Raw genomic sequence first — 458,431 nt, forward strand, 5'->3', positions numbered from 1 at the left:
TGCGCATGTTTTACGCTGCCATTGGTGAGGATGAACTTGCGGCCCGGCAACGCCTTGATTGCCTCGCCGAGCTCCGGATGCGGGCTCAGTGCGGAATAGTCGATGGCATGCGCGCGCTCCAGAAACTCGTCCGGGCTGATGCCGTAGTGGATCATCAGGCCCTGAAGCGTGGTGCCATGTTCGTGGTAATAACGCTTCTGAAGCGCGCGAGCCTCGTCGGGCTCGAGCTTTAAAAGCTCCGCAACATAGGCCGTCATGTTACGATCGATCTGGGAAAACAGATTGACGTGATGCGGATAGAGCGTGTTGTCGAGGTCGAAGACCCATTCGCTGACGTGGGCGAAATCGGCGGCATCGGGCAGGTTTTTCGGCTTTGTGTCCATGGGCAGCTTTATGCCCGTTTCGAATGCCGAAGAAAATCGAAAAGACGACGACAGACGGGAAAATCGGGCTTGGCTGCGGCCTCCAGCGCATGATACCGCCAAGACCATGGAACTCTGGATAGGCATAACCTTCGCAAGCGCGTTCTTGCAGAACCTGCGCTCGACCCTGCAAAAGCACCTGAAGGGCATGATGGGCACCACGGGCGCGACTTTCGTGCGCTTCGTTTTCGGAATGCCCTTCGCTCTTGCCTATCTCGTTTTTCTGCATGGTGTACTTGGCCGGCCGCTGCCGGTGCCGAACATGTCATTCGCTGTCTGGGCGATGGTTGGGGCCATGGCGCAGATCGCCGCCACTTTCCTGTTGGTGCATCTGTTTTCCTTCCGCAACTTCGCGGTTGGCACGGCCTATTCCCGAACTGAGCCGGCGCAGGCGGCATTGTTTGCGCTGATTTTCGTTGGTGAAAGCGTCAATGGCGGCACTCTTGCGGCCATCGCTATTTCGGTGGCCGGCGTCATGCTGATTTCGGTTGCACGCACGGAAGTGACCCCCGCCTCCATTCTCACCTCCATCTTCAGCCGGACGGCGGGCATCGGCCTCGCCTCGGGGGCTTTTTTCGGCCTGTCGTCTGTCGCTTACCGTTCGGCCTCGCTGGCGCTGGCACCCAGCCTGCCGGCACCGGATGCGGTGATGCAGGCCGGCTTTACCCTCGTCGTTGTCATCGTGACGCAGACCTTGGCGATGTTCTTGTGGATCGTATGGCGGGAGAGGGACGAATTGCGGCGGATCGCGAAGGCGTGGAAACCGTCGCTTGCGGTCGGTTTCGTGGGGGCCACGGCGTCATTCGGCTGGTTCACGGCGATGACGTTGCAGCAGGCGGCTGTGGTCAAGGCATTAGCACAGGTGGAGATGCTCTTCGCCTTCGCCTCGACCGTGCTCTTCTTCAAGGAAAAGATCAACCGGCTCGAACTCTCGGGCTGTCTGCTGATCGTGCTCGGCGTGCTGTCGCTTCTGATATTCGGCTGAAAGTGTCGTCGTGGCGGACAGGCATTCCCGTCCGCCACATGAACCGTATCAGGGCACGATGAGCGTGCCGGCGCCTTCCGTGAAGATTTCCAGAAGAACGGAATGGGCGGTCTTGCCGTTGAGGATCACCACGCCCTGAACACCGGCCTTGATGGCCTCGATGCAGGTCTCGACCTTCGGGATCATCCCACCGGAAATCGTGCCGTCCTTGATCAGCGCACGCGCCTGGGAGACCGTCAGTTCCTTGATGAGTTCCTTGTTCTTGTCGAGAACACCAGGCACGTCCGTGAGGAACAGGAGGCGGGTGGCGTTGAGCGCACCGGCAATGGCGCCGGCAAAGGTGTCCGCATTGATGTTGTAGGTGGCGCCATCGCGACCGGGAGCAACGGGAGCGATGACCGGGATCATCTCCGACTTGGCAAGCAGGTCGAGCAGGGTGCGGTCGACCTCGACGACTTCACCGACAAAACCAAGATCGAGAACGCGTTCGATATTGCTGTCGGGATCGACGACGGTCTTTTTCGCCTTTTCGGCGAAGACCATGTTGCCGTCCTTGCCGCATAGGCCAATGGCCCATTCGCCCGTCTGGTTGATGAGCGCGACGATCTCCTTGTTGATCGAGCCGGCCAGAACCATTTCGACGATCTCGACTGTCTTGGCATCGGTGACGCGCAGGCCGCTTTCGAACTTCGATTCAATACCCATCTTCGTCAGCATTGCACCGATCTGCGGGCCGCCGCCGTGCACGACGATGGGGTTGATACCGGACTGCTTCAACAGGGCGATATCTTCCGCAAAAGCCTTTCCAAGTGTGGAGTCGCCCATGGCATGACCGCCATATTTCACCACGATGGTCTTGTTCTCATATTTCTGCATAAAGGGCAGAGCCTGTGCGAGCAGCCGCGCCTGAGTCTCGCTTTCGGAAGCAGTCATGGAAAAACCTCGGTCTGTGGTTGCGGCCCTTGAGAGCCTGTCATCGCTCTACAGCATCGGCGCAAAAATCGGAATCGATTTTTGCGGTGCAGGATGCGCAGATTCCACATGTCGATGCGTTTGCAAGGACAGGTGAATGCGCGGGGTGGATGAATGAAATAACCTCCGGGCCATATTGTGTCGGCGCGTAGTAAAATTCCGCTTTTGGGCCGCCCACGACGCGTAATAAGATTGACATAAAGCACCAATCGGACCAGCCTTGTGGCAAGCAGGGGAGGGGTTATTCAGCAGGGCGACGGAGGATCGTTGCGCATCGCAAAAACGATGCTGGCCTGAACGACCGAGGAGTTTGAAAACATATGACCGTACCGGATCGAGACAAGCAAAGCGGTTTGCGGGACGAAGTACTCGCTGGCGAATATGTGCTGGGTGCCTTGCCACCGGAAAGCATGGCGGAGCTTGCAAAACGCGTCAAACGCGACCGTCAGTTTGCGGCCATGGTCAGGCGCTGGCGGGACAATCTGGCGGAAACCGAATATCGCGAAAGAGCGGGCGTTGCAGCCCTGCTTGACAGGGATCCGCTTCGCCCCGGTCTGCCATTCAAGGGCCAGCCGCTCCGCAATGGCAGCATATTCGCCGCGATGCTTCTGGAAGTATGGAATTCCGTGCGTTTCTGGCGGCTTCTGGCATTGACGGCGATGCTGTGGACCGCCGTCCTGCTTTTCACCATCGCCTGAAGGCGACGGTCTTTTAGAGAGAAACAGTTCGTACGATCTCGGCGCGCAGGCTATCCAGCCCGAAGGATTTTTCCGAAGAGGTAGCGAGAACTTCCGGATAGGCGGCGGGACGCTTGCGGATTTTCTCCAGCGTTTCACTGATCAGCCGGGGAACGCCAACGTCCTTGATCTTGTCCGTCTTCGTCAGCACGACCTGATAGGACACGGCCGCCTTGTCGAGCAGGCCAAGAACCTCTTCGTCGTTCTTTTTTATTCCGTGGCGGGAATCGATCAGCACGTAGACGCGCTTCAGCGTCGCACGTCCACGCAGATAGTCGAAGACGAGCTTCGTCCAGGCATCGACGTGGTCCTTGGGCGCCTGCGCATAGCCGTAACCCGGCATATCGACCAGCGCCATCGGCGGCAGGTCGCCCGCCTCACCGGAATAACCCTCAGGAACGAAGTAGTTCAGTTCCTGCGTGCGTCCGGGTGTGTTGGAGGTACGGGCAAGGCCTTTGTGGCCCACCAGCGCATTGATGAGCGAAGACTTGCCGACATTCGAACGTCCGGCGAAGGCAATCTCCGGCGGGCCTTCGGGCGGCAGGAATTTCATCGCGGGAACGCCGCGAATGAATATCCAGGGTCGCCCGAAGAGGGGCTTTTCGGTTGCCGGGCCGGTTTCACTCATTTCGATTGCACCGGCTTTCGCTTGAATAGCCCTTTGAGATTATCGAACAGTTCGATCTTGGCACCGTGACGCTTCATGATGAGGGCCTGCTGCGAGATCGACAGCGTGTTGTTCCACGCCCAGTAGATAACCAGACCGGCGGGGAACGAAGCCAGCATGAAGGTGAAGATCAGCGGCATCCAGGTGAAGATCATCGCCTGTGTCGGATCGGGTGGGGTCGGGTTCATGCGCATCTGCAGGAACATCGTGATGCCCATGACGAGCGGCCAGACGCCGATCATCAGGAAGTGCGGCACGTCGTAGGGCAGAAGGCCGAACAGGTTGAACAGCGAGGTCGGATCTGGCGCGGAAAGGTCATGAATCCAGCCGAAGAACGGTGCATGCCGCATTTCGATGGTGACGTAGATGACCTTGTAGAGCGCGAAGAAGACCGGAATCTGCAGCAGCATCGGCCAGCAGCCGGCAACCGGATTGATCTTCTCTTCCTTGTAGAGCTGCATCATCGCCTGCTGCATGGCCATGCGGTCATCGCCATGCTTGGCCTTCAGCTCTTCCATCTTCGGCTGCATGCGCTTCATGTTCGCCATGGATGCATATTGCTTGCTGGCGAGCGGGAAGAAGAGAGCCTTGACGACGATGGTGGTCAGCAGGATCGCCACACCGAAGTTGCCAAAATAACGGAAGAAGAAATCCATCATTTTGAACATCGGCTTGGTGATGAAGTAGAACCAGCCCCAGTCGATCAACAGGTCGAACTTCGGAATGGAATATTCGGTTTCATAGCGGTCAACCAGCGGCACTTCCTTGGCACCGGCGAAGACAAGGCTCTTCAGTTCGATGGACTGGCCGGGTTCGACCGTCATCGTATCGCTTTTGAAATCGGCCTGGTAGCTCGGCTGATTGCCCTTGATGTGCGAGTAACGCGTTTCGAACGGCGTCATCTGCGGCGGCACAATGGCAGCTGCCCAATATTTGTCGGTGATGCCGAGCCAGCCGCCGGTTGCCTTGGCAACCGTTACCGGGGTTTCCTCGACATCCTTGTATTTTTCTTCCGTCAGGCTGCCGTCTTTGCCCGAGACGCCGAGGAAGCCTTCATGGATGACGAAAACGGGCGGTATTGCCGGCTTGTTATTGCGCGTCACGCGGCCATAGGTGGCAAAGGAGACGGGCGCCTGCCCGGGGTTCTCGACCTTGTCGTTGACCGTGATCATGTAATGCTGGTCGATCGAAACGGTACGGGAGAAAACGACGCCATTCTGGTTGGTATACTTCAGGGTAACCGGTGTGGTCTCCGTCAGCTTGTCGCCGCTTGCGAGTGTCCACACGGTCGCAGGACCGGGAACGCTGCCGGCATCGGCACCGCCGACGTAACCGAGTTCGGTGAAGTAGCCGTCCTTGGTGTCGGAAGGCGAAAACAGCGTGATGATCGGGCTCGAGTCATCGACGGTCTCATGGTAGCCCTTGAGCCGGATGTCATCGAAGCGGGCGCCGGTCAGATTGATCGAGCCGGCGATGGCATTGGTGTCGATGGCGACACGCTGGCTTTTTGCGATCGCTTCTTCACGCGTCGCCGTGGCGGCGGCCTGCGTGGAGGAGGCAGGCGGTGCGCCGTCGACGGTCACGCCGGGTGCGGCACCCGGTGCCGGCTGTTGCTGCGTTGTCTGCTGCTGCGCCTGGCGGGCCTCTTCGGCGCGGCGCTGCTGCTCGATGCGCGGATTCATGTAAAGGAATTGCCAGGCGAGGACGATGACAACCGAAAGGGCTATCGCGATGAAGTAATTGCGGTTCTTTTCCATCATTCTTTCCTGGAGCGGGTGTCCTGGGACCGTTTCGGTTTCGCCGTTCCTTCAATTCGCTCGGTAAGGAGAGACTGAAGTTTGGGGAAGGCCGTCTCGAGCACGTCCCTGCGGGCGACAATCACATAGTCATGGCCGGGCTTCATTGCGAATCCGGCAGAAAGCCTGACGGCTTCCTTGAGACGGCGGCGCATGCGATTTCGCTCGACCGCGTTGCCTTGTCTTTTCGTTACGGTGAAACCGACCCGAGGTTCGGTTTCCGGGGTTTTCCGGTCGAGGACCTCCAGAAGAAAGGTGCCTCCCCGACGCTTTTCCCCCGTCTGCACGGCAAGAAAATCCGACCGGTTTTTAAGCCGGCCGGGCAGTTTTTTTGTCTTGCTCATGTGCCCGCGACTTTCATCGGGCCACAGAGACGGCAATTAAGCCGACAGACTTGCGCGGCCGCGCGCACGGCGGGCTGCGAGAACTTTGCGACCGCCGGCAGTAGCCATACGGGCACGGAAACCATGACGACGCTTGCGAACAAGCTTGGATGGCTGGAATGTACGCTTCGACATTTATTTAATACCGCGGTGTGCGGCCCTTCTTGAATTTGCACTATTTGCAAGAGCGTTTCGTTTTTTGCACGGCTAACCCCGCCTGGGCGAGCTTTTAATGGCCGAGCGTGCGCGGCTTATAAGGGCATAGGCCGAGCAAAGTCAATTGCCGAAGGGGTTTTCGCGCTTCACCTTTTGCGGAAGCGCCATGAAATCGGCTTCGCGCACGGGCGCTGCGGGCGCATTCCGATCGCACGATCGGTAAATTCTGAAATTCTTTCTTAAGACGGCATTGATAAATATTGTGGTGGGAAAAGTTATGCCAGCTTCCCATTTTCCATCGTGCGGCTGGCTTTTGGGGGAACGAAATTGAGAATTCGCGGTCGTATCAATCTTCTTGTCGGGCTTATGAGCCTTGTGGCCTGCACCATCGGCGGCCTGTCCATATATGCGGTCAGCGAATTTCAGGTGCGCACGGTCGGATACGAAAAGGCAGCGGAGCGCGCCTATAAGGGTGAAGCGCTGAACCGGCTTGTGACTGCGGTCGTGATGGAGGCGCGCGGGGTCTACGCTGCGCCCGATATCGAAAAGGCGGCACCTTTTGCTGATGGCATCGTCAAGAACCTCGACGCCATGGAGAAGCTGATCGCAACCTGGACCCCTCTCGTTCCGGCGGAACAGAAGGCGGCCTTCGACAATCTCTCCAGCCGCTTCAAGGAATTCAAGGCCTTCCGTCTGGAAACGGCGCGGCTTGCCCGCGAGGCCGGCCCGCAGGCCGCCAACCAGCAGGGTAACAACGACGCGAACCGGGCCAACCGCAAAGCCTATCAGGCGGAAATCGATGCTGTCGTGAAGAATGACATCGCCGGGCTTGAAGCCGTCAAGGCGGGCATCGACGGCTTTGTGACGACGACATTCTGGCTGGTCATCATCGTCACCGGCAGCGGCATATTGGCCGGCGCGGCGTTCGGCCTCTACATCGGAGCGCGGCAGCTGAGCGCGCCCATCCGCAAGGTTTCGGAAGTGATGAATGCCGTTGCGGACGGAAATCTGGACGCGGACGTACCCTATCTCGGCCGGACCGACGAAATCGGGGAAATGGCAGCGGCAGTCGAAGTCTTCAAGAAGAACGGTCGTGAGGTGTGCCGCATGAATGCGCAGGAAACCGCCATGCGTGCCAAGAGCGATGACCTGCAGGCCGGCATGGCCATTGTCGTCGACGCTGCGGCCCAAGGCGATTTCAGCCGCCGCATCAACAAGGATTACGGCGACGAAAACCTCAATCGCTTCGCTGCGACGATCAATGCCCTGCTTACCGGCGTGGACAATGGGGTTTCCGAGACCAGCCGCGTCATCGAAGGTCTGGCGCGGGGCGATCTGACGGAAAAGATGGATGGCGAGTTCCGCGGCGTGTTCGCCGAGCTCCAGACCAATGTCAACGAGACGCTGGCCAAGCTGCGGGAGACGATGCGGGAAGTGCGCAGCAGCACGGAAGGCATCAGCGGCAATGCGAACGAATTGCGTTCGGCGGCCGACGACCTTTCGAAGCGGACGGAACAGCAGGCTGCGGCACTGGAGGAAACCTCCGCCGCCCTCGACGAAATCACCGCGGTCGTTCGCAATTCCACGGATCGTGCGCAGGAAGCCAGCACCATGGTGGCCGAGACAAAGCAGAAGACGGCAGAATCCGCCAATGTCGTGCGCGATGCCGTCTCCGCCATGGATCGGATCGAGCATGCCTCGCGGGAAATCAGCCAGATCATCAATGTCATTGACGAGATCGCCTTTCAGACCAACCTTCTGGCGCTGAACGCCGGCGTTGAGGCCGCGCGTGCGGGTGAGGCGGGCAAGGGCTTCGCTGTCGTCGCACAGGAAGTGCGTGAACTGGCGCAACGCTCCGCGACGGCTGCGAAGGACATCAAGGCGCTGATCACCAAATCCGGCGAAGAGGTCGGACGCGGTGTGTCGCTGGTGCAGAGAACCGGCAGCGCGCTGGGCGAGATCGAGACCCGCGTTCTGGCCATCAACGAACATATCCATTCGATCGCCACGGCGGCGCGGGAACAGTCGACCGGCCTGCATGAGGTGAATACCGCCATCAACCAGATGGATCAGGTGACGCAGCGTAATGCCGCCATGGTCGAGGAAACCTCGGCTGCAACCCACAAGCTGAGCGGTGAGGCGGGCCATCTCGTCACGCTGGTGTCGCGCTTCAAGGTCGGCGTAGAGGATGGTCAGATCCGCTCTCGCGCAGAACAGCCGATGTGGCCCGTGGCGGTGTCTGGAAGGGCAGCGGCCGTGGCCTCTCCGGCACGTAAATTGATGAGCAGCGTCAGCCGCGCTCTCAACGCCCAACCAGCCGCTGCTGTAGCGAACGGGGACTGGCAGGAGTTCTAAGCCATTCCGCCTGCGGTTTCGCTTGAGACCGGTTCTACGTCAAACGCCGCCCTCCTGGGCGGCGTTTGTTTTTCGGGCGATGGAAACGTTTGTTTTGCAACGCATTTGAAAAATATCTGTTAGGTCCTATTATCGTGCTTGCATATAAACCGAGCCGTTCCACCGAAGCGGCGGCGCGCATACAGGATCAGGGCCCGGTGTTTTCTAAAGGCGTAGACAGCTTGGACGGCACGGAAGACAATCCGGTGCACTGCATGCCGGGATTGACCGGGGGGCTTTCCGGGCGCCTGCTGTTGCTCACCGTTATTTTCGTGATGATTGCCGAAGTGCTGATCTTCGTGCCTTCGGTCGCCAATATGCGCCTTTCATGGCTGCGGGACCGTCTGAACACGGCGGCAGCAGCCGGCGCGGTGATCGATGGCTTGCAGGCCGAATTGCCGCGGAGCGTGCAGAACGACACGCTGATGGCCACCGGGGCGAAGCTGATTGCGCTGCGCAAGGATGGCACATCGCGCCTGCTTGCCGTAGCGGAAACGCCGCCCGGGGTTGATGAGCAATATGATCTTTCCGATGTCTCGCAACTGGCAGCGGTGCGGGATGCCTTCTCTACATTGCTGTTTGGCGGCAATCGCGTCATCCGCGTTTTCGATGTGGTCGGAGACAGCGACACCATCATTGAACTCGTGCTGGGTGAAAACAAACTACGGGCGGCGATGCTGGCTTATGCCCGCAATGTTTTCCTGATCTCCATCGTCCTGTCGCTTGTCACCGCCGGTCTCATCTTCGTTTCCATCAACCGCATCATGATCCGGCCCATACGCCGCCTGACGCTCGGCATGCAGCGTTTTTCCGAGGAACCGGGCAATCCCGAGCGGATTTTCGTGCCGGAGGAGGGAAGCGACGAGCTGTCCGTCGCGGGTCGTCACCTGGCCGACATGCAGACCGAGTTGCAGAAAACCCTACGGCAACAGAAGAACCTCGTGGATCTCGGTCTGGCGGTTTCGAAGATCAACCACGACATGCGCAATATCCTGTCATCCGCACAGCTCATGTCGGACCGGCTGGTGGACGCCAAGGATCCGATGGTCAGGAGCTTTGCGCCGAAACTGCTGCGCACGATCGACCGCGCCGTGGCCTATACAACCGAGGTTCTGGCCTACGGGCAGGCGACGGAGGGTGCGCCGAAACGCAAGACTGTGCAGTTAAGTCTTCTGGTGCGGGATGTGCGTGACATTCTGGCGCTCGATCCGGAAAGCGGTATCGAGTTTCACGATAGCGTGCCGCCCGATCTCACCGTCGATGCCGATGCCGAGCAGCTTTTCCGGGTGATCCACAATCTCTGTCGCAACGCCGTTCAGGCACTGCAATCCGACACGGCGAACGCGGCGCCCCGGCATCTGTCGATTGCAGCCCAGAGGGCCGGCAACGTCGTCAGCATCGTGATAGACGACAATGGGCCGGGAATGCCGCGCAAGGCGAAAGAGAACCTGTTTTCCGCCTTCAGGGGATCGGCACGATCCGGCGGCACCGGTCTCGGCCTCGTCATCGCGCGGGAACTTGTGCTTGCCCATGGCGGCACGATAGCGCTTGTCGAAAAACCCGGTCCCGGCACGCAGTTCCGCATCGAGATCGCTGACCGCGCCGCCTCCGTACATGCCGCTCGAACCGCCTGATGACTTCGCCTGAACAAGGTCCTGCACAATCGCCGCACCTCCCGGAATATGTGCCCCATACGGCCACTCAAAAATGCCCTTGATGGAATTTCTAATATAATCAACAGGATACATGAATTGCTGCGGAAAAATGACAATTTCGAAACGAAATCGCTTGCAATCGGAATGAGGACGTTTTAGAGGATCGCCACGCCACCGGAAATGACCGGAACGGCACGCACCCGTAGCTCAGCTGGATAGAGCACCAGACTACGAATCTGGGGGTCAGGAGTTCGAATCTCTTCGGGTGCGCCATTTCATCTCCTTGATGAAAAACAACAATCTGATTTTGCTGATGTTTCTCCCGCCGCTTTTGATACACAAAGGTGGCACACATGGTCCTTTCTATGCCTTCCCCGTTTAAACATCCTGCGACCGGCGTTTATTGGTATCGTCAGCGGGTTCCGGCGCGGTTGAAATCGGTAGCCAAGGGGAGAGCAGTTACCGTTACGATTGACGGCTACCCTTCTTATCCAACAATTGGCGACGAGATAAAAGTCTCCCTACGCACCAAGCTCCCAGCGGACGCAAAGCGATTTGCTCAGGAGGCCCAGTCGGAGTTCGATCGAATCTGGTTGAGTTTTGAGAGCGGGCCTGTGTCGCTCACGCTCAAGCAGATTGTAGCCCTTTCGGGGGAAATGTATCACGTTATTCGGTGCGCGCTTGAGGACGACCCCGGCGAGGCGGGGCAATGGCTGTCGCGCAGGCAGGAGCGCCAAGCCGATAGCGTCATAGCGTCGAAGTCTCCCCGTGCTGCCTTGATGATAGACCCAGCCGGGACGCTACATAGCCGCCTCAGTTCGTGGGTGGACGGCATATTGGCTCAGCGGCACCTTTCGGTAACAGAAGCCACCTATCAGCGTCTTTTGGTCGAATTTGATCGAGCTGCGGGTGATGTCGCCGCCCTGCTGCACAAGCGCGCATCTGGTGATTTTAGCGCAGACAGCACGGGGGAGCGTTTTCCCTCCTTTGAAGTAACGGTTACCAGTCCCACAACGGCGCAGGTTTATACAGGCGTAACGATAACCAAGCTGTTGGACGGTTGGTCCGGTAGATTGAAAGCACCGAAGCCGCAAACGATTATCAGGTACAGCGGAATCATTTCCCAGCTTGTTGCCTATCTCGGCCACGATGACGCTGAACGTCTATCTGATGCTGACATCGTGCGCTGGCATGGTGACCTGATGGCTAGCGGCGCTGTGACGCACGACACCTTCATCAAGGCTTATCGTGCTGCCATCAGCACAGTCTATGCCTACGGCATGACTGCTCAAGGTGGAAAGCTCGTCAAATCCAACCCGGCTGCTGGCCTTTTGTTGGAAGGTCCAGCAAAAAAGCAAAGCCGTCCCAAGAGCTTCTATATCGAAGAAGCCCAAGCCATCCTGCGCTGCTCCCTAGCTGCCCTCACGGCGGAGAATAACTACTCCGAGATCAACCGAACTGCGATGCGCTGGGTGCCGTGGATATGCGCGTATACGGGCGCACGTGCAGGGGAAGTCTGCCAGCTCCGAAAACAGGACTTCATCGAGGTAGATGGCGTGAAGTGCATAGCTTTGCTGCCGGACGCTGGAACCATCAAAACCGGGCAGTTCCGGCATGTGCCGTTGCATCCCCATCTATTGGAGCAGGGGCTATGGCAGTTTGCGGGCAAGGCAAAGAACGGGCCGCTGTTTTTCAACGGTAGCCTCAAGTCGGCACAGCCGTGGGTTCAGACCGTTCAGATACTTGGAGAATGGGTGCGAGCAGTGGCCAAGGTAACCGACCCCCGTATCGGACCTAACCACGCTTGGAGGCACTGGTTCAAATCCAAGGGCCGCACCGCTGGTATAGATAACGTCTACCTTGACGCGATTTGCGGGCATAGCCTGCCGACACAGGGAAATAACTACGGCGAGTTTGAGCCAAGTGCCTTGTTGCGTGAAATTTGCAAGCTCCCGTCCATCGAGATCAAGACCGCCTAGAAGCCCCGAGGAAGAACCACGGGGCAACCAAAGGTAGGTGCGGCGGCATCCTTACGCCCGCTTACCTGTACCTTCTGTGGCCCTTCTTGGGGGCTTTGCTTCCACGCCTTCCGAACAGTGCGGAAGGTGCAGCGCTTATCAGGGAATATTTTTCATGCGCAACATCATCACCGGTAACGCCACACACAATGATACCGTCGAGGCCCTCACAAAACGCATTGTCGAGCTGGAGGCGGCGCTTGCGCTCGAAAAATACAATGTCGAGTTCCTGAAAAATCAAGGCCGGAAGAGTCGCGGAAAAACCAAGGCCATCAAGCAGGGGTACTCTCAAGCTCGTAACCATCTTAGTCAGGCGCTGGACAGGGCAGAACGGGCGGAGCGCTTTAGTGAGCAGTATGCGCGGTTGGCTGGACGTTAATTAGAACCCACCATTAGAGGCTCGCAAACCAGCAGACGGCTGAATTACCCCTCACCATAGAGTTTCTCTCGCCCCGACGATGGTGGCGCGAGAAATCCTTTTTCGGGCCACCCTCAGTTTTTCTTCATGAAAGCTGGCGGTGGCGTTTTTCATTTCCATCACCGGGCTTCCGGTCCCACCTTTCATTAGCTCGGCACCTTTTCGGCTGCCAGAAGGAACTCCTATGACAAAACTACCGGGATTAATTCGCCAAGATGACCGCCCCTCAGTGGGTGGTGCGAACCGTGGACGTGTCCAAGTTCGGAACCCCATCGGGGATGTAGCCTTGCAGCCGCAGGCTCGCCCGGTGGATACCTATAGCCGCCCCCAGGCCGCACCTTCTGGACCCAACGGTCTCCAGCAGCTCGCCGGGGCGCTTGCTCAAATCAGCCCCGCGCTCACCAACTATCTCGATAACACTGCCGCGAAGGCACAGAAGGACGCCGAGGACCGCGCTATGCGACGGATTGGCGGCATGAGCTTCCAAGAGGCTCGTGATGCTGTGAACAGCGGCAAGATGAGCGAGATGGATAATCCGTGGTTCAAGGCTTCATTTATGAGGCAGCTTGGCGAACGTATGGGTTACGAGCGCGTGAACGAGTTATCCACGGAATATGAGACCAACTTCGACAAGAACGGTGGCGACCTTGACGGTCTTATCCGGGGCCGCACCTCCGATGATTTGGACCAATACGGTGACGACCCTCATTTCACCGGGGCGTACACCAAGGTCATGGATGGTTTCAGCGCCAGGGCGAAGACCGCCCAAGCTCAGTACAAGACCGAGCAGGTGAAACAGGACACGGTTAGCGGGGTCTATGACACCTTCCATGGTGAAGCTACTTCTCTACGGAGTGAGGGCAAATCCCCTCAGGAAATCGTTACCGCGCTCCGGGGGAAATACGAGGGGAACCGCTCTCTGCTCCATGTGGACTTCAAGGAGCAGGACAAGGAGATGGTCCGGCTGGCCGAAGCTTTCGCGGCCAAGGGCGATATGGAGATGGTCAACGCCATCCTCAACTCCGACCGCAAGGGAGCCGATGGCACCGTTCTCGGTCCCTTGTCAGCCAACCGGGAATTTCAGGCAGATGCCGTTCGTATCACGACAAATGCCGAGAGGCAGGCATTCGACAACACCGAAAAAGCGACACGCGAAACGCGATACGATTTTCTCAACGAGGCGCAGGAAGGGAAACTGAATGTAGAGTGGTTCCGCGAATGGCATAAAGCTAACCCCGGCGCTTACACGGAAGCCCAGTCAATCGCCGTCATCAACCACAATAATACCGTGGTGGAACAGCAGCAGGAGCAGGCGCGAAAAAACACCGAAAGGCTACAGATGCGCGCCGCTGCCACGAAGTCCGAGGAAGACCTTATTCTCCGTAATTTCGAGGTAGCGAGAACGGGGATGCTTCCGTTTATCGAAGAGGCGACCGTTTTGACCGACACAGGTGGCAACAAGACGGTCTCTGTGGACGAGCAGAAAAAGGCCCTAGCGAAAAGGATTGTCGATCAGACCGAGCGGCTTGTGCAGTTGGGGAAGGCCGACAAGGAACAGGCATTCGGAATGCAGGTGGAAAGCTTCTCGGTCAACAACCTCACCAATCCGAAATGGGAAAACGTGCTCAAATCAGGGCCGAAAGCCGCCACCCCTTTCACCCTTTCTGGCGGCACCGTTCCGCCAGCGCTACAGGACAGTGCCGACCTCTATATGAGGTTGCATGCAGCCAATCCCAAGCTTCTCGAAACACACATCAAAGACAACTCCGACAGGGACTTCTTTGAGGCATACCGAGTTGCAACACAGTACGTCAAACTTGCGCCGGAACAGGCTGTGCAAATGGCAATGATGCAAACATCGGACCCGGATAAAGTTCGGTCGATCGGTGCCTCGGCCCGCTTAGAACAGGTCGAGGAGCGGGTTAATGACATCCGGCATGGAGGCGGATGGTTTACGTCAGGTTCGCCTCCTGCGAACAAGAGTTACGTGGCTTCTGAAATATCCCGGCTGGGTAAGTTTTATGTCCAAAATGGCATGGACACGGAGGATGCCCTTGACGAAGCCAAGACCCGCTTTCTTGCTTCTCACACCGAAGTTGGCGGAAACTTCGTTTACACGGGCGGAAAGGACATCCCGAAAAACTTCGGCACTCTCGCCTCTCGCGCTATTGAAAAATATGTCGAGGATTTTGGCGAAGACGAGGGGGTGGAAGCGAGCGACCTGACCATCAGGCCCGCCACAAACGGGCAGAGCTGGCTTATCGTACATCAATCCGGTCAATATCCCGTCGAGAACTCTGCACGGGCAAATCTGACACTTCGGTCTCTTTTTGAAATGGAGCGGGAGCGGCAAGATAAGGTCAAGCAGAAGGTCATTGATGAACACACCCGGAAGCAGAAAGACCTAGCGGCAGGCATCACGCCATTGGCTAGAATGATGCCGATGGTTCCCGGAGGGGTGTTCACGGGCGACACCGCCGAAGCCATCCGAAAGCGTGACGAGGAGGACCGGCAGGCATCCGGCGTCCCGGCAGAACCAGAGAAACCACATGTGCCACTTCTGGAACGACTGTTGCCGCCTGTGCGCGGCGGGTTGTTCACCGGAGATAAGTACGAGGAAGTCAACGGACAGAAACCCGCCGACAAATGACCGCTGACGGTCAATCGCAAAATCCACCCTCGGTCCTCACGGGCCGGGGGTTTTCTTTTTCCGGCGCTTATGCGCGATCAACAACCGATGGAAATAGCATGACCACAAACGCCGATATCGACCTCGCCACCATCAAGACCGGCAGGTACTACATCATCGCCACCGATGGTGCTGCCATTCCAAATCCCGGCCCCGGTGGCTGGGGTTACGTCAAGCAGCTTTGGGATGGCGGGCAGCTTCTTCAGCAGGCACTCAATGCAGCCCGTTCGGAAGAGCTGCAAAGTACCAACAACCGTATGGAAATGACAGCAGTTACCATGGCCGTGGAAAGCGTCCGGGAGCCGGAAACGCCGACCATCATTCAAACAGATAGCGAATATGTGCTAAAAGGTTTCACGCTCTATCTGCCCCAGTGGAAGACCAAGGGGTGGAAGTCATCTAGCGGCTGGGTGAAGAACAGGGAGCTATGGGAAAGGCTTGATGCCGCCTGCGCTGGGAAGACCATCTATTGGGAGAAGGTGCTCGGTCATTCCGGTCATCGTCTCAATGAGATGGCTGACACTCTGGCGAATGCGGCAGCAGAGGGAGGCTTCCCAAAAGGGCGGTTGTCGATCAGGGAAAAGCATCTGGATTGGTTCCTATCGGGACCATGATTTCTTAGACCAGATAGGTAGACCATCGATTACCCCTCCCCATAGGAGGAGATGTTATAGCCCACCATAGGAGGAGAGATGGTCCCCCCTAGGTAAAACCTGATATATTTATTCATAGGATGATTATAAAAGCATAATCATAGGTAATACCTATGGGAACCTTCTGGCGTCGTTATGCTGACCTATGGCAGCCAATATCGCTCGGCATCCTGTACCCTTCTCCACCATCGTCACCACCTCCCAACAGCACCGCCTCATCTTTGAGTAGCGGCTTCCTGTCTGCGACACCCGCAAGGATATTTCCGTGAAACGCAAACCACCGCCATCACCGGCCCGCCTTGAGGTCCGGCCATCCGTTCCCGATGACGTTACCTATCTCGCCCCAAGGCTCCGCAAGGCCGACCTCGAAAGCCTCGAGGCATGTGCATCGCCTTCCGCCGAAGTCAGTCTCACCCGTGGTCTTCAACATTCCGACATTTGCCTGACCGCCTTGGATGACGAGGGTTTGCCGGTAGTGATGTTCGGGACCGTTCCGTATCCCCAAGACAGCACCGTGGGGAACGTTTGGTTTCTAATGGCTGATGGATTGAGCATCGACGCCGAACGCTTGACCATTACAGCCAGTCACTACGTTGAAACTTTCCACGGAAAATATCCAATCCTGTCGAGTTTCATGGATTGCCGTGATCGTCCTCGGAAACGGATGTTGCGACGTTGTGGTTTTGATTTCGGCAACATCGCCAACAGCCCCAGCGGACACAATTTCCAAGAAGCATTCAAAATCAGGAGCGCCGCATGTGTGATCCAATAACGATGGTCGCTGCGGCGCTCGGTACTGCACAGACCGTTACCGGATACATAAGCGAACGGCAGGCCGCAGCAGCTCAGAACGCAACGGTCCGTGAGAACCAGAAGGCCGCCAACGCGAACCTTGTCCGCGAATACGCTGATGTCCAGACGCGGCAAATTCAGGAAGAAGATGCGGCGGCTGTCCAGAAGCAGGACATTTCCCGCGAAGCTCGTGCCGCCCGTGCCACCACCATGGCCGCAGCCGGGGAAGCCGGTGTATCCGGCCTATCGGTCGATGCTCTTCTTGCGGACGTTTACGGTAAAGAGGCGACCGCCAAGGACCGTATCAGTCAGAACTCAGGTTTCACCACCGCGAACCTTACGAGGGAGATGGACGGCCTCAAGGCGAAAGCCCAGGACCGTATTAATTCCATGCCGTGGGCAACCGGACCAAGCCCGTTCGCAGCGGCGCTCAAGATCGGCGGAGTCGGACTGGACAGTTACAATCGTTATGGGAAACCCAAGCAGGCCTAATGCTGTAACAGATGAGGGCCGCAGTCTCGATCACCGCGACCCTCGTTTTTTGCCCCTCTAGCGAAGTAGGGCCGGGTGGCGGCTAACGCTGCCGAGACGCAACTTACGCAGATCGCCGTGTTTTGCCAATATCTTACAAGAAGGGCGATATGGTGCCGGTTCGACAGAACGCACTGACAAGCGCGGCTTATATTAATGGTGGCGCATAGGAACCTTCACCATTCCGCAGCTTTTAAACTCTTCCCCACAAACGTCTGCTCTTGCATGGTGGAAGAATCCAGTCACAGTTGTTTCTTAACTACGCGAAGACAAACGGAGCGCCGCTAAGAATGACGAAGCCGCAAAGCTTGGACCTGCTCAATAATAGCATTTCCTACTTTCGGGAGGCCGTCTCGTATGCTCAGAAAGACACCTCCGACGCAAACCAGTGGAAGTTCGCCATCCTCCATGTTGTCCAAGCCATGGAACTCGCCTTCAAAGAGCGATTAAGAAAGGTTCATCCTGTTTTTATCTACGAAAATATCGATAAGCCAGATAAAACCATCTCGCTTCGCGTGGCCATCTCTCGTCTAAACAATCCTAGTATCGGTAATTTACCTATTTCTGACGAAGACAAACGTAAGATCGAGAAAGCTTTTGAACTCCGAAGTCAGTTAACTCACTTTGAATTCAAGCAATCTCCGGAACATATAGAGTTGAAGTTTGCTGAGATATTCAGCTTTATGATTTTTTTCTATCGAACACAGCTTGGATTGCCGACCTCAGAATTCATTGATGAAGAACAACATTCGAACGTAATACGATTGATAAAAACGCGACAGGAATTACTGCGCCGCGCGAAAGATTACATCGAGAACCTCGAAGACGATACGCGTTGGATTTGCCCCGAGTGCAATGAGACCACTTTTATCGTAGCCGAAGAGCAATGTTGTTTCTGCCATCGAAAGGAGCCGATAATCGAATGCCCGACGTGCGGTTCTGATGCGTTCGAACATGACTTGATCGACATTTCAGATGCGTTCGATTGGAGCAGTGATGAAGGGCGCGTTGAGGTCCAGAGCTACGGGATGGAAACTATAACGTGCCCTGATTGTGTATATGATGCGCGCGAGACGGCTGAGCAAATCAGGCGGTATCAGTATGACGAAGACATTGCTATGGAAGAATACTATCACAACAAAGCGAAATAGCCGGTCGTTCGGCGGGTGTTTCAATGCCGATTTTTTCGGAAAAAATCCGAGCCGGCAATCGATAGAAATGCTCACGCGCATTCCCCCGTGCCCCCACGGATGCCCGGTATAGCTCGGGCAGGTGCACAGGCGCGGCTAGGCTCCTTCTCAATCAAGATCAAGTCTTGACCTTGGCATTCCTTCCGGCATCTTCATGACGTGCAAAGGGAGACCATATGGAACTGGCGATTGAGAAACGGAGGACGCCCAAGCGGGTGAGTGCACTGCGGACCCTAAGTGACCGCATTGAGGTGTTGCGGGAGTTTCGGGCTGATATGCCGATACACATGGTCTCGGTATTCTTGGCCGTGGCGATGCGCCCCGGAGTTCTCCAATGTGACCTCCCGGACCTCATTGGCATCAGCCAGTCGTCAGTCTCGCGGAACGTCTATGCCCTCGGCAAGCACGACCGTCACGGGAAACCCGGGCTTGGCCTTGTGGAACAGCGATGCGGCCCTACGGGTGCTAGGTCGCCCGAGATACATTTGACCAAAGCCGGGAGAGAGCTGGCGAAGAGGTTGATGGTTTTCTGATGTCTCAGTCGTTGTCCGATAAGGTATACCCACTGCGGACAAACTCAACGGAACTGAATGTGTCCGATATGAGTTGACATTCGAATTAAGAGACACTATTCCGATTTTATCTTAGACCTTATCGGACAAAAGGTGTCTCATGAAAATCGGATATGCCCGCGTATCTTCCACCGGTCAGAACGAAACCGCTCAGGTGGATATTCTTACCCGCCACGGTGTTGAGGAGGTATTCATCGACAAAGCAAGCGGGACTACCCGTGAAGGCCGCATAAAGCTCGCTGAGGCCATCCGCTTTGCTCGGAAGGGAGATGCCTTGGTTGTGACCCGCCTTGATCGCCTAGCCCGCTCTGTGCCTGACCTACACGCAATCTCTCAGGAGTTACAGGCTAAGGGCGTGGACTTGATCGCAACGGAACAGAATATCGATACCACGACACCCACCGGACGCCTTATGTTCAACATGCTGGGTGCCATTGCCGAGTTTGAAACGGACCTCAGGAAAGAGCGACAGCTTGAGGGTATCGCCAAAGCGAAAGAAGAAGGGCGATACAAAGGGCGTCCCGTGACGGTCGATGGGGAAGCCATAAGGGCGGCCTTGGCTGCTGGGGATAAACCGATGGCCGTGGCCAAGCGTTTTAACGTCGCTCGCTCTACTGTTTATAGACTGATGCCCGAGACCAAATAGGAACGGCGTTACCCTCAGACGCCTTGGCGAGGGGGCGTCTACTTGTTTTGTGACCGGCTTTTGCGAGCATGTGGATGTTGTTAAAATACCCACTTCACCATACCCTTATACAGACCATCGATGGGGGGCAAAATGGGAGGATGGGATGAAGAACAGGCATTCAAAAATAAGCGGCCATGGAGGACCTTTGTGAGCCGCCGACTGAGCAGTTTCTCTGGTAAACCAATCCGGATAGCTAGGAGAGTTGTTGATGGGGGCGGAGGCTTAGAGTTTGCGAACGAGAAGGGTGAATTGGTTCTGCAGGAAGTTCCACCAGCTCGCTTTGAGCTGGTTGCCAAATTCCTGGAGGATAATCGGGGCATAACGAATCTGGTAATACAGAAGTTTACCAAAGCAGGTGCGAAAGAAGCATTCACGCTTTATCCGGCTCAGATAACTGCTTTGTTGCAATTCGTTGCGAATATCCGTCGTGTAAATTTTCCCGACGAGGGTGGGTTGAACCTTAGCGATGGTGAGCTTGAAGAAATGCTCTTATCACCAGAGCAGACCCGCAAGATGATGGCTGCTAATGGCGCCTTGCTAGCTGCAATTGCGAGGACCGAAATAACCACCGAGGATGTCGTAGCGCTAGGCTACCGGAAGTCTCAGTTACAACGCTTCGGAAACTTATTGAACGATGAGCTAGCATTTGCGGACGAGTTGGCGGAATGCGCCGGACGGCCTGAGGCAGTGTGGCAGCGGTTCTTTGAGCAGAATCAATGGGTTTTTGGCTATGGGCTCGCGTTCGTATTTATGGCGGGTCTCGAAGACCGAAAGCTTGAACAAGTGATCAGAGGCTTTGATATTTCTGGCCGCGGTAAACGGGTAGACAGTTTACTCAAGACAAGGGCCGAGGTGAGCTCCCTCTGTTTTGTAGAGATAAAACACCATAATACCGCGCTTTTGGCATCAGGCAGCTATCGGCCAGATGTGTGGCAGCCGTCGAAAGAGCTTTCGGGTGCTGTTGCGCAAGTTCAAGCATCCGTACAGTCTGCTTTGTCAGTCATCGGAGAGGAGCTTCGGCCTGAAACAGAAGATGGCAGTCCGACAGGCGAAATTCTCCATGCGGTGCAGCCGCGTTCCTTCGTAATCGCCGGGCGATTGAGTGAACTCACAACCGATTCAGGGCTCAACAAGCCTAAGTATCGAGCTTTTGAGCTGTATCGGAGGAACCTCGTGCAACCAGAAATTCTTACATTCGATGAGCTTTTTCATCGAGCGAAATTCATAATTGAAAGCACTTGAAAACGATCAAGCCAGTTTTGATGATTGCGTGACTTTTGGGCGTCTTGATCTCCGAATTATTTTATGGGGGATTCACAAACGACCCTTTATGCGACATCATGCGTCACAAATTTATATGATAGGGGCTTGTGTTGGGTCTTGTGAAGAAAAAGGTCGCGCATGCGGCCCGAGGAACCGAAACCGAGTGGTATAAGGGGTGGTCGTTAACGGCTGAGCAGCGTGAGAGATTCCGCGTCATCTCTGTAGAAGCCAAGCAAGCGAAGGCGCGCGCCTTGAGTGGCGAGTGTGAGCTGCCTAAACACCCCGTTCCTGTACCACGGTTGTCTCCAATTGACCTCATGCCACTAGCTCCCGATAACGGCCTGCGAGCGCTGAGTCTGTTCGCCGGATGTGGTGGGCTAGACCTAGGTTTTGATAGAGCTGGTTACAGGCATATCGCGTCGTACGACATTCTCGAAGAGACAGGAAAAGTTCTTCGGGCAGCACGTCCTTCGTGGACGGTTCATTGTGGTGAAGACGGCGATGTGAGAAGAGTCGACTGGAAGCAATATCAGGGAAAAGTCGATGTGCTTCATGGGGGACCGCCTTGTCAGCCGTTCAGTACGGCCGGTGGTCGAAAAGGTGCGGCAGACGTACGTGATATGGTTCCAGAATTTGTCAGAGCCGTGCTTTCGGTGAAGCCACGAGCTTTTGTGATGGAGAATGTCTCCGGCCTGAAAAGCCGTCGTTTCGTAGACTATCTCAATGATGTTCTGTACGCGCCGCTCGGCAAGCACTATGACGTTCATACATTTAAACTCAGCGCGGAGGATTTCGGGGTACCACAGAAGCGTCAACGCGTGTTCTTCGTAGGTTTTGCCAAAAACTCCGACTCCTCAAGATTTAGCAAGCCTCTACCTACCCACCAGTGGTTGGGAGATACAAATCTTCCAAAAACTATGGGTGTACGAGAAGCTTTAGGCCTTCCCGAAATCGGCACGGACGCGTTGTCTCCGACTATTAGGAGCGGTTGGACCGGCCCACGCCACACCACCAGCGTGGTGAACAGCGCCACTTCAATGAAGGTCTGGAACCAAGTCGCTGTTTGGCCCCACGGAGTCGCTCCGACGCGAGAAGCAGCTTCGGGGTATATCGCGAAAAACAACCATTTCCGACTTTCAGTACCCGACTGCATGATATTGCAGGGCTTTCCCGAGGACTGGCCGATAAAGCCTCCAGTCTATAAGGCGCTGGGCCTTATCGGCAATTCCGTAGCTCCGCCTATGGCATACGCAGTTGCAAAGGCGGTAGCTACAGCTCTTGGTCAGCCGTCCGGCGATCTTTGAGCCACGCTTTTACGAGCTTCCTAAGGGTTGCCGCGTACTCGCGAGTAATATCAGGATGATGGTTGAAGTACGACGCAGGGATATGAGGATTATTTAGAGTGGAGCCCCGTAACAGGAGGTAACGTACGCGGTCTCTAAATATTCCTAACATCTTCTCTGGGCTATACCCATCGGCTAGGTCCATTAGCTCTTTGTATTGGGCGGCTGAGTACTGATTCTTATGAAGTCTTTTTGCATCGTCTTTGGTGTATATCGCTTTTCTGCCAACGATACCCTGCATCTCTCGTAGAGTGACTGTGTCAGGAACTAAGTCCGCCATTCTAAAGTCAGCCTCAACGTAGTTCCAAATTTTCTCGATCCATGGCTTCATGTCATCCGGACTTGCGTATTTGCAGCGCGCAAGCTTGCCGGATTTATCGTAGAACGCCACTATCCAGTGCGTGTCTCGCCACTTCTCTATATGATCTCTTCCGAGGTCCCTAACCGTACTAAGACTGCCTTTCTCCACCGTGACAGACTTCAGCTCGAACTTGATAAGCGTATTGCGATCGACTTTTAGGACAGCGTCTGTTCCATGCCGAGACCGATTCTCTTCACGGTAAAGATTGAAAAGATCAATAAGCTGATTTTCACGAGCGTCGTCTTGAGCAGGCATCTGGTTCCTCGAATCACTGGTTGTATATATACACTCCCTCGCGTTTAGATGCACTTTGCCGTGAACTGATGTTGGTTTGCATTTCGTCTTCTGCCGCTCCGGTAACGAACAGGCGCTCAGGGGCATTTAGTGTTTTACATGAGCACACACTGTTGATACACAAGGCGCGGGCAGCGGGGTGTGAATCCCAGCATTTGTCGGATTATTGGCGTTCTACAACGGAGTTCGAATCTCTTCGGGTGCGCCATTTCTCTTCCCACAAAAATACAATAATACGGCCTTTGCCCAAGGCTGTTGAGTCATGCCGATAGAATATCGGCACCATTGGCATCTCCGTAAAACCCACGTGGCCGAACAGATTCCGAATTTCCCTTATATGTGCTAAAGTTCCGGGGTCATCAGCTGACCGCAGGGTGAAAGCCATGTTGGAAACGGACAGGGTCTTTGCCGGCTCTATTCCGGAAAACTACGACCGCTATATGGTGCCGTTGATTTTCGAGCCATTCGCCCGCGATCTGGCACGGCGGGCGGCGGCGTTGACGCCGATCAATGTTCTGGAAATCGCCGCAGGTACCGGGGTTGTAACGCGTGAACTGGCACCCGGATTGCCGCCCGCGGCAAATTATGTCGTGACTGACCTCAACCAGCCGATGCTCGACTTTGCGGCGTCGCACCAGGTGCCCGACAATCGCATCCAGTGGCGTCAAGCCGACGCGCAGGCGCTGCCTTTCGAAAATGCTGGTTTCGATCTCGTTATCTGCCAGTTCGGTGCGATGTTTTTTCCCGACCGCCCGTCTGCCTATCGCGAAGCGAAGAGGGTGCTGAAGCCCGGCGGCCATTATTTATTCAACGTATGGGACCGAATCGAGGAGAATCATCTCGCGAATGAGGTGACGAACGCCCTTGCAAGCCTGTTTCCCGACGATCCGCCGCGCTTCATGGCCCGCACCCCGCACGGCTACCACGATACGACATTGATTCGTGGTGAGCTGGAAAGTGCCGGCTTCTCTCTCGTGGTGATCGAGACGATAGCGGCGCAAAGCCGTGCATCGTCACCGCGAATTCCTTCCATCGCCTATTGTCAGGGAACCGTTCTCCGGACCGAAATCGAAGCCAGAGGGCCGGGAAAACTTGAAGCCGCGACGGACTGCGCCGCATCCGCCATTGAAGCGCGCTATGGCAGCGACGAAGTCGTCGCCAAAATTCAGGCTCATGTGATTCTTGCAGCCGTTTAGAAACCGGGCCCGCGAGGCACGCAAGGCCGGTGAACAAGCGTCAAGCTCGGATAGTCGAACTGCCCCCCTGATATTAGCGGTTTTTTGTGAAGGTCGGTATCTCAAGGCGTGGCGATGAGCCGGGATTGCCGGGCTTTTCAGTGTCACGGAACTTTCTGCAAACCTTCGTCATATTGTCATACAATATAAGCATATGCGCTCCAGAAAAGGAGCGCAGAATGACGCCACAATCACTTGAACTTTCGGGTATCGGAAAAGGCTTTGGAGCTGACGATATTCTGAAAGAGATCGATCTCTCCATCCGTCCCGGAGAATTTTTGTCCCTCGTCGGCATGTCCGGCTGCGGCAAGTCAACGCTGCTGCGCATCATCGCGGGGCTGGAAACGCCGGATCGCGGTTCGGTGACGATCGGCGGTAAGGATGTGACGGAGATCGATCCAAGTGATCGCAATCTGGCGATGGTGTTTCAGTCCTACGCGCTTTATCCGCATATGAGCGTGCGCCAGAACATCGCGACGCCGCTTCGGATGCGACGTCTGCCGCTTGCTGCACGCTTGCCGCTGATCGGAAGATTTGCGGCGCCTGCCGAAACTTTGCGCCAGATCGATGCTGCCGTCGAACAGGCGGCCGAGACCCTGCAGATCGCGCATCTGCTGGACCGCAAGCCGGCCCAGCTTTCAGGCGGCCAGCGCCAGCGAGTGGCTCTGGCCCGGGCACTGGTGCGCTCGCCTGCCGCATTCCTCATGGACGAACCGCTCTCCAACCTAGATGCAAAGCTTCGCGCCCACATGCGCGAGGAGCTTGCCGGGCTGCACCGGCGGTTGGGCGCGACGTTTATCTACGTCACCCATGACCAGATCGAAGCGATGACAATGTCGGACCGCATCGCGCTGATGTCGGAAGGTCGTATCGAGCAACTGGGCACGCCGGACGAGCTTTACCGGAAACCGGCGACACTGACGGTTGCGCGCTTCATTGGCACGCCGTCGATCAACCTGCTGCCGGTGGAAATCCATGCTGAAGGTAAGGTCACGGCTTTCGGCCGCGATCTTGGCGTCGAGGCTTCTGGTCGTGATGCCGGCCCGGCGACGCTTGGCCTTCGCGCCGAAGATTTGCGCCCGGGCATCGAAGGCTTCGCAGTGCGGGTGACCCGCAGCGAAACCCACGGTGCGGACCGTTTCGTAAGCTGCCGCCTGTTGAGCGACGAGACGGTGGCCATCACCCTGCGTCAGGCAGCAGGTGAGGTACTGGGCGCCGATGAGAACGGCGTGATGAACCTCGGCTTTGCGCCGGAGCGCGTGCATCTTTTTGCCGCAGACGGCCTGCGTCGCAAGACGACGGTGCGTGAAATGGTGCCGGCATGACGGCGGTTGATTTTTCCTCGGCCACGCGCACAAAGTCTCGCCCGCGCCTCTCGAAGGCGGACCGACGGATGATCTGGCGCGGTCTGATGTTCGCAGCACCGGCAAGTCTGCTGCTTTTGGCGATCTATATCGTTCCCATATTCGTTCTGGCCGGTTTTTCCGTCACAGATTACAAGCTCGGCGCACTCTCCACCCGCTTTGTGGGTCTCGACAATTTCGTGAAGGCTTTCCACGACCCGGTCTTCCTGCGCGCGCTGGCGAATACGGCCATTTATGCGGTCATCGTCATTCCCTTCGGCGTTTTCCTGGCGCTCGGCGTGGCTTTGCTCGTTTATAATCGCAAGCGCAGCCGTGCCTTCTGGGAAGTCGCTTATTTCCTGCCCGTCACCGCAACGCTCGTCGCCATGGCGACCGTGTGGCAATTTCTGCTGCATCCTTCGCTTGGCCCGGTGAATGCGGCGATCAAGTGGTTCGGTTTCGAGCCCGTCGCGTTCCTCTCCAACCCGGTCCTGCTCATTCCCACCATGGCGCTGATGGGTGTCTGGCAGGTTCTGGGCTTCAACATGGTGCTGTTCCTCGCCGGCCTCACCGCCATTTCGAAGGATCTGCACGAGGCATCGAGACTCGACGGCGCGAAAAACCCGATTGACCGGTTCCTGACGGTGACTTGGCCAATGCTGGGGCCGACGACGATGTTCGTCGTGGTCACCACCTCAATCTCGGCTTTCAAGGTATTCGAGACGGTTGCCGTGCTGACCAAGGGCCGCTTCGGTTCCGAAACCCTGCTTTTCGATCTCTATCTTGAAGGGTTCGAATATTCCAACACCGGTTATGCCGCCGCGCTGACGGTGATCTTCCTCGCGATCGTGTTGATCCTCTCGATTGGCCAGACGCTGCATATGGACCGGAAGGTGCACTACTGATGGCCGCGCTCCGCAAATACTTCCCGCATCTCGTGCTGGCACTCGGCGCTTTCGTTATGCTCCTGCCGTTCTACTGGATGATGTTGACGTCGATCCGCTCGCCGGCGGAAATATTCGACGTCTCGCTCTGGCCGATCCCGGCGAAATTCGATGCCGTCGAAAACTATACCCGCGCAGCGAGCCAGGTGCCGATGGCGCGTTTCATGCTGAACGGTGTCATCGTCTGCGTCGGTATCCTCGTCGTGCAGGTCCTGACATCGGTGCCGGCGGCCTATGCGCTGGCGAAGCTCAGGTTCCCGGGCCGCAAGCTGCTGCTGGGTCTCATCATCGCGGCACTCTGCGTGCCAATTCAGGCGCTTGCCCTGCCGCTTTTCGTCGGTCTGGCGAAGACGGAACTGCTGAATACCTATTTCGCGATGATGATGCCGTTCTTCCTGTCGGTCTTCGCCATCTTCCTGTTCAACCAGTCCTTCCGCAGCTACCCGGATGAAATCATCGAAGCGGCCCGCATGGATGGTTTTTCGGAAATGGAGATTTGCTGGGGACTGGTGCTGCGCGGCTCGCTGCCTTCGCTCGCGGCTTTCTCGATCTTCTCGCTCGTCGCCCACTGGAACGACCTTTATTGGCCGATGATCGTGGTCTCCGACACCAATCTCGCCCCGCCGCCGCTCGGCATGATGCTTTTTGCGGATGTCGAATCCGGCGCCAATTACGGTGCCCTGATGGCGGGCGCAACACTGATTACCGCGCCAATGGTGCTGTGCTTCCTCCTCGCACGGCGGCATTTCATCGCCGGTATTACCATGACCGGCGTCAAGTGACGTCGTTCGAACTCCTCCTCCCAACCCATTTTGGAGAATGACATGAAAATCAACCGACGCGCTCTGATGGGCGGTCTGGCACTCGGCGTGGCCTTTGCAGGCCTCGCTACGCCGGTTCTTGCCAACGAAATCACGCTGAACGTTCTCTACAACCTGCCGGGTTTCACGAAATTCCATCAGCCGCTGGCCGATGAATTCATGAAGAAGAACCCGGATGTGAAGATCAACTTCCTCGCTCCGGCCGCAGGCTACAATGAAGGCCAGCAGCAGGTCTTGCGCTCCGCCGTCACGGGCAATCTGCCTGATGTTTATTTCTCGGGTTACAACCTGACGGCGGAACTGGTGCACACGCTCGCACCGCGCAACCAGATCACCGATCTTAGCCCCTTCATCCAGGCTGAAGGCGGCCAGGCCTTCCTCGATAAGAACTACAGCCCGAAGATGGCCGCACTCGGCCAGATCGACGGCAAGCAGTACGGCCTGCCGGTCAACGCTTCCTCGCCGATCATCTACATCAACTCCGACCTCGTCACCAAGGCTGGCGGCGACCCGGACAAGATGCCGACGACCTTCCCGGAGCTGATCGCTCTCGCCAAGAAGATCAAGGCACTCGACCCGAAGTTTGCGGGCATGAGCTACGACATCAATGGCTGGCCGGATGACTGGTTGTGGCAGGCGCTCGTTTTCGAACAGGGCGGCAAGCTCGTTGACGAAAAGACCAAGACCGTTGCATTCGACAATGAGATCGGCCTCAACGCCCTGAAAATGACCCGCCAGTTCGTCACCGAAGGTGGCCAGAACCTGCTCGACTGGGACCAGTCGCGCCAGCAGTTCGGTGCAGGCCTTACCGGCTTCATCTTCTCGACGCCCGCTCACGTTCAGACAATCCAGGGTCTGGTTGGCGATCGCTTCAAGCTGAAGACGGCAACCTTCCCGCTCGACAACAAGGAAAAGGGCGGCGTGCCGACCGGCGGCAACTCTGCCGTTATCCTGACGCAGGAAAAAGCCAAGCAGGACGCTGCCTGGAAGTACCTGAAGTGGATCACCGGCCCCGAGGCGCAGAACACCATCGTGCGCATCACCGGCTACCTGCCGACCAACAAGCTGGCAACCGGCGCTGACTTCCTGGCTCCCTATTACGCCGAGAACCCGAATGTGAAGACCGCTTCGCTGCAGGCTGACCGTTCTCTGCCGTGGGCCGGTTATCCCGGTGGTGATTCCGTCCGCATCTGGCGCACCCAGCGCGATATTATCGGCACCGTCATGCGCGGTGAAGTGTCGCCGGAAGCTGGTCTCAAGCAGATCGTCGAGCAGACCAACGCCCTGCTGAAGTAAGCGAAACCATCGAAAAGGCTGCGGGAAGCACATTCCCGCAGCCATTTTCATGCAGAGAGACCGACAATGAAGATCATCCAGATTACAGACACCCATCTTTTGCCGCCAGGCATCGCGATAAACGGCGTGGATCCCGAGAAGCAGCTGCGCGCGGCGATATCAGATATCGTCGAAAAACACGCCGATGCCGACCTTCTGGTGATGACGGGCGATCTTTGCAATTACGGCGAGCCGGAGGCCTATGAACTCCTTCGCGACATTTTGGCATCCGTGTCCTTGCCCGTGCGGCTGATGCTCGGCAATCACGACCGCCGTCCGGAATTCGTGGCGGCCTTTCCCGAACAGCCACGGGATGAAAACGGCTATATCCAGTCCTTCATCGATACCGAATTCGGCCGGCTGCTGTTTCTCGACAGCCACGAGGCCGATGTCATCGGCGGCATGTACGGTGCGGATCGCCTGACATGGCTGGACAAGGCGCTTGAAGGCGCTGGCGACCTTCCCGTGACGGTTTTCGTTCACCACCCGCCAATGGATTGCGGTATCCGGCATTTCGAAAACATCGGCATGCATGATGACGGCGCGGTTATGCAGCGTCTAGGCAGCCATCCGGCGGGCGTGCGCCATATTGTTTTTGGCCATATCCACGTTCCGATGGCGGGCACCAGCGCCGAAGGTATCGCCTATAGTTCCGGCCAGGCCTGCGCACATCGCTTCATTACCGATATCGAGGTTGTCGATCCCCTGTGGACCGGCGGCAACCCCTGTTACCGGGTGATCAGCCTCGGTGCATTCGGCCTCCGTGCGTATGATGTCGAGGTAGGGCAGGTCGTGCTGGGCCAGGCCTCCGCATGCGAAGGCCCCTGATTGCAGGCAATAGCTGAGGCAACTCTCCTGTATGTAACGAGGCGATCCACTCGGCTCATCAGCGGTTGCGGTGGGCTGCGATGCTGCGATGGCCCCGCAGCCTGTCGCGCAGATGCGCCACTTGCGGTCTGTTGATCAGATTTGATGGATCAAAGCCATGGTCCCGTTCACACCCTTGATCTATGTCAGTTTCATCGTTGAAACTCCGCGCCATAGTCACTGGTGAGGTGGCCAGCCACGTGACGCGCCATCTGGAATGCAGATCATGGAGAAGTGCATGCTTGAAAAGCGTATCCGCAACGCGTCCCTCTTGAACAGGATAGTCAGCGCTGAAGAGGCTGCCGGCCTCATTCAGGATGGCATGACGGTGGGCATGAGCGGCTTTACGCGCGCCGGCGAAGCAAAGGCGGTGCCGCTGGCGCTGGCCGAGCGTGCGAAGACGCACCCGATGACGATCACCCTGATGACCGGTGCATCGCTTGGCAACGATCTCGACAAGACCATGGTGGAGGCGGGCATGCTGGCGCGCCGTATGCCGTTTCAGTCCGACCCCGCTTTGCGCAAGGCGATCAATGACGGCAAGGTGATGTTCATCGACCAGCACCTTTCTGAAACGGTCGAGCAATTGCGCGGCGGCCAGATCCACGGCGTCGATGTTGCCATCATCGAGGCGGTAGCGATTACGGCGGACGGCGGTATCGTGCCCACCACATCCGTCGGTAATTCGGCGAGCTTTGCCATTCTGGCCGAAAAGGTCATCGTTGAGATCAATCTTTCGCAACCCGACGTTCTCGAGGGGTTGCATGATATTTTCATCCCCGCAAAACGCCCGACCCGCATGCCCATTCCGGTGGTGGCAACGGACAGTCGCGTCGGTCTGCCGTTCATTCCGGTGCCGCCGGAAAAAATCGCCGCAATCGTCCTCAGCGACAAGAGCGACAGTTTTTCGACGGTGCTGCCGCCTGATGACGAGACCAAGGCGATTGCCGGCCATCTCACCGAATTCCTGCTGAATGAGGTCCGTCATGGCCGCATGACCCACGAACTCCAGCCGTTGCAGGCCGGTATCGGCACCATCGCCAATGCCGTCATGCACGGTTTCATCGATACGCCGTTTCACGATCTCAAAATGTATTCGGAGGTCCTGCAGGATTCGACCTTCGAGCTTTTCGATGCTGGCAAGCTTACTTTCGCCTCCGGTTCATCGATCACGCTCTCCTCCGCCATGAACGAACGGATCATGCCGCGACTGGCCGATTACAAGAGCAGGCTGATCCTGCGTCCGCAGGAGGTCAGCAATCACCCGGAGGTCATCCGCCGCCTCGGCATCATCGGCATCAATACGGCGCTGGAATTCGATATTTATGGCAACGTCAATTCCACTCATGTCGGTGGCACTCACATGATGAACGGCATTGGTGGCTCGGGGGATTTTGCCCGCAACGCCTATATGTCCATCTTCGTCACCAAGTCGATTGCCAAGGGCGGCGCCATCTCCAGCGTCGTGCCGATGGTCAGCCATGTCGACCATACCGAACATGATGTGGATATTCTGGTCACGGAAATCGGGCTGGCCGATCTGCGCGGCCTTGCCCCGCGTGAGCGCGCTGCGGTCATTATCGCAAATTGCGTGCACCCCCACTATCGCGATGCCCTGACGGACTATTTCCAGCGGGCGGTGGCACGCGGCGGACATACGCCGCACCTCATTGAAGAGGCGCTGTCCTGGCACAATGCCCTTCGCGAAAGGGGCACGATGCTGCCGCAGCGATAGAACTCGCCTGCACGTCACAATCACGTCTCCCGGCTCCGCAAGGCGGGAAAATTGGGTCTGTTTGGACACACCGGCGCGGAAATCTCCGCGCTTCCGCGATGGTTGCTGGCGCGGCAGTTCCGCCTCCGGTAGAAATTCCTGTCCTCTGGCCGCTATCCGGCTGCCTTTGGGTTGCAGGAGAATGATGTGATGCCCATCCGCTTCGTAGCCATAATCGCGATTGTTGCCCTGCTCGCCGGCTGCGGGGGGCGTCCCATCGGGGTCATGACGCCAACAGGGCAGACCGTGGCGGGAACCACGCCCGTCAATCTTCTGGTCGCCACCACGCGTGCGCCGTCGGACAATGCCGCCGTACTTTTCGGCGGCGAACGCGGAACCGGCTTGAAGGTCGATGCCGTCACCATCTCCATTCCGCCCAAGGCCAACCGCAAGGTCGGGCAGGTGCAGTGGCCGAAGAAGCTGCCGCCTGACCCGCTGAAGGATTTCACCACGGTGGCGGTTGAGCCTGTTCGTTCCGAAGCGGAGACGAAAAGCTGGATCAGCAAACATATCCAGAAGGACCGCCGCGTTCTGGTCTTCGTGCACGGTTTCAATAATCGTTACGAGGAATCGGTCTATCGCTTTGCCCAGATCGTCTATGATTCCGGCTCGGATGTCGTGCCTGTGGTTTTCACATGGCCGTCGCGAGCAAGTATTTTCGACTATAATTACGACAAGGAAAGCACCAATTACTCGCGCGATGCGCTTGAGGAAATGCTGACCCGTCTGGCAAAGGACAAGTCGATAGGCGAGGTCACGGTCATGGCGCATTCCATGGGCACCTGGCTTGCCGTGGAGGCGCTGCGCCAGATGGCCATCCGCAACGGCCGCGTCGATCCGAAGATCAGCAATGTCATTCTGGCAGCACCAGATCTCGATGTGGACGTGTTCAGCCGGCAGTTCGCCAGCTTCGGCAAGGCGCCGCCGAAATTCACCCTGTTCGTCTCGCAGGATGATCGTGCGCTCAGCCTGTCGCGCCGCATTTCCGGCAATGTCGACCGTCTGGGCCAGATCGACCCTTCCGTCGAACCCTATCGCAGCCAGCTGGAAAAGGCCGGTATTACTGTACTCGATCTGACCAAGCTGCAATCCGGTGACCGGTTGAACCACGGCAAATTTGCAGAAAGCCCTGAAGTCGTGCGCCTGATCGGCGACCGCCTCATTGCCGGTCAGACCGTGACGGATTCCGATGTCGGTCTGGGTGAGGCGCTGGGCGCGGTCAGCATCGGTGCCGCGCAAACGGTCGGAACAGCGGCAAGCGTCGTGGTCAGTGCGCCCATTGCGGTGTTCGATCCGCGCACGCGTGAAAATTACGGCAGGCAGGTGGAGAGGCTCGGCCGCTCTGTCGAAAACACCGTCGGATCGGTTGGTGATACGGCCGGCTCCGTGGTGGACGATCAGGCGGTTCAGTCTTCGAGAGTGAATTGCGACGCCGCCGCCAATCGTAACCGGGCGGAGTGCCGTAATCGCTAGATCACGATGAGAACTGGATGGCGAAAACCATAAGCGATTTTCGCCATCCAGCTCGCGCAGATTTGTATACAGCTTGTATTTTTACCTATATGGTCCGGTCAACAGCTCAACTTCCGGAGTAAGATCCCATGCGTTGGAAACGCACCCTGCAGCTTCTCGATGTTCATTGCGAAGGCGAAATCGGCCGTGTCGTCACCGGCGGCGCGCCGAAAATTCCCGGCAACACCGTGGCCGAGCAGCTTAACTGGATGAATACCGATCCCAAAGGGGAAGCCCTGCGCCGCTTTCTGACGCTGGAGCCGCGTGGCACGCCCATGGGGTCGGTCAATCTTCTGCTGCCGCCGAAGCACCCGGATGCCCATACAGCCTTCGTCATTCTCCAGCCGGATCAGGCGCATGCCAGCTCCGGCTCCAATTCCATCTGCGCGACGACAGCACTTCTGGAAAGCGGCATGGTAGAGATGCAGGAACCGGAAACGGTCGTCATTCTGGAAACGGCCGCCGGTCTGGTCAAGGCCACCGCCACCTGCCGCGACGGGCGCTGCGAAAAGGTCAAGCTGACCATGGTGCCGTCCTTCGTGCATGAGCTGGATGTGACCATCGACACGCCCGAATGGGGCAAGGTGACGATGGATATTTCCTATGGCGGCATCTTTTACGCGCTGGTCGATGTGCGCCAGATCGGCCTGACCATCGAAAAGGCCAATGCGGCGAAACTGGTTGCTGCGGGCATGATCCTCAAGGACCTCGTCAACAGTGAAATGACGGTCGTGCATCCCGAAATCCCCGCCATATCAGGCGTGGCCTATGTGATGTTCCGCGATGTGGATGCCGATGGTTCCATCCGCACCTGCACCACCATGTGGCCGGGCCGGGCGGATCGCTCGCCCTGCGGCACCGGCAACTCCGCCAATCTTGCAACGCTTTACGCGCGCGGCAAGGTGAAGGTGGGAGACGAATACAAATCCCGTTCGATCATCGGTTCGGAATTCGACGTCGGCCTTTCCGCCGTCACCGAAGTGGCAGGCCGTCCGGCGGTCATTCCCACCATTGCCGGACGTGGTTTCACCTTCGGGCTGCACCAAGTCGGCCTTGACCCCTTCGATCCCTTCGCGGACGGCTTTGCCATGACGGATGTGTGGGGTCCCGAAGCGGGCGGCATCTGAGGCTCGCTTCAAAAAAATGACATTTACAGCCGCCCGATGCCTCTCGGCGGCTGTTTTCCTGTGACGAAAGATGCTAAGCGGGCGCCAATTCCGTCATGCTCCGAGGTATCCCGATGAAGTCGCTCACCCTTCGCCGCCCTGATGACTGGCATCTGCATCTGCGCGATGGCGCCATGCTGGAAGGCGTGATCGGGGATACGAGCCGCCATTTCGCCCGCGCAATCATCATGCCGAACCTGGTGCCACCGGTGGTCACCTGCGCCGATGCCCGCGCCTATCGCGAACGCATCGTCAAGGCCATTCCGGCGGGCGACCGTTTCGAGCCGCTGATGACGCTTTATCTCACCGAGGACACGCAGGCCGACGACGTGGAAGAGGGCAAGAAAAGTGGCCTTATCACCGCCGTGAAGCTCTATCCGGCCGGCGCGACCACCAATTCCCACGGCGGCGTGCGCGATTTCAACAAGGCGATGCCGGTTCTGGAACGCATGGCGAAGATAGGCCTGCCGCTTTGCGTGCATGGCGAGGTGACGACGCCGGAGGTCGATATTTTCGACCGTGAGAAAGCCTTTATCGAAACGGTTCTGGAGCCGCTGCGCCAGCGCCTGCCTGAACTCAAGGTGACGATGGAGCACATTACCACCCGCGATGGCGTGGAGTACATCAAGTCGTCCAAGGCCAATCTCGCCGGTTCCATCACCACTCACCATCTCATCATCAACCGCAACGCTATTCTGGTCGGCGGTATCAAGCCGCATTATTACTGCCTGCCCGTCGCCAAGCGCGAGGAGCACCGGTTGGCACTCCGTGCGGCCGCGATTTCGGGTGATGCCCGCTTCTTCCTCGGCACCGATTCCGCCCCGCATGTCGATCCGCTGAAGGAATGCGCCTGCGGCTGCGCCGGCATCTATACCTCGATCAACACCATGAGCTGTCTTGCGCATGTCTTCGAGCAGGAAAACGCTCTCGACAAGCTGGAAGCCTTCGCTTCCCTCAACGGCCCAGCCTGGTACGGGTTGGCGCCAAATGAGGAGACGATCACGCTGGTGAAGCGCGAGGAGCCGGTGTCGTTTCCCGCCAAGATCGAGACGGGCGCCGGGCCCGTGACCGTATTTGATCCGATGTTCCCGCTTCATTGGGACGTGAGCTGATTTTTTTGATGACCGCCGGCAATGCCGGCGGTTTTGTTATGGTCCACAGGCATCCATAAGTTCCGGTGCCGCCTGCGGATGCCTGCAATGCTGAACCGAGACGTTGTGCTTTCCGAAAACTGGCCCCGGTTTTCGGAGCGATAAACCAAGGCCGAAAAAGGAGAACGCCTATGAACCATTTCACATTCACTGACCGCACTGTCGTTGCAGAACTGGTTGCGAAGATGTTGTGGGAAATCAAGGCGGTTCACTTCAATTCGGAAAGCCCGTACACCTTCGCCTCGGGCATGAAGAGTCCTGTTTATATCGACATGCGCAAGCTCATTTCCTTCCCGCGCATTCGCTCTGCGGCAATGGATTTTGCGGCAGCGGCGGTGATGCGTGAGGCCGGTTTCGAGAAGTTCGACTGTGTCGCAGGCGGTGAAACGGCGGGCATTCCATTCGCGGCTTTCCTCGCCGAGCGCCTTGGCCTGCCGATGATCTATTGCCGCAAGAAGCCGAAGGGCCATGGCCGCAACGCCCAGATCGAAGGCCATATGCCGGAAGGCGCCCGCGTTCTCGTCATCGAGGACCTCACGACGGCCGGCGGCTCGATGTTTACCTTCATCGACGCCATCCGCGCGGCGGGCGGCATTGTCGATCACGGTATTGCACTCTTCTACTACGGCATTTTCGAACAGGCCGAAGCGCGCTTCGCCAATGGCAATGTCAAGCTGCATTATCTCACGACCTGGCGCGATGTTCTGGCTGTTGCCCGGGCTGAAAAGCTGTTCGACGAAAAGACCCTGTCGGAGGTCGAGGCCTTCCTCGATAACCCGCTGCCCTGGTCTGCAAAGCGCGGCGGCGTCAGCGAATTGCCGCAATCTTGATTTCGGATGCGGCCAGCCAGCTTGTGGCTGGCCTTCCGATCGATCTTCGTCTAAATCGATTTAAGTCCATTTGATTTGCTGTTTGAGGAGGACCGTAATGATCCTGTGTTGTGGTGAAGCCCTGATCGACATGCTGCCCCGGCAGACGACGCTGGGTGAGGCGGGTTTTGCCCCCTATGCAGGCGGAGCGGTCTTCAACACGGCGATTGCGCTCGGGCGTCTCGGCGTCCCGTCCGCGTTCTTCACGGGTCTTTCCGATGATATGATGGGCGATATCCTGCGGACAACCCTGCGGGCGAGCAACGTGGATTTCAGCTATTGCGCAACGCTTTCGCGGCCGACCACCATCGCCTTCGTCAAGCTCGTCGATGGCCATGCCACCTACGCCTTTTATGACGAAAACACCGCCGGCCGGATGATCACCGAGGCCGAGCTTCCGGCCTTGGGCGCCGATTGCGAGGCGCTGCATTTCGGCGCGATCAGCCTCATTCCGGAACCCTGTGGCAGCACCTACGAGGCGCTTATGGTGCGCGAGCATCAAAGCCGAGTCATCTCCCTCGATCCGAATATCCGCCCCGGTTTCATCAAGGACAAGCAGTCGCATATGGCCCGCATCCGCCGTATGGCTGCCATGTCGGATATCGTGAAATTCTCCGACGAAGACCTCGAGTGGTTCGGTCTGGAAGGCGATGAGGACACGCTCGCGCGCCACTGGCTGCATCACGGCGCGAAACTGGTCGTCGTCACACGTGGCGCCAAGGGCGCGGTCGGTTACACCGCCAATTTCAAGGTGGAAGTGGCTTCCGAGCGCGTGGAGGTCGTCGATACCGTCGGCGCGGGCGACACCTTCGACGCCGGTATTCTCGCCTCGCTGAAAATGCAGGGGCTTCTGACGAAGGCGCAGGTTGCTTCGCTGACGGAAGAACAGATCAGAAAGGCTTTGGCGCTCGGCGCAAAGGCTGCTGCGGTGACCGTCTCGCGAGCTGGCGCAAATCCGCCCTTCGCGCATGAAATCGGATTGTAAAGGATATGGTTGAACCGTTTTGAAAAGGCGGTTCACCACTCCTGCCTGGGCCAGGGCCGTAAAAAACCGATATTTGGATATCAAGAAGCTTGTGTCGGCCGGTTTTTCACGAAACAAGCATCGCATGAGCGTTCCAACAACCCATCCTTTCGATTTCGACCCGACCTATGGCATGCAGCGCGAGCAGTTGCTGGCCATTATCCCGCCTGAGGCGCCGCCGGGCTTTGATGATTTCTGGAAGAAGCGTTATCGTCGCGCGCTGGCCACGGATCCGCGACCGGTGCTGCGCAAGAGCAAACTCAGCCATCCCCGCTGGCATGTTCTCGACATCTCCTACACATCCACCGGCGGCTTCCGCATCGGTGGATGGATGCTTCTGCCGCGCGAAGGACAGGTGCGGCGCGGCCTTGTTGTCGGCCATGGTTATGGTGGGCGGGGAGAGCCCGATTTCGATGTGCCGGTGGAAGAAACGGCCGTGCTGTTTCCCTGTTTTCGCGGGCTTTCGCTGAGCGCCTGTCCGCCGATTTCGTCCGACCCGGCCCTTCATGTCCTCTACAACATCGATAGGAAAGACGACTACATCATCGGTGGCTGTGTCGATGATCTGTGGATCGCCGTCTCCACGCTCGTCACGCTCTATCCATGGCTGGAAGGGCAGGTGGGTTATAGCGGCATCAGCTTCGGCGGCGGCATCGGGGCTTTGGCGATACCATATGATGCGCGCCTTGACCGGGGCCATCTGGTCGTACCGACATTCGGGCACCGGCCGTTCTGGCTGACGCTGCCGACCGTCGGCAGCGCGGATGCGGTCCAGACCTATCAGAAGACCCATGCCAATGTGCTGGAAATGCTGCGTCTGTTCGATGCCGCTTCTGCGGCTTCCCGCATAAAAGTGCCGATGCTGGTCGCGCCCGCCCTGTTCGATCCGGCGGTGGCGCCGCCGTGCCAATTTGCGGTTGCCAATGCCCTGCCGTCCTCAAAATTTAATGAAATCTTCATCCTAGACGCGGGACATTTCGAATACGCTGACAGTGCATCCCAAGATGCGGTCCACAAGGACAAGGTCAGACAGTTTTTCAAGGTGCCATGAAACGCGAATATCTCCGCTGGTATAGTCAAAGGCTTCATCGCGATATGGAGCTGTTGATATTCGGTCATTCTGGCGCCAAGGTGCTGATGTTTCCCACACGCGACGGGCGCTTCTTCGAATATGAGGAACTTGGCCTTGTCGACAGTCTGGCCGATAAAGTGGAGGCCGGTCATCTTCAGCTCTATTGTATCGAGGGGCTGGCTAGAGAGACCTTTTATGCGGCCTATAATCACCCGGCCGAGCGCATTCGCCGCCATGCCGCCTTCGAAGATTATATTCTGAATGAAGTGCTGCCGCTGATGGCGCAGAAGAACCCGCATGGCGATACCATCGTGCAGGGCTGCAGTCTCGGCGCGTTTCAGGCCGCAAGCCTCGTCTTTCGCCACCCGCATCTTTTCCGCAAGCTCGTCGCCTTTTCCGGCCGCTACGACCTGACGATGAAGGTGGAATCCTTCGGCGATCTGTTCGACGGTTACTACGATGACGATGTCTATTTCCACATGCCGAGCCACTTTCTGCCGGACCTCGCCTGCGGCTGGCGGCTTGAAAACCTCCGCCGCATCGACATGGTTTTCACCATCGGCGATGCCGATCCGTTTTTGGACAACAACCATCACTTGAGCCGGGTTCTTAACGACAAGCAGATAGGGCATCAGTTGCATGTCTGGGAGGGACGTGCCCATCGGGCAGGCCCCTGGCGCAAGATGGCGGCGCTGTATATCTGAGGCGACCGGCGCCGTCTCAGGCGAGGAGAAATTCCATCAGGGCATTCTGCGCGTGCAGAAGAAATGCCTTTGCGGGCCGGCTTTGACAGGCCGGATGCGTCATTGCATCTGCCGTCACTTCCTGACCACGGGCAACCGGCGGGCAGGGTAAAAAGATCACCTCGGGCTGCATCCTGTCGAGAAGGGATGCGGATATGCGGTAGTCGATCAGGATATGATCCGAACCGGCGGGCCAGGAATCGGTAATGACCACATCCGTGTCCAGCAACTCCGCCATATCAGAACTGGCCCGGAAATTCGGGTTGATGAGCGCAGCATCGGTGACGTGCCATTGTTCGGGGTAAACTTGTGTGACCTGAATTGGCAGGGAAATCGAGGCCTCGACCCACGAGCTTAAGATATTTGCATCCGGTGCGACGCCGACGATTTTGAGACCGTCGACCCGGCCTCTCACGCTTTTTATGTAGGCAAGATCGCCAAGCGTCTCGCAGGGATGATTGGACTTAGTCCGCGCGTTGATCACGGGTGCACGCATTTCGGCTGCAAGCGCCCGGAGGGTCGCGAGTTCTTTCGTGCGGATAATGACTAGATCGAACCAGTTGTCGAGATAGCCCGCCAGGTCGGCGATTTCTTCACGGCCATTAAAGCTGATCGGGACGCTGGCACAAATACCGCCCATGGCCTGAATGCCGAGATCGAAGGCAGCGGTGTTGCGCCAACCGGTGTCGTCGACGATCAGCCCGATGCGTTTTCCCTTGAGCAGCTGTGGCATCGTGCGCTTTGACCAGTCATGCGCCAGACTGCCTGCACGGTCTATGATCGACAGCACCGCATCTTCAGGCAGATCATGAAACGCCAGAAAATCCTTGCCTTGCCGCAGTGCCATATGTGCCTCCAATCGGCGTTCCATCGATGCTGAATTGAAAAAGCCGGAAGTTTCCTTCCGGCTTTCGTAATTATCAAGGGAGCAAGGATTTTACCCCGCCAGTCCCGACAGCGCTTTCACCAGACCCTGTGTCGAGCTGTCATGGCCGGCTGCACTTTCCTTGCCTTCAACGACGGGAAGCAGGCCGGTTGCCAGTTCCTTGCCAAGCTCCACACCCCACTGGTCGAAGGAGTTGATGCGGAACAGCACGCCTTCCACGAAGACGCGGTGTTCGTAGAGCGCGATCAGACGGCCAAGCGCAAATGGCGTCAGCTTGTCGTAGACGAAGGTAATGGACGGGCGGTTGCCGGTGAAAACGCGGTGCGGCGCGATGAAATCGGCTTGGCTGTCTTCCATGCCCTTGGAGGTGAGCTGGGCTTTCGCTTCGGCCAGCGTGCGGCCTTTCATCAGGGCTTCCGACTGCGCCAGGCAATTGGCGATGAGAAGCTGGTGCTGATGGCGCAGTTCCGGTTCGAAACCGTTGGCGGCGATCATGAATTCCGCCGGAATGACGCTCGTGCCCTGGTGGATGAGCTGGTAGAAGGCGTGCTGGCCATTGGTGCCGGGTTCGCCCCAGACGACCGGGCCGGACTGGCCTTCGACAGGTGTCCCGTCGATCGTCACGCCCTTGCCGTTCGATTCCATGTCGAGTTGCTGCAGATAGGCAGGGAAACGCGACAGGCGCTGGTCATAGGGCAGGATCGCCCGCGTGGAATAGTTCAGCACGTTGCGGTGATAAAATCCGATGAGACCGAGCAGCATCGGCAGGTTTTCACGGATCGGCGCCTCGCGGAAATGCTTGTCCATGGCATGCGCGCCATCCAGAAACTTTCCAAAATTCTCCGGCCCGATGGCGATCATCAGCGGCAGGCCGATAGCCGACCAGATCGAATAACGTCCGCCAACCCAGTCCCAGAAACCGAAGATGCGATCGCTCTCGATGCCGAAGGCGGCAACCTTTTCCAATGCTGTCGAGACGGCGGCGAAATGGTGCTTCACAGCCTCTTCACCCAGCTTTTCGGCAATGAAACGGCGCGCGGTCGCGGCATTCGTCATCGTTTCGATTGTGGTGAAGGTTTTGGAGGCGACGATGAAGAGCGAGGTCTCGGGATCAACGAGCTTCAGCGTGTCGGCAATATGCGCGCCATCGATATTGGAGACGAAATGCGCACGCGGACCATCATGGAAAGGCGCAAGCGCCAGCGTCGCCATGACGGGGCCGAGATCGGAGCCACCGATACCGATATTGATGATGTCGGTGATCTTCTTGCCGGTCGCACCTTTCAGGGAACCGGAGCGAATGGCGTCGGCAAACTTGCCCATGGCAGCAAGAACGGCGTTCACATCCGGCATCACATCCTTGCCGTCAACGAGAACCGGCGTGTTGGAGCGATTGCGCAGTGCGGTGTGCAACACGGCACGATCTTCGGTGAAATTGATCGCCTTGCCGGAGAACATCTCCTCGCGCTTTGCCTCGACGCCACCGTCACGCGCCAGCTGTTCGAGAAGCGTGACGATTTCGTCATTAACAGCGCATTTGGAATAGTCCATCAGCAGGTCATCGAATTTGGTGCTGAAACGGCTGAATCGTTTGTCGTCGTCCGCAAAAGCGGCGCGCAGATCGGTTGCGGCTGTGCTGCTTGCCGTTGCTTTCAGTTTTTCGATGGTGGCCTGCATCTCGTGCTCCTCGGCTTCCTGGAAGGATGAGGAAACTATTCTTTTTCAGGCGACCAAATCAAGGCGACTTCGGTAAAAGAAATGGACTGGGAGAAAAGAAAAGAGCCGGTCACCCGGCTCTCGTCCTTCAGTTCAGATTGCGCAACTCACGCCGCAAGATCTTGCCGACGTTCGATTTCGGCAGCTCCGTTCGGAACTCGATGATTTTCGGCCGTTTGTAGTTGGTCAGGCTCTTGGCGCAGAAGGCCTTGAGTTCCGCTTCCGTCAGCGACTGATCCTTCTTGACGACGAAAAGCTTGACGGTCTCGCCGGAATGTTCGTCGGGAACCCCAATTGCCGCGCATTCCAGCACGCCGGGATGGCTGGCGGCCACCTCCTCGATCTCGTTCGGATAGACGTTGAAACCGGAAACGAGGATCATATCCTTCTTGCGGTCGACGATCTTGGTGTAGCCGCGCTCGTCCATGAAACCCATGTCGCCTGAACGGAAGAAGCCGTCTTCGGTCATTGCTTTCGCGGTTTCATCCGGCCTCTGCCAGTAACCGGCCATGACCTGCGGCCCGCGAATGCAGATCTCGCCGACCTCGCCGGTCGGCAGGCTGTTGCCTTCCTCGTCGCGAATGTCGATCTCCGTCGAGGAAATAGGCAGGCCGATGGTGCCGCTGAATTCCGTGGCATCGAGTCTGTTGACGGTGGCAACGGGCGATGTTTCCGATAGCCCGTAACCTTCGGCGATCGGGCAGCCGACAATGGAAAGCCAGCGCTCGGCCACCGGCCTCTGCACCGCCATGCCGCCGCCGAGAACGAGAATGAGCGAGGACAGATCGAGCTTGCGGAAATCCTCATTGTTCATCAGCGCGTTGAACAGCGTATTGATACCCGGAAAAATATGCGGTCGATAATGCGACAACTCTTTCACGAAGCCGGGAATATCGCGCGGATTGGCGATCAGCAGGTTATGGCCGCCAAGCGCAATTCCCATCAGCGAATTCACCGTTAGCGCAAAGATGTGGCATAGGGGCAGCGCGCAGACGAAGTTGAGGACTTCTGGACGGTCCTTGCGTTGGGTGAAAGCGGCATCCAGCCACAGGCTGATCTGCGCCTTGTTGGCCAGAAGATTGGCGTGGGTGAGGATCGCACCTTTGGAAATGCCCGTCGTTCCGCCGGTATATTGCAGGAATGCGATATCCTGAGGCAGGAGGCGGACCGCCTTCAGGGAAAATCCCTGACCTTCCTTCAACACGGCCTTGAAGCTGATGGAGCCGGGAATAGCGTAGGCCGGCACCAGTTTCTTCACCTTGCGAACCACAAGATTGACGATATGTCCCTTGAGGCCGAGGAGATCACCCATGGCCGCAACGACCACATGTCTGACGGCGGTTTTCGGCACCGCCTGCTGCGCCACATGGGCGAAATTCTCGAGTACGAAAAGCGCTTTTGAGCCGGAATCCTTCAGCTGGTGTTCCAGCTCGCGCGGCGTATAGAGCGGATTGACGTTGACCACGATCATGCCTGCCCGCAAAATTCCGTATACGGCGACGGGGTTCTGCAGGATATTCGGCATCATCACCGCAACCCGGTCGCCTTTTTCCAGCCCTCTGGATTGCAGCCACGCGGCCACCGCGCGGGTTTCAATATCCAGCTCCCGGTAGGTCAGGGACTTTCCCATGCTGGAAAAGGCCTTCCTGTCGGCAAATTTCGCGCAGCTCTTTTCGAGAAGTTCGACAAGGGAGGTATTGGCGGATGCGGGGATTTCGGAAGGTACGCCCGGCGGGTAGGATGCCAGCCAGCGCTTCTCTGCGCTGACATTTTCCGGATGTCCCAGGGACAATTCACTCATGCTTCTCCTCCCAGAGTCTCTGTCGCGCCGTGCGTTCGATGGAACGCATGAAAGGCGCTATAAGCTGCCTGATCATCATGAGACCCCCAATCAACCGGCGTAATGGCCGGATTGAGGGAACCGCATGTGGCGTCACCGGATCGACTGCTCCTCCGCTCCCCGATGACGAATGATAGACGTCTAATCACTTGACGTCCATCGTATCGGCAAAGCCTATTTAACTCTAACGTAAACGTCAATATTCCTGCCGAACATCTCGCAACCTCGTGAATGGAAACCTATTTTCCCCGCCTTTTGACTTTAATCCTGATTTGAGCGATCAACATAATTCGCAAAGCAGGGCAGGATTGGAAATGGCAGGCAACGCAGCGCTTGAACTGAAATCGGTCGGAAAAAGATTCGGCGATACGGATGTATTGTCCGATATCGATCTGACCGTCGAACGCGGCGAAATCATTTGTCTGGTGGGACGGTCCGGCTGTGGAAAATCGACCCTGCTGCGCATTATAGCGGGTGTGGAAACGCCTGATCATGGCAGCGTTTGTGTGAATGGCGCAGTCGTTGCTGGTCCGGCTGGTTTCGTGGAACCGGAAAAGCGCAATATCGGTTTCGTCTTTCAGGATTATGCGCTCTTCCCGCATCTCACCGTCGAACAGAATGTGATGTTCGGTCTCAGGTCATTGCCAAAGGCCGAGGCCCGCCGCCGGGCTGCGGAGATGATCGAGCACGTTCATCTGCAGGAGTTGGCCAAGCGCTACCCGCACACGCTTTCGGGCGGTGAGCAGCAGCGCGTAGCCCTCGCCCGCGCCCTTGCCCCGCAACCCGGCCTGCTGTTGATGGATGAGCCCTTTTCCAATCTGGACCGGGGATTGCGCGACACTGTGCGCGAGGAAACGCTGGGCGTCCTGCGGCAACTGGGCACGACGGCGATCATGGTCACCCATGATCCGGAAGAAGCGCTTTCCGCCGGCGATCGTGTGGTGCTGATGCAGCGCGGTCGTATCGTCCAGAGCGGCACGGGCTACGAAATCCACGATCATCCCAAAAGCCGCTACGCCGCCGATTTTTTCTGCGCCTTCAACAAGATCGAGGGCAGAGTGAGGAAGGGGCGGGTGGAAACGCCGCTCGGGCCTCTGGGCGATGCGTCCGGTCTGGCGGAAGGTCTTGCCGCCACCGCCTATGTTCGCCCCAATGCGATTTCGATCATTGAGGACAGCGCTGCGAAAGACGGGATTGCCGGCGAAATATCAAGTCGTGTGTTCCTCGGCGAGATCGAACAACTCGGCATAGCCGTTCCCGGCCTTCCAGCCGACCTGCGCGTCAGGACGATGCAGCGCACACCCGCCAAGACCAAGGCAGTGCGCTTCGGCATCGATCCGAAGGGTGTCCTGATATTTACCTGAAGTTGAATGAGCGGATTTGCATGTTTATTTTCGCTCTATTTTCAACTGTTGGTGATCGAAACCCGTCTGAAAACGGCCAAATAAAACTTGATTTGATACGTCATGTATGATGTTTGCTCCCCCTATATTGCGCCATCGAAGAGGGAGACACACCATGACGAAATTTGCCAAACTTGCCCTGCTTGCCAGCACGGTCACTTTTGCAGCGGGATCAGTCAGCGCTGCTGAACTGAACATCTACACCACGAGAGAGCCGGCCCTGATCCAGCCCCTGCTGGAATCCTTCACGGCCTCCAGCGGTGTCAAGGTCAACACCGTATTCCTCAAGGATGGCCTTGCAGAGCGCGTTCTGAGCGAGGGCGCAAGCTCACCTGCCGACGTGCTGATGACGGTGGATGCCGGCAATCTCGTCGATCTCGCGGAAAAGGGTGTTACCCAGCCGGTTGAATCCGAAACCCTGAACAAGGCTATTCCGGCGGAACTTCGCGACGCCAAGGGCCACTGGTTCGCACTTTCCATGCGTGCCCGCGTTCTCTATGCGGCGAAGGATCTCGACCTTGCCTCCTTCAACTATGAAGACCTGGCAGATGCGAAGTGGAAGGGCAAGATCTGCATTCGCGCCGGCCAGCATCCCTATAACACGGCTCTCTTTGCCGACTACATCGCTCACTATGGCGCAGCGGACACCGAAAAGTGGCTTGCCGGCGTCAAGGAAAACCTGGCCCGCAAGGCAGGCGGCGGCGACCGTGACGTTGCCAAGGATATCCTCGGCGGAATTTGCGATATCGGCATCGCCAACTCCTATTATGTCGGCCTGATGCGCTCGGGCAAGGGCGGCGAGGAGCAGGTGAAGTGGGGCGACGCGATCAAGGTCGTTCTGCCGACGTTCAAGAATGGTGGCACGCAGGTCAACATCAGCGGCGCGGCTGTTGCCAAGAACGCTCCGAACAAAGCCGAAGCCGTCAAGCTTCTGGAATACCTCGTTTCGGACGAAGCCCAGAAGATCTATGCCGAAGCCAACTTCGAATATCCGGTCAGGCAGGGCGCAGCACTCAACGACATCGTTGCTTCCTTCGGCACCCTGAAGGTTGACAACAAATCGCTGACGGAGATCGTCTCTCATCGCAAACAGGCGAGCGGGCTGGTCGACAAGGTCGGTTTCGACCAGTAAAGGCCAATTGGCGACAACAAGTTGGAAGGCGTTCGCATCCGCGGGCGCCTTTCCCTGTATTTTCAAGAAGCTCATGAATCCAGACGCCGTCCAGCCATTGATGCCCCGCGCAAGACCAAGGTTTTCATCCTCCTTCTGGTGGCTGAGCCTGTCTCTGGCAGCGGTCTGTGGCGCCATGCTGCCGGTTCTGGCACTCGTCTCACAGGCGGTGCAGGGGTCTGATGGCCTGTGGTCCCATCTCGGTTCCAGCGTGATTTTGACGGCTTTGCCGGATACCGCCGTTCTGATGCTCGGCGTCGGGTTGCTGGCCGGTGTTATCGGCACATTTGCCGCCTGGCTGGTTACGGCCTATGCTTTTCCCGGCCGCAAAATACTGGAATGGGCGCTGCTGCTGCCACTGGCCATGCCCACCTATATCGTCGCTTACGCCTATCTCGATATCCTGCATCCGATCGGGCCGGTGCAGGGGGCGATCCGCTGGCTGCTCGGCTATTCCAGCCCGCGTGAATTCCGCCTGCCGGACATAAGGTCCATGACGGGCTGCATCATCCTGCTCGGTTTCGTGCTGTTTCCCTATGTCTATATTCCCGTGCGCGCCATGTTCCTCACGCAGGCGGGCAACCTGCTTGAAGCGGCACGCACGCTTGGAGTTTCCAGACGGGCCGCTTTCTTCAAGGTTGCGGTGCCTTTGGCACGCCCGGCCGTCGCGGTCGGCATCAGCCTTGCCCTGATGGAAGCGCTGAACGATATCGGCGCATCGGAATTCCTTGGTGTCCGCACACTCACCGTTTCGGTCTATACCACATGGGTCACGAAATCCGACCTGCCCGGTGCGGCGCAGATCGCGCTTTCCATGTTGTTCATCGTGGTTGCCCTCGTGGCATTTGAACGATGGGCGCGGCGCAAGCAGCGTTATACCGTGTCGGCGCAGAAAAGCAGGGAACTGGAGCCTGTGCGTCTCACAGGTCTTAGAGCTTGCGGTGCCTTTGCGCTCGGCAGCCTGCCGGTTCTGATCGGCTTCGTGGCGCCGGCAAGCTATCTCGTCACCGAGGCATGGAAGCGTTTCCGGTTCAGCGGCCTGTCGTCCCGTTTTGCCGATGAGGCTCTGAATACCATCCTCTTTGCCGGACTGGCGACGGCGATCACCCTCGTCCTCGGCCTTGCGGTCGCTTACGCGATGCGCCTTGCTCCGGGACGTCTCTCGCTCTGGTCCTACCGGCTTTCCACGGTAGGTTATGCGGCCCCCGGCACGGTCATCGCCATAGGTGTGCTGATTGCGCTTGGCGGCTTCGACCGGTTTGTCGACCAGACCATGCGCGACTGGTTCGGCATATCCACCGGCCTCATTTTCATCGGCAGCGGTGCGGCCCTGATTTACGCCTATTCGGCGCGGTTCCTCACCATTGCGGCTGGCGGCGTTGATGCAGGCCTGAGCCGTATCCCGCAATCCTTCGATCACGCCTCGCGAACGCTGGGACGATCCGCAACACAGACATTCCGACAGATCCATCTGCCGCTTTCAAAGGCATCGCTGGCCGCCGCCGCCTTGCTGATCTTCGTCGATTGCGTCAAGGAACTTCCCGCCACCCTCCTGTTGCGGCCGCTGAATTTTGAGACTTTCGCAACCCATCTTTACGGTGAGGCGGCGCGTGGCACCTACGAGGAAGCGTCGATTGCGGCACTGGCGATCGTCGTCATCGGCATCCTGCCGGTCATGCAGCTTGCAAGGATCGGGCGGCGCAAGGGCTGACGCCTGCATCATAAATGACAGGCGCAAAACTGTGCGAGAAGCCAATAAGCTTCAAATCTCCCCAGAAAACGACAAGCATCCGGCCTTAATCCTGATGTAAATACTCAGCTTAATTGAGGTGCTGCGGCCTGCCGTATATAAACGTCGGCCGTGATCTGTTTCGGGGCATATCTTGAAAAATTTGCATGAGATGTTTTTGGGCCGCCTGGCTTTGGGAACGGCTGCCATTGTTTTGATGGCGCCATTGGTAGGTCACGCACAGCAGACGACCGTCCTGCGTGAGATCACCGTCGAGGGGCAGGGCGCGGAAAACGCCACTGGTCCGGTCCGGGGGTACGTCGCGAAGAAAAGCGCGACGGGTTCGAAAACTGAGACGGAAACGAAGGACATTCCCCAGTCCGTATCGGTCGTCGGCCGCAAGGAAATGGATGACCGCGGCGTCGTGACCAAGATCGACGAGGTACTGCGCTACACGCCCGGCGTAACGGCGGAACCTTTCGGCACCGATCCGGATACGGACTGGTTTTACATTCGCGGTTTCCAGGCAACCCAGACCGGCGTGTTTCTGGATGGGCTGAACCTGTTCAGCTACGGTTTCGGCGGTTTCCAGATGGATGCCTATGGTTTGGAGCGGGTGGAGGTGCTGAAGGGACCGGCTTCGGTGCTCTACGGCGGCGCCAATCCCGGCGGCATCGTGCAGATGGTTCGCAAGCGCCCGCAGGATGAGCCAGTCCGCGAAACGGAAATCGGCATCAACAATTTCGGCAATGCCTTCTTCGGTTTCGATCTCGGCGACAAGGTCGACGGTGAGGGCGTGTGGAAATACCGCGTCACCGGCAAGGTCTCGGGCGGCGACAATTATACCGACTACTCCGAGGATCTGCGCGGCTTCATCATGCCGCAGATCACCTTCGAGCCGGATGCTCAGACCAGTGCCACGCTCTACGGCTATTTTTCGGCGCTGGATCAGGTCCATGTCGGCAATGGCTTCCTGCCCTATGTCGGCACGGTGGTTGACGCACCCTTCGGCAAGCTGGACCGCAAGGCCTTTTATGGCGAACCGGATATCGACAATGGTCGCGTCTACCAGTCTATGGTGGGCTACGAAGTCAGCCATGAATTCGACAATGGCTGGAAGATAAGCCAGAACGCCCGCTACGGCCACCTTTACAAGCACGAAACCGGACCCTATGCGGGCGGCTGGGCCAATACCGACGCCAATGGCCAGCCGATCCTCGATGCCACCACCAATGACTATATGCTGACCCGCTTCGGTTATGACGGCCTGTCGAAGGTCGACAGTTTCGGCGTCGACAATCGCGTCGAAGGCCAGTTCGATACCGGTGCTGTCAGCCATTCGCTGCTCTTCGGTCTCGACTATAAATACTACAAGCTGGATCAGGTGCAGGCGTGCTGCGGATCGAATGCGATCGGTGCGCTCAACCCGGTCTATGGCTCGACGCAGGGAACGAATTTCGTCTACGCCAATAACGTCGTGACGCAGCAGCAGATCGGCATCTATGCGCAGGACCAGCTACGTTTTGGCGATGGCTGGCTGGTCACGCTGAACGGGCGTTACGATTACGTCGATACCGAACTGAACAACAGGCTGCCAGCGGGTGTGTCTCGCCGCTCCAATGACGATGCGCTGAGCGGTCGCGCCGGTCTTGCCTATGAATTCGACAACGGCCTGACGCCCTATGTCTCGGCGGCCACTTTCTTCAATCCGCTCATCGATACACTTGCGGATGGCAGCTCCGCCGTACCGGAGGAAGGACATCAATTCGAGGCCGGTATCAAATACGAGCCCACCTTCTTCGATGGCAGCATCACCGCCTCGGTCTTCAAGCTGGTGAAGGACAACGCCATCGTTTCCTATACCGCCGGCGGCGTAACGACGAGCGGCCAGTTCGGACAGGTGGAGTCCACTGGCTTCGAGCTGGAGGCGAAGGCCAATCTCACCGACAACTGGAAAACAATCGCCTCCTATTCCTATACCGATCTCGATATCACCAAGGACGCCAATCCCAACCTGATCGGCAAATCGCCGTGGATCGTGCCTGCTCACACCGCGTCGCTTTGGGTGGATTACGCCTTCACCGATGATACGTTTGAAGGCCTCAGCATTGGCGGCGGCGTGCGTTATCAGGGCAAGTCCTGGGCAGATGCGGCAAACACGCTGCGTGTTCCGGATGCTGCGGTCTTCGATGCCGCGATCCGCTACGAGAAGAACGACTGGACGGCATCCGTCAACGTCGCGAATGTCTTCGACAAGGAATATGTCAAGAGTTGCGCCGGTGTCTCCGTTTGCGGCTGGGGTGACAGCCGCACCATCACCTTCAAGCTTTCCAAGAAGTGGTAACGGGTAGCTGGCAGTTGCGGGAAAAATAGTTTGCCCCTATAAACATGAATAATCTTATCATGTTTATAGGGGCGCCTTTGCGCCTTGCGGGATCGAGAGGCCATGGCTTTCCGCGTTCGGATGGAAAATGAGATCGAGGGCTTTGCCGTCATCGGCGGCCCACGCTCGCGGGTGTGGAACGGCATCGTCGCCGATCTCTGGGACGTGCGTTGCGCACCCAAGGCGGGTGGCCGCTATGTCGGCAAGGACCCGCGTTTCGTTTTCCTGCTCGATATGGATGGGACGGATGATGGCCGGTTCATGATGAACCGTAGCCGCCGCGACAATTACGCGTCATCAGAAGCGAACCGGATTTCCTTCGTACCGGCCGACCTGGATGTACATGCGGAACTCAGCAATGTTTCCTTCGTGCGCCATCTCGATCTGCACTTCGATGCGGGATTGCTGGGGACGCGGCTGGTGCAGGGGTTCGATCCGCACGGATTGCTCGATCCGCACCTGATGTTCGAGGATGAGCGCCTGCTAGTGCTTGCGCGGCTGATCGCCGCCGAATGTGATAATCCCGACCCTTTGCACGATCTATACGGCGAAAGCCTCGTGCTGGCGCTGTTGACGGATTTCCTCAAGGTGAAGCGGGAGCCGGTCAAAAAACGCAGCAAGCTGGCCTCCTGGCAATTGAGGGCGGCGACCGATTACATTCGCGAACATTGCCTGCGGTCGATAAGGCTGGAGGAACTGGCAGAACTCACCAACCTGTCGCAATCCCATTTCAGCCACGCCTTCAAGGCGTCGACAGGCGTACCGCCGCATCAATGGCAGATGCAGGCGCGTATCGATCGGGTCAAGGACCTGATGATGCGAACCGACATGGCGCTGACCGACATCGCCATCGCAGCCGGGTTTTCGGATCAGGCGCATTTTTCCCGCGTCTTCCGCAAAATGGTCGGCGTTTCTCCTTCTGTCTGGCAAAAAATCCGCCAATAGGGGTTTTTCCGCGCCTCCTGATCCGCGTCTTCAGTCCGCAGCGCGCGAGAAGATTCGGAACGAATTTCCGGTGGAGGGGTTTACCAAGCGTAATACTCACGAGGAAAAACCAAGGAGGAAAGACGTTATGTTGCATCAAGAACCCCGTGCCGGGCAGGACCCTTACGTCAAGGATACGCCGAGCCTGATCGCCAGCGACAAGGTTGAAGGTACGCGCGTCTATGGCGCCGATGGCAAGCATATCGGCTCGATCCAGCGGATCATTCTGGAAAAACGCGGCGGCCGTGTCGCCTATGCGGTTTTGAGCTTCGGTGGTTTTTTCGGAATCGGCGACGACTATTATCCGCTGCCGTGGGAAAAGCTCCATTATGACGAAGAGCTCGATGGCTATCGCATCGATCTCACCAAAGAGCAGATCGAAAATGCGCCTCACTTCGCCAATCTGGACGACGATGACCTGCTGCATGCGCGAGACCGCAAGGTTTACGACTACTACGGCGTCGCACCCTACTGGATGTAGATGGAACGAAATATGGCAAACATGAAAATGGCCCCTTTCGAGGGGCCATTTGTCGTCTGAATATGGTCAGTGCGGATTTTTCTGCATCTCGGAAACCGCATCAGTAAAGCACTTGCGCGCTTCCTCCGGCGATTTGCGTCCATCAAGCGCAGCGCGACACGCGCTTCTGGCTCTCACGAAACTCAATCCGCGAATTTTGGGCCAGCCTTCCGTCAATAACATCAGTGCCTCGAACGGGCCGGCGATAACGCTTTTGCCCTTCGCCTCGAGATTGACCTCGACAGGCTCTGTCCATCTCTCGTTCTTCATCGTGCACCTCCCAGAGCAACGCGATCCCGAAATACACCCGACAGCAAAGCAACCCATGAACGCAGCCGTGTGTCACCGCTGATTAGAATAAGCGTAAGCGATCGAATTGACAACGGTGATCAACGAAAGCCGAAAAACGACAGAATCGCCAGAACGATGACGACGAGGCCCACGATGTAGATGATCTGGTTCATGATTTTCTCCTTAGCTGGTGTCATCACCATAACGTGAGGGAGAAGATGAGGTTCCAGTCGGCATTGAGAATTTAATCACGTACTAAAATATTGTGGGCATCCGTTTGTGCGCATCTGATGGTTGTCCCCTCATATGCCGCGCAAATCTCATTTGCGCAGGATCACCCAGATCGCGTGAATGATGCCGGGAATGTAACCGCAAAGCGTGAGCAGGATATTCAACCAGAAATGCAGGCCAAGTCCGACCTGGAGAAACACGCCAACCGGCGGAAGAATGATGGCGATGAGAATACGAAGGACATCCACGATGGCAGGCTTTCCATTTGATTACGACTTGCTTGCTCAACGTGCGGAGGCCTGTTTGGTTTCAAAGGTTTTGTGATTGCAGGCAGCAACGCCAAATGACGATTTCCGCCAGTGGACAACCCCGCGCCAAAGGCAACTAAGTGTCGGAAATGAATTTTTTAGGAAGAAATGGTGCCGCTTACGTGACTCGAACACGTGACCCCGTCATTACGAATGACGTGCTCTACCAACTGAGCTAAAGCGGCCCGATTGTGACCCGTTTGTTACGGATCAGCTTCATGGCGGGCTGATACAGGCAATGCTGACGGATTTCAAGCCTTGAATGCGCGGGTTTCGAAAAATCCGAAAAAAAGCTTTGCCTGTCCGTTGTTTATAGGTGGCCTCAGCTTCTCGCGCAGATGCGCTGTCTGGCTGCCTCATACTCGCGTACTAGCCGACCGACGAGGTCAGCCACTGGCTCCACCACCTTGACCGCGCCGATGCCTTGTCCGGCGCCCCAGATATCCTTCCAGGCCTTTGCGCCGCCGGTGGCGGTTTCGAAGTCCATCTTGGAAGGGTCCGCTTCCGGCAGGTTGTCGGGGTCCATGCCTGAGGCGACGATCGAGCTTTTCAGGTAGTTGCCGTGTACGCCCGTGAAATAGTTGGAATAAACGATGTCCTTGGCCTGTGCCTCCACGATCGCCTGCTTGTAACCGTCGGAGGCCCGGGCTTCCTGGGTCGCGATGAACGGGGAGCCTATATAGGCCATATCCGCGCCCATGGCCTGCGCCGCAAGGATGGAGCCGCCATTGGCGATGGCGCCGGCCAGCAGCAGGGGACCATCGAACCATTCGCGGATTTCCTGAACCAGGGCGAAGGGCGAGAGAGTGCCTGCGTGTCCACCGGCCCCCGTTGCCACTGCAATCAGCCCGTCCGCGCCCTTGCGGATGGCGGAGCGGGCGTGGCGATCGTTGATGACATCATGCAGCACGATACCGCCATAGGAATGCACGGCCGCATTGACCTCCGGTACTGCACCGAGCGAGGAAATCACCACCGGCACCTTGTATTTGACGCAGAGGCCGAGATCGTGTTCCAGCCGCCGGTTGGACATATGTACGATCTGGTTGACGGCGAAAGGAGCGGCCGGGCGCTCGGGGTTGGCCTTGTTGTGGGCGGCCAGCTCCTCGGTGATCATTGCCAGCCATTCATCCAGCTGGCTTTCGGGCCGCGCATTCAGCGCCGGGAAAGCGCCGATGACGCCCGCCTTGCATTGCGCCAGCGTCAATTGCGGATGCGAAATAATGAATAGCGGTGACGCTATGACCGGAAGACGCAGATTGTCTTTCAGCACGGACGGCAGCATGTCTCCTCCCACGGATTACGTTTACGCGCACGTAAGTCAATATCGTGTTCGGCAGCGGATTGAAAGCGAAAACAGCGTCGCACCGGCCCGCCAGACCTGCGCTCGCAGCGCCACAATGGATCGATTTTCCCCAAGGCAATCCGGTCTTTATCGCAAACGATGCTTGCGGAGGCGCGGCATAGCCGTTACCGAATCGTAAACCAATGGCGCACTGCCACATATTTTTGCGAAGAGCAGTAGAATAAGGATCGGTCGTGAGCGGACTGGAAACGGCAATCAGAAATGCTCTGGAAAAATCGGACAGATCGAACGCCGAAGTTCGTGCACGAATTTACCAATCGTCCCGTCAGGCACTGGAAGCGGGCCTGCGCAAGCAGGGCATAGACGACCCGCAGATTGTGGGCCAGCAGCGCCAGCGGCTCGAAAGCCTGATCCATGTCATAGAGAATGAAGAGCGGAACCGTCTTCTGGACAGGGTGGAGCAGCAGTTGCGCCCGCCTGTGCCGGAAAGTGCGGCGCATGACGACCCCTCGGTCGATCCCGTCTCACAATCGCAGCATCACGGCGATATGGCCGTCGAGCCGGAATTGCGTGGCGAAACGCGCGATGTGCGGCCGGGCGCCGCTGCCGCTCCGGAACCTCTGAGTGCTGGACGTCGCAATGGAAAACCGCCAAGAAGAGGCTCCAGCGCAGGTGACGCATCGCTCGCGTTTCGTCCGGAAGGTGCCGTTGGCCGCCGCAAGCGCCGCGGACTTTTCGCCCGGCTTTTCATGCTCGTGACACTGCTTGCCTTTGTCGGTTTCGGCGCCTGGTGGGTCTATTCCTCCGGCCTCCTGCTCACGCCGGAGCAGCGCGATACCAGCGTGCCCAATCCGCCGGCACAAGTCCAGGCGGAGGACTTCAACGGTGCCGAGCCCGCGCCGAGCCTTTCCGCCGGCCGCGGTTTTTCCGACGACTGGGTGGAGGTATTTAATGCGGAGCGCGGCAGTTCCGGCGTTTCGGCAGGCCCCCGCGCCAATGTCGAGAACATCGCCACACCCGCCGGCAAGGCGATACGGGTGACGTCGAGAAGCGTCTCTCAGGACGGCGCAATCAGCGTCGAGGTTCCGGTGGAAGTGATGCGCGACATGGCGGGTAAATCCTCGACCATCTCGATCACGCTGCAATCCTCCAGCGATCGGCAAACGCAGGTTTCCGTAGCCTGCGATTTCGCCACGTTGGGCGATTGCTCCCGTCACCGTTTCACGGCAACGGCCGAGCGTGCGGATATGCTGCTGAACACGACGTTCGAGCGTTCGCTTGCCCCGAATGCGCCCGGCAAGATCTTCATCAACAGCGATATCGATGGCAATGCCCGCCCGGTGAACCTGTACTCCGTGCGCATTTTGCCGGGTCAGTAAGAATCCAGCAAGAAGAGGGAACAAGCGCCGCAGCCGGGGCGCTTGTTTTCGTCTCCCAGTCTTATTTCAGAAAACCCGGTCCTGATCCAAGGATCTTGTCGTCGATCTCGCCAATCGCCTTTTTGTCCTTGCCGTCGTAGTCAAGCGTATTGAGGATGTGGCGAATGAGGTTCACCCTCGCGCGGCGTTTGTCGTTGGCGCGCACCACCGTCCAGGGGGCGGCGTCGGTGTGGGTTTTCTCCAGCATCTCGTCGCGCTTTTGCGTGTAATCATCCCATTTCGTCAGCGCGGCGATATCCATGTCGGAAAGCTTCCAGCATTTCAGCGGGCTGTGGCGACGGTCATGGAAGCGCTCGATCTGCGTTTCGCGGCCGATATCAAGCCAGAACTTGAACAGATGAACACCCTCATGGACCAGCATCTTTTCGAGGCGTGGTGTTTCCTTGAGAAAGCGCTTGTGCTCTTCCGGGGTGCAGAAGCCCATGACAGGCTCCACCCCGGCGCGGTTATACCAGGAACGGTCGAAGAGAACGAATTCTCCAGCCGTCGGGAAATGCGAGATATAGCGCTGGAAATACCATTGGCCACGCTCGGTCTCGGTTGGCTTGGTCAGCGCCACGACACGGGCATAGCGGGGGTTGAGGTAAGCGTGGGCCGCAAAGATCGCGCCGCCCTTTCCGGCGGCATCGCGTCCTTCGAAGACTGCCATCACCCGTTTGCCGGTGGCCTGCAGCCAGAACTGTACCTTGACCAGTTCAACCTGCAGCGCTTCGAGGGTGGCGTCGTATTCCTCTCGCTTCATCTTTTTGTCGTAAGGAAAATCTCCGGCGGAAAGCTTCTTCTCCTCCACCCAGTCGGGAAGAACCGGATCGTCGATGTCGAAGCTGCGCAGCTTGCCGCCAATGGTGATCTCCACCGATCGCTTCTTCGTTTCTTCGCCCATGCTTTCCTCCTGATGTTGTTGTGTAAAGGCAACTCGCTGCCAATGAGTTCATATCCACCCGCATAATTCAAGTGAAAGAGGATTGGTTAGCCGGAGTGCTACCGCAGTGACGATTGCGGCGCAGATTTTGCGCATATACGCTGTGGAAAATACGCGATGATGAATCTCTGTCATGAAGCTGGCCTATGAGACTCCGATGCGCTGTCAGGTGAAAGTGGAAAGTGTGCTGAAATGGCAGTCATGAAAGGCGAGAGTGGATTGAAGCTTTTTGCGAAAAAGCTTGGCCGAAACTGGTTGCCTGTTCTCGTCGTCAGCATGCTTGCCGTCGCTGCCGTTTCTGAGTTGCAAACGCCCTACATGCCCGCCGTCCTGTGGCTCTGTGCCGTCATCGCTATTTTGACCGCCCGGCAAAAGCCGGAGGAGCCGGCTAAGGATGAAACCGCAGCTGCGGAGGCGGAAGAGCCTGATGTGCCCGGCGAAAACGTCATCTCAGGGGTGAGGGCGGGTCTGGCCGTTCTGGATACGCCCGTCTTCATCCTCGATAAAAACGCAGGCGTGCTTTATCAGAACGGCGCGGCGGAACGCGCCTTTGGCCAGCTTCCGGCCGGCGCGCATATTTCCGCCCGGCTGCGTTCGCCGGGCTTGCTGGATGTCATTCGCGAAACCATCACCACCGGCCAGCCCAACCAGGTCGAGCATTCCGAGCGTTTTCCCTCAGAGCGGGTCTTCATCGTCCGCATTGCCCGGGCGGATGCGGGAGAGGCGGCGGGTCCACCGTTCTACATCCTGTCGTTCCGCGATGTTTCGGAGCTTCGTCGCATCGACCGCATGCGCAGCGACTTCGTCGCCAATGCAAGCCATGAATTGCGCACCCCACTCGCCTCGCTGCGCGGTTTCATCGAAACCATGCAGGGGCCGGCCCGCAACGACCCCAAAGCGCAGGAACGTTTCCTGGCCATCATGCTGGATCAGGCCACACGCATGAGCAGGCTGGTGGATGACCTCATGTCGCTTTCAAGGCTGGAATTGCGGGCGAATATCGCGCCGGACCAAAAGGTCGATCTCGTCCCCGTCATCGGTCATGTCCGGGATGCGCTGCTGCCGCTCGCCAACGAACTGGATGTGGTTATTACGCTGCATCTGCCCGACCGGCCGGCAGAAGTGCAGGGCGACCGCGACGAACTGGTGCAAGTGTTCCAGAACCTCGTTGAAAATGCTTGTAAATATGGCCAGGAAGGCAAGGTCGTGGATGTCTGGCTGCGTGCCGAACCCGGTAAGCCGGTGGAGGTGAGCGTCATTGACAAGGGGCCGGGCATTCCCGCTGAACATGTGCCGCGTCTGACGGAACGGTTTTACCGCGTCAGTGTCGCTGACAGTCGCTCCAAAAAAGGGACCGGCCTCGGGCTTGCTATCGTCAAGCACATCCTCACCCGTCACCGCGCCCGCCTCATCATTAAATCGGAACTGGGCAATGGCACGGACTTTACCGTCAGATTCTGACATAGAGTACGTTACAGTCTTTGGCTTCGAAAAATTTTATGAATGAAACCAATAATTTAGGCTGTCACAAATCTTTCACCGAAGTGACATAAAAGGAAGTGGTTACGGTGGTTAAGAAGAGACCGCCGAGCGCATGCTAAGAGCGTCTGCCGCTATCGGCTGCGTCCACAAACAAGCCCACGACGGGAGAGACAAATGAACTTCGTTAAATTTTCCGCAGCAGCTCTGGTGGCTTCTGTCGCCTTCGCTGGCGCCGCCGCTGCTCGCGACCAGATCCAGGTTGCTGGTTCCTCCACGGTTCTGCCCTATGCCAAGATCGTTGCCGAAACTTTTGCTGAGACTTTCCCGAACTTCAAGGCTCCGGTTGTTGAGTCTGGCGGCACGGGCGGCGGTCTGAAGGCGTTCTGCTCCGGCGTCGGCGAAGGCACCATCGACATTGCAAACGCTTCGCGCCCGATCAAGAGCGACGAACTTGCCGCTTGTAAGGCCGCTGGCGTTGCCGACGTTCAGGAAGTGAAGATCGGCTACGACGGCATCGTCTTCGCAATGGACTCTTCCAACAAGGACATCAAGCTCGAGCCGAAGGATCTGTACCTCGCGCTCGCCGCTGAAATCGTCAAGGACGGCAAGCTCGTTGCCAACCCTTACAAGAAGTGGTCGGAAATCAACAAGGAACTGCCTGATGTAGCGATCGCCGCTTACATTCCGGGTTCCAAGCACGGCACGCGCGAAGTCTTCGAAGAGAAGATCATGGCTGACGGCTGCAAGGAAGCCAAGGCGACCGACGCCATCAAGGCGCTGATCACCGACGCCAAGCAGGCTGCTGCCAAGTGCGTTGCAGTTCGCAAGGACGGCGCTGCAGTCGACATCGACGGCGACTACACCGAGACGCTTGCCCGCATCGACGCCAACAAGACCGGCCTCGGCGTTTTCGGCTTGGCATTTTATGAAAACAACGCTGACCGCCTGAAGGTTGCGACCGTCAGCGGCGTTGTTCCGTCCACGGAAACTGTTGCCAGCGGCAAGTACCCGGTTTCGCGCCCGCTGTTCTTCTACGTGAAGAAGGCTCACCTGGGCGTTATCCCCGGCCTCAAAGAATATGTCGAGTTCTTCGTTTCTGACGAAATGATCGGCCCTGACTCCCCGCTCGCAAACTACGGCCTCGTTGCCGCTCCGGAAAAAGAACGCGAAGAAATTCGCTCCAAGTTCGCTGCCGGCGCTTCGATGTAATAGACAAGGAGGGGTGCGGCCTGCCGCGCCCCTCTCTCCGCTCCGGTACCGTTGTGCTTAAGGCGGCTGTCTTCGGTTGACAGTTCCCATCCATCGCCGTCCACATAATTGTTGATGGATTACAGATGGATAGGATGTATCAACCTTGACGCTTGCCAGACTTTGTTACAGTCAGGCGGCAAGCATCTCTGGATGGTCCAGCGGTCTCGTTTTGATGACTTTTTGATTTGCCCGATATCGCACCGTGCTCTTGAGGCACGACGAGGGAACTCTAATGAACACATCGATCCTTTTGCTGATACTGGTGTTGATCGGCATCGGCAGTTATCTGCTCGGAAGCCGCCGCGCCGTTGCTTTGTCTGGTGGGCGTCCCGCCAGCATGCATTCCCGTGCCGGTTATCACGGTTCCTACGCTGTCGTCTGGGCGGTGCTGCCCGCAGCGCTCATTCTCTGTATCTGGCTTGTTATCAGCCCGCTGATCGTTACCTCTGCGGTGCGTGGCGAATTTCCCGAGGATGTGCGCTCCCAATCCGAAGCGCAGCAGAGCCTCACCTACGGCATGGTAACGTCCATCGCCCGCGGTCTTCAGCGTCTGACGCCGGAAGAAACCGCAAAGGTTGATGCGGATACGGCTGCGGTAAGATCGCTTCTGGCATCGAAGGGCGTGGCAATTGCCGGCGAACCCCAGCGTTTCATGGTCGATGCCGCCCAGACGCTGAATGCGATGACCTCCACCAGCCGCCTGGGCATGATCGCCACCGTGCTGCTGGCCGCATTCGCCGGTGCCGCTTATGCACTGCGTTCAATCGCGCCGCGTTTTCGGGCGCGCAACAGGGTGGAGAGGGTCATTCTCGCGGCTCTGGTCGTCGCGTCGTCCATCGCCATCCTGACGACCATCGGCATCGTCCTTTCGATGCTTTCAGAAGCAATCCAGTTCTTTACGATGGTTCCGGCGCACCAGTTCTTCTTCGGAACGGTGTGGGATCCGCGTTTTGCCGCTGCCGGTGCGACCGACTCCTCGGGCCAGTTCGGCCTGATCCCGCTGCTCGCCGGCACGCTCTATATCGGTTTCGTCGCCATGCTGGTCGCCGTTCCGGTCGGGCTGTTTTCGGCGATCTATATGTCGGAATATGCGACGCCGCGCCTTCGCTCGATTGTAAAGCCGCTGCTCGAGGTGCTCGCGGGCATCCCGACAATCGTCTACGGCTTCTTCGCGCTGACGACCGTTGGTCCTTTCCTGCGAGATATTTCCACGCAGATCAGCGGTCTTGCGACAGGCAACTACGCCAACTTCATCCAGGCGCAGAGCGTCATCACCGCCGGCTTCGTCATGGGCATCATGCTGATCCCTTATGTTTCGTCGCTGTCTGACGACATCATCACCGCCGTGCCGCGTTCGCTGCGCGATGGCTCTCTCGGTCTCGGCGCCACGCGCTCTGAAACCATCAAGAAGGTCATCCTTCCCGCCGCTCTTCCCGGCATCGTCGGCGCCGTGCTGATGACGGCGTCGCGTGCGATTGGCGAGACCATGATCGTGGTTCTTGCGGCTGGCGTCGCTGCCCGCCTGCAGCTTAATCCCTTCGAACCCATGACAACAGTGACGGTCAAGATCGTCAGCCAGCTGACGGGTGACCTTGAGTTTACCTCGCCGCAAACGCTGGTGGCCTTCGCGCTGGGCATAACTCTTTTCGCAATCACGCTTTGCCTGAATATCTACGCGCTTTACATCGTGCGCAAATACCGGGAGCAATATGAATGACCGACATCGTTTCCCCGGCGGCCGGTGCTGCCGCAGTGAACAAGGCCACGCGCCGTGATATCGGCATCAAGCGTCGCTATGCTGCTGAACGCCGCTTCCGCGCCTATGGATTGGCAGCAATCTCGTTCGGCCTCATCTTCCTCTTTCTGTTGCTCTGGTCGGTCGTATCCAAGGGGCACACCGCCTTCCAGCAGACGATGATTACCGTTCCGGTCGAGTTTTCCGAACTGATCATCGATCCGAAGAACGAGCGCGCAACCAATCCCGCAAAGCTGATGACGGCCAACTACCCCGTCCTCGCCCGTGATGCGGTTGCCAAGGTTCTCGGCGTCGCGCCGACGGATAAGGCAGGCCTTCGCGCCGTCAACGTCATGATCTCCGACAGCGTGCGCACCCAGCTGCGTGATATCGTCGTCGCCGATCCTGCCGTCATCGGCACCACGCGCAGCGTCACGCTTCTGGCGTCGGGCGATGTCGACAGCGCCTTCAAGGGCCAGGTCGACATGTCGGTGGATGAAGCAAACCGCCGTATCTCGAACCAGCAGCTCGGCTGGATGAACCAGCTCGTGGAAAGCGGACAGCTTGGCAAGCATTTTAATACCGGCATCTTCGTCAACGGCGCTTCGAGCCGTCCGGAAGCCGCGGGTGTTGGCGTTGCGCTGATCGGCTCGTTCTACATGATGCTGATCGTGCTGGTGCTGTCGCTGCCGATCGGTGTTGCGGCCTCCATCTATCTGGAGGAATTTGCCCCCAAGAACCGGTTGACGGACCTTATCGAGGTTAACATCAACAATCTGGCGGCTGTTCCCTCCATTGTTTACGGTCTGCTTGGTCTCTCCGTCTTCATCAACTTCATGGGCTTTCCACGCTCGGCCTCGCTGGTCGGCGGCCTCGTCCTGACGCTGATGACCCTGCCGACTATCATCATCGCGACCCGCGCTGCATTGAAGGCCGTGCCGCCGTCGATCCGCGCCGCCGCACTCGGTCTTGGCGCTTCCAAGATGCAGACGATTTTCCATCACGTCCTGCCGCTGGCAATGCCTGGCATTCTGACCGGCACCATCATCGGTCTCGCCCACGCACTGGGCGAAACGGCGCCGCTGCTTCTGATCGGCATGGTGGCATTCGTCGCGAACTATCCGACAACGCCTATGGATCCGTCCACGGCCCTGCCGGTGCAGATTTACATGTGGGCGAACGAAGCTGAGCGTGCCTTTGTCGAACGGACATCTGGCGCTATCATCATCCTGCTTCTGTTCCTCATTCTCATGAATGTTGGCGCAATCCTGTTGCGTCGCCGCTTTGAGCGGCGCTGGTAGAGGGAGCTAGAGCAATGAACATGTTGTCGGAAGCAGCAGTTGAAAAGGCGCTGGACAAGAAAATGAATGAAGTCTCATACAAGATGATCGGCAAGGACGTTTCGGTTTATTACGGCGAAAAGCGCGCGCTTTACGACGTGAACCTCAATGTCCGCGAAAACACGGTGACTGCACTTATCGGCCCGTCCGGTTGCGGTAAATCCACTTTCCTGCGCACCTTGAACCGCATGAACGACACGATCGACGGTTGCCGGGTCACCGGCAAGATCACGCTCGATACCGACGATATCTACGATCAGCAGATCGACGTCGTGGAACTGCGTGCCCGCGTCGGCATGGTGTTCCAGAAGCCGAACCCGTTTCCGAAGACGATTTATGAGAACATCGCCTACGGCCCGCGTATCCACGGTCTCGCCCGCAACAAGGCGGATATGGACCAGATCGTCGAGCATAGCCTGCAGAAAGCGGGTCTCTGGAACGAGGTGAAGGATCGTTTGCTGGAATCCGGCACGGGCCTCTCCGGTGGTCAGCAGCAGCGTCTGTGCATCGCACGCGCGGTTGCCGTCAGCCCGGAAGTGATCCTGATGGACGAGCCGTGCTCGGCGCTGGATCCGATCGCGACTGCGAAGGTCGAGGAACTGATCCACGAACTGCGCACCAACTACACCATCGTTATCGTCACGCACTCCATGCAGCAGGCGGCGCGCGTTTCCCAGCGTACGGCCATGTTCCATCTTGGTCATCTTGTCGAAGAAAACGAAACCGACAAGATGTTCACCAATCCGGACGACCAGCGCACGCAGGACTACATCATGGGCCGCTTCGGCTGATCCCCGGCCGGTGCTTTATCGTAACCGTACAAGACTGGTGCCTCTGCCGTGCCCCGCTGTTGGGCACGCGCATGCAGGCCAAGCCGGAGGAATAGACCATGACACAGACAACGACCCATTCGCATATCCTGTCTGCCTATGACGACGAACTGAAGTTTCTGACGCGCCGCATCGCTGAAATGGGCGGTCTTGCCGAGCAGATGTGCGGTGACGCCGTGCGCGCGCTCGTCAATTCCGATGCGGCGCTCGCGCAGAAAGTCATTTCGGACGACACAATTCTCGACCACGCTGAGCGCGAAATCGGCGACAAGGCGATTGTAACCATCGCCAAGCGTCAGCCGATGGCGGCAGACCTTCGCGAGATCATCGGCACCCTGCGTATCGCCGCCGATCTCGAACGCGTCGGCGATCTTGGCAAGAACACGGCCAAGCGCGTTATCGCTGTCGCCGGCACCGGCGTTCCGCGCAAGCTCGCCCGCGGCATCGAGCATCTGTCCGACCTGGCGCTGGTGCAGCTCAAGGAAGTCCTTGACGTCTATTCCACGCGTTCCGCCGAAAAGGCCAATGCGATCCGTGAACGCGACGAAGAAATCGATGCCATGTACACGTCGCTCTTCCGGGAGCTTCTGACCTACATGATGGAAGACCCGCGCAACATCACCACCTGCACGCATCTTCTGTTCTGCGCCAAGAACATCGAGCGTATCGGCGATCATGCGACGAATATCGCAGAGACGATCTATTACATGACCACCGGCAGCCAGCCGGAGGGCGAGCGTCCGAAGGACGACAGTTCCAACACGCTTGGTTCGGTGACCGAGTAACAGACAAGCAGAAGCTTGCGGAGTTCAGCATATGGTGCCCAAGATTGCAGTTGTGGAAGACGAGGAAGCATTGAGCGTCCTGCTTCGTTACAATCTCGAGGCTGAGGGATACGACGTCGACACGATACCCCGTGGCGACGAGGCGGAAATCAGGCTGCAGGAGCGCATTCCGGATCTTCTCATCCTGGACTGGATGTTGCCCGGTGTCTCCGGTATCGAACTGTGCCGGCGCTTGAGAATGCGGCCGGAAACAGAACGCCTGCCCATCATCATGCTGACGGCGCGTGGCGAAGAGAGCGAACGGGTTCGCGGTCTCGCTACCGGCGCTGACGATTATGTCGTCAAACCGTTTTCGACGCCGGAACTCATGGCCCGGGTCAAGGCCATGTTGCGCCGGGCCCGTCCGGAGGTTCTGTCGTCGGTGCTCAAATGCGGCGATATCGAGCTGGACCGCGAGACCCATCGCGTTCACCGCAAAAGCCGCGAAGTGCGCCTTGGCCCGACGGAATTCCGCTTGCTGGAATTCCTTATGACGTCGCCGGGTCGGGTGTTTTCCCGCTCGCAATTGCTGGATGGCGTCTGGGGTCACGATATCTATGTCGATGAGCGCACTGTCGATGTGCATGTCGGACGTCTGCGCAAGGCCCTGAATTTCTCGCACATGCAGGATGTCATCCGCACGGTGCGTGGTGCGGGATATTCGATGGAAGCCTGAGCGAAGCGGAACCAGATAGTTTCGCTGGCGAAGTAGTGCACCAAAGAAATCAGGAAGCCCGAAATCTGAAGAGATTTCGGGCTTTTTTTATATGAATACCGCCAAACTCGATGCCATTGTCCGTTTTGACCGGAGGAGATCGGCGACGCGTTGAAATCCGGATTGAAGAGGCCCGCCTAATAGTAAGGGGAAAGGGTGCGCCCTGCCATCAAGCCACCCCAGAAAGCGGCTTGATTTTCGTCATAAAAAAACGGGCCCGAAGGCCCGTAATTTTTGAGTGCTGAATGCGTGCCGCAACACTCAAGCCTTGCGGCGCTCGCTCACCGGCTGGTAGGCGAGTTTCGCATGGAACTTGCAATAGGGCGAAGATTCCAGCGCTTCACAACCGCAGAAATGGAAGTCGTCCTTCAGCGGATCGCCAACCGGCCACTTGCAGGTGCGCTCGGTCAGTTCCGTCAGCGTCAGGCGACGGGAAATCGGCGTGACAACGTTCTTGGAAGGAACGTAATCGAGAACCTGCGCGGTCTCGATATCGATCTCCTCGTGCAGCGCCGTTGCCGCGTTCGAACGGGTGAGGATGCGCGCCGGTGCCGCGTTGACGCGACCTGCGAAAGTGGTCGTGCGCGGGGCAGGGGCAGCGGTGCGCTTCGGCGCGGAGCGTGCCGAAGTCACTGGACCGCCAGCCTTGACGCGTCCCGGCAGATTGAGACGATGGACCTTGCCGATCACGGCATTACGGCTGACGCCGCCCAGCTGCGCTGCAATCTGGCTGGCGCTAAGGCCCTCGGACCACAATTTCTTGAGCTTTTCGACTCGTTCGTCTGTCCAGTTCATGCCGCTTCTCCGCTTGTCGCGTGTATTTTCGGCAGAATCCCTCTACGTCTCGCGGGCATGCCGCAAGCGTGGTTTCTGCCTGATTTTCGGTGACTAGTTCCGCCGCAATGCAGTCTAGTAATTAGCGATTAACCTAGTGCCAGCCAGACTCCGTGGCAAGAGTCGCGGGAATCATCTGGAATCGATTTTCCGGTTTTCCCCAACTTGCTGGCGTATTGAGTCTGAAAGGCAACACCTTGGGGCTGGCCCGCCGCCGCATACTAGTGCTTGAGAAGCCCGGGAAACGCTGACTTTTGTTGACATCGGCAAACGAAGTGACAATAGTGCCCCTGCCGCCGCGAGGCGGCATTTTGATTTTCAGGCGAGGGATAACCCCGCAAGCCTATTGACAACAGTTTGACAGCGCATCTGCGCAAGGAGTGATACAGCCATGGCCGAAGCCGGCGCGCCATTGTTTGATACGTTTTCAAGAGCCCCCCTGCGCTTCGAGCGCGGTGAGGGTGTATGGCTGTTCACGGAAAGCGGCGAGCGATATCTGGATTTTGCGGCCGGTGTTGCTGTCAACTCGCTGGGCCACGCCCATCCTCACCTCGTTGATGCGATCAAGACGCAGGCCGAGAAGGTCTGGCACGTCTCGAACCTTTATGAAGTGCCGGGACAGGAAAAACTCGCCAGGCGCCTGACGGAAGCGACTTTCGCGGACAAGGTATTCTTCACAAATTCAGGCGCGGAAGCCCTGGAATGCGCCATCAAGACCGCCCGCCGTTATCACTATACCAAGGGCCATCCGGAGAAGTTCCGCATCGTGTCCTTCGAAGGCGCTTTCCATGGCCGTACACTGGCGACGATCGCCGCGGGTGGCCAGCAGAAATACCTCGAAGGTTTCGGTCCCAAGGTCGAAGGTTTCGATCAGGTTCCGTTCGGTGATGTCGATGCCCTCAAGGCCGTCATCACGGCTGAGACTGCAGCACTTCTGATCGAGCCCATCCAGGGCGAGGGCGGCATTCGCTCGCCCAGCAAGGAATTCCTGCAAATCCTGCGCGGATTGTGCGACGAGCACGGCCTGCTGCTGATTTTCGATGAGGTTCAGACGGGTGTCGGCCGCACAGGCAAGCTGTTTGCATATGAACATACCGGTGTTGCGCCCGATATCATGGCAGTCGCCAAGGGTATCGGTGGCGGTTTCCCGCTCGGCGCATGCCTTGCCACGGCAGATGCCGCTTCCGGCATGACGGCGGGCGTGCATGGCACCACCTATGGCGGCAACCCGCTGGCCATGGCAGTCGGCAATGCCGTGCTAGACGTCGTTCTCTCCGAAGGTTTTCTCGAGAAGGTCCGTGACGTCGCGCTGGTCTTCCGGCAGGGGCTGGCCTCGCTCAAGGATCGTTATCCTGACGTGATCGAGGAAATTCGCGGCGAAGGTCTGCTTCTGGGCATCAAGGCGAAGATTCCTTCGGGCGAATTGCTGCAGGCCATGCGCGCGGAGCATCTGCTTGGCGTGCCTGCGGGCGACAATGTCATCCGTCTTCTGCCGCCGCTCGTCACCACGGCTGAAGAGGCCCGCGAGGGTCTTGCACGTATCGACGCGGCTGCCACCTCCCTGACGGTTGCGAAACAGGCAAAAAGCGCCTGAAAAAATCAAGAGCGGGCCTCTCTTCAGGGGCTCGCAAGCATGGGACAGATTAGAATGGGTTCACCAAAACATTTTCTGGACCTCTCGGCCGTCGGGTCGGAGGATCTGCGGACAATTCTTGATGATGCGCGCACGCGCAAGATTGCCACCAAAACCGGCACGGCGGAAAAGCCGCTTGCCGGCAAGATGCTGGCAATGATTTTCGAAAAGCCGTCCACACGCACCCGCGTCTCCTTCGATGTCGGCATGCGCCAGCTCGGCGGTGAGACCCTTTTCCTGTCGGGCACAGAAATGCAGCTCGGCCGCGCGGAAACGATTGGCGATACGGCCAAGGTGCTGTCGCGCTATGTCGATGCCATCATGATCCGCACCACGGATCACTCGCGTCTGCTCGAGCTGGCCGAACACGCCACCGTGCCTGTTATCAACGGCCTGACGGACGACACGCATCCCTGCCAGATCATGGCGGATATATTGACGTTCGAGGAACATCGCGGCCCGGTCAAGGGCAAGACCATTGCCTGGACGGGTGACGGCAATAACGTGCTGCATTCGTTTGTGGAAGGCTCCGCCCGTTTCGGTTACCGCATGGCGATGGCAGTACCGATGGGTTCGGAACCGCACGACAAGTTCCTGAACTGGGCGCGCAACAATGGCGGCGAAATCTCGCTGTACCACGATGCCGACAAGGCAGTGGCGGGCGCGGATTGCGTCGTCACCGATACCTGGGTGTCCATGAACCAGGAACACAAGGCGCGCGGCCACAATATCTTCCAGCCTTATCAGGTCAATGAAGCGCTGATGGCGAAGGCCAACAAGGAAGCGCTGTTCATGCACTGCCTGCCGGCGCATCGCGGTGAGGAAGTAACGGATGCAGTGATCGACGGGCCGCAATCGGTGGTCTTCGACGAGGCGGAAAACCGGCTCCATGCGCAGAAGTCCATTATCGCATGGTGCATGGGCGTCATCTGACTGCTATCGGCCGGGTGCTTGAACTCGGCGATGCACATTCCCATCTGTGGGGCTTCGAAGACGCTCGTTGGCTTTTCGCTGGCGGGCCACCTCACGATTTGCACGATTTTCCCCGGAGGCGGTTTCGCTTCCCGGATCTCTGTGCGACAAGCTGAAAAAGTACATTTTAAAAGCCGGACTTTTGGACGGTAGCGGCGCAACGGCTGCGCCAGGGAGTTATGACATGGCAGATGTAACGGTTGAACTGGACAATCTCGATTTAGCTGGCGACGACAAGGTTGTGCCCTTTCAGGTCGAAGGTCTGGACGTGCGCGGTCGCGCCGTACAGGTCGGGCCGCTGTTGAATGCCATCCTCGAACGTCACGAATATCCCGAGATTGTCGCCCGCCTGCTGGCGGAAGCAACTGTTCTGACGGCGCTGATCGGCACATCCCTGAAATTTTCCGGCAAGCTGACCGTGCAGACCAAGGGCGACGGCCCGGTTGACCTTCTGGTGGCGGATTTCACCGCGCCTGAGAGCATGCGCGCTTACGCCCGTTTCGATGAGGAGCGGCTGGCGGAAGCTGTCGCTGCGGGGCAAACCTCGCCTGAACAACTGCTCGGAACCGGCATTCTGGCCTTCACCATCGATCAGGGCGTCGGCATGCAGCCTTATCAGGGCATCGTGCCGCTGGACGGTTCTTCGCTGGAAGAAATCGCCGGGGTTTATTTCCGTCAGTCGGAACAGCTTCCCACCCGCGTGCGCCTCGGTGTTGCCCAGTTCTTCGACCGTGACGGCGAAGGCAAGCCGCGCCATAGCTGGCGTGCAGGCGGCGTGATTGCCCAGTTCCTGCCGCAGGCGCCCGAGCGTTTGCGCCTGCGCGATCTCCATGGCGGTGACGGCGACGAGGGCGATTACGAAGTGGCCGAGGACGATGCCTGGACAGAGGCAGTGTCGCTGCTGAATACGGTGGATACCGACGAACTGACTGATCCGCAGGTGCCAGTGGAGCGTCTGCTTTACAGGCTTTTCCATGAGAGCGGCGTGCGCATCTACGATCCGCAGGTCATTTTCGACCGTTGCAGCTGTTCACGGGACAAGATCAAGGGTGTGCTGTCCGGTTTCACTGCCGAAGAGATCAAGGCGAGTGAGGAAGACGGTGCGATTGCCGTGACATGCGAGTTCTGCTCCACGACCTATCGTTACGATGTCGGCGAGTTTGAAAACGTCTGACGAGGAGAGCCGCGCTTGTGAATGGCGCGGCTTTTTGTCAGTTCAGCACCCGCAACAGGCCGGGTGAATCCAGTGAAAAGGCGGGGATGGTGACGTTGAACACCTCGCCTTTGTCCGTTTCCATTTCATAATGGCCGAACATAAGGCCTGACGGCGTATCCAGCGGGCAGCCGGATGAATATTCGTAACTGTCACCGGGGTTCAGGTGCGGTTTTTCGCCGACGACACCCGGCCCGTAGACCTCATCCACCTGTCCGTTCTGGTCGGTGATGTGCCAATAGCGGTTGACGAGTGTTATCGGAACATCGGAATTGTTCGAGATCACGACTTTATAGCCCCAGACGTAACGGTCGTCATCCGGGTCGGACTGCTCCTCGAGATAATACGGATCGACCGTTACCTCGATATCCCTTGTCAGAGCACGATACATACGCGCCACACCTCGATATTTTCCCTGCTGCCATCATCCTACACTACAGGTTCTGGCTATCGTCAAGAAAATGAATGACTTGACGACCACGTGCATCTTCTGTTGCGCCGTTTTTTCACCGTTAGGGATAACGATAAAGGTAAATATTGGTTGCCCGACGCGGGCTTTCGCTCAAGCGGGATGCGTGCCATGGCCCGACGGGAAGTCGGGCCATGGCGATATGTCGATTGAATTCTTAAGCTGAAACGGCCGCCAGACCCTTAGCCAGATCCTCCAGCAGATCGTCCGTATCTTCGATACCGCAGGAAAGACGCAGGGTCCCGCCGGAAATACCGAGTTCGGCGCGCGCCTCGTCGGTCAGGTTCTTATGCGTCGTGGTGCCGGGGTGCGTGATGAGGCTCTTGGCATCGCCGAGATTGTTGGAAATCTTCACGATATCAAGCGCGTTCTGCAGTGCGAATGCCGCTTCCTTGCCGCCCTTCAGTTCGAAAGCCACGAGCGTCGAGCCGCCCGACATCTGCCGCGCGATGATGTCTGCCTGCGGATGGTCGGCGCGACCGGGATAGATCACTTTGGCAACCTTGCCGCTGTCGGCGAGGAAATCGGCGATCTTCGAGGCATTGGCCGTCTGCTGCTTGACACGCAGCGGCAGGGTTTCGATGCCCTTCAGCAGCGTCCAGGCATTAAACGGCGACATGGCTGGGCCGGTGTGGCGGAAATAGTCCTGCAGCTCTTCCTCGATCCACTTTTTGTCGGAAAGGATCACGCCGCCCAGGCAACGGCCCTGACCGTCAATATGCTTCGTCGCCGAATAAACGACGATATGGGCGCCGAGTTCGAGCGGCTTCTGGAAAAGCGGTGTTGCGAAAACATTGTCGACAACCACTTTCGCGCCGATCTGGTTGGCGAGCTTCGCCACGCCGGCAATATCCACCACTTCGAGCGTTGGGTTGGTCGGGCTTTCGAGGAAAAACAGCTTGGTGTTCGGCTGGATCGCCTTTTCCCAATTGTTGAGATCGCGTCCGTCGATCAGCGTGCACTCGATACCGTATTTGGGTGCAAGCGTTTCCACCACCCAGCGGCAGGAGCCAAAAAGCGCGCGGGCAGCAACGATATGGTCGCCTGCACGCAGCTGGCACATGATGGCGGCTGTCACGGCGGCCATGCCGGAGGCAAGCGCGCGTGCGTCTTCCGCACCTTCCAGCAGGCACATGCGCTTTTCGAACATGTCATTGGTCGGGCTTGCATAGCGGGCATAGATGAAGCCATCCGTTTCGCCCTTGAAGCGCGCTTCGGCGGCTTCGGAGTTTTCGTAAACGAAACCCTGGGTCAGATAGATCGCTTCCGACGTTTCACCATAGGGTGAGCGTAGCGTACCGCCGTGAACGAGCTGGGTTGCCGGGCGCCATTTATTGCTCATGTGATCACCTCAAAACAAAAAAACCGGTCGCAAAAGCAGACCGGTTCCTAGCACCCGGTCTTTTTAGCCACTTGTTTAACGTGGCTGCAAGCCGACCGGCCAAATCACCACGGGATAAGCTTGCCATACTGCCGTTACCGGCTTGCGTCAATGCTTTCCTTTTGGTTTTGTCGCCGTAAAAAGGAATGATGATCATGACCAGAACCACGGGCATTTTGGCGGATGGCGCGATCAGGGCGCTGTTTGCGGGCGGCAAGCTGAAAAGCGAGGCTGATCTCGATGTCGATCAGGTGCAACCCGCCAGCCTCGATCTGCGACTGGGCTCCAAAGCCTATCGCGTGCGCGCCAGTTTCATGCCCGGCCCCGGAACCCGAGTCATCGACAAGCTCAACCGCTTCAGCCTGCACGAGGTCGATCTGAGCGAGGGGGCGGTGCTGGAAACCGGTTGCGTCTATATCGTTCCCTTGATGGAGAGCCTGGAGCTGCCGGCGGATATGTCGGCTTCGGCCAATCCGAAAAGCTCGACGGGGCGTCTTGATATCTTCACCCGCGTCATGACCGACAATGCGCAGGAATTCGACAAGATACCTGCGGGCTATGCCGGCCCGCTCTATCTGGAAATCAGCCCGCGCACCTTCCCCGTCGTCGTGCGTCGCGGCTCGCGCCTCTCGCAAATCCGTTTCCGCATCGGCCACTCGTTGCTCAATGAAGCCGAGCTTCTGAAATTGCACGAGACGGAGATGCTGGTCGCCAGCGAAACCCCTAATGTGACCGGCGGCGGCATCGCGCTTTCCATCGACCTCAAGGGTTTCGGTGAAACAGGGCTGATCGGCTATCGCGGCAAGCATCACACGGCGGTGGTAGATGTCGACAAAAAGGCTCAGCACGATGTTCTCGATTTCTGGGAACCTCTATACGCCCGCGGCCGTGCCGAACTGATCCTCGATCCGGATGAGTTCTATATTCTCGTTTCGCGTGAAGCCGTGCATGTACCGCCACTTTATGCGGCCGAAATGACGCCCTTCGATCCCTTGGTGGGCGAGTTCCGCGTGCATTATGCGGGCTTCTTCGATCCAGGCTTCGGCCATGCGCAGGCGGGCGGCACGGGCAGCCGCGCCGTTCTCGAAGTGCGCAGCCACGAGGTGCCCTTCATCCTCGAACACGGCCAGATCGTCGGCCGGCTGGTTTACGAGCACATGTTGCAAAAACCTGATGGCCTCTACGGCAGCGGCCTTGGCTCCAACTATCAGGCACAGGGCCTGAAGCTTTCCAAGCATTTCCGCGCGGAGTAATGATCCTGTAGGGTGCTTGACACCCGATAAGAACTGTCCGATGTCTTGTGCGCGGCGCGGGTGTAGCTCAATGGTAGAGCAGCAGCTTCCCAAGCTGAATACGAGGGTTCGATTCCCTTCACCCGCTCCATATTTTCAAGGCAATCCCAACAATTTCCTGACCAGCGAAAAGCGCGCATGTCACCGCCATCGCTCCGGCAAAAGTGCGACTATGCGATTTAGCTTGACTGCAATTAAATTGCACGTAATAGTTGATCCAGTCGTAACATTATTGGGGGAGTGTTATGAGTCGCAAGCTTCTTTCGGAATTTCTTGGCACTTTCTGGCTCGTGTTCGGAGGTTGCGGCAGTGCGGTTTTTGCCGCCGCTTTCCCTGAACTCGGCATTGGCTTTCTCGGTGTCGCTTTCGCTTTCGGTCTGACGGTTTTGACCATGGCCTATGCGGTCGGTGGCATTTCGGGCGGTCATTTTAATCCGGCCGTTTCCGTCGGTCTGTCCGTTGCTGGCAAATTTCCGGCATCGAACCTCGTTCCTTACATAGTGGCGCAGGTTCTGGGGGCGATCGTCGCGGCGGGGGCGCTTTATGTCATCCTTACCGGCAAAGCCGGTGCCGATATAGGCGGTTTTGCTGCAAATGGTTACGGCGAACATTCACCGGGTGGATATTCGCTCGTGTCGGCACTGCTGATCGAAGTCATTTTGACGGCATTTTTCCTGATCGTCATTCTGGGATCGACGCACGGCAGGGTTCCCACTGGGTTTGCGCCGATCGCCATTGGCCTTGCTCTCACACTTATTCATCTGATCTCCATTCCGGTCACCAACACATCCGTCAATCCGGCCCGCTCGACGGGACAGGCGTTGTTTGTTGGTGGATGGGCGCTGCAACAGCTCTGGCTGTTCTGGCTCGCTCCGATCCTCGGCGGCGCAATCGGCGCCGTGGTCTGGAAACTTTTCGGCGAGAAAGACTAAGGCTCAAGGCCCGCTTTCTCCGGCCCGCACAGACATGAATGGGAAGCATTGTTTGCCCGAATGGTCGGGGAAACCTGTGAGGAGGATGACATGGATCTTACTTCGATATTGGCCCAAATTGTCGGCGGTGCGGTTGGTGGTTCGGCCGGCGGAAAAATACTCAAGGATTCCGATCTCGGTGCGCTCGGCAACCTGATTGCCGGCGCTATTGGCGGCATCGGCGGAGGAACCGTGCTCGGATCGCTGCTCGGGACGGCGGGAACTGCTGCAGCCGGCGGCATGGATATAGGCGCTCTTGCCGGCCAGCTTGTTGGCGGCGGCGTCGGCGGCCTGATTGTCCAGATCATTGTCGGCCTCATCAAGAACAAGCTCGTTACCAAATAGAGCTGCTCGGCCGATCTTTTGCGAAGCGATAGAACCTTGCCGGAGGAGAAGCCTCGTTCGGCAAGGCGTTTTGGTTTATGCCATATCCGCAGTGTCGGCGCTGACGGAACCGGAATTCGTTTGTAGAATCCGGTCGTCAGGCCTTGTTCCTGATGACCGGCATATGCGGCGTCTTGTTCCAGACGAACGGCTTGGTTTTCAATTCCACCACGGCGCGCCATGCGGCGAGTGACAGCATCAGCCAGTAAAGCGGGATCGCCAACCAGCGCCGTCCGACCCGTTGTTTCTCATGAGCTATCATCCTGTTTCTGCCCATCAGTGCGAAGATGGCGTAGCTTCCGAAAATATTCAGCGTATCGATGAAAAACAGAATGCCCTGCCAGGAAAGCAGCATATCCGCGCCGTTTTCCCGGATTGCCATAGCCATGAAGGCGAAGGAAACAAACAGCAAGGGATGGGCCAGGGACGACAGAAGCATACCGCCAATCAGCAGCTGAAAGACGATATAGGCGATCCATCCCATGCGGCGCGCGGTCGTGAAGGGCGAGCGGGTCATGACCAGCCAGCTTTGCAGCCAGCCCTTGTACCAACGCGCGCGCTGGTTCAGCCAGACGGAAAGGGAGGTCGGAGCATCCTCCAGTGTCTGTCGCCGGATGACACCACAGCGATAACCCAGCCTGTGCAGCCGGAGGCCCATATCGGCATCTTCCGTCACATTATAGGGGTCCCATCCTCCCACCCGGCGTAACACGGCGGTGCGGAAATGGTTGGAGGTGCCACCAAGCGGCAGCGGCAGCTTGCACGCTGCAAGAACGGGCAACATGCAGCGGAAAAGGCCGGAATATTCCAGTGCGAAACAGGCGCTGAGCCAGGAGGAGCTGGCATTGCTGATAATAAGCGGCGCCTGCACACAGGCCAGCTCGTCCGGCTGGTCGCGGAAGGCGGCATAGGCTTCGCGCAATTGCAGCGGATGCGGCCGGTCCTCGGCGTCGTAAACGGCAACGAAAGTGCCACGCGCGCCGGAAAGCGCATAGGTCAGGGCTTTGGGCTTGGTGCGTGGCATGGATGGCGGCACCCTGACGATCTCGATATGCGGACCGGGATTTATCCGCTGGACAGCCTCTATCGTCGCTGCGTCGTCTGCCTCGCAGACGAGCTTGATATCGAGCCGGGATTTGGGCCAGTCCAGCCGCTCCAGCGCACGAATGAGCTGCTCAACGACCGCCTCTTCGCGATAAAGTGGCACAAGAATAGTGTAGACCGGCAGCTCCCCGTCCTGCTGGAGTGGTATGACGGTTTTCGCATCGTTTCCTTTGGGCGTATGGACGAGTGCAAACAACCTGAAAAGCAAGGTGGAGAGATAAAGCATCGTGAGGGTGACGTGAATATAGACCAGGGCCGCCTGCGTATAAAACAGTAGCGACAGAACGAGCAGGGTAACGAGAATGCCGCTGACAAAACCCTGCTCGCCATGTAGCGTGATCCTTGCGGAATGCTGCGGCGCCGCGTTGAAAAGCTGATGTCGCGTGTCTCGGCAGCGGCGTGCTTCGCCCGCCTTCCAGATTGCGCTGCGCATGGCCTGTGGCGTGGTCACGGCAAGTTCTTCGAGAAGATACGGACGCTGATCGAGGATGCCTTTCAGCAATTCCATCCTTGCCAGTTCCGGCACGATCAGCAGCACTGGCTTACCATTCAGCGGTGTCAACCGCAGGAGCCGTGGTTCGGCTAGTTGCGCGTCCAGGTGATTGATGTCTGCCACACGGCCTAGATCGATTTCCGGTCGAAACGGCAATCGCAACAATCTGGCAAAAGCACCGTAATACGCATCCGCATCGACAAGGCCGCTCGCCAGCAATTCGTCTTCCACGGTTGAGCCGTTTTTGAGGGCCTGCTCTTCGAATGCAGCGATGTAAGGCTTGCCGAACCCCAGCGAAGAGAGAAAGCGTGTTGGCCCATGCTCGTCCGGTTCGGGCGCTGTCCAAAGCGGATTGTCGCCGATGAGCGGAAACGCAATTTTTCGCCCCGCTGACGTCGTGCGGAACGATTCTCGTGTATAGTGCCTAAAATAATCCATGCATCGCCGCCGCCGCCATGGTAACGCCCTGCTTCTTGCTACGGACAGTATAGATGAGAATGATGAATGTAACGCGAAATATAGTTATTGGTTTTACTTTAGCTTTCGCTTTACAATTTGGTGGTAATTTTGGAAAACTTCATGCGGAAGGTCTCTCGGACAGAAACCGCATGCCGGTGTTGTTTGACGCGCAGGAGCGGTTTCCGGGTGGCGATCTGTCCTCCGTGCCCCGGATCAGGTTTTTGATGTCGGTCGATTTCCCACCCTTCAATTTTACCGATCAGGAAGGCCGGCTTGCCGGTTTTCATGTCGATCTGGTGCGCGAAATCTGCGCCCAGCTGAAGGTTGAGAGCAAATGCCAGGTGCAGGCACTGCCGTTTGACGAGCTGGAGGCGGCGCTGGAAATGGGAGAAGGCGAAGCGGTGATTTCCGGCATCGCCACCACCGCCGATCTGCGCAAGAGTTTCACCTTCTCGCGACCCTATCTGCTGTTGCCCGCCCGTCTTGCCGTCAACAAGGCGGCGAAATTCACTGGCTCTGGCGCTGACGCCCTGTCGGGAAAGAAGGTGGGTGTGGTCACAGGCTCACGGCACGAACAGATGCTCAAGGCATTTTTTCCCAAAGCCGCGGCCGAAGGCTTTAATGGCTACGAACCCATGTATGAGGCGTTGAAGACGGGCAAGGTGGACGCCGTTTTTGCGGATGGGCTGCGCCTGCCTTTCTGGGTTTCGGGAAGCACGTCCGGTGGTTGCTGTGCGCTTTTCGGCGGGCCTTATTTATCCGACAGATTTCTTGGCGAAGGCCTTTCCATCATGGCAGTTGATCCGGACGATGTGCTTGTACCGGCCTTTGATCAGGCGCTTGCCGCACTTTCGCGCAATGGCCGGCTGGAAGAAATCTACCGGCGTTATTTCCCCTACGGGCTTTATTAGAGAAATCCGGTTTCACTCGGATCGGCGCCCGGATGACGTTCTATTTGGCGGGCGCAAAGGCTTCTTCGTTGCGCCGCAATCGCAAAAGCGCGATCCAAACGGCGGCGGCGATGGCGGCTTCCACGAAGAAATAGCTGCCGATCGTTCCCGAAATGCTGAAGGACCAGGTGAGGAAGGCGACGATGACGGAGCCGATGAGATTGCCGCTGTTCCATATCTTGGCGCGGATATCCTGCCGTCCGGATGCGCCAAGCGCCTCAAGCGCGGTCGCCGCAACGGCCATCGGCAGCACGACCCAGCAAAGGATACGGGTGATGATCGGCAGCGAGACGTATTCGTCGCCGAACAATAGCGGCAGGAAGGGTGCGATGATGAAGATGACCAGCGCGCTGCCGACTGCGATGACAAGCGCTGCCTTCAGCACATTATAGGCGCGCTCTATGGTCTTTCCGATACCCTGCAGGGCGGCTGAGGCCGACCCCGGATAGATCAGCCGGTTGAGAGCCTCGACGGAGAGGTAGGAGCTGTCGAGAATTCGCCGGGCAATGGAGTAGCTGCCCAGAACCTCGGCGCTGGCAACTGCACCGAGAACGAGAATATCGGCATTGCCACGCACGGCCTTGAACAGGAACTGGGTGGAAAACAGGATGCCGATGCGGATTTCATCGCGAACGATCCGGAAGACCGGCCGACCGAGCCTGCCGATCGCCTTCAGCGAAATCACCGCCGCAATCGTATGGGCAGCCAGGTTCCAAAGGGCCCAGGCCTCCACCGTCTCCACCTTGAAGATGAGACAGGCGACCACGGCGGCAATTGTGCGGGCGACGGCGAACATCACTTCCAGCTTGTTGGCCGAGGCGAAGTCGGAATGGGCGATGAAGCTTTGGGTGGAAAGCGAAATGACTTTCAGAAGGATGAGGTTCGTCACCAGGATCACGAAAGTGGTGATGAGGGTATGCAGCAATGTTTCCGACGTCGGGAAAAACACCGGGATCGTGACCATGCCGATGATGGTCAGCACAATGCCGGTCGCGGCGCTCAAGAGATAGCTGTGGCCGAGCATCACGGGAAACATGCTGCGATCCTGCGCCACGCGGCGGATCAGCGATTCCTGCGAACCGAAACCACAAATCTGTACGCCGAGATTGGTCACGGCCGTGATCGAGGCATAGAGCGCGAATTGTTCCACGCCGAGATGGCGGGCAAGCAGGGCGAAGGTCAAAAGCTGGGCGGCGCTGGACATCAAAAGCGCCCCGCCGGATGCCATATAGGTCAATCCCAGTCTGACTAGATGGCTGAACCGCGGCGTATTCAACGACACCTTATTCTCCGTGCTTTCCGGCGTCGCCGGGCGAATTCAAGATAACTGCCGTGTTTTTAAACTTGATGAACTGAAAAACCCGGCAAGGGGGCAATAATTCGAAGGCCGTTGACCTCTATGAATGGCAGTTGCCCAGTCTTAGCCTTCTTGAGGTAAGAGAGGGTTAAAGCAATTGTATAATAATGATGATAATGACTGTTATGGTTATTTGGACATGGCCCGGTTTCAAAAAGGGTTTCGTTGTTCGTCACAAGGCAGGCCAATGATCCGATTATCCTTTTTCGATGTGGCCGACGATGCCGCCTTTTACTGATACGCAGTCCATTCCTGTACAAAGCAGCAGCATGTCGCTTACGGGCGGCCGTCGCGACGCGATTTTTTTCGTCGTCACGATGCTTTATATCTGGATTTCCGTTGCGCCTTTTGAAAATCTTGCGGCTGCACCCGTGCCGCACGCCGCCGCAAACCAACTGACCGGGCTGGTGATTGCGCTGATGCTGGGTGTTTTTGCCCTGCGTCATCGGCTGACGGGGCTTTTGTTGCGGCCGCGTCTGCCCATTCTGTTGTTGTTTTCCTGGCTGGTGATTTGTTCGGTGCTTGGCTCCCAGCCCGGCACTTCGCTGCAACGTTTGCTCTTTACGGGCCTTCTGTGCTTCATCACCAGCGTCCTCGTCGTCATGCCGCGCGACAGGCGGCAGTTCGACCGGATGATGGCCATCTTCGCCGTCATCCTGCTGGCGCTCTGCTACTTCGGGGTGATCTTCCTGCGCTCGCGCTCGATCCACCAGCCCCACGATCTCGATGAAACGGCGCTCGCCGGCGATTGGCGCGGCATCTTCAATCACAAGAATGCCGCCGCTCCCGCCATGATCATTCTCGTCATGATCGGGCTTTACCTGCGCAATAGCTGGTCGACGGTTGGCGGCATTGTCATCACGCTTCTGGCAGGGTTCTTCCTCTGGAAAACCAACGGGAAAACCGCAGCAATGCTGTTGCCCGTCACTGTTGCGCTGGTCTGGGTCATGGAAAGACATGCCGGTCGGACATTGCTGATGATCGGAGGTCTTCTGGCTTTCCTCAACATCCTCGCGGTCGGCTCCACCTATTTTCCGAGCATACGGCATGTGGTCGATAGTCTGGGGATCGATTCCACCTTTACCGGCCGAACGGATATATGGCGCCTGTCCTTCGACACGTTTGCGCAATCGCCGATCTTCGGGCAGGGTTTTCAGGCATTCTGGACGAGTGACCGGCTTCTGGCGCAGGCCGATACTGCCGGCACCTGGGCGGTCACCGCCTTCCATGCCCATAACGGCTTTGTCGAAAGCCTGCTGAATGGCGGCCTGCCGGCCTTTGTTCTCATCGTCATATGGCTCGTCATCATACCCGCAAACGATTTTCGTATAGCTGTGAACAAGGGTACCGATCCGGCATTAACGCGGCTTTTTGCACGAATTTGGGTGTATGCACTGCTTTCTTCGTGTCTTGAGAGTAATTTCTTTACCGGAACCGGGCCTATCTGGTCTTCTCTACTGATTGCAATCTATTGTTTGAGGCATCAGGCTTACGACATACTTGAGCAGGGGCAGTAATTTGCAGACAGGCCGGGGGGCTTATGCATGACACAAAAAATCGGGACATTTGCAGACAGGATCAATAACCGGCTGGTGCAGTACTTTCCAGGACCGGCGGCGCTGATCAAAACGTCCGAACCAATCGTCTCCTTCACATTCGATGATGTGCCGGCGACCGCCTGGACGAAGGGCGCGCGCATTCTGGAAAGCGAGGGTGTTCGCGGGACATTTTATCTCGCAGGTACTTTTATCGACAAGCACTATGAACAGCAGGACATGATTTCAACCGAAGGCTGTTCGGAACTTGCAGCGGCCGGCCACGAGCTTGCCTGCCATACTTTTTCCCATCGTAAACTCTCGAGCTTTTCGCGGCGCGGGCTTGAAGAGGATCTTGATCGCAACGAAACCGTGCTGGGATCGTTCGCCGAAAATCGTGGCAGGCGGAATTTCTCCGTTCCTTTCGGCATGGCCTCGCCCGTCATGCAACCCCTGTTGCGACGAAGGTTCAAGACCGCTCGCGGCATCATGCCTGGCATCAACCGGGGCAGCATTGATCCGTACAATCTTGCCGGGGTGGAGTTGCGCGCGGACCAAAACTATCTCGATGCCGCCGATCGCTGGCTCGAGGACGTTTTGCAAAATGGCGGCTGGCTCATCATTTTCACCCATGATGTTTCGCAGACACCGAGCTTTTACGGTTGCCCGGAAGACAAACTTCAGAGCCTTGTGCGCAGGGCAGCTTCCGGCGGCGCGAAGATCATGACGGTTGATGCCGCTGCGACGTCACTCGGTTTGTAAAGGGATAGTATCGACGCCCACTCCCTGAGTTGTGCCCGGGCAAGTAGTCTTCGCAATGGCGGTGTCTATTGGCTGGCCCAGATGATGCGGGCGATCCATTCCACATCGGCCATGTCGAAGCTGCGGTTCGGATGTTCGGGATTGAGCGAAAGAAGCTCGATATTCTTGGGGCTTTGCCGCGCCAGCACCTTGGCCATCACTTCGCCGTCACGGCTTTTCAGCACCACGCGGTCGCCGCGCCGCACCTGCGCGCCCGGCTCCACGATCAGGATATCGCCGTCGCGGTAAAGCGGCATCATGCTTTCGCCCTGTACTTCCAGCGCGTAGACGCCCTGCTTGCGTTCGGGAGAAGAGGGGAACTCCACCACATCCCAGCCTTGACCGGCCGGAAAACCGCCGTCGTCGAAAAAGCCGCCGGAGCCCGCCTGCGCAAAACCGAGCAGGGGGATGGCATTGTCCGCACCGGAAGGCTGCATTGTCTGCGTCCTGCCGAAAGCATAACCAAAAAACTGGTCGACGCTTGCCCCCGTCGCCTCCAGCACCTTGGATACCGATTCCGTCGAAGGCCAGCGTTTGCGGCCATCCGGGCCGAAACGCTTCGATTTGTTGAACGAGGTGGGATCGAGACCGGCACGCTTCGCCAAGGCCGAAGGCGTCAGCTGGTGACGCTTGGCAAGCGTATCGATGGCGCTCCAGATCGTCTCGTGTGAAAGCATGATGAAAGCCCGCAGGTGGAGCCCGTGGCGGAAAAGCTCCTGTCGTTTACTCCACGGAATCTAGACCATATCCCGTCAGGAGTAAAGAAAAGAAAGGAATAAAATCCTTGATTACGCCACCATGGCCGATGTGTTTATCTTGGCGAGCTGGATCACCGCCTGCGTGCGGCTATCGACCTTGAGCTTCAGCAGGATCGCGGAGACATGCGCCTTGATGGTGGCTTCCGAAACATTCAGCGCATAGGCTATCTGCTTGTTCAGCAGGCCTTCGGCCAGCATGCCCAGAACCCGGCTCTGTTGCGGCGTCAACGTTCGGAGCCGGCCGATGAGATCAGCCACATCAGGATCATGCTCCTTTTCGCCCTGACAGCTTGCCGGTATCCAGACATCGCCTTCAAGAACCGCGCGAATGCCATCCCTGATATCGTCGATGCCCGAGGATTTGGAAATGAAACCGGAAGCGCCGAGTTCGATGGACCGGCGAACAGTGGTCGCGTCGTCCGTTGCCGAAACGATGACGATGGGCAGGCTGGAAAATTCCGCCCGCAGCGCCATCAGGCCTGAAAATCCGCTGACACCCGGCATGGCGAGGTCCAGAAGCATCAGATCGGCGTCGTTGCATGCCGTCGCGGCACTTCTGGCAGCCTCGAAATCCCCGGCTTCCATGATTGTCTGCTGCCCGTCGAGACCGGATACGGCCTGTTTGAGAGCACCGCGAAAAAGCGGGTGGTCGTCTGCGATGATAATGACAAGTTCCGACATTCTGGCCCCCTCCCAAGGGCGTTATGCGGTTCTTTGAAAGGTATGGTGCACTCCCGTTTGCCGGCAGTCTAGACTGCTTCCGGCTCCTCTGCTGAAAGGTTGCTCTAATCGGTTGCGTATTACAAGAAAAAGCTTGGGAACAGCCGTCACGGCAATAAAAATGCCGTGGAAACTGTGGACAATCGACCCGCTTTGCGGCAAACCGCCCAGACTGAAAAGCCTTGGAAAGCCTTCGGAGAGCCCCATGCAGGAAACGCCCGCGATCATTTATAAAATCGTGCCGGAGACGTTGTGGAATGCAGCCAGGGCACAAGGCGTCTTCGAAGGCGCTGCCATCGATCTGACGGACGGGTTCATTCATTTTTCAACGGCAAAGCAGGCGGCCGAGACTGCCGCCCGGCATTTTTCCGGCCAGACCGACCTGCTTCTGATCGCTGTTGATGGTGCAGCACTTGGCGACAAGCTGGTTTATGAACCCTCGAGAGGCGGCGATCTTTTCCCCCATCTCTATGCGTCTCTTCCCCTGACCGCCGTGCTTTGGGAAACGCCGCTTTCACTCGGCCATGATGACCAGCACCAGTTTCCGGAGATTTTGTGATGAGCGGATTATTTTCCTCAATCGGCCGCAAGGGCCTGTTTCTTGTCGATCCGGAAAAGGCACATGGCCTGTCCGTGGCGGCGCTGAAAAGCGGCTTTCTGCCCACCTGCATGGTGCCGCACGATCCGCGTCTGCAGCAGACCGTTGCAGGCCTCGTTTTCCCCAATCCGCTCGGCATGGCGGCGGGTTACGACAAGAATGCGGAAGTCCCGGGACCGCTTCTGAGGCTCGGTTTCGGCTTTACTGAAATCGGCACCGTCACGCCGCGTGGGCAATCCGGCAATCCCAAACCGCGCATCTTTCGTCTGGTTGAGGATGAAGGCGTCATCAACCGCCTCGGTTTCAACAATGAAGGCCATGCCGCAGCGCTGGAGCGCCTGAAGCAGGCGCAGCTACGCGGCATCGTTGGCGTCAATATCGGTGCCAACAAGGACAGCGAAGACCGCATCGCCGATTATGTGCAGGGCATCGAGGCCTTTTATTCGGTCGCATCCTATTTCACCGTCAACATCTCTTCGCCCAATACGCCGGGTCTGCGTGACTTGCAGGCGCGCGAAAGCCTCGCGGCACTTCTTGGCGCGGTGCTGGAGCGTCGCAGGGCAGAAGCCGAACGCTTTGGCAAACGCATTCCGATCTTCCTGAAGATCGCGCCCGATCTGACCGAGGAAGGGCTGGATGACGTGGCGGAAGAGGCGCTGGCCCATGATCTCGATGGCCTGATCGTCTCCAACACCACGCTCTCGCGTGAAGGCCTGCGGCCCGGTACGCATAAAGGTGAGGCGGGTGGATTGTCCGGCAAGCCGCTATTCGAGCTTTCGACCACTGTTCTCGCCAAAGTGCGCCGGCGCGTCGGCAGCAATCTGCCCATCATCGGCGTGGGTGGCGTTTCTTCGCCGGAAACGGCACTGGAAAAGGTAAGGGCAGGGGCCGATCTGGTTCAGCTCTATTCCTGCATGGTCTATGAAGGCCCCGGCCTGCCGTCGTCCATCGTCAAAGGCCTGTCGAAGCTGGTCTCTCGCGAAGGTGTGCAGTCCATTCGTGATCTGCGCGACAGCACGGTCGACCGCTGGGCCGACCGCAAGCTTGGCTGAGAATGACCTGAACGGTCGAGACGCTGCGTCGGTTAAGATGAGTGCTTATCGTGGTGGTGTGCTCTCCTGCCTCATCCCTGTGACAGGGACAGGAATGAGGTTGGAGGGCGCGCCCCCGTTATCTCACGCGCACAGCACCATCGCCCAATAGGGCCGGTTGCGGCTTGCGGCATCATAGGCAACCGCGACGCCAAGGCCATTATATGGTCCGAGCATGTTTTCCAGATGATGTTTCGAGCCGATCCAGGCCTTGACGACACGCTCCACGCTGTCCTGCCCGGCCGCCACGTTTTCCGCTGCCGGTAGCGGCACATTGCCGTCCTTCATGCGGATAAGGAAACTGTCGGTCAGGCCGATCAGATGCGCCATCTTCTGCGCCTTGACCATGCGTCCGGCCTGATAAGCGGCCGCACCACTTGCCGCACTACTGAAGGAGAGCGGCGAAAGCCCTTTCGAGCGGCGCAACTCGTTGACCATTGGAAGCGCTGCCGCGGTCTCATCGCGGGTGCCTGACGGCATGCCCTTGTTTGTGGGCACGGAAACACAGGCGGAAAGAACGGAACCGGCGGAAATCAGCACGAAGCCGCGCCGCGTAAGCGTCTGGAAAGATGTGTCGGTCATGTCAGCGGCGATAGCTCAGGAGGCGCAGAATGATGAAAATGGGTATGACGATCGTCGCGCCAAGGATCAGATAGTCGCCGATTGCGCCAAGCGCGTGGAAACCGCTGCGCCACAGATCGACCACGAAGTCGCGCGCGCCATAGATGATATTCCATGGCGTCAATCCGAAGATCGCCATCAGAAAGCCGACGAGCAATGAAACCACCAGCAGCTTCACCACGGTGCGGGCCACCGTATCACCCAGCATTTTGTTGACCTCACCGGCCATCAGCAAGTCTCCTGTTTTGTCCTGACATATGAAGCACGCTGCTTCGATGCAAGTTTCGGCGCACTATATCGCGTCATATTCGCAATTCCATGAGTGCGCCATGAAATAGGACTTGAGTTTTTTTATGGCTTGATAAATGACAGCCGACATCTTCTCAGGAAATCTTGAATGGCCCCAAACCAGTTTTCTTCCGGTGACGTCATTGCCGACCGCCGAGCGGACTATGCCCGCATGTTGGCGGAGAGCGGTGACTATCCCGCCGCCGCCGAACTCATGGAACAGGCGCTTGAACTTGCGCCACGGTGGACGGCGGGCTGGTTTCGCTTCGGGGAATATCATGAAAAGGCGGGGGAAACGGACAAAGCCGTGGCGGCTTACGAAAAAGTCGCCGAACTGGATACGGAAGGGCTGTTTGCAGCCGAACTGAAACTCGCGGTTCTCGGCGCCGTGGACACACCGGAGCAGCCGCCGAGCCGCTATGTGGAAGGGCTGTTCGACGATTATGCTGACCGTTTCGAAACGTCGCTCGTCGAGAAATTGGAGTACAGCGTACCGCAGAAGCTGGCGGAGCTGATCGGCAAGGCGGCGGGAGGTGGCGTCTTCGACACCATTGTCGATATTGGCTGCGGCACCGGCCTTCTCGGCGTTGAAATCCGCCCCCTGGCAAAGCGGCTGGAAGGTTTCGATATTTCCCAGAACATGCTCGCCAAGGCGGAGGAAAAGGGACTTTACGACCATCTCGGCCAGGCCGATCTATCGCTGGAAGCTGACGCCTCGGGACTGTTCGCGCCGGCAATGCCGCACCACCGCGCTGGCCTGGTCGCTGCTGCCGATGTGATGATGTATCTCGGCAGTCTGGAAACCGTCATGCCCCTCGTTTCGGCCCTGCTTGCACCCTCCGGCTTCTTCGCCTTTTCGGTGGAGGACGCGGGGGATGAAGATGGTTTCGTGCTTCGGGAATCGCTGCGTTACGCACATTCGAAAAGCTATGTGACCGGCCTTCTGGAGCGGGCGGGCTTTTCCCTCATCGAAATCCGCAAAACCACCATTCGCAAGGATGCCGGAAAACCCCTTTCCGGCATTCTTTTTCTTGCCCGTGCCAGAGCCTGAACATTTCGTTTCTTGCCTTTTTCACGATAGGTCAGTCGTCCTTACGTATCCATCTTGATCGCGTGTTTGTTGCAGTGCAAAATGCGCGGAAACCTGAGGGAAAAAGCGTGAGCAGAACGAGAAGCGTTTACAGCATGTGGAGTTCGGATCCTGCCAAACATGCGCCGGTGGAAGACGTGCAGGGCATCGTCACCGGAGCTATCGTATCGGCGCTCGGTTTTTATCTGCTGAACAAGGTCGGCCTTTTGACCGGTGGCACCGCCGGCGTCGCCTTCCTCATTCACTATGCCTTCGGCATCAGCTTCGGCCTCCTGTTCTTCCTCGTCAATCTGCCCTTCTATTACCTCTCCTTCCGCCGCCTCGGTCTTGCCTTTTCCATCAAGACCTTCATTGCCATCGGTCTTGTTTCGGTGCTGACGGAAGTGGAAGCGCGCTGGATGGTCATCGACAGCATCAACCCGCTCTGGGCGGCGCTGCTCGGTGGCCTGCTCCTCGGTTATGGGTTGCTGGCGCTTTATCGCCATCGCGCCAGCCTCGGCGGCATCGGCATTCTGGCCATCTATATTCAGGACCGCTTCGGCATCCGCGCCGGTCTGATCCAGCTGGCCTTTGATGCTTTTGTGATGCTCTGCGCCTTCCTCGTCATCGATCCGGCGACTGTTGTCTATTCGATTGTCGGCGCCTTCGTGCTGAACATGTTTCTCGCAATCAACCACCGCTCTGACAGATACATCGTTGTGCGCTGAATAAAGTACGCTTGAAATCTCTCGCGCTTGGGCGCAATAGCTCGGTCAAGGCCGGAAAATCAGGGGAACAGGCATGGGCGATACGACTACGCGCAAGCGCGTGAATATCTGGGCTTCCGCGCCCGATCGCCATTCGCTGCTGGAAGATGCCCAGGGCGTTCTGGCGGGCAGCATGCTGGTCTCGCTCGGCGTGACGCTGCTTTCCGCTGCGGGCCTCCTCACCGGGGGTGTGGTGGGTATTGCCTTTCTGGTGCATTATTCGATCGGCTTCAGCTTCGGCGCGGTGTTCTTTCTCGTCAATCTGCCGTTTTATTATCTCGCCTTCCGCCGTCTCGGCCTTGCCTTCACGGTCAAGACCTTTTGCGCCATTGCCATGACGGCGCTGCTTTCGGAATATATGCCGGGATTGTTTGCTTTCGAGAGCATCAATCCCGTCGCGGCCGCCCTTTTCGGCGGGTTGACGGTCGCGGCAGGCATGCTGGCACTGTTCCGCCATCGCACCAGCCTCGGCGGCTTCGGCATATTGGCGCTTTATCTCCAGGACCGTTTCGGCTGGCGCGCCGGTCTCGTCCAGCTCGCCTTCGACGGCATGGTGCTGGCCTGCTCATTCTTCGTGGCGACACCCTTCGTCATCCTCTGCTCCATCCTCGGCGCGCTGGTCATGAACCTCGCGCTCGCCATCAATCATAGAAACGACCGCTACATCGCCATGTAACGGTCGTCCGGTGCGGGTAAAGCGGATCAGGCTGCTTTTGCTGCCGCTTCGACCGGGTGCTGCGAACGGAAGCCGACGGCGATGCGGTTCCAGGTGTTGATGGCACCGATGGCAACGGTGATCTTCACGATGTCCTCATCGGAGAAATGCGCCTTCAGGGCCTCGAAGGCGTCATCCGGAGCGCCGGTTTCGGCAATCTTCGTCACCGCATCCACCCAGCCGAGCAACGCCCGTTCCTGTTCGGTATATACCGGGGATTCCCGCCAAACGCTCATCAGGTTGATCCACTGTTCGGAAAGACCGTCGTGACGGCTTTCCTTCACATGCATGTCCACGCAGAACGCGCAGCCATTGATGATTGATGCGCGCAGCTTGATGAGGTGAACGAAGCGGCGCTCAAGACCGCTGCTCTGGACGTAGGTTTCGAGCGCCATCACGGCTTTGAAGGCTTCGGGGGATGCTTTGGCATAGTTCAAACGGGTTTTCATGGGTCTCTCTCCATTGGTGGTTCAGTTTGAGGGGCATGTGTCATCGTTCCGGGAAGCTGCGAAGCTCTCCGGTATTTCAGATGGTTGGGTCTTTTAGGTTCTAGCGCGTCGCCGTCCTGCGCTCGTTCAGCTCCAGAAAGGCGCAGCCGCGTGCCGCAATGCCGCCGTCGTCAGTGGCGGCAAGGTCGCCCAGAATGTCTGCCATGCTGGTTTTCGCGAGTTCGGCCCGATAGGCTTTCTCCGCCTTCAGCATCGCGGCGTTGATGCCGCAGGGCTTGGTGAAATAACGTCCCGGCAAGGGGTTCGGCCCGCGCTGGCGAATTTCCGCGCAGCGAAAGGCAGGCTGTGGTCCCTCCACGGCCAGAACGATATCAAGCAGGGTAATCTTGTCGGTTGTCCGGGCCAGACGATAACCGCCCTTCGGCCCCGGTACGGTGGAAACTATTCCGGCACCGGAAAGCAATTGCAGGTGCTTCAAGAGATAGCTCGTGGAAACGCCATGGAATTCTGCCAGCGCCGCCGCCGAAAGAACGCCGCCTTCGGAAAGTCCCGCTAACATGCCTACGCTGTGAATGGCCTGTTCAACGCCGTCGCCGAGTTTCATCCGATTTGCTCACGTTTGGTTTGCTTTAGTATCGTGGATATTATTTATCCATGATTATGCATTCCTGTCAAGCGGCTCTGCTCCGCTCTTCTTTTTTCAAGGTTTCTCACTACCTTGAAGGCGTGAAACACGCTGAGTCTCCCATTTCCGGCACGCATGTCGGCACCTTGCCCCTTTCATTCCAGAAATGGTTTGCCGAAAAAGGGTGGTCCCCGCGCGCGCATCAATTGGAGCTGATGGCTCGGGCGCGTGGCGGCGAAAACATGCTGCTGATTGCACCGACGGGTGCCGGCAAGACGCTGGGCGGCTTCATGGCGTCGCTCACCGATCTTGCTGAACGCGGCAAGGTGCCGCCGGGCTCCGCCTTTGTCGGCGTGCACACGCTTTACATCTCGCCGCTCAAGGCACTTGCGGTGGATATCGAACGCAATCTCACTAAGCCCGTCACGGAAATGGGCCTGCCGATCTCAATTGAAACCCGCACCGGCGATACGCCGCAGGCAAAACGTCAGCGCCAGAAGGTCAAACCGCCCGATATTCTCCTGACGACGCCGGAGCAGGTGTCGCTGCTGCTTGCCAACAAGGAAGCCGAGCGCTTTTTCCGCGACCTGAAATATGTGGTGCTGGATGAGCTGCACTCGCTCGTCACCTCCAAGCGTGGCCATCTGCTGTCGCTCGCGCTCGCGCGGGTGCGCAGGCACGCGCCGCATGTCCGCTTCATTGGCCTTTCCGCCACGGTGGCGGAGCCGATGGATTTGCGCCGTTACCTGGCACCACAGGGGCAGGGAGAACCGCCCGCAGGTCTTATAACTGTGGAAGGCGGAGCCAAGCCAAACATCGCCATTCTGCAGACGGAGGAGCGTATTCCGTGGTCCGGCCATTCCGCGCGCTACGCCATGAAGGATTTGTATCCCGCTCTGAAGGCGCACCAGACGACGCTCATCTTCGTTAACACCCGCTCGCAGGCGGAACGGATTTTTCAGGAACTCTGGAATGTAAACGACGATAATCTTCCGATCGCCTTGCATCACGGTTCGCTGGATGCCGGACAGCGCCGCCGGGTGGAGGCTGCGATGGCTGAAAACAAATTACGCGCCGTCGTCGCCACCTCCACGCTCGATCTTGGCATAGACTGGGGCGATGTCGATCTCGTCGTGCATGTCGGCGCACCGAAGGGGGCGAGCCGCCTTGCCCAGCGCATCGGCCGCGCCAATCACCGCATGGATGAGCCGTCAAAGGCAATCCTCGTTCCCGCCAATCGTTTCGAGGTGATGGAGTGCCGGGCCGCACTCGATGCGAACTATATCGGCGCGCAGGATACGCCCCCCATTGCCGAAGGCGCACTGGATGTTCTTGCCCAGCATGTGCTCGGCATGGCCTGCGCCGAACCTTTCGATGCGGATGATCTCTATCGTGAAGTGACCAGCGCTTCACCCTATGCCGATCTACCGCGTTCTACCTTCGACCGCGTCGTGGATTTCACCGCTACCGGTGGATACGCACTGCGCACCTATGAACGTTACGCCCGCATCCGCCAGATGAAGGACGGCCGCTGGCGTGTCTCCAATCCGGCGGTCGCGCAGCAATATCGCCTCAACCTCGGCACCATCGTCGAGGCTGCGGAACTCAATGTCCGCATGGTCAAGCGCAATGCCAAGGGCTCGGTCGGACGCGGCGGCATGTCGCTCGGCAAGGTCGAGGAATATTTCCTCGAGCAGCTGGTGCAGGGCGATACTTTCCTGTTTGCTGGCAAGGTTCTGCGCTTCGAAGGCATCCGGGAGAATGAATGTCTGGTGTCGCAGGCCTTTTCGATGGACCCGAAGATACCCTCCTATGCCGGCGGCAAGTTTCCGCTTTCCACCTACCTTGCGGACCAGGTGCGCTCCATGCTGTCCGATCCCGCCCGCTGGCAGTCGCTGCCGGATCAGGTGCGCGACTGGCTGGCGATCCAGAAGGAAAAATCGATCATTCCCAAGCGCGACGAGCTGCTGGTCGAGACATTTCCCTTCCGCAAACGCTTCTTCATGGTCATGTATCCTTTTGAAGGGCGGCTGGCCCACCAGACCCTCGGCATGCTTCTGACACGGCGGCTGGAACGGGCGGGCGCAAAGCCGATGGGCTTCGTTGCCACCGATTACTCGCTCGCCATCTGGGCCATGGAGGATATTGGCAGGCGACTGAAATCCCGCCGCCTGTCGTTGGCGGAACTTCTCGACGAGGACATGCTGGGCGACGATCTGGAGGCGTGGCTGGACGAATCCTTTATGCTGAAGCGGACCTTCCGCAACTGCGCCGTCATTTCCGGCCTCATCGAACGCCGCCATCCCGGCAAGGAAAAGACGGGCCGTCAGGTCACGGTCTCCGCCGATCTTATTTATGACGTTCTTCGAAGCCATGAGCCGGATCATATTCTGCTGGAGGCAACCAGACGTGATGCGGCGGCGGGACTTTTGGACATTGGCCGTCTTGGCGATATGCTGAAGCGAATCAAGGGTCACACCACCCATCGTGCGCTGGAGCACGTCTCGCCGCTTGCCGTTCCTGTCATGCTGGAAATCGGCCGCGAGACGGTGGCGGGCGAGGCGATGGATCAGGTGCTTGCCGAGGCCGCAGACGAGCTTATCGCCGAAGCCATGTCCTGAAGCATCAAACTGGAATGAAGGAACGACCGCAAAAGTGCTGAGCCGACTGACATTGAGCGACAGGTTTTCCAATGGCTTCGAATGCCTCGGCAGCGAAACTGCCATCAACGGCGTGGCCGCCTGGTGCGACCCGTTGGGTGGGCTTTACCTGCCCGATCTGTCGCTGCTGGTTGTCTCGGACCTGCATCTGGAAAAGGGTGCGGCCTTTGCGCGGCGCGGGCGCATGCTGCCGCCTTACGACACGATCGCTACCCTCAAAATCCTGTCTTCCCTCGTCAGCCGTTACGATCCGAAGATCGTCGTCAGCCTCGGCGACAACTTCCACGATCGGGTCGGGTCCGAGTATCTGCCGCTTATGCTGCGCGAACTGATCCGCGAGATGGCCCGTGGCCGTGACTGGATATGGATCAACGGCAATCACGATCCGGATGGCACGGTCGATCTGCCGGGGTCTTCGGTGGATGAGATGTTTTATGGCAATCTCGTTTTCCGCCACGAGCCGAAGGTAGGAGATGCCGCGGGTGAAATCGCAGGCCATCTGCATCCCTCCGCCACTGTTCGCCGTCGCGAAAAGACGGTGCGGCGCCCCTGTTTCGCCACCGATGGTTCGCGCCTGTTGATGCCGGCCTTCGGGGTGATGAGCGGCGGGCTGGATTTGCGGCATAAGGCCATGCGCGGTCTCTTCGACCACGCTGCACTCGTCGCGCATTTGATGGGGCGGGACCGCATCTATTCGGTACGGTTTTCAAATCTGCTCGGCTGAGCGCATCGCTCCGCCCGCCTATTGGCGATAGACCAGAACCGGTATCTTCGAGTTTTTCAGCACCTTGGCCGTAACGCTGCCGACAAGCAGCTCGACGAAGCTTCTGCGCCGGTGTGAAGCCATGGCGATGAGGTCGCAGCCGGTCCTGTTGGCGATTTCGACAATCGCCTCATCCGGCCGTCCCGCCCGCGCCAGCAGGGCTTCGCAATCCAGCCCCATCGATGCGGCGTGCGCCTGCGTATCTCTCAGAAAATGCTCCGCCTCCTCGCAACGGTGGAATTCCTCTTCGGCAATGGCGGCAATGTCCTCGACATCGCTGGCAATCACGTGAAAGGGTTCGGACACCGTCACGACGGTCACCTTTGCGCCTGCCTCTCTGGCGAGAGCGAACCCTTGGTCGATTGCGATCTGCGCCAGCGGCGAGCCATCGGTGGGAATGAGAATGTGCTTGAACATGACATTTCTCCTTTTCATCCCGGTCACAACCGCACTTGCCGCCATAAGCTGCGTGCGTGGTTGTAACGTCTTGAATTTTACCGCAAACCATTGAAGGAAGCGAACGCTATCTTTTACGCCGAAGACGAAAGACGCGCTCTTTTCCGGGAATGAAAAACACTCAGTCCTTGCGGAAAATAATACTGGCACTCCAGCCCGTGACGACGGCGAGGAGAACGCACAGCGCGCCATAGGCAAGCGGTGTCTGATGCGCGGCATCGGTGATCGCCTGTTCCATGCCGGTCTTGACGACGCGCAGTTTCAGCTCGCGCTGGGCGATGAAATTGCCGCTCTTGAAGAGATAGGCACGGGCGGTATGCACACCGTTCGGGACGTTGGCGGGCAGGCGCAGGGTTGCCCAGAACAGGCCGGTGCGTTCAAGCCGCACGCCGGTCGTGTCGTTGCGATAGATGCCGCTTGAAAGCCGCAGGCGCCGGTAGGCCTCCTGAAAATCGAAGACATTGTCGGGTACGCCTGAAAACACCGCACTTTTGAGCGATAGGTGTTCGACGCCCAGCCCCATTGCCCGCAAGGTGCCAGGCGAAGCGACGGCGCTGATATCGCGCGTGCTGGCCATGGAATAGGATTCCGGCAGCGGCGTGAAGGTGATGGCGCTGGTATTGATCCAGATACCGGCCACGCGCTCCTTCTTGCGCACGGTCATGTAGTCGCTGGGGCCTTCAAGGGTGACGACGATATCATATTGGCCGATAGCGAGCAGCAACTGGTCGGTATTGTTAAGAGCGCCGAAAAGCGTGAAATCCGCGCCGCGAAAATCGGAGGTGATCGGAATCTCCGTCGTCGATGCGCCGATTTCGATATTTTCCTGCAAGGACCGCTGCTGTGTGCCGGGAGGCAGGGCAAGCGGCGGTGTCTGCGCCGAAGCGGTAAAGGCAAGGCAGGAACCGATAAGCAGAAAGGCGCAAAGCAGCAGACGGTGGGTCAATAACCTAACCCTCCGACGGCGACCGAAAACAGGTCTTCGGGGCGAACAACCAGTGCCACGGCAAGACGAAGGGCGACTGCAAGCACCAGAAGCGCCAAAAGCGCGCGCAGCTGTTCGCCGCGCAGTTTCTGCCCCACGCGCACGCCATATTGCGCGCCGATGACGCCCGCGACCATCAGGATGAATGCCAGCACTACATCGACGGAATAGTTCGTCGCGGCCTGAACGATGGTCGTATAGGCGGTCACGAAAATGATCTGGAACAGCGAGGTCCCGACAACGACGTTGGTCGGAATACGCAGAAGATAGATCATGGCCGGCACCATGATGAAGCCGCCGCCGACACCCATGATCGAGGTCAGGATGCCGATACCGAAACCCAGCGTGACGACGGGAATGATGCTGAGATAGATCTTCGACTTCTTGAACCGCATTTTCAGCGGCAGGCGGTGAACCCAGTTGTGATGGCCGGGGCGGCGCAGCGTCACCGTCTCATTACGGGCAGCACGGCGCAGGGCGGAAATGCTCTCCTTCAGCATCAACGTGCCGACAGTGCCGAGCAGGATGACGTAAAGCAGCGAAACGATGAGATCGAGCTGGCCGATGCTGCGCAGGAAGGAGAATATCCACACGCCCACCGTAGCGCCCACGAGACCGCCGACCAGCAGCACGCTGCCAAGCTTCACATCCAGCGTTCCGCGCCGAAAATGCGTGATCGAGCCGGAGACGGAAGAGGCCACCACCTGGTTTGCGCCCGTTGCCACGGCCACCACGGGCGGAATATTGTAAAAAATCAACAAGGGGGTGATGAGAAAACCGCCGCCCACGCCGAACATGCCGGAAAGAAAACCGACGGCCGCGCCCATGCCGAGAATGATGAAAATGTTCACCGACAGTTCTGCAATCGGCAGATAGACAGTCACGGCTCGGACCTCGGGCAAATGGTTCCGGGCGGCAGGGCTTGTCCGGGTGTGGGGCCGCGCCGCGATTTACATTTTCTGTCTGAAAAGACCGGGCATGCCCAGCCTTCATCCGTCATGCCCGCGAGGGTCTGACGTGTCAACATTCAACGGTAAATACGTTGATAATTTGGAAAGATAGCGATCAGGCGTGGGAGCAGCGCCACATTCCGGCGCCAAACTGTGGGGAAGCGGCCGAGGAGGCCGCCTCATCCGTTGCGGAACGGTTATTTGTTGCGGGCGAGCAGCGCTGTCACCAGCTCGTTGGTGATGCGCCCGTCGGGCGTCTGGCCAACGGATTTCTGGAAATCCTTGATGGCGGTAACCGTGTTCTTGCCAAGCTTGCCGTCGGGCTGGCCGGCATCGAAACCGTTCTTGTTCAGGATCGCCTGAATGTTGCGGATCGCCTTTTCCATGTCCACGGAAGCGGTCTTTACTCCCTCCTTGCCGGCCCATTCCTCGGGCGGGTTGACACTGTTGGCGTCTTCCGAAAGCGGCTTGACCTTCCATGCGTCGGCTTTCGCACGCGCGCTCTGAAGCTGCTGCGGGTTCATCGCTCCCGCAACCTCGTCACGCTTCTGGGCAGCGTCCGTGTCGCCATCCTTGGCCGCAATGGAGAACCACTTGTAGGATTCCTCGATATCCTGCTTCACGCCGCTTCCGCGTGCGTAGAGAATGGCAAGGTTGAACTGGCTGTCGCGGACGCCGAGTTCGGAAGCCTTGATGAACCATTGCGCGGCGGTGGTGAAATCCGGCTGGCCGGCCGCATCGGAGGCGAGCAGGACGGCGAGATTGTGCATGGCGCCTGCATTGCCCTGTTCGGCTGCCAGCGTGTAATAGCGCTTCGCTTCGGAAAGGTTGCGCTCGACGCCATTCGCCTTCTCGTAAAGGTTTGCGAGACGATATTGTGCGGGAGCAAGGCCGCGATCCGCAGCCAGCTTGTACCATTTCGCGGCTTCTGCGCGATCAGCGGCAAGGCCGCGACCTTCGGTGTAGCGTGCTGCGATCTCGTACAGCGCCTGCGTGTCGCCCTTCGCCGCGGCTTCTGCCAGCGATGCCGGCTCGATACCGGCGGGAACTGCAATCGCGCCCTGGGCGGCGGTAGCCGTGGTAGCGGCCTGTACCGGTGCCTGCGGCTCATTCTGTGCGACAGTGCCTGATGTCGCCGCATCCACAGCGGGCGCATCGGCAACAGGCGGTTCATTGGCAAGCGGCGCTCCGCCAATGGTACGCGGATCGATAGTGTTTTCCGATGGTGCTGCGTTTTCGATGCTGTCGGCGGATGCTGCCTCCTGCGGATCGATAGCCAGTTCGGACGGAATGGTCACGGCCTTTTGGCCGGTCTCGGGAAGTGCGGAGACCGGAGCATCGCCCATCTTCTCTTCGATGACCGGTGCCGGGGCTTCCGTGCCGCCCATCATCGTCTTGACGAGCGGCATGGCCATCATCGCAAGAAGAATGGCGCCGATGCCGAGCAGCAGCGGGCGACGATAACGTGAAAGCGCCGAAGCGTCGGGCTTGCGATTTTTCTTGCCGGTCTCAAGCTTCTCCGGCGAAGTTTCCATAGCGGCAGCCTGCGCTGCGCGACGGGCGGCGGCGATGAAATCCGTGCGGCCTTCTGCGTCCGCCGCCTTGCCGCTGGAAGCGACCTGGCTGGCGCGCACCCGTTCCAGTATTTTCTTGATATCAGGTGCGCCAGAGCCGGGCTCCAGAAGTTCGTTCTCCTGGCCCGCGGGCAGCACGTCGATCGGATCGAGCGAGGGGGCGGGTTCCACCTGCGTGCGAGTGGTGGTTGCCGATAGGGGTTCCTCTGCCGATTTGGCGGTCTTCGCCGTGCCGGTTTTGAAACGCTTGGTCAGGCCGGCAAGCAGGCTCTTTTTCTCTGCTCTCGCGGGTTTTGCAGCGGCGGGCGGCACGATTGCCATCGCATCCGCGCCGTTTTCGCCGGCATCCCGCGTGTCTTCGAGAATAAGCCGTTCTTCGGCGATGTAGCCCTCTTGCGGGAAGATGGCGGCCGGCATGGCCACGTCTTCGCGGGCGGGCGTGATCATGTGCTGCGCGACGTTGCGTGGCGCTGCCTCTTCGCGATAGGCGGGAGCGGGAGCGCGATTATCAAGGCTGTCCAGTCGGCCGGCAATCTGCACCAGCGTTTCGTGCAGCGCCTCGAAGGTGCGGTGCGTGCGTTCTTCCGTGTTACGGCTCAGTGCCTCGAGGCTGCGCAGATCGGTGGCAAGATCGGTCAGCATCGTCATATCGGCGAGGTTTGCGCCGGAGGAGACATTGTTGCGCGTAAAGGCGTCCAGAACGGCCTCGGCCGCCTGTCGCGCCGCTTCGATGATATATTCATCGTTGGACGCCATGTAGTCCTCGATCGCCGACATGCGGGCATCGAGTTCCGGCGACATGCCCGCCGGCTGGTGATGACCCGGCTGGCTGATTAGCGAGGAGAGATGGGCGATCTGGTTTTCGAGGCTGAGCAAAGCGCCGCTGTCGGCGGGTGCGGCATGGGCGGTCTCGTCCAGACGGGCCGCGATATCGCCAAGCCGTTCTTCCAGGCGCGAAAAAGTGCCTTCGTTGAAACCAGCAATGGGCTGAGGCTGGCTGTAGCGATAGTCGAGGTCTTCGATGCGCCGAGAAAGCGTGTCGAGCCGTTCCGCCAGGCCGTCATTGACGGTGCCGTGATCCAGCGCGTCGATTTTGCGGGAAATGTCGCTGAGGAACGATGTCAGTTCCGCCTGCTGTGAGGGGCGCTGCGAACGCTCCAGAAGCAGGGAAAGCTGGTCCAGCCGCTCGTGCAGCTGTGCGGCGTCGCGCGCCGTGCTCAATTCGTCGATCTTGGCGGCCAGCGTTTCAAGACGGGCGGTGAGATCCACAGCAGGATCGGGCTTTGCGGCGGCAATACGGTTGATATCACCGAGCTGTTCGGCAAGGCCGTTCAGGCGGGTTTCCAGCCGCTGTGCCAGTGCGTTGTCGGTGGCCTGTGCATTGTTGGAGCGGGCGCCAGTGGCGGCAATGGCGCGGCTGATTTCATCCAGTCGCTGGTCCAGACCGGAAAACTGTTCGGTAAAGGCGGCCTCGTTCGGCTGCATATGCTTGCCGAGCTGCTCCACCGCGCTTGCGATGGTGATTAGCTTTTCCTCAAGCACGCGCACGGCGGGATTGTTGCTCATGCCGCCGAGCTGGGTCTTGATGTCGTCGAGACGATAGGCGAGCGAGACGATTTCGTCCTGCAGCGAGGCCGTGTCGAAGCCGCGCAACGTGTCTTCCACGGTGTTCCAGCGGCTTTCGATCCGATGTACGCTGTCTTCACGCGCAAGCTGGTCGATGGTGAGGCGCAGGTCATCGAATTCATTGCGCAGCCCGTAGGCATCTGGAGAGGCCAGATTGCCGAGCTGGTCGATGCTGCCGGCAAGCCTTGCAATATCGTCGCGCAGGTCGCCGATGAACTGCTGGTCTTCCGCGATCGCGCGAATATTGCGGATTTCGGCTCGCAGCCCTTGCGCTTCGCGCGCCACGCCCTCTGAGATATCGTGCTTCAGCTCATGCCGCAGGTTGACGAGCGCCTGCGCGATCTCCTGCAAGGCCGCGTCGTTTCGCTGCTGCTCCTGATAGGGCGGGATGGAGCGCGCGCGCGGTGCGGGGTTGGCCGCCGCGTTCTGCACGTCGTTCGGCCGGTATTCAGGCGCAAGCGGTCTGGTAATGGTTCGTTCCGGGCGCGCAACGGGCTCCTGCGGGCGCTGGAAGCTTGCCTCGAGGAGGCGCTGGCGCTGGCGGATTTCGTTGACGGGGTCGAGTTGCGGCGGGGTGACGGTGGCACGTGGCTCGCGCGGCGCGGCATGGGCCTCGTTTTTCGGCTCAGCTGTCGTGGCCCGAGGGTCGCGCGGAAATTTCTGGCTCATCAGCCCTTCGATGCGGGCTTCAAGGCCTTCAATGGTGCGATTGAGAGCATCAAGAGACGACCTGTCGCTCGGGCTTTGGTTTTTCGATCGCAATCCGTTCATCTTCTCGCTCGCTTCGCTTCCGTCCGGCGTGCCCGGTGTTTGTTGCAACGGCTACCCGCCTGATAATGCCGTCGCACAACATGCAGCAATTCTAGAGCCGGTATTTGCCCCCATGGAGGAAAATGCTTCGATTGACGAAGCAGTTACCTCGTGTCGGAGAATTCACGAAACGTGGTAAAGAAGTGGTTAACTATGGTTGGAATTTTTTAACTTTTGCGGCGCGTGACGTTTTCGCGTGGGGCTGGCCAAGCATTGCGCGGAAAAAGGGCCATGACATTCGACCGGAATTTATTTGACGTTTACGCGCACGTCAAATATTGTCATCCCATATCGGCCGGATCGGCTCCGGCTTTCACGATGCGGAGGAACATCGGTAATGCCTGTTTACAAGGCCCCAGTTAAAGACACGCTTTTTATTCTGAACGACGTTCTTGGCCTCGAGCGGTATAACAACCTGCCCGGCTTCGAGGATGCAACCCCCGACATGATCGAGGCTATTACCGGCGAGGCGGCAAAACTTGCCGAGGAGCGGCTTTTCCCGCTGAACCTGTCTGGCGATCAACAGGGCTGCAAGCGTGCAGATGATGGTTCGGTTTCCGTTCCTGATGGGTTCAAGGAGGCCTACGACGCCTATTGTGAAGGCGGCTGGATCGGCCTTGCCGTTCCGCCGGAATTCGGCGGGCAGGGGCTGCCCTATACGCTGCATGCGGCGATTGGCGAATACATGTCCTCTGCCAACCTGTCGCTGATGATGTATCCCGGCCTCACGCAGGGCGCCATCGCTGCCGTCCTCGTCCATGGCACGCAGGAGCAGAAAGAAACCTATCTGCCGAAGATGGTCGAGGGAACATGGTCCGGCACCATGAACCTGACGGAACCCCATTGCGGCACCGATCTCGGCCTGCTGCGCACAAAAGCAGTTCCGCAGGGCGACGGCAGCTACAAGATTTCCGGCCAGAAGATCTTCATTTCGGCCGGTGAACATTCAATGACTGATAATATCGTCCATCTGGTGATTGCCCGCATCGAAGGCGCGCCGGAAGGCACCAAGGGCATTTCGCTCTTCATCGTGCCGAAATTCCTCGTGAAGGAAGACGGTTCGCTCGGCGAGCGCAACGGCGTCACCTGCGGCGCGATCGAACACAAGATGGGCATCCACGGCAACGCCACCTGCGTCATGAACTATGACGATGCGACGGGGTATCTCTTGGGTGCGGAGAACAAGGGTCTCTCCGCCATGTTCGTGATGATGAACGAGGCTCGACTCGGCGTTGGCCTTCAGGGCCTGTCCGTGGGTGAGATCGCCTATCAGAACGCGGTCGAATATGCCCGCGAGCGCGTTCAGGGCCGTTCGCTGTCTGGCGCGAAATTCCCCGATAAAAAGGCCGATCCGATCATCGTGCACCCGGATATCCGCCGCACGCTGATGACTATCAAGGCCTATAACGAGGCTGGTCGCGCCTTCCTTCTGTGGACGGCGCTGCAATCCGACATCGCCCATCGCGCCGCTGACGAAAAGCAGCGCCAAGCGGCAGACGACCTGCTCGGCCTCGTCACGCCGATCCTCAAAGGCGTGCTGACCGACAAGGGTTTCGACCATGCCGTCATGGCGCAGCAGGTCTTCGGCGGTCACGGCTATATCGAGGAACATGGCATGAGCCAATATGTCCGCGATGCCCGCATCACCATGATCTATGAGGGTGCGAACGGCATTCAGGCACTCGATCTGGTCGGCCGCAAGCTCGGCATGAATGGCGGCCGTGCCGTCATGGCGCTGTTCAAGGTAATCGGCGATTTCTGCGAGGAAAACCGCGCCGACGAAAAGCTCAGCCTCTACACCAAGGGCCTGAAGAAGGGCTTGAACGACTTGCAGGCCGCAACCATGTGGTTCATGCAGAACGCCATGGCCAAGCCCGACAATGCCGGTGCCGGTTCTACCGACTACATGCATCTCTTTGGCATTGTGGTGCTGGGTTACATGCAGGCCCGCATGGCGAAGGCGGCGAGCGAAGCCCTTGCGGCAGGCAGCACTTCGGACGAGGATTTCCTCAAGACCAAGCTTGTCACGGCGAAGTTTTATATGGAGCGCATCATGCCGGAAACGGCGCTGCGCAAGGCCCGCATCGAAACCGGCGCGGACACCATGATGGAACTGGCTGCGGACGCATTCTGACAGGGCGTGTCACGCGCCGAGGGAGAGAGTTAATGACCGACGTTTACATTTATGACCATGTCCGCACCCCGCGCGGACGCGGCAAGAAGGATGGCAGCCTGCATGAGGTGCCCTCCGTTCGCCTTGCCGCCAAGACGCTGGAAGCCATCCGCGACCGCAACGGGCTCGATACGTCTGCTGTCGATGACATCATCATGGGCTGCGTCGATCCTGTCATGGATGCCGGCGCGGTGATCCCGAAAGCCGCCGCCTTCGAGGCCGGTTATTCCAACAAGGCACCGGGAATGCAGATCTCGCGCTTCTGCGCTTCAGGTCTCGATGCCATCAACTTCGCAGCCGGCAAGGTCAAGGCAGGCTCCGACGATATCGTCATTGCCGGCGGCGTGGAAAGCATGTCGCGCGTTGGCATGGGCATGTCTGGTGGCGCCTGGTACATGGACCCTTCGGTCAATTTCCCCGCCTTTTTCATGCCGCAGGGCGTGTCGGCCGATCTCATCGCCACCAAATACGGCTTTTCCCGTGACGATGTCGACGCCTATGCCGTCGAGAGCCAGAAGCGCGCCGCACATGCCTGGGAAAAGGGCTATTTCAACCAGTCCGTCATCCCCGTGAAGGACCGCAACGGCCTGACGATCCTTGATCGCGACGAACATATGCGCCCCGGCACGGACATGCAGGCGCTGGCTTCCCTCAACCCATCCTTCCAGATGCCGGGTGAAATGGGCGGCTTCGAAGCCGTCGGCATCATGGCCCACCCGGAAGTGGAGCGTATCAACTACGTGCACCATGCTGGAAATTCGTCCGGTATCGTCGATGGCGCGGCCGCCGTTCTGGTTGGTTCCAAAGCGGGCGGCGAGGCTATGGGCGTGAAACCGCGTGCCCGCATCAGGGCTTTCGCCAATATCGGTTCCGATCCGGCGCTGATGCTGACCGGCCCGGTGGATGTGACCGAGAAGCTTCTGAAGAAGACCGGAATGTCGCTTGCCGATATCGATCTTTTCGAACTCAACGAGGCCTTCGCCGCCGTCGTGCTGCGTTACATGCAGGCCTTCGACATCAGCCACGACAGGATGAACGTCAATGGCGGCGCAATCGCCATGGGCCATCCGCTGGGTGCGACAGGAGCGATGATCCTCGGCACGGTACTGGACGAGCTGGAGCGGCGCGATCTGAACACCGCACTGGTCACGCTCTGCATCGGTGCAGGCATGGGCACAGCGACGGTTATCGAGCGCGTGTGAGTTACGGAGGGCTAACCCCAGGCTCCTCTTCCCTGTGCTCGTCACAGGGATCCAGCAGCGCCGCGTCTGCGGCGCGCAAGAGTCTTCCAGCCCAAAGACTTGGGCTGACTGGGTTCCTGTGACAGGCACAGGAATGAGGGATCGGGAAGTCCGGCGAAACGAAATTCAGGGAAGAGGAATCCCAAGATGAGCACTTATACCAATTTCACCATCGAGACGGACGCAGACGGCATTGCCATTGTCACCTGGGACATGCCGGAAAAGTCCATGAATGTCTTCACTTCCGAGGTGATGGACGAACTGAACGCCATAGTTGACGCAACTGTCGCCGATAGCAGCGTCAAGGGCGTGGTTTTCACCTCCGGCAAGAGCACGTTTTCCGGCGGTGCCGATCTTTCGATGATCAAGTCGATGTTCTCCTTCTACAATGATGAGAAGGCGAAGGACCCGGATCAGGCAGCCGCCAAGCTGTTCGAACTGGTCGGCCGCATGACCGGCTTGTTCCGCAAGCTGGAGACCAACGGCAAGCCCTGGGTCTCAGCCATCAACGGCACCTGCATGGGCGGCGCTTTCGAGCTGTCGCTCGCCTGCCACGGTCGCGTCGCGTCGAATGCGAAGAGCCTCAAGATCGCCCTTCCTGAAGTCAAGGTCGGCATCTTTCCCGGTGCCGGTGGCACCCAGCGCGTGCCGCGCCTGACTGATGCGCAATCCGCCTTGCAGATGATGACCACCGGTCAGTCGCTGACCGGCGCGCGCGCCAAGGCCATGGGGCTGGTTCATCAGGTGGTGGAGCCGGATCAGCTCATTTCCGCTGCCAAGCAGATGATCAAGGACGGCCTGAAGCCGGTTGCCCCCTGGGATGAAAAGGGCTTCAAGGCCCCCGGCGGCGGCATCTGGACGCCGGCCGCTGCCCAGCTCTGGCCGGCCGCTCCGGCGATCCTGCGCCGGGAAAGCGCCGGTAACTATCCGGCAGCACTTGCTATCCTGAAATGCGTCTATGAGGGCCTGCAATTGCCCTTCGATACGGCGCTTAAGGTGGAGCAGCGTTATTTCACCGAAATCCTTCGCTCGAAGGAAGCCTTCGGCATGATCCGCTCGTTGTTCGTTTCCATGCAGGAACTGGGCAAAGGCGCGCGCCGACCGGTCGGCCAACCGAAGACGGAGTTCAGAAAGGTCGGCGTCGTCGGCGCGGGCTTCATGGGCGCTGCCGTTGCTTATGTCACCGCCGCAGCCGGTATCCCCGTCACGCTGGTGGACCGCGATCAGGAAGCCGCCGACAAGGGCAAGGGCCATTGCGAGGAAAGCGTCAAGGCCGCCATCGGCAAGGGCAGACTGACGCAGGATGAAGGCAAGGCCTTGCTTGACCTCGTTACCCCGACAGCGGATTACGCGGCGCTCTCCGACGCCGATCTCGTCATCGAGGCCGTCTTCGAAGACCGCGACGTGAAGAAGGCCGTCATCGAGGCCGTGGAAGCCGTGTTGCCTGAAGGAGCAATTTTCGCCTCCAATACCTCCACTTTGCCGATCACCGGGCTTGCGAAAAACTCCAAGCGCCCGGTGGATTTCATCGGCATCCACTTCTTCTCGCCGGTCGAGAAGATGATGCTGACGGAAGTGATCCTCGGCAAGGAAACGGGCGACAGGGCGCTGGCCGTCGCCTTGGATTATGTGGCCAAGATCAGGAAGACGCCGATCGTCGTCAACGACACGCGCGGCTTCTTCGTCAATCGCTGCGTGCTGCGTTACATGGCGGAAAGCTACGACATGCTGATCGAGGGCGTACCGCCCGTCATGATCGAAAACGCCGCGAAATTCGCCGGCATGCCGGTCGGCCCGCTGGCGCTGAACGACGAAGTGGCAATCGATCTTTCCTACAAGATCCTGAAAGCAACCGTCGCCGATCTCGGTGACAAGGCTGTCGATCCGCGCCATATGGAACTCGTCAGGAAGCTGGTGGAAGGCGAGGGCCGGTTTGGCCGCAAGAACGCCAAGGGCTTTTACGACTACCCGCCAAAGCCCGCCAAGAAGTCCCTCTGGCCCGGCCTGAAGGATCTCTATCCTCAGCAGAAGCCGGAGGATGTGGATATGGAAGTGCTGAAACAGCGTTTTCTGGTCACCGTGGCGCTGGAAGCCGCCCGCACCGTGGAGGAGGGCATCGTCACCGACCCCCGTGAAGCAGATGTCGGTTCCATCCTCGGTTTCGGCTTTGCGCCTTATACCGGCGGCGCTCTCTCCTATATCGACGGCATGGGCGTGAAGACCTTTGTGGCGCTGGCCGAGAAGCTGAGCGAGACCTATGGCCCACGCTTCAAGCCGACGCCACTTCTGAAGGACATGGCCGCCAAGGGCGAGACCTTCTACGGTCGCTTCGATCCCTATGGCAGCACCGCGAAAGCGGCATAGGCCTTCAAGACACACAAATGAACAGGCCCTTCGGGGCCTGTTTTTTTATCGGCCTATCGTGCCGATACTGTCGCTTTATGTGCATCCTTTGTCCTGCTGGGGCGTTGAGAAGGCGTGAACGGGCGATGCGCGCCCGGTGCCGCAATTCAGGACGCTTCAGGAGACTGCAATGAAGACATCGCTACGATCCCATGGTTTCGACAAACCATCGGACCTTGACGACCACTTGGCTGAACTTGATGAAGAAGCTGCGGAGAAAGAGGCAGAAAAGCCCGCTGTCCGAGAGGCGCGTGCTTCCGCTACGGTGGACCAGTCGATACGCGCGGAACTGGACGACCTTCGCAAACAGTTGGAAAAGCTGCGCCGCGATGTGAAAAAGCTGGAATCCGCGTCCCATCCAACCCGCCACAAACCCGCAGATATCAGGCACGAGAAAGACCACGAGAATTCGCGCCTGATGATGGTTGTGCGCTCCGTTGCAGTCACGTCGCTTGCCAGCCGCATTTTCGCGTCCTCACCCGTCATGGCCGCTCTGGTGGCTGTGGTGCCTTTTGCGCTTGGACTTGCCGCACGGCGCAGGGAGGGGGCATAATTGCCCCAAGCCGCCCACAACCGCCGCTCGCCCGGATCAGCCGCGCCTGAACCCGCCACCTAACTGTTGTTGATCAGGTCTGGCGGATTGCGGATAGCGCGTTTCCAGCCACGATAAGGCCTTCACCGCGCACGCATTCAAGCCATCCACAGGCGCCGTGAAAAAACTGTCAAAAAACTTCGCTATGGCGCTTGCCATGTCCGAACAAGATGTTATAACCCCGCTCACTTTCGGGGCACCAAACAGCCCCGCCCGCCAAAAGCGGAGGTTCTTCAAGGACCTGAAGTGCCCGGATAGCTCAGTTGGTAGAGCAGCGGATTGAAAATCCGCGTGTCGGTGGTTCAAATCCGCCTCCGGGCACCATTCTTCTCAATTTCATTTTTTCATGAATTGAATGCGTGTTGCCTCCTCCGTCTGATCGGCGCTGGCAAGGATTAGATTGCTTCCGTTGTCATCGGTTTTTAGCGCGGACGATGTAACTCGATGCGTTACGTCTGCCTACTTGTCCAACAATCGGAAAGCTGCCCGCAAGTGGATCATCGGATAAGCGCCTCTCATCTGCCGCCTGGCGTCATGTATTTTGATGACTTCCTTTCTTCAGGGGAGGAGGCATCCGTTATGGCGATGCTTGACGCTGGTGAATGGAACACGGAGCTGAAGCGTCGCGTGCAGCATTTTGGCTACCGGTACGATTATAAAGCGCGCGCTGTTACCGCCGATGCCTATCTGGGCAAGTTGCCGGCGTGGCTGGAAATCTTTGCAGAACGTCTGGTTGAAACAGGATACTGCAGGAGTTTGCCCGATCAGGTCATCGCAAACGAATATCTCCCCGGACAGGGCATCAGCGCGCATGTCGACTGTGTTCCGTGCTTTGACGACACGATAGTTTCGATAAGCCTTTTATCCGCGTGTGAAATGGTGTTTCGCGAATTGCGCGGACCGGACATTGGAAGCGTTGTACTTCAGCCTTGCTCCGTCGTCTTGCTTGGAGATGCCGGCCGCTACGATTGGACTCATGAAATTCCGTTGCGAAAATCGGATGTCGTCAACGGCGTGAGAACAGCCCGTCGCAGGAGAGTTTCCTTGACCTTCAGGAAGGTAATTCACGCAAAACTTGTCTGAGTCCGCGGTGCTACAGATGCTCCCGATTGTCCGAATTCTGCTCCGCCCGGTCCCGATAAAGCGCGGCACGCCCCAGCAGCATCAGCGACACTGGCGTCGTCACCGTCACGAAGATGCCGATGAAAATCTCGTGGAAGGCGAAGCGGTCGCCGGAGACGGAGAAATAGATGATGGAGGCCATGACGATGCCGCCGGTGCCCCAGCTGGTGCCGAGCGTCGGTGCGTGCAGGCGCTCGTAGAAGCTGTTGAGCTTGGCAAAGCCAATGGTGCCGATCAGCGTCAGCGAGGCGCCCAGAAGGACGAAGAACGCCACCAGAATGGCGGCCCAGAGCGGAAATTCTGCGGCATTGGTCATTCGATCACCTCGCCACGCATCATGAATTTGGAAAGGGCAACGGTGGAGACGAAGCCAAGGATTGCGATGAGCAGCGAGGCCTCGAAATAGATGTCGTTGCCGGTGCGCAGGCCGAAGGTCAAGAGAAGCAGCATGGCGTTGACATAGAGCGTGTCGACGCCGAGCACCCGGTCCTGGGCGCGCGGGCCGATGGCGATGCGGTAGACGGAAATCGTCATGGCGATGGCGAGCATCAGCTGCGCGAGCGAAAAGGACCAGAAAAGGATAATCGAACTCATTCGAATATCTCCATCAACAGTTTTTCATATCGGTTCTTGATGAGGCTAATCCAGGCCGCCTCATCCTCATCGTCGAGAACATGAAGCAGAAGCGTGCCCTGGCTGGAATTATATTCGAGCCAGGCGCTTCCCGGTGTCGAGGTGAGGATCGTCGCCAGAACGGCCAATCCCATCGGATCGCGAATGTCGAGCGGCACCGCGAGGAAACCGGATTTGCGGTCTCTCTCGCGCTGGAACAGAATGATCTTCACAACGGAAATATTGGACAGGACGATGTCGTAAAGCACGATCGCGATCAGCTTGACGAGCTTGTGCCAGTTGCGGATGCGCGGTTTTGCCGGCCGGAGAGACGCCATAGCCCAGGAGGCAATAAGGGCCACACCGGTGCCAAGCAGCAGATGTCCTGCTGAAAAGCTGTTGATCGTCATCCAGAAGATGATCAGCGACACCGTCAGCAGCGGGTAGGGCAGGACACGGCTTATCATGGCTGCGCCTCCGGATTGGTTCCCGCTCTCGGGGCGGAAATGACGCCCTGAATGTAGCTGGCCGGCAGATCGAGAATACGCGCCGTCTCCTGCATGTAACGCATCACCGGCCCCGCCTGCACGGTCATGGCGAGCGTCAGTCCGAGCAGCAGCATGATGGGCGCTATTTCGATGACGAGAACACGCGGTACTGTGCCTTCGAGGGAGGCCCAGAAGGTGCGGATGCCCGCGCGGGTCATTGAGATCAGCGAGGCGAAACCTGCAAAGACAATCAGGAAGACCAGCCACCAGGAAAGGGTGGAGACGGTGTCATCGGCCCCCAGCCCCGAAGGGTTGAGAATGGCGGTCAGCATGGAGAATTTGGCGATGAAGCCCGAGAGCGGCGGCAGACCGGCGAGGAGAATGCCGCAGGCTGCAAAACACGCCCCGAGCACTGCCATGGTGCCGGGCATGGTTACGCCGACTTCTTCTTCCTCTTCCTCCTCTTCGCCCTCGCCATAGGCTTCCATGGTTACGGCAAGAACGTTCGCGCCAGCATCCTGCCCGCGTTCCACCAGTTCGATCAGCATGAAGAAAGCGCTGATGGTGAGTGTGGAGCTGACGAGATAATAGAGCGCGCCGGCTGCAACCGTGGGATTGCCGGTGCCCATGGCGGCGAGAAGCGTTCCTGAGGACACCAGAACCGAAAACCCGGCCAGCCGCCCAAGCGCCTGCGAGGCAAGAACGCCGATGGCGCCGAAGATGATGGTGGCGATACCGCCGACAAGCAGGGCATCATGACCAAAACCGGCCGATTCCCCGGCCGTCTGCCCGAAAAGCAGGAAGGACAGGCGGGCAATGACGTAGATGCCGACCTTGCTCATGATCGCAAACAGCCCGCCGACAGGTGCTGAAGCCGAGCCATAGGCGGAAGGCAGCCAGAAATTCAGCGGCCACATGCCAGCCTTGACCAGGAACGCGATGCCGAGAACCGCAGCGCCGGTTTCAAGCAGCATGCGCTGGTCCGGGTTGAGGCCGTCGATGCGGTGTGCAAGGTCACCCATGTTCAGCGTGCCGGTGACGCCATAAATGAGGCTGACGCCGATCAGGAAGAACAATGCGGCGACGAGGTTGATGGCGATGTAATGCAGCCCGGCCTTGACGCGCTGCTGACCGGAGCCATGCAATAGCAAACCATAGGATGCCGCGAGCATAACCTCGAAGAAAACGAAGAGGTTGAAGAGGTCACCGGTCAGGAAGGCACCGTTAACGCCCATCAGCATCATCTGGAACAGCGAATGGAAATGCGCGCCTGCCTTATGCCATTTCGCCAGCGAATAGATCAGCGAGGGAATGGCAAGCAGTGCCGTCAAAAGCACCATCAGCCCGGAGAGGCGATCGGCAACGAGCACGATGCCGAAGGGCGCCGGCCAGTTGCCGAGCAGATAGACCCCGCTCGAAACCACCGCCGCAATCTCGGTATTGACCGTCGAGTTCACCTCGCGAAACAGCAGGATGGCGACAACAAGCAATATCACGGTCGAGGCAAGGCTGATGGCGGCCTTCGCCACGCGCTGGCGCTCGTCGAAGAACAACAGGAGGGCTGCGGTGATCAGTGGCACCAGAATGGGCGCGATGACGATGTGGAAGGGGAACGACATCATTTCGATTCCCTCCCGTCCACATGGTCGGTGCCGGTAAGCCCACGGGCGGCCAAAAGCACGACGAGGAACAGCGCAGTCGTCGCAAAGCCGATGACGATTGCCGTCAACACCAGCGCCTGCGGCACGGGGTCGGCAAGCGTGGAACTGTCGACGCCGTTCACCAGCACCGGCGGCGCATTGGTCTTGATGCCGCCGACGCCGAAGATGAACAGGTTGACGGCATAGGACAGCAGCGAAAGCCCGACGATGACCTGATAAGTGCGCGGGCGCAGGATCAGCCAGACGCCGGAGCCGGTCATGATACCGATGCCGATTGAAAGAATGAGTTCCATTACACGTCCTCCGCTTTTGCGGCTTCAGGCGTGCGAACGCGGTAGTTACGCAACGATTGGTGTGCCAGTGCTATAAGAATAAGAACGGTGGAGCCGACGACCAGCGAGAAGACGCCGAGGTCGAACAGCAAGGCGGATGCTGTCGGCATTTTGCCGATATAGGGTATCTCCGTGTACTGGAAATAAGAGGTCAGGAACGGATAGCCGAAGTACCAGGACCCCATGCCGGTTGCCGCCGCCATCAGAAGGCCGAAGCCCATCCAGCGCAGCGGCAGGATGCGGATGCGATCCTCCGCCCAGCGCGCGCCGCCGGCGAGATATTGCAGCAGGAACGCGATTGCCATGGTGATGCCGGCCGCAAAGCCGCCGCCGGGCAGATCGTGGCCGCGTATGAACAGGAAGATCGAAAAGGTGACGATAACCGGGAACATCCATTGCATGACGATGGACGGTACATAGAGATAGTCGCGCACCGTATCGCCCTTGCTGCGGTCGGGCCGCTCCGCATCGAAGGCGTTTTGCATCTGCTGCTGTTCCGGCACCCCGATGCTTTCATGCGCAGGGCGGAAACGGCGAAGCAGCGCAAAGACCGTCAGCGCCACGATCGCCAGCACCGCGATTTCGCCGAACGTGTCGAAGCCGCGGAAATCGACGAGGATGACGTTGACGACATTGGTGCCGCCGCCTTCCGAATAAGCGCGCTCAAGGAAATAGGTCGCGATGGCGTTCGGCACGGGCAGGGTCATGACCGCATAGGCGATGACGGACATGCCAATGCCGCTTGCTGCGGCCAGCAGGAAGTCACGGGCGCGGCGAAGCTGCGCCGGCAATTCATCGCTGCTGTCCACCTTCTCGAAGCGTTTCGGCAGCCATCTGAGACCGAGCAGGATCAGAACGGTGGTGACGATTTCGACCAGCAACTGGGTGATCGCGAGATCGGGTGCAGAAAGCCAGACGAATGTGAGGCAGGTGACAAGGCCGGAGACGCCGAGCATGATGAGTGCGGCGAGACGATGATATTTCGCCTGCCAGGCGGCACCCAGCGCGGCGATCATGCCGATCAGCCACAGAATGGCAAAGATCGGATCGAAGGACGTCACGCGCGGCAGCGACAATGAAAATTCCGAGAGGAAAAGCGGCGAGAAACCGGCAAGAAGCGCCACGAGGATCAGAAGCCTCAGCTGCGGCTGCAGGCGCCGGGTGCCGAGCGTGCTTTCCAGCCACCGCGCCCACTTCCAGGACACGGTGACGAGAATGCGCTCGAAGATGCGCTGTCCCCGAAGATGCCGGAAGATCGGCGGGCCGTCGTTGCAGCGCGAGAAATAGCCGCCGAGCAGGGCATAGATGGCAACGCCGCCGCCGAGTGCCGCAATACTCATGATGAGCGGCAGGTTGAAACCGTGCCAGATCGACAGGCTGTAGACGGGCGTTTGCGGGCCGAGAACGGAAAGCACGGCCGAATGCAGGAACGGGCCGATCGACAGGCTCGGAACGATGCCGACGATCAGGCAAGCGAAAACGAGGAACTCGATCGGGAAACGCATCCAGCGCGGCGGCTCATGCGGATTGGGGTTCGGCAGGTCAACCGGCTTGGGACCGAAGAAGACCGTGTGGATGAAGCGAAGCGAGTAAGCGACGGCGAAAGCGCCTGACAACGTCGCGACGTATGGCAAAGCCCGGTCGAGCAGCGAGTCTGCGTGGGTTTCTACCGCCTCGGCAAAGAACATTTCCTTGGAGAGGAAGCCGTTGAACAGGGGCACGCCGGCCATTGCAGCGCTCGCCGCCATGGCGAGCGTCGCTGTTGCCGGCATATAGGTGTAAAGCCCGCTCAGTCGCCGCATGTCGCGCGTGCCGGTTTCATGGTCGATGATGCCGGCTGCCATGAACAGCGATGCCTTGAAGGTGGCGTGGTTGACCATGTGGAAGATCGCCGCAACCGCCGCAAGCGGGCTGCCCAGGCTTAAAAGCGTGGTGATGAGCCCCAGATGGCTGATGGTCGAATAGGCGAGCAAGCCCTTCAGATCCTGCTGGAACATGGCGAAATAGGCGCCGAGCAGCAGGGTGATGACGCCTGCAGCACCCACTAGCCAGAACCATTCCGGCGTGCCTGCCAGCACCGGCCAGAACCGCGCCAGCAGGAAAACCCCGGCCTTCACCATGGTGGCCGAGTGCAGATAGGCGGAAACGGGCGTGGGCGCCGCCATGGCATTGGGCAGCCAGAAATGAAACGGAAACTGTGCGCTTTTCGTCAGCGCGCCGCCAAGGATGAGAATAAGTGCCGGCAGATAAAGGGAGTGGGCGCGGATATCGGCACCGGCCGCGATGATCTTGTCCAGATCGTAGCTTCCCGCCATGTGGCCGAGGATCAGAAGCCCGGCGAGCAGGCTGAAGCCGCCGATGCCGGTCACGGTCAGCGCCATGCGGGCGCCATCGCGCGCGCCGGCGTTCTGGTGCCAGTAGCCGATCAGCAGGAACGAGAAGATGCTGGTCATTTCCCAGAAGATCGACAGCAAAATGACGTTGCCGGACAGCACTATGCCGAGCATCGAGCCCATGAAGGCGAGCAAAAAGGCAAAAAACCGTGGAATAGGGTCCTGGGCCGACATGTAATATCGGGCGTAGAGAACCACGAGCAGGCCGATGCCGGTAATGAGGATCGCGAAAATCCAGGCGAAGCCATCCAGCCGCAGGGTAAAATTAAGCCCCAGTTGCGGCAGCCATTCCACATCGTATTTCAGCACGCCACCGCCACTGACATTTGGATAAAGAAGGATGCTGCCGACCAGGCCGAAGAGGGCTACGGCGCTTGCTACGTAGGCCGCGCTTGCGGCCGCGCCTTCGCGCGGCATGAAGGCCGTTATGAGAGCGCCGACAAACGGCAATGCGACAATAAATGGTAGAACGGTTGCAAGTGTCATATGCGGCGGCGGTTTTCTCTCTGGAATTGGAGCCTACGGCGGGTTTCCGACGACTCCGATCCCTCAAGGTTCGCAAGAAACCGAATGATGAGGACCGCCGGAATGACTAAGAGATAATATGCGGAGGTGCTCTTGGAACCACGTTCGCAAAGTCTCGGAAAGTTTGTGGCGCGATGGCAACAGGTGTGACGGCCGGTGTGGCATCAGCCACAATCCGCAGGATGGTCGAGGGAAAACCGACGGGGCGAAGCCCCGAAGCACCGTTGCGGGCCTTGCAGCCGTGATCGTCGCCGGTGGTGCAGTCCTTATCGCGAAGCGAGGGGGAGTGGCTGAGGTCAGCCGTCTGCAATCGTTCCAGACGGCTGGTCTTTGAGATTGCCTTGATGCCGGATGGTGCCTGAAAGCCGATGATGACGAGCAGGCTCGCAACCACAAGACCGATCAACACTTGCGGATGGCGCCTTGAACAGCGGCATTTCTCCATCCATAACAAGTTGGCATCTCCTTGATCGTAAAGGTCTCTCTAAAGCATCACCGCTGAGCGAATATCCCGTTGATTTGTTTTAGGGGAAGGCGGACACGCTTGTCCAGCGCACAGGCTGGAAAAACCGCCCGTCGCGTCCGATTCCTTTTCGTTTTTGCCCGTTTGCGGCAAAGTAGGGGCGACAATGGCTAAAAGCTTTTACAAATTTTACCGTTTGACGCCGCTGCTGATGTTTCTTAACTTTCAAGCAAGGAATTAACCATAAAGATTGATGGTATTTCCACGGCGGAATGGGGTTATCTCCCCTTCCAGGCATGACGCCGCACTGCCGTACCGGGCCCGATCCGGTATTTCGTTTCTTGGTTCAAGAAGGTCAGGCAAGCGTCGATGCCGCATCGTCCGCGATGGGTATGTTCGTTCAAAAATCCCCCTTAAGGGTGCTGGCGTTCTGAACCTTGCCATTTGGCCGGGTTTTACCGGCCGTCATATTATTGGGGTCGTCGGTTGGGGCAGGACTTGCCATCAGAACAAGCGCGGAGATCGGCAGGCGCAAGCCTGGCGGGGCGGTTGCGCTTTGCCGGCCTCGACGAGACGCAATCCGATTTCCTGCGCAATTATCGCAGCATGCTGGAGCCTTATGTGAAGGCCGGCCTGCGCGATGTGATGAACCGTTTCCAGTCCATGCCGGACTGTTCGCCGTCTTTCGAAAGCGAAAACCAGCTCGACCGCCTGCACGATTTGCAATCCTCGCACTGGAGCGTGCTGACCGATGCGCGTTTCGATGGGCTTTATGCCGAGCGGGTGAAAGTGCTTTCCGACAATGCCGGTCGCATGGGTCTCGATCCGCGCTGGCAGATCGCCAGCCATGCCGTCGTTCTGGAACATCTGCTGGGCGGTCTGGTGACTGAACACGCGCCGCGCTCCATCCTGCCCGGCAACCGCAAAAAGAGCCGCGAACTGGCGGAAGCCGTCAAGAACGTCGTCCGTCTGGTGATGGTCGATACCGAGATTGCCGTATCGCTGCGCTTCAATGAATTGCGCCTGCGCCATGGCCGGGAACTGGCAGAACAGCGCGACAATGACCGCTCTGAAGCCGCAAAGTTGCTGGGCGAAGCGCTGACGGCATTTGCCGCAGGCGATTTGCAGGCCCGCATCGGCGGCGACGTGCCCGACGCCTACCGCGACGTTGCTGCCACTTTCAATGCGGCACTCGAGACGATCGGCGCGTCACTGACATCGGCGCAAAACAGCATCGGCGAGGCCGAGGCGCTGAGCGCGCGGTTTGCCGACATTGGCCGCTCCATGGCGGAGCGCTCCCGCCAACAGGCCGCAGCCCTTGCCGAGACCTCCCGTGCGATCCAGATGATGATCGGGGATGTGGCCGAAAACGGCGCCCGCATTTCGGCGGCGGAGACGGCGGTTTCCCATGCCCGTGATGCGGCGGTCGAAAGCGGCAAGGCAATCGGCGAGGCGATAAACGCGATGTCGGATATCGAGCAATCCGCCGAGCAGATCGGACGGATCATCGGCACGATTGACGAGATCGCTTTCCAGACGAACCTTCTCGCCCTCAACGCCGGCATCGAGGCGGCACGCGCCGGTGACAGCGGACGCGGTTTTGCGGTTGTCGCGCAGGAGGTCCGGGCATTGGCCCAGCGTTCCGCAGACGCTGCAAGAGAGATCAAAAGCCTCGTTGGCTCCACGAAAAAGCAGGTCGAAGGCGGCGTGCACATGGTCAACCGCACGCAGGACGCAATCGGCGGTGTTGTCCGGCAGGTATCCGGCATCAACGACATGATCACCGAGGTCTCCCGGCACGCGGCAGAGCACGCCGGCGAATTGCAATCAGTCGCTGCCGACATCGGTGAACAGCAAAGACAGGCCGACCGGAACCTTGCCGATATGGGCAATGGCTCCTCGGAGGCCGATACGCTTCACACTGTCATTCTGGAACTCGGCCGCACCATTCGCGAATTCCGCATTGCCCGTCAGGGACAGGCGGCAGCTGTCGCCGCTACGGCTCGGCAGGACACATCATTTGTGGCCCGTGCGGATAACCGCACGGATTACGGCCAGGATTACCAACAATTCAGACGCCAAGGAGTCATGTAATGGCAGCCAGAAAAGCAGCTGAGGCGACGCTGAAACTGTCACCGGTGCTGGATCTCAACGAGGCATCGGCGCTGCACGGCAAGCTGATGACGCTGAGAGGAGCACCTTTGTCGGTGGATGCGTCCGAGGTGGAACGTATCGGTGCGCTTTGCGCCCAGGTGCTGATGGCCGGTGCGAAGTCCTGGGAAGAGGACGGCAAGCCGTTCGGTTTTGCCAGAGTGTCCGATGCATTCGACAAGACCATGAAACTGATAGGCGTCGAAATCGATCATTTGCTCCTGAAGGAGATCAAGAAGTGAAGAAAAAAGTTCTTACCGTGGATGACTCCAGAACGATCAGGAACATGCTCCTGGTCACGCTCAACAATGCCGGTTTCGAGACAATTCAGGCCGAAGACGGCATTGAGGGTCTCGAAGTGCTGGAGCAGAGCAACCCCGACGTCATCGTGACCGATATCAACATGCCCCGTCTTGACGGTTTCGGCTTCATCGAGGGTGTGCGTCGCAACGAGAAGTACCGGGCCATACCGATCCTCGTTCTGACGACCGAAAGCGACGCAGAGAAGAAGAACCGCGCCCGTCAGGCCGGTGCTACCGGCTGGATCGTCAAGCCGTTCGATCCTGCGAAGCTCATCGATGCCATTGAACGCGTAACTGCCTGATACGGGACATTTCACGATGGATATGAACGAAATCAAGGAAATCTTTTTCCAGGAATGCGAGGAACAACTCGCGGAACTGGAATCGGGGCTTCTTAAATTGAATGACGGTGACCGTGATCCGGAAACCGTCAACGCCGTTTTCCGTGCCGTTCATTCCATCAAGGGCGGGGCGGGTGCCTTCGGTCTGGATGATCTCGTGGCCTTCGCCCACGTTTTTGAAACGACCCTCGACTGCGTTCGCTCCAACAAGCTGGAACCGACACAGGACGTCCTGAAAGTCATGCTGCGTTCCGCCGACGTGCTGGCGGATCTGACCAATGCGGCAAGAGACGGTGGCAGCGTCGACGAAAGCCGCACCCGTGGACTCGTCAAGGAACTGGAAGCCCTGGCCAACGGCGAAACCGTCCACGCATCCGCGCCGGTGGCAGCGCCGGTTGTCGCAAAGATGCCGGAACCCGTTGCGCCCAAGCCGACGGACGATAGCGGTTTCGAGCCGATCCCGTTCTCCTTCTCGGACTTTGCCGATGAAACGACGCCGTTGATGGAGACGCCGTCTTTCCAGATAACCTTCAAGCCGCATGCATCGCTTTATTCGAAAGGCAATGAAGCAGCCCTTCTCCTGCGCGATCTCTCGCGCATCGGTGAGATGAGCGTCAATTGCGACCTGTCGGAACTGCCTTCGCTCGACAAGCTGGATCCAGAAGCGTCCTATTTCTCCTGGACGGTTTCGATCGCGACCGACAAGGGTGAAGAGGGTATCCGCAGCGTCTTCGAATTTGCCGAATGGGATTGCGATCTCGAAATCACCCCGATTCTTTCGGAAACCGCTACGGATGCGGAAGAGCTGCCGATGATCCCGGTTCCGTTCGACCTGTCGGCTCTCGACGGTGATGCGGAAGGGGAACCGGCCATTGTGACCGCCGGGGCGGAAGAGCCCTACGTTGCCGCAGTCGTAGAGGCTGCCGTCGCAACGACGCAGATCGCCCAGAGCGTCAACGCCGCCATCGAAAAGCGCGAGGCTGCAGCAGCGCCCGCCGCGGCGCAGGCGAATGCCAATGCCGTGGCCAATGCAAGCGCCGGCCAGACCATCCGTGTCGATCTCGACCGTGTCGACCGCCTGATCAACCTCGTCGGCGAGCTTGTCATCAATCAGGCGATGCTGTCGCAGAGCGTCATCGAAAACGATGCGAGCGGCACGTCTGCCGTCAACATGGGTCTCGACGAACTCCAGCAATTGACGCGCGAAATCCAGGACAGCGTCATGGCGATCCGTGCGCAGCCGGTGAAGCCTGTCTTCCAGCGCATGTCGCGTATCGTTCGCGAAGTCGCCGACATGATCGGCAAGCAGATCCGCCTCGTTACCGAAGGCGAGAACACAGAAGTCGACAAGACGGTCATCGACAAGCTGGCCGAACCGCTGACGCACATGATCCGCAATGCGGTGGACCACGGCATCGAAACGCCGGAGAAACGCGAAGCCGCTGGCAAGAACCCGGAAGGCACCATCAAGCTTTCGGCCAAGCACCGGTCGGGCCGCATCCTGATCGAGCTTCAGGACGACGGCGCGGGCATCAACCGCGAGCGCGTTCGCCAGAAGGCGATCGACAACGATCTCATCGCTGCCGATGCGAACCTCACCGATGAGGAGATCGACAATCTGATCTTCGCGCCTGGCTTCTCCACCGCGGACAAGATTTCCGACATTTCCGGCCGTGGTGTCGGCATGGATGTGGTCAAGCGTTCCATTCAGGCGCTCGGCGGCCGTATCAACATCTCCTCGCGCCCCGGTCTTGGCTCGACCTTCACCATGAGCCTGCCGCTGACGCTTGCCGTTCTCGACGGCATGGTGGTAACTGTGGCCGGCCAGACGCTTGTCGTTCCGTTGACGGCAATCGTGGAAACCCTGCAGCCGGAAGCGAAGAACATTCACTCCTTCGGCGCCAACCAGCGGCTGATTTCCATCCGCAACTCTTTCTGCCCGCTGGTCGATGTCGGACGCGTTCTGAACTTCCGTCCGACCCAGGCCGATCCTGTGGAAGGCGTGGCGCTTCTGGTGGAATCGGAAGGCGGCGGCCAGCGCGCCCTGATGGTCGATGCGATCCAGGGACAGCGCCAGGTCGTCATCAAGTCTTTGGAAGCCAACTATACCCATGTTCCAGGCATTGCCGCCGCCACCATTCTGGGTGACGGACGCGTTGCGCTCATTCTGGATGTCGACGCCATCGTCAGCGCTTCGCGCGGGCAGCCACTGAAACAGGAAATGTCACTCGCGGCGACGGGTTGAAGGCGGATATCCAATGGCAGCACTTAATCTCAGCGATCAGCGACAGTCTCCCGATGACGTTCTTGCCAGCGGCGAATATCCGCTGACAAGACGCGATTTGTCGGAGATCGCTGCGATGATCTACGCGGATGCGGGCATCTATCTCAACGACACCAAGGCGTCGCTGGTCTATTCGCGCTTGTCCAAGCATATCCGCAATCTCGGACTGGCCGGGTTTCGGGAATATTGCGCACTGGTGTCATCGCCCGATGGAGCGGCTGCGCGCCGCGAAATGCTGTCGCACCTGACGACGAATTTCACGCGCTTCTTCCGCGAGAACCACCATTTCGAACACCTGCGCGACGAGGTCCTGCCGGGCCTCATTGCAAGGGCAAAGACCGGCGGACGCGTCCGCATCTGGTCGGCCGCCTGTTCAGACGGGCAGGAGCCCTATTCGATTGCGCTCACCGTGCTCGCCATGTTTCCCAATGCGGCGGACTACGATTTCAAGATCCTGGCGACGGACATCGATCCGAAGATCCTGGCGCAGGCCCGTGCCGGTGTTTACGACGACAACGCGCTCGAAACCGTGTCTCCCGCGATGCGCAAGCAATGGTTCACGGAAGTTGATGCCGGCGGTCGCCGCAAGTTCCGCATCGATGACAAGGTCAAGCGCCTCATCACCTTCAATGAACTGAACCTGATGACGCAATGGCCCTTCAAGGGCAATTTCGACGTCATCTTCTGCCGCAACGTCGTCATCTATTTCGACGAGCCGACCCAGATGCGTATCTGGACGCGTTTTGCGGGCCTGCTGCCGGAAGGCGGTCATCTTTACATCGGCCATTCCGAAAGAGTGTCCGGCGACGCCAAGAACCTGTTCGACAATACCGGCATCACCACCTACCGCTACATTGGTCACACGTCCGGGAGGAAGGCATGAGCGCACTCGCACGGGTCCTCGTCGTCGATGATTCCCCCACCATGCGTGGCCTGATTTCCGCCGTCCTCAAGGCCGATCCGGAAGTTGAGGTGGTTGGACAGGCCGGCAATGCCATGGAAGCGCGCGCCGCCATCAAGCAGCTCAATCCCGATGTCGTGACGCTCGACATCGAGATGCCGGAAATGAACGGCCTCGAGTTTCTCGAAAAGATCATGCGACTGCGACCGATGCCGGTCATCATGGTCTCGTCCCTGACGCACCGCGGTGCGGATGCCTCGCTCGCCGCGCTTGAAATCGGTGCTTTCGACTGTGTCGGCAAGCCGGCTCCAGGCGATGCGCGCCCCTTCGGCGACTTGGCCGACAAGGTGAAGGCCGCCGCACGGTCGCAACACGCAGCCTACCGCGCGGCGCGCCCGGAACCCGTTGTCGCAGCCCAGCCAACCCCGGTCAGCGATTATCGCGCCGGCCGCAAAGTCGTCGCCATCGGCTCCTCCACCGGCGGTGTCGAGGCACTGATTGCCGTGCTCCAGAAGTTTCCGGCCAATTGTCCGCCGACTGTCATCACCCAGCACATGCCGCCGACTTTCACCAAGAGTTTCGCAGAACGGCTGAACCGCATCTGCGCACCCGTCGTGGAAGAGGCGACGGATGGCGCGCGCCTGCAGACCGGCAAGATCTACCTTGCGCCGGGCGGTGAGCGCCATTTGCAGATTTCCAATCGTAACGCGCCCTGCTGCCGGCTTATCGAGCGCGATCCCGTCAACGGCCATCGCCCTTCGGTCGATGTGCTGTTCGATTCGGTCGCCGAGCTTGCCGGACGCAACGCCGTCGGCGTCATTCTCACCGGCATGGGCCGCGATGGCGCGGCCGGGCTGCTGAAAATGCGGCATGCCGGTGCGCGCACCGTCGGCCAGAACGAAAAAACATGTGTCGTCTACGGCATGCCCAGAGTGGCCTTTGAGCTTGGCGCCGTTGAACTGCAATTGCCGCTGGCCTCAATCGGCGAAGAAATCCTGAAACTAACCACTGCCCGCAAAGAAGGTGCTGACTAATGTCTCTCGCAGAAAAGATCAAAGTTCTGATCGTCGACGATCAGGTGACCAGCCGGCTGCTGCTCAGCGATGCGCTGACACAGCTCGGCTTCAAGCAGATCACTGCCGCTGGCGACGGCGAGCAGGGATTGAAGATCATGGAGCAGCAGCCCCATCATCTCGTCATCTCCGACTTCAACATGCCCAAGATGGACGGCCTCGGTTTCCTGCACGCCGTGCGGGCCAACCCGACCCTCAAAAAGGCGGCCTTTATCATTCTCACCGCACAGGGCGACCGTGCGCTGGTGCAGAAGGCAGCGCAGCTCGGCGCAAACAACGTGCTGGCCAAGCCCTTCACCATCGACAAGATGCGCGCAGCCATCGAAGCGGTTTTCGGATCGCTGAAATGATTGAAGCTGCGGCCAAGCGCGTACATATCATTCAGGGCGAGTACAAGGTTGTCAGCGATCCCGACGTGGTCATGACGACGATACTCGGTTCGTGCGTGGCCGCCTGTCTGAGAGACCCCGTTGCCGGCATTGGAGGAATGAACCACTTCCTGCTGCCGGGAACGGGCAACGTGACCGGTGGGGATGCGACGCGTTATGGCGTGCATCTCATGGAACTGCTGATCAACGGTCTTCTAAAGAAGGGCGCACGCCGCGACCGGCTGGAGGCGAAGGTTTTCGGCGGCGCAAAAACGATTGCCAGCTTCTCCAATGTCGGTGAACAGAACGCCATCTTTGCCATGCAGTTTCTGAAGGATGAAGGCATACCGGTCATCAGCTCCTCCACGGGCGGGGATCATGGCCGCAAGATCGAGTTCTGGCCGGTTTCGGGCCGTGCACGACAGCATCCGCTGAGCGGCGCGGAAACCCAGAAGACGGTCGCCATGGAAACGCGTCCGGTGCCGGCCCCCAAGCCCGTCGCCAACGACATCGAATTTTTCTAGTCACGGAGTTTCCAATGCAGATTGCAAACAACACCGGCACCACTCCGTTCGAAGAAGCCTTGCCCGACGTTCTGATGCGCGTGGTATCGGAACTGCACGATGTCGCCTATCTGATCGAGCGCATCGAGCCGCAACTGCTGGAAGCGACAAGCGGCGAATTGTCCAGCGATGGCGTCAAGCTCTTGCAGGGCATCGACCTTGCCGTCCAGAAAACCCGCGGCCTTGCCGAGTTCATCGATACCGTCACCGGCTCCATTCCCGGTGATTGGATCGTGGATGTCAGCACCGCGCTCAGCCTCGTCAAGCTGGCCGAAATGCAAAAGGCGCTGGGCGCAGCCATCCGCCACGGCCATTCGCAGCCGCTGGACAAGGTCGCCGGCGACTTCGACCTGTTCTAGGCAGCATTCCATCAGCATTCATCCCAGCGGTTACCTTCCTTTCGCGGATTACGGATAAAGGCAACGCTCGCGCAAGCTTCGCACCCTATTGTCATTACGGGGCCAAAAGGTCTCGGACTCTATGAATGACGGTGCGGAACAGAATGAATCTGTTAAATCAAATCCCTCAGGTCTTGAAGAATTTCGCGGCGCTGGGTCAGACACGGTTGTTGATGCTGGGCGGCGTGGGCATTTTGTCCATGGCCATTATCCTTGCAGCAGCACTCTACGTGAACCGTCCCGCTTACGAGACCCTTTATGTGGGACTTGAAAAAAGCGACCTCAACAAGATCAGCATTGCACTCGCCGAAGCGGGGCTGGACTTTCAGGTTGGAACGGATGGCGCCAGCCTCCAGGTTCCGGTCGGTCTCACCAGCAAGGCAAGGCTGCTTCTGGCCGAGCGCGGCCTGCCTGACAGTGCCAATGCCGGTTATGAGCTTTTCGACAATGTCGGTTCTCTCGGCCTGACTTCCTTCATGCAGGAAGTGACCAGGGTTCGCGCCCTTGAGGGTGAGATCAGCCGCTCCATTCAGCAGATCGACGGAATTGCGGCCGCACGCGTCCATATCGTCATGCCGGATGTCGGTAATTTCCGCCGCGGTGAGCAGAAGCCCACCGCATCGGTCATGATTCGAGCCAATGCCACCGCCGGGCGCAAGGCGTCCGCTTCCATCCGTCATCTCGTCGCCTCGGCCGTTCCCGGCCTTGAGGTCGATGACGTGACGCTGCTCGATTCGACCGGCCAGCTTCTCGCTTCCGGTGACGACGTCACCAACGCTGCCATGAACCGCTCGTTGACGCTGGCGCAGAACGTTCAGCAGGAAATCACCACCAATATCGACAAGGCGCTGGCGCCTTTCCTCGGCATGGACAATTTCCGCTCCAGCGTGACGGCGCAGCTCAATACCGACAGCCGACAGATTCAGGAAACCGTCTACGATCCGGAATCGCGCGTCGAGCGCTCCGTCCGCACCGTTAAGGAAGACCAGAAGTCCCAGGAAACGCAGCCCGATACGGCCGCGACCGTGGAACAGAACGTACCGCAGGCAGCGCCCCAGGGCGGCGCAGGTGGCCCGCAGTCTTCCGACCAGTCGGCCAAGAAGGAAGAGCAGACCAACTACGAAATCAATTCCAAAACGGTCGCCACGGTCAAGAACGGCTATACCGTCGAGAAGATTTCGGTCGCCGTGGTCGTCAACAAGGGTCGCATTGCCAAGATGGTCGGCGAACCCGTCGACCAGGCCAAGATCGACGCCTATCTTGCCGAAATGCAGAAGATCGTCACCTCGGCTGCGGGCGTTTCCTCCGATCGCGGCGATATCGTCACGCTGACGGCGATGGACTTCCTCGAAACGCAGCTGCTCGACGAAGCGGCAAGCGGGCCGGGCATCATGGAAGTGCTCAGCCGCAATTCTGCAGGCATCATCAACTCGCTCGCCTTCGTCGCTGTTGCTTTCCTCGTCGTCTGGCTCGGTGTACGCCCTCTGGTTCGTACGGTTACCGGCAACGGTGCGGCGGCAGGCCAGATCAGCCAGGAGACCGCAGGCCTCGAACTGCCGGATTTCTCTCCCGGCATGGATGCGGGTGCTGGTGGTCTCATGGAAGGGTTCGGGGCGGATTTCGGCTTCGACAGCACCGACGATCTTCTGGCGGGTGGCGACAGCGAAGGCACCTTCAACCGCCGGGTTCGCGAAGGACCCGAGCGCAGGCTCTCCCGCATGGTGGAAATCAGCGAAGAACGCGCAGCCAAGATACTTCGCAAATGGGCGGTGGAAAAAGCTGCATGATTTTGAAAAAGGCCGGGGTTATCCCGGCCTTTTGCGCATTTCCGGGTTGTTTGATATCTTGGCGTCGCGCGCGGCCGCATTCCCGTTTCGGGACACTGTTTACAAAAAATTCAGCAACGATACAGTTTGCTGGGAATAGGCTGAGAATGCCGTTTATGGATTGGTCAGCTTTTCAGTATGTTTTTTAGGAATAGACGAACAAGGAAATACGTGGAAAGGCTGGTGTCAGGTAATGGCAAATCCCAGTCCGTTCCATAAAATGAAGTGATTCGGTCTCCGGGGGCTCACCATCCCATTTTGGTAAGCTTCTCGAATGGAATGATTCCATCCCGAGGTATAATCTCCCCATTGGGAGCAAGAGGGCGTAGGCGATTGAAAGTCGATGTTGATATCCGCAGGCTGTCTGCCAAGCCTATGGAGGGCATGGGTAAGCCCTTGCCACGCGACCAGCTTGCCAAGAACGTCGCAGCCTCGGCCGCTGCCGGTAACGTTTCAGGCGCGCTGGATCTGCTCGTAACCTACGCCGGCGCCTCGCACTATCTGCTGGCGCGGGAGGATCTTCTCGAAGAAACCGGACTGAAATTCATCATCACATCCGACTGGCCTTTCGATCTGGTGCGCAGGCTTGGTGCCGAACTCGCCAACAGCCAGAACAGATCGAGCGAAATGGAAAAGTGCCTTTCGCTTCTGCAGCCGCGATTGCTTGTTCTTCCGGACGACGTTTCTGTCCCCTTCGGCATCGACCGGCAATATTCGGCGCTTTCCTTCTGTGTGGGCCGCATTCGTCTTTCGCTTCTGCTGCTGTTTCCAGAACACTCGGTTCCTTCGCCGGACCGTCTGCGCGAAATCGCGCTTCTGACCGGCTATTGCGTCAGCTTCGGCATTGCCAGCGAAGCAAAGGCCGTGCGGGACATAGACCTCACAGAACGTGAGCTTGAGTGCCTGTTCTGGATCGCGGAAGGCAAGACAAGCGACGAAATTGCGATGATACTTGGCATTTCGCGCAATACGATCAATAATTACATTACAAGCGTGATGCGGAAAACCGCTACGAAAACCCGCTCGGAGGCAATCGCCTACGCCGTGCGCAACAACCTCGTATAGATGGTCGGGACCCATGGTACAGACGAAAGATAATGAGGGTACGAGTCAAAGCAGCGGTATGTTTTACCGCAGCCCTGTTGTGACAAGCCGGTCGGATCTGTTTCCGAAGCTGGTCGCCATGCAGAAACTGGTCGGCGCACGGAATTTCGTGGTGACGAAGGCTGCCGCCTCCGGCTTCCCCAACAAGAAGAAGCTGACCTGCGAGCTGGAGAACTGGGGCATGAATGCCGCCGAACAGAGCGCGCAGTTCATCCGCGCTGTCGGCGATATTCTTTTGGATCATATCGAGACATCGCTGCTGCCGGTTATCTGGCGTAACAAGAATGCCGGCGGTTTTGCCGATCTTCCTGACGTGCCGGCTTTGATGCGCCGGATCGAGAACGATACATTGCCCTATGCGGGACTGGCTTTGCCGGTGCGGCTCGGCACGATCGGCAACGGCTACATCGTTTTCTGTGGTAGCAACCTCGTTCTCGACAACGAGGTCGTCATCGAACAGCACATCAAATGCTGCGAGATCATGGTCGATATGCTGGCGCTGGATGAGCGCAAGGTGGCACCGTCTGAAGCGTTGAGCGAAAGGGAAATCGCCTGCCTGCAACTGGCGGGTGATGGCCGTATCAGCGAAGAAATCGCGGTGAAGCTCGGGCTTTCGGTACACACCGTCAATGCCTATCTGGGATCGGCGACGATCAAGCTCGATTCCGTCAACCGTATCCAGGCGATCGCAAAGGCCATCCGGCTCGGCTATATCCATTGATTGGCGAAGGGGGGCGGGCTTTCCCGTCCCTGTAAGCCGGCAGGCGTCGGCGCGGCTTGTGTAATCCACCCTAAAAGCTGCTATCGGTACTTCGCGTTTTTTTAACAGTTGCCAACTAGAACTTTTATAAGTTTGGTTTTGGGGAACTGTTTCATGCACAACCGGCTCTTTAAGTCCGTTGCGGGTAAGGTCGTCGTGCTGACGATCGGCCTGATTGCGCTCAGCGTCGCGGCAGTTGGTTTTTCGACATACATTCGCCTGAAGGACAATATCATCACCACTGCGCTGCGTGACACGCACACCGCGATGCGCGGCATGGCGATCCTTTACGAGATGAAGGTCGGCGGCGTGGCCCTCGAAATGGTGGATGGAGAGCTCAAGAGTATCGGCCGCGCCAGCATCGGGACACTGCGCGACAATGATCTAGTCGACCGCACGGCTGCCGGTAATGGCGGCATCGCCACGGTTTTTGAAGCCAAGGCCGGCGATTATATTCGCATGACCACCAATCTGAAGAACGAAAAGGGCGAGAGAGCAGCGGGCACGAAACTCGCCACCGACCACCCCGCTTTCGAAAAGGTCTCGAAGGGTGAGGGTTATTTCGGCGCCGCCACGCTTTTCGGCACCAATTACATGACCGGATACATGCCGGTTCTCAACAAGTCCGGAGCGACCGTCGGTATTCTTTTCGTGGGCGTTCCCATGGCCGTCTACGAAGCCCAAATTTTCGGCCTGCGCGACCTGATGCTGATCTGTGGCGCGCTTGCCATGGTCGGCGTGGGATTGCTCGCCTATTTCGTCATCCGGCGCACCCTGCAGCCTCTAGGCAAGCTTACCGATGCGGTGAAGTCGCTTTCGGACGGCAATCTCGATACGCCGATCCCCTATGCCACCAATACCAATGAATTCGGCAACATCGCCCGCGCTCTGGTGATATTCCGCGAGAATGCGCTTGAGAAACTCGCGATCGAGGGCAAAAGCGCCGAGGAACGGTCCGTGGCGGAATCGGAGCGTCACCGCAACGATGCCGAAAAGCAGGAGCTGGACGGCCAGATCGAATTCGCAGTCAGCGAGATCGCGTCCGGTCTCGGCAGGCTTTCGCGCGGTGATCTGAGCCGCACGATCGAGACACCCTTTAACGGCCGTCTGGATCGTCTGCGCACGGACTTCAACGAATCCCTTCTCAACCTGCGCGATGCGCTGGGGCAAATCCGCGAGCGCACCCTGGTCATCCAGCATAGCGGTTTTGAAATCGAGCAATCGTCGGTCGATCTGTCGAAGCGCACGGAGAATCAGGCAGCCTCGCTGGAAGAGACGGCAGCCGCTGTCGAGGAAATCACCGCAACGGTCAGATCGTCGGCCGAGCGGGCACGCGAAGCCAACGAGGCCGTCCGCATCACCAAACAGAGCGCCGACAGTTCCGGTTCGGTCGTCAGCAATGCCGTGGACGCCATGGGCCGTATCGAAGACGCCTCGCGCAAGATCGAGCAGATCATCGAGGTCATCGATGACATCGCGTTCCAGACCAACCTTCTCGCCCTCAATGCCGGCATCGAGGCTGCGCGTGCGGGCGAGGCGGGCAAAGGTTTTGCGGTCGTGGCGCAGGAAGTGCGTGAACTTGCACAACGCTCCGCGGACGCGGCACGTGAAATCAAGCAGCTCATCAACCAGTCAACGCATGAGGTGAGCTCCGGATCGAAGCTGGTGCAGGAAGCGGGCACGGTTCTTTCAGCCATCAGCCATCAGATTGTCGCCGTCAGCCAGCATGTCGAAACCATCGCGACGGCGACGCAGGATCAGTCCTCCGCGCTCCACAATGTCAACGGGTCCGTCAACCAGATGGATCAGATGACCCAGCAGAACGCGGCGCTTGCCCAACAGTCGAGCGCAGCCAGCAGGGTGCTGTCGGGCGAAGTGGAAGCGTTGCTCGATCTGGTTCAGCGTTTTCAGATGGAGCAGGGCTCGGCGACCGGCAGGGATCGACTGAGCCGCGCGGCCTGACATTCGAATTTTTGAAAGTCGAAGAGCTCCCGGATCGCAAGGTCCGGGAGCTTTTTTATTCTGCCGCCGCGCGGGCCGTGCCGGATATCTGGTTGATATAGGCCCGCAGCGCCGCCGGTTTGACCGGCTTATGCTGGACGGAAATCCCGTATTTTTCCGCATCGCTGCGCACTTCCGGGCTGCGGTCCGCCGTCACGAGCAGGGCAGGGATCGTTTTGCCGTAGAATGTCCTGATCAGGCGGATGGCGCTGATGCCGTCGCCGTCGTCGAGATGATAATCGGCAATGATGACATCCGGCGCCGCTGACATTGTCAGGAACGGTTCTTCGAGTGTGGCCACCGAACCTGCGGGCAACACCTCACAGCCCCATCCCGTCAGCAATAACGTCATGCCCTCGAGGATTTTCGGCTCGTTGTCGATGCAGAGTACCCTGACGCCGGCAAGCCGGTCGCTCGCCACCGGATTGGCGATCCCGCTAGCGGCCTTGGCGGGCGTCAGGCGGTCTGCCTCGCGCGGCAGGTGGATACGGAATGTCGTACCTTTGCCGGGTGTGGAGATCAGCTGTACCGGATGGTGCAGCATGCGCGACAGCCGGTCGACAATTGAAAGACCAAGTCCGAGGCCGGAGGCCGTTTTTGCACCCTCATCCAGCCGGGCGAATTCCTTGAAGACCGTGCGGAATTTGGATGCAGGAATGCCGATGCCGGAATCAGTCACCTGAATGACGACATCGCCACCCCGGCGGCGCGCGCCAACGATGACCTTGCCACTCAGTGTGTATTTGATGGCGTTGGAGACGAGGTTTTGTATCAGCCTCCGCAACAGGTTGGGGTCGGAGCGGACGGTGAGCGAGGTGGGCATGACCACGAGATCGAGGTTCTTTTCCTGCGCCATAGGCGCGAAATCGGTTTCGATGCGTTTCAGCAACTCGTTCAGCGGCACCGATGTTATGCGCGCTTTCATCGAACCCGTGTCGAGGCGGGAAATATCGAGCACCGCGCCGAGAATGGTTTCGACCGACTCGAGCGCCGAATCGATGTTCTGGACGAGATCGCTTTCCCCCGAGGCGCCAAGCCGCTCGACCAGCGAGGAGGAATAAAGCCGGGCGGCATTCAGCGGCTGGAGGATATCGTGGCCGGCGGCAGCAAAAAACCGTGTCTTGCCGATATTCGCCTCGTCGGCCGATGCCCTTGCCTCCGCAAGTTCGCGGTTGACGCGGGTAAGCTCGACGGTTCGTTCCGCCACCCGCTGCTCCAGCGTTTCATTGGCCTGTTTCAGCGCCTGATCGCTCGCCACTCTCTGCGTGATATCGGTGAAGGTGGCGACGATACCCTTGTCCGGCATGGTGTTGGAGCGCACTTCGATGATGCGCTCGCCGCCGCCTAGCACCAGCGAGAAAGGCAGGTCCATGGTCAGGAAACTGGTGATCAGCTGTTCCGTGTCGCCCGGCGGCATGTCGCCGCGCTCCTGCAACATGGAAACGATGTCCGTCAGCGGCAGCCCCACCTGCCCGAATTGCTCAGGTAGATCGAGAAGGGTGCGGAAGCGCCGGTTCCAGATCGTCAGCTGCTGCGAGCTGTCGAAAACGGCGATGCCCTGGTCCATCTGCGCCAGCGCCGTTTGCAGCATGTCCTGATTATATTGCAGCGCCTCGCTCGCCTGATCCAGCAGCCAGGCCGTGTCGGCGCTGGTGTCCTCCGCCTTCTGGAGAATGATCGACAGCACGAGACGGGCTGAGGAGGAGCCGATGGCGCTGCCCAGCAATTGTTCGGAGAAATGGATCAGCGCCATGTCGGCAGGCTGGTCGTCGTTGAGCTTCCTGCCCGCCGTCTTTTCATAGGTCGCCAGTGAGCGCAGCATGCGCTCTTCACCGAGATAACGGGCAATCGCGCTTTTGAGATCGCCGACGCTGACGCGGGTTTTCCAGCCGCGCGTGGCGAATTGTGATTTCGAATGGCGCTTCACGAAGATGCCGGACTGGATGCGCTCCACCGGTCGCGGGTTGCGTGAAAGCGAGCCAAGCACGAAAGCCATGCTGTTGACGAGCAGGCTGAGGATGACCGCGTTCACAAAAGGGTCGGCCTCGGGACCGTTGAAGACCGTACTGCCGGAAAACAGGAAGCCGAGCACGGTGGCCGCGACCTCCGAATTATCAGGCCCGCCGAAGCTTGGCAGAAACAGCAGGTAGGCCCAGACAAAAAAGCCTGAACTCAAACCGGCAATCGCGCCGCGCGCATTGGCGCGTCGCCAGAACAACCCGCCGAAAAGGGCAGGGGCCATCTGGGCGATGGCGGCAAATGCCAGGAGGCCGATGGAGGCAAGCCCGGTGGCGCTATCGGCCGCACGGTAGTAGCCGTAGCCGAGAAGCATCACCGCAAAGATCGCTGTTCTGCGGATGTTGAGAAGCGTTTTGGCAAAGTTGTCCCGGTGCGGCGAGCGGTTCAATAGCTTCTGCCGCAAAAAGATCGGCATGACGATGTCGTTGGAAATCATGATCGACAGCGCGACCGAGGCAACGATCACCATGGCGGTCGCCGCTGAAAATCCACCAATGAAGGTAATCAGCGAAACGACCGGCATCTGATGCGCAAGCGGCAATTGCAGGACGTAAAGATCGGCGTTGCCATTGGCGCCGAGCGTCAAAATTCCGGCAAGCGCTATCGGCAGCACGAAGATGTTGATCGCAATCAGATAAAGCGGCAGCAGGAATCCCGCCATGCGCAGCTCTTCCGGCGTGCGATTTTCAACCACGGTGACATGGAACTGGCGCGGCAACAGGATGATCGCGAAACCGGAAAGCAGGGTCATCACGATCCAGCGGCTGATGGGCGTGTGATAGGATATGGCCCGCATGGCCCGTTCATTGCTCGACGCAAGTTCCCACAAATGCGAGGGGCCGTCGAAGAGGACGAACAGAACGTAAAAACCGACGGTGCACATGGCGACGAGCTTGACGAGCGATTCCATTGAAATCGCCAGAATAAGCCCGTCCTGATGTTCTGTGGCATCGGTATGACGGGTGCCGAACATGACGGCGAAGCCCGCCATGACGATGGTGACGAGCAGCGGCAGATCGAGGAAATAGAGGTTGCCGCTGCCAATGCCGTAATCTCCGGGATCGACCATCGTCGCCACCGAGCTGGAAACGGCCTTCAATTGCAGCGCGATATAGGGAATGGCGCCGACAAGCGCGATGATGGCGACAATCATCGCCACGGTGGAGTTCTTGCCGTAGCGGGCGGCAATGAAATCGGCAACCGACGTCAGCTTTTCGGTTTTGGCAAGCTCCACGATCCGGCGAATGATCGGCATGCCAATGGTGAAGGCAAGGATCGGCCCGGTATAGATGCCGAGGAATTCCAGCCCCTTGTCCGCCGCAAGCCCGACGCCGCCGAAATAGGTCCAGGAGGTGCAATAGATCGCCAGGCTAAGCGCATAGACGAACGGGCGCCCCTTTTTGGGAGCGTTTCTTTTCCGGCTGTTCCTGTCCCCATAACTTGCAACCGCAAACAGCAGCAGGACATAAGCGAAGGCCGAACCGAATATGATCCACCCAGGAAGCACGCATCCTCCCCATGCAACAATCCCTGAAAACGAGCATAGGCGAATTCCGCGCCGTTGAGAATGAGCGCGGTCTGATCATAAAGTTCAAGACTACCGTGCAAAAAGCCTAATAAATGCAATCTTGACGAATTCCAAATGGGACAGGGAATCTATATGGTTGAACCCGTAGGGACAGTCACATAGCTTCAGCTCGCGAAGCAGGAGAGGGATCATCTGATGCTTAACGAATTTAAAACCTTCATTGCCCGTGGCAATGTCATGGATCTGGCCGTGGGTGTTATTATCGGGGCGGCGTTCAGCAAGATCGTCGATTCCGTCGTCAACGACCTTATCATGCCGATCGTCGGTGCGATTTTCGGCGGGTTCGATTTTTCGAACTACTTCCTGCCACTCAGTTCCAGCGTCACCGCCAGCTCGCTTGCCGCCGCGCGCGATCAAGGCGCTGTCTTCGCTTATGGTAACTTTCTCACGGTCCTCATCAACTTCCTCATTCTCGCCTGGATCATTTTCCTGATGGTCAAAGGGGTCAACAAGCTTCGCGCTTCTGTCGACCGGAAAAAGATCGAGGAAAAGTCGGAACCGGCTCCGCCGCCGGAAGACGTCAAGCTTCTCACCGAAATCCGCGATCTGCTGAAGACGCGTTGAAGCTTAGATTGTCCCGGCGCGATATTGCTGCCCCATGGGTCGGCTCCCTCTCGCCGGGCATCCATCCATAAAGAAAATCCATGACTGTCGCACGGAATATCATGCATATCGCCCGTTCGATGCGATAAGAAGACACCAAACGGAGTGTCTTTAATGTCCATTTTGAACAGTCTGAGTGCACGCTCTCTGGCGGCTCCCAAGAGCGGCATTGTCGAGGTCGTGAATTATGCCCGGGGACGGGACAATCTTCTGCCGCTTTGGGTCGGCGAAGGCGATCTGCCAAGCCCGGACTTCATCAACAAGGCTGCCATCGACGGGCTCAACAATGGTGAGACCTTCTATACCTGGCAACGCGGCATTCCCGAATTGCGCCAGGCGCTCAGCAGCTACTACGAGCGTCACTTTTCAGCCTCTCTATCCGCAGATCATTTTTACGTAACAGGTTCCGGCATGCAGGCGATTGCGCTTGCGGTGCAGGCGCTGACCTCGCCGGGCGACGAGATGATCTATCTCACGCCCACCTGGCCTAATATTGTCGCCGCCATCGGCGTGGCGGGCGCAAAGGCGGTCGCAGTCGGCATAGATTTCCACGATGGTCGCTGGGATCTCGATATCGGCAAGCTGGAAAGTGCGATCACGGGCAAGACGAAGGCGCTCTTCATCAATACGCCCTCCAACCCGACCGGCTGGACCGCAACGCGCGACAATCTTCGCGATGTTCTGGCACTCGCCCGCAAACACGACCTCTGGATCGTGGCGGATGAGATTTACGCGCTTTATCACTATACCGGCACCCGTGCGCCGTCGTTCCTCGACGTGATGGAACCGGATGACAAAATCGTCTTCGCCAATTCTTTTTCGAAGAACTGGTCCATGACGGGCTGGCGTGTTGGCTGGCTTGTGGCGCCACCCGTCATCGGGCAGGTGATCGAGAACCTCATTCAATATTCCACCTCCGGTGTGGCGCAGTTCATGCAGCGCGGCGCAGTCGCGGCTCTCGACCATGGCGACGGTTTCGTCCGCGAGAACTACGAACGCGCTCTGACATCCCGCGACATTCTCTGCGATGCGCTGATCGCGACGAACCGCGTGGAAACATTGAAGCCGGATGGCGCTCTTTATGCCTTCCTCAAGGTGGACGGCGTGACCGACAGCCGCGCCACGGCTCTGGATATCGTTGACAAGACCGGCGTCGGCCTCGCGCCGGGCACCGCCTTCGGCCAAGGCGGAGAGCTGTTTCTCCGCGCCTGCTTCCTGCGCAACCCAAAGCAGATCGAAGACGCAGCCGATCGGCTGGCATCCTATATTCTCGGCAGATAACCGCATCCTCCGATAGCCCGCCCTGTCGCGCCCAGTATTTTGCCGCGGCAGGCAGATTTTCTACCGAAAGAATCATGGCGAGCCGCTAAAACTACAACCTCACGGCGTACCAATCGACGTGCGGGCTTTTCTGTGCTATGCGCCTTGTGTTCCATTTATGAGAACATTTTCATCTAATAAATAAAACACACTTCATTGCGCTAACCAATCGTAAGCCACCTTTTCATAGGGGCGAGGGATAGGTGGGGTATTTGCTGTGCAAGTAATCAATGATGAAGAATTATTGGCTTTGATGGACGCAACAAAAGCAAACAGGGAAGTAATGTCATGGCTGTTCTGGTCACCGGTGGGGCCGGTTATATAGGAAGCCACATGGTGTGGGCTTTGCTCGACGCCGGTGAAGACGTCGTTGTTGTCGACCGTCTTTCGACGGGATCACGTTGGGCGGTCGCGCCAGCGGCGCGTTTCTATCTCGGCGACGTCGCCGATCGCGACTTGCTCGGCCAGATTTTCGAACACAACCAGATCGAGACCATTTTCCACTTCGCTGGCTCCGTCAGCGTCCCTGAATCGATCAGCCAGCCGCTGGAATATTACGAAAACAATACCGGCACGACCCGCGCCCTTGTTGCGGCGGCAGTCGGTCATGGTATCCGCAATTTCATCTTCTCTTCGACTGCCGCGGTCTATGGGAACCAACCCTTTGATGGCCCGGTGCCGGAAACGGCAATTCTCAGCCCGGAAAATCCCTACGGCCTGTCGAAGCTCGCCTCAGAAATCATGTTGCGCGATGTCGTGCAGGCGCATGATTTCAACTATGTGGCGCTGCGTTATTTCAATGTTGCCGGCGCCGACCCGAAGGGCCGGGCCGGGCCGTCGCCCACGGGTGTGGCGAACCTCATCAAGGTAGCGTGCGAAGCGGCAACCGGCCGGCGCGACAAGGTGGAGGTTTACGGAACGGATTATCCGACCGCTGACGGCACCGGCGTTCGCGACTATATCCATGTCAGCGATCTGATCGACGCGCATATGCTCGCCATGGCGCATCTGCGTGCTGGTGGCGGCACACGAACGCTCAATTGCGGTTATGGCGTCGGCTATTCGGTACTGGACGTGCTGCATGCCGTGCAGCGGGAATCCGGAAACGATTTCCCGGTTATCCATTGTCCCCGCCGCGCCGGCGACATTGCCACGATGGTTGCGGATTCGAGCCGCATCCAGTCGGAACTCGGATGGTCGCCGCGTTTCAATGATCTCACAATCATCGTTCGCACGGCCCTTCAGTGGGAGGCCAAACGTCAAGCCCAGCGAAGCGACAGGATTCTGCCTGGGCGGCATAAACTGGCAGCGATAGGCTGACCAGCCGTTGGTTTTCGGGATGCGGTTCTACCTGACGGAAAAATAGAGGACCGGTCGATCCGAAAGGGTGGCAGCGGGAAGCCATTTCTCGCTGTCGAAAAAGCTGCGCGTGAGCTTCAGTCCCGGCAATTGTTCCGTTGCCAGCAAAATCAGGTTCAGCCGATGCGGCGCCGACGGCTCCGGTTTTATGGAAACCGAAATACCGAAATGCTCTGCCTGATAGGGTTGCAGCCTGCGTGCCGGCTCAAGCATGCTGGCAAGGTCCGCCCAGCGGGTCTGCTCGATGATCATCGCCAACGCGTCCTCAAGCTTCGTCAGAATAACGGCACCATCAGGTGTCTGCGGCGCAACTACCTTCATCCTGATAGAGCGAACCTCGTCGGATGCCTCGCCTCTGATGTCGAGAAAAAGCGATGCACGTTCCGACGTGTTCGCCGTGTCCCCCACGACAAGGTCGGCCATGCATTCGAAATTGCGGATCTTCACCGGGCTTGCGTGCCAGCCTTGCGGGTTGGAAAAGCCCGCCGCGGTAAAGCGGTCGCAGAGGTCCTTGCCGGACAGAACGAAGTCGCGGGCAAAGGATGCCCTGTCGCCGCCTTGCTCGAATTTCAGCAGATGCGGCGGTAGATTGAGCTTCTGGGCGGTAACCTTTTGCCGCTTGACGGGCTTCATCCGGGCTGATTGCTCGGCGGAGCGTGTGGCAGGCGCAAGGTTGAGATAGCTCAGCAGGCTTTTCAGATGCTTCTTGTCATTGGCAAGCAGCACCGTTGCCAATATGGCAAGACAAACTGCCAGCACCGCAAACAGCAGCGCGCCAGGCCTTACTCTTTTTTGCAGGCTTGCGTCCATCGGGGAACCCTAATGGCTGCCGGGGGAGGGGCGTCAACCGGTTTTTGATATGGCTTTCGGGCTGTCGGCAACCCGGTGAATATATTGCGAGCTGAAGGTCTTAAAAAATACTCTGTATTCCACCGCCGGATTTTCCGGCGGCGCAACGTTATTCGGAGGAATTTTTGAACGAGTCCTGCTCGTCCGCGCTGCTTTCGTCGTCGGCGACAGGAATGGCGTAGGAGCCGTTCAGCCAGCGGGCGAGATCGAGCGAGCGGCAGCGATCCGAACAGAACGGATAGTCTTCCCGTGTCGAGGGACGCCCACACTCCGGACATGGCTTCGTTTTCCGAAGCGGCGTGACATTTCCCGCACCTTCAGTGGATGATTTTGTCATGGTCTATCCTTCGAGCCACCCCGACGTCACCTCAAATCCTTCACCGGAAAGAAGCGACATGGTCTCATACAGCGGCAGGCCGACGACATTGGTGTAGGAGCCGGTCAGTTTCTGCACGAATGAGCCGGCAATGCCCTGGATACCATAGGCCCCGGCTTTGCCGCGCCATTGCCCGGAGGCGATATAGGCGTCGATCTCGCGCGTGGTAAGGCGTTTGAAACGCACCTTGGTTTCCACAACCTTCTGACGGATTTTGCCGCCGGGCGTCACAAGGCAGATGCCGGTATAGACCCAATGGCTGCGCCCCGAGAGAAGATGCAGCGCTGCGGAAGCCTCCTCGGTATATTCGGCCTTGCCGACAATGCGGCGACCCACGGCCACCACGGTGTCGGAGCCGAGAACATAGGCGTCTTTCCACGTCTGCTCGCTCTTCAGCGCCGCATGCGCAGCCTCGGCCTTCTGTAGCGACAGGCGACGGCACAGCGTGCGCGGATGCTCAAGCTTTACGGGCGTTTCGTCGATATCCATCGGCATCAGACGTGCCGGCTCGATGCCGATCTGATGCAACAGTTCCAGACGCCGCGGCGAACCGGATGCCAGAACGAGCTTTTGTTTTGAGTTGGTCATTGCGCTGCCCGGGCGTCCGAATGCCGAAAACGGATTACTTGAAGCGATAGGTGATGCGGCCCTTGCTCAGGTCGTAAGGCGTCATTTCGACCAGCACCTTGTCGCCCGCCAGAACGCGGATACGGTTCTTGCGCATGCGGCCCGCCGTGTGGGCGATGATTTCGTGTTCGTTCTCAAGCTTCACGCGGAATGTTGCGTTCGGCAGCAATTCGGTTACGATGCCCGGGAATTCGAGGACTTCTTCTTTTGTCATGTAAGGGTTTTCTTCCTGTTGATAGTGCCGGACCTGTCGTGTCCGGGAAAATTGCGCGGAAACTACACAATCCCGGCACATTTGTGAACCTCTAAAGCATCACGGCGAAAATCGGAACCGATTTTCGCCAGGTGAGAGGTGCGGATCGAATAAATGCCTGTCCTGTGCGGCGTTTGAAGTGTCTGGTCCGATCGAAACGGACACTCAACCTCAGTCTTTTGAAAGCGTATCTGCTGCCGGCTGCGGCCTTCCTGGCAGGCGTTCGGCAATCAGCCTGGCAAGATGGTCCCGCACCTCGCGATAGGCATCGAGAATCTGGTCCCGCGTGCCGGTGATGACGGTTGGGTCCATGGTTGGCCAATAGACAACGTCGAGCGAGTTCGAGCGTGTCAGTTCAAGTGCTGCGTGATGAGCTTCGGGTGTCAATGTAATGATCAGATCGAAAAAATCATCCTCGATCTCGTCCAATGTGCGCGGTTTGTGTTTGCCGAGCGAAAATCCCTGTTCTTCCAGAACCGCATCCACAAAGGGGTCACGCTCGCCCGCCCGCACGCCGGCCGACTGGATGTAGATGCCGGGCGCCACCAGTCGTTTGGCGATGACCTCGGCCATGGGAGAACGGATGGAGTTCATACCGCACATGAAGAGGACCGATTTGGGAGCCTGTCCCCCATTTGGAGCCGTGGCGGGATCTCTCATCTCTAACCCCGCCAATAAAGCACACAGACAAGGGTAAAGAGACGGCGCGCAGTATCGAAATCGATTTTGATCTTGCCGGAAAGCCGGTCCATCAAAGTCTGCGAGCCGTCATTGTGAATGCCTCGCCTGCCCATGTCGATCGCCTCGATCTGGCTTGGAGTGGAGGAGCGTATCGCCTCGTAATAGCTTTCGCAGATCAGGAAATAATCCTTGATGATGCGGCGGAACGGCGTCAGCGACAGGATATGGGTCGAGACATCCTTCTCGTCTTCGGTCTTGATCGAGAAAACCAGCTTGGCATCGACCAGCGATATGTGCAGCCGGTATGGACCGCCCTCATGGCCGAATGGTTCGAACGTGTTTTCCTCGATCAGGTCGAAAATGGCGACGGCGCGTTCATGCTCCACGTCCGGCGTGGACCGGCCGATGCTATCGTCCAGAACCACATCGCAGAGCCGGAAATCGCCTGAAGCCATCTCTTAACTTTCCGGGTTGAGGCGAATGGAGACGGAGCGCGCATGCGCGTCCAGCCCCTCCGAACGGGCAAGGGTGATCGCCGCCGGCGCAAGCTGCCGCAGCTGCTCAGGCCCGAGACGCAGGATCGAGGTACGCTTGACGAAATCCAGCACTGAAAGACCGGAAGAGAAGCGCGCTGAGCGCGCCGTCGGCAGAACGTGGTTGGAGCCGCCGACATAGTCGCCGATCACCTCAGGCGTATGGCGCCCGACGAAGATCGCGCCGGCATTGCGGATGTGCGCCATCAGCGCGTCCGGATCGTCAACGGCAAGCTCCAGATGCTCGGCCGCAATGCGGTTGGCCAAGGGAATGGCATCGGTGAGCTTTTCGACGAGAATGATCGCACCGAAATCCGCCCAGCTCGCCGCTGCCGTCTCGGCGCGCGACAGCCGCTTCAGCTGCCGCTCCACTGCCGCCTCCACCGCCTTGCCGAGTTCGGCATTGTCGGTGATGAGAATGGACTGCGCGCCACGGTCATGCTCCGCCTGCGCGAGAAGATCGGCGGCTAGCCAGTCCGGATCGTTGTCCTTGTCGGCAATGACAAGTACTTCGGAAGGCCCAGCAATCATGTCGATGCCGACAGTTCCGAAGACATGCCGTTTCGCTGCCGCCACATAGGCATTACCGGGGCCGACAATCTTGGCGACAGGCGTGATCGTTTCGGTGCCGTAGGCGAGTGCAGCCACGGCCTGTGCGCCGCCAATGCGGTGGATTTCCTCAACACCTGCGATGCGGGCGGCGGCAAGAACGGCGGGGTTTATCACGCCGCCATTCGCCGGCACGACCATGACGATACGCTCGACACCGGCAACCTTGGCCGGGACGGCATTCATCAGAACGGAGCTTGGATAGCTCGCGGTGCCGCCGGGCACATAGAGGCCGACAGCTTCGATCGCCGTCCAGCGTGAACCGAGGCCCACACCGATCTCGTCTTCGTAGATATCGTCCTTCGGCATCTGCCGCGCATGGTGTTTTTCAATGCGCCGGGCTGCGAGTTCGAGAGCTTCGATGACACTTCTGTCAACGGCTGCGACGGCCGCATCGATCTCTTCCGCTGTCACCCGCATCGAGACCTTCGAGAAATCGATGCCGTCGAATTTCAGGGAGTAGTGGGCAAGGGCCGCATCGCCGCGATTGCGGACGTCATCGATGATGTCGCGGACGGTCGCGTTGACGTCTTCCGAAACTTCCCTCTTGGTTGTCAGGAAGGCAGCGAATTTCTGTTCGAAATCAGCCGATGCCCGCTCCAGCCAGATTGCCACGCCATTACCCTCTCATTTTCCTCGCGGCGATCCCGCGAGGTGCACGAACTCACCGCAGAAAAATGCGGCTCTGGTATGTGGCATAAATCGAAACAGTGACGAAAGGCAACCGTTGCAATGGCGTGGAGAGCTTATTCGCTATCGGGATGATGCGGTTTGGCGGCAGTTTCCCAGGCGCCGCTCACATCCGTCAGCTGCGCCTCGATGCATTCGACATCGAGTGCGATCGCGCCACCGCCCGAAAGCGTCAGTTCGACGGCGCCATCAGGACCTTCGCCGTTCTGCACGAAGCGGATTGCGAGAAGCGAAAGCACCTGTTCCTTATCAGTGCGATTGATGCCGTGCGAGCGGACAGCGGAGACCCGCTTCAGGAAAACCACGCTGCGGCATCGCTCCGGTGGCAGGTTCTTCTTGTTCGCGCTTTCCCAGACGAAACGATTGGCGGAAAGTGTGAATTGGCCCTGCTTCGCCTCGAAGGCAACGTCCTTCAGTTTGAAGACGCTGTCCTGCATGTGCGTCGAAATGACGGAGAGATCTTCAGTATCCAGCGCGAGCAATTTCAGGCCGCTCATCGTTTTCTTCCTTTTCCGCGGGGCCGCGCCCGCAATGTCTATTCCTTGTACAGGAAATAGGCAGTCGCGGCCCGCTCTGCAACGGGGAGAAAACGAATGAGCGGCGATGAAAGGATCAATCGCTGACGCGTTCGACCAGCGCACCGCAGCGGGTGAGCTTTTCTTCAAGCCGTTCGAAACCGCGATCGAGGTGGTAGACGCGCGAGACCATGGTCTCGCCTTCCGCCACCAGGCCCGCAATGACCAACGACACCGAGGCGCGCAGATCGGTTGCCATGACCGGCGCACCCTTCAGGCGGGTAACGCCTTCGATACGGGCCATCTGCCCGGAGAGAGAAATCTTCGCACCGAGACGGGCCAGTTCCTGCACATGCATGAAGCGGTTTTCGAAGATGGTTTCGGTAATGTGGGATACACCCTGCGACCGGGTCATCAGCGCCATGAACTGCGCCTGGAGGTCGGTCGGGAAGCCGGGGAAGGGTTCGGTGACGATATCGACCGGCTGAATGCCGTTGCCGTTGCGCACGACGCGCAGACCGGTCTCCGTGTCGCTGATCGACACTCCGGCAAGCCGCAGCGTGTCCAGCGCATTGTCGAGCAGCGATGCACGCGTGCCTTCCAGCACCACATCACCGCCAGCCATGGCCACGGCCATGGCATAGGTGCCGGTCTCGATACGGTCAGGCAGAACCCGGTGGCGTGCGCCGGAAAGCGAGGTGACGCCCTCGATGGTGATGGTGGAGGTGCCAGCGCCCTCGATTTTCGCGCCCATCGCAGTCAGGCAGTGCGCTAGATCGACAACTTCCGGTTCGCGGGCGGCGTTGTGAATGACGGTGGTGCCTCTTGCAAGGCTCGCGGCCATCAGCATCACATGCGTTGCGCCGACGGAGACTTTCGGGAAGGTATAAACAGCGCCGATCAGGCCGCCCTTTGGAGCGCTGGCGTTGATATAGCCGCCATCGATCTCCATCGTTGCGCCAAGCGCCTGCAGGCCCTCGATGAACAGGTCTACCGGACGTGTGCCGATGGCACAGCCGCCGGGCAGGGAAACGCGCGCACGGCCTTCACGGGCCAGAAGCGGGCCGATGACCCAGAAGCTGGCGCGCATCTTGGAAACCAGCTCGTAAGGTGCGGTGGTGTCGACAATGGTGCGGCAGGTGAAGTGGACCGTGCGGGAATAGGCTTCGCCCTGGCTTTCGCGACGGCCATTGACCGAAATATCGACGCCATGATTGCCGAGAATACGGATGAGTTGCTCGACGTCTGCCAGATGCGGCACGTTTTCGAGCGTCAGCGTATCGCTGGTCAGAAGCGAAGCGATCATCAACGGCAGAGCGGCGTTTTTCGCGCCGGAGATGGGAATGATGCCGTTGAGCTTGTTGCCACCCGTAATTCTGATGCGATCCATGCGTCCCTACGGGCCTGTGCCCGCCTTTCTTAATCATGCCTTGCGGAAATGCGCGTCCTTAGACGAGTTCCCGCGGCGTTTCAAATGATGCTGGTGAATTCTCTATGAGGATGATTCGTCCGTTTTTGCGGCAGGCAGGCCAATCGTCTCATCCGCATCGCCGGCCCGGCGCGCGCGAACCTGCTGTTTGCGCTTCTGAAGGTTTTCACGCAGCTTCTTCGCTGCCCGCGCCTTGCGCTCCGCCTCGCGTTGCCGCGCCTTCTCGCCGGGACCGGCCTGCGCGTTGCCGCTTGCCGCAAGGGCAACGGGGTCTTCTGAAGCGTTCACGGAAACCGCCGCCTTTGCCTGTTTGTCATGATGTTCGTTCATAAATTCAGCAATATCCGAAAAATACGTTTTTCAACAGGGGGAACGCTTTTTTGCCCCGCTTGTTGAAGAATATCGTTTTGCGACTTGCGCTCGTCAAAAACCTATGGCAATAGGCCGCCACGCTTGATGCTGAAGCAAACGCTTCGGCACCGGATGCTGCTATAGCTCAGGGGTAGAGCACTCCCTTGGTAAGGGAGAGGCCGAGAGTTCAAATCTCTCTAGCAGCACCATTTTCCCCAATAAAATCAGAAATTTACGCAACGTGCCGGTGGGTCTTGTCCACGATGTCGGCTTGCTTTTTCGCGCATTCTGCACTGGTCTCGGTAAATGTGAAAACCGCGCCTCTTGCGAAGCGCGGTTTCCATTTCCGAATATTCTGTTGCTGCCAGAGCGGGACGAAACCGCCCGTAGCCAACGGGCGCCGCTTACTGGCGGAATAGCGACAGGATATTCTCGGAGCTGGTATTGGCGATGGAGAGCGACTGGATTGCCAGCTGCTGCTGGGTCTGCAGAGCCTTTAGCTTGGTGGACTCTTCGTTCATGTCGGCATCAACGAGACGTCCGACGCCCTTGTCGATGGAGTCTGTGAGCTTGTTGACGAAATCTTCCTGCAGATCGAGGCGCATCTTGATGGAGCCGAGATCGGCGCTCGCGCTGATCAGCGATTCCAGCTTGGTATTGACGAACTGGATCATGTTGTCGAGGCCGTCATTGTCCGTCAGCGGCTGGCCCTTGGCGTCCAGCAAACCGCTGAGATCCTTGGTGATGTCGAGATCGATCAGCGAGTAGCCGAGCTTCTGTGCCATCTGGGAATCTGCGGCCGCGGTTTCGAGGTAAATATTGTTATTGGACGAACCGCCGGTTCCGATTGCCGTTACAGTGGTGCCGGCAGGCGTCGGCGCGGTATTGTTGGCTTTTACGTAGAGGGCTTCACCCGCTGCGTTTTCGCCGATCTTGAAGTAGGTGCCGTTGTTTCGTGCGGTTGTCGCCGCAGCAACGGTTACGAGGCCGGTTACTGCGTCTGGAGCAGAAACTGTGGTTGTCGTCGCCGAGGGGAAACCCAGAAGCTGGGATTGCGTGAACACCTTTGCGGTAGAGGGCGTGTTTGTGGCAACACCTGCGGGTGTGGTCGTGGTAATCTCGAAATTGCGCAGGGAGCCTGTATCGGAATAATGGGCGGCGCTATCGAGGATACCGTTTTTCGCCGCACCGGTCGAGGTATCGAAAAGGGCAGTCTTGTTGTCGACCTGAACGTTGATCGTCTTGACTGCAACATTGCCCGCGCCGTCACGGATGAAGGAGCCGACGATCTGCTTCGTTATCGGGGTGAGGTTGCCGGATGCGTCGCTGATCTTGCCCTTAAGCCAGTTTTCGCCGGAGAAGGAGGCGGATTCGCCGATGCTTTTCAGCTGGTCCTGGAGCTGACGGATTTCTTCCTGGATCTTTGCCTTGTCAACGCCGGCCCTCGCGGGCGGCAACCAGCTTCTTGCTGATTTCCTTAACGACATCGACAGTGGTTTCCATGGCGGAATAGGCTGTATCGACCTTTGCGGCGCCGAGGCCGAGGGCGTCCTGAACAGCGGAAAGAGCACCGTTATCCGAACGCATGGTGGTCGCGATAGACCAGTAGGCGGCGTTGTCGGAGGCGGTTTTGACGCGCAGGCCGGAGGAGACACGCGACTGCGTTTCTTCCATGTCGCTGCCGATTGCGCGGAGGGTCTGAAGGGCGGCCATTGCCGCGACGTTCGTCAAAATGCTGGTCATAATTATTTGCCCCTTGATTGGCTGAAATGAAAAGGGACATTCCGGATTGCCGCCGGTAACGATCGCGCGGCTTGATGCCTGTTAACCTCTTTTTCGTCTTGGTTAACCAATCGTTTCGATGGCTAGGTTTTAGGGCCCGAATGGTTAACAAAGCCTAAACTGTCGTTAATAAAAATTAGGAAATAATAATTTCTCTTAACCATGACGGAAAAAGCCGCACCCTTTCGGATGCGGCTCGATTTTCTGGCGATGTCTTTTCCGATTAACGGAAGAGCGACAGGATGCTCTGCGAGTCGTTGTTGGCGATCGACAGGGCCTGAACAGCCAGCTGCTGCTGGGTCTGAAGAGCCTTCAGCTTGGTGGATTCTTCGTTCATTTCAGCGTCGACCAGACGGCCGATGCCCTTGTCGAGCGAGTCGGTCAGCTTGTTGACGAAGTTTTCCTGCAGTTCGATGCGCATCTTGACCGAGCCGAGGTCGGCTGCTGCCGATGTCATGCTCTGAAGCTGCTTGTCAACGAAGGAAACCATGGCGTCGAGGTACTGGTTTTCCGAGACTGCCGAGCCGTCGCTGTTCTTGAACGTGCCGGTCAGGTCCTTGGTGATGTCCAGAGACGTCAGCGAGTAGGTGAGCTGCGTTGCGAGCTGGGCGTCAGCGCCTTCTTCCAGGTAGATCTTGGTGGTGCCGTCGAGGCCCACGGCAATGTTGGTCTTGGTTGCCGGAGCTGTCGGCGCAGTCGTGTTGATTTTGACGTACTGGTCGTTGCCAAGATTGAAGTATGTGCCGTTGACGTTAGGAGTGGTCGTATCGGCGTTAGCGATCGTGACGATACCCGTTGCGGCGGCGGTGGTGAAGGTGACGGCGGTGCCGGCAGTTGCTTCCTTCAGGCCCTTCAGCTGAGCTTCGGTGTAAACCTTGGCTGCTGCAACCTTGGTCACCGGCTGTGCGGCGCCTACGCCGTCCGAGTCATTGGTGATTTCGAACAGCTTGTAGCTGCCCGTGGAAGAAAAATAGGCGTAGGAGTCGAGGACGCCCTGCTTGTCCTTTGCAGCGCCCGAAGACGTGTCGAACAGCACCGTGTTACGGCTCAGGTCAACGTTTACGGTCTTTACGGAAACGTTACCGGCGGCATCGCGAATGAAGGAACCAACGATCTGCTTGGTGACGTTCTTCAGTTCGCCAGCGCCGTTGCTGACGGTTGCCTGCAGCCAGTTTTCACCGGAGAAGGACGAGGAGCTCGAGATCGACTTCAGCTGGTCCTGCAGCTGCTTGATTTCTTCCTGGATCTTCGACTTGTCGACGCCGGGTTCGCGGGCGGCAACCAGCTTGTTCTTGATTTCCTTGACGACGTCGATGGACGATTCCATACCGGAATAGGCGGTATCAACCTTGGCGGCACCGAGGCCGAGAGCGTCCTGTACGGCGGAAAGGGCACCATTGTCAGAACGCATCGTGGTCGCGATCGACCAGTAAGCGGCGTTGTCGGAAGCTTCGCCGACGCGCTGGCCGGAGGAAACGCGGTCCTGCGTCGTTTCCATGTTCTGGCCGATGGAGCGCAGGGTCTGGAGTGCAGACATAGCTGCTACGTTAGTGAGAATGCTCGTCATAGTAAATTTGCCCCTTGAATGGCTGATTAAAGAAGGGACATTCCGGTCTCACCGGGAACAGCGCACAGCATCATGCCTGCTAACCTGCTGATTTTTAATGGTTAGCTCGCCGTTTCGATGGCTCTAGCTAACCTCCATATGGTTAATGAAGAGCTAAGGGTCGCAAAAAAATGCACACGCTGAGATTTTATTATGCAATCTTCGCGCGCATGCGCGCGTAACCTGAAATGTTTAAAAAAATAATAAAGCCGCACCCGTTTCCGGATGCGGCTTTGGTAAAAGGGCAATACGCTTGGGTCAGCCTCCGTCACGTTTGCCTGTTTCACGCAATTGCAAGACGGTCAGCCTCCGCTTGCGATCCTGCGTTTAGTGTCATTCAGGCCAGCGGCTATCCGCTTGTCCATGCCCAAAATCTGACAGCCGGTGCTTTCCAATTCCCTAATTTCAGGGCGCTCCCGGCGCTTCGCTCAAATCGTGGTAAATGCTTTCAAAGCAAGGATGGTAAACGAAATCTTCCCGTTTGCGGATCACGCCACAAATGCAAAACCGCGCCCTTTCGGGCGCGGCTCGACTTTTGTAATTTTCGGTCCGATTAACGGAAGAGCGACAGGATGTTCTGCGAGTCGCTGTTGGCGATCGACAGAGCCTGGATTGCCAGCTGCTGCTGCGTCTGCAGAGCCTTTAGGCGGGTCGACTCTTCGTTCATGTCGGCGTCAACCAGACGGCCGATACCCTTTTCCATCGTTGCCGTCAGCTTGGAAACGAAGTCGCCCTGCATCGAGATGCGGTTGGAGACCGCGCCCAGATCGGCAGCAGCGCTGTTGAGGGTTTCAAGCTGCTTGTCAACGTGGGTGATGAGCTTGTCGAGGATGTCGTTGTCCGTTGCAGCGGCGGTGCCGAGCATGGTGGCACCAGCGCCCTTGTAGATGCTCAGGTCGGAAATATCGAGGTTCGAAACCGACTGCTTAACGCCGTCTGCGACAGCTGCCTTGTCGAGGATGCCCGTACCCTTGCCATCTGTTACAGCGCCGGTATCGAACAGAACGTTCGAGCCGCTGAGCTGCAGATCTACGCGCTGAACCTTGACGGCGCCAGCGGAGTCACGGGTGAAGGACGCAACAACCTGCTTCTTCAGGTTGGCAATAGCCGCATCGTCAGTACCGGCAGCGAATGCTGCGCCGTCGTTGGATGCTTTCGTCTTCAGCCAGTTTTCACCGTTGAAGGTTGCGGAGTCGGCGATGGACGTCAGCTGCTTCTGGAGCTGGCCGATTTCCTTCTGGATCTTCTTCTTGTCGGCGGTCGGGTCCTGGGCAAGGATCAGCTTGTCCTTGATTTCCTGAACGACCTTGATCGTCGCTTCCATGCCGGAGTACGCGGTGTCGACCTTGGCTGCGCCGATGCCGAGTGCGTCAGAAACGGTGGAGAGCGCCGAAGCGTCCGAACGCATCGTGGTCGCGATGGACCAGTAAGCGGCGTTGTCGGAGGCGGAGCCTACCTTCAGGCCGGTCGAGATACGGCCCTGCGTGGTCTCCATGTTGTTGCCGATCGAACGCAGCGTCTGGAGAGCAGCCATAGAGGAGGCGTTGGTGAGAATGCTTGCCATAGTATTTTGTCCCTTGTTTTTACGAGATACTGGAGTTGGGGACATTCCGGACTTTGTATTACCGGTCGCAACGTTTCGGCTTCATGCCACTCGGTTCCGAATTACTTGTCTCTGGAAACCAAACCCGCTGTGTGTAGGGAGAATTTGGCAGCAAAGAATTGCCCAATTGTTAATTTGAGCATTAAGAAATACTAGAAAATACTTATGGTTACTGCGAAGTATATTTAATTGGTAAGTTTTTAATTTAAAATTATAGTTATCCGACCCCTAGCAAAAACGGTAACCAAAGGGTTAAAACGCGAAAACCCCGCAGCCGTGGGGGTGCGGGGTTAACAAACAGGATTAACGAAGATTATTTCGGCACAATTGCCGTCAGTTGAACGATCTCACAAGGCTGCCGACCAGCAGGTTCCAGCCGTCGATCAGCACGAAAAAAAGGATCTTGAACGGCAAGGAAATCGAGGTGGGTGGCAGCATCATCATGCCCATGGCCATGGTGATGGTGGCGACGATGAGATCGATGACCAGAAACGGCAGGATGATCAGGAAACCGATCTCGAAACCGCGCCGGATTTCCGAAAGCATGAAGGCCGGAACGAGCACGCGGTAGTCGACCACATTGTCGGTCATCACGACCTGTCCGCGCTCGCGGGCGATATCGACGAACAGCTTCAGATCCTTGTCGCGCGTATTGGCGTTCATGAAGGTACGGAAGGGTTCGGCGATGCGCCCAATGGCCTGCTGTTCGTTGATCTGGTTCTGCAACAAAGGCTGCACGCCGTCTGTCCAGGCTTTATCGAAGGTCGGCGACATGACGTAGAAGGTCATGAACATCGCCATCGACAAGAGGATCATGTTCGACGGGGTCGAGGCAAGCCCCATGCCGGAGCGCAGGATCGAAAAGGCGATCACGAAGCGCGGAAAGCTCGTGACCATGATCAGGATGCCCGGCGCGACTGACAAGACCGTCAAAAGGCCGAAGGTGCGGATGATCCATGCGGCGACGGATCCGTCTATCTGTGTATTGAACAGATCGGTCGGAAATTGCTGGGCGTTGGCAAGGCCCGGCAAAGCGAGAAGAACAGCGATGGTAACAAGAAATCGAATCATTCGATGACAAAGGTCCGGAACATGACCTTGGATACGCGCCCTTGAGAGCGCAGGTCAACTCGTTCCTGAATGTCATCCTTAAGATATTGAAAGCCGCGTGGCCCTTCCAGCTGCTGAAGGGAAACGGTGCGGACGTAGGCCATGATATCCTGATGGATATCCTCCGCGAGATTGACCTCGACCGGACCCTTGAACATCAGCGCCACTTCAAGCCGCACCCAGTTCGTGGAAGGGTATGCAAGGTTGGTGGTGATGGGATCGAGCTGGACGATACCGTTCGCCTCGGCCGGGATTTTATCGATACCCTCGCCCTTCTTCTCGCCATGTTCACCGGCGGCAGCCGGGGCATGCGCCTCGGCGCCGGCGATCTTCGGGGCGACCATGCCGCCCACGAACCAGCCGCCGCCCGCACCCAGCAGGGTGAGGATTGCAACGCCAGCGATGGTCATGACCATCGGCGAGGATTTTTTCTTGCCCTCAGTCTGTTCGTTTTCCATGGGTCAGTCCCGCTTTCGCATGTCGGCGTCAGAGCGGCGAGAACAGGTCGACGACCTGCTGACCGACCGGGGGTTGCTGCACTTCCGTCAGGCGGCCGCGACCACCGTAGGAGATGCGCGCCTCGGCGATGCGCTCGTAGGAGATCATGTTCTGCGCATCGACATCCTGCGGCCTGACGATACCGCCGACGTTGAGGATGCGGATTTCGTGATTCACGCGCACTTCCTGCGAACCGCTGATGATGAGGTTGCCGTTTTCGAGAATGCCGGTCACCACGGCCGCCACCATCAGCGTCAGCTTTTCGGAACGCTTGGTCTTGCCCTTGGCCTGGGTGTCTGTGTCGGAGCCGTATTTGATGTTGGAATCTGCCTCCGGCGTCCAACCTAAGATTTCCGCCTTTGCCTTCCAGTTCAGGCCGCTGGAATTGGTGCGGTTGCGCTCGGTTTCGTTGTCGAAATCGGCCTTGTCGTTGATCTGGATGTTGACGGTCAGGATGTCGCCGATGTTGAGCGCACGTAGATCCTTGAACAGCGCACCCTGGCTGTCGCTCCACAACGAATAGCCGCTCGCCATGTGCTTCGGCTGCTTCGGATACATGCCCATCTGCGGCGTCTGGCTGAATTGCAGGCCGCTGCCGATCGGGCTCATCGCGGGAGCATTGCCGATTTCCTTCAGGGTCTGGTTGTTCTGGCAGCCGGCAAGCAGGGCAAGCGGCAGGAGGAGGGCCGGAAGACGCGGGGTCATGAAGGATCCTTCGAAGTGTTTTTGTCGATTGCCTGCGACATGATGCCGGCGACGATTGCGGCTTTCTGAGCATCCATTTCACTGAGGATGAGGCCCGATTGGCGCGGCGGAAGCTGCATGATGATGGCAGCCGCGATTTCCACATGCATCTTTTCGAGCTGCGGTGCTGCGGCATCCGCCTTCATCGTCTTGTAGATATCGACCAGATTGCTTTTCGCCTGCTCGAGGAAATGATTGCGGCGTGCCAGCCAGTCCTCATATTCCGCCTTGCGGTCTTGCAACGCGGAAATGCGCTCGTTGACGTCGGCCTGAAGCTTTTCCAGCTCCTGCTTCTGCATGAGATAACGCTGGTCGCGGGCCGCGTCGGCAATATTGGTGCAGAATTTCTGGATTTCATCCTGCGTGCTGAGTTCGGACACCACGTTTTGCTGGCTTTCGGCGCCGGCGGCGGGCAGCAGGAAAAGCAGCGAGGCAACGGCCGCGAACCGGGTAAAGCCATTCCTGAAAGCAGTTTTCTTCTGAAGTTCCATCATTGCAGCACGAGCTCCGCCTGAAGGGCGCCGGCGGATTTGATGCCTTGCAGAATGGCGATGATGCCGTCCGCCTTGAGCCCGATGCTGTTGAGACCGGCAACCAGCGTGCGAAGGTCAGGGCCTTCGACGATGGCGACCTTGCTGCCTTCCTGCAGTGCCATGATATCCGTCTGCGGTTGCACCGCCGTCTCTCCGCGCGAGAAGGGCGCTGGCTGGATGACCTGCGGCGATTCCGTCACCTGCACGGTCAGCGTTCCATAGCTCACCGCCACGCGGGAAATGCGTACATCCGCGCCGATGACGATCGTGCCCGTGCGCTCGTTGATCACGACTTTCGCCGGCGTGTCCGTCTGGACCGTCAGGTTTTCGATTTCCGCCATCAGCCGGGTCAGGTCGGCGGTACGGGGCTTCTGCACCGAGATTTCCTGCGAATCGCGCGGTTCGGCGATGCCATCGCCGTAACGGGCGCGGGCAAAGGCGTTAACGACATCGGCGACGCGCACCGCGGTCGAAAAATCGGGATTGCGCAACTGAAGGACCAGATTGACGGAATCCTTGAATTTCGACGGCAGTTCCCTCTCGATGATCGCGCCGTTCGGCACGCGCGCCGAAGTCGTGACGCCCTGCGTCAATGTCGCTGCATCGCCCTGTGCCGAAAAGCCGTTGACGATCAGTGCTCCCTGCGCGACCGCATAGATCTGCCCGTCTGCACCGGAAAGCGATGTCATGATGAGGTTGCCGCCGCGAAGCGAGGAGGCGTCGCCGAGCGAGCTGACCGTCACGTCTACACGGCTGCCGGGACTGGCGAATGGCGGCAGGTTGGCCGTGACCATCACGGCGGCGATGTTCTTGGCATTGGACTGGCCGCCCTGCGTGGTGATGCCGAGGTTCTGCAGCATGGCGCGCATGGACTGTTCGGTGAAGGGTGAAGAGCGCAGGCTGTCGCCGGTGCCTTGTAGGCCCACGACGAGACCATATCCGATCAGCTGGTTGTCGCGTCCGGCCTGCAGGGATGCGATATCCTTGATACGGGACGTGTCTGCCTGGGCTGGCGGCGTCGAGATGAAGGGCAGGGCCGAAATGACCAGAGCCGCACAGAGGATACGAAGCACTTTCATTTCGCCATAACCTGAATGGTTCCGTCCTTCATGACGGTACCGCTGACCATCACGCCGGAATCGATGTTGCGTACCCTTACGACCTCGCCGAGCGAGCCGTCGCTCATGGGCGTTCCGGACGCCATCAGCGTCATGTTGCCGATGTGGAAAACGAGTTTGACGCTCGTGCCGCGCACCACAAGTGACGGTTCACGAAGCGCTGCAATGGGGATTGTGCGGCCGGGAAGCAATGTCTGCTTGGAGATCATGCCTTCCACTTCGCTGATATCGCTCGCGTAACCAGCGGAAATGTTGGGGTTGGTCACTTCCACCGGCTTCACCTGTTCGGGCGTGATCGTCTCGCCCGGATAGATCGTGCGAGTAGGAACCAGCGCCGTCGGTGCCTGTGCAAAAGCGGGTGCCATGGCACCCAGTGAAAAGGCAGACGCAAGGCACATACGGACGAGTGCCGTTCTGCAGCTGCTATGTTTCCGGCCAAACCTCATGTCCGCCTGCCTTTCCGTTCTTACTTCAGGTTCTTGCTGACAATCGAAGCCATTTCGTCAGCGGTGGTGATGACCTTGGAATTCATCTCGTAGGCGCGCTGCGCCGTGATGAGGTCGGTAATTTCCTTGACGGCATCGACGTTCGAGCCTTCCAGGTAGGATTGCTTGATGTAGCCGTAGCTCGGATCGTCAGGCACGCCGATAACGGCGGCGCCGGAGGCCGGCGTCTGGGAAAAAAGGTTGTCGCCGAGCGGCTTCAGGCCCGCCTCGTTGGCAAAGTTGGCGATGGTCAACTGGCCGAGTTCAGTGAAATCCGCAGCGTTGCCGATGCGGGCGGTCACCTGACCCGTGCGGGTGATGGTGATGTCCTGCGCGTCGGTCGGGATATTGATGTTCGGGATGACATTGTAGCCATCAACCGTCACGAGGTTGCCGTCAGCATTCTTGTTGAAGGCGCCGGCGCGGCTGTAGAGCGTCGAACCGTCGGCCGCCTCGATCTGAAACCAGCCCTGGCCGATGATTGCCACGTCGAGCTTGTTGCCGGTTTCGATCAGGTTACCCTGGGTGTGGATGTTGCGCACCGCGGAAGTCTGCACGCCGAGGCCGATATTGGCTCCCTCAGGCACGATCGCCTGGTTGGCGCGGTTCGGCACGCCCTGCATGCGCTCGGTCTGGTACAGAAGATCGGTAAACTCTGCACGCGCGCGCTTGTAGCCGGTGGTGTTGATGTTGGCGATGTTGTTGGCAATGACTTCCAGATTGGTCTGCTGGGCGTCCATACCGGTGGCAGCGATGGCAAGAGCTCTCATGTCATTTTTCCTGCGGGGCTAGAGCATTTCCAGTAAAAACGCGGAGCGGATCTACGTCCGGAAAGTGCTTAAAAACAAAGGCCTAGAGCGCGGCCAACGATTGGCTTCAAACCGGACGCGCTCTAGATCTGCATCTTGGTAATATCGAGATAGGCCGACACGATCTTGTCGCGGAACGCGATGGCCGTTTGCAGCGACTGCTCGGCCGAAAGCACGGCATCGACCACTTCGCGTGTATTCGCCTTGCCCTGAATACCTTCGAAGGAGGCCACTTCCGCCTTCTTCAGGTTGTTCATTGCATCCGTCGACATATTGCCGAGAACGCTTGCGAAGCTTGCGCCTGTCTGCTGGGCAGGCGTCGTCTGCTGGCTGCCGAAAATGCTGTCGGTCAGCGAAGAGACGTTGCTCGTGCCACGCGTGAGCGAGAGGGAACCGAGTTGTTTGATGCCGTCGATCATTGCGATGCTTTCAGAAGGTCGATGGTGGAGGCGACGAGGTCGCGTGTCTGGCGGATGACCTGAAGGTTGGCGTCGTAGCTGCGGTTGGCTTCGCGCATATCCGCCATTTCGATCAGGACGTTGACGTTCGGCATCTTGACCATGCCGCTGGTGTCGGCAGCCGGATTGCCGGGGTCGTATTCGTGGACGAAATCGCCACGGTCGACGCCAAGCTTCTTTACCGTCACGCGCTGCACGCCGCTTACGCGGTCGAGCTCGGAGCCGAATGTCACGGTCTTGCGGCGATAGGGGTCGGCGCCGGGCGTGTCGCCGGTCGATCTTGCGTTGGCAATGTTTTCCGAAACGATGCGCAGTCGGGTGGACTGCACTTCCAGGCCGCTGCCCGCGATCTTGCTCGCCGCACTCAAGGGATCCATGGTTTACCTCTTTACCGTCATCAGCATCATGCGATGGAAGGATTTGACGAGACTGGCGTTCAGGTCGTATTGCCGCTTGATCTCGCCGGTCTTGGTCATTTCCTCAGCAAGCGCGACCGAATTGCCGGACTCCTGCATGCCGATCTCGTTATTGATCGGGTTGTCGCGCACCGCGATATTTTCGCTGAGCTCGCTCGCACCGAAATGGGCGGGATGGGTCTTCGCCATGCCGACCTGCTGGCTGGTGGCCTGCATGACCGCTTCGAAAGGACTGACATCCTTGGCGTGAAACTTGGGTGTGTTGGCGTTGGCGATGTTGGTCGCCACGACTTCCTGCCGCACGCTCAGCCATTCCGCTTGGCGGGAGGCCAGATCGAACAGTTGAATCGGTTGCATAGACTTCTCCATCTCGTATGGCCCGAACCTACGGTGCTAATCTTGCGTCAGACTTGCGGGGAGGGGCGGAGGTGCGGAAGCACTGGAGAATCTGATCCCGGAGGCGATTGGGAAAACAAAAATGGCGCGCCGGCAAATGCGGCACGCCCTTGGATCGAATAGTGAATTGTGAAGACGTCTCCGTCCTGCCGGACTGGATCCGGCGACGGCAGCAAACTTCAGCAGAGTGCCGGTCTGACTACTTCTCGGGATGATAGGTTTTACCGGAAGAGGTCTCTATCATCCACTCGCCGTCGCGCTGCTCGATTTTGGTCAGGCGCGCATTGTCGGGCAATGTGGAGCCCACCCGCACCATATACATGCCCGATCCGTCCTCGATGAGGGCGCGGCCGTTGGAGACATGCAGCAGGCGGAAGGAGGTCTGGCCGGGGAAGGGCTGGTCTTCAAGCCCTGCGGCGAGATTGTTCTGCTTCTCCTTACCCTTTTCGCTGACCGTCGCCGTCGTCAGCATGTCCGGCAATTCGCCGGGCGCAGGCACGTCTTCCTTGTTGCGATTAGTCATGGCGAGGGGCGAAACGCTGAAGACTTCACGCGGACCGGTATGGGGCAGGTCGCGCGTGCGGTCGCCGTCTGCCACCCTCATTCCAAACTTGTCCTCGTTGAAGAACACGTACCAGGGGAAAAATGCGGCGGCGGCGGCAAGTCCTATTCCCGTCCACGCCAGAATACGGTCGGGCGTGAAGAAGGGAGGCTGCGGCTGTACGTTCTCGAGGTCGCTATCGTCGATCTTGTCGATCTGTTTCTTTTTCACGGGTCAGCCTCTCATTCTCGGGTTTACCTGTGGCTGATTATTTTGCACTCCACCGCGCAACGCGGTCGCCAGATCGGCGTAGGCGTCCTGCGCCGCCGGTTCATTCGGAAGCTGTTTCAGCGTTTCATAGATGATCGGAACCTGTTTCACCGCCATGTCGAGATCGGGATCGGTGCCGGGTCGATAACCGCCGATGAGGCGCAGATCCCGCGTTTCCTCAAAGCGGTGCACCAGCGCTTTCAGACGCGACACCAGCTTTTCCTGATCCGGTGTCCATGCCTTCTTGGCGAGACGCGAGATCGAGGCCAGTGGATTGATCGGAGGATAGCGGCCTTCTTCCGCCAGGCTGCGATCCAGCACGATGTGGCCGTCGAGAATACCGCGGGTCGAATCGGCAATCGGATCGTTGTGGTTGTCGCCGTCCACCAGAATGGAGACGATGGCGGTGATGGTACCGCTGCCTTCGGCGCCGGGTCCCGCCCGCTCAAGAAGGCGCGGCAATTCGGTGAAGACCGAGGCCGGATAGCCGCGTGCCACCGGCGGTTCACCCGAAGCGACCGCCACTTCGCGGATCGCATGGGCAAAACGGGTCACGCTGTCGATGATAAGAAGGACGTTGTCGCCCCTGTCACGGAAATATTCGGCAATGGTGACGGCCGAAAGCGGCGCCATCTTGCGCAGCATCGGGCTTTCGTCGCTGGTCGCGACAACGGCGACGGACTTGCCCATATTCTCGCCCATCGTATCCTCGATGAACTCGCGTACTTCGCGACCGCGCTCGCCGACAAGTCCGATGACGACCTTGTCGAAGGCATCGGCCTTGGCAAGCATCGATAGGAGCGTGGATTTGCCCACGCCTGAGCCCGCAAAAATGCCGAGACGCTGGCCAAGGCAGAGAGGCGAGAAAATATCGATTGCCCGGACGCCGGTCTTGAAGGGCGTCTCCACCCGCTTGCGCGTCATCGACGGCGGTGCATTGCTGGAAATCGGACGGCGCTCCGTGCCTGATGCAAGCGGACCCTTGCCATCGATGGGTTCGCCAAGCGCATTGATGGTGCGGCCGCACCAGCTGTCGTCAGGCGCAACGCGGAAGGCACCCTTGCGGATGACGGTGTCGTGAATGCCAATCGGCTCGCCCGGTTCAATGGGGCAGACGTAGCAGATATCGGGTTCCACGCGCACGACTTCGCCGAGATGGATGCCGGTCGCGCTGCGATGGGCGACGAACTCGCCCAGCCTCACATGCCGCGACAGGCCGGAAACCGTGTAATGTCCGGCGGCGATGGTGCGGACATGGCCGCCCGGCGCCACCGAAAACTCCGGATCGGCATAGTGCCCGGCAAGGCTGGCCAGCTGGGCGAGCTTCGGTGAAATCGCCTCGACCGTGAGCGTGGATTCCGGCATTGTCATCGCTCAGTTCCTTAACGTGCGCCGCCAAGCGTCTTGATGGCATCGCCGAAAGTGGATTCGGTATCGCGCATCAGCGACGAAATGCTCTCGAAGGCCCGGTTGACCTGGATGAGCTGGGTCATCTGGGAAATGCCGTTGACGTTCGACTGCTCGAGATAACCCTGAACGACGCCGACCTCGTGATTGTTGACGACCGGCGTCGGCGGGGCCACGGGCTTAACGCCGCTATTGGGATGGCGCAGGAAGCCTTTCGAGAAATCCGCCTGGAAGATGCCGAGCGTGGCGACGATGTTGTCGTTCTGCCTGATAGCACCATCGAGACTGACGGTTATCGGGCCACCATTCGCATTGAGCTGGATGGGACCGCCGCCAGCGTCGAGAACCGGATAACCGCTTGAAGAGATGAGCGCGCCGTCCGGACGCATGGTGAAACGCCCGTCGCGGCTCAGGATCTGGCCGTCGGGTGTGTCCATCGCGAACCAGGCATCGCCCTTGATGGCGAAATCGAAACTATTGCCGGTCTGTTCGAAAGCGCCCTGACGGGTGGAGAGATAGTCGTTACCCTGCGATACGAACGCCACCTTGGCATTCATGTCATTGTGGTTCTTGGCGACCATTTCGTCGAATTTCACTTCGGAACCGCGGAAACCCACCGTGTTCGCATTCGCCATATTGTCGGAAATGGTGGTGAGACGACGCTCCAGCGCAATCTGCGAGGAAAGGGCGACGTATAGTCCGGATTGCATATCATTTGCCTCCGAGTTTCAGGGAGTTGATGGAGATCAGCAGGTCGGGGGAAATGCCGTAGCCGCTGGAGGAGCCGAAAACGGCCAGAGGATCATAGGTCGTCGAGGGATTTTGCATTTCCCACATGATGGTGAAACGCTCGAGCAGCTTGCCGACCTTTTCAGGATTTTGCAGATCCTTGATATTGATGGATTTTTCTATGAGCGCGGCCTGTTTTTCGACGCTTCCTGCCGCAATTTCGTCAGGCAGGTTGTAGGCGGTGCGGAACACCTGCGCGAGCGCGTCGTCGGCCAGAAAATCGAGACCCGATTTGATCGTTGGTGCCTTGCGCTCGAAATAAAGAGCAAGCCGCACACCGTTATTGTCGCCGCCCGCCTCCTGCTCCAGCGTCTGGCGGGTGTATTTGCTGATGATGCCGGACTGGGCCGCTTCGGTCGCAGTTGCCGCTGCACCGAGACTTGCAAAGTCGAGCGATTTCGCAAGGTCCGAATAGCGGCTGTCGGAAAGCTTGTTGGCGAAGGCGTTCTTGTCGGCCGTGCCTTCGGTCAGCACCTTGCGGATGAAGGCTTTCGCATAGGCCATGTCTTCGAGGCCGTTGGCTTTCAGCGCATAATTGTAAAGACGGGTATCGGCCATGAAGTCGTCGACGGATTTCACGCTGCCGATCTTCGACCGGTAATATTCGGTTTCGCGCGCCACGTCGGGTTGCTTCGACACACGCTCAAGCGATTTGCCGATGTCCTGACTGATCAGTCTGTAGCTGGTGTAGGTGGAAGTCACTGAACCGCCGCTCTCGTTTGATCCCGATACCAAGGCGCACGTCCGCCTTTGTCGGGATAATGCCGGATGTTGCTTGTGCGAAACTGGCTGCGGCGGTGAGGGAACGAGGCCTCGCGGACAGGTTCACGCAAGCCACATTTTCTAGAGATGGCGGCATGGAACACTGTTCGGGCGTGGTCGATCAATGAATATTGTAATTGGACTTATAATCACCTTCGGCTGCATCATCGGCGGCTACATGGCGATGGGCGGCCATCTGGACGTGCTGGTTCAGCCGTTCGAATTGTTGATTATCGGCGGTGCCGGCCTCGGCGGCTTCATCATGGCGAACCCGATGAAGGTCGTGAAGGATTCGGGCAAGGCGCTCGGCGAGGCCTTCAAGCACTCGGTCCCGAAGGAGCGCAACTATCTCGACGTACTCGGCGTACTTTACTCGCTGATGCGCGACCTGCGCACGAAATCGCGCAACGAGATCGAGGCGCATATCGACAATCCGGAAGAATCCTCGATCTTCCAGAGCGCACCCTCGGTGCTGAAGAACAAGGAGCTGACGTCGTTCATCTGCGACTACGTCCGCCTCATCATCATCGGCAACGCGCGCAGCCACGAAATCGAAGCGCTGATGGACGAGGAAATCGAGACCATCCTGCACGACAAGCTGAAACCTTACCACGCGATCACCACCATGGGCGATTCCTTCCCAGCCATCGGTATCGTCGCGGCGGTTCTCGGCGTCATCAAGGCCATGGGCAAGATCAACGAATCACCGGAAGTGCTGGGCGGCCTCATCGGCGCCGCACTGGTGGGCACCATGCTCGGCATCATCCTGTCCTATTCGATCTGCAACCCGCTCGCTTCGCAGGTCAAGATCGTCCGCACCAAGCAGCACCGCCTCTACATCATCGTCAAGCAGACGCTGATCGCCTACATGAACGGCTCGGTGCCGCAGGTCGCGCTTGAATACGGGCGCAAGACCATCTCCAATTACGAGCGTCCGTCCATCGACGCCGTCGAACAGGAGATGATGAACCCCGGCGGCGAAAACAAGGCGGCATGACCATGGCTAAAGCTGCACAGCAAAGAGCACCCGTCATCGACACGTCGCTGCTCGCGAAACTTACGGGCGGGCTTTCCGACCGCAAGACAATCGCGAAGGTCGGTTCCGATATCGGCCATCTCTACAGCGAATTCCTGCCTGATATCTTTCACAGCGAGACCGGCATTGCGATAGACGTCGAATATATCGGCTCCGAATCGGGGCTGATGACCGATCTCATCGCCAATATCGGCGGCAATTTCTCGGTTGCGGATTGTTCTCTGCGCAACTGGTGCCCCAATTTCATGATGGCGGTCGGCAACGGCTTCGTCATCGCGCTCATGGAGCGCATGCTGGGCGCCGCCGCCGACACCATCGGCGAGCCGGACGAGCGCAGCCTGTCCCACATCGAACTCGACCTGGCGGCCATGGTTCTCGGGCGCATCGGGGGTGTCTTGCGGTCGGGCGTCAACGCGCCGGGCGGTTTCGAGGCGACGATCGACCCGCCCTTTACGGCCAATGGAAAAAGCGCGTTCGAGGAGATGATCGCCGGCCTCTACGGCGTGACAGTCCGCATGAAGATCGCCATCGGCAAGGTTTCTTCGGAATTCGCGCTGATCGTGCCGCAGCGGCCCCTGCTCAAGACCTCCATCGCCGCTCCCAAGGCTTCAGCCCAGGCGCTGAAGAAGCAGGCGGAATGGGTGGATTTGATCTCTGAGCAGGTGAAGAGATCGCAGGTAACGCTTGAGGCGCGCATCAAGCTCGAAACCTTGACCCTGCGGACGATCTCCAGGCTGGTGGCCGGCGACGTCATTCCGTTTCAGGATCTGAAGCAGGACGACATCGGCGTCGAGGTCAGTGCCAACGGCTCCAAGCTCTATAATTGTGAATTCGGCAAGTCCGGCGACCGCTACATGGTTCGGGTAAAGAACAATGTCAGCACGGACGACGAGATCTTGCGACATCTGATGGGTTAAAACCTGTCCACCTTTTTTGGGTTCTGGGCAGGCTGACGCAAGTTTCAAAGGGAATAATCAGCGCATGGCTACGAAGAAAACTCCTGTGACCGATGATATGGCGCTGTCGTCGCTTGAAGATGGCGGTGAGCTCGACCAGGCTATCGGCGATCTGCGTGGCGTCCTCAAGACGGATGCGGAAGGTTCGCTGTCCGACTTTGGCGACTTCGGGGATTTCGGGAGCGTTGACGACGCTTCCGCCGACAGCGACCTTTCCGCGTTCGGTGGCGGAGCGGGCGATTTTGCGATGAACGATTTCGCGGCCACCCCACAGGTCGCGGGCATCAAGGCGCCGCTCGGCAGCGGCCTGTCCGACAATATGGACCTGATCATGGATATCCCGATCGATGTCCAGATCGTTCTCGGCACCAGCCGCATGCTCGTCTCGGGTCTGATGAGCCTTGAAGAGGGTGCAACGATCGCGCTTGACCGCAAGATCGGTGAACCGGTCGAGATCATGGTGAATGGCCGCCGTATTGCGCGCGGTGAAATAACGGTACTTGAAGACGACGATACGCGCTTCGGCGTAAAATTGATTGAAGTAATGAGTACGAGAAAAGCCTGATCCCTGTGGGGACGGAGAGGAAAGACCATGATGGACTTCGAGGATTTCGGTAACCCGCTGGCAGGGAAGCCGTTGTCTCAGGCCGACAAGGCGGCCGCGGTGCTTCTTGCCATGGGCAAGGGCGTCGCCGGCAAGCTGCTGAAATTTTTCACGCAGCACGAATTGCAGATGATCATTTCCTCGGCCCAGACGCTGCGTGTCATTCCCCCTGACGAACTCGCCCAGATCGTGGCGGAGTTCGAAGACCTGTTCACGGAAGGAACGGGTCTGATGGACAATGCCAAGGCGATTGAAAGCATTCTCGAAGAGGGCCTGACACCGGAGGAGGTGGACAGCCTTCTCGGCCGTCGTGCAGCCTTCCAGGCCTATGAAGCGTCGATCTGGGATCGCCTGCAGGAAGCGGAGCCGGAATTCGTCGGCAAGTTCCTGCTGCGCGAGCATCCCCAGACCATCGCATATATCCTCTCCATGCTGCCCTCGTCCTTCGGTGCCAAGGTCCTTCTGACCATTCCCGAAGAGCAGCGCGCCGATATCATGAACCGCACGGTGAACATGAAGGAAGTCAGCCCCACGGCTGCCCAGATCATCGAGAAGCGTGTGGTCAACCTCATCAACGAGATCGAAGCAGAGCGCAATGCGGGCGGTTCCACGAAGGTTGCCGACCTGATGAACGAAATGGAAAAGCCGCAGGTCGATACGCTGCTCAGCTCGCTCGAAACGCTCAGCAAGGAAGCTGCCAACAAGGTCAAGCCGAAGATCTTCCTCTTCGACGATCTCATGTTCATGCCGCAGCGCAGCCGCGTCCTGCTGCTAAACGATGTCTCGGCGGACGTTCTCACCATGGCGCTGCGTGGCGCAACCATGGAAATCAAGGAATGTGTGCTCTCCAGCATCAGCCCGCGCCAGCGCCGCATGATCGAATCGGACCTCGCTGTGCCGCAGGCTTCCATCAACACCCGCGAGGTGGCGATTGCACGCCGCGCCGTGGCGCAGGAAGCGATCCGGCTTGCCAATTCCGGCCAGATCCAGCTGAAGGAAGCCTCCACAGAGGAACAATCCGCAGCAGCCTGAGCGGAAGCCGGTTGATAACCCGCCTTACAGGTCATGCCGGCCATTGCGATGGCCGGTCTCGGGAGCTAGTTTCGGAATGACGGCCTGCCGCGATCGGCGGGCCTTTTTTATCCCGGGAACGTGCCTTGGCAGACGATCAGGACAAGGACAGTAAAACAGAAGACCCAACGGAGAAAAAACTCCGTGATGCGGCGGAAAAGGGCAATCTTCCCTTTTCCCGCGAGGTGCCGATCTTTGCTTCGTCGCTCGCCTTTTACTGCTATCTGGTTTTCTTTTTGCCTGACAGCGCCGGTCGCCTCGGCGTAACGCTGAAGGACCTGTTCGGCCAGCCCGAACAATGGAACCTCAGCACTAGGCCGGACGCCCTGTCGCTGCTTTATTTCCTCGGCACGTCCATGGCCTATCTGCTCATGCCGGCCATGATCATGTTCATCGTCTTCGGCCTTGCCTCCTCGTTTTTCCAGAACCTGCCGTCGCCGGTGCTTGAGAGGGTGCGTCCGCAATGGTCGCGCATCTCGCCCGCAAAGGGGTTCGGCCGCATCTACAGCAAGCAGGGATTTGTGGAATTCGGCAAATCGCTGTTCAAGATCTTGATCGTTTCGATCATCATGTTCCTGTCTCTGCGCGGCGATTTCTACAGTCTCATCGACCTGATGTTCTCCGACCCGCAGGTCATTTTCGTCAGGGTTGTCGAGCTCACCAAAAAGATGATGGTCGTGATTCTCGTTTCGACCGCGCTGCTTGCCGCCGTCGACCTTTTGTGGACGCGCCACCACTGGTTCAGCCAGCTGAAAATGACCAAGCATGAGGTGAAGGAAGAATACAAGCAATCGCAGGGCGACCCGGTGGTCAAAGCCCGCCAGCGTTCGGTCGCCCGTGACCGTGCCCGCCGCCGCATGATCGACAATGTGCCGCGCGCGACACTGGTGATTGCCAACCCGACACACTTTGCAGTGGCGTTGCGTTACGTTCGCGAAGAAGGCGACGCGCCTGTCGTCGTTGCCAAGGGTCAGGACCTTATCGCATTGAAAATCCGCGAGATTGCGGAAAAAAATAATATCCCCGTTTTTGAAGATCCGCCGCTCGCACGCTCCATGTTTGCGCAAGTCTCGATCGATAGTGTGATTCCACCAGCTTTTTACAAGGCTGTGGCTGAGCTCGTTCATCGGGTTTACGCCATGAAGTCATCGAAAATACGGGTTCAATAAAACCAATGAAAAAATCCGCCTATTCTGAAAAGCGGGAAATGATCGTCGCAGAGGCGATCAACCCGATCGCCACCGAACTGCGCCTGCTCGATCCGGCCGACCTGATTTCATTGCTCAGATTCGAGTGCTACGGCAGCATTGCCGACCTCGTCTCGTCGGCCGCGGAGCTTTATTATCATCCGGGCACGATCAATTTCGGTGCCGGTGGCGAATACAGGCTCGAATGGGAAGGGGCGCCGGAGATCGTGCTCGATCTCGAACTGAAACCGCACGGCGCCACGGTTTATGCGCAATTGATTCTGGCCAACGAGCATGCGGCGGTCGAGATCAATCATGTTTCGTTTCAGAACCCTTCGGAAAATCCGGACGAGAACACCGAATTTCTCCGTCAGAGCCTGACGGCTGCCCGATTCGTGCCGGCCCGCCAGGGCGAAGCGGCCTGAACCAGTCCAGCGGACATTTTCATATATTATCCATTGCGCCTTCCGAATTCGCGGGCGCAATGGCTTTATTCGGGCACTTTTTCGCCCGACCTTGCCTGAAGCGTGCCGGTTTATGCAAAACCGGCCTTTGAAGACAAGGAACGCCTTGCAAATCAGCGTTGTTGTTTGATACCTATCGAATTAACGATTTGTTAACGAACGGCAGGTCGCGGTGGCTCTTTTTACCATCGCTGATGCGCATGATGCCTCTGCTCGTTTTCGGCGCAGCGCCGGATTTTTCCTGACAGTACCAATTGGGTGGACCCAATGACCAGCATTTTGACCAATGCGGCGGCGATGGCCGCGCTGCAAACCTTGCGCATGATCGACAAGAATCTCGAGACGACGCAAGCGCGTGTGTCGTCCGGCTACCGTGTCGAAACGGCGGCGGATAATGCCGCCTACTGGTCTATCTCCACAACCATGCGCTCCGACAATGCAGCGCTCTCGGCCGTGCAGGATGCATTGGGACTGGGCGCCGCCAAGGTCGATACGGCCTATGACGCCCTTGCGAACTCGATCGAGGTCGTCAAGAAAATCAAGGAAAAGCTTGTCGCCGCCTATGGCGTCGGGGCTGACCGCGGCAAGATCCAGGACGAAATCAAGCAGCTTCAGGAACAGCTGAAGAGCACGTCGGAATCTGCCTCCTTCTCCGGCGAGAACTGGCTGCAGGCCAGCATCAGCAATGGTGGAACGCCGCCGGTTGTAGAACCCATCACCAAAAAGGTCGTCGCGTCGTTCACGCGCACCGGTTCGGGCAATGTCGGCGTCACCACGGTTGACTATGTGCTGGACGGCAGTGCCGTGCTTTTCGACCTCAGCGGCGGAAAACTCGGTATTCTCGACAAGAGCGCCGTTTTTGTCGCGAAGACGGAACAACAGATCACCCAAACATCGACGACAGCCGGCGTGACCACCAATGCGGGTTACGTCGTCAAGAAATTGACGGACGCGGAAATCGGCACGCTGAATGCGGCGACGCCGGATACGAATACCGACCCGAGCGTCTACAGCAATGGAACGGTGAATTATCTTCGTTTGTCCGAGAATACCTGGGTTAAGGTGACGGCGACCAACCCTTCGAGCGGCACCACCACCGTCGCGGCTGCCTATCGAGACACGGGCAGCAACGATTGGTTCTATGACACGACCGGTGCGCCGACCTCCGTTGCCAGATCCCTCGGTCTTTCCGTCTCCACGCTCGATCTCGACAATCTCGATGTCGTGGCGGCAGCCATGAGCGGTTTTTCGGGTGGCACCACGAACTACACCGCTTCCGACGCCATCGATGTGATGATGAGTTTCGTCGACAAGCAGCTCGAAGCCATGACCAGTACGGCCTCCAGTCTCGGCTCACTACAGAGCCGTATCAACATGCAGGAAAACTTCGTCTCGAGCCTGATGGACGTGATCGACAAGGGTATCGGCCGTCTCGTGGATGCGGATATGAACGAGGAATCGACCAGGCTGAAGGCTCTGCAGACACAGCAGCAGCTCGGCATCCAGGCGCTCTCGATCGCCAATGCCAACGCGCAAAACATCCTTCAGCTCTTCAAGTAAACCGGTGTCGGTCCGGCGGGTTCGGGGGAGTTGGTTGCAAGGTTTCTGAAAACGGGGCCCGCCTTCATCCTCGCACAAGTTTGAACACCTAACGTCGGGGCAATATCGGGTGGATCGCATGGCGTGATCCGGCCGGAAACAATTGAAGAGACGGGCAGGGTAGCAAGGATGACGGTGGTGCCGCCAAACGGCTTTGATCGCAGGCAACGAAACATGTCTCGCCCCTTTGGCCTGTTTTGCCGGGGGCGGGCATGAGCGCGTCCATTGCAAGATATCTCAAGGATTTCGGTGACGTGCAGCCCGCGGGACTGACGTTCGGCGAACCGTTGGCGGATGCCGACGGCATTTCCGGTTTTGGCGATATTGCGGCCGGTTTCGATGAATTCGTGCCGCTCGACGTCGAAAGCGAAAAACAGGCCGCCTATGCCCGTGGTCACGAGGATGCGACCCGCGAGATAACGGAAAAAATGCAGGCCGAGCGCGAGGAGCTTCTTGCCGCTCATGCCGCAGAACTCGAAGGCTTACGTTCCGTCTATCTGGAAGAAATTGCCGTTTTCCTGTCGCTAAGGCTGCGTGAAGGCATCGATGCGATCGCGACCAATCTCAGCGAACAGACCGCCAATATCCTTGCCCCGGTTCTGACCGAAGAGCTGTCGCTGAAGGCGGTTTCGGCGCTTGCCGATGTCGTTCGCGCTTCCATGCCGGATGGCGAGGCCGTGACCCTTGTCGTGAAAGGCCCGAAAGATTTGTTTGAGCAGCTGAAGACGCAGCCGGGCTTTGAAGAAGAGACGATGAAATTTACCGAGACGGCGGATATCGACCTCTCCGTTGAGTTGGGTGAAAGCGTGTTCGTCACGCGCATGTCCGCCTGGGCGTCCAGTCTTCGCAAGGTGATGAAATGAGTGAAGGCGAAAATCACCACCACGGCAAGAACGAGATCATCATCGTCAAACGCCACAAGGGCGGGCACGATGGCGCCCATGGCGGCGCGTGGAAGATCGCTTATGCCGACTTCATGACGGCCATGATGGCGTTCTTCCTCGTCATGTGGCTGGTCAACGCCGCAAACGAGGAAACCAAGGCCTCGGTCGCCAGCTATTTCAATCCGATAAAGCTGTCCGATGAGAAACCCTCGTCCAAGGGGCTGGAAAAGCCCGTGGACAAGGAAGAGGGCGTCGAGAAGAAAGACCAGTCCAACATAAAGGCGGAAAAGGTCACCCAGGGTTCGGCCGCTGCGACAGGTGAAGACCTGACCTCGCAGACCGGGGAGCAGTCGAACTTCTCCGAAGCGGACTTTTTCGAGAATCCCTATTCCGTTCTGGCGGAAATTGCCCAGCAGGTCGGGCAGCAGGCCAATGTCAGCGCCAAGGGCGAGGGTGGCGCTGCCGATTCCGGCCCGGCGACAGGTGCGAGCGGCGGTGAGGCTTACCGCGATCCCTTCGATCCCGATTTCTGGACCCAGCAGGTGAAGATCACACGTGCGGACCAGCAGCAAAATCCGGTCGAACAGCAGCAATCTGCCGAGAACAAGCAGCAGGACGCTGCCAAGGATAATGAAGCGGTTGCGGCTAAATCGTCTCAGCAGCCAGCCGATGGTGCAGATCACGGCAAGGCCATGGAAGTCGCCGCCGTGGTGCCGCAGCAGCGGCCGGGTGCAGCCGAGCAGGCAGCACTTACGCAGCCTCAGCCGGAGCAGCAGCAGCAAGGTACTGCTGCGCAGAAGGAAGAGGCCAACGAGCTGCGTGAAGAGATCGAGAAGCAGATATCCGGCATCAGCGGCAAGCTCGCCGAAGGTCTGGTGGTGACGCCCGCCGAAGGCGGATTGCTGTTGACCATTTCCGACCAGACGGAAACGCCGATGTTCAATGTCGGATCGGCTGTACCCCGCGGCGAAATGGTCCTGGCCATGGAGAAGATCGGCAAGTTGCTTCAGGAGCGTGGCGGCAGCGTGGTGATCCGCGGCCATACCGATGGACGCCAGTTCAAGGGTGAGGCCAATGACAATTGGCGGCTTTCCATGGACCGCGCGCATAGCGCCTATTACATGCTGGTTCGCGGCGGCCTGTCGGAAGAGCGGGTGAAACAGGTTTCGGGTTTTGCGGACCGCAGATTGCAGGTGCCGGCAGACCCGCTGGCGAATGCGAACCGCCGCATCGAAATCCTGCTTGAGGCCGATCGGGGGTGAGTGTGACGAAATCCTCGAAACGTTGGGTTTTTCTTGCGGCGACACTGTGTGGTCTCGGTGCCGAACCGGCAAAAGTTTTTGCGCAATCGCAAGACAACCTCATGCCCTATGCCATGTTGCGGTCCCTGCAGTTCGTGCAGGATTCGGTCACCATGGGAGACCATTCGGCAACCGAAATGCAGCGGTTTCTGCTCCAGACGATCGACGAGCGGCTTAAGAGCGCGCCTTCGGCGATATTCAAGGATCCGCGCAATGTCGATGCGGCACTTGTCTACGCGATGAGCGGCGGTAATCCGGCCACGCTCGAATTGCTCGTCGCGCGGGATGTGGACGGCAATTTCGACAGCCGCGTCGCCGATATTCTGCGCAAATATCTGTCCGGCAAGGGAACGCTGGTCGCGCAGAGCATCGCGGCCATGGTGCCGGAGTATCGCGGCACGAGAATTGGCGCCTATCTTGCACTGATCGGCGGTAATGTGACGATCCCACGCGATCCGGTGGCTGCCCTCGGTTTCTATGACATAGCCCGGCTCGAAGCGCCCGGTACCATCGTGGAGGAGGCTGCACTCCGCCGCTCGCTTGCCATCGCCGTTGAAGATGGCGATGCCGGGCGTGGCGTCGAATATGCACAGCGTTACGCGCGGCGGTTCCTGCATTCGCCCTACGCCAGCCAGTTCGCGGACCTTCTGGTCTCACTGGTGGTCAAACGTGTCGATTCCATCGGGCACGACACGATAGAGGAAACATTCGCCATGATGGACGCGGAGAGGCAGAAGGAAGCATATCTGCGCCTGTCCCGTCTCGCGGCGATCAGCGGCAAGGATTCGCTGGCGCGCATGGCGGCGCTGAAGGCGAAGGCGCTGTCGCCGGATATGCCGGATCAGCCGCAAGTGCAGGCAAATCTCTATGAAAGCCTCTCCAATATCGGCACGCCCGATGTGGTGAGCGCGATTGAAACAATCGGGCAAATTCCCGAGGCACAGCTTTCGGATCGCGACAGGGCCCTGCGGGACGCGGCAAGGGCAATCGCCGACCAGGTAGTTCGTCCGCCTTCCCCGCAGCCTGGCGCCGATCCCGGTGTCATGGCAGGGCAGGGGGCCGGGTCGGGCGCGCCCGCGAATGAGGCGGCCAGTGCCGAGACCAAGGGCATATGGAGAGTTGAAAACCACAAGGCTGAGGATGAGGGCGAGAACGTCCGGCAACTCGTGACGAGCGGCCGCAGTAAGCTCGATGAAATCGACAGCCTTTTGAAGAAAGGCGAGGGGGCACCATGATCGACGCAACCATCAACGCGATAGTGAATGCACCATATAACGATCCGCGCGCTGGCAGCGCCAGTGTGAGGGACGACGCCAAAGGCGGAAGTTTCGGCGACACCCTCGCGACGGTCAGGGAAGAGCGCCCGCCGCAGGCACCGTATTCGCGTCATCAGCAGGAAGCGGGATCGGCTGAGGAGCAGCATGCGCAACCGGATGACGATGCTGAAAAGACGGATGTGCCGGTCAAGCGGCCCCAGAGCTTCCTGAACGTGATCGTCAAGGACCATTCCGGAGAAGGCCATGGTCACGAGGCCTTGGCGGAGCTTCAGAATGCGATTAAGACGGCGCACACATCGCCTGAAAACGGCAAACCTGGCAAGAAGGTCAAGGACGCCGACAAGGAGAACCAGACAGCGGCGGATGCAATCGATCCGAAGCTGGCAGAGCTGCAGACGCTCACGGCCAATGTCGGCGATATCGTGACAGCCAAGACGCCCCTTGAGGAAATTGCGCAGGCGATTGCCGGCAAGGCCGATGTCAAATCCGACAAGGTCGAAACGGTCAGGGGTAAGGCCGAGCCTCTGGCGAAGGACATGCACGCACGGACCGAGCTTGCCGGAAACGAAGCCGGATCCGGATCGGGCACTGAAGGCGACGCCTCGGCATTCCGCTTCGCATCTCCTCGTTCCGGCACGGCCCGCGCTCTCGATATGAGTACGGTTCAGCGCGATGGCCGCGTCGAGTTCGATGCCCGGGAAAGCAGTGGCAAGGCGACCGAGACGATTACCGTTCTCGATTCGCGGCGGTTCATTGGTCTGGCACCTTCATCCAACGCCTCGGCTCTGACCGGCCTCATCGCCAATGATTCTGAATGGGTTAGCGCCATGCAGCCCGGGTCGTCGCTGTCCAATGAGGCGGCCCAGAGCAGCACTGGCAAAGTCGTCCATACGCTGAAGCTGCACATGACTCCGATCGAGCTGGGATCGGTGACGATGTCGTTGCGTCTTGCCGGCGATGAGCTTGCCGTTCACATGACGGTGGAGAACGTGGCCGCCTACAAAAAGCTTCAGCAGGACAGCAACAGCATCCTTGAGGGCCTCAAGGCGCAGGGTCTGACAGTCGATAACATCACGATCAGCATTGCTTCTTCTGACAAGAGTGACCAAACGGGCACACAAGCCAACAATCAGCAAAATCAGCAGGCGCAGCAGCAGGGCCAACAGGCCGCCGCAGGGCGCAACCGTGACGAGTCCGGCGCACGCGGCGGACGGCAGGGCAATGGTGATAATTTGGGGGTGCATAATGAAGGCATGGATGGCGCTCTTGGCTCTGCCCGCACTTCTGCTGACAACGGCGTTTACCTCTGAAAACGCCTCCGCTTCGGCAACGTCAGGTGTCTGTGAAAGGGAAATTCAGTCCGCCGCCCGTAAATACGGCGTGCCGGAGGGAATTCTCTATTCTGTCGGCCTGACCGAGACCGGTCGCAAGGGTCGGCTTGACCCCAACGCCATGAATATTGAGGGAAAACCGGTATTTGCCTCCTCCACCGAGGAGGCGTTGACCACTTTCGAGACGGCGAAGCGCAACGGCGCCAAGCTGATCGACCTCGGATGCATGCAGATAAACCACTATTTCCATGGCGAAAACTTCACATCCGCGCGTGAAATGTTCGATCCGCGCCGCAATGTCGAATATGCCGCCATGTTCCTGCGCAATCTCCACAACAGGCACGAAACCTGGACCATGGCGGTCGCCCGCTATCATGCCGGCCCCAACAACGACCCGGCTCAAAAGAAATATGTATGCCGGGTGATCGCCAATCTGGTGGCGACAGGCTACGGAAAATGGACCGCCAACGCGAAAAATTTCTGCGACGGATAGCAACCATTGATTGTTTTGATACGGTCAAGGACTCGCAATTTGAAATGTGGCGAGAGAAAGCCCTAAAAAAGGCGCCGCAAGCGATTTTTTCGGATTTTTGAAATTTTTACACAAAAATTTTGTACCGTATATGGTTAACAACCACTATATATAGATCAAATCGGCACAAAATAGTTAATCAATTATTAATATCTATCGATGATTTCCTACAGTTGTCGCTGAATCCCCCGATTCGTACCAATGCCGCATTGGAAAACACCACACTGATTCGGAGGCGGACGAATGATCGTAGTGGTTGATGAGCGCGAGCTCGTTAAAGACGGCTATACTTCTCTATTTGGGCGTGAGGGCATCCCCTCGACCGGTTTCGATCCGGTCGAATTCGGGGAATGGGTCTCGACGGCAGCGGACAGCGATCTGGCGGCCGTAGAGGCATTCCTGATCGGTCAGGGCGACCGGAGCTTCTCCTTGCCAAAGGCGATCAGGGATCGCACGACGGCACCGGTGATCGCGGTCAGCGACCAGCCCTCGCTGGAATCGACGCTGGCGCTGTTCGACAGCGGCGTCGACGATGTCGTGCGCAAGCCGGTTCACCCCCGTGAAATCCTTGCGCGTGCGGCGGCGATCCGTCGTCGCCTGCAGGTCATCTCGAATTTCACCGATGCGGGACCGATCCGGGTTTTCTCCGACGGTCGTGATCCCGAAGTCGGTGGCGAGGTCTTTGCCTTGCCGCGGCGCGAGCGCCGCATCCTTGAATATTTGATTGTCAATCGCGGACGCCGCGTTTCCAAGGCGCAGATTTTCAATGCCATCTACGGCATCTTCGATGATGACGTCGAAGAGAACGTCGTGGAAAGCCACATCAGCAAGCTACGTAAGAAGCTGCGCAAGAAGCTCGGTTACGATCCGGTCGATTCCAAGCGTTTCCTCGGTTACAGCATTGATTGGCAATAATTCATTCATCCGCGTGGTCTTTTTCAAACGCGGTATTTCAGACAGCTTCACGCAAGCCAAACGCTTTACCTTCTCCCTGAAGATGACCACGAGGGTTTTTGAATGAGTATTTTCGGCACTATGCGAACCGGTGTGTCCGGCATGAATGCACAGGCTAACAAGCTGGGAACCGTTGGCGACAACATCGCCAACGCAAGCACCACCGGCTACAAGCGCGCATCGACGTCGTTCTCTTCGCTCGTTCTGCCCTCCTCGTCGGGCAGCTATGCCTCCGGCGGCGTGCAGTCCAACGTTCGCTACAGCATTTCGGAGCAGGGCAACCTGTCCTACACGACGTCGAGCACCGATCTTGCCATTCAGGGCAACGGCTTCTTCGTGGTTCAGGATGGAGCAGGCACGCCTTACCTCACAAGAGCCGGCTCTTTCGTGAAGAATGCGGAAGGGTATCTGGAAAACTCTGCTGGCTTCCAGCTGATGGGCTACCCTTATGGATCCAACCCGCCAGCTGCCGTCGTCAACGGTTTTACCGGTCTCGAGGCTATCAATGTCAACAACTTCGGCCTGACTGCATCGGCGTCCACACAGGGTAGCTTCCCGGCCAACCTGAACCGCGATGAAGATCCGGTTGCTGCGGGTTCGCGTCCGAGTAACAACGTCGCTACTTCGACAATCGGTGCCAAGACGTCGCTGACGGCGTTCGATAGCGGCGGTGCAAAGGTACTCTACGATTTCTACTATACCAAGACCGCTGCAAACACCTGGGAAGTGGCGGTTTATCGTCAGGACCAGTCCACGAATGGTGGTTTCCCATACACGGCAACAGCACCTGCTACGCTGGTCCAGGGAACTGTGTCGCTGACATTCGACCCGGCCACCAACAAGCTTACGACTGCGTCTCCCAAATCGATCACCATCAACGATAGCAACAGCGGCGTTGCACAGTCGATCAATATCGACCTGTCTGATATGTCGCAGTTCTCATCGAAGTTCACGCCCGGCACCGCGATCCTGAACGGCAATGGTCCGAGCCAGATCAAGGATGTCGAAATCGGCAAGGACGGCGTGGTGACGGCAGTCTACCAGGATGGTGGCCGCCGCAACATCTACCAGCTGGCGCTGGCAACCGTGCCGAGCGTCGACAACCTCAGCCCGCAGAACGGCAACGTCTATCTGCCCAGCAATGAGTCAGGTGTCGTCACCATCGGTTTCGCGCAGACGGGCAGCTTCGGCTACATCCAGAAAGGTGCGCTGGAAGGTTCGAACGTCGATATCGCCAGCGAACTCACCGACATGATTGAATCCCAGCGTATCTATACTGCGAATTCGAAAGTCTTCCAGACCGGGTCGGATTTGATGGATGTCCTGATCAATCTGAAGAGATAGTAATTCTCACGAGGACAAATGAATGTCGCTCACGTCAGCAATGAATACTGCGCAGTCGATCTTCAACAATACAGGTAAGCAGACGGACGTTACCTCGAAAAACATTGCCAATGTCGGTAATGCGAACTACGTCAAGCGAACCGCCATTCTCGGCACGACCATGTCCGGTGCAAGTATTGTCGCCAACGGTCGTGCCCAGAATGAGAGCCTCCTGAGGCAGACGATCTCCAGTGCATCCCTCGCTTCCGGCCAGAAAACCGTTCTGACCGGGCTCGAGGAGATGAAAAGCCTTTTTGGCGGCAACGATTACGAGAGTTCGCCTGCCACCTATATGAAGGAACTGCTGAAGAGCCTTGACGGTTACGCCTCAAAGCCGAGCGATTCCGCGCTTGCGGCGACGGCGGTTACATCCGCCGTGGACGTCGCCAATTCCCTGAACAAGGCTTCGTCCGAACTGCAGGCGATGCGCCTGCGTGCCGACAAGGAAATGTCCCTTCAGGTCGACAAGCTGAACGGCCTGCTCGCGAAATTCGAGGAAGCCAATAACGAGGTCAAGGCGCAGACCGCGATCGGCGGCAATCCAAGTGATGCTCTCGACCAGCGCGAGACGCTGCTGAAGGACATTTCGTCCATTATCGGGATCAACGTCGTCAATCGTGAAAACAACGACGTGGCGCTCTACACGGCGGATGGCGCGACCCTGTTCGAAGTCGTGCCGCGCAAGGTTACTTTCAAGGCGCAGCCGGGCTACGACGCGACGGTCACGGGGAACGCGATCTACGTTGATGGCGTCGCGATCAAGGCGAGCAGCGGCAGCAACACGACAGCGGAAGGTTCGCTTCAGGGTCTGATGCAGGTTCGTGACGACCTGGCGCCAACCATGCAGAGCCAGCTCGACGAAATTGCGCGCGGCCTCATCACCATGTTTGCGGAAAAGCCGGCCAGCCCGACCAGCACGCTGCCGAAGATGCCAGGCCTCTTCACCTACGGCTCGCCTGCGGCCACAACCATTCCGGCAAGCGGTGTTGTCTCTCCCGGGCTCGCTGCGAGCATTACCGTCAACCCTGCGTTAATTATTTCCAAAGGTGGAAACCCGGAATTGTTGCGCGACGGCGGTATCAACGGTACCGCTTATGTAATCAACAGCACAACTTCGGGCGGAACCGGGTTTTCCGCACTGATCGACAGCTATGTCACTGCTTTTGACGCGCCCATGAATTTTGCCGCGTCGACACGTATCGATACGAATACAAGCATCCTGAAATACGGCACCAACTCGGTGGGGTGGCTCGAACAGGAACGATCCGGCGCAACTTCGGCGAACGAAGCGAAAAGCGCGCTTTATGAGCGCTCCGCCTCCTCCTATTCGAACAACACTGCCGTCAGCCTGGATGAGGAGCTTTCGCTGCTCATGGATATCGAGCAATCCTACAAGGCCGCCACGAAGCTGGTGACCACCATCGACGACATGCTCAAGTCGCTGATGGATATGGTGAGGTAATAGATGAAAACGTCCTTCATTTCATCGCTGGCGATGCAGAACAGCATGCGCAGCACCATCCTCAAGGCCCAGCTTGAGATGACGAACCTCAATACCGAGCTGACCACGGGCAAACATGCGGACCTGGGCGTGACGCTGGGTGCCAACACGGCCCGCAGTCTTGACCTTAATCGCGATGTCGATCGTCTCTCTTCGCTCGTCAGCGTCAATTCCATCGCCACGCAGCGCCTCAAATCCTCTCAGGCGGCACTTGATGGCATGGCAAAGGCAGCCCAGGAAATTCAGAAGGTTCTTGTTCCGAATACCAGCAGCGCAGCACCAACGCTGGCAACGGTCGCCAAAACCATTTCGAATGCGTTCAACACCTTCACCGGTTTTGCCAATACGGCAGTCAGTGGCGAATTTCTGTTTTCCGGCATCAATACGGATGTGAAGCCTATCGACGACTACTTTGCCGAAGGATCGACGCTGAAGGCAGCCTATGAGGTTGAGCTGAACGCATTCATGGCGGCACAGACACCTGCGGTCGGTAATATTGCCGACCTGTCCAAGGATCAGGCCGCGGCGTTCATGACCCGTATCGAAGGCGTGTTCAACGGTACTACGCCGGTTACGAACCCACCGCACAGCGATCTGACGGCCGGCCAGAATTACGATTTCTGGACGACCTATGGGTCGAAGGCGAGCGACACGAACATGACGAGCCGCATCAGCCAGAACGAGGTGGTCGAGACATCGACCAACAGCAACTCGCAGGGCATGCGTTATTTCGCGATGACAGCAATGACGGCGATGACGTTCCTTGATGACAAGGTCCCAAGCGACGTTCGCGAGTTGGTGGCAACCAGGTCGGTGACCAATATAGGCACGGTCATTAGTGGTTTGAACCAGCAGCAGAGCCAGCTCGGCCTTTCCGAAAGCCGTGTTTCGAAAGCGAACGACTCGCTCGCCGCCCAGAAAAAGATCATCGAGACTCATCTGCTGGATATCGAGGGGATCGATACCTACGAGGTGAAGACACGCCTGGATCTGCTCCAGCAGCAGATTGAAATTGCCTACAGCCTTACGTCGCGTCTGCAAAAAATGAGTCTGGTAAACTACCTCTGATGAACAGGGGTGGCGGCAGATAAAGGATACATGAATGTACCAGTTTTCCTACGCCGAAATCATGGAGGATGGTGTCGCAGACGCGAAGGATCGCGAGCGGCAGGCGTTGACAAAATCGATCGATCTACTGGTGGAGGCAAAGGATTCCTCTTCCCAGCGCCACACGATCGAAGCGCTTTTTTACACTCGACGGGTCTGGATCCGCTTCATTGAGGACCTCAAGCAGCCCGAAAACCAGCTGGCCATGGAACTCAGGGCAAATCTGATTTCGATCGCGATCTGGATTTTGAAAGAGTGCGAACTGATCCGGAAACGTCAGTCGACGAATTTCCAGGGTATAATTGACGTGACAACCATCATCAGGGATGGACTGAAATGAAAAGTACACTTCGAATCTCGCTGAAATCGGGCGAAAAGATTTTCATCAACGGCGCGGTTTTGCGGGTGGATCGCAAGGTGGCCCTCGAATTCCTGAACGATGTCACGTTCCTGCTTGAAAACCACGTCCTGCAGCCGGAGCAGGCGACGACGCCGCTCAGACAGCTTTATTTCATCGCCCAGATGATCCTCATCAATCCGGAAGGACGCGAACAGTCGACGAACTTGTTCCGCAAATCCGTGAGCATGCTGCTGAATTGCTTCCAGCATGAGGAGATTCTGGCCGAACTCAAGCGTATCGACGGTCTGGTTGCCTCGGGTAAGGCTTTCGAAGCGCTGAAGGCCATTCGTGGCCTGTACCCGACCGAGGAAAAGATCCTCAACAATCAGGAAATGACCCCCGCAACGATCGAACAGATTCGCAAGGAGATCGCACCATGGCGGTAGATGCAGTCACGTCGGCAGCCTCTAACCCCTGGGCAAATGCCGGGGCGAGCAGCAACGACAAAAGCGCGGCGTCGCTTAACTACGATAGCTTCCTGAAGCTTCTCATTGCCCAGATGAAAAACCAGGATCCGACCAGCCCGATGGATGCCGGCCAGCAGATGTCGCAGCTGGCGAGCTTCTCGCAGGTCGAGCAGACGATCAAGACCAACACCCATCTGAAGAGCATGCTGCAGGCCGAAGCCCTGACGCGCGCTTCCGACCTGGTTGGCAAGACGGTCAAGAGCGCCGACGACAAGGTCACCGGCGTGGTAAAGGAAGTCGAAGTCTATTCGGACGGCGTCGTCGCCATCACAGAAGCTGGTGACAAAGTGCTGCTGCAGGCCGGTGTGACCTTCTCGAACGGTCCGATCGCGACTACACCTGATAGCGGCACCGATTCGGATGTGCCGGCAGGTTCCTGACATTGACGAGGCGGCATGACGCCGCCTTTCCGGAATAAAGGATGCGACGATGAACGAGGCCGATGCGCTTGATATCATGCAGGCGGCAGTCTGGACTGTTCTCGTCGCGGCCGGTCCCGCCGTTCTCGCGGCCATGATCGTCGGTGTCGCCATCGCCTTCATTCAGGCCCTGACCCAGGTTCAGGAAATGACGCTGACCTTCGTCCCTAAAATCGTAACGATCATGATCGTTCTCGGCGTTGCCGCCCCTTTCGTGGGCGCGCAGATCGCCCTTTTTTCCAATCTCGTCTTTTCTAGGGTTCAGTCGGGCTTCTGACGCCCGTCCCGTCTGGATGCCATCCTCGCGCAAGCTTCAGCGACTAGGGATAGGCTGAAGCATCGGGCTGAATTGCGTCAGCGATTTTAGAAAACCGGTGCCGCGGAACCGTGCGGCGGCTTTTCCGTCGCCCTTCTCATGAAGAGACAGGACGATTTTATGGCGCAACCACCAGTCATTTCCTTGCCCAAGGTAAGCCCGAGCATGCGGGATGTCGGTTTCGCATTGGGCATCGTATCGATCCTCTGCGTGCTGTTCCTGCCCATTCCGGTCGTTCTGGTGGATGTCGGGCTGGCCTTTTCCATAGCACTTTCGGTCCTCATCCTCATGGTGGCGCTCTGGATCCAGCGTCCGCTGGATTTCTCGTCTTTTCCAACCGTGCTGCTGATCGCGACCATGATTCGCCTGTCGCTGAACATTGCGACGACGCGTGTCATCCTTTCGCACGGCAACGAGGGGCCGACGGCGGCGGGCGGCGTGATTGCGGGCTTCTCCAGCCTCGTCATGTCCGGCGACTTCGTGATCGGTCTGATCGTCTTTCTGATCCTGATCACCGTCAACTTCATCGTTATCACCAAGGGTGCCACCCGTATCGCCGAAGTCGGCGCGCGCTTCACACTGGATGCCATTCCCGGCAAGCAGATGTCGATCGATGCGGATTTGTCCGCCGGCATCATCGATGAAAAGGAAGCGCAACGCCGCCGCCGCGAGCTGGAGGAGGAAAGCTCGTTCTTCGGTTCGATGGACGGTGCCTCGAAGTTCGTACGCGGCGATGCGATCGCCGGCCTGATCATCACCGCGATCAATATTTTCGGCGGCATCATCATCGGTTACTTCCGCCATGGCATGCCGATCGGCGAGGCTGCCGATGTTTTCGTGAAGCTTTCGGTCGGCGACGGTATCGTTTCGCAGATCCCGGCCCTTATCGTGTCGCTGGCGGCTGGCCTTCTGGTGTCGCGCGGCGGCACCTCGGGATCGACGGATCAGGCCGTCATCAATCAGCTGAGCGGATATCCGCGTGCCTTGATGGTCGCAGCCATGCTGATGGGGCTTCTTGCCGTCATGCCGGGATTGCCCTTCCTGCCCTTCACGCTTTTGGGCGGCATCATGGCCTTCGGCAGCTGGTATATTCCGCGCCAGGTCGAGGCGGAAAGCGCGCAGCGCCGTCAGGAAGAGGAGGACAAGGTTCTCCAGACCAACGAAGCGGAAAAGGACTCCGTCAAGCAGGTCCTCAAGACGTCCGAAATCGAACTTGCCCTCGGCAAGCAGGTTTCGACCCGCCTCCTCGGCGCGCATCAGGAACTGGCTTTCCGTGTCGGCAAGATGCGCAAGAAATTCGCGACCCAATACGGCTTCGTCGTGCCGGAGATCAAGGTCTCCGACGACATCATGATCCCGGAAAAGGCCTACCAGATCCGTGTCCATGGCACGACGATCGCGTCGAGCAATCTGCGTGTCGGCGATGTTCTTGTCGTGACGGGGGCAGGGCGCAAGCCGAGCATTCCGGGCGACGAAATCCGCGAACCCGCCTTCGGCATGCCGGCCGTTTCCATTCTCGAGACATTCACCGAGGATTTGAAGCGCGAAGGTTTCCACCCGATCGACAATGTCTCTGTGGTGCTGACGCATCTGAGCGAAGTCATTCGCAACAATCTGCCGCAATTGCTGTCCTACAAGGACGTCAAGATTCTCATCGACAGGCTGGACCCGGAATACAAGAAGCTTGCCGACGAAATCTGCTCGTCGCACATGTCCTATTCCGGCCTGCAGGCGGTGCTGAAACTGCTGCTCGCCGAACGTGTGTCGATCCGCAACCTGCATCTCATTCTGGAAGCGGTCGCCGAACTTGCACCGCATGTGCGCAAGACCGAGCAGATCGTCGAACATGTACGGGTGCGCATGTCGCAGCAGCTCTGCGGCGATCTGGCCGACAATGGCGTATTGCGTGTGCTTCGCCTCGGCAACAAATGGGACATGGTCTTCCATCAGGCGCTCAAGCGCGATCAAAAGGGCGAAATCGTCGAATTCGATATCGATCCCCGCCATCTCGAGGAATTTTCCGAGCAGGCGTCGAAAGTTATCCGTGAATTCATGGATCGCGGACTACCATTTGTCCTTGTCACGTCGCCGGAAACACGGTCCTATGTGCGCATGATCATCGAACGACTCTTTGCGACCCTGCCGGTTCTCTCGCATGTGGAACTGGCCAAGGGGCTGGAGATCAAGATTCTGGGCGCCATTTCATGATAACCGACCCGCAAGGGACAATTATCGCATTGTTCCTTGCAATTTGCCGTATCGGCGCCTGCTTCATGACCATGCCGGGCTTTTCCAGCTCGCGCATCTCGCCGCAGATACGCATTCTCCTGTGCGTTGCGGTGTCCATGGCGCTTCTGCCGGTACTGTGGGATACGATCTATCCGAAAGTCTCCGGCGCAAGCCAGGGCACCGTTGTCGGCCTCATCTTCACCGAGATCGTCATTGGCGCGATGTACGGGCTGATCGCGCGGTTTTATACGCTCGGCTTCCAGTTCACGGGCGCGCTCATCGGCGCATCTATCGGACTTAGCGCGCCGGGCGGAGCGGATGCCGTTGAAGACGTGCAGGAAAACCAGATATCGAACTTCATCACCTTCGGTGGGCTCATGGTGCTGTTCATCCTGGATTTCCACCATATCGTCCTGCGGGCGCTGATCGATTCCTACGCAACGACACCGGTCGGCGCGCTCATCAGCGGCCAGAAGATGCTGATAACCCTGACAGACACGCTGCGCGCCTCCTTTTCCATCATGCTGCGGCTTGCCAGCCCCTTTGTGATTTACGGCCTGATGTTCAACGTTGCGGTCGGCCTCATCAACAAGCTGGCGCCGCAGATACCGGTCTACTTCATATCGACGCCTTTCGTTCTCGCGGGCGGTATTTTCATGCTTTACCTGTCGATCGCGGCCCTCATCCGGCAATTCGTGGATGGTTTCGGACCGGTCTTCATCGGCTTCTGATCTGGAGAAAACGCCATGGCTTCGGACAAGCGTTCGGCCAAACTCAAGCGCTTGGTAACGGTCCAGCGCCACATGGAGAAAATGGCCGAGGTGGAACTGGCCGACACCACCCGCGTGCGTGCCGAAGTGGCGCAATCCATGGAGAACGTGCTTGAAGCGATGAGTTCCATGGAGCCGGTCCACCAGACGTTCTCCAGGCACTATTCTGATCGTTACGGCCGTCTTGTCGTCAAGGACCGCCAGCTCTCCGGCGTGCAGCAATTGCAGGAAAACAAGGTGCTCAAGGAAAAGACCAAGGCCGACCGGCTGGAGGACAGGATGCATCTCGCCCGCGATCTCGAGGATCGTGAGGCCGACGACAATGCAATCTATGATCTGTTAGAAATCACGAACGCATCCCGGACACCAGCCTCCAGCAAGGTTGGCGATCCATAGTCTGTCCCGTTGTTGCATCGTTGGGCGTCCAGAGAGACGTATTCAGCGATGTTTCTTGATTGAGCGAACGCCCCGGTTTTAATGCCGCCCGTTCGTCAGCTCGGGAGTTCTGGACGTGGCGATATCGGTTATAAGCGATCTGGTGATGGATGTGGTTCGCGCTGCGGACCCTCAGGAAGTGCAGGTCGCCCAGGAAAAATTGAAGGCGAACAAGGCGGCTTTCGCTGCGACGAGCCTTGCCGATTCGGGCAAGGGCTTTGGCGCTGCCATTGATATGCTTGACAGTGCCACTTCGAAGGCAGGTCTCGGTAATACCAACATCCGCTCTGCCCGTACCGAAGTTCCGGAAACATATCGCAAGTATGAGGCTTCCGTGCTTCAGACCTTCGTTGCCAACATGCTGCCGAAAGACAGCGAGGAGGTCTACGGCAAGGGCAACGCCGGCGAGATCTGGAAAAGCATGATGGCGGAACAGTTTGCCGACACGATCTCCAGAAATGGCGGCGTTGGCATTGCGGAACAGGCCTACAAGGATGCGTTGCGGAAAGCCGAGAGCAAAGGCATTACCGACGTATCCATGAATGACAAAGACCATAATGCTGCAATTCGGATGGTGGCGGAGTTCGAAAGGCAGGTCCTCGGCGTTTCCAATGATAAAACGGACGAGGCTTGAGCATGATAAATCATAACGAGGAGACAAGCATGGACCTTATGTCGAACGACCACCGCATCAAATCCGTTCTCGGCCGTCTTGAAATGATCATCGACAATGAGAATGACAATATCGGTAAGGACCCCCAGTTCGATTTCAAAGTCTCCAATGCCCATAAAAGCCGTTGCCTCTATGAGTTGACGATGTTGTTCCGCGATACGCCCCATGAGGAAATCGCCGCCGGACATCTCGATCAGGTGCAGGGCATCAAGTCCAAGCTCGCGACCAATGCCAGCCGCGTCGAGGCGCATCTGAATGCGGTTCGTGCTGTTGCGGATCTTCTCAAGACCGCGATCCAGGAAGCCGATACGGACGGTACCTATTCCCAGGAACAGTTCATGTACGGCGCAGCCTCCTGATGTTGAAGCTTCTTCTCACCGGCGTCTGGGTTTGCGCCGTCACGCTCGGCGCGGTGTATTTCTCCGTCCAGATGGCGACGGCCCCCTCGTCGGGAGATGAGGCGGGGGCGAAAAAGGCAAGTCTGCAACTGGTCAAAGGCGAAAGCATCACCATCCCCGTCATCAATGACGGTGGTGTGAACGGTTATTTCCTCAGCCGCATTTCCTTGCGTGTCGACAAGGACAAGATGGCGAAGATCGAACTGCCCGCAACGCAATTGATGACCGACGAACTGTTCACGCTTCTGGCGGGTTCTTCCATGGTCAACATCGCCAATATCTCCACCTTCGATCCTGATGTCTTCAAGCAGCGCATCCGCGAGGGGCTGAACAAGAAACTTGGCGACGAGGTGGTCGGGGACGTCCTGATCGAGCAGCTCGATTATCTGTCGAAGGCCGATATTCGCGAGCAAAAGGGCAACGGCTCGCCCCGTTCGGTCAAGCTTGTCGAAGGCGAGAAAGTCGACACCGGAAAAGAAGCGGCCCCAAGCCACTAACGGCGGCGAGGTGCAGGCCACCGGTCTGGTTAATCGCCCCTTTCTATTTTCCGGAATATTCGATCGGTTGCCTTCAGGGTAAATTCAACCAGCACCTGTATAAACAGACCCATGAGCTTCCGTCCCGCAAACCATGCGCCGGATTGGCGGCGGTGGATTTGGCATTCGGGGGCTGGCATGAATTTCGCGGCAGATTTTGCGCGGACGGGATCACAACGGAATATTCACGGACTGCGCGTCTGTGATCTGGACTGGAACGGGGCGCTGGAAATGGTCAGCGGCCAGGCTTCGGCTTGTGATGGTCACACGATGCTCTCGTTTCTTACCATCCAGAATGCCAAGCTGTCCCTCAAGGATATTGCTTACAGGCAGATTCTGGAAAGCTGTCTGCTTCTGCCGCAGGGCAGGGGGATGAATGCCGCCGCACGGGCCGAACACGGCAAGCCTCTGCCCGAGACCATCGATGGCGTTGCCTTCGTCATGGCACTTCTGACCTATATGGCGGTGCCGAAACGTATCGGCGTTGCGGGGGATGATGCAGCACAGGTCGGAGAGGTCCTCGCCAAGCTGCGCGCACATGCGCCCTGGCATGATTTCGTGATGCTGAACCGGGATACTTCGGGCGTGAAGGTGGATGTCGTACTGGCGGGCATGCTTGCGGAAAACCAGGAGAAATGGCTGCATCGCAGCATCAATCGCGATGATGCGCGTCTCGCCATCGCGGTCGGTCCCCTGTTCAAGGTGCTGGCGTCCGAAGTAGCCGGCATGCCCGAAATCTTTCGCAAGCTGCATATGAGCTGGCTTTACAGCCTTTGCGCCGAGCCCTGGAACATCGCGCTCGGCAAGGGCTGAGGCGGGTCCGCAAGGCCCGCGTTAACCATTTGTTTGCCACGATCCTTTAACCTCCCGTAAGGTTTTGAAAGCCGCCTGTTGCGGGCGGCGCCGAGCGTGGCAGACGGCTTCAGATGGTTGATCACAGTCCCGATATGATGGCGACGCGCCCTGATGAGGATGGTGTTGCCGTGCCTGCGTCGCAATTTCGCAAACATTGTCTGCGGCTTCTGACTGCCGGTTGCGTGGCCGCCGCCACCGTTGTGGGGGCTGCACTTCCGCTGCTGCTCATCGATTCCGGTTTTCGCGGATATGTTTCGCAGGCGCATGTAGAGGTTACCCAGACCGGCTACGACGCACCCGATGCGGCACGCTTTCTTGCCATGGCCCGCCGCACCCTGCTTTCTCCGTCCGGTCTGGACCGTATAACGGGCGACCTCAAATTGAAGCCCGCCGACATGGTCGGCGTTCGCAATCAGGGCGAACTTGGCCTGCTTTTCGACCTTTTGACCGGGGCGGATACCCGTTCGCTTTCCCCGCGCGAAGCATTGAACGGTGCTGTGGGCGAGGCGATCCGGCTGGAACTGACGCCGGATGAAAACACGCTGATCGTAACCTCGAAGGCAGCGACGCCGGAAACCGCGATGCGGCTTACGGATTATCTTTCGATGCGGGTCATGGCGGATGGCAAGGCCGGCACCATGACGCCCGCCATGCGCGAGACGGAGCGGGCGCGCACCCGGTTGGACGAGGCGGAAGCCGCCTTGAACGGTTTCCAGATGCGCCACGGCGAGACCGTTCTGTCGGAAGTGCAGCAACTCGAGCAGCAATTGCGCGACCTCAATGACAGCCTTGCGGGGACGACCCAGCAGCAGCAGTCGCTTCAGACGGATCTGGCGGTGGCCACCGGCCTCAAGCCGAATGACGTATTGTCAAAGCCCCTGCCGTCAGGCGCTGCTTTCGCTGTGCTTGAGGATATCAGGCAAAGACATGCAAGTGCCAGCATGGCGCTTTCAGGCGTCTCGGTCGATTACGGCCCGAAACATCCCCGCCGCATCGCCGCCCAGAACGCCGTGGATGCCGTGCAGGCGCTTGTCGCTCCGGCATTGCGTCAGCTGGTCGATGGCTTGCGCGCTGATGAGAAGCGCGTCGCACAGGAAGTTGCAACCGCAAACGCCGAACGAACGAAACATCTCGACCGCCTGAGCAGCCTTGGTGTCACGCCCGGTGAATTCTCCAGATTGCAGGGTGAACTGGAAACGGCGCGAAATGCCTATCTTGAGGCGAGCGAGCGCCGGGAGATGTCCTCATCCACCACAACCGCCGTTGAGACCCGCCTCACCAGGAAGGCCGGACCGGGTGAATTGTCGCGCGACCTGACACAAGCCGCGATGCTGGCAGGCGGTGGCGCGTTGCTCGGCCTGCTGGGCAGCCTGTATCTCCTGAGCTACCGTCGCCATGACGAGGAGGAGGCACTCGTCTTCGATGATGCGCACGTTCTGCCCTCCGAAAAAGCGCCTGAGCAATCGGGGCAGTTTCCCGAGTTCGAGCCGATCGAGCCGGATGTGTTCCATGATCTGGAAGAATTGGCCGCGGATAGCGAATTCGAGCCGGAGGCTGAGTTCGCGGACTATTACGCCGAGGCGGCGAACGATGGCGGATTCGAAGCCGACGACATTCCGCTGGACGAGCGTGTGCGGCAGGTTCTGATGGGCAACCGCACCGTCAGGAATACCCCTCAGACGACACCGGAGCTGCCGCCCTTGCTCAGTGAAGCCCTTGCCGGGCATTTCGATCACGAGCAAGCCGAAGCCGAGGAATTGGCGGAATTGAGACGTGAGTTGGCGCTCTTGAGGGAGCGCCTCGCCGATTACGCCGACCATCGCGACGACTACCGCAAAACTGCCTGACGAAGCTGCATTTTTGCTTGCATTCCTGCAAAGTCGGCACCATACGGGGCCAACGTAATCCAGCAGGAGCAGGACGCATGGCAGTTGTGATTGACGGAAAGGCAAAGGCGGCTTCGGTAACGGAGGCGGTCCGCAAATCGGCAGAAACGCTTGAGGCGGAACAGGGTGTGAAGCCCGGTCTCGCGGTTGTCATCGTCGGCAACGATCCGGCCAGCCACGCTTACGTGAATTCCAAAAGCAAGACGGCCAAGCAATGCGGCTTCAATTCCGTGCAGCACACGCTGCCGGAAGAAACAACTCAAGATCAGCTTCTGAAGCTGGTCGGTGAACTTAACGCGGATGCCTCCATCCATGGCATTCTGGTACAGCTTCCTTTGCCGAAACACTTCAATTCCGATGAGATCATCCAGTCGATCCTGCCCGAGAAGGATGTGGATGGCCTGAGCGTGCTGAACGCCGGCAAGCTGGCGACCGGCGATCTCGCAACCGGCCTCATCTCCTGCACGCCAGCCGGCGCCATGCTTCTGGTGCGCAGCATTCACGGCGAAGATCTTTCCGGCCTGAACGCCGTGGTCATCGGCCGCTCCAACCTCTTCGGCAAGCCGATGGGCCAGCTTCTCCTGAATGCCAATGCCACGGTGACGATGGCGCATTCGCGCACCAAGGATCTCGCCACCGTCTGCAAGACGGCCGATATTCTCGTGGCGGCGGTGGGTCGCGCGGCAATGGTGAAGGGCGATTGGGTAAAGCCCGGCGCGACCGTCATCGATGTCGGCATCAACCGCATTCCCGCGCCCGAAAAGGGTGAAGGCAAATCGAAGCTGGTCGGTGACGTCGCCTATGACGAGGCAAGCGCAGTCGCTGCTGCCATCACCCCCGTTCCGGGAGGCGTAGGCCCGATGACGATCGCCATGCTGATGGCCAACACCGTCATCGCCGCCTATCGCGCGCTTGGAAAGACCGCACCGAAGTTCTGAAATCGGTAGTTACTCTTTCGGCGCCGGTCCTGTGGAGGCGCGGACGACGAGTTCCGCCTTCCATAGTTCCTGATGAGGTTCGGTCTGGTTGAGCTTGATCCGGTTGATCAGGCGCTGCCCGACACGCACCCCCGCCGCCCGCAAGGATGAGCGGGTGGTGGTGAGAGGCACCGAAAAATTGTCGGGCTTCAACAGCGGCAACACATCGTCATGGGCAATCAGCGAAATATCCTTGCCCGGTTTCAGGCCGCGCTGGTTGAGCGAGCGGATCACGCCGAGTGCCAATGCGGTACTGGCGCACACGATGGCGGTTGGTCTTTCCGGCTGTGACAACAGCGCTTCCATGCCGAGATAACCCTCCTCGTCGGTCATGCTGCTGTGTCTTGTGTTTTCCGGGCGCAATGTCAGCCCGTTTGCCGTCAGCGCCTTTTCCACCCCGAGACAGCGGCGGAAGGTGAAGTCGTAGCCCTCCGGCCCGTTCAGAAGCCCGATCCGCCTGTGGCCAAGCTGAAGCAGCAGCTGGGTCGCATCGCGAAATGCGGCCTCATTGTCCACGTCGAGAAAGGGATAATCCTCTTCCACGCCGATGGAGCGGCCGTGGACGAGGAAGGGCAGGGAAAGCGATTGCATCATGGCGATGCGGGCGTCGTTCTTCTTCATATAGGCGAGGTAGATGCCATCGACGCTGCCGCTCGCCGCCAGTCCCCGTAGGGCTTCCCGTTCCTTTTCCGGCTCCGTAGGCGTGATGACGAGGTGAAATCCGCTGCGGGCCGCTTCTTCGCCGAGACCGCTCAGGAATTCGCCGAAATGCACATCCGAGCGGTGGTGTTCGCCAACCGGCATGACCAGTCCGATGGAGCCGACCTTGCCGGTCGCCAACCGTTGCGCCGCGGCATTCGGGCGGTATCCGGTCTTTTCGGCGGCTTCCATGACGCGGCGGCGCGTCTCTGCGCTCACCTCGGGATATCCGTTGAGCGCTCTGCTGACGGTTGTCTGAGAAATCCCCAGCAATTGCGACAACTGTTTCAGGTTCATGTTTGTATTTCCTCCATGCGCGCGCATCGGGAAATGGCAAAAGCCTCTCCTCTAACTCCCAAAGCGCTTTAGTTTTTTACCAGTCCCTGCCGGTTTTCTCAATCGAAAACGATAGCCGCCTTTCTAAGTAAGTATGACTATTCATACGACAATGCGGCATGTCCAGCGAAAGAGCCTCTTGACTCCTTCTTAATGACAATGAGATGAATAGGCAGCCAAAGCGCTTTGATTTATGGGAGATGCTTTGAGCCTTTTATGTGATGGGAGGTAAATCACATGCAGAAGACCTTTTTGGCGACGGCGGCTTCTATAGTGCTGCTGTCGGGTTCGGCCTTTGCCGCCGATCTGAAATTCGCGCCCGGTCAGGATGCCAAGTTCAACTGGAAAAGCTACGAAGACTTCAAGGCGGCCCATGTCGACCTCAAAGGTCAAACGCTGACGATTTTCGGGCCCTGGCGCGGTGAGGACGAGGCGCTGTTCCAGACGGTGCTGGCCTATTTCTCCGACGCGACCGGCGTGAACGTCCGCTATTCTTCCTCGGAAAACTACGAACAGCAGATCGTCATCGACACGCAGGCGGGTTCTCCGCCCAACATCGCCATCCTGCCGCAGCCCGGTCTTCTGGCCGATCTCGCCGCCAAGGGTTTTCTGGTTCCGCTCGGCGATGAAACCGCAAGCTGGGTCAAGGACAATTACGGCGCTGGCCAGTCCTGGGTTGATCTCGGCAGCTACAAGGGCAAGGACGGCAACAAGGCTTACTTTGCATTTCCCTTCAAGGCAGATGTAAAGTCGCTTGTCTGGTACGTGCCTGAGAACTTCGAGGAAGCGGGCTATAAAGTGCCCGAGAGCATGGAAGACCTGTTCAAGCTGACGGACCAGATCGTTGCCGATGGCGGCACACCCTGGTGCATCGGCCTCGGTTCCGGCGGTGCGACCGGCTGGCCGGCAACGGACTGGGTGGAAGACCTGATGCTGCGCACACAGCCGCTCGACGTCTATCAGAAATGGACGACGAACGAAGTGAAGTTCACTGACCCGGCCGTGGTTGCGGCAATCAATGAATTCGGCAAATTCGCCAAGAACGAAAAATATGTCAGCGGCGGCGTTGCGGCTGTGGCCTCCACCGACTTCCGCGACAGCCCGAAGGGCCTCTTCGACATTCCGCCGAAATGCTACCTCCACCATCAAGCGTCCTTCGTGCCGTCCTTCTTCCCTGATGGTACCAAGGTCGGAACGGATGTGGATTTCTTCTATATGCCGACCTATGCCGCAAAGCCTGAACTCGGCAAGCCGGTTCTCGGTGCCGGCACGCTCGTCACCATCACCAAGGAAGCGCCCGCCGCCAAGGCTTTCGTCGACTTCCTGAAAACGCCGATCGCCCATGAGGTCTGGATGGCACAGTCCAGCTTCCTGACGCCGTATAAGGGTGTGAATGTCGATATCTATGCCAACGAGCAGATGAAGCGCCAGGGTGAAATCCTCACCTCCGCGACCACCTTCGGTTTTGACGGTTCCGACCTGATGCCGGGCAAGATCGGCGCGGGTGCATTCTGGACCGGCATGATCGATTTCGTCGGCGGCAAGTCGGCCGATCAGGTCGCTGCCGATATCCAGAAGGCCTGGGACGGCCTGAAGTAACCTCAACAGAGCTTGACCCGGCGGTGATGCCGCCGGGCCTTTGCCAACGGAACGGCCGTCGACCGCATAAAATCAGCGCGGCGCGGAGAGGATCAAGGGAGGGTACATGGCTCAACAACTCGTTTCTGCCATCGGCGTCATGGTGGCCGGCGTTTTTGCCTGCGCCGCCTATTATTGGCTATCCGACAAACTGTTGCAGGTAATCTTTCCCGTCCGCTCGGGAGACGTGTTGCAGGCATCCCGCAACCTCAACCGCCGCGCAGCGGTCAGGCCCTGGCTGTTCATCGGCCCGGCTCTTCTTCTTCTTCTCGTCTATCTGGTATATCCCGTCATCGCCACGCTGATCCTCTCGTTCTATGACCGGACCGGCGCCGAATTCGTCGGTCTTGCCAATTATCGCTGGGCATTTTTCGATGCCGGCTTCCGGCAATCGATCTTCAACAACATCCTCTGGCTGGCCGTGGTGCCGGCGGCCTGCACCTTCTTCGGCCTCGTTATTGCCGTCATGACCGACCGCATCTGGTGGGGCAACATCGCCAAATCCATCGTCTTCATGCCTATGGCGATCTCCTTTGTCGGTGCCTCCGTCATCTGGAAATTCATTTACGAGTATCGCGCCGAGGGTCAGGTGCAAATCGGCCTCCTCAACGCCGTCGTCGAGTTTTTCGGCGGCAGCCCGGAGGTGTGGATTTCCATGCCCTTCTGGAACAACTTTTTCCTGATGGTCATCCTCATCTGGATTCAGACCGGCTTTGCCATGGTCATCCTGTCTGCAGCGCTGCGCGGCATTCCGGAAGAGACAATCGAAGCGGCCGTCATTGATGGCGCCAATGGCTGGCAGATCTTCTGGAAGATCATGGTCCCGCAAATCTGGGGCACCATCGCCGTCGTCTGGACAACCATCACCATTCTCGTTCTCAAGGTTTTCGACATCGTGCTGACCATGACCAACGGCCAATGGAACACCATGGTTCTCGCCAACCTCATGTTCGACTGGATGTTCCGCGGCGGCGGTGACAGTGGCCGAAGTGCGGTCATAGCGCTCGTCATCATGGCGGCCGTCACCCCGATCATGATCTGGAACATCCGCCAGGCAAACCGCGAGATGGAGGGCCGCTGAGATGGATATCGTAAAACGTCTGCGCCGCGTCGGCCTGCCGCGCCTCATCGTCCATGCCAGCGTGCTGGTCGTCGTGCTTCTCTGGCTGCTGCCCACGCTCGGCATTCTCGTCAGCTCGCTGCGCGACAAGGACCAGATCACCGTGTCGGGCTGGTGGACGGCCTTTTCCAGTTCCGAACAGACCGCGGCGGTTCGCCTTGCCGACGCTGCCGTGCAGAAGCAGGACGGGAACCGCTACGTCATATCAGGTAATGTTTTTGAAAGCGGACAGGGGGGCAAGGTTGCAGCCTTCGGCGTTCGCGTGCAGGAGCCGACGGCCTTCAAAGCCGGTGAAGCGGCAGATATCGGCGACGGGGAAACGCTGCTCGTCAATACGGACGGCACCTATGAATACAGCAAGGCCTCGAGCTTCGAGGGCTCGCGCGGCAAGCGCGTCTATATTTCCGTCGCGACGCCGCCGGTCTTCACACTCGACAATTATCGAACCGTCCTGACCTCGGAAGGCATCGGTCAGTCCTTCGTCAACTCGCTGACAGTCGCCGTGCCGGCAACCGTCATCCCGATCCTCATCGCCGCCTTTGCCGCCTATGCGCTGTCATGGATGAGCTTTTCCGGCCGCAATTTTCTGATTGCGATGGTGGTGGGCCTGATCGTTGTGCCGTTGCAGATGTCACTGATACCGCTCCTGAAACTCTACAACGAAATCGGCAATATCTTCGGCGTACCGTCCAAGACCTACGCCGGTATCTGGCTGGCGCATACCGCCTTCGGCCTGCCGCTCGCCATCTACCTGTTGCGCAACTACATTTCCGGCCTGCCGAAAGAGATCATCGAAAGTGCGCGTGTCGATGGCGCGAGCGACTTCGAAATCTTCGTCAAAATCATCCTGCCGCTGTCCTTCCCGGCGCTCGCCTCCTTCGCCATCTTCCAGTTCCTGTGGACCTGGAACGACCTGCTCGTCGCCATGGTCTTCCTCGGCACGCAGAAGGATGAGCTGGTGCTGACCGGTGCTTTGAACGCGCTGCTCGGTTCGCGCGGCGGCAACTGGGAAATCCTCACCGCCTCGGCCTTCGTCACCATTGTCGTGCCGCTTGGCGTCTTCTTCGCCCTTCAACGTTATCTCGTGCGCGGCCTGCTCTCAGGCTCCGTCAAGGGAGGCTGATTGTTCCATGAACGCCCATACCAGACAGGATGAGACTATGACCGCTCCGGTGACTTCCGCTTTGACGCCCAACAAGGATTGGTGGCGCGGCGCCGTGATCTATCAGATCTACCCGCGCTCCTATCAAGACTCCAATGGCGACGGCATCGGCGATCTCAAGGGCATCACCGATCGGTTGGCGCATATTGCCGGTCTCGGCGCCGACGCCATCTGGATTTCGCCCTTCTTCACCTCGCCGATGAAGGATTTCGGTTACGACGTCTCGAATTATGTCGATGTCGATCCGATGTTCGGCACGCTTGCCGATTTCGACGGCTTGATCGCGGAAGCGCACCGTCTCGGTATCCGCGTGATGATCGACCTCGTCATGTCGCACACGTCTGACCAGCATCCGTGGTTCGTGGAAAGCCGCGCCAGCCGCAACAATGCGAAGTCGGACTGGTATGTCTGGTCGGACAGCAAGCCGGATGGCACGCCGCCCAACAACTGGCTGTCGATCTTCGGCGGCTCCGGCTGGCAGTGGGACCCCACACGCATGCAATATTACATGCACAACTTCCTGACCTCGCAGCCGGATCTCAACCTGCACAATCCGGAAGTGCGGGAAGAACTGCTCAATATCACCCGCTTCTGGCTGAAGCGCGGCGTCGATGGTTTCCGCCTCGATACCATCAACTTCTATTTCCATGATCTGGAATTGCGCGACAACCCGGCACTGGCGCCGGAGCGCCGCAATGCTTCCACGGCACCTGCGGTCAATCCCTACAATTTCCAGGAACATCTCTACGACAAGAACCGCCCCGAAAACATCGCCTTCCTGAAACGCTTCCGCGCCGTGCTGGACGAGTTTCCGGATATCGCCGCTGTCGGTGAAGTGGGCGACAGCCAGCGCGGTCTCGAAATCGTCGGTGAATACACCTCCGGCGACGACAAGATGCAGATGTGCTACGCCTTCGAGTTCCTGGCGCCGGATGCGCTCACTCCGCAGCGTGTTGCCGATGTGCAGGCGGATTTTGCTAAGGCCGCACCGGAAGGTTGGGCCTGCTGGGCGTTTTCCAACCACGATGTCGTTCGCCATGTCAGCCGCTGGGGCGAGCATGTCGAAGAAAAGGACGCTTTCGCAAAGGTGCTCTCGGCCCTGTTGATGACGCAGCGCGGCTCCGTCTGCATCTATGAGGGTGAAGAGCTTGGCCTTACTGAAGCCGATATTGCTTTTGAGGATTTGCAGGACCCCTACGGCATCCAGTTCTGGCCGGAATTCAAGGGCCGCGATGGTTGCCGCACGCCGATGGTGTGGGATGCGGGCCATGCGCAGGCCGGCTTCTCAACCTCTGACAAGACCTGGCTGCCCATTCCGGCCGAACACAAGCAGCGTGCCGTCAGCGCCCAGCAGGGCAATGAGGCATCCGTGCTGGAGCATTACCGCCGCTTCCTTTCCTTCCGCAAGAAGCATCCCGCTTTTGCCAAGGGCGGCATCGAATTCCAGCCAGTGGAGGGCGATGTGCTGAGCTACACCCGCACGCTCGGCAACGAAACCGTTCTGTGCCTCTTCAATCTGTCTGCGACACCGGCAAAGGCGACGCTGCCGGAAGGGAACTGGGAGGTTCTCGAAGGCCACGGCTTTGCAAGCGGTGTGGACGGCAGAAGCGTAGAACTTCCGGCATGGGGCGCTTTCTTCGCCCGTTACGCCTGATAGAGCAGGGAGGAACAACCCATGACAAGTCTCGTTCTCAAGGATATCCGCAAATCATACGGGCAGGTGAAAGTCCTGCACGGCATCGATCTGGAGATCGAACAGGGCGAATTCATCGTTTTCGTCGGGCCGTCCGGCTGCGGAAAATCGACGTTGCTGCGCATGATTGCGGGTCTGGAGGAAATCACCGGCGGCGAAATGTTCATCGACGGCCAGCTGGTCAATGAAATCCCGCCTTCGCGCCGGGGTATTGCCATGGTGTTCCAGTCCTATGCGCTTTATCCGCATATGACTGTTTACGACAACATGGCCTTCGGCATGAAGATCGCCAAGGAAAACAAGCAGGAGATCGACCGCCGCGTGCGCGCCGCTGCCGAAATCCTGCAGCTGACGCAATATCTGGAGCGCTTGCCCAAGGCTCTGTCTGGCGGCCAGCGCCAGCGCGTTGCCATTGGCCGTGCCATCTGCCGCAATCCCAAGGTGTTCCTGTTCGATGAACCCCTGTCGAACCTCGATGCCGCGCTGCGTGTCGCAACCCGCATCGAAATCGCCAAGCTCAACGAGCAGATGGCCGATACGACGATGATCTACGTCACCCACGATCAGGTGGAGGCGATGACGCTGGCCGACCGTATCGTCGTTTTGAATGCGGGTCGTGTGGAGCAGGTCGGCCCGCCGCTGGACCTTTACGAAAACCCCGCCAACCTCTTCGTGGCGCGGTTCATCGGCTCGCCCGCCATGAACATCATTGCTGCAAAAATTGCCGTAGCCGGAGAGCGGACCTCGATCGAACTTGCCGGCGGCAAGACGCTGAACGTCGTCGTTCCCACGCCTGCAACCGAGCAGGGCAAGGCCGCGAGCTTCGGTGTCCGGCCGGAGGATTTGAGCATCGTTACCGGCGACGATTATCTTTTCGAGGGAAAAGTCGCGATCGTCGAGGCTCTCGGTGAAGTAACCCTGCTTTATCTCGAAGCGCCCAAGGGGCAGGAGCCGATCATCGTCAAGGTGCCGGGCATCGTATCCGTCGCCAAGGGTCAGACCCTGCGTTTTGCGGCACCACAGGCAAAGCTCCATCTCTTTGATGCCGAGGGAAAGAACTACCGCAGATAGTTGCGGAGACATTGGCCGGTGAGCTTCAGGAAACATGCCCCGGAACGTCCCCGTTCCGGGGTTTTTTCATGATGTTTTGCCGCTGTGGAAAAATGCCGAAAATGTTCCGTCTTCGGTCTGTTTAAGGTGACGCTGATATGAATTGTTAAAGACTACGTTTTAATCTTGGAGACGTTGAAAGAGCATGGAGGTCGGGGCGTGCAGAGCAGTGCGGGTGTTATCAAGAACAGTTACCTGACCAAGGAAGAATCCTTCATGTACGACCGCGAAGGCCGGTTTCGCATGGAAGACACCATGAATGCGGCGCGCATCGAATATACCGAGAAGGCCGTCATGCATATGGCCGCTCGCCGTTGCGACGTCATTCGCATTTCCCAGACCGAGGCCGTGCTGGCACTGCTGACGAAATACAATCTTCCGAACCAGTTCTATCTGGATATTCCCGACGCCCGCATCAACAAGATCGGCTGCGTTATGTTGCGCGTCAACGCCAACAACACAATCCACGTCCGTTTCCTGCGCATGCTGACGCAAAAGGAACTCGACCGCATTTTCGTGTTCAGCACGCATCCGGCGCACAAGGACCGGAAGCTCGATATCCGGTCTTTTTGAGGGGCTGGAGAATCTCCGGCTTCAGGAAAGCCCACCCAGAACCGTCTGCTTCAGCTTCACATCCGGCACTTCCGCAAACGTAAGATCGCTGCGGCCGAAATAGGATTTCTGGTTGGTGGCGGACCAGTCGTTGCAGACCAGTTTGTAGCGCTCTCTCGCGACCGGTTTTTCCGGCATGGCGTAGAGATAATCGCCGGTGCGGTCAGCAAGCGGAATGTCGCCGTCCTGGTTGCAGCGCTTGAGGATTTGCGCAAGCGCTTCGCCATCCACTTCCGTCACCATCAGCTTGCCGTCGAAACGCAGCGAGGCGTTGAAATCGTAGCGGCGGATATCACCCTGTGGCAGGCCAGCGCCGAAGGAGGTGTGGCCGATGAAGCCGACATCCGCGCCGGTTTTTGCGGCGATCAGTTGCGCCACACGGCGTCCGGCCTCGTCAACTGTCATCGCCTTTTCCGTTTTGCCGACCACTGCCTTCTCTTCTGCCGTCAGATGTTTGTCGAGTGTCTGTTCGATCAGGCCTTTGAGCGCCGGGGAGGAGGGGGCGTCGCGGTCGATGGCAACGGTCTCGATCGTCGACGCCTTGCCGGCGGTCAGGATCGTGGCAATGGCCATGGACGTGCACCATGAGCCCGTGTGGACATAGCGCGTCGCACCCTGTTCATGCACGAAGTTCAGGTGATCGTGGCCGCCGACCAGCAGGGTGCCATCAGGCAGCAATGGCAGGATATCGCGGTCGGCAACAACACCGGCGTGGCTGAGAACGATGTTGATCGCCTCCGGCTTGACGATTGCCGGCAGATTCGCCCTGGCCCATTCCACAGGCTGCGGAATATCCAGCATCTCACGCGTGGCCTTCGGATAGGTATTGATCGCGTTGGTGGCAAGGCCCGCAACAACGACCGTCCGTCCGCCCACCCTCACCTCCGCACTGGCCGGTGCGTAGGGTGCGCCGCTGCGCTTGTCGATGATGTTGGACAGCACGGTGATGCCGAGCGCACGGGCACGACTGACGAAATTTGCGAGGTCGTTATCGATATCCGGCTCATGGTTACCGATATTGATGACGGTGGGCGCGAGCCTGGTGAGCGCCGAGAGGAACGTCCACTCGATTTCGCCGGACGACCGTGTCGCCACCGCATTGCCGGTTTCGAACAGGTCGCCGTTCAGAAGAATAATGTGGGGCGTCTTTTCAGCCGCGATGCGCATTTCTATGGCCGCTAGGAGCTGCCCGATGCGCTCATAGGCCGAATGCAGATCGGCAATCACGATTGCACGCAGGGCCACATCCTGCGCCTCCGCCGGTGTTGCCACCACCATCAGCGGCAGTATGGCGGCGGTGCCAGCCATAAGCTTCAGCACGTCACGGCGTTTGCTTGAGAAAATCGTCATGTCTGGCCCCATCATCTTGAAACTGCGTCATCGTCCCGCGGCTGGCTGAGAAGCCCCTATAGGGCGATCATCACAGCCGCATGACAAGTTTGGCGTTTAAGAGACGGGAAATAAAGCGGTTTCAGCGCGGGTTGTGCAGGTCATGCCGAGAGGTTGCGGAGGCGAGGCCGAATCCGGCCTTCGCCTCCGGGCGATCAATGGAACAGAACGCTGGCGCCCTGGTCGGCAGGACCGACATTACGGCGGAACGGGGCGAAAAGTTCGCGGCCCATGCCCCATTCGTTGGCGGAAAGGTCGGCGCGCGCCGGTTCGCGCTTTGCCAGCTCGGCGGCTGGAACAAGCACTTCAAGCGTTCCGGAAATGGCGTCGAGACGGATGATATCGCCATCGCGGATGAGCGAGATCGGGCCGCATTCGGAAGCTTCCGGCGTGACATGGATGGCGGCCGGCACCTTGCCGGAAGCGCCAGACATGCGTCCGTCCGTCACCAGCGCCACCTTGAAGCCGCGATCCTGCAGCACGCCAAGTGGCGGTGTCAGGCGGTGCAGTTCCGGCATGCCGTTGGCCTTCGGGCCCTGGAAGCGGACGACAGCGATGAAATCGCGGTTGAGTTTGCCGTCCTTGAAGGCATCCTGAAGCTCCTGCTGGTCGTTAAAGACGATCGCGGGCGCCTCGATGATATGGCGTTCGGGCTTGACGGCGGAGATCTTGATGACTGATTTGCCGAGATTGCCGGTCAGCATTTTCAGGCCGCCGGTCGGCTGGAACGGCGTTTCGATGCTGGCGAGAACCTTGGGGTCGTGGCTCTGTTCAGGTGAAGGCTCGCGGGTCACTGCGCCGTTTTCGTCAAGCTTTGCATCCACGGTGTAGGCTTCGAGCCCTTGTCCGAAGACGGTGCGGACATCGTCATGCACGAAGCCCTGTTTCAAAAGCTGCTTGATGAGGAAGCCCATGCCGCCGGCGGCGTGGAAATGGTTCACATCCGCAAGACCGTTGGGATAGACGCGGGCGAGCAGCGGCACAGTATCCGACAGGTCGGAAATATCCTGCCAGGTGAGGATGATGCCCGCTGCGCGCGCCATGGCGATCAGATGCATGGTGTGGTTGGTCGAGCCGCCCGTCGCGTGCAGGCCGACGACGCCGTTGACGATAGAGCGCTCGTCGATCATCTCGCCCGCAGGCGTGAACTCGTTGCCCTGCGCGGTGATGGCGAGCGCCCGTTTGGCGGCCTCGCGTGTCAGCGCGTCGCGCAGCGGCGTGCCGGGATTGATGAAGGACGAGCCGGGCATGTGGAAACCCATGATCTCCATCAGCATCTGGTTGGAATTTGCCGTGCCGTAGAAGGTGCAGGTGCCGGGACCGTGATAGGATTTGGACTCCGCCTCCAGCAGCTCGGCGCGCCCAACCTTGCCCTCTGCATAAAGCTGGCGAATGCGGGATTTCTCGTCGTTCGGCAGGCCGGTGGTCATCGGCCCGGCGGGGATGAAGATGGAGGGCAGGTGACCGAAGGAAAGCGCTGCGATGACGAGGCCGGGAACGATCTTGTCGCAGACACCGAGATAGACGGCGGCGTCGAACATGTTGTGCGACAGGCCGATGCCGGCAGCCATGGCGATGGCATCACGGGAGAACAGCGAGAGCTCCATGCCCGGCTGGCCCTGGGTTACGCCGTCGCACATGGCAGGCACGGCACCCGCGACCTGCGCCACGCCGCCGGCTTGCGCTGCGGCCTCGCGGATGATTGCCGGAAAGGTCTCGTAGGGCTGGTGCGCCGACAGCATGTCGTTATAGGCGGTGATGATGCCGAGATTGCCAACCCGGTCGCCGGCAAGGAGGTCCTTGTCGGCGGGGGAACAGACCGCAAATCCATGCGCGAGGTTACCGCAGGAGAGAGTGGAGCGATGAACCCCCTTCGAAACCTGCAGCCGCAGCCGCTCGAGATAGGTCTCGCGGTAAGGCTTGGAGCGTTCGACGATGCGGGCGGTAATGGCCTGAATGCGGGAATCGGCGGACATGAGCGTTCATCCTGTTCGTTGGTCGAGAACCGGCGTTCCGGGAGATGAAGGACCGGTTATCGTGTTTTCGTCTTGTGTCGTCGGGCGCTGTCGCGGGGCCGCTTGCGCGGCAACCGCATCCAGTTATGGCGCCCAGTAAATATCCACGGCTGTTTCTGCCCGGTTCAGCACGGCGCGGATCGGCATTTCGTCCTCATTCTCGCCCGACTGTGCTTTTTCAAGCGTCGCCTTTTTTGCTGCGCCTTCGATGTGGAGCACCAGAAAACCTGCATCGTGAAGGCTGGAGAAGTTGAACGTCAACCGTTCTTCCCCCGCGGTTTCCGCCGCCATGGTCAAAACGCCGCGCGGTTCGTCAAGGTCGAGCGCTTCGTAGAGATTGTCGCCACCGGGAAAGAACGATGCCGTATGCCCATCCGTTCCCATGCCAAGCACGACGACATCGAAAGGATCGCAGATCGCCTCGGTCTTGACGGTCGCAAGCGTCGCTGCATCCTCAGGCGAGGCCGCGGGCTGGAACAGCGGCACGAAATAGGCCGCCTTCGCCTTGTCCTGCAACAGGTTCTCGCTGACCAGCCGGTGGTTCGAGCGCTCGCTCTCCGGCGGCACGAACCGTTCGTCCACCAGCGTCACGCTGATGTTGCTCCAGTCGAGATCATGATGGGAAAGCGCCTGGAAGAACAGCTTGGGCGTTGAACCGCCCGAAACGGCAATGCTTGCCGTTCCGTATTCTTTTGTTGCCGCGTCGAGACGCGCGGCAACATCCGCCGCCAGGGTTTTCGCCAGTTCAGCGGCTGTGTCGAAGACATGGATTGTTTCGCTCATACCCGCGCCCTCAGTCAGCGTCGTGCCAGGTGCGGCCGTCGCGCTCGATCAGTGCGATCGAGCCGCTCGGACCCCAGGTTCCGGCAGTATAACCCTGTACGCCCTGTCCCAGCTCTTCCCAGCTCTTGAGGATCGGATCGACCCAGTCCCAGGCCGCTTCCACTTCGTCGCGGCGCATGAACAGTGTCTGGTTGGAGCGGATGGTATCCATCAAAAGCCGCTCATAGGCATCGGGGCTGCGCACGTTGAAGGCTTCGGCAAAGCTCATGTCCAGCGAGACCTGACGCAGACGCATGCCGCCCGGGCCAGGATCCTTGATGAGCAGCGACTGCTTGACACCTTCGTCCGGTTGGAGGCGAATGACCAGCTTGTTGGCTTCGATCTTGCCGGCCGCATCGTCGAAGATCGAATGCGGGATCTGCTTGAACGTGACGACGATTTCCGAAACGCGGGTCGCAAGGCGTTTTCCCGTGCGAATGTAGAAAGGAACGCCGGCCCAGCGCCAGTTGGCGATTTCGGCCTTGATGGCGACGAAGGTTTCCGTGTTGGAAACGCCGCCCTCCAGCTCCTCCAGATAACCTTTCACCGGGCCGCCTGCTGAAGCGCCGGCGCGGTACTGGCCGCGAACCGTCAGCTTTTCGACATTGCTGGTGTTGATCGGCTTCAGCGAGCGCAGAACCTTGAGCTTTTCGTCACGCACGGCTTCCGCGTTCATGGAAGCGGGCGGCTCCATGGCAACGAGGCAAAGCAATTGCAGAATGTGGTTCTGCACCATGTCGCGCAACGCACCGGCCGTATCGTAATATCCGGCGCGACCCTCAAGGCCGACAGCTTCTGCGACCGTGATCTGCACGTGGTCGATATGGGCGGAATTCCAAAGCGGCTCGTAAAGCGCGTTAGCAAAACGCAGTGCCATCAGGTTCTGCACCGTCTCCTTGCCGAGATAGTGGTCGATGCGGAAGATCTGTTCTTCCTTGAAGACATGGCCGATGGTGTCGTTGAGTTCCTGCGCCGAGGCAAGGTCGCGGCCGATCGGCTTTTCGACTACGATGCGGGTCGAGCGGGTGATCAGCTTGTGTTCGCGGATCTTGTCGGCGATATCGCCGAAAATGCCGGGCGCAACAGCGAGATAGAAGGCGCGTATGCGCTCCTTGCCCTCATCGAGCAGCTTCTTCAACACGTCCCATCCGTTGCCGGATTTTGCGTCGACGGGAACGTAGAAAAGCCGGTTGAGGAACAGCGCAACCTGCGCATCATCATATTCGCCCGCCTTCAGATGCTCCTTAAGCGCGTCCTGCGCGAATTTGCGATATTCCTCATGGCTCATGACCGAACGCGACGCGCCGATGATGCGGGTCGGCTCCGTGAACTGGCCTTCGACCTGACGGTGATAAAGGGCCGGCAAAAGCTTGCGCTCTGCCAAATCGCCTGTGCCGCCGAAAACGACACAATCAAAAGCTTCAACAGGAATGATCTGACTGCTCATATCGATACTCTCGATCTTCAAGGGTTGGGGCATCCATAATCTAATCGATTTAAAAATGCCAGTCTCAGTTATGTGAAATTATGAATTTTGGTTTCGCGGGTCGAAAACCCGTACCGATTGTCATTGAGTGATGCCGGCTAGAAAGCAGGGTTCTTGAACAAGCCTTTGGCCGGCGGCGGAACGGAAAAAAAGAAAAAAACGACGATTGCTGCGATTTTCCCCATCCATGATCGCGGTGATGGCTCATCGACCTCGTGCGAGGCATCTATACTGTCCAGCAGCAGTCTTGCCTCATGCCGCTGCCACTCCGGCACCCGGATTTCCATGCCTCCGAAAGCGACGGTCAAATGCCAGTTCACGGAAACGATATGGGCCGAGGGCACGGTGGTGTGGATGCCATAGGCGCGCAGAAACGAACACGTCACGGCGGTTTCCGCCATCCCGTAACCGGTCGCAATCGTTACAAGCCTGTCGCTAGGTCTTTCCATAAGATCTCCAGAGGTGGGCGGATTTCCTAAAACCTGTCTCGCAATGCGTACCATGAGAGCGCCAGGAAAAGCAGCGGTGCCCGCAGCGACGCACCGCCGGGGAAGGACGGAACCTTCAACCGCGCGAATGGCGCAAGCATATCCTGTCTGCCGAGAACGAGATCGGCATAGAGCTTGCCGCAATAGTTCGACAGCATCACCCCGTGTCCGGAATAACCGCCGATAGAGGTGACCCCCGGCATGACTTCCCGCACGAACACCCGCCGTGGCAGGGTGATGCCAACGGAGCCGCCCCAGGAATGGGTGATCTCGACATTTCCGAGTTCGGGATAGATTTCCGCGATCTGCCGGCGAATATGGCTGGAAATGTCGCGCGGCGTATCGGCCGTATAGGCCTCGCGTCCGCCGAACAGCAGCCGGTTGTCGACCGTCTTGCGGAAATAGCGCACCACGAAACGGGAATCGGCCACGGCTTCCTTGCCGGGAATGATGTCGGGATAAGCGTCAAGCGGTGCGGTCGCGCCGATGAAGGAGCGGATCGGCATGATATGGGCCGCTGTCACCGGTTCCAGATTGCCGATATAAGCGTTGGTCGCAATCAGGACCCGCGTTGCGGTCAGCGTGCCGGAGGGCGTTTCGATGATGGTCTTGCCGCCCGCCTGGCGTATGGATTTGGCGGGCGTCATTTCATGGATGCCGGCGCCCGCCTCTTTTGCGGCTTTCGCAAGTCCGACCAGCAGCTTCAGCGGATGGATATGGCCGGTGCCGGTATCGCGTGTGCCGCCGAAATAATGGCTGGAGCCGACACGTCTGCGTGCGTCCGCCCGCTCCATGTAGGAAATATGCGGATAGCCGTAGCGATTGTTCATCGCATCGACGCTTTTGCGGTAATCGTCTTCGTAAGCAGCCTTGTGCGCCACATAGAGCTGCCCGGGCAGATACTCCATGTCGATGCCGTGATCGCGGGCGAAGTTGAGGACGTAATGCTTGGCATCCTCGGCGATATCGAACAGTACCTTTGACTGCTCGAAGCCGATCTCGTCTTCCAGCTCGTCGGGAAACGAGCGCTGCCCGGTGCCGAATTGCCCGCCGTTGCGGCCGGATGCGCCGTCGCCGAAACGATGTGCCTCGATCAAGGCGACGGAGACACCGTTGGCGGCAAGATTAAAGGCGGCCTGAAGCCCGGTATAGCCACCGCCGACGATCGCGACGTCCACTGCTTTCGACCCGTCGAGCGCCGGATATTCCGGCCGCTCCTGGGCGCTTGCCTGATACCAGGAAATCCCCGGCGCTATCGGGCTTTGCCACGTCATGCTTCAGTCCTCACACGTTGAGAAGCAGGAATTCCCGCTCCCATGGGCTGATGACCTGCATGAATGTCTCGAATTCCCCGCGCTTCAGGCCCGCATAAAGGCCGACGAATTCATGGCCGAACACCCGCTCGAACTGTTCTTCGCCTTCCAGCAACGCCACGGCTTCCAGCAGCCCGCGCGGCAGGTCGATGGAGCCTTCATTGGCCGTATCGGCGGTCGGTTCGGTCGGCTCGATATTGTTGACGATGCCGAGCCAGCCGCAGGCAAGCGAAGCGGCGAGCGCGAGATAGGGATTGGCATCCGAACTCGGCAGGCGGTTTTCGACACGCCTTGCCTGCGGGCTGGAAATCGGCACGCGGAAAGCCGTTGTGCGGTTGTCGTAACCCCAGGCATTGTTGACCGGGCAAGCCATGTCAGGTGTCAGGCGGCGATAGGAATTCACGTAAGGAGCAAGCATCACCAGCGCGTTCGGAACATAACGCTGCATGCCGCCTACGAAGGCGAAGAACTCCTTGGAAGGGCCACCGTCCTTGTTGGAGAAGATATTGCGGCCGCTGTCGATCTCCACCACCGACTGATGGATATGCATGGCCGAACCCGGCTGACCCTGCATGGGCTTGGCCATGAAGGTGGCGTAGATGCCATGCTTCAATGCTGCTTCGCGGATCGTACGCTTGAACAGGAACACCTGGTCGGCAAGCTCGATCGGATCGCCATGGCGCAGGTTGATTTCCAGCTGGGCCGGGCCTTCCTCGTGGATCAGGGTATCGATCTCGAGGCCCTGTTTTTCGGAGAAGTGATAGATATCGTCGATCAGTTCGTCGAACTCGTTGATGCCGGCGATGGAATAGCTCTGCCCACCGACGATGGAGCGTCCGGAGCGGCCCTTCGGCGGATGCAGCGGATAGTCAGGGTCGTCATTCATGGCGACGAGGTAGAATTCGATTTCCGGCGCGACGACCGGCTTCCAGCCTTTTTCCGTATAAAGCGAAAGCACGTTTTTCAGCACGTTGCGCGGCGTATAGGGAACGAAATTACCCTCGGCATCCACGACATCGCAGATCACCTGCGCGGTCGGGTCGCTTTCCCATGGCACCACGGACAGCGTGGAAAGATCAGGCACCAGCTTCAGGTCGCTGTCGCGCGGCTCATAGCGGAAGTTTGCCGTCTCATCCGGATATTCGCCCGAGATCGTATGGCGATAGAGCGCGGAGGGCAGGGCAAGCGAGGTGTCGCCTGTAAATTTCGCCGTCGGCATCATCTTGCCACGCGCAACCCCGGCAAGATCGGGTGTTATGCATTCAATATCCTCGATACCGCGCGCCCTCAACCATTGCGAGGCTTCGCGCCAGGAGGAAACGCCACGGGTAGAGGAAAGGTCGAGGGGAGGTTTCTTTGCCATGGTTGCCTGTTTCTTCGGGCGGAGCATGGTTTTCTTCGGGGGCATGTATCACCGGGTCTGTGTTTCGACTGGCGCCATCATAACCGGAGTTTGGCAATTGGCGAGGGGGAAAGCGCCATTGACAACGGGCGACACTTCGAAAAGAGGAAAGGGAGAAGCAAACGGAAAACAACTATGGCAGACAAATGTGACGTGCTGATTTTGGGGGCGGGGGCTGCCGGCATGATGTGCGCCGTCCGCGCCGGTCAGCGCGGCCGCTCCGTCATCATCCTCGACCACGCCAAGGCGCCGGGCGAGAAAATCCGTATCTCCGGCGGCGGCCGCTGCAATTTCACCAACATCCATGCCGGGCCGAAGAACTATCTCTCCGCCAACCCGCATTTCGCCAAATCCGCACTTGCCCGTTACACACCGCGTGATTTCATCGCTCTGGTCGAAAAACATCGTATCGCCTGGCATGAAAAGACGCTCGGGCAGCTGTTCTGCGACGATAGCGCCAAGGACATCATCCGCATGCTGCTTGGCGAAATGCAAGCTGCAAAGGTGAAGTTGAGGCTCGAAACCGCCGTTTCTGATGTCGCCCATGATGTCGGCCGGTTTCGCGTGACGACCTCCGGCGGCGTCATCGAGGCGGAAAGCCTTGTGGTCGCAACGGGCGGCAAGTCGATCCCGAAAATGGGTGCGACGGGTTTTGCCTACCAGATGGCCGAGCAGTTCGGCCTGTCGCTCATCGAGACGCGCCCTGGCCTCGTGCCGCTGACGCTTGATCCTGCGGCGCTGGAAAGGCTGAGCCCCCTTGCCGGTGTTGCCGTGCCAGCCGAAATTTCCCACGGCAAAACGGCGTTCAACGAAGCACTGCTGTTTACCCATCGGGGCCTAAGCGGCCCCTCAATCCTGCAAATCTCCTCCTATTGGCGGGAGGGCGACACGATCCGTCTGAAACTCGAGCCGGCGAGCGATATCGTCGGCTTGCTCCGGCAAGCGAAACAGAAGAACGGCCGCCAGTCCGCGCAGACCGCTCTTGCGGAAATCCTGCCGAAACGGCTGGCGCAGCACGTGGTCGAAAAATCCGGCCTCACCGGCAATCTTGCCGATATGTCCGACAAAGCTCTGGCGACGTTGGCAAATGAGGTGCAGGACTGGCAGATCAAGCCAGCCGGTTCCGAGGGATATCGCACGGCAGAAGTCACACTTGGCGGCGTGGATACGACCGGCCTCGATTCCCGCAGCATGGCAGCGAAAACCGTGGCCGGCCTCTATTTCATCGGCGAATGTGTTGACGTGACCGGCTGGCTGGGCGGTTATAATTTCCAGTGGGCCTGGGCCTCCGGTCAGGCAGCAGGTGAATTCGCCTGAAACCGCTCGTATTAACACCTTGTTAATGGGCACGGAGTCATCCTGACAGAATGCCAGCAAAGCCGGATCGCGTTGTGGTTCCGCTGTACATGATGTCATGCTGGAGGCTCTTAACAGGGCATGGGTCGGTTGAGTTTTTCGTCAGGAGCCCGCGCATGAACAGATCCGCACATCGCCGCCCTCGCGCCATTGCCATCGCCCGCGCCGAAAGCGAGAGCAGGCAGTTGGCCTTTCGCCTGACTGCAATCGCAGCCGGTGCCGTGGCTGCCCTGATCGCCCTTTTTTACTAAGGTCAGGCTCTTCGCTTTCGCCCTTGCAGCAATCGCGGTAAAAAGCCGCCACGGCCAGGATGCCTCGGCCATATCGGCATAGAATTTCTCTTCTTGCCGGATGGCTTCCCGCCGCGTGCGCGGCGTCTGGCTTTCGATGATGGCCAATGCTGAATAAAATACGTGCATGTCACTCTCCATGTTGCGGAGGGCCATGATGCACGCCGTTTTTTGTTTTATCTGCGCAAGAAAATGCGCTACGTTTTTCATAAATGAAAAACGTCACTTGGGATTCATACCAACTTTTCGTCGATGTGTCACGCAGCGGCGGCCTTACGGGTGCTGCGGCGCTGACGGGTTTGAGCCCTGCGACTATCGGGCGACGCATGGTCGAACTGGAGGGGCGTATCGGCAAGGCGCTGTTCCAACGCAGCCAGACGGGATACGCGCTGACACCGGATGGCCGCGCGCTGTTTGACCGTCTTCAGGCGATGGAAAACGCGGCAAAGGATATCGAGGGATGGCAAAAGGCGTCGTCGGCCTCTTCCGTCGTGCGCATTGCTGTCGGCACCTGGAATGCCTGGCTGCTGGCAGTAAATTTCTCCGCCATCTGCACGGATCGCGACGATTTCCGCATCGACCTTTTTATTGCTGAACAGAGGGCGTCTCTCGCACATCGCGAAAACGATATCGGCATTCGCGCTTTCGAGCCCGAGGAACGCAACCTCGCTGCAATCAAGACGGGGGAGGTGGCCTATGCGCCCTACAGGCTGCGAAACGCCGCCAGCTCCGTTTCAGACCGGTGGTTGGCGGTGGCGGAAGAAAACGCCATTTCCGCCTACCTGCGCTGGCCGCATGAAAACCGGCGGGACAATATCGTGGTGACCGTCAACAGGCCGACGGCACTGCTGGATCTCACGCTGGCCGGAGCAGGGGTTGCCGTGCTGCCATGTTTCGTGGGCGATGCAGATGCGCGGCTGATGCGTGAAGGTGACGAAATCGAAGCGCTTCGCCACAATCAGTGGATCGTCATGAACAATGACGATCGCCACCGCCGCGATATACGGACGGTGGCGGACCGGATGACGCGTCTCATCAAGCGACATTCCGATTTGTACGCCGGACGAAAAAGCCGTCCGGCATGAGCGGTGTCACGCAGCAGCACTTCCCTGCGCGACGATGACCGGGATCAGAAGATCGCCCCAGTTGCCGCCCCCGCCGTGATGGCGGGCTGAGCGGACGAGTTCAACGGAAACACCGGCCTCGACTGCCTTCATGACGGCCTGGTTGAGGCGGTGCAGATCGTTGGCAAGCATGCGGATGGCGACCTGTTGATCCTGCGTCATGGCGGAGGACTGCTCCTCGGCGCGTTCCTTGACGTGGGTCTTGATGGGGTTATTGGCATTCATGGCATTTCTCCTCTCTTTATTGGTTGGGGTTCTTGATGCGATTTGCAAGCCCTTCCCGTTCAAGGGAAGGGCAGTTTTACGGTTTATTCCGCCGCCGGGCGGAACTGGTCGTGCTCGGTGGATTCCTTCATGGCGGTGGTCGAAGACGTGCCGCCCGAGATTGCCAGCGACACGGCGTCGAAGTAGCCGGTGCCGACCTCGCGCTGGTGTTTGGTGGCGGTGTAGCCGTTAACCTCGGCCGCGAATTCCGCTTCCTGAAGCTCGGAATAGGCCGCCATCTGCCGGTCCTTGTAGCCGCGCGCCAGTTCGAACATGCCGTAATTCAGCTGGTGGAAGCCGGCCAGCGTGATGAACTGGAACTTGTAGCCCATTGCCCCGAGTTCGCGCTGGAACTTGGCAATCGTCGCGTCGTCGAGGTGCTTTTTCCAGTTGAACGACGGCGAGCAATTGTAAGCAAGCTTCTTGCGGGGATGCACCTTGTGTACGCCCTCGGCAAACCTGCGCGCCTGCTCGAGATCTGGCTTGGAGGTCTCGCACCAGATCAGATCGCAATAGGGCGCATAGGCCACTGCACGGGCGATGCAGGGTTCAAGACCGTTCTTCACCTGATAAAAACCCTCGACGGTGCGGCCGGCATCGTAATCAACGAAGGGCTGGTCGCGCTCGTCAATGTCAGAGGTCAAAAGCTTGGCGGCCTCCGCATCTGTGCGGGCGATGACCAGCGTCGGCACGCCCATGACGTCGGCTGCAAGTCGTGCCGCCGTCAGGTTGCGAATATGCGCCGCCGTGGGGATCAGAACCTTGCCGCCGAGATGGCCGCACTTCTTTTCAGATGCCAGCTGGTCTTCATAGTGAACACCGGCTGCACCGGCCTCGATGAATGCCTTCATGATCTCGAAGGCGTTGAGCGGTCCGCCGAAACCGGCTTCCGCATCGGCAACGATCGGCGCGAACCACGTGTCGACCGAAAGGCCCTTGCCCTCTGCCGTCTCGATCTGGTCTGCCCGTTGCAAGGTGCGGTTGATGCGCTTTGCAAGCTCCGGGGCCGCATTGGCGGGATAGAGCGATTGGTCCGGATACATGGCGGAGGCCGTGTTGGCATCTGCCGCAACCTGCCAGCCGGAAAGATAGATCGCCTTCAGCCCGGCGCGAACCATCTGCATGGCCTGGTTGCCGGAAAGCGCGCCGAGCGCATTGATGAAATTCTCTTCGTTGATCAGCTTCCACAGCCGGTTGGCACCCATCTCGGCCAGCGAATGGCGGATTTCAACGGAGCCGCGCAGCCGCTCCACGTCGGCGGCGGTATAAGTGCGCTCAATGCCGTCGAAGCGTCCCTGCGGTGCGCCCGGAACAAGTTTGTAAAAATCCGTCATACTTCTCTCTCCCATGACAAATGCGGTTTTAGAAATGTGCTGTCTTCAACTGTGTGAAGCGCCGTTCGATGTGACTACATTTACATTTTCGAGAGTTAGAGCGCCAGAATAAACATAAAAACAGTGACTTGAAAGAGGTTATCCTGTAGTGTGCATGACAGGGTGGAGCTGTAAAATTGTAAATTTTGTAAAAGCGGCATGCCCGGCGATTTTGTAACAGGCTTGTATGAGTCTTTCGATGTGAGGTTAACGCTGTGTCGGAAAACAAGATTTTTGCTGGCCCGCGCGTGCGTCGTATTCGCAACGGTCTGGCGCTGACGCAAACGGCCATGGCCGAGGCGCTGGCGATCTCGCCTTCCTACCTCAATCTCATCGAGCGCAATCAGCGGCCGCTGACCGTGCAACTGCTCTTGAAGCTTGCTTCAGTCTACAAGGTGGATCTGGACGACCTGCAAGGCGAGAGTGCCGGTTCCGCCGGGCAATTGCGCGAGGTCTTCGCCGATCCGCTCTTGGTGGGCGAGGTGCCGTCGCCGCAGGAGCTGATCGAGGTGGCAGATGCCGCGCCCAATGCGGCAAGTGGCGTCGTCAAGCTGTACAGGGCGTATCGGGAACAGGCGCAGCGCCTTTCCGACCTCTCGGATCTTCTGGCGCGCGAGGGACACGAGACGGCGCTTTCCTCCACCCGCCTGCCGATAGACGAGGTGCGGCACGTCTTTGAAAACCGGCCGGCCTATGTCCATTCCATCGATGCGGCGGCAGAAGAACTCCACAAGCAATTGTCGGCGGGCGAAGATCTCGCCGCGGGCCTTCGCGCATGGCTTCAGAAAAACCACGGTATCGTGGTCAGAACTCTGCCGGTCCATGCCATGCCCAATCTGCGGCGGCGTTATGACCGCCATTCCATGCGGCTGTTTTTGTCCGAGCGCCTGTCGCAGCCGGATCAGCTCAGGGAAATGGCGATGGAAACCTGTCTTCTGGCGCTTCGCGAGGAGATTGGCGCTGAGCTGGAGACGCTTGGCCTGAAGGGGGAGGAGGCACGGCGCATCGCCCGCTTCGAGCTGGCGCGTTATGCCGCCCATGCCCTGATGATGCCCTATGGTGCGTTTTTGAGTGCCGCCCAGCGCGCGAAATACGATCTCGATGTCCTGCGATCACGCTTCAACGTGTCGTTCGAGCAGGCCGCCAACAGGCTCGTCAGCCTGCAACGGCCGACGGCTGCGGCAATCCCGTTCTTTTTGATGGAGATTGACAATGCCGGCAACCGTTTCCGTCTTGCGGGCGCTGGTGGGTTCCCGAGGGCACGGTTTGGTGGCCTCTGTCCGCGTCTTAATATCCACGCAGCTTTTGCCCAGCCGGGGCAGGTGCTGGTGGAGCCGGTGGAGATGCCTGACGGTGACGCCTTCCTGACGGTGTCGCGCACGCTTGAAGGCCCGCAGGCCGGTTTCGGCGAAAGGGTGCGGCGAACGGCCGTGCTTCTGGGCTGTGATCTCGCCCAGGCCGGGGAGACGGTTTATGGGGCTGCCGGCGCAGGTGGGCCGACGATTGCCATTGGTCCCTCGTGCCGGCTGTGTGAAAGGCAGGGCTGTCTGTCGCGGGCGGAAGCCCCGCTGACGAGGCCGCTCGGTCTGGACGAAATGGTGACCGGTCTTAGTGTTTTCGACTTCCAGTAGAGGTTTCGCATCACTTTTTTTCCGGTGGAACACATTCGGTTGAAAATGCTGTGCTGCACATTTCCCGCTTGCTCCCTTTTGTTTTCCTTTCTAGTCTCACTAAAAAAGGGGATCACGCTTCCGTCACGAGGATGCGTTAACAGGAGAAATCATGAAAAACCGTTCGCTCCGTTTCACTTTGGCTCTCACGACGGCGCTCGTTGCTGCAGGCTCGGCAATGGCCCAGGAGAAGGTCGTTCACGTCTTTAACTGGTCGGATTATATCGACGAATCGATCCTCACCGATTTCACCAAGGAAACCGGCATCAAGGTCGTTTACGATGTATTCGACAGCAACGAACTCGTGGAAACGAAGCTTCTGGCCGGCAGCTCCGGCTACGATGTGGTGGTGCCGACCGGCCCCTTCCTCGCCCGCCAGATCAATGCCGGTGTTTTCCAGAAACTCGACAAGTCCAAGTTGCCGAATCTGAAGAACATGTGGCCGGATGTCTCCGAGCGTCTGGCGAAATACGACCCCGGCAACGAATATGCCGTGAACTACATGTGGGGCACAACAGGCATCGGCTATAACGTCGCCAAGGTGAAGGCGGCTCTCGGCGATGTTCCGGTCGACAGCTGGGATATTCTCTTCAAGCCGGAAAATGCCGAAAAGCTGAAATCCTGTGGCATCAATATTCTCGATGCATCGGACGAGACCTTCGCCATCGCGATGAATTACCTCGGCAAGAACCCGGACAGTAAGGAAACAGCCGATCTGGAAGCGGGCGGTGCCGTCTATTCGAAGATCCGTCCCTTTGTGAAGACCTTCAACTCCTCCGCCTATATCGACGAGCTGGCGAATGGTGACAGCTGCATCACGATCGGCTGGTCGGGTGACATTCTTCAGGCCAAAAAGCGTGCCGAAGAAGCGAAGAACGGCGTCGAGGTGAACTACGTCATCCCGAAGGAAGGCACCTATATGTGGTTCGACAACCTTGCCATCCCGGCGGATGCCAAGAATGTCGAGGAAGCTCACACCTTCATAAACTACCTGATGCGGCCGGAAGTCATCGCCAAGGCGTCCAACTATGTTCAGTATGCGAACGGCAACCTTGCCTCGCAGGCGCTGATGGATCCGTCGGTTGCCAAGAACCCGGCGGTCTACCCCAATGCTGAGACGATGAAGAAGCTCTTCACCATCTCGCCCTACGGACCGAAGGAACAGCGTGTCTTGAACCGCGTCTGGACGCAGATAAAGACCGGTAGCTGATAGCTCCGCGCGCTGGTTGAGAAACGGCCGGCGGGCCTGTTTCTCTGATACCTTGCCGGCAGGTCACGCAACCTGCCGGCGCTGCCCGCCTCATGGCATCGGACCGAAAAGTGTGACGCGGTTTTCGGGAAATCCGATGCTCAAATCTACAAAATCAACGGGATTTGAGGGTAGGGTGAATGGCGAAAACTCTGGGGCCGGTCAAACGCAAATTTAGCCCTTGGGACAATCCCGATGCGGTTCCCTTCATCCGTTTTGAAAACGTCACCAAGCGGTTTGGCGATTTCGTCGCCGTCGATAATCTGACGCTCGATATTTACGAGCGGGAGTTCTTTTCGCTGCTCGGTCCTTCCGGCTGCGGCAAGACCACGCTGATGCGCATGCTGGCCGGTTTCGAGGAACCGACCAATGGGCGTATTCTCCTGCAGGGCAAGGATATTTCCGGCGTGCCGCCCTACAAGCGCCCGACCAATATGATGTTCCAGTCCTACGCCCTTTTCCCGCATATGTCGGTGGAGAAGAACATTGCCTTCGGTCTGGAGCAGGACGGTCTGCTCAAGGCAGAAGTATCCTCGCGGGTCGAGGAAATGCTGCGGCTCGTCAAGCTCAGCGAGTTTGCCAAGCGCAAGCCGAGCCAGCTTTCTGGCGGCCAGCGGCAGCGCGTGGCGCTTGCCCGCTCGCTTGCCAAGCGGCCGAAGGTGCTTTTGCTGGATGAACCGCTCGGTGCGCTCGACAAGAAGCTGCGCGAGGAAACCCAATTCGAGCTGATGGACATCCAGACCAATCTCGGCCTCACCTTTCTGATCGTCACCCATGACCAGGAAGAGGCAATGACGGTGTCGGACCGGATCGCGGTCATGGACAAGGGCATTGTGGTGCAGGTAGCAACGCCTGCCGAGATCTACGAGGCGCCGAACAGCCGTTACGTGGCGGATTTCATCGGCGACATCAATATTTTCGACGCCAATGTCGTCACTAACGCGTCCGATATCGGCAAGCCGGGACTGGTGACGCTCGATTGCGACGGGCTGCCAGTTGCGGTGGAGCAGGAATGCGCCGCTGTCACCGGAAGCCGGGTGGCTTTCGCCATCCGCCCGGAAAAGGTCCGCATCTCGCTCGATCAACCCACCGACAGCGCCGTCAATTCCGCTTATGGCGAAGTCTGGGATATCGGCTATCTCGGTGACTTCTCGGTGTTCATCGTCAAGCTTGCCGATGGCCGTGTCATCCGTGCAGCGCAGGCGAATGTCTCGCGTCTCGTGGATCGCCCGATCACCTTCGGCGATATGGTGTGGTTGAACTGGAAACAGGATTCCGGTCTTGTGCTAACGCGCTGAGGGAGGCTTTTATGGCGATCACCACTCCTGAAAACCGGCAAAGTCCCTGGCGATGGCTGGTCGTCGCGGTTCCCTATTTCTGGCTGATGCTGTTTTTTGCAGCGCCCTTTTTCATCATTTTCAAAATATCGCTTTCGGATACGGCGATATCCATGCCGCCCTATACGCCAGTCTTCGAAGGGTTTTCGAAGCTTGGCGCATTCTTCTCGCAGCTGGATTTCGAAAACTACCTGTTTCTGACGGAAGACCCGCTCTACATCGACGCCTATCTCTCGTCGCTGCGCATCGCATTCATCTCCACCTTCCTGCTGTTGCTGATCGGTTATCCCATGGCTCTTGCCATGGCGCGTTCGCCGTCATCCATCCGCCCGACGCTGGTGATGCTGGTCATCCTGCCGTTCTGGACCTCGTTCCTGATCCGCGTTTACGCCTGGATCGGTATTCTGAAGCCCGAAGGTCTGCTGACGGTGCTGTTCCAATGGCTCGGTTTTCTGGGGCCGGACCAGCAGGTCAATATTTTCCGCACCGAGACGGCGATCTTCATCGGCATCGTCTATTCCTATCTGCCGTTCATGGTGCTGCCGCTTTATTCGGCGCTGGAAAAATTCGACAATACGCTTCTGGAAGCGGCGGCCGATCTGGGTTGCCCGCCCTGGAAAGCCTTCTGGAAGATTACCTTCCCGCTGTCCCTGCCGGGCGTGGTGGCCGGGTCGATGATCTGTTTCATCCCGATAACCGGCGAATTCGTCATTCCCGATCTGCTTGGCGGTGCGCAGACGCTGATGATCGGCAAGACGCTCTGGACGGAATTCTTCGGCAACCGCGACTGGCCCCTGGCATCCGCCGTTGCGGTGCTGCTTCTACTGTTGCTGGTGGTGCCCATCGCCATCTTCCAGAACCAGCAGAAGAAAGTCGGGTGAGGCCATGAAACGCGGAAAATTCGACATCACCGTCCTGACCCTCGGTTTTGCCTTTCTCTATATCCCGATCATCATCCTGATCGTTTATTCCTTCAATGCCTCGAAGCTGGTCACCGTCTGGGGCGGATTTTCGCTGCAGTGGTACAAGTCCATGTGGTCGAACCAGGGGCTGATGGATGCAGCGTGGGTGACGCTTCGTGTCGGTATTTTGAGCGCCACCATCGGCACCATCCTCGGAACGCTGGCGGCGCTGTCTCTGACGCGCTTTGCGCGCTTTCCGGGACGGGTGCTGTTTTCGGGCATGATCTATGCGCCGCTCGTCATGCCGGAGGTCATTACCGGTCTGTCGCTGCTGCTGCTGTTCGTGGCCGTTGGGGTGGATCGCGGCTTCTGGACGGTGGTCATCGCCCACACCACCTTCACCATGTGTTATGTGGCGATCGTCGTGCAGTCGCGCCTGTTGACCTTTGATCGCAGCCTCGAGGAAGCAGCGCTCGATCTCGGTTGCCCGCCGGTCAAGACCTTCTTCAAAATTACCCTGCCGCTGATCTTCCCGGCCGTCATCGCCGGCTGGATGCTGGCGTTTACGCTGTCGCTCGATGATCTCGTGATCGCAAGTTTCGCCACTGGTCCAGGTGCAACGACGCTGCCGATCAAGATTTATTCGCAGGTTCGTCTTGGCGTCACACCTGAGATCAACGCCATCTGCACGATCCTTATCGGGCTTGTCACAATCGGCGTGATTGTCGCTTCCATCGCCTCCAAACGCACGGAACTACAGCGGATGAAGGACGAACACGCAGCCGCGCGCAACTGATCGAATATTCCTCTTCGATTTCTACGCGTTACTGTTGAGGCGTCGATAAAATTAGAAAACTGTAATTTAGTTTTTTACTTTTACGGTCTCAAAATAGGAATTATCGTCGGTAATTGATCGATTTTGGTTTTAACCGCTTGTTAATAGGAGTTGGCGGAAAGTAAATCCCAACGCAGGGCTGTCAAACTTTCGATAGCCGGGATTGATAATTTCCATATGGCGAGGTTGTCCCCCTTTCTCTCGTTAAAAAAGCACAACTAATACAGGCGGCCGAGAGGCCGCCTTTCTTTTTGCCGCCATGCGGGTTGCCTTCAGCGGTTTGCCGGATGATCCATCGATTTCGACACGAGAAGCACGGGGATAAGCCCGGCAATGATGATGATGATCGCCGGCACGGCGGCATCCTGCACCCTTGAGCGGGACGCGTCTTCATAGACCAGCGTGGCAAGCGTGTTGAAGCCGAAGGGCCGCAGCAGGATCGTCGCCGGCAGTTCCTTCATGGATTCGATCAGTACCAGAAGAAAGGCTGTCAGCGCTGCAGGCCGCATATTCGGCAACAGCACCTTGAACAGTGTCTGCAACCGGTTGCGCCCAAGCGTTCGCGAGGCCATGTCGATATGCGGCGAGAGCTTCTGGAACCCGGCATCAAGCGTTCCCTCCGCCATGGTCATGAAGCGTACCGAATGGGCGTAGATGATGGCAAAGGCAGTGCCTGACAGCAGCAGGCCGCTCGAAAATCCGAAGTGGGAGCGGACAAACCCGTCGACGTGATTGTCGAGACCGGCCAGGGGAATGAGCACGCCGATGGCGAGCACCGTTCCCGGCACGCCATATCCCATGGAGCCAAGTCGCGCGGCCACCTTTGACGTGCGCGAGCGCTCGGTGCGGATGGCATAGGAAAACACGAAAGCCGCAATCAGGGTGACGAAGGCGGCGGAAAGCGAGACCTCGAGACTGTGACCGAGTGCTTTCAGCAGCTTCGGCGCAAACAGCGCATCCAGCCTTTTTGCGGCGTAACCGCCAAGGACGATGACGGGAATGAGGAAACCACTCGCCATGGGAACGATGCAGAAGAGGCTTGCAGACCAGCGCCGCCAGCCGCGAAGGCTTTTCAGCCGGTGGCGTTGCGCCATGGTCGTGGCTTTTGGAGCGGCAAAGCGCTGTTTTTCGCGGGCATTGCGTTCGATGAAGATCAACGCGCCGACGATGAGCAGAATGACGGCGGCGATCTGTGTCGCATTGGCAAGATTGCCGCGATTGAGCCAGGTCTCGTAGATCGTGAAAGTCAGCGTCTGGACACCGAGATATTCGACAGCGCCAATATCGTTCAGCGTTTCCATCAGGACCAGCGAAAGACCGATGGCGATCGCCGGCCGCGCCATCGGCAATTGCACGGAAAAGAATACGCCAAGCGGTTTCGCACCAAGCGTGCGCGCAGCTTCGGCCGCAAACCGTCCCTGCATGGAAAAGGCGGCGCGGGCCGACAGATAGACATAAGGGTAAAGCACCGAACTCAGAACCACCACGGCGCCGCCGAGCGAGCGTATGTCCGGAAACCAGTAGTCGCGGATGCTGTGATAGCCGAACGCGGCGCGAAGGGCGCTTTGTACCGGGCCGGTGAAATCGAGAAACTCGCCGAAAGCATAGGCTGCCAGATAGGAGGGAATGGCGAGCGGCAGGACAAGTGCCGCCGACAATACCCGCCGCAACGGGAATTCGAATGTAGTGACGAGCCAGGCGCAGGCAATGCCGAACAATGCCGTCGTTGCGGCCGTCATCGCCAGCAGCAGGAAGGTGCGAAACCCGGCGCGCGGCAGAACATTGGCTAGAAGGTGTTGCCATCCCTCCGTGCTGCCGGTCAGCGCCAGCCAGAAGACCGCCAGAACAGGCATGGCGGCGATGGCTGCGACGATGACCGCCGTAATGGGCAACAATGAAACGCGTCTTGTTGCCGGAATGGAAACCGTCATGGAAATGCCAGCCTGCTGTCCTGCGAAAGCCTCAACCGGCTGTCCGTTTAGCCGGCGGTTCCCGCATTGCTACGCCCGCATGGCCTCAGTTGGCAAGAACCCGCTGCGAGGGAAAGGTAATTTCCACCAGCGTTCCCTCGTTCGGTGTCGAGGTGATGGAGAAGTTCGCCCGGTTGGCGTCCACCATCGCCTTGGTCAAGGGAAGGCCGAGCCCGGTGCCATCGCCGCGCACGCGCTTGCCCGATGACGCCACCTGCCGGAACGGCTTCATGGCCTGTTCCAGCTCCGCCCGGGTCATGCCGATGCCGGTGTCGCGGATACGCAGCGCGACGCTGCCATTGGCCTCATAGGCGGTGGAAACCACGATCTGGCCGCCTGATGGCGTGAAGCGGATGGCGTTCGACAGGATGTTGAGCACGATCTGCTTGATCGAGCGCAGGTCGGCAACGATCTGTGGAACGGATTGCGAAAGCGCCGTGCGGATGATGACACGCTGATTGTTGGCCTGCGGTTGCACCAGCGAGACCGCCTCGGCCACAGTCTCGTTCAGCGGAACCGCGATGAAATCGACATCCATCTGCCCGGCTTCGATCTTGGAGATGTCGAGGAGGTCGTTGACGATATCGAGCACATGTCGGCCCGAACGTCCGATATCATTGGAATATTCCACATAACGCGGATGACCGATCGGCCCGAAACGCTCGGTCGCCATCATGTCCGCAAAGCCGATGATGGCGTTGAGAGGCGTGCGGATTTCGTGGCTGACACGCGCAAGAAAGTCGGTCTTGTGCGCATTGGCGGTTTCCGCCGCGCGCTTGGCGTTGCGTAACTCTTCTTCCGTGCGCTTCCACTGGGTAATGTCACGAATGACCACGCAATAGCCGTGCGAGGATTTGAGCCGTCCGATCGTCATGAACAGCGGCAGAAAACCGCCGGATGCCTCGCGGCCGATCACCTCGCGGCCATCGTTCAGCACGCTGGCGACACCGTTATTGGCAAGGCCGGAGAGATAGTCCAGCACCGCGCGCTGGCTCTCATGCGCAAACAGGGTGACGAAGGGTTTCCCGGCGATTTCGCCATTGTCGTAGTTGAACAGCGCACTGGCGGAGCGATTGAGCGAACGGATTTCGCCGTCGTCTCCCAAAAGCACCACGCCATCCGTTGCCGTTTCCAGAATGGAATGCAGTTCCTCGACTTCGCCCTGCAATACGGAAACGCTGCCTGCGTCGGCATTCGCGGTTTCGGCCGCTGACGTATTCTCGTTGGCTGCCGTAACCGGTGCCTGCTTTTCTTCCAGCGGAACCAGCGACAGCATCAGCGCCTTGGTGTCTTCCCAGCGGATGGATTGCAGCCGTGCCTTGACCGGAATGATGTCATTTTCGGCGCTGACGACGACCATGCCGCCTTCGTTATCAGGCATATCCTCAAGCTCCTGCCGTTGCAGCAGGGCTTCCAATCCGCCGACCTCGTCCAATTCATCGAGAGAGCCATAGCCCGTCAGCCGCAGGAAATCCGGATTGGCATGGATCAGCCTGTCACCGGCATGCACCAGCAGTGCCACGGGCATCTGGTCCAGCGTTTCGGCGCTCAGCGCATCGGCGGGGCGCAGCGGTGGGCTAACCATCGCAGCGGCGATATCGGCCGCCGATGCGACTTCGGTTAAGGCGACCGTCTTTTCTTCGACCTGGATTTCATCGGTAGGCTTGTTCGTGGCCGCAGGGCGTTCGCCGCGAACATAGTCCGCGAAGAGATCGTCTTCCTCAGCCGGTTCTGTGGCATTAACGTCTTCTTCCAGTACGGGCGGCAGGTCCATCTGTGTTACGGCGTCTATGTCGTCATGGATATCCTGTGCAGCCGGCTCGGTAGAAGGAGCGTCTTCTTCCGCCTTCGGGCCCTCGTCTGAAACGGCGTCTACGGGTGCCAGCGCCCGGCCGATTTCGCGGAAGGCGGCCTGCTCGCCTGCGGTCAGGCCCTCGCGGGAGCGCCAGCGGCGCTCTTCCAGATGGACGACCTTGTCGGAGTAGGTTGGCTCCGGCTCTGGTTCCGGGGTCGGTACGACAGCCAAGGCCGGCACTTCGAATTCCGGCGGGCTGTAATCGTGGGGCCGCTCTTCGTCCGAAATCTCGGCCGGCGCATCTTCAGCGGCCGGGGTTTCGTCATCGAGCTCATCGAGAAAAGCCAGCAATTCCTCGTCTTCATCCTCGGCAGCCGGCTGCGGCAAAACCTCGGTTTGAAGGATGTCTTCGCCGTGCAGGAAGGTGAGGCCGGTAGCGTGCGGATCCTCTGCGGCATCGGCCAGCCGCACGATGCCGAAACCACGGAAACCGTCAAATTCGCGCGAGCGCGTATAGGTGGGAAGGGCGGCGAGATCGATCGGCACCATCAGAGAAGTGCCTTCGACCGGCCAATAGATCGTCTTGCCAGACCAGGTATCACGGCGGCCGAGAAGCTCGCGAATCTTGCCTTCCGGATCGAGATTGAACAGTGCCGCCACATCGGCAAAACTCATGCCTTCGACAGCTGCCGCCTTCGCGCCCACGGCCTCCGCAAATTCGTGCGAGATCGAGCTGAAGCGGCCCTCGGCATCGATTTTCCAGACGAAACGGGATGCACGCGCACCGGCGTTGAAGACAAAAGGCCGGGGTTCGTCGGTCGGTTCCACGGCCGCCGGGACATCCTCTTCAACTGGTGCAGCGGCCTGCGCCGCTATTGTTTCAGCGACCTCATCTTCCGCCTCTGCGCGCTCCACGTCCGGGGCCTGTTCGGTATGGTCTTCGCTGGAAGCCTGGCCAGTTGCCGGAACCTCTGCCTCATCCGCATCCAGTTCGAAGAGATCGGCAATATCGTCCGTCATCGCCGCATTCGCAGCCGTATCGGCATCCTCCAGCGGGACATCCGCCGGAGCATCCGTTTCTTCTTCTGCTGCAAGCAATGGCAGGACGGTTTCCTCATCCTGTTCCACCGTCACTTCGTCTTCGACGTCGGAAGGCAGTTCCGGCACGTCCTCCATATCTTCTATCCCGGCGACGGCGTCGAGCACGGAATCGAACGAGGCAGCCGTTGCGGCAACAGGCGCGGTCTCGGCAACCGGCAAAGCCGGTTGGGGGGCGGCCGGGGTTTCCTGCGGCTTGTCTTCGGCAAAGCCGTTAACGGGATCGAGTGTCCCGAGCGCGGTTTCGACCACGAACAACAGATTGAGCTCTGGCGATGTTGTGATCTGGCCGGCGGCGGCGGGCATGTAACCCTTGCCGGTCGGCACGGGCCGTTTGACGAGGTGGCCAGCCTGACCAGCGGCCATCCTAACCAGCGTCTTTGCCGTATGCGGCGTGATGCCAAGCGACGCAAACTTGGCCGAAGCGGCAACGACCTCGTTATCGCCATTGATGACAGCGATATGGATATCGGGATCGTCAAAGCCTTCAATCATGCGCCTTGCGCATTCCGCCGTGTCGGGTGCGGCCTGATCGGTGAGGGCGGAAAACAGAATAGCAGGCTGGCCCGGCTCGGCCTCGATGATTTCCGCCTTGGCGGTAACGGCGAGGCTGCGGAAGCCGGCATTGATGCGAATGGTAAACGGCAGGCTGTCGCCCGTCTTCGAAAGACGCGCCGCCGTCGCGGCCAGCTGCCGGAAGGTCACGTCCTGCCGTTTGGGTCCCTGTTCCAGAAAATCATAGACCATCGGCGTGCCGAACAGCGCTGCACCGCGCCCATTGGCCCAGAGCGCGCTCTGAAGATCGAGCGAGAACAAAGCCATCGCCTCGCCGCGCCCGAAACCTTCGCGCACCCGTTCATGCACTGCGATATCGATAAAGGGATACTGGACGGCGGGCATGTCGAAACCTATTCTGGCACTACCGGACCTTGCGAGGCTTTCGGCTTCCTCATGAAGCTGAAACGTAAACCCGCTGAGGCACCACGTTAACAGAATTTTAAATAACTTCACAGGGCGGCGCGGTCCACCGCCGCCTGAATGAATCGCCAAATAGAGTTAACATGAACAGGCCCGACGAGACCCGTTCTGGCCCCGTTCCAGATTGCAAGCGGTATACCCGGCTATCGACGGTTGCCAGCTCTGGCGCAATGAAAACCGCTTGCCTTTCCAAGCCTTTTTTCGCAAAATTCGCTGAAGGACTTGCAAATAGCGAAAACACCTTTTATGTCACCCCCCGTGGCGCCGGTTCGGCGTTTGATGTGCGGTTGTAGCTCAGTTGGTTAGAGCGCAGGTTTGTGGCACCTGAGGTCGGAGGTTCGAGACCCCCCAACCGTACCATCTCCAATTTCCTAAAATCCCCGAAAATCATCGCAGCGATTTAAAGCCCGATTTGGGTTATCGCAAACGCATGTCTTTGCTGCGCGTCGACTGTGCGGTTTCCTCGCTTCCAAAAACCATTTGGCTAAAATCTCTTGCGCTGGTATTGTCCGCCCAACGAAACCTTATGAAAGCCAGCAGCATAGCGTCTACGCTTGTGCGCGGCGAAATGGACAAGACAGTGATCGACCCCGGAAACGGCCCAAAGCCGTCGGAACAAGGGGCGTCGGTGGCAAACAAAGGGAACGCGAAGCGATCCCGTCGTGGCAAGAAAAACAGGCGTGACGGTAAACCCCGTGACGTTGATGTGCTGTCGCATGATGTTGCCGCGGATGTTCCGGCCGGTTCCCCCTATGTATCGGCTCTCGAGCCGGATGCCGAACCGCGCAAAAGAAAGCGGCGTCGGCGTTCCCGTGGCAAAGGCACCTCCCATCAGACGCCGCCTGCTGCCAGTGAGCAGCCAGAGGCTGTCATCGCAACGGATGCCACCAATCCATCCTCCGTGCCGCCTGCTGGTGGTCGCAAGTCGCGTAACCGCAAGCGGGCTCACCGTGATCCGCGCAGCCGCGACCCGCAGGGTCGCCCGCTGGTTCCCTCCCATGCGCCCCGACATGTCGGCAAGCAGAACGGCCGCGCCAATGGGGCGGCTCAGGAACCGCACCGGCAACAATCCGAAATGTCCGCCCGTCACGGCGCGCGCCATCAAGAGCATGGTTCCGAATTCGCAACGGACATGTATGCGGCGCTCGATCTCGGCACCAATAATTGCCGACTGCTGATCGCGCAGCCGACACGGCCCGGCCAGTTCCGGGTCGTCGATGCCTTTTCGCGCATCGTCCGGCTGGGCGAGGGACTGGTATCGACCGGCCGTCTTTCAGACGATGCCATGGATCGCGCGGTGGAGGCTCTCAAGGTCTGCTCCTCGAAACTAGCTGGACGCCCGATCAGGCGCATGCGCCTCATCGCCACCGAAGCTTGCCGGGCAGCATCCAATGGCGAGGAGTTTCTGGAGCGGGTTACCCGGGAAACCGGGCTCAAGCTTGAGATCATCAGCCGCGAGACGGAAGCGCGTCTCGCCGTTTCGGGTTGCGCCTCCCTCGTAGGGCGTGAAGCCCGTTCGGTGGTGTTGTTCGATATCGGCGGCGGATCGTCGGAAATCGCGGTCATCAAGGTCGGCGAAAACCGTTCCAACCGGCTCGCCAACCACATCACCCACTGGACATCGTTGCCGGTCGGCGTTGTTACCCTCTCGGAACGCCATGGCGGCCGTGATGTGACGCCGGATGTGTTTGCCGCCATGGTGCGGGAAGTTGAAGGACTGCTGGATGCCTTCCAGTGCCCGCCTCTGGCGCCGCTTGCGCATCACGAGGATTTTCACCTGATCGGAACCTCGGGTACGGTGACCACACTTGCGGGCGTTCACCTCGACCTGCCGCGCTACGATCGCCGCAAGGTGGATGGCCTCTGGCTTTCCGATACCGAGGTGACGGCGATGCAGGACAAGCTTCTGGCATGGGATTTTGCCGGCCGCGCCGCCAATGCCTGCATCGGTCCTGACAGGGCCGATCTGGTTCTGGCCGGCTGCGCCATCCTCGAGGCCATTCGCCGTCGCTGGCCGGCGCGGCGCATGCGTGTGGCCGATCGCGGGCTGCGCGAAGGCCTGTTGACGGATATGATGGCGGATGACGGCGCATGGCGGCGTAATCGGATAAGGCGCATGCAGATGGCACGGCAGGACAGAACGGAAGGTTTGACATGAGCAAGGCGCCCACAAGCACCAATCGCACCGGCCGAAAGATCGGTCAGAAGGTCAAGAAGACCAAGCTCAAGGCCTCATCGCGCCGCTGGCTGGAACGTCATATCAACGACCCCTATGTGCAGCGCGCCAAGCTGGAAGGCTATCGCGCCCGCGCCGCCTTCAAGCTTCTGGAAATCAACGACAAGCACCAGATCCTGAAGGGTGCCACCCGCATCATCGACCTTGGTGCGGCACCTGGAAGCTGGTCGCAGATCGCTTCGAAGGTGACGGATTCCACTGAGGATGATATCCGCGTCGCCGCTATCGATTTTCTTGAAATCGATCCCATCCCCGGCGTGAAGATCCTGCAGCTCGACTTCCTCGATCCGACCGCACCGGACCAGTTGATGGAGGCCGTTGGCGGCACGCCGGATCTGGTACTGTCCGACATGGCGGCACCAACCACGGGCCACCAGAAGACGGACCACATCCGCACCATGCATCTGTGCGAAGTCGCAGCCGATTTCGCGGTTCAGGTGCTGGCGGAAGGCGGCCATTTCCTTGCCAAGACCTTCCAGGGCGGCACGGAAAAGGCGTTGCTCGACATGCTGAAGAAGAACTTCAAGCAGGTCCTGCATATCAAGCCGGCGTCCTCGCGCTCGGAATCGGTCGAAATGTTCCTGCTCGCCAAGCATTTCAAGGGCCGGACGGCCGCAACGCAGTCCGTTATGCACGTGGATGAGGCGGACGAAGACTAATCACTCTGCCGGTTGCGAGACCTTGCCGCGGTGGCCGGAAACGGCCGCGCCCGCTTGCGCGTCCATGCGGATGATCGGCACGATTGCAAACAGCGAAACGAGCGCCACGATGGTGAAGGCAACGTGGAAATCGGCAAGCTGCAGATGCGAGCCAGATAACATGCTGCTGACTTCCAGGATGGCGGCTGCGAAAGCCACGCCGAGCGCAAGGCTGATCTGTTGCAGCACGGACGCCATCGAAGTTGCCTGACTTGCCTGGCTATCGTCTATATCGGAATAGCTGAGCGCGTTGGATCCGGTAAAGAAGAAGGAACGGGCAAAGCCCGCCGTGACCAGGCAGATCATGATCAGCGGGTAGGGCGTTTCCGGCGTGAAGAAGCTGTTGGCGAGCGTCGTGAAGGCGCCGACGATGCCGGCTCCGATCAGCGTTGATCTGAACCCCGTTGCGGCAAAGACCCGCTTGGCCATGAATTTCGTGGTGATCGCGCCGATTGCCCCGGCAAAGGTGATCATGCCTGATTGAAACGGGTTGAGCCCGAAACCGATCTGCAACATCAACGGCATCAGGAAGGGAATGGCGCCCGTGGAAATGCGGAAGGCGGTGCCGCCAACGGTGGCCGCCCGGAATGTCGGGTTGCGGAAAATGCGGAAATCCAGAATGGGGGCAGGGTGGTTTGCCGCGTGGCGCACATAAAGAAAGCCGCAGATGAAACCGATGACCGTCGAGGCGATGCCGATGGCGGGCGGCAGTGCCGGAAGGCTGACGACCGACACGCCGAAAACCACGCCCGATGCTGCAAGGCCGGATAACACGAAACCCTTGCCGTCCATCGGTGGCGGATTGGTGGTTTCGATTTCCGGCAGGAAGATCGTCGACAGCCAGATGCCGATGACGCCGATGGGCACGTTGATGAGGAAAATCCAGTGCCATGAAAAATAGGTGGTGATGAAGCCGCCGATCGGCGGGCCGGTCAGAGGCCCGACAAGCGCCGGTATCGTCAAAAGCGCCATGGCGGAAACCAGCTCGCTGCGTTGCGTCGTCCGCAGGAGGACGAGGCGGCCGACGGGCGTCATCATCGCCCCGCCCATGCCTTGCAGGAAGCGCGAGACGACGAATTCGAATACCGATGACGAGACCGCGCAGCAGATCGACCCGACGACGAAGACGCCGATGGCGAAACGGAAGATTTTCTTCGCGCCGTATTTGTCGGCCATCCAGCCGCTGATGGGAATGAAGATCGCCAGCGACACCATATAGGCCGTCAGTGCGAGCTTGAGCGTGATCGGACCCACATGAAGATCGGCCGCAATGGCCGGAAGCGACGTTGCGATGACGGTGGAGTCCATCTGCTCCATGAAGAGAGCGACTGCCAGGATCAGGGGAATGATGCGGTTCATGAGGCTGCCTGCGGCTCTCCGCTGCGACAATGGTATCGCAGTTCCTCCTACGCCTGATGGGCCGACTTGCCAACACGTTAATTATCAATTTCTGAAGTTCCGATCAAACCTGCGTGAGGCCGGTTTTCTTGCAACTTTCTCGCTCTATTGTCCGTTGGGCAAAGTGACATTGGCGAGAATCGGGAGAAAAATGATGACTCAATCCTTGAGCATGAGCAGACGCGGCCTTATCGGTGTGGCGGGAGCAAGCGTTCTCGGCGCGCCGCTTTTGATGGCGCGCACCGCAACGGCGCAGACGAACCAGCCGCAAACTTCCATGGAGATCAAACACGCCATGCCGCCTGAAACCAATCGCTTCAAGCTTGGTAATTTCGAAGTGCTTGTCGTGAAGGACGGCGCGCGCGCCGCGCCCAATCCGGGCGAGACCTTCGGCACCGATCAGTCGGCGGAAACCGTCGGCAAGCTGCTGGAAGACAATTTTCTGCCGAAGGAGCAATTCGTCAATTCCTTCTCGCCGGTTCTCGTAAATACCGGCACGGACCTCGTGCTGTTCGACACTGGTTTTGGCGAGTCCGGCCGTGGCGCCGGTAACGGCCGTCTGATCGAAGGCATGGCTGCTGCCGGTTACTCTCCTGAGGACGTGACCGTGGTGGTTCTGACCCACATGCACGGAGACCACATTGGCGGATTGATGGAAAAGGGCGCGCCGGCCTTCTCCAAGGCGCGTTATGTTTTCGGCCAGGCGGAATATGATTTCTGGACGGACGAGAAGCGGGTTGGCACGCCTGCCGAAGGCGGCCAGAAGGGCGTCATCGCCAACGTCAAACCGCTGGCGGAAAAGGCGACCTTCATCGGCGACGGCGCTGACGTGGTTTCCGGCATCACCGGCATTGCGGCGTTTGGCCATTCGCCGGGTCACATGATCTTCCGTGTCGAATCGGAAGGCAAGCAGCTGATCCTGACGGCTGATACGGCCAACCATTTCGTCCTGTCACTGCAAAAGCCGGATTGGGAAGTGAAGTTCGACATGGACAAGGCGGCGGCAGCTGCAACCCGCAAGAACGTCTATGACATGATCGCCACGGACCGGTTGCCGTTCCTCGGCTATCACATGCCTTTCCCGGCTGTCGGTTATGCGGAAAAGCTGGATACGGGGTACCGTTTCGTGCCGAAGTCCTACCAGTTCGACATCTGATGCATATCGCGCAAAAGCGTTAATCGGTTTTGCGATAACGACATGCATAAAAACAAGCAGTTAAAGCGCGTCGTGCGGAACAGGGATCCACAGGCCGCGCTTTAACGTCTGCTGCAATGCAGCAACAGAAGAAGCCCGGAAGGTCATTCCGGGTTTTTTCTATTTCCTTCCTGTCATGAACGTGTTACCAGCCCTCGCCAACTTCCAAGCAATCCTTGCAGGGCGCCGGGGTGAACTTTTCGTTCCGGAACGGCCACGCATTTTCATTATGAAGGAATTTGGTCATGGCACGCATCATTCAAACACCCACTGGTTTGGACGCTCTCACATTTGACGATGTGTTGCTGCAACCCGGACATTCCGAGGTTATGCCGGGACAGACGAATATCGCCACCCGCATTGCCCGCGATATCGATCTCAACCTGCCGATCCTCTCTTCCGCCATGGACACGGTCACGGAAGGCCGCCTTGCCATCGCCATGGCGCAGGCCGGCGGCATCGGCGTCATCCACCGCAACCTTACCCCCATCGAACAGGCCGAAGAAGTCCGGCAGGTAAAGAAGTTCGAGAGCGGTATGGTCGTCAACCCGGTCACCATCGGCCCGGATGCCACGCTGGCAGAAGCACAGGCTTTGATGAAGGCGCACGGAATTTCCGGCATTCCGGTGGTTGAAAACGGCGGTGCCGGCGGCCACAAGAACGGCCGTCTCGTCGGCATTCTGACAAACCGCGACGTGCGTTTCGCATCCGATCCGCAGCAGAAGATCTATGAACTGATGACCCGCGAAAACCTTGTTACGGTCAAGGAAAGCAGCGTCGATCAGCAGGAAGCGCGCCGCCTGTTGCACAAGCACCGCATTGAAAAGCTGCTGGTGGTGGATGGAAAGGGCAATTGCGTCGGCCTTATCACCGTCAAGGATATGGAGAAGTCGCAGCTCAACCCCAACGCCACCAAGGATGCGCAGGGCCGTCTTCGCGCCGCTGCCGCGATCAGCGTCGGTGCCGATGCCATCGAGCGCGCAGAACGCCTCATCGATGCCGGTGTTGACCTTCTGGTCGTCGATACCGCGCATGGCCATTCGCAGCGCGTGCTCGATGCCGTTTCGGTGGTCAAGAAGATGTCGAACTCCGTTCGCATCATCGCCGGTAATGTTGCGACTGCTGACGGCACCAAGGCGCTGATCGATGCCGGCGCCGATGGCGTCAAGGTCGGTATCGGCCCTGGTTCCATCTGCACCACCCGTATCGTCGCCGGCGTTGGCGTTCCGCAGCTTGCTGCGATCATGGCCTCGGTTGAAGTGGCCAATGCTGCAGATATTCCTGTCATCGCCGATGGCGGCATCAAGTTCTCGGGCGATCTGGCGAAGGCTATTGCCGCCGGCGCCTCCGCCGTCATGATCGGCTCGCTTTTGGCCGGCACGGATGAAAGCCCGGGCGAAGTGTTCCTCTATCAGGGCCGTTCCTTCAAGGCCTATCGCGGCATGGGTTCCGTTGGCGCCATGGCGCGCGGTTCCGCCGACCGTTATTTCCAGGCGGAAGTGCGTGACACGCTGAAGCTCGTTCCGGAAGGTATCGAAGGTCAGGTTCCCTATAAGGGTCCGGTCTCCGGCGTCCTGCACCAGCTGGCCGGTGGCCTGAAGGCTGCCATGGGTTATGTCGGCGGCGGCACGATCAAGGAATTCCAGGAGCGCGCCACCTTCGTGCGCATTTCCAGCGCCGGTCTGCGCGAAAGCCACGCCCATGACGTGACGATCACCCGCGAAAGCCCGAACTACCCCGGCGCGGTTTGATCTTTCGAACCGAATCCGCGAAAACATAGTCTTAGTATTTGGCGCTCCCCGATTCATGCCGGATCGGGGAGCGTTATTGTGATTGGAGGAAAGCATGTCACCAACGACCGCAATGTTCTGGCCGATGATAGCCCATGCATTTCTCGTGTTCGCTCTTTACGCGCTGCTGCTTTACCGCCGCAAAAAATACACGCTGACGGACCGCGACACTGCGCTCAGATATCGCGATACGGGACAGGAAGGGCGCGAAAGCTATCTGGTCAACCGCAACATTGCCAACCAGTTCGAGCTTCCGGTTCTCTTCCACCCCATCTGCCTGCTGCTTTATATTACCGACGCGGACAATATCGTTACCGTCGTTCTCGCCTGGCTGTTCGTGATTTCCCGTTTTGCGCACTCCTTCGTTCACGTCACCAGCAACCGTCTGCGTTATCGTGCGCCATTGTTCGCGATTGGTTTCGCGCTTCTCGTCTGCCTCTGGGGCTGGCTCGCCATCTGGTTGGCGCTGGAGTGAGATGGCACCGTAAGGTTGCTTCATAAGTGAGACAATCGCGCCTCTAAAATGCTGCGATTTGCGATGGGTCAATTCCGTGACGCCCCATCCCCGGTAGTCTCTGCCTCGCCGTCGAGAATTTCAGGCGAGCAGAGATTAGGGAGTATGTCATGGCTAAAACAATGAAGGCCGCGGTTGTCCGCGCATTTGGCAAACCGCTGACCATCGAGGAAGTGGCGATACCGGATCCCGGCCCCGGTGAAATTCTCATCAATTACAAGGCGACCGGCATTTGCCACACGGACCTGCACGCCGCAACGGGCGATTGGCCGGTCAAACCCAATCCGCCATTCATCCCCGGCCATGAAGGCGTCGGCTACGTCGCCAAGATCGGCGCTGGCGTGACTGGCATCAAGGAAGGCGACCGCGCCGGCACGCCTTGGCTTTACACCGCCTGCGGATGCTGCATTCCGTGCCGCACCGGCTGGGAAACTCTTTGCCCAAGCCAGAAGAACTCGGGTTATTCCGTCAATGGCAGCTTTGCGGAATACGGGCTTGCTGATCCGAAATTCGTTGGCCGACTTCCCGACAATCTGGAATTCGGCCCCGCTGCACCCGTGCTCTGCGCCGGTGTCACCGTCTACAAGGGGCTCAAGGAAACCGAAGTGAAGCCCGGCGAATGGGTGGTCATATCGGGCATTGGCGGGCTTGGTCATATGGCCGTGCAATATGCCAAGGCCATGGGCATGCATGTCGTTGCCGCCGATATTTATGACGACAAGCTGGAGCTTGCGAAAAAGCTGGGCGCGGATTTCACCGTCAACGGCCGGGCGCCGGATGCGGTGGAACAGGTGCAGAAGGCGACCGGCGGTGTCCACGGCGCGCTCGTGACGGCGGTTTCGCCCAAAGCCATGGAGCAGGCCTACGGTTTCCTGCGCTCCAAGGGCACGATGGCACTTGTCGGCCTGCCGCCGGGCTTCATCTCTATTCCGGTTTTCGAAACGGTGCTGAAGCGTATCACGGTGCGTGGCTCCATCGTCGGCACACGGCAGGATCTGGAGGAGGCGCTTTCCTTCGCCGGTGAAGGCAAGGTAGCCGCTCACTTCTCCTGGGACAAACTCGAAAACATCAACGACATCTTCCGTCGTATGGAAGAGGGCAAGATCGACGGCCGTATCGTCGTGGACCTTGCCGCCTGAGGCAGATGACCAGCGGCGGTGCTCACGCAAAAGTGTGCCGCCGCTTGTTCACCGCGCGGCGATCTGCGCTATCCTCCCTGTGCATCTGCGCGTTCAGGGAGAAGAGAGCGATGGACGACAAGCCGAAGATTACGCAGGCCATGATCGACGCTTACGATGAATATACCCATCTCAGCCTCGATCGCCGCAAATTCATGGAAAAGCTCAGCTTGCTTGCCGGGTCCGGCGCAGCTGCTGCCGCAATCGCGCCGCTTCTTTCGGCCAACAGCGCCCGCGCGGCAATCGTCGCGCCTGATGATGCGGGTATCGTTGCGGAAGAGGTGACGTATCCCGCCCCCGGTGGCGAGATGAAGGGCTATCTCGTCACGCCGAAATCGGTTTCCGGCCCCATTGGCTCGGTCATCGTCATCCATGAAAACCGGGGCCTGAACGACCATATCCGCGATGTGGCAAGACGCGTGGCGCTTGCGGGGTTCAGGGCGCTTGCGGTTGATTTCCTGTCGCCGCAGGGCGGCACGCCTTCGGATGAGGATAAGGCGCGGGAGATGTTCAGCGGCCTCGATATGGAGGCAACAGTCGCCAATGCCGAAGCCGGTCGGGTGTGGCTCGCCGCAAGGCAGGGTGCGAACGGCAAGGTTGGCGCGGTCGGTTTCTGCTGGGGCGGCGGGCTGGTCAACCGGTTCGCCACCAAATCGGCAGGCCTGAATGCCGGTGTCGCCTATTACGGCCAGCAACCGCCGGCGGCCGATGTGCCTGCTATCAAGGCGCCCCTGCTGTTACAGTATGCCGGTCTGGACGAGCGCATCAATGCCGGTATCGACGCCTATAAAAAGGCGCTGGAGGAAAACGGCAAGACCTTCGAAATCTTCGTTTATGACGGCGTCAACCATGCCTTCAACAACGATACGTCCTCGGCGCGATACGACAAGGCCGCGGCCGATCTCGCCTGGGGCCGGACGACGGAGTTCTTCAAAAAATATCTGGCGTGATGGGGTTTTGGTCCGCTGTGACGGACAACCCCTGAAATCCCGCTCTAGACGCCGCCAGCCCCGCGTTTCAGATGCTCATCAAGCCGGGGCATGATCTCAACGAAATTACAGGGCAGGTGGCGGTAATCGAGCTGGGCTTTCAGAATACCGTCCCAGGCATCCTTGCAGGCGCCGGGAGAGCCGGGCAGCACGAAGATGAAGGTGGCGTTTGCCACGCCACCGGTCGCCCGTGACTGGATAGTGGCGGTGCCGATCTTTTCATAGGAAATGCGATGGAAGATGGCGGAAAAGCCGTCCATGCGCTTTTCGAACAGGGGTTCCAGCGCCTCGGGGGTCACGTCGCGGCCTGTAAAGCCGGTGCCACCGGTGGTGATGACCACATCCACGCTCCCGTTGAGTGTCCAGTCGCGCACGGTGTTGAAAATAGCGGCCTTGTCGTCGGCGACGATGGCACGGGCGGCGACCTTATGTCCGGCTTCTTCTATGCGTGCGACTAGCGTGTCGCCGGACTTGTCATTCTCAAGCGTGCGGCTGTCCGAAACGGTCAGAACCGCGATGCCGAGGGGAATGAAGGGTCTTTCGCCTGCCATGGCCTTATCCTCGAATTGTGTTGTCTTCAGATGGTCCACGTCGCCTGAAAATACCAGCCGGGGCGCTTGTTTCGAAGCGATGTTTCCGCTTTTCGGGCGGCCTCGAAGGAATGAAATAGTCCAAAACAGGTGGCACCCGAACCGGACATGCGCACAAGGGAAGCACCTTCCTGCAACAGCATGCCGGCGATTGCGCCGATATCCGGCAGGAGCGCCTTGGCGGGGACTTCCAGATCGTTGCGGCTTTGCGCCAGAAAATCCATCCAGCCGCCTTCTTTCCGCTCCGGCAGGGGCGGGTTGGCCTTGTCGAGCAATCGCCGAAAAATCTCCGGCGTCGAGACCGCTTTCAGAGGGTTGGCCAGCACCAGAAAGAATTCCGGCAGATCGGAGACCGGCTCGATATCCTCGCCGATACCTCGCGCGATGAGTGGGCGGCTTTCAAGGCACATCGGCACGTCAGCGCCAAGCGCAAGCGCGATGGGTGCGAGATTTTCAGGAGCAATCCCGGCATTCCAGTGCCGCAACAGCGCCCGCAGTGTCGCCGCCGCATCCGCTGAACCGCCGCCAATGCCGGAGGCGACCGGCAGGTTCTTTTCGAGATGGATGGCAACCGGGCGTGCAGATTGACCTGCCGCCACAAGCGCATCACGCAAAAGGTCTCTGGCACGGACGACGAGATTGTTGCCGCCATCGCCTGCGCGCAGCAGATCGCCAAACGGGCCGGAGATGGAGAAAGTGTCGGCATCGGCATCGCGAACATGGATCGCGTCGCCTGCTTCGGTGAAGGTCACCAGCGTCTCGAGCAGATGATAGCCATCTGCCCGCTGACCGGTTACATGCAGTGCCAGATTGATCTTGGCCGGGGCCGCCTCGGTTGTTTCGACAGCCCCGGTAATGTCATCCGCGCGCATGTCGCGTCAGGATTTCTTGTCCGGGGCAGGGGCAACAGGGGCCGGTGCTGGCGGAGCCGGCGGCTGCGGCGCGGCCTCCTTCTTGGCGGTGTTTTCGGCGTCCTTTTCCAGCGGCGGCAGGCCGTTGGCAATCTTTTCCTTGACCTTGGCCTTGTCCAGATCGTCGTTGTCGCCAATCAGCGCACGGTTCCATTGATACACGGCCTCGATCTTGCGGCCGACACGCCAGTAGGCATCGCCCAGATGATCGTTGATGGTCTGATCGCCGGCCTTGAGCTCGATTGCCCGCTCCAGTTCGGTCACGGCTTGATCAAATGCGCCCAGCCGGAAATGCGCCCAGCCAAGCGAATCGACGATATAGCCGTCATTCGGCCGAAGCTCGACGGCGCGGCTGATCATCTTCATCGCTTCATCGAGGTTGATACCCTTGTCCACCCAGGAATAGCCGAGATAGTTCAGCACCTGCGGCTGTTCCGGGTTGAGTTCGAGCGCACGCTTGAAGTCCGGCTCGGCCTTGTCCCATTCCTTCAGGCGCTCATGGGCGATGGCGCGCTGAAAGAACACGGTCCAGTCCGACTTCTGCGGTACGGCACCGATCACCTCGACAGCCTTGTCGTAGTTTTCGGCCATGGCCTTGTAGTCCTTGGCGTCGGAAAGCACGCTGCCATAGGCGAGGTAAGAACGGATATCCTTCGGATCGGATTGCAGCAGGGATTGCAGGTGGTTGCGCGCTTCCTCCACCTTGCCAGTCTGCGCCAGCGTCAGCCCGAGCTGCAGCTCGGAGATGCGGTGCATCGGCGAATCCTTCGGCACGTCGCGGTAGAAGGCGATGGCACGGTCGGGCTGTTTCATCGCCTCGGCAAGTCCGCCGAGAAGGATCAGCGTATCGGCGCTTTGCGGATCGAGCGCCCGCGACGTCTGAAGGTAAAGCGTGACGATCTCTTCGGCACCTTCGCGGTTCAGCGCGCCCGCGATGGAAAACATCACGGAAGCCGCGCCTTCAACGGCATTGGTGATCTGCTGCGGCGGCTTCTCGCCCATCTCGATGGACTGGCGAAGCGCCTTGAGCGGCGCATAGTTCGGCGCAAAGGTGTCGCCGACCGCAATCGCGTCCAGCGCCTTCTGCTTGTTGCCGGCTGAAGCCTCCAGCCGTGCAAGCGCCATCACCGCGCGCATATAGGTGTCGGAAGCGGTTGCCCCGCCTTCACGATCCGTCACGGCTTCATTGAGGCTCTTGCGGGCAGCATCGGTGTTGCCGGAGACAAGGGCGATCGCCGCGGCATTGTATTTCTGGAAAATCGAAATCCAGCCCGGACCCTTCATGTTGTTGACGAGGGCCAGTGCTTCCTTGGGCTTGCCGGAACCGGCGCGCGCCCATGCTGTCAGAAGCGTGTTGACCATGCGGTCGAGATCGTTCGGGCCGGTATATTTCAGGATTTTCTCGGCCTTGACGAATTCCTTGTCCTTGATGGCGTCGAGGCCGCGCACGATGGTCGTCACGCGTTCGACGGAGGTATCGTCCTTCATCGAATCGGCAATCTTGGCGCCAGCCTCGAAATTGCCGCTCAACAGTTCGGCGATCATCAGGCGCTGGCGGATTTCCGAATTGGCCGGATCGAATTCCAGCGCCTTCTTGTAGAGCGAAATCGCGGTGGGGTAATCCTGATCGACATCGGCATTGCGTGCGGCAAGGAATGCGCCGGAGAAGGTATTTACCTTGGCAGGATCGAAAGTAACGGCCTTGGCTTCCGTTTTCGTCTCCGCAAAGCCGGGGCTTGCACCCGCGCCAAGTGCGAGAGCGGCGGCAAGAGCCGCGCTGCAGAGAAGACGAAGTGCTGGTTTACGCCGCATGAGGGAACCTTTGCCTTTGTGCAGAAGCACGGAAAAATCAGTTTCCATTGTTTGGTCACGATAGAATGGCTTTTTTGAAGCAACCCCGCAAGAAATTATGGCCGGTGCCACAATCTCTCTTTGCGGGACACCCGGCCCGAAACAGCGGGCGGACGGTCTTGTCCATCCGCCGTTTGCCTGAGGCCTCCAACGTCAGTTGAGACGCTCGATGCAGAAGTCGATGACTTCCAGAAGCGCGTTTTTCCACGGGCTTTCCGGCAGCGGTGCGAGCGCATCGCGGGCAATGGTGCCGTAATGCGTGGCGCGGCCGATCGTATCGCCAAGACCGTTGTATTTGGTGATGAGGCCGAGCGCCTTTTCGAGGTTCTCGTCGCTGCTTTCGCCGTTTTCGATGGCGTTGCGCCAGAAGGCGCGCTCATCCTGCGTGCCGCGGCGATAGGACAGGATGACCGGCAGGGTGATCTTGCCCTCACGGAAATCGTCACCCGTATTCTTGCCGAGATCGGCGGATTTGCCACCGTAATCCAGCACGTCGTCAACGAGCTGGAAGGCGAGGCCGAGATTCATGCCGTAGGATTTCAGCGCGCTGCGGCTTGCCTTGTCGGTTTTGGCGACGATGGGGCCAACTTCCGCAGCCGCTGCAAAAAGGGCGGCCGTCTTGGCGCGAATCACCTGCAGATAATCGTCCTCGGTCGTTTCCATGTTCTTGGCGACCGAAAGCTGCAGCACTTCGCCCTCGGCGATGACCGAAGCGGCGGTGGACAGCACGTCGAGGGCATCGAGCGAGCCGACGTCCACCATCATGCGGAAAGCCTGACCGAGCAGGAAGTCGCCGACGAGAACGCTTGCCTGGTTGCCCCAGATGGTGCGGGCGGTGGATTTGCCACGGCGCAGATCGCTTTCATCAACCACATCATCATGCAGCAGCGTCGCCGTGTGCATGAATTCCACGCTGGTGGCGAGCTTGATATGGTGGTCGCCCTCGTAACCGAACATCGAGGCCGAAGCCAGCGTCAGCATCGGCCGCAGACGTTTGCCACCGGAGGAGATCAGATGGTTGGCCACCTCAGGTATCATCTGGACATCGGAACCGGCTCTGGAAAGGATAAGCTGGTTCACCCGTTCCATGTCGGCACGGGTCAGGTCGACAAGCGGCTTGACGGATGCGAGTTTGTTTTTGCTTTCTTCAAGCGGTATGACGACGCCCAAGGGACAGGACTCCTGTTCGAATTTGAGTTCGACAATAAAAACTGGCGCCTGTCGCGGCAAGGGGCGAATTGCCGCTAGCCATTCAAAAAAATGGGAATTTGGGGCTTATCCATGCGTGAACTGATCCGTACCAACGATGCCGTGCTGTTATCCTTCGCCGAAAGCCTGATGAAGGACGCTGGCATCCATTACCTTGTCGCCGATCAGGCAATGAGCATTCTGGAAGGTTCGCTCGGTCTTTTGCCCCGCCGGTTCCTGGTGGAGGAAGACCGCGCCGGTGAGGCCCGCCGCATTCTTGTGGATGCCGGTCTTGGCGACGAATTGCGCAACGAAGAGGCGTAAACGAAAGTGGGCGGCGAGATTTCGGAAACTTTGGATGCGTTTCACCGGGGCCGTTTTCACATTCTCCAGCCCAAGGGCAGGGGGCACCGCGCCGGCATGGACGCCATGCTTCTTGCCTCGCTGGTGGCGGACGAGCGCGCCTGCCGTATAGCCGATCTCGGCGCGGGCGCGGGTGCGGCAGGCTTCGCGGTCGCCACGCGGCTTGAAAAGGCCGAAGTGACCCTGTTCGAACGTTCGCCGGAAATGGTGGAATTTGCCCGCCGCAGCGTGGCATTGCCGGAAAATGCCGCTTTTTCCGCCCGTGTCAGCGTGCGTGAGGCCGACGTGACCCTGCGTGGCAAGGCGCGCGTCGAGGCCGGTCTACCGGACGGGCATTTTCACCACGTCATCATGAACCCGCCCTATAATGATGCAGGCGACCGCCGCACGCCCGATGCACTGAAGGCTGAGGCCCACGCCATGACGGAGGGCCTGTTCGAGGACTGGATCAGGACCGCAGGTGCGATCACGGTTCCGGGCGGGCAGCTTTCCCTGATTTCGCGGCCGCAATCGGTGGCGGAGATCATTGCCGCCTGCGGCAGCCGTTTCGGCGGTATCGAGATCACACTCATCCATCCACGCCCCGGTGAGGATGCGGTGCGCATGCTCGTAACCGCGATCAAGGGATCACGGGCGCGGCTGTCGTTCCGGGCGCCGCTCGTCATGCACGAGACCGGCAGCCATGCCTTCACGCCGATCGTGGATGACCTGAATAATGGCCGCACCGCCTATCGCCGTAATGTAAAGGCAATCGGGCCTGGCCTATAAATTCGCCGTTCCTCCGGCCGCAAACCATTGTGTTTTGCAGGGCAATACATACATCCGTGACGAACAGGCAAATGCTGCGAGGAGTGAATTGTGGGTTTTCTGAAGTATCTGGTGCCGAAACGCTTTCGCAAAAAAGAACTCGTCATCCCGGTTGTGCGCATGCATGGCGCCATCATGGCTGGCGGCAACCAGTTCCGCCCCGCTCTCAATCTTGCCTCTTATGCACCGCTGCTGGAAAAGGCCTTTGCCATCAAGGACGCGCCAGCTGTCGCCATTTCCGTGAATTCTCCTGGCGGCTCGCCGGTGCAGGCGCGAATGATCTATAATCGCATCCGCCAGCTTGCCGAGGAAAAGGACAAGAAGGTCCTGATCTTCGTGGAGGACGTGGCGGCCTCCGGTGGCTACATGATCGCGCTAGCCGGCGACGAGATCATCGCCGACCCCACCTCCATCGTCGGTTCGATCGGCGTCGTTTCCGGTGGTTTCGGTTTCCCTGAAATGCTGAAGAAGCTCGGGGTGGAGCGCCGCGTCTATACGGCCGGCGAGAACAAGGTCATCCTCGATCCCTTCCAGCCGGAAAGAGAGGGCGACATCGAATATCTGAAGTCGCTTCAGGTCGAAATCCACAATGTTTTCATCGATATGGTCAAGATGCGCCGCGGTGCAAAACTGAAGGGCGACGAGACGGTCTTCTCCGGCCTGTTCTGGACCGGTATGCGTGGCCTGGATCTCGGCCTGATCGACGGCTTGGGCGACATGAAGGAAGTTCTGCGCCGCCGTTACGGGACGAAGGTCAAGCTTCACCTCGTCACCGGCGGGCGCTCGCTGTTCGGCAAAAAAGTGCCGGGCGTGAATGCGGCACTCGGCCTCAATGCCGAAAGGCTTGCGGCAGGCGCCGTCTCGGGACTTGCGGAAGTCGCCGAAGAAAAGGCATTGTGGTCGCGTTTCGGTCTATGATGTCGCAGGAATAGGGCCTTATGGCGCAGCTTATTACAATTATTCTTCTGGTAGTGGGATCCGTCATCCTCTACCGCCGCTTCGTTCGCGATGCTGAAAAGCTTTCGGCAAAATCGAAGCAGCGCGAAAAGGAACGCGAAACCGGCGCCATCGGCACGCTGATCAAGGACCCCGAAACCGGCGAATACCGCGTGAAGCGTGAGGATGAGGCGTAAGCCGGTGTCTCCACGCATAAATCCTTGACCCCTTCGCCATGCCGTGGCACCAGTCCGCATCCGAAGTAAGTCAGTGCTTACTTATCCTCATAACGCCGCGATGACTGCAATGACCGATATTCCAGACCATATGAACCCCAAGCGTTCCTTTCAGGCGCTGATCCTGACGCTGCACAATTACTGGGCCGACAAAGGCTGCGCGGTGTTGCAGCCCTATGATATGGAAGTGGGCGCGGGTACGTTTCATCCGGCAACGACGCTGCGCGCGCTGGGGCCGAAGCCGTGGAAGGCTGCCTATGTGCAACCATCACGCCGTCCTTCCGATGGTCGCTACGGTGAAAACCCCAACCGTTTGCAGCATTATTACCAATATCAGGTCATTCTGAAGCCCAACCCTTCCAACCTTCAGGAACTGTATCTCGGTTCGCTGAAGGCCATCGGTCTCGATCCGCTGCTGCATGATGTGCGCTTCGTCGAAGACGACTGGGAAAGCCCGACGCTCGGCGCCTGGGGTCTCGGCTGGGAGTGCTGGTGCGACGGTATGGAAGTATCGCAATTCACCTACTTCCAGCAGGTCTGCGGCATCGAATGCTCGCCGGTCGCCGGTGAACTGACCTATGGTCTGGAGCGTCTGGCCATGTATGTTCAGGGCGTCGACAATGTCTACGACCTCAACTTCAACGGCCGCGAGGGTGAAGAGAAGATCTCCTATGGTGACGTCTTCCTGCAGGCCGAGCAGGAATATTCCCGCCATAATTTCGAATTTGCCGACACGGGCATGCTGCATCGCCATTTCATCGACGCGGAAAAGGAATGCCTGGCGCTTCTCGCCGCGGGCGCGCCGGGTGATGATGACAATCAGCGCCTGCATAAATGCGTGTTCCCGGCCTATGACCAGTGCATCAAGGCAAGCCATGTCTTCAACCTGCTGGATGCGCGCGGCGTGATCTCGGTGACGGAACGCCAGAGCTATATCCTGCGCGTGCGCACGCTGGCGAAAGCCTGCGGCGAAGCCTTCCTGCTCACGGATGCGGGCGGGTTGAACTGGAACAGGGCCGCCTGAACCTTTATGTAAGGCGGGGCAACAGTCTAACGTGCGGGTGCCGTTGCGGCGCTCGCGCCTCTTGAGGAGGGGTCGGGAATGTTCATCACGCTGGCAATCATCGCGGCAATCGCGCTCTATGTCGTCTTCATCTATAACGGGCTCGTCAAGGCGCGGCAGATGAAGGAAGAGGCGTGGTCGGGCATCGACGTGCAGTTGAAACGCCGCGCCGATCTCATTCCCAATCTCATTGAGACCGTGAAGGGTTACGCGGCGCATGAAAAAAGCACCTTCGAGGAGGTGATTGCCATGCGCAACCGGGCCCAGGCCGTACCGGCTGGCGATGTCGAAGGCCGCGCCCATGCGGAAGGCATGCTGTCGCAGGCGCTCGGCAAGCTCTTTGCGCTCGCTGAAGCCTATCCCGATCTGAAAGCCAACACGAACTTTCTGGAATTGCAGCGCTCGCTGGAAACCATCGAGGGCGAACTGCAGATGTCGCGCCGTTATTACAATGGCGCCGCGCGCGATCTGAATGTCAGGGTGGAAAGCTTCCCATCCAATCTGATCGCCGGCCAGTTCGGTTTTGCCAAGGCGCCTTATTTCGAGATCGACAACCCGGCAGACCGCGCCGTGCCGACCGTGAAATTCTAAGGCCACCGTTCCCCGGGTCCAAATCCTCCCGCCGACATTCCTGTATCCCGGCTCTCTGCCGCATTCTTTGACAAGACGACGATCATGATCGAACTGACCATCACCCCGCCCGGCCATCCGCTTTCCGGCAAGGTAGAGCCGCCCGGCTCCAAATCCATCACCAACCGCGCGCTTCTGCTGGCTGGCCTCGCCAAGGGCAAAAGCCGCCTGACCGGCGCGTTGAAGAGCGATGATACGCTCTATATGGCCGAAGCCCTGCGCGCCATGGGCGTTAAGGTGACAGAACCCGACGCCACGACCTTCGTGGTGGAGGGTACAGGCGTGCTTCAACAGCCGGAAAAGCCGCTTTTTCTCGGCAATGCCGGCACAGCCACGCGGTTCCTGACTGCGGCTGCAGCACTGGTGGATGGCGCCGTCATCATCGATGGCGACGAGCACATGCGCAAACGCCCGATCATGCCGCTGGTGGAAGCGCTGCGCGCCCTCGGCGTCGAAGCGGATGCGCCGACCGGCTGCCCGCCAGTTACCGTGCGGGGCAAGGGCATGGGTTTCCCGAAGGGCAGCGTCACCATCGATGCCAACCTCTCCAGCCAATATGTGTCGGCACTTTTGATGGCCGCTGCCTGCGGCGACAAGCCGGTTGATATCATCCTCAAGGGCGAGGAAATCGGCGCGAAGGGCTATATCGATCTCACCACATCAGCCATGGAAGCCTTCGGCGCGAAGGTGGAGCGGGTCAGCAACGCCATCTGGCGCGTGCATCCGACAGGTTACACGGCAACCGATTTCCACATCGAACCCGATGCCTCCGCCGCTACCTATCTCTGGGGCGCGGAACTTCTGACCGGCGGTGCTATCGATATCGGTACGCCCGCCGACAGGTTCACGCAGCCGGATGCCAAGGCCTATGAGGTCATGGCGCAGTTTCCGCACCTGCCCGCTGAAATAGACGGTTCGCAGATGCAGGACGCCATTCCGACCATTGCCGTTCTCGCCGCGTTCAACGAAACGCCGGTACGTTTCGTCGGCATCGCCAATCTGCGCGTCAAGGAATGTGACCGCATCCGCGCCGTCTCGCTCGGGCTCAACGAAATCCGTAACGGTCTGGCGCATGAGGAAGGCGACGATCTGATCGTGCATGCCGATCCGGCGCTGGCTGGTCAGACGGTCGATGCCTCCATCGATACTTTTGCCGATCACCGCATCGCCATGAGCTTTGCGCTGGCGGCGCTGAAGATCGGCGGCATCGCCATCCAGAACCCGGCCTGCGTGGGCAAGACCTATCCGGGCTACTGGAAGGCGCTCGCCTCGCTCGGCGTCGACTATACCGAAAAGGAAAGCGCTGCCGAGCCGCAGCACTGAAACCGGCTGGAGGAGACCGCCCCGTGAAGACCATCGCCGCAAGACTTCTCGCGCTGCTTGTCTTCCTGGGCGCGGCCTGCCCGGCCTTTGCGGAAGAATTCATCCGCTCCTATCATTCCGTCGTCGAGGTTGCGAAGAGTGGCGAACTGACGGTGACGGAAACCATCACCGCCCGTGCCGAAGGCCAGAACATCAAGCGCGGCATCTTCCGCGATTTCCCGCTTTATGCGCTGGATGCGAATAACCGCCGCACCAAGGTGGATTTTAACGTCGTTTCCGTGGAGCGGGATGGCGCGCCGGAGAACTGGCGCACCGAGAATATCGATGGCGGCATCCGCATCTATACCGGCAGCGCCGACCGTTTTCTGCCGACCGGCGAACATATCTTCCAGATCACCTACACCACCGCCCGGCAGATCCGTTATTTCAGCGATTATGACGAACTCACCTGGAACGTCACCGGCAATGGCTGGCAGTTTCCGATGGGTGAGATTTCCGCCACCATCACTTTCCCACAGGGCGTGAAGGCCACCGATACTGCCGTTTTCACCGGTCCACTCGGTGCCACGGGCAAAGATGCGCGCATTTTGAGCGAAGGCAACGAGGTGTTTTTTGCCTCTACCCGCCCGTTTTCAGTGGGCGAGGGCATGACAGTTGCCGTGAAGTTGCCGAAGGGCGCCATTGCCGCCCCCGACTCCTCGCAGGAGGCAGGTTGGTGGCTACGTGACAATCTTGCCATCCTGCTTTCGGGCGGCGGGCTTTTCGCAGTGCTGCTCTATTATCTGCGAGCATGGTTCGCGGTCGGCCGTGATCCGGCCAGGGGCATAGTCGTGCCGCGCTGGGATGCGCCGGAGGGGCTTTCGCCGGCTCTGGTCAATTACGTTGATAACAGGGGTTTTTCCGGCGCAGGCTGGACAGCGCTGTCCGCCTCGGCACTTGATCTGGCGGTCAAGGGTTATGTCGTTCTGGAGGATCTGAAGAACTCCATCGTCATCCGCCGCACGCAAAAGCAGGCTGGGGCGGAGTTGCCGAGCGGGCAGAAGACGCTGTTGTCCTCCATCGGTGGTCCGGGCGAGACGCTCACCATCGACAAGGCCCACGGTGCGGAAGTCGAAAAGGTCGGAACGCAGTTCCGCGCGGCGATAGAGAAAGAGCACCGCGGCAAATATTACCGCAGCAATGCCGGTTACATCGTTTTCGGCATCTTCTTCAGCGTCGCCATCATCGTCGCGACACTGGTGTTCGGTGATCTCGATGAAAGCGCCATTGCCGCCGTGCTGGTCTTCGGGTTTTTCGCCTTCTTCTTCAGCATCCTGTCGATCGGCATCGGCCGGCAGTTCTCGCGCGGTGCACCGCTGCGCAAGCGCATCGGCGGCATCGTCATGCTGGCCTTTGCCGGTTTTGTGGCGTTTTCGGCCATTGGCGGCATCGCCACGCAGATCCTGCTGGATGTGACACATGACACCAAGTCGCTGGCGCTGGCCGCCATCGGCGGCATCGTGCTTACCAATGCGCTGTTCCTGTTTCTGATGGGTGCGCCGACGCCGCTCGGCCGCAAGCTGATGGACGGCATCGAAGGACTCAGAACGTATTTGACGCTGGCGGAAAAGGACCGGATGAACATGGCGGATGCTCCCGCCATGTCGCCGCAGCATTTTGAGACATTGCTGCCCTATGCGGTCGCGCTCGGCGTGGAAAAACCCTGGAGCCGCACCTTCGAGACCTGGCTTGCCACGGCTGCTGCCGGTGCTGCCGCGGCAAGTTATGCGCCCGGCTGGTATTTGGGCAGCAATTACGGCAGCTTCGGAGACCGGATTGGCGGGTTCTCCACTTCCATGGCGAATACAATCGCTTCCACCATTCCCCAGCCTGTCAGCTCATCTTCCTCCAGCTTTTCAGGTGGCGGTGGCGGTGGTTCTTCCGGTTCGGGCGGCGGCGGCGGTGGTGGCGGCGGTTGGTAACGTCGACCGACGGTAATTTAACCGATAGCTGATGACTTTTGCCGCTGGTCTTGCTAAGTCCGCGACACTCTTTTGCAACAGATTAAAGTCCTTATCCCATGCCCGATCTTCTGCTTGAACTTCGCTCCGAGGAAATCCCCGCACGCATGCAGCGCAAGGCGGCGGGCGATCTGAAGAAACTCGTCACTGACGCCTTGGTGGAGAGAGGGCTGACCTATGAGGGTGCGCGCGAATATTGGACGCCGCGCCGCCTGACGCTGGATATTCGCGGCCTCAATGCCCGCTCCGCCGATGTCAGGGAAGAAAAAAAGGGTCCGCGCACCGATGCCAATGAAAAGGCGATTGAGGGCTTTCTGCGCGGCGCTGGCCTTAATGATGTCTCCGAGGCTCAGGTCGTTTCCGATCCGAAGAAAGGCGATTTCTACATCGCCATCATCAACAAGCCCGGCCGCCCGGCGGAAGAGATCATCGCCGAGGTGATGCCCGGCATCATCCGCTCCTTCCCCTGGCCGAAATCCATGCGCTCCGGCCCGGCTTCCATGCCGAAGGGCTCGAGCTATGCCGGCATTGAAGGCAAGGGCTCGGAGAGCCTGCGCTGGGTGCGCCCGCTGCAATCCATCGTCTGCCTGTTCGGCCCCGAACATGACGAAACCCAGGTCATTCCCTTTGTCATCGACGGCATCGTCGCTGGCAACGTCACCTATGGCCACCGTTTCCATGCGCCGGGTCCGATCACCGTGCGCCGTTTCGAGGATTATGTCTCCAGCCTTGAAAAGGCGAAGGTCATTCTCGATGCCGACCGCCGCAAGGATATCATCCTGCACGATGCCAAGGATCTGGCATTTGCCAACGGCCTTGAGCTGGTGGAAGACGAAGGCCTGCTGGAAGAAGTCTCCGGCCTCGTTGAATGGCCGCAGGTGCTGATGGGCACTTTCGAGGAGGATTATCTGCAGATTCCGGCGGAAATCATCCGGCTGACCATCAAGACCAACCAGAAGTGTTTCGTCACCCGTAATCAGGGTGCGGAAGAGGGTCTTTCCAACCGCTTCATCCTGATCTCGAACATCGAGGCAAGCGACGGCGGCAAGGAAATCATCCATGGCAACGGCAAGGTCGTCCGCGCCCGCCTGTCGGATGCCCGCCATTTCTGGAACCGTGACCAGGGCGATCTGCCTGATCTGGAGACGCTGAAGGATTCGGCTGCGAAATTTGGCCTCGATCTCAAGAAGCCGCTCGACCAGCGCATGGCGAAGCTCGATGCGCTGAACGTTACCTTCCATGCCAAGCTCGGCACTCAAGGGCAGCGTGTGGCCCGCATTCGCGAACTGGCCAAGGCTCTGGCCCCCGTCGTCGGTGCCGATGCTGCTCTGGTGGACCGCGCCGTGGTGCTGGCGAAAGCCGACCTGCGCACCGAAGCCGTCGGCGAATTCCCCGAGCTTCAGGGCCTGATGGGCCGAAAATACGCAACCTTGCAGGGCGAAAACGAAAGTGTCGCCGCGGCGATCGAGGATCACTACAAGCCGCAGGGTCCCTCCGACCGCCTGCCAGCCGACAAGGTTGCGATCACGGTTGCTCTCGCCGACAAACTCGACACGCTCGTCGGCTTCTGGGCCATCGATGAGAAGCCGACCGGTTCGAAGGACCCCTTCGCGCTTCGCCGTGCGGCGCTGGGCGTGGTTCGCATTCTGCTTGAAAAGAACGTGCGCCTGCCGCTCTTGAGCGTCGCGAAGGATACTGACCTCCTCTCCTTCTTCCACGACCGCCTGAAGGTCTATCTGCGCGATCTTGGCGCCCGCTATGATCTGATCGATGCAGTCCTGACACCGGAATCCGACGACCTGCTGATGATCGCCCGCCGTGTCGAGGCGCTGACCGCCTTCATCACCGGCGAAGATGGCCGGAACCTGCTGGCCGGTGCAAAGCGCGCCACCCAGCTTCTGGCCGCAGAGGAAAAGAAGGCCACCGTGGTTGCCGATGGCGTTTCAGAAGAACTACTGAAGCTCGACGCCGAAGAGGCGCTTTACGCGGCGATCAAGACCGCTTCCGCCGATGCCGCAAAGGCCGTCGAGACGGAAGATTTCCGCTCCGCCATGCAGGCGCTTTCGACGCTTCGCGCGCCCGTCGACAAGTTTTTCGAGGATGTTCTCGTGAATGACGAAGATGCGGCCATCCGCGCCAACCGTCTGGCACTGCTGAAGGCTATCCGCGAAGCGACCGGTACGGTTGCGGATTTCTCGAAGATCACGGGGTGAGGGGTTTGGGGGTAAACGGGCATTGCAGAATGCTGGGTTTCACCCCCCTCTGTCCTGCCGGACATCTCCCCCACAAGGGGGGAGATCGAATCGTTGCGACCGTTCGATCGTCCTCAAAGTTAAGGATTTGGCGGGGAGTGTCCCGCTTGCCGATCTCCCCCCTTGTGGGGGAGATGCCCGGCAGGGCAGAGGGGGGTATTTCTGCTTCCACGCTTGCCCGGCTCGTTTTGCAATGACTCACACGCCCCCCAAAATCCTCATCAGCGCCTGCCTTCTCGGCCAGCCGGTCAGATATGACGGCAAGGGCAAACCTCTCGTCCACCCGGCGATAGACCGCTGGCGGGATGAAGGCAGGCTGGTGGCGATCTGTCCGGAAATGGCGGGTGGCATGTCCGTGCCGCGCCCGCCGGCAGAGATCGAGAAGGGAGCTTCCGGTCTCGATGTGCTGGAAGGCCGCGCCCGGGTGCTGGAAGTAAGCGGCGGCGATGTCACGGCGGAATTTATTGCCGGTGCGGAAAAGGCGTTGGCCCTTGCGGAAGCCAATGGCTGCACGCACGCGCTGTTGATCGACGGCAGCCCGTCCTGCGGATCGGTCGCGATCTATGACGGCTCGTTCTCCGGCATCAAACATGCGGGCAATGGCGTGACGGCGGCGCTGCTTGAAAGAGCGGGAATTGCGGTCTTTTCGCCTGCTGATATCGACCAGCTCGATACTCTGACACGTTGAAACAAAAAAACGCCGGAGTTTCCTCCGGCGTTTTCGTTTATCCATCACCTCAGCGTCTATCACCCCGCCATGCGCATCTGCTCTGCCATACCGTGAAGCTGGTGGCTGGAGGAGACGCGGAAGCCGCGGATGAGGTTCAGCAGCTCTTCGGTATCGACGGCCAGCGCTTCGGCCGAAGCCGTGGTCTCTTCTGCCATGGCCGCATTGTGCTGGGTGGCGACGTCGAGCTGGTTGAGCGATGTGGAGATCGAGCGCAGCGTCGTGTCCTGTTCGGCCGCTGAATGGGCGATCTTGCCGACGATCTCGTTGGCGGATTTGATCTGGTCCGAGATGCGTTTCAGCGCGTCACCGGCTTCGCCGACGAGACGCACGCCGTTTTCCACCTGGTTGGAAGAGCGGGCGATCTGGTCCTTGATCTCCTTGGCGGCGGCGGCGGATTTCTGCGCCAGTTCGCGCACTTCCTGTGCCACCACGGCAAAGCCCTTGCCCGCTTCCCCGGCGCGCGCCGCTTCCACACCCGCATTCAGTGCCAGAAGATTGGTCTGGAAAGCGATATCGTCGATCACACCGATGATGTTCGAAATCTGATCGGAAGATTGTTCGATGCCGCTCATCGCCGCAATCGCTTCTTCCACCACCCGATCGCTGCGCATCGCTTCGGAACTGACTGTCGTGACGCGCTTGGCAGCGTCGGCTGCGCCTTCGGCCGTCTGGCGCACCGCAACCGTCAATTCGTCGAGCGCGGCAGAGGTTTCCTCGAGATTTGCCGCCTGCCGTTCGGTGCGCTGCGAAAGCTCGTTGGAGGCCTTGCGGATTTCTTCCTTCGAGCCGCCGATATCGATGCTCTTGGAATTAACCTTGGCCATGGCGGCGTCGAGATGGGTCAATGCCTCGTTGAAATTGTCGCGCAGCGCGGCGTAACGGTTGCCGAGATCGGCGCAACGCACGGTCAGATCACCGCCGGCGAGTTTTTCCAGCGCCTCGCCAATGGTGGTGACGACACGCGCCTGCAATGCGGCCTCGTCGCGCTGCATGTCGAGGTTGTTCTGGCGCTCGGCGTTGAGCTGCTGCTGCTGTTCTTCTTCCCGGCGCTGCATGGCATGGCGCTCCCGCACCTTGTCCTGAAGCGAGGCCGTGGCCTTCGCCATCATGCCCACCTCGTTTGTCAGCCCGGTATGGGGAATGGTGAGCGAGACGTTCTCATTGGCGACTTCACCCAGCGCCCGGTGAATGTCGCCGAGCGGCTTCGAGATGCCCCGGATGACGTAGAAGGCGGCGGCAAGTGCCAGCACGAAGATGGCGGCACCGATGGACAGCGCCCTCATCACCTCGCCACGGACCTGGGCATTCAGATCATCGATGTAAACGCCGGTCACGACCACCACCTGCCAAGGCTCGAAGGCAAGGGCGTAGGAGCTTTTGGCGTAATCATTGCCTTCCATGCCGGGCTTCGGACCGTAGAAATCCGTCTGGCCGCCGCCGTTGCGGCCAAGCCGTACGAGCTCGTCACGATACTGGAAGCCCTTGCTGTCCGGCTTGCCCTTGTAGTTCTCGCCGACACGCTTCGCGTCGGGATGGAATTTCATCGTCACGTCGTAGTCGTAACCGAACAGATAGCCATCCGGGGTGAACCGCATGGCGCTGACGGTGGCGAAGGCCTGCTTCATGGCATCTTCGCGTGAAAGCGTCCCGGCCTTTTCCTTGTCGTGGAAGGATTGCAGGATGGAAATGGCGGATTGCACCTGTGTCCGCAGCATGCCGTAGCGTTCTTCATAGATCGCGTCGGTGGCGGATTTCAGCTGGTAAAACGTTGCTGCTGCGAAGGCGGCCATAAGGGCCACCACGAGCACGATCAGCTGACGGGAAATGGAAAGATTCTTCATGGGCGCTCACAAGCTTTTGCGTCGCGAGCCGGAAAAAGCCGCGCGCTGCCGAAGTTTCGAAAATGGGAAGGCGCCTGATGCGCTGTGATCAGCCTGAAAAGCGAAGGTCCGCTCCAAGCCCTCATGTCGTGCTGCATCGCACTATGAGGTCACTTAGCGGCGAAAAATTTGAATAAATATTTAATTAGCAAAAGCTTTATGAGCCTGCTTGGCAGAATAATGGATGAAGAATTTAATATTCACCGTATAGTTGCCGTGAACTTTGAAAAATGCAGCGATGACGCGATTATTTGACTTTTGTCATCAAAGACGGCGCCGACACTGTCGGTCAATTGCCGCGCAATTTGAAATCCTGGAAATCGGGTGTCGCTATTACTGATGCGCTTGACGGTGCCGTGGCATTGGCCGCCGAAATTGTCTTCGTCGCTGCCGTGGTCGCCGTCATGTCTATGCCTGCGGGCGTGGCTGCCGTTTCCTGGGGGGGAGTGCCAGCTTCACCCTCATCATAGGTCGCAATTGCGGTGCCAGGGGTTTCCTGCGGCATCCACGCGGGATTGGTGCTCACGAAGGTGACGGGCGCGCCGCCAAGCCAGGCCTCGGTGCGCACCAGCGTGCGCTTACCCTCGATTTCACGCATTTCCGTGTGCTGCGTGCCTGGCTCGATGGAGGGGATGGTAAAGCCCTCGGGGGCAGCTTTATCCTTCACGGGCTGGCAGCCGGCGCAATCGAGACGAACGAAGCTGCCATTGCTGGTGTGGGTGCCGTTTACATATTCGATGGAAGACGCCATCGCCGACCCGCCGGTCAGCGCGACAACCGCTGTCAAAAGAAGACGACGCATCGAAAAACCCCCGAAATGACGGCGCAGCCTCACGATCGAGACAGAATGCGCCCTTCAATGTTCGGCCGATATTATCGGTCTTTCGTTTCCATCAGGTCAGCAAACTTGGTAAAAATTGAGCGAAATCTCCGCTCGGGCCGCTGTATGCCTTAAATGGTCAGACTTTTTCGCGCGCCACGGCCTGCCAGCCGATATCGCGACGGCAGAAGCCGTTTTCCCATTCCACCTTGTCCGCCAGCGCATAGGCGCGCGCCTGCGCTTCCGTCACGTTCTTGCCAAAGGCGGTGACGTTCAGCACGCGTCCGCCCGTCGCCACCAGTCTGCCGTCCTTCAGCGCCGTCCCGGCGTGGAACACCTTTGCCTCTTCGCTGGCATCGGGAATATGGGCGATCGGCGTGTTCTTGTCGTAGGCACCGGGATAACCCTTGGAAGCTAGAACAACGGTCAGCGCCGCATCGTCGCGCCATTCCGCTTCCACCTTGTCCAGCGTGCCGGTGGCAGTGGCGTGGAGGATCGGCAGCAGGTCGCTCTTGAGGCGCATCATCAGCACCTGACATTCCGGATCGCCGAAACGCACATTGTATTCGATCAGCTCGGGGCCTTTGGCGGTGATCATCAGACCGGCGAAAAATACGCCGGAGAAGGGATTGCCGTCTTTCGCCATGCCAGAAATCGTCGGTTCGATGATTTCTTTCATGGTGCGCTCCACCATGGCTGGTGTCATCACCGGGGCGGGGGAATAGGCGCCCATGCCGCCGGTGTTGGGGCCGGTGTCGCCATCACCCACGCGCTTGTGGTCCTGGGCTGTTGCCAACGCTAGCGCGGTTTTGCCATCGGAAAGGCAGAAGAAACTGGCTTCCTCACCGTCGAGGAAAGCTTCCACCACAACCTCGGCGCCGGCAGCGCCAAAAGCGCCGTCGAAACAGTCGTCGATGGCGGCAAGTGCTTCCGCCTCGCTCATGGCAACCGTTACGCCCTTGCCGGCGGCAAGCCCGTCGGCCTTGATGACGATGGGGGCGCCCTGTTCACGGACATATTGCTTGGCAGGTTCGGCGGTCTTGAAACGCTGATAAGCCCCGGTCGGAATATCGTAACGGGCGCATAGATCCTTCGTGAACCCCTTGGAACCCTCAAGCTGAGCGGCTGCTTTCGAAGGCCCGAAGGTGGCAATACCAGCCGCACGCAGATCATCCGCCAGACCCGCAACCAGCGGCGCTTCCGGTCCGACGACGACGAAGTCGATCGCCTTTTCCCTGGCAAAGGCGATAACGGCGGCGTGGTCTTCCACGTCAAGCGAAACGAGTGTCGCATGGTCGGCGATGCCGGGATTGCCGGGAGCGGCATAAAGTTCATCGAGCAGGGGAGACTGGGCGATTTTCCACGCCAGCGCATGTTCGCGTCCGCCGGAACCGATCAACAGAACTTTCATGGTCAACACCCCTGCAAATTCGCCTGTAACCTTGTTTGAGGGGCGTTAAGGGCAGGGGGGCGAAAGGTCAAGGAGAAAGCGCCGCAAATGCCCGTCTTTCCCTCGAACTCAGCCTTTCCTGTGGAATCGTTGCCGCCTCTTGTTGTCACGCCACAATCAGACATTATGTTCGCCGCTCCAGATGTGACATCAGAGAACCCCATGACCGCAGATAATGCCCGCCTCGCCACGCTCATCGCCTCCGAAATCAACGCCCGCGCCGATCAGGTGAAGGCGGCAGTGGCGTTGCTGGACGAGGGAGCGACCGTGCCCTTCATCGCCCGTTACCGCAAGGAAGCGACGGGAGGGCTGGATGACACCCAGCTTCGAACGCTTGCCGAACGCCTCGTCTATCTGCGTGAACTCAATGCGCGCCGCGCCTCCATTGTGGATACCATCAACGGTCAGGGCAAGATGACGGATGCCCTGATGGTCAAGATCATGCAGGCGGGCACCAAGGCGGAGCTGGAAGACCTTTATCTGCCCTACAAGCCGAAGCGCCGCACCCGCGCCGAAATCGCCCGCGAGCGCGGTCTCGGTCCGCTGGCCGAAGCGATCTGGGCAAACCGCGCAGCTGATCCGGCAAAGCTTGGCGAGGCCTATGTGCAGGGCGAGGTGGCGGATGTGAAGGCAGCGCTTGAAGGCGCGCGCGACATCGTGGCGGAAACCATGACGGAAAACGCCGATCTTCTTGGACGCCTGCGCGACTATATGCGCCAGAACGCCATTTTCCGCGCCAAGGTGGTCGACGGCAAACAGGCGGCAGGCGAAAAATTCTCCGATTATTTCGATCATTTCGAGCGCTGGGCGACGGTGCCGGGACACCGCGCGCTGGCCATGCTGCGTGGCTGGAACGAGGAAATTCTGACGCTGACCATCGATGTCGATGCGGATGATCCCTCTCCGGTCAAGCCGGCGCAGCGCACCGTCGCGGCCGCCTTCGATATCCGCAATGCCGGCCCCGCCGATCAATGGTTGATGGAAGTGGCAGGCTGGACCTGGCGCGTGAAGCTCTCCATGTCGCTTTCGCTCGATCTGATGCGCGAATTGCGCGAACGTGCGGAAGAAGAGGCGATCAATGTCTTCGCCCGCAATCTGAAGGATTTGCTGCTGGCCGCACCGGCGGGCTCACGCGCCACCATGGGGCTCGATCCGGGCATCCGCACCGGCGTCAAGGTGGCCGTGGTGGATGGCACCGGCAAGCTGCTCGACACCAAGACGGTCTATCCCTTCCAGCCAAGGAACGACGTGCGCGGCGCGCAGGCGGAACTCGCCATGCTCATCCGCAAGCACAATGTCGAGCTGATCGCCATCGGCAACGGCACGGGCAGCCGTGAGACGGAAAAGCTGGTCGCCGATCTGCTGACACAGATGCCGGCTTCGGCTTCCGGCGCAAAGCCCACCAAGGTCATCGTTTCGGAGGCGGGCGCGTCGGTCTATTCCGCGTCGGAACGGGCGGCGGCGGAATTCCCCAATCTCGACGTGTCCCTGCGTGGCGCGGTATCCATCGCCCGCCGCCTTCAGGACCCGCTGGCCGAACTGGTGAAGATCGAGCCGAAATCCATCGGCGTCGGGCAGTATCAGCACGATGTCGATCAGGGCCGTCTCAGCCGTTCACTCGACGCGGTCGTGGAAGATGCGGTGAATGCCGTCGGTGTCGATCTCAATACCGCCTCCTCGCCGCTTCTGGCGCGGGTTTCCGGCCTCGGTGCTTCGATTGCCGACGCCATCGTCGCGCACCGTGACCAGACCGGCCCCTTTGCCAGCCGCAAGGAGCTGTTGAAGGTGCCGCGCCTTGGCCAGCGCACCTTCGAGCAATGCGCCGGCTTTCTACGTATTCCCAACGGCAAGGAACCACTGGATTCGTCCTCCGTGCACCCCGAAGCTTATGGCGTTGCGAAAAAGATCGTTGCCGCCTGCGGTCGCGACCTGCGCACGCTGATGGGTGACAGCGCCACGCTGAAGGGGCTGGATCCGAAGCGCTTCATTGACGAGCAATTCGGCCTGCCCACCGTCAAGGACATCATCGCCGAACTGGAAAAGCCCGGCCGAGACCCGCGTCCGAGCTTCAAGACGGCGACCTTTGCCGATGGCGTGGACGAGATCACCGATCTGAAACCGGGCATGTTGCTGGAAGGTACCGTCACCAATGTCGCCGCCTTCGGCGCTTTCGTGGATATCGGTGTGCATCAGGACGGGCTCGTGCATGTCTCGCAGCTGGCCGACCGTTTCGTGAAAGACCCGCATGAGGTCGTGAAAGCGGGTGATGTCGTCAAGGTCCGTGTCGTGGAGGTGGATGTGAAGCGCAAGCGTATTGCCCTCACCATGCGCAAGGACGGTGGCGAGGCGGCACCCCAGCCAATGCGCGAAAAGGGCAATGCGGGCGCCATGCGCCATGCGAATTCCAAACCGCAGGGACACAACGAAGGGTCGCAATCCGGTGGGGCTCTTGCCGCGGCTCTGGCCGAAGCGATGAAGCGACGCTGACCTCCGGTTGAAATGATTTCTATGGAAAAGCCCTGCCGGAAACCCCGGTGGGGCTTTTTGCTTGATGAAATCGTTCAATTTTTTTGAAATAAGACTATCTTGAAACTTGTGCCGAAAGGAATACGGTCAGAAAAATTGATAAGTGAGACTTAGCAATTGGGGGTGCCATGGCGTCGTCTCTGCATGTTCTTCTCGAAAAGATAATCAAGAACGGTAATCTTGTCGTCAATAGCCCGGGTGGTAGCCGTACATTTGGTGACGGTACCGGAACAAGGGTGGTTCTGAATTTCACCGACGAAGCTGCCATGCAGGAGATCGCTGCCGATCCTGCGCTGAAACTCGCCGAGATCTATATGGAAGGCCGTATGCAGCTCGTCGAGGGCGACATCTACGACTTTCTGGCGCTTGTTAAAAGCAACACGCTAAGCGAGGCGCTGTCCTTCGGCATGGTGTGGCGTGGTATGGCCCGCATCATCGCCGCCCGCATCAGGATGCATCTGCCGGTAAACCACAACAAGAGCAACGTCGCCCATCACTATGATCTGAGCGCCAAGCTGTTCGACATCTTCCTTGATGAGGACTGGCAATATTCCTGCGCCTATTTCAATCCGCCGGGCATCAGTCTTTATGAGGCGCAGGTCGCCAAGAAGCGCCACATCGCCGCCAAGCTGATGACGGAGCCGGGCCAGAGCGTACTGGAGATCGGATCCGGCTGGGGCGGCATGGCGATGTATATTGCCGAAAGTGCAGGTGCCGATGTGACCGGCATCACGCTCAGCGAGGAGCAACTGCGCGTTTCCCGCGACCGCGCAGCAAAACGTGGGCTTGCCGGCAATGTTCGTTTCGAATTGCAGGACTACCGTTACCTGCCTGCCTCAAAGAAATTCGACCGTATCGTCTCGGTCGGCATGTTCGAACATGTCGGGCCGACCCATTACCGCGATTATTTCGACAAGGTGGCGGAGGTTCTGGACGACAAGGGCGTGATGGTGCTGCATTCCATCGGCCAGCCCAGTCCGGCACTGGCGACCAATCCCTTCATCGAAAAATATATTTTCCCCGGTGGTTACATCCCCTCGCTTGCCGAGGTGCTGCCGGCCATCCAGAGGTCGGGGCTGCTGGTGAAGGATATCGAAATCCTGCCCATGCATTATGCGCATACGCTGCGGCATTGGCGCGAACGTTTCGTGGCGCGCAAGGCAGAGGCGGTAGCACTTTATGACGAACGTTTCTTCCGCATGTGGGAATTTTATCTGGCGGGGTCCGAAATGGCCTTCACCCACGAAAATTTCCATATTTTCCAGATTCAGCTCGCCAAGGATCGCGACGCCGTTCCGCATAATCGCGATTATATCAACCGCAACGAGGAGAGGCTTCTGGAGTTCGAAAAGACACGGCCGCCGCTTGAGAAGGTTATGTTCTGACGAGCGCGCGAACGGCGCTCTTACAGATTGCCGACAAATGTCTCCGCAGATTCGACGTCATCCTCGGGCTTGTCCCGAGGATCCACCCACGTCGCGTAAAATCGGGCGGTTGCAGATGCTCGGGACAAGCCCGAGCATGACGGAGGTGAGGTTTTGAGGCCTTGTCGCCACCCCCAACGCAGGAGGCGCATTTCTTCCCGCGCTGGTTAATGGAATGGAAACGGAATCCCTCTAATTCTACGCTTACCTGTTTGTATTGCGTTTCCTGGGGTTATTTTCATGTTCAAGCCATCAGCGGCCGTCGCCGCTTGTGTTTTATCGCTTTTTGCCGTCGGTAACGCCCATGCCGATGGCTGGTTTTCCGGCGACTGGTATTTGAAGCTCGGCGGTTCGGGTTTTTCTGCGCCGAAATATCAGGGCGACAACAAGAACGAATTCGGATTTTCGCCCATCATTTCTCTCGGCCGTCAGGGTCAGGGCGCGCGTTTCACGTCGCGCAACGACAGCGCCTCGATCTCGCTGCTGGACAATGGCCCGATCAGCATGGGTCTTGCGGGAAAGCTGGTGTCTCCGCGTGACCAGAAGGATTCGGCCGATCTGAAAGGCATGACCCGCATCAAGCGCGGCGGCGAGCTTGGCGGTTTCGCCGAGGCTTATCCCACCGACTGGCTGCGTATTCGCGGCGAAGCCCGGCAGGGCATCCGCAGCCATAGCGGCGTGGTCGCCGACCTCTCGGCCGACGTCTTCACCGATATCGCCCCCGGTATCCAGATTTCCGCCGGTCCGCGCGCCACATGGGTCAGCAGCAAATACAATGAACGCTATTACGGCGTAAGCGCCGCGCAGACAGCGGCCGGCGCGCCATCGCCCTACAGCCCCGGCGGCGGCCTGCATTCCGCCGGCGTCGGCGCCGCTATCACCTGGAAAGTCACGGAAGCCGCTGAAGTCGGTTCATTCGCCGAATATCGCCGCCTGACGGGCGACGCTGCCGACAGCTCGCTCGTGCGTGAACGCGGCTCCAAGAACCAGTTCGTCATCGGCGTCCAGGCAAGCTACAAATTCGGCTTTACGCTGCCCTGAGGCGAGGCGAATATGGCCACCCCAAGCCCCGCCGCGAAAGCGTTGCGGGGCTTTTTTGTGTTTACGGCCAAGTGCTGAAATCGATTCCGATTCGCCCGCCGATGCTGTAGAACCATCCCCATGGTTCACCACAGCGATTTGTCAGACCGCGTCTCCGACGCACCATCCAACAACTGGGTCTATCGGATTTTGCCGAGACCCCTCTGGCCCTATGCGCAGCTGGCAAGATGGGACCGCCCCATCGGCTGGCAATTGCTGATGTGGCCGTGTTTCTGGTCCGCAGCACTTGCGGCCAATGCCGCGGTAGCAGGCGGCGGTTTTTCCTGGGGCACGCTGATCTGGCATCTGGCGCTGTTTTTCATCGGATCGGTGGCGATGCGCGGCGCGGGCTGCACCTATAACGATCTTGCGGACCACAAGATCGACATGGCCGTGGCGCGCACGCGCTCGCGGCCGCTGCCGTCCGGTCGAGTGAGCAGGGCGCAGGCAAAGGTCTTCATCGTGTTGCAGGCGCTCGCCGGACTCGTGGTGCTGTTGCAGTTCAACGGATTTGCGATTGCCACCGGCATATTCTCGCTGGTCTTCGTGGCAATCTATCCCTTCGCCAAGCGCTTCACCAACTGGCCGCAATTTTTTCTCGGCCTTGCCTTTTCCTGGGGTGCGCTCATGGGCTGGGCCGGGCAGTTCGGGTCTATCGCCTGGCCTGCTGTCCTGCTTTATGTCGGCTCCATCGCCTGGACGATCGGTTATGATACAATCTATGCCCATCAGGACAAGGAAGACGACACGGCTGTGGGCATCGGTTCAACCGCGCTGCTGTTTGGAGACAACACACATCGCTGGCTGGTTTTTCTTTATGGCACAGCCCTCGTCATGATCGCCCTGTCCTTCTGGGGAGCGGGCGTTAACCTGATCGCCTATAGCGGCCTTGCCGCCGCCGCCATCATGCTTTTCCGGCAGGTCTGGGTGCTCGATATCGACGACGTGGCGCAATGCCTCGTGCTGTTTAAATCCAACAACCGTGTCGGCGTGCTGATTTTCGCCGGTCTCATTCTGCCGCTTCTGTTGGCGTGAGGTTGTTGAAAGGCAAGATGCAAAAAGCCCGGCCGCGATATCCGCGCCGGGCTTTCTATTGTTTTGACTGAAGATTATCAGCTGCGGGCGATGATTTCCTTGCCCTCGATCTTCATGCTCATGCCGAGAGAACCGGTGGAGCGGCGAACGAGAAAGCGCGGGCGGCGCTCCGCGAAATAGGAGTGGCGGCGGCGCGGGCGGGTGTTTTTCGTGCGCACCTTGCCGAGATGTTCTTCCAGCGGACGGGCGACGCCATCGGCCTCCACCATCAGCATCGGAATGCGGTAGGCTTCGGACCAGCTGCGCCAGTCGGCGGCGATGTCGCAAAGATCATGGGCGACGAGAAGCGGAACGCAAAGTTCCGGATCGTCGTGGTGAAGCTCCAGCGTCACCGTCACCTGTCCATCACCATGGTCGATGGCGCGGGCGGCAACGCCCTTGAAAGCGCGGGCTGGCAGGGCGAAGGACAAAGGCAGGCCGGAAGAGGACAGGACCTTTCGCAGAACGGCGCCCCGTTCATCGAGCGTGACGGCAACATCGGTTGCGCCATTGCCCCTGCCATAGGTGACCTGTTGCGGAAAACGTGCCGGGTCGAGTCTGAGTGTGGCGACGGCCCAGTCGGGCTTCAGAACGGTCTTGGTCATGTTTATTCTACCCTTGTTTTACCTGAGAGCCGGTTTCCGGTCTTCTCATCGGGACTTTTCGTCCTCTGATGTCAGGAGAATATCCGCCGCATGTTCGAGACTGCTTAAAAATCGCGGTTAAGAAAACTTTGCATTCCCAAATGGTTAGCAAAACCCACCGTGGCATGGTTTCGCTGAGGTAAAGCCGATTGAGACAATGCGATTTTTCTCAGTCCCGAAACTGTGCTCTTTCAAGCTCCGGGCAAGGCGCGTCATGCACAGTCGCGCCAAGGCCTGCCGTGCGTCCGGATGGAGGTGTGGTGGGCGAATTCAAAACCGGAGCGGGCCGTATCCAGCGTGATGCGCGGCGCTCCAGGGGGCATTCGCATGGTATCGACTTTTCTGAGTTACGACCTCATCAACCGCGATATGAAGGCAAGCATTTCACGCGTGTCGCAGCAGGGGATCGTCGAGCGGCAGACGAAATATTACAAGGAAAACATCGGCAATGTAAAAAGCGTCGACGAGTTCCTCAATAACTACCAGCTCTATTCCTATGCCATGGATGCCTTCGGTCTCGGCGAGATGACCTATGCCAAGGCCTTCATGAAGAAGGTGCTGGAAAGCGACCTGAACGACCAGAACAGTTTCGCCAACAAGCTGACCGATGAACGTTACCGCGAATTTGCCGCATCCTTCAACTTCACGCAGTCCACCACCACGGTGCAGACGGAGGCGCAGCTCGACAACATGATCGGGCTTTATGACACCTCGATCACCAACCTCGATGACAGCCTGTCCGAAGAAACCCGTTATTATAAGGCGATCATCGGAACGGTCACGAACGTGGACCAGCTGCTTCAGAACGATAGAACCCGCGCCTACATCTTCGAGGTCTTCAGCATTGATGAGAAGACCTACAGCTATTCCCACATCAAGGGATTGATGACGAGCGATATCGATGACCCGAACAGCTATCTGAACCAGAAGTTCGGCGCGGCCTATTCCGCTGCCGTGGAAAAGCTTACGACCAAGGGCAATATCGAGTTGCATGGGGATGTGACGGATCGGATAACGGCCATCGATACCGCGCTGGCTGATACCACGCTGACCGCCGAGCAGCGAACCGCCCTTGAAACAGAGAAAACCACCCGGCAGGATCAGCTCACCCAGCTTGAGGGCGTACTGCCGCCGAAGGACCAGTGGGCGGCGACCCTTGCCTCCATAACGGCGGAGCAGACCCAGCTCTCCAACACCGTCTCGCAATATAATACGATGGCGCAGATGGCCCAGGCTTTCGAATTTGCCAATGACGGTACCGTTGTGGCCGGCCAGGCGCAGACCGCCGACAACGTCAAGATCCTGACCCAGGCCTATGTCGGCAGTGCCCCGCGTGTGACCCCGACCGTTGCCACCTTGAACAGGGATTATTTCGAATCGAAGATCGGTTCGATCAAGACCGTCGATGAGTTGATGGCAGACCCGCGTCTGGTGAATTACATCAAGGTCGCATTCGACCTGAATGACTTGACCATAGTCAATGCGACGATCGAGAACATTTTGACCAGCGATCTCAGCGATCCCAACAACTATATCGCCAAGTTCGGCAATGGCGATAAACGTTACATCGCACTGCGTGAAGCGTTCAATTTCAAGGCGGATGGAACGCTGCCGGACGGTACGGCACCGCAGACGACGACCCAGACCGTTACCACGACCAATGGGTACATGAACCATTATAACGACAAGGACGAAGCCGCTGACGAAAACGCTTTGAAGCTGTTCAAGAGCGATATTGCCAACGTCAAATCCGTTGCGGACTTCCTGGAAAGCAGCGCGGTTTACACCTATGCGCTCAAGGCGGTCGGCCTCGATCCGACGAAGGTGAATATTGCGGACGTTCGTAGAGCCCTGACCAGCGACCTGCTGGACAAGAAGAGCTACGTTTATGCGCTGAAAGACGATCGTTACGTCAAACTCGCGGAACTCTTCAACTTCAAGTCTGACGGATCGCCAGGCTCTCCGGTACTTGCGCAGTCCGAACTTGAAATCCAGAGCATGTCGGTCGACTACATCAAGAAGAAATCAGCCTTCGGAACCGACCAGGAAAAGGAAGCCGCAAAGAAGGAGGCGGAATTTTTCCGTTCGGAGCTACAGAAGGTCAAGACGCTCAAGGATTTTCTGGGGAATGATCGCCTGACGAAATTCGCGATGGAATCGCTTGGCATCGACCCCACGAAGGTCACCAAGGACCAGCTGCAAAAAATGTTCACGTCCAATCTGGATGACAAGGACAGCTATCTCAACAAGGAGATGGACCCGGCTTTTCGCCGTCTCGTCACCGCGTTCAATTTCGATACGGACGGTAATATCCTGCGCGAGGATCGCAGCTCCATCCAGACGCGCCGCGGCCTCTACGAGACGCTGGACAATTATCTGACGCAGACGCTGGAGACGCAGGCGGGTGAAGAAAATGCGGGCGTGCGTCTGGCGCTCTATTTCAAGCGAATGGCGGCGGGAACAACGTCCTATTACTCCATTCTCGCCGACACCGCGATCCAGAACTTCATCACGACCACCTTCGGCATTCCCGATGAACTCGGCAATGCCGGGGTCGATACGCAGGTGGCGATGATGAAGAAATATTTCGACATCGAGGACTTTCAGGACCCCGATAAGGTCAAGAAGCTGATCGCCCGTTTTACCATCATGTACGACGACAAGCAGAACACCACCAACCCGATCATGATGCTGTTCAACGGCAGCGGCTCGGTGGGCATCAGCGGCGACACGCTGCTGGCTGTCGCATCGCTGCGTGCACGGTAGGCTGCAACGCGAAGACGGACGATGGAAAGGCCGAGCTTACCTGGTTAAGGCGTCTCACACGCCCGCATTTGCGGACCCATTCACCAGCCCGGCAGCATGTGCCCGGCGCGCAGGCGCGGCATCTTCGGGTAGGTCTTCACATCGTTATCCAGCTCATCGGCGACGTTCATCGGAGAGATGTTGTCGAGGCAGGCGGTGATGTGGTCTGTAATGGCGTTCACCAGCGAGGGCGACAGGCCGGGCCGTTTCATCAGGCCGATCTGGACCGGCGGCAGCGGTGGGAAACCGTCCGAGGCGGTCAAAACCTTCATGCCGGTACGCAGCGCCGATTCCGGCAGCACGGAGACCGCCATGCCTGCCAGTACGGCGGCGGCAACCACGGTGGAAGACCAGCTGGTGAACAGCACCTGATAATCCCGCCCGTCGGCATCGAGCGCCGAGCAGGCAAGTTGGCGCCAGTGACAGTCGCGCCGGCCGACAGCCAGCGGCACTGGCGCATCATCCTTCAGCGGATGGTTCGCGGAGGTGACCCAGCAGAGCGGCTCGGTGCGCACGACATCGGAGGAGCGGGCGCGGGGATTGTGGGTGACGAGCGCTATATCCAGCTCGCCGCGTGCCATTTTTTCGGCAAGGCTCACCGAAGGTTCGCAGACGATGTAAAGCTCGACATTCGGATGCGTCTTGGCGAAACGCCCGATGATCTCTGGCATGTAGCGGTCGGCATAGTCATCCGGGGTGCCGATGCGCAACGTGCCCTCGAGCCTGTTGTCATCGAAGGCCGCAATCGCCTCGTTGTTGAGGCGAATGATGCGGCGGGCATAATTCATCAGTTTCTCGCCCTCGGCCGTCAGGCGGTTGCCGCGCCCGTCCTTTGCAAAGAGCTGTTTGCCGATCCGCTCCTCAAGCCGCCGCATCTGCATGGATACGGCGGATTGCGTCTTGAAAACGCGCTCAGCGGCCTTGGTAAAGCTGCCGGTATCGACAATGGCGATGAAGGTGTGCAGCTGGTCTATGTCGAGAGGTGCGGACATTGATACTCATCCATCAGAATGATTGATGTCTCACATTAGAAACATTCGTTGGACTGATCAATAGTCTTGCGACATTTTGACACCTAGCAAATCAATCTCAACCCCGGGGCGGACCATCGTCAGGCCCCCAACCCAAGGCAGCTTCCCGCGCACGGTGCGTCGGGAGCGGTGCCACATCGTGCCGTTACGGAAGGATCATTGTTATGCGCACGGCAGAACGGAAAATGGAACTGGAATTCGCAACCGGCCGGCAGAGCGACACCCTGCGTCGCATCGCTTTCGGTGTTGCTTCCACCGTGAAAACGTTTGTGCAGCGCATCTACAATCGTATCGTCGCAAATGGTCTCACGGAGCTTGACGATCGCCTGCTCGCCGATATCGGGCTGGCGCGCTCGGATGTGACCAACGCGCTCAATACCGGCTTGCTCGAAGATCCGACCGCCCATCTGACGCGCGCCGCACGCACGCGCTCAGTCACGCGGTTCAAGACGCTCTAGGCTTGTGTTCGTGCAATTCCGGCGTACCTCCAGACGTCGGGATTGCTCGCGAACCGATAAGGTTTTCCCCGCAGGGTGATTTGCCAATAACCCTGCCTTTGCCCGGTGTCAGGCCCCTCGGCCGCACCGGGTTTTTTTATGGCAACGCGTTGCCTGTTTTGCGCATTGTCCGGACGTAAAGCCGTTGCGCAGTTTCAGCGGAATGCTTTAATACTGATATTCATCGAATACTGGCAGCACCGATCCACCCCAGCGGCCGTTATAGAGCGCAAGCAGGTCTTCGGCGAGCGTGGTCTTCTTGGCAAGGACTTCGTCCAGCGATGACAGGAACACGGTTTCGTCCTGGCCTTCGCTGTTCAGCCGGTTGCGGTTCTTGAGGCCGGTGCGGGAAATGTCGAGCACCTCGCGGGCGAAACCGAGAAGCGGCTTGCCGGCGATCTCCGCGGCCAGCCCCTTGGCCGGAACGGTATTGCGAAGGGCGATGACCTCGTCGAAACTCCAGCCGGCTGTCAGCGCATCGGCTGCGTCAAGCGCTTCCTGATTATAGAGAAGGCCGACCCAGAAAGCGGGCAGGGCGCAGATGCGTCTCCATGGGCCGCCATCGGCACCACGCATTTCCAGAAAGCGCTTCAGGCGCACATCGGGGAACAACGTGGAGAGATGGTTCGTCCAGTCACCCATGGTCGGTTCCCATTCGGCGATTTCACCCTTCAGAGCCCCGTTCATGAACTGGCGGAAGGTGACATGGGTGCAATCGTGATACTTGCCGTCGCGCACGATGAAATACATCGGCACATCCAGCGCCCATTCGACATAATCCTTGAAGCCGAAATCGTCATTGAAGGTGAAGGGCAGCACGCCGGAGCGGCGATTGTCGGTATCGCGCCAGATATCGCCGCGCCAGGAAAGCAGGCCGTTCGGCTTGCCTTCGGTAAAGGGCGAGGAAGCAAACAGTGCGGTTGCCAGCGACTGGAGCTTCATGGAAACGCGCATCTTCTGGCGCATATCCGCTTCGGAAGAGAAGTCGAGGTTAACCTGAATGGTGCAGGTACGGTACATCATGTCGAGACCCTTGGTCCCGACCTTCGGCATGTAGCGCGTCATGATCGCGTAGCGCGATTTCGGCATGCGCGGTGTTTCGTCATAGCTCCACAGCGGGCTGCCGCCAATGCCGAGAAAACGGATGCCCATCGGCTCCGCCACTTCGCGCAGGGTCGCCAGATGCTGGTTGGATTCCTTGCAGGTCTGATGCAGGTTCTCGAGCGGGGCACCTGATAGTTCGAACTGGCCGCCCGGCTCGATGGAAATGGCGCCCATCCCGTGCTGTTCGCCAAGCCCGATGATGTTTTCACCATCCATGATCGGCTCCCAGCCGAGCTTTTCCTGCATGCCCTTCAGCAGAGCGGAAATGCTGGCCTCGCCGAAATAGGGAACCGGCCGGTTGCCCTCGCGGAAAAAGGCGAATTTCTCGTGCTCGGTGCCGATGCGGAAGTCGGCTTCAGCTCTGCAACCGCCGGCCAGATAATCTGTAAGCTCCGTGACGGAGGAGAGGGGTGTCTGGTCGGTCGTATCGCGTGCCATGGCTTACCTTGTTATGACGTCTCTGTTGCGGCGAGGCATATGTGTGGCAAATAGAGCCGGATCGTATCCGGAGGCAAATGAATTTCTTTTAAAGATGCATGAAGCGCAATGGTTCAGCGCATGTCGCGTAAAACTGTGCAGCGGTTTTGCGATAACGACATGTGCCAGATAGGTCAATTCCAGTCGCCGATCGATGCCTGAATGACCGCAAGGGCTGCGACCGCAGCCGTATCGGCCCGGAGGATACGCGGCCCCAGCGGGATGGGGGTGACGAAGGCAAGGCTGCGCATCAGCTCTCTTTCCTCTTCGGAAAACCCGCCTTCCGGGCCGACCAGAAGAGCGATTTTGCGTTCCTTGATGGATTGCAGGACAGGCAGCGGATTTTGCCCTGCATCGCCCTCGTCGCAATAGATGATCCGTCGATCCTGGGGCCAGGTCTCGAGCATGTCTTTCAGTTTCACCGGCTCGGCCACGTCAGGCAACGACAGGATGCCGCATTGCTCGGCGGCCTCGATGGCATTGGCGCGCAGCTTTTCGGTATTGTGGATCTTGCCCTGCACATGCTGCGTCATCACCGGCTGCAAAAGACCGGCCCCCATCTCGACCGCCTTCTGCACCAGATAATCCATGCGTCCGACTTTCAGCGGCGCAAACAGGTAGTGCAGATCCGATGCCGGCGGCTGGGGCCGTGTCTGTTCCAGAGGGATGAGGGTGATCTTCTTGCGGCTCGGAAAGGAGAGTCTCGCCTTCCATTCCCCGTCGCGGCCGTTAAACAGCAGGATTTCCGCGCCGTCGGTCATGCGCAGCACATTGGCGAGATAATTGAACTGTTCGGTCGTCGCTTCCTGCGCCGCGCCCGCAACAAGCGGGGTTTCGACGAACAGGCGTTGCATCCGGAAATTTGCGCGCATGGGACTTTTCGGTTTCAGCGTCAGAGAAAGAGGAAGGACATAAGCCAATATAACAGTGCTGCAAGCGTAGCACTTGCGGGAACGGTCACCAGCCAGGCGGCGATGATGGTCATGAAGTGGGATCGCCGGACGAGATAACGGCGGCGTATCTCGGAAGGATTGTCCAGATATCGATCGGCCCGGCGGATTTGACTGGTGCCGGCCTGGACGAGTTCCTGCCGCCGTCGAGACGCCTGCGTGTACCATTCGCGGAAGAAGCCGACGCCGAACACGGCGCCGATCGCCGTATGGGTGGTGCTGACCGGCAGGCCGAAGCGTGAGGCGACGAGAACCGTCAGAGCCGTAGCCACGGAAACGCAGAAAGCGCGCATCGGGTTGAGCTTGGTGATCTGTTCACCGACAAGGCGGATGAGGCGCGGGCCATAGAGAAGAATACCGCAGGAAAGCCCGAATGCGCCGACCAGCATCACCCAGAGCGGCGCGCGGGCGGACGTCTCCACCGCCTCGTCGTGCAGCGCCCGTACGATTGCCACCACCGGGCCGATGGCGTTCGAAACGTCATTTGCCCCATGCGCGAAGGACATGAGGCCGGCCGCAAGAACGAGCGGCCACTGGAACAGCGTTCGAAGCGACTGGTTGCGGTTTTCCAATCCCACCGATTGTTTGCGGATGATCGGCACGCACAGCCGCCAGGCGACGAGGCCGGTCAAAAGTCCGATGCCGCTTGCATGGCCAAGCGAGACATGGACGATCTGCCTCAGCCCCACCCAGATGAGATAAGCGGTGAAGACCCCGGTCATGATGCCGATCAGAACAGGAACCCAACGCTTCGCGGCGTCGATCTTGTCGTCGCGGTAGATGATGAACTCCTTGATGAAAGCAAGGAGGGCGATGGCGATGGCCGCGCTTATAAAGGGCGCAAGAACCCAGGCAAAGGCGATGCTGCCAAGCGACAGCCAGTCGACTGCCCGGATGCCATAGGCCGCCATTCCAGCCCCCGCAACGCCGCCAACCACCGTGTGGGTGGTGGAAATCGGCGCTTTCGTCCAGGTCGAGATGTTGACGAGAAGGCCGGCGGCGAGAAGGGCCGACAACATCGCCCAGGAAAACACGGTGCGGTCGGGAATGGTCTGGATGTTGATGATGCCGCTGGAAATGGTCTCGACGACGTTGCCGCCGGTGATCAAGGCACCCGCGATCTCGCATATGGCGGCGATGATGAGTGCCGCTGCAAGCGGCATCGCCTTGGCGCCGACCGCCGGGCCGACATTGTTCGTCACGTCGTTCGCGCCGATGTTGATTGCCATATAGGCGCCGATGGCAACGGCTGCGATGATGATGACGGCGCCTGCCGTGCCCGTGACGAAGGCGCCGGCAAATATCGCCGCCAGAACAACGAACATCACCCCCGCACCAAGGCCGGCAAGCTGCTGCGTGACGTGCAGCGTCGCCTCTTCGACACGGGTGATCTTTTCGAGATCCTTGTCGAGCGTCGGCTTCATGTTCGGTGGCGGCTTTATTGCCATTCAGACCTCGTTCGCCAGCATTCCCATTCGTCCGGCAATGTCGCGGGCTGAAGGCAATTTACAGAAAGACTGTTACATCTCGCACATCTTTCCAAAATGAAAGACAGTAAAAGCCATGTTGGAAAAACAAACTGCAGATTGCCACTATTCGGGCGTGGACGCTATTTCGAAAGCGCCATCCGCTTGTCGAAAGTGAGCATGAGCGCTTTCAGTTTCGGCTCGTTGACCCGTTTGGCGGCCTCTTCGGGAGTGACCCATTCAAGCCGTCTGGAATCCTTTTCGGGAAAGCTGTCCTGCAGCTCCGCCACTTCGAGCAGATGTACCTGAACCTTGCACAGCACATTGATGCCGCTGTTCAGCTTTTTCTCATACTCATAAAAGCCGAAGGGGGCCTTATCCACCCTGCCTTTGACACCGGCTTCCTCGTAGGCTTCCTGTTCGGCAACGGCATGCGCCTTCTTGTTGGCCATGGGCCAGCCTTTGGGAATGACCCAGCGCCCCGTATCCCTGCTTGTCAGCAAAAGGACTTCCGGCTCATGATGTTTTTTGGACGATCGATAGCACAGCGCTGCATATTGCTGTCGCGGCGGTCTGCGCAACATCAAGCCTACATCTGTCGCCAATCGATTCAAAATCTTCAATCCGTGTGGATCCTTCTTCGCCTGTTAGTCGTAACTGCTAATATAGATATCCTTTATGTCCCGCCAATCCCCTCTCACGCATAACCCACTATTGTCTTCATGCCGTTGAAGATCGTAGGCAGCAGGGGATGTGGCAGGGGTGCGAACGAAGGCTTTGCCCGGTACGTAACCGTCAGCGACCGATCGCGGGAATACTGCATTTTTTATGTTTTACGCTATTCAGAACGCAAAACCGCTATGAATTATTGCCGGAACTGCGTTGGCCAGTGTGCAATCCCCAATTCTGGAGACCTTCGATCACACCGTCAGCTTCGGTCGCGCGCGAGAGGAAAAAACGGTTGTCATGGTTCGCCAGCGAAAGAAGCTCCGGCAAGGCATTGCCAACGATCACACCGCGAATACCGTTCAACTCGAACATCGCCCGATCATTGCCAGTATCGCCTGCAACCACTGATTCGTCGAGACCAATGTGCAGTTGTCCACATAACCACGCCAATGCCGCACCCTTGTCTGCGGCCTTTGGTAATATGTCGAGGTCGCGGTTGCTGGAATAGACGATCCGGGCATCGATATCCGCCGCAACGAGCGTGGCTTCGATATCACTGAGCTTCTTCTCATCCGCACCATGCAGGAACCAGCTGGATTTGAGGCCATGCTGATAGCGTTCCGCCTGCATTGTCACACCCGGCAGGCCGGCCATGACATCGGCGATCTTTCGCCGGTCGAAACCCGTGCCGAGCGAAAGCGTATAGGCGCTTTCAAGCTCGCCCCGCTCTCTTGCGTGCAGCATGGTGCCGACCCCGCCGATAATGTAGTCGGGCCTCGGCAAGGGAACGTCTTCCAAGAGGGCGAGCTGGTCATCGACCAGCCTGCCGCTGTTGAAGACCAGGACCGGGCGAAGATCGTCCGGCAGCGAATGCCAGAAATCGCGGAACCGGCGCGTAGCGGCGTTATCGCCGACGACGGTTCCGTCGAGATCGGTGGAAAACAGGCGAAGCGGTTTCAATCGCCGTCGTTCCATGGCTCTGCCCAATCGGATTCTTCCAGAACCGGCATCAGCGGCCTGCCTTCCACCAGCGCCAGCAATTGCTGCGCGATTCCCGTCCAGGTGAACAGGCTACGCGCCTTGTGCGCCCCCATGCGGGAAAGCCGCCCGTAAAGCCGCTCGTGCTTGAACGGCTTCATCATGGTGATGCCGAGGTCTTCCTTATCGAAAGGATCGGCAAACAGCGCGTGGCGGCCGTAGCTGACGGCGCGGAACAGCCCGCCGTGGATGGTTACCACGGTCGGAGTTCCGCTCGCCATCGCCTCGATCGCGGTCATGCCGAATGGCTCGTAACGGCTCGACAGAACGAAAAGATCGGCTGCCCGGTAGATATCAGGCAAATCCTCATCCTCGACATAGCCGGAAAACGCCACCTTGTCCTCCAGCCCGAGCGATTTGACCCGCTCTTTCAGCTGATTGAGAATAGTGGTTTCCTGCTCGTCCATATTCTCGCCGCCGACGGCAAGATGAAGGCGGGCTTCCGGTTCGCGCGCCGCAAGAACCGAGAAGCCGTCGATCAAAAGGTCGTAACCCTTGTTGGTGGCAAGGCGTCCAAGCGCCAGCACCACCTTGCCCTCGAAACCGAAACGCTGTCGGATCATCTGCCGCGTCGCATCCGAGACGGGGAAGAAGCGGTTGTCGTCATAACCCGGCGGGATCATGTGGATGTGCTTGCGCTTCAGACCGTAATCTTCGATCAGGACGTCGAGCTGCACCGGCGTCGTCGCAATCACCATGTCGCAACTGCGATAGATGATGAGTTCGTGCTGGATACGTTCCTTGAAATTGAACTCCAGTTCGAAGGTATCGGCCTTTTCCGGGTAATCGGTTTCCATCTGGCGTTTTTTCCAGAGGCCGAGCGAATGCGGCGTGTGCAGATGCGGAACTTTCAGCGCCTCGGAAAGCCGCTGCCCGGCAACGCCCGCATCCCAGTAGTGGCTGTTGATGAAAGAGTAGTTGAGGTTGTTTTTCTTGATGAAGCGCAAGGCGTTTTCGCACCATTCCATCAGGTGGCGGTGCAGATATTCCTTGGGAATGAAATCGCGCCCGCCGCAGGGAATGCGCACCACACGGACGCGCTCGTCAACCTCGTCGAATTCCGGCTGGTCTTCGAAGCGGCGGGTATAGAGATCAACGGTGTAACCGAGCTGGCCGAGTTTGCGTGCAAGCTCAAGCACATAAACCACTTGTCCCCCGGTGTCCGCTGCGCCGAGTGGCGGGTGCGCGGCGACATAGCCATGCGTCGATATGAGAGCTATCCTTGGATAGCGTTCAGTTTCGCTCGTGGTCGTCATGGGTCCCATCTTGGTAAATTTTTCCAATTAACCCCAGAAAAAGACCAAAGAGGACAAAAGGTTCCATAAAATCTGAAGAAAAGCGATGCCGCATTTCGTCTGAAGCTGTTTTCAGGCGTTGCGCTGCTGTTGTCGCAGGCGCGAAATCCGGTCCCATTCCCTTGCCTGATGCGCCTTGGATGTGGTGTCCACGATGAAATCGATATGGGTTTCCGCCGCAGCCCTTGCCCCTGCCGCATCACCGCCCGCAATGGCCTCGTGGATGGCGATATGCTGTCTCAGCACCTCATCATGCGCACCTGCGACACTGAATATGAGATGGCGGTTATAGAAGATGTCGTCGCTCAGGAGCCGGTAGCAGGACCGCAATGTGTGCATCAGCACGATATTATGTGCCGCCTCGCCGATGGCGTTGTGAAATTCCACATCGCTTGCAAGTTCTTCTTCGAAGCGGCCAGCCTCATGGGCCTCCCGCATTTTTTCGACGATAGCTGCAAGGTTGCGCCTGTCCGGCTCCGTCGCCCGCTGTGCCGCAAGTTCGGCGGTCATGCCTTCGATATATCGGCGATATTCCAGAAAATCCCGCGTTGCCCGGCTGTGGCGTGTGATCAGCGCGCTCAAGGGATCGGAAAAGACCGGGCCGACAATATCGGCCACATAAGTCCCACCGCCGTGTCGGCTGGTGAGAAGGCCGCGCGTTTCGAGTTCCTTCAGCGCTTCCCGCAGGATTGGCCGCGAGACATCGAGCTTCTGCGCCAGTTCACGCTCGCCGGGCAGCCGGTCGCCATCCCGCAATATGCCGTCGAGGATCAGCTCCTCGAAACGTAAGATCACCTCCTGCGATGTGCGGCTGTGCTCTATTCGGGCGAACAGTGTTTCGTCCATCGCAACATTCTCCGGCGAAATCCCGCCCCGTATTCGATGAGGCAAATTATCAGCGAAGCATCGCACTGGTCAAATATTCTGTCCAGTTCTGCCGCAAGCTCTGCGCCATGCCTGCGGCAACACGGCACCTGCCTTTTTAAACTGGCTTTTGTTAAAGCACCCGGACAGGGTGGTGATGGCGGGTTTTCTCCGTCAGGTGCATCAAAACAATTACATCTGCTTCGATTGGCGGTGTCGTCATCGCGAAGGATGCTCTAGAAAACCGGCGAAACAGGCGGGGACGATATCGTAATGGCCAAGGGTAGATTTGCTTTCGCAAGCGCGCCGGAAAGATCGCTGGCTCTCGGCGAGGTTCATGCGCGGCCGACCGTGCTTCTTGCGCCGTCGCGCATCATCGTCCAGCTTGCCTTCATGATGGATGGCGGTTCTGCCGTGCATCACTCGGTCATTGCGGAAATGTCGCGCAGCCGGGGTGTCGCGCCGCCGGAACGCGATGCCCGCCACCATGCCATGCCCTGGGGGCAGGGCACGCTGCGCTGGGAGCGGCATACCGAATTCTCGACATGGTTCTGGGATGGCCCCGCGCCGGAAAAATTCGGCGGTGATATTGTCGGCGACCCGTTCGGCGACGGTTTTTCACCACCCGGCTCCCTGATATCAGGCATACGGCTGGAAATCCGTCCAGAAGGCGCAACGGCCCCCAATGCGGAGACCATGTTCGAGCCGACGAGCCTCTGTTACAGCGACGTGCGCGACGGGCAGGCGGCGATCCTCACCGATTTCCGTCAGGATCGTGACGGGTTGACGCAGATACTGGTGATCGACCGGGGTTTGAGCGATTACAGCCGCGGTGCGCTGGTGCAGCGGCTGCTGGATATAGAGACCTATCGCACACTCGCCATGCTCGGCCTGCCGATGGCGCAGACGCTGTCGCCGGAAATCCGTCGCATCGAAGATGGCCTGACGGGCATCACCCAGCGCATGAAAAATGGCGCGCGCGACGAGGCCGATGCGCTGCTGGCGGAGATGACCCGGCTTGCGGCGGAACTGGAAGCCAATGCCGCGCTCAGCCTCTATCGTTTCGGCGCCAGCCGCGCCTATGACGGCATCGTGCGTGAACGTATTCGCGCGCTTGCGGAAACGCCGGTTCAGGGGCACGAGACCATGGGCAGCTTTCTGGAAAGGCGTCTGGCGCCCGCCATGCGCACCTGCCAGTCGGTCGAGGAGCGGCAGGCCAACCTGTCGCGCAAGCTCTATCGCGCCACGGCACTCGTCAGAAGCTGGATCGACGTGGAACTGGAGCGGCAGAACACGGTGCTCCTGAACACCATGAACAAGCGCGCCGCCATGCAGCTTCGCCTGCAGCAGACGGTGGAAGGCCTGTCGGTCGCCGCCATCTCCTATTACGTCGTCGGATTGATCGGTTATCTCACCAAGGCGATCAGCCACGACGTGCTACCGGTTGATCCCGCCGTGGTCACCGGCCTTTCCGTTCCCTTCGCCGTCTTTGGCGTCTGGTGGGTGGTGCGCCGCATTCGCCGCTCCCATGTCGAGGGCGGGCACTGAATACCGGCGTTAATCATGCTCCCAATAGGGTGAAGGGCCGTAAAGCCCGGCAAGATAATCGATGAACAGCCGCACCTTCGCGGGCAGGAACTGCCGGCTCGGATAGACCGCCGAGAGCGTGACGTTTCGCGATCCCTCATAACTGGGTAGAACCTGCACCAGACGGCCGGCCCGCAATTCGTGGCCGATATCCCAGGTGGAGCGCAACGCAATTCCCAGTCCCGATATCACCGCCTCGCGGATTACCTCGCTGGAGTTGGTGACCAGCATGCCTTCCGGGCGGATGCTGAGCGCCCCGCCCGGTCCTTCCAGTCGCCAGATATCGTTGTTGTGGGCCGGCAGGCAGCGGTGCTTCTTAAGGTCCTCGATCGTCGCCGGCATGCCGTGGGCAGCGACATATTCCGCCGAGGCGCACAGCACGCGGCGCACCGGCGCCAGCCGGCGGGCGACGAGGCTGGAGGAATTGAGATCGGCGATGCGGATCGCCAGATCGTAACCGCCTTCGATTATATCGATGAATTCGTCGCTGAGCACCAGATTGACCGACAGGTCCGGGTGGCGCTCCATGAACGTCTTCAGATGCGGCGCAATATGCATGCGACCGAAGGAGGTGGGAGCTGAGATTTTGAGCGTACCGTTGACGGTGTTGGCGCGCCCGGACACGAAATCCTCGGCATCTTCCAGCCCCTCCAGCACGGCAAGTACCCGTTCGTAAAAGCCCTGGCCCGCTTCGGTCAGTGAGATCTGCCTTGTTGTGCGCTGGAACAGCCGTGCGCCGAGCTTTTCTTCCAGCCGCTTGATGCGCTTGGAAATAACAGCGGGCGAATAACCAAGCTCCTTGGCGGCAAGCGACATGCTGCCGGAGGCGGCAACGGTTGCGAAGACCTCCAGATCGCCCAGATTTGTCACAGTTGCCTCCCGATTATTTCCAGAACGGAAAAAATCCTTAGCATTTGATTGCGCTCCTTCAAAGTGGTAAAGAAACAATACCACTTGGCAAGACGTGCATGGAGGAGGGGGCGGTGACGCAGCCGATCAAGTTTCTGGAGCCGCGTGCGGCGGTTTTATCGAGCCGTGACCGCATCATATCCGATCTGAAGGATATCCTGGCCGAGGACTGTCTCGTGCACGAGCCGCGTGAGCTCGTGCCTTTCGAGACCGATGCTTTCGTCTCCTACCGCCGCCTACCGCTGGCCGTCGCCTTGCCAAAGACCACCGAGCAGGTCGCAGCGGTGCTGAAATATTGTCACCGTTACGGCATTCCTGTCGTGCCGCGCGGCGCGGGCACCTCGCTTTCCGGCGGCGCCATTCCGCAGGAAGATGCGGTGGTGATCGGCCTTTCGAAGATGTCCGCGATCCTCGAACTCGATTTTTACAATCGCACGGCAAGGGTGCAGGCGGGCGTCACCAATCTCTCCATTTCCGATGCGGCCGGTGCGGAAGGCTTTTTCTATGCGCCGGACCCAAGCTCGCAGCTTGCCTGCACCATCGGCGGCAATGTCGGCATGAATTCCGGCGGTGCGCACTGCCTGAAATACGGTGTCACCACCAATAATCTGCTCGGCGTAAAAATGGTGCTTGTCGATGGCACGGTGCTGGAGCTGGGCGGCAAGCATCTTGACGCTGCCGGTTACGATCTTCTCGCCCTCGTTTGCGGTTCGGAAGGCCAGCTCGGCATCGTCACGGAGGCGACGGTGCGGCTGATTGCCAAGCCGGAGGGCGCGCGCCCGGTGCTGTTCGGTTTCGAAACTTCCGAAGAAGCTGGCTCCTGCGTGGCCGATATCATCGGCGCGGGCATCATTCCTGTCGCCATCGAATTCATGGACAAACCGGCAATCGAGATTTGCGAGGCCTTCGCCAAGGCCGGATATCCGCTGGATGTCGGTGCGCTGCTGATCGTCGAGGTCGAAGGCTCGGAGGCGGAAATGGACGCCATGCTGGCCGATATCGTCGCCATTGCGAAAAAACACGGCGTGAAGACGGTCAGGGAATGCCAGTCGGCCATGGAGGCCGCGGCGATCTGGAAGGGCCGCAAATCCGCTTTCGGCGCAACGGGCCGCATCGCGGATTATATCTGCATGGATGGCACGGTGCCGCTTTCCCAGCTTTCCTATGTGCTGAAAAAGACAAGCGAAATCACCGACCGCCTCGGCCTTCGCGTCGCCAATGTCTTTCATGCGGGCGATGGCAACATGCATCCGCTGATCCTGTTCAACGCCAACGATCCGGAAGACGCCGCCCGGGCCGAAGAGGCGGGCAATGAAATCCTGAAGCTCTGCGTCGATGCGGGCGGTTGCCTCACCGGCGAACACGGTGTCGGCATCGAAAAACGCGATCTGATGCGGCACCAATATGCCGAGGCTGATCTTGACCAGCAGATGGCGGTTCGTGCTGCTTTTGACGAGGGTTGGTTGATGAACCCTTCCAAGGTGTTTCCGCTGGAGGGGAGGGGATGATGTACTTTAGCTTTGTAGCTTTGGTGGGTGCGGCTCACCCCTCTGTGCCCGGCAGGGCAGAGGGGGGTATCTCTTGCTCGGAGCGCACCCCATGCTGACCCCCTATGCAGAAACCCAGGTCGCCGACATCATCCGCGACCACACAACCCGAAAAACCCCGCTGAAAATCATCGGCGGCAACACCCGCTCCGGTTTCGGCAATGCGGTCGAGGCAGATGAAACGCTTTCCTCCCGCGCAATGGCTGGCATCATCGCCTACAACCCCGCCGAAATGGTCATGACGGTCAAGGCAGGCACACCGCTCGCCACCGTCGAGGCCGCACTTGCCGAAAACCGGCAGATGATGGCCTTCGAGCCGATGGACCACCGCCCGATCATGGGAACCACAGGCGAGCCGACCATCGGCGGCGTCTTTGCTGCCAATGTTTCCGGCCCACGCCGTTATGTGGCTGGTGCGGCGCGTGACAGCCTGCTCGGCATCCGTTTCGTCAATGGAAAGGCGGAAGTCATCAAGGCCGGTGGCCGGGTAATGAAGAATGTCACCGGGCTAGATCTCTCGAAGCTTCTGGCGGGTTCACACGGCACGCTCGGCTTTCTCACGGAAGTAACCTTCCGCGTGTTGCCGAAACCGCCAGCGGAAAAAACCGTGGTTGTCTCCGGTCTGGACGACGAGGCCGCGACGCGGATCATGGCGGCGGCGATGGCGATGAGCGTCGAGGTTTCCGGTGCGGCCCATCTGCCGGAAAGCGTTCGCTCCCATTTCATCGCAGGCGCGCTGCCGGAAGGTCCGGCGACAATCCTGCGGCTGGAAGGGCTCGGGGCTTCCGTCGAGGCGCGCGCGGCGAAACTCCTTTCCGTCATGGATCGGGTTGGCCCATGGGCGCTGCTGGAAGGCGAGGAGAGTGCTGTTTTATGGCGTCAGGTGCGGAATGTCGCGCCCTATGCCGGGCAAGATGCCAAACCGCTCTGGAAAGTCTCGGTCGCGCCGAGCGAAGGCCACAGACTGGTTTCTGCCTTGCGCATGGAAGCGGGCATCGATGCCTTTTATGACTGGCAGGGTGGTCTCATCTGGATGCAGATGGAGGCGGACCCGGAAGCGGAATTGCTGCGCGGTGCCATCCGCGCGCTCGGCGGCGGGCACGCCACCTTGATGCGGGCGAGCGACGCGGTGCGTGCCACCGTGGCGGCATTCGAACCGCGCCCGGCGGCGGAGGCCATATTGTCTGCGCGCATCAGGGAAAAGCTCGATCCGGCGGGCATCTTCAATCCTGGCAAGATGGGAAGGGCCGTCTGAACCATGCAAACATCCTTCACGCCCGAGCAACTGGCTGATCCGCATGTGGCGGAATCGGAAAAGATACTGCGCAAATGTGTGCATTGCGGCTTCTGCACCGCCACCTGTCCCACCTATGTCACGCTCGGCAATGAGCTGGACAGTCCGCGCGGCCGCATCTACCTCATCAAGGACATGCTGGAAAATAGCCGCCCGGCGGACCGCGAAGTCGTCACCCATATCGACCGCTGCCTGTCCTGCCTTGCCTGCACCACCACCTGTCCGTCCGGCGTGGATTACATGCATCTTGTCGATCACGCCCGCGCCCATATCGAACAAACCTATAAGCGTCCTTTCATGGACCGCCTGACCCGCAATCTTCTGGCTGCGGTTCTGCCTTATCCCGGTCGCTTCCGGCTGGCCTTGCATCTGGCACGGATCGCGCGACCCTTCGCCGGTGTGCTCGCGAAGTTTCCCGCGCTGAAACCGCTTCAATCCATGCTCGCTCTCGCCCCGGCTTCCGTGCCCGCCGTTTCAGCTTCTGCACGTCCGGGTGAACGGGCGGCCGAAGGCGAAAAGCGTGGACGTGTCGCCATTCTTACCGGCTGCGCCCAGCCGGTGCTCGATCCTGGTATCAACGAGGCGACGCTGCGTCTTCTGGCACGGCTTGGCGTGGAGGTTGTCGTGCCGAAGGGGGAAGGCTGCTGCGGATCGCTGGTGCATCATATGGGGCGCGAGGCTGAGGCGCTCGCCGCCGCCCGCCGCAATGTCGATGTATGGACGCGTGAAATGGAAAATGGCGGCCTCGATGCCGTCATCATCACCGCATCCGGCTGCGGCACGACCATCAAGGACTACGGCCATATGCTGCGGCTTGATCCGGCCTATGCGGACAAAGCCGCACGGGTATCGGCACTCGCGAAGGACATCACCGAATATCTTGCCACGCTCGACCTGCCGCAAAAGGAAAGCCAGGGCCTGACGGTTGCCTATCATTCGGCCTGCTCAATGCAGCATGGCCAGAAGATCACCATGGCACCGAAGCAATTGCTGAAAGCGGCTGGTTTTACCGTCCGCGATCCGGCGGAAGGGCATCTCTGCTGCGGCTCGGCCGGAACCTACAACATCATGCAGCCGGAGATCTCAGGAAAGCTGAAGGCGCGCAAGGTGAGGAACATCGAGGCCACACACGCGGATGTCATCGCCACCGGCAATATCGGCTGCATCACGCAGATCGCGACTGGCACGGAAATGCCGATCCTGCATACGGTCGAGCTGTTGGACTGGGCTTATGGCGGACCGAAACCCGCGAGGCTTTTGGCTTAGAGCGCCGTTCGCGTGTACCGGCCATGGGACCCGACATAAGGTTCGGGCCGGTGCGTCGTTCGCTCACCTCATCCCTGTGCTTGTAACAGGGATCCAGTCAGCCCAAGTCCTTGGGCTTAAAGGCCTCTTCTCGCCGCGCAGACGCGTGTAGGATGTATTCCTGTGACAAGCACAGGAGTGAGGTTTGAGGGTAGCTTGGCACCTGTCGGAAAGCACCCTCTATTTCCATCCCAGCTTTAGAACTTGTAGGCCACGCCGAAGTTCACCGCATTGGTCATGATATCGGTTTTCAGCTTGCCGCCATTGTCGATATCCACGTCGATAAAGGAGTAGGTGCCTTTATATTCCACGAAGGTCGACCAGTTGTCGGTTATGCGGTAGCTGAGGCCGGCCTGCGCCTGCAGGGTTGCGCCACCGAACTGGTATTCGAAGGTTTTGCCGGAAGCCCGGGTAACCTCCACATGCGGCACGTTGATGCCAACGCCCGCGCCCACGTAAGGCGTCAGGCGCCAGGTCTCCAGCGGGAAACGATAGAGCGCGTTCAGCGTCAAAAGGTTCAGGCCGTCGGTGAACTCGAAATGCGACCAGCCGGAACGCGCCAGCGTCTGGTCGTCGGCATAGACCTTGTCATGCGTGTAATCGAGCGAGATGCCGAGATTGTTGAGCTGGCCTTCCTCGAACCAGTAGGTGCCGCGCACCCCCCAATAGGCTGGGCTCGAAAATGACTTGCCTTCCCACCCGGCCCGGAAGTCCGGTCCGTCCGAAACCGTGACATCGCTGTGCGGGGCGCTTTGCCAGCCGCCGTAACCGGAAAATTCAAATTCCCCCGCGATTGCGGAAGAGAAGGAAACGCCGCTGAGCAGCAGGGCGCAAAGAATGGAAACGTGGCGCAGCATGGGGAGAATCCAGTTTAGTGTTGAGGACACACCAAACCGCTTTTTAGTAACATTCAAATGACAGAAACGAAAAACGGGCGGTCAGTTGACCACCCGTTTCAAGGCCGTTCCATCATCCCCCTGAGAGAGGTCCGGCGCCTGGCGTCCCCCGCCAAGTCTCCTTCAATCAATCTAGTAGCGATTGTACCGCTGTGGGACATCAATTCAAGCGCGATCTGCCGTGGTGTCGGCTGCAAGTCCGCGTATTAGCGGCACCGTTGCCGTCATATCACAATGACGGTCGTTCCGACGTTCACACGCTCGTAAAGATCGGTGACATCCTCGTTGCGCATGCGGATGCAGCCTGAGGAATTGTTGCTGCCGATCGTCCAGGGCTGGTTGGTACCGTGGATGCGGTAAAGCGTGGAGCCGAGATACATGGCGCGCGCGCCCATCGGATTGGCAGGGCCGCCTTCCATGAAGGCCGGAAGGTAGTGTCCCTTCGTCGCTTCGCGGCTGATCATTTCTTTCGGGGGCGTCCAGCTCGGCCATTCCGCCTTGCGGGTTACCTTGTGCGTTCCGGCCCATTCGAAACCGGGCTTGCCGACACCGACCCCGTAACGACGGGCCTTGCCATCCGCCATGACGAGATAGAGGAAGCGGTTCGGCGTATCGATGACGATGGTGCCGGGCTTCTGAGTGGTCTGGTAGCTCACGATCTGGGGCAGGAATTGCGGGGCGATCTGCGTGCGCACCGGCGCATTCGGGCGAACGGCGGCGTTCTGTACCCGGGCCGGGCGCTGCGAGGTGACGCCGGAGCTTGGGCGCTGCGGCATGGCGGCTTGGCGCTGCTGGAAGAAAGGCTGGCGGGCTGCTGGCGCGCGCGGGTAAACCACGGGCCGCACGTTGCCGCCACCAAGCTGCGTTACCCAGGGGGCGGAAAGGTCTGGACTGACGACGACAGGCGGGCGCTCGCGGTAACGCTCACCAGCGGCGGCGGCCGGGGCGGCGAAGGTGGAAACGAGGCTCAGCGCCAGAAAAACGGACTTCATCGTCATCGGGTGGACTCTCTCTGCGGGATGTCGCAACAATAGCAATTGCGGGATCATTCACCCGCCTTGCCGGCTACGTTCGCACCTTGACGCCAGCGAATCGTAAATGGCTGTTCATTAAAAAGCGCTTGATTAGAAAAAGCTGGATTTAAGGTTAGCGACCCGTTTTGAAACGTGGTGAATGAGTGGTAAGTGCGCGCATCACGCCGGTCACGGGCGGGAGCGAAAAAGGGTGGTTGCGGTATGAACGAGGCGGGACTTGAAACGGGCGCGGATGGCCGCGTGCGCTGTTTCTGGCAGCAGGGACTTGAGGATTACAGCCGCTACCATGACGGAGAATGGGGTTATCCCGTCACCAACGATCGCCGCCTGTTCGAGAAGATATGTCTCGAGGGCTTCCAGTCCGGCCTCTCTTGGCTGACGGTGTTGCGCAAGCGCGAGGCTTTCCGTCTTGTCTTTGCCAATTTCGAATTCGAAAAAGTGGCGGAGTTCGGTGAGGCCGACATTGAGCGCTGTGTTGCGGACAAAGGCATCATCCGCCATCGCGGCAAGATCGTGTCGACCATCAACAATGCCCGTCGCGCCATAGCGCTCCGGGACGAATTCGGTTCGCTTGCCCGTTATTTCTGGGGGTTCGAGCCTTCCGCCGCAGAAAGGCCGCAAAGGCTGGACTATGCGACGTTAAGGGCCAACCCCACCAGCGACGCGTCCATTCGTCTTTCCAGCGATTTGAAAAAGCGCGGCTGGACCTTCGTCGGCCCGACGACCGTCTATGCATTCATGCAGGCCATGGGTATGGTCAACGATCATATCGAAGGCTGTCATTGCCGTGAGCCGATCGAGGCCATGCGGCGGGAGTTTGTACGTCCATGAAGGTAAAGTCCCTTCTTCTGGCTTTTGCCATGGCCGTGGCGGCCGTGGCGCATCCATCCCTTGCGGAAAGCCGCAACGTCGACGGCATCTGGCTGGACGACGGCGAAAGGCTCAAGGAAGTTGCGCTGCCGCCCACCGGGCCGCTGAAACTCGTTGGCTGGACACGGCGCGGCCGTGGCGATGTCTACCGCCTGAAGGTCAAGGCCGGGCAGACGATGAAGGTCGAGCTTACCTCTTCCAGCGAATTCGTCCTGATGGCGATCTTTGATTTTTCGACGCCGGATCAGGACGCGATCTTTTTCAGCGACTCCGAAGGTAAAATCGCCACGTTGACGCCGAAGGCGGATACTGAATGGCTGATCCGCCCGACGCTTATCCTGGGATCACCGCGCCGCGGACTTGGCGCGCATTATATCCTGACGGTCAGCACTCAGAAATAACGGCCTGCCGCACCTTCAGGCCGTTTGCGTCAGCGCGATCAGGCCGAAGCTCAAGATTCCAAGCAGCACGAGCGAGAGGCTGGCGGCGACGATGACCTTACCGCCGGCATGGCGAAGGCTGCGAATATCGACCGACAGACCAAGTGCCGCCATCGACATGATGGTGAGAATGTTGGAGAGCGAGGCGAGGGGGTCGAGCAGAACCTCGGGAATGAGGCCGAAGGAACGGGCCATGATCATCAGCACGAAGCAGATGATGAACCACGGAACCATCTGCTGCAACTTCAGCCGTCCCTTGCCGGACTGGCCGTGGATGACGGAGAGGGCAGCAATGACCGGCCCCAGCATCAGGACGCGGATGAGCTTGACGATTGTCCCGGTCTGCACCGCAACGGCGCCGAGCGGGGCGGTGGCAGCTAGCACCTGCGGTACGGCATAGACCGTCAGGCCCGCGAAGATGCCATATTGGGTGGCATCAAGACCGAGAAGCTGCGGCAGAAACGGCATCAGCAGAACGGCGGCGACACCGAGAACGGCTGTAAAAGCAATCGAGGCGGCGACATCTTCTGGCTTGGCGCCAATGGCGGGCGCTGCCGCCGCAATGGCCGAATTGCCGCAGATGGAATTGCCGCAGGCGATAAGGGTTGCGAGTTTGGGTGGCAGCCCCAGCATCCGCCCGGCGGCATAGCTGAAGATCAGCGACAGGGCGACGATGACAGCGATGCCGCCGATCAGCAAGCCGCCTGCGCCTTTGAGAATGGCAAGGCTCAAGGAGGCACCGAGAAGCGCCACCGCAATTTCGAGCAGGGTCTTGGCACTGAACTTGATGCCGGCCGAAGCAACCGCCGGCAGCGACACCAGCGAACGCAAAAGCGTACCGATCAGAATAGCCAGCACCAGATCCCCGAGCCATGCATGTCCGGCAAGTCGCACCTGAAAGCGTTCCGCCAAAATGGCAGCGCAACTGACCGCCGCGCAAAGCAGAATGCCCGGCAGAAGCGGGGTCAGCGAGCGAAGAGAAGACTGGAAGGGATGAGTGAGGGTGCGATGCTGTGCCATGGGCAGAGAATGCCGCAGCCGCCTGTTTTATTCTATCAAATAATATGGCATATATTATTCGGTAAAATCGAATGAAAAAGCCATGACCTTCGAACAACTGCGTATTTTCATCGCCGTCGCCGAACGCGAGCACCTGACAAGGGCCGCGCAAGCGATCGGTTTGACCGCCTCGGCCGTCAGTTCCGCTATCAAGAACCTCGAGGCATTTTACAATGTCGAACTGTTCCATCGCGTCGGCCGCAATATCGAATTGACCGAAAGCGGACGGGTGTTTCTGGGTGAGGCCAGGGCGACGCTGGCGCGTGTGCGCAGCGCGGAACTGATTCTTTCCGAAATGGGCGGCCTGACACGCGGCGAAATCACCGTCTGCGCCAGCCAGACCATTGCCAGCTACTGGCTGCCGCCGATCCTGATGCAATTCAAGAAGCTATATCCGGGCGTGACGCTGAAACTCGATATCGGCAATACGAAAACGGTAACGCAGGCCGTGCTCGATGGGCTGGCTGAGGTCGGCTTCATCGAAGGCAAGATCGACGAGCCGGCGCTGATGGTGCAGCCGGTGGTATCCGACAAGCTTCTGGTCGTCACCGGCTCCGCCCACCCCTTCGCCGACGGCCGTTATCTCACCGCCCTCGATATTCTATACGGAACGTCTTGGGTGTTGCGCGAACAGGGCTCCGGCACCCGCTCCGCCTTCGAGGCGGCGGTGCGGCAGATGGGTGTCGACCCGGCAGATCTTTCCGTGATGCTGGAACTGCCCTCCAACGAGGCAGTGGTGATGGCGGCACGCTCCGGCGGCGTGGCGACTGCGGTTTCCGCTTCCGTCGCTTCCCTGTTCTTACGCCAGGGATTGTTGGTCCGCGCCGGCATCGATCTGCCCGCCCGCAATTTTGCTCTGCTGCGCCATAAGGAACGTCACACCAGCCGTGCCGCCATGGAACTGGAACGCCTCAGCCGCGCCGCCTCGGAGGACTACAAGGCCGGTCTTGCCGGTTTGTAGGTCGAAAGGCCGCGCGGCATTATCGGGATCGCGGCGCGGGCGAAGCCTATCACGTCAGTTCACGCGCAACGACGTGATGAACGATTCGATAGTCCCTGCTTTCCTCTCCCAACGGAGCGAGTGGCCATTCCCATCCGGCGGCCGGCGCGGACAGATCGACGCCATGCAGCAAGTCCTCGTGCTGGTGCACGCTGCCGTCTTTGCCGATAACGTTAAAGGATGTGTCCGTTATCAGGCACACCTTGCAGGGAAGGGCGGCCAGCGCATCCAGATGCGTCTGAATGAGCCTCGGCAAAAGGTCATCAGGCGCGCCGGCAATCTTCTCCCGCTCCAGCCGATGCCGCGCGCCGGTGCCGATCTGTGACAGGAGGTTGGCCGAGACGACGAAATCCAGATAGGGCACCCGCCGCAGGAACTCGAGCGGTTCCGGTTCTTTACCGGCAACGATATCGTCAAAACCGGAAAGATCGCGGTTGACGATGCGCACATTCTTTTTGGAATTGAAGCGCAGCTTCGCCTGCACGCTGGCAATATGCACCAGATCGACCAGAACCACGGTATCGAACATCGCCACCAGCGCATCGTATGGCACGTCGCGCAGCAGACCCGACCCGAGCACCACCGCCGTCCGTCTCTGTTTGAGTTTTCTCACCGATTGCAGCACAAATTGCTGGCTGTTGTTTTCATGCTCCGCCCATGCTGTGGCGCAGCGGTTGGCGCGCGCCCATAGATTGACGGAATAGCGGATATGCGGCCGAAAAGGTTTCGGCGTGGCCGCCCGTGTGGCGGCATATTGCAGGGCTTCGAGGATCATGGATGCCTAACGGTAAATTTCGCGGCGATGGCCGATTTCCACCACCAGCACGACAAGCTTGTGGTCCTGTATATCGCAGATGATACGGTAATCGCCTACCCGGTAACGCCAGAAGCTGCCGAGTTCTGAGCCTTGCAGGGCGGCACCTGTCTGGCGGGGATTATCGTCCTGGACGACCCTGTCTGCCAGAAAAGAAACGATGCGGTTCGCGTCCTGCTTTGCCAGCTTTCCAAGCTGTTTGACGGCTCGATGCTGAAATTCAATTTTCCAGGTCAAGATCGCGCATCACTTCTTCCAGATTATAGGTGCGCTCTTTATTGGCAATGCGCTGCCGCGTCGCCTCTTCGGCAAGATAGAGATCTTCCATATCCTCGATATGTTTCTCAATCGCCTCGCGGATATAGTAAGCGGACGTACGGCCCGTGCGCTCGGAAAGCGCTTTCAGCCGTTCATAGGTCTCGTCCGGCAGGCGGATGGCAGTCTGTTTGCTCATTGCTTGCGCCCTTTTCGACTAAAATGGGATACATGCATCCCATATAGCATTGTTTGCCCCGTGCGGCCAGTAGAACCAGAGGCTTTGCGGCTTGCCGCACCGGGCTTCATCATCTAATACACCGGCATAATTTCAGGAAAATATCGGATCGGCATCATGAGCGAAAAAGCAAAAAAGCCTCAGAAACTGAAAGCCCGCCTGCCGCGTGGCTTCGTGGACCGTTCTGCTGCCGATATCCATGCCACCAATGAAATGATTGACAAGATCCGCAAGGTCTACGAGCTTTACGGCTTCGATCCGGTGGAAACCCCGCTGTTTGAATATACCGATGCGCTCGGCAAATTCCTGCCTGATAGCGACCGTCCGAACGAGGGCGTATTTTCGCTGCAGGACGATGACGACCAGTGGATGAGCCTGCGCTACGACCTCACTGCACCGCTTGCCCGCCATGTCGCGGAAAATTTCAACGAAATCCAGCTGCCCTACCGTACCTATCGCGCCGGTTATGTGTTTCGCAATGAAAAGCCCGGCCCCGGTCGCTTCCGCCAGTTCATGCAGTTCGATGCCGATACGGTCGGTGCTGCCGGCGTGCAGGCCGATGCCGAAATGTGCATGATGATGGCCGATACGCTGGAAGCGCTTGGTATTGCGCGCGGTGACTATGTCATTCGGGTCAACAACCGCAAGGTGCTGGATGGCGTCATGGAGGCCATCGGCCTTGGTGGCGAGGAAAATGCCGGTCGTCGCCTGAACGTGCTGCGCGCCATCGACAAGCTCGACAAGTTCGGCCCTGATGGCGTGAAGCTGCTGCTCGGTCCCGGCCGTAAGGATGAATCCGGCGATTTCACCAAGGGTGCGGGTCTCGGTGAAGAGCAGATCGAAAAGGTTCTGTTTTTCGTCGGCATCAAGGATTATGCGGAAAGTGCCGATGATCTCGCAAAACTGGTTGCGGGCACATCCAAAGGTGCGGAAGGCGTCGATGAACTGAACATCATCGGCTCTCTGGTTTCCGGTGCCGGTTACGATGCGACGCGTATCAAGATCGATCCCTCCGTCGTTCGCGGCCTCGAATATTACACCGGCCCGGTCTATGAGGCCGAGCTGACCTTCGACGTCACCAACGAAAAGGGCGAAAAGGTCGTGTTCGGCTCGGTCGGCGGTGGCGGGCGTTATGATGGTCTCGTCTCTCGCTTCATGGGTCAGCCGGTTCCAGCCACGGGCTTCTCCATCGGCGTCTCGCGCCTGATGACTGCGCTCAAGAACCTCGGCAAACTTGGTCAGGTCAAGCCGCTCGCCCCGGTTCTCATCACCGTCATGGATGGCGATGTGGAGAGCATGGGCCGTTACCAGCGCTTCACGCAGGCGTTGCGTGCCGAGGGCATCCGCGCCGAAATGTATCAGGGCAACTGGAAGAAATTCGGCAATCAGCTGAAATATGCCGACCGTCTCGGCTCCCCCATCGCCATCATCCAGGGCGGTGACGAGCGTGCCGAAGGCGTGGTGCAGATCAAGGATTTGATCGAAGGCAAGCGCCTGTCGGGTGAAATCGAGGACAATGCCAGCTGGCGCGAAGCGCGCGTGGCACAGATCACCGCGCCGGAGACGGAACTGGTGGCGAAGGTCCGCGAGATTCTGGAACATCAGGCCGAAGATGTGCGGCGGGCGCAGGGCAAGTAACGTGCAGCGCGCGGTTTACCCCCCTCTGCCCTGCCGGGCATCTCCCCCACAAGGGGGGAGATCGATATGCGGCTATGTCCCGGCCATCTCAATTTTTGCAAATGAATTGGCAGTAGCGCCTCTTGCTAATCTCCCCCCTTGTGGGGGAGATGCCCGGCAGGGCAGAGGGGGGTATCTCGCGGCTTGTACAGGAAATATTCCATGCCCCTGATCGACATGCCGGAATTTTCCGGAGAGCTACTGGAAGAATTCGCCGCGCGCCGCACAAGTCGTGTGAACACGCCTGTCATCCAGCCCGCCGAACCGTTTCTGGATATGGCGGGCGAGGATTTGCGCCGGCGTATTTTCATGACGGAGAGCGAGACAGGCGAAAGCCTTTGTCTGCGCCCGGAATTCACTATTCCCGTTTGCCTGCGCCATATCGAGACGGCGACCGGTACGCCGAAGCGTTACTCCTATCTGGGCGAGGTCTTCCGCCAGCGCCGGGAGGGTGCGAACGAGTTTTATCAGGCCGGCATCGAGGATCTCGGCGATACCGATATCGCCGCCGCCGATGCCCGCGCCGTGATTGATGCAACCGCCATCCTGAAACGCCTGCTGCCTGGCCGTTCGCTCGCCGTCACGCTGGGCGACCAGCAGGTGTTCGAAGCCGTTGTGGCAGCGCTTGGCCTGCCGCTCGGTTGGCAGAAACGGCTGGTGCAGGCTTTCGGCGACATGGCGCAGCTGGACGCGCTGCTGGAAAGCCTCGTGCACCCCAAGCCCATGACCGGCCTTGACGCGCGGGTCGCCGGACTTCTGGCAACGGGCGAAGAGGCGGTGCTGGTCGATTATCTCGACACGGTAATGCAGGAAACCGGCTATTCCACCAATGCCAGCCGCTCGCCGCAGGAAATCGCCCGCCGTCTGCGGGAAAAGCTGGCGCTTGCCGCCACGCGTCTGCCGGATGAGAGTTTCGAACTGCTCAAGCAGTTTCTGGCCCTGCAGGCGCCCTTGCCGCAGGCCTCGCAAGTTCTGGCCGATTTTGCCGCAAAGGCGAAGCTGAAACTGGACGGTGCGCTTTCCGCTTTCGATAAGCGTGTCGCGGCCCTTGCGAATGCCGGGGTCGATCTCGAAACAGTCAGCTACGGCGCGGCCTTCGGCCGTCCGCTCGATTATTATACTGGCCTCGTTTTCGAGGTGATGGAAGAAGGTAGCGATAGCGTTCTGGCCGGTGGTGGCCGTTTTGACCGGCTGCTGACGCTGCTTGGCGCGCAGGAAAAAATACCGGCCGTGGGCTTTTCCCTCTGGCTGGATCGCATCGAAACGGTGCGCGGGAGCGATAAGCCATGATCACCATTGCCTTGCCCTCCAAGGGCCGGATGAAGGAAGACGCCTCCGCCGTTCTGGAACGCGCCGGGCTGAAGGTCGCAGCTGTCGGTAACGACCGGTCCTATCGCGGCCGCATCGAAGGGCGCGACGATATCGAGATTGCCTATCTCTCAGCCTCCGAGATCGCCCGCGAAATTGGTGCTGGCAGCGTGGATTTCGGCGTGACGGGTGAAGACCTGGTGCGAGAGGGGCTGACCAACGCTGATGCGCAGGTGGAATTCTGCGCCCGCCTCGGTTTCGGCCATGCCGATGTCGTTGTCGCCGTGCCGGAAATCTGGCTGGATGTGGACAGCATGGCCGATCTCGGCGATGTGGCCTCGGAATTCCGTGCCCGTCATGGTCGCCGTTTGGCAATCGCAACCAAATACTGGCGGCTGACGCAGCAGTTCTTTTCGCGCCAGCACGGCATTCAGCTTTACCGCATTGTCGAAAGCCTTGGCGCCACCGAAGGTGCGCCGGCGGCAGGGCAGGCGGATATCATCGTCGATATCACCTCCACCGGCTCGACGCTGAAAGCTAACCACCTGAAAATCCTCTCCGATGGTATCATCGTCCGCTCGGAAGCCTGTTTCGTGCGCGCCCGCAAGCCGGAGCACGAAGGTGATCCGGCGGTTCAGGAGATCGCGGTGCGCATAAAAGCGGCTGTCTGAAAGCATAAAAGAAAAAAGCCGCCGGATCGCTCCGGCGGCTTTTTTCTTGCTCAGCCTGTTGGTTCAGGCGCGCGCAGTAACGAAGCCGCGCTTTGCGTCGACGGAGTAGGCTCCTGCACCGAAGGTTGCGAGCAGGATATAGGCGCCGGCAAGGGTAATGTTCTTCATCAGCATGATGCCGTTCAGCGTGTTGATCCAGCCGAGAGCAGGCTCAGGCCAGCCGGGAACGGCAACGGTGCCGCTGTGGAATACGAGGCCGGTGAACACGCAGAATGCTGCAAGCGCCCATGCGGCGATCTTCGTCTGGAAACCGGCGAGAATGGCAAGACCGGCAACGAGTTCGAACAGGCCGGCAAGATAGGCAAGCGCGGTTGCGGCAGGCATGCCGGCGCCCGAGATCATGCCGGCAGTGCCAGCCGGATCGGTGAGTTTGCCGAAGCCGGAATAGATGAAGATGAAGGAAAGCAGAATGCGGGCGATGAGAACGAGAGCGTTCTGGCTGCTGGACATGGAGTATCTCCGGTAAGTGATCGGCGTGTCGCCGGTTAAACTGCTAGGTGATGTCTGGAGATATCAATGACCGAAAATCATGCATCTATAAAGATGAACAATAGAAGACAAATTGTCTTCATTTTGTGAACGACCAACACTCGTTCAATGACATTGAGAGCGCATCCCGTTTGAATGGGACATTCGACTCGATCTATCTATTAGTTTTAAAAAATTTTCCTGACATAAAAGCCGCTGCGCAGTTTTACTGGAAACGCTCTAGGCGGCGAAGCGCATATCCTCGAAACGCGGAAACAGGAAGAGCCCCGAAATGCGCCCTTGCTGGCCGATCTCGAAACCCGAGGATTCGCCCATGCAAATAAGCGGCTGCCGCATTGCCGGCAGGGTGAACAGGCCGGTGGAAAAGCAGAAACGTGAGGGTGCGGCGGAAGCCTGTTCGAAAATTTCGAGCACGCGGTCGTGGTGACCCCGATCATAACAGCGGATCAGGCTGAGCAGGCCGCACTCACCCTGCGGCAGCCCATGCATGAAAGATGCATGTTCGCCAAGCTTGATGACGCCGCTCGAAAGATCGCCGCTCCATTCCTCCGAAATAAAGAAATGCGACAGGGTCTGAGTATCCGGCATGGTTGTCGCGGCCGCAGGCAGAGCATCGTTGCGTCTTGATATTTCGAACAAATCGCGCCCCCGCATGAACATCGTACCAGCGCCGCAATCTCAAGCGTCGCTGCCAAGTTGATTTTTCATCGCCATCCGCATTCGAGCGTGCTTGCCAAGCATCGAACCCCTTCAATGCTTGCATCCCGCCGCGGCACCCTCACGGGCGCTGACTTATAGTTTATTTTCTTCTACCCACAACAACCTGCCAGAGAGAAAATCAAAAATAATATGTATTCCTTCATCGTAATCGCGAAATATATGAAAAAAGACAACTAAATGTCGTGCTTATAAACTGGAGAGGGCGAAAATCCGCCCCATCGGCAATTGTGATTCGCCTCTATCGGCACCCGATTATTGCACGCGCTGCCAAAAACAAGCCGACTAAAGTTATCGCTGTTTCAAAAAGAGACAATATTTTTTAAGCCCGATCCCGGCAAGTGAAGATATCGTGCCAGCTCTCACAAGGGGCATGGGCGGCAACGAAAAAAGGGCGATCCGAAGACCGCCCTTTCGTATTCCAGTGACAGGACTGATTAGAAGTCCATGCCGCCCATGCCGCCGCCAGGCATCTGGGGCATTGCCGATTCCTTCTTAGGAAGTTCGGCGATCATGGCTTCGGTGGTGATCAGCAGCGAAGCAACCGAAGCTGCGTTCTGCAGAGCCGTGCGAACAACCTTGACCGGGTCGACGATGCCGAGCTGGATCAGGTCGCCATATTCGCCGGTCTGGGCGTTGTAGCCGTAGTTGTCTTCGTTCCGGTCGAGGATCTTGCCAACAACGATGGAAGCTTCGTCACCTGCGTTTTCTGCAATCTGGCGAACCAGAGACTGCAGAGCCTTGCGGACGATGTTGATGCCGGCTTCCTGGTCGTCGTTCTCACCCTTGACGGTGATCTTCGTGGAAGAACGCAGCAGGGCAACGCCGCCGCCCGGTACGATGCCTTCCTGAACAGCAGCGCGCGTCGCGTTGAGAGCGTCGTCGATGCGGTCCTTCTTTTCCTTCACTTCAACTTCCGTCGAACCGCCAACGCGGATCACGGCAACGCCGCCAGCGAGCTTGGCAAGACGTTCCTGCAGCTTTTCGCGGTCGTAGTCGGAAGTGGTTTCTTCGATCTGCGCCTTGATCTGGGCAACACGGCCTTCGATGTCGGACTTCTGGCCAGCACCATCAACGATCGTGGTGTTTTCCTTGGAGATCGAAACCTTCTTCGACTTGCCGAGCATGTCGAGGGTAACGCTTTCGAGCTTGATGCCGAGATCTTCGGAAATGACGGTACCACCGGTCAGGATGGCGATGTCTTCCAGCATGGCCTTGCGGCGGTCGCCGAAGCCAGGAGCCTTGACGGCAGCGATCTTGAGGCCGCCACGCAGCTTGTTGACGACGAGCGTTGCAAGGGCTTCGCCTTCTACGTCTTCAGCGATGATGACGAGCGGCTTGCCGGTCTGAACGACAGCTTCGAGAACCGGCAGCATGGCCTGGAGGTTCGAAAGCTTCTTTTCGTGCAGCAGGATGTATGCGTCTTCGAGGTCCGCAACCATCTTTTCCGGGTTGGTCACGAAGTAAGGCGACAGGTAGCCGCGGTCGAACTGCATGCCTTCGACGACTTCGAGTTCGGTTTCAGCGGTCTTGGCTTCTTCAACGGTGATGACGCCTTCGTTGCCAACGCGCTGCATTGCTTCAGCAATGTCGAGACCGATCTGACGCTCGCCGTTTGCAGAGATCGTGCCGACCTGTGCAACTTCTTCCGAAGTGTTGATCTTCTTGGCCTTGGCCTGAAGGTCCTTGACGACTTCAGCAACGGCCAGATCGATACCGCGCTTGAGGTCCATCGGGTTCATGCCGGCAGCAACTGCCTTTGCACCTTCGCGAACGATGGCCTGGGCCAGAACCGTTGCGGTGGTGGTGCCGTCACCGGCGATGTCGTTGGTCTTGGAGGCAACTTCGCGAACGAGCTGTGCGCCCATGTTCTCGAACTTGTCTTCGAGTTCGATTTCCTTGGCGACCGAAACACCGTCCTTGGTGATGCGCGGTGCGCCGAAGGACTTGTCGATAACGACGTTACGACCCTTCGGGCCGAGGGTGACCTTCACTGCATCAGCGAGAATGTCGACGCCCTTGAGCATCTTTTCGCGCGCTGTGCGGCCGAATTTGACTTCTTTGGCTGCCATTTTCAAAACTCCTGGTTTCGAATGGCCGGACGGGGTCCGGCTTGAAATTTAAGGAAACGATGGGTTCGGCGAAATCAGCCGATGATACCCATGATGTCGGCTTCCTTCATGATCAGAAGGTCTTCGCCGTCGAGCTTGACTTCGGTGCCCGACCACTTGCCGAACAGGACGCGATCGCCAACCTTGACGTCGAGAGCGACGACCTTGCCGGCCTCATCGCGAGCGCCGGAACCAACGGCGACGATTTCGCCTTCCTGCGGCTTTTCCTTGGCGGTATCGGGAATGATGATGCCGCCCTTGGTCTTTGCTTCGGACTCAACGCGACGAACGACGACGCGATCATGAAGCGGGCGGAAATTGGTGCTTGTCATTGCCTAATCCCTCGATCAAATGACTTCAGGAACCTTTTGAAGGTTCACGTGATGGGTGTTAGCACTCCTCTTGTTGGAGTGCCAGCAAAGCCGAGATAAGGAGGCGTCCCCCCGGAGTCAAGAACGCACTGCCGGAAAAATTTCACGGCCTATGGTTACCAGCGTTCCATGACAGAAAATTTCCACGCTCTGGCGGGCGCGGACAAATCGCTCTTTTTCAGGCAACCTTCGTTTTCGGCGTAGAAGGGTTTTATGTTCGGATGGTGGCCGGTGGGCCGGAGGCAGGCCTGGCACCGCTTTTTCCCTTGCCATCGGCGTCCTGCTTTGCCATGTGACGCACACCCTTTTTTCGCACCCGGAAAGCATATCATGGCCCATCGCATTCTCACCCTCGGCGAAATCACTGATGGGTTCGACGTTGTTCTTTCGGATGTCTGGGGCGTGCTGCACAATGGCGTCAGCGCTTTCCCGGATGCGGCGGTTGCGCTGCACGACGCGCGCAAGGCCGGCAAGACCGTGGTGCTCATCACCAATTCGCCGCGTCCGGCCCCCGGTGTCATCGCCCAGCTTCGCGTTCTCGGCGTGCCGGATGAGGCCTATGACCGCATCATCACATCGGGCGACGTCACCCGCGGCCTGATCGCGGAAGGCCCGAGAAAAGTCTTCCTGCTCGGCCCAGAGCGGGACATGCCGCTGCTGGAAGGTCTCGATGTCGAACGGGTCGGCGAGGCGGAAGCGGAATCCGTCGTCTGCACCGGTTTCTTCGATGACGAGACGGAAACGCCGGAAGACTATACGGAAATGCTGAAAGGCTTCATCGCCCGCAAGGCGCCGATGATCTGCGCCAACCCCGATCTGGTGGTGGAGCGCGGCGAGCGCATCATTCCCTGCGCCGGCGCCATGGCCGCATATTACGAACAGCTTGGCGGCGAAGTCCGTATTGCCGGCAAACCGCACGCGCCGATCTATGAAGCCTGCCTTGCGGCGGCGAAAGAAGTGCGCGGCGATTTCCCTAGGGATCGCGTGCTCGCCATTGGCGATGGCATGCCGACGGATGTGAAGGGCGCAATTGCGAGCGGCCTAAACCTTCTTTATATCAGCGGCGGCATTCACGCCGCCGAATATACGCTGAATGGCCAGACGGACGAGGCGCTTCTGAACGCCTATCTGAAGGGGCAGGGCGCGGCTCCCGGCTGGTGGATGCCCCGCCTTGCCTAGGAAACGTCTGGCGTAAGCCGGCGTAAAAAATGGATCGACTGCAATGACCGTCTTTCATCGCAATGAAAAAAAGGAGCCGCTGCCTGAAGGCTTGCGCGGCGGCGTCATCGCGATCGGCAATTTCGATGGTGTGCATCGCGGCCACCGCGCCGTTCTGGACCGTGCGCTGGAACTGGCCGAGGCGCGCGGCGTACCGGCACTGGTGCTGACCTTCGAACCGCATCCCCGTTCCGTCTTCCGCCCTGAAACGCCGGTCTTCCGCCTGACGCCTGCGCCGTTGAAGGCACGTATTCTCGAGGCCATCGGCTTCCGCTCCGTCATCGAATACCCCTTCGACCGCGAGTTTTCGCAGCGCTCGGCGGAAGAGTTCGTCAATTCCATTCTGGTCGACTGGCTGGGCGCCAGCGCCGTCGTCACCGGCTTTGATTTCCATTTCGGCAAGGGCCGCGAAGGTGGCCCGGCATTTCTGATGGCGGCCGGCAAGCGCAACGGCTTCGACGTGACGCTCGTGGATGCCTTTCGCGACGAGGGCGCGGATGTCGTCTCCTCGAGCCGTATCCGCTCGCTTCTGTGCGAAGGGGATGTGGCAGGTGCAGCCGGACAACTCGGGTATCGTTTCACGGTGGAAAGTGAAGTCATCGGCGGCCAGAAGCTGGGGCGAACGCTGGGTTACCCAACGGCCAACATGGCGCTTTCACCCGAAACGGAGCTGAAAGCCGGCATCTATGCCGTGCGGTTCCGCCGCCCCGATGGGGCGATTTACGATGGCGTTGCAAGCTTCGGTTACCGCCCGACGGTCACCGATAACGGTGCGGCACTTCTGGAAACCTACGTCTTCGATTTTTCCGGTGATCTCTATGGTGAGGTCTGTTCGGTATCCTTCTTCGGGCACCTGCGTGACGAGCTGAAATTTGACGGCTTGGACCCTCTGGTCGCGCAGATCAGGCGGGACGAGGAAGAGGCGCGGGCGATGCTGTCAGGCGTACGGCCGCTCAGTGAATTGGATGCGAAGATAGCATTTTGAGCGGGCAGATAATCCTGTCCCGGATTGTCGTCGCTTTTCACTTCCTTTTTGCCGGAAAACCGCATAAACAACCGGCCATGTCCCAATACCGGTTGCTGTTTAAAGTTCAGATAGGCCGAATTATTGGCCCGGCCTTCCGCCCGCTCTGAAGAGCCGGAAGGTCCGGGATTTTGGCGCTCGTCATGGCATTTGACATGGCGCTTTCCGTATTTGCCCTCTTTGAAATTGAGACGGCGCGACCGACACGGCGCGCAACAACGGTACAATTATGAGCGACACCGCAGAAAAATTCGACTATTCCTCGACCCTCTATTTGCCGCAGACGGATTTCCCGATGCGTGCCGGCCTGCCGCAGAAAGAACCGGAAACGGTGAAGCGCTGGCAGGAAATGGGCCTGTATAAAAAGCTCCGCGCCTCCGCCGCCGGTCGCGAGAAATTCGTGCTGCATGATGGCCCGCCCTATGCCAACGGCAACATCCACATCGGCCATGCGCTGAACAAGATCCTGAAAGACGTCATCACCCGCTCGTTCCAGATGCGCGGTTTCGACGCCAATTACGTGCCCGGCTGGGATTGCCACGGCCTGCCGATCGAATGGAAGATCGAGGAAGCCTACCGCGCCAAGGGCAAGAACAAGGACGAGGTTCCGGTCAACGAGTTCCGCAGGGAATGCCGTGACTTTGCGGCTGGCTGGATCAAGGTTCAGTCGGAAGAGTTCAAGCGTCTTGGCATCGAGGGTGACTTCGACAATCCCTACACGACGATGAACTTCCACGCCGAAGCCCGCATCGCCGGTGAACTCCTGAAGATCGCAAGAAGCGGCCAGCTCTATCGCGGTTCCAAGCCGATCATGTGGTCGGTTGTCGAGCGCACGGCGCTGGCGGAAGCCGAGGTCGAGTATCACGACGTTGAGAGCGACATGATCTGGGTGAAGTTCCCGGTGAAGGATGCTGCGCCCGCTCTTTCCGGCGTCTCTGTCGTCATCTGGACGACCACGCCGTGGACCATCCCCGGCAACCGCGCCATCGCCTTCTCCTCGCGGGTCGAATATGGCCTGTTTGAAGTCGAAAGCGCGCAGAACGATTTCGGTCCGCAGCCGGGTGAAAAGCTGATCTTCGCCAGGAAGCTTGCCGATGAGGCTGCTGCCAAGGCGAAGGTGACCTTCAAGTTCGTGCGCGATGTGAAAGCTGAAGAACTGGCCGCCATCACCTGCGCCCATCCTTTGGCGTCGCTTGGCTACGATTTCCCGGTTCCGCTTCTCGATGGCGACCACGTCACCGACGATGCAGGCACGGGCTTCGTGCACACCGCGCCGAGCCATGGCCGCGAGGACTTTGACGTCTGGACCGCGCATCAGCGTGAGCTGGAAGCGCGCGGCGTTTCGCCGGCCATCCCGTTCCCCGTTGGCGATGACGGTTTCTACACCGAGGACGCCCCCGGTTTCGGCCCGTCTGCCGAAGGCGGTGCGGCCCGCGTCATGGATGATAACGGCAAGAAGGGCGATGCCAACGAGCGCGTCATCAAGGCGCTGATCGCGGCCAACAACCTGTTCGCGCGCGGCCGTCTGAAGCACAGCTATCCGCATAGCTGGCGCTCCAAGAAGCCGGTGATCTTCCGCAACACGCCGCAGTGGTTTGTCTACATGGACAAGGAACTCGGCGACGGCACCACGCTGCGCTCGCGTTCGCTTGATGCCATCGACCAGACCCGTTTCGTTCCGGCATCCGGCCAGAATCGCCTGCGCGCCATGATCGAAGGTCGGCCCGACTGGGTTCTGTCGCGCCAGCGCAGCTGGGGCGTGCCGATCGCGGTCTTCGCCGACGAGCAGGGCGAGGTTCTGGTCGACGAGGCTGTCAACGCCCGCATCCTCGAAGCCTTCGAGGCTGAAGGTGCGGATGCCTGGTTTGCCGAAGGCGCCAAGGAACGTTTCCTCGGCAATGACCATGACCACGCCAAATGGCAGCAGGTCATGGATATCCTCGACGTGTGGTTCGATAGCGGCTGCACCCATACCTTCACGCTGGAAGACCGCCCGGACATGAAGTGGCCGGCGGATGTCTATCTCGAAGGCTCGGACCAGCATCGCGGCTGGTTCCATTCGTCGCTGCTGGAAAGCTGCGCGACGCGTGGCCGCGCGCCCTATAACGCCGTCGTCACCCATGGCTTCACCATGGACGAGCAGGGCCGCAAGCAGTCCAAGTCTCTCGGCAACGTTGTTGCACCACAGGACGTGATGAAAGAGTCCGGCGCGGATATCCTGCGACTTTGGGTCATGACGACGGATTATTGGGAAGACCAGCGTCTGGGCAAGGCCATCATCCAGACCAACATCGACGCTTATCGCAAGCTGCGCAACACCGTGCGCTGGATGCTCGGCACGCTTGCCCACGACAAGGGCGAGGAGATCGCCTATGCCGATCTGCCGGAACTGGAAAAGCTGGTGCTGCACCGCCTGTCCGAGCTGGATAAGGTCGTGCGCGATGGCTACGACGCCTTCGACTTCAAGAAGATCGCCCGCGCCCTGATCGATTTCGCAAATGTTGAGCTGTCGGCTTTCTACTTCGACATCCGCAAGGACACGCTTTATTGCGACGCGCCGTCGTCGCTGAAGCGCCGTGCATCGCTGTCGGTCATCGCCAAGCTGTTCGATTGCCTCGTCACATGGCTCGCGCCCATGCTGCCCTTCACCACTGAAGAAGCATGGCTTTCGCGCTATCCGGATGCGGAATCGGTGCATCTCGCCCAGTTCCCGGAAATTCCGGCGGAGTGGAACAACGACGCGCTGGAAGCGAAGTGGGAGAAAATCCGCAAGGTCCGCACGGTCGTCACCGGTGCGCTCGAAGTGGAACGCCGTGAAAAGCGTATCGGCTCCTCGCTTGAGGCAGCGCCCGTCGTGCACATTGCCGACGCCGATCTTCTGGCGGCTCTCTCCGGGCAGGATTTTGCCGAAATCTGCATCACCTCGGCCATTTCGGTGGTCGGCGATGAAGGCCCTGCCGATGGCTTCCGCTTGCCGGAGGTCGCAAAGGTCGTGGTCGAGCAGAAGCTGGCGGAAGGCGCAAAATGCGCACGCTCCTGGCGTATCACCACCGATGTCGGTTCCGATCCGGACTATCCGGAGGTTTCGGCCCGTGATGCGGCGGCACTGCGCGAGCTTGCCGCGCTGGGATGATTTAGAGCTGCTGCGCATCGTTCCTGTCGAAAAATCGATTTCGAGTTTCGGGCCGATGCGCGAGGAAAATGGCCGGATGAATTGCGCTTTAGCTCTTCATCCGGTACACCTGCCTGAAAATGGCCGGATTTGCACGGCAATGCGGGCTACCGCCTGCCGAAAGACGATGTCTGGCGCAATGGGACGGACGGCTGGAAGGGTTTTTATGAAGACGATGAAGGCTTTTGGGCAGGATAACGCGCAGGGTTTGAGCATGTTCCGCACGGTTGCAGGTATCACGGCGATAGGCGTGCTGCTCAGCGCCTGCATGAGCCCAACCTATGGCACGGGTAAGACGGCGGCAGAACAGCTTGTAGACGACCTCGGCAACGCGACTTCGATCACCGGCAACGATCAGGAAAAACGCAACCTGAAATACAGCCCGCGTCCCGGTCTGGTTGTCCCCGCTCAGTCCCGCGCCGAGCAATTGACGACGCCGCAGCAGAACATGGCCAGCCGCGAAAACAACCCGCAATGGGTCGAATCGCCGGAAGAGACCCGTGAACGCCTGCGTGACGAGGCGGATGCCAATAAGAACAATCCGCACTACCGCTCACCGCTGCTTGCTGGCAACGGCACGGCCGGCCAGATGACCGAAAGTCAGAAATGGGAAGCCTTCCGCAAGGCCAAGGCAGATGCCCAGGGTGGCTCTGTCGTCAACGCCCAGCGCAAGTTCCTGACCGATCCGCCGCAGGAATATCGTAGCGTTCCGCAGGATCAGCTGACTGACCTCGGTGAGCCGGAGCAGAAGAAGGAAAAGCGCCGTAAGAAAGAAGCGGCGATGGCAAACACCGGCAAACCCTGGTGGAACCCCTTCTGATAAAATGAAGGGCTTATGGCCTGCGGGAAAGATTGCATCTCCCGCCGGCTGCTTATTCGTCGAGACGTTTCTCGCGAAAGAATTTCCGCAGAATTTCAGCACTTTCGCTTTCCGCCAGCCCCGAATAGACATCAGGCGCGTGGTGGCATGTCGGCTGGCTGAAGAAACGCACGCCACTATGCACCGCGCCGCCCTTCGGGTCTTCCGCACCGTAATAGAGACGACGGATGCGGGCAAACGAGATCGCCGCCGCGCACATGGTGCAGGGTTCCAGCGTTACATAGAGATCGGCACCGGGCAGGCGTTCCTGTTCCAGCGCCTCGCAGGCCATGCGGATCACGGCGATTTCGGCATGCGCCGTCACATCGTTCAATTCACGTGTGCGATTGCCGGAACGGGCGATGACGCGACCGTCCAGAACCAGGACTGCGCCGATAGGAACCTCCTGCCGCTCACCGGCGGCACGGGCTTCCGCCAGCGCCAGTTCCATGAAATGCGTCCTTTCGGCCATTGCGTTTCAATTTCCTCTTAACCCTTGTGCTTGGACCTGATAGGACAGCCCAAACAACAGGCAAACAGCAAATGACTTTTAAAGACAAGCCGAAGCGTGACGGTGGCAAGACTTTTAGCCGCGACAAGAAGCCGAAAGGCCCCGGCAAGCCCGCCGCAGAGCGTGAAAAGAAACCGGTAGAAGCCAAGGCGGCTCCGGTGCAGGAAGCCGTTATCGGCACCAAGCCAGAGCGCATTTCCAAGATCATGGCGCGCGCCGGCGTTGCCTCGCGCCGCGATATCGAGCGCATGATCATGGAAGGCCGCGTGTCGCTGAACGGCGTCAAGCTGGACACTCCGGTGATGAATGCGACGCTTTCCGACAAGATCGAAGTGGATGGCATGCCCATTCGCGGGGCTGAGCGCACGCGCCTGTGGCTTTACCACAAGCCCGCTGGCCTGGTGACGACCAATTCCGACCCGGAAGGCCGCCCCACCGTTTTCGACAATCTGCCGGGTGAATTGCCGCGTGTGCTCTCCATCGGCCGCCTCGACATCAATACCGAAGGCCTGCTGCTGTTGACCAATGATGGCGGTCTCTCGCGCGTGCTCGAACTGCCGACAACCGGCTGGCTGCGCCGCTACCGCGTGCGCGCCCATGGCGAGGTCGATCAGGCCGCGCTCGACAAGCTGAAGGAAGGCATTGCCGTCGACGGCGTGCTTTATGGCGCTATCGACGCGACGCTCGACCGCACCCAGGGTCACAATGTCTGGATCACCATGGGTCTGCGCGAAGGCAAGAACCGCGAGATCAAGAACGTGCTCGGCGCGCTCGGCCTTGAGGTCAACCGCCTGATCCGTATCTCCTACGGCCCGTTCCAGCTTGGCGATCTGCCCGAAGGCAAGGTGCTTGAAGTGCGTGGCCGCATGCTGCGTGACCAGCTTGGTCCGCGCCTCATCGAACAATCCGGCGCCAATTTTGATGCGCCGATCTACGATGCGCCTGTCGCCGACGATGAAGAAGAAAACACGCCCAAGCGCGCGCCCCGGTCCGAATGGGCAAAGAGCGACACGCCGGAAGGCAAGCCGCGTTTCGACAGGGCTGCCGGCAAACCGGAAGATCGCCGCGAAAAGGCGCTCGGTCGTCTCGACACCAAGCGCGGTGACAAGCCAGCCGGCAAGTTCGGTGGCAAACCTGCCGGGAAATTCGGCGCGAAAACCCGTGGCGAAGAGGATGGCGAAGAACGCCGCCCCGCCCGCCCGCCCGCGGGCACCAGCCGCACGGCCAATGTCTGGATGGCGCCCGGCGCAAAGCCCACCCGTGATGGCAAGGAGCGGAAGTCTTCTGCCCGCGCGGAAGCGGAAAGCCTGTTCAAGAAGCCATCCGCCCAGGCGGAAGCGCGCCGCAATGTCGTCAGGCATGCCGATTCCGAGGGCGAGTGGATCCGTTCGGATTCCCCGCGCGAAGAAGAAGGCGGTCGTGGACGTGGCGACGGCCCGCGCGGCGGAAAGAGCTTTGGAGATCGCGGCGGGAAATCCTTCGGCGACCGCCCGTTCCGTGACAAGCCGCGTGAAGCGGGAGATCGCCCGCGTGGCGACGGTCCTCGCGGCGAGAAGAGCTTCGGAGATCGCACCGCACGCGGTGGAAAACCGTTTGGCGACCGTCCGTTCCGTGACAAGCCGCGTGAGGAGGGTGATCGCCCGCGCAGCGACCGCCCACGCGGTGAGAAGAGCTTCGGAGATCGCACAGCGCGTGGTGAGAAACCTTTCGGTGAGCGTCCGTTCCGCGACAAGCCCCGCGAAGACGGTGATCGCCCACGCGGCGACCGGCCTTTCGGTGACAAGCCGAGAGGCGCAAAAGCGGGTGGAAAACCCGGCGGCAGGCCCGCATCGGGCAAGCCTTCCTTTGGTAAACCGGGTGAACGTGGCGAACGTTCGGGTTTTTCAGGCAAGGGCAAAGGCCCCGGTGGCGGTAGCGGCCCCGGCGGCGGCAAGCCGGGCGGCAAAGGCCCGGGTGGCAAACCTTCTGGTGGCAGGGGAATGACACGTAATGCGGATCGTAGGCGGTGAGTTCCGCGGCCGAAATCTGGCCGCGCCGAAAACAAATTCCATTCGTCCGACAATCGACAGGACACGGGAAAGCCTCTTCAATATTCTGAGCCACGCCTATCCGGAAAGTCTTGACGGTACGCGCGTTCTGGACGTTTTTGCCGGAACGGGCGCGGTCGGGCTGGAGGCGCTTTCGCGTGGCTGTCGTGTGGCGCTCTTCGTCGAAAACGGCGTTGAGGGCAGGGGGCTGTTGTGGGAAAATATCGATGCGCTGGGGCTGCATGGGCGTGCCCGCATTCTGCGGCGTGACGCAACCAAGCTTGGCGGCGTCAACAATATCGAGCCCTTCGATCTCCTGTTCGCCGATCCGCCCTATGGCCAGGGCCACGGGGAGAAGGCATTTGCCGCCGCCCATGCTGGCGGCTGGCTGGCACCCGGTGCGCTCGCCATTCTGGAAGAGCGCGGCGATGTTGTGGTCCATGTCGAGCCGGTGTTCAAACCGCTCGAAAGCCGCATCTTCGGCGACTCGAAAATGCATTTCTACCGCTACGAGCCCTAGAGCATTTCCAGCAAAAACGGCCCCCGGTTTCCGTGCGGAAATGCCACAAAACAAAGAGTTAGAGTGTTTTCGCGATTTGAAGAAAAGCGAAAACGCTCTGACGGCAGCACTTTCCCGTCACGTCACGGTCTTGTCTTGTTTGCCGAATAGGCAGAGGCTTTGCCGTGGAAAGGGTCTTGGGTATTTGGCATGGAGCAGGGTGTAAACGACAGCGTGACAATGGTTCACGCCGGGCAAGAGGCAATCGATGCCAGCCGCGAGAGCGGTCATGAGCCGACATTCGGCCTGGCGCTCGGCGGCGGTGGCGCACGCGGCATCTGCCACATCAACGTCATCGAGGCATTCGACGAACTAGGCATTCGCCCGGTCGCGCTTTCCGGCTCCTCCATCGGCTCCATCATCGCAGCAGGCATGGCGGCCGGCATGAGCGGCAAGGAAATCCGCGAATATACGCTTGAACTCATGGGGCGGAAGGGTTCGGTCGCCAACCGTCTCTGGAGCCTCGGCCCCGCATCCATGCGCCATGCGGTCGATGGTTTTCGTCTTGGCCAGTTCAATCTCGAACTTATTCTGCACGCCTTGATGCCGCAGGCCCTGCCGAAGGATTTTTCCGAACTTGCCATTCCCCTGAAAGTGGTGACCACGGATTATTATGCGCAGACCGAAGTGGTGGTGGAAACCGGCGAGATCATTCAGGCGCTGGCGGCTTCTGCGGCTATTCCGGCTCTATTCATGCCGGTGCGCGTCAACGGCCGCATCATGATCGATGGCGGTATCTTCAATCCTGTGCCCTATGAGCATCTGATGGATCAGGCCGATATCATCGTCGGCATCGATGTGGTTGGCGGCCCTGAAGGTGACGGCACCACCATGCCGAACCGGCTGGACAGCCTGTTCGGCGCCAGTCAGCTGATGATGCAGGCGGCCATTGCCCTGAAACTCAGATTGCGCCCGCCGCATATTTTCCTGCGCCCACCGGTGCACCGTTTTGGCGTGCTGGATTTTCTCAAATCGGAAGAAGTGCTGAACGCTTCCGCCGGGATCAAGGATGATCTGAAACGGCAGATCGAAATGCAGGTGGAACTGTTCCATCGCGGGCAGGGCGTGGAGGCGTGAGCAGTACTCCTTGAGTATTCGCTATGGGCGAGCGCGTGCCGCTTAGTGGGAGACTGCTATTTCACCCTCGTCTTCGTCCTCTTCTTCCTCGCGCTTTTCCACCTTGTTCTTCGGCTTCATCAGTGGCTCGGGCTTCACTTCGCGCACCGGTTTGTTGTGCAGCATCTGCCTGCCTGCGGCGAGCCCTTCCACGGCCTGTAGCTGCAATCTCTCCTCGTCGCGCTCGCGTATGTCGTCGGAAATGGCAAGCGCCCTTTCGCCGTCCATGTCCAGCCCTTCCAGAATGCGGCGGCCAAACAGCAGGCCGGATTCCAGCGTCTCGCGGATTTCGTATTCCACGCCCTTTTTCCTGAGATCGAGGGAATGAATGCGGTCATAGGAGCGGGCATAGATGCGCACGCTTGGAAATTCCGACTGGATCATGTCGATGATGTGGTCGGTGACTTCCTTTTTATGGGTGCAGACCGCAACGAGATCGGCGCGCTCTATGCCAGCCGCGATCAGCACGTCCTTGCGTGTACCATCGCCGAAAAAGATGCGGAAACCGAAGCGGGAAGCCTGACGCACACGATCGGCCGAACTGTCGATGACAGTCACGTCGCGCCCACCGGCAAGCAGGATTTGCGAGGCGATCTGGCCGAAGCGCGAAAAGCCGATCATCAGCACATCGGCGCCAGCACCGTCAAAATCCTCGTCCAGCGTGTCCTCATCGGCATCTTCCGCCGTCAGCCGGCGAGAAACCACTGCCAGCAGCGGCGTCAGCGCCATGGAAAGCGTCACGATGGCGACAAGGATGGAAGCCGTCGCCTGCGGAAACAGGCGGGAGGCGGCAGCAGTGGAAAACAGCACGAAACCGAATTCGCCGCCCTGCGCCAGCAGCAGCGCGATACGGCTCGATGCATAACGGGACGAACCGGCGATGCGGCACAGTCCATAGATTACGGCCGCCTTCACAGCCATCATCGCCGGCACGGCGATCAGGATGAGAAGAATGTGCTCGTAGACGATGTTGATGTGCAGCGACATGCCGACAGCCATGAAGAACAGCGCCAGAAACAGCCCGCGAAACGGCTCGATATCGGCTTCCAGCTCGTGCCTATAGGAGGATTCCGACAGCATCAGCCCGGCCAGCAGCGCACCCATGCCCATCGAAAGCCCAACCGCCTCCATGATGGCGGCCGCACCGATGACGACGAAGAGGGCGGCGGCGATCATCACTTCCCGCGCACCCGTGCGGGCGATGATCTGGAACATCGGCGTCAGCAGATAACGCCCGGCCAACACCATGCCCGCCACCGCGACAACGGAGGCGACGAGATCGTAGGCCATCGAATCCGTCGGCACGTCCGGGCGGTTGGAAAGAATGGTGACAAGGGCGAGAAGCGGTACGATGGCGAGATCCTGAAACAGCAGGATCGAGAAGGAGCGGTTGCCATGCCGCGTATTCATGTCGCCATCGTCTTCAAGAATCTGTAACGCAAAGGCGGTGGAGGAGAGTGCAAGGCCGAAACCCGCAACGAGGCTGCCGCGCGCGTCGATCAGCCCGGCCCACCAGGCAATCAATGCCAGCACGCTACCCGTCACCAGCACCTGCGCCAGCCCTAGCCCTAAAATATCGCGCCGCATCTGCCAAATGCGCGATGGCTTGAGTTCGAGGCCGATGATGAAGAGCAGGAAAACCACGCCCAGTTCCGAGACGTTGAAGATATCTTTCGCGTCTGTCACCAGATGCAGGAACGGCCCGATGACGATGCCCGCCACCAGATAACCGAGCACGGTGCCAAGGCCGAGTTTGCGGAAAATCGACGCCGCGATGACCGCGCCGGCCAGAAGCAGCAAGGGTTCGGAAAAGAGAGCGTCGTGCTCGGTCATGCTGGCTGACTTTCGAATATGGTGGCGACAAAGCCTTGCCGATGGAGAAAGCGGCGTTTCGCCCTTGATGCGGGGTTGATGGCACAATAAATGGAACAGGAATGAAAGGCCAACTCATGTCCTCAGAAATAGATTCTTCCAAACTTCTCGATCGCGCCAGCGAGCTCGTCGATCTTGCCCGCGCTGCAGGCGCGGATGAGGCGGATGCCGTCGTCGTCCGCTCTCGGTCGCAATCGGTCGGCGTCCGGCTTGGCAAGGTGGAAAGTACCGAATCCTCCGAAAGCGATGATTTTTCGCTTCGTGTTTTCGTCGGGCGGCGGGTGGCGAGCGTTTCGGCCAATCCCGGCTTCGACCTGAAGACCCTGGCGGAACGGGCGGTGGCCATGGCGAAGGTTTCGCCGGAAGACCCCTTTGCCTGCCTGGCAGACAGGGAACGGCTCGCGACCTCCTACGACGATCTCGAGCTTTTCGATGCGACCGAGGTCTCTACAGATCAATTGCGTGAGGCAGCGCTCGCCTCGGAAGAGGCGGCGCTTGCCGTCAAGGGCGTCAGCAATTCTTCCGGTGCTGGCGCATCGAGCGGCATGGGCGGCCTCGTCCTTGCCACCTCGCACGGTTTTTCCGGCAGCTACATGGGCAGCCGTTTTAGCCGTTCCGTCAGTGTCATCGCCGGCGAGGGCACGAAGATGGAGCGCGACTACGATTTCGACAGCCGCCTTTATTACGCCGATCTGGATGCAGCCGAAGAGATCGGCCGCCGCGCCGGCGAAAAAGTCGTGCGGCGGGTCGGTCCGCGTCAGGTCGACACCGGCAGCAACATCACCGTGGTTTTTGATCCGCGCATCGCGCGCGGTTTCGTCGGCGCCATTGCCGGCGCGATCAATGGCGCTTCCGTTGCCCGCAAGACCAGCTTCCTGCGCGACAGGATGGGGCAGCAGGTTCTGAAAAAGGGCCTTTATCTGACGGACGATCCGCAGATCGTTCGTGGCCCCTCGTCGCGGCCCTTCGATGGCGAGGGTGTACGGGGCGAGAAGATGACGATGATCGAGGACGGGGTGCTGAAGCATTGGTTCCTCTCTACCTCGGCAGCGCGTGAACTCGGCCTTGAAACCAACGGTCGCGGCGTGCGCGGTGGCACTTCGGTATCGCCGTCCTCAACCAATCTCGCGCTGGAGCCAGGCGATATTTCGCCGGAAGATCTGCTGAGGCACGTCGGAACCGGCTTTTACGTCACCGAACTGATTGGCCACGGCGCCAATATGCTCACAGGTGAATATAGCTGCGGTGCGAGCGGCTTCTGGATCGAGAATGGTGAAAAATCCTTCGCGGTTTCCGAGGTCACCATCGCTTCGAACCTGAAGGACATGTTCATGCGTGTCACGCCGGCTAACGATATCGACCGCAAATATGGTGTCGCAGCACCGACACTTGCTATCGAAGGCATGACGATCGCGGGCAAGTGAGGCGACCTGCGGGTTGTTTTCGCCAGCACTTTGTGTGCAAGTGCGAAGGGAAAAACAGGCGCGCCGTATGAGGCGCGCGGAAAAGACGGCAAAATGAACGATATGGCTGAGCCCCTCTGGGCTTCCGATCTGAGGCTGGTCCTCGAAGCCGCACGCAAGGCGGGCGAGACGGCCCTCGGTTTCTTCCGCAAGGACCCCGAGGTCTGGTGGAAGAATGGCGGGCTTTCACCGGTCAGCGCGGCCGATTACGCGGCAAACGAAATTCTCGAAACCATCCTGCGTACCGCCCGGCCGGAATATGGCTGGCTGTCGGAAGAGACGGATGACGATACGACAAGGCTTGCCCGCTCCACCGTCTTCGTCATCGATCCCATCGACGGAACGCGAGCCTTCATCGGTGGGCGGGATACCTGGTGCGTCAGCGTCGCGGTGGTGCATGAGGGGCGACCGGTCGTTGCCGCCCTTGTCGCGCCTGCACTCGCAGAGGAATTCACCGCACTTGAAGGCGGCGAAGCGCTGAAGAACGGCAAGCCGATTTCAGCCGCCCGCGAAAACACCGGCGTCTTCCATCTGGCCGCACCGGAAGACGTGATTACGCATCTGCCGGAAGAGGTGCGCAGCACCGTCAAGCGCATTCCGCATGTGCCCTCGCTCGCCTACCGGCTGGCGATGGTGGCGGATGGCCGCATCGATGGAACGCTGGTCAAGGCGAACTCGCACGAGTGGGATCTGGCCGCCGCAGACCTTATCCTCGAAAGAGCAGGCGGCAGTCTGGTCGGACTTGATGGAAAACCCCTGATGTATAATCGCCGCGAGGTAAACCACCCCGCATTGTGCGCTGCAGCAGAATATGCGCTTCCCGCGCTTTTGAAAGCGTTTTCACATCTGTCCGATGGTTGACGTTTGCCGGGAAATCCCGCAGATGAGGGGCTCTCAGAGCTTAAGAAAGAGACAAGACATGACGGAATCTGGCAAACAGAAACAGCTGCTGCACCTTGTGTTCGGCGGCGAACTGGAAAATCTTCAGGATGTTCAGTTCCGGGATTTGAATGCGCTCGATATCGTCGGCATCTATCCTGACTACGCTTCAGCGCTGACCGCGTGGAGATCCAAGGCGCAGATGACTGTTGATAACGCCCATATGCGTTATTTTATCGTGCATATGCACCGTCTTCTCAATCCCGACGATAAAAATTGAGTCCTTTTGCCCTTGCGTTGTAATACTATTGGGTGAAGGCGAGTTTTCCCGTGATTCCTGCCCGGAATGGCAGGCAGGAAATTCGGTTGCGAGAAAACGTGATCGCGCTTTTGTTTCCGATGATAAAAAATGACGCAATTTGAGAAGAAGTAGGCGGCGATAACAACAAAGAACAGGGGCAGGGCATTGCGCGGAATGATCAAGGGCAGAATGTCATGAGCAGCCGTATCGCACGTTTCGCTCTTTCCGGTTACAGGATTGCCGGTATCGCCGCTTATCCGTTTGCACGGCCTTATCTTTCCTATCGGGCCGCAAAGGGTAAGGAAGACAAGCGCCGCCGTCTAGAACGTTTCGGTTATGCCAGCGCGGAGCGCCCCCGTGGCCCGCTCGTCTGGTTCCATGCCGCAAGTGTCGGCGAAACGCTCGCCCTCATTCCGCTTATCCGCGAAATACGCAAGCGCGATATCTTCGTGCTTTTAACAACCGGCACCGTCACCTCGGCCGAGTTGACCCGTACCCGGCTTGGCGACGATGTGATCCACCAATATGTGCCGCTCGACATCAAGATCGCGGTGAACCGTTTCCTCGCCTATTGGGCACCGGATGCCGCCATCACCGCTGAATCGGAAATCTGGCCGGTGACGATGATGGAGCTGGAGCGCCGGCACATTCCGCAGATCCGGGTCAATGCGCGGCTCTCGGACCGCTCCTTCGACCGCTGGAACAACCGGCACGACATTGCTGAATCGCTGTTTTCCAAGCTGGCGCTGGTGGTTGCGCAATCCGATGTCGACGCCGAACGCTTCCGTGATCTCGGCTCCTGGCCGGTGGTGATATCCGGCAACCTCAAGGGCGATACCGATCCGCCGCCCTGCGACGACGCTCTGCTCGAGCACTATCGCAGGCAGATCGGCACCCGCAAGACATGGGCGGCGATCTCCACCTTCGACGGTGAAGAGAAGGCAGCAGCCACCGTCCACGCGGCGATCAAGTCGCGCAACGGTCAATTGACCATCATCGTGCCGCGCCACCCCGAGCGCGGCGACGATGTGGAAGCCATGCTGAAGGGCATGGGGCTGACCGTGGCGCGCAGAAGCCGCAACGACGTGATCACGCCGGAAACCGATATCTTCCTCGGGGATTCCATTGGCGAAATGGGGCTTTACCTCAGGCTCACCGAACTTGCCTTCGTCGGCCGTTCGCTGACGGCTGAGGGTGGGCAGAACCCGCTGGAGCCGGCAATGCTGGGCTGCGCCGTACTGTCAGGCGCGCATGTACAGAATTTCCGCGAGGCCTATCAGAAGCTGATCCGCGCCGGCGGCGGGCGCATCGTCCGCGATGTCGAGATGCTGGCCAAGGCGGTGCATTACCTCCTGGTCAACGACAATGAACGCTACAAGATGATCGATGCTGGCAACCGGGTCATTCAGGACATGCGCGGCGCGCTTTCCGCCACCGTCAAGGCGCTGGAGCCCTACATCAACCCGCTCACAGTCACCGCCAAGCTGCAACCGCGGAGTGCCATCGGCTCATGGTAGCGGATATGGAAATTGATGCGACCCAATCGATTGCCGCTGTCCTTTTCGACAAGGACGGCACGCTGTTGGGCTATGACGCAAGCTGGGGTCCGGTGAACCGCGAACTTGCGGCGATTGCGGCAAAGGGCGATCCCGGTCTTGCGGACCAGCTTCTTGCCGCATGCGGCATGGATCCGGTTACCGGGCATGTGGTGCCCGACAGTCTTTTGGCAGCCGGCAATACGGCGGAGATAGCTGCCGGTCTCGTCGCCGCTGGTTCGCCCTGCGATGTCGTGGAGCTGACTGCGCGGCTCGACCGGCTATTCACCGAGGCAGCGGATAAATCCGTGCCGGTGACCGATCTCAAGGCATTTTTCGCAAGGCTCAAGGCACGCGGCTACAAGCTCGGCATCGCCTCCAGCGACAACGAAAAATCCATCCGCCAGACGGCGATCCGTTTCGGTTTCGAAAGCGATGTCGATTTCGTCGCGGGTTATGACAGCGGTTACGGCACCAAGCCGCAACCCGGCATGGTTCTCGGTTTCTGCGAAGCGATCGGCCTTGCGCCCGCGCGCGTGGCAGTGGTCGGCGACAATAATCACGATCTGCATATGGCGAGAAATGCCGGCGCAGGATTGCGGATTGCCGTTCTCACCGGAACCGGCTCGCGCGAAAGCCTTGGCGCCGACGCCCATTATTGTTTCGATGACATTACCGCGCTGGAAACACTGCTGCCGGAACGCGTTGTTTAGATCAAGTCCCCGCAGTGTGCGCCACTTGTCGCACAAGATGGGAAGAGACAAGCTGCGCATGTATAACCGGGTTTTGCAATTCAGGGTTTTTTCTGGCAAATACCCATGTGACTTGTCGAATTTAAGCGCAATGCCGTGGGCGATGCGGCCGGGAGCAGGCATATATGGTTTCTGAAGCGCCGCCTTTCTGGTGGCAGAAAGCAGGCTGGCAAGCCTGGCTGTTATCACCGTTTTCCCTTCTCTACGGCAATATTGCCGGCCGGCGGATGCGCACGGCAAAACGGGCGAGCGTTCCCGTTCCGGTCATCTGCATCGGCAACTTCACCGTTGGTGGTGCCGGAAAGACGCCGACCGCAATGGCAATCGCCCGAGCCGCCACCGCAAAGGGCCTGAAACCCGGCTTCCTGAGCCGTGGTTATGGCGGCACACTTGATGTCACGACCCTCGTCGATCCCGCGCAGCACCGCTCCGCTGATGTCGGTGATGAACCCCTGCTGCTTGCCCGCGAGGCGGTGACGGTCATCTCCCGCAAGCGGGTGGAAGGCGCACATCGGCTGGTGAAGGAGGGTGTGGATCTCATCATCATGGATGATGGCTTCCAGAGCGCACGCCTGACATTGGATTATGCGTTGGTCGTTATCGATACGGTACGCGGCATCGGCAACGGTCATCTTGTGCCGGGCGGCCCGGTCCGGGCGCCGCTTGCCGAACAGATGCGACATATGACCGGACTCTTGAAGGTCGGTAACGGCCATGCAGCCGATCCGCTGGTCAGAACCGCGGCAAAGGCCGCCAAACCGGTTTTCGTCGCAGCGATCAAGCCGCAGGAACCGCAGGATTTCAAGGCAAGGCGCGTGCTGGCCTATGCGGGCATCGCCGATCCCGCCAAGTTTTTCCGAACCGTCGAGGGGCTTGGTGGCGAAATCGTGCTGCAGCGCTCCTTTCCTGATCATCACCATTTCAGCGATGATGAGATCGCCGATCTTCTGCAGGACGCGGATAAGGAAAACCTGCAGCTGGTGACGACTGCCAAGGACGCCGTGCGTCTTAACGGACACCATGGCCGTGCGGAAGAATTGTTGTGGAACAGCCTGGTGATCGAAGTCGACATGGTGTTCGACGATCCCAATGCGGCTGGGACGATCATCGAGACGGCGGTGGTGAACTGCCGCGCCCGTTTGCTGCGGGAAAATGCGCGGACGTTAATTTAGAGCATCTCGGAACGCAAGCCGCCGGGTACTTACCCCCCTCATTCCTGTGCTTGTCACAGGGATGAGGTTGGAGAGGTGAGCAGCCCTCAGCGCGAAAAGAAGCGTTCTCACACGCGGCCATTTCGGGCGTGCTTCCGCGCCTGATCAGGCGGGCAAATTACCAGCCTTCCGCTCTGCCTCCAGTGAGGCGCTGGCATCCACATAGGCTTCCTGCCGGGCGACGCTCCAGTAGCGCAGCTCGTCGACCGGAATGGTCTTGCCGGTGATGGCGCATATGACATGCGAGCCGGTCTGCACGATCCGGAAGTCACCGTCGAGATATTCGATGACGGCGATGCGGTTTCCGCCTCCCTCAAATCTGTTCATCCGTTTTCGTCTCCTGCTATGTCCTGTTAGTGCATCCAGCCCGAAACGGCGTAGCGTTCTCCTGAACAATCCGGATGCTCCAGTCCCCTGAATTTATATCGCTGAGCTACGCCCAAGGCCAGCCCTGCCTGCTGCCCCCGGGTTAAGGCTCAGCTTCGGCCGAAGAGACGTTCTATATCGGAAAGTTTCAGCTCGATATAGGTCGGACGACCGTGATTGCACTGTCCTGAACCCGGCGTGTTTTCCATCTGCCGTAAAAGCGCGTTCATCTCCTCCGGCCGCATGCGCCGCCCTGAACGCACCGAGCCGTGGCAAGCCATGGTGGCGGCAACATATTCCAGCTTGTTGGCAAGCGTGGAGGCGGCGTCCCATTCGGCGATCTCGTCGGCAAGCTGCCGAACCAGCCCCTGCACGTTGACCTCGCCAAGCATCGCCGGCGTTTCGCGAACCGCGACCGCCCCCGGTCCGAAACGCTCGATGACCAGCCCCAGCGCATCGAAACCAGCCGCATGGTCCATCAGCCGGTCGCAATCCTCTTCGGGAAGGTCGATGATCTCAGGAATGAGCAGCACCTGTGAAGGCGGGCGTCTGGAATGCAGCGCATTGCGCATTTCCTCAAACACCAGCCGTTCATGCGCCGCATGCTGATCGACGATGACGAGGCCGTCTTCCGTCTGCGCGACGATGTAGTTCTGGTGCAGCTGCGCCCGCGCGGCGCCGAGCGGATATTGTAACTGTTCCAGCGACGGGCTTGCAGACGCCTCGTAAACCTCGCGGGGTTCCGCCCGCGCGGTCGGCATGGTGATGTCGGAAAAGCGCGATTGCACGGCCTCGGCAAATTGCATGTTCCCGGAAACGGCAAGCGGTCGGGACGGCGAGGCCGCGGCGGACCATGTCGCAGCGGCAGACGGTCGGAGATTGGACGGGCTGTAGCCGGGGCGAAAGGCGTTCATCATCTGGCTGGCACCAGTCGTCGCCGCCCTGTCGCCGTCGCGGGTCAGCGCCTGGCGGATAGCACCGACGATCAGCCCGCGAACGAGGCCGGGATCGCGGAAGCGCACATCTGATTTCGCCGGATGCACGTTCACGTCCACAAAGGCAGGGTCGAGCGTCAGGGACAGCACCGCGACCGGATATCGTCCGTGCGGCACGGTTTCGGCATAGGCACCGCGAATGGCGGACAACAGCAATTTGTCCTGCACCGGGCGACCGTTGACGAAGACATATTGATGCGCCGAGTTGCCGCGGTTGAAGGTCGGCACGCCGGCAAAACCGGAGAGCGTGATATCCTCGCGCCCGGCATCGATTTCGATGGCGTTGTCCTTGAACTCGGCACCGAGAATCTGCGCCATGCGGGCAAGGTGATCGTCGCCGGTGGAGGGGATTTCAAGTGTGGAGCGGTCGGTGCCTGACAGCACGAAGCGGATATGCGGAAAGGCAATCGCCATCCGTTTGACGACCTCGGTGATGGCGGCTGCCTCCGCCCGCTCCGTCTTCAGGAATTTCAGCCGCGCAGGCGTCGCGAAAAACAGGTCGCGCACCTCGACGATGGTGCCGGCATTGGCGGCGGCGGGCCGGACCTCGGAGACTTTGCCGCCGGTGACGGAGATCACCGAACCCTGTTCTGCGCCGTGTTGCCGGCTGGTGATGGAAAGCTTGGCAACCGAGCCGATGGAGGGCAGAGCCTCACCGCGAAAGCCGAGCGTGCGGATATCGTCAAGCGTGGTGGATATTTTCGAGGTGCAATGGCGTCGGACCGCAAGCTCCAGATCGGCAGGCGACATGCCGGAGCCGTTATCGGTGATGCGCACCAGTCCCTTGCCGCCGCCCGCCGTGGCGATCTCGATGCGCGTTGCGCCCGCGTCGATGGCGTTTTCCACCAGCTCCTTCGTGGCGCTGGAGGGTCTTTCGATGACCTCGCCGGCGGCGATCTGGTTGATGAGGGTTTCTGAAAGCTGCTTGATGGCCATGATCGTCATTTTCGCGGATTCGTCACGGCTTCGAAAGCAAAAAACTCAAGTCGTGAAAGTTTGCACATGTTTTGCGGCCTGCCCGGCATTTGATCATTTCCGTCAACGTCAGGTTAAGCGTTAATCCGCCTTTAATCGGCCTTGCATATGGTGAGGCGGCTTGAAATGACTGCAGGAACGAGGCCCCCCTTCGCCGGGTGGTGTGACGTCGTATATGGGTGAACGTCATCTTCCCCTCAAGACTGCTTCAAGTAGCGAACCCTGATGTCTCTTTTTCGGAATTTACCGTTTCATCCCGGCATTTGCCTCGGACGATTCCAATAGAAACATAAGCCTGACCCTGAAAACAGGTGGGAGTTTGCAGTTGAGTGATTTGGCGTCCTCCGGCGCGGGCGTTCATACGGTGATGCTTGATGCCCTTTGCGACGCGCTTGGCGCGGCGATCGTCGTTTACGACCGGAACGATCACATCGTTTTCGCAAGCCGGAAGCTTTTGAGTTTTTTTCCACTGCAAGAGGCCGTTATCGGGCCGGGCGCGCGGCTGCGCGACTATCTGAGCGCGCTTTACGATTGTTATCTTCTGGAAGCGGAAAGCCTGTCCGCCAATGCCCGGCAGCTGGGACGCGAGGAATGGATTGGCGAGCGGCTGGCGCTGCACTGGAAGGAAAGGTCTGAAAAAACCGAGCGGCTGAAGGGGGAGCGCTTCCTGCGCTTCGTCATGAACCGCCTGCCTTCCGGGCTGGGCATCAGCGTCGTTGCCGATATTTCCGAACAGAAGAAAAGAGAAGAACAGTGGCGCATCGACCTTGAGCGCGTGCAGCTGATCGAAGACATTCTCGACAATCTGCCGTTTCCGGTCCTCGTCAAGGACCGGAACCTCGCCTATGCCGCCGTAAATAAAGCCGCCTGCACCATGGTCGAGACCAGTGCAGAGAGCATTCTCGGCCGCACGGTTTTCGATCTGCATTCGCGCCAGGTCGCAGGCCGGATCGACGCTGCCGATCGCAAGGTGCTGGACAGCGGCACGCCGAGCATCCTTCCCGAAAGGGTAAGGCGCGCGAATGGTGAAGAGGTGCTGACGATTACCCGCAAGCAGCGGGTGGGTCGGCCTGGCCGGCATTTTCTGGTGACGACGATGGAGGACGTGACCGCGCTCGCCACCATCGACGCGAACGGCATGCCCGTCATCCCCTCGCTCGAACATGTCGATTTTGTCGCCTCCACCTATGGCAAGGATGAAGATCGCGATGCCGCAGGCGGTCTGCTGAAAAGCAAGGCGGTGCTGGTGGTTTCCGGAAACGGGCGCTTTGCCGAAGCCGCCTGCCACCGGCTGGCCGCGAGCGGGATGGATCATGCCGTGGTGAGGAGCGAGGAAGAACAGCGTAGTTTCATCGATATCGCCGCCTCCGCAGGCGTCGGCATCGATGTCGTCGTCGTCGACGCCCAGATGAGCGTCACATGCCTCGATATCGCGGCTGCGCATGACCTGCCGGTCGTCACCATTGAGGAAGAGGAGATCGACGCTTCGCTGCTGCATTATCTCGCCGTCGGCCTCAAATCGTCGCCGAAGGAAAAATCCTACGACGAGGACTGGGAGATCATGACCGAGGACCTGCCCAAAATCCTCAAGACCGGCGGCGTCTGCGAGATACTTCTCGTTGAGGACAACAGGGTCAACCAGATCGTCTTCTCACAAATCCTCGAGGGGTTGGGGCTGTCCTGGCGGCTTGCCACGTCGGGTGAGGAGGCGTTGCGTCTTTTTGCGGAACAGGCGCCGTCCGTCGTCCTGCTCGACACCACGCTTGGCGATATCGACGGTTTCGAGGTCGCCCGCCGTATGCGTGCACTGGCCGGCGACGAGCGCATTCCCATCGTCGGCGTCATCACCCACGCTTTCGAGGGCGATCTCGACAAATGCCTGGCGGCCGGCATGGAAGACATGCTGCTGAAACCCGTCAGTCCCGATATGGTCGATGCCGTTTTCCTGCGCCTTTTCGGCAAGGATGCCCTGCGGCTGCAAGCCTGAAGCTCCTTCATTTCGGCTTTTTGTGTTGGAGCCCCTGGCCTTGCGGAAACGCCGCCGCATTTTCGGTGCGCGGTTCTATGGCTTTTTTAATACTTGCCCTGCATTGTGATCGCGGTCGACACGGGATTCACGAGATGCAGGAATGAAACGGGCAGAGCCGCAGGCGTTGCACGTCAGCCAGAACGAGCTGCAGGCGATGGCTTACAGCGATCCGCTGACGGGGCTTGGCAATCGTTACCGTTTGCGGGACAAGATCCGCATGCTCGCCAGCGAGCGTTCCAGCGATCCCGCGCCCTTCACCGTCGGCATTGCGAATATTGACGGCTTCAAACCCATCAACGATCTTTTCGGGGTGCAGGCGGGCGACGAGATTTTGTGCCAGGTCGCGCATCGGCTGAAGGCTTGCATTCCCGATGGCGCCGCCGTGACGCGCCATGATGGCGACGAATTCGCCTTCGTGCTGCCGCTGGTATTCGAACGCACCGGCGCAGAGCGCATCGGCAATATGATCAAGGACGTACTTTCTGCGCCTTACGATCTCGGCGACCGCAACGTCCGGCTTTCCTCCTCCTTCGGTTTTGCCATCTACCCCTTCGCCGGCGATGATTTCGAGGATTTGCTGAAAAGCGCCGAGACTGCGCTTTACCGCTCCAAGCGCCGTGGCCGTGGCCAGATAACGGTCTATTCGCGCGAGATTGCGCAGGAAATGAAGCGCGCCACCCAGCTGGAACAGGCGTTGCGTAACGCCATCATCACCGATGCGATCGACGTGCATTTCCAGCCCATCGTCAGGCTGGAAGAAGCGAAGGTCATCGGTTTCGAGGCACTCGCCCGCTGGAACGACCCCGATCTCGGTTTCGTATCGCCCGCCGTTTTCGTTCCGCTGGCCGAAGAACGCGGTTTCATCGACGCGCTGTCGGAAGCGCTGCTGAGGAAGGCTGCGGAAGCGGCGCTGTTCTGGCCGCGAGAGCTTTTCCTGTCCTTCAACCTGTCTTCCGCGCAATTGATGGACCCCGGCACAGCGGATAATATTCTGTCCATCCTGTCGCGTGTCGGCCTTGATCCGCACCGGCTGGAGCTTGAAATCACCGAAACGGCTGTCATGACATCCGCCGATACCGCGCAGCGCATCATCAGCGAATTGCAGGGTGCGGGTGTTCGTATCTCTCTCGACGATTTCGGCACCGGCCAGTCGAGCCTTGGCCGCCTGCGCGACTTCACCTTCGACAAGGTCAAGATCGACCGCGCCTTCGTGTCCCGCATCAGCAGCGACCGTCCTTCGGAACATATCATCAAGGCCATCGTCGCCATGTGCGAAGGGCTTGATCTCGAGGTCGTCGCGGAGGGTATCGAGGAGCAGGCGGAAGAGGAAAAACTGCGCGCGCTCGGCTGCGCTATGGGGCAGGGCTATTTTTACGGCCGCCCCGCCGATGCCGCCGCCACGCAGCGTTACCTTCACGAAAACTATCGCGAGATCCTGTCGGATATTCCCTGAGAAATGGAGTGGCCTTGGACATAAGGCTGTAGGGACCTCCCCAGCCTCATCCCTGTGACGAGCACAGGAATGAGAAGGCGGCACGCGCCGCGCTTCACAACCGGTAGAGCGGCTCGAACCTGCCCTTCACCTCAATCCCCAGCTCGAATGTCTTTCCGTGCTGCGGATTGGCGGCAATGGCGTCGTCGTCAAGATTTTCGCGGGCGGATGTGACGAGAAGGTGCGACGCATCGGGGCCGATGAAGGCCGGGCAGGTGGTCTGTCCCGCCGGCACCAGATAGCGTTCGATGTGGTTGCCGTCGGCATCGTAACGATCGACCGCACCCATCCCCCAGCGGGCGTTCCAGATATGCCCGTCCGCATCGCAGACCGATCCGTCTACGCCACCGTCGATACCGGCGGTGTCAATGAACACCTCTGCCTTGCCGGTGGGAAGTCCCGTCTCGGCATCGAGTGGCACCCTCATCAGCTCGTTGACCTTGGTGTCGACGTAATATCCGGTCGCGCCATCGGGCGAAAAGCAGATCGAATTTGGAATGCTGATATCGGCAAACAGCTTGGTCACGGTTCCCCTGGCAACGTGGTAGATGCTGCCCGCGCCGATTTGCGCCTTGCGGCCCATGGTGCCGATCCACAGCGCGCCCGAGGGATGCATACGCCCATCATTGGAGCGGTTGTCGGGCATGTCCTTTTCCAGCTCCGCATGCAGCGTCAACACGCCGGTTGCCGTATCGCGAAGGAAAAGGCCGTCATCGGAGGCGATCAATTGCTTGTGGTCGCTGATTTTCGCCAGTGCGCTGCCCATGAAGGGCAGGGCGTGCACCGTTTTGCGGCCGGAAGCGAGATGCAATTCATGCAGTTCGCGCCCGATGATATTGAACCACCAGGCCGTGCCGGTCGCCGGGTCGAAAGTCGGGCCTTCGCCAAGCGTCATCGGCGTTTCGTCAAGAACACGTCCGGCAAAGGGATAAACGGTCGCCATGCTCTTATCCTCCAATTGCTGCATCATAGGCCGAAAGCGTGACGATGGCGCGCTCGCGCACCTCCGCAGCCGTCATGCCGGGCTTGTAGAGACTGGTGCCAAGCCCGAAAGCGAGGATGCCGGCGTTGGTATAGTCGGCGAAATTCTTGTCCGAAACGCCACCGACGGCGGCAATGACCAGATCCTTCGGCAGGATCGTCCGGATCGCATTGATGCCGGCCGGGCCGATGATGCTGGCGGGAAAGAATTTCAGCCCGGTTGCTCCGGCTTTTGCGGCAACCAAAGCCTCGGTGGGGGTCAGAACACCCGGCATCGTCACCATGCCCTTGACGCGCGCGGCGGTGATGACGTCGGCATCGGCGTTGGGGCTGACCATCAGCTTGCCACCGGCGGCGTCCAGCGCATCCACGTCTTCCGTGCTGAGCACGGTGCCGGCGCCGATCAGGCAATCGGCGGGCGCCATCTTTGCGGCGATCTCGATCGAGCGGAACGGATCGGGCGAATTGAGCGGGATTTCGATGGCGCGGAAGCCGGTCTCGATCAGCGCGCCGACGACGCCTTCGGTTTCCTCGGGTTTAAGGCCGCGCAGGATGGCGATCAGCGGATATTTTATGGCGGGGAAGGGAATACGCATGGTGGGTCTTTCGTCCTTGAGCGGGATGGCGAAAAGCGTGAGCGGTTCTCGCCTGGAATTCCGCTCCACTGAATAATCTATGACCAGATGGCATTTGCGGCGGCTAACAACCCGCGCCGAACGGCCTCGTCTGCGTCGATGACAGTATATTGAATCTCAAGGGCTGCGAATGCACCCTCGTAAAGCGCACCGAGCGCGCCGGAGCCAATCAGCACCACCGGCGTGTCCCGCCGTACGGAGGAATGCGCACCGGCGATTTCCAGTCCGATCATGATGCCGGAAAGCTTGGCCTTGGCGTCTGTCGCGGTGAGGCCGTGCAGCAATTGTCCGGAGCGCAGGGTGAACAGACGGTTGGTGGCGAGCTGCGGATTGGCATAGATGTCACGCACGGCCGCCCTGAATACCTCGTGCTCGCCGGTAAAGGCTTCGGCTTCCGCCACCGCATGGGAAAGGATGGTCTGTTTCGAGATGACCTCAAACAGCTCACCGGTCATGAAGGTGGCAAAGCCCGTCACGTCGCTGCCATCCACCGTTACCCATTTGGAATGGGTGCCGGGCATGCAGACCAGCTTCCTGCCGCCACCCGCGGAGCTGAGTGCACCGAGCAATTGCGTTTCTTCGCCACGCATCACATCAGGTGCGTTTTTGTCCCGCTGCGCCAACCCCGGCAGAATGCGGACATCCCGCTCCTGACCCGGCACGCGCACCGCACCATCAAGAACCGCTGAAAGCGATGCAGGCACGTCGATATAACCGGCCTCCACCCAGCCCTGCCGCGCACCTGCCATGCCGCAGATGAGAACGGGCAGTTTTTCCGGTGCGCCGATGGCATCGAGATGCGATTGCAGCACCTCTGTAAAGCCGGTCCGCATGGCCGTCGTCATGCCTTCAGCACTTCTGCGCTCAGCCAGCACCGCGCCGGACCGGCTGAGCAGCCAGAGCCGGAAACTGGTCGTGCCCCAGTCGACGGCGATAAAAGCGGGTTCAGACATTATAACAGGCCTCCGTCTACGATTATGGATTGCGCGGTGATCGCGCTCGATGCCGATGATGCGAGAAACAGGCACGGACCCACCAGATCGGCGGCGACAAGCGTGCGCTTGAGACATTGCCGTGCCGTGGTCGAGGTGACGTCGTCGTCCGTCAGCCACAATTCTTTCTGCCGTTCCGTCACGATCATGCCCGGCAGCAGCGTGTTGACGCGGATATTTTCCGGCCCCAACCGTCCGGCCAGGCTTTTCGTCAGACCGATGATGCCGGCCTTGGCTGCCGCATAAGAAGGAAGCTCGCCCATGTTCAGCAGAAACGAAATCGAGGAGAAATTGATGATGGATGCGTCCTGCGCCTGCCGCAGATGCGGCAAGGCGGCCTGAACCGTGAAGAACATCTGCTTGAGATTGACGGCCTGATTGGCATCCCAATAGGCTTCTGTGACGGTATCGATGTCGTGGCGGTCGTCCCATGCGGCATTGTTGACGAGCACCTTGATGCCGCTGGTCGCAACTGCCGCCGCCTCCACGCTCTGCCGGGTCGCCGCAATGTCGCGCAGGTCGGTCTTGAAGAAATGGACCTGATGGCGTGCGCTCTGCGCAAGCCGCGCAACGAGCGCCACACTCGGCTCTTCGGCGATGTCGATGAACGCGACCCTTGCGCCCTGCGCCGCAAAGGCCTCCACCAGCGATGCCCCGATGCCGGAGCCGCCGCCGGTGACGAGCACGCCCGCGTCCTTGAGGTCAGGGAAATGGGCTTGCATCATCGACATCGTCTCGTCCAGTAGGGGATTGATTGTTCCATTATTTGGAACTAGATTTTACTAAGTGGAATTATTCTCTTGGCCGCAGGCTTATGTCAAGACAGATGACGGTGGATGTTGCATGCCCGATCACAAAAACCCAAATGACAGCGAGTATGAGGTGGTTCCTGCCTTGGAGCGAAAAAAGGAAAGCGTAACCGGCACACTCGGTAAGGCCGTCTCGCTTCTGGAGCTTATCGCCCTTGCCGAAAAACCGATGCGCTTCACCGACGTTGTCGAGGCTTGCGGCCAGCCGCGCGGCACGGTGCACCGCCAGCTCACCCATCTCGTGGCCGAAGGTCTGGTCGATCATGTCGCCGACCAGACCTATGTCGTGGGTCTGAGGCTGCTGCAATTGGCTGCCAAGGCCTGGAGCGGCAATGATCTGCGCAGCGTTGCCGCGCCGCATCTGGCGGCATTGCAGGAGGCGACGCAGGAATCCGTGCATCTTGCCGTTCTGAACGGCGGGCAAGTCACCTATCTGGACAAGATGGAGGGCAGGCATACTTTGCGCATGCATTCGCAGGTGGGCAAGACATCACCCGCCTATTGCACAGGGGTGGGCAAGGCCGCGCTGTCAATGCTTTCCCCTGACGATCTCGCTGCACTTGCCGCAGAGCTGGACTTCCATCGCTTCACGCAAAATACGATCGTAACCCCGCAAATGCTGGCGCAGGATGTGGCCGCCATTCGCAGCAATGGCTACGGTTTCGACCTTCAGGAACATGAGATCGGCATTCACTGCGTTGCCGCGCCGGTAAGGGCGCCGGGGCGCAATTTTCTCGCGGCGATTTCCGTCACCGGCCCAGCCTATCGCGTGGATGTGGAGCAACTGCGGAAATGGGGTCCTCTGGTGCGCGAAACGGCCGATCAAATTTCGGCGGAACTTGCCTGCAGATTATCTCCGGTTGCGAATGGTTGAGAAAAATGGAAGCGTGAAGCTGTTGGTTTCCGCTTCAAAAACGGCAGATCGCGCGCCGATGCGTGTAAGTTAAATCTTATTTTCGATTATTCGGAATTAAGTTTCAACTTTTGTTTGCATGAATCATTTTGGCGAGTAACATCCGCGCAATTTCCGCACGAAGGCAGGCCTTTGCGGCGGTATTTTCTCTTTTTTGAAGAACCGCTTCATGCAGAAAACAGAGACGGCCGCCGTTCAGTCGATTGGTGTTGATTGCGTTCGCGAGATCGCCGGTCTGAACACGCAATTCGATATATTCCGGTTTTTGAAACGGCTGACGGAAGCCTGGGGATTCAAAGCCTTCATGGTGCTGGACCTGTCGGCCGAAATGGCGAGCGAATTGTCGCAATGCACCATCATCACCAGCTGGCCGGCCGAGCTTTTGCAGCGTTATGACGAAGAGGGCATGCTGCAGAGAAGCCGGGTGATGGCGCAGTTGAAGAAATCGACCACACCCTTTTCCGTCTCCCTGGATTTTCTGGTCAGCGGCGATGAAAACGCGCCAAAAAAACCGGTCATCGGTCTTTTTGAGCGGTTCGATATGATCAATTCGGTGTGGTTTCCCGTTCACGACATCACCACGATGCGGGGAGCGGTGTCCTTTTCCGGCAATAAAACGACTTTGCCCACCAGCCAGCTAGCGGAACTTTTTTACATTTCCAGCCACATCTTTGCCCGGCTATCTGAAATCCGCCGCCTTGATCTGCGGGTTCCAGAGACATTGAACGAGCGCGAAATAGATTGTCTGAACTGGACGGCCGCCGGCAAGACCAGCGCCGAGATCGCTGAAATCATGATGCTGTCGGAACATACCATCAATCACTACCTGAACCGTGCGACGAAAAAACTCGATACGGTAAACCGCACCCAAGCCGTCGCAAAGGCGCTCCGGGTCGGTCTGATTAAATAGCGAAACCGCAAATTTATCATTGTGATAAATGGGTTCCTGGGCGATCCTTCTTTCGAATCACCGGGAAGGAGAAATCGTTTGCCGGAACGGCATAGGATAAAAGCGGGGTTTTCTCCGACTGTCGATTGCGCCGTACTGATAGCCGCTGCCGAAAAAGGCTTTGCTGCCGACGAAGGCGTAGAACTGGAACTCATCCGAAAACAATCCGCGCGCGCCGTGCTTGCAGCACTTGGCGAGGACGAGGTTCAGATCGCCCATTTGCCCGCCCCGGTTCCCGTCGGTTCCGCGGTTGGCCTCGATGACCTGCCGACCGATATTGTCGGCGTCTTCACTCTTTCCCTTGGCGGATCGGCAACGACCGTTTCGCACGGATTTTTCGACGAGCTTTACCGGGAGGGCATGAAGCTGCCAGACCCGGCGGCGTTCGGGCGGGCGATGGCTCGTGTCTGTTCCGCGCGCCGGGCGGCGGGTGAAAAACCGCCGGTCTTTGCGATCGAGGATATAGTGTCCACGCCGTTTTATGCGTTGCGTTATCTGCTCGGAAGCTGCGGCGTGCTGCTCGGCCGCGACATGGAAATCGTTGAAGCCCTGCCGAAGGCTATGCCGGCGCTTTTGGAAAGCGGCAAGGTCGATGCGCTCTGTACCGCCGAACCGGCGGGCAGCGCTGTGGTGCTGGGTGGCAGCGGGCGGATCGTCACCACGGGAGCGCTGATCTGGCACAATGCGCCTGAAAAGATACTGGCCGTGAAGCGGCCCTGGGCGGAAGAGAACGCCACTGTGCTGGAAGGCTTGCTGCGTGCGCTTTATCGCGCCGGCGAATGGTGCGCCAACTCCGCCAATATCGAGGAACTTACCGGCATTCTTGCCGCCCCCCATTATATTGACGAGAACGGCGAATTCCTGCTTCCGGCGCTCACGGGCTATATTTCCACTTCGCAAAGGGACATGCAGCGTTTTCAGGAGTTTTTCGTAACAAGCGCCAAGGCCGCCAATTTCCCCTGGCAAAGCCAGGCCCTGTGGTTTTTCAGCCAGATGTTGCGCTGGGGCGAGGTTCCTCCCGATCGCCGGTTCGATGCAGCCGTGGTGGAGGCCGCGCGCAATGCCTATCGGCCGGATATCTTCCGCAAGGCGATGAAGCCGCTTTTCGTGCCGGTGCCGGGCGCGAACCTGAAGCTGGAAGGCACGTTGCGCGAGCCGGTCCATGTCGGGGCGTCACGCTCGGGTCTTGTCCTCGGCCCCGACTGTTTTTTCGATGGTCGGGTTTTCGATCCGGAAACGCTTGATATGGACGACGAAATCTGAAGTCTGCGAATAAACCGTCGCGATGATCCGCTGTTTGCGGTTTGGCATTGGCGAACGGGCCGCGTTTGTCTATGGATGGCGCGGAATGCAGCCCATGTCCGGCGGGATGAAGTAGCGGAGTAAACATATGGCAGAGGTCAGCAAGCACCAGGTCGAAAAGGCTTTGGAGGCAGTCATCTATCCCGGCAGCGGCAAAAGCATCGTGGCGCTTGGCATGGTCTCGGAAATCTTCATCGCCGACGCGAAAGCCTATTTCTCCATTACCGTCCCGGCCGACAGGGCAGCCGACATGGAGCCGTTGAGGCTTTCGGCTGAACAGGCCGCCAAGGGCGTTCCGGGTATCGCCGGTGCCGTCGTCGCGCTGACGGCGGATCGCAAACCCGGCACACAACAACCCGCACCTGCGCGCCCGGCACCGGCACCCGCGCGCCCTGCGGCTGCAACCGGCCGACCGCCCGCGCAGCCCGGCTCGTCGAAGGTCGGTGTTCCCGGCGTCGGCGCGATCATCGCCGTTGCCTCGGGCAAGGGCGGGGTCGGCAAGTCCACGACCGCCGTCAATCTGGCGCTGGGCCTACAGGCGCTCGGCCTCAAGGTCGGCATGCTCGACGCCGACATTTACGGCCCCTCGCTGCCACGACTGCTGAAGATTTCAGGACGCCCGCAGCAGCAGGAAGACCGCATCATCATTCCCATGGAAAATTACGGACTGAAGGTCATGTCCATGGGATTTCTGGTGGATGAGGAAGCGGCGATGATCTGGCGCGGGCCGATGGTTCAGTCCGCATTGATGCAGATGTTGCGTGAAGTCGCCTGGGGTGAACTCGATGTGCTGGTGCTCGACATGCCGCCTGGCACCGGCGACGCGCAACTCACCATCGCCCAGCAGGTGCCGCTCGCCGGCGCCGTCATCGTCTCCACGCCGCAGGATCTGGCGCTGATCGACGCGCGCAAGGGCATCACCATGTTCCGCAAGGTGGAAGTGCCGCTGCTCGGCGTCGTCGAAAATATGAGCTACTTCATCGCACCGGATACCGGCGCGCGTTACGATATTTTCGGCCATGGCGGTGCAAAGGCAGAGGCTGAGCGGATTGGCGTGCCGTTCCTCGGCGAAGTGCCGCTCACCATTTCCATCCGTGAAATGTCTGATGCCGGAACGCCGGTGGTTGCCGCCGAGCCGGATGGTCCGCAGGCCGCCATCTACCGCGATATTGCGGAAAAAGTCTGGGCCCGCATCGGTGCTGGCGAAAGAAAAGCCGCGCCGAAAATCGTTTTCGAATAACGTACCGGTTGCGGAAGAAAAAAAGGCCGGGCGGTTGTCCTGCCTGGATATATTTTAAAAACAATATGTTAACTGGTGGCTTCGGGAAAGGCCGATGCATTTGAACGCCAGAGATGCATCGCCTGCAATGCTGTCGCGAGAAAATATTGCTTGATTGGGTCTCGCTTTGGGAGCATAGCCCTGCGCCGTTTGGTTCTTGGTCCGTCAGTCCGGCGGGATGTGAAAATCCCGCTCGTTCCGGTGTTCCCTGAAGTGTCGTCCAAAGGTTTGCCGACCTTGAACAGGATATGTTAAGCAGCATTGCGGCTGAAGCCAGCGATGCGGACCGGAGAAACGGATTGATAAAAGCCTATCGCGCCAACTGCGAGGCGATCAGCCTGTCGCCAGACGACGGCCGTGAACAGATTCCCGACGACATCGTCTGGATCGACCTTATCAATCCGACGAGGACGGAAGAGCAGTATGTTGAAAAACTGCTGGGTCTTGAGCTGCCCACCCGCGAGGATTTGAAGGATATCGAACCTTCCAGCCGCCTTTACATGGAAGATGGCAACGTCTTCATGACCGCCTCTCTGGTTTGGAAGGCAGATTCCGACGGTCCGCGCCTGACCGATGTCGCCTTCATTCTTGCCGGCAAGCGCCTTGTGACGATCCGTTATGCCGAGCCGAAATCATTCCACCTCTTCACCGCCGCCATCACCCGCGTGCCGCACGAGATGCGCAGCGGCACCGCGCTGTTGCTGAAACTGCTGGAAACCATCGTCGATCGCACGGCGGAAATTCTCGAAAACTCGGTGGCAGGCATCGACAATCTCGCCGCCGATCTTCTCGGCAGCCAGGCGCGCAGCAAGCGCAAGGCGCCGCGTTATCTAGAAGACCGACTGACGAACATTGCCGCCTATCATCGGCTGATCTCCAAGGTTCGCGACAGCCTTGCTTCCCTTGCACGCCTGCAGACTTTCCTGTCCACAAGTGCGCAGGTCCAGCAGGACAAGGAAGCGAGGGAACAGAGCAAATCGATCGGTCGGGATATCCAGTCGTTGAGCGAACATGCCTCCTTCGTTTCCGGTAATCTGACATTCCTGCTGGACGCGTCTCTCGGCATCATCAACATCGAGCAGAACGGCATCATCAAGATATTCTCGATCGCGTCGGTCGTGTTCCTGCCGCCCACTTTGGTAGCCTCGATCTATGGAATGAACTTTCAGCTCATGCCGGAGTTGAACTGGACGTTTGGCTATCCACTCGCGCTCGTCGTCATGCTGATGTCGGCAATCATCCCGTTTCTCTTTTTCCGTTGGAAGGGCTGGCTCTAAGGAGCCAGGATCATCATGTCTCAAATCGCAGACAAGGACGTTACCGAGAAGCCGGATTCGGATGACAAGCATCAGAACAAGGGGCTTTATGCCGCGATCCTTGGTTCTATCGGCGTCGTCTACGGCGATATCGGCACCAGCCCGCTCTATGCCTTCCGCGAAGCGCTAAAGCCGATCGCCTATGATGGCGTGACGAGAGAAGAAGTCATCGGCCTGACATCCCTGATGATCTGGTCTCTGACGATCATCGTGACGTTCAAATACATCACGCTCCTGCTGCGCGCCGACAATGACGGCGAGGGCGGCACGCTCTCGCTTCTGGCGCTGTTGATGAAGACGGCGGGCACTCACCGCAGCGTTCTCATCGTGCTCGGCCTCATCGGCGCAGCCTTGTTCCTGGGCGATGCCATGATCACGCCGGCGCTATCAGTGCTTTCGGCGGTGGAGGGTCTGAAGCTCGTCACTCCGGCCATGGACGACTTTATTATTCCCATCTCCGTCTGCATTCTCATCGGCCTCTTCGCGATCCAATCGCACGGTACAGGAACGGTGGCGAAATTCTTCGGACCGATCACCGCTGTCTGGTTTCTGGTCATGGGTGTGGCCGGCCTCATTCACATCGCCGATGATTTCGGCATTCTCTTTGCCTTCAACCCCTGGCATGCGGTCGAGTTTCTCGCCAATGAAGGCTTTTACGGCATCGTCGTGCTGGGCGCGGTTTTCCTGACGATCACCGGTGCTGAAGCGCTTTATGCCGATCTTGGCCATTTCGGCCGCCGTCCCATCCAGTGGGCATGGTTCTGTCTGGTTTTCCCGGCGCTGACGCTGAATTATCTCGGCCAGGGCGCGCTGGTTCTCAAGGACCCGGCGGCGATGTCCAACCCGTTTTACCTGATGTTCCCGCAATGGGCGATCCTGCCGGCCGTCATTCTGGCTACCGCCGCCACCATCATCGCCAGCCAGGCGGTCATAACAGGTGCGTTCTCGCTCGTGCGTCAGGCGATCCATCTCGGCTATCTGCCGCGCATGGAAATCCTCTTCACTTCGGAGACCAATACCGGGCAGATCTATCTTCCCGCCGTCAACACCATCCTGCTGTTCGGCGTCGTCGCACTGGTGCTCACCTTCAAGAGTTCGGATGCACTGGCCACCGCCTACGGCATTTCCGTTACCGGCGCGATGGTCGTCACCAGCATGATGTTCTTCGAATTCGTGCGTAAACGCTGGCAATGGTCCATCTGGCTGGCGATTGGCGTGCTGGCGCCGCTTCTGCTGCTGGAACTGATTTTCCTCGGTGCAAACCTGCTCAAGATACATGATGGCGGCTATGTGCCGGTGTTGCTGGCAATCGCTTTCACCATCATCATGACCACCTGGCAGCGCGGCTCGAAAATCCTCTTCGCCAAAACCCGCCGCAGCGATGTGCCGCTGAAGGCTTTCGTGACTTCGGTGGAAAAGGAAAGCGCCCATGCGCCGGTGCGCGTGCCCGGCACAGCGATTTTCCTGACTGGCGATCCGGATGCCGCACCCGCTGCATTGCTGCACAATCTTAAGCACAACCACGTCCTGCACGACAAGAACGTGATTTTGACGATCCGCACGGAAGACCAGCCGCGCGTCCGTCCCGAAAATCGTTACACACTGACGAAGCTGAGCGATCGTTTTGCCGTAGTCGAACTGCATTTCGGCTTCATGGAAACGCAGAACGTCACCCAGGCGCTCGGTTACCTCAGGCGCACGGGTTACAAGTTCGACATCATGTCCACCTCGTTTTATCTCGGTCGCCGCAAGCTGGTGCCGGATCCGAAATCGGGCATGCCGGGCTGGCAGAACCGACTGTTCATCGCGCTTGCCGAAACGGCCGCCGATCCCTCGGATTACTTCCGCCTTCCGGCCAACCGCGTGGTGGAACTCGGGTCTCACGTCGTCGTCTGATTATTAGAAGGTGGTTACACATTAACGTGAAGCCGCGCCCACGCGCGGCGTTAACCAAGCATCAAGGTTAATAAGAGATTCTCGAACACCTGTAACAAATATGGTTCCTTGGTGTTCGGAGTGCTGGTTTTGCGTTCGAAAAGAGTAATGCGTCGTCGGTCCTTTACGTCCCTTCAGGCATGGACCTCACCCGTTGTCTTCGGCCTTGCTGCCTGGCTCGTCTTTCCTTCCATCGCCGCACGCGCGGATTTGGCCTCCCTGCTGGCGGGGCTGGACAATGGCGGCGAGCAATGGCGCATGGTGCTGACCGCGTCTCCGGCAGGCTCTGTCCACAATGCCTCGCTCACCTTTAACGATGCGGAGGGGGAGGCGGCGTTGCATGGCAGCGGCATGACCCTGCCCGATGGCCGCAAAGTGGCTTTCGTCACCAACAAGAAGGGTGACGAGACGACACCCGACAGCGAGCGCGTCAACCGTGCCGCCAAGAAGGGTCGCATTGTCGCAACCGAAATCATGCAGCCGCCAAAGGCCTTCACCGCCGGTTCCGTGCTGGAACGCACCAGCATGCTGGATATAGAGCCGCTGAAGCGCAAAGACCGCACGGCTTTTGTGAAACCGAAACGCGACAGCGACGTCAAACTTGCCTCCTTCTATTTCCGCCGTGAAGAAAAGAGGGCGGACAAAAGCGTCTCTCCGATGCTGGCGGAACTCGTCACCAACAGGACTCCTGACATTCTCGCCACGGCTTACGCGCCGGCCGAACCGGATTTCGCCCGTGAATCGCCGTTCGACGCCATTCTGAAAAAGCCGGAGGCCGGCCGCTTCGTGCCGTTGATCGGCGCGGACGATCACGCATGGGCGGCAACGCCGCTGCCCGCTGCCGTGTTTTCCGCAGCCGAACAGCAATGCCTCGCATCCGGCATCTATTTCGAGGCACGGGGTGAATCGGTCAAGGGACAGGCGGCGGTGGCACAGGTGATCCTTAACCGCGTGCGCAACCCCTCTTATCCGAAAACCATCTGCGGTGTGGTCTATCAGAACAAGGACTGGCGCAACCGCTGCCAGTTCTCCTTCGCCTGCGACAATATTAAGGACCGGGTGAATTCCGAACGTCACTGGAAAATGGCGCGCGAAGTGGCCATGGCAACCACCGCCGGCAAAATCTGGCTGACGGAAGTGGGCTCGGCGACTCACTATCATGCCGTCTATGTTCGTCCCGCCTGGGGAAAATCCATGAAGAAGGTCGGCAGGATTGGCTTGCACGTCTTTTATCGAACCTATGGTGGCGGCTGGAGCTGATACCACCGCCAATTTGTCGCAATTTGCGTGTCAAAAATGCCGATTCCCGGGGGAAACATCGTCGACAAACGGCGATTTGGCGTTAAGCCTTTGTTTCTAAACATTTAATTTGTCAAAAAACAAGCTTCGCCAGTGCCTTGACTAGCGAAGCCCCTAAAACTATGTTGCGCGCGACTTCAGAGCGGGCTGGAACAGGCTTAATCCGTCACCGTTTACAACTCCAAAGGGTTCTGGCATGGCTGGAACGGAGAAAATGGGTGGGATTTTAAGATGACTGGCAACCGTGACGATAGTCTGGACGAGCGTCGTAAGCGCCTTGCCGAAGAGTTGGCAAAGGTGAAGGCGGAGGATGAGGCGGAAGTGAGGGCGGAGACCAATGCCGCGGAAAGCCGGAAAGGCTTTGCGATGGCGGTGAAGCTCTCATCGGAGTTCATTTCGGCCATCGTGGTCGGCGCTATGCTGGGTTATCTTCTGGACTATTTTGTCGGCACGACGCCGTGGGGGATGATCGTTCTTCTTCTTCTCGGTTTCTGCGCAGGCGTATTGAATGTGTTGCGCTCCACGGGCGCGGTGGCAAAGCCGCCGCTGCTTGAGAGAGCCGACAAACGAGACGAGGGTGGAAAAGACGGCGTTTAAGCTGTTTTTTCTTGCAGTTGAGATGCCGCCATGAGCGGCGACAGGTAAAGAGGGCAGCCGGTGGCAAACGATCCGACCCATCAGTTCTTGGTGCAGCCGATCATTCCGATCGAAATTGGCGGCGTCGATTTTTCCTTCACCAATGCGTCGCTTTTCATGGTCGCGACCGTGGCCGCCGCTTCCGGTTTCCTTTATTTCGCAACGTCGAGCCGTGGTCTGATCCCGACCCGCATGCAGTCCGTTGCCGAAATGTCCTATGAATTCATCGCCTCCATGCTGCGCGAAGGCGCCGGCAAAAAGGGCATGGTGTTTTTCCCATTCGTATTCTCGCTGTTCATGTTCGTGCTGACTGCGAACCTTCTCGGCATGTTCCCGTATTTCTTCACGGTCACCAGCCAGATCATCGTCACCTTCGCGCTTGCCTGCCTCGTCATCGGCACGGTCGTCGTTTACGGTTTCTACAAGCACGGTCTGCATTTCTTCGGCATCTTCGCACCTTCTGGCGTGCCGAAGGCGCTATTGCCGCTTGTCGCGTCAATTGAAATGATTTCGTTCCTGTCGCGTCCGATCAGCCTTTCCGTTCGTCTCTTCGCGAACATGCTGGCTGGCCACATCACGCTCAAGGTTTTCGCAGGCTTCGTCGCCTCCATGGGTGCGCTCGGCGCGCTCGGTATCGGCGGTGCAGTCCTGCCTCTCATCATGACGGTCGCAATGACCGCTCTCGAATTTCTCGTTGCCTTCCTGCAGGCTTATGTGTTCGCGGTACTGACTTGCATGTACCTGAACGACGCCGTGCATGGTGGTCACTGAGAAGTAAAGTCGCTGGCCCCGGCAACGGGCGCCAAAAGATAGCCGCAACAACCAATATCTCAAGGAGTCTCACATGGAAGCGGAAGCAGCAAAGTACATCGGCGCAGGTCTCGCATGCCTCGGCATGGCTGGTACGTCCCTCGCACTCGGCCGTATCTTCGGTGATTACCTCTCCGGCGCACTGCGCAACCCCTCTGCTGCCGACAGCCAGTTCGGCCGTCTGGTATTCGGCTTCGCCGTTACGGAAGCTCTGGGCATCTTCTCGCTGCTCGTAGCTCTCCTTCTCCTGTTCGCTGTCTAATATCGGCATCAGGTCTGGATCACGGCTCGCGCAAATTGCGTGCCGTGATCCTTCGCATTTGCAGTCCCCCTGGAGGTGAGCATGTTCGTGACCGAGGCTTATGCCCAGTCAGCACCGACCGTAGGTGAAACGCATACGGAAACTCCGGCTGTCGGCCAGCCGCAACCGGAAGCCACGCACACGGAAACCGGTGTAGCGCACGGCGCCGAACACGGTGCTTCCGGCGTTTTCCCGCCGTTCGACCAGTCTACTTATGCATCGCAGGTCCTGTGGCTGGCGATCACGTTCGGCCTTTTCTACCTGCTCATGCAGAAGGTCATCGTTCCTCGCGTCGGCGGCATTCTCGAAAACCGTCATGGGCGCATTGCACAGGATCTCGATGAAGCGGCACGGCTGAAAAGCGAAGCCGACGCAGCCGTCGAAACCTATGAAAAAGAACTCGCGGCAGCCCGCGCCAAGGCAAGCTCGATAGGCTCCGCGGCACGTGACGCCGCCAAGGCGAAAGCCGATGCCGACCGCGTCGCTATCGAAGCCGGACTTGCCGAGAAGCTTGCCGCCGCCGAAAAGCGCATTGCGGGTATCAGGGATCAGGCATTCGCGGATGTCGGCGCCATTGCCGAGGAAACCGCGACCGCAATCGTCGACCAGCTGGTTGGCGCCAAGGTCAAGGATGCCGACGTCAAGGCCGCCATTGCAGCCGCTTCGACTGTGAAGGGAGCCTGATATGGCGTTTGATGCATCATTTTTCGCTCTTGTCGGTCTTGTCCTTTTCTTCGTCCTGATCGCCTATCTCAAGGTTCCGGGCATGCTCTCCAAGTCTCTGGACGAGCGCGCACAGAACATTCAGGACGAGCTGGCAGAAGCCAAGCGTCTGCGTGAAGAGGCACAGCACCTGCTGGCCGAATACCAGCGCAAGCGCAAGGAAGCCGAAGCTGAAGCAGCCGGCATCGTTGCCGCTGCCGAACGCGAAGCGGCCGCCCTGACTGCCGAAGCCAAGCAGAAGACGGAAGAATTCGTCGTCCGCCGCACGGCCCTGTCGGAACAGAAGATCAAGCAGGCCGAAGAAGACGCCATCGGCGCCGTTCGTGCTGCCGCCGTGGATATCGCCATTGCAGCTTCCGAGAAGCTCATTGCCGAAAAGACCACCGCTGCCGCAAAGGCCAAACTTTTCGCCAACACCATTGGCGAAGTGAAGTCGAAGCTGAACTAAGTTCATCTCGGACTATCCAAAACCCCTCCGGCTCACGCCGCGAGGGGTTTTTTGTTTTATGCCTCAGCCGGGGGCGGTGTTGGCAAGCTCGCGGATGCACACTGTGGTACCGGCTTGCAGCGTGTCGATATCGATGTCTGTCGGCCTTTGGAGAAAAAGCATCGGCTTTGAAGACTGGATGCTGGCCGGCAATTCGTGGCTGCCGGTTTGTCGAGGCTTGCTAAGTAATCGCGAGATAGATTGTCTTGGCCTCGAGCGCTATCAGCACCGCCAGTACAAAAGCTGCTGCGGTGGCAACCAGAAATGCGCCACTGAAAGCCAGGCCTGCTTTCGCGATACCCAAGCCGAGATCCTGCATCAGCCATCGTATCTGAGCCTGCGCATACCAGATCGTAGCGAGTGCGATAATGGCGAGCCCGAACGTAAGGCCATGTTCCAGAGGCATGGATGCAAAATCGAAACCCAGAACCAGGACAAATGTAAACGGCGCAGCCACGTAACATTGGCTGAAGAACGGCGGACGCAGGGAGTTTCGGGTGATCCTCACCCGTTTCCGACGCAGAAGCGTGACGGCCATACACAGCGGATAAATCCCGAATATAACGCCACGCGCTATGAGCAGGTTCGAACCCGAACCAAGCTCCCGAGCGGCCAATGTGGGATCGTAAATGGTCGGAAGGGAGGCGGAGAGTCCCTGCGAAAAAAGCAGAGTGATCAGGAGGAAGAGGGGCGGACTCAGTGTGTCGTCATATTGGTCTTCAAGCCGATCCGCGAGTTCGCTGTCGGCGTAGCGCATCATGCTGAGCGGTGCGACGACCGATCGCCACATTGTCAGCGGATAGAAGAGGAGCCATGAAACCAGCTCGTAGAGAAGTTCTTCGAGCGACTTCAGCAGTTTCATGAAATCCAAATCTCTTCTCCCAAAGCCCTGCGCGTCCATGCATTGAGATAGAATTCTACCAGTGGAGACGGAGATCGTCACCTCATGGAAGGGCGCTGAAATCCGGTGCGAGGCCCGCATTCTCCGCTTCAGGATCGTCGATTTCGATCAGTCCTGCTTCAGCGGCCGGAAACTCATCCGGTGCAGCGGACAGGGGCCATGGCTTTCGATGGCGCGCAGGTGGGCTGGTGTGCCGTAACCGGCATGGCCTTCGAAACCATAGGAGCTGTGCACTACACCGGCCCGTTCCATCATCCGGTCACGGGTCACCTTGGCGATGATCGAAGCGGCGGCGATTGAGAGGGAGCGGGAATCGCCCTTGATGACGGCCTTTGACTCGCAGGTGATGCCCGGCGGCTTGTCGCGGCCATCTGCCAGCACGAGGGCTGGGGAGATTTCGAGGCCGAGTACGGCGCGACGCATGGCGTCGAGGCTGGCGCGCAGGATATTCATGGTGTCGATCAGGCCGGGGCCGGAGGAGGCGACAGAAACGATCGATGTTTCCATGATTTGCAGAAACAGGCTTTCCCGTTTCAGCTTGGTCAGTTTCTTGGAATCGTCAAGACCATCAGGAATATTGTCGGGATCGAGAATGACAGCCGCCGCAACCACTGGTCCCGCGAGAGGTCCCCGGCCTGCCTCATCCGTGCCGGCCACGGGCCAAAGCCCCTTCTTCCTCGCCTCGAGTTCGAAGGAGAAATCGGGGCCCGTATCGGCGAGATCAAAGAGGGCAGGAGAATCGGGTGCGGTGCGGCGTTTCATGCGGCAGAAACTTGCACACACACCCGATCTCCTGCAAGCCCCCGGAAGCGGGCGATGACGGGCGCGGCCAGCCGGGTCAAGGGGCGTGGCCAACCGTGCCCCTTAGGTCGTCATGACCTTTGATCCTCCAACGGGGCGGCGGAGGAAAAGCGATCGCACGCGAGGCGGCGGGTTCCGGGGGGTGATGTCCGACGGGCCAGGGAAAACCCGCCGGGCATTTCGTCAAGAGCATGGCCCCGTCAACAGGAAAGGGCCGCCACTCTTTATGGGTCTGCACCGCTGGTTATCGTTGCGCGCATCGTACTGCGCCATCGATCGGCCAAGCGGGCCTCATATTTTCAAAGCAGCGACAATTGCACGCCGGCACCTCCCGGCGGCACGAAGATATCGTCGCGCAGGTGAATGCCGCGGCGGATGAGGCCAAGCCGTTTCGTCGCCATTTCGAAACGCCTGCCGATCTGCCATGCATAGGGACCAGCACCCTTCATGCGTTTTCCGAATTCCGCATCGTAATCCTTGCCGTCGCGCATGGAGCGCACCAGCGACATGACATGCCGGTAGCGGTCCGGATAGTTGCGCAGCAGCCAGTCGCGGAAGAGGGGGCTGACCTCCAGCGGCAGGCGCAGCAGCACATAGGACGCCTCCGTTGCGCCAGCGGCCTTGCCGGCTTCGAGAATGCGTTCGATCTCATGATCGTTGAGTGCGGGAATGACGGGTGCCATCATCACCGCCACGGGAATGCCGGCATCCGTCAGCGCCTTGACGGCTTCCAGCCGTTTTTCAGGCGTGGCGGCGCGCGGTTCCATGCTGCGTGCCAGCTTGCGGTCCAGCGTCGTCACGGAAATACCAACCTTGGCGAGACCTTTCTTGGCCATGGGCGCCAGAATATCGATATCCCGCTTGATCAGGGCCGATTTGGTGACGATGGCGACGGGATGGTCGGCCTTTGCCAGCACTTCCAGTATCTGCCGCATGATGCGCCATTCGCGCTCGATCGGCTGATAGGGGTCGGTATTGGTGCCGATGGCAATGACGCGCGGCTTGTAGCCGGGCTTCGCCAGCTCCCTTTCGAGCAGCTTTGCCGCATCCGGCTTGGCGAAAAGCTTCGCCTCGAAATCCAGCCCGGCAGAAAGCCCCATATAGCTGTGCGTCGGACGGGCGAAACAGTAGATGCAGCCATGTTCGCAGCCGCGATAGGGATTGATGGAACGGTCGAAAGGGATGTCAGGCGATTCGTTGCGGCTGATGATGCTGCGCGGCTTTTCCACCTGCACTTCGGTGCGGAACTCCGGCAGCTCCTCCAGAGTCTGCCAGCCATCGTCGAAAACCTCCCGCTGCAGGGCCTCGAAGCGCCCGCCCGGGTTAAGTCCGGCGCCACGCCCGCGACGACGGTCGATCTCGATGCGCAGGCCCGAAGCATCGGCCAGCGCATTGGCAATGTCAGGCGTATGGCTCGGCTGGAAGGCAGCCTGCCCCGAAAGCGTATGGTCTCTCATCTGGATGCTCCCAGGGTGCCGCACGCCTCTCAAGGCAAGCCAACGCCCTAAACCGTTTCCACTCGAACCGGCGTTTCATTGCCTCTTCGAATGATTAAATTCCTACCGCAGAAATGAGAACATTACAAGAACAAAAAATGCAAAATCGATAGCTGGCCGACCTGCGGCCGGGGTGCCGTTCGCGCCAATCCCACCTGAAGGTGCGCTAGAGTTAAGCCGGAACGGTTGCGGATTTTCTGACATCCAGTGCAGTGGCAATTTATTGTGCGATGCGTTAGAGCTATGCATATGTTGACAGTCATAATGGAATGCCGGGATCAGGAACCGGAACTGGCGCATACGCTGTCTGCGCTTGTAACCGGGGCCGTGGAAGGGCTGGTAAGCGACGTTGTGATCCTCGATCACGGTTCGCGCGATGGATCGTCGCGCGTCGCCGATGCCGCTGGCTGCCGTTTTTATGCGCAGTGGGATATTGAGGATGTCATGCGCTCGGCGCGCGGGCATTGGATCCTGCTGGTCGAACCGGGTGCGCGTCCGCAGAGCGGCTGGATCGAAGAGATTCTCGAATATGTGGCTGTCTGTGCCGAGCCCGCGCGTTTCTCGCCGTCCCGGTATCACAAGCGGCCCTTTTTCAGCCGGATAGTGCGCCGCCGGCCTCCCTTGGAATGCGGCTACCTGATGCCGAAGAAACATGCGGTGGCGATCGCAAAATCCGGCATGGGCCTGACACAGCTCGTGCACGCGCAAAAGCCGCGCCGCCTGAATGCGGAACTGGTTCCCGCCTGGACGGCGAGAACTTCCAACTAACCTGCAACGATGATGAAGCTGCTGTCCCTAGCGGGCGGTGAGCACCTTGCCGGGGTTCATGATGCCGGCAGGATCAAAGGCGTGTTTGATGCGCCGCATCAGGTCCATTTCTATGCCAGGCCTGATCGCGGCCAGCTCGTCGCGCTTCAGCTGGCCGATGCCATGTTCGGCCGAAATCGAGCCGCCGAGCGACAGCACGATGCCGTGCACGATCTCGTTCATATCCCGCCAGTGACCGATGAATTCAGCTTTGTCCGCACCAACCGGCTGGGAAATATTGTAGTGGATGTTGCCATCGCCCAGATGGCCGAAGGCGCAGACGCGGGCGCCGGGAATGGCGGCAAGAACGGCCTTTTCCGCCGTTGCCATGAATTCCGGTATTTTCGACACCGGAACGGAAACGTCGTGCTTGATCGACCCGCCTTCCGGCTTTTGCGCATCCGACATGCTTTCGCGCATATGCCAGAGCGCCTGACGCTGCGCTTCCGATGAAGCGATCACCGCATCCTCGACCAGCCCGGCCGACAAACCGCGCTCCAGCAGCGATTGCATCATCGTTTCAGCCGTCTCAGCCGAATCGGAGGTGGAGATATCGATGAGCGCGTACCAGTCATGCGGCGTTTGTAGCGGATCGCGCACGCCGGGAATATGTTTGGCGGTGAATTCCACGCCGATGCGCGGCATCAGCTCAAAGCCGGTCAGCGCTGTGCCGCAGAGGTTGGAGGCCATTTCGAACAGCTTCAACGCATCGTCGGTGGATCGAAGACCGGCAAAACCCACCTGATGGCCGAGCGGCACGGGGAAAAGCTTCAGCACCGCACCGGTGATAATGCCGAGCGTGCCTTCCGAACCGATGAAGAGATCGCGCAGATCGTAACCCGTATTGTCCTTTTTCAGCCGGCGAAGCCCGTCCCAGATTTCACCTGTCGGCAGCACCACTTCAAGCCCCAGGCAAAGCTGGCGCATATTGCCATAAGCGAGCACCGCCGTGCCGCCGGCATTGGTGGCCAGATTGCCGCCGATGCGGCACGAGCCCTGCGAACCGAGCGACAGCGGGAACATCCGCTCCACGGTCGATGCGGCCTTGTGAATGTCGTCGAGAATACAGCCGGCATCCGCAACGATGGTGTTGGCGACCGGATCGATGTCGCGGATGCGGTTCATGCGCTCGAGCGAGAGGATAATGTCGGTTCCGTCAGCACGCGGCGTCTGGCCACCCACGAGGCCGGTATTGCCGGTCTGCGGCACGATGGGCGTGCCTGTCTCGCTGGCGAGCTTCAGGATGGCTGCAACCTCCCCGACAGTGCCGGGCTTGAGCAGCAGCGGTGACGCACCATGGTAAAGCCCGCGATTTTCCACGAGACGCGGCGCCATTTCCGCAGCGTCGCGTACCGCGTTCTTTTCGCCGACAATGGCAGTGAAGCGGTCGAGGATGTCGGAGGAGGGGGCGGCGATTGTCATTGGCGTCTCGCTGTCATTTGAAACGGTGGGCGAAATGGTGAGTACCGTCAGCCTCGCGGCGCGGCGGCGCGGGAAAGGCGGTCATTGATCGCCTCTCCAAGACCGTGGGCGGGAATGGTTGTGACCGCGATTGTCGCGGCACCGCTCGCGTCGGCTGCTTTGAGATAATCGAACAGATTGGCGGCCGCCTCGGCAAGATCGCCGGAAGGGCTGAGGTCGAGAACGGTACGGGCGATCTCTTGTCCCTCAACCGCGATGCCGCCGAACCGGATCAGTGCCTCGTCGGCAGAAACGGATGTCGCGTCGAGGCGAACGGCTGCACCGGGCGCATAATGCGAGGCGAGCATTCCGGGTGCCTCGATGGCGGCTGATGCCTTTTCCGGCCGTTCGAGCTGGGTGCCGGTGATGCGCTCGATCTCCTCGGTGACGATGCCGCCGGGACGAAGCAGCCGCACCCGCCCGTCGTCTTCCACCTTGACGATGGTGGATTCGACACCGACGGAGGCAGCACCGCCATCAAGAATGAGGTTGATCCTGTTCCCGAGATCGGCCTCGACATGGGCTGCACTGGTGGGGCTGATCTTGCCGGAACTATTGGCACTGGGCGCAGCAAGAGGTTTGTCGAACCGGCGGATCAGATCACCGGCGAAGCCCTGCGGAACGCGAATGCCGACGGTATCGAGCCCCGCCGTTGCCAGTGAGTGAATGCCGCTTGCCGGTTTCAACGGCAGAACCAGCGTCAGCGGGCCGGGCCAGAAGGCTTCGGCGAGGCGTCGTGACACAGGATCGAAAACCGCATAACGTTCGGCCATGGCGATATCGGCCATATGGCAGATCAGCGGATTGAACTGCGGCCTGCCTTTCGTTTCGTAAATGCGGGTAATGGCCGCCGGATCGGTGGCGTCCGCAGCAAGGCCATAGACGGTTTCCGTGGGCAGGGCGATTGGCTGGCCGCGGGAAAGCTCCTCGACGGCCGCCTGAAAGGCGGTTTCCCGCTCGTTTTCGATATCGATATGACGCGCCATGATGCTGCCTTTCAGGGCGTCAATAGCGTATTTCAGGGCCTTATGGAAAGCGCTATCGTGGCTTTTATATTGCCTTGATGATCTTGCGCATCTCGTCCGAGCGGGCGCCGAGCATAAGCACGTTTTTGAGCGCTACGCGCGGGTCGTGGGTCTGGAACAGCAGGCCGCCGCGATGGAAGGAGGTATCGATGGCGATGTTCTTGTTGGGAAGCGCGTTGATGGCGACTGCGAAATACATCCGCGAATAGCGCGCATCGATGTTTTCGAAGAAGTTCTCGGCCCCGCTCAACTCGGCGAAGAAATTCGCGAAATAGAACGACCAGAGCACATGGCGCTCGGCGTCGAAACTGGTTTTCGCTGCCGTGACATGGCAATAGCCGAGATGCGGCCGCTCATCCAGCAGATGGTGGAAAACCATCTTGGGAAAACGGATGGACTGGTGAAAGCCATTGAGACGACTATGGGTGGCATCGGCAGCAGCCTCGAGCTTGCGCCCGGTCATCGCCGCCACTTCGTCATGGCTGTAATAGACGCGTTCCCTCGGCAGCCAGCGTTCTTCGTAGCGGCTGATGCGCCCGGTTCGCAGGAAATCCGAATGCGCGGTCTTTGAACGTATCGGCGTGACCGAATGTTTGCCGGCATCGAAATAACGTATGCGTGTCGCCTTCTCCACCCGGAACGCCCTCGTTGTTGTCGATCAGGCAATATAGTTTAGGGCATGTTAAAACTCCGTTGCGCCGCAACCCCCGTTTTTTAACGGGTAGAGAGGGAGCCGCGCGACATCATGCGTCATATTGCGACGTGGTTTCCGGCGGGGAATAGCTGCCGGATTTCGCAGCGGAATGGCGTGCAGCGGCCATTGGCGCATGTCGCAATTTGTCGCCAATGCGGAAGCCGATGTCGCTGTCTGCGCTGCCGCAAATGAACGCTGATGTTTAGATGGGATCACACTTCCGCAGTCCGATAAATGGTGTGGGGCAGGGCGGTTTGATCGAGGATTTGGCCATGGAATTGCGTGATACCGTACTGCGTCAGCTGAAGAACCGCCGCGAAGGCTTCAGCCTGGAACAGTCTTTCTACACGGACCCGGATTATTTCAATCTGGACATGGAAACCATCTGGTACCGCGACTGGCTGTTTGTCGGCCATGATTGCGAAGTGCCGAAGGCCGGTAACTACATCACCGTTCAGGTCGGCGCCTATTCCGTCGTCATCATTCGCGGTCGCGACGGACAGATTCGCGCCCTCCATAATTCCTGTCGCCATCGCGGTTCCCGCGTCTGCTCTTCTCATAAGGGCCAGTCCGCACGCCTCGTCTGTCCCTATCACCAGTGGACTTATGATCTGGACGGCAAGCTGCTGTTTGCCCGCCATATGGGCGATGATTTCGACAAGGCTGAATTCGGCCTGAAGCCGGTCCACTGCGAAACCGTTGCCGGTTACGTCTTCATCTGCCTGGCAGACCAGCCCGCCGATTTCGCGCCGATGCGCGCCGAGGTCGAAAGCTACATGGCGCCGCATCGCATCTGGGAAGCCAAGGTTGCGCATGAAAGCACGATCATCGAAAAGGGTAACTGGAAGCTCGTCTGGGAAAACAACCGCGAGTGCTACCATTGCGCCGCCAACCATCCGGAACTCTGCCGCACCTATCCTGAAAACCCGAGCGTTACGGGTACGGACGGTGGTGCAAGCGATCCCGAGATCGGTGGCCACTGGGCACGCTGCGAGGCTGCCGGCCTGCCGAGCCGCTTCAAGATCGATCCGAAAGGCCAGTTCCGTGTTGCCCGCATGCCGCTGATCGGCGAGGCGGAAAGCTACACCATGTCGGGAAAACGCGCCGTGCGCCGGCCGCTTTCCGATGATGTCAGCATCAGCCATATCGGCGCGCTGCTTCTGTTCCATTATCCGACGACCTGGAACCACTTCCTCGGCGACCACACCATTTCCTTCCGTGTGCTGCCGCTCAACGCCAACGAGACCATGGTCACCACCAAATGGCTGGTGAACAAGGATGCGGTTGAAGGCGTGGATTACGATCTCGAGGACCTCACGCACGTCTGGAACGAAACCAACGATCAGGACCGCCGCATCGTCGAGGAAAACGCCTTCGGCATCCGTTCGCCCGCTTACCAGCCCGGCCCCTATTCCATGGAAGACGAGGGCGGCGTGATGCAGTTCGTCAACTGGTATGCCGATTTCATGGTTGACCGGCTGTCGGGCGACAAGGCCCGCCTTTCGGCAGTAGCGTAACGCGAAGATGAATATGGCTGTGACCTACAAGCACATAGACGAGATGAAGCCGTGGAGCGACAAGCTCCACCTGCTGGAATGCATTTCGGTGACGCCCGAGACGCCTGACGTGATGACATTCCTGTTCCGGTCGGAGGATCAGAACTGGTTCCGTTATCTGCCGGGCCAGTTCGTGACGCTGGAATTGCCTGTAAGCAAGGAGCCGCTCTACCGCACCTACACATTGTCCTCCAGCCCGTCGCGGCCCTATGCGCTGTCGGTCACGGTCAAGGCGCAGGCCACCAGCATCGGCACGCGCTGGATGTTCGACAATCTGAAGCCCGGCATGAAAATCCGGGCGCTCGGCCCCCTCGGCGATTTCTCTTATGTCCGGCATCCCGGCGACAAATACCTGTTCATCTCGGCCGGCTCCGGCGTTACGCCGATGATGTCGATGGTGCGCGACATGAGCGACCGTGCGCCGCAAAGCGACATCGCCTTCATCAATTGCTCGCGCTCGCCATCCGATATCGTGTTCCGTCACGAGCTGGAATATCTTGCCCGCTTCATGCCGAAACTGTCGCTCGGTTTCATCGTGGAAAATTGCGGCCGCACTGATCTCTGGTCCGGCTTGAAGGGCATGGTCGACAAGGCCAAGATCGCGCTTCTGTCGCCTGATTTCATGGATCGCACGGTGTTCTGTTGTGGACCGGAGCCTTTCATGGCCGCCATCCGCTCCATGCTGGATGCTTCCGGCTTCGACATGAGCCGTTACCACCAGGAAAGCTTTTCGCCAGCCGCCCCGGTTGCTGTGGGCGAGAGTATTCACACCGTGGCGGATGGCGAAGCACTCTCGATGGTGGGGTTCACGCTTTCCGGCAAGGAAGTACCGTGCCAGCCCGGCCAGACCGTTCTGATGACGGCGCGCGCCGCCGGTGTGCGCATCGGTGCCGCCTGCGAATCGGGAATTTGCGGCACCTGCCGGGTGCTGAAGCTCTCCGGCGAGGTGGAGATGAACCACAATGGCGGCATTCTCGATGACGAAATCGATGAAGGCTATATTCTCGCCTGCTGCTCGCGGCCGTTGACCGACGTGAAGGTGGAAGCCTGAGCGCATGAAATCCTGCGTCTTATGCGGGAATCTATTTTTGAACCGGAACCAAAGGTCTTAAAACTCGTTTGCACGTCATCGAATTCTTTTCGGGTGTTTCAATGGGGCTGCCCCTACCTCCGACAAGACCGAGTAGTTAGAAAGCGCGGTTCAACGCGCTACAGCAAACGGAGGAAAGATCATGATGAATTTCCGCACGACGAGCGTCGCTACGGCGGTTGTCCTGTTCCTGACAAGCTTCACGCCGTCGCAGGCGTTCCAGGCGCCTGTTCCGATGGCAAAGCCGGCAATCTCAACTGAGAATGTAGTGCCGGTGCAGTACCGTGAATGGGACCGCCGAGGTGACCGCAGATACGGCGACCGTATGTATCGTCCGCGCCCGTCGCGGGACGGATATTATAACGGCCATCGCGGCTATCGCGACCGCCGTCCGGGCTACCGTTATCACAACGGAATGTGGTTCCCGCTGGCGGCCTTCGCCACTGGCGCAATCATTGGCGGTGCCATGGCGCAGCCGAGACCGGCTTATGGCGGCAGCCATGTTTCCTGGTGCCAGAACCGTTGGCGCTCGTACCGCGCCTACGATAACAGCTACCAGCCGAACAGCGGTCCGCGTCGCGTATGCGTATCTCCCTACAGCCGTTAAGCACGCCTTTCGAAAGCCCGGGTCTGATCCGGGCTTTTGCTTTCAGGTGGCGAGTTTCGGTAACCGAAGCGTGACAACGCCGTTAATGCTGGGTTCAGGCGAAAGCGCCTAGCCTGCAACCTGTGATGTTCCAGCCAGCACCGACAAACTGGCTGGATAAAAAGAAAAAGGTGTTATTATTCACGTGCAACGGCCTGTCGACCGTCGTGAATGGAGGAAGTCAGATGAGAAGCTATGTGAAGAATATCCTGGCTGTCGGTCTTTCTGCAATCGTGGTTGCAGGAGCGATTGTTCCCGCTGAGGCAATGCCATTGCTGATGGCGCCGAAGAGTGTCGAGACCCTCGGTAACGATGCCGGCAAGAATATCGTCAATGTGCAATACTGGCGCGATCGTGACAATCGTGGCGGCTGGGGCGGCGAACGCCGCGGCTGGTACGGCGGCCATCGCGGTTATCGCGACTACCGCCCGGGTTATCGTCACCACGACGGTTACTGGTTCCCGCTCGCAGCCTTTGCGACGGGCGCTATCATCGGCGGCGCACTGTCGCAGCCGCGCGAAGTCTACCGTCCGGTTCCGGAATATCGCCCGCGTCCGGTCTACCGCGAATATCGTCCGGTTCGTCGTGCCGGAATGAGCCAGGCGCATGTGAACTGGTGCTATGGCCGGTATCGGTCCTACGATGCCTATAGCAACACGTTCCAGCCCTACAATGGCCCACGCCAGCCCTGCTATTCGCCTTACAGCTGATAGCACTACTCCGTCACTCCGGCCTTGATCCGGCAAGACGGAATAGGGATTGACCAGCCTGATAGTTACTACGAGCCGCCCGGATACGGGCGGCTTTTTGTTGTCACAGAATACGCGCCCGCTTCAGCACGAACCAGGCAAGCATAACCGAAATCACGATGAAGATGCTGGCCGCCATCGTGCCGCCGGTGCCGACCGTAAATGGCAACTCATCCGTGTTCATGCCGAAGAAGCCGGTGACCAGCGATGGCGGCAGCAGGAATGCCGTCATCAGCGACAGGATATAAAGATGCCGGTTGGTTTCGGACGAGAGTTTGGAATCGATTTCCTCGTGCAGCAGCCTTGCGCGCTCCTGGAGGGCGTAGACATCGTGATCGACGGCCTCGAGGCGGCCCATCAGCCGCGAGGCGACATCCTCGAAACCGTCAGGCATCTCGTCCTCATCGGCGGCAGACGCCCGCCGCATCAGGGTGAGCACCGTGCGCAGATGCCGGTGGAGGCGAACGACCGTGCGCCTGAGCGGCGCAAGACGCCGCCGCTCATCGCGGTTTTCGCTGTCATAGACCAGGTCCTCGATGGCGTTCAGCTCTTCGGTCGTTTCCATCACCAGGCTGATCAGCGAACGCTGGAATTCCGCGACGAGGCCTTCGAAGACATGGGCCGGCGTGAGGTAGCGGTTGGAATTCTTGTCGACTGCCGCTTTCAGCCGGTCCACTGAGCGCAACGGTTGCAGGCGGGTGGTGATGATGAAACGGTCGCTGACCGCGAAATGCAGCCAACCGAAATCACGCGTTTCCTGATCGAACTCGCGCTGGAAATCGACCAGCGTCCCATAAAGTGACTTTTCATCCACCGTGATGGACGGATGGGTTTCATGGGTGGTGAGGCTTGCCAGCGCTGCCGGATCGAGACCGTCGATCGTTTCGAGAAAGCCCGCCACCCGCTGATCCGCGAGATTGAGGTGCAGCCAGAAGAAGCCCTCGCATTGCGCCATCTCGCCAAAGCCCGCATCGGGCGCAAGCCGCCTGCACGGCGCCGTTCCGGGATGGAATTGATAGGCCCAGACAAGGCCGGGGATAGCGGGCGTTATGAGATCCATCGTGGCAGTCCTGACCGGCGGGAAGGGAGGGGAGGCGTCCGTCGCCCCAAGACGGAAGCGGCAGCGGTGGCACGGCACCTGTCAGCGCATGCTGAGCAAATTCATATGACAGTTTTATAACAATCCCGCTGAAAAGACGGGAATTTTCAAATTGACGTTTACGTAAAAATCATTTAGCCCGAAAGCAACAGCACGATAGGCAAGAGCTTCGGGAGGAGGCAGCATGTATACCGCGCCGGTGGATGATATCGCCTTTACACTCAAACATGTGGCGGGTCTGCAAGACGCGTTGTCCAGGGGTGCTCTGGGAGACCTCGGTGAAGATGTGGTCGATGCCATATTACAGGAGGCCGGCCGTTTCGCCACCGAGCAGGTCGCGCCGCTTGCCGATATAGGCGACCGCCAGGGCGCGCGGCTGAGCGACGGCAAGGTCTCAACGCCGGACGGCTGGGCCGATCTTTACCGGCGCTGGTCTGAGGCCGGCTGGAACAGCCTCACCGCACCGGAAGAATTCGGCGGCCAGAACCTGCCGCATATGCTGAATGTCGCCGCACTCGAAATGTGGAATTCCGGTTCCATGGCTTTCGCGCTTGCGCCGACGCTCACCATGGGCGCGGTGGAAGCTCTCGTTGCCCACGGTAGCAACGACCTGAAGCGCCTGTACCTTCCCAAACTCGTCTCCGGCGAATGGACCGGCACGATGAACCTCACCGAACCGCATGCGGGATCGGACCTTGGCGTGCTGAAAACCCGTGCCGAGCGTAATGGTGACGGCACCTACCGCATTTTCGGGCAGAAGATTTTCATCACCTGGGGCGAACATGACGCCGCGGACAATATCATCCACCTCGTTCTTGCCCGCCTGCCGGATGCGCCGGCCGGCACGCGCGGAATTTCGCTGTTCCTCGTGCCGAAATTCCTGCCCGAAGACGATGGCAAGCCGGGCAGCCGCAACGACGTCTTCTGCCATTCGCTGGAGCACAAGCTCGGCATTCACGGTTCGCCCACCTGCACGATGATCTTCGGGGACGGAAAGTTTGGCGAAGAGAAGGGTGCCTCGGGCTGGCTGATCGGCGAGGAGAACAAGGGTCTCGCCTGCATGTTCACCATGATGAACAACGCCCGCCTTGCCGTTGGCATGCAGGGCGTGGCGATCTGCGAGGCGGCGACACAGAAGGCAACTGAATACGCCAGGGAACGCACGCAGGGCAAGGCGCCCGGCTGGCATGGTTCCGGCATGAGCCCGATCATCGAGCATCCCGATATCGCCCGTACGCTGTTGACGATGAAAGCGCTGACGCAAGGTGCGCGCGCCATCTCCTTCAACTGCGCCCACGCCATCGATATGGCGCATGCCGCCGAGGACGTGGCTGAACGCGCCCACTGGCAGGAGCGCGCAGCTCTTTTAACGCCAATCGCCAAGTCCTTCTCCACCGATGCCGGTGTCGATGTCGCTTCCATGGGCATTCAGGTGCATGGCGGCATGGGCTTCATCGAGGAAACCGGTGCGGCGCGTTACCTGCGCGATGCCCGCATCGCGCCCATCTACGAAGGCACCAACGGCATTCAGGCGATCGACCTGGTGGTGCGCAAGCTGCCGCTTTCCGATGGCGCACAGGTGCGCGGTTTCATCGCAGAACTGCGTGAAATCGTCGCCCGAACGGCTGCCTCGAACCGCAGCGATCTCGGCGAGACTGCCCGTTATCTCGAAACGAGTCTCACCGATCTCGAAACGGCGACTGACTGGTTGCTGGAACGCCTGAAAGCGGGCGAAACCGAAACCGCGCTCGCCGGTGCCACGCCCTATCAGCGCCTCTTCGGGCTGGCGCTCACCGGAGCTTATTTTGCCAAGGGCGCCCTGGCCCAGGTGGATGACGGCAGGGGAGCGCATCGCGCAGCGCTCTGCCGTTTTGCGGCGGAAAACCTGCTGGCGGAAACGGCAGCGCTGAGGGATCGCGTCATTGCCGGTGCAGCAAGCCTTGCCGCCGCCCGCGCCGTACTGGGTTAAGGAGAAAACCATGTCGGACGACCATATTCTCGTCGAGCGGGTCAGTCATGCGCCTGACGTTCTGACCATCCGCTTCAACCGGCCGGAAAAGAAAAATGCCATTACCGATGCAATGTATCTGCGCATGGCAGAGGTTCTGAAGGCCGCCAATGCAGACCCGGATATCCGTGTCGTCGCGTTTCTGGGTACGGAAGGCTGCTTTTCCGCCGGCAATGACATGGCCGATTTTCTTGCCTTCGCCATGTCTGGCGCAAAGGGCAAGCTCGCGGTGCTCGATCTTCTGAAGGCGCTGGCAACCTTCGAAAAGCCGCTGGTTTCGGGCGTCGATGGGTTGGCCATCGGCATCGGCACGACGCTGAACCTGCATTGCGATCTGACCGTTGCCTCCAACCGCAGCCTGTTCAAGACGCCGTTCGTGGATCTGGCGCTAGTGCCGGAAGCTGCGTCCAGCCTGCTTGCGCCGAAGCTCATCGGCCATCAGCGCGCCTTTGCCCTGCTGGCCATGGGTGAAGGTTTTACCGCCGAACAGGCCTTGCAGGCTGGAATGATCTGGAAAGTCGTGGCGCCGGAACATGTCGAAAGCGAAACGCTGGCGCTTGCCACGCGGCTTGCCGCCAAGCCGCAGCAGGCGCTGAAGATTGCCCGCGATCTCGTGCGCGGCAATCCGGCGGATGTGCTGGCTCGGATCGACGAGGAAGCCCGCCATTTCACCGCGCAATTGCAGAGTGCCGAGGCGCGGGCCGCTTTCGAGGCATTTATGCGGCGTTAAGCGTTCCGGCAGGAATTCCTTGCGGTTAAGGAACCGGGTAATATGGCTTGGGTTAGATAACGCAACGTCATCCTTCGAAGGCCCCCCGCCATGCGTCACTTTGTTTTCGCCCTGACCGTCCTCCTCTCCGCTGCGACTGTCGCAGAGGCGGCGGCGACCGTGCCTTTGCCGGGTTCGAGCAACAACGTCATTCTGGCGCAGTCCACGCAAGATGACAGCCCGAATTATTACTCCGGCAACTCCCGCGAGCGCCAGCGCCGCGCGCGTTTCGTTTGCGTCATCACCCCGCCGGACAGCGCCAATCGTCGTCGGCCCTATGTCTGCCCCATCGAACAGGGTCGGGTCGGCGGTGCATGCCGTTGCTCGGGTGTGGTCGGCAGCGGCACGGTTGACACCGCCTGGTGATTATTTTTCCAGCGTCGCTACCGCTTCCACATGCGGCGACCACAAGAACTGGTCGACCGGCGTGACGCGCGTGACGCGATAGCCGCCCTCCACCAGAATGGCGAGGTCGCGCGCAAGCGTCAGCGGATTGCAGCTGACGGCGACGATTTTCTTCACCGTGCTGCGCGCAAGTTCCTTGCACTGGAATTCCGCACCGGCGCGCGGCGGATCGAACACCACGGCATCGTAATTCTTCATTTCGCTCGTCATCAACGGCCGGCGGAAAAGATCACGCTTTTCGATGCTGACGGGTTTCAGGCCCTGCGTGTTGCGCGCGGCGAAATCGAGCGCTTTCAGCGGCTTGTCCTCTGCCTCAACCGCATGCACGCGGCCGACGCGCGCAAGCCGCAGTGCAAACGTGCCGGAACCGCAGAAGAGATCAGCGATGCGTTTGGATTTGCCGACATGGGCAAGCACCAGTTCCGCCATGGCGTCTTCGGCCTGTTTGGTTGCCTGCGTGAAACCGCCGGCCGGCGGTGAAACCGGAATGCCGCCAAATTCGATGATCGGCTTTTGCGGTTCGATCAGGATTTCGCCTGATAGCGCGACACGGGCGATGCCACGCATGGCCAGCACCGTTTCCGTCAATGTGCGCCGCTGTTTGTCGCCGACGGATTTGATGCCTTCGACTGAAATGTCGAGGCCCGAAAGCGTTTCAAGAACGGTCATGCGGAACGGCTCGGCATTCGACGCAAGGGAAAGGCCGATGGCGCGCACGGCGTCCAGCCGCGCGACGATACCGGGCGAGGTGACGGGACATTCCTCGATGGCGACGATGTGATGGCTGTTTGCCTGGCTGAAGCCGAGCAGCAGGCCCTTTTCCGTCTTGCGGGCGGCAAACACTGCGCGGCGGCGCTCGCCGGGGCGACAGATGACGAGATCGTCTACTGGCGGCGTCAGGCCTTTCGATCTAAGCGCCGAAACCACCAGCTCCCGCTTGAAGGCGTGGTATGGCCGGTCGGCAAAATGCTGCAGCGAACAGCCGCCGCAGGTGCCGTTAACGCCCTCGGGGCCGAAGTGGCGGCACACGGGTTCGCGGCGATCCGCAGAGGCTTCCGCAATCGAGATGATGGTGCCGGTATCCTTGACCCTGGCGATGGCGACCGTTTCGCCGGGCAGGGCGAAGGGCACATAGACCGGGCCGTCGGGACAGTGCGCAATGCCGTCGCCCTGCGCGCCAAGGCTCTTGATGCTGACGGTCTGCGTGCTCATGGCTTTTCGCCTCCGAGAAGAAATTCGATATTGCCATCGCCGCCGGAAATCGGCGAGGGGATGAGACCGAGGCTCTTCCATCCCATGTCTTCAACGAGCCAGCGTTCCAGTTCGGCAGCAACGGCAGGCGCCGTTTCCGGCTCTTTCAACAGCCCGGCCTTGCTGATGGCATCACGGCCTGCCTCGAATTGCGGCTTGACCAGCAGAACCGCGTGCGCGCCGGAGGCGGCAAGTGCGAGTGCCGGGGCAAGGGCGAGCTTGATGGAGATGAAGGACACGTCAGAGACGATGAAGTCCACGGACCGGTCATCAATGTCGTCGGTTGTCAGGAAGCGGGCATTCAGCCCTTCCAGATTGGTCACGCGCGGATCGTTCTCGATCCTTGGATGCATCTGTCCGTGGCCGACATCGATGGAGGTGACGTGTTTTGCGCCGCGATGAAGCAATACCTCGGTGAAGCCGCCGGTGGAGGCGCCGACGTCGAGGCATTCATGGCCCTTCGGATTGAGCCCGAAGTGATCGAGCGCGGCGGTGAGCTTGAGGGCGGCGCGGGAAACATAGGCCTGCGCCGGATCGGTAATGGCGATCTTGACGTTTCCGGCAACGGTTTGGCTTGGCTTTGTGGCCGTTTTCCCGTTGACGCTCACGGTGCCGCGCGCAATCGCATCGCGCGCACGCGAGCGGCTGGCAAAGTGGCCGAGCGAAACAAGAAGCTGGTCAAGCCGTTCATTTTCAGGTGTTTTGGACATGGTCCCGTGTCAATGACCGCCAAACCCCGCAGATGCAAGCGATTTATCGCGCGCACGGTTTCGCAACGGCACCATTTGCCGCAGCGCAGGGTCGTTTCGCGGTCGTTAAACAGCATATGCGATTAATCCAATATAAAGGCTTGTATTGCACTTTGTCTGCAAGGCCCGTGCGGCCAGTCGGAACCTGCCATGACGGCATCTCCTCCCATTCCCAAAATTGCGACCGTTGCAGCGCAGACGCTTGCTCCGTGGCATCAGGTCGCCGAGAGAGTTTGCGATGTCGCTAAAAAATTTCCCCATCAACATTAAGCTCATTGTCACCTTCTGCGTCTTGATGGGCGTGTGCCTGCTCGCCTCGGCGGTGGTCTTCTGGCAGACGCTGGGGAGCGAGCACGTCACGGTCCAGAACAACAAGGCCAACAAAATCATGCATGCGGTTGACGGTGCGACGGCCGCGATGTTGGAACAGGCCGTCAACCAGCGCGGCTTTCTGCTGTTTCGCAGCGACAGCACCTACAACGATGTTTTCGCCCAGCGCGACCTGATGCTGAAGAAGCTTGGTGAAGCCCGTGCGCTTGCCGCCGGCCAGCCGGACATTCTGAAATCCATCGATGACATGCAGGCATCAGCCACCGTGTTCTTCAAGGAACTGGCGGAACCGCAGCTTGCCGCCCGCAAGACGACCGAAGCACCGATTTCCGAAATCATCGAGATCGGTCGCAATCAGGCCAAGGGTCAGCTCGACGGTTTCCGCGCCTCCGCCGCCAAGATCAAGGACCAGCTGAACGGCTTGTCGGCAAGCTACGCCGCACAGCAGGATGCTGCCGCACTCAACCTCAAGCTCGCGCTTCTGGGCGGCGGCGCGGTTGCCGGTCTTCTGGCCGTGGCCCTCATCTGGGCGCTGTCGCGCTCCATCGTCACGCCGATCGTCGGTATGACGGCGGCTATGAGCAGGCTTGCCGACGGCGATATGACCACGGAAGTTCCGGCTCTCGACCGCAAGGATGAAGTCGGCAAAATGGCGAAAGCCGTTCTCGTCTTCAAGGAAGCCGGGCTGGAAAAATCCCGCCTTGCCGGCGAAACCGAGCGCATGCGCTCCGCAACCGAGACCGAGCGCCGCCGCAACGAGGAAGAGAAGGCTCAGGACGAAGTCGCCAACGCCCTTGCGCGTGACGAGCTTGGCAAGGGTCTTTCGGCTCTGGCGGAAGGCGATCTCGCCTACCGCATCGAAACGCCGTTCGCCTCCTACATCGACCCCATCCGTATCGACTTCAACAGCGCTGTCGAAAAGCTGCAGCAGGCCATGCGCGCAGTTGGCGAGAATGCCGCTGCAATCAATGCCGGGGCTTCGGAAATGCTCTCTGCCGCCGACGACCTGTCGCGCCGCACCGAACAGCAGGCCGCTTCCATCGAGGAAACCGCCGCAGCACTGGAAGAAGTCACCACCACGGTGCGTGATAGCGCAAGGGGTGCTGAGGACGCCGGCAATCTGGTTCAGCGCGCCCGCAGCGGAGCGGAAAAATCCGGAGTCGTGGTTCGCAAGGCGGTTGCCGCCATGCGCGAGATCGAAAAATCATCAGGCGAAATCGGCAACATCATCGGCGTCATCGACGATATCGCTTTCCAGACCAACCTGCTTGCGCTGAACGCAGGCGTCGAAGCCGCCCGTGCGGGTGATGCGGGCAAGGGCTTTGCCGTCGTCGCGCAGGAAGTGCGTGAACTCGCCCAGCGTTCCGCCAATGCCGCAAAGGAAATCAAGACGCTGATCGGCGCTTCCAGCCAGCAGGTGGAAAACGGCGTCAACCTCGTCGACGAGACCGGCAAGGCGCTCGAACTCATCGTGGCGGAAGTCGAGGAGATCAACGCTCATGTCAGCGCCATCGTTGTCGCTGCCCGCGAACAGGCGACTGGTCTGCAGGAAATCAACACGGCCGTGAACACCATGGATCAGGGCACGCAGCAGAATGCCGCGATGGTTGAGCAGCAGACCGCCGCCAGCCATTCGCTCGCCCGTGAAGCGGAAGCGCTCAATAGCCTGCTCGGCCAGTTCAAGGTGGGCGGCGTTCGCGGTGCCGTTGCCGGCGCCGGCGGATATTCTGCTCCTCGCCAGTCCTCGGTGAAGCCTGTCTACCAGTCCGCACCCGCCGCACCAGTCAGAAAAGCCGCAGTGAAGCCTGCCTCCACAACCGCAAGGCCGGTCGCTTCACCCGCCCGCGCCCTTGGCCAAAGCCTCGCCCGCGCCTTTGGCGGCAAAGCAGAAGCGCCGGCTGCCAAGGATCAGGACTGGACGGAGTTTTGAACGGAACGATCAGGATCTTGAAATGAAAAAAGGGGGGCCTGCGAGGTCCCCTTTTTGCGACAAGGTTTGTCACGCCCAATATCCATGGCCGATCAACCGAAGTGCAGGCCCTCTTCGCCTATGTGCCCTGTAGCCTGAACATCCGCGCGAAAAATGCCTTGTTGGATAGACGGTGAATCAGGGCAGCAATGACGGCGGTTGCCGCAATGGCGAAAACGAGCCGTCCGGCGAGGACGCCATAGATATCGGCGCCCAGAGACATCACGACTATGGTGTCCTCAATCACGCTATGCGCAAAGCCCATGAACACGCATGACAGAAAGACCTGACGCGCAGATATGGTTCCCGATCGCGCCTCGCGGATCAGAAGACCGGCCCCGTAGGAAATCCCCAGGAACAATCCGATTGCGGTGAGATGTTCGGCCTCGCCGCGAATGCCGGCAAGACGCAACACCGGCGAAAGCGCTTTCATCATCAATTTCATCAGCCCGGTCAGCTTCAGGATTTCAAGGCCAAAGGACAGGGCGAGAAGGATGACGAGCATGAAGAGCATGGTTTCACCAAGGCCCCAAAAATAATCCACCCAGTCGGGTGTGGCGCTCATGGCGCTCCAGGCGGGGTTTACCGGAGCCGAAAGCCACCCCGTCGCCTCCAGAAGATGATGTAGCAGAAACGCATAAAGCAATCCGCCAGCGATACGCAGCAGCGTCGTAGCGACTATTCCGGGGCCAGCCTTTTCAATGATCTTCTGTTCGATGGGCAGGCCGTGTGCGAACAGAATGAGGGCCGAAAAAACCGTTATATCCGCCACATCAAGTGAAGATACGGGAACGAGCGTGAAAACCAACGGCACCGCGCCCCATATTCCCACCAGCATTCCCGTCAACCACGCCAGACCCAGCTCTGGCGGAAGCCCGATCAGGTTCATGACCGGCGCAAAGGCAGGAGCAACCGCCTCGATCGCGCCCATCCTCGATAATATCTCGGTCAGGATAGCGATTGGAACCGTGATCCGGACGAGCACCCAATAAATTTCTAGCGTTTCCAGCGTCTTGCGCCAGACGGGCATCAGGAATGGCATCCGAGACTCTCCTTCAAGGTTGTTCCAATCCACTAGCCCGAGCCGGTTCGCATTTGCGGTCAAAGATTGCGTTTTTATGCAATTTTATTGCAAATTCACTGTCGGACGATATGGTTCGGAAATGGATAGGATCGACCGGAAACTCTTGAACCTCTTGCAGGGCGACGCGTCGCGCACGAATGTGGATATGGCCGACGAGGTGGGGCTATCGCCCTCCAGTTGCCTGCGCCGTCTGCAACGGTTGCGCAAATCGGGTGTGATCGACCGCATTGTCGCGATCCTCAATCCTGCCAAGGCCGGGCGGGTGATCAGGGCTCTGGTGACGGTGGAACTGAAGTTGCATGGCGAGCAGCACATGCGCCGCTTTCTGGACATGGCAAGCGCCGAAGAAGCCGTCTCACATGCCTATGCCGTCACCGGCGCAACTGATGTCGTGCTGATGCTGCGCCTGCGCGACATGGAGGAGTTCGATGCCCTGTGCGACAGGCTGTTCCGCGACCAGAACAATGTCGCGCGCTTCTTCACGATGGTCGTCATAAAAACGGCGAAAGAGGAAACGGCCATTCGGCTTTGAAGAGGCAACAGTTTAGCTTCGATGAGACGGTCCCGTCTCATCGGTGATCGTGCCGCAATCGAGCAAAAATATGGGAATATTGTTGGTTTCAGACTTCTTTGGGAACGGCGCCGCTACGATCTGAACAACACCATTACCCCGCAAATCCCACACCTGCCTGACGCTGGCCGAGCGCATTGAACACGGTGGAAACGATGCCTGCGCGGTCGAGGCCGGCATTGGCATACATGGTCTCGGGCTTGGCCTGCTCCACCCAATGGTCAGGCAGGGTCAGGGTCCGAACCTTCGGGCCATGGTCGAGCAAGCCTGCGCTTGCCATGAAATGCAGCACATGTGCACCGAAACCGCCGACAGAGCCTTCCTCGATTGTCACCAGAACCTCATGATGGGCCGCAAGCTGGCGGATGAGGTCGAGGTCGAGCGGCTTGGCGAAGCGCGCATCGGCAACCGTGGTCGAAAGGCCGGCGGCATCAAGGTCTTCGGCAGCCGCCAGGCATTCCGCAAGGCGTGTGCCGAAGGAAAGGAGTGCGACCTTGGTACCCTCCTTGATGATGCGGCCCTTGCCGATCTCAAGAATCTGGCCGCGTGCGGGCATCTCGACGCCCACGCCTTCGCCGCGCGGATAACGGAAGGAAATCGGGCCTTCATCATATGCTGCAGCTGTGCGAACCATATGTTTCAGCTCGGCCTCGTCGGACGCCGCCATAACCACCATGCCGGGCAGGGTGGCAAGGAATGTGGTGTCGAACGAGCCAGCATGGGTCGGTCCGTCTGCGCCGACGAAGCCGGCGCGGTCGATGGGGAAGCGCACGGCCAAGCTCTGGATCGCCACATCATGCACCAGCTGGTCGTAACCGCGTTGCAGGAAGGTGGAATAAAGCGCGCAGAACGGCTTGTAGCCATCCGCCGCAAGCCCCGCCGCGAAGGTGACGGCGTGCTGCTCGGCAATCCCGACATCGAAGGTGCGGGCCGGGAAAAGTTCGGCCATCTTGTCCAGCCCGGTACCATTAGGCATGGCGGCGGTGACGCCGATGATCTTGTCGTCGAGTGTCGCTTCCTGGATAAGCGCTTCGGCAAACACGCTGGTATAGCTCGGTGCATTCGGCTTGGCTTTCGCCTGTGCGCCGGTAATGACATCGAACTTGTTGACGCCGTGATATTTGTCCGCTGCTGCTTCCGCCGGCGCATAACCCTTGCCCTTCTGCGTCACCACATGGATGAGAACAGGGCCTTTCTGGTTGTCGCGCACATTGCGCAGCACCGGCAGCAGGTGATCGAAGGAATGACCGTCGATCGGGCCGATGTGATAGAAGCCAAGCTCCTCGAACAGCGTGCCGCCGGTTACGTAACCGCGCGCATGGGTCACGGCGCGGGTAATGGCGCGATCGATGGTCTTGCCGAGATAGGCGGTGAGTTTCTTGCCGAAATCGCGAAAGCCCATATAGGTGCGGCCGGAGGCCAGCCGCGCGAGATAAGCGCTCATCGCGCCCGTCGGCGGCGCAATCGACATGTCGTTGTCGTTGAGGATGACGATCAGTCGCGCGTCGAGCGCACCGGCATTGTTGAGCGCCTCAAACGCCATGCCCGCAGACATGGAGCCATCACCGATGACGGCGATAACCTTGCGGTCGCTCTGATCCAGCCCCGCCGCCACCGCCATGCCGAGACCGGCGGAGATGGAGGTGGAGGAATGGCCGGCGCCGAAATCGTCATATTCGCTCTCGGCCCGACGCGTGAAACCGGAAAGCCCGCCTTCCTGGCGCAGCGTGCGGATGCGCTCGCGACGGCCGGTCAGGATTTTGTGCGGATAACATTGGTGGCCGACATCGAAGATCAAACGGTCTTCCGGCGTGTTGAACACCTTGTGGATGGCAATCGTCAGCTCCACCACGCCCAGACCGGCACCCAGATGCCCGCCGGTGCTCGACACCGCGTCGATCATCTCGTCGCGCAACTCCCTTGCCAGTTCCGGCAGGTCGCGATCGTCGATCTCCTTGAGATCGGATGGAAAATTCACCCGGTCAAGCAATGGGGTCTGTGGCATTCCGGTCAATCGTTCGGCCTTTTCTCGTGTCAGCGGTGGGCACCAGTGCGTCTTTCATATGGAAAGCCGGCAGTTGAGCCCTGCATGTCGTTCACTTCTATAGAATTTCAACCCTCCGGCAAAGGGACAAACTCTTCTTCGTCGCCGGGAACGATATCGAAGCGTCCGGTTCTCCACTCCTGTTTGGCCTGCTCTATGCGTTCTTTTGATGACGAAACGAAGTTCCACCAGATGTAACGGCGCTGGTTGAGTGCCGCACCGCCGAAGATCATGATGTGACAGCCGCCATTGCCGCTCTGCAATGTGATGTCGTCGCCGGGCCGGAAGACGAGCAACTGGTCGGCGGCAAAAACGTCACCCGCGACATCCAGAGAGCCGGAAAGAATGTAGATCGCCCGTTCCTCATGGTCGGCAGAGAACGGGAATTTCACACCCGGTTCCAGCGTCAGGTCAACGTAAAGCGTGTCGGTAAAAGCCGAAACGGGGGAAGTGAGGCCTTCGAAATCACCGATAACGACCCGACCGGATGCGCCCTTGATATCGATCAGAGGCATGTCTTCCCGGGCGGTATGGGAAAAGGCCGGGGCGATTTCCTCCATATGATCGGGGAGGGCAAGCCAGGTCTGCAGGCCGGACATGGAAAGCGGATGGCCGCGCAGGTTTTCCGGCGTGCGCTCCGAATGCACGATTCCGCGCCCCGCCGTCATCAGGTTGATGTCGCCGGGCCGGATGACCAGTTCGGTGCCGAGGCTGTCGCGATGCTTGATTTCGCCGTCAAACAGATAGGTAACGGTGGAAAGCCCGATATGCGGATGCGGCTTGACATCCAGCGCCTCGCCCGCCTTCAGGATGGCCGGACCCATGCGGTCGAAAAAGATGAACGGGCCGACCAGCCGCCGCTGCCGCGTCGGCAGCGCACGCCGCACTGCGAAGCCGCCAATATCGCTGGTGCGCGGGATGATGAGGTTTTCGATGGCGTCGCAGGCAAAAGCATCACCCGCGACAGGATCGTTGCCGGGAAAGAAGGACATCCGAAGCTCCTCGTATCGTTACACGCAAGCTTACCACGAACGATACGACGTGGGAGCGCCGCAATGTTGAACGCTGTGTCGCCCCCGTTCAACAGGGCGTGTTTATTCCCCGTCCAGAGGCTCCACGCCCTGCGGTTTTCCGGCGCGGTCGAGACGGATTTTCTCGATACGCTTTTCGGCGGCGTTCAGAAGCGTCTCGCAATGTTTTTTCAGGGCTTCGCCGCGCTCGTAGATGGCGATCGACTCGTCCAGCGCCACGTCTCCGCGCTCCAGGCGTGCGACAATGCTTTCCAGCTCGGCGACGGCCTTTTCGAAGGAATAACCGCTGACATCGGCTGTGTTGGCATTTTCCGTCATTTTCAACCCTTCATCATTCTCAAAATATGCATGGCTGCCGATTCCGCCAGCCCTTCCAGATCATAACCGCCTTCAAGCAGGCTGACGACCCGGTTTGAGGCGTATTTGTCCGCCATTTCCAGCAGCCGCCCCGTCGCCCAGTCGAAATCCTCGCCCACCAGATTGATCTGCGCCAGCGGATCGCGGTGATGCGCGTCGAAACCGGCGGAGATGATGATGAGATCGGGCGAAAAATCGGCAATCGCCGGCAGGACGCGGGATTTGAACGCCTCACGAAAATACTCGCTGCCGGTATTGGGGGAAAGTGGCGCGTTGACGACATTGTTCTTCACGCCGGTTTCGTTTTTATCGCCGCTCCACGGGTAAAGCGGCATCTGATGGGTGGAACAGAACAGCACTGACGTGTCGTTCCAGAAGATATCCTGCGTACCGTTGCCGTGATGCACGTCCCAGTCGATGATGGCGACGCGCTCTGCGCCGTGCACCTTCTGGGCGTGACGGGCGGCGATTGCCGCATTGTTGAAGAGACAGAACCCCATGGCCTTTGCGGTTTCCGCATGGTGGCCGGGCGGGCGGGACGCAACGAAGACGTTGTCGGCGGCACCCTTAAACACGTCGTCCACCGCCGCCATCGCAGCACCTATACCGGTCAGCGCCGCCTGCAGGCTTTTCGGCGAGACATAGGTGTCGGCCTCGACGCGGTTGATCTCGCCATCTTCCTCGGGAATCTGGCGCATGACGGACAGCAGATGCTCCTCCGGATGCGCCAGAAGCACGGCATCCTCGTTGGCCTGCGGTGCTTGCTTGCGGACCAGCCGCTCGAAATTCGGATGTTCGAGCGCAATGTTCAGAGATCGCAGCCGATCCGGCCGCTCGGGATGGCCTTCCGGCGTGATGTGTTCAAGGAAGATCGGATGTTCGTAAAGACGGGTCGCCATTCTCTAATCCTCCCGAAATAAGCTGATCAAGCGCGCTGCGGCAAAAGCGGATAACCGACCATCACAGCGCGGCCGGCAAGGGCGGCAAGCACGGCCTTCAACGCATCACCGGGAATGAAAGCGAGCGAACCCATGAACGCCTTTTCAAACCCGAGCCCGACCACCAGCGCCAGATAGGAGATGCCGAAGGCATAAAGCACGACCACGCCGCCGGCGAGGCTGGCGATGAAGAAACCGATACCCTGCGTCAGAGCCGACTGGCCGCGATTAACGAGTTTTTCCGAGAGCGTACCGGTGACGAAAGCGGCAGCAATCCAGCCGATCAGGAAGCCCGTGGTCGGCGTGGTGAAGATGGAAAGGCCGCCGCGTCCGCCTGAGAGGACTGGCAGGCCGATGGCGGCGATGAGGATGGTCAGAAGAACCGCGAGCGTGCCGCGTTTCGCCCCCAGCACGACACCGGCCAGCATGACGCCAAGCGACTGCGCGGTGATGGGCACCGGAATGAAACCAAGCGTGATCGGCGGCAAAAGTCCGAGTGCGATGATGATGGCGGAAAACAGCGAGATCAGCACAAGGTCGCGGGTCGTCATGGCTCGGGAACTCCGGGTGGTTGTTTTGCCGTCAGCTTTGGCCTCTGAAACCGCGCGCGTCAATGGCGTCGGCAATGGCATCCGCATCCTTCAACGTCATAATGACGAGCGGCACGATGATCGTGGCCAGCCGAACGGGGAGGCCGCGCGCGCGGTGCGCATCGCGCACCGCATGGTAACGATTGACGATCTCCGGCACGAACCGCACGACGAGCCCGACCGCAAGGCCAATATCGGCCGCCTTGACCAGCCCCAGCCTTTCCAGTGGGGCGGCAGCAAGCGCGATTTCATCCATGAATTGCGAAATGCTGACGGTGATGGTGACGGCGGTGGCGAGAAGCGCCAGTGCAGTCAGCCGCAAAAGATTGACACTCGCATCGTGTACCGGAAGCAGCAGATAGCTGAAGGCGGCAACGAGGAGAATGGTCAGCATCACCGGGCGTAGCCGCAGGCCAATCTCCCGGAATTGCAGCCGCGTCTCGCGCAGAATGGCGGCGGCCACAACGACGGCGCATCCCAGCAAAAGCAGATCGCGGGTGAGAAACAGCGCAATGCTGAAAACCATCAGCGTCACGAGCTTGAGGCGCGGAGAGACGCGGTAGAGCCAGCCCGTGCCTTCGACATGAAGGGACTTCATCGCGACGCAACCTCCAGATAACGTGCCACCGCCTTTTCGGGGTTGGCGTCTGCGACAAGCTCGCCTTCGTGAAAAACCAGTACGCGATCGAAGCCGGAAAGCAGCGGCAGATCGTGGGTGATGACGACAAGCGACTGCGACAGCGCAGCCATTGTCTTTTCAACGATGGTGCGGTTTTTGAGGTCGAGCTGATTGGTCGGTTCATCGAGAATGAGGATTTGCGGTTCAGTGACCAGCAGGGCGGCCAGCGCCGCCAGCTGCAATTCGCCGCCGGAAAGCTCGTGCGCGCGCCGTTCTTCCAGATGAGCGATACCGAGCCGGGCAAGCACGGCCTTGACCCGCGTTTCTGTCTCCGTCTTGCCGATACCGAGTCGCTTGAGGCCGAAGGCGACATCGTCGCGTATGATCGGCAGGATGATCTGGTTCTGCGGATTCTGGAAGATGAAACCGACTGCCTGCAATACCGCTTTCGCATCTTTGACGGTGTCGAGACCGTTCACCGACACCTTGCCGCGCGTCGGCTTTGTCAGACCATTGATCAGCCGCGCAAAGGTGGTCTTGCCCGAGCCGTTGAGGCCGATGACGCCGATACGCCGTTCAGTCAATGTCAGGGACACGGGCTGTAAAGCCTGCCTGCCCTCGAAGGCGACGCCTGCGGTGTCGAAACGGATTTCCAAGATTGATGCATCCCTCTATCGCTTTCCGGTTCTATATCGTGTCATCAACAGAAGTGAAACAAAGAACAAAAAAAGAACATTGCAATCCTGAAAAAGCCGTCATACCTTCTGCTTTATGACGATCAAGGTTTCAAACGAAGCGGCAAGGCGGATTTTTCTGGCGCGGCAGGGGCTTTGCTCTCCGCCCGGAAAGGCGCTTTCCAAGGATGGCCTGCTGCAGCTTATTACCGATATCGGTTTCGTGCAGGTGGACAGTATCGGCACGGTGGAGCGCGCCCATCACCAGATAATATTCTCCCGAAACCAGACCTACAGGCGCGAACATCTGACAGCACTGCTGGAAAAGGACCGCGCGCTGTTCGAGCACTGGACGCATGATGCCTCCATCGTGCCGACCGAATTTTACCCCTATTGGAAGCACCGCTTCCGCCGCCGCGAGCCGATCATTCAGGAGCGCTGGCGCAAATGGCATGGTGAGGGGTTCGATGCGGCTTTCGCCGAGACGCTGGAGCGCATCGCCGCCACGGGTCCTGTTCTGGCGCGTGAGTTGAAGGAGGAGGGTCATCAGTCCGGCGGCTGGTGGAACTGGCATCCTTCCAAGACCGCACTCGAATATCTGTGGCACACCGGCAAGCTTGCCATATCCGGCCGCGTGAATTTCCAGAAGGTCTATGATCTGGCGGAGCGGGTCATTCCCGGTGAGCACCACGAAAGCGAAGTGGAGCATACGCAATTCGTAGACTGGGCATGCCGGCAGGCGCTCACCCGGCTGGGTTTTGCCACCCATGGCGAAATCGCCGCCTTTTTTGATCTCGTTACCCCGCAGGAGGCGAGGGACTGGGTCAAGAGCCACCGTGACGAACTGTGTGAGGTCTCGCTTCTCGCAAGCGATGGCGGTGCTGCCCGCCCGTCCTATGCCTTTGCGGATTTCAGCGCCGATGTCTCCAACCTGCCGGAACCGTCGTCCCGCGTCCGTGTGCTGAGCCCCTTCGATCCGCTGTTGCGCGACCGCAACCGCACGGAGCGGTTGTTTGGCTTCTATTACCGTATCGAGGTCTTCGTACCCGAGCCGAAACGGCAATATGGCTATTACGTCTTCCCGCTTCTGGAAGGCGACAGGCTGATCGGCCGTATCGACATGAAAGCAGACCGCAAGCGCGGCACGCTGGATGTGCGCCGCCTGTGGCTGGAACCGGGCGTGCGCGCCTCAGCAGGAAGGCTCGAGAAACTCAACGCGGAATTGTCGCGGCTTGCGAAGTTTACGGGGGTTGAGAGTGTGAATTATCTGGACGGGTGGCGGGAGGTGTAATTGCGCCTTGAGCCGGCGACTGTTTCTTCCGTCATGCTCGGGCCCGTCCCGAGCATCTGCAACGGACAATGTATAGGATGCGTTTGCAGATCCTCGGCACAAGACCGAGGATGACGCCGGACGGGCGGAGAGGACGCCAAATCGAAGCGCCCTCGCGACGTCCCTAGATCACCCGATATCCGTTGACGAAATCTTGATTCCGAAGCCTTCCAGCCCGACATAATGGCGCTCGCGGGTGGTCATCAGCTTGATCGAGCTGATGCCGAGGTCTTTGAGAATCTGCGCGCCGAGGCCGATTTCCAGCCATTCATTTTCGCGGGAGCGGGCCTGGGCGTGCGCCTCGTCGGGATCACGCGCCTTGCGCCGTCCGTCCACCTGGCCGACGCCGACAGAACCTTCGCGCAGATAGACGATGACGCCGCGGCCTTCTTCGGCGATCTTCTGCATATAGTGCTGCACCGGCTGGCGGTCGCCGAACACGTCGTCAGCAACGTTTTCAGGGTGCAGGCGGACGGGAATATCGACGCCATCGCGGATATCGCCGAAAATCACCGCCATATGCTGCATCCGGTCCCATGGCAGGGAATAGGTATGCGCCTTGGCCGGCCCGAACGGCGTTTCGATGGTGAAGGAGGATTCCATTTCCACCAGCGTTTCCTTGCGCTGGCGATAGGCGATCAGATCGGCGACCGAAACATGCTTCATGCCGTGTTTTTCGGCGAAATCCAGGACCTGCGGCCCGCGCATCACGGTGCCATCGTCATTGACCAGCTCGCTGATGACGCCGATGGGCGGCAGGCCGGCGAGCCGGCAGAGATCGACGGCCGCTTCGGTATGGCCGGAACGCATCAGCACGCCCCCTTCGCGGGAAATCAGCGGGAAGATATGGCCTGGCCGGGTAAAATCCGACGCGCCGACATTCGGGTTGGCGAGATTGCGCACCGTCAAGGTGCGATCATCCGCGGAAATACCGGTCGTCGTGCCATGCTTGAAATCAACGCTGACGGTGAAGGCGGTCGTGTGGGCGCTGTCGTTTTCCGCCACCATGGCGTTGAGGTTCAGCCTCTTTGCCTCGTCACGCGGCATGGGCGCGCAAACGATGCCGGATGTGTGGCGCACGATCAGCGCCATTTTTTCCGGCGTGCAATGAACCGCCGAAATAATCAGATCGCCTTCGTTTTCACGGTCGTCGTCGTCGGTCACGACAACGATCTCGCCAGCTTCGAAAGCGCGGATAGCGTCGACGACACGTTTCTGATCATAGGCCATTTCGGATTTACCTCACTTCAACCGGCCGGTCTGGCCACGATCTCTCAAATAATGGTCGGCAACGGTGCAGGCCACCATCGCCTCGCCGATCGGCACGGCGCGGATGCCGACGCAGGGGTCGTGGCGGCCCTTGGTACGCACATCCACATTGCGGCCGTCGGTGTCGATGGACTGGCGCTCCGTCAGAATGGAGGAGGTGGGCTTGATGGCGAAGCGGGCGATGACGGGCTCGCCAGTCGCGATGCCGCCCAGAATGCCGCCGGCATGGTTCGACAGGAAAATCGGTTTGCCGTCATTGCCCATGCGCATCTCGTCGGCATTCTCCTCGCCGGAAAGCTCGGCCGAGGCAAATCCCTCGCCAATCTCCACGCCCTTGACGGCGTTGATCGACATCAGGCTGGAGGCAATATCCTGATCGAGCTTGGCGTAGATCGGCGCGCCGATGCCGGCCGGAACACCTTCCGCCACGACTTCGACGACCGCGCCGATCGACGATCCCGCCTTGCGGATGCCGTCAAGATATTCTTCCCACACCGGCACCATCGCCGGATCGGGGCAGAAGAAGGGGTTCTGATCGACCTGGTCCCAATCCCAATTGCCGCGGTTGATCTTGTGTTTGCCGATCTGCACCAGCGCACCGCGCACATTGAGGCTCGGCACCACTTTGCGGGCGATTGCGCCTGCGGCAACACGCGCCGCCGTCTCGCGGGCGGAAGAGCGTCCGCCGCCGCGATAATCGCGAATGCCGTATTTCAGGTCATAGGTGAAGTCGGCATGGCCCGGGCGGAAGCTGCGGGCAATCTCGCCGTAATCCTTGGAACGCTGGTCCGTATTTTCGATCAGCATGGAGATCGGCGTGCCGGTTGTTATCATCGTCTCGCCGTCCTCATCCAGCATCACGCCGGACAGGACTTTGACAATGTCATCTTCGCGGCGCTGGGTGACGAAGCGGCTCTGGCCCGGCTTGCGCTTGTCCATCCAGTGCTGCACCTCGGCAAGCGTGAAGCGGATACCGGGCGGGCAGCCGTCCACCACGCAGCCCAAAGCGGGCCCATGGCTTTCGCCCCAGGTGGTAACGCGAAAAAGATGACCGAAGCTGTTATGCGACATATTTCTCTAGACCGGAAAACGAGGGCGCGCCTGCGGACAGGGGCCGTTTAAAACAAGCGGATTTGTCATAGTAGAAAATCGGACCAAGGCAAAAGCCTTTCTTTCATCGCAAGTCCGATAAGAAGGTGACGCACCGTTCACGACGCCGAGCAGCCCGGAAAACGACGGGCGTGGCCATGGCTGACGACTGGGCCGGATGAATGATTCGGCGGGAACGGCGCAGGGTTTTCCAGATGACAAAAGTGTAAAGGTGCTGGTGTTTTCCACGCTGTTTCGCGGTTTTCCAATATTGCCGGGAAATGCGGTGTAAAAATCACTAACGACTTGAACGCGATCCAAAATCCGTTCATCAATTGGGCCGAAAATGTCATGGTTGCGGGCAATTTCCGCCACATTCGAAAGGCAATTCTTCATGCATGTAAGGTTTTCACGCAAATTCACGAAAGCTAGATCGATGCGTATGATGATTGCCGCCCTTCTGGCCACCGCCAACTTGCTTATGCCTATCAACAGCTACGCCCAGAGCGTCGATGTCGAGGGAACGATCAGCAAGATCGACGTGAATGCGCTGACCATTACCTTGAACGACGGCAAGAATTACCGTGTGCCGGAAGAGTTCAATTTCGAAGGCCTGAAGGCAGGTGTGAAGGTCGTCGTTTTCTACACGGAAGTGGACGGAAAACGCGTGGTCGATGATCTCGAGGTCGTGCAGTAAACTGCGGTTTCGGCTCTGCCTGTTGTCGAGGCGGACCTCTAATCCCGGTCGGGAAGCTCCAGAATTTCCATTATACCGGACTTGATCCGGCATCCAGCCGACGAGCGTCTGCGTGGCGGGATTGGTTTTTTCAGCCTAAAGATTTGGGCTGGCCGGGTTCTGGCTCAAGGCCGGGATGACGGAGGAGGAGGATGATCGGTACCCTCACGAAATCCACTCAGCACTGTTCCTGTCGATCTCGACCTTCAAAATCCGGTCCTGCGGGATCTGCGTCGTAGAGGCTTCATCCTTGTCCATTCCGGAAACCAGGCGGAAGATCGAGCGGATCACGCCGCCGTGGCAGACACATACCGTCGGCACCTCGACGGAGGAAAGCCATGCGCCAATACGCCAGGACAGGATTTCATAGCTTTCGGCATGCTGACCGGGGGGAATGAAGTCCCACTTGTTGGCCTTGCGCGCCTTCACCCGGTCGGGAAATTCTTTTTTCAGTTCCGGCAGGGTCTGGCCTTCCCAGTCGCCGAAGGAAACTTCGACGAGGCGGTCGTCCGTGCGGTAGGTGTGGGGATCGAGCCCCATCGCCCCGCGCATCAGCTCCATGGTCTCGCGCGTGCGCCCGAGCGGGCTTGCCACGTAATCGAAATCACGCGCGGAGTCGCCGAGAATTTGCGCCAGAACCTTGCCGTTGCCGACCGCTTGCGCGCGGCCGAAATCATTGAGCGGAATGTCTTTCTGGCCCTGAAGCCGGCGTATCGCATTCCAGTCCGTTTGTCCGTGCCGGATCACATAGACGAGCAAGGCGATACCCCTGTTTCAAAGTTCGTTCGGCTCAGTCCTTGACCACCGAGATATCCGGCGCGTCAACGGCCTTCATGCCGATGGTGTGATAACCAGAATCCACGTGGTGGATTTCGCCGGTCACAGCCGTCGAGAGGTCGGACAGCAGGTAAAGCGCCGACTTGCCGACTTCTTCGATGGAAACGGTGCGCTTCAGCGGCGCGTTGTATTCGTTCCATTTCAGAATGTAACGGAAATCGCCAATACCGGAAGCCGCAAGCGTCTTGATCGGGCCAGCGGAAACCGCGTTGACGCGGATGCCGCGACTGCCGAGGTCTACCGCGAGATAACGCACGCTGGCCTCAAGTGCAGCCTTGGCCACGCCCATGACGTTGTAGTTCGGCATGACCTTCTCGGCACCGTAATAGGTGAGCGTGATGATCGAGCCGCCATCATTCATGATCGGCTCTGCCCGCTTGGCAACGGCGGCCAGCGAGAAGACGGAAATGTCCATGGTGCGGTTGAAGTTGTCGCGGCTGGTGTCGAGATAACGGCCGGTCAGTTCGTCCTTGTCGGAAAAGGCGATGGCGTGCACGACGAAATCGATCTTGCCCCAATGCTTTTCCAGCCCGGCAAAAACCGCATCGATCGTCTCGAGGTCGGTCACGTCACAGTGGCCGGCCATGAAGGCGCCCAGTTCCTGCGCCAGCGGTTCGACACGCTTCTTCAGCGCGTCGCCCTGCCAGGTGAGCGCGATTTCCGCGCCCGCGTCCGCGCAAGCCTTGGCAATGCCCCAAGCGATTGAACGATTATTGGCGACACCCAAGATGATGCCGCGTTTGCCAGCCATAAGGCCGGATGCCTGAGCCATTGTATGCTCCCTGATACTTTCGATTGATCCTGCCTATGGCATAGGCTGCAATCCTGTTCAAGATTGCCGAGGATCATCTACTGTTAGGGAACGTAACAAAGGGTGCGTTGTCCCGCCTATTCGCAAAACTTTTACAAATAAAGGCCTTCGCGCATGTGGCGCATGAGGTCTGTCACCTTCTCGTCCGGCTTTTCGAGCAGGATGATGCGCAATTCGATGACGAGATCGCCATATCCGCCCTTGCCGTCGGCAAGCCCCTTTTCGGCAAGCCGCAGCACGCGATCGGAGCCGGACCAGGCAGGAATGGTGACGGTTTCCTCGCCAAGCGGCGTCCGGATACTCGTCTCGCAACCCAGAACCGCGTCACTGAGAGAGATTGGCAGCGTCGTATGAATATCGAAGCCGCGAAGGGAAAAGGCATCGTCGCGCGCCGCCAGCAACGTGACGGCCAGATCGCCGCGCGCAATGTTCGGCAGCTTCAGCCCCTGGCCCTTTAGCCGCACCACATGACCGTCCGTCATGCCGGGTTCAAGCTGGAAGCGAACCTCGCGTTCGTCGGCAAGGGATACGGTGATCCATTTGCGCTCCAGAAGTTCGGTGACCGTAACGGTGGCTTCCGCCGTGATGTCAGGTGCCTTTTCCGGCGGTGTCTGCGGGGGGCGGAAGCGGCGCACGAGAGCGCTGAAGAGGTTGGCGGCGAGCGAGGCGGCTGCGGTTTCGCTTGCAGACGTCTGCGTGGTTTCGCCAGCACCGGGCGCATCGCCTTTAACGCCAGTGGCTGCGGCTTTCGCCGCTTCGGCTGCCTGCTGCACCTTGGGATCGTTCTGCGCGTCGGCGCCGAAAATCCGCTCGACGATATCTTCGGCCGTTTCGGGTTTTGCATCGGCTTTCTGGCCGGTCTGCGCCCTGTTGCGGGCATCCGCACGGGCCAGTTCCTCCATCAGCTTCTCAGCGGCCCTGGCGCGCTCGGCGGCCTCGCGTGCCGCCTCCCGCTGCTGCATGATTGTTTCGCCGCGTTGCTTCTTCTCGGCTGCCTTGCGGGCCTGGTCGTAAAGATCGCGCTTTTTGGGGTCTTTCAGAAGATCGTAGGCCTGCCCGATCTCGGCGAATCGCGCCGACGCGTCAGGGTCATCGCGATTGGCGTCCGGATGGACGGTTTTCGCCTTCGTGCGCCAGGCAGCCTTGATGTCTTCGTGACGGGCGTCACGTTTTAAGCCGAGGATAGAATACGGATCGCGCATGCGAAACACCAGTTACGTTGGCTCAGGCACGTGCAGCCGCTCATGGCGCAATCCTGAAACAAACCCCTCCGAAAAGGGATGCCTGCGATCATTCGCATGCATGCCCTCGGTTCAAACAACGTCGACTGTGGCAATAAGTTGCTAAGCAGTTGTTTACGGGGAATGCGCGCCGCCATGCGGCCGGATTTATTCCGCGCGCCAGGGTAAACAGTTTATTTCTGTTCGAAGCGGGTGAGTAACCATTCGCCGGTTTCCGACAGGCAGGCCTGCCCGGCATAACTCGCCACGCCTTCGAAAGAGTGACGCGTCGTCTTGAAATCACGGCAGACGAAACCGCTGGACTTGTCTTCGTGAATGGTGGTGACGACACCGGCGCTGCCGGTTGCGGCATTGGCCCAGGGCAGGGGCTGTTCCGCGAGTTTGGTGAGATCCGCCGATGTCACCGCATTGCGGATGGTCGCGTCGTCGGTCTGCGGGTTATTATTAGGCTGGTTGGGAACAGAGGCGGTGGAAAGCGAGCGATCGACCTTGTCGCCGCCGAACAGGTCAAGGCTGACGCATCCGCTCAGCACCACAAGCATTGACACGATGGCGGAAACTTCCGCTATCGATGAAAGGAGGCCCTTTGTTCGACTGTTCGACTTTGCTATGACGGTCACCATCTTTCGCCAGAGATCATCTCTGGGGTCCAAATCAGCTCGGGAGCATTTTAGTCAATATGTCGGAAACGGGGTTAACATCCAGTGACTTCACTGAAGAAAATGAACCGTTCACGCTTTTTGCCGAATGGCTGAAGGACGCGACGGCCTCCGAAATCAACGATCCGAACGCGGTAGCACTCGCAACCGTCGATGAAAACGGCCTGCCGAATGTGCGCATGGTGCTGCTGAAGGACGTCGACGATCGCGGCTTCGTTTTCTATACGAATTTCGAAAGCCAGAAGGGGCGCGAGATCCTAGGCCAGAAAAAAGCGGCCATGTGTTTCCACTGGAAAAGCCTGCGCCGGCAGGTGCGTCTGCGCGGCGAGGTGGAGATCGTTACCGACGCGGAAGCGGATAGCTATTACGCCTCGCGTCCGCGCGGAAGCCGCATCGGCGCCTGGGCGTCGAAGCAGTCGCGGCCGCTGGAAGGCCGGTTCGCGCTGGAAAAGGCGGTTGCCGAATACACCGCGAAATATGCGATCGGCGATATTCCGCGCCCTTCCTACTGGTCCGGTTTCCGCATTCGTCCGGTCAGCATCGAGTTCTGGCACGACCGCAAGTTCCGCCTGCACGACCGTGTCGAATTCCGCCGCGAGACGCCGGATGAACCGTGGTCCAAGGTCCGCATGTATCCTTGAAAGCTGCAGGAGGCAGGCCGTCCTTGCCTGCCTATTTCAGCAGCGAATCAAATAGCGGCAGGCCGATGACGGCGGAAATGGCGATCAGGCCGTAGCAGATGCGCCTGAACGCCGCCTCGTCGGCAAGCCCGTGCAGCCGCGCACCTGCATAAAGACCCGCCCCGTAAAACGGCAGGGCCAGCAGGAAAAAAACAAAGACGTCAGCGGTGAACAGGCCACCAAAAAAATAGCTGGTGGCGGAGATCACGGTCGAAATCGCGAAATAAAGAATGACATTGGCGCGCACAAAAGCGCCCTTGAGGGCGCCGCCAAGCCAATAGGCGACGATGGGCGGACCGCCCAGTTGCGCCGCACCCGAAAACAGCCCGGCAACAAGCCCGGTGAACAGGGTGAGCGGCGTTTTCGGCCGGCCGCTGTAACGCCAGCCGGAAACGAGAAATAACAGCAGCACGACAACCACGATGGAAATGATCCAGCGCAGGGTGAGCGGATCCCCGCCGGAAAGCAGCAGCGTTCCAAGCGGGACGCCGACAAGCGCACCGGCTGCCATGGTGAAGACTTCACGCCGGTCGGCCATGCGCCAGGCCGGCGGTATCATGCCGAGCGTCAAAACGCCGTCCACCACAAGAAGAACCACCGAGGCGATGCGCGGCCCGACAATGGCGCTTGCCAGCGGAATGAAGATGAGAGCCGCACCAAAGCCGGAAAAGCCGCGGGCAAGTCCGGCGAGAAAGGCGGCGCCCGCAAACATGGTGAGCAGCGTCGGACTATGCGCGGTGATGAGAGCCGAGAAAAAATCGAGGAGAGGCATGGGTGACTGCATGGGTTTCGAATACCTCTTTATCCCGCATGCAGGCACCTGTTGCGGAAATTTCAGCTCATTGACGCACGATCCGCTTTCGAATCGACGCCGCCCGAGAATCGTGATCAGAGTTGTATCTCACGAACAAAGGATGAACAAATGCTTGCTGTCTTGATGCGCCAGTTTGAAGCTGCCTCACAGAAATACGCCGAGGAAAATGGGATCGTCCGCGATCCGGACTGGTATATGCTGAAGCTTCAGGAGGAGGTTGGTGAGGTCACGCAGGCCTGGAACCGGCTGACGGGGCGTGGGCGCAGCAAAGGCAGAAGCGAAGAGGAGATGAAACGGGATCTTGCCGACGAAACCGCCGATCTCCTCGGCCATGTGCTGCTGCTCGCCCATTATAACGGTCTCGACATCGAAGGATCGATAGAGCGCAAGTGGCGTTTTACACCGTCGGCTTGACAGGTTACGGCAAGGTAACCGGCCTTTGCGCGGCCGGATCTGCCACTGCCGCGATCAAGACAGCGAGACGGTAAAGAACAGAATGGCGAGAATGGCGGCCACTGGCGTCATGACCCGCCGCTCCGCACGGCTTCGCGACATTGCATTCAATCCGATGTTCACCGCAAGCGTGCAGGCGATGATCCAGATGCCGGGTTCGACCCAGCCTGCCGGCCAGAGCGTGATGAGGTCTGCCTTTTGCAGCGGAAACGATGCGGCAAGGATATAGACCGCGACAGCCGCCACGCTGGTAAAGCGCTGCGCGACGGACAGGACACTGTGCTCGCCGCCCCAGGCGAAGCGACCGAAGGGCGCACCCGCCGCAAGGACGATCTGAAATGCGCAAAGCGCGAGTATTATTAGCGTCGCGAGCGACACGGCAACAAGCAGCATGACCACTCCGTTGATGAATGCGCCGACAGATGAATTCGAACCGGATCGGCCTGTCAGCCGATATGCGCGTCACCATAAGCACAAATGGCTAAAGCATGTGACGCGCCTTCATGCCTCTGATAACGGCGCCTTTTGCAGGAGGCCCGCAACCGCATGAAGATCGCTTGAAACGGCGATGCATTTTTCCCGCATTTCCTCGGTCGGCGGCGCGACATCCGGTACCATGATCGTCATCATGCCCGCCGACGAGGCGGACCGCACGCCGTGCCAGGAATCCTCCAGTGCCAGGCAACGGCCCGGATCGATGCCGAGACGTTTTGCGGCAGTAAGATATGGCATTGGCGACGGCTTCGGCTCCGAATAGTCGCCGCGAGCGACGATGGTATCGAAACGTTTGAGCAGGTCATAGGGGCCGAGATGACGCGTGACGGAATCGTGCCGCGAGGAGGTGGCGATGGCGCGGCGGATATCGAGCCTGTCGAGAAGATCGAGGATTTCGACGACGCCGGGTTTCAGCGCCACGCCTTCCGCCATCATCACGGCAAGATGCCGGAGCCAGGCGTCGCGGAAGCTGTCGATCGGAAAATCCGCGCCATAATCGGCGAAAATGGTGCCGGTGATGACATCCCACGGGCTGCCGCAGACCTTCTGATAGGTCTCGACCCGCATTCCGTGGCCGCCCTCATCTGACGCGGCCAGAAAGGAATCGCGATAAAGCGTCTCGCTTTCGATCAGCAATCCGTCCATGTCGAAAACGACAGCATGCGGGAGAAAAGGCAGCATGGCAGCTCAACCGAACCGGAAGGGGCGTTCGCCGAGGCTTTCGAACGGGCGGAGCAGATAACCGTCCGGATCGGCGACGATGAATTGCCGGTTGCCGACCTCGACTGTGCCGCGCCTGTACCATTTTTCCTCTGACGGCAGGACAAGATCGATTGAGGCCCGCTCAAGCCGCGCGAGGATGGGCAGCAGGGAAGGAACGGCAAGTTGCAGATTCATGCCGCGGCCCAGCGGAAATTCAAGCGCTGCATTTTCCGCCACGAAGGTCCGGGTCGCACCGATCTGGTCGATCATCAGCTGCGCATCACCCAGCGCCAGATAGGCAAAGCCCTCTTCGGCGCGCTCATAAACCACATGAAAACCGATCAGGTCGCAATAAAAAGCGCGGCTTTTCTGCCAGTCGCTGACGGCTAGTTCCGGGACGAGGGCATTTCGTATGATGGTCATGGTCTCCTTTGCCGCGCAGGCCCGGCGACGGGAGGCGTGGCCTGCGGTGATGGGGCGATATTATCGTCTTCCGGGTGACTTGCCAGAGGAATCCTCATCATGGCAGCCATGTGCGGAGTTGTGGGCTGAAGCAGGTTCAACTTTTCGGCCTGCCACAGCTTTTCTCACCTCATGCCGGACATGATCCGGCACACAGTCAGCCCAAGTCCTTGGGCTGAAACGGCTCCTCTCGCCAAGCGGACACGGATAGGCTGGATTCCGGCTCGAGGCCGGAACTACGCCTTCGTGCCGCCGACGGTGATTTGGTCCATGCGCAGATGCGGCTGGCCGACGCCGACCGGCACCCATTGCCCGGCCTTGCCGCAATTGCCGATGCCGGTGTCCAGTTTCGAATCGTTGCCGATCATCGAGACGCGCTTCATTGCGTCCGGCCCGTTGCCGATCAGCATTGCACCCTTCACCGGCGCGCCGATCTTGCCGTTCTCGATGAGATAGGCCTCGGTGCAGCCGAACACGAACTTGCCTGATGTGATATCCACCTGACCGCCACCGAAGGAAACGGCATAGATGCCCTTCTTGACGGAGGAGATGATCTCCTCGGGCGTCCTGTCGCCTGACAGCATGTAAGTGTTGGTCATGCGCGGCATCGGCACATAGGCATAACCCTGCCGGCGGCCATTGCCTGTCGCCTTCGCACCCATCAGCCGGGCGTTCTGGCGGTCCTGCATGTATCCCACCAGCCTGCCGTTCTCGATCAGCACATTATAGGCCGACGGTGTTCCCTCGTCGTCGACGGTGAGCGAACCACGGCGGCTGTCGATGGTGCCGTCATCCACCACAGTCACACCGGGGGCGGCCACCATCTCGCCCATAAGGCCGGCAAAGGCCGAGGTTTTCTTGCGGTTGAAATCGCCTTCGAGGCCATGGCCCACAGCCTCATGCAGCATGACGCCGGGCCAGCCGGAGCCGAGCACCACATCCATGGTGCCGGCCGGCGCATCGACGGCGCTCAGGTTGACGAGCGCCTGGCGCAGCGCCTCGTCGGCACCGCGCTGCCAGTTCTCCGTGGTGATGAAATCGCCAAAGCCGACGCGGCCGCCAATGCCGTAGGAGCCGCTTTCCTGCCGGTCGCCTTCACCAGCCACCACGGAAATATTGATACGGGTCATGGGCCTGACATCGCTGACGCGATGGCCATCGGCGCGCAGAATATCCACTACCTGCCAGCTTGCGGAAATCGTCGCCGTCACCTGCCGGACATTTGCGTGCCTGTCGCGCAGATAGGCATCGATATCGGTGAGAAGCTTCACCTTCTCCTCGAAGCTCGGGCTGCCGATGGGGTTTTCGTCGCCATAGAGCTTCTTGTTGGTACGCTGCGGGGCTGCGGCATAGGAGCCGGAATACCCTCTCGTCACGGCGCCAACCGCATCCGAAGCGCGTTTCAGCGCACTTTGAGAAAGCTCGCCCGCGTGGGCATAGCCAACCGTCTCGCCGGCGACGGCGCGAAGGCCGAAGCCCTGGTCCGTGTTGAACGAACCGCCCTTGAGGCGGCCATTATCGAAGGTCAGCGATTCGGCCTGCGCATGTTCGATGAACAACTCGCCATCATCGGCACCGGCAAGCGCTTCCGCGACCAGCTTGCGCAACTGCGTCTCGTCGCAATCGAAGAGATTTACAAGGTCGTTGGTCATTGAAGGCTCCAGTCTTTATCGTTCCATCGATTTAGGCACTGGAGCCGACAGACGCAAGGCTGTCTCTTTAGACGAGGCTTCAGGGAAGCGCGTCGTAGCCTTCGGCAAAGCCGGTGAGCTCGATCGGAATACCGACACGATCCTGATCGACGGATTCACGCAAGGCGAAGACCGCGTTCTTGCCGGCGCGCAGAACCTTCAGCAGTTCGTCGTCAATATCGACCTCGACATAGCAGCCTTCGGAGAAGCAGCGGGTGAAATAGGCGCGGCCAATATTGTTGTTGTCGATATAAAGCTCCATGCCGTCTTTCAGGAGCACGCCAAGCGGTGCGAGGATACGCAGGATGCGCGACTTGCGGTCGGCGGTTTTCAGGATCACCACCGAAAGCCCCACTTCCGGGCGGTCGTCGGCAATCACGTTCTGCATCAGGGCGCATTGATCTTCGGATGCGCCTGCCGGCTTGTCGCAGATCACCGACCATGCTCCATGCGTCGACTTCGGCGTTCCGGGCGGCTGCTGTTGCGCCAGCGCCGCTGCGGCGGGAGCGATGATGGCAAGACCGGCGGCGGCAAGAAAAGTGCGCGCGAGCGGGGAAAGACGCATGGATACCTCTGGGATTCGAATCAGTGCGGCTATTTTGACGCCATAATCCGGAAAAAAAAGCCTTGGTACCTCAATTCCAGCCGAGTTGGGCGGAAATAGGACCTGTTGCCAGGTGCATGCGCCTGATTTGACCGTGCGGCAGCCGGTGCCTGGTGGCTGAAGCCTGCTGCAAAAGCGCTGCCAGCAGGGGCTGCGCCGGATTTTGACCATTGCCAAGCGCGCCTGAAATATCTTGCGGGATACGGGACGTGGGAAACTCGGCTGCGATGAACAATGGTGAAATTGGCTGACATCCGTGTCCTTACGCATATTGCGGCAGAGGACAAACTGTGGTTTGAAGTTAGTAACATAAGCATGGATTCTGCGTCTGTAATTGATCAAGATCAGACGCGTGAGGGAGAGGGTACCGTGACGAATAGGATTTACGCAGCACTGGCGGGGATGACCTGTCTGCTCACGGCTGTCGGCGCCCACGCCGATCAGCCGGTGCATTGGCAAATGGGCATGCAGGAGGCCGCCACGCCGATCATGCACGAAATACGCTGGTTTGAACAATATACGCTCTGGTTCATTGTTCCGGTTACGCTTTTCGTTCTTGCGCTGCTTATTATCGTCGCCTTGAAATTCCGCGCAGCGAAGAATCCGGTGCCGTCCAAGACCAGCCACAACACCGCGATCGAAGTGGTGTGGACGCTTGCGCCGGTTCTCATTCTCCTGTTCCTCGCTTTCCCGTCGTTTAATCTTCTGAACGCGCAGCTGACGCAGCCGGAAAACCCTGATCTGACGCTGAAGGCGACTGCGACGCAGTGGCTCTGGAACTACGAATACAAGGCTGCCGAAGGCGCCGAGCCGCTCTCCTTCGACAGCTACCTGCTGAAAGAGCAGGATCGTGCAGCTGCAGGCAAGGAGGACAAGGCCCGCTACCCGCGTCTTCTCGCGGTAGACAATGAAATGGTCGTTCCGGTCGGCAAGACCGTTCGCCTTCTGGTGACGGCGGCGCCAACGGACGTCATCCACGCCTTCGCCATGCCCGCTTTCGGTGTTAAGATCGACGCCGTTCCGGGCCGCCTCAACGAAACTTGGTTCAAGCCGGAGAAGGAAGGCCTTTATTACGGCCAGTGTTCCGAGCTTTGCGGCAAGGACCACGCCTTCATGCCTATCGCCATTCGGGTGGTTTCCGAACAGCAGTACAATGCCTGGCACGCCGCCGCCGCTTCAGATCTGAACGGCGCGAACCGGGCACTGATGGCCTCCGTCGATGGCGCTCCGCGCACGGTCGACGTTGCCGCCAACGAAACCAACTGAGACCTGGAGTGACGACAATGGCTGGACCTTCCGCACACGACGATCATCACTCGCATGGTCAATCCGCTCATGATGGGCGCGCGCATGATGATCATTCGCATGATCATTCCCATAAGCCGGGCTTTTTCGCCCGCTGGTTCCTGTCGACCAACCATAAGGACATCGGCACGCTCTACCTGATCTTCGCCATCATGGCGGGCATCATCGGTGGCGGGCTTTCGGTTGTCATGCGTATGGAGCTGCAGGAGCCGGGCATCCAGATCTTCCACGGTCTGGCCTCCATGGTTTACGGCTTCGAGGGCGATGCTGCCATCGACGGCGGCAAGCACATGTTCAACGTGTTCACGACAGCGCACGCGCTCATCATGATCTTCTTCATGGTCATGCCGGCGATGATCGGCGGCTTTGCCAACTGGATGATCCCGATCATGATCGGCGCTCCTGACATGGCTTTCCCGCGCCTCAACAATATTTCCTTCTGGCTGATCGTTCCGGCGTTCATCCTGCTGCTCCTGTCGCTTTTCGTCGAGGGTCCGGCGGGCGGTTACGGCGTGGGTGGCGGCTGGACCATGTATCCGCCGCTTTCGACCAACGGCATGCCGGGACCGGCAGTGGATCTTGCGATCTTCTCGCTGCACGTTGCCGGCGCGTCCTCGATCCTTGGCGCCATCAACTTCATCACCACCATCCTCAACATGCGCGCTCCGGGCATGACGCTGCACAAGATGCCGCTTTTTGCCTGGTCGGTTCTGGTCACCGCATTCCTGCTGCTGCTTTCCCTGCCGGTTCTGGCTGGTGGCATCACCATGCTCCTGACCGACCGTAACTTCGGCACGGCATTCTTCTCGCCGGAAGGCGGCGGTGATCCGATCCTCTACCAGCACCTGTTCTGGTTCTTCGGCCATCCGGAAGTGTACATCCTGATCCTGCCCGGCTTCGGCATCATCAGCCACATCGTGTCCACCTTCTCCAAGAAGCCGGTCTTCGGTTATCTCGGCATGGCATACGCCATGGTCGCCATCGGCGCTGTCGGCTTCATCGTGTGGGCGCACCACATGTACACGGTCGGCCTTTCGCTGGAAGCGCAGCGTTATTTCGTCTTCGCAACCATGGTCATCGCGGTGCCGACGGGTATCAAGATCTTCTCGTGGATCGCGACGATGTGGGGCGGTTCGCTGACCTTCTCGACCCCGATGGTCTGGGCAATCGGCTTCATCTTCCTGTTTACGGTCGGAGGTGTTACCGGCGTCCAGCTCGCCAATGCCGGTCTCGACCGTTCGCTGCACGACACCTACTACGTCGTGGCGCACTTCCATTACGTTCTGTCGCTGGGCGCGGTCTTCGCGATCTTCGCCGGCTGGTATTACTGGTTCCCGAAGATCACCGGCTACATGTACAACGAGGTCATCGGCAAGCTGCACTTCTGGGTGATGTTCGTTGGCGTGAACCTGATCTTCTTCCCGCAGCACTTCCTCGGCCTTGCCGGCATGCCGCGTCGTTACATCGATTATCCCGATGCCTATGCCGGCTGGAACCTGGTGTCTTCCTATGGTTCCTATATCTCGGCCGTTGCCGTATTGATCTTCCTCTTCGGTGTTTGGGAAGCCTTCGCCAAGAAGCGGATCGCTGGCAACAATCCCTGGGGTGAAGGTGCGACGACGCTCGAATGGCAGCTGTCCTCTCCGCCGCCATACCACCAGTGGGAACAGCTTCCGCGCATTCGCTGAATGCCGGACCGGAGTGCGCGGGCAGGGCTTGCGAGCTCCGGAAGCTGAAAAGAGGGGATGGTGTGGGCTTATCCGCGCCGTTTCCCTTGAGGCGGACGGTGTCTGCTGCTGCGTGAGGCATTTTGTCCAAGCGAAGCTTTTCGTGCGACATGATAAAAGCCAAGTACTGCTACTATGAATGGGCAGACGCAGCAGGGCGACGGAACGGGCGTGGCGATATGCCAGGCGCATGGCATCGGGTCTTTGACCCCGGTGCTGCCCGTGCCGGAACGTTCGGACCAATGAATTGACGCACCGTGCATGCCGAAAACGACACTCTGTTTTCGGGCTGGTGCAAGGGATGTCGCGGCAAGCGGCATTTGAAGAAAAACAGGATACGAAATGACCGTCATCGACAATCGCGAAATGCTTGGCCTGGAAAGCTCCGAACTTTCGGAAGCCGGCGCGCGCGATTATTTCGAATTGCTGAAACCGCGCGTCATGTCGCTCGTCGTCTTCACGGCGTTTGCGGGCCTCGTGCTGGCGCCGGGCCACATTAACCCGGTCCTCGGCCTCATCGCCATTCTCTGTATTGCCGTCGGTGCCGGCGCATCCGGCGCGCTCAACATGTGGTACGATGCCGATATCGACGCCGTGATGAGCCGCACCGCCAAGCGGCCGATCCCGTCCGGCCGCGTAGCCCCGGGCGAGGCGCTGGCCTTCGGGTTGACGCTCTCGGCCTTTTCAGTGGTCATCCTCGGCCTTGCGGTCAACTGGTTCTCCGCCGGACTGCTCGCCTTCACCATCTTCTTCTACGCCGTCGTCTATACGATGTGGCTGAAACGCTCGACACCACAGAACATCGTCATTGGTGGTGCTGCCGGCGCTTTCCCGCCCATGCTTGGCTGGGCCTGCGTCACCGGCGGCGTTTCGCTTGATAGCGTCATTCTCTTCCTCATCATCTTCTTGTGGACACCAGCCCATTTCTGGGCGCTGGCGCTGTTCAAGATGCGCGATTACGGCTCCGTCGGCATTCCGATGATGCCGAACGTGGCGGGCGAGCGCTCCACCAAGAACCAGATGATCGTTTACGCCGTTCTGACGGCTGCCGCTGCGGTCGCGCCGTATTTCACCGGTCTGGCGAGCCTCGGTTACGGCATTTTCGCTGCCGTGCTGAGCGTGATCTTCGTTTACTGTTCGCTCGATGTCCGGCGCATGCCTGACGGTGACGAGAAGATGTTGCCCGCCAAGAAGATGTTCGCCTATTCGGTGCTTTACCTCTTCGCCATCTTTTCCGGCCTCCTGGCCGATCATTTCGCTCCGGCCCTCAAGGCCGTGATTTCGGGAGTTTTTTGATGGAAACCGTGGAATTGAGCGCGGCGCAGAAAAAATCGAGGCGCGGGCGCAACGTCGCGCTCGGCGTCTTGCTCGCCGGTCTGGTGGTGCTGTTTTACGTCATCACCATCATCAAGATCGGCTCGCATTGACGGCCTGACAGTGAGAGCATGATCGGAGGAGAGGAGGGGGACATGGCGAATACCGGGGCAAATATCGGGGCAGACAAGGCAATGGCCGGCACGCAGCGGGTGAGCAATCGCTCCATCCTCGTGCTCTGTCTCGTGTTTTTCTGCGCTATGATCGGTATGGCCTATGCCGCCGTTCCGCTCTACAGCCTGTTCTGCCGCGTCACTGGCTATAACGGCACGACCCAGCGCGTCGAGCAATATTCCGACGTCATTCTCGACAAGACCATCAACGTCACCTTCGACGCCAATACGTCGAACGGCCTCAACTGGGATTTCCGCCCGGTCGACAAGCTGGTCACGCCGAAAATCGGCGAAACGGTGCAGATCAATTTCAAGGCGACGAACCGCTCAGCGGTGGCAACCACGGGCACGGCGGTCTTTAACGTCACGCCCATGGAAGCAGGCGCTTATTTCAACAAGGTGGAGTGTTTCTGCTTCACCGAAACGACGCTTCAGCCGGGCGAAACGCTCGAAATGCCGGTGGTGTTTTTCATCGATCCGGATATCGCCACGGCGCGCGAAACGAAGAACATTCATACTTTGACGCTGTCCTATACGTTTTATCCGGCCAAAACCGAAAAACCGGTTGCGTCCTTGCCGGTAAAGACTGAATCTGGCGAAAGCAAATTGTGAGAGGAGACTCGGGCCTTTTGAGCAGGGCCGGGTCTGGGAAGAGATACCAGGGGATTGTCACACATGGCAGATACGCATCAGAAGAACCACGACTACCACATCATAGATCCAAGCCCCTGGCCGCTTCTGGCCTCGATCGGCGCCTTCATTCTGACCTTCGGCGGCGTCTGTTACATGCGTTACCTGTCGGCTGGCTCCTTCAAGCTGTTCGGCATGGAACTGGCCAATCCCTGGCTGTTTTACATCGGTCTCGTCATCGTGCTCTACACCATGTACGCATGGTGGGCAGACACGATCAAGGAAGCCAATGAGGGTAGCCACACCCGTGTCGTTTCGCTTCACCTGCGTTACGGCATGATCATGTTCATCGCCTCTGAGGTGATGTTCTTCGTCGCGTGGTTCTGGGCCTATTTCGATGCCAGCCTCTATCCGCACGAGGCCATTCAGGCGTCGCGCCTCGAATATACCGGCGGTCAGTGGCCGCCAAAGGGCATCGAGGTCATCGATCCCTGGCACCTGCCGCTCTACAACACCGTCATCCTGCTTTTGTCGGGCACCTGCGTCACCTGGGCGCACCATGCCCTGCTGCACAATGACCGCAAGGGGCTGATCACCGGTCTCGTCCTCACCGTTGCTCTCGGCGTCCTGTTCTCGACCGTGCAGGTTTACGAATACATGCACGCCCCGTTCGACTTCAAGAACTCGATCTATGGCGCGACCTTCTTCATGGCGACCGGCTTCCACGGTTTCCACGTTTTCGTCGGCACTGTTTTCCTGCTGGTCTGCCTGCTGCGCGCCATTGCCGGCGGTTTCACGCCGAAACAGCATTTCGGCTTCGAAGCGGCTGCCTGGTACTGGCACTTCGTTGACGTGGTCTGGCTGTTCCTGTTCTTCGCCATCTACATCTGGGGCGGCTGGGGCGCGCCGCTGGCGGAGTGATGCGGTTTGTTTTCTGACTCGGAGGGCGGCATCTGCCGCCCTTTGTGTTTAAACAGGCGGGTCGGACGGAGGTTTAACCGGCCCAAGGCGGGAGGCCATCATGTCTGAACCCGAAAACGGCGGTTTTGCGCCGGTGGACCCAATAAAAGTCGGGCTGAAGGGCTGCTGCCCGCGTTGCGGCAATGGCAGGCTGTTCGACGGCTTCCTGACCCCGAAACCCGCATGCAGCGCTTGCGGGCTGGATTACGGCTTTGCCGATGCGGGTGAAGGCCCGGCCGTCTTTGTCATGCTGATCGTCGGTTTCCTTGTCATCGGGCTGGCGCTTTGGTTCGATCAGCGTTTTGCGCCGCCCGTCTGGGTGCATGTCATGCTCTGGTTGCCTTTTGCGGTGATCGTCTCCCTCGTGCTGCTGCGCAAGATGAAGGGCATCATGATTGCGCTGCAATACCGCAACAATGCAAGCGAAGGCAGGCTTGATCGTGAATGAGGTTTCCCACATGAAGGCGGCGGAAAGACGCATCTGGTTTGCCGCGCCGCTCGTCCTTTTGGCACTTGCCATCCTTCTCGGACTAGGCACATGGCAGGTGAAGCGGCTTTACTGGAAAGAAGCGCTGATTGCCGATATCGAGGCGCGGCGCAACGCAAGTCCGGCCACGCTCTCGCAGATAGAGGCCATTGCCAAAAGCGGCGGCGAAATTGAATATCGCAGGGTCAACGTTTCCGGCGTTTTCGATCATGCCCGCGAGCGGCATTTCTTCGCCACCCACCAGGGCAGAACCGGCTATTACATCTATACTCCGCTGTCGCTTGCCGATGGCCGCATCCTCTTCGTCAATCGCGGCTTCGTGCCTTTTGAGATGAAGGAGGCGCCGAAGCGGCCTGAAGGGCAGGTCGCGGGCGAGGTGGAAATCAAGGGACTGGCGCGCGCGCCGCTCGTTGCAAAACCGTCTTCCCTGCTGCCGGATAACGATATCGCCAAGAACATCTTCTACTGGAAGGATCTGGCGGCCATGGCGTCGAGCACCGATATCCCGCCCAACAGGCTGGTCAACCTGTTCGTGGATGCCGACGATGCGCCGAACCCCGGCGGCTGGCCACAGGGCGGCGTGACGCTGATAGATTTGCCCAACAATCACCTGCAATATGCGATAACGTGGTATGGTCTGGCGGCGGCCCTTGTCATCGTCGCCGGTTTTGCCTATTTCCGGAACGGTAAGGCGCAAGGTGAATAACGCGCGCCCTGTCCGGTAAGGCTGGCTACCGGGCAAGGGCAAGGAGCACGCCAAGGAGCACGAATGAACATCGCCGTTTCCAGACCCCCTTTGACGATAAGGCTGTGCGGACCGCGCGGCTTTTGCGCGGGCGTGGACCGGGCGATCCAGATCGTCGTGCTGGCGCTGAAAGCCTATGGCGCGCCGGTCTATGTCCGCCACGAAATCGTCCATAACCGATACGTGGTCGAGGGGCTGGAAGCCAAGGGCGCGATTTTCGTCGAGGAACTGCACGAAATACCCACCGAGCATCGCGAGCAGCCGGTGGTCTTTTCCGCCCATGGCGTGCCGAAATCCGTGCCGGAGGATGCGCAGGCGCGCAACCTGTTTTATCTCGATGCCACATGCCCGCTGGTCTCCAAGGTCCATAAGCAGGCCATGCGCCACCAGCGCCTCGGCCGCCATGTCGTGTTGATCGGCCATGCCGGTCACCCTGAGGTCATCGGCACCATGGGCCAGCTGCCCGAAGGCACAGTCTCGCTCGTCGAGACGGTGGAGGATGCCGGCACCTATGAACCGGTGGACCGCGAAAACCTCGGTTTCGTCACCCAGACAACGCTGTCTGTCGATGATACTGCAGGCGTTATTGCCCGGTTGCAGGAACGTTTCCCGGCCATTCAGGCGCCAGCCGCCGACAGCATTTGTTACGCCACCACCAACCGTCAGGATGCGGTAAAGCAGGCGGCCCCCGGCTGCGATCTCTTCATCGTGGTCGGCGCGCCCAATTCGTCAAACTCGAAGCGGCTGGTGGAAGTGGCGCTGCGTGCCGGTGCCAAACACTCGGTTCTGGTGCAGCGTGCGGCGGAAATCGATTGGGATGCGATCGGCGATATCCGCACCGTCGGTCTTTCGGCTGGCGCTTCCGCGCCGGAGGTCATCGTTGATGAGATCATCGAAGCCTTCAAGGCGCGTTTCGATACGACGCTCGATCTGGCCGTCACGGTGGAGGAAACGGAACATTTCCTCGTCAACCGCGAACTGCGCAGCATCGAGCTGACGACGGACGACATGGCTTTCGTGAACGGCAATGCCAGCAATGCCCTGCCACCGAAAGCCGCCACTGGCGCCTAGACCGGGATGGCGAGATATGTGAGCGGTTCCCACCGCGCATACGTCATCCCCTCTTCAGATTTTCACTCCATCCTTCATCAAGAGATTTGAAATTGGCAGTTTATACGGACATCACCGAAGATGATCTGAGGAATTTCCTCATACAATACGACGTTGGCAGCCTCACATCCTATAAGGGCATTGCCGAAGGCGTCGAAAACTCCAATTTCCTGCTGCATACGACGAAGGATCCGCTGATCCTGACGCTTTACGAAAAGCGCGTGGAAAAATCCGATCTGCCGTTCTTCCTCGGTCTCATGCAGCATCTGGCCGCCAAGGGTCTGTCCTGCCCCTTGCCGCTGCCGCGCAAGGACGGGGAACTGCTGGGCGAATTGTCCGGCCGCCCGGCGGCGCTGATCTCCTTCCTTGAAGGCATGTGGCTGCGAAAACCGGAATCGAAACATTGCCGGGAGGTCGGCAAGGCGCTGGCCGCCATGCATCTGGCCGGTGAGGGGTTCGAGATCAAGCGCCCCAATGCGCTCTCCGTCGATGGCTGGAAGGTGCTGTGGGACAAGTCTGAAGACCGCGCCGACGAGGTGGAGAAGGGCTTGAAAGACGAGATCCGCCCGGAAATCGATTATCTCGCCGCCCATTGGCCGAAGGATTTGCCTGCGGGCGTCATCCATGCGGACCTGTTCCAGGACAACGTGTTTTTCCTCGGCGACGAGCTTTCCGGCCTGATCGATTTTTACTTCGCCTGCAACGACCTCCTCGCCTATGACGTGTCGATCTGCCTCAATGCCTGGTGCTTCGAGAAGGATGGCGCTTATAACGTCACCAAGGGCAAGGCGCTGCTGGAAGGTTACCAGTCAGTGCGTCCGTTGAGCGAGGCGGAACTGGATGCCTTGCCGCTTCTGGCACGCGGCTCGGCGCTGCGCTTCTTCCTGACCCGCCTCTATGACTGGCTGACGACGCCGGCAGGCGCGCTGGTGGTGAAGAAAGACCCGCTGGAATATCTGCGCAAGCTGCGGTTCCACCGCTCCATCGGCCATGTCGCCGAATACGGGCTGGTTGGCGAATGAAACATGTCGATATCTTCACCGATGGCGCCTGCTCCGGCAATCCCGGTCCGGGCGGCTGGGGTGCTGTTCTGCGATATGGCGAGACCGAAAAGGAATTGTCCGGCGGCGAGGCCGATACCACCAACAACCGCATGGAGCTGCTGGCGGCCATCTCGGCGCTCAACGCGCTGAAAAGCCCCTGCGAAGTCGATCTCTATACCGACAGCGCCTATGTCAAGGATGGCATCACCAAGTGGATTTTCGGCTGGAAGAAGAAGGGCTGGAAAACCGCCGATAACAAGCCGGTCAAGAATGTGGAGCTGTGGCAGGCGCTGGAGGCGGCGCAGGAGCGCCATAAGGTGACGCTGCACTGGGTCAAGGGCCATGCCGGCCACCCGGAAAACGAGCGCGCCGACGAATTGGCACGCAAGGGCATGGAGCCTTTCAAACGCCGGTAACGGAAGTCTGTTTTCTTCCACTCGGCCCTTATCCGGGCCAACCGTGATAAGGGATTGTGAAAACTGAAACCCGATCTATCTTGTCGTCAAACAGTTGGACGATGTTCCAGCGGAGGAGAGACATTCAGATGATCCAGCATTGTGTATTTCTACGGTTCAAGGCTGCAACGGCATCCTCTGAAAAACACGCGGTGTTTGAGGCAATTGCGGCCCTCAAGGACGTGATACCCGGCATAATCGATGTAAAATACGGCCAGAATGTTTCGCCGGAAGGCCTGAACGGCGGTTTCGTCGATGGCTTCATCGTGACGCTGGAAAGCCCGGAAGCCCGCGACGAATATCTGGCGCACCCGCAGCACATGGAAGTCGGTCAACGTCTGGTCTCGCTGACCGATGGCGGTCTGGCCGGGCTTCTGGTGTTTGATATGAACGTGTGAAAAAGGGCGGTTTGACCGCCCTTTAATGGATACTGTGCTTCATTCGCGACGACAGAGAGGCGGTTTAAAGCTGCTCGATCATCGCTGCAGCAGCCGAGACCGTCGCCTGACCCGGATTTTCTTCCACGTTGAGCGACGTTACCACGCCGTCTTTCACCAGCATCGAATAGCGCTTGGAGCGCACGCCGAGGCCGCCGCCGGAGAGGTCGGCATCGAGGCCGAGCGCCTTGGTGAAGGCGGCGTCCCAGTCGGCGAGGAAGTGAATTTTGCCCTGGCCGCCGGACGATTGTGCCCATGCGCCCATGACGTGCCAGTCGTTGACGGAAACGACGGCGATGTCATCCACGCCCTTTGCGAGAATGGCGTCGCGGTTTTCGAGGTAGCCCGGCAGGTGGTTCAGCGAGCAGGTGGGGGTGAAAGCGCCGGGTACGGCGAAAAGTACCACCGTCTTGCCGCCAAAAAGCGCATCGGTGGTGGTTTCCACCGGGCCATCGGCGGTCTTTTCCTTGAAGGTTGCGGAAGGCAGTTTTTCGCCGATCTTGATAGTCATGTCCATGCTCCTATGGCCGTTTGGTTCGCGCGACTATAGAGCAAGGAAAAGAAAACTGTCATACGGTTTTCGCGGGAAATTCCATGGCTGAGACAGCCGTTCGGGATATGCCGCCGAACCGATCAGGGCTTTGGAAAATTGAGCATGGTCTCCATGGTCCGATCGCCGGATTTGACCAGAATAGGCCAGCTGTTGCCCTGCACCTGATAGGTTTTCGGCAAGCCCTTGATGTTCATGTAGAACGAGAGCTTGCGCTTGTCGCGCACCAGGTTCTGCGGCTCGTAATAGGCAAAACCCGAGGGGCCGGCGATGAATATCTCGGTCTCCTTCGGCGCGTTTTCCGGTAGCTGCAATTGCACGCCGAGCATGGTCTTGTCGGGCGTGATGTGGAAATCGACAACCTTGAAATCGTCGGACGCAGCCTCTGGCAGCGTCTCGCGCGCCTCTTCCAGCAATCGCCGCTCTTCGTGGTCGTCATCGCCCGCATTGCCGCGGCTGATCGAAAACGTCGCCTCAAAGGGAATGCAGATATTCTGGCAGACGCCGATGAAGGCGGTGAGGTCGATGTTGCCTCCCGCTTTGGCGTCCACGGCTTTCAACTGGAAGGGAATGCTGACGGCGTGATCGTAGCCGATATCGGTGATATCGCCGTTCTCGATGAGCTTGGGAACAGGATAGGCCATTGATGTCAGGCTTACACCGCTTGCCGGGTCAAGCGTGATCTTGGGCGGTATTCCAGCTTCGCCCGGTTCGCGCCAATAGGTTATCCAGCCGTCTTTCGGCTCGATCTGCAACACGCCGCGCACCACGCCGTCCGCATCCATGGCAAGGCTCGCCACGCGCATCTGGCCGCCTTCACTTCTCGCCCAGTCGGTAATTTCGGCCTGCGCTACTTGCCCGCCACCGAGAAGGGCGGCGAAGGCAACAGCGAGGCGAAGATGTGAAAATCGAAAGAATGTCCTGACGCTCATTCTTTCCGTCTAACCCAACATCGCCCGATGGACCAGTTACGAATTCGTGCGGTTCATCATTTTCGGTTGATTGATCGGGCGCGATGCCGCATCCTGTGCTCTGTCGAAGTGCGAACGCCGCTTTCCCGTTCAATGATGGAATTCGGCAAGCTGGAGGCGCCGGTGAGCTTTTCAACCCTGATGGACAAACGCGAACGTGGCTTTTTCGACAGCCAGTTCCTTATCGCTATGCCGGGGCTGGACAATGGCAATTTTGCCCGTTCGGTGGTCTATATCTGCGCCCATTCGGATGCTGGAGCCATGGGTTTCATCATCAACCGGCCGCAGCAGATCACCTTCACGGATATTTTGCTGCATCTGAAGCTGGTGGACAGCAACGACGCCATCATGCTGCCCAACCGCACCCGGGAATTTCCGATCCAATGCGGCGGCCCGGTCGAATCCGGCCGGGGTTTCGTGCTGCATTCCGATGATTATTTAAGTGAATCGAGCATTCCGGTCAGCGACGACATTTCCTTGACGGCGACGCTGGATATCGTGCGCGCCATTTCCAACGGTCGCGGCCCGCAAAAGGCCACCATGATGCTCGGTTATGCCGGCTGGGGTCCGGGCCAGCTGGAAAACGAGATCGCCAATAATGGGTGGCTGAATTGCCCGGCGGCGGAAGAGCTGATTTTCGACCGTGGACTGGACAACAAATACGAGCGGGCGCTTGCGCTTATGGGTGTGGATGCTCGCATGCTTTCTGCGGAAGCCGGCCACGCCTGATTTTTTCGTGACGCTCCTTTTGTCAACTGCTGGAACCAATCCCAATCCCTGACGTTAACAATCCCGAAAGCCGCACAGACAGTACGGCTCAACTAGGGAGCAGTAACATGGGTAGCACATCAGATAAAATCGCCGGTACAGCCAAGGAAGTTGCTGGCAAGGTCAAGAAAAACGTCGGCGAAGCAACCGGCAACAACGAGCTGCGCGCCAAGGGTGCCGCTCAGGAAACCGAAGGCAAGGTACAGAAGAACGTTGGCAAGGCCAAGGATGCGGTCAAGGGTGCCGTTGATCGTATGTAATGCCGCCTGACGGGCTCCCGTGTCTTTGATGCGGTGCTTTGGAGCGCATGTGTTATCGCACATGCGCTCTTGTCGTCTGGAGGCCTGAAGGGCGGGTTTGTTACGCCTTTCACGTTGGTCTCTTATATTCGCCTTCACTCAACTCATCCACCGCAAGGGTTTCATGAATGAAGCTTTTTTCCTGCGCTTCCTGTGGCCAGCCAGTCCACTTCGATAATCGTTTCTGCGTCTCCTGCGGCCATCGTCTGGCCTTCGTGCCGGATCGCCTCTCTATGGAAGCGCTGGCGCCTGCGGGTGAGCCGAACTGGCAACTTATCGCCCAGCCGGAAAGACAGGTGCGTTTTTGCGCCAATGAGGTGAACGACATCTGCAACTGGTCGGTGCCGGCGGAAAGCCAGAACGCCTTTTGCCCGGCGTGCAGCCATAACCGTCTCGTGCCGAATATCGCGACGGACAAGGGCATCGAACAATGGCGCGGCATCAGCCAGGCGCAGCGGCATTTGTTTTATTCGATATTGCGTCTCGGCCTGCCGCATCCCAACCGCGATGCCGATCCTGTCGGCGGGCTAGTCTTCGATTTTCTGGTCGACGAGGTCGCACCCGACGGTTCCGTCATTCCCGCCATGACCGGCCACGACGAGGGCCTGATCGCCATTCGCGCGGCAGAGGTGGATGATGCGACGCGCGAGCAGGTGCGCGCCAACATGAACGAGCCCTATCGCACCATGCTTGGCCATTTCCGCCATGAGGTCGGGCATTTCATCTGGAACAAGCTGGTTCGTGATGCGAACCGACTGGAGGCCTGCCGAGCTGTATTCGGCGACGAGCGCGAAGACTATGCCGCGGCGCTACAGCGCAACTACGAGCAGGGGCCGCGCCCCAACTGGCAGGAAACCTTCATAAGCGCCTACGCCTCCGTGCATCCCTGGGAGGATTTTGCCGAATGTTTCGCGCATTATCTTCACATCGTCGACACGCTGGAAACCGCGCGCGCCTTTGGCGTGGCGATAGACCCCGATGGACATGAGGAAATGGCGGCGGAGGTCACTTTCGATCCCTATAATGCCCGTAGCGCCGCACAACTGGTCAAGGCCTGGATTCCGCTCAGCGTCGCCATCAACTCGATCCAGCGCAGCATGGGGGAGGCGGACCTTTATCCCTTCGTGCTGGCCCCGCCTGTTGTGAGCAAGATGGAGTTCATCCACGACCTGCTACACGGCAGGATCGACGCGATGCCTCAACAGCAGATGCAGCAGTTCGCGATGGTGCAGTGAATAAGGGACACGAGAAGTCATAGTCAGGAAACGCGCCGTTTCCTTCTCCCGTCATTCCGGCTCAATGCCGGAATGACGGCGGTGGATAGAGTAGCCCTTTACCACCCCATATTCCAATACCTTTTACGAAGCCCGCTTCGTCGGCTGGAACCGCTCCCGCAGAAGCTTCAGCGCCGCATCGCCGGAAACCGGGGTGCCGAACAGGAAGCTCTGGCCGAAATGGCAGTTCATGCGTGAAAGTTCCGCCGCATCCTCAGGCGTTTCAATGCCTTCCGCCACCACTTGCATATCGAGCGCGCGCGCCATGGCGATAACGGAGCGCAACAGCACGTTGCGCTTGTCGCTGGTATTGGCCACCAGTGCCTTGTCGAGCTTGATCGTGTCGAAGGGGAAGCGGGTGAGATAGGCAAGTGACGAATAGCCGGTGCCGAAATCGTCCATGGCAAGGCTGATGCCCGTTTCCTTCAGCTTGGAAAGCACCAGCCGCGCCTGTTCCGGGTTCTCCATCACCACGGATTCCGTCAGTTCCAGCTTCAACTGCTGCGGATTACAGCGCGTTCGCGTCAGCATGCCGCGCACGTCGTTATACAATTCGTTGTTCAGCAGTTGCGCGCTGGAAATATTGACGGAGATGAAGATCGGCATCTTCTCGATGGAATGCTGCCAGTCCATCAGGTCGGTCGCCGCCCTTTCCAGCGCGAACATGCCGAGCGGTTCGATCAGGCCGGATGCTTCCGCGATGGGGATGAATTCGCTCGGCGGAATGTTGCCGCGTTTGGGGTGTTCCCACCGCATCAGCGCCTCGAAACCGGCCAGCGCGCCATCGTCAAGCTTGACGATGGGCTGATAGGCGAGCGACAACTCCTTGCGCTCGATGGCGCGGCGAAGATCGCTTTCCATTTGCAGGCGGTCGGTGCCGGACGTGCGGAAAGCGGGGCGGAACGGCTCGACGCGGTTTCCGCCAGCGCGTTTGGCGCGGTACATCGCCAGTTCCGCATCGCTCAAGAGACCTGCGGCGCTTTCCTGCTGGTCGATCCATGAAACGAGGCCGATGGAGGCGGTGAGGATGATTTCGCGGTTGGCGAAATTGATCGGCACCATGATCGCCTTGTTCACCGCATCGGCGAAATCGGCCACCCGCTGCGGATCGCGCTCCGAGGTCAGGATCAGGCCGAATTCATCGCCGCCGAGACGCGCCAGCGTATCCTGCGGTTTCAACAGACGGCGCAGACGCCGCGTCAGCGCGATGAGGATATTGTCGCCCGCAGCAATGCCGAGCGTATCGTTGACCAGCTTGTAACGATCGATATCGATCGCCATCACCGTCGGGCGCACGCCGTCGCTTTCAGGAGAGAGGTTGAGGATCGATTGCAGGCGGTCGAGGAAGACCTGCCGGTTCGGAAGCCCGGTCAGATTGTCGTTCATCGCATCCTGCAACAGCCGCTCCACCGAGTTCTTCTGCTCGGTGATGTCGGTGATGGTGCCGACGCAGCGGATGATTTCGCCGTTGGAGCCGAGAACCGGGCGGGCGCGGATTTGCAGCCAATGGAAATGTCCGTCTTCAGCGCGAATGCGGAATTCGTGATTGAGGCGGCCCTTGCGATGGTCGAGCAGCACGTCGAGCGTTGCCTTGAACCGGTCGCGATCGTCAGGATGCAGGCGCGGCAGCCAGTTGCGCGCAGCACCATGCATCGTGCCGGGCTCCAGCCCCAGACGGTTGGAAATGTCAGGCGTGGTGACGATGCGGTCGCGCGTCACGTCCCAGTCCCACACGGTGTCGCCGCTGCCCGTCAGCGCCAGCGATTGCCGTTCAAGATCGGAAAACAGGCCCTGCTGATAGGCGCTGCCGGCAAAGGCATGCTGGATGACGGTGAAGCCGATCAGAAGCACGATCAGCACCAGCCCGCCGCCAAGCGCCGGCTGCACGATGTCGTTGTCCAGTTGTCCCGTTACCGTCAGCCAGCTGCCGAACAGCCAGACGAGGATGAGCGCCCAGGACGGAACGAGCAAAATCGCCCGGTCGTAACGGTTGAAGCCGAGATAGATGATGAGCGCGATGCCGGCCGTCGCTGTCAGGGCGAAGGAGACGCGCGCGATACCGGAGGCGACCGAAGGATCGTAAATCGCGACGCCGAACAGCAGCGCCAGACCCACCACCCAGGCGAAGGTCGCATAACCCAGATGCGCGTGCCAGCGGTTGAGATTGAGATAGGTGAACAGGAAGACCACGAAGCTGGAGGCGAGAGCCACTTCGGCGCCCGCCCTCCATATTCGCTGATCGCTGGATGTGACGGTGATGAGTTTTTCAAGGAAGCCGAAATCGACGCAGATATAGGCGAGCACCGCCCAGGCAAGCGCGGCCGACGCCGGCAGAACCGAGGTTCCCTTGACGACGAACAGGATGGTCAGGAGCACGGCCAGCAGGCCGGCAATGCCGAGAACGATGCCGCGATAGAGCGTGAAGGCGTTGATCGTATCCTTGTAGGCTTCCGGTTCCCACAGATAGATCTGCGGCAATTGCGGGGTCGACAGCTCGGCGACGAAGGTGATGACGGAGCCGGGATTGAGCGTGATGCGGAACACGTCGGCATCCGGGCTTGGCTGCCGGTCAAGCGCAAAGCCTTCGCTCGGCGTGATCGCGATGATGCGCTGCGAGCCGAGATCGGGCCAGAACAGCTTGGAATTCACCAGACGGAAATGTGGTGCGACGATAACGCGCTCCAGCTGCTCTTCCGAGACGTTGGCGAGCGCGAAGACGGCCCAGTCGCCCTGATGGTCGGTGGAGCTGGCGCGCACCTCGATACGGCGGCGGATGCCATCCGGACCGGGCGCGGTTGAGACCTGAAAGGCTTCACCCTGATTGGCATAGATATCGGTTGTCGCGGTGAGATCGAGCGCCGTATCGTCACGGGAAATCTTCACCGGCTCGAAGGCGTAGGAAAGAGACGAAAAAAGCAGGAAAAACAGGAAGAACGGCGCAGCCAGTGCAATTGCCGCCAGACGTTTCGACAGGCACGGCGCAGAGTGAGTGTAAGTCATGTATCGTACTTCGTTCCACTGGAGCTTTGCTTGTCGGCAAGAAGGGAAAACATCGTATGATCCCGCCATTGGCCGTTGATTTTCAGATATTCCCGCAAGAGGCCTTCCCGCTGGAACCCGGCATTTTCGAGAAGCCGGATGCTTTTGAAGTTTTCCGGAATACAGGCTGCCTCGATACGGTGCAACTGAAGTCCGTTGAAGATATAGGGTATTACCAATTTTAATGCGGCAGACATATGGCCTTGCGCGGCGTAGCGTTCGCCCACCCAATATCCGATCATGCAGCTTTGTGCAGCACCCCGCCTGATATAACCGATGGTGATGCCGCCAACGAGCAACGTCTCCTTCTCGAATAGCAGAAACGACACGGCGGTGCCGGAGGAAAACTCCTGGCCGTTGCGCACCACACGCGTGCGGAAGGAGCCTTCCGTCAGTTCGTCGGGGCGCCAGGTGGGTTCCCACGGCTGGAGAAACTGCCGGCTTTCCGAGCGCAGAACGTGCCACTGCTTGAAATCGCCATAGCGCGGCAGTCTGAGAAGATGGTTGGCGCTGCGCAGTTCCGGGGTGTCGTTATGTCGGGAAAGAAAACGCAGCATTCACCATCCCTGTACGGAAAGAAACCGCAACCCTCAGCCGTTCGCCTTTATCCTTGCGGGCTGCTGCGCGGAAAGCGCGGCAGTAATGTCTGAAAGAGGCGGCAGCTGTTCGAGCGGGCCAATTGCAGACAATGTGGGAACTGTATCGAAAAACAGCCGTCCTGCAAGATCGGTCAGGCGTTCCCGCGTGATGTCGTTCAGGCGCTCCATCATCTCCTCATTGGGGATGGGTCGGCCGTAAAGCATCATCTGCCGTGCCATCTGGCCGGCACGGGCTGCCGGGCTTTCCTGACCCATCAGCAGTTGCGCGCGGATTTGTGCGCGGGCGCGGTCGATTTCTTCCTGATGAATGGTCTGGGAAGATTTGCGCAACTCGTCGACGATGACGGGCATCAGTTCCGGCAGGTCGTTGCCGCCGGTCGCCGCATGCACGCCGAAAATGCCGGTGTCGGAAAAACCCCAATGGAAGGCATAAACGGAATAACAAAGGCCGCGGGACTCTCTCACTTCCTGGAACAGGCGCGATGACATGCCGCCACCGAGAATATTGGCGAGAATTTGCGAACAGTAGAAATCGCGGGCGTGATAGGCCTTGCCCTCGAAGCCGAGAAGCACCTGCGCGTCCATGAGGTCACGGGTCTCGCGGATTTCCCCGCCGGTATAGATCGCCTTTTCGAGAACCGGCGTGGTGACCGGCAGCTGCGGCAGCGAGGCAAAGCGTTCTTCCACCTGCTTCACGAAGCTCTGGTGATCGACAGCACCCGCTGCAACGACGAAGATGCGATCCGTCGTATAGTTGCGGGCGAGATAATGCCTGATCTGGGCGCTGGTGAAGGATTGCACGGTTTCCGGAGTGCCGAGGATCGGGCGGCCGATGGTCTGGTCGCGATAGGCGACGCCGGAAAAATTGTCGAAGATCACATCGTCAGGCGTATCGGTGGCGGCACCGATTTCCTGGAGAATGACGTTTTTCTCGCGCTCCAGCTCGTCTTCGTCGAAGAGCGATTCCGTCAGAATGTCGGCAAGGATATCGACGGCGAGCGGAACGTGGTCTTTGAGGACGCGGGCGTAGTAGGAAGTTGTTTCCGTCGATGTCGCGGCGTTGACTTCGCCGCCGACATTTTCGATCTCTTCGGCGATCTGCCGGGCGGTGCGGCGCGCCGTACCCTTGAAGGCCATATGCTCGAGAAGATGGGCGATGCCGTGCTCGGCAGTCGTCTCGTTGCGGGACCCGGATTTGATCCACACCCCAAGAGCAACGCTTTCGAGATGAGGCATTCTTTCCGTAACAACGGTCAACCCGGACGAAAGCCGGGTCACATTAACTCTCATATCAAGTCTTTCCGCGTCTCTATTTGCCGGCGCGTGCGTGGCTGCCGATGAAGGTTTCCACCGTCTTCAGCTCTGCGTCCAGAATGTCGAAACGCTCCTCCCGGTTCATAATGTCAGCTAGCCATACTGGAAGCGCCGGGTCGATTGCGCAAGCGGATTTTACGGCGGCCGGGAATTTAGCCGGATGGGCAGTGGACAGGACCACCATCGGGCTTGATGCCTTTTCGTGTTTTTCCGCCACAAAAACGCCGGTCGCCGTATGCGGGTCGATCAGGTAACCGTTTTTCTCAAGCGTGTCGCGGATCGTCGCCGCCACCTGCTTTTCGGTGGCGCGGCCGGCGCGGAAATCCTTCTTGATGAATTTCAGCGCATGCGGCGGGATTTCAAACGCGCCGGATTGCTTGAGGCCATCCATCGACGCCTTTACCGCAGCGGCATCGCGGCCATAGGCTTCAAACAGCAGCCGCTCGAAATTCGAGGATATCTGGATGTCCATCGAGGGCGAGGTGGTGGGCGTGACGCCGCGCATCTCGTAGCGACCGGTCTTCAGCGTGCGCGCCAGAATGTCGTTGTCATTGGTGGCGATGACAAGCTTGTCGATCGGCAGGCCCATCTTCTTGGCGACGTAACCGGCGAAGATATCACCGAAATTGCCCGTTGGAACGGTGAAGGAAATCTTCCGGTCGGGACCGCCGAGCGACAGGGACGCCGTGAAATAATAGACCACCTGCGCCATGATGCGCGCCCAGTTGATGGAGTTGACGCCCGAAAGCTTGACGCCGTCGCGGAACTTCGCGTCGTTGAACATTTCTTTGACGAGGTTCTGGCAATCGTCAAAATTGCCGTTGATCGCCAGCGCATGCACGTTGGAGGCGGTGGAGGTCGTCATCTGGCGCTGCTGCACCGGAGAGACCTTGCCATTGGGGAAAAGGATGAAGATGTCGGTGCGCTCGCGCCCGGCAAAGGCGTCGATGGCTGCGCCGCCCGTGTCGCCGGACGTGGCACCGACAATGGTGGCGCGCTCGCCACGCTCAGCCAGCGTATAATCCATCAGGCGGGCGAGAAGCTGCATCGCCACGTCCTTGAAGGCAAGCGTGGTGCCGTGGAAAAGCTCCAGCACGAAGGTGTTCGGCCCGGTCTGCGTCAGTGGTGCCACGGCCGGATGGCGGAACGTCGCATAAGCGTCGTCGATCATCGCCCTGAACTTGTCGGCCGGAATTTCACCGCCGGTGAAACGGTAGAGAACCTCAAACGCGATGTCCTGATAGGACTTGCCGCGCAGGTTGCGGATTTCCTTTTTCGACATGGAGGGCCATTCGCGCGGCACGTAAAGCCCGCCATCACGGCCAAGGCCCGCCAGAAGCGCGTCGCAGAAACCAAGCGAAGGGGCCGCACCCCTGGTCGATACATATTTCACGAGATAGTCCCTTGTCGTTTACCGGTCTGTCCGTTGCCGTTACCGGCTCTTTATCAGCAGCATCCCGCCGGAATGAGGCGATTGGCGAGGTAATGAAGGGCTTTTTTGAAAATTCAAGCAAAACCAAACATGCCAATCGATTTTTTCCGGCGTCGCTGCTATAGACCATCGCCAACCTGCGTGAAAGGTCAATAAACAGCGTCTCCGGTTCGGTTCCGGGACAATGGAGAGGGAATTAGAAGAGTGTCAGGGAATTTCTTGCGTTTGTCCGCCGCGATGTCGCTTCTGGCCGTTGTTGCAGGATGCAATTCCTCCAATCCGTCAGACTCGCTTGCCGTCAACCCTCCGGCGGCGCAGGCAAATGCCGTTGCCCCGGTGGTGCAGGCCAACTGCCCGGCGGTCACGGTTCTCGATGCCAATGCCGTCCACCGCGTCTATGCGGGTGGCGCAAAGGACGATCCGCAGAAACTTGCCTATCAGGTTTCGCTGTCAGACACGACGCGCTCTTGCACCGCGAACGAAACCACGCTGACGGTAAACGTGCTGGCCCAGGGCCGTCTCGTTCCCGGCCCGATGTCAAAGCCCGGCCGCGTGACCGTACCGATCCGCGTCACCGTTAAGGACGGCGACGGCGAGATTTATGGCGAAACGACCAATTTCGCCATCGACGTTGCCGCAGGCGGTGCCGGCACGCAGTTCATCTTCAACAACGATCATGTCGCCATTCCCAACGGACCGGGAGGCGCACCGAGGTCGGTCAGTGTCTATATCGGTTTTGCCGAGCAGGGCGCAAAGGGCAAGACCAAGCGCCGGTGATTTGACGGACTGAGAATTAAAAAACCGGAGACTGCTTGCTACAGGCTCCGGTTTTTTGTGGAATGGAAACTAATTTAAAGGCCGGCTGCTTTCCGCAGGGCGTCATTAATGCGGCTCTGCCATCCTTTGCCACTGTCGCGAAAACGCTCTACCACATCTTCATCGAGGCGCAGCGTTACCTGTTTCTTCGGTTTATCTACCGGCGGGCGACCACGCGATTTTCGGTACTCATCAATCGCTTCAAAAAATGCGGGGGGGAGAACCTCCTTGGCGGGGCGAGCATTCGCAAGCTCCTGATCCGTCATTTCCGGGAAATCCACCGCATTCCAGTCCGCTTCGGTATAGCCGCGTCCGGGTTTGAATTCTTTTAGTTTTGCAACTTTGGCCACGGCAACCTCCTTCTTTCCCTGGAACTCGCCTTTCGAAAACTGATGACGGATATCGCTTCTGTTCCTACAGTCGCAAAAACAACGGACATAGTCCCGTCCCGAAAATATCCGATCGCTTTGAAGCGCGAACTTCCCTGTTCGGTCAAGCTTTTCTCGATGATGGCGTTTTCCCAATCAAAGCCATCGATATCTTCAAAGTCGAAGCCGTGCTTCTCGATATTGGCGAGCCTCTTCGGCTCGTCCCATATGATTTTCATGAATTAATGTAGCTACATTTATTAAAATATCAATGCTGCTACTCAGATCATGAAACAAGCCCCGTCACAACTCAAAAAGCGCCTTCCCATTCCGCCATCGCTGCAATAACGGCGGGCAGGTCCTGCATGCGTGAAATCACCGTTTCCGCGCCCGCATCCGTCAACCGGTCGGCATGGCTCGGATAGGTGTGGGATGCGCCGGTGAAGCCTATGACGCGCATGCCGGCTGCCTTTGCACCATGCACGCCGTGCACGGAATCCTCGATTACCACGGCGCGATCCGGTGACACGCCGAACTGGGCTGCGCCATGCAGGAAGATATCCGGCTTCGGCTTGACGCGGTCGGCTCCGAGATCCTTGGCGGAGTAGATATGCGGTGCGAAATAGGGCTTCAGGCCCACCTTCGTCAGCATCATGTCGAGGCGGTGGCTGGAGGAATTCGAGCAGATGCAGCGCGGTGTCGTCAGGCGCGACAGCGCGAACTTGACGCCCTCGATGATCTTCACGTCGCGTTCCAGCCGCGCGTCGAGCAGCTTTTCCGACTTGTCGAGCAGGGATGCGGACAACGGGATGCTGGCTTCGCTTTCCACCTGCAGGAGGATGTTTTTCCAGGTCATGCCGGCGAAACGCTCGCCCATTTCCTCGACGGAGATCGGATACCCGGCCTCGGTCAGAAGGCGGGACTCCACCTGTGCCGCGATGATTTCGGAATCGACCAGAACGCCGTCACAGTCGAAAATAATGAGGTCGAAGCCGCTCATGGGCGCTCCCTGTATCGGATTTGCCTTGGAAAAAGTGATGCCCGGGCTTTTAGACCAAGTCCGCGTCAAGCTCAACCAGCTGGCCCGCAAGGGTCGGTCGCGCCCGGCTCATAGCTGGGATTTGGCTTTGCGCGTTTCCTGCATGCAAAAACCGCTACACAGATCAGCGCCGGATGCGTTATGGGATGTTATGCCCAAGACAGCGAAAACCAGACCAGAAGATACCATTGCCGCACGCATCAGCCGCACTCTGGCTGACCGCATCGTGCGCGGTGAGCTGTCGCCGGGTGAACGTCTGAGGCAGGATCACATTGCCGCCGAATTCGGCGCATCGCATGTGCCGGTGCGCGAAGCGTTCCGCAGGCTGGAGGCGCAGGGCTTGGCCGCCAGCATTCCGCGTCGGGGCGTGCGGGTCGCGGATTTCGGCCTCGCCGATGTGCGCGAAGTCGCGGAAATGCGCGCCGCACTCGAGGTTCTGGCGCTGCGCCACGCCATTCCAAACATGACTTCAGCCATTCTCGACCATGCGGAGGCCGCCACGCTCGAGGGCGATAGCGCGATCGACGTGCAGCATTGGGAAGAGGCCAATCGCCGCTTCCATCGCCTCATCACGGCGCCTTGCAACATGCCGCGCCTGATGGAGGCGATCGACGGCCTGCATGCGGCGAGCGCCCGGTTCCTGTTTTCCGCCTGGCGGGCAGGATGGGAGCGCCGCACCGATACCGATCACCGCGCGATCCTCGACGCACTGCGCGGCGGCCGTGCCGAGGAGGCGGTGCGAATTCTCGACGGGCACGTGCAATGGATCGGCCGCAAGGCAATCCGCACCCCTTCAGGCTCGGTGCACGACGCCTTCGCCATCGTCGGATAGGCCGGGAACGATTGGCTGCGCTCGTTTGGACTCCGCCGGAAAAGTCGGTTATCGATATCCGCCCGCGATGACGATCCGCGGTGTGTGAAGGGAGCAGGGATGGCTGCTGATACGGCGAAATCACGGAGCGGATTTTTCCTTTGTCCGCCGATCTGTTTCCTTCATCGGAAATGCGTCCCGTGACTGTCCGCCTTCGCCCCCATCACCTTCTCTGCATGCTGACCTATGTGGGGAAGGGATATACCTCCGGCTTTGTCGAAAACTACGACCGTGTCGCCGCTCGGCTGAACGCCGGCGAAGAGGATATCGAGCTGGTTGATGGGCCGGACGATATCTGCGTTGGCCTGTTGTGCGAAAGCCATGCCCACTGTTTCAACGAGGGCGTGGTGCAGAGGGACGAGGCGGCCCGGCTTTCGGTTTCAACGCTTTTGAACGAGACAATCACCGCCGGAAAGCGGCTGCGGGCAACGCCGGAACTGCTGGAGAAAATGCGTCTGGCCTTCGCCGCCGGAGACATCCGGCAGGCCTGTCGCGGCTGTCAGTGGATTAGGCTGTGCGATCGCATCGCGGCATCAGGGTTTACCGGCGTGAAGATTGGCGAGCCACCGCCGCACCCGGCCGGGCAGCGGCTTGCTGCTACTCCGGCACATTCGTCTCGGTTCTCTCGGCGGCCTTGACCGTCGCCTTGATCTCCTTCGGTTCGCGCCCGGATTTCTTGTCGTAGCTCACCTTTACCGAATAATCGCCGGGATGCAGGGTCTCCTGATGCCGGGTGCCGTAACGGCCGGAAATTTCCTTTTGCGTGCCCTGGAGGTCCTTGGTCGTTTCGACGATGTCGATCCGCTCCGCACCCGGTGCCGTGATTGCCAGAACGCCAGCATCGAGGTTGAGGTTGATCTCGGTGCGTTTTCCGGCAGTTACTGTGAAGGGCTGTTCCACCGTGACCTTGCCAAGACGCGCGCGCATCACGAAATCGCCGGCAGGCATTTCCATGGTCTTGCCGGTGCCGTAAACGCCGTTGATGGTCTGGCGCGTGCCATCAAGCGTCTCCTTGGTTGAAAGCGCCTCGAAACGGATATCGTCCGTTTCCACTGCCTTGCCACCGTCCGTATAGGCGGCCTTGGCAACGACCACGCCGCTTGGGATGACAAGCTCGTGGCTGATCGTCTCGCCCGCCTTGATGGCAAGCGTTTCCTGCGCCCGCGCAGGGCCGATGCTGCCGGTGAGGAGGAGTTCGCCCGCCGGCACGAAGGTCGTGTTCTGGCCGTAGACGCTGTCCTTGAAATCGCCTTTTGTGATTTCGGTTTTCGCCTGGCTTTCCACATCGCCGCCGGGGCTGCGTTTTGGCACCACCGTCAGTTCCGCCGCGTCGAAATTCGCCTTTGGCCTTGTAAGACTTCCCTCCTTCACCTCGAAGGGTATTTCGCGACGGATGTTGCCCAGCGCTGCCACGCCGACATATTTGCCCGCAGGCAGCTTCGCTTCGAAGGTGGCGTCGTAGGAGCCGCCGGCATTGACGTCGCTGCGCACTCCGGCCCGGTCGGCCTTGTAAAAATCCCACCGCACCCTGTCGCTGTTGCCGAGCGAGGGGCCGCCATCGAACAGCACAGCGTCGGTGACGACGTTGTATAGCGGTGCCGGCTCCTGTGCCTCCAAGCTTGACGGCAGCGCCGCCAGAAGAAGAGCCGCGGAAAAGGCATGCACTGAAAAAGAAGCCACTCGCGTTACGGACGTCATTGCGGATTACCCCCTGAATTGCCGGTATTGCCACAGCACCGACATGCGGAACAGGGCAACCCGTTGTGCACAACGTTTTTGCTCCACTTCAGGTTCCCCGCCCGCGCCAGCAAATTGCGCGTGTAGGCCGCAACAACCATTTATTTCGCATTTTCCGTGACTTGTTCAGGCTTTGATAACCATCTTCGGTAACCATAAGCATCAGTAGAGAGTAAGCGTATGGAGCGAGTACCAATGGCAGCAGTTTTTCCGCTGGCCGATTTTCGGCGTGCCGGTTTTGATCGTGCGGGCGAGAGTGACGCCTGGAAAGACAGCATAATCAAAGGTGATTGTGTCGCTGCCTTGGATGCCCTCCCGAGCCAGTCGGTGGATGCGATTTTCGCCGATCCGCCCTACAACCTCCAGCTTGGCGGTACGCTTCACCGGCCAGATCAGTCGCTGGTTGATGCGGTCGATGACGAGTGGGACCAGTTCTCCTCCTTCGAGGCCTATGATGCCTTCACCCGCGCCTGGCTGCTGGCCTGCCGCCGCGTGCTGAAGCCGAATGGTACCATCTGGGTCATCGGCTCCTACCACAACATCTTCCGCGTCGGCTCCATGCTCCAGAACCTCGATTTCTGGATCCTGAACGATATCGTCTGGCGCAAGACCAATCCCATGCCGAACTTCAAGGGCCGCCGTTTCCAGAACGCCCATGAGACCATGATCTGGGCGAGCCGCGATCCGAAAGCCAAGGGCTATACCTTCAATTACGAAGCGCTGAAGGCCTCCAACGACGACGTGCAGATGCGCTCCGACTGGCTGTTCCCGATTTGCAGCGGCCATGAGCGGCTGAAAGGTGACGACGGCAAGAAGGTGCATCCGACCCAGAAGCCGGAAGCATTGCTGGCGCGCATCATCATGGCCTCCACCAAGCCTGGCGACATCGTGCTCGACCCGTTCTTCGGCTCCGGCACCACGGGTGCGGTTGCAAAACGTCTCGGCCGCCACTTCGTCGGTATCGAACGCGAACAGGATTACATCGACGCGGCCTCTGCCCGCATCGCCGCCGTCGAGCCGCTCGGCAAGGCGGAACTGACCGTCATGACCGGCAAGAGGGCCGAACCGCGTGTTGCCTTCAACACCCTGGTGGAAAGCGGCCTCGTCCGTCCCGGCCAGGTGCTGACCGATGCAAAGCGCCGTTATAGCGCCATTATTCGTGCCGATGGTACGATTGCATCCGGCGGGACTGCCGGCTCCATTCACCGTCTTGGTGCAAAGGTGCAGGGTCTCGACGCATGCAACGGATGGACGTTCTGGCACTTCGAGGATGGCGACCAGCTGAAGCCTATCGATGATCTGAGAACAATCATCCGCAGTGAACTGGCAAAGGCCTGACAGTCTAAAGCCCAGAAGGCTGAAGGCAACGATCCACCGCCCGCCATTGTCAGCATACGTCTCCGTCCGGTTTAGTACCTTCAGTCCCGGATGGAGAACGACCAACGCCCGGCACCTCGGTGTCGGGCGTTGGTATTTTTGAATATCTAAATTTAGCCAGACAAGTTTCGCGCAAGAGAACGGTCATAGTGTCCTACGCAAAGCAATGGTTGTGAAAATCCGGTTCGGAAAGTTCACGAAAACATTGCTGTCCCATGCCGCTCGCGGCAGGACTGGCGCAGGCCGGAGACCGCCATTTCCGCCTGCGCCAATTTTCTCTTCCGGATTTTTTGACAAACTTTGCCCCGCATCGGGCACCCTTCTGCCGGTCCTGCTTTTAGCATCGTGCGCCCGGTGCGACTATAGAATCAGTGAAAGGTTGCGGCAGGGGCAATTATTCTCATAAGAAAACGTCGAAGAACCGGGGCTGTCTGTTCGTTTGGAATACGATGCCCGCATTCAAAAGTATGAAGAGCTACGGACAATTCGGCCTCCGAAAGTGCATCTGCGAACCTCTCAGCTTGATCCACCGGTGCACGATCATCGTATTTGCCGTGTAAAAGCAGTGTGTCGGCACGGATTTTGTGCGCATGAAACAGTGCAGAGCGTTCTACAAAAGCTTTATCTGAAAGGCCGGCTTCTTTTTCGATGACCAGTTGTAGCCCCCGCGAACTGGTTCGGTACGCTCCTTTCAGATCGTAGACCCCACCCGACAGAATAAGAGCGCGCAGACTTGGCATCTGGGCGGCAACCATTGCCGAAGCGACTGCCCCGCGACTGTTGCCGCAAAGAATCATCCGTTCTGGATCGACCGAAGACTGATTCTTGAGAAAGCCCAGAGCGGCCATGATTGCCAGCTGAGTTTGCGGACCACAGAAATCTGTAGGGCCTTCGGATGCGCCAAAACCGGGCTGAGAAACCGCAGCCGTCGTCACGTTAAGGCGAGAGCAAAATCGAAGCAGCATCCCAGTATCGACAGCCTCCTTCGCACCCAGATGAAGGCCACCCTGATTGCCATGCACAAACAGAATAGCCCCTCTCGGTGCGCCTGAGGTTTGCATCTGGAAAAGTTCAACTGCGGCACCATCACCTCGATCAATGATATGTCGCGATATTGCTGACATGGCAACCCCAAGTTGAAGGGCGGGTGAGGAACTTACAAACTTCTGCTATCCGCAGCTTCCTTCATCTTCTACACCGTCACGCCGTATTCCCGCAGATCCTGCTTCAGCTTTTCCGCTCCGGTAAAATGCACCGCCTGCCAGCCGGCTGCCTTGGCGCCTTCGACATTCACGAGCGTATCGTCAATGAAGATGCTTGCGGCAGGGTCGAGACCAAATTCCTTCGCGTGCAGCTCGTAGATCGCCACATCCGGTTTCAGCAGCTTCACATCGCCAGAAACCGTCACGCCGCGCGACAGGGTGAGGAAGGGGAACATCTTCTGCGCTTCGCGGAAGGTATCGGAGGCGAAGTTGGTCAGCATCGTCACGTCGTGACCGTTGTCGATCAGGCCCGGTCATGATCGCGACGCTGTCGTCATAGGAATGCGAGACCATCTCATGCCAGAACTTGCGGAAGGCGCGGATATGCTCTTCCCGCTCGGGAAACTGCTCCATCAGCAGCGCCTCGGCGTGTTCCCAGCCGCGTCCGCGATCCTGTTCGAGGTTCCAGTCATGGGTGCAGACATTCTCGAAGAACCATTTGCGCTCGTCAGCATCGGGAATGAGGCGGCTATAGGGAATATGCGGATCGTAGTGGATCAGTACCTTGCCGATGTCGAATACGATATGCTCAATCTTGGTCATCGAAACTTCCTGCTTTCATCGAATGCGGATGGAATAGCCTGTGCGATGACTTTTTTCATCACCGTCGGCAAGGCTTGCGCGTCAAGATTTGTAACCGGCTCCCACCATCCGTCATCCGCGCCAGTTTCAAGCCCATCCGGCACCTGTGCCCGAAAGACGGTGAGCCGCAGCTCGAAATGGGTGAAGACATGCACGATGACGCCCGCCGCCTGCCAGGCAGCGGCAAAAGGCGCGTGGCTCGTGTCGGTGCCGCCGTCCACGCGGGCGGTCCATGCCGTTGTCGGCACCTCCGTCATGCCACCGAGAAGGCCGCTTTCGATGCGCCGCCGAAGCAGAATTTCGCCGCTTGTATTCACCGCCACGAAGGCGGCTCCCAGCCGCACCGGTTTTGCCTTTTTCGCTGCCTTGACCGGAAACCGCTCCGGCTCGTCATGGGCAAGCGCCAGACAGCCGCCGTTGAACGGACAGAGCGCGCAGGCGGGGCGCTTCGGCGTGCAGATCGTCGCGCCGAGATCCATCATCGCCTGCGCAAAATCGCCCGGCCGGTCGGAAGGCGTAAGCTCCGCCACCTTCGCCTTCATGGCGGGTTTCGAGCCGGGCAGGGGTGCATCTATGGCGAAAAGGCGGGAGATGACGCGCTCCACATTACCGTCCATCACCGCCGCCTGCCGGTTGAACGCAATGGCCGCCACGGCAGCAGATGTATAGTCGCCGATGCCGGGCAGCTTCTTCAGGCCCTCTTCGGTATCGGGAAAGACGCCGCCATGGTCTTTCGCCACGGCTTCCGCACATTTTTTCAGATTGCGGGCGCGGGCGTAATAACCAAGTCCCGCCCATGCAGCCATCACATCCTCAACCGGTGCCGCCGCCAGATCGCTGACATCAGGCCATGTCGCGAGGAACTTCAGGAAATAGGGTTTAACCGCCTGCACCGTCGTCTGCTGCAACATCACTTCAGAGAGCCAGACATGATAGGGATCGGCACGTTTTCCTTGTGCCGCCATGGCCGGCGAGGTGCGCCAAGGCAACTCGCGATGGTGGCGGTCGTACCATGCAAGCAGCATCTGCGCGTGCGATGACGGGGCGGTTTTTTGAAGCATGTTTGCCGTTTCTCTTCGATTCGGCCTATAGTTGGGCCATTCATACCGACCTATCAAGAAGCTCCGGACTGTCCGGTCCTGAAACCCGAGTGAAAAATGCGATATCCACGCAAAGGCGTCATCCAGATTGCCGAAATAGCCAATGGCATCATGGATCCCCTCCTGTCGAAACGGGCGGGCATCAACACGGCGCTGCTCGGCTCGTGGGACGAGATCGCCGGCGATGACTTCGCCGATTGCACGCGACCGGAAAAGATCACCTGGCCGCGTCGCGACGAGGGGCCGGATCGCGGCGGTTACCAGCCCGGCGTGCTGACGATTGCCTGCGAAGGCGCGCGCGCTCTGTTCCTCACCCATGCACAGGGCGAGCTCATCGCCCGCATCAATGGCTTTTTCGGCTTTCCGGCGGTACGCCAGATCAGGATCGTGCAGAAGCCGGTATCGCAGCCCGTTTCCCGCCGGCGAAAGCCGCCGCCGCTGCGCGGTGATGCGGCAAAACGTCTCGACGATATGATGGACGGCATCGAGAGCGAAGCGCTGCGCAAGGCAGTGGAAAGGCTCGGCACGGCGGTGATGCAGAAGAAGAAGCCGCGGGGCGGGACGATTTGATGTCGCGCACGGTCCTTGACTGGTCACAATTCTTTGACAAGAAGAGTTCAAAACCCCGCTTGTGATGAACAGGCCGTCGCTATATCGGAATCAACAGACAATAGAGTCTATTACCAACAGGTGCTTTCATGCATTTTTCCGAACTGACCATTTCCCGTCGCAGCCTTCTCGGCGGCGTTGCACTTGCTGCCCTTGCCACGGCCCTGCCGTTTGCCTTCACGCCGGGCGTTGCCCAGGCGCAGGAATTGCCTGAATCCACCGGTGACGTGGATATGGCTGCGGTGTTGAAGCCCGGTCCGCTGCCGGAAGCGGCGCTCGGCGATGCGAACGCACCCGTCAAGATCGTCGAATATATGTCGATGACCTGCCCGCATTGCGCCAATTTCCACAACAAGACCTTTGACGAGATCAAGAAGAAATACATCGATACGGGCAAGGCCTATTTTGTCATCCGCGAATTCCCGTTCGATCCGCGTGCCGCTGCTGCCTTCATGCTGGCGCGCTGCGCACCGGAAGGACAGTATTTCCCGTTCGTTTCCATGCTGTTCAAACAGCAGCAGAGCTGGGCAACAGCCCAGGATGCCCGTGCGGCCCTGCTGCAATTGTCGAAAATGGCCGGTTTCTCACAGGAGTCTTTCGAGGCCTGCTTGACGAACCAGAAGCTTCTGGATGATGTGAACGCAACGATGCAACGCGGTGCGACGGAATTCGGCGTCAACTCCACGCCGACTTTCATCATCAATGGCAAGAAATACGCGGGAGACATGTCGGTTGAAACCATGTCGGCTGTCATCGACAAGCTGCTCTGATCGCCGAACCCTTGAAGGAACGGGCGGCGGATATTTCCGTTCGCCCGTTTTTTATTGCCGTTATTTCAGGCGGAGCAGGGCGGCATGAAGTTCAACAAGCTCCGCGTCGTCGGTTTCAAATCCTTCGTTGAACCCTCGGAATTCATCATCGAGCCGGGTCTGACTGGCGTCGTCGGTCCCAATGGTTGCGGCAAGTCCAATCTGGTCGAAGCGCTTCGCTGGGTGATGGGCGAAAACTCCTACAAGAACATGCGCGCATCCGGCATGGATGACGTCATCTTCTCCGGTTCCGGCAATCGTCCGGCCCGCAACACCGCCGAGGTCGGCCTTTATCTCGACAATTCCGATCGCACCGCGCCCGCCGCCTTCAACGATGCCGATGAAATTCAGGTGACGCGCCGCATCGAGCGCGAAAACGGCTCGGTCTATCGCATCAACGGCAAGGAAGCGCGCGCCAAGGATGTGCAGCTTCTGTTTGCCGATGCCTCCACCGGCGCGCGTTCGCCCTCGATGGTGGGGCAGGGGCGTATCGGGGAACTCATCAACGCCAAGCCGCAGGCCCGCCGCCAGCTTCTGGAAGAGGCGGCCGGCATTTCCGGCCTGCATTCCCGCCGCCATGAAGCGGAGCTTCGCCTGCGCGCTGCCGAGACCAATCTGGAGCGGCTGGAGGACGTGACCGCCCAGCTTGAAAGCCAGATCGAAAGCCTGAAACGCCAGGCGCGGCAGGCCAACCGTTTCAAGATGCTGTCGGCGGATATCCGCGCCCGCGAAGCGACCCTGCTGCATATCCGCTGGGTAGAAGCCAAGGAAGCCGAAGGCGAAGCGGAAAGCGCGCTTAATCAGGCCACGAACATCGTTGCCGAAAAGGCGCAGGCGCAGATGGAGGCGGCCAAACAGCAGGGCATTGCCAGCCTGAAGCTGCCGGAACTGCGCGAGGATGAAGCGCGGGTCGCCGCCGCCCTGCAACGACTGCAGATCGCCCGCACCCAGCTGGATGACGAGGCGAACCGCCTGCTGCGCCGCCGTGATGAGCTGGCGCGCCGTCTGTCGCAGCTTGGCGAAGACATCGTTCGCGAAGAACGGCTTGTCTCTGATAACGCCCAGATCCTTGCCCGGCTCGATGAGGAAGAGGCAGACCTTCTCGAAATCCTCGCCGATTCCGGTCGCCATGCCGAAGAGATGCGCGAAGCCTTCGAGGCAGCTGCCGCGAAACTGACCGAAAGCGAAACCGTTTTCACTGCCATCACCGCCGAGCGCGCCGAGGCCGCCGCCGGGCGCCAGCAGCTGGAACGGGCGATTCGCGAGCTTTCCGATCGTAAACTCCGGCTGGAACGCCAGTCGCAGGAGGCATCCTCCGAGATCGATGCCGTCGATGAAAAACTCTCCGGCCTTCCCGATCCTTCGGAGCGCCGCGAGGCGGTCGAGGCAGCCGAGATCGCGGTGGAAGACGCGCTGATCGTGGCGGAGGAAGCCGAAGCCGCCGTTGCCGAGGCGCGTTCCGCCGAAGCGCTGGCGCGCGGCCCGCTGGAAACGGCGCGAAACCGGCTGAACGCTCTGGATACGGAAGCGCGCACCATCACCAAAATCCTGGCGGCCAGTGCTGCCGCCAATGGCAGCTTCACGCCGGTGGCGGAAGAAATGACGGTGGAACGTGGTTTTGAGGCAGCGCTTGGTGCAGCCCTTGGCGACGACCTCGAAAGTGCCCTTGATCCCGCTGCTCCCGCCTATTGGGCCGGCAATGGCGATGGTGCGGGCGATCCTGCTTTGCCCCAGGGCGTGAAGCCGCTTCTGAACTACGCGCGGGCGCCGGACGCATTAAGGCGCGGTCTCGCCCAGATCGGCGTTGCAGCCGACACTGCGGAAGCCTTGCGCCTGATGCCGTCGCTGAAGGCCGGCCAGCGGCTGGTGACGCGCGAGGGCGCGCTGTTTCGCTGGGATGGCCACATCGCCAGCGCTGATGCGCCGGGAGCCGCCGCCCTTCGTCTGGCGCAAAAGAACCGGCTTGCCGAAATCGAGACGGAACTGGAAGAGGCCCGTTTCAGTCTGGAGGAGGCCGAAGAACAGCTCTCCATCAGGACCGACGACATCAGAAGCGCCGAATTGCGGCTTTCGGAAGTGCGCGACAGAAGCCGGCTGGTGACGCGCCATCTTGCCGAGGCACGAGAGGCGCTGACATCAGCCGAACGCGCCTCGGGCGATCTTCTGCGCCGCCGGGATATCGTCTCGGAAGCGCTGAACCAGATCGGCGCGCAGATCGACGAGATCGTCGTTCAGGAAGAAAACGCCCGCATCGAAATGGAAGACGCGCCGGACCTTTCCGCCCTTGATCTGCGCCTGCGTGAAAGCCAGCTGGAAGTCGCCACGGACCGTGGCCTGCTGGCAGAAGCGCGCGCCCGCCACGAGGGGGTGAGCCGCGAGGCGGAAAGCCGCCAGCGCCGGCTTCAGGCAATCGCGCAGGAGCGCTCCACCTGGGCATCGCGGGCCGCCAGTGCCGCCGATCACATCGCCACCCTGCGCGAGCGTGAGGAAGAGGCGCGCGACGAAATCGCCGAACTGGACATTGCGCCGGAAGAGTTCGACGAGAAACGCCGCAACCTCCTGACCGAGCTTCAGAAAACCGAAGACGCCCGCCGCTTGGCCGCCGACCGGCTGGCGGAAGCGGAAAACCTGCAACGCGCCGCCGACCGGGTTGCCACCACTGCCCTTTCCGAACTGGCCGAAGCCCGCGAAAAGCGCGGCCGCGCCGAAGAGCGGCTTGTTTCCGCCCGCGAGAAGCGGCAGGAAACCGAACATCGCATCCGCGAAACGCTGAATACCGAGCCGCATATGGCGCTGCGCCTGACCGGCCTTGGTCCCGACCAGCCGAAGCCCGATATTCGCGATGTCGAGCGCGATCTCGACCGGCTGAAGATCGAGCGTGAGAGGCTGGGCGCCGTCAACCTGCGTGCCGAGGAAGAGCAGGCGGAGCTTTCCGCCAAGCTCGCGGCCCTCATCAAGGAACGCGACGATATCATCGACGCGGTGCGCAAGCTGCGCGCCGGTATCCAGAACCTCAACCGCGAAGGCCGTGAACGGTTGATTGCGGCCTTCGATGTGGTCAATTCGCAGTTCCAGCGGCTTTTCACCCATCTGTTTGGTGGCGGCACGGCGGAATTGCAGCTGATCGAATCCGACGATCCGCTGGAAGCCGGCCTGGAAATTCTCGCCCGTCCTCCGGGCAAGAAGCCGCAGACCATGACGCTGCTTTCCGGCGGCGAACAGGCGCTGACGGCCATGGCGCTGATCTTTGCGGTCTTCCTCACCAATCCCGCACCAATCTGCGTGCTGGACGAGGTGGACGCGCCGCTCGACGACCATAATGTCGAGCGTTACTGCAACCTGATGGACGAAATGGTGGCCTCCACCGAAACGCGTTTCGTCATCATCACCCACAATCCCATCACCATGGCGCGCATGAACCGCCTCTTCGGCGTCACCATGGCCGAACAGGGCGTGTCGCAACTGGTTTCCGTGGATTTGCAGACTGCCGAGCAACTGCGCGAAGCCGTCTGAGTTTCCCGTTCCGGGCCTGCCCCTTAAGCCTTGTCCATCGCGAATTTATCTGGCCGCATCACCCATTCGGGTGGGCGACAATGCGCGGCATTTTGCTATGTCTTTTTAAAAGGAATTTGGGCTCTTTCCAGACCCCCCATCCGGTTTCCTGTACCGGATGGAAAGCCTTGCGAGGTCGCTGCCGCGGCCTCGCAAGGCTTTTTTTGGTCTTGTGCCTCGCGTCCCTCGTTCCTGTACCAGTCACAGGAAACCAGCCGACTTGCCGCCCTCTTACACCGGCACCAACCGCAGCCGCGTGCCCCACGGATCAATCGCTTCCACAACCTTGTTTTCCATCTCCACCAGCACATAACCGGCCGCCCGCAGCCGCGTTTTCTGCGCTTCAAGGTCCGTGGGATTTTTGATGGCGAGAGAGAACCAGTCGAGGCCGGTTTCGGTGGCGTTGCGCTCTTTCGCGCCCCGGCTGTTCCATGTGTTGACGGCCAGATGGTGGTGATATCCGCCCGATGACAGGAAGGAGGCATCCGAACGGGCATCCTGCGTCGGTTTGAGACCAACGGCTTCCTCGTAAAAGGCGCGGGCGGCGGCAATCTCGCCGACCCTCAGGTGGATATGGCCGATGCGCATGCCGGAAGGTGCGGCCTCGTAATCGCTCTTTTTGGTGTCGGTCAGCGTTACGAGATCATCGACATCGAGCGGTTCGGTCCCCATTTTAACCACGCTGCCGCTCCAGACCCATGTGTCCTTCGGCCGGTCGCTGTAAACCTCGATGCCGTTGCCTTCGGGATCGTTCAGATAGACCGCTTCACTGACATTATGGTCGGCAAATCCCGACAGCGGCACCTGCTTCAAGGCCGCATGTACCAGCCATCGAGCGAGATCCTTGCGGGTGGGCATCAGATAGGCGACGTGGAACAGGCCGGCTGAGGTGGGGCTTTCATAATCCGCCGTTGGCTTGTGAACGAGATCAAGCAGGGGAACGGTGCCCGCGCCGAGCGTCACGCCCCGTGCGTTGCGCGCCACCTCATTCAGCCCGAGCACGGAACGGTAATAATCGATCATCGGATCGAGATCGCGCACCCGAAGCGCCACCTGACTGACATGCATCGGCGTGGTCAGCGCAAGGGGAAGGGCGGTGCCTGCACTTGCTGCGGGTGGGTCGCCTTCTGCTCTAAGAGCACCGGCAAGGGCGGTGGCGGCGCAAGAAATTCCGGCAAATTTCAACGTGTGGCGGCGAGTAAATTGCATGAATAATCTCTTTTTGGGCGATGTGAATGGCTTAGGGAACACTCCGTTTCTGCGCACTACACGAATGCGTCAGTAACGCTGTTATTTTGCTTTTGCGGCAATTCTGGCACGCAATTCGCCGCAATTATGCTGCACTGCGATGTAAACTGGACGTTGTGGCGTTTCCAACATGCTGCCAATGCTGTAGATGATAGAAAAATGACAACGCTTCTGGGTGGAGAGCGTGGAATGAAAAAGTGGGTTTATACCTTCGGCAACGGTGCTGCCGAAGGCCGGGCAGGTGACGTTGCTATATTGGGCGGCAAGGGTGCAAACCTTGCCGAAATGGCAAGTCTCGGCCTTCCCGTTCCCCCCGGCCTCACCATCATAACCGATGCCTGCGCCCTTTATCACAAGAACGGCCGCGATCTCCCCGAAGAGCTGAAGCTGCAGGTCATGGCCGGCCTTCACGGCATGGAAGCTGTAACCGGCAAGACATTCGGCGGCAGCCAGACGCCGCTGCTGTTGTCGGTTCGATCAGGCGCGCGTGCCTCCATGCCGGGCATGATGGACACGGTGCTCAATCTCGGCCTCAACGACCGCACGGTGCAGGCGCTGGGCCACGATGCGGGCGACGCCCGTTTCGCCTGGGACAGCTATCGCCGCTTCATCCAGATGTATGCCGATGTCGTCATGGGTCTCGACCATGAGCTGTTCGAGGAAATTCTCGAAGACGAGAAGGGCCGGCTCGGCCATGAATACGATACCGATATGTCGGCGGTCGAGTGGCAGCATGTCGTTGCTCTTTACAAGCAGCTGATCGAGGACGAGCTGGGAGAGGCTTTCCCGCAGGATTGCCATGTTCAGCTCTGGGGCGCGATCGGCGCAGTCTTTGCCAGCTGGACGAACCATCGCGCCGTGACCTATCGGCACCTGCACAATATTCCCGGCGATTGGGGCACGGCGGTCAACGTCCAGGCCATGGTCTTTGGCAACCTCGGCTCGTCATCGGCAACCGGCGTTGCCTTCACCCGCAATCCCTCCACCGGAGAGGCGGAGCTTTACGGTGAGTTCCTCGTCAATGCTCAAGGCGAAGACGTGGTGGCGGGTATCCGCACGCCGCAATCCATCACCGAGGCCGCGAGGCTGGCGTCGGGTTCCGACAAACCCTCCATGGAAAAGCTGATGCCGGAGGCTTTCGCCGAGTTCATGGTGATCTGCAAGCGGCTGGAGACCCACTATCGCGACATGCAGGATCTGGAATTTACCATCGAGCGCGGCAAGCTCTGGATGCTCCAGACCCGTTCCGGCAAGCGCACCACGCGCGCCGCCATGAAGATCGCCGTCGATATGGTCGAGGATGGGCTGATTTCGCAGGAAGAAGCCGTCTGTCGCATCGAGCCGTCCTCGCTCGACCAACTGCTGCACCCCACCATCGATCCCGGTATTTCCCGGCCCATCATCGGCTCCGGCCTGCCTGCCTCCCCGGGGGCGGCAACCGGCGAGATCGTCTTTACCTCGGAAGAAGCGGTCGCTGCGGAAGCCGAAGGCCGAAGCGTCATTCTGGTCCGCATCGAAACCAGTCCGGAAGATATTCACGGCATGCATGCCGCCGAAGGCATTCTGACGACGCGCGGCGGCATGACCAGCCACGCCGCCGTGGTGGCGCGCGGCATGGGCATTCCCTGTGTTACCGGTGCGGGTTCGATGCGTGTGGATATGCGCAACAAGGTGCTGATCGGCGTTGGCTGCATGCTGAAACGCGGCGATGTCATCACCATCGACGGCTCTTCCGGCCGGGTGATGAAAGGTGAAGTGCCGATGACGCAGCCTGAACTGTCTGGCGACTTCGGCAAGCTGATGCAATGGGCGGATAATCTGCGCCGTATGACGGTGCGCACCAACGCCGATACACCGGCCGACGCCCGCGCCGCCCGTGCCTTCGGTGCAGAAGGTATAGGTCTTTGCCGCACCGAACATATGTTCTTTGAAGGCGACCGCATTCATGTGATGCGCGAGATGATTCTCGCCGAAAGCGAAAAGGGCAGGCGGGCAGCGCTTGACCGGCTTTTGCCGATGCAGCGTTCGGATTTTACCGAGCTTTTCCAGATCATGCACGGCCTGCCGGTGACGATCCGCCTGCTTGATCCGCCGCTGCACGAATTCCTGCCGAAGAGCGATGGCGAGATCGTAGAGGTCGCCGCCGCCATGGGCATGCCGCAGACCGTGTTCCGCCAGCGGCTGGATGCGCTGCACGAATTCAACCCCATGCTCGGCCATCGCGGCTGCCGGCTTGCCATTTCCTATCCGGAAATTGCCGAAATGCAGGCGCGCGCCATTTTTGAGGCTGCGGTTGCGGCGGCGCGCATCACCGGTGCGCCTGTCGTGCCTGAGATCATGGTGCCGCTGGTTGGCCTCCGGTCCGAACTCGATTACGTCAAGGCCGTCATCGACACGGTGGCCGCCGAGGTGGCGGAAGAGACCGGCATGACGCTCGAATATCTGACCGGCACCATGATCGAGTTGCCGCGTGCGGCGCTGCGCGCACATGTGATTGCGGAAGCTGCGGAGTTCTTCTCCTTCGGCACCAACGACCTGACGCAGACGACCTTCGGCATTTCCCGTGACGACGCGGCGCGTTTCATCAACACCTATCAGCGCAAGGGCATTATTGAACGCGATCCGTTCATCTCGCTCGATTTCGACGGTGTGGGAGAACTGATCCGCATTGCCGCCGAGCGCGGCCGCCAGACGCGGCCGGAGCTGAAACTCGGCATCTGCGGCGAACATGGCGGCGACCCGGCCTCGATCCATTTCTGCGAGGATGCGGATCTCGACTACGTGTCCTGTTCGCCCTTCCGCGTGCCCATCGCGCGTCTTGCCGCCGCGCAGGCGACACTTGCCGCAAGGGCAAGGCAGGGTGAGACCGCCAGCAATGTTGCCTTCATTCCGGTCAGGGGTTTGGTTGGACGATGATCCGCCGCTCCACCACCACCGGCCGGTAGAACATGTCGCGGTTCATCTGCGCCTGCCAGGCGCGGTTGTCGGCGCGGCGGTCGAGATCAAGGTCCAGCAGGCATCCGGCCATCTGGTCCGTACCGGTGCGGAAACCATAACCCCGGCACGTCGCCTCATCCCGCGCCCGGCGCTCTTCCGGCGTCAGCGTCTGGCAGGCGGTGAGCGCCAGCATGGCGGCAAGCGAACCTAAGACGATGGAAACGCGCATTTTGTTTCTCCCCGGAGCATGACAGGTGGACGGCACTTTTATGGCCGCGATTGATACGCCTGTTTTTACGCGGGGAAAAGCCGCGTCGGGGCGGAAAGTTGCATCGGGCGATTGTTGCAAGATTGGTCTTGCAGGCGGCCGCAGGATACAGCCGCCTGGAACGTTACTACACTCAGGCAGGAACCGCGTCGCGGTCATCGAGCGCCTCGATGTCCTTGGCGTTGTTGTAGACTGCCTCGTCCAGAATGCCTTCACGTTTGGCGACGATGGTGGGCACCAGCGCCTGACCGGCGACGTTGACGGCCGTGCGGCCCATGTCGAGAATCGGGTCGATGGCGAGCAGCAGGCCAACACCTTCGAGCGGCAGGCCGAGCGTGGAGAGCGTCAGCGTCAGCATCACCACGGCACCCGTCAGGCCCGCCGTTGCGGCCGAGCCGAGCACCGAGACGAACACGATCAGCACATAGTCCTGAATGCCGAGCGGCACCTGGAAGAACTGGGCGATGAAGATCGCCGAAATCGCCGGATAGATGGCGGCGCAGCCGTCCATCTTGGTGGTGGCGCCAAGCGGCACGGCGAAGGCGGCATATTCGCGCGGCACGCCGAGGCTCTTTTCCGTCACGGTTTCGGTGACCGGCAGGGTGCCGATGGAGGAGCGCGACACGAAGGCGAGCTGGATTGCCGGCCATGCGCCCGCAAAGAAGCGCGACGGCTTCAGGCCATGGGCGAGAAGCAGCGCCGGATAGACCACGAAGAGAACCAGCGCCAGACCGATATAAACGGCCGCCGCATACCAGCCAAGCTGCGAAAGCGTCGTCCAGCCATATTGGTCAACGGCGCGACCGAGCAGGCCGATGGTGCCAATGGGCGTGAGGCGGATGACCCACCACAGGATCTTGCGCACGATGGCAAGCAGCGACTGGTTGAAGGCAAGGAACGGCTCCGCCGCCTTGCCCGCTTTGAGCGCCGCGACACCAAAGGCGATCGACACCACGAGCAGCTGCAACACGTTGAAGTTCAGCGAGGTGCTGGCGGAACCGTTGTTGAGCTTGGTCGAAGCCTCAAGGCCGAACACGTTGGCCGGCACGAGACCCTTCAGGAAGTCGAGCCAGGAGCCGGTGGAGGAGGGTGCTGCCGCTGCCGTATTGGCAATCGCGGTGTTCACACCCGGCTGAATGACGAGGCCAAGGACGATGCCGATGACCACGGCGATCAGCGCGGTGATGGCGAACCACAGAAGCGTCTGCCAGACCAGCTTTGCCGCATTGGAGAGGTTCTTGAGATTGGCGATGGAGGCGACGATGGCTGTGAAAATCAGCGGCGGCACCAAAGCGCGCAACAGCTGCACGAAGATGCTGCCGATGGTCTGCAACGTCACGGAAAGCCAGTTCGGGCTGCCGGCGGCATCAGGGCCGATATTGCGCGCAACGAGCCCGAGCAGCAGGCCGATGACCATGGCGATCAGAACCTGAAAGCCGAAATTGCGATAAAAGGGTTTTGACCCGGATGAGCGGGCTGGCGTCGTTGCCTGTGACATGGCTTGTCTCTTTTTTATGCAAGAAAACGAGGATAATGCACTTTTTACACGCATTCTCGAAGGAAGGGGCGAAGAATACGCCGATTTCCTCAGCAAATAAGGGATGAGCTTGCGTATTTGTTTCGCTGCCGGTGCATTATTCTCTTAAGTGGAGACAATGCGGAAAAATATTCCGCTCTATCGTGGCCTTGGCCTTTCACGCGCTCAAAACGATGTCGGAGGCTCGAAGAGCGTTTGCGTTTGCTGAGGCCGTTGCGTTCCCACTCCGTCACCCCGGACCAGATCCGGGGTCCATTGCGATCAAGTCCTTGATCGCGGGAGGCTTCTTTCAGGATGCAGACGCGCCGTGGCTGGATGCCGGATCAAGTCCGGCGCGACTAAGGCGGGTTTACGCACTTTACCCGCAGATCAGACCCGTCCTTGTTTTCCTCACCGCAAATCCGGTCTATGACATCATATGCAGGTGATTCCCTTGCCAGATTTCGGGTGCAACGCTTTTACGCCAATGCGATCTTACGGATATCCGCTTCCATGACTGTGCGTTTCGTCCGGCCTTTTTCAGTTGCAGCCTATCTTTCCCGCTATGTCGGTCTGGCGGCGCTGGCGCTTTTTCTTGTCGCCGCCGGCATCCACCGTTTCGGACCGTTGACGACGCCCGATCTCGTCGGCCTGCTGATGATTGCCGCTGGAATCGCTCTGGTGACGATGCTTCTGGCGTTGGTTGGTCTTGAACGGCTGTGGACCACGGGCGCGCGCGGCGGCCTTTCTGCGCTTGCGGCCCTGCTGTTGTCGGCACTGCCGCTCGGCGTCGTCGGTTACGGCGCTTTTCTGTACTGGCAGCAGCCAAAGATTTACGACATCTCCACCGATCTTGCCGATGCGCCGGAATGGCTGGTGCCGCCCGTTGCCAATCAGCAATGGCTGACAAGACCCGCGGCCGTTTCCAAAGAGGACCGCGACGCGCAGGCCGTGGCCTATGCGAGCCTTGCCGGACGCCGTTATGAAGGTGCGATAGACCGCATCTACACCGCCGCCAAAAAAATGGCCGCCGCCCAGAGCATCCGCATCACCCATACCAAAGGCGTCATCGGCACCGTGGAGCCGCCCTCCGTCGGCGTTCCCGAACAGGACAAATCGCAGCCCACCGAGGAAGCGCCGGTAGAAGACCTGCCCTCCATCGTGCCGGTTCCCATGGCCCGGCCGGTCGAGGCGCCGCAGCCCACCTTCTTTAACGGCAGCGGCGTGGTGCTGATGCAGGGCGAAACGCGCACGCGCATCTGGGGCCTGCGTTTCGACATCCTCATCCGCCTGAAAGAAGAGGCGGAAACCACGATCGTCGATGTGCGCGTTGCCTCCCGTTACGGCCCGCACGATCTCGGTATGGGTGCAGCAATCGCAGAGGCCTATCTCGATGCGCTGGATGCGGAAATGCAGGGCCTGAACGACAATTGAGGCCTAGTTTCCTTCTTCGTCATTCCGGCTCAAGGCCGGAACGACGGGAAATGCGACGGTGGTTGAAATCCGTGAACCGGATATGATGACGCCGATCTGAGCGTTGCGCGGAGACGCCTGCCTCACGCCGGAAAATATTCTCCCAGCAATGAAGGCGCACCCTCGGTCCGCACCTCGCCCTTTTCAATCAGGTCTTCGATATGGGCCAGTACGGAAAGTGCCGCAGCCCCGTGCAGGCGTTTGTCGGTGCTGGCATAGATCACCTTCACCATATCGGCGATCCGCCGGTCGCCTTCCCGGATGCGCTTCAGAACCGCCCGTTCCCGCATGCGGCGGTGGGCGCGAAGCCCGCGCATGAAGGCTGCGGGATCGTTGACCGGGCCGCCATGGCCGGGCAGGAACAGCCGGTCGTCGCGGGCGAGCAGGCGCTCCAGCGAGGCCATGTAATCGCTCATCGACCCATCAGGCGGTGCGACGATGGTGGTGGCCCAGGCCATGACGTGATCGGCGGAAAAGACGATGCCGCTGCCTTCCAGTGCGAAAGCGGCGTGGTTGGCGGTGTGCCCCGGCGTGTGCAGGGCCGTCAGCGCCCAGCCGTCGCCGGAAAGGCTCTGCCCGTCGCCAAGTGCCACATCCGGCACGAAAGCCGTATCGGAACTTTCGGCGAAAGGATTGGTCTCGCCCACATGCAGTGGCCGGGCGGCGCGGTGCGGGCCCTCCGCAACCGTGATCGCGCCGGTCGCCTGCCGCAACCGCTGTGCAAGCGGCGAGTGATCGCGATGGGTGTGGCTGACGAAGATATGGGTGACCTCGCGGCCATCAAGCGCCGCCATCAGGGCCTGAAAATGCGCCTCATCCTCCGGACCGGGATCAATGACGGCAACGGACCGGTCGCCGACGATATAGGAGTTGGTGCCATGGAAGGTAAACGCGGAAGGATTGTTGACGGTGATGCGCTGGATGAGCGGGGCAACGGGCACCGCCTCGCCATAGGCCGGCCTGAAATCGAGATCGAATGCCGGGTCCGCCATCAAGACCTCCTGAAATATGCCATGCCACGCAGAGCCGCAGCCTCAGCCGCGCAATCGCCAAGCCCTAACATGCCATGTCAGGCACGGCATCCAAAAAGCTTGGATTTTGTGAAAAAATAAGCCGTCAGGTCATTGCCGCGTCGGGCAGGCTTTGCTAATCAGGCCCGGTTCAGGCAGCGGCGTTTCGCCCAAGCTGCCCTGTTGGGGCGTCGCCAAGCGGTAAGGCACCGGTTTTTGGTACCGGCATTCCCAGGTTCGAATCCTGGCGCCCCAGCCATCACTTCCAAAATCAGAACAGCGTGCACAGGTGCCGGCGTGCATCTATCAGCCGTACCATTTTTCGCTGCGATCCCGGATGCTGTGAAGCGCGAAAACCTGTCCTCCGTCATCATCAGGCTTGCCCGCAGGATCCACAAGCCGTTGAAATCAATGAATCCTCGCGAAGAGGCCAAGGATGACGCGTGTGTGTTAAAGGCCTGCTTAAACAGAAACGCCGCGCATCCAAAGACACGCGGCGTCCAAACTTAAAATCGCGGCTAAGCTTTAAAGCGCTATATCCGGAACCTTCTTCACCGGCGCGCCAGCAGGTGCCGCTCCCGCGCCCTTCAGCGCGCCAAGATCGATCTGCGGCGGGGTCGGCAATTGCAGGTGTTCGGCCGTATAGGCCCATTCCTGCTGTACTTTTTCCGGGTCGTCATTGAGCTTGGTGCCGTAGCTCGGCACGATCTGGCGAATCTTGGCCTGCCATTCCGGTGTTGCCACCTTGTCCTTGAAGACTTTTTCCAGAACGCTCAGCATGATCGGTGCGGCCGTGGAGGCGCCAGGGGAGGCGCCGAGCAGGCCGGCGATGCTGCCATCCTGCGCGGCGACGATTTCCGTGCCGAGCCTGAGTACGCCGCCCTTTTCCTCGTCGCGCTTGATGATCTGCACGCGCTGGCCCGCCTGCCACAGGCGCCATTCGCCCTGCTTTGCGTTCGGGAAATATTCCTTCAGCGCGGCAAAGCGGTCGTCGTCCGACATCATCAGCTGGCCGGCGAGATATTCCACCAGCGGATATTCATCGATGCCGACGCGCACCATCGGCCAGGCATTGCTTGTCGTGACGGAGGAGACGAGATCGAAATAGGAGCCTTCCTTCAGGAACTTGGTGGAGAAGGTGGCGAAAGGTCCAAACAGGATGACACGCTTGCCGCCAAGCACGCGGGTATCCAGGTGTGGAACCGACATGGGCGGCGAGCCGACCGAGGCCTTGCCGTAGGCCTTGGCCAGATGCTGCATCGTCACGTCAGGATTGTCGTTGATCAGGAACGAGCCACCAACCGGGAAACCGGCGTAATTGTCGCCTTCCGGAATACCGGACATCTGCAACAGATGTAGCGCACCGCCGCCGGCGCCAATGAACACGAATTTCGCATCCACGGTCTGCTCAGCATCGGTCTTCAGGTTGCTATAGGTGACACGCCAGCTGCCATCGGCATTGCGCTGGATATCGGAAACCTCGCTGTTGACCTGCAGGTCGAAATTCCGGTCGCTTTGCAGATGCGAAACGAACTGGCGGGTGATCTCGCCGAATTCCATGTCGGTGCCGAGCGGCGACCAGGTCGCGCCGATCTTCTGGGAAGGATCGCGGCCTTCCATCATCAGCGGCACCCATTTCTTAAGCTGCTCGGGGTCGCTGGAATATTCCATGCCGGCAAAAAGCGGGCTTGCCTTCAACGCCTCGTAGCGCTTTTCGAGATAGGCGATGTTCTCATCGCCCCAGACGAAGCTCATATGCGGCGTGTGGTTGATGAAGGAGCGCGGGTTCTTCAAAACGCCGTTACGCACCTGCCATGCCCAGAACTGCCGCGAAATCTGGAAGGATTCGTTGATGTTGACGGCTTGGCTGATCTTGATGTTGCCGTTGTCGTCTTCCGGCGTGTAGTTCAGCTCGGCAAGCGCGGAATGGCCGGTGCCGGCATTGTTCCAGCCATTGGAGCTTTCAAGCGCCACGCCGTCCAGCCGCTCGAGCATCTGCATCGACCAGGTCGGCTCCAGTTCACGCAGCCACACGCCGAGCGTCGCGCTCATGATGCCGCCACCGATCAGAAGCACGTCGACCTTCTTGGTAGCCGTATTGGCGAGAAGTGAGGATGTCGGCAGCGCTGTTGCTGCAAGCCCTGCGAGCGCAGTGCCGAGAACCTGTCTGCGGTTCATTGGAAGCGCATGGGAGGGAAGCGCGTCTGAGGAAAGATCAGTGAGCTGGGATTTGTCTTGATCGATGGGAGTCACGGCCATACCTGATTCTTGTTTTGTGTTAAAAACACTCCTCCCAGCCGCCCCGTTACAGCAAAGCGGAAACCGGCACAACCCTGACTTATTCACTCCAGTTCAAGCGCTTTTGCGGGGATTTTGCCGGGACATAAGGTCGCATTGGCGGTTTTTGCCATTTTGCGGATTGTCATTTTTGTGGTCGCGAGGATTAGACGGTGCTTTCAAACGGTTGAAAGTGTCTCAAGCGCGAATATCGCGAAAAAGCCGTCAATTCGGCGTTTGCCGCGCTTGGCGGATCAGGCCGCGCTGTCCCGTGTGAAAAAAATTCAGGAAAAATGACAATAATCGCAAAAAAGTGAAAAGGCCCGCCGGTTAGGGCAGGCCTTGGCTCGTTTCGTCTGCTGGACGAAAACTCAGTTTGCGGCGAGGAATTCCGCGCAATAGCTCGGGCCGTTGACGCCGGGGCGATCTGAAACCGTGCGTACCGAAGTGATCGTGTAGTCGCTGGAGACGGTGAGCTGAACCGTACAGGAGAGCGAGGCGGTGCGGGCGGGCGAAATCTGGCGACCCTTCTTGCCATCCTTGCCTTCTTCGAACTTGGCCGGAATGGTGGCCTTCTTGTAACCGCCGCGCCAGTTATAGATGGTCGAGCTGCCGGTTTCCGTGTCGCTCAGCGGCGGGCCGAATTTTGCAAAGAAAATACCTGCGGACTGACCGACCCACCGCGTTTCAACGGGGCTCTTCTGGGTGAAGGAAGGGGCAGAGCCCGTCGATGTCGTGCAGGCGGAGAGCGCAATGGCGAGCCCTGCGAGCGTTACGCTGCGAAATAGCATGGTGAAATGTCCTTTGTGCCGTGTCCGGCTTCCCGCCGGTCATTACGTTCCCCTAGCAGATTTGGCGGCGACGGGCAGGGGAGCTGTGCCGCTTGACGAAAATTTCCTGCCACAATTGCTTTTTTGTAACGTTTTCCGGCACGCCGCCCGGTGCGGCAGGCACTTCGCGACCGCCCTGCGCAGCGCGCTGAAAACTTGTCACAAAAAATGCAATATGCCGCTTGTCGAATGCCGGAGGCTGGTCTATAGAAGCGCCGCTGGTCACGGAGTGTAGCGCAGTCTGGTAGCGCACGTCGTTCGGGACGACGGGGTCGGAGGTTCGAATCCTCTCACTCCGACCAGCTTAAGCCCAATATTTCCCGGGGCTTTCAAATGGTCCCAACACTTTCTGAAAATCCTTAAATCAAGGCCTTGTAGCGAAACCTGACCGTTTCAAACCGGACGGGTAAACGCATTTGGCTTCCGCGCCTGCAAATCGCGACTTTGGTGATTGCACGGGAGGTCAATTTCTCATCCTCGCCAACGGGAGAATGAGCAAAACGCAAACAACGGCCGTCGGCCAGAAGTCGGTTAAACCATCCCAGGACCAATTCCAGAAGTAATAACCTTCCAGATGGGGAGGAGGCATTTCTACGGACACCTCGTAGTCCCGCTTTTCCCGGCCATGGAAATGACCGGCGGCGAAGGCCATCCCGATTATCCACGCCATTCGCCAGCTAACGAGCAGGCGAAACAGAACGGCGACAATCGCCGCCATGATGACGGCCTCTAGAATGTGCCCCGCCCAATCCCAATGGTCTTGAATGTAAGTCCAGTCGATCATTAGCGGTAGCGGTAATCACCACGCCAGTCGCGACGATCACGCCAATCCCTCCGGTCGCGCCAGTCGCGACGGTCATAGTCACGGTAGTGGCGATCGCGTTCATAGGTGCGGTAGTACACGCCTGTCGTATAATATCCGCCGCTACGGTAGCCCCGATCATCGACACAGCCGCTTAGGATGCCCACCGAAACCAGGCAGATCGCCGCAGTCAGAATTTTCATAATCTTCATCTCCCAATGACGGACACTAACGTGCGCTGAACCACGCAGTTCCATTGCTGAGAGAGTGAGGTGTCGGTCATTAACCGGGCCTGAACACATTCCCATGGCGCTGGCCATCTTCTCGGCTCCGCCAAGCTTCGCAAACTGATGCGTTTGACGTTGTCGACTGCGATGAAGCCGTCGTCAGCGCAGTCGCAGGGAACGCAACCGCGCCTCAACCGTTATCCCACCACAACAACGATGGAGGATAACATGCTAAAAGGTATTGCACTGTGGGCGATGGGTGTTCCGATTTTTGTGATCATCCTGCTTTACATGTTCGTGTTTTAAACGAGGCCTGATAAAAAGGCTTTCAAACGAAAAAGGCGACCGCTTTGACGGTCGCCTTTTTGTTGGGCGCGCGTGTCTGTCAGTCCAGATCGCTGATCAGCCGTGAGGCTGTCGCGCCATCCGTGCGGCGGATGTCGATCTCGTCGCGGTGCTTGGCCAGCAGTTCGCTTGCCAGAAGCTTCTCGGCCAGATGGGCGGGCAGGGAGAGAATGACGCGGTCACCCTGTTCTTCCGTCGCGCCAACGCTGCGCTTGCCGGCAATCATGCCCCCCGCTACCGTGTTGTTGGTGTCGGGGTCGATCAGGATGAACGAGCCGGTTGCCCGGTTCTGCTCATAGGCATCGAAGATCGCCGTCTCGTCGAAGGAGAGCCGCACCTTGCCGATGGCGTTCATCGGCAGTGATGTCTCGTGCGCCTGCCATTCGCCTTCTTTCAGGTTGAGCTGGCTGACCGGCTGCACGCTGACGCGCTGGCGGCGGCTGCCGCTTTTCAGCCAGTAACGTTTGCCAGCCTCGATGCCACCCGGCTGCAACGCCACGATCTGCGCGTCGAAGGCAAGCCCTGTCTGCGGTTGTGCCTCGATGGACACGATCATGTCGCCGCGCGAGACGTCCACCTGACGGTCGAGAACGAGCGTGACTGCGTCACCAGCAACGGCGGCGTTACGCACCAGATCGAAAGTGACGATCTGCTTGACATTCGCGACCATGCCCGACGGCAGCACGACAACGCTATCGCCCGGCTTGACCGAGCCGCCGGCAACCGTGCCCTGATAACCGCGGAAACTTTCGCCGGGGCGCGACACGCGCTGTACGGGGAAGCGGAAACCACCCGATTGCGCCGAGCGCACCGTGGCAAGCTCCAGCGTTTCGACCAGCGTCGGGCCTTCATACCAGGGCATGGAGGCCTTGCCTGATAGCACGACGTTTTCGCCCTTCAGCGCCGACATTGGAATGGCCGTGATCTGTTTGATGCCGAGGTCGGAGGCGAAATCGCGGAATTCGTGGGCGATCAGTTCAAAACCTGCCTTGTCGTAATTCGTCAGGTCGATCTTGTTGATGGCCAGCACGAATTGCCGGATGCCCATCAGCGCCGCGATGGTGGCGTGTCGGCGTGTCTGTTCCAGAATGCCGGTGCGCGCATCGACCAAAAGCACGGCGAGATCGGCAGTGGAAGCGCCGGTCGCCATGTTGCGGGTATATTGCTCATGGCCGGGCGTGTCGGCCACGATGAAGGCGCGCCGGTCGGTGGAGAAATAACGATAGGCGACATCGATGGTGATGCCCTGTTCGCGCTCTGCCTGCAAACCGTCGAGCAGCAGCGCGAAATCGGGCAGGCCGAGATCGTTCTGCTTGCCGCTATCGCGGTGCAGGGTGGCGGCCTGGTCTTCCTTGACGGCCTTGGTGTCCCACAGGAGACGGCCGATCAGGGTCGATTTGCCATCATCCACGCTGCCGCAGGTGATGAGACGAAGCGGGCGCGTATCACGCGTCGCCTTCGAATGTTCGGCAAAGGGCAGAATGGTGGCCGTGGAGGCGGTGTTGGTAGCAGCGGCGGTCATCAGAAATAGCCCTCGCGCTTCTTCTTCTCCATCGAGCCGGACTGGTCTCGATCGATGGCGCGGCCCTGCCGCTCGGAAACGGTGGCGATTTCCAGTTCGGCGATGACCTCCTGAAGCGTCGCCGCCTCGGAGTGGATCGCGCCGGTCAGCGGGAAGCAGCCGAGCGTGCGGAAGCGGATCGAGCCGTGCTGGATCTCTTCGCCGGGCAGCAACTCCAGCCGCTCGTCTTCGGCAAGGATCATCATGCCGTCACGCTCGATATAGGGGCGCTCGGCAGCATAATAGAGCGGCACCAACGGAATGTTTTCCGCCTCGATGTAACGCCAGATATCGACTTCGGTCCAGTTGGAGAGCGGGAACGCGCGCACGCTTTCGCCCTTGCGGACCATGCCGTTATAGATGTTCCACAGTTCTGGGCGCTGGTTGCGCGGGTCCCATTTGTGGTCCGGCGTGCGGAAGGAATAGATGCGCTCCTTGGCGCGGCTCGCTTCCTCGTCGCGGCGCGCACCGCCGAAGGCGGCATCGAACTGACCGGCGTCCAGGGCCTGGCGCAGCGCTTCCGTCTTCATGATGTCGGTGTAGAGCGCCGAACCGTGGGTGAAGGGGGTCACGTTTTCGCTCGCGCCGCGCGGGTTTGTGTAGGAGATGAGATCGAGGTCATATTCCTTGACGATCTTGTCGCGGAATTCGATCATTTCCTTGAATTTCCAGCCCGTATTGACGTGCAGCAGCGGGAAGGGCACGCGGCCTGGGAAGAATGCCTTGCGCGCCAGATGCAGCAGCACGGATGAATCCTTGCCGATGGAATAGAGCATCACGGGATTGTCGAATTCGGCGGCGACTTCGCGGAAGATATGAATGGCTTCGTTTTCAAGCGCCTTCAGATGCGGATCGAGCGGCGGCTTGGATGCGACAGTATTCTTGCTGTCCGTCTCGTGGACTGCGTTGGACATTTTAAACTCCGGAACTGGTCTGAATGATTATCGTTGTGGGATGGCGGAAACGGCGGATGTCTGGTCCGCACCGGCGACGTGAAGACCGCATTCGCGCTTCTCGTCGTTTTCCCACCACCATCGTCCGGCGCGCTCAGGCTCACCGGGCTTGATGGCGCGTGTACACGGCTCGCAGCCGATGGAGGGGTAACCACGCGCATGCAACGGATTGACGGGAATGTTTTCAGAAGCGACATAGGCCTTGATCTGGTCGATGTCCCAGTCCGCCAAGGCATTGATCTTGATCAGATTACGCTCAGCATCGAACTCGGCAAAAGGCGTTGTCGCACGATTGCCCGACTGGCCGCGGCGGAGCCCGGTGATCCAGAAGGTGGCACCTTCCAGCGCCTTGCCGAGCGGGATCAGCTTTCTGACATGACAGCAGGCGTGACGGGCCTCGATGCTTTCGTAAAAACCGTTGAGGCCGTATTTTTCGGCATAGGCGTCGATATCGTCCTGTTCGGGCCGAAAGCGGCGGATGTCGATGCCGAAGCGTTCCTCGGTTTCCTCGATGAGATCGACGGTTTCCTTGAAGAGCCGGCCGGTTTCCAGCGTCACGACGTCGATCGGCAACCGGTGTGTGCCGATGGCCGCCGTGATGACTTGATCCTCGATGCCGAGGCTGGTGGTGAAGACCGCACGGCCGCCAAGACCGGCGATAAAGGAAAGTCGTCCCGCAAGATCGAGCCCGGCAAGCGTGGCGTCGAGGGATGCGGTATCGGCAGAGGCATTTGCTGAATTGATCGTCATTGTCACGTCCGGGATTTCCATGGCCGATTATTGTTGAAATCGGGCCTCTGGAACAGAAATGACAGTCTTTGTGCGCTGCACTTCAGAGCAAAAATGCCTCACGCGCACGATCTATGAGCAAAAGATGCCCGTTCACCTTCTTTGCAGCTTGGATTTGAATTGTGACAACTTCTGCGCTAAGCCGGAATTGCCGGGTATCCGGGCTTGTGTTCTACTGGTTTCACGATGATTTCGCAGAAGGCAAAATATGCGCTGAGGGCGCTTCTTTCGCTGGCAAAGGCCGACGGCGGCTGTCCTGTGCAAATTTCCGATATTGCCCGCGAACAGGCCATTCCGAAAAAATTCCTGGAACAGATCCTTCTCGAAATGAAGAAGGAACGCATCGTCGAAAGCAGGCGCGGCAAGCAGGGCGGTTATTTGCTGGCGCGCCCGGCTGCCGATATCACCTTCGGCGAGGTGCTGCGCCTCATCGACGGGCCGCTCGCTCCGTTGCCCTGCCTGTCGCAGACCGCCTATCGCCGGTGCGAGGACTGCGATGGCGAAAAGCAGTGCGAGATACGCCACGTCTTCGCCCGCGTGGCCGATGCCACCCGCAATATCCTTTTCAACACCACCGTTGCGGATGCCGTTGAAGGTGTGGAAGTGCCCGAACTTTTGACGGCCTGACGAAAAAATCGTCTAAAACCCCTGAATATTTTTCGCCGTAACGCCAAAAAATCGTCAAAAATGTGAAACGGTTTTGCATTCAGCAAAGTTTTACACGACGCTTGTTGCGCCTTTCGCCTATGCTGCGCTGTATTTGTTGCCCGCGGAAACGCTCTCGGGAAACACTTTTTCGATCGTATTCGGCCTCATTGACCAACTCTACCGGTCCAGTAGAGTTAAGCCATCTTCATCAGGAGGGAATACCGATGTCCAAGCTTCTGTCCGGTTTGAGCGTTTTCGCTCTCGGTCTATCGCTGGCTCTGGGAGGTGTCGGCTCGGCTGCCGCGCAGACCAAGCTGCTTAACGTGTCCTATGATCCGACCCGCGAACTTTACAAGGATTTCAACGAAGCCTTCGCCAAGAAGTGGAAGGCCGATACCGGTGAGGATGTCACGATCCAGCAGTCGCATGGCGGCTCCGGCAAGCAGGCGCGTTCGGTCATCGACGGTCTGGAAGCCGATGTGGTGACGCTGGCGCTGCAGAGCGATATCGATGCCATCGTCCAGAATTCCGGCAAGATCAACAAGGACTGGCGCGGCCGCCTGCCGCATAATTCCTCGCCTTACACCTCCACCATCGTGTTCCTCGTCCGCAAGGGCAACCCGAAGGGCATCCATAACTGGGGCGATCTGGTAAAGGGCGACGTGCAGATCGTTACCCCGAACCCCAAGACATCAGGTGGCGCACGCTGGAATTACCTTGCCGCCTGGGCATGGGCGAATGAAGAGTTCAAGGGCGACCAGGACAAGATCAAGGCCTATGTCGGCGAACTCTACAAGCGCGCTCCGGTGCTCGATACCGGTGCCCGCGGCTCCACGGTCACATTTGCGCAGCGCCAGATCGGCGACGTGCTGCTGGCCTGGGAAAACGAAGCCTATCTGGCCGGTCAGGAATTTGGCGCGGATGCCTTCGACATCATCGTGCCGCCGATCTCGATCCTCGCCGAACCGCCGGTCGCCGTGGTTGACGCGAACGTCGATGCCAAGGGCACTCGCAAGGCGGCGGAAGCCTATCTGCAATATCTCTATTCCGACGAAGGTCAGAATATCGCGGCGAAGCACTTCTATCGTCCTTCGAACCCCGCAGTTGTCTCCAAGGATCTGCTGAAGCAGCTGCCCGACATCAAGCTCGTCACCATCGACGATCCGCAGTTTGGCGGTTGGGCCAAGGCGCAGCCTGAACATTTCGGTGACGGCGGCATCTTCGACCAGATTTACAAGCCCGCCAAGTAAGCGGATGATGGGCTGACGACAAATCCGCCCACCCGCTTAAGGGAACTTGAAAAACGACAGCTCGATCGACCGGACACCGTGCCGGTCGATCCTTTATAACAAGGCCGGGGAACACCGGCTCCCAGAGAGCATTTCCAGGAAAAATGGACCCCGGTTTTCTGTCCGGAAATGTGCCAAACTAAAGATTATCCGGAGCGTTGATGAGCAATAATACATCCGGAAACAGGTGGAAGTGGCGTCAATCGAGCGTGATACCCGGCTTCGGCCTGACGTTCGGTTACACGGTCGCCTATCTGTTTCTCATCATTCTTATTCCGCTTGGCGGCCTCGTCTGGTCCACGGCGAAACTTGGTTTTTCAGATTTTATTGCGATCGCTGTCGATAGCCGTACGCTGAATGCGCTGCGCGTCAGTTTCGGCACCGCCTTCATCGCCGCACTGGTGAACGCTGTTTTTGGCGTCATCGTCGCCTGGGTTCTCACGCGGTATCGTTTTCCCGGCCGGCGTTTCGTTGATGCCATCGTGGATCTGCCCTTTGCCCTGCCGACGGCGGTTGCCGGCATCGCGCTCACCACGCTTTATGCCAATCGCGGCTGGGTCGGCTCGCTGTTCGAACCCTTCGGCATCAAGATCGCATTTACGCCGACCGGTATCGTCATCGCGCTGATCTTTATCGGCCTGCCATTCGTGGTCCGCACCGTGCAGCCGGTCATGGAAGAAATAGACCGGCAGGTGGAGGAGGTGGCGGCAACGCTCGGCGCCAACCGTTTCCAGACCATCACCCGGGTGCTGCTGCCAAGCCTCACGCCCGCCATCCTGACGGGCTTCGCACTCGCCTTCGCGCGCGGTATCGGAGAGTACGGCTCGGTCATCTTCATCGCCGGCAATATTCCCTACGTTTCGGAAATCGCACCGCTCCTCATCGTCATCCGGCTGGAGGAGTTCAATTATGCGGGCGCGACGGCCATCGCCACCATCATGCTGATCATTTCCTTCGCCATGCTGTTCCTCATCAATCTCATTCAGGCCTGGAGCCGCAAGAGGTACGGTTATGTCTGATGCTTCCCGCACCTCGTCCCGACCGTTCCGCGATCCCGCCAGCGAGAGCCTGCCCGCCCGGCTGGTGCTGATTGCCATTGCCTTCCTGTTCCTTGCGGCTTTCCTCGTGCTGCCGCTGGTATCGGTGTTCTTCGAAGCATTTCGCAAAGGCGCCGATGCCTTCTGGGAAGCGATCGTCGAGCCGGATGCTCTCTCCGCCATCCGTCTGACGCTGCTTGTCGCCGCCATTTCGGTGCCGCTCAACCTTATCTTCGGTGTCGCCGCCGCCTGGGCGATTGCGAAATTCGAGTTCAAGGGCAAGGCGTTCCTGATAACGCTGATCGACCTGCCGTTCTCGATCTCGCCGGTCATATCGGGTCTGGTCTATGTCATCCTGTTCTCTTCGCACAGCGTGCTGGGGCCATGGCTGAAGAGTTACGGCATCGAAATCCTCTTTGCCGTTCCGGGCATCGTGCTTGCCACCATCTTCGTCACCTTTCCCTTCGTCGCGCGTGAACTGATCCCGCTGATGCAGGAACAGGGCAATGGCGATGAGGAGGCGGCGATCTCGCTTGGCGCAACCGGCTGGCAAACCTTCTGGTATGTCACGCTGCCGAATATCAAATGGGGCCTGCTCTACGGGGTGTTGCTCTGCAATGCCCGCGCCATGGGCGAATTCGGCGCCGTCTCTGTCGTATCAGGCCATATTCGCGGCGAGACCAACACCATGCCGCTGCATGTCGAGATACTCTATAATGAGTACAATATCGGCGCGGCCTTCGCGGTGGCGACGCTGCTGGCTGGTCTGGCGCTCGTGACGCTCGTTCTCAAAACCATTCTCGAAATACGCTTTGGCGCGGGCAACGCAGCCGGCAAGCATTGAAAGGCATATTCATGGAAGTGAAAGTTTCCGGCATCACCAAGCAGTTCGATCGCTTTCCGGCGCTGAACGACGTGTCGCTCGACATTCGTTCCGGCGAGCTGATCGCGCTGCTCGGTCCCTCCGGTTCCGGCAAGACGACGCTGCTGCGCCTCATCGCCGGCCTGGAGCAGCCGACCCAAGGCCGCATCTTCTTTGGCGATGAGGATGCCTCGCACCGCTCGGTGCAGGAGCGCAATGTCGGTTTTGTGTTTCAGCACTACGCCCTGTTCCGCCACATGACGGTTGCCGACAACATCGCCTTCGGCCTGAAGGTGCGCCCTTCCGCCTCCCGCCCGCCGAAAGCGGAAATCCGCCGACGGGTATCGGAGCTTCTGGACATGGTGCATCTGACCGGCCTCGAAAAGCGTTACCCCACCCAGCTTTCCGGCGGCCAGCGTCAGCGCGTGGCGCTGGCTCGCGCAGTTGCCATCGAGCCGAAGGTGCTGCTGCTTGACGAACCCTTCGGCGCACTCGATGCCAAGGTGCGCAAGGAACTGCGCCGCTGGCTGCGCGAATTCCACGACCGCACGGGCCACACCACCGTCTTCGTTACCCACGATCAGGAAGAAGCACTGGAACTGGCCGACCGCGTCGTCGTCATGAGCCAGGGCAAGATCGAACAGGTCGGTACGGCGGATGACGTCTACGACACGCCCAATTCCCCCTTCGTCTTCTCCTTCATCGGCGAATCCTCCAGCCTGCCGGTGACGATCCGCGACGGCCAGGTGGTGTTTCAGGGCGAGAGCATCGGCGTCGCCGAAAATGGCGCAGGTGAGGGCGAGCTGTTCTTCCGTCCGGAAGATGTGGTGTTGACCGACGAGAAAAACGCGCTTTACGGCAAGGTTACCACCTGTCGCCGCCTCGCCGGCACCCGCATCGCCGAAATCGACATCGCCAATAACGGCCATGACCCCTATCACCTCGAAATCGAGGTGCCGCTCAACGCCGCCGTGGCGGTAGGTGCCGAACTGCGCTTTCGTCCGACCCGGTGGAAGGTGTTTGGCAAGAAGTAGGGGAGATGCGGCCGCGATTGGCAGCCGGCGGTTTGCACCTATCCTGAGTTCCCCGTCATACCGGCCTTGAGCCGGTATCCAGCCAACCCAAGTCCTTGGGCTGAAAAGAACCTTTCCGCCACGGAGGCGCGCGTCCGACGGATGTATAAGATGTCTGCAACGCTAGCGTACACACCGTCATTCCTGTGCTCGTCACAGGTTGTCAGCCGGCGCGCGTCTGCGCGGCGGTGAGACTCCATTCAGCCAAAGACTTGGTCTGGCTGGATCTCTGGGACAAGCACAGAGATGAGGGAGCCGGGTAAACGCGCCGATAACCCCAGAAACGGAAAAGGGTCGCCAGAGGCGACCCTTCCATGAGCTTGGTCCTGTTTACAGACCCGGGACTGTTTCTCAACGTTCCGAAGGCAAGAGGTTTTTACGCCGAGGGCTGCCCCGTCGAAAACCCACCCTTTCCATTGCCTGCACCAGAGACCGAAATCTCATTAGACATTGGATCACCTCCTTCCGATACGTTGAACATAACTAGAAGGTAGTACGATTCGTCATTAATGCAAGAGGTCTGATTAGGACACGCGCATCATGATCTTGCCGATATGATTGCTGGTTTCCATCAGCCGGTGGGCCTCCACAACTTCGTCCAGCGTGAAGACCTTGTTGATGACAGGCGCAACCTTGCCGCTTTCGATGAGTGGCCAGACCTGTTCGATAAGCTCATCACGGATGGCGCGTTTCTCGTCAGCGGTACGTGGCCGCATGGTGGAGCCGGTGACGGTCAGGCGTTTGACCATGATTGGCCGCAGATCGACCTTTTCAGCCACGGCGCCGCCCAGAAAGGCGATGATGGACAGACAGCCATCCTTGGCGAGTGCGGCAATGTTCTTTTCGAAATAGGCCGCACCGATCATGTCGAGAACCACATCGACACCCTTGCCATCGGTCTCGGCCTTGATGACAGCGGTGAAATCCTCGTCGCGGTAATTGATGGCCCGTTTGGCACCAAGCTTGACGCAGGCCTCGCATTTTTCCGCAGAACCCGCCGTCGCATAGACATCAGCGCCGAAGGCTTTGGCGAGCTGGATGGCGGTTGTGCCGATGCCGCTGGTGCCGCCGTGGATGAGCACGCTTTCGCCTTCGGTCAGGCCCGCCATCTGGAAGAGGTTGGCCCAGACGGTGAAGAAGGTTTCCGGCAGCGCGGCGGCCTTGACGGCATCGTACCCCTTGGGGAAGGGCAGGGCCTGCCCGGCCGGCACGGTGCAATATTGCGCATAACCGCCGCCATTGGCGAGCGCGCAGACCTTGTCGCCAGGTTTGAATTCGCTGACGCCTTCACCGAGCGCCACCACTTCTCCGGCAATTTCGAGGCCGAGGATCGGGCTTGCGTCCTTCGGCGGCGGATAGGTGCCCTGCCTCTGCGCGACATCGGGGCGGTTGACGCCGGCCGCCTCGACCCTCACCAGGATTTCGCCTCTGGCGGGGGTTGGCAAAGGTGCTTGCGAAAGCTGCATCACTTCCGGGCCACCATGGGAGGGAAGGTCGATGAAGCGCATTTTTTCGGGCAGGGTCACATTTTCGGGCATGGCCAGGGGCAATTCCTCAATTGTCGGCGTTACCTGAAGATTTAGGACAGATGTACCGCTTAGGGAAGGAGGCCCTTTGTCGCTGATGTCATTTTGTCTCCCCGAACACCCGGATGACGAGGCCGCCTTCGTTTTCTTTCGCGGCTGTCTTGATGCCGGCGATCTCGCTGCCGATGCGCTCGGGATTGGCGATGATCAACCCTTTTGGCAATGTGAGAACGCCGATGGAGCAACGCAGCAGGGCAAAATCCCGCTCATTGCCGCGACGGTCCAGCCCGACCATGCGACCGGCCTGACGGTCCTCTGGCGAATAGAGTTCGGCCACTTCACCGTGAAAATCGCTGAGCAGCCGCTCTAGGATTTCCGTCAGTTCCTCCACCGCCCAGTCACGCACGCCGACGAAGAAGTCGTCGCCGCCGATATGGCCGAGAAAGCAGTCGCCGGCGAAAAAGTAGCGACGCATCAGTGCGGAAAACAGGGTTATGGCGTGGTCGCCGGCGTTGAAGCCGTATTTATCGTTGAAGGGTTTGAAATTGTCGAAATCGCAATAGCAGAAGAAACGGGTCTCATCGCCATCGCCGCAGTTGTCGGCAATGAAGCCGCCGATGGCGCGGTTGCCCGGCAGCGCCGTCAGCGGGTTCTGGTCCTGCGCCATCTTGAGCTGTTTTTCATTGATGACCTTGATGAGCGATGCGGCTGAGACGATGCCGGCGTAACGCATGTTTTCGGTCAGGATGATGCAGGCGCTGCCGCCCATGCTGGCGAACATGTTCATCAGTTGATCGGCATCGGCGTCGAGACCCACGATCGGCGCGGGATCAACAAAGTGGGAAATGGTGCGCTCGTAGATCTTGTTCTTGAGGAGATCGCGGCCGAAAGGCCGGTAGATGTATTCCTTGAGGTGATATTCGTTGATGACGCCGCGCGGCTCGCCATTGGCGTTGAGAACCGGGAAAAACGCCTGCTGCGGGTTTCTGCGGAACAATTCGAAGACGCTGTCGACGCTGTCATGCTCATAGACCGTGGGAAGACGCTCTATTTCGCGACGGATGAGGATTTCGTCCAGCGACTGGCTGTTGCGCCGCGCCACGCCCATGCGGTTGAGGTGCGGAAAGCTCTCGGGAAGTTCGCTGGTGAAAACCGTCGGCTTGGCGATCAGCCAGCCCTGCACCAGATCGACGCCATATTCGCGGCAGGTGAGAAATTCCGCTTCGGTTTCGATGCCTTCCGCAATGACCCGGACGCCGAGAACATGAGCGATGTTGACGATGTTGCGCACCAGATGCTGCTTGCGCGGAAGATGATCGACACCGCTGATGAAATGCCGGTCGATCTTCAGGTAATCAAGCGGATAGTCGCATAAAAGCTTCATCTCGCCGTGACCGGCACCGAAATCGTCGATCGCCAGCTTGAAACCTTCCTTGCGCATGCGGGCGATCAGCGCCTTGAACTCCGGCACGCTGGTATTGTCGAAACGTTCGGAAAGTTCAAAGCAGATGGAGGAGGCCGGAATGCCCGCCCGCGCCAGATGGCCAACGAGCTTGTCGAGAATGGCGTCCCCGTGCGGGATAAGCCTTACATCGAGATTGAGGAAGAGGGTGGTGGTGGAAAAATCCGCCAGGGTGGAGAATTTAGCGAGCGCCCGGCTCGCCAGCATCTGCTCGAAGGCCTTCAGCTCGCCATCCTCGGCAGCCTGGTCGAGAAGCGCGAGCGGATTGGAAAACCCAAGCCGGTCATGGCCGCGCATCAGTGATTCATATCCGAAAATCGTGCCCGTCGTCGCCTCGACGATCGGCTGAAACGCGGTTTCAAGCACAAGCTTCGCCATGGGAAACATGTGCCCGGAGGCAAACCGCCTTATGACATCGTTCTCCAGCGTTACGGCCGGCATTTCTGTTCTCCGCTATTGCCAGTTCCCGTTGGCGGCATGACAAGTCAAATGCACACACGGGAACTTGTCTCTTTTCAGCAGACAATCGCAGATTACAGGTCAACAAAAGCTTTCACGACTGTGAAGCTTTAATGAAGGTTTTGTCACGGGCCCCTCAATAGCCAGGGGTATCTGGCAGGCCCTCAGGCCCGGCGCACATGGCCGGTGTGAGCGGCGTAAAGTTCCGCAACATTCAGGCGTTCGCGATCCGCCTCGACAGGCGCTGCAGCCTCTGTATCTGCGCCGGTTGCGGCAGCGGAGGCCGCCCATAGTCTCAGCGCGGCCCTTACGACCTCGCTGCCGGATGCGTAGGCGCCGCTATTCACGGCCTCGCGCATTCTTGCTGCCTGTTCCGGGGAAATCGATACTGTTACCATTGGCATGATATCACTCCCTTGTTCAACCGTTGCGAAGGCATCTCCGGTCCGTGCCGGGACCTGATTGGGATCGCGGTCTTGCGGGCGTTTTTTCAGCTTTCGTCTGGCGCCGCTTCCAACGAAATTTGTATCACTCTGCATATTAGCACGAAACGTGTTCCATTCCCAATTTGCAGTATATCACGGTTTAGTTTTTCCCCTGTGAGCGGCTCCTCAGCATGGGAGCGGCTCGTCTTATCCGGCCTTGCCCGGGTTTCTTTGATCCATGGCAAATCAGCGACATGAAATGGCGCGTTTTTTATTGATTGATTGATCAATCAAGAATATTTTGCCCGCCATCAAGGAGTCCCTTATGCCCAAGATCGGAATGGAGCCTTTGCGCCGCAAGGCGCTTGTGGATGCGGCGTTACGCACCATAGGCCACCATGGTTCGCTGAATGTGACAATGTCGGATATTGCCCGGGAAGCGGGCGTATCGCCGGCGCTTGCGCATCATTATTTCGGCAGCAAGCAGCAGCTTCTTCTGGAAACCATCCGCAGCCTGCTGCGGGATCTGAGGCGCGATGCGGTGGCGGCGCTGACCCGCGCCAATGGCCCGCGCGAACGGCTGAGCGCCATCGTTCACGTCTCTTTCCAGAGTGACCAGTTCACGCCCGAGACGGTGGCGGCATGGCTTGCCTTTTATGTCGAGGCGCAGCGCTCGGAAGAAACCCGCCGCCTGCTGGTGCTCTATTCCCGTCGCCTGCGCTCGAACCTCATGGCAAGCCTGAACCGGCTATGCCCGCCCGATGACGCCGCGCGCATTGCGGAAGGGGCCGCAGCCCTTATCGACGGGCTTTACATCAGGCACAGCCTGCGTTCGGCCCCGCTTGGGCTCGCCTCAGCGCCGGCCCTTGTCGAGGACTATTTCGACTTGCAGCTCAAACCATATCCTGATGGACAGCGCCCGAAGCCGTCCGTCCGCATTCTCTAGGAGTATTCGACATGACTATCGCGACGTCTCTCCGGGCGCAGCCCAAAGCCTCGCACTTCATTGACGGTGACTATGTCGAAGACAATGCCGGCACGCTTTTCGAAAGCGTCTTTCCGGCAACCGGCGAGGTCATCGCAAGGCTGCATGCGGCAACGCCCGCGATTGTCGAGCGCGCCATTGCATCGGCCAAACGCGCCCAGAAGGAATGGGCGGCGATGAGCCCCATGGCGCGCGGGCGTATATTGAAACGCGCCGCCGATATCATGCGTGAACGCAACGAGGCACTCTCCACGCTCGAAACGCTGGATACCGGCAAGCCGATCCAGGAAACCATAGTCGCCGATCCGACCTCAGGTGCCGATGCCTTCGAATTTTTCGGCGGTATCGCGCCTTCCGCGCTGAACGGCAACTACATCCCGCTCGGCGGCGATTTCGCCTATACCAAGCGCGTGCCGCTCGGCGTCTGTGTCGGCATCGGCGCATGGAACTATCCGCAGCAGATCGCCTGCTGGAAGGCGGCGCCTGCCCTCGTTGCCGGCAACGCCATGGTCTTCAAGCCATCGGAAAACACCCCGCTCGGCGCTTTGAAGATCGCGGAAATCCTGATCGAAGCCGGTCTGCCGAAGGGCCTGTTCAACGTCATCCAGGGCGATCGCGACACGGGCCCGCTGCTCGTCAACCACCCCGATGTTGCCAAGGTTTCGCTCACCGGCTCTGTACCGACCGGCCGCAAGGTGGCCGCCGCCGCCGCCGGGCATCTGAAGCATGTGACGATGGAACTCGGTGGCAAATCGCCGCTGATCGTGTTTGACGATGCCGATATCGAAAGCGCTGTCGGCGGCGCCATGCTCGGCAATTTCTATTCTTCCGGTCAGGTCTGCTCCAACGGTACCCGCGTTTTCGTGCAGAAAAAGGCGAAGGACCGCTTCCTCGAAAACCTCAAGCGCCGCACCGAGGCGATGATCCTCGGCGACCCCCTGGATTACGCCACCCATCTTGGCCCGCTGGTCTCCAAAGCCCAGCAGGAAAAGGTGCTTGGCTATATCGAAAAGGGCAAGGCGGAGGGTGCGACGCTCGTAACCGGCGGCGGAATTCCCAACAATGTCTCGGGCGAGGGCGCTTATGTACAGCCGACTGTGTTTGCCGATGTGACTGATGGCATGACCATCGCGCGCGAGGAAATCTTCGGACCGGTCATGTGTGTGCTGGATTTCGACGATGAGGACGAGGTTATCGCTCGCGCCAACGCCACCGAATTCGGCCTTGCCGGCGGCGTCTTTACCGCCGATCTCGCCCGCGCCCATCGCGTGGTCGATCAGCTGGAGGCGGGCACGCTGTGGATCAACACCTACAATCTCTGCCCGGTGGAAATCCCATTCGGCGGCTCCAAGCAGTCCGGTTTCGGCCGCGAGAATTCGGCGGCGGCGCTGGAGCATTATAGCGAGCTGAAGACGGTTTATGTGAGCACGGGCAAGGTGGACGCCCCTTATTGATGGTTGTGCGTGGGGCTTCACCCCCCCTCTGCCCTGCCGGGCATCTCCCCCTCAAGGGGGGAGATCGACCTGTGGCAAGGTCTCACCCATCTCGGTGTTTGAGAATGAAGTTGCGGTAGTGCGTCTTGCCGATCTCCCCCCTTGAGGGGGAGATGTCCGGCAGGACAGAGGGGGGTAAACCCGCCCGCTGACAGTCAATCGGAACCAACGCTCATTGGAGAGCAAATCATGCACGCAGATTACGTCATCGTCGGTTCCGGTTCCGCAGGCTCCGCCATCGCCTATCGCCTGTCGGAGGATGGGCGCTATTCGGTGATTGTCATCGAGGCTGGCGGTTCGGATTTCGGGCCTTTCATCCAGATGCCGGCCGCACTTGCCTGGCCGATGAGCATGAAGCGCTACAATTGGGGCTATCTCTCCGAACCCGAACCGAACCTCGACAATCGCCGCATCACCGCCCCACGCGGCAAGGTTATCGGCGGTTCGTCCTCCATCAACGGCCTTGTTTACGTGCGCGGCCATGCCGAGGATTTCAACCGTTGGGAGGAACTGGGCGCACAGGGCTGGGCCTATGCGGATGTGTTGCCTTACTTCAAGCGCATGGAACACAGCCATGGCGGCGAAGAGGGGTGGCGCGGCACGGATGGGCCGCTGCATGTTCAGCGCGGGCCTGTCAGTAATCCGCTGTTCCACGCCTTCATTCAGGCTGGCGCGCAGGCAGGCTTCGAGCTGACAGACGACTATAACGGCTCCAAACAGGAAGGTTTCGGCCTGATGGAGCAGACCATCCATAATGGCCGCCGCTGGTCCGCCGCCAATGCCTATCTGAAGCCGGCGCTGAAGCGCGGTAATGTCACGCTGGTCAATGGCTTCGCCCGCAAGGTCGTCATCGAGAACGGCCGTGCCGTCGGCGTCGAAATCGAGCGCAGGGGCGGGGTGGAAACCATCGGGGCCAATCGTGAGGTCATCGTCTCGGCATCGTCTTTCAATTCGCCGAAATTGCTGATGCTTTCGGGCATCGGGCCTGCCGCTCATCTGAAAGACATGGGCATAGAGGTTAAGGCGGATCGGCCGGGTGTGGGTGCAAACCTTCAGGACCATATGGAGTTTTATTTCCAGCAGGTCTCCACCAAGCCGGTGTCGCTTTACTCCTGGCTGCCTTGGTTCTGGCAGGGGGTCGCGGGTGCGCAATGGCTGCTGTCGAAAGGTGGGTTAGGGGCCTCCAACCAGTTCGAAGCCTGCGCCTTTCTGCGTTCCGCGCCCGGCCTGAAACAGCCTGACATCCAGTATCATTTCCTGCCCGTCGCCATCTCCTATGATGGCAAGGCGGCTGCGAAAAGCCATGGTTTTCAGGCGCATGTGGGTTACAACCTGTCGAAATCTCGCGGCAATGTCACGCTGCGTTCCGCCGATCCGCATGACGACCCGGTCATCCGCTTCAACTATATGAGCCACCCGGAAGACTGGGAAAAATTCCGCCATTGCGTGCGCCTCACGCGCGAGATTTTCGGCCAGGAAGCCTTCGACGATTTTCGCGGGCCGGAAATCCAGCCGGGCGAAAAGGTGGAGACGGACGAACAGATCGACGCCTTCCTGCGCGAACATCTGGAAAGCGCCTATCACCCCTGCGGCACCTGCCGGATGGGCGACAGGAACGACGCCATGGCGGTCGTTGATCCCGAATGCCGGGTGATCGGCGTGGAGGGGCTGCGGGTCGCCGACAGCTCGATCTTCCCGCATGTGACCTATGGCAACCTGAATGGCCCGTCGATCATGACCGGCGAAAAGGCGGCGGATCATATTCTCGGCAAAACCCCGCTGCCGCGTTCCAATCAGGAGCCATGGGCAAACCCGCGCGCGGCCGTCAGCGACCGGTGAAAGGTGGTTTCATCAGTTTCAGCCACTTGGGTAAAAACTAGCGAGCCTTTTGTTTGATATTGAGCTGAGATTACGATTTTCGCCGCCCGAATATCTGGAAAGGGCGTAGTTGTTCAGGGGCCTTGGGTTTATTGATCTGTTCCGGTGAAGCCATCGTCATTAGAGCGGCGTACAAATCGAATTTTTCTGATGGAGTGGGGAGTTGGGGTGCAAAGGGATTCGGATTTAGCTTTCCCATCATTCCATCGTGCACAAAGCGCATAATATCTAGTATCGCAAGATTAAGAGCTTCACCGACATATTTTGCCGACAATTCACGCAATGCCTCGAACAGAAAATCTGCCCTGCCCTGAATATTCGATCCGAATGGAACGAAACCGATTCCGCTATTGCGTAATGCCGCTTTCGCGTTTTCTGCCGCTGCATTCAGTGCTGCGACAGTGCGCGGATCCGTGAACAGCAATATCTTGTTGCCACGCGAATCAATGTGGATACCGGCATTCTTTAAAATCGGCGCGGTGGTTGAATTTTGAAAAAGAACAGCCGGGAAAAGTAGTTCCACTTGTGTATCGTAATTTAGTGTCATTTGAAATTCCATTTATAGTTTACTCGAAAAATAAATCGAATTTATAAAAGGATATTGAATGAATGTATTTAATATATAATGAGATTTACTTCTCAACAGTGAATTTTTCTGACGATCAATGGTAATCGTCTTCGCGCTGGTGGCGGATGGCAAGGATGGAAACTGTTTCCGCATCTTCGATTTGAATGAGGGCGATGTAACCGGAGGATCCGAAGGGAATGAGCAGTTCCCGCAGGAGCGCATTCTCACCCGGGGCTTTGCGTGAGGCGAAGGGAAACTCACTCAGCCCTTCGACGGTGGCAATAATCCGGTCGATGGCTTTCTCCGCCGTCGAAAAATCTTTCTCCAGTAGAAAACTGTATAGCCGTGTTATGTCCGATCTGGCTGCAATCGTGTAGCGAAGCTTGAACGTCACTTGTTACGCTCGGCTTTTTTGGCTGCCAGCATAGCGCGCAGTTCCGCATGCACTTCCTCAGCGGAATAAAAAATCCCCGTGCGTTTGGATTCCTCGAGCGACGCCAACCCGCGCGCAATGAACTCCGCCTGCGATTTGCGGATTTCCACCTGTCTGCGCACGGAATCCTCAACGAAGGACGAAAGTGTCTCGCCGTCCTTCAGCACGCTTTCGGCTGCCTCGCGAAAATCCGCCGTCACCCGCAGCGAAGGGATCGTTGCCGTTTTCATGGATCATCTCCTTGCGTTGCAATTGCGATGCATAAGATTGGACATCGGTGGTGATAAGTCAAATGCAAAACCTTGCAATCGCGGGTCTTGAGGCAGATAAACGGGTTTCCCGTCTGCTAAATACCAAAACCATCGATCTGGACCGCCATGCCTGTCGACTACAAGAAGCTGAAAATGCTGCGCCGTTCCCGTGTCGTCTGGGGCTCCTGGCGGGTGTGGAAGCCGAGGGCAGTATTCTGGATCGGCGCGCTTGCAGTCGGCATTATCAGCGTCGGGTTTGCCTGGGCGGCGGATCGCGCCCAGCATCTTTTCTTCTCGGCAACATCTTCCGGCGAATGGGCGTTTCTGCTGCCGCTTGTCGTGACGCCGCTCGGTTTCACGCTGTGCGCCTGGCTGGCATTGACGGTTTTTCCCAATGCCGGCGGCAGCGGCATTCCCCAGGCCATCGCCGCGCGGCACCTGCGTGACGACGCGGATCGTTCGCGGCTCCTGTCGCTGAAACTCGCTTTCGGCAAGGTCGTGCTGACGGTCGTCGGGCTTTTGTCCGGTGCGTCGATCGGGAGAGAGGGGCCAACCGTGCAGGTCGGGGCCTCGATCATGCTTCAGGCGGCGCGCTGGGGCGGCATGGCACAGGCAAAAGGTCTTATTCTTGCCGGATCAGCGGCGGGTATTGCGGCAGCGTTCAACACACCGCTGGCCGGCATCGTGTTTGCCATCGAGGAAATGAGCAAGACCTACGAATCCCGGGCAAACGGCCTCGTCCTTACCGCCGTCATCCTGTCCGGCCTTGCCTCGCTGGCGCTGGTCGGCAGCTATACTTATTTCGGCACCAGTTCCGTCATGGCGAAAACCATGATGGATTGGCTGCTCGTGCTGGTCTGCGGCATTGGTGGCGGTGCGATCGGCGCGCTGTTCAGCGCGGGGGCGCTGCGCCTGTCAGCGCGTATCCGGCGCTTCGCCCAGGCCATGCCGTCAAGGCGGATGCTGGCGGTTGCCGCCGCCTGCGGCCTTGCCTCCGCCGTGATCGGCATTGCAACTGATGGCGCAACCTTCGGAACGGGTTACGAACAGGCGCGCGCCGCAATCGAGGGCCAGGCCGCACCGGCCTTCTTCTTCATCGAAAAGCTGGCGGCCACGTTTCTGGCGATGATGTCGGGCATTCCGGGCGGTATATTCGCGCCGTCGCTGTCCGTGGGCGCGGGCTTTGGCAGTACGATGGCGACTTTGCTGGGTACGAGCATCGGCCTTGGCGCCATTGTCGGCATGGCGGGATATTTCGCGGGCGTGGTGCAGGCCCCCATGACGGCTTTCGTGATCATCCTCGAAATGACCGGCAATCATGACGGCGTCATCCCCATCATGGTGGCATCGATGCTGGGATATCTAACCTCCCGGCTGTTCTCCCGGGAGCCGCTCTATCACGGCCTGTCGCGTGTTTTTATCGCCCAGAGCATCCGCGCAAAACGCGCAGCACACGCCGCTGAGACCTGACCCGACTTTACGCGCGGATACCCGCCACTCCGAAATAGCCAAGTCCCGGTATCTTCACGCCGGGCCGGCTGAAATCGAAACCCGCGACCAGGCCGAGGAAATTGACCTCGAAGCCGCTGCGTGCGCCCGCCGAAATGCCGAACAACCCGCCAAGCGATAGGCTCGCATCCTTCCAGTCGTCGGCGACGTGGTAAAACGCGCCGTTGGGCAGATAGTCGCGGCCCACCGCGTCTGATGGTAGAACCACACCGAGCTCCGGCACGCTGCGCAGCACATGGGCAACGAAGGTGTTGGAGTTGGGACCGGGATAGATACGATAGCCGCCCGGTTTGCCATAGGGATAGTCGGCAATCGCCTGTTCGATCTTCGGGATCAGTTTTTCCGCTGCCGCCCCATGAATGGCCACCACCTGACGCGGCGTGTTGGAATACCAATAGGCATCCGCCGGATAGCCATTGTGGCGTATCGGCATTCCCCAGCCCACCTTGTCGTAGCGATCATAGGCCGTCGCGCCCGGCTTTTTCAGCACGATCCAGGCATGGCTGGCGACGGAGCCTTTAAAGCCACCGGTCATGGCGGAAAAAACGTAAACCGCCGCCTGCCGGTCGGCACCGGCTTGCGGCAGGGTGCCGGAGGAAGACCAGCGCGCGTCACGCCAGCCCTGCGGGTGATCCCTCATGGCCCACAACCCCGCCGATGCCAGAGCTGGCAGCAGATAGATGATGGCAATCGCCAGCAGCAGACGTTTTGCAAATTTCACTGATAGCCCCGTGCATCGAAAAATCAATTGCGCTATCAACGACATAAAATCAGAACTTTTTGAGGCCGCAAAAATGAACAATTCCGTTACCGTCGAAGTCCTCAGGGGCAGTCTGGTCGAAAGCCGCCACCAGGGTCTTGCCGTGGTGGTGGATGGCGATGGCGGCGTGGTATTTTCGGCTGGTGATGTCGAGCGTGGCGTCTTCCCGCGTTCGGCCTGCAAGGCCATGCAGGCGCTGCCGCTGGTGGAAAGCGGCGCGGCGGATGCCTATGGCTTCGGCAATCGCGAACTGGCGCTTGCCTGCTCTTCCCATTCCGGCGAGGACGAACACGCGGCGCTCGCCGCCTCCATGCTCGCGAGGGCGGGCAGGGATGTCGATACACTCGAATGCGGCGCGCACTGGTCTTCCGACCAGAAGACCATCATCCATCAGGCCCGCACGCTGGAAAAGCCGACGGCGCTTCACAATAATTGCTCCGGCAAGCACTCCGGCTTCATCTGCGCCTGCTGTCACACAGGCACCGACCCTAAGGGCTATGTCGGTTACGATCACCCCCTGCAGCGGGAAATCCGCGCGACGATGGAAAGCCTGACGGGTGCGACGCTTGGCCATGACAATTGCGGCGTGGACGGCTGCTCGATCCCCACTTATGCCGTGCCGCTCAAGGGTCTGGCGCATGGTTTTGCCAAGATGGCGACGGGCAGGGGGCTTGAGGCCGGGCGCGCGCAAGCCTCCCGCCGGCTCTTTGACGCCTGCATGGCGGAACCCTTTTACGTGGCGGGCACCGGCCGCACCTGCACCAGGCTGATGCAGATCGCGCCAGGCAGGATTTTCGCCAAGACCGGCGCAGAAGGCGTGTTCGTGGCCGCACTGCCGGAAAAGGGCATCGCCATGGCGGTGAAATGCGAGGACGGCACGGCGCGTGCGGCCGAAGCGATTATTGCCGCCATGCTGGCGAAATACTTCGATGGCGCCGAGAACGAGGCGCTGCTTGCGATGGCAAACCGGCAGATGCGCAACTGGAGCGGCATCCATGTCGGCGATATCCGCGTCGTCGGCCTCTAGAGCATTTCCAGTAAAACTGCGCAGCGGCTTTACGTCCGGAACATGCGTAAAGACAAAAATAAGGCGCGCGGTATGCCTTCCATTAAACGCGACGCGCTTCAGAAATAACCTTTGACGCGGCCCGCTGCCGGCAGGATGATGGTTTGCCCCTGCATGTGATGGTCTTGCAGATCGCCGCCGCAGGGGCTGGCGTCCGCACGCGAGGAGGTGGGCGCCCCTCATTGCCCTGGAGGTCGCATATCCATGTTCACACTGTTTTTCTCCCCCGGTTCCTGCTCCCGCGTCAGCCATATCGTGCTTGAGGAATCCGGCCTGCCTTACACGGCCCATCGCGTCAACTTCGCCGAGGGCGAGCAGCGCTCCGAGGCATTCCTGAAGATCAACCCGAAAGGCCGCGTGCCAGCGCTTGCAACAGCAAGCGGGGTGCTGACGGAAACGCCTGCCATCCTTGCCTTTATTGCCCAGATGGCGCCGGAGAAGAAACTCGCCCCACTCGACGATCCCTTCGAATTCGCCCTGATGCAAGCCTTCAACGCCTTCATTTCCTCCACTGTGCATGTCGCCCATGCGCATGGCCGGCGCGGCAGCCGCTGGGCGAGCGAGGATAGTTCTCTGGCGGATATGAAAGCGAAGGTGCCGCAGACCATGACCGATTGTTTCGAACTGATCGAGCACGGCATGCTGCACGGCCCATGGGTCTTGGGCACTGCCTATTCAGTCGCCGATCCCTATCTATTCGTCATGTCCGGCTGGCTGGAAAGCGACGGCGTGGATATCGCCCGCTTCCCGAAGGTGCATGATCACTTCAGGCGCATGAACGAGCGCCCGGCCGTGCAGCGGGCGCTGGCGGGTGAGAAGGGGTGATGTGCTAAAAAGCTTGCTTCGTCATCCTCGGGACAGGCCCGAGGATGACGTCGATTGCGGAGAGAGGTCTGCCAACTATCCCCAGCTAGTGCCTTCGTTCACGCCGCCTCGGCGGCCCGGCTGTCCCACATGGACTTGAATGCCGTGCGGGCCTGGCAGCGCTCCAGCCAGGCTTTCAGCGCCGGATGGGCGTCAAACAGCGGCTGGTGGCCCTGCGCGTAACGGACGATTTCCGCTACGTTGAGATCGGCGACGGTGAAGCGGTCGCCTACCAGATAATCGTGGCTGGCAAGATGTTGCTCCAGCACCCGGAAGGGCCGCCTCAAGAGGCGCGCGGCGACATCGATCACCGCTTTGCCGGCATCGCTTTCTGAGAGCCCTTCGGCGATGGCGGAGGAAATCTTCAGCGAATTGGTTTCGATTTCGGTCGCGGCAAAGAACGACCATTGCAGCATCGCCGCATCTTCCTTCAGGTCGACCGGTGCGAGCGGTCCGCCATATTTGCGGACGAGATAAAGGTTGATGGCCATGGATTCATAAAGCACCATGCCGTCATCTTCGATGCAGGGGATGGTGCCCATCGGATTGATGGCCAGAAACGCCGGGGACAGCGTGTTGAGCGGCGCGTCTGCGGCCAGGGGATCGGCAACGCGGCGGGCCTGCACGACAGGCACGTGCTTGAATTCCATGCCCAGTTCCCCGGCAAGCCAGAGCGTGCGCGTGGCGCGGGAACGGTAGACACCATAGATCGTCAACATCGAAGTCACCCTTTTACCTTTTCGATGGCGGCACGTTAAGGTCTCGTCCTTTTAAAGTGAAGTTGTGGATGTCAGGGTCAACTATGATTTTTTCTGATCCGTCAGGAGGTCCGTATCCGGTGACAACCGAGCCTCGAAACGGTCGATGAACCGATCGAAAAGCCGGGCGAATGTCTCGACATCCTCCTCCGGCCAGCCTTCCATCACATCCTGGATGACGCTCATCTTGGTCCGGCGCATTTCCTGCAGCAGACTGGTGCCAAGTGGTGTGATCTCGACGATGCTGCGGCGGGCATCCTCCTGCGAGACGCCGCGTTTCAACAGGCCGCGCCCGACCATATCCGCCACCACCCGGCTGCCGCGCGAGGGGTCGATGCGCATGCCCTCGGCAATCGCACCAACGGTGACATCGCCGTCAGCACGGCGCAATATATCGAGAACGTCGATATGGGAGAGTTCGAGACCGGGAGCCACCTTGGCAAGCGCCATGCGCCCGATGATGCGCCGTCCGATCATGATGCGCATGCGCGTCATCGTATTGCCGATGCGCTTGATGTCTTCGGGCAGATCCTCGTTCCAGTCTTCCTCAGTCGACACGCTCAGCCGTTCCTTTCAATCCCGATTTGCGATCACATTTAGCGTCAATATCATGGATGTCAAAAACTTGCCATTGACATATATATGCTAATAGCACACAAATTGTCGCAGCAAAATTGCCGAAACTCAACGAGATTTTTCATGGATATGTCCGTTGCCCCCGTGGCGCCGCTTGTGTCGGATCACCGGCGTAGGCTCATCGTTTTCCTGTTTCTGATGCTGGCCATGTTCATGGCTACCCTCGACAACCAGATCGTCTCGACAGCGCTGCCCACCATCGTCGGCGAGTTCGGCGCGCTGGAGCGTTTCGGCTGGATCGGTTCGGCCTATCTTCTGGCGACCAGCGCGGTCATGCCTGTCTATGGCAAGCTCGGAGACCTGTTCGGGCGAAAATACGTGATGATCGCGGCGGTTATCATCTTCACGCTCGGCTCGCTCGCCTGCGGGCTGGCCTGGTCAATGGATAGCCTGATCGCGGCCCGCGTGCTTCAGGGCCTTGGCGGCGGCGGCATCATGGTGTCGATCTTCTCCGTCAATGCCGATCTGTTCGAACCGCGTGAAAGAGCCCGTTACCAGAGCTATTCCAGCCTCACCATCATGGCCTCGGGCAGCGTCGGGCCCATTCTCGGCGGCACGATGAGCGATCTGTTCGGCTGGCGGTCAATCTTCCTCATCAACCTGCCACTCGGGCTTATCGTCATCACCGGCCTGATTTTCCTGCTGCCCTACCGCCGTCCCGCGCGTCAGCCGAAGATCGACTATCTCGGCGCCGTCCTGCTGGCAGCGACGATCGCAAGCGTGGTCTTCTGGGCCGACAGCAGCGAATTGTTCGGTTCGCTTATCGCAGGTCCCAGCCTCGGTATTATCGCTTTCGCCGTCATCGCCGCATTCCTCTGGGTGCAGGTGGAACGTCGCGCGCCGGAACCCGTGGTGCCGCTCAGGCTCTTCAAGGACAGCACCTTTCCGCTGTTGATGATAGTTTCATTGACCAGCGGCGGCATTGGCATCGGCATGGTCAATTATTACGCGCTGTTCCTGCAGACCACGACCGGGCTTTCCCCATCCCATGCCGGCCTGTTCTTCATCGCCGTCACCGGCGGCATCGTCATGGGTTCCCTGTCGGCCGGGCGGTTGATCTCGATCACCGGCGTCTACAAGCCGTTTTCGGTGGCCGGGCTCACCATCAACGTCATCGCCATGCTGCTCTTCACGCAGATGCATGCGGGAACGCCGCTTTGGCTGATTGCGATTCTCATGTTGGCGCAGGGTTTCGCTGTCGGCCTCGGCCAACAGGCGCCGATTATCGGCGTGCAGAATTCCGCGCCGAAGGCCGATATCGGTGCCGCAAGCGGCGCGGTGACGCTCACCCGCATGGGCGGCGCAGCAATCGCCATCTCGGTCTATGGCGCGATCGTCACTTCCAGCCTCAAGGGCGTTGCCGTGACCATTCCGGGTGTCGGAAGGATCGAGGAATTGACGCCGAAAATGCTCTCCGAACTGCCCGCGGCATCCCAGGCCGCCGTTGCTTCGCTCTATTCGGATGCCTTTACGCCGCTGTTCTTCGCAGCCGCCGCAACCGCCGCCATCGGCCTTGCCGCAGCACTGATGCTGAAACCGGTCCGGTTGCCAGCCGCAGCACAGGCGGCCAAGCCGGCGGAAAGTGCGGGGGAGTAGGGAGCGGCTGTCCTTGTAAGGCGCGGTGACTCGAGCTGTGCCTTCCTCCGGCAACTTGCTCTTCCCGCATCCCTGTGAGAAGCACAAGGATGAGGGATGGTTCCGGGCCTTTCCAATATACCCGCGACCTCTGAGCGCGAAAACAAAACCGCACCCCTGGAAATTTAACGCCCGTTCCGCGTTATGCTCGCAGCACTTTAAATTCGCGCGGGCGGCCCTATCTCAATGAATATGAAGCCGGAACAGCTCCTGAATTCCACGCCCAAGGGTCTTTATTGCCCGCCGGGCGATTTTTATATCGACCCGGTGCGGCCGGTGGCGCGCGCGTTGATAACCCACGGCCATTCCGATCACGCCCGCGCCGGCCACGGGGCGGTGCTGGCCACACGCCAGACGCTCGATATCATGCGCATTCGTTACGGCGAGGACTTCTGCGGCAGCGAGCAGGCGGTCGCATTCGGGGAGACGGTGGAGGTAAACGGCGTGACCGTCGGTTTCCACCCGGCGGGCCATGTGCTGGGTTCGGCGCAGATCTCCGTGGAAATGAACGGCATGCGCATCGTTGCCTCCGGCGATTACAAGCGCGGTATCGATCCCACCTGTACACCCTTCGAAACGGTGCCGTGTGATGTCTTCATCACCGAGGCCACCTTCGGGTTGCCGGTGTTTCACCACCCGCTGCCGCGGGTGGAAATCGGCAAGCTGCTCACCTCCATCAAGCAGTTTCCCGAGCGCACCCATCTGGTCGGCGCTTATTCGCTCGGTAAGGCGCAGCGCGTTATCAGGCTCCTGCGCGACAATGGTTATGCCGACCCCATCTATATCCACGGGGCGCTGGCGCGGCTTTGTGATTATTACGTGTCGCAGGGCATCGATCTCGGTGAGCTGCGCCCCGCGACGCTTGAAAAAAGCGATCCCGCCATCTTCAAGGGCGCGATCGTCGTCGGCCCGCCCTCTGCATTTCAGGAGCGCTGGGCGCGCCGTTTCAACGAGCCGCTGATCGCATTCGCGTCCGGATGGATGATGGTGCGACAGCGGGCGAAACAGGGCGGCGTGGAGCTGCCTTTGGTCATCTCCGACCACTGCGACTGGCCGGAACTGCTGGAAACCATCAAGGAAATTGGCCCGCAGGCCGTCTGGGTCACGCATGGTCGCGAGGAGGCGCTGGTGCGCTGGTGCGAATTGCAGGGCATTGCTGCCAAACCGCTGCATCTTGTCGGCTACGAAGACGAGGGGGATTGAGATGAAAGCCTTCGCCACCCTTCTCGACCGACTTGTCCTCACCCCATCGCGCAACGGTAAGCTGAAGCTTTTGACCGATTATTTCCGCGATACGCCTGACCCAGACCGGGGGTACGGGCTGGCAGCGATTGCCGGCACGCTGGACCTCAAAAGCGTCAAGCCCGCAATGCTGCGCGAGTTGGTGCTGGAGCGCATGGACGAGGTGCTGTTCCGCTATTCATACGATTATGTCGGCGACCTGGCCGAGACCATCTCGCTGGTCTGGGGCAATATCGGCGGTCTGGATGATTCCGAGGCGCAGGATCCACGTCTTGGTGAAGTCGTGACGCTGATGAATTCGCTCGGCCGCACCGAGGTGCGCGGAGCGGTGCGCGATCTGCTCGACCGGCTCGATACCTCCTCGCGTTTCGCCTTCCTGAAACTCGCAACCGGCAGCCTGCGCATCGGCGTTTCGGCGCGGCTGGCGCGGCAGGCACTGGCGGATTTCGCGGATAAGGACATCACCGAAATCGAAACCCTCTGGCACGGTCTGACGCCGCCTTACACGACGCTTTTCGCCTGGCTGGAGGGCAAGTCCGAGCGGCCGGTTCTGGCGACGCCCGCCATCTTCCACTCGGTAATGCTGGCCACGCCGGTTGCAGACGGCGACCTCGATGGTCTGGACCCTGCGGATTATGCGGCCGAGTGGAAATGGGACGGCATCCGTGTGCAGCTTTCCCGCGCAGGCGAGACGCGCAAACTCTATTCCCGCTCCGGCGACGATATTTCCGGCGCATTTCCCGATGTGCTCGATGCCATCGATTTCGAAGGCGTGATGGATGGTGAATTGCTGATTGGCGGCACGGCGCGCTCCAACAATCTGACGCGCACCTTTTCCGACCTTCAACAACGGCTGAACCGCAAGACGGTGACGGCCAAGATGCAGGATGACTATCCGGCCTTCATCCGCGCCTATGACCTGCTTTTCGATGGTGAGAGCGACATTCGCGCGCAGACGTATATAGAACGCCGTGGCCGCCTGTCGGATATCATCGAACATGCCCCGCATGACCGCTTCGACCTGTCTCCGCTCATCGGTTTTTCAACATGGGACGAGCTGAATACGCTGCGCGCCGCGCCGCCCGATCCGGTGATCGAAGGCGTCATGATCAAGCGCCGCGACAGCGCCTATCAGGCCGGCCGGGCCAAGGGACCGTGGTTCAAGTGGAAACGCGATCCCTACAATATCGATGCTGTCATGATGTATGCGCAGCGCGGCCATGGCAAACGCTCGAGTTATTATTCCGATTTCACCTTCGGCGTATGGGCGGAAGGTGAGGATGGCGAACAGCTGGTGCCGGTTGGCAAGGCCTATTTCGGTTTTACCGATGCGGAGCTTGAAGTGCTGGACAAGTTCGTGCGTGACAACACCGTCGAGCGTTTCGGGCCAGTGCGCGCGGTGCGCGCCACGCCGGATTTCGGTTTCGTGCTGGAGGTGGCTTTCGAGGGCATCAACCGTTCCAACCGCCACAAATCCGGCGTTGCCATGCGGTTTCCGCGCATTGCGAGGCTTCGCGCCGACAAACTGCCGGCGGAGGCGGATCGCCTGGCGACGCTTGTGGCGATGATCGATGGCGTGGAAGGGTAGGGGTCCCCGCTACCTCGCTCATCCCTGTGCTTGTCACAGGGATCCAGCCAGCCCAAGTCCTTGGGCTGATGGGACTCTTCCCGCCGCGCCGATGCGCGTCGACTGGATTCCTGTAACAAGCCCAGGAGTGAGGGAATGTTTTGTCCAGAAAATGCCATGATGGCTGCGAATACATTGTTGTCATTCGCGAATCCGTGATTGGACAGCCTCTCGCCGCAGTGCTGAACTGCTTCTAATGTTTTGATCACTCAGGTGTGCATATGCCAGATAAACGCTTTCTCTCCTCAGCATTCGGACAGGAAGAAAGCGGCGCGACCTTAAGGAGCCTGACGCGGCGCAATCTGCTTGTGGGTGCCATGGGCCTGTCTGCAGCGGCACTTTTGCCCGCAGGTGCGAAAGCGGGCATTCCCACGCCCGAAGTGCTGCCGCTGGAAAAGCAGGATTACGGCGAGGCGCGCAAACGGTTCCATACCCATTTGCTGCGCAAAATGTCCGCTCCGGAAAAATCATCGCCGCTCGGCACACCGCCGGGTGCGGAACGGGTCACCTATCGTGGCGGGCCGGATGGTTCCATCGAGCTTGTGGCCTGGCTTTCCCATTATCAGCCCTCTACGGTACTCAAACCCGCGGTGCTTTTCCTGCACGGCGGCAACGCCACCGGTGACGGCCATTGGGCGATGATGAAGCCCTATTGGGAGGCGGGTTTCGTGGTGCTTTTGCCGTCCTTCCGGGGCGAAAACGGCCAGAACGGCAATTATTCCGGTTTCTACGACGAAACAGCGGATGCGCTGGCGGCAGCGACCTATCTGGAAAGCTTGCCCGGTATCGACAGGAAACGCTTCTTCATCGCCGGCCATTCCAATGGCGGCACGCTGACGCTTTTGGCCGCCATGAGCCGCAAATTCCGCGCTGCCGCGCCGATTTCGGCCGGCGTCAATTCATGGCGTTACTTCAACCGCTATTCGGACGAACTCTGTTTCGACGAAACCGACGAGCGGGAATTCATCATGCGCTCTTCGGTCTGTTTCGGCCCCAGCCTCAAATGCCCGGCGCTGTTGCTGCGCGGCACGGAGGAGCGCCCGTTCGACGCCGATCACCAGCTTTTCGTCGATCGCGCCGTGTATTCGGGATTCAAGGTCGACAAAAAACTGCTGCCCGGCACACACAATGGCGTGGTGCCGGGCGCCGTGACGGAAAGCATCCGCTTTTTCAACGAATTTGCATAAAAAAGGGCCGAAAACCGCTTTTGTAGCTTTCGGCCCTCTCGTAAAGTCAGACGCTCTTCTTGAAGTAGCCGAGCAGCCGCATGGCATTGGCGGTGACGAGAACCGTAGCGCCGGTGTCGGCGAAGACAGCGAGCCACAGGCCGGAGAGGCCGGTAACCGTTGTCACCAGGAATACCGCCTTCAGGCCGAGCGCGATCGTTACGTTCTGGTGGATATTGCGCATGGTGGCGCGCGATAGGCCGATCAGACGGGCAGCATCGCCGACATTGTTGCGCATCAGCGCTGCATCCGCCGCTTCCATCGCCACATCCGTGCCCGAGCCGATGGCGACACCGACGCTTGCAGCCGCGAGGGCGGGCGCATCGTTGATGCCGTCGCCCACCATCACCACGGTTTTCTTCTGGGCAAGCTTGCGGATTTCCTCGACCTTGTTCTGCGGCAGGAGTTCGCCGCGCGCTTCAAGTCCCAGCTTGTTGCCTATTGCCTTTGCCGTGCGGGCATTGTCGCCAGACAGCATCAGTGAGGAAATACCCATCTCCTTCAGTGCCTTGATGCCTTCTGCCGCATCCTTGCGCGGTTCGTCGCGCATGGCGAAGAGACCGCTTGCCACACCCTCGGCCATGACGACGGCCACGGTCTTGCCTTCGCTTTCCAGTGCGGAAATGCGCTCTGCAAGTTCCGTCGATACGGTCCCGACTTCGGTTGCAAAACGCGGCGCGCCGATGAACAGCCGCTTGCCGCCGACGGTGCCCTGCATGCCACGACCGGAAATCGCCTTTATCTCCGAGCCGGGCAGGGGAGTTACGCCTGCCTTGTTGGCATGGTTGACGATGGCTCTGGCAAGCGGATGGCTCGATTCGTTCTCGATGGTTGCGGCCTGCGCGATCAGCCCGGCCTCGTTGCCGTCAAGAGCCACCACATCCGTCACGACAGGTTCGCCGAGCGTCAGCGTGCCGGTCTTGTCGAAGGCCACGGTTTCGGTGCGTGCCAGCATCTCGATAACCGCACCGCCCTTCACCAGCATACCGTGCCGTGCCGCAGCCGAAAGGCTGGAGGCGATGGCAGCGGGAACGGAAATGACGAGTGCGCAGGGGCAACCGATCAGAAGCAGGGCGAGACCGCGATAAATCCAGGTGTCCCAGTCGCCAAGGCCCACAAGCGGCGGCACGACGATGGTAAGTGCGGAAATCGCGACGATCAGCGGCATGTAATAACGCGAGAAGTTCTGGATGAAGCGCTCGGTCGGGGCGCGGGCGTCCTGTGCTTCTTCAACGAGCGTGATGATGCGGGCAATGGTGTTGTCTTCCGGCGCCCGGTCGACCCGAATGCGCAGCGAACCGTCATGGTTGATCGAACCCGCAAAGACGCGTGCGCCCTTTTCCTTGGCGACCGGAATGCTCTCGCCGGTCATCGGCGATTCGTCGACGCTGGATTCGCCTTCCATCACCACGCCATCGGCGGCAATGCGGTCGCCAGGACGCGCAACGACCACCTGACCGATGCGAACCTTATCGGCGGCCACCTGCCGAAGCGTACCGTTTTCTTCCACCAGTGCCGTTTTCGGCAGCAGGGAACCGAGAGCCTTGATGCCCGAGCGGGCACGCGCGGCGGCAAAGCCCTCCAGCAACTCGCCAACGGAGAACAGCAGCACGACGATGGCCGCTTCTTCCGCCTCGCCAATGATGATGGCGCCGATGGCGGCAATCGTCATCAGCATCTCTATGGTGAAGATCGCGCCGAAACGCGCGGCGTTGAAGGCGTTGCGCGCGATGGGAAACAGCGTGACCAGCGTTGCGACGATGAAGGCGTAACTGCCCCATGCCGGGAAGCCAAGCTCCGCCGCATAGGCGACGGCCACGAGAATTGTGCCGGTGAAGGTGTTCCGTGCCTTGGCGGTGCGCCACCACACACCTTTTTCATCCGCGCCATGGGCGTGGCCTATCTCGGCGCTCTGCGCGACGGTTTCAACGGTCGCGTGGCTGTGCGCGTGCTTCGCATCGTCATGATGGTGGCCGCCGCAGCTTGAATGGTCGTGGTCGGCGTGGTCATGGCCCGAATGGTCGTGGCCTGAATGATCATGTTTGTGATCGTGATCATCGCCGTGATGACCGCCGCATGACCCATGGTCATGGTCGTGCGCATGATCGTGATTATGTTCTTCGACCTTGCCGAGTGCGGTTTTTTCCTGCGGCAGCAAGGCAGGCTTGAAGCCGAGCTTGCGCAGCGTGTCCTCGATCTTGTCGACCGGGGTTTTGTTGTCAGCCAGTGAAAGGTTCAGCCTTTCACGCGCAACGGATACCTTGACGTCGGCAACACCGGGCAGACGCGAGAGCGCGGTTTCGATCTTGGCCGCGCAGCTGCCGCAATCCATGCCGCCGACAGAGAAGGTCAGGGCATTGTTCTGCTCGACGCTCGGTGCAGCTTCCGCATGGTGATGACCACCGCACGATGAATGGTCATGATCATGCCCATGATCGTGATGTTCCGCCGCAATCTTTTCGCGCGGTGCCTTGTCCTGCGGCAGCAAGGCAGGCTTGAAGCCAAGTTTGCGCAGCGTATCCTCGATTTTTGCGACCGACGTTTTGTCTTCTGCCAGCGAAAGGTTCAGCCTTTCGCGCGCAACGGAGACCTTGACGTCGGCAACGCCGGGCAGGCGGGAGAGCGCCGTTTCGATCTTCGCCGCACAGCTGCCGCAATCCATGCCGCCGACCGTGAAGGTTAGGTCTCCTGATTCCCCGTTCAAACTGCCGCGTGTCGAAATATTCATGGTTCTCGCTCCTGAATTCCACTCGACAGCCAATCTGGCACCTCTAGCAACTAGAGGTTCAAGAGCAAAAATGCGGTTTTTCGATTTTTTTTGAAAGGCACACACCAGCCTCGCGCCAGCCGCGCAATGCATCATGCCTTCAAACTTGGTTTCATGAAGCGGTTCAGATGACAGCACTCCTATTGAAAAACTGCCGCCGGGCGGCCTCGCTGGCGGTTATTGCGCTGCTGCCTTTCCTGAGCGGCTGCCTTTTCGTGACGGATACGAGCCGGATGAACCCGGACGTCTTCGTTCAGGAAACGGCGCCGGTGTTCAATTTCAATTCCGTAAGCTCCAATCGCCAGCCGGAACTGCCGCCACAGCCGGGTCAGCTTTCCACGCGCCCGCCGGATCTGTTCAGAACCCGCTTCCATCAGGAGTATGGCCCGCCGGTGCGCGGGCAGGGCCTGAACGCGCCGCAGGTGCAGGGATTGAATGTGCCGCAGGCGCAAGGTCAGGCGATGGCCTATGGCCTTCCGGTCTCCAATCCGCTGCACCGGGTCATGTATGGCCCGATCCGCGATGACGACCGGTCCCTGCCGGCCATTCCCTATGGCCGCATCGATCCGCGTTATCTCCGGCAGGAGGTGAACTACCAGACGGCGGAAGCGCCGGGTACAATCGTCGTGGATACGAAGCAGCATTTTCTCTATCTGGTGCAGCCGGGCGGCAAGGCTATCCGGTATGGCGTTGGCCTCGGGCGCGACGGTTACGCCTGGTCGGGTCGCGGCAAGATCCAGTGGAAGGCGAAATGGCCGCGCTGGACGCCGCCCGACGAAATGGTCAGGCGCCAGCCGGAACTTACCTCCATCTCCGCCGCCAATGGCGGCATGACGCCGGGTCTCAACAACCCGCTCGGCGCGCGTGCCCTTTACATCTTCAAAGACGGCAAGGACACGCTTTACCGCGTGCACGGAACGCCCGACTGGCAGTCCGTCGGCAAGGCAACTTCGTCAGGCTGCGTGCGCATGCTCAATCAGGATGTGATCGACCTCTACGAGCGCGTACCGAAGGGCGCACAGATTGTGGTTATCTGACCACTTTCTAAAAGAAAGCGCTGCATCGTGGGGTTCCCCCAGCGCCTTCTGACTGGCTTTTAGCGGTCGGTTAACTATTTTCGCAATACGCCTGTGTACGTGGAACAAACGATGTACAACGGCGATATAGCCGTTCGAAATGTGGGACAATCCGGCCTTATGACAAGCACCGACACAGATCTTTCCAGACGCACTTTCCTTTCCCTTCTGGGTATTTCCTCCGCTTCGTTGCTGGCGGGCTGCGCTTCTTCCGGCACGGGTGAAGCCATTCGCCAGCAGGCGAGCAGCATCGGCAGCGATTTCCGCCAGATGTTCTCGTCGGGCGTTAGCGATGCGGAACTGGCCGTCATGTACGGTTCGGTCGAGGATGGCGGTTACGTCATTCCCGCGGTTCCCTATCAGAAGATCGACCGGCGTTATTATCGTCAGCGCGTCGTCGATCCGACCGGCGAACGTCCCGGCACCGTTGTCGTGGATACGCGCTCGCGTTTCCTCTATGTCGTGGAGCAGGGCGGCAGCGCCATGCGTTACGGCGTCGGCATCGGCCGCGATGGTTTCGCCTGGTCCGGCGAAGGCGTCATCCAGTGGCGCCAGAAATGGCCGAAATGGACCCCGCCGGACGAAATGGTCGCCCGCCAGCCGGAACTGGTCAAATATTCTTCCAAGAACGGCGGCATGCCACCGGGCCTGAAAAACCCGCTCGGTGCCCGCGCGCTCTATATCTTCCAGAATGGCAAAGACACGCTTTACCGCCTTCACGGATCGCCGGAATGGAACTCCATCGGCAAGGCCGTTTCTTCCGGCTGCGTACGCCTGATGAACCAGGACGTCATCGACCTCTACGACCGCGTGCCGCAGAAGGCGCGTGTGGTGGTGTGGCAGTAAGCCAAGCCTGTTCGGATAAAAAGGCGGCCTTGTGCCGCCTTTGTTTTTTCGGGATTACGGCCGGGCGATATTTTCCTTCAGCGCATTCACCTGGTCCCGCAGCTGCACCAGTTCCTCCAGCCCGCAGCCCGTGGCGTCGCCGATTGCCGCCATAATTTTCACGCCCTCCTTTTTGAGATCGGCGCCCTTGGGCGTTACGGCCACCAGCACCTGCCGCTCGTCAACGGTTCCGCGTTTGCGGGTGATCAGCCCGGCATGTTCCAGCCTCTTCAGCAACGGCGAAAGCGTGCCCGAATCGAGGCCCAGCATTTCACCGAGGGCCTTGACGGTGGAGGTTTCCTTTTCCCACAGGGCCATCATGACCAGATATTGCGGATAGGTCAGGCCGATCGGGTCCAGCAGCGGCTTGTAGGCACGCGTGAAGGCGTGCGCCGCACCGTAAAGGGCAAAGCATATCTGCTGGTCCAGCCTCAACAGGCTTTCCAAATTGGTGTCGTCGCTCTCTGCGCCCATTGTTCTGCTCCAAAAATCAACCGGGAAGGGAACAATCAGCCCTGCCTTTCGGTTCCTGCCACATGGATGCGCGGCGAAATTTCGTGAAATTATCGCAAAAAACAATTTTTTATTCAATGTGCAAAATTATATTGCGCACAATTGAATTGCGCATTATAAGAAACCCAACACCAACCCAACGGGAGTAAATGCCATGCCTATTCTCTACACGACCAAAGCATCCGCCACCGGTGGCCGCGCCGGCAACGCCAAGTCGGAAGACGGCGTGCTCGACGTAACGTTGACCGTTCCGAAGGAACTCGGCGGCGACGGCGCCCGCGGCACCAATCCGGAGCAGCTTTTCGCAGCCGGTTATTCCGCCTGCTTCCTCGGCGCCTTGAAGGCTGTCGCCGGCAAGCAGAAGGTAAAGATTCCTGAAGACACGACTGTGACGGCAACCGTCGGCATCGGTCCGCGCGAAGACGGCACCGGCTTCGGCATCGAAGTGTCGCTGAAGGTCAACATTCCCGGCCTTGAGCGCGAAAAGGCAGAGGAACTGGTAGCCGCCGCCCACATCGTGTGCCCTTACAGCCACGCCATGCGCACCTCCACGGAAGTGCCGGTCTCTGTGGCCTGATCCAGCAAGTTCTAGCAGCAAGGCCGGGTTCATCCCCGGCCTTCTTGTTTATGGAAAGAAAAGTGCTATATTCTTTCTAAGGAAAGGATAGATGCCATGAATATTCACGCCAAGACCGCCATGGATCCTGCTTCGCAGGGCAGGGTCGTCACCAAGGCCGTTATGACCGCTGCCGAGCGGCTGGGCCTTAATGCCGCCCGCACGGCGGACATTCTCGGTGTTTCCGCGCCGACGGTGTCGCGCATGAAGCGGCTCGATTTCCTGCTGGAGCCGGGCGCCAAGTCTTTCGAGCTTGCGGTGCTGCTGATCCGGGTTTTCCGTTCGCTGGATGCAATCGCCGGCGGCGATGAGGCGGTAGCCAAAAACTGGCTGCGCAATCACAATACGGCGCTCAACGCCGTGCCTGCCGAGAGGCTCACCACCATTACCGGATTGATCGATGTCCTCTCCTATCTGGACGCCCGACGCGCTCCTGTCTGAAAAACGCGCCGTATCGGGAAAATACTGGCGGCTGGTGGAAGCGCAGCATCAGGTTTCCACCATGAAGCTGGTGGATACGGTGGAGGAGCAGTCGATGCTGGAAGATATTCTGGAGGCGAGCAAGCGGCCCTTTCCGCCGGAATGCGCCGGGCTCGATTATCTTCTTGCCACGCCCTTCCGGTATGGTGCGGCCTATCCGCATGGCTCGCGTTTCCGCCGGGCTGGCTTTACCGAAGGCGTTTATTACGCCGCAGCCAAGGCGGAAACCGCGCTTGCCGAAATGGCCTTCTACCGGCTGCTGTTTTATGCGGAATCCCCCGGTACACCGCTGCCTGCCAATCCCGCCGACTATTCCGCCTTTGCCGCCCGTATCGCCACCGATGCGGCGCTGGACCTGACGCAACCGGAATTGAACCGGGACGAGGCGCTGTGGACCGACCTGCAGAATTACGAGCCATGCCAGGCGCTGGCCGAGCAGGCGCGTCTGGCGAAGATCGAGGCGATCCTCTACCGCTCGGTGCGCGATCCCGCAGGTGGCCTCAATATTGCGGTGCTGTCGCCGAAAGCCTTTGCCGAAAAAATGCCGGTGGAACGGATGAGCTGGCGCATCCGCCTGTCGAAGACCGGGGTGCAGGCGCTGTGCGAATTTCCGATGCGCAGAACGGGGTTTGCGGTCGCGGATTTTTCCGGTGATCCACGCCTCGCCAGCCTGCTGGGCTGACGGGCGTTTCGCTTGTTTTACTCTCAGCCGGTTTGAGGGGCCTCATGCCGACGCGAAAAACGCTTCGGGATCGTCGACTTCCACCAGCCTGCGCTTGTCGATTAGCCAGAAACGCGTTCCGACCGCCCGCACGAAACTCCTGTCATGCGAGACGAAGACGCAACTGGCCGAACGGCTGATAATTTCCGTCTCCAGCGCTTCCTGCCCGTCTATATCAAGATGGTTGGTGGGCTCGTCCAGCAGGTAGAAATTCGGTTCCGCCAGCCGCAGCGCCAGCATGGCGAGCCGCGCCTTCTGGCCGCCGGAAAGCGTTGCGATGCGACGTTTCTGCATTTCCATGTCGATACCGGCACCCGCGAGCAGACCATGTATGCGCTGGTCGCCAATGTCGAAGCGGCGGGTCATGAGCGCAAGTGGCGTGCTGTCGTCGTCGATTTCGGCAAGCGACTGATCGACATATCCGGCCACCAGCGAAGGCGTGGCCTTTATGCCGTCCTGTATTTGGCCTGCACCCATCACCGCCGCTTTCAGAAGCGAGATCAGCCGCGTCTTGCCGACGCCGTTGCGGCCGAGAATGACGATGCGGTCGCCCTGGTGGACAAATTGCCGGCCGGTGCGAAACAGCAATGTCCCGTCCGGTGTCGAGACCGGCACATCCTCGAGAGTGACCAGAACCTTGGCATGGGTGCCGCGATTGGCGAGCTGGATCTTGCCGGCGGAGCGCTCGCTATGTGCTGGGCGCGCATTCTCCTCCAGTTTCTCGGCACGCTGGCGCAATTGCTTGGTCTTGACGGTCAGAAGATCGCTGCCCGAATTGATGCCGATATTGTTGAGCTTGGCGGCCTGCCGGCGCAACTGCTGCGCGGTTTTCATGTCGCGCTGGAAACGCCGCTCATCGGCGGCGTCCTCCTCTTCGAGTGCCGCACGCGCATGGCCGTAAGGCAGCCGGAACAGCGCCGAATTTTCCGGCCGCAGGAATAGCGTGGTCTTCGTGACATTGTCGAGAAAGGCGCGGTCATGGCTGACGATGACGACCGCCGTATCGCGCGGCAATTGACCGAGCCAGCTTTCCAGCACGTTGATTTTTTCGAGGTCGAGATGGTTGGTCGGCTCATCGAGCAGGAGAACGTCAGGCTCGGTGATCCACGCCCGCGCCAGCATGGCAAGTCGCTGCCAGCCACCGCTCAGTTCTTTCAAATAGCGATGACGATAGGGTTCCGGCACCAGCATGGCATCAAAAATAATGTCGGCGCGCCAGCTCTCATTGTCGATCTCATCCGCCGGCAGGGCGGAAAGCACGGCGTCCCGCATCGTCTTTTCCAGAAGCGGGGAGGGCAGGTGCTGGTGGACGATGGACTGCGTCAGCCCGCGTAGCCGGGTGATATCACCGCTGGTGGCGTCCAGTTCACCGGCAAGGCAATTCAGCAGGGTGGATTTGCCGTGGCCATTCGCAGCGACGATGCCGATGCGGTCTCCGGCATTCACGGTAAGGCCAAGATTGGAAAAAAGCGGCTTTCCCAGAATGATTCCGAGGTTTCGAAGCGTGATAAGGGTCATGAAATTGTCTCTGGCAAAACGGACCCGCGACGAACCGTGGTCTGCGACAATGCAGTACGGGATATCGGTTCGAGGTGATCCGTCGTGAAAACATGCGCAACGGCAGACAAGCTGCATTCTGCGCGGCCTTTTGGGCAAACCAGAGTTTTGGTGTTCCGGTCAGCCCTGCAAACGCGTCTGCAGGGCAAAAAGGTGGCAGATCTGGCGGTTGCGCCAGAAGCAGGAAATATCCATGCGAAGCCTCCTTTCTTGATACGTGTTGAACCGTGCAACAATTAACAGCGGCAGGGGTTCGAGGCAATGGCTTTTGGAGAGGCGGGTGGTGCCGGAGAATACGGCGCCCGCATTCTCCAGCCCTCAAGCGCGGCGTCCTTACTGTTTTGCCACGCGCTCGCGTAGTTTTTCCACATGTTCGGCGATTTCAGGTGTCACCGCGTCGCCGAAATCCTCCATTTCGAACATCGGGCGGATTTCGATTTCGCTGCGCTCCAGCATCGGGTTGGGGCAACGCTTCACCCATTCCACGGCCTCGTCCATGTCCTTCACCTTCCAGAGCCAGAAGCCTGCAACCAGCTCGTTGGTGTGCGGGAAGGGACCGTCGATCACGCTGCGGCTGTCACCATCGAAAACAACTCTCTTGCCTTTGGAGGAAGGGTGGAGGCCATCACCGGAAAGCATGATGCCGGCATTGACCAGTTCCTCGTTGAACTTGCCCATGGCTTCCATCAGTTCGGTGGTCGGCATTACGCCATCCTCGCTGCTGCGGGTGGCCTTTACGAAAACGATAACACGCATGGTTTCCTCCCTTGTTGCGTCTTCCTCGTTAGTTTCGCCGTCCGGCACGACGGGTAGATGACATTTTCACGGACAAAAGTGGCAATATGCCGCTTTCCCGTCAGCCGAGATCAATGAGGTCGCGGCGCAGCCGGTCGGGGTCGCCGCTGCCGATGCGGGCCTCGATTTCGGCGTGGGTCTGTTGCCAGATTGGGAAGGCGGCGGTGAGTACGGCCATGCCTTCCACCGTCAGCCGCAGCCGCTTGCCGCGCTTGTCCTTTGGGTCCTGCTCGATACTGACCAGCCCGCGCCGCTCCAGCGGCTTCAGCGCTGCCGTCAGCGTCGTGCGGTCCATGGCCAAAAGATTGGCGACCGGCCCCATCGGCGGCGGCTCCGGCCGGTTGAGCGACATCAGCAGGGAAAACTGGCCATTGTTGATGCCCACGGGCTTCAATGCGTTATCGAAAAGCCGCGCCAGCGCCCGCGCCGCACGCTGCGCATGCAGGCAAAGACAGGAGTCCCGCACTAAAAGAGTTGCCGAAAAGGGAATCACGCTGGCGTTTGACATGGACTATATATGTTGATATCAACGTAATTAGTCAAGCGGAACCTGTCGCCTTGCTGATGGTTTTCCTGGCTTCAATGCAGACACAGGCGGCGCCCACCATGGAAGAGGAGCGGTGCCGTGGTGAAAGACGGATCCAAGGAGGAAAGATCATGTCTCATCCCGTCGTTTCGAATGAGGAGTGGCTTGCGGCCCGCCGCGATCTGCTGGTGAAGGAAAAGGAATTGACCCGCGCGCGCGACAGGCTGAACGAGGCGCGCCGTGCATTGCCCTGGGAAGAGGTGACGAAAGATTATATTTTCGACGCGCCTTCCGGCCCGAAATCGCTGAAAGAACTCTTCGGCAATTGCAGCCAGCTCATCGTCTACCACTTCATGCTGGCACCCGACTGGGAGGAGGGCTGCACCGGCTGTTCCTTTTTCGCCGACCACGTCGATGGTGCGATGGTTCACCTGAAGCACGGCGATGCGGGTTTCGTTGCGGTCTCGCGGGCATCGCTCGAAAAGATCGAGGCCTATAAAAAACGCATGGGCTGGAAATTCCCTTGGGTTTCGGCCGACGGCAGCGACTTCAACTATGATTATCAGGCCTCCTTCCGTGATGAGGATATCGAGAGCGGGGCGATTACCTACAATTACCGTGAGATCGAGCCGATGGGTGACCTGAAGGACCTGCACGGCGTCAGCATTTTCGCCAAGGGCGAGGACGGCAGGATTTACCATAGCTATTCCGCCTATGCCCGCGGCATGGAAGAGACGCTCGGTACATTGATGCTGCTCGATCTGGTGCCAAAAGGCCGTAATGAAGAGGGTGTAATGGATTGGGTGCGCCGGCACGACCAGTACGAGGACGAGCCCAAGGCCGCGTCTTGCTGCCACTGAAATAGGACGAGGAGGAGGAGACGACAATGGAAAATGCCAAGCCGCAGAAGGAACACGCGTTCCTGGGCAGGATCGTCGGCGACTGGGTCATGACCGCCAGTTCCGGCCATGAGGGATACGATCCCGATGACCCCGCCCAGCGGTTCACCGAAACCGTCAGCTCCGTCGGCGGGCTTTGGATCATCGGGAACGGCTCCGGCAAGATGCCTGACGGGACGGAGATGACGGCTGTCATCACCGTGGGTTTCGACCCGGCCAAGGGCCATTTCGTCGGCACCTGGGTGGGGTCCATGATGACCAATCTCTGGGTCTACAAGGGCTGGCTGGAAGACGACGGCAAGACCCTGACGCTCGAAGCGGAAGGACCGGCCTTTGACGGTTCCGGCCGCATCGATACCTATCGCGACGTGCTGGTGCTGCACGACGACAATAACCGCAGCTTTTCCGGCAGCGTCCGGCAGCCGGATGGCAGCTTCAAGACCTTCATGACATCGGAATTCCAGCGCAAGGCGTGACGCCACGCCGGAATTTGCCCGATCACGCCTGATAATGCGCCGCCGCGTCCTGCGGCGGCCGATCGCCAGAAAAATGACGCCATAACCCCGGAGAGATTCAATGTCCGATACACACGGAAAATTCATATGGGTTGAACTGATGACGCCTGACATGGAGCAGGGTGCCCGCTTTTATGGCCATGTCGCCGGCTGGCAGACCAAGGATTTCGGTTCGCCGGAAATGCCCTATCTGGTGCTGGAAGCCGATGACAAAGGCATGGGCGGCATCATGGAACTGACCGAAGAACACAAGGGCCAGGGCATTCCGCCCAACTGGACCGGTTATGTCGGCGTTGACGATGTGGACGCCACGGCAAAACTTTTCGCGGAAAAGGGCGGTTCGGTCAGGCGTCCGCCGCAGGATATCCCCGAGATCGGCCGTTTCGCCGTGGTGGCGGATCCTTCCGGTGCGGTTCTGTGCATCATGACGCCGCTGCCAATGGAAACCGGCGGTTTTCCGCAGGAGACGCAGAACCTGCCGGGTCACGTCGGCTGGTACGAACTCGCTACCAACAATGTTGACGACGCCATCGCCTTTTACGGTGAGGTCTTCGGCTGGACCAAGGACCATGATTTTGACATGGGCGCAGAAATGGGCCCGTATCGCATCTTCGCCCATAACGGCAAGGTCGTCGGCGGCATGATGAAATGTATGGCAGGGGCGCCCACCTGTTATTGGGGTTATTACTTCAACGTCGATGGCATCGATGACGCCATCACCCGGGTCAGCACCGGTGGCGGCAAGGTCGTCAACGGCCCGATGGAGGTTCCCGGCGAGAGCTGGATCGTCAATTGCCAGGACCCGCAGGGCGCTTTCTTCTCGCTGCTGTCGCAGAAGAAGTAACCCTTCCTGGGCTGACATACCGATCTGCCGGAGGCTACTCCGGCAGATTACCGGTTTCTCGGTAGCCGAACGTGATCGATAAAGGCGCGGAGCTTCGGCGCAAGATGACGTCGATTGGGATAATAGAGATAAAATCCCGCGAAGGTCGGAGAATGGTCCTCCAGCATGGAAACAAGCTGACCGCTCTCCAGGTAGGGACGGAAGGTCTCTTCCATGCCGAATGTGATGCCGGCGCCGGCACAGGCCAGCTTTATCATCAGCTGCATGTCGTTGGTGGTGAAGTCCGGCTGCACCGCGACCGCGAACTCCCGGCCATTTTCTGCAAATTCCCACCGATATGGCGCCACGGCCGGACGAGGCCGCCAGCCAATACATTTGTGATGGATCAGTTCGCGCGGCTGCGTCGGTAAGGTGACGCGATCTCGATATTGCGGGGAACAGACAGCGAGTTGCCGCTGCGGCCCGGAAACTGGAACTGCAATCATATCCTGCGCGATCAGCTCCCCCAGACGCACGCCGGCATCGTAATGTTCGGCAACGATATCGAATTCCTCGTCCGTCACGACAATATCGAGCTGCACTTCCGGATGGATTTCAGCAAAGCGCGCCAGTAATGGCCCGGACAAGAAGCGCTCCGCTATGGAGGAAACGGCAAGCCGCAATTGCCCCCGAGGCGTTCCACTCAGGGAAGAGGCGGCCTGTGTCGCTTGCATGAGGTTGCCGATGGATGGCGAAACATCGGCGTAAAGCTGTTGCCCCGCTTCCGTCAGGCTGACGCTACGCGTTGTGCGCTGAACGAGCGCTATCCCCATCGTTTCTTCAAGCCTGCGGATGGTCTGGCTGACGGCCGACCGTGTTACGCCGAGCCTGTCCGCTGTAGCCCGAAAATTGCGTTCCTCGGCAACCATGCAGAAGGTGGAAAGCGCGTTGAGATCAACATTCATTGGTTAGAAAATCTATCCATGGAGTTTATCATTGAGGTAATTATCACGACAATGGCAAAGCTTTATCTTTCCTGCAACGGCCTCCTCTCAAAAAAGCGGGCCGTAACGCCAAGGAGAAAGCCATGACATTGAACAAAGTTATTCTCATAACAGGTGCGTCTAGCGGGATAGGTGAGGGTATCGCCAGAGAACTTGCCGCTGCAGGTGCGAAACTGGTTCTGGGCGCGCGTCGCATGGACCGTTTGCAGGCTTTGGCCGACGAACTGCGCCAAACGGGCGCCGAGGTTGTCGTCCATCCCCTCAACGTCACGGAAAGACAGAGTGTCGAGGCTTTTGCCGAGGCGGGACGCAAGGCGTTCGGACGGATCGACGTCATCGTCAACAATGCCGGTATCATGCCGCTTTCGCTGATGTCGTCCCTCAAGGTCGATGAATGGGACCGAATGATCGACGTCAACATCAAGGGCGTGCTTTACGGGGTTGCCGCCGTTCTGCCTGAGATGACCGCGCGTGCTTCAGGCCACATCGTCAACATCGCTTCCATCGGCGCACTGGCCGTTTCGCCCACCGCTGCCGTCTATTGTGCGACGAAATTTGCGGTACGCGCCATTTCAGATGGGCTGCGGCAGGAAAACCGTGATCTGCGTGTCACCTGCATTCATCCCGGCGTGGTGGAAAGCGAACTCGCCGACACCATCACCGATCCGGCCGCCGCGGAGTTGATGCAAAGCTACCGGGCCATAGCATTGAAGCCGGACGCCATTGGCCGCGCAGTCCGCTATGCCATCGAACAACCCGACGACGTGGACGTCAATGAAATCGTCGTCCGGCCGACCGCCGCATAGGGAGGATCGGGCCAATGAAGATTGTTTCGACATCGCTTGCCCTTGTACTCGCAACGGCCGCCGCTGATACCGGCCACCATCAGGACGGTCGTGCGGTGAAAGGGAATATGGACAAGATGGCCCAGACCGAAAGCCACCCCTATATCGGCATGTGGGTCACCGGCGACGGCCATATCCGTCAGGAGCTTTTGCCTGATGGCCGCTACGACGAGGCGCGCGGCCAACGCAAAAGCGCCTATCAGGGGCGTTATGAGGTGAGGGGCAACCATATCGACTATTGGGATGATACCGGCTTTACGGCCGATGGCGAGTTCATCGACGATGTGCTCTACCACGGCGGCATGATTTTCTATCGCGAGCCGTGAACCGTCACGCTAACAGCATAAAATCCGCCCGGCTGATCGAGGCCGGGCGGCTTATCTGTTTTAACGCTTCAGGCTTCCCAGGATGCCGCGCACGATGGCGCGGCCCACGGATGTGGCAACAGAGCGGGCGGCACTTTTCATTGCCGCCTCGATCACGGTTTCGCGCTGATAACCGCTCGTCTTGCGGGCGCCGGTTGTGGAGGCCTTTGTGGGTTCCTCGTCGCCGAAACCGGGCAGGCGCCAGCGTCCCGAGGCACTGTCGGACTGGCTGGAGGCATTTTCCTCTTCCGCGCGCTTGGCGGCTTCGGCTTCCGCAGCCTTCTGGGCGCGTGCGTTGAGGATTTCAAAGGCCGATTCCCGGCCTATATCCCTGTCGTATTGACCGGCAAGCGGGCCGGTATCCATCAGCAATTTGCGCTCGGCATCGGTGAGCGGCCCGACGCGGCCCGAGGGCGGCCGCACAAGGGTGCGCTCGACGATGGAGGGCGCGCCCTTGTCATGCAGGGTTGAAATCAGAGCCTCGCCCGTACCGAGCGTGGTGATGATGTCGGCCGTGTTGAAGGCCGGGTTCTGGCGGAACGTATCGGCTGCGGTGCGCACAGCTTTCTGCTCGCGCGGCGTATAGGCGCGAAGCGCATGCTGCACGCGGTTGCCCAGCTGGGCAAGAACGGTTTCCGGCACGTCCAGCGGGTTCTGCGTCACGAAGTAGACGCCCACACCCTTGGAGCGGATAAGCCGCACCACCTGCTCCACGCGCTCGACGAGCACCCTTGGCGCGTCGTTGAACAGCAGATGCGCCTCATCGAAAAAGAACACCAGACGCGGCTTTTCCGGGTCGCCCACTTCCGGCAGTTCCTCGAAGAGCTCCGAGAGCATCCACAACAGGAAGGTCGCGTAAAGGCGCGGGTTCATCATCAGCCTGTCGGCAGCGAGAACCGAAACCGTGCCACGCCCGTCCATGCCGACGCGCATGATGTCGGCAATATTCAGCGCCGGCTCGCCGAAGAAGTTTGCGGCACCCTGCTGTTCGAGAACCAGCAGCCCGCGTTGCAGCGAACCGACAGAGGTCTTGGAAATCAGGCCGAACTGACTGGACAGCGCACTTGCATTCTCGCCCATGTAGTTCAGTAGCGATTGCAGGTCTTTGAGATCGAGCAGCGGCAACCCGCCCTGGTCGGCGATCTTGAAGGCGATGTTGAGCACGCCTTCCTGCGCTTCCGAAGCATCCATCAGCCGCGCCAGCAGCAGCGGGCCCATTTCGGCGATGGTGGCGCGCACGCGATGGCCTTTTTCACCGTAGAGATCCCAGAAGATCACCGGCGATTTGCCATAGGAGAAATCCGTGAAACCGATCTGTTCGGCACGTTTCTGCACCCAGTCCTTGGCTTCGCCCTGGGCGGCGATGCCGGAAAGGTCGCCCTTGATATCGGCGCAGAAAACGGGAACGCCGGCTTGCGAGAAACCTTCGGCAAGAACCTGCAGGGTCACGGTCTTGCCCGTGCCCGTTGCGCCGGTGATCAGGCCGTGGCGGTTGCCGAATTTCAGCTCCAGATATTCACCCTTGTTCAGGCTGTCGTCCGGATTGCGGCTGGTCCCGATATAGATCTGTCCGTCCTGCAACATCGACCATTTTCTCCTGCGACTGACGCATGA

At 59.3% G+C, this 458,431-nt stretch carries 426 protein-coding genes, 8 tRNA genes, 2 pseudogenes and 1 riboswitch (1 of these 437 cut by a window edge); of the genes and pseudogenes, 252 read left to right on the top strand and 184 right to left on the bottom strand.

Annotation, left to right across the window (positions count from 1 at the left end):
* Window positions 1-383, bottom strand: the 5' portion of a protein-coding gene (locus CRO62_RS19655) for a pyrimidine 5'-nucleotidase (RefSeq protein WP_097101374.1). Its footprint begins 331 nt before the window's first position; the window shows 383 of its 714 coding nt (coding positions 1-383); its start codon is at window positions 381-383; its stop codon lies off the left edge, out of view.
* Between the two features lie 106 nt (window positions 384-489).
* On the opposite strand from CRO62_RS19655, the gene CRO62_RS19660 reads away from it, so the two are divergent.
* On the top strand, window positions 490-1,407 hold the full coding sequence (locus CRO62_RS19660) for a DMT family transporter (RefSeq protein ID WP_065661602.1): 918 nt from the start codon (window positions 490-492) through the stop codon (window positions 1,405-1,407).
* Window positions 1,408-1,455: 48 nt separating this feature from the next.
* Here the strand turns inward: CRO62_RS19660 and argB are convergent, their stop codons facing one another.
* Entirely contained in the window at window positions 1,456-2,340 is an 885-nt protein-coding gene (gene argB / locus CRO62_RS19665; protein WP_003514834.1) for an acetylglutamate kinase, read from the bottom strand.
* A gap of 359 nt (window positions 2,341-2,699) precedes the next feature.
* Here argB and CRO62_RS19670 point away from each other — a divergent pair, with 359 nt between their 5' ends.
* Entirely contained in the window at window positions 2,700-3,077 is a 378-nt protein-coding gene (locus CRO62_RS19670; protein ID WP_097101376.1) for a hypothetical protein, read from the top strand.
* Between the two features lie 13 nt (window positions 3,078-3,090).
* On the opposite strand, the gene yihA is transcribed toward CRO62_RS19670, so the two are convergent.
* The 4 genes from yihA to rpmH are packed head-to-tail and all read right to left on the bottom strand — an operon-like array spanning window position 3,091 to window position 6,097.
* Window positions 3,091-3,744, bottom strand: a complete 654-nt coding sequence (gene yihA, locus CRO62_RS19675) for a ribosome biogenesis GTP-binding protein YihA/YsxC (RefSeq protein ID WP_097101378.1) — start codon at window positions 3,742-3,744, stop codon at window positions 3,091-3,093.
* Entirely contained in the window at window positions 3,741-5,540 is a 1,800-nt protein-coding gene (gene yidC / locus CRO62_RS19680) for a membrane protein insertase YidC (RefSeq protein ID WP_097101380.1), read from the bottom strand. The genes yihA and yidC overlap by 4 nt, the downstream gene beginning before the upstream one ends.
* On the bottom strand, window positions 5,540-5,923 hold the full coding sequence (rnpA, locus tag CRO62_RS19685) for a ribonuclease P protein component (RefSeq protein ID WP_003514841.1): 384 nt from the start codon (window positions 5,921-5,923) through the stop codon (window positions 5,540-5,542). Before rnpA ends, yidC begins: the two co-directional genes overlap by 1 nt.
* Before the next feature lie 36 nt (window positions 5,924-5,959).
* Window positions 5,960-6,097: a 50S ribosomal protein L34 gene (rpmH, locus tag CRO62_RS19690; protein WP_013635393.1), complete on the bottom strand. Its 138-nt coding sequence runs from the start codon at window positions 6,095-6,097 to the stop codon at window positions 5,960-5,962.
* Window positions 6,098-6,445: 348 nt separating this feature from the next.
* Here rpmH and CRO62_RS19700 point away from each other — a divergent pair, with 348 nt between their 5' ends.
* The 14 genes from CRO62_RS19700 (at window position 6,446) to CRO62_RS19770 (ending at window position 22,285) form a co-directional block, all read left to right on the top strand.
* A complete protein-coding gene (locus CRO62_RS19700; protein WP_097103151.1) occupies window positions 6,446-8,473 on the top strand; it encodes a methyl-accepting chemotaxis protein in 2,028 nt (675 codons plus the stop codon).
* Between the two features lie 254 nt (window positions 8,474-8,727).
* The gene (locus CRO62_RS19705) at window positions 8,728-10,146 is read left to right on the top strand and encodes a sensor histidine kinase (RefSeq protein WP_038492672.1); all 1,419 of its coding nucleotides are present in this window, start codon (window positions 8,728-8,730) and stop codon (window positions 10,144-10,146) included.
* A gap of 217 nt (window positions 10,147-10,363) precedes the next feature.
* Window positions 10,364-10,440 (top strand) — tRNA-Arg (locus CRO62_RS19715).
* An 80-nt stretch (window positions 10,441-10,520) separates the two neighbouring features.
* Window positions 10,521-12,146, top strand: a complete 1,626-nt coding sequence (locus CRO62_RS19720; RefSeq protein ID WP_143539399.1) for a DUF6538 domain-containing protein — start codon at window positions 10,521-10,523, stop codon at window positions 12,144-12,146.
* Window positions 12,147-12,300: 154 nt separating this feature from the next.
* Window positions 12,301-12,564 (top strand): hypothetical protein, encoded by a 264-nt coding sequence (locus CRO62_RS19725; RefSeq protein ID WP_097101388.1) that lies wholly within the window; start codon window positions 12,301-12,303, stop codon window positions 12,562-12,564.
* A gap of 325 nt (window positions 12,565-12,889) precedes the next feature.
* Window positions 12,890-15,253, top strand: coding sequence for a hypothetical protein (locus CRO62_RS19730; RefSeq protein WP_143539400.1), 2,364 nt, complete (start codon window positions 12,890-12,892; stop codon window positions 15,251-15,253).
* Window positions 15,254-15,351: 98 nt separating this feature from the next.
* Window positions 15,352-15,906, top strand: a complete 555-nt coding sequence (locus CRO62_RS19735; protein WP_210201859.1) for a ribonuclease H family protein — start codon at window positions 15,352-15,354, stop codon at window positions 15,904-15,906.
* 304 nt (window positions 15,907-16,210) lie between these two features.
* Window positions 16,211-16,717 carry a hypothetical protein gene (locus CRO62_RS27065; protein WP_143539401.1) on the top strand — a complete coding sequence of 169 codons (507 nt, stop codon included), beginning with the start codon at window positions 16,211-16,213 and terminating at the stop codon, window positions 16,715-16,717.
* Complete coding sequence (locus CRO62_RS19745) at window positions 16,702-17,229, top strand: hypothetical protein (protein WP_143539402.1); 528 nt, start codon at window positions 16,702-16,704, stop codon at window positions 17,227-17,229. The genes CRO62_RS27065 and CRO62_RS19745 overlap by 16 nt, the downstream gene beginning before the upstream one ends.
* A 329-nt stretch (window positions 17,230-17,558) precedes the next feature.
* Window positions 17,559-18,419 (top strand): hypothetical protein, encoded by an 861-nt coding sequence (locus CRO62_RS19750; RefSeq protein ID WP_143539403.1) that lies wholly within the window; start codon window positions 17,559-17,561, stop codon window positions 18,417-18,419.
* Window positions 18,420-18,634: 215 nt separating this feature from the next.
* On the top strand, window positions 18,635-18,991 hold the full coding sequence (locus tag CRO62_RS19755) for a MarR family winged helix-turn-helix transcriptional regulator (RefSeq protein WP_097101399.1): 357 nt from the start codon (window positions 18,635-18,637) through the stop codon (window positions 18,989-18,991).
* 139 nt (window positions 18,992-19,130) lie between these two features.
* Window positions 19,131-19,676: a recombinase family protein gene (locus tag CRO62_RS19760; protein ID WP_097101401.1), complete on the top strand. Its 546-nt coding sequence runs from the start codon at window positions 19,131-19,133 to the stop codon at window positions 19,674-19,676.
* Between the two features lie 132 nt (window positions 19,677-19,808).
* Window positions 19,809-20,960: a Shedu immune nuclease family protein gene (locus CRO62_RS19765; protein ID WP_097101403.1), complete on the top strand. Its 1,152-nt coding sequence runs from the start codon at window positions 19,809-19,811 to the stop codon at window positions 20,958-20,960.
* A 140-nt stretch (window positions 20,961-21,100) separates the two neighbouring features.
* Window positions 21,101-22,285 (top strand): DNA cytosine methyltransferase, encoded by a 1,185-nt coding sequence (locus CRO62_RS19770; RefSeq protein WP_097103155.1) that lies wholly within the window; start codon window positions 21,101-21,103, stop codon window positions 22,283-22,285.
* Here the strand turns inward: CRO62_RS19770 and CRO62_RS19775 are convergent.
* Window positions 22,251-22,940: a hypothetical protein gene (locus CRO62_RS19775; protein WP_097101405.1), complete on the bottom strand. Its 690-nt coding sequence runs from the start codon at window positions 22,938-22,940 to the stop codon at window positions 22,251-22,253. The genes CRO62_RS19770 and CRO62_RS19775 overlap by 35 nt on opposite strands.
* A gap of 422 nt (window positions 22,941-23,362) precedes the next feature.
* On the opposite strand from CRO62_RS19775, the gene CRO62_RS19780 reads away from it, so the two are divergent.
* The 14 genes from CRO62_RS19780 (at window position 23,363) to CRO62_RS19845 (ending at window position 38,796) form a co-directional block, all read left to right on the top strand.
* Entirely contained in the window at window positions 23,363-24,175 is an 813-nt protein-coding gene (locus CRO62_RS19780; protein WP_097101407.1) for a class I SAM-dependent methyltransferase, read from the top strand.
* A gap of 218 nt (window positions 24,176-24,393) precedes the next feature.
* Window positions 24,394-25,539, top strand: coding sequence for an ABC transporter ATP-binding protein (locus tag CRO62_RS19785; RefSeq protein WP_179784580.1), 1,146 nt, complete (start codon window positions 24,394-24,396; stop codon window positions 25,537-25,539).
* Window positions 25,536-26,462, top strand: coding sequence for a carbohydrate ABC transporter permease (locus tag CRO62_RS19790; RefSeq protein WP_097101409.1), 927 nt, complete (start codon window positions 25,536-25,538; stop codon window positions 26,460-26,462). Before CRO62_RS19785 ends, CRO62_RS19790 begins: the two co-directional genes overlap by 4 nt.
* A complete protein-coding gene (locus CRO62_RS19795; RefSeq protein ID WP_003514860.1) occupies window positions 26,462-27,283 on the top strand; it encodes a carbohydrate ABC transporter permease in 822 nt (273 codons plus the stop codon). Before CRO62_RS19790 ends, CRO62_RS19795 begins: the two co-directional genes overlap by 1 nt.
* A gap of 42 nt (window positions 27,284-27,325) precedes the next feature.
* The gene (locus CRO62_RS19800; RefSeq protein WP_025592292.1) at window positions 27,326-28,618 is read left to right on the top strand and encodes an ABC transporter substrate-binding protein; all 1,293 of its coding nucleotides are present in this window, start codon (window positions 27,326-27,328) and stop codon (window positions 28,616-28,618) included.
* A gap of 66 nt (window positions 28,619-28,684) precedes the next feature.
* Window positions 28,685-29,485, top strand: a complete 801-nt coding sequence (locus CRO62_RS19805) for a phosphodiesterase (RefSeq protein WP_097101411.1) — start codon at window positions 28,685-28,687, stop codon at window positions 29,483-29,485.
* 277 nt (window positions 29,486-29,762) lie between these two features.
* The gene (locus CRO62_RS19810) at window positions 29,763-31,259 is read left to right on the top strand and encodes an acetyl-CoA hydrolase/transferase family protein (protein ID WP_097101412.1); all 1,497 of its coding nucleotides are present in this window, start codon (window positions 29,763-29,765) and stop codon (window positions 31,257-31,259) included.
* 189 nt (window positions 31,260-31,448) lie between these two features.
* Window positions 31,449-32,771 carry an alpha/beta hydrolase gene (locus CRO62_RS19815; protein WP_097101414.1) on the top strand — a complete coding sequence of 441 codons (1,323 nt, stop codon included), beginning with the start codon at window positions 31,449-31,451 and terminating at the stop codon, window positions 32,769-32,771.
* A gap of 128 nt (window positions 32,772-32,899) precedes the next feature.
* Window positions 32,900-33,937: a 4-hydroxyproline epimerase gene (locus CRO62_RS19820; RefSeq protein WP_038489725.1), complete on the top strand. Its 1,038-nt coding sequence runs from the start codon at window positions 32,900-32,902 to the stop codon at window positions 33,935-33,937.
* A 113-nt stretch (window positions 33,938-34,050) separates the two neighbouring features.
* The gene (gene pyrC / locus CRO62_RS19825; protein WP_097101416.1) at window positions 34,051-35,088 is read left to right on the top strand and encodes a dihydroorotase; all 1,038 of its coding nucleotides are present in this window, start codon (window positions 34,051-34,053) and stop codon (window positions 35,086-35,088) included.
* A gap of 170 nt (window positions 35,089-35,258) precedes the next feature.
* Entirely contained in the window at window positions 35,259-35,957 is a 699-nt protein-coding gene (locus CRO62_RS19830; RefSeq protein WP_003514873.1) for an orotate phosphoribosyltransferase, read from the top strand.
* 97 nt (window positions 35,958-36,054) lie between these two features.
* The gene (locus tag CRO62_RS19835; protein ID WP_003514875.1) at window positions 36,055-36,981 is read left to right on the top strand and encodes a carbohydrate kinase family protein; all 927 of its coding nucleotides are present in this window, start codon (window positions 36,055-36,057) and stop codon (window positions 36,979-36,981) included.
* Window positions 36,982-37,105: 124 nt separating this feature from the next.
* Complete coding sequence (locus CRO62_RS19840; RefSeq protein ID WP_097103157.1) at window positions 37,106-38,071, top strand: acetylxylan esterase; 966 nt, start codon at window positions 37,106-37,108, stop codon at window positions 38,069-38,071.
* Window positions 38,068-38,796 (top strand): esterase family protein, encoded by a 729-nt coding sequence (locus CRO62_RS19845; protein WP_097101418.1) that lies wholly within the window; start codon window positions 38,068-38,070, stop codon window positions 38,794-38,796. The genes CRO62_RS19840 and CRO62_RS19845 overlap by 4 nt, the downstream gene beginning before the upstream one ends.
* 16 nt (window positions 38,797-38,812) lie before the next feature.
* Here the strand turns inward: CRO62_RS19845 and CRO62_RS19850 are convergent, their stop codons facing one another.
* From CRO62_RS19850 to CRO62_RS19860, 3 genes are all read right to left on the bottom strand, one after another.
* Window positions 38,813-39,682: an ornithine carbamoyltransferase gene (locus tag CRO62_RS19850; protein ID WP_097103158.1), complete on the bottom strand. Its 870-nt coding sequence runs from the start codon at window positions 39,680-39,682 to the stop codon at window positions 38,813-38,815.
* Window positions 39,683-39,772: 90 nt separating this feature from the next.
* A complete protein-coding gene (gene pgi, locus CRO62_RS19855; protein WP_097101420.1) occupies window positions 39,773-41,398 on the bottom strand; it encodes a glucose-6-phosphate isomerase in 1,626 nt (541 codons plus the stop codon).
* Window positions 41,399-41,525: 127 nt separating this feature from the next.
* Window positions 41,526-43,238, bottom strand: coding sequence for a long-chain fatty acid--CoA ligase (locus CRO62_RS19860; protein WP_097101422.1), 1,713 nt, complete (start codon window positions 43,236-43,238; stop codon window positions 41,526-41,528).
* 353 nt (window positions 43,239-43,591) lie between these two features.
* Between CRO62_RS19860 and CRO62_RS19865 the strand changes: the two genes are divergently transcribed.
* From CRO62_RS19865 to CRO62_RS19890, 6 genes are all read left to right on the top strand, one after another.
* Entirely contained in the window at window positions 43,592-44,641 is a 1,050-nt protein-coding gene (locus CRO62_RS19865) for an ABC transporter ATP-binding protein (RefSeq protein ID WP_097101424.1), read from the top strand.
* A gap of 154 nt (window positions 44,642-44,795) precedes the next feature.
* Entirely contained in the window at window positions 44,796-45,812 is a 1,017-nt protein-coding gene (locus CRO62_RS19870) for an extracellular solute-binding protein (protein WP_097101426.1), read from the top strand.
* Window positions 45,813-45,885: 73 nt separating this feature from the next.
* Complete coding sequence (locus tag CRO62_RS19875) at window positions 45,886-47,562, top strand: ABC transporter permease (protein WP_097101429.1); 1,677 nt, start codon at window positions 45,886-45,888, stop codon at window positions 47,560-47,562.
* A 172-nt stretch (window positions 47,563-47,734) separates the two neighbouring features.
* Window positions 47,735-49,924: a TonB-dependent siderophore receptor gene (locus CRO62_RS19880; RefSeq protein WP_081308906.1), complete on the top strand. Its 2,190-nt coding sequence runs from the start codon at window positions 47,735-47,737 to the stop codon at window positions 49,922-49,924.
* 102 nt (window positions 49,925-50,026) lie between these two features.
* Complete coding sequence (locus tag CRO62_RS19885) at window positions 50,027-50,908, top strand: helix-turn-helix transcriptional regulator (RefSeq protein WP_174001312.1); 882 nt, start codon at window positions 50,027-50,029, stop codon at window positions 50,906-50,908.
* Between the two features lie 127 nt (window positions 50,909-51,035).
* The gene (locus CRO62_RS19890) at window positions 51,036-51,428 is read left to right on the top strand and encodes a PRC-barrel domain-containing protein (protein ID WP_003514894.1); all 393 of its coding nucleotides are present in this window, start codon (window positions 51,036-51,038) and stop codon (window positions 51,426-51,428) included.
* A 66-nt stretch (window positions 51,429-51,494) separates the two neighbouring features.
* Here CRO62_RS19890 and CRO62_RS19895 read toward each other — a convergent pair whose 3' ends face one another.
* The 4 genes from CRO62_RS19895 to CRO62_RS19910 all read right to left on the bottom strand — a co-directional run bounded on the left by CRO62_RS19895 (window position 51,495) and on the right by CRO62_RS19910 (window position 53,582).
* Entirely contained in the window at window positions 51,495-51,737 is a 243-nt protein-coding gene (locus CRO62_RS19895; protein WP_003514896.1) for a DUF982 domain-containing protein, read from the bottom strand.
* Window positions 51,738-52,078: 341 nt separating this feature from the next.
* A complete protein-coding gene (locus tag CRO62_RS19900) occupies window positions 52,079-52,237 on the bottom strand; it encodes a YqaE/Pmp3 family membrane protein (protein ID WP_003514897.1) in 159 nt (52 codons plus the stop codon).
* A gap of 169 nt (window positions 52,238-52,406) precedes the next feature.
* A tRNA-Thr gene (locus tag CRO62_RS19905) sits at window positions 52,407-52,482 on the bottom strand.
* 137 nt (window positions 52,483-52,619) lie between these two features.
* Window positions 52,620-53,582 carry an NAD(P)H-dependent flavin oxidoreductase gene (locus tag CRO62_RS19910; protein WP_097101431.1) on the bottom strand — a complete coding sequence of 321 codons (963 nt, stop codon included), beginning with the start codon at window positions 53,580-53,582 and terminating at the stop codon, window positions 52,620-52,622.
* 254 nt (window positions 53,583-53,836) lie between these two features.
* On the opposite strand from CRO62_RS19910, the gene CRO62_RS19915 reads away from it, so the two are divergent.
* Window positions 53,837-54,982 (top strand): hypothetical protein, encoded by a 1,146-nt coding sequence (locus tag CRO62_RS19915; protein ID WP_097101433.1) that lies wholly within the window; start codon window positions 53,837-53,839, stop codon window positions 54,980-54,982.
* A 61-nt stretch (window positions 54,983-55,043) separates the two neighbouring features.
* Here the strand turns inward: CRO62_RS19915 and ppk2 are convergent, their stop codons facing one another.
* Window positions 55,044-55,925, bottom strand: coding sequence for a polyphosphate kinase 2 (gene ppk2, locus CRO62_RS19920; RefSeq protein ID WP_097101435.1), 882 nt, complete (start codon window positions 55,923-55,925; stop codon window positions 55,044-55,046).
* Between the two features lie 240 nt (window positions 55,926-56,165).
* Between ppk2 and phoR the strand changes: the two genes are divergently transcribed.
* The 7 genes from phoR to phoB all read left to right on the top strand — a co-directional run bounded on the left by phoR (window position 56,166) and on the right by phoB (window position 64,102).
* Window positions 56,166-57,425, top strand: coding sequence for a phosphate regulon sensor histidine kinase PhoR (gene phoR, locus CRO62_RS19925; RefSeq protein ID WP_046205579.1), 1,260 nt, complete (start codon window positions 56,166-56,168; stop codon window positions 57,423-57,425).
* Window positions 57,426-57,620: 195 nt separating this feature from the next.
* The gene (locus CRO62_RS19930) at window positions 57,621-58,655 is read left to right on the top strand and encodes a substrate-binding domain-containing protein (RefSeq protein ID WP_003514907.1); all 1,035 of its coding nucleotides are present in this window, start codon (window positions 57,621-57,623) and stop codon (window positions 58,653-58,655) included.
* Window positions 58,656-58,929: 274 nt separating this feature from the next.
* Entirely contained in the window at window positions 58,930-60,414 is a 1,485-nt protein-coding gene (pstC, locus tag CRO62_RS19935; protein WP_097101437.1) for a phosphate ABC transporter permease subunit PstC, read from the top strand.
* Window positions 60,411-61,733 (top strand): phosphate ABC transporter permease PstA, encoded by a 1,323-nt coding sequence (gene pstA / locus CRO62_RS19940; protein WP_097101439.1) that lies wholly within the window; start codon window positions 60,411-60,413, stop codon window positions 61,731-61,733. Before pstC ends, pstA begins: the two co-directional genes overlap by 4 nt.
* A 14-nt stretch (window positions 61,734-61,747) precedes the next feature.
* Window positions 61,748-62,563, top strand: coding sequence for a phosphate ABC transporter ATP-binding protein PstB (gene pstB / locus CRO62_RS19945; protein ID WP_003514913.1), 816 nt, complete (start codon window positions 61,748-61,750; stop codon window positions 62,561-62,563).
* Between the two features lie 98 nt (window positions 62,564-62,661).
* The gene (phoU, locus tag CRO62_RS19950) at window positions 62,662-63,387 is read left to right on the top strand and encodes a phosphate signaling complex protein PhoU (protein WP_003514921.1); all 726 of its coding nucleotides are present in this window, start codon (window positions 62,662-62,664) and stop codon (window positions 63,385-63,387) included.
* 31 nt (window positions 63,388-63,418) lie between these two features.
* Window positions 63,419-64,102 (top strand): phosphate regulon transcriptional regulator PhoB, encoded by a 684-nt coding sequence (phoB, locus tag CRO62_RS19955; RefSeq protein ID WP_003493692.1) that lies wholly within the window; start codon window positions 63,419-63,421, stop codon window positions 64,100-64,102.
* Between the two features lie 300 nt (window positions 64,103-64,402).
* Here the strand turns inward: phoB and CRO62_RS19960 are convergent, their stop codons facing one another.
* On the bottom strand, window positions 64,403-64,936 hold the full coding sequence (locus CRO62_RS19960) for a GcrA family cell cycle regulator (protein WP_097101441.1): 534 nt from the start codon (window positions 64,934-64,936) through the stop codon (window positions 64,403-64,405).
* Window positions 64,937-65,366: 430 nt separating this feature from the next.
* On the opposite strand from CRO62_RS19960, the gene CRO62_RS19970 reads away from it, so the two are divergent.
* From CRO62_RS19970 to CRO62_RS19980, 3 genes are all read left to right on the top strand, one after another.
* On the top strand, window positions 65,367-66,569 hold the full coding sequence (locus CRO62_RS19970; RefSeq protein WP_097101442.1) for an aspartate aminotransferase family protein: 1,203 nt from the start codon (window positions 65,367-65,369) through the stop codon (window positions 66,567-66,569).
* 54 nt (window positions 66,570-66,623) lie between these two features.
* Window positions 66,624-67,541: an ornithine carbamoyltransferase gene (argF, locus tag CRO62_RS19975; RefSeq protein ID WP_003514928.1), complete on the top strand. Its 918-nt coding sequence runs from the start codon at window positions 66,624-66,626 to the stop codon at window positions 67,539-67,541.
* A 223-nt stretch (window positions 67,542-67,764) separates the two neighbouring features.
* A complete protein-coding gene (locus CRO62_RS19980) occupies window positions 67,765-68,754 on the top strand; it encodes an Hsp33 family molecular chaperone (protein ID WP_097101444.1) in 990 nt (329 codons plus the stop codon).
* Window positions 68,755-68,791: 37 nt separating this feature from the next.
* On the opposite strand, the gene apaG is transcribed toward CRO62_RS19980, so the two are convergent.
* Both apaG and CRO62_RS19990 read right to left on the bottom strand, forming a co-directional pair.
* Window positions 68,792-69,184 carry a Co2+/Mg2+ efflux protein ApaG gene (apaG, locus tag CRO62_RS19985; protein ID WP_003514932.1) on the bottom strand — a complete coding sequence of 131 codons (393 nt, stop codon included), beginning with the start codon at window positions 69,182-69,184 and terminating at the stop codon, window positions 68,792-68,794.
* 235 nt (window positions 69,185-69,419) lie between these two features.
* Window positions 69,420-70,604 carry an O-succinylhomoserine sulfhydrylase gene (locus tag CRO62_RS19990; protein WP_097101446.1) on the bottom strand — a complete coding sequence of 395 codons (1,185 nt, stop codon included), beginning with the start codon at window positions 70,602-70,604 and terminating at the stop codon, window positions 69,420-69,422.
* Window positions 70,605-70,646: 42 nt separating this feature from the next.
* A riboswitch (SAM riboswitch) is annotated at window positions 70,647-70,725 on the bottom strand.
* A gap of 73 nt (window positions 70,726-70,798) precedes the next feature.
* Here CRO62_RS19990 and CRO62_RS19995 point away from each other — a divergent pair.
* The 4 genes from CRO62_RS19995 (at window position 70,799) to CRO62_RS20010 (ending at window position 73,251) form a co-directional block, all read left to right on the top strand.
* Window positions 70,799-71,896, top strand: a complete 1,098-nt coding sequence (locus CRO62_RS19995; RefSeq protein ID WP_097103160.1) for a 2'-deoxycytidine 5'-triphosphate deaminase — start codon at window positions 70,799-70,801, stop codon at window positions 71,894-71,896.
* Window positions 71,897-71,952: 56 nt separating this feature from the next.
* A tRNA-Gly gene (locus CRO62_RS20000) sits at window positions 71,953-72,026 on the top strand.
* 154 nt (window positions 72,027-72,180) lie between these two features.
* Window positions 72,181-72,867: an aquaporin Z gene (gene aqpZ / locus CRO62_RS20005; protein ID WP_019564342.1), complete on the top strand. Its 687-nt coding sequence runs from the start codon at window positions 72,181-72,183 to the stop codon at window positions 72,865-72,867.
* A gap of 90 nt (window positions 72,868-72,957) precedes the next feature.
* On the top strand, window positions 72,958-73,251 hold the full coding sequence (locus CRO62_RS20010) for a hypothetical protein (RefSeq protein WP_019564341.1): 294 nt from the start codon (window positions 72,958-72,960) through the stop codon (window positions 73,249-73,251).
* Between the two features lie 136 nt (window positions 73,252-73,387).
* Here the strand turns inward: CRO62_RS20010 and CRO62_RS20015 are convergent, their stop codons facing one another.
* Complete coding sequence (locus tag CRO62_RS20015; RefSeq protein WP_179784581.1) at window positions 73,388-75,325, bottom strand: glycosyltransferase family 2 protein; 1,938 nt, start codon at window positions 75,323-75,325, stop codon at window positions 73,388-73,390.
* 170 nt (window positions 75,326-75,495) lie between these two features.
* Between CRO62_RS20015 and CRO62_RS20020 the strand changes: the two genes are divergently transcribed.
* Window positions 75,496-76,257: a transporter substrate-binding domain-containing protein gene (locus CRO62_RS20020; RefSeq protein ID WP_097101448.1), complete on the top strand. Its 762-nt coding sequence runs from the start codon at window positions 75,496-75,498 to the stop codon at window positions 76,255-76,257.
* Between the two features lie 40 nt (window positions 76,258-76,297).
* On the opposite strand, the gene uppX is transcribed toward CRO62_RS20020, so the two are convergent.
* Window positions 76,298-77,524 (bottom strand): Wzx-type polysaccharide biosynthesis protein UppX, encoded by a 1,227-nt coding sequence (uppX, locus tag CRO62_RS20025; RefSeq protein WP_003514941.1) that lies wholly within the window; start codon window positions 77,522-77,524, stop codon window positions 76,298-76,300.
* Between the two features lie 350 nt (window positions 77,525-77,874).
* Between uppX and uppY the strand changes: the two genes are divergently transcribed.
* Together uppY and CRO62_RS20035 are read left to right on the top strand one after the other, a co-directional pair.
* Window positions 77,875-79,170, top strand: coding sequence for a Wzy-type polysaccharide biosynthesis protein UppY (gene uppY, locus CRO62_RS20030; RefSeq protein WP_097103162.1), 1,296 nt, complete (start codon window positions 77,875-77,877; stop codon window positions 79,168-79,170).
* Between the two features lie 27 nt (window positions 79,171-79,197).
* Complete coding sequence (locus tag CRO62_RS20035; RefSeq protein WP_097101451.1) at window positions 79,198-79,950, top strand: polysaccharide deacetylase family protein; 753 nt, start codon at window positions 79,198-79,200, stop codon at window positions 79,948-79,950.
* 65 nt (window positions 79,951-80,015) lie between these two features.
* Here CRO62_RS20035 and CRO62_RS20040 read toward each other — a convergent pair whose 3' ends face one another.
* Together CRO62_RS20040 and CRO62_RS20045 are read right to left on the bottom strand one after the other, a co-directional pair.
* Window positions 80,016-80,666 carry a helix-turn-helix transcriptional regulator gene (locus tag CRO62_RS20040; RefSeq protein WP_003514944.1) on the bottom strand — a complete coding sequence of 217 codons (651 nt, stop codon included), beginning with the start codon at window positions 80,664-80,666 and terminating at the stop codon, window positions 80,016-80,018.
* 111 nt (window positions 80,667-80,777) lie between these two features.
* On the bottom strand, window positions 80,778-81,428 hold the full coding sequence (locus CRO62_RS20045; protein WP_097101453.1) for a response regulator: 651 nt from the start codon (window positions 81,426-81,428) through the stop codon (window positions 80,778-80,780).
* A gap of 244 nt (window positions 81,429-81,672) precedes the next feature.
* Here CRO62_RS20045 and CRO62_RS20050 point away from each other — a divergent pair, with 244 nt between their 5' ends.
* Together CRO62_RS20050 and CRO62_RS20055 are read left to right on the top strand one after the other, a co-directional pair.
* Window positions 81,673-82,026, top strand: coding sequence for a DUF952 domain-containing protein (locus tag CRO62_RS20050; RefSeq protein WP_097101455.1), 354 nt, complete (start codon window positions 81,673-81,675; stop codon window positions 82,024-82,026).
* Window positions 82,026-83,117: a quinone-dependent dihydroorotate dehydrogenase gene (locus CRO62_RS20055; protein ID WP_097101457.1), complete on the top strand. Its 1,092-nt coding sequence runs from the start codon at window positions 82,026-82,028 to the stop codon at window positions 83,115-83,117. The genes CRO62_RS20050 and CRO62_RS20055 overlap by 1 nt, the downstream gene beginning before the upstream one ends.
* A gap of 123 nt (window positions 83,118-83,240) precedes the next feature.
* Here the strand turns inward: CRO62_RS20055 and CRO62_RS20060 are convergent, their stop codons facing one another.
* On the bottom strand, window positions 83,241-83,738 hold the full coding sequence (locus CRO62_RS20060; protein WP_013635432.1) for a CAP domain-containing protein: 498 nt from the start codon (window positions 83,736-83,738) through the stop codon (window positions 83,241-83,243).
* A gap of 1 nt (window position 83,739) precedes the next feature.
* Entirely contained in the window at window positions 83,740-84,006 is a 267-nt protein-coding gene (locus CRO62_RS20065) for a DUF6460 domain-containing protein (RefSeq protein WP_003514949.1), read from the bottom strand.
* A gap of 168 nt (window positions 84,007-84,174) precedes the next feature.
* Between CRO62_RS20065 and CRO62_RS20070 the strand changes: the two genes are divergently transcribed.
* The 3 genes from CRO62_RS20070 (at window position 84,175) to CRO62_RS20080 (ending at window position 86,577) form a co-directional block, all read left to right on the top strand.
* Window positions 84,175-85,116, top strand: coding sequence for a class I SAM-dependent DNA methyltransferase (locus tag CRO62_RS20070; protein WP_179784582.1), 942 nt, complete (start codon window positions 84,175-84,177; stop codon window positions 85,114-85,116).
* A gap of 134 nt (window positions 85,117-85,250) precedes the next feature.
* Window positions 85,251-85,862: a YitT family protein gene (locus tag CRO62_RS20075; protein ID WP_003514951.1), complete on the top strand. Its 612-nt coding sequence runs from the start codon at window positions 85,251-85,253 to the stop codon at window positions 85,860-85,862.
* Between the two features lie 73 nt (window positions 85,863-85,935).
* The gene (locus CRO62_RS20080) at window positions 85,936-86,577 is read left to right on the top strand and encodes a YitT family protein (protein WP_097101459.1); all 642 of its coding nucleotides are present in this window, start codon (window positions 85,936-85,938) and stop codon (window positions 86,575-86,577) included.
* A 26-nt stretch (window positions 86,578-86,603) separates the two neighbouring features.
* Here CRO62_RS20080 and CRO62_RS20085 read toward each other — a convergent pair whose 3' ends face one another.
* Window positions 86,604-87,065 (bottom strand): carboxymuconolactone decarboxylase family protein, encoded by a 462-nt coding sequence (locus CRO62_RS20085; RefSeq protein ID WP_065658364.1) that lies wholly within the window; start codon window positions 87,063-87,065, stop codon window positions 86,604-86,606.
* 100 nt (window positions 87,066-87,165) lie between these two features.
* Window positions 87,166-87,669 (bottom strand): RrF2 family transcriptional regulator, encoded by a 504-nt coding sequence (locus tag CRO62_RS20090; protein WP_097101461.1) that lies wholly within the window; start codon window positions 87,667-87,669, stop codon window positions 87,166-87,168.
* Window positions 87,670-87,719: 50 nt separating this feature from the next.
* Here CRO62_RS20090 and CRO62_RS20095 point away from each other — a divergent pair, with 50 nt between their 5' ends.
* Entirely contained in the window at window positions 87,720-90,311 is a 2,592-nt protein-coding gene (locus tag CRO62_RS20095; protein WP_323455510.1) for a ligase-associated DNA damage response DEXH box helicase, read from the top strand.
* A 34-nt stretch (window positions 90,312-90,345) separates the two neighbouring features.
* Window positions 90,346-91,074: a ligase-associated DNA damage response endonuclease PdeM gene (gene pdeM / locus CRO62_RS20100; protein WP_097101463.1), complete on the top strand. Its 729-nt coding sequence runs from the start codon at window positions 90,346-90,348 to the stop codon at window positions 91,072-91,074.
* Window positions 91,075-91,092: 18 nt separating this feature from the next.
* On the opposite strand, the gene CRO62_RS20105 is transcribed toward pdeM, so the two are convergent.
* From CRO62_RS20105 to podJ, 4 genes are all read right to left on the bottom strand, one after another.
* Window positions 91,093-91,530 (bottom strand): universal stress protein, encoded by a 438-nt coding sequence (locus CRO62_RS20105; protein ID WP_097101465.1) that lies wholly within the window; start codon window positions 91,528-91,530, stop codon window positions 91,093-91,095.
* Window positions 91,531-91,690: 160 nt separating this feature from the next.
* Window positions 91,691-92,515, bottom strand: a complete 825-nt coding sequence (locus CRO62_RS20110) for a TIGR02186 family protein (protein ID WP_013635439.1) — start codon at window positions 92,513-92,515, stop codon at window positions 91,691-91,693.
* Window positions 92,512-93,438: a sulfite exporter TauE/SafE family protein gene (locus CRO62_RS20115; RefSeq protein ID WP_003514964.1), complete on the bottom strand. Its 927-nt coding sequence runs from the start codon at window positions 93,436-93,438 to the stop codon at window positions 92,512-92,514. The genes CRO62_RS20110 and CRO62_RS20115 overlap by 4 nt, the downstream gene beginning before the upstream one ends.
* Before the next feature lie 263 nt (window positions 93,439-93,701).
* Window positions 93,702-97,475: a cell division protein PodJ gene (gene podJ / locus CRO62_RS20120; protein WP_097101467.1), complete on the bottom strand. Its 3,774-nt coding sequence runs from the start codon at window positions 97,473-97,475 to the stop codon at window positions 93,702-93,704.
* Window positions 97,476-97,851: 376 nt separating this feature from the next.
* Here podJ and CRO62_RS20130 point away from each other — a divergent pair, with 376 nt between their 5' ends.
* The 6 genes from CRO62_RS20130 (at window position 97,852) to CRO62_RS20155 (ending at window position 105,006) form a co-directional block, all read left to right on the top strand.
* The gene (locus tag CRO62_RS20130; RefSeq protein WP_097101469.1) at window positions 97,852-99,648 is read left to right on the top strand and encodes an acyl-CoA dehydrogenase C-terminal domain-containing protein; all 1,797 of its coding nucleotides are present in this window, start codon (window positions 97,852-97,854) and stop codon (window positions 99,646-99,648) included.
* Between the two features lie 32 nt (window positions 99,649-99,680).
* Complete coding sequence (locus tag CRO62_RS20135; RefSeq protein ID WP_097101470.1) at window positions 99,681-100,889, top strand: acetyl-CoA C-acetyltransferase; 1,209 nt, start codon at window positions 99,681-99,683, stop codon at window positions 100,887-100,889.
* A 186-nt stretch (window positions 100,890-101,075) separates the two neighbouring features.
* Entirely contained in the window at window positions 101,076-103,292 is a 2,217-nt protein-coding gene (locus tag CRO62_RS20140; protein WP_097101472.1) for a 3-hydroxyacyl-CoA dehydrogenase NAD-binding domain-containing protein, read from the top strand.
* A 169-nt stretch (window positions 103,293-103,461) separates the two neighbouring features.
* Complete coding sequence (locus tag CRO62_RS20145; RefSeq protein ID WP_097101475.1) at window positions 103,462-103,884, top strand: hypothetical protein; 423 nt, start codon at window positions 103,462-103,464, stop codon at window positions 103,882-103,884.
* Window positions 103,885-104,171: 287 nt separating this feature from the next.
* Window positions 104,172-104,247, top strand: a tRNA-Phe gene (locus tag CRO62_RS20150).
* Window positions 104,248-104,502: 255 nt separating this feature from the next.
* Entirely contained in the window at window positions 104,503-105,006 is a 504-nt protein-coding gene (locus tag CRO62_RS20155) for an alpha-ketoglutarate-dependent dioxygenase AlkB (protein WP_323455511.1), read from the top strand.
* A 10-nt stretch (window positions 105,007-105,016) separates the two neighbouring features.
* Here CRO62_RS20155 and mnhG read toward each other — a convergent pair whose 3' ends face one another.
* The 7 genes from mnhG to CRO62_RS20190 form a co-directional block, all read right to left on the bottom strand.
* The gene (gene mnhG / locus CRO62_RS20160; RefSeq protein ID WP_097101478.1) at window positions 105,017-105,361 is read right to left on the bottom strand and encodes a monovalent cation/H(+) antiporter subunit G; all 345 of its coding nucleotides are present in this window, start codon (window positions 105,359-105,361) and stop codon (window positions 105,017-105,019) included.
* Window positions 105,358-105,639 carry a K+/H+ antiporter subunit F gene (locus CRO62_RS20165; protein ID WP_003514989.1) on the bottom strand — a complete coding sequence of 94 codons (282 nt, stop codon included), beginning with the start codon at window positions 105,637-105,639 and terminating at the stop codon, window positions 105,358-105,360. Before CRO62_RS20165 ends, mnhG begins: the two co-directional genes overlap by 4 nt.
* Window positions 105,636-106,124 carry a Na+/H+ antiporter subunit E gene (locus CRO62_RS20170; protein WP_003514990.1) on the bottom strand — a complete coding sequence of 163 codons (489 nt, stop codon included), beginning with the start codon at window positions 106,122-106,124 and terminating at the stop codon, window positions 105,636-105,638. The genes CRO62_RS20165 and CRO62_RS20170 overlap by 4 nt, the downstream gene beginning before the upstream one ends.
* Window positions 106,121-107,767, bottom strand: a complete 1,647-nt coding sequence (locus CRO62_RS20175; RefSeq protein WP_179784584.1) for a monovalent cation/H+ antiporter subunit D — start codon at window positions 107,765-107,767, stop codon at window positions 106,121-106,123. The genes CRO62_RS20170 and CRO62_RS20175 overlap by 4 nt, the downstream gene beginning before the upstream one ends.
* Entirely contained in the window at window positions 107,764-108,099 is a 336-nt protein-coding gene (locus CRO62_RS20180) for a Na+/H+ antiporter subunit C (protein WP_003514993.1), read from the bottom strand. Before CRO62_RS20180 ends, CRO62_RS20175 begins: the two co-directional genes overlap by 4 nt.
* Window positions 108,099-111,017 (bottom strand): monovalent cation/H+ antiporter subunit A, encoded by a 2,919-nt coding sequence (locus CRO62_RS20185; RefSeq protein ID WP_097101480.1) that lies wholly within the window; start codon window positions 111,015-111,017, stop codon window positions 108,099-108,101. The genes CRO62_RS20180 and CRO62_RS20185 overlap by 1 nt, the downstream gene beginning before the upstream one ends.
* A 106-nt stretch (window positions 111,018-111,123) precedes the next feature.
* On the bottom strand, window positions 111,124-111,501 hold the full coding sequence (locus CRO62_RS20190) for a hypothetical protein (RefSeq protein ID WP_097101482.1): 378 nt from the start codon (window positions 111,499-111,501) through the stop codon (window positions 111,124-111,126).
* Window positions 111,502-112,017: 516 nt separating this feature from the next.
* Here CRO62_RS20190 and CRO62_RS20195 point away from each other — a divergent pair.
* The 13 genes from CRO62_RS20195 to CRO62_RS20255 all read left to right on the top strand — a co-directional run bounded on the left by CRO62_RS20195 (window position 112,018) and on the right by CRO62_RS20255 (window position 125,552).
* Entirely contained in the window at window positions 112,018-113,613 is a 1,596-nt protein-coding gene (locus CRO62_RS20195; RefSeq protein WP_323455512.1) for a globin-coupled sensor protein, read from the top strand.
* A complete protein-coding gene (locus CRO62_RS20200) occupies window positions 113,613-113,912 on the top strand; it encodes an STAS domain-containing protein (protein WP_013635450.1) in 300 nt (99 codons plus the stop codon). The genes CRO62_RS20195 and CRO62_RS20200 overlap by 1 nt, the downstream gene beginning before the upstream one ends.
* A complete protein-coding gene (gene cheY1 / locus CRO62_RS20205) occupies window positions 113,909-114,274 on the top strand; it encodes a chemotaxis response regulator CheY1 (RefSeq protein ID WP_003493773.1) in 366 nt (121 codons plus the stop codon). The genes CRO62_RS20200 and cheY1 overlap by 4 nt, the downstream gene beginning before the upstream one ends.
* Before the next feature lie 16 nt (window positions 114,275-114,290).
* Entirely contained in the window at window positions 114,291-116,558 is a 2,268-nt protein-coding gene (locus CRO62_RS20210; RefSeq protein ID WP_097101487.1) for a chemotaxis protein CheA, read from the top strand.
* A gap of 13 nt (window positions 116,559-116,571) precedes the next feature.
* Window positions 116,572-117,480, top strand: coding sequence for a protein-glutamate O-methyltransferase CheR (gene cheR / locus CRO62_RS20215; protein ID WP_019564320.1), 909 nt, complete (start codon window positions 116,572-116,574; stop codon window positions 117,478-117,480).
* Window positions 117,477-118,532, top strand: a complete 1,056-nt coding sequence (cheB, locus tag CRO62_RS20220) for a protein-glutamate O-methylesterase CheB (RefSeq protein ID WP_013635453.1) — start codon at window positions 117,477-117,479, stop codon at window positions 118,530-118,532. Before cheR ends, cheB begins: the two co-directional genes overlap by 4 nt.
* On the top strand, window positions 118,532-118,921 hold the full coding sequence (cheY2, locus tag CRO62_RS20225) for a chemotaxis response regulator CheY2 (protein ID WP_003515008.1): 390 nt from the start codon (window positions 118,532-118,534) through the stop codon (window positions 118,919-118,921). The genes cheB and cheY2 overlap by 1 nt, the downstream gene beginning before the upstream one ends.
* A complete protein-coding gene (cheD, locus tag CRO62_RS20230; RefSeq protein WP_003515010.1) occupies window positions 118,918-119,463 on the top strand; it encodes a chemoreceptor glutamine deamidase CheD in 546 nt (181 codons plus the stop codon). The genes cheY2 and cheD overlap by 4 nt, the downstream gene beginning before the upstream one ends.
* Window positions 119,464-119,477: 14 nt before the next feature.
* A complete protein-coding gene (cheT, locus tag CRO62_RS20235) occupies window positions 119,478-119,861 on the top strand; it encodes a chemotaxis protein CheT (RefSeq protein WP_003515012.1) in 384 nt (127 codons plus the stop codon).
* Window positions 119,862-120,004: 143 nt separating this feature from the next.
* A complete protein-coding gene (gene fliF, locus CRO62_RS20240) occupies window positions 120,005-121,687 on the top strand; it encodes a flagellar basal-body MS-ring/collar protein FliF (RefSeq protein WP_003515013.1) in 1,683 nt (560 codons plus the stop codon).
* A 372-nt stretch (window positions 121,688-122,059) separates the two neighbouring features.
* Entirely contained in the window at window positions 122,060-122,791 is a 732-nt protein-coding gene (gene visN, locus CRO62_RS20245) for a transcriptional regulator VisN (RefSeq protein WP_003515014.1), read from the top strand.
* A 58-nt stretch (window positions 122,792-122,849) separates the two neighbouring features.
* Window positions 122,850-123,551, top strand: a complete 702-nt coding sequence (visR, locus tag CRO62_RS20250) for a transcriptional regulator VisR (RefSeq protein WP_003515015.1) — start codon at window positions 122,850-122,852, stop codon at window positions 123,549-123,551.
* A 153-nt stretch (window positions 123,552-123,704) separates the two neighbouring features.
* Window positions 123,705-125,552 (top strand): methyl-accepting chemotaxis protein, encoded by a 1,848-nt coding sequence (locus CRO62_RS20255; protein ID WP_097101489.1) that lies wholly within the window; start codon window positions 123,705-123,707, stop codon window positions 125,550-125,552.
* Between the two features lie 55 nt (window positions 125,553-125,607).
* Here the strand turns inward: CRO62_RS20255 and CRO62_RS20260 are convergent, their stop codons facing one another.
* Complete coding sequence (locus CRO62_RS20260; protein ID WP_097101492.1) at window positions 125,608-129,117, bottom strand: hybrid sensor histidine kinase/response regulator; 3,510 nt, start codon at window positions 129,115-129,117, stop codon at window positions 125,608-125,610.
* Between the two features lie 216 nt (window positions 129,118-129,333).
* Here CRO62_RS20260 and mscL point away from each other — a divergent pair, with 216 nt between their 5' ends.
* The 3 genes from mscL (at window position 129,334) to galE (ending at window position 132,441) form a co-directional block, all read left to right on the top strand.
* The gene (gene mscL / locus CRO62_RS20265) at window positions 129,334-129,762 is read left to right on the top strand and encodes a large conductance mechanosensitive channel protein MscL (protein WP_003515034.1); all 429 of its coding nucleotides are present in this window, start codon (window positions 129,334-129,336) and stop codon (window positions 129,760-129,762) included.
* Between the two features lie 153 nt (window positions 129,763-129,915).
* On the top strand, window positions 129,916-131,082 hold the full coding sequence (locus CRO62_RS20270; protein WP_097101494.1) for a pyridoxal phosphate-dependent aminotransferase: 1,167 nt from the start codon (window positions 129,916-129,918) through the stop codon (window positions 131,080-131,082).
* A 327-nt stretch (window positions 131,083-131,409) separates the two neighbouring features.
* Complete coding sequence (gene galE, locus CRO62_RS20275) at window positions 131,410-132,441, top strand: UDP-glucose 4-epimerase GalE (protein ID WP_097101496.1); 1,032 nt, start codon at window positions 131,410-131,412, stop codon at window positions 132,439-132,441.
* Window positions 132,442-132,468: 27 nt separating this feature from the next.
* Here the strand turns inward: galE and CRO62_RS20280 are convergent, their stop codons facing one another.
* The 10 genes from CRO62_RS20280 to CRO62_RS20325 form a co-directional block, all read right to left on the bottom strand.
* On the bottom strand, window positions 132,469-133,290 hold the full coding sequence (locus tag CRO62_RS20280) for a DUF6030 family protein (protein ID WP_097101498.1): 822 nt from the start codon (window positions 133,288-133,290) through the stop codon (window positions 132,469-132,471).
* 148 nt (window positions 133,291-133,438) lie between these two features.
* A complete protein-coding gene (yacG, locus tag CRO62_RS20285) occupies window positions 133,439-133,666 on the bottom strand; it encodes a DNA gyrase inhibitor YacG (RefSeq protein ID WP_097101500.1) in 228 nt (75 codons plus the stop codon).
* Window positions 133,667-133,669: 3 nt separating this feature from the next.
* Window positions 133,670-134,293, bottom strand: coding sequence for a Maf-like protein (locus tag CRO62_RS20290; RefSeq protein ID WP_003515050.1), 624 nt, complete (start codon window positions 134,291-134,293; stop codon window positions 133,670-133,672).
* A 34-nt stretch (window positions 134,294-134,327) separates the two neighbouring features.
* Window positions 134,328-134,546 carry a translation initiation factor IF-1 gene (gene infA / locus CRO62_RS20295; RefSeq protein WP_003493814.1) on the bottom strand — a complete coding sequence of 73 codons (219 nt, stop codon included), beginning with the start codon at window positions 134,544-134,546 and terminating at the stop codon, window positions 134,328-134,330.
* 210 nt (window positions 134,547-134,756) lie between these two features.
* Window positions 134,757-135,245, bottom strand: a complete 489-nt coding sequence (locus tag CRO62_RS20300) for a low molecular weight phosphatase family protein (RefSeq protein WP_013635463.1) — start codon at window positions 135,243-135,245, stop codon at window positions 134,757-134,759.
* A gap of 2 nt (window positions 135,246-135,247) precedes the next feature.
* Window positions 135,248-135,721, bottom strand: a complete 474-nt coding sequence (locus tag CRO62_RS20305) for a UPF0262 family protein (RefSeq protein ID WP_003515052.1) — start codon at window positions 135,719-135,721, stop codon at window positions 135,248-135,250.
* A 3-nt stretch (window positions 135,722-135,724) separates the two neighbouring features.
* Window positions 135,725-137,023, bottom strand: a complete 1,299-nt coding sequence (hisD, locus tag CRO62_RS20310; RefSeq protein ID WP_097101501.1) for a histidinol dehydrogenase — start codon at window positions 137,021-137,023, stop codon at window positions 135,725-135,727.
* A gap of 131 nt (window positions 137,024-137,154) precedes the next feature.
* Entirely contained in the window at window positions 137,155-137,595 is a 441-nt protein-coding gene (locus CRO62_RS20315) for a DUF2948 family protein (protein ID WP_019564311.1), read from the bottom strand.
* A 115-nt stretch (window positions 137,596-137,710) separates the two neighbouring features.
* Window positions 137,711-139,003, bottom strand: a complete 1,293-nt coding sequence (gene murA, locus CRO62_RS20320; RefSeq protein WP_025592455.1) for a UDP-N-acetylglucosamine 1-carboxyvinyltransferase — start codon at window positions 139,001-139,003, stop codon at window positions 137,711-137,713.
* Between the two features lie 102 nt (window positions 139,004-139,105).
* Complete coding sequence (locus tag CRO62_RS20325) at window positions 139,106-139,372, bottom strand: hypothetical protein (RefSeq protein WP_013635467.1); 267 nt, start codon at window positions 139,370-139,372, stop codon at window positions 139,106-139,108.
* A 155-nt stretch (window positions 139,373-139,527) separates the two neighbouring features.
* Between CRO62_RS20325 and CRO62_RS20330 the strand changes: the two genes are divergently transcribed.
* Window positions 139,528-139,602: transfer RNA gene (locus CRO62_RS20330), tRNA-Thr, on the top strand.
* A 195-nt stretch (window positions 139,603-139,797) separates the two neighbouring features.
* On the opposite strand, the pseudogene CRO62_RS20335 reads toward CRO62_RS20330, so the two are convergent.
* The 17 genes and pseudogenes from CRO62_RS20335 to CRO62_RS20420 all read right to left on the bottom strand — a co-directional run bounded on the left by CRO62_RS20335 (window position 139,798) and on the right by CRO62_RS20420 (window position 154,660).
* Window positions 139,798-141,136 (bottom strand): annotated as a pseudogene (locus tag CRO62_RS20335) (flagellin).
* Window positions 141,137-141,398: 262 nt separating this feature from the next.
* On the bottom strand, window positions 141,399-142,742 hold the full coding sequence (locus tag CRO62_RS20340; protein WP_097101503.1) for a flagellin: 1,344 nt from the start codon (window positions 142,740-142,742) through the stop codon (window positions 141,399-141,401).
* Between the two features lie 592 nt (window positions 142,743-143,334).
* Window positions 143,335-144,345 carry a flagellin gene (locus CRO62_RS20350; RefSeq protein WP_003515059.1) on the bottom strand — a complete coding sequence of 337 codons (1,011 nt, stop codon included), beginning with the start codon at window positions 144,343-144,345 and terminating at the stop codon, window positions 143,335-143,337.
* Between the two features lie 372 nt (window positions 144,346-144,717).
* Entirely contained in the window at window positions 144,718-145,455 is a 738-nt protein-coding gene (gene fliP / locus CRO62_RS20355; RefSeq protein ID WP_003515060.1) for a flagellar type III secretion system pore protein FliP, read from the bottom strand.
* Entirely contained in the window at window positions 145,452-145,952 is a 501-nt protein-coding gene (locus CRO62_RS20360; protein ID WP_013635471.1) for a flagellar basal body-associated FliL family protein, read from the bottom strand. Before CRO62_RS20360 ends, fliP begins: the two co-directional genes overlap by 4 nt.
* Window positions 145,953-145,980: 28 nt before the next feature.
* On the bottom strand, window positions 145,981-146,697 hold the full coding sequence (gene flgH, locus CRO62_RS20365) for a flagellar basal body L-ring protein FlgH (protein ID WP_003515062.1): 717 nt from the start codon (window positions 146,695-146,697) through the stop codon (window positions 145,981-145,983).
* Window positions 146,694-147,230 carry a MotE family protein gene (locus CRO62_RS20370; protein ID WP_013635472.1) on the bottom strand — a complete coding sequence of 179 codons (537 nt, stop codon included), beginning with the start codon at window positions 147,228-147,230 and terminating at the stop codon, window positions 146,694-146,696. The genes flgH and CRO62_RS20370 overlap by 4 nt, the downstream gene beginning before the upstream one ends.
* Complete coding sequence (locus tag CRO62_RS20375; protein WP_003515077.1) at window positions 147,227-148,348, bottom strand: flagellar basal body P-ring protein FlgI; 1,122 nt, start codon at window positions 148,346-148,348, stop codon at window positions 147,227-147,229. Before CRO62_RS20375 ends, CRO62_RS20370 begins: the two co-directional genes overlap by 4 nt.
* Complete coding sequence (flgA, locus tag CRO62_RS20380; protein ID WP_013635474.1) at window positions 148,345-148,833, bottom strand: flagellar basal body P-ring formation chaperone FlgA; 489 nt, start codon at window positions 148,831-148,833, stop codon at window positions 148,345-148,347. The genes CRO62_RS20375 and flgA overlap by 4 nt, the downstream gene beginning before the upstream one ends.
* Before the next feature lie 20 nt (window positions 148,834-148,853).
* Window positions 148,854-149,642, bottom strand: a complete 789-nt coding sequence (flgG, locus tag CRO62_RS20385) for a flagellar basal-body rod protein FlgG (protein WP_003515079.1) — start codon at window positions 149,640-149,642, stop codon at window positions 148,854-148,856.
* 122 nt (window positions 149,643-149,764) lie between these two features.
* A complete protein-coding gene (locus tag CRO62_RS20390; protein WP_003515080.1) occupies window positions 149,765-150,100 on the bottom strand; it encodes a flagellar hook-basal body complex protein FliE in 336 nt (111 codons plus the stop codon).
* Window positions 150,097-150,516 carry a flagellar basal body rod protein FlgC gene (flgC, locus tag CRO62_RS20395; RefSeq protein ID WP_003515081.1) on the bottom strand — a complete coding sequence of 140 codons (420 nt, stop codon included), beginning with the start codon at window positions 150,514-150,516 and terminating at the stop codon, window positions 150,097-150,099. Before flgC ends, CRO62_RS20390 begins: the two co-directional genes overlap by 4 nt.
* A gap of 3 nt (window positions 150,517-150,519) precedes the next feature.
* The gene (gene flgB, locus CRO62_RS20400; RefSeq protein WP_003515082.1) at window positions 150,520-150,912 is read right to left on the bottom strand and encodes a flagellar basal body rod protein FlgB; all 393 of its coding nucleotides are present in this window, start codon (window positions 150,910-150,912) and stop codon (window positions 150,520-150,522) included.
* Between the two features lie 238 nt (window positions 150,913-151,150).
* The gene (locus CRO62_RS20405) at window positions 151,151-151,723 is read right to left on the bottom strand and encodes a hypothetical protein (RefSeq protein ID WP_097101505.1); all 573 of its coding nucleotides are present in this window, start codon (window positions 151,721-151,723) and stop codon (window positions 151,151-151,153) included.
* A 3-nt stretch (window positions 151,724-151,726) separates the two neighbouring features.
* A complete protein-coding gene (gene fliI, locus CRO62_RS20410; protein WP_003515084.1) occupies window positions 151,727-153,133 on the bottom strand; it encodes a flagellar protein export ATPase FliI in 1,407 nt (468 codons plus the stop codon).
* Window positions 153,134-153,144: 11 nt separating this feature from the next.
* The gene (gene flgF / locus CRO62_RS20415; protein ID WP_003515085.1) at window positions 153,145-153,879 is read right to left on the bottom strand and encodes a flagellar basal-body rod protein FlgF; all 735 of its coding nucleotides are present in this window, start codon (window positions 153,877-153,879) and stop codon (window positions 153,145-153,147) included.
* 1 nt (window position 153,880) lies between these two features.
* Window positions 153,881-154,660, bottom strand: coding sequence for a DUF1217 domain-containing protein (locus CRO62_RS20420; RefSeq protein ID WP_003515087.1), 780 nt, complete (start codon window positions 154,658-154,660; stop codon window positions 153,881-153,883).
* Window positions 154,661-154,844: 184 nt separating this feature from the next.
* On the opposite strand from CRO62_RS20420, the gene motA reads away from it, so the two are divergent.
* The 29 genes from motA to folD all read left to right on the top strand — a co-directional run bounded on the left by motA (window position 154,845) and on the right by folD (window position 182,229).
* A complete protein-coding gene (motA, locus tag CRO62_RS20425) occupies window positions 154,845-155,717 on the top strand; it encodes a flagellar motor stator protein MotA (RefSeq protein WP_003515090.1) in 873 nt (290 codons plus the stop codon).
* Window positions 155,714-156,673: a FliM/FliN family flagellar motor switch protein gene (locus CRO62_RS20430; protein WP_003515092.1), complete on the top strand. Its 960-nt coding sequence runs from the start codon at window positions 155,714-155,716 to the stop codon at window positions 156,671-156,673. Before motA ends, CRO62_RS20430 begins: the two co-directional genes overlap by 4 nt.
* A 64-nt stretch (window positions 156,674-156,737) precedes the next feature.
* A complete protein-coding gene (gene fliN, locus CRO62_RS20435) occupies window positions 156,738-157,277 on the top strand; it encodes a flagellar motor switch protein FliN (RefSeq protein ID WP_097101507.1) in 540 nt (179 codons plus the stop codon).
* Window positions 157,278-157,304: 27 nt separating this feature from the next.
* Complete coding sequence (gene fliG, locus CRO62_RS20440) at window positions 157,305-158,348, top strand: flagellar motor switch protein FliG (protein WP_003515095.1); 1,044 nt, start codon at window positions 157,305-157,307, stop codon at window positions 158,346-158,348.
* Window positions 158,349-158,473: 125 nt separating this feature from the next.
* The gene (gene flhB, locus CRO62_RS20445) at window positions 158,474-159,556 is read left to right on the top strand and encodes a flagellar biosynthesis protein FlhB (protein WP_097101508.1); all 1,083 of its coding nucleotides are present in this window, start codon (window positions 158,474-158,476) and stop codon (window positions 159,554-159,556) included.
* Window positions 159,557-159,561: 5 nt separating this feature from the next.
* Window positions 159,562-159,999 (top strand): hypothetical protein, encoded by a 438-nt coding sequence (locus CRO62_RS20450; protein ID WP_097101511.1) that lies wholly within the window; start codon window positions 159,562-159,564, stop codon window positions 159,997-159,999.
* 306 nt (window positions 160,000-160,305) lie between these two features.
* On the top strand, window positions 160,306-161,598 hold the full coding sequence (locus CRO62_RS20460) for a flagellin (RefSeq protein ID WP_065703820.1): 1,293 nt from the start codon (window positions 160,306-160,308) through the stop codon (window positions 161,596-161,598).
* A 251-nt stretch (window positions 161,599-161,849) separates the two neighbouring features.
* Window positions 161,850-162,500: a hypothetical protein gene (locus tag CRO62_RS20465; RefSeq protein ID WP_097101513.1), complete on the top strand. Its 651-nt coding sequence runs from the start codon at window positions 161,850-161,852 to the stop codon at window positions 162,498-162,500.
* Entirely contained in the window at window positions 162,497-163,783 is a 1,287-nt protein-coding gene (locus tag CRO62_RS20470; protein WP_097101514.1) for a MotB family protein, read from the top strand. Before CRO62_RS20465 ends, CRO62_RS20470 begins: the two co-directional genes overlap by 4 nt.
* Window positions 163,780-165,057 carry a chemotaxis protein MotC gene (gene motC / locus CRO62_RS20475; RefSeq protein ID WP_097101516.1) on the top strand — a complete coding sequence of 426 codons (1,278 nt, stop codon included), beginning with the start codon at window positions 163,780-163,782 and terminating at the stop codon, window positions 165,055-165,057. The genes CRO62_RS20470 and motC overlap by 4 nt, the downstream gene beginning before the upstream one ends.
* Window positions 165,054-166,409: a flagellar hook-length control protein FliK gene (locus CRO62_RS20480; protein WP_097101518.1), complete on the top strand. Its 1,356-nt coding sequence runs from the start codon at window positions 165,054-165,056 to the stop codon at window positions 166,407-166,409. Before motC ends, CRO62_RS20480 begins: the two co-directional genes overlap by 4 nt.
* A complete protein-coding gene (locus tag CRO62_RS20485; RefSeq protein WP_019564301.1) occupies window positions 166,357-166,923 on the top strand; it encodes a lytic transglycosylase domain-containing protein in 567 nt (188 codons plus the stop codon). Before CRO62_RS20480 ends, CRO62_RS20485 begins: the two co-directional genes overlap by 53 nt.
* 282 nt (window positions 166,924-167,205) lie before the next feature.
* Window positions 167,206-167,877 carry a transcriptional activator Rem gene (rem, locus tag CRO62_RS20490; RefSeq protein WP_097101519.1) on the top strand — a complete coding sequence of 224 codons (672 nt, stop codon included), beginning with the start codon at window positions 167,206-167,208 and terminating at the stop codon, window positions 167,875-167,877.
* A gap of 102 nt (window positions 167,878-167,979) precedes the next feature.
* Window positions 167,980-169,260, top strand: coding sequence for a flagellar hook protein FlgE (locus CRO62_RS20495; protein WP_097101521.1), 1,281 nt, complete (start codon window positions 167,980-167,982; stop codon window positions 169,258-169,260).
* A 22-nt stretch (window positions 169,261-169,282) separates the two neighbouring features.
* On the top strand, window positions 169,283-170,761 hold the full coding sequence (gene flgK, locus CRO62_RS20500) for a flagellar hook-associated protein FlgK (RefSeq protein WP_097101523.1): 1,479 nt from the start codon (window positions 169,283-169,285) through the stop codon (window positions 170,759-170,761).
* Window positions 170,762-170,764: 3 nt separating this feature from the next.
* The gene (locus CRO62_RS20505; protein ID WP_003515111.1) at window positions 170,765-171,868 is read left to right on the top strand and encodes a flagellar hook-associated family protein; all 1,104 of its coding nucleotides are present in this window, start codon (window positions 170,765-170,767) and stop codon (window positions 171,866-171,868) included.
* Between the two features lie 34 nt (window positions 171,869-171,902).
* Window positions 171,903-172,247, top strand: a complete 345-nt coding sequence (gene flaF, locus CRO62_RS20510; RefSeq protein WP_003515112.1) for a flagellar biosynthesis regulator FlaF — start codon at window positions 171,903-171,905, stop codon at window positions 172,245-172,247.
* Window positions 172,244-172,693, top strand: a complete 450-nt coding sequence (flbT, locus tag CRO62_RS20515) for a flagellar biosynthesis repressor FlbT (RefSeq protein WP_003515113.1) — start codon at window positions 172,244-172,246, stop codon at window positions 172,691-172,693. Before flaF ends, flbT begins: the two co-directional genes overlap by 4 nt.
* Window positions 172,684-173,154 carry a flagellar hook assembly protein FlgD gene (flgD, locus tag CRO62_RS20520; RefSeq protein WP_003515114.1) on the top strand — a complete coding sequence of 157 codons (471 nt, stop codon included), beginning with the start codon at window positions 172,684-172,686 and terminating at the stop codon, window positions 173,152-173,154. The genes flbT and flgD overlap by 10 nt, the downstream gene beginning before the upstream one ends.
* 49 nt (window positions 173,155-173,203) lie before the next feature.
* Window positions 173,204-173,470, top strand: coding sequence for a flagellar biosynthetic protein FliQ (locus CRO62_RS20525; RefSeq protein WP_003515115.1), 267 nt, complete (start codon window positions 173,204-173,206; stop codon window positions 173,468-173,470).
* Window positions 173,471-173,629: 159 nt separating this feature from the next.
* Window positions 173,630-175,717 carry a flagellar biosynthesis protein FlhA gene (gene flhA / locus CRO62_RS20530; protein ID WP_003515116.1) on the top strand — a complete coding sequence of 696 codons (2,088 nt, stop codon included), beginning with the start codon at window positions 173,630-173,632 and terminating at the stop codon, window positions 175,715-175,717.
* Window positions 175,714-176,469: a flagellar biosynthetic protein FliR gene (gene fliR, locus CRO62_RS20535; protein ID WP_097101525.1), complete on the top strand. Its 756-nt coding sequence runs from the start codon at window positions 175,714-175,716 to the stop codon at window positions 176,467-176,469. Before flhA ends, fliR begins: the two co-directional genes overlap by 4 nt.
* 15 nt (window positions 176,470-176,484) lie before the next feature.
* Window positions 176,485-176,904 (top strand): hypothetical protein, encoded by a 420-nt coding sequence (locus CRO62_RS20540; protein ID WP_003515120.1) that lies wholly within the window; start codon window positions 176,485-176,487, stop codon window positions 176,902-176,904.
* Window positions 176,905-177,019: 115 nt separating this feature from the next.
* Complete coding sequence (locus tag CRO62_RS20545; protein ID WP_003515121.1) at window positions 177,020-177,577, top strand: rod-binding protein; 558 nt, start codon at window positions 177,020-177,022, stop codon at window positions 177,575-177,577.
* A 29-nt stretch (window positions 177,578-177,606) separates the two neighbouring features.
* Window positions 177,607-177,975, top strand: a complete 369-nt coding sequence (locus tag CRO62_RS20550; RefSeq protein ID WP_003515122.1) for a hypothetical protein — start codon at window positions 177,607-177,609, stop codon at window positions 177,973-177,975.
* Window positions 177,975-178,511, top strand: a complete 537-nt coding sequence (locus CRO62_RS20555; protein ID WP_003515123.1) for a hypothetical protein — start codon at window positions 177,975-177,977, stop codon at window positions 178,509-178,511. Before CRO62_RS20550 ends, CRO62_RS20555 begins: the two co-directional genes overlap by 1 nt.
* A 177-nt stretch (window positions 178,512-178,688) precedes the next feature.
* Window positions 178,689-179,363: a WecB/TagA/CpsF family glycosyltransferase gene (locus tag CRO62_RS20560; protein ID WP_097101527.1), complete on the top strand. Its 675-nt coding sequence runs from the start codon at window positions 178,689-178,691 to the stop codon at window positions 179,361-179,363.
* A 113-nt stretch (window positions 179,364-179,476) separates the two neighbouring features.
* The gene (locus CRO62_RS20565; protein WP_097101529.1) at window positions 179,477-181,252 is read left to right on the top strand and encodes a hypothetical protein; all 1,776 of its coding nucleotides are present in this window, start codon (window positions 179,477-179,479) and stop codon (window positions 181,250-181,252) included.
* A 77-nt stretch (window positions 181,253-181,329) separates the two neighbouring features.
* Window positions 181,330-182,229, top strand: a complete 900-nt coding sequence (gene folD / locus CRO62_RS20570) for a bifunctional methylenetetrahydrofolate dehydrogenase/methenyltetrahydrofolate cyclohydrolase FolD (RefSeq protein ID WP_038489842.1) — start codon at window positions 181,330-181,332, stop codon at window positions 182,227-182,229.
* 9 nt (window positions 182,230-182,238) lie between these two features.
* Here the strand turns inward: folD and CRO62_RS20575 are convergent, their stop codons facing one another.
* Window positions 182,239-183,264, bottom strand: a complete 1,026-nt coding sequence (locus CRO62_RS20575) for a LacI family DNA-binding transcriptional regulator (RefSeq protein WP_097101532.1) — start codon at window positions 183,262-183,264, stop codon at window positions 182,239-182,241.
* Window positions 183,265-183,540: 276 nt separating this feature from the next.
* Between CRO62_RS20575 and CRO62_RS20580 the strand changes: the two genes are divergently transcribed.
* The 6 genes from CRO62_RS20580 to CRO62_RS20605 all read left to right on the top strand — a co-directional run bounded on the left by CRO62_RS20580 (window position 183,541) and on the right by CRO62_RS20605 (window position 190,599).
* Window positions 183,541-184,902 (top strand): ABC transporter substrate-binding protein, encoded by a 1,362-nt coding sequence (locus CRO62_RS20580; RefSeq protein ID WP_097101534.1) that lies wholly within the window; start codon window positions 183,541-183,543, stop codon window positions 184,900-184,902.
* Window positions 184,903-185,008: 106 nt separating this feature from the next.
* On the top strand, window positions 185,009-186,022 hold the full coding sequence (locus CRO62_RS20585; RefSeq protein ID WP_174001394.1) for a carbohydrate ABC transporter permease: 1,014 nt from the start codon (window positions 185,009-185,011) through the stop codon (window positions 186,020-186,022).
* A gap of 1 nt (window position 186,023) precedes the next feature.
* Window positions 186,024-187,184 carry a carbohydrate ABC transporter permease gene (locus CRO62_RS20590; RefSeq protein ID WP_003515133.1) on the top strand — a complete coding sequence of 387 codons (1,161 nt, stop codon included), beginning with the start codon at window positions 186,024-186,026 and terminating at the stop codon, window positions 187,182-187,184.
* A 37-nt stretch (window positions 187,185-187,221) separates the two neighbouring features.
* Window positions 187,222-188,877 carry an alpha-glucosidase family protein gene (locus tag CRO62_RS20595; RefSeq protein WP_097101536.1) on the top strand — a complete coding sequence of 552 codons (1,656 nt, stop codon included), beginning with the start codon at window positions 187,222-187,224 and terminating at the stop codon, window positions 188,875-188,877.
* 21 nt (window positions 188,878-188,898) lie between these two features.
* A complete protein-coding gene (locus tag CRO62_RS20600; RefSeq protein ID WP_097101538.1) occupies window positions 188,899-189,987 on the top strand; it encodes an ABC transporter ATP-binding protein in 1,089 nt (362 codons plus the stop codon).
* Window positions 189,988-190,242: 255 nt separating this feature from the next.
* Window positions 190,243-190,599, top strand: a complete 357-nt coding sequence (locus CRO62_RS20605; protein ID WP_050923858.1) for a hypothetical protein — start codon at window positions 190,243-190,245, stop codon at window positions 190,597-190,599.
* A 21-nt stretch (window positions 190,600-190,620) separates the two neighbouring features.
* On the opposite strand, the gene CRO62_RS20610 is transcribed toward CRO62_RS20605, so the two are convergent.
* The 7 genes from CRO62_RS20610 to CRO62_RS20640 all read right to left on the bottom strand — a co-directional run bounded on the left by CRO62_RS20610 (window position 190,621) and on the right by CRO62_RS20640 (window position 199,559).
* A complete protein-coding gene (locus tag CRO62_RS20610; protein WP_097101540.1) occupies window positions 190,621-191,988 on the bottom strand; it encodes a metallophosphoesterase in 1,368 nt (455 codons plus the stop codon).
* Window positions 191,989-192,182: 194 nt separating this feature from the next.
* Window positions 192,183-194,003 (bottom strand): phosphogluconate dehydratase, encoded by a 1,821-nt coding sequence (gene edd, locus CRO62_RS20615; RefSeq protein ID WP_003515140.1) that lies wholly within the window; start codon window positions 194,001-194,003, stop codon window positions 192,183-192,185.
* A gap of 123 nt (window positions 194,004-194,126) precedes the next feature.
* Window positions 194,127-194,825 carry a 6-phosphogluconolactonase gene (pgl, locus tag CRO62_RS20620; protein WP_097101542.1) on the bottom strand — a complete coding sequence of 233 codons (699 nt, stop codon included), beginning with the start codon at window positions 194,823-194,825 and terminating at the stop codon, window positions 194,127-194,129.
* Between the two features lie 10 nt (window positions 194,826-194,835).
* Complete coding sequence (gene zwf / locus CRO62_RS20625) at window positions 194,836-196,311, bottom strand: glucose-6-phosphate dehydrogenase (protein ID WP_003515142.1); 1,476 nt, start codon at window positions 196,309-196,311, stop codon at window positions 194,836-194,838.
* 137 nt (window positions 196,312-196,448) lie between these two features.
* The gene (locus CRO62_RS20630; protein ID WP_097101544.1) at window positions 196,449-196,799 is read right to left on the bottom strand and encodes a hypothetical protein; all 351 of its coding nucleotides are present in this window, start codon (window positions 196,797-196,799) and stop codon (window positions 196,449-196,451) included.
* A gap of 26 nt (window positions 196,800-196,825) precedes the next feature.
* Window positions 196,826-198,112, bottom strand: a complete 1,287-nt coding sequence (locus CRO62_RS20635; RefSeq protein WP_097101546.1) for an NAD(P)/FAD-dependent oxidoreductase — start codon at window positions 198,110-198,112, stop codon at window positions 196,826-196,828.
* Window positions 198,113-198,122: 10 nt separating this feature from the next.
* Window positions 198,123-199,559 (bottom strand): glutamine synthetase family protein, encoded by a 1,437-nt coding sequence (locus CRO62_RS20640; protein WP_013635499.1) that lies wholly within the window; start codon window positions 199,557-199,559, stop codon window positions 198,123-198,125.
* A gap of 129 nt (window positions 199,560-199,688) precedes the next feature.
* Here CRO62_RS20640 and CRO62_RS20645 point away from each other — a divergent pair, with 129 nt between their 5' ends.
* Window positions 199,689-200,870, top strand: coding sequence for an NAD(P)/FAD-dependent oxidoreductase (locus tag CRO62_RS20645; RefSeq protein WP_097101548.1), 1,182 nt, complete (start codon window positions 199,689-199,691; stop codon window positions 200,868-200,870).
* A 110-nt stretch (window positions 200,871-200,980) separates the two neighbouring features.
* Here CRO62_RS20645 and CRO62_RS20650 read toward each other — a convergent pair whose 3' ends face one another.
* Window positions 200,981-201,328, bottom strand: a complete 348-nt coding sequence (locus CRO62_RS20650; protein WP_162686717.1) for a hypothetical protein — start codon at window positions 201,326-201,328, stop codon at window positions 200,981-200,983.
* Between the two features lie 83 nt (window positions 201,329-201,411).
* Here CRO62_RS20650 and CRO62_RS20655 point away from each other — a divergent pair, with 83 nt between their 5' ends.
* Window positions 201,412-202,284, top strand: a complete 873-nt coding sequence (locus CRO62_RS20655; RefSeq protein WP_097101552.1) for a LysR family transcriptional regulator — start codon at window positions 201,412-201,414, stop codon at window positions 202,282-202,284.
* A 6-nt stretch (window positions 202,285-202,290) separates the two neighbouring features.
* Here the strand turns inward: CRO62_RS20655 and CRO62_RS20660 are convergent, their stop codons facing one another.
* Together CRO62_RS20660 and aceA are read right to left on the bottom strand one after the other, a co-directional pair.
* Window positions 202,291-202,548 (bottom strand): hypothetical protein, encoded by a 258-nt coding sequence (locus CRO62_RS20660; RefSeq protein WP_097101555.1) that lies wholly within the window; start codon window positions 202,546-202,548, stop codon window positions 202,291-202,293.
* An 83-nt stretch (window positions 202,549-202,631) separates the two neighbouring features.
* Window positions 202,632-203,921: an isocitrate lyase gene (gene aceA / locus CRO62_RS20665; protein ID WP_097101556.1), complete on the bottom strand. Its 1,290-nt coding sequence runs from the start codon at window positions 203,919-203,921 to the stop codon at window positions 202,632-202,634.
* 254 nt (window positions 203,922-204,175) lie between these two features.
* Between aceA and CRO62_RS20670 the strand changes: the two genes are divergently transcribed.
* The 5 genes from CRO62_RS20670 to CRO62_RS20690 all read left to right on the top strand — a co-directional run bounded on the left by CRO62_RS20670 (window position 204,176) and on the right by CRO62_RS20690 (window position 209,914).
* Window positions 204,176-205,591 (top strand): helix-turn-helix domain-containing protein, encoded by a 1,416-nt coding sequence (locus tag CRO62_RS20670; protein ID WP_097101558.1) that lies wholly within the window; start codon window positions 204,176-204,178, stop codon window positions 205,589-205,591.
* A 151-nt stretch (window positions 205,592-205,742) separates the two neighbouring features.
* Window positions 205,743-206,840, top strand: a complete 1,098-nt coding sequence (locus CRO62_RS20675; protein WP_003515154.1) for a polyamine ABC transporter substrate-binding protein — start codon at window positions 205,743-205,745, stop codon at window positions 206,838-206,840.
* Between the two features lie 179 nt (window positions 206,841-207,019).
* Complete coding sequence (locus tag CRO62_RS20680) at window positions 207,020-208,177, top strand: ABC transporter ATP-binding protein (RefSeq protein ID WP_097101560.1); 1,158 nt, start codon at window positions 207,020-207,022, stop codon at window positions 208,175-208,177.
* Between the two features lie 11 nt (window positions 208,178-208,188).
* Window positions 208,189-209,097 (top strand): ABC transporter permease subunit, encoded by a 909-nt coding sequence (locus CRO62_RS20685; protein WP_003515156.1) that lies wholly within the window; start codon window positions 208,189-208,191, stop codon window positions 209,095-209,097.
* A gap of 4 nt (window positions 209,098-209,101) precedes the next feature.
* Window positions 209,102-209,914 (top strand): ABC transporter permease, encoded by an 813-nt coding sequence (locus CRO62_RS20690; RefSeq protein ID WP_003515157.1) that lies wholly within the window; start codon window positions 209,102-209,104, stop codon window positions 209,912-209,914.
* A 311-nt stretch (window positions 209,915-210,225) separates the two neighbouring features.
* On the opposite strand, the gene CRO62_RS20695 is transcribed toward CRO62_RS20690, so the two are convergent.
* Together CRO62_RS20695 and CRO62_RS20700 are read right to left on the bottom strand one after the other, a co-directional pair.
* Window positions 210,226-211,884 carry an ABC transporter permease gene (locus tag CRO62_RS20695; protein ID WP_323455513.1) on the bottom strand — a complete coding sequence of 553 codons (1,659 nt, stop codon included), beginning with the start codon at window positions 211,882-211,884 and terminating at the stop codon, window positions 210,226-210,228.
* Between the two features lie 85 nt (window positions 211,885-211,969).
* On the bottom strand, window positions 211,970-215,716 hold the full coding sequence (locus tag CRO62_RS20700) for an ATP-binding protein (protein WP_097101562.1): 3,747 nt from the start codon (window positions 215,714-215,716) through the stop codon (window positions 211,970-211,972).
* A 361-nt stretch (window positions 215,717-216,077) separates the two neighbouring features.
* Between CRO62_RS20700 and CRO62_RS20705 the strand changes: the two genes are divergently transcribed.
* The 3 genes from CRO62_RS20705 to CRO62_RS20715 all read left to right on the top strand — a co-directional run bounded on the left by CRO62_RS20705 (window position 216,078) and on the right by CRO62_RS20715 (window position 218,689).
* Window positions 216,078-216,154 (top strand) — tRNA-His (locus CRO62_RS20705).
* 166 nt (window positions 216,155-216,320) lie between these two features.
* On the top strand, window positions 216,321-217,952 hold the full coding sequence (locus tag CRO62_RS20710; protein ID WP_179784585.1) for a Ppx/GppA phosphatase family protein: 1,632 nt from the start codon (window positions 216,321-216,323) through the stop codon (window positions 217,950-217,952).
* Window positions 217,949-218,689 carry an RlmE family RNA methyltransferase gene (locus CRO62_RS20715; RefSeq protein WP_097101564.1) on the top strand — a complete coding sequence of 247 codons (741 nt, stop codon included), beginning with the start codon at window positions 217,949-217,951 and terminating at the stop codon, window positions 218,687-218,689. The genes CRO62_RS20710 and CRO62_RS20715 overlap by 4 nt, the downstream gene beginning before the upstream one ends.
* On the opposite strand, the gene CRO62_RS20720 is transcribed toward CRO62_RS20715, so the two are convergent.
* A complete protein-coding gene (locus tag CRO62_RS20720) occupies window positions 218,690-220,087 on the bottom strand; it encodes an MDR family MFS transporter (protein WP_003515163.1) in 1,398 nt (465 codons plus the stop codon).
* 193 nt (window positions 220,088-220,280) lie between these two features.
* On the opposite strand from CRO62_RS20720, the gene CRO62_RS20725 reads away from it, so the two are divergent.
* The 5 genes from CRO62_RS20725 (at window position 220,281) to CRO62_RS20750 (ending at window position 225,753) form a co-directional block, all read left to right on the top strand.
* Complete coding sequence (locus tag CRO62_RS20725) at window positions 220,281-221,282, top strand: MBL fold metallo-hydrolase (protein ID WP_179784586.1); 1,002 nt, start codon at window positions 220,281-220,283, stop codon at window positions 221,280-221,282.
* 284 nt (window positions 221,283-221,566) lie between these two features.
* Window positions 221,567-223,072: an IMP dehydrogenase gene (gene guaB, locus CRO62_RS20735; RefSeq protein ID WP_003515165.1), complete on the top strand. Its 1,506-nt coding sequence runs from the start codon at window positions 221,567-221,569 to the stop codon at window positions 223,070-223,072.
* Between the two features lie 112 nt (window positions 223,073-223,184).
* Entirely contained in the window at window positions 223,185-223,586 is a 402-nt protein-coding gene (locus CRO62_RS20740) for an MAPEG family protein (RefSeq protein ID WP_179784654.1), read from the top strand.
* 149 nt (window positions 223,587-223,735) lie between these two features.
* Window positions 223,736-224,764 (top strand): alcohol dehydrogenase AdhP, encoded by a 1,029-nt coding sequence (gene adhP, locus CRO62_RS20745; RefSeq protein ID WP_097101570.1) that lies wholly within the window; start codon window positions 223,736-223,738, stop codon window positions 224,762-224,764.
* A 110-nt stretch (window positions 224,765-224,874) separates the two neighbouring features.
* Window positions 224,875-225,753, top strand: coding sequence for a dienelactone hydrolase family protein (locus CRO62_RS20750; protein WP_019564276.1), 879 nt, complete (start codon window positions 224,875-224,877; stop codon window positions 225,751-225,753).
* A gap of 44 nt (window positions 225,754-225,797) precedes the next feature.
* On the opposite strand, the gene moaB is transcribed toward CRO62_RS20750, so the two are convergent.
* From moaB to CRO62_RS20770, 4 genes are all read right to left on the bottom strand, one after another.
* Window positions 225,798-226,343, bottom strand: a complete 546-nt coding sequence (gene moaB, locus CRO62_RS20755) for a molybdenum cofactor biosynthesis protein B (RefSeq protein ID WP_113555491.1) — start codon at window positions 226,341-226,343, stop codon at window positions 225,798-225,800.
* A gap of 26 nt (window positions 226,344-226,369) precedes the next feature.
* Window positions 226,370-227,254, bottom strand: coding sequence for a 4-(cytidine 5'-diphospho)-2-C-methyl-D-erythritol kinase (locus CRO62_RS20760; protein WP_097101572.1), 885 nt, complete (start codon window positions 227,252-227,254; stop codon window positions 226,370-226,372).
* Window positions 227,255-227,260: 6 nt separating this feature from the next.
* On the bottom strand, window positions 227,261-229,105 hold the full coding sequence (locus CRO62_RS20765) for a tetratricopeptide repeat protein (RefSeq protein ID WP_097103171.1): 1,845 nt from the start codon (window positions 229,103-229,105) through the stop codon (window positions 227,261-227,263).
* Window positions 229,106-229,297: 192 nt separating this feature from the next.
* A complete protein-coding gene (locus CRO62_RS20770; RefSeq protein ID WP_003515172.1) occupies window positions 229,298-230,314 on the bottom strand; it encodes a polyprenyl synthetase family protein in 1,017 nt (338 codons plus the stop codon).
* A 111-nt stretch (window positions 230,315-230,425) separates the two neighbouring features.
* Here CRO62_RS20770 and CRO62_RS20775 point away from each other — a divergent pair, with 111 nt between their 5' ends.
* The 10 genes from CRO62_RS20775 to CRO62_RS20825 all read left to right on the top strand — a co-directional run bounded on the left by CRO62_RS20775 (window position 230,426) and on the right by CRO62_RS20825 (window position 240,630).
* Window positions 230,426-230,656, top strand: a complete 231-nt coding sequence (locus CRO62_RS20775) for a DUF2007 domain-containing protein (protein WP_097101574.1) — start codon at window positions 230,426-230,428, stop codon at window positions 230,654-230,656.
* A gap of 6 nt (window positions 230,657-230,662) precedes the next feature.
* A complete protein-coding gene (locus tag CRO62_RS20780; RefSeq protein ID WP_097101576.1) occupies window positions 230,663-231,463 on the top strand; it encodes a tRNA1(Val) (adenine(37)-N6)-methyltransferase in 801 nt (266 codons plus the stop codon).
* Between the two features lie 87 nt (window positions 231,464-231,550).
* A complete protein-coding gene (locus CRO62_RS20785; protein WP_179784655.1) occupies window positions 231,551-232,420 on the top strand; it encodes a S49 family peptidase in 870 nt (289 codons plus the stop codon).
* 20 nt (window positions 232,421-232,440) lie between these two features.
* Window positions 232,441-232,635, top strand: a complete 195-nt coding sequence (locus tag CRO62_RS20790) for an NfeD family protein (RefSeq protein WP_004432742.1) — start codon at window positions 232,441-232,443, stop codon at window positions 232,633-232,635.
* Window positions 232,636-232,735: 100 nt separating this feature from the next.
* A complete protein-coding gene (locus tag CRO62_RS20795; protein WP_013635520.1) occupies window positions 232,736-233,698 on the top strand; it encodes a glycine--tRNA ligase subunit alpha in 963 nt (320 codons plus the stop codon).
* A 78-nt stretch (window positions 233,699-233,776) separates the two neighbouring features.
* Entirely contained in the window at window positions 233,777-234,328 is a 552-nt protein-coding gene (locus CRO62_RS20800) for a LemA family protein (RefSeq protein WP_097101578.1), read from the top strand.
* 84 nt (window positions 234,329-234,412) lie between these two features.
* Entirely contained in the window at window positions 234,413-235,690 is a 1,278-nt protein-coding gene (locus tag CRO62_RS20805) for a 3-phosphoshikimate 1-carboxyvinyltransferase (RefSeq protein WP_097101580.1), read from the top strand.
* A 23-nt stretch (window positions 235,691-235,713) separates the two neighbouring features.
* Complete coding sequence (locus tag CRO62_RS20810; RefSeq protein ID WP_097101581.1) at window positions 235,714-237,651, top strand: DUF2207 domain-containing protein; 1,938 nt, start codon at window positions 235,714-235,716, stop codon at window positions 237,649-237,651.
* A gap of 98 nt (window positions 237,652-237,749) precedes the next feature.
* Window positions 237,750-239,903 carry a glycine--tRNA ligase subunit beta gene (glyS, locus tag CRO62_RS20815; protein ID WP_097101583.1) on the top strand — a complete coding sequence of 718 codons (2,154 nt, stop codon included), beginning with the start codon at window positions 237,750-237,752 and terminating at the stop codon, window positions 239,901-239,903.
* 232 nt (window positions 239,904-240,135) lie between these two features.
* On the top strand, window positions 240,136-240,630 hold the full coding sequence (locus CRO62_RS20825; protein ID WP_097101588.1) for a DUF523 domain-containing protein: 495 nt from the start codon (window positions 240,136-240,138) through the stop codon (window positions 240,628-240,630).
* A gap of 59 nt (window positions 240,631-240,689) precedes the next feature.
* On the opposite strand, the gene CRO62_RS20830 is transcribed toward CRO62_RS20825, so the two are convergent.
* From CRO62_RS20830 to purD, 3 genes are all read right to left on the bottom strand, one after another.
* A complete protein-coding gene (locus tag CRO62_RS20830; RefSeq protein WP_097101590.1) occupies window positions 240,690-242,513 on the bottom strand; it encodes a methyl-accepting chemotaxis protein in 1,824 nt (607 codons plus the stop codon).
* Between the two features lie 328 nt (window positions 242,514-242,841).
* The gene (locus CRO62_RS20835; RefSeq protein ID WP_097103174.1) at window positions 242,842-243,354 is read right to left on the bottom strand and encodes a plant virulence effector HPE1-like domain-containing protein; all 513 of its coding nucleotides are present in this window, start codon (window positions 243,352-243,354) and stop codon (window positions 242,842-242,844) included.
* Window positions 243,355-243,511: 157 nt separating this feature from the next.
* Complete coding sequence (purD, locus tag CRO62_RS20840) at window positions 243,512-244,783, bottom strand: phosphoribosylamine--glycine ligase (RefSeq protein ID WP_097101592.1); 1,272 nt, start codon at window positions 244,781-244,783, stop codon at window positions 243,512-243,514.
* Between the two features lie 201 nt (window positions 244,784-244,984).
* Here purD and CRO62_RS20845 point away from each other — a divergent pair, with 201 nt between their 5' ends.
* The 4 genes from CRO62_RS20845 to ubiA all read left to right on the top strand — a co-directional run bounded on the left by CRO62_RS20845 (window position 244,985) and on the right by ubiA (window position 250,887).
* On the top strand, window positions 244,985-247,309 hold the full coding sequence (locus CRO62_RS20845; protein ID WP_097101594.1) for a Tex family protein: 2,325 nt from the start codon (window positions 244,985-244,987) through the stop codon (window positions 247,307-247,309).
* A gap of 167 nt (window positions 247,310-247,476) precedes the next feature.
* Window positions 247,477-248,733, top strand: a complete 1,257-nt coding sequence (locus CRO62_RS20850) for an SAM-dependent methyltransferase (RefSeq protein ID WP_097101596.1) — start codon at window positions 247,477-247,479, stop codon at window positions 248,731-248,733.
* 279 nt (window positions 248,734-249,012) lie between these two features.
* Window positions 249,013-249,813: a MipA/OmpV family protein gene (locus tag CRO62_RS20855; protein WP_097101598.1), complete on the top strand. Its 801-nt coding sequence runs from the start codon at window positions 249,013-249,015 to the stop codon at window positions 249,811-249,813.
* Between the two features lie 120 nt (window positions 249,814-249,933).
* Window positions 249,934-250,887: a 4-hydroxybenzoate octaprenyltransferase gene (gene ubiA / locus CRO62_RS20860; protein WP_097101600.1), complete on the top strand. Its 954-nt coding sequence runs from the start codon at window positions 249,934-249,936 to the stop codon at window positions 250,885-250,887.
* A 77-nt stretch (window positions 250,888-250,964) separates the two neighbouring features.
* On the opposite strand, the gene CRO62_RS20865 is transcribed toward ubiA, so the two are convergent.
* Entirely contained in the window at window positions 250,965-251,531 is a 567-nt protein-coding gene (locus CRO62_RS20865) for a DUF6101 family protein (protein ID WP_097101602.1), read from the bottom strand.
* Between the two features lie 366 nt (window positions 251,532-251,897).
* On the opposite strand from CRO62_RS20865, the gene CRO62_RS20870 reads away from it, so the two are divergent.
* Entirely contained in the window at window positions 251,898-254,336 is a 2,439-nt protein-coding gene (locus CRO62_RS20870) for a DUF1217 domain-containing protein (RefSeq protein WP_097103175.1), read from the top strand.
* 80 nt (window positions 254,337-254,416) lie between these two features.
* On the opposite strand, the gene CRO62_RS20875 is transcribed toward CRO62_RS20870, so the two are convergent.
* On the bottom strand, window positions 254,417-255,367 hold the full coding sequence (locus tag CRO62_RS20875; protein WP_003515204.1) for a LysR substrate-binding domain-containing protein: 951 nt from the start codon (window positions 255,365-255,367) through the stop codon (window positions 254,417-254,419).
* Between the two features lie 203 nt (window positions 255,368-255,570).
* Between CRO62_RS20875 and CRO62_RS20880 the strand changes: the two genes are divergently transcribed.
* A complete protein-coding gene (locus tag CRO62_RS20880; RefSeq protein WP_097101604.1) occupies window positions 255,571-255,864 on the top strand; it encodes a DUF1127 domain-containing protein in 294 nt (97 codons plus the stop codon).
* Between the two features lie 207 nt (window positions 255,865-256,071).
* Here CRO62_RS20880 and CRO62_RS20885 read toward each other — a convergent pair whose 3' ends face one another.
* The 7 genes from CRO62_RS20885 to CRO62_RS20920 form a co-directional block, all read right to left on the bottom strand.
* The gene (locus CRO62_RS20885; RefSeq protein ID WP_097101606.1) at window positions 256,072-257,445 is read right to left on the bottom strand and encodes a glutamate--cysteine ligase; all 1,374 of its coding nucleotides are present in this window, start codon (window positions 257,443-257,445) and stop codon (window positions 256,072-256,074) included.
* Between the two features lie 173 nt (window positions 257,446-257,618).
* Window positions 257,619-258,356 carry a 16S rRNA (uracil(1498)-N(3))-methyltransferase gene (locus CRO62_RS20890; RefSeq protein WP_179784587.1) on the bottom strand — a complete coding sequence of 246 codons (738 nt, stop codon included), beginning with the start codon at window positions 258,354-258,356 and terminating at the stop codon, window positions 257,619-257,621.
* A 20-nt stretch (window positions 258,357-258,376) separates the two neighbouring features.
* Window positions 258,377-259,882: an inorganic phosphate transporter gene (locus tag CRO62_RS20895; protein WP_097101608.1), complete on the bottom strand. Its 1,506-nt coding sequence runs from the start codon at window positions 259,880-259,882 to the stop codon at window positions 258,377-258,379.
* Window positions 259,883-260,043: 161 nt separating this feature from the next.
* Window positions 260,044-260,484, bottom strand: a complete 441-nt coding sequence (locus tag CRO62_RS20905) for an NUDIX hydrolase (protein WP_179784588.1) — start codon at window positions 260,482-260,484, stop codon at window positions 260,044-260,046.
* Between the two features lie 274 nt (window positions 260,485-260,758).
* Entirely contained in the window at window positions 260,759-261,529 is a 771-nt protein-coding gene (locus tag CRO62_RS20910) for an HAD-IIB family hydrolase (protein ID WP_097101612.1), read from the bottom strand.
* A complete protein-coding gene (locus CRO62_RS20915; RefSeq protein ID WP_004432251.1) occupies window positions 261,526-262,872 on the bottom strand; it encodes a glycosyltransferase family 4 protein in 1,347 nt (448 codons plus the stop codon). Before CRO62_RS20915 ends, CRO62_RS20910 begins: the two co-directional genes overlap by 4 nt.
* 102 nt (window positions 262,873-262,974) lie before the next feature.
* Window positions 262,975-263,748 carry a FadR/GntR family transcriptional regulator gene (locus CRO62_RS20920; RefSeq protein WP_097101614.1) on the bottom strand — a complete coding sequence of 258 codons (774 nt, stop codon included), beginning with the start codon at window positions 263,746-263,748 and terminating at the stop codon, window positions 262,975-262,977.
* A gap of 291 nt (window positions 263,749-264,039) precedes the next feature.
* Here CRO62_RS20920 and CRO62_RS20925 point away from each other — a divergent pair, with 291 nt between their 5' ends.
* The gene (locus tag CRO62_RS20925; RefSeq protein WP_065688321.1) at window positions 264,040-265,314 is read left to right on the top strand and encodes a DUF3422 family protein; all 1,275 of its coding nucleotides are present in this window, start codon (window positions 264,040-264,042) and stop codon (window positions 265,312-265,314) included.
* 9 nt (window positions 265,315-265,323) lie between these two features.
* Here CRO62_RS20925 and CRO62_RS20930 read toward each other — a convergent pair whose 3' ends face one another.
* Window positions 265,324-266,223 (bottom strand): LysR family transcriptional regulator, encoded by a 900-nt coding sequence (locus tag CRO62_RS20930; protein ID WP_097101616.1) that lies wholly within the window; start codon window positions 266,221-266,223, stop codon window positions 265,324-265,326.
* Window positions 266,224-266,321: 98 nt separating this feature from the next.
* Between CRO62_RS20930 and CRO62_RS20935 the strand changes: the two genes are divergently transcribed.
* From CRO62_RS20935 to glcF, 3 genes are all read left to right on the top strand, one after another.
* Entirely contained in the window at window positions 266,322-267,770 is a 1,449-nt protein-coding gene (locus CRO62_RS20935) for an FAD-linked oxidase C-terminal domain-containing protein (protein WP_373694476.1), read from the top strand.
* A 91-nt stretch (window positions 267,771-267,861) separates the two neighbouring features.
* On the top strand, window positions 267,862-269,064 hold the full coding sequence (glcE, locus tag CRO62_RS20940; RefSeq protein ID WP_097101618.1) for a glycolate oxidase subunit GlcE: 1,203 nt from the start codon (window positions 267,862-267,864) through the stop codon (window positions 269,062-269,064).
* 3 nt (window positions 269,065-269,067) lie between these two features.
* Entirely contained in the window at window positions 269,068-270,369 is a 1,302-nt protein-coding gene (glcF, locus tag CRO62_RS20945; RefSeq protein ID WP_097101620.1) for a glycolate oxidase subunit GlcF, read from the top strand.
* Between the two features lie 236 nt (window positions 270,370-270,605).
* Here glcF and CRO62_RS20950 read toward each other — a convergent pair whose 3' ends face one another.
* Both CRO62_RS20950 and CRO62_RS20955 read right to left on the bottom strand, forming a co-directional pair.
* On the bottom strand, window positions 270,606-271,265 hold the full coding sequence (locus CRO62_RS20950) for an outer membrane beta-barrel protein (RefSeq protein ID WP_097101622.1): 660 nt from the start codon (window positions 271,263-271,265) through the stop codon (window positions 270,606-270,608).
* A 263-nt stretch (window positions 271,266-271,528) separates the two neighbouring features.
* Window positions 271,529-272,302, bottom strand: a complete 774-nt coding sequence (locus CRO62_RS20955) for a L,D-transpeptidase (RefSeq protein WP_004432233.1) — start codon at window positions 272,300-272,302, stop codon at window positions 271,529-271,531.
* 237 nt (window positions 272,303-272,539) lie between these two features.
* On the opposite strand from CRO62_RS20955, the gene CRO62_RS20960 reads away from it, so the two are divergent.
* Both CRO62_RS20960 and CRO62_RS20965 read left to right on the top strand, forming a co-directional pair.
* On the top strand, window positions 272,540-273,169 hold the full coding sequence (locus tag CRO62_RS20960; protein ID WP_097101624.1) for a DNA-3-methyladenine glycosylase I: 630 nt from the start codon (window positions 272,540-272,542) through the stop codon (window positions 273,167-273,169).
* A complete protein-coding gene (locus tag CRO62_RS20965; RefSeq protein WP_097101626.1) occupies window positions 273,166-273,609 on the top strand; it encodes a hypothetical protein in 444 nt (147 codons plus the stop codon). The genes CRO62_RS20960 and CRO62_RS20965 overlap by 4 nt, the downstream gene beginning before the upstream one ends.
* A 15-nt stretch (window positions 273,610-273,624) precedes the next feature.
* Here the strand turns inward: CRO62_RS20965 and CRO62_RS20970 are convergent, their stop codons facing one another.
* Window positions 273,625-274,668 carry a YeiH family protein gene (locus tag CRO62_RS20970; RefSeq protein ID WP_097101628.1) on the bottom strand — a complete coding sequence of 348 codons (1,044 nt, stop codon included), beginning with the start codon at window positions 274,666-274,668 and terminating at the stop codon, window positions 273,625-273,627.
* Window positions 274,669-274,750: 82 nt separating this feature from the next.
* Here CRO62_RS20970 and CRO62_RS20975 point away from each other — a divergent pair, with 82 nt between their 5' ends.
* Window positions 274,751-275,668, top strand: a complete 918-nt coding sequence (locus CRO62_RS20975) for a LysR substrate-binding domain-containing protein (protein ID WP_097101630.1) — start codon at window positions 274,751-274,753, stop codon at window positions 275,666-275,668.
* Window positions 275,669-275,717: 49 nt separating this feature from the next.
* On the opposite strand, the gene CRO62_RS20980 is transcribed toward CRO62_RS20975, so the two are convergent.
* Genes CRO62_RS20980 through CRO62_RS20990 form a run of 3 tightly spaced genes read right to left on the bottom strand, consistent with a single transcriptional unit; the run spans window position 275,718 to window position 276,975 of the window.
* Window positions 275,718-276,482, bottom strand: coding sequence for a hypothetical protein (locus tag CRO62_RS20980; protein WP_097101632.1), 765 nt, complete (start codon window positions 276,480-276,482; stop codon window positions 275,718-275,720).
* A gap of 6 nt (window positions 276,483-276,488) precedes the next feature.
* Window positions 276,489-276,758, bottom strand: a complete 270-nt coding sequence (locus tag CRO62_RS20985; protein WP_004432216.1) for a type II toxin-antitoxin system RelE family toxin — start codon at window positions 276,756-276,758, stop codon at window positions 276,489-276,491.
* Complete coding sequence (locus CRO62_RS20990) at window positions 276,742-276,975, bottom strand: DUF6290 family protein (RefSeq protein WP_004432214.1); 234 nt, start codon at window positions 276,973-276,975, stop codon at window positions 276,742-276,744. The genes CRO62_RS20985 and CRO62_RS20990 overlap by 17 nt, the downstream gene beginning before the upstream one ends.
* 156 nt (window positions 276,976-277,131) lie before the next feature.
* Here CRO62_RS20990 and hisS point away from each other — a divergent pair, with 156 nt between their 5' ends.
* The 3 genes from hisS to hisG all read left to right on the top strand — a co-directional run bounded on the left by hisS (window position 277,132) and on the right by hisG (window position 280,670).
* A complete protein-coding gene (gene hisS / locus CRO62_RS20995) occupies window positions 277,132-278,652 on the top strand; it encodes a histidine--tRNA ligase (RefSeq protein ID WP_097101634.1) in 1,521 nt (506 codons plus the stop codon).
* Between the two features lie 201 nt (window positions 278,653-278,853).
* Entirely contained in the window at window positions 278,854-279,981 is a 1,128-nt protein-coding gene (locus CRO62_RS21000) for an ATP phosphoribosyltransferase regulatory subunit (RefSeq protein WP_004432209.1), read from the top strand.
* The gene (hisG, locus tag CRO62_RS21005; RefSeq protein WP_097101636.1) at window positions 279,978-280,670 is read left to right on the top strand and encodes an ATP phosphoribosyltransferase; all 693 of its coding nucleotides are present in this window, start codon (window positions 279,978-279,980) and stop codon (window positions 280,668-280,670) included. The genes CRO62_RS21000 and hisG overlap by 4 nt, the downstream gene beginning before the upstream one ends.
* A gap of 63 nt (window positions 280,671-280,733) precedes the next feature.
* On the opposite strand, the gene CRO62_RS21010 is transcribed toward hisG, so the two are convergent.
* The 4 genes from CRO62_RS21010 to groES all read right to left on the bottom strand — a co-directional run bounded on the left by CRO62_RS21010 (window position 280,734) and on the right by groES (window position 284,379).
* Window positions 280,734-281,180 carry a DoxX family protein gene (locus tag CRO62_RS21010; protein ID WP_013635551.1) on the bottom strand — a complete coding sequence of 149 codons (447 nt, stop codon included), beginning with the start codon at window positions 281,178-281,180 and terminating at the stop codon, window positions 280,734-280,736.
* Window positions 281,181-281,438: 258 nt separating this feature from the next.
* Window positions 281,439-281,873, bottom strand: a complete 435-nt coding sequence (locus CRO62_RS21015) for a hypothetical protein (RefSeq protein WP_025592588.1) — start codon at window positions 281,871-281,873, stop codon at window positions 281,439-281,441.
* Between the two features lie 500 nt (window positions 281,874-282,373).
* A complete protein-coding gene (gene groL / locus CRO62_RS21025) occupies window positions 282,374-284,008 on the bottom strand; it encodes a chaperonin GroEL (protein WP_004432205.1) in 1,635 nt (544 codons plus the stop codon).
* Window positions 284,009-284,082: 74 nt separating this feature from the next.
* A complete protein-coding gene (gene groES / locus CRO62_RS21030) occupies window positions 284,083-284,379 on the bottom strand; it encodes a co-chaperone GroES (RefSeq protein ID WP_003494080.1) in 297 nt (98 codons plus the stop codon).
* Between the two features lie 369 nt (window positions 284,380-284,748).
* Here groES and CRO62_RS21035 point away from each other — a divergent pair, with 369 nt between their 5' ends.
* From CRO62_RS21035 to CRO62_RS21050, 4 genes are all read left to right on the top strand, one after another.
* Window positions 284,749-285,597, top strand: coding sequence for a TIGR01459 family HAD-type hydrolase (locus tag CRO62_RS21035; protein ID WP_097101638.1), 849 nt, complete (start codon window positions 284,749-284,751; stop codon window positions 285,595-285,597).
* Between the two features lie 43 nt (window positions 285,598-285,640).
* A complete protein-coding gene (locus CRO62_RS21040; RefSeq protein WP_004432194.1) occupies window positions 285,641-286,621 on the top strand; it encodes a bifunctional riboflavin kinase/FAD synthetase in 981 nt (326 codons plus the stop codon).
* Window positions 286,622-286,889: 268 nt separating this feature from the next.
* Window positions 286,890-289,793: an isoleucine--tRNA ligase gene (ileS, locus tag CRO62_RS21045; protein ID WP_097101640.1), complete on the top strand. Its 2,904-nt coding sequence runs from the start codon at window positions 286,890-286,892 to the stop codon at window positions 289,791-289,793.
* 205 nt (window positions 289,794-289,998) lie between these two features.
* A complete protein-coding gene (locus tag CRO62_RS21050) occupies window positions 289,999-290,652 on the top strand; it encodes a hypothetical protein (RefSeq protein ID WP_097101642.1) in 654 nt (217 codons plus the stop codon).
* Window positions 290,653-290,704: 52 nt separating this feature from the next.
* On the opposite strand, the gene CRO62_RS21055 is transcribed toward CRO62_RS21050, so the two are convergent.
* Window positions 290,705-291,163, bottom strand: a complete 459-nt coding sequence (locus tag CRO62_RS21055) for a nucleoside deaminase (RefSeq protein ID WP_097101644.1) — start codon at window positions 291,161-291,163, stop codon at window positions 290,705-290,707.
* Window positions 291,164-291,234: 71 nt separating this feature from the next.
* On the opposite strand from CRO62_RS21055, the gene CRO62_RS21060 reads away from it, so the two are divergent.
* The 3 genes from CRO62_RS21060 to CRO62_RS21070 all read left to right on the top strand — a co-directional run bounded on the left by CRO62_RS21060 (window position 291,235) and on the right by CRO62_RS21070 (window position 294,865).
* Window positions 291,235-293,211, top strand: a complete 1,977-nt coding sequence (locus tag CRO62_RS21060) for a pseudouridine synthase (protein WP_097101646.1) — start codon at window positions 291,235-291,237, stop codon at window positions 293,209-293,211.
* Window positions 293,192-293,749, top strand: coding sequence for a 16S rRNA (guanine(966)-N(2))-methyltransferase RsmD (gene rsmD / locus CRO62_RS21065; RefSeq protein WP_097101648.1), 558 nt, complete (start codon window positions 293,192-293,194; stop codon window positions 293,747-293,749). Before CRO62_RS21060 ends, rsmD begins: the two co-directional genes overlap by 20 nt.
* 189 nt (window positions 293,750-293,938) lie before the next feature.
* A complete protein-coding gene (locus CRO62_RS21070; RefSeq protein ID WP_013635561.1) occupies window positions 293,939-294,865 on the top strand; it encodes a patatin-like phospholipase family protein in 927 nt (308 codons plus the stop codon).
* 42 nt (window positions 294,866-294,907) lie between these two features.
* Here CRO62_RS21070 and CRO62_RS21075 read toward each other — a convergent pair whose 3' ends face one another.
* On the bottom strand, window positions 294,908-296,737 hold the full coding sequence (locus CRO62_RS21075) for a monovalent cation:proton antiporter-2 (CPA2) family protein (protein WP_097101650.1): 1,830 nt from the start codon (window positions 296,735-296,737) through the stop codon (window positions 294,908-294,910).
* A gap of 116 nt (window positions 296,738-296,853) precedes the next feature.
* On the opposite strand from CRO62_RS21075, the gene CRO62_RS21080 reads away from it, so the two are divergent.
* From CRO62_RS21080 to lpxK, 6 genes are all read left to right on the top strand, one after another.
* The gene (locus CRO62_RS21080; protein WP_097103180.1) at window positions 296,854-298,200 is read left to right on the top strand and encodes a TldD/PmbA family protein; all 1,347 of its coding nucleotides are present in this window, start codon (window positions 296,854-296,856) and stop codon (window positions 298,198-298,200) included.
* 93 nt (window positions 298,201-298,293) lie between these two features.
* Entirely contained in the window at window positions 298,294-299,100 is an 807-nt protein-coding gene (locus CRO62_RS21085; protein WP_097101651.1) for a 3'(2'),5'-bisphosphate nucleotidase CysQ, read from the top strand.
* A gap of 58 nt (window positions 299,101-299,158) precedes the next feature.
* Window positions 299,159-299,398, top strand: a complete 240-nt coding sequence (locus CRO62_RS21090; protein ID WP_019564234.1) for a DUF4170 domain-containing protein — start codon at window positions 299,159-299,161, stop codon at window positions 299,396-299,398.
* Window positions 299,399-299,613: 215 nt separating this feature from the next.
* Window positions 299,614-300,936: a lipid IV(A) 3-deoxy-D-manno-octulosonic acid transferase gene (waaA, locus tag CRO62_RS21095; protein WP_097101653.1), complete on the top strand. Its 1,323-nt coding sequence runs from the start codon at window positions 299,614-299,616 to the stop codon at window positions 300,934-300,936.
* Window positions 300,930-301,667, top strand: a complete 738-nt coding sequence (locus CRO62_RS21100; protein WP_097101655.1) for an HAD family hydrolase — start codon at window positions 300,930-300,932, stop codon at window positions 301,665-301,667. Before waaA ends, CRO62_RS21100 begins: the two co-directional genes overlap by 7 nt.
* Before the next feature lie 164 nt (window positions 301,668-301,831).
* A complete protein-coding gene (gene lpxK / locus CRO62_RS21105; protein WP_097101658.1) occupies window positions 301,832-302,878 on the top strand; it encodes a tetraacyldisaccharide 4'-kinase in 1,047 nt (348 codons plus the stop codon).
* 144 nt (window positions 302,879-303,022) lie between these two features.
* On the opposite strand, the gene CRO62_RS21110 is transcribed toward lpxK, so the two are convergent.
* Together CRO62_RS21110 and mutL are read right to left on the bottom strand one after the other, a co-directional pair.
* Window positions 303,023-303,244: a DUF2093 domain-containing protein gene (locus CRO62_RS21110; protein ID WP_003519053.1), complete on the bottom strand. Its 222-nt coding sequence runs from the start codon at window positions 303,242-303,244 to the stop codon at window positions 303,023-303,025.
* Between the two features lie 149 nt (window positions 303,245-303,393).
* A complete protein-coding gene (mutL, locus tag CRO62_RS21115; RefSeq protein ID WP_097101660.1) occupies window positions 303,394-305,214 on the bottom strand; it encodes a DNA mismatch repair endonuclease MutL in 1,821 nt (606 codons plus the stop codon).
* 406 nt (window positions 305,215-305,620) lie between these two features.
* Here mutL and CRO62_RS21120 point away from each other — a divergent pair, with 406 nt between their 5' ends.
* Together CRO62_RS21120 and CRO62_RS21125 are read left to right on the top strand one after the other, a co-directional pair.
* On the top strand, window positions 305,621-307,240 hold the full coding sequence (locus tag CRO62_RS21120) for a response regulator (protein WP_179784656.1): 1,620 nt from the start codon (window positions 305,621-305,623) through the stop codon (window positions 307,238-307,240).
* A 142-nt stretch (window positions 307,241-307,382) separates the two neighbouring features.
* Window positions 307,383-308,735, top strand: coding sequence for a putative bifunctional diguanylate cyclase/phosphodiesterase (locus tag CRO62_RS21125; protein WP_003519050.1), 1,353 nt, complete (start codon window positions 307,383-307,385; stop codon window positions 308,733-308,735).
* Window positions 308,736-308,829: 94 nt separating this feature from the next.
* Here CRO62_RS21125 and CRO62_RS21130 read toward each other — a convergent pair whose 3' ends face one another.
* The 4 genes from CRO62_RS21130 to CRO62_RS21145 all read right to left on the bottom strand — a co-directional run bounded on the left by CRO62_RS21130 (window position 308,830) and on the right by CRO62_RS21145 (window position 312,113).
* Window positions 308,830-309,717: an SMP-30/gluconolactonase/LRE family protein gene (locus CRO62_RS21130; RefSeq protein ID WP_097101665.1), complete on the bottom strand. Its 888-nt coding sequence runs from the start codon at window positions 309,715-309,717 to the stop codon at window positions 308,830-308,832.
* Between the two features lie 4 nt (window positions 309,718-309,721).
* Window positions 309,722-310,351 (bottom strand): 2-dehydro-3-deoxy-6-phosphogalactonate aldolase, encoded by a 630-nt coding sequence (locus CRO62_RS21135; protein WP_097103182.1) that lies wholly within the window; start codon window positions 310,349-310,351, stop codon window positions 309,722-309,724.
* A 77-nt stretch (window positions 310,352-310,428) separates the two neighbouring features.
* Window positions 310,429-311,343, bottom strand: coding sequence for a 2-dehydro-3-deoxygalactonokinase (locus tag CRO62_RS21140; protein ID WP_013635571.1), 915 nt, complete (start codon window positions 311,341-311,343; stop codon window positions 310,429-310,431).
* Entirely contained in the window at window positions 311,343-312,113 is a 771-nt protein-coding gene (locus tag CRO62_RS21145; protein ID WP_097101667.1) for an SDR family NAD(P)-dependent oxidoreductase, read from the bottom strand. The genes CRO62_RS21140 and CRO62_RS21145 overlap by 1 nt, the downstream gene beginning before the upstream one ends.
* A gap of 112 nt (window positions 312,114-312,225) precedes the next feature.
* Here CRO62_RS21145 and CRO62_RS21150 point away from each other — a divergent pair, with 112 nt between their 5' ends.
* From CRO62_RS21150 to CRO62_RS21205, 12 genes are all read left to right on the top strand, one after another.
* Window positions 312,226-313,065, top strand: coding sequence for an IclR family transcriptional regulator (locus CRO62_RS21150; protein ID WP_097101670.1), 840 nt, complete (start codon window positions 312,226-312,228; stop codon window positions 313,063-313,065).
* Between the two features lie 208 nt (window positions 313,066-313,273).
* On the top strand, window positions 313,274-314,014 hold the full coding sequence (locus CRO62_RS21155) for a helix-turn-helix transcriptional regulator (RefSeq protein WP_025592618.1): 741 nt from the start codon (window positions 313,274-313,276) through the stop codon (window positions 314,012-314,014).
* 78 nt (window positions 314,015-314,092) lie between these two features.
* Window positions 314,093-315,316, top strand: a complete 1,224-nt coding sequence (locus CRO62_RS21160; protein WP_097101672.1) for a CmpA/NrtA family ABC transporter substrate-binding protein — start codon at window positions 314,093-314,095, stop codon at window positions 315,314-315,316.
* Between the two features lie 127 nt (window positions 315,317-315,443).
* The gene (locus CRO62_RS21165) at window positions 315,444-316,595 is read left to right on the top strand and encodes an Mrp/NBP35 family ATP-binding protein (RefSeq protein WP_065702785.1); all 1,152 of its coding nucleotides are present in this window, start codon (window positions 315,444-315,446) and stop codon (window positions 316,593-316,595) included.
* Window positions 316,596-316,933: 338 nt separating this feature from the next.
* A complete protein-coding gene (gene corA / locus CRO62_RS21170) occupies window positions 316,934-317,911 on the top strand; it encodes a magnesium/cobalt transporter CorA (protein ID WP_174001449.1) in 978 nt (325 codons plus the stop codon).
* Window positions 317,912-317,926: 15 nt separating this feature from the next.
* Complete coding sequence (locus CRO62_RS21175; protein WP_097101677.1) at window positions 317,927-319,846, top strand: potassium transporter Kup; 1,920 nt, start codon at window positions 317,927-317,929, stop codon at window positions 319,844-319,846.
* Window positions 319,847-319,993: 147 nt separating this feature from the next.
* Window positions 319,994-321,145 (top strand): cell wall hydrolase, encoded by a 1,152-nt coding sequence (locus CRO62_RS21180; protein ID WP_179784589.1) that lies wholly within the window; start codon window positions 319,994-319,996, stop codon window positions 321,143-321,145.
* Window positions 321,146-321,415: 270 nt separating this feature from the next.
* A complete protein-coding gene (locus CRO62_RS21185) occupies window positions 321,416-321,781 on the top strand; it encodes an AtpZ/AtpI family protein (RefSeq protein WP_003511695.1) in 366 nt (121 codons plus the stop codon).
* A gap of 60 nt (window positions 321,782-321,841) precedes the next feature.
* Window positions 321,842-322,591: a F0F1 ATP synthase subunit A gene (locus CRO62_RS21190; RefSeq protein ID WP_003511697.1), complete on the top strand. Its 750-nt coding sequence runs from the start codon at window positions 321,842-321,844 to the stop codon at window positions 322,589-322,591.
* Between the two features lie 73 nt (window positions 322,592-322,664).
* Window positions 322,665-322,892 carry a F0F1 ATP synthase subunit C gene (locus CRO62_RS21195; RefSeq protein WP_003494147.1) on the top strand — a complete coding sequence of 76 codons (228 nt, stop codon included), beginning with the start codon at window positions 322,665-322,667 and terminating at the stop codon, window positions 322,890-322,892.
* An 81-nt stretch (window positions 322,893-322,973) separates the two neighbouring features.
* Window positions 322,974-323,615 carry a F0F1 ATP synthase subunit B gene (locus CRO62_RS21200; protein ID WP_003511698.1) on the top strand — a complete coding sequence of 214 codons (642 nt, stop codon included), beginning with the start codon at window positions 322,974-322,976 and terminating at the stop codon, window positions 323,613-323,615.
* Window position 323,616: 1 nt separating this feature from the next.
* The gene (locus CRO62_RS21205) at window positions 323,617-324,102 is read left to right on the top strand and encodes a F0F1 ATP synthase subunit B (RefSeq protein WP_003511699.1); all 486 of its coding nucleotides are present in this window, start codon (window positions 323,617-323,619) and stop codon (window positions 324,100-324,102) included.
* 220 nt (window positions 324,103-324,322) lie between these two features.
* Here the strand turns inward: CRO62_RS21205 and CRO62_RS21210 are convergent, their stop codons facing one another.
* The 3 genes from CRO62_RS21210 to CRO62_RS21220 form a co-directional block, all read right to left on the bottom strand.
* A complete protein-coding gene (locus CRO62_RS21210) occupies window positions 324,323-325,012 on the bottom strand; it encodes a permease (protein ID WP_097101679.1) in 690 nt (229 codons plus the stop codon).
* A gap of 138 nt (window positions 325,013-325,150) precedes the next feature.
* Entirely contained in the window at window positions 325,151-325,804 is a 654-nt protein-coding gene (locus CRO62_RS21215) for a ribonuclease HII (protein WP_097101681.1), read from the bottom strand.
* A gap of 338 nt (window positions 325,805-326,142) precedes the next feature.
* Entirely contained in the window at window positions 326,143-327,300 is a 1,158-nt protein-coding gene (locus tag CRO62_RS21220; RefSeq protein ID WP_097101683.1) for a PA0069 family radical SAM protein, read from the bottom strand.
* Between the two features lie 288 nt (window positions 327,301-327,588).
* Between CRO62_RS21220 and CRO62_RS21225 the strand changes: the two genes are divergently transcribed.
* Window positions 327,589-328,107, top strand: coding sequence for a hypothetical protein (locus CRO62_RS21225; protein ID WP_003511706.1), 519 nt, complete (start codon window positions 327,589-327,591; stop codon window positions 328,105-328,107).
* Window positions 328,108-328,134: 27 nt separating this feature from the next.
* Here CRO62_RS21225 and CRO62_RS21230 read toward each other — a convergent pair whose 3' ends face one another.
* The 3 genes from CRO62_RS21230 to CRO62_RS21240 all read right to left on the bottom strand — a co-directional run bounded on the left by CRO62_RS21230 (window position 328,135) and on the right by CRO62_RS21240 (window position 331,266).
* Window positions 328,135-329,568 (bottom strand): FAD-binding oxidoreductase, encoded by a 1,434-nt coding sequence (locus tag CRO62_RS21230; protein WP_097101685.1) that lies wholly within the window; start codon window positions 329,566-329,568, stop codon window positions 328,135-328,137.
* 47 nt (window positions 329,569-329,615) lie between these two features.
* Entirely contained in the window at window positions 329,616-330,593 is a 978-nt protein-coding gene (locus CRO62_RS21235) for an L-threonylcarbamoyladenylate synthase (protein ID WP_097101688.1), read from the bottom strand.
* Window positions 330,594-330,657: 64 nt separating this feature from the next.
* The gene (locus CRO62_RS21240; protein ID WP_097101690.1) at window positions 330,658-331,266 is read right to left on the bottom strand and encodes a DUF6656 family protein; all 609 of its coding nucleotides are present in this window, start codon (window positions 331,264-331,266) and stop codon (window positions 330,658-330,660) included.
* A 332-nt stretch (window positions 331,267-331,598) separates the two neighbouring features.
* Here CRO62_RS21240 and CRO62_RS21245 point away from each other — a divergent pair, with 332 nt between their 5' ends.
* The 4 genes from CRO62_RS21245 to CRO62_RS21260 all read left to right on the top strand — a co-directional run bounded on the left by CRO62_RS21245 (window position 331,599) and on the right by CRO62_RS21260 (window position 335,328).
* Window positions 331,599-332,843, top strand: coding sequence for an aromatic ring-hydroxylating oxygenase subunit alpha (locus tag CRO62_RS21245; RefSeq protein WP_003511714.1), 1,245 nt, complete (start codon window positions 331,599-331,601; stop codon window positions 332,841-332,843).
* A 7-nt stretch (window positions 332,844-332,850) separates the two neighbouring features.
* A complete protein-coding gene (locus tag CRO62_RS21250; RefSeq protein ID WP_065688051.1) occupies window positions 332,851-333,933 on the top strand; it encodes a hybrid-cluster NAD(P)-dependent oxidoreductase in 1,083 nt (360 codons plus the stop codon).
* Window positions 333,934-334,114: 181 nt separating this feature from the next.
* A complete protein-coding gene (locus CRO62_RS21255; protein WP_065688052.1) occupies window positions 334,115-334,579 on the top strand; it encodes a BA14K family protein in 465 nt (154 codons plus the stop codon).
* Window positions 334,580-334,803: 224 nt separating this feature from the next.
* The gene (locus tag CRO62_RS21260) at window positions 334,804-335,328 is read left to right on the top strand and encodes a BA14K family protein (RefSeq protein WP_019564209.1); all 525 of its coding nucleotides are present in this window, start codon (window positions 334,804-334,806) and stop codon (window positions 335,326-335,328) included.
* Between the two features lie 103 nt (window positions 335,329-335,431).
* Here the strand turns inward: CRO62_RS21260 and CRO62_RS21265 are convergent, their stop codons facing one another.
* Window positions 335,432-336,427 (bottom strand): transporter, encoded by a 996-nt coding sequence (locus CRO62_RS21265; RefSeq protein ID WP_003511722.1) that lies wholly within the window; start codon window positions 336,425-336,427, stop codon window positions 335,432-335,434.
* 223 nt (window positions 336,428-336,650) lie between these two features.
* On the opposite strand from CRO62_RS21265, the gene CRO62_RS21270 reads away from it, so the two are divergent.
* The 3 genes from CRO62_RS21270 to CRO62_RS21280 all read left to right on the top strand — a co-directional run bounded on the left by CRO62_RS21270 (window position 336,651) and on the right by CRO62_RS21280 (window position 339,609).
* Entirely contained in the window at window positions 336,651-338,435 is a 1,785-nt protein-coding gene (locus CRO62_RS21270) for an acyl-CoA dehydrogenase (protein ID WP_097101692.1), read from the top strand.
* 10 nt (window positions 338,436-338,445) lie between these two features.
* Window positions 338,446-339,204 carry a crotonase/enoyl-CoA hydratase family protein gene (locus tag CRO62_RS21275; RefSeq protein ID WP_097101694.1) on the top strand — a complete coding sequence of 253 codons (759 nt, stop codon included), beginning with the start codon at window positions 338,446-338,448 and terminating at the stop codon, window positions 339,202-339,204.
* A gap of 90 nt (window positions 339,205-339,294) precedes the next feature.
* Complete coding sequence (locus tag CRO62_RS21280) at window positions 339,295-339,609, top strand: hypothetical protein (protein WP_097101696.1); 315 nt, start codon at window positions 339,295-339,297, stop codon at window positions 339,607-339,609.
* On the opposite strand, the gene CRO62_RS21285 is transcribed toward CRO62_RS21280, so the two are convergent.
* Together CRO62_RS21285 and CRO62_RS21290 are read right to left on the bottom strand one after the other, a co-directional pair.
* Window positions 339,610-340,860 (bottom strand): class I SAM-dependent RNA methyltransferase, encoded by a 1,251-nt coding sequence (locus tag CRO62_RS21285; RefSeq protein WP_097101698.1) that lies wholly within the window; start codon window positions 340,858-340,860, stop codon window positions 339,610-339,612. It abuts the gene before it with no gap.
* Window positions 340,857-341,609, bottom strand: coding sequence for a TlyA family RNA methyltransferase (locus tag CRO62_RS21290; RefSeq protein WP_097101700.1), 753 nt, complete (start codon window positions 341,607-341,609; stop codon window positions 340,857-340,859). Before CRO62_RS21290 ends, CRO62_RS21285 begins: the two co-directional genes overlap by 4 nt.
* A gap of 277 nt (window positions 341,610-341,886) precedes the next feature.
* Between CRO62_RS21290 and CRO62_RS21295 the strand changes: the two genes are divergently transcribed.
* Window positions 341,887-343,908: a methyl-accepting chemotaxis protein gene (locus CRO62_RS21295; protein ID WP_097101702.1), complete on the top strand. Its 2,022-nt coding sequence runs from the start codon at window positions 341,887-341,889 to the stop codon at window positions 343,906-343,908.
* Window positions 343,909-344,026: 118 nt separating this feature from the next.
* Here the strand turns inward: CRO62_RS21295 and CRO62_RS21300 are convergent, their stop codons facing one another.
* Window positions 344,027-344,989 carry a nucleoside recognition domain-containing protein gene (locus CRO62_RS21300; protein ID WP_097101704.1) on the bottom strand — a complete coding sequence of 321 codons (963 nt, stop codon included), beginning with the start codon at window positions 344,987-344,989 and terminating at the stop codon, window positions 344,027-344,029.
* A gap of 121 nt (window positions 344,990-345,110) precedes the next feature.
* Between CRO62_RS21300 and CRO62_RS21305 the strand changes: the two genes are divergently transcribed.
* Entirely contained in the window at window positions 345,111-345,563 is a 453-nt protein-coding gene (locus CRO62_RS21305; protein WP_097103186.1) for an Lrp/AsnC family transcriptional regulator, read from the top strand.
* A gap of 133 nt (window positions 345,564-345,696) precedes the next feature.
* Here CRO62_RS21305 and dxs read toward each other — a convergent pair whose 3' ends face one another.
* The 7 genes from dxs to CRO62_RS21340 all read right to left on the bottom strand — a co-directional run bounded on the left by dxs (window position 345,697) and on the right by CRO62_RS21340 (window position 351,837).
* Complete coding sequence (dxs, locus tag CRO62_RS21310) at window positions 345,697-347,616, bottom strand: 1-deoxy-D-xylulose-5-phosphate synthase (RefSeq protein ID WP_097101707.1); 1,920 nt, start codon at window positions 347,614-347,616, stop codon at window positions 345,697-345,699.
* 98 nt (window positions 347,617-347,714) lie between these two features.
* Window positions 347,715-348,638, bottom strand: a complete 924-nt coding sequence (locus CRO62_RS21315; RefSeq protein WP_097101709.1) for a pirin family protein — start codon at window positions 348,636-348,638, stop codon at window positions 347,715-347,717.
* 102 nt (window positions 348,639-348,740) lie between these two features.
* Window positions 348,741-348,995 carry an exodeoxyribonuclease VII small subunit gene (locus CRO62_RS21320; protein WP_003503059.1) on the bottom strand — a complete coding sequence of 85 codons (255 nt, stop codon included), beginning with the start codon at window positions 348,993-348,995 and terminating at the stop codon, window positions 348,741-348,743.
* 2 nt (window positions 348,996-348,997) lie between these two features.
* On the bottom strand, window positions 348,998-349,933 hold the full coding sequence (locus tag CRO62_RS21325; RefSeq protein ID WP_097101711.1) for a histone deacetylase family protein: 936 nt from the start codon (window positions 349,931-349,933) through the stop codon (window positions 348,998-349,000).
* Window positions 349,934-349,959: 26 nt separating this feature from the next.
* On the bottom strand, window positions 349,960-350,523 hold the full coding sequence (locus tag CRO62_RS21330; RefSeq protein ID WP_035197936.1) for a biotin transporter BioY: 564 nt from the start codon (window positions 350,521-350,523) through the stop codon (window positions 349,960-349,962).
* Between the two features lie 31 nt (window positions 350,524-350,554).
* Window positions 350,555-351,160 carry an energy-coupling factor transporter transmembrane component T family protein gene (locus CRO62_RS21335; protein WP_013635601.1) on the bottom strand — a complete coding sequence of 202 codons (606 nt, stop codon included), beginning with the start codon at window positions 351,158-351,160 and terminating at the stop codon, window positions 350,555-350,557.
* Window positions 351,157-351,837, bottom strand: a complete 681-nt coding sequence (locus tag CRO62_RS21340) for an energy-coupling factor ABC transporter ATP-binding protein (RefSeq protein WP_097101713.1) — start codon at window positions 351,835-351,837, stop codon at window positions 351,157-351,159. Before CRO62_RS21340 ends, CRO62_RS21335 begins: the two co-directional genes overlap by 4 nt.
* A 115-nt stretch (window positions 351,838-351,952) precedes the next feature.
* On the opposite strand from CRO62_RS21340, the gene CRO62_RS21345 reads away from it, so the two are divergent.
* A complete protein-coding gene (locus tag CRO62_RS21345) occupies window positions 351,953-353,146 on the top strand; it encodes a winged helix-turn-helix domain-containing protein (RefSeq protein ID WP_097101715.1) in 1,194 nt (397 codons plus the stop codon).
* Window positions 353,147-353,314: 168 nt separating this feature from the next.
* Here CRO62_RS21345 and ribB read toward each other — a convergent pair whose 3' ends face one another.
* Genes ribB through CRO62_RS27250 form a run of 3 tightly spaced genes read right to left on the bottom strand, consistent with a single transcriptional unit; the run spans window position 353,315 to window position 355,939 of the window.
* Window positions 353,315-354,415, bottom strand: coding sequence for a 3,4-dihydroxy-2-butanone-4-phosphate synthase (gene ribB / locus CRO62_RS21350; protein WP_097101717.1), 1,101 nt, complete (start codon window positions 354,413-354,415; stop codon window positions 353,315-353,317).
* Window positions 354,416-354,427: 12 nt separating this feature from the next.
* Window positions 354,428-355,525 carry a chorismate synthase gene (gene aroC / locus CRO62_RS21355; RefSeq protein ID WP_097101719.1) on the bottom strand — a complete coding sequence of 366 codons (1,098 nt, stop codon included), beginning with the start codon at window positions 355,523-355,525 and terminating at the stop codon, window positions 354,428-354,430.
* A gap of 6 nt (window positions 355,526-355,531) precedes the next feature.
* Window positions 355,532-355,939 carry a hypothetical protein gene (locus CRO62_RS27250; protein WP_174001467.1) on the bottom strand — a complete coding sequence of 136 codons (408 nt, stop codon included), beginning with the start codon at window positions 355,937-355,939 and terminating at the stop codon, window positions 355,532-355,534.
* 40 nt (window positions 355,940-355,979) lie between these two features.
* Between CRO62_RS27250 and CRO62_RS21360 the strand changes: the two genes are divergently transcribed.
* Window positions 355,980-356,240 (top strand): DUF1344 domain-containing protein, encoded by a 261-nt coding sequence (locus tag CRO62_RS21360; RefSeq protein ID WP_003511760.1) that lies wholly within the window; start codon window positions 355,980-355,982, stop codon window positions 356,238-356,240.
* Between the two features lie 204 nt (window positions 356,241-356,444).
* Here the strand turns inward: CRO62_RS21360 and CRO62_RS21365 are convergent, their stop codons facing one another.
* The 4 genes from CRO62_RS21365 to CRO62_RS21380 all read right to left on the bottom strand — a co-directional run bounded on the left by CRO62_RS21365 (window position 356,445) and on the right by CRO62_RS21380 (window position 359,791).
* On the bottom strand, window positions 356,445-357,038 hold the full coding sequence (locus CRO62_RS21365; RefSeq protein ID WP_097101721.1) for a histidine phosphatase family protein: 594 nt from the start codon (window positions 357,036-357,038) through the stop codon (window positions 356,445-356,447).
* 31 nt (window positions 357,039-357,069) lie between these two features.
* Window positions 357,070-357,888 (bottom strand): enoyl-ACP reductase FabI, encoded by an 819-nt coding sequence (fabI, locus tag CRO62_RS21370; RefSeq protein WP_003511762.1) that lies wholly within the window; start codon window positions 357,886-357,888, stop codon window positions 357,070-357,072.
* 131 nt (window positions 357,889-358,019) lie between these two features.
* Window positions 358,020-359,129 (bottom strand): DnaJ C-terminal domain-containing protein, encoded by a 1,110-nt coding sequence (locus CRO62_RS21375; RefSeq protein ID WP_097101723.1) that lies wholly within the window; start codon window positions 359,127-359,129, stop codon window positions 358,020-358,022.
* A gap of 212 nt (window positions 359,130-359,341) precedes the next feature.
* The gene (locus CRO62_RS21380; protein WP_003511767.1) at window positions 359,342-359,791 is read right to left on the bottom strand and encodes an RT0821/Lpp0805 family surface protein; all 450 of its coding nucleotides are present in this window, start codon (window positions 359,789-359,791) and stop codon (window positions 359,342-359,344) included.
* Window positions 359,792-359,847: 56 nt separating this feature from the next.
* Here CRO62_RS21380 and pdxH point away from each other — a divergent pair, with 56 nt between their 5' ends.
* Window positions 359,848-360,468, top strand: coding sequence for a pyridoxamine 5'-phosphate oxidase (gene pdxH, locus CRO62_RS21385; RefSeq protein WP_003511768.1), 621 nt, complete (start codon window positions 359,848-359,850; stop codon window positions 360,466-360,468).
* Window positions 360,469-360,499: 31 nt separating this feature from the next.
* Here pdxH and CRO62_RS21390 read toward each other — a convergent pair whose 3' ends face one another.
* Window positions 360,500-361,279, bottom strand: coding sequence for a TSUP family transporter (locus tag CRO62_RS21390; RefSeq protein WP_179784590.1), 780 nt, complete (start codon window positions 361,277-361,279; stop codon window positions 360,500-360,502).
* Window positions 361,280-361,429: 150 nt separating this feature from the next.
* On the opposite strand from CRO62_RS21390, the gene CRO62_RS21395 reads away from it, so the two are divergent.
* Complete coding sequence (locus tag CRO62_RS21395) at window positions 361,430-361,735, top strand: MazG nucleotide pyrophosphohydrolase domain-containing protein (RefSeq protein ID WP_097101725.1); 306 nt, start codon at window positions 361,430-361,432, stop codon at window positions 361,733-361,735.
* A gap of 54 nt (window positions 361,736-361,789) precedes the next feature.
* Here the strand turns inward: CRO62_RS21395 and CRO62_RS21400 are convergent, their stop codons facing one another.
* The 5 genes from CRO62_RS21400 to CRO62_RS21420 form a co-directional block, all read right to left on the bottom strand.
* Window positions 361,790-362,167, bottom strand: a complete 378-nt coding sequence (locus tag CRO62_RS21400; protein WP_097101727.1) for a hypothetical protein — start codon at window positions 362,165-362,167, stop codon at window positions 361,790-361,792.
* A 108-nt stretch (window positions 362,168-362,275) separates the two neighbouring features.
* Window positions 362,276-362,950 carry an HAD family hydrolase gene (locus CRO62_RS21405; protein ID WP_097101729.1) on the bottom strand — a complete coding sequence of 225 codons (675 nt, stop codon included), beginning with the start codon at window positions 362,948-362,950 and terminating at the stop codon, window positions 362,276-362,278.
* Between the two features lie 6 nt (window positions 362,951-362,956).
* Window positions 362,957-363,394 carry a bleomycin resistance protein gene (locus CRO62_RS21410; RefSeq protein WP_003511773.1) on the bottom strand — a complete coding sequence of 146 codons (438 nt, stop codon included), beginning with the start codon at window positions 363,392-363,394 and terminating at the stop codon, window positions 362,957-362,959.
* Window positions 363,395-363,669: 275 nt separating this feature from the next.
* A complete protein-coding gene (gene tldD / locus CRO62_RS21415) occupies window positions 363,670-365,085 on the bottom strand; it encodes a metalloprotease TldD (protein ID WP_097101731.1) in 1,416 nt (471 codons plus the stop codon).
* A 79-nt stretch (window positions 365,086-365,164) separates the two neighbouring features.
* Window positions 365,165-365,689 carry an invasion associated locus B family protein gene (locus CRO62_RS21420; RefSeq protein WP_097101733.1) on the bottom strand — a complete coding sequence of 175 codons (525 nt, stop codon included), beginning with the start codon at window positions 365,687-365,689 and terminating at the stop codon, window positions 365,165-365,167.
* A gap of 441 nt (window positions 365,690-366,130) precedes the next feature.
* Between CRO62_RS21420 and coxB the strand changes: the two genes are divergently transcribed.
* The 12 genes from coxB (at window position 366,131) to CRO62_RS21485 (ending at window position 376,075) form a co-directional block, all read left to right on the top strand.
* A complete protein-coding gene (coxB, locus tag CRO62_RS21430; RefSeq protein ID WP_373694489.1) occupies window positions 366,131-366,994 on the top strand; it encodes a cytochrome c oxidase subunit II in 864 nt (287 codons plus the stop codon).
* A gap of 17 nt (window positions 366,995-367,011) precedes the next feature.
* Window positions 367,012-368,721, top strand: a complete 1,710-nt coding sequence (gene ctaD / locus CRO62_RS21435) for a cytochrome c oxidase subunit I (RefSeq protein WP_097101737.1) — start codon at window positions 367,012-367,014, stop codon at window positions 368,719-368,721.
* 381 nt (window positions 368,722-369,102) lie between these two features.
* Entirely contained in the window at window positions 369,103-370,056 is a 954-nt protein-coding gene (locus tag CRO62_RS21440) for a heme o synthase (protein WP_097101739.1), read from the top strand.
* Entirely contained in the window at window positions 370,056-370,187 is a 132-nt protein-coding gene (locus tag CRO62_RS27690) for a hypothetical protein (protein ID WP_013635615.1), read from the top strand. Before CRO62_RS21440 ends, CRO62_RS27690 begins: the two co-directional genes overlap by 1 nt.
* A gap of 42 nt (window positions 370,188-370,229) precedes the next feature.
* Window positions 370,230-370,859: a cytochrome c oxidase assembly protein gene (locus tag CRO62_RS21450; protein WP_097101742.1), complete on the top strand. Its 630-nt coding sequence runs from the start codon at window positions 370,230-370,232 to the stop codon at window positions 370,857-370,859.
* A gap of 63 nt (window positions 370,860-370,922) precedes the next feature.
* Window positions 370,923-371,798 carry a cytochrome c oxidase subunit 3 gene (locus tag CRO62_RS21455; RefSeq protein ID WP_003511788.1) on the top strand — a complete coding sequence of 292 codons (876 nt, stop codon included), beginning with the start codon at window positions 370,923-370,925 and terminating at the stop codon, window positions 371,796-371,798.
* A 100-nt stretch (window positions 371,799-371,898) separates the two neighbouring features.
* The gene (locus CRO62_RS21460) at window positions 371,899-372,285 is read left to right on the top strand and encodes a DUF983 domain-containing protein (protein ID WP_097101744.1); all 387 of its coding nucleotides are present in this window, start codon (window positions 371,899-371,901) and stop codon (window positions 372,283-372,285) included.
* Window positions 372,286-372,295: 10 nt separating this feature from the next.
* Window positions 372,296-373,030 (top strand): SURF1 family protein, encoded by a 735-nt coding sequence (locus tag CRO62_RS21465; protein WP_097101746.1) that lies wholly within the window; start codon window positions 372,296-372,298, stop codon window positions 373,028-373,030.
* Window positions 373,031-373,093: 63 nt separating this feature from the next.
* Complete coding sequence (ispH, locus tag CRO62_RS21470; protein ID WP_097101749.1) at window positions 373,094-374,140, top strand: 4-hydroxy-3-methylbut-2-enyl diphosphate reductase; 1,047 nt, start codon at window positions 373,094-373,096, stop codon at window positions 374,138-374,140.
* 92 nt (window positions 374,141-374,232) lie between these two features.
* On the top strand, window positions 374,233-375,201 hold the full coding sequence (locus CRO62_RS21475; protein ID WP_097103190.1) for a homoserine kinase: 969 nt from the start codon (window positions 374,233-374,235) through the stop codon (window positions 375,199-375,201).
* Window positions 375,198-375,638 carry a ribonuclease HI gene (gene rnhA, locus CRO62_RS21480; RefSeq protein ID WP_003511799.1) on the top strand — a complete coding sequence of 147 codons (441 nt, stop codon included), beginning with the start codon at window positions 375,198-375,200 and terminating at the stop codon, window positions 375,636-375,638. The genes CRO62_RS21475 and rnhA overlap by 4 nt, the downstream gene beginning before the upstream one ends.
* Window positions 375,639-375,766: 128 nt before the next feature.
* The gene (locus tag CRO62_RS21485) at window positions 375,767-376,075 is read left to right on the top strand and encodes a Dabb family protein (RefSeq protein ID WP_097101752.1); all 309 of its coding nucleotides are present in this window, start codon (window positions 375,767-375,769) and stop codon (window positions 376,073-376,075) included.
* 64 nt (window positions 376,076-376,139) lie between these two features.
* Here the strand turns inward: CRO62_RS21485 and CRO62_RS21490 are convergent, their stop codons facing one another.
* Window positions 376,140-376,625 carry a peroxiredoxin gene (locus CRO62_RS21490; RefSeq protein ID WP_003511803.1) on the bottom strand — a complete coding sequence of 162 codons (486 nt, stop codon included), beginning with the start codon at window positions 376,623-376,625 and terminating at the stop codon, window positions 376,140-376,142.
* Between the two features lie 122 nt (window positions 376,626-376,747).
* Window positions 376,748-377,596, bottom strand: coding sequence for a protein-disulfide reductase DsbD domain-containing protein (locus tag CRO62_RS21495; protein ID WP_019564180.1), 849 nt, complete (start codon window positions 377,594-377,596; stop codon window positions 376,748-376,750).
* 162 nt (window positions 377,597-377,758) lie between these two features.
* Between CRO62_RS21495 and CRO62_RS21500 the strand changes: the two genes are divergently transcribed.
* The 3 genes from CRO62_RS21500 to CRO62_RS21510 all read left to right on the top strand — a co-directional run bounded on the left by CRO62_RS21500 (window position 377,759) and on the right by CRO62_RS21510 (window position 379,937).
* Complete coding sequence (locus CRO62_RS21500) at window positions 377,759-378,364, top strand: YqgE/AlgH family protein (RefSeq protein ID WP_003511807.1); 606 nt, start codon at window positions 377,759-377,761, stop codon at window positions 378,362-378,364.
* Between the two features lie 107 nt (window positions 378,365-378,471).
* On the top strand, window positions 378,472-378,663 hold the full coding sequence (locus tag CRO62_RS21505) for a CsbD family protein (protein ID WP_097101754.1): 192 nt from the start codon (window positions 378,472-378,474) through the stop codon (window positions 378,661-378,663).
* A 167-nt stretch (window positions 378,664-378,830) separates the two neighbouring features.
* Window positions 378,831-379,937, top strand: a complete 1,107-nt coding sequence (locus CRO62_RS21510) for a putative zinc-binding metallopeptidase (protein WP_097101756.1) — start codon at window positions 378,831-378,833, stop codon at window positions 379,935-379,937.
* 123 nt (window positions 379,938-380,060) lie between these two features.
* Here the strand turns inward: CRO62_RS21510 and CRO62_RS21515 are convergent, their stop codons facing one another.
* From CRO62_RS21515 to thrC, 4 genes are read right to left on the bottom strand one after another with little or no spacing between them, the layout of a single operon-like run.
* Window positions 380,061-382,976, bottom strand: a complete 2,916-nt coding sequence (locus CRO62_RS21515; RefSeq protein ID WP_003511812.1) for an EAL domain-containing protein — start codon at window positions 382,974-382,976, stop codon at window positions 380,061-380,063.
* Window positions 382,973-383,572 (bottom strand): GNAT family N-acetyltransferase, encoded by a 600-nt coding sequence (locus CRO62_RS21520; RefSeq protein WP_003511814.1) that lies wholly within the window; start codon window positions 383,570-383,572, stop codon window positions 382,973-382,975. The genes CRO62_RS21515 and CRO62_RS21520 overlap by 4 nt, the downstream gene beginning before the upstream one ends.
* Before the next feature lie 33 nt (window positions 383,573-383,605).
* On the bottom strand, window positions 383,606-384,904 hold the full coding sequence (locus CRO62_RS21525; protein ID WP_003511816.1) for a M16 family metallopeptidase: 1,299 nt from the start codon (window positions 384,902-384,904) through the stop codon (window positions 383,606-383,608).
* Between the two features lie 19 nt (window positions 384,905-384,923).
* Window positions 384,924-386,321, bottom strand: a complete 1,398-nt coding sequence (gene thrC, locus CRO62_RS21530) for a threonine synthase (protein WP_097101758.1) — start codon at window positions 386,319-386,321, stop codon at window positions 384,924-384,926.
* Between the two features lie 276 nt (window positions 386,322-386,597).
* Between thrC and CRO62_RS21535 the strand changes: the two genes are divergently transcribed.
* Window positions 386,598-387,137 carry a PilZ domain-containing protein gene (locus CRO62_RS21535; protein WP_179784152.1) on the top strand — a complete coding sequence of 180 codons (540 nt, stop codon included), beginning with the start codon at window positions 386,598-386,600 and terminating at the stop codon, window positions 387,135-387,137.
* A 74-nt stretch (window positions 387,138-387,211) separates the two neighbouring features.
* On the opposite strand, the gene CRO62_RS21540 is transcribed toward CRO62_RS21535, so the two are convergent.
* The 3 genes from CRO62_RS21540 to CRO62_RS21550 form a co-directional block, all read right to left on the bottom strand.
* Window positions 387,212-387,526: a BrnA antitoxin family protein gene (locus CRO62_RS21540; RefSeq protein ID WP_097101762.1), complete on the bottom strand. Its 315-nt coding sequence runs from the start codon at window positions 387,524-387,526 to the stop codon at window positions 387,212-387,214.
* On the bottom strand, window positions 387,505-387,783 hold the full coding sequence (locus tag CRO62_RS21545; protein ID WP_097101764.1) for a BrnT family toxin: 279 nt from the start codon (window positions 387,781-387,783) through the stop codon (window positions 387,505-387,507). Before CRO62_RS21545 ends, CRO62_RS21540 begins: the two co-directional genes overlap by 22 nt.
* Window positions 387,784-387,854: 71 nt before the next feature.
* Window positions 387,855-388,544 carry an HAD family hydrolase gene (locus CRO62_RS21550; protein ID WP_097101766.1) on the bottom strand — a complete coding sequence of 230 codons (690 nt, stop codon included), beginning with the start codon at window positions 388,542-388,544 and terminating at the stop codon, window positions 387,855-387,857.
* A 190-nt stretch (window positions 388,545-388,734) separates the two neighbouring features.
* Between CRO62_RS21550 and CRO62_RS21555 the strand changes: the two genes are divergently transcribed.
* Together CRO62_RS21555 and CRO62_RS21560 are read left to right on the top strand one after the other, a co-directional pair.
* Window positions 388,735-389,415, top strand: a complete 681-nt coding sequence (locus CRO62_RS21555) for a GntR family transcriptional regulator (RefSeq protein ID WP_097103192.1) — start codon at window positions 388,735-388,737, stop codon at window positions 389,413-389,415.
* 215 nt (window positions 389,416-389,630) lie between these two features.
* Window positions 389,631-390,092 (top strand): DUF1284 domain-containing protein, encoded by a 462-nt coding sequence (locus CRO62_RS21560; RefSeq protein ID WP_097103194.1) that lies wholly within the window; start codon window positions 389,631-389,633, stop codon window positions 390,090-390,092.
* Here CRO62_RS21560 and CRO62_RS21565 read toward each other — a convergent pair.
* A complete protein-coding gene (locus tag CRO62_RS21565; RefSeq protein ID WP_097101769.1) occupies window positions 390,052-391,152 on the bottom strand; it encodes a hypothetical protein in 1,101 nt (366 codons plus the stop codon). The genes CRO62_RS21560 and CRO62_RS21565 overlap by 41 nt on opposite strands.
* Before the next feature lie 234 nt (window positions 391,153-391,386).
* Between CRO62_RS21565 and CRO62_RS21570 the strand changes: the two genes are divergently transcribed.
* Entirely contained in the window at window positions 391,387-392,529 is a 1,143-nt protein-coding gene (locus CRO62_RS21570; RefSeq protein ID WP_003511827.1) for a site-specific DNA-methyltransferase, read from the top strand.
* A gap of 407 nt (window positions 392,530-392,936) precedes the next feature.
* Here CRO62_RS21570 and CRO62_RS21575 read toward each other — a convergent pair whose 3' ends face one another.
* From CRO62_RS21575 to mutY, 3 genes and pseudogenes are all read right to left on the bottom strand, one after another.
* Window positions 392,937-393,692 carry an alpha/beta hydrolase family protein gene (locus tag CRO62_RS21575; protein ID WP_097101771.1) on the bottom strand — a complete coding sequence of 252 codons (756 nt, stop codon included), beginning with the start codon at window positions 393,690-393,692 and terminating at the stop codon, window positions 392,937-392,939.
* A gap of 68 nt (window positions 393,693-393,760) precedes the next feature.
* Window positions 393,761-394,373, bottom strand: a pseudogene (locus tag CRO62_RS21580) (HAD family phosphatase).
* Window positions 394,370-395,473: an A/G-specific adenine glycosylase gene (gene mutY, locus CRO62_RS21585; RefSeq protein WP_097101773.1), complete on the bottom strand. Its 1,104-nt coding sequence runs from the start codon at window positions 395,471-395,473 to the stop codon at window positions 394,370-394,372. The pseudogene CRO62_RS21580 and the gene mutY overlap by 4 nt, the downstream one beginning before the upstream one ends.
* 96 nt (window positions 395,474-395,569) lie before the next feature.
* On the opposite strand from mutY, the gene CRO62_RS21590 reads away from it, so the two are divergent.
* From CRO62_RS21590 to CRO62_RS21600, 3 genes are all read left to right on the top strand, one after another.
* A complete protein-coding gene (locus CRO62_RS21590) occupies window positions 395,570-396,082 on the top strand; it encodes a DUF721 domain-containing protein (protein WP_097101776.1) in 513 nt (170 codons plus the stop codon).
* Between the two features lie 128 nt (window positions 396,083-396,210).
* Window positions 396,211-396,891, top strand: coding sequence for a DsbA family protein (locus CRO62_RS21595; protein ID WP_003511833.1), 681 nt, complete (start codon window positions 396,211-396,213; stop codon window positions 396,889-396,891).
* A gap of 84 nt (window positions 396,892-396,975) precedes the next feature.
* Window positions 396,976-400,443, top strand: coding sequence for a chromosome segregation SMC family protein (locus CRO62_RS21600; protein WP_097101780.1), 3,468 nt, complete (start codon window positions 396,976-396,978; stop codon window positions 400,441-400,443).
* A gap of 270 nt (window positions 400,444-400,713) precedes the next feature.
* Here the strand turns inward: CRO62_RS21600 and CRO62_RS21605 are convergent, their stop codons facing one another.
* Window positions 400,714-401,691 carry a VOC family protein gene (locus tag CRO62_RS21605; RefSeq protein WP_097101782.1) on the bottom strand — a complete coding sequence of 326 codons (978 nt, stop codon included), beginning with the start codon at window positions 401,689-401,691 and terminating at the stop codon, window positions 400,714-400,716.
* Window positions 401,692-401,919: 228 nt separating this feature from the next.
* Here CRO62_RS21605 and ppdK point away from each other — a divergent pair, with 228 nt between their 5' ends.
* Window positions 401,920-404,646, top strand: a complete 2,727-nt coding sequence (gene ppdK / locus CRO62_RS21610) for a pyruvate, phosphate dikinase (protein WP_003511838.1) — start codon at window positions 401,920-401,922, stop codon at window positions 404,644-404,646.
* On the opposite strand, the gene CRO62_RS21615 is transcribed toward ppdK, so the two are convergent.
* Both CRO62_RS21615 and CRO62_RS21620 read right to left on the bottom strand, forming a co-directional pair.
* A complete protein-coding gene (locus CRO62_RS21615; protein WP_097101784.1) occupies window positions 404,624-404,896 on the bottom strand; it encodes a hypothetical protein in 273 nt (90 codons plus the stop codon). The two genes, ppdK and CRO62_RS21615, sit on opposite strands and share 23 nt — an antisense overlap.
* A 172-nt stretch (window positions 404,897-405,068) precedes the next feature.
* Window positions 405,069-406,433 (bottom strand): dicarboxylate/amino acid:cation symporter, encoded by a 1,365-nt coding sequence (locus tag CRO62_RS21620; protein WP_097101786.1) that lies wholly within the window; start codon window positions 406,431-406,433, stop codon window positions 405,069-405,071.
* Between the two features lie 531 nt (window positions 406,434-406,964).
* On the opposite strand from CRO62_RS21620, the gene CRO62_RS21630 reads away from it, so the two are divergent.
* Complete coding sequence (locus tag CRO62_RS21630) at window positions 406,965-407,885, top strand: DUF1499 domain-containing protein (protein ID WP_097101790.1); 921 nt, start codon at window positions 406,965-406,967, stop codon at window positions 407,883-407,885.
* Window positions 407,886-408,007: 122 nt separating this feature from the next.
* Here CRO62_RS21630 and CRO62_RS21635 read toward each other — a convergent pair whose 3' ends face one another.
* Window positions 408,008-408,916: an MBL fold metallo-hydrolase gene (locus CRO62_RS21635; protein ID WP_097101792.1), complete on the bottom strand. Its 909-nt coding sequence runs from the start codon at window positions 408,914-408,916 to the stop codon at window positions 408,008-408,010.
* A 202-nt stretch (window positions 408,917-409,118) separates the two neighbouring features.
* On the opposite strand from CRO62_RS21635, the gene CRO62_RS21640 reads away from it, so the two are divergent.
* Window positions 409,119-409,193 (top strand) — tRNA-Gln (locus tag CRO62_RS21640).
* Between the two features lie 266 nt (window positions 409,194-409,459).
* Here CRO62_RS21640 and mqo read toward each other — a convergent pair.
* Window positions 409,460-411,193: a malate dehydrogenase (quinone) gene (gene mqo / locus CRO62_RS21645; RefSeq protein ID WP_025592695.1), complete on the bottom strand. Its 1,734-nt coding sequence runs from the start codon at window positions 411,191-411,193 to the stop codon at window positions 409,460-409,462.
* Window positions 411,194-411,582: 389 nt separating this feature from the next.
* A complete protein-coding gene (locus tag CRO62_RS21650) occupies window positions 411,583-412,002 on the bottom strand; it encodes a hypothetical protein (RefSeq protein WP_003511854.1) in 420 nt (139 codons plus the stop codon).
* A 264-nt stretch (window positions 412,003-412,266) separates the two neighbouring features.
* On the opposite strand from CRO62_RS21650, the gene CRO62_RS21660 reads away from it, so the two are divergent.
* Window positions 412,267-412,343 (top strand) — tRNA-Pro (locus CRO62_RS21660).
* 161 nt (window positions 412,344-412,504) lie between these two features.
* On the opposite strand, the gene CRO62_RS21665 is transcribed toward CRO62_RS21660, so the two are convergent.
* From CRO62_RS21665 to CRO62_RS21685, 5 genes are all read right to left on the bottom strand, one after another.
* Window positions 412,505-412,825 (bottom strand): hypothetical protein, encoded by a 321-nt coding sequence (locus CRO62_RS21665; protein ID WP_097101797.1) that lies wholly within the window; start codon window positions 412,823-412,825, stop codon window positions 412,505-412,507.
* Window positions 412,825-413,046 (bottom strand): hypothetical protein, encoded by a 222-nt coding sequence (locus CRO62_RS21670; RefSeq protein WP_003511857.1) that lies wholly within the window; start codon window positions 413,044-413,046, stop codon window positions 412,825-412,827. The genes CRO62_RS21665 and CRO62_RS21670 overlap by 1 nt, the downstream gene beginning before the upstream one ends.
* A gap of 409 nt (window positions 413,047-413,455) precedes the next feature.
* Window positions 413,456-414,937 carry a sulfate adenylyltransferase subunit CysN gene (gene cysN, locus CRO62_RS21675; RefSeq protein ID WP_003511861.1) on the bottom strand — a complete coding sequence of 494 codons (1,482 nt, stop codon included), beginning with the start codon at window positions 414,935-414,937 and terminating at the stop codon, window positions 413,456-413,458.
* Window positions 414,937-415,890 carry a sulfate adenylyltransferase subunit CysD gene (cysD, locus tag CRO62_RS21680; protein WP_003511863.1) on the bottom strand — a complete coding sequence of 318 codons (954 nt, stop codon included), beginning with the start codon at window positions 415,888-415,890 and terminating at the stop codon, window positions 414,937-414,939. Before cysD ends, cysN begins: the two co-directional genes overlap by 1 nt.
* 27 nt (window positions 415,891-415,917) lie before the next feature.
* Window positions 415,918-416,700, bottom strand: coding sequence for a phosphoadenylyl-sulfate reductase (locus CRO62_RS21685; RefSeq protein WP_174001493.1), 783 nt, complete (start codon window positions 416,698-416,700; stop codon window positions 415,918-415,920).
* Window positions 416,701-416,904: 204 nt separating this feature from the next.
* Here CRO62_RS21685 and CRO62_RS21690 point away from each other — a divergent pair, with 204 nt between their 5' ends.
* From CRO62_RS21690 to CRO62_RS21710, 5 genes are all read left to right on the top strand, one after another.
* The gene (locus CRO62_RS21690) at window positions 416,905-417,345 is read left to right on the top strand and encodes an RrF2 family transcriptional regulator (RefSeq protein WP_097101799.1); all 441 of its coding nucleotides are present in this window, start codon (window positions 416,905-416,907) and stop codon (window positions 417,343-417,345) included.
* A 245-nt stretch (window positions 417,346-417,590) separates the two neighbouring features.
* A complete protein-coding gene (locus CRO62_RS21695; RefSeq protein ID WP_003511869.1) occupies window positions 417,591-418,616 on the top strand; it encodes a sulfate ABC transporter substrate-binding protein in 1,026 nt (341 codons plus the stop codon).
* Between the two features lie 200 nt (window positions 418,617-418,816).
* Window positions 418,817-419,674 (top strand): sulfate ABC transporter permease subunit CysT, encoded by an 858-nt coding sequence (cysT, locus tag CRO62_RS21700; protein ID WP_097101801.1) that lies wholly within the window; start codon window positions 418,817-418,819, stop codon window positions 419,672-419,674.
* Window positions 419,667-420,536 carry a sulfate ABC transporter permease subunit CysW gene (gene cysW / locus CRO62_RS21705; RefSeq protein WP_003511871.1) on the top strand — a complete coding sequence of 290 codons (870 nt, stop codon included), beginning with the start codon at window positions 419,667-419,669 and terminating at the stop codon, window positions 420,534-420,536. Before cysT ends, cysW begins: the two co-directional genes overlap by 8 nt.
* 11 nt (window positions 420,537-420,547) lie before the next feature.
* Window positions 420,548-421,588 carry a sulfate/molybdate ABC transporter ATP-binding protein gene (locus CRO62_RS21710; RefSeq protein WP_003511873.1) on the top strand — a complete coding sequence of 347 codons (1,041 nt, stop codon included), beginning with the start codon at window positions 420,548-420,550 and terminating at the stop codon, window positions 421,586-421,588.
* Window positions 421,589-422,151: 563 nt separating this feature from the next.
* Here the strand turns inward: CRO62_RS21710 and CRO62_RS21720 are convergent.
* The 3 genes from CRO62_RS21720 to CRO62_RS21730 all read right to left on the bottom strand — a co-directional run bounded on the left by CRO62_RS21720 (window position 422,152) and on the right by CRO62_RS21730 (window position 425,478).
* Window positions 422,152-423,165, bottom strand: a complete 1,014-nt coding sequence (locus CRO62_RS21720) for an NAD(P)H-quinone oxidoreductase (protein ID WP_179784591.1) — start codon at window positions 423,163-423,165, stop codon at window positions 422,152-422,154.
* An 88-nt stretch (window positions 423,166-423,253) separates the two neighbouring features.
* Window positions 423,254-425,056 (bottom strand): GGDEF domain-containing protein, encoded by a 1,803-nt coding sequence (locus CRO62_RS21725; RefSeq protein WP_097101803.1) that lies wholly within the window; start codon window positions 425,054-425,056, stop codon window positions 423,254-423,256.
* Between the two features lie 182 nt (window positions 425,057-425,238).
* Entirely contained in the window at window positions 425,239-425,478 is a 240-nt protein-coding gene (locus CRO62_RS21730; protein ID WP_025592709.1) for a type II toxin-antitoxin system ParD family antitoxin, read from the bottom strand.
* A gap of 346 nt (window positions 425,479-425,824) precedes the next feature.
* On the opposite strand from CRO62_RS21730, the gene betI reads away from it, so the two are divergent.
* From betI to betA, 3 genes are all read left to right on the top strand, one after another.
* Window positions 425,825-426,445 carry a transcriptional regulator BetI gene (betI, locus tag CRO62_RS21735; RefSeq protein WP_003511878.1) on the top strand — a complete coding sequence of 207 codons (621 nt, stop codon included), beginning with the start codon at window positions 425,825-425,827 and terminating at the stop codon, window positions 426,443-426,445.
* 11 nt (window positions 426,446-426,456) lie between these two features.
* Complete coding sequence (betB, locus tag CRO62_RS21740) at window positions 426,457-427,938, top strand: betaine-aldehyde dehydrogenase (RefSeq protein WP_097101805.1); 1,482 nt, start codon at window positions 426,457-426,459, stop codon at window positions 427,936-427,938.
* A gap of 228 nt (window positions 427,939-428,166) precedes the next feature.
* Window positions 428,167-429,816, top strand: coding sequence for a choline dehydrogenase (gene betA, locus CRO62_RS21745; RefSeq protein ID WP_097101807.1), 1,650 nt, complete (start codon window positions 428,167-428,169; stop codon window positions 429,814-429,816).
* A gap of 70 nt (window positions 429,817-429,886) precedes the next feature.
* On the opposite strand, the gene CRO62_RS21750 is transcribed toward betA, so the two are convergent.
* From CRO62_RS21750 to CRO62_RS21760, 3 genes are all read right to left on the bottom strand, one after another.
* The gene (locus CRO62_RS21750) at window positions 429,887-430,402 is read right to left on the bottom strand and encodes a hypothetical protein (protein WP_143539404.1); all 516 of its coding nucleotides are present in this window, start codon (window positions 430,400-430,402) and stop codon (window positions 429,887-429,889) included.
* Between the two features lie 115 nt (window positions 430,403-430,517).
* Entirely contained in the window at window positions 430,518-430,817 is a 300-nt protein-coding gene (locus CRO62_RS21755) for a type II toxin-antitoxin system RelE/ParE family toxin (RefSeq protein WP_097101811.1), read from the bottom strand.
* Window positions 430,814-431,086: a YlcI/YnfO family protein gene (locus CRO62_RS21760; protein ID WP_097101813.1), complete on the bottom strand. Its 273-nt coding sequence runs from the start codon at window positions 431,084-431,086 to the stop codon at window positions 430,814-430,816. Before CRO62_RS21760 ends, CRO62_RS21755 begins: the two co-directional genes overlap by 4 nt.
* Window positions 431,087-431,233: 147 nt before the next feature.
* Between CRO62_RS21760 and CRO62_RS21765 the strand changes: the two genes are divergently transcribed.
* Window positions 431,234-432,577 (top strand): chloride channel protein, encoded by a 1,344-nt coding sequence (locus CRO62_RS21765; RefSeq protein WP_179784592.1) that lies wholly within the window; start codon window positions 431,234-431,236, stop codon window positions 432,575-432,577.
* Between the two features lie 7 nt (window positions 432,578-432,584).
* On the opposite strand, the gene CRO62_RS21770 is transcribed toward CRO62_RS21765, so the two are convergent.
* Window positions 432,585-433,337 (bottom strand): DUF3750 domain-containing protein, encoded by a 753-nt coding sequence (locus tag CRO62_RS21770; RefSeq protein ID WP_003511884.1) that lies wholly within the window; start codon window positions 433,335-433,337, stop codon window positions 432,585-432,587.
* A 73-nt stretch (window positions 433,338-433,410) separates the two neighbouring features.
* On the opposite strand from CRO62_RS21770, the gene CRO62_RS21775 reads away from it, so the two are divergent.
* Together CRO62_RS21775 and CRO62_RS21780 are read left to right on the top strand one after the other, a co-directional pair.
* Window positions 433,411-434,403, top strand: coding sequence for an asparaginase (locus CRO62_RS21775; RefSeq protein ID WP_097101815.1), 993 nt, complete (start codon window positions 433,411-433,413; stop codon window positions 434,401-434,403).
* 243 nt (window positions 434,404-434,646) lie between these two features.
* Window positions 434,647-435,267, top strand: a complete 621-nt coding sequence (locus CRO62_RS21780; protein WP_097101817.1) for a glutathione S-transferase family protein — start codon at window positions 434,647-434,649, stop codon at window positions 435,265-435,267.
* A 98-nt stretch (window positions 435,268-435,365) separates the two neighbouring features.
* Here CRO62_RS21780 and CRO62_RS21785 read toward each other — a convergent pair whose 3' ends face one another.
* Window positions 435,366-436,025, bottom strand: a complete 660-nt coding sequence (locus CRO62_RS21785; protein WP_003511889.1) for a glutathione S-transferase family protein — start codon at window positions 436,023-436,025, stop codon at window positions 435,366-435,368.
* An 81-nt stretch (window positions 436,026-436,106) separates the two neighbouring features.
* On the bottom strand, window positions 436,107-436,622 hold the full coding sequence (locus CRO62_RS21790; protein WP_097101819.1) for a MarR family winged helix-turn-helix transcriptional regulator: 516 nt from the start codon (window positions 436,620-436,622) through the stop codon (window positions 436,107-436,109).
* Between the two features lie 141 nt (window positions 436,623-436,763).
* Between CRO62_RS21790 and CRO62_RS21795 the strand changes: the two genes are divergently transcribed.
* The 4 genes from CRO62_RS21795 to CRO62_RS21810 all read left to right on the top strand — a co-directional run bounded on the left by CRO62_RS21795 (window position 436,764) and on the right by CRO62_RS21810 (window position 442,391).
* Window positions 436,764-438,296: an MDR family MFS transporter gene (locus tag CRO62_RS21795; RefSeq protein ID WP_019564151.1), complete on the top strand. Its 1,533-nt coding sequence runs from the start codon at window positions 436,764-436,766 to the stop codon at window positions 438,294-438,296.
* Window positions 438,297-438,521: 225 nt separating this feature from the next.
* A complete protein-coding gene (locus CRO62_RS21800; protein WP_035251638.1) occupies window positions 438,522-439,538 on the top strand; it encodes a ligase-associated DNA damage response exonuclease in 1,017 nt (338 codons plus the stop codon).
* Window position 439,539: 1 nt separating this feature from the next.
* A complete protein-coding gene (locus CRO62_RS21805; protein WP_097101821.1) occupies window positions 439,540-441,165 on the top strand; it encodes a cisplatin damage response ATP-dependent DNA ligase in 1,626 nt (541 codons plus the stop codon).
* A 260-nt stretch (window positions 441,166-441,425) separates the two neighbouring features.
* Window positions 441,426-442,391 carry an alpha/beta hydrolase family protein gene (locus CRO62_RS21810; protein ID WP_003511897.1) on the top strand — a complete coding sequence of 322 codons (966 nt, stop codon included), beginning with the start codon at window positions 441,426-441,428 and terminating at the stop codon, window positions 442,389-442,391.
* Window positions 442,392-442,437: 46 nt separating this feature from the next.
* On the opposite strand, the gene CRO62_RS21815 is transcribed toward CRO62_RS21810, so the two are convergent.
* The gene (locus CRO62_RS21815) at window positions 442,438-445,158 is read right to left on the bottom strand and encodes a heavy metal translocating P-type ATPase (protein WP_097101823.1); all 2,721 of its coding nucleotides are present in this window, start codon (window positions 445,156-445,158) and stop codon (window positions 442,438-442,440) included.
* Window positions 445,159-445,325: 167 nt separating this feature from the next.
* Here CRO62_RS21815 and CRO62_RS21820 point away from each other — a divergent pair, with 167 nt between their 5' ends.
* Window positions 445,326-446,234: a L,D-transpeptidase gene (locus tag CRO62_RS21820; protein ID WP_097101825.1), complete on the top strand. Its 909-nt coding sequence runs from the start codon at window positions 445,326-445,328 to the stop codon at window positions 446,232-446,234.
* A gap of 159 nt (window positions 446,235-446,393) precedes the next feature.
* Entirely contained in the window at window positions 446,394-447,119 is a 726-nt protein-coding gene (locus tag CRO62_RS21825; RefSeq protein WP_013635657.1) for a L,D-transpeptidase, read from the top strand.
* A 54-nt stretch (window positions 447,120-447,173) separates the two neighbouring features.
* Here CRO62_RS21825 and CRO62_RS21830 read toward each other — a convergent pair whose 3' ends face one another.
* Window positions 447,174-447,632, bottom strand: a complete 459-nt coding sequence (locus tag CRO62_RS21830) for a MarR family winged helix-turn-helix transcriptional regulator (RefSeq protein ID WP_003511901.1) — start codon at window positions 447,630-447,632, stop codon at window positions 447,174-447,176.
* A 193-nt stretch (window positions 447,633-447,825) separates the two neighbouring features.
* On the opposite strand from CRO62_RS21830, the gene CRO62_RS21835 reads away from it, so the two are divergent.
* The 3 genes from CRO62_RS21835 (at window position 447,826) to CRO62_RS21845 (ending at window position 449,449) form a co-directional block, all read left to right on the top strand.
* Window positions 447,826-448,248 carry an organic hydroperoxide resistance protein gene (locus CRO62_RS21835; RefSeq protein WP_003511906.1) on the top strand — a complete coding sequence of 141 codons (423 nt, stop codon included), beginning with the start codon at window positions 447,826-447,828 and terminating at the stop codon, window positions 448,246-448,248.
* Between the two features lie 96 nt (window positions 448,249-448,344).
* Window positions 448,345-448,728 carry an MbcA/ParS/Xre antitoxin family protein gene (locus CRO62_RS21840; RefSeq protein ID WP_003511907.1) on the top strand — a complete coding sequence of 128 codons (384 nt, stop codon included), beginning with the start codon at window positions 448,345-448,347 and terminating at the stop codon, window positions 448,726-448,728.
* The gene (locus CRO62_RS21845) at window positions 448,688-449,449 is read left to right on the top strand and encodes an RES family NAD+ phosphorylase (protein WP_179784593.1); all 762 of its coding nucleotides are present in this window, start codon (window positions 448,688-448,690) and stop codon (window positions 449,447-449,449) included. The genes CRO62_RS21840 and CRO62_RS21845 overlap by 41 nt, the downstream gene beginning before the upstream one ends.
* Before the next feature lie 42 nt (window positions 449,450-449,491).
* Here CRO62_RS21845 and CRO62_RS21850 read toward each other — a convergent pair whose 3' ends face one another.
* The 3 genes from CRO62_RS21850 to CRO62_RS21860 all read right to left on the bottom strand — a co-directional run bounded on the left by CRO62_RS21850 (window position 449,492) and on the right by CRO62_RS21860 (window position 452,348).
* Entirely contained in the window at window positions 449,492-451,006 is a 1,515-nt protein-coding gene (locus tag CRO62_RS21850; protein ID WP_097101827.1) for an ABC-F family ATP-binding cassette domain-containing protein, read from the bottom strand.
* A gap of 372 nt (window positions 451,007-451,378) precedes the next feature.
* The gene (locus CRO62_RS21855) at window positions 451,379-451,801 is read right to left on the bottom strand and encodes a YciI family protein (protein WP_097103205.1); all 423 of its coding nucleotides are present in this window, start codon (window positions 451,799-451,801) and stop codon (window positions 451,379-451,381) included.
* 100 nt (window positions 451,802-451,901) lie between these two features.
* Entirely contained in the window at window positions 451,902-452,348 is a 447-nt protein-coding gene (locus CRO62_RS21860) for a MarR family winged helix-turn-helix transcriptional regulator (protein ID WP_013635660.1), read from the bottom strand.
* A 149-nt stretch (window positions 452,349-452,497) separates the two neighbouring features.
* Between CRO62_RS21860 and CRO62_RS21865 the strand changes: the two genes are divergently transcribed.
* The 3 genes from CRO62_RS21865 (at window position 452,498) to CRO62_RS21875 (ending at window position 454,624) form a co-directional block, all read left to right on the top strand.
* Window positions 452,498-453,226: a DUF899 domain-containing protein gene (locus CRO62_RS21865; RefSeq protein WP_097101829.1), complete on the top strand. Its 729-nt coding sequence runs from the start codon at window positions 452,498-452,500 to the stop codon at window positions 453,224-453,226.
* Window positions 453,227-453,252: 26 nt separating this feature from the next.
* The gene (locus CRO62_RS21870; RefSeq protein ID WP_097101831.1) at window positions 453,253-453,741 is read left to right on the top strand and encodes a DUF1579 domain-containing protein; all 489 of its coding nucleotides are present in this window, start codon (window positions 453,253-453,255) and stop codon (window positions 453,739-453,741) included.
* A gap of 100 nt (window positions 453,742-453,841) precedes the next feature.
* Window positions 453,842-454,624 carry a VOC family protein gene (locus CRO62_RS21875; protein WP_097101833.1) on the top strand — a complete coding sequence of 261 codons (783 nt, stop codon included), beginning with the start codon at window positions 453,842-453,844 and terminating at the stop codon, window positions 454,622-454,624.
* Window positions 454,625-454,671: 47 nt separating this feature from the next.
* On the opposite strand, the gene CRO62_RS21880 is transcribed toward CRO62_RS21875, so the two are convergent.
* Window positions 454,672-455,568 carry a LysR family transcriptional regulator gene (locus CRO62_RS21880; protein WP_097101835.1) on the bottom strand — a complete coding sequence of 299 codons (897 nt, stop codon included), beginning with the start codon at window positions 455,566-455,568 and terminating at the stop codon, window positions 454,672-454,674.
* 122 nt (window positions 455,569-455,690) lie between these two features.
* Here CRO62_RS21880 and CRO62_RS21885 point away from each other — a divergent pair, with 122 nt between their 5' ends.
* Window positions 455,691-456,413: an SDR family oxidoreductase gene (locus CRO62_RS21885; protein WP_097101837.1), complete on the top strand. Its 723-nt coding sequence runs from the start codon at window positions 455,691-455,693 to the stop codon at window positions 456,411-456,413.
* A gap of 14 nt (window positions 456,414-456,427) precedes the next feature.
* Window positions 456,428-456,778, top strand: a complete 351-nt coding sequence (locus CRO62_RS21890) for an Atu4866 domain-containing protein (protein WP_179784594.1) — start codon at window positions 456,428-456,430, stop codon at window positions 456,776-456,778.
* A 60-nt stretch (window positions 456,779-456,838) separates the two neighbouring features.
* On the opposite strand, the gene CRO62_RS21895 is transcribed toward CRO62_RS21890, so the two are convergent.
* Complete coding sequence (locus CRO62_RS21895; RefSeq protein ID WP_097101839.1) at window positions 456,839-458,401, bottom strand: helicase HerA-like C-terminal domain-containing protein; 1,563 nt, start codon at window positions 458,399-458,401, stop codon at window positions 456,839-456,841.
* Window positions 458,402-458,431: the final 30 nt, after the last annotated feature.

Source organism: Rhizobium sp. AN6A (assembly GCF_900215635.1).
Lineage (GTDB): Bacteria > Pseudomonadota > Alphaproteobacteria > Rhizobiales > Rhizobiaceae > Agrobacterium > Agrobacterium tumefaciens.

Coding starts and splice junctions, on each gene's coding strand:
- CRO62_RS19660 (WP_065661602.1), top strand. CDS start 490: ATGGAACTCTGGATAGGCATAACCTTCGCAAGCGCGTTCTTGCAGAAC.
- argB (WP_003514834.1), bottom strand. CDS start 2,340: ATGACTGCTTCCGAAAGCGAGACTCAGGCGCGGCTGCTCGCACAGGCT.
- CRO62_RS19670 (WP_097101376.1), top strand. CDS start 2,700: ATGACCGTACCGGATCGAGACAAGCAAAGCGGTTTGCGGGACGAAGTA.
- yihA (WP_097101378.1), bottom strand. CDS start 3,744: ATGAGTGAAACCGGCCCGGCAACCGAAAAGCCCCTCTTCGGGCGACCC.
- yidC (WP_097101380.1), bottom strand. CDS start 5,540: ATGGAAAAGAACCGCAATTACTTCATCGCGATAGCCCTTTCGGTTGTC.
- rnpA (WP_003514841.1), bottom strand. CDS start 5,923: ATGAGCAAGACAAAAAAACTGCCCGGCCGGCTTAAAAACCGGTCGGAT.
- rpmH (WP_013635393.1), bottom strand. CDS start 6,097: ATGTCGAAGCGTACATTCCAGCCATCCAAGCTTGTTCGCAAGCGTCGT.
- CRO62_RS19705 (WP_038492672.1), top strand. CDS start 8,728: ATGCCGGGATTGACCGGGGGGCTTTCCGGGCGCCTGCTGTTGCTCACC.
- CRO62_RS19720 (WP_143539399.1), top strand. CDS start 10,521: ATGGTCCTTTCTATGCCTTCCCCGTTTAAACATCCTGCGACCGGCGTT.
- CRO62_RS19725 (WP_097101388.1), top strand. CDS start 12,301: ATGCGCAACATCATCACCGGTAACGCCACACACAATGATACCGTCGAG.
- CRO62_RS19735 (WP_210201859.1), top strand. CDS start 15,352: ATGACCACAAACGCCGATATCGACCTCGCCACCATCAAGACCGGCAGG.
- CRO62_RS19745 (WP_143539402.1), top strand. CDS start 16,702: ATGTGTGATCCAATAACGATGGTCGCTGCGGCGCTCGGTACTGCACAG.
- CRO62_RS19750 (WP_143539403.1), top strand. CDS start 17,559: ATGACGAAGCCGCAAAGCTTGGACCTGCTCAATAATAGCATTTCCTAC.
- CRO62_RS19755 (WP_097101399.1), top strand. CDS start 18,635: ATGGAACTGGCGATTGAGAAACGGAGGACGCCCAAGCGGGTGAGTGCA.
- CRO62_RS19760 (WP_097101401.1), top strand. CDS start 19,131: ATGAAAATCGGATATGCCCGCGTATCTTCCACCGGTCAGAACGAAACC.
- CRO62_RS19765 (WP_097101403.1), top strand. CDS start 19,809: ATGGGAGGATGGGATGAAGAACAGGCATTCAAAAATAAGCGGCCATGG.
- CRO62_RS19775 (WP_097101405.1), bottom strand. CDS start 22,940: ATGCCTGCTCAAGACGACGCTCGTGAAAATCAGCTTATTGATCTTTTC.
- CRO62_RS19780 (WP_097101407.1), top strand. CDS start 23,363: ATGTTGGAAACGGACAGGGTCTTTGCCGGCTCTATTCCGGAAAACTAC.
- CRO62_RS19785 (WP_179784580.1), top strand. CDS start 24,394: ATGACGCCACAATCACTTGAACTTTCGGGTATCGGAAAAGGCTTTGGA.
- CRO62_RS19790 (WP_097101409.1), top strand. CDS start 25,536: ATGACGGCGGTTGATTTTTCCTCGGCCACGCGCACAAAGTCTCGCCCG.
- CRO62_RS19795 (WP_003514860.1), top strand. CDS start 26,462: ATGGCCGCGCTCCGCAAATACTTCCCGCATCTCGTGCTGGCACTCGGC.
- CRO62_RS19800 (WP_025592292.1), top strand. CDS start 27,326: ATGAAAATCAACCGACGCGCTCTGATGGGCGGTCTGGCACTCGGCGTG.
- CRO62_RS19805 (WP_097101411.1), top strand. CDS start 28,685: ATGAAGATCATCCAGATTACAGACACCCATCTTTTGCCGCCAGGCATC.
- CRO62_RS19810 (WP_097101412.1), top strand. CDS start 29,763: ATGCTTGAAAAGCGTATCCGCAACGCGTCCCTCTTGAACAGGATAGTC.
- CRO62_RS19815 (WP_097101414.1), top strand. CDS start 31,449: ATGCCCATCCGCTTCGTAGCCATAATCGCGATTGTTGCCCTGCTCGCC.
- CRO62_RS19820 (WP_038489725.1), top strand. CDS start 32,900: ATGCGTTGGAAACGCACCCTGCAGCTTCTCGATGTTCATTGCGAAGGC.
- pyrC (WP_097101416.1), top strand. CDS start 34,051: ATGAAGTCGCTCACCCTTCGCCGCCCTGATGACTGGCATCTGCATCTG.
- CRO62_RS19830 (WP_003514873.1), top strand. CDS start 35,259: ATGAACCATTTCACATTCACTGACCGCACTGTCGTTGCAGAACTGGTT.
- CRO62_RS19835 (WP_003514875.1), top strand. CDS start 36,055: ATGATCCTGTGTTGTGGTGAAGCCCTGATCGACATGCTGCCCCGGCAG.
- CRO62_RS19840 (WP_097103157.1), top strand. CDS start 37,106: ATGAGCGTTCCAACAACCCATCCTTTCGATTTCGACCCGACCTATGGC.
- CRO62_RS19845 (WP_097101418.1), top strand. CDS start 38,068: ATGAAACGCGAATATCTCCGCTGGTATAGTCAAAGGCTTCATCGCGAT.
- CRO62_RS19850 (WP_097103158.1), bottom strand. CDS start 39,682: ATGGCACTGCGGCAAGGCAAGGATTTTCTGGCGTTTCATGATCTGCCT.
- pgi (WP_097101420.1), bottom strand. CDS start 41,398: ATGCAGGCCACCATCGAAAAACTGAAAGCAACGGCAAGCAGCACAGCC.
- CRO62_RS19860 (WP_097101422.1), bottom strand. CDS start 43,238: ATGAGTGAATTGTCCCTGGGACATCCGGAAAATGTCAGCGCAGAGAAG.
- CRO62_RS19865 (WP_097101424.1), top strand. CDS start 43,592: ATGGCAGGCAACGCAGCGCTTGAACTGAAATCGGTCGGAAAAAGATTC.
- CRO62_RS19870 (WP_097101426.1), top strand. CDS start 44,796: ATGACGAAATTTGCCAAACTTGCCCTGCTTGCCAGCACGGTCACTTTT.
- CRO62_RS19875 (WP_097101429.1), top strand. CDS start 45,886: ATGAATCCAGACGCCGTCCAGCCATTGATGCCCCGCGCAAGACCAAGG.
- CRO62_RS19885 (WP_174001312.1), top strand. CDS start 50,027: ATGGCTTTCCGCGTTCGGATGGAAAATGAGATCGAGGGCTTTGCCGTC.
- CRO62_RS19890 (WP_003514894.1), top strand. CDS start 51,036: ATGTTGCATCAAGAACCCCGTGCCGGGCAGGACCCTTACGTCAAGGAT.
- CRO62_RS19895 (WP_003514896.1), bottom strand. CDS start 51,737: ATGAAGAACGAGAGATGGACAGAGCCTGTCGAGGTCAATCTCGAGGCG.
- CRO62_RS19910 (WP_097101431.1), bottom strand. CDS start 53,582: ATGCTGCCGTCCGTGCTGAAAGACAATCTGCGTCTTCCGGTCATAGCG.
- ppk2 (WP_097101435.1), bottom strand. CDS start 55,925: ATGGGCGAAGAAACGAAGAAGCGATCGGTGGAGATCACCATTGGCGGC.
- phoR (WP_046205579.1), top strand. CDS start 56,166: ATGAAAGGCGAGAGTGGATTGAAGCTTTTTGCGAAAAAGCTTGGCCGA.
- CRO62_RS19930 (WP_003514907.1), top strand. CDS start 57,621: ATGAACTTCGTTAAATTTTCCGCAGCAGCTCTGGTGGCTTCTGTCGCC.
- pstC (WP_097101437.1), top strand. CDS start 58,930: ATGAACACATCGATCCTTTTGCTGATACTGGTGTTGATCGGCATCGGC.
- pstA (WP_097101439.1), top strand. CDS start 60,411: ATGACCGACATCGTTTCCCCGGCGGCCGGTGCTGCCGCAGTGAACAAG.
- pstB (WP_003514913.1), top strand. CDS start 61,748: ATGAACATGTTGTCGGAAGCAGCAGTTGAAAAGGCGCTGGACAAGAAA.
- phoU (WP_003514921.1), top strand. CDS start 62,662: ATGACACAGACAACGACCCATTCGCATATCCTGTCTGCCTATGACGAC.
- phoB (WP_003493692.1), top strand. CDS start 63,419: ATGGTGCCCAAGATTGCAGTTGTGGAAGACGAGGAAGCATTGAGCGTC.
- CRO62_RS19960 (WP_097101441.1), bottom strand. CDS start 64,936: ATGAACTGGACAGACGAACGAGTCGAAAAGCTCAAGAAATTGTGGTCC.
- CRO62_RS19970 (WP_097101442.1), top strand. CDS start 65,367: ATGGCCGAAGCCGGCGCGCCATTGTTTGATACGTTTTCAAGAGCCCCC.
- argF (WP_003514928.1), top strand. CDS start 66,624: ATGGGTTCACCAAAACATTTTCTGGACCTCTCGGCCGTCGGGTCGGAG.
- CRO62_RS19980 (WP_097101444.1), top strand. CDS start 67,765: ATGGCAGATGTAACGGTTGAACTGGACAATCTCGATTTAGCTGGCGAC.
- apaG (WP_003514932.1), bottom strand. CDS start 69,184: ATGTATCGTGCTCTGACAAGGGATATCGAGGTAACGGTCGATCCGTAT.
- CRO62_RS19990 (WP_097101446.1), bottom strand. CDS start 70,604: ATGAGCAATAAATGGCGCCCGGCAACCCAGCTCGTTCACGGCGGTACG.
- CRO62_RS19995 (WP_097103160.1), top strand. CDS start 70,799: ATGACCAGAACCACGGGCATTTTGGCGGATGGCGCGATCAGGGCGCTG.
- aqpZ (WP_019564342.1), top strand. CDS start 72,181: ATGAGTCGCAAGCTTCTTTCGGAATTTCTTGGCACTTTCTGGCTCGTG.
- CRO62_RS20010 (WP_019564341.1), top strand. CDS start 72,958: ATGGATCTTACTTCGATATTGGCCCAAATTGTCGGCGGTGCGGTTGGT.
- CRO62_RS20015 (WP_179784581.1), bottom strand. CDS start 75,325: ATGGATTATTTTAGGCACTATACACGAGAATCGTTCCGCACGACGTCA.
- CRO62_RS20020 (WP_097101448.1), top strand. CDS start 75,496: ATGCCGGTGTTGTTTGACGCGCAGGAGCGGTTTCCGGGTGGCGATCTG.
- uppX (WP_003514941.1), bottom strand. CDS start 77,524: ATGGCATCCGGCGGGGCGCTTTTGATGTCCAGCGCCGCCCAGCTTTTG.
- uppY (WP_097103162.1), top strand. CDS start 77,875: ATGCCGCCTTTTACTGATACGCAGTCCATTCCTGTACAAAGCAGCAGC.
- CRO62_RS20035 (WP_097101451.1), top strand. CDS start 79,198: ATGACACAAAAAATCGGGACATTTGCAGACAGGATCAATAACCGGCTG.
- CRO62_RS20040 (WP_003514944.1), bottom strand. CDS start 80,666: ATGCTTTCACACGAGACGATCTGGAGCGCCATCGATACGCTTGCCAAG.
- CRO62_RS20045 (WP_097101453.1), bottom strand. CDS start 81,428: ATGTCGGAACTTGTCATTATCATCGCAGACGACCACCCGCTTTTTCGC.
- CRO62_RS20050 (WP_097101455.1), top strand. CDS start 81,673: ATGCAGGAAACGCCCGCGATCATTTATAAAATCGTGCCGGAGACGTTG.
- CRO62_RS20055 (WP_097101457.1), top strand. CDS start 82,026: ATGAGCGGATTATTTTCCTCAATCGGCCGCAAGGGCCTGTTTCTTGTC.
- CRO62_RS20060 (WP_013635432.1), bottom strand. CDS start 83,738: ATGACCGACACATCTTTCCAGACGCTTACGCGGCGCGGCTTCGTGCTG.
- CRO62_RS20065 (WP_003514949.1), bottom strand. CDS start 84,006: ATGGCCGGTGAGGTCAACAAAATGCTGGGTGATACGGTGGCCCGCACC.
- CRO62_RS20070 (WP_179784582.1), top strand. CDS start 84,175: ATGGCCCCAAACCAGTTTTCTTCCGGTGACGTCATTGCCGACCGCCGA.
- CRO62_RS20075 (WP_003514951.1), top strand. CDS start 85,251: ATGTGGAGTTCGGATCCTGCCAAACATGCGCCGGTGGAAGACGTGCAG.
- CRO62_RS20080 (WP_097101459.1), top strand. CDS start 85,936: ATGGGCGATACGACTACGCGCAAGCGCGTGAATATCTGGGCTTCCGCG.
- CRO62_RS20085 (WP_065658364.1), bottom strand. CDS start 87,065: ATGAAAACCCGTTTGAACTATGCCAAAGCATCCCCCGAAGCCTTCAAA.
- CRO62_RS20090 (WP_097101461.1), bottom strand. CDS start 87,669: ATGAAACTCGGCGACGGCGTTGAACAGGCCATTCACAGCGTAGGCATG.
- CRO62_RS20095 (WP_323455510.1), top strand. CDS start 87,720: ATGATTATGCATTCCTGTCAAGCGGCTCTGCTCCGCTCTTCTTTTTTC.
- CRO62_RS20105 (WP_097101465.1), bottom strand. CDS start 91,530: ATGTTCAAGCACATTCTCATTCCCACCGATGGCTCGCCGCTGGCGCAG.
- podJ (WP_097101467.1), bottom strand. CDS start 97,475: ATGAACGGATTGCGATCGAAAAACCAAAGCCCGAGCGACAGGTCGTCT.
- CRO62_RS20130 (WP_097101469.1), top strand. CDS start 97,852: ATGCCTGTTTACAAGGCCCCAGTTAAAGACACGCTTTTTATTCTGAAC.
- CRO62_RS20135 (WP_097101470.1), top strand. CDS start 99,681: ATGACCGACGTTTACATTTATGACCATGTCCGCACCCCGCGCGGACGC.
- CRO62_RS20140 (WP_097101472.1), top strand. CDS start 101,076: ATGAGCACTTATACCAATTTCACCATCGAGACGGACGCAGACGGCATT.
- CRO62_RS20145 (WP_097101475.1), top strand. CDS start 103,462: ATGAAGACATCGCTACGATCCCATGGTTTCGACAAACCATCGGACCTT.
- CRO62_RS20155 (WP_323455511.1), top strand. CDS start 104,503: ATGGCGATGCTTGACGCTGGTGAATGGAACACGGAGCTGAAGCGTCGC.
- mnhG (WP_097101478.1), bottom strand. CDS start 105,361: ATGACCAATGCCGCAGAATTTCCGCTCTGGGCCGCCATTCTGGTGGCG.
- CRO62_RS20165 (WP_003514989.1), bottom strand. CDS start 105,639: ATGAGTTCGATTATCCTTTTCTGGTCCTTTTCGCTCGCGCAGCTGATG.
- CRO62_RS20170 (WP_003514990.1), bottom strand. CDS start 106,124: ATGATAAGCCGTGTCCTGCCCTACCCGCTGCTGACGGTGTCGCTGATC.
- CRO62_RS20175 (WP_179784584.1), bottom strand. CDS start 107,767: ATGATGTCGTTCCCCTTCCACATCGTCATCGCGCCCATTCTGGTGCCA.
- CRO62_RS20180 (WP_003514993.1), bottom strand. CDS start 108,099: ATGGAACTCATTCTTTCAATCGGCATCGGTATCATGACCGGCTCCGGC.
- CRO62_RS20185 (WP_097101480.1), bottom strand. CDS start 111,017: ATGACACTTGCAACCGTTCTACCATTTATTGTCGCATTGCCGTTTGTC.
- CRO62_RS20190 (WP_097101482.1), bottom strand. CDS start 111,501: ATGGAGAAATGCCGCTGTTCAAGGCGCCATCCGCAAGTGTTGATCGGT.
- CRO62_RS20200 (WP_013635450.1), top strand. CDS start 113,613: ATGGCAGCCAGAAAAGCAGCTGAGGCGACGCTGAAACTGTCACCGGTG.
- CRO62_RS20210 (WP_097101487.1), top strand. CDS start 114,291: ATGGATATGAACGAAATCAAGGAAATCTTTTTCCAGGAATGCGAGGAA.
- cheR (WP_019564320.1), top strand. CDS start 116,572: ATGGCAGCACTTAATCTCAGCGATCAGCGACAGTCTCCCGATGACGTT.
- cheB (WP_013635453.1), top strand. CDS start 117,477: ATGAGCGCACTCGCACGGGTCCTCGTCGTCGATGATTCCCCCACCATG.
- cheY2 (WP_003515008.1), top strand. CDS start 118,532: ATGTCTCTCGCAGAAAAGATCAAAGTTCTGATCGTCGACGATCAGGTG.
- cheD (WP_003515010.1), top strand. CDS start 118,918: ATGATTGAAGCTGCGGCCAAGCGCGTACATATCATTCAGGGCGAGTAC.
- cheT (WP_003515012.1), top strand. CDS start 119,478: ATGCAGATTGCAAACAACACCGGCACCACTCCGTTCGAAGAAGCCTTG.
- fliF (WP_003515013.1), top strand. CDS start 120,005: ATGAATCTGTTAAATCAAATCCCTCAGGTCTTGAAGAATTTCGCGGCG.
- visR (WP_003515015.1), top strand. CDS start 122,850: ATGTTTTACCGCAGCCCTGTTGTGACAAGCCGGTCGGATCTGTTTCCG.
- CRO62_RS20255 (WP_097101489.1), top strand. CDS start 123,705: ATGCACAACCGGCTCTTTAAGTCCGTTGCGGGTAAGGTCGTCGTGCTG.
- mscL (WP_003515034.1), top strand. CDS start 129,334: ATGCTTAACGAATTTAAAACCTTCATTGCCCGTGGCAATGTCATGGAT.
- CRO62_RS20270 (WP_097101494.1), top strand. CDS start 129,916: ATGTCCATTTTGAACAGTCTGAGTGCACGCTCTCTGGCGGCTCCCAAG.
- galE (WP_097101496.1), top strand. CDS start 131,410: ATGGCTGTTCTGGTCACCGGTGGGGCCGGTTATATAGGAAGCCACATG.
- CRO62_RS20280 (WP_097101498.1), bottom strand. CDS start 133,290: ATGGACGCAAGCCTGCAAAAAAGAGTAAGGCCTGGCGCGCTGCTGTTT.
- yacG (WP_097101500.1), bottom strand. CDS start 133,666: ATGACAAAATCATCCACTGAAGGTGCGGGAAATGTCACGCCGCTTCGG.
- CRO62_RS20290 (WP_003515050.1), bottom strand. CDS start 134,293: ATGACCAACTCAAAACAAAAGCTCGTTCTGGCATCCGGTTCGCCGCGG.
- infA (WP_003493814.1), bottom strand. CDS start 134,546: ATGACAAAAGAAGAAGTCCTCGAATTCCCGGGCATCGTAACCGAATTG.
- CRO62_RS20300 (WP_013635463.1), bottom strand. CDS start 135,245: ATGAGAGATCCCGCCACGGCTCCAAATGGGGGACAGGCTCCCAAATCG.
- CRO62_RS20305 (WP_003515052.1), bottom strand. CDS start 135,721: ATGGCTTCAGGCGATTTCCGGCTCTGCGATGTGGTTCTGGACGATAGC.
- CRO62_RS20315 (WP_019564311.1), bottom strand. CDS start 137,595: ATGAGCGGCCTGAAATTGCTCGCGCTGGATACTGAAGATCTCTCCGTC.
- murA (WP_025592455.1), bottom strand. CDS start 139,003: ATGGATCGCATCAGAATTACGGGTGGCAACAAGCTCAACGGCATCATT.
- CRO62_RS20325 (WP_013635467.1), bottom strand. CDS start 139,372: ATGAACGAACATCATGACAAACAGGCAAAGGCGGCGGTTTCCGTGAAC.
- CRO62_RS20340 (WP_097101503.1), bottom strand. CDS start 142,742: ATGACGAGCATTCTCACTAACGTAGCAGCTATGTCTGCACTCCAGACC.
- CRO62_RS20350 (WP_003515059.1), bottom strand. CDS start 144,345: ATGGCAAGCATTCTCACCAACGCCTCCTCTATGGCTGCTCTCCAGACG.
- fliP (WP_003515060.1), bottom strand. CDS start 145,455: ATGATTCGATTTCTTGTTACCATCGCTGTTCTTCTCGCTTTGCCGGGC.
- CRO62_RS20360 (WP_013635471.1), bottom strand. CDS start 145,952: ATGGAAAACGAACAGACTGAGGGCAAGAAAAAATCCTCGCCGATGGTC.
- flgH (WP_003515062.1), bottom strand. CDS start 146,697: ATGACCCCGCGTCTTCCGGCCCTCCTCCTGCCGCTTGCCCTGCTTGCC.
- CRO62_RS20370 (WP_013635472.1), bottom strand. CDS start 147,230: ATGATGGAACTTCAGAAGAAAACTGCTTTCAGGAATGGCTTTACCCGG.
- CRO62_RS20375 (WP_003515077.1), bottom strand. CDS start 148,348: ATGAAAGTGCTTCGTATCCTCTGTGCGGCTCTGGTCATTTCGGCCCTG.
- flgA (WP_013635474.1), bottom strand. CDS start 148,833: ATGAGGTTTGGCCGGAAACATAGCAGCTGCAGAACGGCACTCGTCCGT.
- flgG (WP_003515079.1), bottom strand. CDS start 149,642: ATGAGAGCTCTTGCCATCGCTGCCACCGGTATGGACGCCCAGCAGACC.
- CRO62_RS20390 (WP_003515080.1), bottom strand. CDS start 150,100: ATGATCGACGGCATCAAACAACTCGGTTCCCTCTCGCTCACGCGTGGC.
- flgC (WP_003515081.1), bottom strand. CDS start 150,516: ATGGATCCCTTGAGTGCGGCGAGCAAGATCGCGGGCAGCGGCCTGGAA.
- flgB (WP_003515082.1), bottom strand. CDS start 150,912: ATGCAACCGATTCAACTGTTCGATCTGGCCTCCCGCCAAGCGGAATGG.
- fliI (WP_003515084.1), bottom strand. CDS start 153,133: ATGACAATGCCGGAATCCACGCTCACGGTCGAGGCGATTTCACCGAAG.
- flgF (WP_003515085.1), bottom strand. CDS start 153,879: ATGCAATCCGGACTATACGTCGCCCTTTCCTCGCAGATTGCGCTGGAG.
- motA (WP_003515090.1), top strand. CDS start 154,845: ATGAATATTGTAATTGGACTTATAATCACCTTCGGCTGCATCATCGGC.
- CRO62_RS20430 (WP_003515092.1), top strand. CDS start 155,714: ATGACCATGGCTAAAGCTGCACAGCAAAGAGCACCCGTCATCGACACG.
- fliN (WP_097101507.1), top strand. CDS start 156,738: ATGGCTACGAAGAAAACTCCTGTGACCGATGATATGGCGCTGTCGTCG.
- fliG (WP_003515095.1), top strand. CDS start 157,305: ATGATGGACTTCGAGGATTTCGGTAACCCGCTGGCAGGGAAGCCGTTG.
- CRO62_RS20450 (WP_097101511.1), top strand. CDS start 159,562: ATGAAAAAATCCGCCTATTCTGAAAAGCGGGAAATGATCGTCGCAGAG.
- CRO62_RS20460 (WP_065703820.1), top strand. CDS start 160,306: ATGACCAGCATTTTGACCAATGCGGCGGCGATGGCCGCGCTGCAAACC.
- CRO62_RS20465 (WP_097101513.1), top strand. CDS start 161,850: ATGAGCGCGTCCATTGCAAGATATCTCAAGGATTTCGGTGACGTGCAG.
- CRO62_RS20470 (WP_097101514.1), top strand. CDS start 162,497: ATGAGTGAAGGCGAAAATCACCACCACGGCAAGAACGAGATCATCATC.
- CRO62_RS20480 (WP_097101518.1), top strand. CDS start 165,054: ATGATCGACGCAACCATCAACGCGATAGTGAATGCACCATATAACGAT.
- CRO62_RS20485 (WP_019564301.1), top strand. CDS start 166,357: ATGGCGCTCTTGGCTCTGCCCGCACTTCTGCTGACAACGGCGTTTACC.
- rem (WP_097101519.1), top strand. CDS start 167,206: ATGATCGTAGTGGTTGATGAGCGCGAGCTCGTTAAAGACGGCTATACT.
- CRO62_RS20495 (WP_097101521.1), top strand. CDS start 167,980: ATGAGTATTTTCGGCACTATGCGAACCGGTGTGTCCGGCATGAATGCA.
- flgK (WP_097101523.1), top strand. CDS start 169,283: ATGTCGCTCACGTCAGCAATGAATACTGCGCAGTCGATCTTCAACAAT.
- CRO62_RS20505 (WP_003515111.1), top strand. CDS start 170,765: ATGAAAACGTCCTTCATTTCATCGCTGGCGATGCAGAACAGCATGCGC.
- flaF (WP_003515112.1), top strand. CDS start 171,903: ATGTACCAGTTTTCCTACGCCGAAATCATGGAGGATGGTGTCGCAGAC.
- flbT (WP_003515113.1), top strand. CDS start 172,244: ATGAAAAGTACACTTCGAATCTCGCTGAAATCGGGCGAAAAGATTTTC.
- flgD (WP_003515114.1), top strand. CDS start 172,684: ATGGCGGTAGATGCAGTCACGTCGGCAGCCTCTAACCCCTGGGCAAAT.
- CRO62_RS20525 (WP_003515115.1), top strand. CDS start 173,204: ATGAACGAGGCCGATGCGCTTGATATCATGCAGGCGGCAGTCTGGACT.
- flhA (WP_003515116.1), top strand. CDS start 173,630: ATGGCGCAACCACCAGTCATTTCCTTGCCCAAGGTAAGCCCGAGCATG.
- fliR (WP_097101525.1), top strand. CDS start 175,714: ATGATAACCGACCCGCAAGGGACAATTATCGCATTGTTCCTTGCAATT.
- CRO62_RS20540 (WP_003515120.1), top strand. CDS start 176,485: ATGGCTTCGGACAAGCGTTCGGCCAAACTCAAGCGCTTGGTAACGGTC.
- CRO62_RS20550 (WP_003515122.1), top strand. CDS start 177,607: ATGGACCTTATGTCGAACGACCACCGCATCAAATCCGTTCTCGGCCGT.
- CRO62_RS20555 (WP_003515123.1), top strand. CDS start 177,975: ATGTTGAAGCTTCTTCTCACCGGCGTCTGGGTTTGCGCCGTCACGCTC.
- CRO62_RS20560 (WP_097101527.1), top strand. CDS start 178,689: ATGAATTTCGCGGCAGATTTTGCGCGGACGGGATCACAACGGAATATT.
- CRO62_RS20565 (WP_097101529.1), top strand. CDS start 179,477: ATGGTTGATCACAGTCCCGATATGATGGCGACGCGCCCTGATGAGGAT.
- folD (WP_038489842.1), top strand. CDS start 181,330: ATGGCAGTTGTGATTGACGGAAAGGCAAAGGCGGCTTCGGTAACGGAG.
- CRO62_RS20575 (WP_097101532.1), bottom strand. CDS start 183,264: ATGAACCTGAAACAGTTGTCGCAATTGCTGGGGATTTCTCAGACAACC.
- CRO62_RS20580 (WP_097101534.1), top strand. CDS start 183,541: ATGCAGAAGACCTTTTTGGCGACGGCGGCTTCTATAGTGCTGCTGTCG.
- CRO62_RS20585 (WP_174001394.1), top strand. CDS start 185,009: ATGGCTCAACAACTCGTTTCTGCCATCGGCGTCATGGTGGCCGGCGTT.
- CRO62_RS20590 (WP_003515133.1), top strand. CDS start 186,024: ATGGATATCGTAAAACGTCTGCGCCGCGTCGGCCTGCCGCGCCTCATC.
- CRO62_RS20595 (WP_097101536.1), top strand. CDS start 187,222: ATGACCGCTCCGGTGACTTCCGCTTTGACGCCCAACAAGGATTGGTGG.
- CRO62_RS20600 (WP_097101538.1), top strand. CDS start 188,899: ATGACAAGTCTCGTTCTCAAGGATATCCGCAAATCATACGGGCAGGTG.
- CRO62_RS20605 (WP_050923858.1), top strand. CDS start 190,243: ATGTACGACCGCGAAGGCCGGTTTCGCATGGAAGACACCATGAATGCG.
- CRO62_RS20610 (WP_097101540.1), bottom strand. CDS start 191,988: ATGACGATTTTCTCAAGCAAACGCCGTGACGTGCTGAAGCTTATGGCT.
- edd (WP_003515140.1), bottom strand. CDS start 194,003: ATGTCCGCCGATTCCCGCATTCAGGCCATTACCGCCCGCATCGTCGAA.
- pgl (WP_097101542.1), bottom strand. CDS start 194,825: ATGAGCGAAACAATCCATGTCTTCGACACAGCCGCTGAACTGGCGAAA.
- zwf (WP_003515142.1), bottom strand. CDS start 196,311: ATGAGCAGTCAGATCATTCCTGTTGAAGCTTTTGATTGTGTCGTTTTC.
- CRO62_RS20630 (WP_097101544.1), bottom strand. CDS start 196,799: ATGGAAAGACCTAGCGACAGGCTTGTAACGATTGCGACCGGTTACGGG.
- CRO62_RS20635 (WP_097101546.1), bottom strand. CDS start 198,112: ATGACGTGGCAAAGCCCGATAGCGCCGGGGATTTCCTGGTATCAGGCA.
- CRO62_RS20640 (WP_013635499.1), bottom strand. CDS start 199,559: ATGCCCCCGAAGAAAACCATGCTCCGCCCGAAGAAACAGGCAACCATG.
- CRO62_RS20645 (WP_097101548.1), top strand. CDS start 199,689: ATGGCAGACAAATGTGACGTGCTGATTTTGGGGGCGGGGGCTGCCGGC.
- CRO62_RS20650 (WP_162686717.1), bottom strand. CDS start 201,328: ATGCACGTATTTTATTCAGCATTGGCCATCATCGAAAGCCAGACGCCG.
- CRO62_RS20655 (WP_097101552.1), top strand. CDS start 201,412: ATGAAAAACGTCACTTGGGATTCATACCAACTTTTCGTCGATGTGTCA.
- CRO62_RS20660 (WP_097101555.1), bottom strand. CDS start 202,548: ATGAATGCCAATAACCCCATCAAGACCCACGTCAAGGAACGCGCCGAG.
- aceA (WP_097101556.1), bottom strand. CDS start 203,921: ATGACGGATTTTTACAAACTTGTTCCGGGCGCACCGCAGGGACGCTTC.
- CRO62_RS20675 (WP_003515154.1), top strand. CDS start 205,743: ATGAAAAACCGTTCGCTCCGTTTCACTTTGGCTCTCACGACGGCGCTC.
- CRO62_RS20680 (WP_097101560.1), top strand. CDS start 207,020: ATGGCGAAAACTCTGGGGCCGGTCAAACGCAAATTTAGCCCTTGGGAC.
- CRO62_RS20685 (WP_003515156.1), top strand. CDS start 208,189: ATGGCGATCACCACTCCTGAAAACCGGCAAAGTCCCTGGCGATGGCTG.
- CRO62_RS20690 (WP_003515157.1), top strand. CDS start 209,102: ATGAAACGCGGAAAATTCGACATCACCGTCCTGACCCTCGGTTTTGCC.
- CRO62_RS20695 (WP_323455513.1), bottom strand. CDS start 211,884: ATGACGGTTTCCATTCCGGCAACAAGACGCGTTTCATTGTTGCCCATT.
- CRO62_RS20700 (WP_097101562.1), bottom strand. CDS start 215,716: ATGCCCGCCGTCCAGTATCCCTTTATCGATATCGCAGTGCATGAACGG.
- CRO62_RS20710 (WP_179784585.1), top strand. CDS start 216,321: ATGAAAGCCAGCAGCATAGCGTCTACGCTTGTGCGCGGCGAAATGGAC.
- CRO62_RS20715 (WP_097101564.1), top strand. CDS start 217,949: ATGAGCAAGGCGCCCACAAGCACCAATCGCACCGGCCGAAAGATCGGT.
- CRO62_RS20720 (WP_003515163.1), bottom strand. CDS start 220,087: ATGAACCGCATCATTCCCCTGATCCTGGCAGTCGCTCTCTTCATGGAG.
- CRO62_RS20725 (WP_179784586.1), top strand. CDS start 220,281: ATGACTCAATCCTTGAGCATGAGCAGACGCGGCCTTATCGGTGTGGCG.
- guaB (WP_003515165.1), top strand. CDS start 221,567: ATGGCACGCATCATTCAAACACCCACTGGTTTGGACGCTCTCACATTT.
- CRO62_RS20740 (WP_179784654.1), top strand. CDS start 223,185: ATGTTCTGGCCGATGATAGCCCATGCATTTCTCGTGTTCGCTCTTTAC.
- adhP (WP_097101570.1), top strand. CDS start 223,736: ATGGCTAAAACAATGAAGGCCGCGGTTGTCCGCGCATTTGGCAAACCG.
- CRO62_RS20750 (WP_019564276.1), top strand. CDS start 224,875: ATGGACGACAAGCCGAAGATTACGCAGGCCATGATCGACGCTTACGAT.
- moaB (WP_113555491.1), bottom strand. CDS start 226,343: ATGGCAGGCGAAAGACCCTTCATTCCCCTCGGCATCGCGGTTCTGACC.
- CRO62_RS20760 (WP_097101572.1), bottom strand. CDS start 227,254: ATGCGCGCGGATGACATTACCGGGGCTGTCGAAACAACCGAGGCGGCC.
- CRO62_RS20765 (WP_097103171.1), bottom strand. CDS start 229,105: ATGCGGCGTAAACCAGCACTTCGTCTTCTCTGCAGCGCGGCTCTTGCC.
- CRO62_RS20775 (WP_097101574.1), top strand. CDS start 230,426: ATGCGTGAACTGATCCGTACCAACGATGCCGTGCTGTTATCCTTCGCC.
- CRO62_RS20790 (WP_004432742.1), top strand. CDS start 232,441: ATGGCGCAGCTTATTACAATTATTCTTCTGGTAGTGGGATCCGTCATC.
- CRO62_RS20795 (WP_013635520.1), top strand. CDS start 232,736: ATGACTGCAATGACCGATATTCCAGACCATATGAACCCCAAGCGTTCC.
- CRO62_RS20800 (WP_097101578.1), top strand. CDS start 233,777: ATGTTCATCACGCTGGCAATCATCGCGGCAATCGCGCTCTATGTCGTC.
- CRO62_RS20805 (WP_097101580.1), top strand. CDS start 234,413: ATGATCGAACTGACCATCACCCCGCCCGGCCATCCGCTTTCCGGCAAG.
- glyS (WP_097101583.1), top strand. CDS start 237,750: ATGCCCGATCTTCTGCTTGAACTTCGCTCCGAGGAAATCCCCGCACGC.
- CRO62_RS20825 (WP_097101588.1), top strand. CDS start 240,136: ATGACTCACACGCCCCCCAAAATCCTCATCAGCGCCTGCCTTCTCGGC.
- CRO62_RS20830 (WP_097101590.1), bottom strand. CDS start 242,513: ATGAAGAATCTTTCCATTTCCCGTCAGCTGATCGTGCTCGTGGTGGCC.
- CRO62_RS20835 (WP_097103174.1), bottom strand. CDS start 243,354: ATGCGTCGTCTTCTTTTGACAGCGGTTGTCGCGCTGACCGGCGGGTCG.
- purD (WP_097101592.1), bottom strand. CDS start 244,783: ATGAAAGTTCTGTTGATCGGTTCCGGCGGACGCGAACATGCGCTGGCG.
- CRO62_RS20845 (WP_097101594.1), top strand. CDS start 244,985: ATGACCGCAGATAATGCCCGCCTCGCCACGCTCATCGCCTCCGAAATC.
- CRO62_RS20850 (WP_097101596.1), top strand. CDS start 247,477: ATGGCGTCGTCTCTGCATGTTCTTCTCGAAAAGATAATCAAGAACGGT.
- CRO62_RS20855 (WP_097101598.1), top strand. CDS start 249,013: ATGTTCAAGCCATCAGCGGCCGTCGCCGCTTGTGTTTTATCGCTTTTT.
- ubiA (WP_097101600.1), top strand. CDS start 249,934: ATGGTTCACCACAGCGATTTGTCAGACCGCGTCTCCGACGCACCATCC.
- CRO62_RS20865 (WP_097101602.1), bottom strand. CDS start 251,531: ATGACCAAGACCGTTCTGAAGCCCGACTGGGCCGTCGCCACACTCAGA.
- CRO62_RS20870 (WP_097103175.1), top strand. CDS start 251,898: ATGGTATCGACTTTTCTGAGTTACGACCTCATCAACCGCGATATGAAG.
- CRO62_RS20875 (WP_003515204.1), bottom strand. CDS start 255,367: ATGTCCGCACCTCTCGACATAGACCAGCTGCACACCTTCATCGCCATT.
- CRO62_RS20880 (WP_097101604.1), top strand. CDS start 255,571: ATGCGCACGGCAGAACGGAAAATGGAACTGGAATTCGCAACCGGCCGG.
- CRO62_RS20885 (WP_097101606.1), bottom strand. CDS start 257,445: ATGGCACGCGATACGACCGACCAGACACCCCTCTCCTCCGTCACGGAG.
- CRO62_RS20890 (WP_179784587.1), bottom strand. CDS start 258,356: ATGCGCGCAAATTTCCGGATGCAACGCCTGTTCGTCGAAACCCCGCTT.
- CRO62_RS20895 (WP_097101608.1), bottom strand. CDS start 259,882: ATGGCAATAAAGCCGCCACCGAACATGAAGCCGACGCTCGACAAGGAT.
- CRO62_RS20905 (WP_179784588.1), bottom strand. CDS start 260,484: ATGTTGCGCAGACCGCCGCGACAGCAATATGCAGCGCTGTGCTATCGA.
- CRO62_RS20915 (WP_004432251.1), bottom strand. CDS start 262,872: ATGGGACCCATGACGACCACGAGCGAAACTGAACGCTATCCAAGGATA.
- CRO62_RS20920 (WP_097101614.1), bottom strand. CDS start 263,748: ATGGACGAAACACTGTTCGCCCGAATAGAGCACAGCCGCACATCGCAG.
- CRO62_RS20925 (WP_065688321.1), top strand. CDS start 264,040: ATGGCCAAGGGTAGATTTGCTTTCGCAAGCGCGCCGGAAAGATCGCTG.
- CRO62_RS20935 (WP_373694476.1), top strand. CDS start 266,322: ATGGAGGAGGGGGCGGTGACGCAGCCGATCAAGTTTCTGGAGCCGCGT.
- glcE (WP_097101618.1), top strand. CDS start 267,862: ATGCTGACCCCCTATGCAGAAACCCAGGTCGCCGACATCATCCGCGAC.
- glcF (WP_097101620.1), top strand. CDS start 269,068: ATGCAAACATCCTTCACGCCCGAGCAACTGGCTGATCCGCATGTGGCG.
- CRO62_RS20950 (WP_097101622.1), bottom strand. CDS start 271,265: ATGCTGCGCCACGTTTCCATTCTTTGCGCCCTGCTGCTCAGCGGCGTT.
- CRO62_RS20955 (WP_004432233.1), bottom strand. CDS start 272,302: ATGACGATGAAGTCCGTTTTTCTGGCGCTGAGCCTCGTTTCCACCTTC.
- CRO62_RS20960 (WP_097101624.1), top strand. CDS start 272,540: ATGAACGAGGCGGGACTTGAAACGGGCGCGGATGGCCGCGTGCGCTGT.
- CRO62_RS20965 (WP_097101626.1), top strand. CDS start 273,166: ATGAAGGTAAAGTCCCTTCTTCTGGCTTTTGCCATGGCCGTGGCGGCC.
- CRO62_RS20970 (WP_097101628.1), bottom strand. CDS start 274,668: ATGGCACAGCATCGCACCCTCACTCATCCCTTCCAGTCTTCTCTTCGC.
- CRO62_RS20975 (WP_097101630.1), top strand. CDS start 274,751: ATGACCTTCGAACAACTGCGTATTTTCATCGCCGTCGCCGAACGCGAG.
- CRO62_RS20980 (WP_097101632.1), bottom strand. CDS start 276,482: ATGATCCTCGAAGCCCTGCAATATGCCGCCACACGGGCGGCCACGCCG.
- CRO62_RS20990 (WP_004432214.1), bottom strand. CDS start 276,975: ATGAGCAAACAGACTGCCATCCGCCTGCCGGACGAGACCTATGAACGG.
- hisS (WP_097101634.1), top strand. CDS start 277,132: ATGAGCGAAAAAGCAAAAAAGCCTCAGAAACTGAAAGCCCGCCTGCCG.
- CRO62_RS21000 (WP_004432209.1), top strand. CDS start 278,854: ATGCCCCTGATCGACATGCCGGAATTTTCCGGAGAGCTACTGGAAGAA.
- hisG (WP_097101636.1), top strand. CDS start 279,978: ATGATCACCATTGCCTTGCCCTCCAAGGGCCGGATGAAGGAAGACGCC.
- CRO62_RS21010 (WP_013635551.1), bottom strand. CDS start 281,180: ATGTCCAGCAGCCAGAACGCTCTCGTTCTCATCGCCCGCATTCTGCTT.
- CRO62_RS21015 (WP_025592588.1), bottom strand. CDS start 281,873: ATGCGGGGGCGCGATTTGTTCGAAATATCAAGACGCAACGATGCTCTG.
- groL (WP_004432205.1), bottom strand. CDS start 284,008: ATGGCAGCCAAAGAAGTCAAATTCGGCCGCACAGCGCGCGAAAAGATG.
- groES (WP_003494080.1), bottom strand. CDS start 284,379: ATGACAAGCACCAATTTCCGCCCGCTTCATGATCGCGTCGTCGTTCGT.
- CRO62_RS21035 (WP_097101638.1), top strand. CDS start 284,749: ATGGCCCATCGCATTCTCACCCTCGGCGAAATCACTGATGGGTTCGAC.
- CRO62_RS21040 (WP_004432194.1), top strand. CDS start 285,641: ATGACCGTCTTTCATCGCAATGAAAAAAAGGAGCCGCTGCCTGAAGGC.
- ileS (WP_097101640.1), top strand. CDS start 286,890: ATGAGCGACACCGCAGAAAAATTCGACTATTCCTCGACCCTCTATTTG.
- CRO62_RS21050 (WP_097101642.1), top strand. CDS start 289,999: ATGAAGACGATGAAGGCTTTTGGGCAGGATAACGCGCAGGGTTTGAGC.
- CRO62_RS21055 (WP_097101644.1), bottom strand. CDS start 291,163: ATGGCCGAAAGGACGCATTTCATGGAACTGGCGCTGGCGGAAGCCCGT.
- CRO62_RS21060 (WP_097101646.1), top strand. CDS start 291,235: ATGACTTTTAAAGACAAGCCGAAGCGTGACGGTGGCAAGACTTTTAGC.
- rsmD (WP_097101648.1), top strand. CDS start 293,192: ATGCGGATCGTAGGCGGTGAGTTCCGCGGCCGAAATCTGGCCGCGCCG.
- CRO62_RS21070 (WP_013635561.1), top strand. CDS start 293,939: ATGGAGCAGGGTGTAAACGACAGCGTGACAATGGTTCACGCCGGGCAA.
- CRO62_RS21075 (WP_097101650.1), bottom strand. CDS start 296,737: ATGACCGAGCACGACGCTCTCTTTTCCGAACCCTTGCTGCTTCTGGCC.
- CRO62_RS21080 (WP_097103180.1), top strand. CDS start 296,854: ATGTCCTCAGAAATAGATTCTTCCAAACTTCTCGATCGCGCCAGCGAG.
- CRO62_RS21085 (WP_097101651.1), top strand. CDS start 298,294: ATGAACGATATGGCTGAGCCCCTCTGGGCTTCCGATCTGAGGCTGGTC.
- CRO62_RS21090 (WP_019564234.1), top strand. CDS start 299,159: ATGACGGAATCTGGCAAACAGAAACAGCTGCTGCACCTTGTGTTCGGC.
- waaA (WP_097101653.1), top strand. CDS start 299,614: ATGAGCAGCCGTATCGCACGTTTCGCTCTTTCCGGTTACAGGATTGCC.
- CRO62_RS21100 (WP_097101655.1), top strand. CDS start 300,930: ATGGTAGCGGATATGGAAATTGATGCGACCCAATCGATTGCCGCTGTC.
- lpxK (WP_097101658.1), top strand. CDS start 301,832: ATGGTTTCTGAAGCGCCGCCTTTCTGGTGGCAGAAAGCAGGCTGGCAA.
- CRO62_RS21110 (WP_003519053.1), bottom strand. CDS start 303,244: ATGAACAGATTTGAGGGAGGCGGAAACCGCATCGCCGTCATCGAATAT.
- mutL (WP_097101660.1), bottom strand. CDS start 305,214: ATGGCCATCAAGCAGCTTTCAGAAACCCTCATCAACCAGATCGCCGCC.
- CRO62_RS21120 (WP_179784656.1), top strand. CDS start 305,621: ATGCTTGATGCCCTTTGCGACGCGCTTGGCGCGGCGATCGTCGTTTAC.
- CRO62_RS21125 (WP_003519050.1), top strand. CDS start 307,383: ATGAAACGGGCAGAGCCGCAGGCGTTGCACGTCAGCCAGAACGAGCTG.
- CRO62_RS21130 (WP_097101665.1), bottom strand. CDS start 309,717: ATGGCGACCGTTTATCCCTTTGCCGGACGTGTTCTTGACGAAACGCCG.
- CRO62_RS21135 (WP_097103182.1), bottom strand. CDS start 310,351: ATGCGTATTCCCTTCCCCGCCATAAAATATCCGCTGATCGCCATCCTG.
- CRO62_RS21140 (WP_013635571.1), bottom strand. CDS start 311,343: ATGTCTGAACCCGCTTTTATCGCCGTCGACTGGGGCACGACCAGTTTC.
- CRO62_RS21145 (WP_097101667.1), bottom strand. CDS start 312,113: ATGTCGATGATGCAAGCCCATTTCCCTGACCTCAAGGACGCGGGCGTG.
- CRO62_RS21150 (WP_097101670.1), top strand. CDS start 312,226: ATGCCCGATCACAAAAACCCAAATGACAGCGAGTATGAGGTGGTTCCT.
- CRO62_RS21155 (WP_025592618.1), top strand. CDS start 313,274: ATGCAGAAAACAGAGACGGCCGCCGTTCAGTCGATTGGTGTTGATTGC.
- CRO62_RS21165 (WP_065702785.1), top strand. CDS start 315,444: ATGGCAGAGGTCAGCAAGCACCAGGTCGAAAAGGCTTTGGAGGCAGTC.
- CRO62_RS21175 (WP_097101677.1), top strand. CDS start 317,927: ATGTCTCAAATCGCAGACAAGGACGTTACCGAGAAGCCGGATTCGGAT.
- CRO62_RS21180 (WP_179784589.1), top strand. CDS start 319,994: ATGCGTCGTCGGTCCTTTACGTCCCTTCAGGCATGGACCTCACCCGTT.
- CRO62_RS21185 (WP_003511695.1), top strand. CDS start 321,416: ATGACTGGCAACCGTGACGATAGTCTGGACGAGCGTCGTAAGCGCCTT.
- CRO62_RS21195 (WP_003494147.1), top strand. CDS start 322,665: ATGGAAGCGGAAGCAGCAAAGTACATCGGCGCAGGTCTCGCATGCCTC.
- CRO62_RS21200 (WP_003511698.1), top strand. CDS start 322,974: ATGTTCGTGACCGAGGCTTATGCCCAGTCAGCACCGACCGTAGGTGAA.
- CRO62_RS21205 (WP_003511699.1), top strand. CDS start 323,617: ATGGCGTTTGATGCATCATTTTTCGCTCTTGTCGGTCTTGTCCTTTTC.
- CRO62_RS21215 (WP_097101681.1), bottom strand. CDS start 325,804: ATGAAACGCCGCACCGCACCCGATTCTCCTGCCCTCTTTGATCTCGCC.
- CRO62_RS21220 (WP_097101683.1), bottom strand. CDS start 327,300: ATGAGAGACCATACGCTTTCGGGGCAGGCTGCCTTCCAGCCGAGCCAT.
- CRO62_RS21225 (WP_003511706.1), top strand. CDS start 327,589: ATGTTGACAGTCATAATGGAATGCCGGGATCAGGAACCGGAACTGGCG.
- CRO62_RS21230 (WP_097101685.1), bottom strand. CDS start 329,568: ATGACAATCGCCGCCCCCTCCTCCGACATCCTCGACCGCTTCACTGCC.
- CRO62_RS21235 (WP_097101688.1), bottom strand. CDS start 330,593: ATGGCGCGTCATATCGATATCGAAAACGAGCGGGAAACCGCCTTTCAG.
- CRO62_RS21245 (WP_003511714.1), top strand. CDS start 331,599: ATGGAATTGCGTGATACCGTACTGCGTCAGCTGAAGAACCGCCGCGAA.
- CRO62_RS21250 (WP_065688051.1), top strand. CDS start 332,851: ATGAATATGGCTGTGACCTACAAGCACATAGACGAGATGAAGCCGTGG.
- CRO62_RS21255 (WP_065688052.1), top strand. CDS start 334,115: ATGATGAATTTCCGCACGACGAGCGTCGCTACGGCGGTTGTCCTGTTC.
- CRO62_RS21260 (WP_019564209.1), top strand. CDS start 334,804: ATGAGAAGCTATGTGAAGAATATCCTGGCTGTCGGTCTTTCTGCAATC.
- CRO62_RS21265 (WP_003511722.1), bottom strand. CDS start 336,427: ATGGATCTCATAACGCCCGCTATCCCCGGCCTTGTCTGGGCCTATCAA.
- CRO62_RS21270 (WP_097101692.1), top strand. CDS start 336,651: ATGTATACCGCGCCGGTGGATGATATCGCCTTTACACTCAAACATGTG.
- CRO62_RS21275 (WP_097101694.1), top strand. CDS start 338,446: ATGTCGGACGACCATATTCTCGTCGAGCGGGTCAGTCATGCGCCTGAC.
- CRO62_RS21280 (WP_097101696.1), top strand. CDS start 339,295: ATGCGTCACTTTGTTTTCGCCCTGACCGTCCTCCTCTCCGCTGCGACT.
- CRO62_RS21285 (WP_097101698.1), bottom strand. CDS start 340,860: ATGAGCACGCAGACCGTCAGCATCAAGAGCCTTGGCGCGCAGGGCGAC.
- CRO62_RS21290 (WP_097101700.1), bottom strand. CDS start 341,609: ATGTCCAAAACACCTGAAAATGAACGGCTTGACCAGCTTCTTGTTTCG.
- CRO62_RS21295 (WP_097101702.1), top strand. CDS start 341,887: ATGTCGCTAAAAAATTTCCCCATCAACATTAAGCTCATTGTCACCTTC.
- CRO62_RS21300 (WP_097101704.1), bottom strand. CDS start 344,989: ATGCCATTCCTGATGCCCGTCTGGCGCAAGACGCTGGAAACGCTAGAA.
- CRO62_RS21305 (WP_097103186.1), top strand. CDS start 345,111: ATGGATAGGATCGACCGGAAACTCTTGAACCTCTTGCAGGGCGACGCG.
- CRO62_RS21315 (WP_097101709.1), bottom strand. CDS start 348,638: ATGTCCTTCTTTCCCGGCAACGATCCTGTCGCGGGTGATGCTTTTGCC.
- CRO62_RS21320 (WP_003503059.1), bottom strand. CDS start 348,995: ATGACGGAAAATGCCAACACAGCCGATGTCAGCGGTTATTCCTTCGAA.
- CRO62_RS21325 (WP_097101711.1), bottom strand. CDS start 349,933: ATGGCGACCCGTCTTTACGAACATCCGATCTTCCTTGAACACATCACG.
- CRO62_RS21330 (WP_035197936.1), bottom strand. CDS start 350,523: ATGACGACCCGCGACCTTGTGCTGATCTCGCTGTTTTCCGCCATCATC.
- CRO62_RS21335 (WP_013635601.1), bottom strand. CDS start 351,160: ATGAAGTCCCTTCATGTCGAAGGCACGGGCTGGCTCTACCGCGTCTCT.
- CRO62_RS21345 (WP_097101715.1), top strand. CDS start 351,953: ATGACGATCAAGGTTTCAAACGAAGCGGCAAGGCGGATTTTTCTGGCG.
- ribB (WP_097101717.1), bottom strand. CDS start 354,415: ATGGCCTATGATCAGAAACGTGTCGTCGACGCTATCCGCGCTTTCGAA.
- aroC (WP_097101719.1), bottom strand. CDS start 355,525: ATGTCGCATAACAGCTTCGGTCATCTTTTTCGCGTTACCACCTGGGGC.
- CRO62_RS27250 (WP_174001467.1), bottom strand. CDS start 355,939: ATGAAGAATTGCCTTTCGAATGTGGCGGAAATTGCCCGCAACCATGAC.
- CRO62_RS21360 (WP_003511760.1), top strand. CDS start 355,980: ATGCGTATGATGATTGCCGCCCTTCTGGCCACCGCCAACTTGCTTATG.
- fabI (WP_003511762.1), bottom strand. CDS start 357,888: ATGGCTCAGGCATCCGGCCTTATGGCTGGCAAACGCGGCATCATCTTG.
- CRO62_RS21375 (WP_097101723.1), bottom strand. CDS start 359,129: ATGCGCGATCCGTATTCTATCCTCGGCTTAAAACGTGACGCCCGTCAC.
- CRO62_RS21380 (WP_003511767.1), bottom strand. CDS start 359,791: ATGGTGACCGTCATAGCAAAGTCGAACAGTCGAACAAAGGGCCTCCTT.
- pdxH (WP_003511768.1), top strand. CDS start 359,848: ATGTCGGAAACGGGGTTAACATCCAGTGACTTCACTGAAGAAAATGAA.
- CRO62_RS21390 (WP_179784590.1), bottom strand. CDS start 361,279: ATGCCTCTCCTCGATTTTTTCTCGGCTCTCATCACCGCGCATAGTCCG.
- CRO62_RS21395 (WP_097101725.1), top strand. CDS start 361,430: ATGCTTGCTGTCTTGATGCGCCAGTTTGAAGCTGCCTCACAGAAATAC.
- CRO62_RS21400 (WP_097101727.1), bottom strand. CDS start 362,167: ATGCTGCTTGTTGCCGTGTCGCTCGCGACGCTAATAATACTCGCGCTT.
- CRO62_RS21405 (WP_097101729.1), bottom strand. CDS start 362,950: ATGCTGCCTTTTCTCCCGCATGCTGTCGTTTTCGACATGGACGGATTG.
- CRO62_RS21410 (WP_003511773.1), bottom strand. CDS start 363,394: ATGACCATCATACGAAATGCCCTCGTCCCGGAACTAGCCGTCAGCGAC.
- tldD (WP_097101731.1), bottom strand. CDS start 365,085: ATGACCAACGACCTTGTAAATCTCTTCGATTGCGACGAGACGCAGTTG.
- CRO62_RS21420 (WP_097101733.1), bottom strand. CDS start 365,689: ATGCGTCTTTCCCCGCTCGCGCGCACTTTTCTTGCCGCCGCCGGTCTT.
- coxB (WP_373694489.1), top strand. CDS start 366,131: ATGACCTGTCTGCTCACGGCTGTCGGCGCCCACGCCGATCAGCCGGTG.
- ctaD (WP_097101737.1), top strand. CDS start 367,012: ATGGCTGGACCTTCCGCACACGACGATCATCACTCGCATGGTCAATCC.
- CRO62_RS21440 (WP_097101739.1), top strand. CDS start 369,103: ATGACCGTCATCGACAATCGCGAAATGCTTGGCCTGGAAAGCTCCGAA.
- CRO62_RS27690 (WP_013635615.1), top strand. CDS start 370,056: ATGGAAACCGTGGAATTGAGCGCGGCGCAGAAAAAATCGAGGCGCGGG.
- CRO62_RS21450 (WP_097101742.1), top strand. CDS start 370,230: ATGGCGAATACCGGGGCAAATATCGGGGCAGACAAGGCAATGGCCGGC.
- CRO62_RS21455 (WP_003511788.1), top strand. CDS start 370,923: ATGGCAGATACGCATCAGAAGAACCACGACTACCACATCATAGATCCA.
- CRO62_RS21460 (WP_097101744.1), top strand. CDS start 371,899: ATGTCTGAACCCGAAAACGGCGGTTTTGCGCCGGTGGACCCAATAAAA.
- CRO62_RS21465 (WP_097101746.1), top strand. CDS start 372,296: ATGAAGGCGGCGGAAAGACGCATCTGGTTTGCCGCGCCGCTCGTCCTT.
- ispH (WP_097101749.1), top strand. CDS start 373,094: ATGAACATCGCCGTTTCCAGACCCCCTTTGACGATAAGGCTGTGCGGA.
- rnhA (WP_003511799.1), top strand. CDS start 375,198: ATGAAACATGTCGATATCTTCACCGATGGCGCCTGCTCCGGCAATCCC.
- CRO62_RS21485 (WP_097101752.1), top strand. CDS start 375,767: ATGATCCAGCATTGTGTATTTCTACGGTTCAAGGCTGCAACGGCATCC.
- CRO62_RS21490 (WP_003511803.1), bottom strand. CDS start 376,625: ATGACTATCAAGATCGGCGAAAAACTGCCTTCCGCAACCTTCAAGGAA.
- CRO62_RS21495 (WP_019564180.1), bottom strand. CDS start 377,596: ATGAGCGTCAGGACATTCTTTCGATTTTCACATCTTCGCCTCGCTGTT.
- CRO62_RS21505 (WP_097101754.1), top strand. CDS start 378,472: ATGGGTAGCACATCAGATAAAATCGCCGGTACAGCCAAGGAAGTTGCT.
- CRO62_RS21510 (WP_097101756.1), top strand. CDS start 378,831: ATGAAGCTTTTTTCCTGCGCTTCCTGTGGCCAGCCAGTCCACTTCGAT.
- CRO62_RS21515 (WP_003511812.1), bottom strand. CDS start 382,976: ATGACTTACACTCACTCTGCGCCGTGCCTGTCGAAACGTCTGGCGGCA.
- CRO62_RS21520 (WP_003511814.1), bottom strand. CDS start 383,572: ATGCTGCGTTTTCTTTCCCGACATAACGACACCCCGGAACTGCGCAGC.
- CRO62_RS21525 (WP_003511816.1), bottom strand. CDS start 384,904: ATGAGAGTTAATGTGACCCGGCTTTCGTCCGGGTTGACCGTTGTTACG.
- CRO62_RS21535 (WP_179784152.1), top strand. CDS start 386,598: ATGTCGCTTCTGGCCGTTGTTGCAGGATGCAATTCCTCCAATCCGTCA.
- CRO62_RS21545 (WP_097101764.1), bottom strand. CDS start 387,783: ATGAAAATCATATGGGACGAGCCGAAGAGGCTCGCCAATATCGAGAAG.
- CRO62_RS21550 (WP_097101766.1), bottom strand. CDS start 388,544: ATGAGCGGCTTCGACCTCATTATTTTCGACTGTGACGGCGTTCTGGTC.
- CRO62_RS21555 (WP_097103192.1), top strand. CDS start 388,735: ATGCCCAAGACAGCGAAAACCAGACCAGAAGATACCATTGCCGCACGC.
- CRO62_RS21560 (WP_097103194.1), top strand. CDS start 389,631: ATGCTGACCTATGTGGGGAAGGGATATACCTCCGGCTTTGTCGAAAAC.
- CRO62_RS21565 (WP_097101769.1), bottom strand. CDS start 391,152: ATGACGTCCGTAACGCGAGTGGCTTCTTTTTCAGTGCATGCCTTTTCC.
- CRO62_RS21570 (WP_003511827.1), top strand. CDS start 391,387: ATGGCAGCAGTTTTTCCGCTGGCCGATTTTCGGCGTGCCGGTTTTGAT.
- CRO62_RS21575 (WP_097101771.1), bottom strand. CDS start 393,692: ATGTCAGCAATATCGCGACATATCATTGATCGAGGTGATGGTGCCGCA.
- mutY (WP_097101773.1), bottom strand. CDS start 395,473: ATGCTTCAAAAAACCGCCCCGTCATCGCACGCGCAGATGCTGCTTGCA.
- CRO62_RS21590 (WP_097101776.1), top strand. CDS start 395,570: ATGCGATATCCACGCAAAGGCGTCATCCAGATTGCCGAAATAGCCAAT.
- CRO62_RS21595 (WP_003511833.1), top strand. CDS start 396,211: ATGCATTTTTCCGAACTGACCATTTCCCGTCGCAGCCTTCTCGGCGGC.
- CRO62_RS21600 (WP_097101780.1), top strand. CDS start 396,976: ATGAAGTTCAACAAGCTCCGCGTCGTCGGTTTCAAATCCTTCGTTGAA.
- CRO62_RS21605 (WP_097101782.1), bottom strand. CDS start 401,691: ATGCAATTTACTCGCCGCCACACGTTGAAATTTGCCGGAATTTCTTGC.
- ppdK (WP_003511838.1), top strand. CDS start 401,920: ATGAAAAAGTGGGTTTATACCTTCGGCAACGGTGCTGCCGAAGGCCGG.
- CRO62_RS21615 (WP_097101784.1), bottom strand. CDS start 404,896: ATGCGCGTTTCCATCGTCTTAGGTTCGCTTGCCGCCATGCTGGCGCTC.
- CRO62_RS21620 (WP_097101786.1), bottom strand. CDS start 406,433: ATGTCACAGGCAACGACGCCAGCCCGCTCATCCGGGTCAAAACCCTTT.
- CRO62_RS21630 (WP_097101790.1), top strand. CDS start 406,965: ATGACTGTGCGTTTCGTCCGGCCTTTTTCAGTTGCAGCCTATCTTTCC.
- CRO62_RS21635 (WP_097101792.1), bottom strand. CDS start 408,916: ATGGCGGACCCGGCATTCGATCTCGATTTCAGGCCGGCCTATGGCGAG.
- mqo (WP_025592695.1), bottom strand. CDS start 411,193: ATGGCCGTGACTCCCATCGATCAAGACAAATCCCAGCTCACTGATCTT.
- CRO62_RS21650 (WP_003511854.1), bottom strand. CDS start 412,002: ATGCTATTTCGCAGCGTAACGCTCGCAGGGCTCGCCATTGCGCTCTCC.
- CRO62_RS21665 (WP_097101797.1), bottom strand. CDS start 412,825: ATGATCGACTGGACTTACATTCAAGACCATTGGGATTGGGCGGGGCAC.
- CRO62_RS21670 (WP_003511857.1), bottom strand. CDS start 413,046: ATGAAAATTCTGACTGCGGCGATCTGCCTGGTTTCGGTGGGCATCCTA.
- cysN (WP_003511861.1), bottom strand. CDS start 414,937: ATGACCGCCGCTGCTACCAACACCGCCTCCACGGCCACCATTCTGCCC.
- cysD (WP_003511863.1), bottom strand. CDS start 415,890: ATGTCCAACGCAGTCCACGAGACGGACAGCAAGAATACTGTCGCATCC.
- CRO62_RS21685 (WP_174001493.1), bottom strand. CDS start 416,700: ATGGAAATCCCGGACGTGACAATGACGATCAATTCAGCAAATGCCTCT.
- CRO62_RS21690 (WP_097101799.1), top strand. CDS start 416,905: ATGATTTCGCAGAAGGCAAAATATGCGCTGAGGGCGCTTCTTTCGCTG.
- CRO62_RS21695 (WP_003511869.1), top strand. CDS start 417,591: ATGTCCAAGCTTCTGTCCGGTTTGAGCGTTTTCGCTCTCGGTCTATCG.
- cysT (WP_097101801.1), top strand. CDS start 418,817: ATGAGCAATAATACATCCGGAAACAGGTGGAAGTGGCGTCAATCGAGC.
- cysW (WP_003511871.1), top strand. CDS start 419,667: ATGTCTGATGCTTCCCGCACCTCGTCCCGACCGTTCCGCGATCCCGCC.
- CRO62_RS21710 (WP_003511873.1), top strand. CDS start 420,548: ATGGAAGTGAAAGTTTCCGGCATCACCAAGCAGTTCGATCGCTTTCCG.
- CRO62_RS21720 (WP_179784591.1), bottom strand. CDS start 423,165: ATGCCCGAAAATGTGACCCTGCCCGAAAAAATGCGCTTCATCGACCTT.
- CRO62_RS21725 (WP_097101803.1), bottom strand. CDS start 425,056: ATGCCGGCCGTAACGCTGGAGAACGATGTCATAAGGCGGTTTGCCTCC.
- CRO62_RS21730 (WP_025592709.1), bottom strand. CDS start 425,478: ATGCCAATGGTAACAGTATCGATTTCCCCGGAACAGGCAGCAAGAATG.
- betI (WP_003511878.1), top strand. CDS start 425,825: ATGCCCAAGATCGGAATGGAGCCTTTGCGCCGCAAGGCGCTTGTGGAT.
- betB (WP_097101805.1), top strand. CDS start 426,457: ATGACTATCGCGACGTCTCTCCGGGCGCAGCCCAAAGCCTCGCACTTC.
- betA (WP_097101807.1), top strand. CDS start 428,167: ATGCACGCAGATTACGTCATCGTCGGTTCCGGTTCCGCAGGCTCCGCC.
- CRO62_RS21750 (WP_143539404.1), bottom strand. CDS start 430,402: ATGACACTAAATTACGATACACAAGTGGAACTACTTTTCCCGGCTGTT.
- CRO62_RS21760 (WP_097101813.1), bottom strand. CDS start 431,086: ATGAAAACGGCAACGATCCCTTCGCTGCGGGTGACGGCGGATTTTCGC.
- CRO62_RS21765 (WP_179784592.1), top strand. CDS start 431,234: ATGCCTGTCGACTACAAGAAGCTGAAAATGCTGCGCCGTTCCCGTGTC.
- CRO62_RS21775 (WP_097101815.1), top strand. CDS start 433,411: ATGAACAATTCCGTTACCGTCGAAGTCCTCAGGGGCAGTCTGGTCGAA.
- CRO62_RS21780 (WP_097101817.1), top strand. CDS start 434,647: ATGTTCACACTGTTTTTCTCCCCCGGTTCCTGCTCCCGCGTCAGCCAT.
- CRO62_RS21785 (WP_003511889.1), bottom strand. CDS start 436,025: ATGTTGACGATCTATGGTGTCTACCGTTCCCGCGCCACGCGCACGCTC.
- CRO62_RS21795 (WP_019564151.1), top strand. CDS start 436,764: ATGGATATGTCCGTTGCCCCCGTGGCGCCGCTTGTGTCGGATCACCGG.
- CRO62_RS21800 (WP_035251638.1), top strand. CDS start 438,522: ATGAATATGAAGCCGGAACAGCTCCTGAATTCCACGCCCAAGGGTCTT.
- CRO62_RS21805 (WP_097101821.1), top strand. CDS start 439,540: ATGAAAGCCTTCGCCACCCTTCTCGACCGACTTGTCCTCACCCCATCG.
- CRO62_RS21810 (WP_003511897.1), top strand. CDS start 441,426: ATGCCAGATAAACGCTTTCTCTCCTCAGCATTCGGACAGGAAGAAAGC.
- CRO62_RS21815 (WP_097101823.1), bottom strand. CDS start 445,158: ATGAATATTTCGACACGCGGCAGTTTGAACGGGGAATCAGGAGACCTA.
- CRO62_RS21820 (WP_097101825.1), top strand. CDS start 445,326: ATGACAGCACTCCTATTGAAAAACTGCCGCCGGGCGGCCTCGCTGGCG.
- CRO62_RS21825 (WP_013635657.1), top strand. CDS start 446,394: ATGACAAGCACCGACACAGATCTTTCCAGACGCACTTTCCTTTCCCTT.
- CRO62_RS21830 (WP_003511901.1), bottom strand. CDS start 447,632: ATGGGCGCAGAGAGCGACGACACCAATTTGGAAAGCCTGTTGAGGCTG.
- CRO62_RS21835 (WP_003511906.1), top strand. CDS start 447,826: ATGCCTATTCTCTACACGACCAAAGCATCCGCCACCGGTGGCCGCGCC.
- CRO62_RS21840 (WP_003511907.1), top strand. CDS start 448,345: ATGAATATTCACGCCAAGACCGCCATGGATCCTGCTTCGCAGGGCAGG.
- CRO62_RS21845 (WP_179784593.1), top strand. CDS start 448,688: ATGTCCTCTCCTATCTGGACGCCCGACGCGCTCCTGTCTGAAAAACGC.
- CRO62_RS21850 (WP_097101827.1), bottom strand. CDS start 451,006: ATGACCCTTATCACGCTTCGAAACCTCGGAATCATTCTGGGAAAGCCG.
- CRO62_RS21855 (WP_097103205.1), bottom strand. CDS start 451,801: ATGCGTGTTATCGTTTTCGTAAAGGCCACCCGCAGCAGCGAGGATGGC.
- CRO62_RS21860 (WP_013635660.1), bottom strand. CDS start 452,348: ATGTCAAACGCCAGCGTGATTCCCTTTTCGGCAACTCTTTTAGTGCGG.
- CRO62_RS21865 (WP_097101829.1), top strand. CDS start 452,498: ATGTCTCATCCCGTCGTTTCGAATGAGGAGTGGCTTGCGGCCCGCCGC.
- CRO62_RS21870 (WP_097101831.1), top strand. CDS start 453,253: ATGGAAAATGCCAAGCCGCAGAAGGAACACGCGTTCCTGGGCAGGATC.
- CRO62_RS21875 (WP_097101833.1), top strand. CDS start 453,842: ATGTCCGATACACACGGAAAATTCATATGGGTTGAACTGATGACGCCT.
- CRO62_RS21880 (WP_097101835.1), bottom strand. CDS start 455,568: ATGAATGTTGATCTCAACGCGCTTTCCACCTTCTGCATGGTTGCCGAG.
- CRO62_RS21885 (WP_097101837.1), top strand. CDS start 455,691: ATGACATTGAACAAAGTTATTCTCATAACAGGTGCGTCTAGCGGGATA.
- CRO62_RS21890 (WP_179784594.1), top strand. CDS start 456,428: ATGAAGATTGTTTCGACATCGCTTGCCCTTGTACTCGCAACGGCCGCC.
- CRO62_RS21895 (WP_097101839.1), bottom strand. CDS start 458,401: ATGTTGCAGGACGGACAGATCTATATCGGGACCAGCCGCAATCCGGAC.